The sequence below is a fragment of the Streptoverticillium olivoreticuli subsp. olivoreticuli genome (assembly GCF_003391135.1).
Taxonomy (GTDB): Bacteria; Actinomycetota; Actinomycetes; order Streptomycetales; family Streptomycetaceae; genus Streptomyces; species Streptomyces blastmyceticus.
This window is the reverse complement of sequence record NZ_CP031455.1, coordinates 4820001-5281373: the sequence shown is the minus strand read 5'-3', so window position 1 is coordinate 5281373 and position 461373 is coordinate 4820001. Positions and strand designations below refer to the sequence as shown.

At 71.2% G+C, this 461373-nt stretch carries 398 protein-coding genes, 19 tRNA genes, 1 rRNA gene, 2 pseudogenes and 1 other annotated feature (2 of these 421 running past the window's edge); of the genes and pseudogenes, 242 read left to right on the top strand and 178 right to left on the bottom strand.

Going from position 1 to position 461373, the window contains the following annotated elements:
* Positions 1-525 carry the 5' portion of a uracil phosphoribosyltransferase gene (gene upp, locus DXZ73_RS23210; RefSeq protein ID WP_116213009.1) on the bottom strand. It extends 111 nt beyond the left edge of the window, so 525 of the gene's 636 nt are visible here — the first part of the coding sequence; the start codon lies at positions 523-525; its stop codon lies beyond the left edge, outside the window.
* Positions 526-706: 181 nt separating this feature from the next.
* On the opposite strand from upp, the gene DXZ73_RS23205 reads away from it, so the two are divergent.
* The 4 genes from DXZ73_RS23205 (at position 707) to DXZ73_RS23190 (ending at position 2523) form a co-directional block, all read left to right on the top strand.
* Complete coding sequence (locus tag DXZ73_RS23205; RefSeq protein ID WP_116215784.1) at positions 707-1003, top strand: hypothetical protein; 297 nt, start codon at positions 707-709, stop codon at positions 1001-1003.
* 255 nt (positions 1004-1258) lie between these two features.
* Complete coding sequence (locus tag DXZ73_RS23200) at positions 1259-1786, top strand: hypothetical protein (protein WP_116213008.1); 528 nt, start codon at positions 1259-1261, stop codon at positions 1784-1786.
* Between the two features lie 34 nt (positions 1787-1820).
* Positions 1821-2354 carry a tRNA adenosine(34) deaminase TadA gene (gene tadA, locus DXZ73_RS23195; protein WP_116213007.1) on the top strand — a complete coding sequence of 178 codons (534 nt, stop codon included), beginning with the start codon at positions 1821-1823 and terminating at the stop codon, positions 2352-2354.
* A 79-nt stretch (positions 2355-2433) separates the two neighbouring features.
* Positions 2434-2523 (top strand) — tRNA-Ser (locus DXZ73_RS23190).
* Positions 2524-2585: 62 nt separating this feature from the next.
* Here the strand turns inward: DXZ73_RS23190 and DXZ73_RS23185 are convergent.
* A complete protein-coding gene (locus DXZ73_RS23185; protein ID WP_116213006.1) occupies positions 2586-3503 on the bottom strand; it encodes a LysR family transcriptional regulator in 918 nt (305 codons plus the stop codon).
* A 148-nt stretch (positions 3504-3651) separates the two neighbouring features.
* On the opposite strand from DXZ73_RS23185, the gene DXZ73_RS23180 reads away from it, so the two are divergent.
* The 4 genes from DXZ73_RS23180 to DXZ73_RS23165 all read left to right on the top strand — a co-directional run bounded on the left by DXZ73_RS23180 (position 3652) and on the right by DXZ73_RS23165 (position 9700).
* Positions 3652-4848 carry an MFS transporter gene (locus DXZ73_RS23180; protein ID WP_240351455.1) on the top strand — a complete coding sequence of 399 codons (1197 nt, stop codon included), beginning with the start codon at positions 3652-3654 and terminating at the stop codon, positions 4846-4848.
* A gap of 249 nt (positions 4849-5097) precedes the next feature.
* Positions 5098-6873 (top strand): phenylacetic acid degradation protein PaaN, encoded by a 1776-nt coding sequence (gene paaN / locus DXZ73_RS23175; protein ID WP_116215783.1) that lies wholly within the window; start codon positions 5098-5100, stop codon positions 6871-6873.
* Positions 6874-6951: 78 nt separating this feature from the next.
* Positions 6952-8238, top strand: coding sequence for a helix-turn-helix transcriptional regulator (locus DXZ73_RS40115; protein WP_116213004.1), 1287 nt, complete (start codon positions 6952-6954; stop codon positions 8236-8238).
* Positions 8239-8263: 25 nt separating this feature from the next.
* On the top strand, positions 8264-9700 hold the full coding sequence (locus DXZ73_RS23165; RefSeq protein ID WP_116213003.1) for an NAD(P)/FAD-dependent oxidoreductase: 1437 nt from the start codon (positions 8264-8266) through the stop codon (positions 9698-9700).
* A 357-nt stretch (positions 9701-10057) separates the two neighbouring features.
* Here DXZ73_RS23165 and DXZ73_RS23160 read toward each other — a convergent pair whose 3' ends face one another.
* A complete protein-coding gene (locus DXZ73_RS23160; RefSeq protein ID WP_116213002.1) occupies positions 10058-10822 on the bottom strand; it encodes an alpha/beta fold hydrolase in 765 nt (254 codons plus the stop codon).
* A 196-nt stretch (positions 10823-11018) separates the two neighbouring features.
* On the opposite strand from DXZ73_RS23160, the gene DXZ73_RS23155 reads away from it, so the two are divergent.
* Genes DXZ73_RS23155 through DXZ73_RS23145 form a run of 3 tightly spaced genes read left to right on the top strand, consistent with a single transcriptional unit; the run spans position 11019 to position 20285 of the window.
* On the top strand, positions 11019-18215 hold the full coding sequence (locus DXZ73_RS23155) for an amino acid adenylation domain-containing protein (protein ID WP_116213001.1): 7197 nt from the start codon (positions 11019-11021) through the stop codon (positions 18213-18215).
* Positions 18216-18217: 2 nt separating this feature from the next.
* Positions 18218-19417, top strand: a complete 1200-nt coding sequence (locus tag DXZ73_RS23150; RefSeq protein WP_116213000.1) for an FAD-dependent monooxygenase — start codon at positions 18218-18220, stop codon at positions 19415-19417.
* Entirely contained in the window at positions 19407-20285 is an 879-nt protein-coding gene (locus DXZ73_RS23145; RefSeq protein ID WP_116212999.1) for an SDR family NAD(P)-dependent oxidoreductase, read from the top strand. Before DXZ73_RS23150 ends, DXZ73_RS23145 begins: the two co-directional genes overlap by 11 nt.
* A 310-nt stretch (positions 20286-20595) precedes the next feature.
* Here the strand turns inward: DXZ73_RS23145 and DXZ73_RS23140 are convergent, their stop codons facing one another.
* Positions 20596-21219, bottom strand: a complete 624-nt coding sequence (locus DXZ73_RS23140) for a LysE family translocator (RefSeq protein ID WP_116212998.1) — start codon at positions 21217-21219, stop codon at positions 20596-20598.
* 100 nt (positions 21220-21319) lie between these two features.
* Here DXZ73_RS23140 and DXZ73_RS23135 point away from each other — a divergent pair, with 100 nt between their 5' ends.
* A complete protein-coding gene (locus DXZ73_RS23135; protein WP_240351453.1) occupies positions 21320-22054 on the top strand; it encodes an alpha/beta hydrolase in 735 nt (244 codons plus the stop codon).
* A 214-nt stretch (positions 22055-22268) separates the two neighbouring features.
* On the opposite strand, the gene DXZ73_RS23130 is transcribed toward DXZ73_RS23135, so the two are convergent.
* Entirely contained in the window at positions 22269-22895 is a 627-nt protein-coding gene (locus DXZ73_RS23130) for a ScbR family autoregulator-binding transcription factor (RefSeq protein ID WP_240351452.1), read from the bottom strand.
* A gap of 190 nt (positions 22896-23085) precedes the next feature.
* Between DXZ73_RS23130 and DXZ73_RS23125 the strand changes: the two genes are divergently transcribed.
* The 13 genes from DXZ73_RS23125 (at position 23086) to DXZ73_RS23065 (ending at position 37041) form a co-directional block, all read left to right on the top strand.
* The gene (locus tag DXZ73_RS23125; protein ID WP_162890296.1) at positions 23086-24171 is read left to right on the top strand and encodes a ScbA/BarX family gamma-butyrolactone biosynthesis protein; all 1086 of its coding nucleotides are present in this window, start codon (positions 23086-23088) and stop codon (positions 24169-24171) included.
* Complete coding sequence (locus DXZ73_RS23120) at positions 24165-25307, top strand: acyl-CoA dehydrogenase family protein (RefSeq protein WP_116212996.1); 1143 nt, start codon at positions 24165-24167, stop codon at positions 25305-25307. Before DXZ73_RS23125 ends, DXZ73_RS23120 begins: the two co-directional genes overlap by 7 nt.
* Positions 25304-25981, top strand: a complete 678-nt coding sequence (locus tag DXZ73_RS23115; protein ID WP_116212995.1) for an HAD family hydrolase — start codon at positions 25304-25306, stop codon at positions 25979-25981. The genes DXZ73_RS23120 and DXZ73_RS23115 overlap by 4 nt, the downstream gene beginning before the upstream one ends.
* Positions 25982-26124: 143 nt before the next feature.
* Positions 26125-26742, top strand: a complete 618-nt coding sequence (locus tag DXZ73_RS23110) for a TetR/AcrR family transcriptional regulator (protein ID WP_162890295.1) — start codon at positions 26125-26127, stop codon at positions 26740-26742.
* 217 nt (positions 26743-26959) lie between these two features.
* Positions 26960-27661, top strand: coding sequence for an OvmZ protein (locus DXZ73_RS23105; protein ID WP_162890294.1), 702 nt, complete (start codon positions 26960-26962; stop codon positions 27659-27661).
* On the top strand, positions 27658-27840 hold the full coding sequence (locus DXZ73_RS23100; RefSeq protein WP_116212992.1) for a hypothetical protein: 183 nt from the start codon (positions 27658-27660) through the stop codon (positions 27838-27840). The genes DXZ73_RS23105 and DXZ73_RS23100 overlap by 4 nt, the downstream gene beginning before the upstream one ends.
* 154 nt (positions 27841-27994) lie before the next feature.
* Positions 27995-28987, top strand: coding sequence for an aldo/keto reductase (locus tag DXZ73_RS23095; RefSeq protein WP_240351451.1), 993 nt, complete (start codon positions 27995-27997; stop codon positions 28985-28987).
* 155 nt (positions 28988-29142) lie between these two features.
* Positions 29143-30807 (top strand): GH3 family domain-containing protein, encoded by a 1665-nt coding sequence (locus tag DXZ73_RS23090; RefSeq protein WP_116212991.1) that lies wholly within the window; start codon positions 29143-29145, stop codon positions 30805-30807.
* Positions 30808-30823: 16 nt separating this feature from the next.
* Positions 30824-31702 (top strand): alpha/beta hydrolase, encoded by an 879-nt coding sequence (locus DXZ73_RS23085; protein WP_116212990.1) that lies wholly within the window; start codon positions 30824-30826, stop codon positions 31700-31702.
* The gene (locus DXZ73_RS23080; protein WP_116212989.1) at positions 31695-32879 is read left to right on the top strand and encodes a mandelate racemase/muconate lactonizing enzyme family protein; all 1185 of its coding nucleotides are present in this window, start codon (positions 31695-31697) and stop codon (positions 32877-32879) included. The genes DXZ73_RS23085 and DXZ73_RS23080 overlap by 8 nt, the downstream gene beginning before the upstream one ends.
* Entirely contained in the window at positions 32876-34624 is a 1749-nt protein-coding gene (locus tag DXZ73_RS23075) for a thiamine pyrophosphate-binding protein (protein ID WP_205519208.1), read from the top strand. Before DXZ73_RS23080 ends, DXZ73_RS23075 begins: the two co-directional genes overlap by 4 nt.
* 126 nt (positions 34625-34750) lie before the next feature.
* Positions 34751-35653: an FAH family protein gene (locus DXZ73_RS23070; protein ID WP_116212987.1), complete on the top strand. Its 903-nt coding sequence runs from the start codon at positions 34751-34753 to the stop codon at positions 35651-35653.
* 2 nt (positions 35654-35655) lie between these two features.
* Positions 35656-37041 (top strand): hypothetical protein, encoded by a 1386-nt coding sequence (locus DXZ73_RS23065; protein WP_116212986.1) that lies wholly within the window; start codon positions 35656-35658, stop codon positions 37039-37041.
* Here DXZ73_RS23065 and DXZ73_RS23060 read toward each other — a convergent pair.
* Complete coding sequence (locus DXZ73_RS23060) at positions 36944-37309, bottom strand: ArsR/SmtB family transcription factor (protein WP_116212985.1); 366 nt, start codon at positions 37307-37309, stop codon at positions 36944-36946. The two genes, DXZ73_RS23065 and DXZ73_RS23060, sit on opposite strands and share 98 nt — an antisense overlap.
* Before the next feature lie 196 nt (positions 37310-37505).
* On the opposite strand from DXZ73_RS23060, the gene DXZ73_RS23055 reads away from it, so the two are divergent.
* The 6 genes from DXZ73_RS23055 (at position 37506) to DXZ73_RS23030 (ending at position 42325) form a co-directional block, all read left to right on the top strand.
* Entirely contained in the window at positions 37506-38945 is a 1440-nt protein-coding gene (locus DXZ73_RS23055) for an MFS transporter (RefSeq protein ID WP_116212984.1), read from the top strand.
* Between the two features lie 371 nt (positions 38946-39316).
* Complete coding sequence (locus DXZ73_RS23050) at positions 39317-39724, top strand: 5-carboxymethyl-2-hydroxymuconate Delta-isomerase (RefSeq protein ID WP_162890293.1); 408 nt, start codon at positions 39317-39319, stop codon at positions 39722-39724.
* On the top strand, positions 39721-40434 hold the full coding sequence (locus tag DXZ73_RS23045) for an SDR family oxidoreductase (RefSeq protein WP_116212982.1): 714 nt from the start codon (positions 39721-39723) through the stop codon (positions 40432-40434). The genes DXZ73_RS23050 and DXZ73_RS23045 overlap by 4 nt, the downstream gene beginning before the upstream one ends.
* A 219-nt stretch (positions 40435-40653) precedes the next feature.
* Positions 40654-41724 (top strand): type III polyketide synthase, encoded by a 1071-nt coding sequence (locus tag DXZ73_RS23040; RefSeq protein WP_116212981.1) that lies wholly within the window; start codon positions 40654-40656, stop codon positions 41722-41724.
* On the top strand, positions 41721-42011 hold the full coding sequence (locus DXZ73_RS23035) for a hypothetical protein (protein WP_116212980.1): 291 nt from the start codon (positions 41721-41723) through the stop codon (positions 42009-42011). The genes DXZ73_RS23040 and DXZ73_RS23035 overlap by 4 nt, the downstream gene beginning before the upstream one ends.
* Positions 42008-42325: a hypothetical protein gene (locus DXZ73_RS23030; RefSeq protein WP_116212979.1), complete on the top strand. Its 318-nt coding sequence runs from the start codon at positions 42008-42010 to the stop codon at positions 42323-42325. Before DXZ73_RS23035 ends, DXZ73_RS23030 begins: the two co-directional genes overlap by 4 nt.
* 33 nt (positions 42326-42358) lie before the next feature.
* Here the strand turns inward: DXZ73_RS23030 and DXZ73_RS23025 are convergent, their stop codons facing one another.
* Positions 42359-42742, bottom strand: a complete 384-nt coding sequence (locus tag DXZ73_RS23025) for an STAS domain-containing protein (protein WP_162890292.1) — start codon at positions 42740-42742, stop codon at positions 42359-42361.
* A gap of 581 nt (positions 42743-43323) precedes the next feature.
* Between DXZ73_RS23025 and DXZ73_RS38285 the strand changes: the two genes are divergently transcribed.
* The 5 genes from DXZ73_RS38285 (at position 43324) to DXZ73_RS23005 (ending at position 46680) form a co-directional block, all read left to right on the top strand.
* Positions 43324-43488, top strand: a complete 165-nt coding sequence (locus DXZ73_RS38285; RefSeq protein WP_162890291.1) for a hypothetical protein — start codon at positions 43324-43326, stop codon at positions 43486-43488.
* 10 nt (positions 43489-43498) lie between these two features.
* A complete protein-coding gene (locus DXZ73_RS23020) occupies positions 43499-43792 on the top strand; it encodes a Dabb family protein (protein WP_116212977.1) in 294 nt (97 codons plus the stop codon).
* 140 nt (positions 43793-43932) lie between these two features.
* Positions 43933-44904 (top strand): RNA polymerase sigma factor SigF, encoded by a 972-nt coding sequence (locus tag DXZ73_RS23015; protein ID WP_240351450.1) that lies wholly within the window; start codon positions 43933-43935, stop codon positions 44902-44904.
* 185 nt (positions 44905-45089) lie between these two features.
* Complete coding sequence (locus DXZ73_RS23010) at positions 45090-45923, top strand: RNA polymerase sigma factor SigF (RefSeq protein WP_116212976.1); 834 nt, start codon at positions 45090-45092, stop codon at positions 45921-45923.
* 67 nt (positions 45924-45990) lie between these two features.
* Positions 45991-46680 (top strand): hypothetical protein, encoded by a 690-nt coding sequence (locus DXZ73_RS23005; RefSeq protein WP_116212975.1) that lies wholly within the window; start codon positions 45991-45993, stop codon positions 46678-46680.
* 232 nt (positions 46681-46912) lie between these two features.
* Here the strand turns inward: DXZ73_RS23005 and DXZ73_RS23000 are convergent, their stop codons facing one another.
* Positions 46913-47158 (bottom strand): hypothetical protein, encoded by a 246-nt coding sequence (locus tag DXZ73_RS23000; RefSeq protein WP_116212974.1) that lies wholly within the window; start codon positions 47156-47158, stop codon positions 46913-46915.
* Positions 47159-47366: 208 nt separating this feature from the next.
* On the opposite strand from DXZ73_RS23000, the gene DXZ73_RS22995 reads away from it, so the two are divergent.
* Positions 47367-47816, top strand: coding sequence for a MarR family winged helix-turn-helix transcriptional regulator (locus DXZ73_RS22995; RefSeq protein WP_116212973.1), 450 nt, complete (start codon positions 47367-47369; stop codon positions 47814-47816).
* A gap of 67 nt (positions 47817-47883) precedes the next feature.
* Positions 47884-49530: an MDR family MFS transporter gene (locus DXZ73_RS22990; protein WP_116212972.1), complete on the top strand. Its 1647-nt coding sequence runs from the start codon at positions 47884-47886 to the stop codon at positions 49528-49530.
* A gap of 169 nt (positions 49531-49699) precedes the next feature.
* On the opposite strand, the gene DXZ73_RS22985 is transcribed toward DXZ73_RS22990, so the two are convergent.
* The 6 genes from DXZ73_RS22985 to DXZ73_RS22960 form a co-directional block, all read right to left on the bottom strand.
* The gene (locus tag DXZ73_RS22985) at positions 49700-50461 is read right to left on the bottom strand and encodes a TetR/AcrR family transcriptional regulator (protein WP_116212971.1); all 762 of its coding nucleotides are present in this window, start codon (positions 50459-50461) and stop codon (positions 49700-49702) included.
* 251 nt (positions 50462-50712) lie between these two features.
* Positions 50713-52203 carry an MFS transporter gene (locus tag DXZ73_RS22980; RefSeq protein WP_116215778.1) on the bottom strand — a complete coding sequence of 497 codons (1491 nt, stop codon included), beginning with the start codon at positions 52201-52203 and terminating at the stop codon, positions 50713-50715.
* A gap of 93 nt (positions 52204-52296) precedes the next feature.
* Complete coding sequence (locus DXZ73_RS22975; RefSeq protein ID WP_116212970.1) at positions 52297-54321, bottom strand: glycosyltransferase family 39 protein; 2025 nt, start codon at positions 54319-54321, stop codon at positions 52297-52299.
* Positions 54318-55586 (bottom strand): bifunctional glycosyltransferase family 2/GtrA family protein, encoded by a 1269-nt coding sequence (locus tag DXZ73_RS22970; RefSeq protein ID WP_116212969.1) that lies wholly within the window; start codon positions 55584-55586, stop codon positions 54318-54320. Before DXZ73_RS22970 ends, DXZ73_RS22975 begins: the two co-directional genes overlap by 4 nt.
* Positions 55587-55625: 39 nt before the next feature.
* The gene (locus tag DXZ73_RS22965; RefSeq protein WP_116212968.1) at positions 55626-57140 is read right to left on the bottom strand and encodes a sensor histidine kinase; all 1515 of its coding nucleotides are present in this window, start codon (positions 57138-57140) and stop codon (positions 55626-55628) included.
* 149 nt (positions 57141-57289) lie between these two features.
* Positions 57290-58030, bottom strand: coding sequence for a response regulator transcription factor (locus DXZ73_RS22960; RefSeq protein ID WP_162890290.1), 741 nt, complete (start codon positions 58028-58030; stop codon positions 57290-57292).
* Between the two features lie 94 nt (positions 58031-58124).
* On the opposite strand from DXZ73_RS22960, the gene DXZ73_RS22955 reads away from it, so the two are divergent.
* The gene (locus tag DXZ73_RS22955) at positions 58125-59039 is read left to right on the top strand and encodes a TIGR03620 family F420-dependent LLM class oxidoreductase (RefSeq protein WP_240351449.1); all 915 of its coding nucleotides are present in this window, start codon (positions 58125-58127) and stop codon (positions 59037-59039) included.
* Between the two features lie 64 nt (positions 59040-59103).
* Here the strand turns inward: DXZ73_RS22955 and DXZ73_RS22950 are convergent.
* The 3 genes from DXZ73_RS22950 to DXZ73_RS22940 form a co-directional block, all read right to left on the bottom strand.
* A tRNA-Met gene (locus tag DXZ73_RS22950) sits at positions 59104-59177 on the bottom strand.
* 48 nt (positions 59178-59225) lie between these two features.
* Positions 59226-59298, bottom strand: a tRNA-Arg gene (locus DXZ73_RS22945).
* 269 nt (positions 59299-59567) lie between these two features.
* A tRNA-Ser gene (locus DXZ73_RS22940) sits at positions 59568-59658 on the bottom strand.
* A 270-nt stretch (positions 59659-59928) separates the two neighbouring features.
* On the opposite strand from DXZ73_RS22940, the gene DXZ73_RS22935 reads away from it, so the two are divergent.
* Positions 59929-60372: an SSI family serine proteinase inhibitor gene (locus DXZ73_RS22935; RefSeq protein ID WP_116212965.1), complete on the top strand. Its 444-nt coding sequence runs from the start codon at positions 59929-59931 to the stop codon at positions 60370-60372.
* 223 nt (positions 60373-60595) lie between these two features.
* On the top strand, positions 60596-65500 hold the full coding sequence (locus DXZ73_RS22930; protein ID WP_240351448.1) for a PAS domain-containing protein: 4905 nt from the start codon (positions 60596-60598) through the stop codon (positions 65498-65500).
* Between the two features lie 153 nt (positions 65501-65653).
* Here the strand turns inward: DXZ73_RS22930 and DXZ73_RS22925 are convergent, their stop codons facing one another.
* Positions 65654-66532, bottom strand: coding sequence for a catalase (locus DXZ73_RS22925; protein WP_116212963.1), 879 nt, complete (start codon positions 66530-66532; stop codon positions 65654-65656).
* A 157-nt stretch (positions 66533-66689) separates the two neighbouring features.
* Between DXZ73_RS22925 and DXZ73_RS22920 the strand changes: the two genes are divergently transcribed.
* Complete coding sequence (locus DXZ73_RS22920) at positions 66690-69374, top strand: AAA family ATPase (RefSeq protein WP_116212962.1); 2685 nt, start codon at positions 66690-66692, stop codon at positions 69372-69374.
* 188 nt (positions 69375-69562) lie between these two features.
* Here DXZ73_RS22920 and DXZ73_RS22910 read toward each other — a convergent pair whose 3' ends face one another.
* Positions 69563-71047, bottom strand: a complete 1485-nt coding sequence (locus DXZ73_RS22910) for a GMC family oxidoreductase (protein ID WP_116212960.1) — start codon at positions 71045-71047, stop codon at positions 69563-69565.
* A 412-nt stretch (positions 71048-71459) separates the two neighbouring features.
* Positions 71460-71891 carry a cupin domain-containing protein gene (locus DXZ73_RS22905; protein WP_116212959.1) on the bottom strand — a complete coding sequence of 144 codons (432 nt, stop codon included), beginning with the start codon at positions 71889-71891 and terminating at the stop codon, positions 71460-71462.
* 158 nt (positions 71892-72049) lie between these two features.
* Between DXZ73_RS22905 and DXZ73_RS22900 the strand changes: the two genes are divergently transcribed.
* From DXZ73_RS22900 to DXZ73_RS38280, 3 genes are all read left to right on the top strand, one after another.
* A complete protein-coding gene (locus DXZ73_RS22900) occupies positions 72050-72865 on the top strand; it encodes a helix-turn-helix domain-containing protein (protein WP_240351447.1) in 816 nt (271 codons plus the stop codon).
* Positions 72862-73050, top strand: a complete 189-nt coding sequence (locus tag DXZ73_RS22895) for a DUF397 domain-containing protein (RefSeq protein WP_116212958.1) — start codon at positions 72862-72864, stop codon at positions 73048-73050. Before DXZ73_RS22900 ends, DXZ73_RS22895 begins: the two co-directional genes overlap by 4 nt.
* A 228-nt stretch (positions 73051-73278) precedes the next feature.
* Positions 73279-74142: a hypothetical protein gene (locus DXZ73_RS38280; RefSeq protein WP_162890289.1), complete on the top strand. Its 864-nt coding sequence runs from the start codon at positions 73279-73281 to the stop codon at positions 74140-74142.
* A gap of 12 nt (positions 74143-74154) precedes the next feature.
* On the opposite strand, the gene DXZ73_RS22885 is transcribed toward DXZ73_RS38280, so the two are convergent.
* The 6 genes from DXZ73_RS22885 to DXZ73_RS22860 all read right to left on the bottom strand — a co-directional run bounded on the left by DXZ73_RS22885 (position 74155) and on the right by DXZ73_RS22860 (position 78226).
* Complete coding sequence (locus DXZ73_RS22885; RefSeq protein WP_205519207.1) at positions 74155-74508, bottom strand: VOC family protein; 354 nt, start codon at positions 74506-74508, stop codon at positions 74155-74157.
* A gap of 196 nt (positions 74509-74704) precedes the next feature.
* Positions 74705-75889, bottom strand: a complete 1185-nt coding sequence (gene tgmC, locus DXZ73_RS22880) for an ATP-grasp peptide maturase system methyltransferase (RefSeq protein ID WP_240351446.1) — start codon at positions 75887-75889, stop codon at positions 74705-74707.
* On the bottom strand, positions 75886-76821 hold the full coding sequence (gene tgmB, locus DXZ73_RS22875; protein WP_240351445.1) for an ATP-grasp ribosomal peptide maturase: 936 nt from the start codon (positions 76819-76821) through the stop codon (positions 75886-75888). Before tgmB ends, tgmC begins: the two co-directional genes overlap by 4 nt.
* Before the next feature lie 23 nt (positions 76822-76844).
* Entirely contained in the window at positions 76845-77093 is a 249-nt protein-coding gene (tgmA, locus tag DXZ73_RS22870) for a putative ATP-grasp-modified RiPP (protein WP_116212953.1), read from the bottom strand.
* A gap of 304 nt (positions 77094-77397) precedes the next feature.
* Positions 77398-77787, bottom strand: a complete 390-nt coding sequence (locus DXZ73_RS22865) for a nuclear transport factor 2 family protein (RefSeq protein ID WP_162890288.1) — start codon at positions 77785-77787, stop codon at positions 77398-77400.
* 187 nt (positions 77788-77974) lie between these two features.
* Positions 77975-78226 carry an FCD domain-containing protein gene (locus tag DXZ73_RS22860; protein WP_116215776.1) on the bottom strand — a complete coding sequence of 84 codons (252 nt, stop codon included), beginning with the start codon at positions 78224-78226 and terminating at the stop codon, positions 77975-77977.
* On the opposite strand from DXZ73_RS22860, the gene DXZ73_RS22855 reads away from it, so the two are divergent.
* The 3 genes from DXZ73_RS22855 to DXZ73_RS22845 all read left to right on the top strand — a co-directional run bounded on the left by DXZ73_RS22855 (position 78206) and on the right by DXZ73_RS22845 (position 80695).
* The gene (locus DXZ73_RS22855) at positions 78206-78679 is read left to right on the top strand and encodes a hypothetical protein (RefSeq protein WP_240351444.1); all 474 of its coding nucleotides are present in this window, start codon (positions 78206-78208) and stop codon (positions 78677-78679) included. The two genes, DXZ73_RS22860 and DXZ73_RS22855, sit on opposite strands and share 21 nt — an antisense overlap.
* Positions 78680-79254: 575 nt before the next feature.
* Entirely contained in the window at positions 79255-79872 is a 618-nt protein-coding gene (locus DXZ73_RS22850) for an RICIN domain-containing protein (RefSeq protein WP_162890287.1), read from the top strand.
* A gap of 97 nt (positions 79873-79969) precedes the next feature.
* The gene (locus tag DXZ73_RS22845; protein WP_116212950.1) at positions 79970-80695 is read left to right on the top strand and encodes a trypsin-like serine protease; all 726 of its coding nucleotides are present in this window, start codon (positions 79970-79972) and stop codon (positions 80693-80695) included.
* A gap of 116 nt (positions 80696-80811) precedes the next feature.
* Here the strand turns inward: DXZ73_RS22845 and DXZ73_RS22840 are convergent, their stop codons facing one another.
* The 12 genes from DXZ73_RS22840 to DXZ73_RS22785 form a co-directional block, all read right to left on the bottom strand.
* Positions 80812-82467 carry a long-chain fatty acid--CoA ligase gene (locus tag DXZ73_RS22840; protein WP_116212949.1) on the bottom strand — a complete coding sequence of 552 codons (1656 nt, stop codon included), beginning with the start codon at positions 82465-82467 and terminating at the stop codon, positions 80812-80814.
* A gap of 192 nt (positions 82468-82659) precedes the next feature.
* The gene (locus DXZ73_RS22835) at positions 82660-83109 is read right to left on the bottom strand and encodes a hypothetical protein (RefSeq protein ID WP_162890286.1); all 450 of its coding nucleotides are present in this window, start codon (positions 83107-83109) and stop codon (positions 82660-82662) included.
* A 71-nt stretch (positions 83110-83180) separates the two neighbouring features.
* On the bottom strand, positions 83181-83954 hold the full coding sequence (locus DXZ73_RS22830; RefSeq protein WP_116212947.1) for a glucosaminidase domain-containing protein: 774 nt from the start codon (positions 83952-83954) through the stop codon (positions 83181-83183).
* A 15-nt stretch (positions 83955-83969) separates the two neighbouring features.
* Positions 83970-85232: a hypothetical protein gene (locus DXZ73_RS22825; protein WP_116212946.1), complete on the bottom strand. Its 1263-nt coding sequence runs from the start codon at positions 85230-85232 to the stop codon at positions 83970-83972.
* 9 nt (positions 85233-85241) lie between these two features.
* Positions 85242-86993, bottom strand: coding sequence for a hypothetical protein (locus DXZ73_RS22820; RefSeq protein ID WP_116212945.1), 1752 nt, complete (start codon positions 86991-86993; stop codon positions 85242-85244).
* A gap of 51 nt (positions 86994-87044) precedes the next feature.
* Positions 87045-87626 carry a PASTA domain-containing protein gene (locus DXZ73_RS22815; RefSeq protein ID WP_116212944.1) on the bottom strand — a complete coding sequence of 194 codons (582 nt, stop codon included), beginning with the start codon at positions 87624-87626 and terminating at the stop codon, positions 87045-87047.
* A 152-nt stretch (positions 87627-87778) separates the two neighbouring features.
* On the bottom strand, positions 87779-88318 hold the full coding sequence (locus DXZ73_RS22810; protein WP_116212943.1) for a SigE family RNA polymerase sigma factor: 540 nt from the start codon (positions 88316-88318) through the stop codon (positions 87779-87781).
* Between the two features lie 148 nt (positions 88319-88466).
* Complete coding sequence (locus tag DXZ73_RS22805; protein WP_116212942.1) at positions 88467-89303, bottom strand: DUF1906 domain-containing protein; 837 nt, start codon at positions 89301-89303, stop codon at positions 88467-88469.
* Between the two features lie 53 nt (positions 89304-89356).
* The gene (locus DXZ73_RS22800; protein ID WP_116212941.1) at positions 89357-90523 is read right to left on the bottom strand and encodes a lipid-transfer protein; all 1167 of its coding nucleotides are present in this window, start codon (positions 90521-90523) and stop codon (positions 89357-89359) included.
* On the bottom strand, positions 90520-90915 hold the full coding sequence (locus tag DXZ73_RS22795) for a MaoC family dehydratase (protein WP_116212940.1): 396 nt from the start codon (positions 90913-90915) through the stop codon (positions 90520-90522). Before DXZ73_RS22795 ends, DXZ73_RS22800 begins: the two co-directional genes overlap by 4 nt.
* A complete protein-coding gene (locus DXZ73_RS22790) occupies positions 90912-91838 on the bottom strand; it encodes a bifunctional MaoC family dehydratase N-terminal/OB-fold nucleic acid binding domain-containing protein (protein WP_116212939.1) in 927 nt (308 codons plus the stop codon). The genes DXZ73_RS22795 and DXZ73_RS22790 overlap by 4 nt, the downstream gene beginning before the upstream one ends.
* A gap of 174 nt (positions 91839-92012) precedes the next feature.
* A complete protein-coding gene (locus DXZ73_RS22785; RefSeq protein ID WP_116212938.1) occupies positions 92013-92330 on the bottom strand; it encodes a hypothetical protein in 318 nt (105 codons plus the stop codon).
* 785 nt (positions 92331-93115) lie between these two features.
* On the opposite strand from DXZ73_RS22785, the gene DXZ73_RS22780 reads away from it, so the two are divergent.
* Together DXZ73_RS22780 and DXZ73_RS22775 are read left to right on the top strand one after the other, a co-directional pair.
* Positions 93116-93502, top strand: a complete 387-nt coding sequence (locus tag DXZ73_RS22780; protein WP_116212937.1) for a hypothetical protein — start codon at positions 93116-93118, stop codon at positions 93500-93502.
* A gap of 99 nt (positions 93503-93601) precedes the next feature.
* A complete protein-coding gene (locus tag DXZ73_RS22775; RefSeq protein WP_116212936.1) occupies positions 93602-94378 on the top strand; it encodes an alpha/beta fold hydrolase in 777 nt (258 codons plus the stop codon).
* A gap of 42 nt (positions 94379-94420) precedes the next feature.
* Here DXZ73_RS22775 and DXZ73_RS22770 read toward each other — a convergent pair whose 3' ends face one another.
* Positions 94421-95374, bottom strand: a complete 954-nt coding sequence (locus DXZ73_RS22770) for an LmeA family phospholipid-binding protein (RefSeq protein ID WP_240351443.1) — start codon at positions 95372-95374, stop codon at positions 94421-94423.
* 552 nt (positions 95375-95926) lie between these two features.
* Between DXZ73_RS22770 and DXZ73_RS22765 the strand changes: the two genes are divergently transcribed.
* Together DXZ73_RS22765 and DXZ73_RS22760 are read left to right on the top strand one after the other, a co-directional pair.
* On the top strand, positions 95927-96514 hold the full coding sequence (locus tag DXZ73_RS22765; protein WP_116212934.1) for a TetR/AcrR family transcriptional regulator: 588 nt from the start codon (positions 95927-95929) through the stop codon (positions 96512-96514).
* Positions 96511-97341, top strand: coding sequence for an alpha/beta fold hydrolase (locus DXZ73_RS22760; protein WP_116212933.1), 831 nt, complete (start codon positions 96511-96513; stop codon positions 97339-97341). The genes DXZ73_RS22765 and DXZ73_RS22760 overlap by 4 nt, the downstream gene beginning before the upstream one ends.
* Before the next feature lie 67 nt (positions 97342-97408).
* Here DXZ73_RS22760 and DXZ73_RS22755 read toward each other — a convergent pair.
* Positions 97409-97495, bottom strand: a tRNA-Ser gene (locus DXZ73_RS22755).
* Positions 97496-97587: 92 nt separating this feature from the next.
* Positions 97588-99168 (bottom strand): S1C family serine protease, encoded by a 1581-nt coding sequence (locus tag DXZ73_RS22750; protein ID WP_116212932.1) that lies wholly within the window; start codon positions 99166-99168, stop codon positions 97588-97590.
* Between the two features lie 240 nt (positions 99169-99408).
* On the opposite strand from DXZ73_RS22750, the gene DXZ73_RS22745 reads away from it, so the two are divergent.
* From DXZ73_RS22745 to DXZ73_RS22735, 3 genes are all read left to right on the top strand, one after another.
* Positions 99409-100233, top strand: a complete 825-nt coding sequence (locus DXZ73_RS22745; RefSeq protein WP_240351442.1) for a glycerophosphodiester phosphodiesterase — start codon at positions 99409-99411, stop codon at positions 100231-100233.
* Between the two features lie 181 nt (positions 100234-100414).
* Positions 100415-100888, top strand: coding sequence for an ATP-binding protein (locus DXZ73_RS22740; RefSeq protein ID WP_240351774.1), 474 nt, complete (start codon positions 100415-100417; stop codon positions 100886-100888).
* Positions 100889-101388: 500 nt separating this feature from the next.
* The gene (locus DXZ73_RS22735) at positions 101389-102357 is read left to right on the top strand and encodes a DUF5926 family protein (protein ID WP_116212930.1); all 969 of its coding nucleotides are present in this window, start codon (positions 101389-101391) and stop codon (positions 102355-102357) included.
* A 463-nt stretch (positions 102358-102820) separates the two neighbouring features.
* On the opposite strand, the gene DXZ73_RS22730 is transcribed toward DXZ73_RS22735, so the two are convergent.
* Positions 102821-103435, bottom strand: coding sequence for a hypothetical protein (locus tag DXZ73_RS22730; protein ID WP_240351441.1), 615 nt, complete (start codon positions 103433-103435; stop codon positions 102821-102823).
* Between the two features lie 375 nt (positions 103436-103810).
* Positions 103811-104560, bottom strand: coding sequence for a bifunctional DNA primase/polymerase (locus DXZ73_RS22725; protein ID WP_116212928.1), 750 nt, complete (start codon positions 104558-104560; stop codon positions 103811-103813).
* An 826-nt stretch (positions 104561-105386) separates the two neighbouring features.
* Here DXZ73_RS22725 and DXZ73_RS22720 point away from each other — a divergent pair.
* On the top strand, positions 105387-106982 hold the full coding sequence (locus DXZ73_RS22720) for a PP2C family protein-serine/threonine phosphatase (RefSeq protein ID WP_205519206.1): 1596 nt from the start codon (positions 105387-105389) through the stop codon (positions 106980-106982).
* 111 nt (positions 106983-107093) lie between these two features.
* Positions 107094-108572: an aminopeptidase P family protein gene (locus DXZ73_RS22715; protein ID WP_116212926.1), complete on the top strand. Its 1479-nt coding sequence runs from the start codon at positions 107094-107096 to the stop codon at positions 108570-108572.
* A 59-nt stretch (positions 108573-108631) separates the two neighbouring features.
* Here DXZ73_RS22715 and DXZ73_RS22710 read toward each other — a convergent pair whose 3' ends face one another.
* Positions 108632-109393 (bottom strand): SDR family oxidoreductase, encoded by a 762-nt coding sequence (locus DXZ73_RS22710; protein ID WP_116212925.1) that lies wholly within the window; start codon positions 109391-109393, stop codon positions 108632-108634.
* Positions 109394-109519: 126 nt separating this feature from the next.
* Positions 109520-109996, bottom strand: a complete 477-nt coding sequence (locus DXZ73_RS22705) for an ATP-binding protein (protein ID WP_116212924.1) — start codon at positions 109994-109996, stop codon at positions 109520-109522.
* Between the two features lie 212 nt (positions 109997-110208).
* Here DXZ73_RS22705 and DXZ73_RS22700 point away from each other — a divergent pair, with 212 nt between their 5' ends.
* The 9 genes from DXZ73_RS22700 to DXZ73_RS22655 all read left to right on the top strand — a co-directional run bounded on the left by DXZ73_RS22700 (position 110209) and on the right by DXZ73_RS22655 (position 120131).
* The gene (locus tag DXZ73_RS22700) at positions 110209-111003 is read left to right on the top strand and encodes a hypothetical protein (protein ID WP_116212923.1); all 795 of its coding nucleotides are present in this window, start codon (positions 110209-110211) and stop codon (positions 111001-111003) included.
* Positions 111004-111183: 180 nt separating this feature from the next.
* Positions 111184-111909 carry a YcnI family protein gene (locus tag DXZ73_RS22695; RefSeq protein WP_116212922.1) on the top strand — a complete coding sequence of 242 codons (726 nt, stop codon included), beginning with the start codon at positions 111184-111186 and terminating at the stop codon, positions 111907-111909.
* A 172-nt stretch (positions 111910-112081) separates the two neighbouring features.
* A complete protein-coding gene (locus tag DXZ73_RS22690; protein ID WP_116212921.1) occupies positions 112082-112735 on the top strand; it encodes an SCO family protein in 654 nt (217 codons plus the stop codon).
* The gene (locus tag DXZ73_RS22685) at positions 112735-113211 is read left to right on the top strand and encodes a copper chaperone PCu(A)C (RefSeq protein ID WP_116212920.1); all 477 of its coding nucleotides are present in this window, start codon (positions 112735-112737) and stop codon (positions 113209-113211) included. The genes DXZ73_RS22690 and DXZ73_RS22685 overlap by 1 nt, the downstream gene beginning before the upstream one ends.
* A gap of 6 nt (positions 113212-113217) precedes the next feature.
* The gene (locus tag DXZ73_RS22680; protein ID WP_116212919.1) at positions 113218-115080 is read left to right on the top strand and encodes a FixH family protein; all 1863 of its coding nucleotides are present in this window, start codon (positions 113218-113220) and stop codon (positions 115078-115080) included.
* Positions 115080-116318 (top strand): iron uptake transporter deferrochelatase/peroxidase subunit, encoded by a 1239-nt coding sequence (gene efeB / locus DXZ73_RS22675; RefSeq protein ID WP_205519205.1) that lies wholly within the window; start codon positions 115080-115082, stop codon positions 116316-116318. Before DXZ73_RS22680 ends, efeB begins: the two co-directional genes overlap by 1 nt.
* Before the next feature lie 102 nt (positions 116319-116420).
* Positions 116421-117353 carry a prephenate dehydratase gene (gene pheA / locus DXZ73_RS22670; protein WP_116212918.1) on the top strand — a complete coding sequence of 311 codons (933 nt, stop codon included), beginning with the start codon at positions 116421-116423 and terminating at the stop codon, positions 117351-117353.
* Positions 117354-118053: 700 nt separating this feature from the next.
* The gene (gene serS, locus DXZ73_RS22660; protein WP_116212916.1) at positions 118054-119331 is read left to right on the top strand and encodes a serine--tRNA ligase; all 1278 of its coding nucleotides are present in this window, start codon (positions 118054-118056) and stop codon (positions 119329-119331) included.
* The gene (locus DXZ73_RS22655; RefSeq protein WP_116212915.1) at positions 119328-120131 is read left to right on the top strand and encodes an HAD family hydrolase; all 804 of its coding nucleotides are present in this window, start codon (positions 119328-119330) and stop codon (positions 120129-120131) included. The genes serS and DXZ73_RS22655 overlap by 4 nt, the downstream gene beginning before the upstream one ends.
* Here the strand turns inward: DXZ73_RS22655 and DXZ73_RS22650 are convergent.
* Positions 120073-120828, bottom strand: a complete 756-nt coding sequence (locus DXZ73_RS22650; RefSeq protein WP_338059134.1) for a rhomboid-like protein — start codon at positions 120826-120828, stop codon at positions 120073-120075. The genes DXZ73_RS22655 and DXZ73_RS22650 overlap by 59 nt on opposite strands.
* A 100-nt stretch (positions 120829-120928) precedes the next feature.
* Here DXZ73_RS22650 and DXZ73_RS22645 point away from each other — a divergent pair, with 100 nt between their 5' ends.
* The 3 genes from DXZ73_RS22645 (at position 120929) to DXZ73_RS22635 (ending at position 124052) form a co-directional block, all read left to right on the top strand.
* Positions 120929-121639, top strand: coding sequence for a FadR/GntR family transcriptional regulator (locus DXZ73_RS22645; protein ID WP_116212914.1), 711 nt, complete (start codon positions 120929-120931; stop codon positions 121637-121639).
* 96 nt (positions 121640-121735) lie between these two features.
* On the top strand, positions 121736-123034 hold the full coding sequence (locus DXZ73_RS22640; protein ID WP_116212913.1) for a CynX/NimT family MFS transporter: 1299 nt from the start codon (positions 121736-121738) through the stop codon (positions 123032-123034).
* Positions 123035-123095: 61 nt separating this feature from the next.
* Complete coding sequence (locus tag DXZ73_RS22635) at positions 123096-124052, top strand: aminoglycoside phosphotransferase family protein (protein ID WP_116212912.1); 957 nt, start codon at positions 123096-123098, stop codon at positions 124050-124052.
* A gap of 85 nt (positions 124053-124137) precedes the next feature.
* Here DXZ73_RS22635 and DXZ73_RS22630 read toward each other — a convergent pair whose 3' ends face one another.
* The 4 genes from DXZ73_RS22630 to DXZ73_RS22615 are packed head-to-tail and all read right to left on the bottom strand — an operon-like array spanning position 124138 to position 127654.
* Positions 124138-124857: an ABC transporter permease gene (locus DXZ73_RS22630; RefSeq protein ID WP_116212911.1), complete on the bottom strand. Its 720-nt coding sequence runs from the start codon at positions 124855-124857 to the stop codon at positions 124138-124140.
* Between the two features lie 16 nt (positions 124858-124873).
* Positions 124874-125785: an ABC transporter ATP-binding protein gene (locus tag DXZ73_RS22625; RefSeq protein WP_116212910.1), complete on the bottom strand. Its 912-nt coding sequence runs from the start codon at positions 125783-125785 to the stop codon at positions 124874-124876.
* Entirely contained in the window at positions 125782-126681 is a 900-nt protein-coding gene (locus DXZ73_RS22620) for an ABC transporter permease subunit (protein ID WP_116212909.1), read from the bottom strand. Before DXZ73_RS22620 ends, DXZ73_RS22625 begins: the two co-directional genes overlap by 4 nt.
* Positions 126671-127654 (bottom strand): ABC transporter ATP-binding protein, encoded by a 984-nt coding sequence (locus DXZ73_RS22615; protein ID WP_240351439.1) that lies wholly within the window; start codon positions 127652-127654, stop codon positions 126671-126673. The genes DXZ73_RS22620 and DXZ73_RS22615 overlap by 11 nt, the downstream gene beginning before the upstream one ends.
* A 267-nt stretch (positions 127655-127921) precedes the next feature.
* On the opposite strand from DXZ73_RS22615, the gene DXZ73_RS22610 reads away from it, so the two are divergent.
* The 4 genes from DXZ73_RS22610 to DXZ73_RS22595 are packed head-to-tail and all read left to right on the top strand — an operon-like array spanning position 127922 to position 132739.
* On the top strand, positions 127922-128770 hold the full coding sequence (locus tag DXZ73_RS22610; RefSeq protein ID WP_116212907.1) for a M24 family metallopeptidase: 849 nt from the start codon (positions 127922-127924) through the stop codon (positions 128768-128770).
* On the top strand, positions 128767-130587 hold the full coding sequence (locus tag DXZ73_RS22605; protein WP_116212906.1) for an SDR family oxidoreductase: 1821 nt from the start codon (positions 128767-128769) through the stop codon (positions 130585-130587). The genes DXZ73_RS22610 and DXZ73_RS22605 overlap by 4 nt, the downstream gene beginning before the upstream one ends.
* A 23-nt stretch (positions 130588-130610) precedes the next feature.
* The gene (locus tag DXZ73_RS22600) at positions 130611-131525 is read left to right on the top strand and encodes a metal-dependent hydrolase (RefSeq protein WP_116212905.1); all 915 of its coding nucleotides are present in this window, start codon (positions 130611-130613) and stop codon (positions 131523-131525) included.
* Between the two features lie 11 nt (positions 131526-131536).
* Positions 131537-132739: a MerR family transcriptional regulator gene (locus DXZ73_RS22595; RefSeq protein WP_425315856.1), complete on the top strand. Its 1203-nt coding sequence runs from the start codon at positions 131537-131539 to the stop codon at positions 132737-132739.
* An 11-nt stretch (positions 132740-132750) separates the two neighbouring features.
* Here the strand turns inward: DXZ73_RS22595 and DXZ73_RS22590 are convergent, their stop codons facing one another.
* Positions 132751-133302 carry a hypothetical protein gene (locus tag DXZ73_RS22590; RefSeq protein WP_116212904.1) on the bottom strand — a complete coding sequence of 184 codons (552 nt, stop codon included), beginning with the start codon at positions 133300-133302 and terminating at the stop codon, positions 132751-132753.
* Between the two features lie 124 nt (positions 133303-133426).
* Between DXZ73_RS22590 and DXZ73_RS22585 the strand changes: the two genes are divergently transcribed.
* Positions 133427-133954, top strand: a complete 528-nt coding sequence (locus DXZ73_RS22585) for a PadR family transcriptional regulator (protein ID WP_116212903.1) — start codon at positions 133427-133429, stop codon at positions 133952-133954.
* Positions 133955-133961: 7 nt separating this feature from the next.
* On the opposite strand, the gene pspAB is transcribed toward DXZ73_RS22585, so the two are convergent.
* From pspAB to DXZ73_RS22570, 3 genes are all read right to left on the bottom strand, one after another.
* On the bottom strand, positions 133962-134549 hold the full coding sequence (gene pspAB / locus DXZ73_RS22580) for a PspA-associated protein PspAB (protein ID WP_116212902.1): 588 nt from the start codon (positions 134547-134549) through the stop codon (positions 133962-133964).
* A 36-nt stretch (positions 134550-134585) separates the two neighbouring features.
* Positions 134586-135488, bottom strand: coding sequence for a zinc metalloprotease HtpX (gene htpX / locus DXZ73_RS22575; RefSeq protein ID WP_116212901.1), 903 nt, complete (start codon positions 135486-135488; stop codon positions 134586-134588).
* A gap of 135 nt (positions 135489-135623) precedes the next feature.
* Complete coding sequence (locus DXZ73_RS22570) at positions 135624-136523, bottom strand: LLM class flavin-dependent oxidoreductase (RefSeq protein WP_116212900.1); 900 nt, start codon at positions 136521-136523, stop codon at positions 135624-135626.
* Between the two features lie 149 nt (positions 136524-136672).
* Between DXZ73_RS22570 and DXZ73_RS22565 the strand changes: the two genes are divergently transcribed.
* The gene (locus DXZ73_RS22565; protein WP_116212899.1) at positions 136673-137542 is read left to right on the top strand and encodes a Cof-type HAD-IIB family hydrolase; all 870 of its coding nucleotides are present in this window, start codon (positions 136673-136675) and stop codon (positions 137540-137542) included.
* Between the two features lie 36 nt (positions 137543-137578).
* Here the strand turns inward: DXZ73_RS22565 and DXZ73_RS40110 are convergent, their stop codons facing one another.
* The 6 genes from DXZ73_RS40110 to hisC all read right to left on the bottom strand — a co-directional run bounded on the left by DXZ73_RS40110 (position 137579) and on the right by hisC (position 148267).
* Positions 137579-138691: a M23 family metallopeptidase gene (locus DXZ73_RS40110; protein ID WP_275898585.1), complete on the bottom strand. Its 1113-nt coding sequence runs from the start codon at positions 138689-138691 to the stop codon at positions 137579-137581.
* 104 nt (positions 138692-138795) lie between these two features.
* Positions 138796-140484: a GAF domain-containing sensor histidine kinase gene (locus tag DXZ73_RS22555; protein ID WP_116215773.1), complete on the bottom strand. Its 1689-nt coding sequence runs from the start codon at positions 140482-140484 to the stop codon at positions 138796-138798.
* A gap of 173 nt (positions 140485-140657) precedes the next feature.
* A complete protein-coding gene (gene cydD, locus DXZ73_RS22550) occupies positions 140658-144200 on the bottom strand; it encodes a thiol reductant ABC exporter subunit CydD (protein WP_116212897.1) in 3543 nt (1180 codons plus the stop codon).
* A 12-nt stretch (positions 144201-144212) separates the two neighbouring features.
* Complete coding sequence (gene cydB / locus DXZ73_RS22545) at positions 144213-145220, bottom strand: cytochrome d ubiquinol oxidase subunit II (RefSeq protein WP_116212896.1); 1008 nt, start codon at positions 145218-145220, stop codon at positions 144213-144215.
* Between the two features lie 28 nt (positions 145221-145248).
* Positions 145249-146829 (bottom strand): cytochrome ubiquinol oxidase subunit I, encoded by a 1581-nt coding sequence (locus tag DXZ73_RS22540; RefSeq protein WP_116212895.1) that lies wholly within the window; start codon positions 146827-146829, stop codon positions 145249-145251.
* Positions 146830-147187: 358 nt separating this feature from the next.
* Positions 147188-148267, bottom strand: coding sequence for a histidinol-phosphate transaminase (hisC, locus tag DXZ73_RS22535; protein ID WP_116212894.1), 1080 nt, complete (start codon positions 148265-148267; stop codon positions 147188-147190).
* Between the two features lie 377 nt (positions 148268-148644).
* Between hisC and DXZ73_RS22530 the strand changes: the two genes are divergently transcribed.
* From DXZ73_RS22530 to DXZ73_RS22520, 3 genes are all read left to right on the top strand, one after another.
* Positions 148645-149745, top strand: coding sequence for a LacI family DNA-binding transcriptional regulator (locus DXZ73_RS22530; protein ID WP_116212893.1), 1101 nt, complete (start codon positions 148645-148647; stop codon positions 149743-149745).
* A gap of 288 nt (positions 149746-150033) precedes the next feature.
* Positions 150034-151137 carry a metallophosphoesterase gene (locus DXZ73_RS22525; RefSeq protein ID WP_116212892.1) on the top strand — a complete coding sequence of 368 codons (1104 nt, stop codon included), beginning with the start codon at positions 150034-150036 and terminating at the stop codon, positions 151135-151137.
* A gap of 181 nt (positions 151138-151318) precedes the next feature.
* Positions 151319-152197, top strand: coding sequence for a hypothetical protein (locus DXZ73_RS22520; protein ID WP_116212891.1), 879 nt, complete (start codon positions 151319-151321; stop codon positions 152195-152197).
* Positions 152198-152299: 102 nt separating this feature from the next.
* Here DXZ73_RS22520 and thiC read toward each other — a convergent pair whose 3' ends face one another.
* The gene (thiC, locus tag DXZ73_RS22515; protein WP_116212890.1) at positions 152300-154057 is read right to left on the bottom strand and encodes a phosphomethylpyrimidine synthase ThiC; all 1758 of its coding nucleotides are present in this window, start codon (positions 154055-154057) and stop codon (positions 152300-152302) included.
* Between the two features lie 186 nt (positions 154058-154243).
* Between thiC and DXZ73_RS22510 the strand changes: the two genes are divergently transcribed.
* From DXZ73_RS22510 to DXZ73_RS22500, 3 genes are all read left to right on the top strand, one after another.
* Positions 154244-155611, top strand: a complete 1368-nt coding sequence (locus DXZ73_RS22510) for a YibE/F family protein (protein WP_116215772.1) — start codon at positions 154244-154246, stop codon at positions 155609-155611.
* A gap of 18 nt (positions 155612-155629) precedes the next feature.
* Positions 155630-155830 carry a hypothetical protein gene (locus DXZ73_RS22505; protein ID WP_116212889.1) on the top strand — a complete coding sequence of 67 codons (201 nt, stop codon included), beginning with the start codon at positions 155630-155632 and terminating at the stop codon, positions 155828-155830.
* A gap of 146 nt (positions 155831-155976) precedes the next feature.
* The gene (locus DXZ73_RS22500) at positions 155977-157563 is read left to right on the top strand and encodes an SPFH domain-containing protein (protein ID WP_116212888.1); all 1587 of its coding nucleotides are present in this window, start codon (positions 155977-155979) and stop codon (positions 157561-157563) included.
* On the opposite strand, the gene DXZ73_RS22495 is transcribed toward DXZ73_RS22500, so the two are convergent.
* From DXZ73_RS22495 to DXZ73_RS22485, 3 genes are all read right to left on the bottom strand, one after another.
* Positions 157560-158006 (bottom strand): SsgA family sporulation/cell division regulator, encoded by a 447-nt coding sequence (locus DXZ73_RS22495; protein WP_116212887.1) that lies wholly within the window; start codon positions 158004-158006, stop codon positions 157560-157562. The two genes, DXZ73_RS22500 and DXZ73_RS22495, sit on opposite strands and share 4 nt — an antisense overlap.
* A 308-nt stretch (positions 158007-158314) precedes the next feature.
* Positions 158315-158533: a DUF5326 family protein gene (locus tag DXZ73_RS22490; protein WP_116212886.1), complete on the bottom strand. Its 219-nt coding sequence runs from the start codon at positions 158531-158533 to the stop codon at positions 158315-158317.
* Between the two features lie 185 nt (positions 158534-158718).
* A complete protein-coding gene (locus DXZ73_RS22485) occupies positions 158719-159036 on the bottom strand; it encodes a cupin domain-containing protein (protein ID WP_116212885.1) in 318 nt (105 codons plus the stop codon).
* Between the two features lie 94 nt (positions 159037-159130).
* Between DXZ73_RS22485 and DXZ73_RS22480 the strand changes: the two genes are divergently transcribed.
* The 4 genes from DXZ73_RS22480 to DXZ73_RS22465 all read left to right on the top strand — a co-directional run bounded on the left by DXZ73_RS22480 (position 159131) and on the right by DXZ73_RS22465 (position 162377).
* Entirely contained in the window at positions 159131-159511 is a 381-nt protein-coding gene (locus DXZ73_RS22480; protein WP_116212884.1) for a phage holin family protein, read from the top strand.
* Positions 159512-159586: 75 nt separating this feature from the next.
* Positions 159587-160720 (top strand): cystathionine gamma-lyase, encoded by a 1134-nt coding sequence (locus DXZ73_RS22475; protein WP_116212883.1) that lies wholly within the window; start codon positions 159587-159589, stop codon positions 160718-160720.
* A 193-nt stretch (positions 160721-160913) separates the two neighbouring features.
* On the top strand, positions 160914-161813 hold the full coding sequence (locus DXZ73_RS22470; protein WP_116212882.1) for a LysR family transcriptional regulator: 900 nt from the start codon (positions 160914-160916) through the stop codon (positions 161811-161813).
* 54 nt (positions 161814-161867) lie between these two features.
* Entirely contained in the window at positions 161868-162377 is a 510-nt protein-coding gene (locus DXZ73_RS22465) for an NUDIX domain-containing protein (RefSeq protein ID WP_116212881.1), read from the top strand.
* Positions 162378-162410: 33 nt separating this feature from the next.
* Here DXZ73_RS22465 and DXZ73_RS22460 read toward each other — a convergent pair whose 3' ends face one another.
* From DXZ73_RS22460 to DXZ73_RS22440, 5 genes are all read right to left on the bottom strand, one after another.
* Entirely contained in the window at positions 162411-164018 is a 1608-nt protein-coding gene (locus DXZ73_RS22460) for a globin domain-containing protein (RefSeq protein WP_116212880.1), read from the bottom strand.
* 138 nt (positions 164019-164156) lie between these two features.
* Positions 164157-164813, bottom strand: coding sequence for an HAD family hydrolase (locus tag DXZ73_RS22455; RefSeq protein ID WP_116212879.1), 657 nt, complete (start codon positions 164811-164813; stop codon positions 164157-164159).
* Positions 164814-164841: 28 nt separating this feature from the next.
* Positions 164842-166236 (bottom strand): FtsW/RodA/SpoVE family cell cycle protein, encoded by a 1395-nt coding sequence (locus DXZ73_RS22450; RefSeq protein WP_116212878.1) that lies wholly within the window; start codon positions 166234-166236, stop codon positions 164842-164844.
* Between the two features lie 191 nt (positions 166237-166427).
* Positions 166428-166862, bottom strand: a complete 435-nt coding sequence (locus tag DXZ73_RS22445) for a GlcG/HbpS family heme-binding protein (RefSeq protein ID WP_116212877.1) — start codon at positions 166860-166862, stop codon at positions 166428-166430.
* 12 nt (positions 166863-166874) lie between these two features.
* The gene (locus tag DXZ73_RS22440; protein ID WP_116212876.1) at positions 166875-168107 is read right to left on the bottom strand and encodes an MFS transporter; all 1233 of its coding nucleotides are present in this window, start codon (positions 168105-168107) and stop codon (positions 166875-166877) included.
* Between the two features lie 230 nt (positions 168108-168337).
* On the opposite strand from DXZ73_RS22440, the gene DXZ73_RS22435 reads away from it, so the two are divergent.
* Entirely contained in the window at positions 168338-168799 is a 462-nt protein-coding gene (locus DXZ73_RS22435) for a MarR family winged helix-turn-helix transcriptional regulator (RefSeq protein ID WP_116212875.1), read from the top strand.
* A gap of 74 nt (positions 168800-168873) precedes the next feature.
* On the opposite strand, the gene DXZ73_RS22430 is transcribed toward DXZ73_RS22435, so the two are convergent.
* From DXZ73_RS22430 to DXZ73_RS22420, 3 genes are all read right to left on the bottom strand, one after another.
* Positions 168874-169620: a TetR/AcrR family transcriptional regulator gene (locus DXZ73_RS22430; protein WP_116212874.1), complete on the bottom strand. Its 747-nt coding sequence runs from the start codon at positions 169618-169620 to the stop codon at positions 168874-168876.
* 180 nt (positions 169621-169800) lie between these two features.
* Complete coding sequence (locus tag DXZ73_RS22425; RefSeq protein WP_116212873.1) at positions 169801-170928, bottom strand: pyridoxal-phosphate-dependent aminotransferase family protein; 1128 nt, start codon at positions 170926-170928, stop codon at positions 169801-169803.
* Between the two features lie 90 nt (positions 170929-171018).
* Complete coding sequence (locus DXZ73_RS22420; RefSeq protein ID WP_425315855.1) at positions 171019-172416, bottom strand: serine hydrolase domain-containing protein; 1398 nt, start codon at positions 172414-172416, stop codon at positions 171019-171021.
* Positions 172417-172489: 73 nt separating this feature from the next.
* Between DXZ73_RS22420 and DXZ73_RS22415 the strand changes: the two genes are divergently transcribed.
* Together DXZ73_RS22415 and trxA (DXZ73_RS22410) are read left to right on the top strand one after the other, a co-directional pair.
* Positions 172490-172939 (top strand): MerR family transcriptional regulator, encoded by a 450-nt coding sequence (locus DXZ73_RS22415; protein WP_116215770.1) that lies wholly within the window; start codon positions 172490-172492, stop codon positions 172937-172939.
* Complete coding sequence (gene trxA / locus DXZ73_RS22410) at positions 172936-173304, top strand: thioredoxin (RefSeq protein ID WP_116212872.1); 369 nt, start codon at positions 172936-172938, stop codon at positions 173302-173304. Before DXZ73_RS22415 ends, trxA (DXZ73_RS22410) begins: the two co-directional genes overlap by 4 nt.
* A 32-nt stretch (positions 173305-173336) precedes the next feature.
* Here the strand turns inward: trxA (DXZ73_RS22410) and dnaB are convergent, their stop codons facing one another.
* Positions 173337-174833 (bottom strand): replicative DNA helicase, encoded by a 1497-nt coding sequence (gene dnaB, locus DXZ73_RS22405; RefSeq protein WP_116212871.1) that lies wholly within the window; start codon positions 174831-174833, stop codon positions 173337-173339.
* Positions 174834-175302: 469 nt separating this feature from the next.
* Here dnaB and DXZ73_RS22395 point away from each other — a divergent pair, with 469 nt between their 5' ends.
* A complete protein-coding gene (locus DXZ73_RS22395; RefSeq protein ID WP_116212870.1) occupies positions 175303-176643 on the top strand; it encodes an MATE family efflux transporter in 1341 nt (446 codons plus the stop codon).
* A 96-nt stretch (positions 176644-176739) separates the two neighbouring features.
* Here DXZ73_RS22395 and rplI read toward each other — a convergent pair whose 3' ends face one another.
* The 4 genes from rplI to rpsF form a co-directional block, all read right to left on the bottom strand.
* A complete protein-coding gene (gene rplI / locus DXZ73_RS22390; RefSeq protein ID WP_102918483.1) occupies positions 176740-177186 on the bottom strand; it encodes a 50S ribosomal protein L9 in 447 nt (148 codons plus the stop codon).
* 18 nt (positions 177187-177204) lie between these two features.
* On the bottom strand, positions 177205-177441 hold the full coding sequence (rpsR, locus tag DXZ73_RS22385; RefSeq protein ID WP_004950692.1) for a 30S ribosomal protein S18: 237 nt from the start codon (positions 177439-177441) through the stop codon (positions 177205-177207).
* 75 nt (positions 177442-177516) lie between these two features.
* Positions 177517-178110 carry a single-stranded DNA-binding protein gene (locus tag DXZ73_RS22380; protein ID WP_116212869.1) on the bottom strand — a complete coding sequence of 198 codons (594 nt, stop codon included), beginning with the start codon at positions 178108-178110 and terminating at the stop codon, positions 177517-177519.
* 81 nt (positions 178111-178191) lie between these two features.
* Positions 178192-178482 carry a 30S ribosomal protein S6 gene (gene rpsF / locus DXZ73_RS22375; RefSeq protein WP_058045341.1) on the bottom strand — a complete coding sequence of 97 codons (291 nt, stop codon included), beginning with the start codon at positions 178480-178482 and terminating at the stop codon, positions 178192-178194.
* A 276-nt stretch (positions 178483-178758) separates the two neighbouring features.
* Here rpsF and DXZ73_RS22370 point away from each other — a divergent pair, with 276 nt between their 5' ends.
* The 3 genes from DXZ73_RS22370 (at position 178759) to DXZ73_RS22360 (ending at position 181424) form a co-directional block, all read left to right on the top strand.
* Positions 178759-179088, top strand: a complete 330-nt coding sequence (locus DXZ73_RS22370) for a hypothetical protein (protein ID WP_116212868.1) — start codon at positions 178759-178761, stop codon at positions 179086-179088.
* 101 nt (positions 179089-179189) lie between these two features.
* The gene (locus tag DXZ73_RS22365) at positions 179190-180308 is read left to right on the top strand and encodes a lipid II:glycine glycyltransferase FemX (RefSeq protein WP_116212867.1); all 1119 of its coding nucleotides are present in this window, start codon (positions 179190-179192) and stop codon (positions 180306-180308) included.
* An 84-nt stretch (positions 180309-180392) separates the two neighbouring features.
* A complete protein-coding gene (locus DXZ73_RS22360; protein ID WP_116212866.1) occupies positions 180393-181424 on the top strand; it encodes an alanine racemase in 1032 nt (343 codons plus the stop codon).
* Between the two features lie 34 nt (positions 181425-181458).
* Here the strand turns inward: DXZ73_RS22360 and DXZ73_RS22355 are convergent, their stop codons facing one another.
* Together DXZ73_RS22355 and DXZ73_RS22350 are read right to left on the bottom strand one after the other, a co-directional pair.
* On the bottom strand, positions 181459-182952 hold the full coding sequence (locus tag DXZ73_RS22355) for a glycosyltransferase family 87 protein (protein WP_116212865.1): 1494 nt from the start codon (positions 182950-182952) through the stop codon (positions 181459-181461).
* A 133-nt stretch (positions 182953-183085) separates the two neighbouring features.
* Positions 183086-185731 (bottom strand): transglycosylase domain-containing protein, encoded by a 2646-nt coding sequence (locus DXZ73_RS22350; RefSeq protein ID WP_116212864.1) that lies wholly within the window; start codon positions 185729-185731, stop codon positions 183086-183088.
* 360 nt (positions 185732-186091) lie between these two features.
* Between DXZ73_RS22350 and DXZ73_RS22345 the strand changes: the two genes are divergently transcribed.
* The 3 genes from DXZ73_RS22345 (at position 186092) to DXZ73_RS22335 (ending at position 189294) form a co-directional block, all read left to right on the top strand.
* Positions 186092-186760 carry a PadR family transcriptional regulator gene (locus DXZ73_RS22345; RefSeq protein WP_116212863.1) on the top strand — a complete coding sequence of 223 codons (669 nt, stop codon included), beginning with the start codon at positions 186092-186094 and terminating at the stop codon, positions 186758-186760.
* 48 nt (positions 186761-186808) lie between these two features.
* Positions 186809-187891 (top strand): inositol-3-phosphate synthase, encoded by a 1083-nt coding sequence (locus tag DXZ73_RS22340; protein ID WP_116212862.1) that lies wholly within the window; start codon positions 186809-186811, stop codon positions 187889-187891.
* A 134-nt stretch (positions 187892-188025) separates the two neighbouring features.
* A complete protein-coding gene (locus tag DXZ73_RS22335; protein ID WP_116212861.1) occupies positions 188026-189294 on the top strand; it encodes an MFS transporter in 1269 nt (422 codons plus the stop codon).
* An 88-nt stretch (positions 189295-189382) separates the two neighbouring features.
* Here the strand turns inward: DXZ73_RS22335 and DXZ73_RS22330 are convergent, their stop codons facing one another.
* The gene (locus DXZ73_RS22330) at positions 189383-190858 is read right to left on the bottom strand and encodes a CCA tRNA nucleotidyltransferase (RefSeq protein WP_116212860.1); all 1476 of its coding nucleotides are present in this window, start codon (positions 190856-190858) and stop codon (positions 189383-189385) included.
* Positions 190859-191065: 207 nt separating this feature from the next.
* Between DXZ73_RS22330 and DXZ73_RS22325 the strand changes: the two genes are divergently transcribed.
* The 7 genes from DXZ73_RS22325 (at position 191066) to trxA (DXZ73_RS22295) (ending at position 200623) form a co-directional block, all read left to right on the top strand.
* A complete protein-coding gene (locus DXZ73_RS22325) occupies positions 191066-193357 on the top strand; it encodes a DUF6049 family protein (RefSeq protein ID WP_116212859.1) in 2292 nt (763 codons plus the stop codon).
* A 45-nt stretch (positions 193358-193402) separates the two neighbouring features.
* A complete protein-coding gene (gene murJ, locus DXZ73_RS22320) occupies positions 193403-195643 on the top strand; it encodes a murein biosynthesis integral membrane protein MurJ (RefSeq protein ID WP_116212858.1) in 2241 nt (746 codons plus the stop codon).
* A gap of 109 nt (positions 195644-195752) precedes the next feature.
* Positions 195753-197465: a protein kinase family protein gene (locus DXZ73_RS22315; RefSeq protein ID WP_116212857.1), complete on the top strand. Its 1713-nt coding sequence runs from the start codon at positions 195753-195755 to the stop codon at positions 197463-197465.
* A gap of 31 nt (positions 197466-197496) precedes the next feature.
* Entirely contained in the window at positions 197497-198186 is a 690-nt protein-coding gene (sigM, locus tag DXZ73_RS22310; RefSeq protein WP_116212856.1) for an RNA polymerase sigma factor SigM, read from the top strand.
* Entirely contained in the window at positions 198183-199169 is a 987-nt protein-coding gene (locus DXZ73_RS22305) for an anti-sigma factor family protein (RefSeq protein WP_116212855.1), read from the top strand. The genes sigM and DXZ73_RS22305 overlap by 4 nt, the downstream gene beginning before the upstream one ends.
* A 114-nt stretch (positions 199170-199283) precedes the next feature.
* Positions 199284-200252: a thioredoxin-disulfide reductase gene (trxB, locus tag DXZ73_RS22300; RefSeq protein WP_116212854.1), complete on the top strand. Its 969-nt coding sequence runs from the start codon at positions 199284-199286 to the stop codon at positions 200250-200252.
* Positions 200253-200293: 41 nt separating this feature from the next.
* Positions 200294-200623 carry a thioredoxin gene (gene trxA / locus DXZ73_RS22295; protein WP_116212853.1) on the top strand — a complete coding sequence of 110 codons (330 nt, stop codon included), beginning with the start codon at positions 200294-200296 and terminating at the stop codon, positions 200621-200623.
* Between the two features lie 80 nt (positions 200624-200703).
* Here trxA (DXZ73_RS22295) and DXZ73_RS22290 read toward each other — a convergent pair whose 3' ends face one another.
* The 9 genes and pseudogenes from DXZ73_RS22290 to rpmH all read right to left on the bottom strand — a co-directional run bounded on the left by DXZ73_RS22290 (position 200704) and on the right by rpmH (position 207451).
* Complete coding sequence (locus DXZ73_RS22290; RefSeq protein ID WP_116212852.1) at positions 200704-201321, bottom strand: GNAT family N-acetyltransferase; 618 nt, start codon at positions 201319-201321, stop codon at positions 200704-200706.
* A gap of 298 nt (positions 201322-201619) precedes the next feature.
* Complete coding sequence (locus DXZ73_RS22285; RefSeq protein WP_116212851.1) at positions 201620-202729, bottom strand: ParB/RepB/Spo0J family partition protein; 1110 nt, start codon at positions 202727-202729, stop codon at positions 201620-201622.
* Complete coding sequence (locus tag DXZ73_RS22280) at positions 202726-203778, bottom strand: ParA family protein (protein WP_116212850.1); 1053 nt, start codon at positions 203776-203778, stop codon at positions 202726-202728. Before DXZ73_RS22280 ends, DXZ73_RS22285 begins: the two co-directional genes overlap by 4 nt.
* A gap of 269 nt (positions 203779-204047) precedes the next feature.
* A complete protein-coding gene (gene rsmG, locus DXZ73_RS22275; protein WP_116212849.1) occupies positions 204048-204767 on the bottom strand; it encodes a 16S rRNA (guanine(527)-N(7))-methyltransferase RsmG in 720 nt (239 codons plus the stop codon).
* Between the two features lie 129 nt (positions 204768-204896).
* Positions 204897-205418, bottom strand: coding sequence for a protein jag (locus DXZ73_RS22270; RefSeq protein ID WP_240351438.1), 522 nt, complete (start codon positions 205416-205418; stop codon positions 204897-204899).
* Positions 205419-205432: 14 nt separating this feature from the next.
* Positions 205433-206536, bottom strand: a complete 1104-nt coding sequence (gene yidC / locus DXZ73_RS22265) for a membrane protein insertase YidC (protein WP_116212847.1) — start codon at positions 206534-206536, stop codon at positions 205433-205435.
* A 3-nt stretch (positions 206537-206539) separates the two neighbouring features.
* Entirely contained in the window at positions 206540-206857 is a 318-nt protein-coding gene (gene yidD / locus DXZ73_RS22260; protein ID WP_116212846.1) for a membrane protein insertion efficiency factor YidD, read from the bottom strand.
* 62 nt (positions 206858-206919) lie between these two features.
* Positions 206920-207288 (bottom strand): annotated as a pseudogene (gene rnpA / locus DXZ73_RS22255) (ribonuclease P protein component); the annotation flags it as partial.
* A 25-nt stretch (positions 207289-207313) separates the two neighbouring features.
* The gene (gene rpmH, locus DXZ73_RS22250; protein ID WP_116212844.1) at positions 207314-207451 is read right to left on the bottom strand and encodes a 50S ribosomal protein L34; all 138 of its coding nucleotides are present in this window, start codon (positions 207449-207451) and stop codon (positions 207314-207316) included.
* A gap of 425 nt (positions 207452-207876) precedes the next feature.
* Between rpmH and dnaA the strand changes: the two genes are divergently transcribed.
* The 10 genes from dnaA (at position 207877) to DXZ73_RS39540 (ending at position 221096) form a co-directional block, all read left to right on the top strand.
* On the top strand, positions 207877-209745 hold the full coding sequence (dnaA, locus tag DXZ73_RS22245; RefSeq protein ID WP_116212843.1) for a chromosomal replication initiator protein DnaA: 1869 nt from the start codon (positions 207877-207879) through the stop codon (positions 209743-209745).
* Positions 209746-210694: 949 nt separating this feature from the next.
* The gene (gene dnaN / locus DXZ73_RS22235; RefSeq protein WP_116212842.1) at positions 210695-211825 is read left to right on the top strand and encodes a DNA polymerase III subunit beta; all 1131 of its coding nucleotides are present in this window, start codon (positions 210695-210697) and stop codon (positions 211823-211825) included.
* A 262-nt stretch (positions 211826-212087) separates the two neighbouring features.
* Entirely contained in the window at positions 212088-212963 is an 876-nt protein-coding gene (gene gnd / locus DXZ73_RS22230) for a phosphogluconate dehydrogenase (NAD(+)-dependent, decarboxylating) (protein ID WP_116212841.1), read from the top strand.
* Positions 212964-213006: 43 nt separating this feature from the next.
* Complete coding sequence (gene recF / locus DXZ73_RS22225; protein ID WP_116212840.1) at positions 213007-214131, top strand: DNA replication/repair protein RecF; 1125 nt, start codon at positions 213007-213009, stop codon at positions 214129-214131.
* Positions 214128-214676 (top strand): DUF721 domain-containing protein, encoded by a 549-nt coding sequence (locus DXZ73_RS22220; RefSeq protein WP_116212839.1) that lies wholly within the window; start codon positions 214128-214130, stop codon positions 214674-214676. The genes recF and DXZ73_RS22220 overlap by 4 nt, the downstream gene beginning before the upstream one ends.
* Before the next feature lie 364 nt (positions 214677-215040).
* Entirely contained in the window at positions 215041-217083 is a 2043-nt protein-coding gene (gene gyrB / locus DXZ73_RS22215) for a DNA topoisomerase (ATP-hydrolyzing) subunit B (protein WP_116212838.1), read from the top strand.
* A 51-nt stretch (positions 217084-217134) separates the two neighbouring features.
* Positions 217135-219765, top strand: a complete 2631-nt coding sequence (gene gyrA / locus DXZ73_RS22210; RefSeq protein WP_116212837.1) for a DNA gyrase subunit A — start codon at positions 217135-217137, stop codon at positions 219763-219765.
* Between the two features lie 129 nt (positions 219766-219894).
* Positions 219895-220635, top strand: coding sequence for a DUF3566 domain-containing protein (locus DXZ73_RS22205; protein ID WP_162890285.1), 741 nt, complete (start codon positions 219895-219897; stop codon positions 220633-220635).
* 72 nt (positions 220636-220707) lie between these two features.
* Positions 220708-220781, top strand: a tRNA-Ile gene (locus DXZ73_RS22200).
* Positions 220782-220961: 180 nt separating this feature from the next.
* Positions 220962-221096: a DLW-39 family protein gene (locus DXZ73_RS39540; RefSeq protein ID WP_003958712.1), complete on the top strand. Its 135-nt coding sequence runs from the start codon at positions 220962-220964 to the stop codon at positions 221094-221096.
* Positions 221097-221188: 92 nt separating this feature from the next.
* Here DXZ73_RS39540 and DXZ73_RS22190 read toward each other — a convergent pair whose 3' ends face one another.
* Complete coding sequence (locus DXZ73_RS22190) at positions 221189-222379, bottom strand: serine/threonine-protein kinase (RefSeq protein WP_116212836.1); 1191 nt, start codon at positions 222377-222379, stop codon at positions 221189-221191.
* 14 nt (positions 222380-222393) lie between these two features.
* The gene (locus DXZ73_RS22185; protein ID WP_116212835.1) at positions 222394-222939 is read right to left on the bottom strand and encodes a helix-turn-helix domain-containing protein; all 546 of its coding nucleotides are present in this window, start codon (positions 222937-222939) and stop codon (positions 222394-222396) included.
* A gap of 118 nt (positions 222940-223057) precedes the next feature.
* On the opposite strand from DXZ73_RS22185, the gene DXZ73_RS22180 reads away from it, so the two are divergent.
* A tRNA-Ala gene (locus DXZ73_RS22180) sits at positions 223058-223130 on the top strand.
* 80 nt (positions 223131-223210) lie between these two features.
* Here DXZ73_RS22180 and DXZ73_RS22175 read toward each other — a convergent pair.
* Positions 223211-223870, bottom strand: coding sequence for a DUF5324 family protein (locus DXZ73_RS22175; RefSeq protein WP_116212834.1), 660 nt, complete (start codon positions 223868-223870; stop codon positions 223211-223213).
* 308 nt (positions 223871-224178) lie between these two features.
* Here DXZ73_RS22175 and DXZ73_RS22170 point away from each other — a divergent pair, with 308 nt between their 5' ends.
* Positions 224179-224721 carry a peptidylprolyl isomerase gene (locus DXZ73_RS22170; RefSeq protein ID WP_116212833.1) on the top strand — a complete coding sequence of 181 codons (543 nt, stop codon included), beginning with the start codon at positions 224179-224181 and terminating at the stop codon, positions 224719-224721.
* Between the two features lie 132 nt (positions 224722-224853).
* Positions 224854-225729 carry a rhomboid family intramembrane serine protease gene (locus DXZ73_RS22165; protein ID WP_116212832.1) on the top strand — a complete coding sequence of 292 codons (876 nt, stop codon included), beginning with the start codon at positions 224854-224856 and terminating at the stop codon, positions 225727-225729.
* A gap of 286 nt (positions 225730-226015) precedes the next feature.
* Here DXZ73_RS22165 and crgA read toward each other — a convergent pair whose 3' ends face one another.
* Positions 226016-226273: a cell division protein CrgA gene (gene crgA / locus DXZ73_RS22160; RefSeq protein WP_116212831.1), complete on the bottom strand. Its 258-nt coding sequence runs from the start codon at positions 226271-226273 to the stop codon at positions 226016-226018.
* Positions 226274-226417: 144 nt separating this feature from the next.
* On the opposite strand from crgA, the gene DXZ73_RS22155 reads away from it, so the two are divergent.
* The 6 genes from DXZ73_RS22155 (at position 226418) to DXZ73_RS22135 (ending at position 230571) form a co-directional block, all read left to right on the top strand.
* A complete protein-coding gene (locus DXZ73_RS22155) occupies positions 226418-227182 on the top strand; it encodes a DUF881 domain-containing protein (protein WP_116212830.1) in 765 nt (254 codons plus the stop codon).
* Between the two features lie 19 nt (positions 227183-227201).
* Positions 227202-227999, top strand: coding sequence for a class E sortase (locus DXZ73_RS22150; protein ID WP_116212829.1), 798 nt, complete (start codon positions 227202-227204; stop codon positions 227997-227999).
* 82 nt (positions 228000-228081) lie between these two features.
* Positions 228082-228258, top strand: coding sequence for a DUF4175 domain-containing protein (locus DXZ73_RS38270; protein WP_162890284.1), 177 nt, complete (start codon positions 228082-228084; stop codon positions 228256-228258).
* On the top strand, positions 228255-228893 hold the full coding sequence (locus tag DXZ73_RS22145; RefSeq protein ID WP_116212828.1) for an aminodeoxychorismate/anthranilate synthase component II: 639 nt from the start codon (positions 228255-228257) through the stop codon (positions 228891-228893). The genes DXZ73_RS38270 and DXZ73_RS22145 overlap by 4 nt, the downstream gene beginning before the upstream one ends.
* Positions 228890-229813 carry a class E sortase gene (locus DXZ73_RS22140; RefSeq protein ID WP_425315854.1) on the top strand — a complete coding sequence of 308 codons (924 nt, stop codon included), beginning with the start codon at positions 228890-228892 and terminating at the stop codon, positions 229811-229813. Before DXZ73_RS22145 ends, DXZ73_RS22140 begins: the two co-directional genes overlap by 4 nt.
* A 5-nt stretch (positions 229814-229818) precedes the next feature.
* The gene (locus tag DXZ73_RS22135; RefSeq protein WP_116215766.1) at positions 229819-230571 is read left to right on the top strand and encodes a class E sortase; all 753 of its coding nucleotides are present in this window, start codon (positions 229819-229821) and stop codon (positions 230569-230571) included.
* An 82-nt stretch (positions 230572-230653) separates the two neighbouring features.
* Here the strand turns inward: DXZ73_RS22135 and pknB are convergent, their stop codons facing one another.
* The 6 genes from pknB to DXZ73_RS22105 all read right to left on the bottom strand — a co-directional run bounded on the left by pknB (position 230654) and on the right by DXZ73_RS22105 (position 238751).
* Positions 230654-232678 (bottom strand): Stk1 family PASTA domain-containing Ser/Thr kinase, encoded by a 2025-nt coding sequence (gene pknB, locus DXZ73_RS22130; RefSeq protein WP_116212827.1) that lies wholly within the window; start codon positions 232676-232678, stop codon positions 230654-230656.
* A gap of 162 nt (positions 232679-232840) precedes the next feature.
* Positions 232841-234295, bottom strand: coding sequence for a peptidoglycan D,D-transpeptidase FtsI family protein (locus DXZ73_RS22125; RefSeq protein ID WP_116212826.1), 1455 nt, complete (start codon positions 234293-234295; stop codon positions 232841-232843).
* On the bottom strand, positions 234292-235707 hold the full coding sequence (locus DXZ73_RS22120; protein ID WP_116212825.1) for an FtsW/RodA/SpoVE family cell cycle protein: 1416 nt from the start codon (positions 235705-235707) through the stop codon (positions 234292-234294). Before DXZ73_RS22120 ends, DXZ73_RS22125 begins: the two co-directional genes overlap by 4 nt.
* 49 nt (positions 235708-235756) lie before the next feature.
* The gene (locus tag DXZ73_RS22115; protein WP_116212824.1) at positions 235757-237280 is read right to left on the bottom strand and encodes a PP2C family protein-serine/threonine phosphatase; all 1524 of its coding nucleotides are present in this window, start codon (positions 237278-237280) and stop codon (positions 235757-235759) included.
* Between the two features lie 75 nt (positions 237281-237355).
* Positions 237356-237886: an FHA domain-containing protein FhaB/FipA gene (locus DXZ73_RS22110; RefSeq protein ID WP_116212823.1), complete on the bottom strand. Its 531-nt coding sequence runs from the start codon at positions 237884-237886 to the stop codon at positions 237356-237358.
* Positions 237887-237896: 10 nt separating this feature from the next.
* Positions 237897-238751 carry an FhaA domain-containing protein gene (locus DXZ73_RS22105; protein ID WP_116212822.1) on the bottom strand — a complete coding sequence of 285 codons (855 nt, stop codon included), beginning with the start codon at positions 238749-238751 and terminating at the stop codon, positions 237897-237899.
* A 492-nt stretch (positions 238752-239243) separates the two neighbouring features.
* Here DXZ73_RS22105 and DXZ73_RS22100 point away from each other — a divergent pair.
* A tRNA-Leu gene (locus tag DXZ73_RS22100) sits at positions 239244-239330 on the top strand.
* A gap of 246 nt (positions 239331-239576) precedes the next feature.
* Positions 239577-240359, top strand: a complete 783-nt coding sequence (locus DXZ73_RS22095) for a hypothetical protein (RefSeq protein ID WP_162890283.1) — start codon at positions 239577-239579, stop codon at positions 240357-240359.
* Here DXZ73_RS22095 and DXZ73_RS22090 read toward each other — a convergent pair.
* Positions 240339-240683, bottom strand: a complete 345-nt coding sequence (locus DXZ73_RS22090) for a helix-turn-helix domain-containing protein (RefSeq protein ID WP_116212820.1) — start codon at positions 240681-240683, stop codon at positions 240339-240341. The genes DXZ73_RS22095 and DXZ73_RS22090 overlap by 21 nt on opposite strands.
* 270 nt (positions 240684-240953) lie before the next feature.
* The gene (locus DXZ73_RS22085) at positions 240954-241604 is read right to left on the bottom strand and encodes an FMN-dependent NADH-azoreductase (RefSeq protein ID WP_116212819.1); all 651 of its coding nucleotides are present in this window, start codon (positions 241602-241604) and stop codon (positions 240954-240956) included.
* A 129-nt stretch (positions 241605-241733) separates the two neighbouring features.
* Between DXZ73_RS22085 and DXZ73_RS22080 the strand changes: the two genes are divergently transcribed.
* The 4 genes from DXZ73_RS22080 (at position 241734) to DXZ73_RS22065 (ending at position 244933) form a co-directional block, all read left to right on the top strand.
* Positions 241734-242096 (top strand): winged helix-turn-helix transcriptional regulator, encoded by a 363-nt coding sequence (locus tag DXZ73_RS22080; RefSeq protein ID WP_116212818.1) that lies wholly within the window; start codon positions 241734-241736, stop codon positions 242094-242096.
* 100 nt (positions 242097-242196) lie between these two features.
* Complete coding sequence (locus DXZ73_RS22075; RefSeq protein ID WP_116212817.1) at positions 242197-243609, top strand: DUF2252 domain-containing protein; 1413 nt, start codon at positions 242197-242199, stop codon at positions 243607-243609.
* A 159-nt stretch (positions 243610-243768) separates the two neighbouring features.
* Positions 243769-244575, top strand: a complete 807-nt coding sequence (locus DXZ73_RS22070) for a hypothetical protein (RefSeq protein ID WP_116212816.1) — start codon at positions 243769-243771, stop codon at positions 244573-244575.
* Positions 244576-244585: 10 nt separating this feature from the next.
* A complete protein-coding gene (locus DXZ73_RS22065; protein ID WP_116212815.1) occupies positions 244586-244933 on the top strand; it encodes a rhodanese-like domain-containing protein in 348 nt (115 codons plus the stop codon).
* Positions 244934-244978: 45 nt separating this feature from the next.
* On the opposite strand, the gene DXZ73_RS22060 is transcribed toward DXZ73_RS22065, so the two are convergent.
* From DXZ73_RS22060 to paaA, 6 genes are all read right to left on the bottom strand, one after another.
* Positions 244979-246127, bottom strand: coding sequence for an acyl-CoA dehydrogenase family protein (locus tag DXZ73_RS22060; protein ID WP_116212814.1), 1149 nt, complete (start codon positions 246125-246127; stop codon positions 244979-244981).
* Between the two features lie 185 nt (positions 246128-246312).
* Positions 246313-247437, bottom strand: a complete 1125-nt coding sequence (locus DXZ73_RS22055) for a 2Fe-2S iron-sulfur cluster-binding protein (protein WP_116212813.1) — start codon at positions 247435-247437, stop codon at positions 246313-246315.
* A complete protein-coding gene (paaD, locus tag DXZ73_RS22050; RefSeq protein WP_116212812.1) occupies positions 247438-247947 on the bottom strand; it encodes a 1,2-phenylacetyl-CoA epoxidase subunit PaaD in 510 nt (169 codons plus the stop codon).
* Positions 247941-248630, bottom strand: a complete 690-nt coding sequence (gene paaC / locus DXZ73_RS22045; RefSeq protein WP_240351770.1) for a 1,2-phenylacetyl-CoA epoxidase subunit PaaC — start codon at positions 248628-248630, stop codon at positions 247941-247943. Before paaC ends, paaD begins: the two co-directional genes overlap by 7 nt.
* A gap of 68 nt (positions 248631-248698) precedes the next feature.
* On the bottom strand, positions 248699-248986 hold the full coding sequence (paaB, locus tag DXZ73_RS22040; RefSeq protein ID WP_116212810.1) for a 1,2-phenylacetyl-CoA epoxidase subunit PaaB: 288 nt from the start codon (positions 248984-248986) through the stop codon (positions 248699-248701).
* Positions 248983-249945, bottom strand: coding sequence for a 1,2-phenylacetyl-CoA epoxidase subunit PaaA (gene paaA, locus DXZ73_RS22035; protein WP_116212809.1), 963 nt, complete (start codon positions 249943-249945; stop codon positions 248983-248985). The genes paaB and paaA overlap by 4 nt, the downstream gene beginning before the upstream one ends.
* Before the next feature lie 177 nt (positions 249946-250122).
* Between paaA and DXZ73_RS22030 the strand changes: the two genes are divergently transcribed.
* The 3 genes from DXZ73_RS22030 to DXZ73_RS22020 are packed head-to-tail and all read left to right on the top strand — an operon-like array spanning position 250123 to position 252853.
* Positions 250123-250794, top strand: a complete 672-nt coding sequence (locus tag DXZ73_RS22030) for a DUF5819 family protein (protein WP_116212808.1) — start codon at positions 250123-250125, stop codon at positions 250792-250794.
* Positions 250791-252041: an HTTM domain-containing protein gene (locus tag DXZ73_RS22025; RefSeq protein WP_240351437.1), complete on the top strand. Its 1251-nt coding sequence runs from the start codon at positions 250791-250793 to the stop codon at positions 252039-252041. The genes DXZ73_RS22030 and DXZ73_RS22025 overlap by 4 nt, the downstream gene beginning before the upstream one ends.
* Positions 252042-252082: 41 nt before the next feature.
* On the top strand, positions 252083-252853 hold the full coding sequence (locus DXZ73_RS22020; RefSeq protein WP_116212806.1) for a TrmH family RNA methyltransferase: 771 nt from the start codon (positions 252083-252085) through the stop codon (positions 252851-252853).
* Here DXZ73_RS22020 and paaN (DXZ73_RS22015) read toward each other — a convergent pair.
* The gene (paaN, locus tag DXZ73_RS22015) at positions 252850-254553 is read right to left on the bottom strand and encodes a phenylacetic acid degradation protein PaaN (protein WP_116212805.1); all 1704 of its coding nucleotides are present in this window, start codon (positions 254551-254553) and stop codon (positions 252850-252852) included. The two genes, DXZ73_RS22020 and paaN (DXZ73_RS22015), sit on opposite strands and share 4 nt — an antisense overlap.
* A gap of 193 nt (positions 254554-254746) precedes the next feature.
* Here paaN (DXZ73_RS22015) and DXZ73_RS22010 point away from each other — a divergent pair, with 193 nt between their 5' ends.
* On the top strand, positions 254747-256264 hold the full coding sequence (locus DXZ73_RS22010) for a 3-hydroxyacyl-CoA dehydrogenase (protein WP_116212804.1): 1518 nt from the start codon (positions 254747-254749) through the stop codon (positions 256262-256264).
* Between the two features lie 2 nt (positions 256265-256266).
* Entirely contained in the window at positions 256267-256857 is a 591-nt protein-coding gene (locus tag DXZ73_RS22005; RefSeq protein ID WP_116212803.1) for a TetR/AcrR family transcriptional regulator, read from the top strand.
* Between the two features lie 20 nt (positions 256858-256877).
* Here DXZ73_RS22005 and DXZ73_RS22000 read toward each other — a convergent pair whose 3' ends face one another.
* On the bottom strand, positions 256878-257381 hold the full coding sequence (locus DXZ73_RS22000; protein ID WP_116212802.1) for an Lrp/AsnC family transcriptional regulator: 504 nt from the start codon (positions 257379-257381) through the stop codon (positions 256878-256880).
* 181 nt (positions 257382-257562) lie between these two features.
* Between DXZ73_RS22000 and pdhA (DXZ73_RS21995) the strand changes: the two genes are divergently transcribed.
* The 5 genes from pdhA (DXZ73_RS21995) to DXZ73_RS21975 all read left to right on the top strand — a co-directional run bounded on the left by pdhA (DXZ73_RS21995) (position 257563) and on the right by DXZ73_RS21975 (position 263780).
* A complete protein-coding gene (gene pdhA / locus DXZ73_RS21995) occupies positions 257563-258714 on the top strand; it encodes a pyruvate dehydrogenase (acetyl-transferring) E1 component subunit alpha (protein WP_116212801.1) in 1152 nt (383 codons plus the stop codon).
* The gene (locus DXZ73_RS21990) at positions 258711-259757 is read left to right on the top strand and encodes an alpha-ketoacid dehydrogenase subunit beta (protein WP_116212800.1); all 1047 of its coding nucleotides are present in this window, start codon (positions 258711-258713) and stop codon (positions 259755-259757) included. Before pdhA (DXZ73_RS21995) ends, DXZ73_RS21990 begins: the two co-directional genes overlap by 4 nt.
* Entirely contained in the window at positions 259757-261085 is a 1329-nt protein-coding gene (locus DXZ73_RS21985) for a dihydrolipoamide acetyltransferase family protein (protein WP_116215765.1), read from the top strand. The genes DXZ73_RS21990 and DXZ73_RS21985 overlap by 1 nt, the downstream gene beginning before the upstream one ends.
* Positions 261086-261123: 38 nt before the next feature.
* The gene (locus DXZ73_RS21980) at positions 261124-262062 is read left to right on the top strand and encodes an NTP transferase domain-containing protein (protein WP_116212799.1); all 939 of its coding nucleotides are present in this window, start codon (positions 261124-261126) and stop codon (positions 262060-262062) included.
* A gap of 167 nt (positions 262063-262229) precedes the next feature.
* On the top strand, positions 262230-263780 hold the full coding sequence (locus DXZ73_RS21975; protein WP_116215764.1) for a molybdopterin molybdotransferase MoeA: 1551 nt from the start codon (positions 262230-262232) through the stop codon (positions 263778-263780).
* A 64-nt stretch (positions 263781-263844) separates the two neighbouring features.
* On the opposite strand, the gene DXZ73_RS21970 is transcribed toward DXZ73_RS21975, so the two are convergent.
* A complete protein-coding gene (locus DXZ73_RS21970) occupies positions 263845-264972 on the bottom strand; it encodes a potassium channel family protein (RefSeq protein ID WP_116212798.1) in 1128 nt (375 codons plus the stop codon).
* A gap of 51 nt (positions 264973-265023) precedes the next feature.
* Between DXZ73_RS21970 and DXZ73_RS21965 the strand changes: the two genes are divergently transcribed.
* From DXZ73_RS21965 to DXZ73_RS21955, 3 genes are all read left to right on the top strand, one after another.
* The gene (locus tag DXZ73_RS21965; protein WP_116212797.1) at positions 265024-266001 is read left to right on the top strand and encodes an NAD(P)H-quinone oxidoreductase; all 978 of its coding nucleotides are present in this window, start codon (positions 265024-265026) and stop codon (positions 265999-266001) included.
* 218 nt (positions 266002-266219) lie between these two features.
* Complete coding sequence (locus tag DXZ73_RS21960; protein WP_162890282.1) at positions 266220-266981, top strand: hypothetical protein; 762 nt, start codon at positions 266220-266222, stop codon at positions 266979-266981.
* Between the two features lie 171 nt (positions 266982-267152).
* Positions 267153-267713, top strand: a complete 561-nt coding sequence (locus DXZ73_RS21955) for a bacterial proteasome activator family protein (protein ID WP_116212795.1) — start codon at positions 267153-267155, stop codon at positions 267711-267713.
* A gap of 100 nt (positions 267714-267813) precedes the next feature.
* Here DXZ73_RS21955 and DXZ73_RS21950 read toward each other — a convergent pair whose 3' ends face one another.
* Complete coding sequence (locus DXZ73_RS21950; RefSeq protein ID WP_116212794.1) at positions 267814-269520, bottom strand: protein kinase domain-containing protein; 1707 nt, start codon at positions 269518-269520, stop codon at positions 267814-267816.
* Between the two features lie 299 nt (positions 269521-269819).
* Here DXZ73_RS21950 and DXZ73_RS21945 point away from each other — a divergent pair, with 299 nt between their 5' ends.
* Positions 269820-271433, top strand: a complete 1614-nt coding sequence (locus DXZ73_RS21945; RefSeq protein WP_116212793.1) for a protein kinase domain-containing protein — start codon at positions 269820-269822, stop codon at positions 271431-271433.
* Positions 271434-271479: 46 nt separating this feature from the next.
* Here the strand turns inward: DXZ73_RS21945 and DXZ73_RS21940 are convergent, their stop codons facing one another.
* The 3 genes from DXZ73_RS21940 to DXZ73_RS21930 form a co-directional block, all read right to left on the bottom strand.
* Positions 271480-272649 (bottom strand): phosphotransferase, encoded by a 1170-nt coding sequence (locus DXZ73_RS21940; protein WP_116212792.1) that lies wholly within the window; start codon positions 272647-272649, stop codon positions 271480-271482.
* Between the two features lie 15 nt (positions 272650-272664).
* A complete protein-coding gene (locus DXZ73_RS21935; protein WP_116212791.1) occupies positions 272665-273117 on the bottom strand; it encodes a pyridoxamine 5'-phosphate oxidase family protein in 453 nt (150 codons plus the stop codon).
* 92 nt (positions 273118-273209) lie between these two features.
* Positions 273210-273869: a response regulator gene (locus DXZ73_RS21930; RefSeq protein ID WP_116212790.1), complete on the bottom strand. Its 660-nt coding sequence runs from the start codon at positions 273867-273869 to the stop codon at positions 273210-273212.
* A 362-nt stretch (positions 273870-274231) separates the two neighbouring features.
* Between DXZ73_RS21930 and pdhA (DXZ73_RS21925) the strand changes: the two genes are divergently transcribed.
* The 6 genes from pdhA (DXZ73_RS21925) (at position 274232) to DXZ73_RS21900 (ending at position 281058) form a co-directional block, all read left to right on the top strand.
* Entirely contained in the window at positions 274232-275386 is a 1155-nt protein-coding gene (pdhA, locus tag DXZ73_RS21925; protein WP_116212789.1) for a pyruvate dehydrogenase (acetyl-transferring) E1 component subunit alpha, read from the top strand.
* On the top strand, positions 275386-276366 hold the full coding sequence (locus tag DXZ73_RS21920; RefSeq protein WP_116212788.1) for an alpha-ketoacid dehydrogenase subunit beta: 981 nt from the start codon (positions 275386-275388) through the stop codon (positions 276364-276366). The genes pdhA (DXZ73_RS21925) and DXZ73_RS21920 overlap by 1 nt, the downstream gene beginning before the upstream one ends.
* Positions 276367-276389: 23 nt before the next feature.
* Positions 276390-277847 carry a dihydrolipoamide acetyltransferase family protein gene (locus DXZ73_RS21915; protein ID WP_116212787.1) on the top strand — a complete coding sequence of 486 codons (1458 nt, stop codon included), beginning with the start codon at positions 276390-276392 and terminating at the stop codon, positions 277845-277847.
* Positions 277848-278099: 252 nt separating this feature from the next.
* Positions 278100-278918 (top strand): helix-turn-helix transcriptional regulator, encoded by an 819-nt coding sequence (locus DXZ73_RS21910; protein ID WP_162890281.1) that lies wholly within the window; start codon positions 278100-278102, stop codon positions 278916-278918.
* A 167-nt stretch (positions 278919-279085) separates the two neighbouring features.
* The gene (locus tag DXZ73_RS21905) at positions 279086-279760 is read left to right on the top strand and encodes a GntR family transcriptional regulator (protein WP_116215763.1); all 675 of its coding nucleotides are present in this window, start codon (positions 279086-279088) and stop codon (positions 279758-279760) included.
* A complete protein-coding gene (locus DXZ73_RS21900) occupies positions 279757-281058 on the top strand; it encodes an MFS transporter (protein ID WP_116212785.1) in 1302 nt (433 codons plus the stop codon). The genes DXZ73_RS21905 and DXZ73_RS21900 overlap by 4 nt, the downstream gene beginning before the upstream one ends.
* A 12-nt stretch (positions 281059-281070) precedes the next feature.
* On the opposite strand, the gene DXZ73_RS21895 is transcribed toward DXZ73_RS21900, so the two are convergent.
* A complete protein-coding gene (locus DXZ73_RS21895; protein ID WP_116212784.1) occupies positions 281071-281901 on the bottom strand; it encodes a maleylpyruvate isomerase family mycothiol-dependent enzyme in 831 nt (276 codons plus the stop codon).
* 145 nt (positions 281902-282046) lie between these two features.
* Between DXZ73_RS21895 and DXZ73_RS21890 the strand changes: the two genes are divergently transcribed.
* On the top strand, positions 282047-282829 hold the full coding sequence (locus DXZ73_RS21890) for a carbon-nitrogen family hydrolase (RefSeq protein WP_116212783.1): 783 nt from the start codon (positions 282047-282049) through the stop codon (positions 282827-282829).
* Here DXZ73_RS21890 and DXZ73_RS21885 read toward each other — a convergent pair.
* Both DXZ73_RS21885 and DXZ73_RS38265 read right to left on the bottom strand, forming a co-directional pair.
* Entirely contained in the window at positions 282822-283265 is a 444-nt protein-coding gene (locus tag DXZ73_RS21885) for a hypothetical protein (RefSeq protein WP_162890280.1), read from the bottom strand. The genes DXZ73_RS21890 and DXZ73_RS21885 overlap by 8 nt on opposite strands.
* A 90-nt stretch (positions 283266-283355) precedes the next feature.
* Positions 283356-283469, bottom strand: a sequence feature (AL1L pseudoknot).
* The gene (locus DXZ73_RS38265; protein WP_162890276.1) at positions 283427-283747 is read right to left on the bottom strand and encodes a transposase; all 321 of its coding nucleotides are present in this window, start codon (positions 283745-283747) and stop codon (positions 283427-283429) included. Its footprint overlaps the feature before it by 43 nt.
* Positions 283748-284334: 587 nt before the next feature.
* Between DXZ73_RS38265 and DXZ73_RS21875 the strand changes: the two genes are divergently transcribed.
* Entirely contained in the window at positions 284335-286134 is a 1800-nt protein-coding gene (locus DXZ73_RS21875; RefSeq protein WP_116212780.1) for an NHL domain-containing thioredoxin family protein, read from the top strand.
* A 15-nt stretch (positions 286135-286149) separates the two neighbouring features.
* Here the strand turns inward: DXZ73_RS21875 and DXZ73_RS21870 are convergent, their stop codons facing one another.
* From DXZ73_RS21870 to DXZ73_RS21855, 4 genes are all read right to left on the bottom strand, one after another.
* Positions 286150-286794: a DUF4232 domain-containing protein gene (locus tag DXZ73_RS21870; RefSeq protein ID WP_240351436.1), complete on the bottom strand. Its 645-nt coding sequence runs from the start codon at positions 286792-286794 to the stop codon at positions 286150-286152.
* A gap of 133 nt (positions 286795-286927) precedes the next feature.
* Entirely contained in the window at positions 286928-288769 is a 1842-nt protein-coding gene (locus DXZ73_RS21865) for an AfsR/SARP family transcriptional regulator (protein WP_116212778.1), read from the bottom strand.
* Position 288770: 1 nt separating this feature from the next.
* Positions 288771-290057, bottom strand: a complete 1287-nt coding sequence (locus tag DXZ73_RS21860) for a M18 family aminopeptidase (RefSeq protein WP_116212777.1) — start codon at positions 290055-290057, stop codon at positions 288771-288773.
* Positions 290058-290203: 146 nt separating this feature from the next.
* On the bottom strand, positions 290204-292030 hold the full coding sequence (locus DXZ73_RS21855; protein WP_116212776.1) for an acyl-CoA dehydrogenase: 1827 nt from the start codon (positions 292028-292030) through the stop codon (positions 290204-290206).
* A 580-nt stretch (positions 292031-292610) separates the two neighbouring features.
* Between DXZ73_RS21855 and DXZ73_RS21850 the strand changes: the two genes are divergently transcribed.
* Positions 292611-293063: an SseB family protein gene (locus DXZ73_RS21850; protein ID WP_116212775.1), complete on the top strand. Its 453-nt coding sequence runs from the start codon at positions 292611-292613 to the stop codon at positions 293061-293063.
* A 33-nt stretch (positions 293064-293096) separates the two neighbouring features.
* On the opposite strand, the gene DXZ73_RS21845 is transcribed toward DXZ73_RS21850, so the two are convergent.
* On the bottom strand, positions 293097-294038 hold the full coding sequence (locus DXZ73_RS21845) for a trypsin-like serine peptidase (protein WP_240351435.1): 942 nt from the start codon (positions 294036-294038) through the stop codon (positions 293097-293099).
* 98 nt (positions 294039-294136) lie between these two features.
* Here DXZ73_RS21845 and DXZ73_RS21840 point away from each other — a divergent pair, with 98 nt between their 5' ends.
* On the top strand, positions 294137-295087 hold the full coding sequence (locus tag DXZ73_RS21840; protein ID WP_116212773.1) for a pirin family protein: 951 nt from the start codon (positions 294137-294139) through the stop codon (positions 295085-295087).
* A gap of 100 nt (positions 295088-295187) precedes the next feature.
* Here DXZ73_RS21840 and DXZ73_RS21835 read toward each other — a convergent pair whose 3' ends face one another.
* A complete protein-coding gene (locus tag DXZ73_RS21835) occupies positions 295188-297311 on the bottom strand; it encodes an ATP-binding SpoIIE family protein phosphatase (protein WP_116212772.1) in 2124 nt (707 codons plus the stop codon).
* Positions 297312-297488: 177 nt separating this feature from the next.
* Between DXZ73_RS21835 and aspS the strand changes: the two genes are divergently transcribed.
* Positions 297489-299264, top strand: a complete 1776-nt coding sequence (gene aspS, locus DXZ73_RS21830) for an aspartate--tRNA ligase (protein WP_116212771.1) — start codon at positions 297489-297491, stop codon at positions 299262-299264.
* Between the two features lie 152 nt (positions 299265-299416).
* Here aspS and DXZ73_RS21825 read toward each other — a convergent pair whose 3' ends face one another.
* From DXZ73_RS21825 to DXZ73_RS21810, 4 genes are all read right to left on the bottom strand, one after another.
* A complete protein-coding gene (locus tag DXZ73_RS21825) occupies positions 299417-299785 on the bottom strand; it encodes a DNA-binding response regulator (protein ID WP_116212770.1) in 369 nt (122 codons plus the stop codon).
* Between the two features lie 158 nt (positions 299786-299943).
* Positions 299944-301659, bottom strand: a complete 1716-nt coding sequence (gene metG / locus DXZ73_RS21820) for a methionine--tRNA ligase (RefSeq protein WP_116212769.1) — start codon at positions 301657-301659, stop codon at positions 299944-299946.
* Positions 301660-301778: 119 nt separating this feature from the next.
* The gene (locus tag DXZ73_RS21815; protein ID WP_116212768.1) at positions 301779-302042 is read right to left on the bottom strand and encodes a hypothetical protein; all 264 of its coding nucleotides are present in this window, start codon (positions 302040-302042) and stop codon (positions 301779-301781) included.
* Positions 302030-302215 carry a hypothetical protein gene (locus tag DXZ73_RS21810; RefSeq protein WP_116212767.1) on the bottom strand — a complete coding sequence of 62 codons (186 nt, stop codon included), beginning with the start codon at positions 302213-302215 and terminating at the stop codon, positions 302030-302032. The genes DXZ73_RS21815 and DXZ73_RS21810 overlap by 13 nt, the downstream gene beginning before the upstream one ends.
* A 266-nt stretch (positions 302216-302481) precedes the next feature.
* Between DXZ73_RS21810 and DXZ73_RS21805 the strand changes: the two genes are divergently transcribed.
* The 3 genes from DXZ73_RS21805 (at position 302482) to DXZ73_RS21795 (ending at position 305878) form a co-directional block, all read left to right on the top strand.
* Positions 302482-303687, top strand: a complete 1206-nt coding sequence (locus tag DXZ73_RS21805; RefSeq protein ID WP_116212766.1) for an RICIN domain-containing protein — start codon at positions 302482-302484, stop codon at positions 303685-303687.
* A 374-nt stretch (positions 303688-304061) separates the two neighbouring features.
* Positions 304062-304715 (top strand): response regulator transcription factor, encoded by a 654-nt coding sequence (locus DXZ73_RS21800; RefSeq protein ID WP_116215762.1) that lies wholly within the window; start codon positions 304062-304064, stop codon positions 304713-304715.
* On the top strand, positions 304712-305878 hold the full coding sequence (locus tag DXZ73_RS21795) for a sensor histidine kinase (protein ID WP_116212765.1): 1167 nt from the start codon (positions 304712-304714) through the stop codon (positions 305876-305878). The genes DXZ73_RS21800 and DXZ73_RS21795 overlap by 4 nt, the downstream gene beginning before the upstream one ends.
* 62 nt (positions 305879-305940) lie before the next feature.
* On the opposite strand, the gene DXZ73_RS21790 is transcribed toward DXZ73_RS21795, so the two are convergent.
* Both DXZ73_RS21790 and DXZ73_RS21785 read right to left on the bottom strand, forming a co-directional pair.
* On the bottom strand, positions 305941-307293 hold the full coding sequence (locus DXZ73_RS21790; protein WP_116212764.1) for a vWA domain-containing protein: 1353 nt from the start codon (positions 307291-307293) through the stop codon (positions 305941-305943).
* A gap of 267 nt (positions 307294-307560) precedes the next feature.
* Positions 307561-308109, bottom strand: coding sequence for a hypothetical protein (locus DXZ73_RS21785; RefSeq protein ID WP_116212763.1), 549 nt, complete (start codon positions 308107-308109; stop codon positions 307561-307563).
* Positions 308110-308322: 213 nt separating this feature from the next.
* Between DXZ73_RS21785 and DXZ73_RS21780 the strand changes: the two genes are divergently transcribed.
* Complete coding sequence (locus tag DXZ73_RS21780) at positions 308323-309498, top strand: alpha/beta hydrolase (protein ID WP_116212762.1); 1176 nt, start codon at positions 308323-308325, stop codon at positions 309496-309498.
* Positions 309499-309544: 46 nt separating this feature from the next.
* On the opposite strand, the gene DXZ73_RS21775 is transcribed toward DXZ73_RS21780, so the two are convergent.
* Positions 309545-310606 carry an alpha/beta hydrolase gene (locus DXZ73_RS21775; protein ID WP_116212761.1) on the bottom strand — a complete coding sequence of 354 codons (1062 nt, stop codon included), beginning with the start codon at positions 310604-310606 and terminating at the stop codon, positions 309545-309547.
* A gap of 245 nt (positions 310607-310851) precedes the next feature.
* Between DXZ73_RS21775 and DXZ73_RS21770 the strand changes: the two genes are divergently transcribed.
* A complete protein-coding gene (locus tag DXZ73_RS21770; RefSeq protein WP_116212760.1) occupies positions 310852-311526 on the top strand; it encodes a ScbR family autoregulator-binding transcription factor in 675 nt (224 codons plus the stop codon).
* 15 nt (positions 311527-311541) lie between these two features.
* On the opposite strand, the gene DXZ73_RS21765 is transcribed toward DXZ73_RS21770, so the two are convergent.
* Positions 311542-312120, bottom strand: a complete 579-nt coding sequence (locus DXZ73_RS21765; protein ID WP_116212759.1) for a TetR/AcrR family transcriptional regulator — start codon at positions 312118-312120, stop codon at positions 311542-311544.
* Positions 312121-312809: 689 nt separating this feature from the next.
* Here DXZ73_RS21765 and DXZ73_RS21760 point away from each other — a divergent pair.
* The 4 genes from DXZ73_RS21760 (at position 312810) to DXZ73_RS21745 (ending at position 315762) form a co-directional block, all read left to right on the top strand.
* Positions 312810-313202 carry a rodlin gene (locus DXZ73_RS21760; RefSeq protein WP_116212758.1) on the top strand — a complete coding sequence of 131 codons (393 nt, stop codon included), beginning with the start codon at positions 312810-312812 and terminating at the stop codon, positions 313200-313202.
* Between the two features lie 231 nt (positions 313203-313433).
* Complete coding sequence (locus tag DXZ73_RS21755) at positions 313434-313898, top strand: rodlin (protein ID WP_338059133.1); 465 nt, start codon at positions 313434-313436, stop codon at positions 313896-313898.
* A gap of 140 nt (positions 313899-314038) precedes the next feature.
* On the top strand, positions 314039-314734 hold the full coding sequence (locus tag DXZ73_RS21750; RefSeq protein WP_240351434.1) for a hypothetical protein: 696 nt from the start codon (positions 314039-314041) through the stop codon (positions 314732-314734).
* A 158-nt stretch (positions 314735-314892) separates the two neighbouring features.
* Complete coding sequence (locus DXZ73_RS21745; RefSeq protein ID WP_116212757.1) at positions 314893-315762, top strand: methyltransferase domain-containing protein; 870 nt, start codon at positions 314893-314895, stop codon at positions 315760-315762.
* Between the two features lie 68 nt (positions 315763-315830).
* Here the strand turns inward: DXZ73_RS21745 and DXZ73_RS21740 are convergent, their stop codons facing one another.
* Positions 315831-316253, bottom strand: coding sequence for a hypothetical protein (locus DXZ73_RS21740; protein ID WP_116212756.1), 423 nt, complete (start codon positions 316251-316253; stop codon positions 315831-315833).
* A gap of 121 nt (positions 316254-316374) precedes the next feature.
* Between DXZ73_RS21740 and DXZ73_RS21735 the strand changes: the two genes are divergently transcribed.
* Positions 316375-318465 (top strand): hypothetical protein, encoded by a 2091-nt coding sequence (locus DXZ73_RS21735; protein WP_116212755.1) that lies wholly within the window; start codon positions 316375-316377, stop codon positions 318463-318465.
* On the opposite strand, the gene DXZ73_RS21730 is transcribed toward DXZ73_RS21735, so the two are convergent.
* Positions 318453-320078, bottom strand: coding sequence for a translation initiation factor 2 (locus tag DXZ73_RS21730; RefSeq protein ID WP_116212754.1), 1626 nt, complete (start codon positions 320076-320078; stop codon positions 318453-318455). The genes DXZ73_RS21735 and DXZ73_RS21730 overlap by 13 nt on opposite strands.
* 362 nt (positions 320079-320440) lie before the next feature.
* On the opposite strand from DXZ73_RS21730, the gene DXZ73_RS21725 reads away from it, so the two are divergent.
* From DXZ73_RS21725 to DXZ73_RS21660, 14 genes are all read left to right on the top strand, one after another.
* Complete coding sequence (locus DXZ73_RS21725; RefSeq protein WP_116212753.1) at positions 320441-322186, top strand: type IV secretory system conjugative DNA transfer family protein; 1746 nt, start codon at positions 320441-320443, stop codon at positions 322184-322186.
* A gap of 8 nt (positions 322187-322194) precedes the next feature.
* Positions 322195-323226 (top strand): hypothetical protein, encoded by a 1032-nt coding sequence (locus DXZ73_RS21720; RefSeq protein WP_116212752.1) that lies wholly within the window; start codon positions 322195-322197, stop codon positions 323224-323226.
* On the top strand, positions 323223-323894 hold the full coding sequence (locus DXZ73_RS21715; RefSeq protein WP_116212751.1) for a hypothetical protein: 672 nt from the start codon (positions 323223-323225) through the stop codon (positions 323892-323894). Before DXZ73_RS21720 ends, DXZ73_RS21715 begins: the two co-directional genes overlap by 4 nt.
* On the top strand, positions 323894-324388 hold the full coding sequence (locus tag DXZ73_RS21710; RefSeq protein WP_116212750.1) for a hypothetical protein: 495 nt from the start codon (positions 323894-323896) through the stop codon (positions 324386-324388). The genes DXZ73_RS21715 and DXZ73_RS21710 overlap by 1 nt, the downstream gene beginning before the upstream one ends.
* Positions 324385-325356: a hypothetical protein gene (locus DXZ73_RS21705; protein ID WP_116212749.1), complete on the top strand. Its 972-nt coding sequence runs from the start codon at positions 324385-324387 to the stop codon at positions 325354-325356. The genes DXZ73_RS21710 and DXZ73_RS21705 overlap by 4 nt, the downstream gene beginning before the upstream one ends.
* Before the next feature lie 388 nt (positions 325357-325744).
* Complete coding sequence (locus tag DXZ73_RS21700; protein ID WP_116212748.1) at positions 325745-326857, top strand: conjugal transfer protein; 1113 nt, start codon at positions 325745-325747, stop codon at positions 326855-326857.
* Between the two features lie 93 nt (positions 326858-326950).
* Positions 326951-327184 carry a hypothetical protein gene (locus DXZ73_RS21695; protein ID WP_116212747.1) on the top strand — a complete coding sequence of 78 codons (234 nt, stop codon included), beginning with the start codon at positions 326951-326953 and terminating at the stop codon, positions 327182-327184.
* A complete protein-coding gene (locus DXZ73_RS21690; protein ID WP_162890275.1) occupies positions 327181-327834 on the top strand; it encodes a hypothetical protein in 654 nt (217 codons plus the stop codon). The genes DXZ73_RS21695 and DXZ73_RS21690 overlap by 4 nt, the downstream gene beginning before the upstream one ends.
* Positions 327835-327845: 11 nt before the next feature.
* Complete coding sequence (locus DXZ73_RS21685; protein WP_116212745.1) at positions 327846-330407, top strand: ATP-binding protein; 2562 nt, start codon at positions 327846-327848, stop codon at positions 330405-330407.
* A complete protein-coding gene (locus DXZ73_RS21680) occupies positions 330404-330970 on the top strand; it encodes a hypothetical protein (RefSeq protein ID WP_116212744.1) in 567 nt (188 codons plus the stop codon). Before DXZ73_RS21685 ends, DXZ73_RS21680 begins: the two co-directional genes overlap by 4 nt.
* 3 nt (positions 330971-330973) lie before the next feature.
* Positions 330974-333124, top strand: a complete 2151-nt coding sequence (locus DXZ73_RS21675; protein WP_116212743.1) for a hypothetical protein — start codon at positions 330974-330976, stop codon at positions 333122-333124.
* Positions 333121-333921 (top strand): hypothetical protein, encoded by an 801-nt coding sequence (locus DXZ73_RS21670; RefSeq protein ID WP_116212742.1) that lies wholly within the window; start codon positions 333121-333123, stop codon positions 333919-333921. Before DXZ73_RS21675 ends, DXZ73_RS21670 begins: the two co-directional genes overlap by 4 nt.
* A 4-nt stretch (positions 333922-333925) precedes the next feature.
* Positions 333926-335182: a C40 family peptidase gene (locus DXZ73_RS21665; protein WP_116212741.1), complete on the top strand. Its 1257-nt coding sequence runs from the start codon at positions 333926-333928 to the stop codon at positions 335180-335182.
* A gap of 58 nt (positions 335183-335240) precedes the next feature.
* On the top strand, positions 335241-335963 hold the full coding sequence (locus DXZ73_RS21660) for a hypothetical protein (protein ID WP_162890274.1): 723 nt from the start codon (positions 335241-335243) through the stop codon (positions 335961-335963).
* 97 nt (positions 335964-336060) lie between these two features.
* Here DXZ73_RS21660 and DXZ73_RS21655 read toward each other — a convergent pair.
* Positions 336061-336131: transfer RNA gene (locus tag DXZ73_RS21655), tRNA-Gly, on the bottom strand.
* A gap of 530 nt (positions 336132-336661) precedes the next feature.
* On the opposite strand from DXZ73_RS21655, the gene dcd reads away from it, so the two are divergent.
* Together dcd and DXZ73_RS21645 are read left to right on the top strand one after the other, a co-directional pair.
* Positions 336662-337237: a dCTP deaminase gene (gene dcd, locus DXZ73_RS21650; protein ID WP_071962992.1), complete on the top strand. Its 576-nt coding sequence runs from the start codon at positions 336662-336664 to the stop codon at positions 337235-337237.
* A gap of 24 nt (positions 337238-337261) precedes the next feature.
* Positions 337262-337759 carry a phosphoribosyltransferase gene (locus DXZ73_RS21645; protein ID WP_116212739.1) on the top strand — a complete coding sequence of 166 codons (498 nt, stop codon included), beginning with the start codon at positions 337262-337264 and terminating at the stop codon, positions 337757-337759.
* Between the two features lie 101 nt (positions 337760-337860).
* Here the strand turns inward: DXZ73_RS21645 and DXZ73_RS21640 are convergent, their stop codons facing one another.
* Together DXZ73_RS21640 and DXZ73_RS21635 are read right to left on the bottom strand one after the other, a co-directional pair.
* A complete protein-coding gene (locus tag DXZ73_RS21640; protein ID WP_116212738.1) occupies positions 337861-338862 on the bottom strand; it encodes a Yip1 family protein in 1002 nt (333 codons plus the stop codon).
* A 244-nt stretch (positions 338863-339106) separates the two neighbouring features.
* Positions 339107-341371, bottom strand: a complete 2265-nt coding sequence (locus DXZ73_RS21635; RefSeq protein ID WP_116212737.1) for a (Fe-S)-binding protein — start codon at positions 341369-341371, stop codon at positions 339107-339109.
* Positions 341372-341648: 277 nt separating this feature from the next.
* Between DXZ73_RS21635 and dnaK the strand changes: the two genes are divergently transcribed.
* The 4 genes from dnaK to DXZ73_RS21615 are packed head-to-tail and all read left to right on the top strand — an operon-like array spanning position 341649 to position 345827.
* Positions 341649-343502 (top strand): molecular chaperone DnaK, encoded by a 1854-nt coding sequence (gene dnaK / locus DXZ73_RS21630; protein ID WP_116212736.1) that lies wholly within the window; start codon positions 341649-341651, stop codon positions 343500-343502.
* Positions 343499-344143, top strand: a complete 645-nt coding sequence (grpE, locus tag DXZ73_RS21625) for a nucleotide exchange factor GrpE (protein ID WP_116212735.1) — start codon at positions 343499-343501, stop codon at positions 344141-344143. Before dnaK ends, grpE begins: the two co-directional genes overlap by 4 nt.
* 42 nt (positions 344144-344185) lie before the next feature.
* Positions 344186-345364, top strand: coding sequence for a molecular chaperone DnaJ (dnaJ, locus tag DXZ73_RS21620; protein ID WP_116212734.1), 1179 nt, complete (start codon positions 344186-344188; stop codon positions 345362-345364).
* 1 nt (position 345365) lies between these two features.
* Entirely contained in the window at positions 345366-345827 is a 462-nt protein-coding gene (locus DXZ73_RS21615) for a heat shock protein transcriptional repressor HspR (RefSeq protein ID WP_116212733.1), read from the top strand.
* Positions 345828-345892: 65 nt separating this feature from the next.
* Here the strand turns inward: DXZ73_RS21615 and DXZ73_RS21610 are convergent, their stop codons facing one another.
* Both DXZ73_RS21610 and DXZ73_RS21605 read right to left on the bottom strand, forming a co-directional pair.
* Complete coding sequence (locus tag DXZ73_RS21610) at positions 345893-346267, bottom strand: hypothetical protein (protein WP_116212732.1); 375 nt, start codon at positions 346265-346267, stop codon at positions 345893-345895.
* A 110-nt stretch (positions 346268-346377) separates the two neighbouring features.
* The gene (locus DXZ73_RS21605; protein ID WP_116212731.1) at positions 346378-346782 is read right to left on the bottom strand and encodes a pyridoxamine 5'-phosphate oxidase family protein; all 405 of its coding nucleotides are present in this window, start codon (positions 346780-346782) and stop codon (positions 346378-346380) included.
* Between the two features lie 212 nt (positions 346783-346994).
* On the opposite strand from DXZ73_RS21605, the gene clpB reads away from it, so the two are divergent.
* Both clpB and DXZ73_RS21595 read left to right on the top strand, forming a co-directional pair.
* Positions 346995-349649: an ATP-dependent chaperone ClpB gene (gene clpB / locus DXZ73_RS21600; protein ID WP_116212730.1), complete on the top strand. Its 2655-nt coding sequence runs from the start codon at positions 346995-346997 to the stop codon at positions 349647-349649.
* A 76-nt stretch (positions 349650-349725) separates the two neighbouring features.
* Complete coding sequence (locus DXZ73_RS21595; protein WP_116212729.1) at positions 349726-350256, top strand: YbjN domain-containing protein; 531 nt, start codon at positions 349726-349728, stop codon at positions 350254-350256.
* A gap of 167 nt (positions 350257-350423) precedes the next feature.
* On the opposite strand, the gene DXZ73_RS21590 is transcribed toward DXZ73_RS21595, so the two are convergent.
* On the bottom strand, positions 350424-351632 hold the full coding sequence (locus DXZ73_RS21590) for a hypothetical protein (protein ID WP_205519202.1): 1209 nt from the start codon (positions 351630-351632) through the stop codon (positions 350424-350426).
* A gap of 836 nt (positions 351633-352468) precedes the next feature.
* Here DXZ73_RS21590 and DXZ73_RS21585 point away from each other — a divergent pair.
* Both DXZ73_RS21585 and DXZ73_RS21580 read left to right on the top strand, forming a co-directional pair.
* Positions 352469-352987 carry a DUF2617 family protein gene (locus DXZ73_RS21585; RefSeq protein ID WP_116212728.1) on the top strand — a complete coding sequence of 173 codons (519 nt, stop codon included), beginning with the start codon at positions 352469-352471 and terminating at the stop codon, positions 352985-352987.
* Between the two features lie 111 nt (positions 352988-353098).
* Positions 353099-354694 carry a polyamine aminopropyltransferase gene (locus DXZ73_RS21580; RefSeq protein ID WP_116212727.1) on the top strand — a complete coding sequence of 532 codons (1596 nt, stop codon included), beginning with the start codon at positions 353099-353101 and terminating at the stop codon, positions 354692-354694.
* On the opposite strand, the gene DXZ73_RS21575 is transcribed toward DXZ73_RS21580, so the two are convergent.
* Positions 354669-355586, bottom strand: coding sequence for a helix-turn-helix domain-containing protein (locus tag DXZ73_RS21575; RefSeq protein WP_116212726.1), 918 nt, complete (start codon positions 355584-355586; stop codon positions 354669-354671). The genes DXZ73_RS21580 and DXZ73_RS21575 overlap by 26 nt on opposite strands.
* Positions 355587-355714: 128 nt before the next feature.
* Here DXZ73_RS21575 and DXZ73_RS21570 point away from each other — a divergent pair, with 128 nt between their 5' ends.
* The 12 genes from DXZ73_RS21570 (at position 355715) to DXZ73_RS21510 (ending at position 367490) form a co-directional block, all read left to right on the top strand.
* On the top strand, positions 355715-356338 hold the full coding sequence (locus DXZ73_RS21570) for a DsbA family protein (RefSeq protein WP_116212725.1): 624 nt from the start codon (positions 355715-355717) through the stop codon (positions 356336-356338).
* 51 nt (positions 356339-356389) lie between these two features.
* Positions 356390-357040 carry an NAD(P)-dependent oxidoreductase gene (locus DXZ73_RS21565; RefSeq protein WP_116212724.1) on the top strand — a complete coding sequence of 217 codons (651 nt, stop codon included), beginning with the start codon at positions 356390-356392 and terminating at the stop codon, positions 357038-357040.
* Between the two features lie 91 nt (positions 357041-357131).
* Entirely contained in the window at positions 357132-357920 is a 789-nt protein-coding gene (locus DXZ73_RS21560; protein ID WP_116212723.1) for an SRPBCC domain-containing protein, read from the top strand.
* Between the two features lie 76 nt (positions 357921-357996).
* Positions 357997-358800: an aldose 1-epimerase gene (locus DXZ73_RS21555; RefSeq protein ID WP_116212722.1), complete on the top strand. Its 804-nt coding sequence runs from the start codon at positions 357997-357999 to the stop codon at positions 358798-358800.
* Between the two features lie 10 nt (positions 358801-358810).
* Positions 358811-359350, top strand: a complete 540-nt coding sequence (pyrE, locus tag DXZ73_RS21550) for an orotate phosphoribosyltransferase (RefSeq protein ID WP_116212721.1) — start codon at positions 358811-358813, stop codon at positions 359348-359350.
* A 189-nt stretch (positions 359351-359539) separates the two neighbouring features.
* Positions 359540-360562 (top strand): class II fructose-bisphosphate aldolase, encoded by a 1023-nt coding sequence (gene fbaA, locus DXZ73_RS21545; RefSeq protein WP_116212720.1) that lies wholly within the window; start codon positions 359540-359542, stop codon positions 360560-360562.
* Between the two features lie 118 nt (positions 360563-360680).
* Positions 360681-362201, top strand: a complete 1521-nt coding sequence (locus DXZ73_RS21540; protein ID WP_116212719.1) for an MFS transporter — start codon at positions 360681-360683, stop codon at positions 362199-362201.
* Between the two features lie 485 nt (positions 362202-362686).
* Complete coding sequence (locus DXZ73_RS21535) at positions 362687-363100, top strand: DUF3151 domain-containing protein (protein WP_116212718.1); 414 nt, start codon at positions 362687-362689, stop codon at positions 363098-363100.
* Between the two features lie 182 nt (positions 363101-363282).
* Positions 363283-364137, top strand: coding sequence for a tryptophan 2,3-dioxygenase (locus DXZ73_RS21530; RefSeq protein ID WP_116212717.1), 855 nt, complete (start codon positions 363283-363285; stop codon positions 364135-364137).
* Complete coding sequence (gene kynU / locus DXZ73_RS21525) at positions 364130-365356, top strand: kynureninase (RefSeq protein ID WP_116212716.1); 1227 nt, start codon at positions 364130-364132, stop codon at positions 365354-365356. The genes DXZ73_RS21530 and kynU overlap by 8 nt, the downstream gene beginning before the upstream one ends.
* 155 nt (positions 365357-365511) lie before the next feature.
* A complete protein-coding gene (locus DXZ73_RS21515) occupies positions 365512-366834 on the top strand; it encodes a sensor histidine kinase (protein ID WP_425315853.1) in 1323 nt (440 codons plus the stop codon).
* Positions 366831-367490 (top strand): response regulator, encoded by a 660-nt coding sequence (locus tag DXZ73_RS21510; RefSeq protein WP_116212715.1) that lies wholly within the window; start codon positions 366831-366833, stop codon positions 367488-367490. Before DXZ73_RS21515 ends, DXZ73_RS21510 begins: the two co-directional genes overlap by 4 nt.
* Positions 367491-367600: 110 nt before the next feature.
* Here DXZ73_RS21510 and DXZ73_RS21505 read toward each other — a convergent pair whose 3' ends face one another.
* Positions 367601-368530, bottom strand: a complete 930-nt coding sequence (locus DXZ73_RS21505) for a diacylglycerol kinase (protein ID WP_240351433.1) — start codon at positions 368528-368530, stop codon at positions 367601-367603.
* A 175-nt stretch (positions 368531-368705) separates the two neighbouring features.
* Between DXZ73_RS21505 and DXZ73_RS21500 the strand changes: the two genes are divergently transcribed.
* Positions 368706-369992 (top strand): adenylosuccinate synthase, encoded by a 1287-nt coding sequence (locus DXZ73_RS21500; RefSeq protein WP_116212714.1) that lies wholly within the window; start codon positions 368706-368708, stop codon positions 369990-369992.
* Between the two features lie 80 nt (positions 369993-370072).
* Here the strand turns inward: DXZ73_RS21500 and DXZ73_RS21495 are convergent, their stop codons facing one another.
* A complete protein-coding gene (locus DXZ73_RS21495; RefSeq protein WP_116212713.1) occupies positions 370073-371764 on the bottom strand; it encodes a serine/threonine-protein kinase in 1692 nt (563 codons plus the stop codon).
* A 137-nt stretch (positions 371765-371901) separates the two neighbouring features.
* Positions 371902-372105: a cold-shock protein gene (locus DXZ73_RS21490; protein ID WP_015607926.1), complete on the bottom strand. Its 204-nt coding sequence runs from the start codon at positions 372103-372105 to the stop codon at positions 371902-371904.
* Between the two features lie 362 nt (positions 372106-372467).
* On the opposite strand from DXZ73_RS21490, the gene DXZ73_RS21485 reads away from it, so the two are divergent.
* From DXZ73_RS21485 to DXZ73_RS21470, 4 genes are all read left to right on the top strand, one after another.
* On the top strand, positions 372468-373823 hold the full coding sequence (locus DXZ73_RS21485) for an aspartate aminotransferase family protein (RefSeq protein ID WP_116212712.1): 1356 nt from the start codon (positions 372468-372470) through the stop codon (positions 373821-373823).
* A 124-nt stretch (positions 373824-373947) separates the two neighbouring features.
* On the top strand, positions 373948-374619 hold the full coding sequence (locus DXZ73_RS21480) for a GntR family transcriptional regulator (protein WP_116212711.1): 672 nt from the start codon (positions 373948-373950) through the stop codon (positions 374617-374619).
* A gap of 103 nt (positions 374620-374722) precedes the next feature.
* Positions 374723-377215, top strand: a complete 2493-nt coding sequence (locus DXZ73_RS21475) for a dolichyl-phosphate beta-glucosyltransferase (protein ID WP_116212710.1) — start codon at positions 374723-374725, stop codon at positions 377213-377215.
* Positions 377216-377415: 200 nt separating this feature from the next.
* Positions 377416-378066, top strand: coding sequence for a hypothetical protein (locus DXZ73_RS21470; protein ID WP_116212709.1), 651 nt, complete (start codon positions 377416-377418; stop codon positions 378064-378066).
* A gap of 60 nt (positions 378067-378126) precedes the next feature.
* On the opposite strand, the gene DXZ73_RS21465 is transcribed toward DXZ73_RS21470, so the two are convergent.
* Positions 378127-378858, bottom strand: a complete 732-nt coding sequence (locus tag DXZ73_RS21465; RefSeq protein ID WP_205519200.1) for an SLATT domain-containing protein — start codon at positions 378856-378858, stop codon at positions 378127-378129.
* A 272-nt stretch (positions 378859-379130) separates the two neighbouring features.
* On the opposite strand from DXZ73_RS21465, the gene purD reads away from it, so the two are divergent.
* The 4 genes from purD (at position 379131) to DXZ73_RS21445 (ending at position 385041) form a co-directional block, all read left to right on the top strand.
* Positions 379131-380381 carry a phosphoribosylamine--glycine ligase gene (purD, locus tag DXZ73_RS21460; protein WP_116215757.1) on the top strand — a complete coding sequence of 417 codons (1251 nt, stop codon included), beginning with the start codon at positions 379131-379133 and terminating at the stop codon, positions 380379-380381.
* A 289-nt stretch (positions 380382-380670) separates the two neighbouring features.
* Positions 380671-382404, top strand: a complete 1734-nt coding sequence (locus DXZ73_RS21455; protein WP_116212707.1) for a hypothetical protein — start codon at positions 380671-380673, stop codon at positions 382402-382404.
* Between the two features lie 199 nt (positions 382405-382603).
* Positions 382604-384073: a N,N-dimethylformamidase beta subunit family domain-containing protein gene (locus DXZ73_RS21450; protein ID WP_116212706.1), complete on the top strand. Its 1470-nt coding sequence runs from the start codon at positions 382604-382606 to the stop codon at positions 384071-384073.
* Between the two features lie 68 nt (positions 384074-384141).
* Complete coding sequence (locus DXZ73_RS21445) at positions 384142-385041, top strand: phosphoribosylaminoimidazolesuccinocarboxamide synthase (RefSeq protein WP_116212705.1); 900 nt, start codon at positions 384142-384144, stop codon at positions 385039-385041.
* 242 nt (positions 385042-385283) lie between these two features.
* On the opposite strand, the gene DXZ73_RS21440 is transcribed toward DXZ73_RS21445, so the two are convergent.
* Together DXZ73_RS21440 and DXZ73_RS21435 are read right to left on the bottom strand one after the other, a co-directional pair.
* The gene (locus DXZ73_RS21440) at positions 385284-386294 is read right to left on the bottom strand and encodes an SDR family NAD(P)-dependent oxidoreductase (RefSeq protein WP_116212704.1); all 1011 of its coding nucleotides are present in this window, start codon (positions 386292-386294) and stop codon (positions 385284-385286) included.
* A 29-nt stretch (positions 386295-386323) separates the two neighbouring features.
* Positions 386324-387499, bottom strand: coding sequence for a UDP-N-acetylglucosamine--N-acetylmuramyl-(pentapeptide) pyrophosphoryl-undecaprenol N-acetylglucosamine transferase (locus tag DXZ73_RS21435; RefSeq protein WP_116212703.1), 1176 nt, complete (start codon positions 387497-387499; stop codon positions 386324-386326).
* 137 nt (positions 387500-387636) lie between these two features.
* Here DXZ73_RS21435 and DXZ73_RS21430 point away from each other — a divergent pair, with 137 nt between their 5' ends.
* Together DXZ73_RS21430 and DXZ73_RS21425 are read left to right on the top strand one after the other, a co-directional pair.
* Positions 387637-388329 (top strand): response regulator transcription factor, encoded by a 693-nt coding sequence (locus DXZ73_RS21430; protein ID WP_116212702.1) that lies wholly within the window; start codon positions 387637-387639, stop codon positions 388327-388329.
* Positions 388326-389717, top strand: a complete 1392-nt coding sequence (locus DXZ73_RS21425; protein ID WP_116212701.1) for a sensor histidine kinase — start codon at positions 388326-388328, stop codon at positions 389715-389717. The genes DXZ73_RS21430 and DXZ73_RS21425 overlap by 4 nt, the downstream gene beginning before the upstream one ends.
* Before the next feature lie 74 nt (positions 389718-389791).
* Here DXZ73_RS21425 and DXZ73_RS21420 read toward each other — a convergent pair.
* The 10 genes from DXZ73_RS21420 to DXZ73_RS21375 form a co-directional block, all read right to left on the bottom strand.
* Positions 389792-389864: transfer RNA gene (locus DXZ73_RS21420), tRNA-Gly, on the bottom strand.
* Between the two features lie 33 nt (positions 389865-389897).
* Complete coding sequence (locus DXZ73_RS21415; protein WP_116215756.1) at positions 389898-390491, bottom strand: response regulator transcription factor; 594 nt, start codon at positions 390489-390491, stop codon at positions 389898-389900.
* Between the two features lie 89 nt (positions 390492-390580).
* Entirely contained in the window at positions 390581-391987 is a 1407-nt protein-coding gene (locus DXZ73_RS21410; protein WP_240351432.1) for a sensor histidine kinase, read from the bottom strand.
* A 30-nt stretch (positions 391988-392017) separates the two neighbouring features.
* Positions 392018-392812: an ABC transporter permease gene (locus DXZ73_RS21405; RefSeq protein ID WP_116212700.1), complete on the bottom strand. Its 795-nt coding sequence runs from the start codon at positions 392810-392812 to the stop codon at positions 392018-392020.
* Positions 392812-393789: an ABC transporter ATP-binding protein gene (locus DXZ73_RS21400; RefSeq protein WP_116212699.1), complete on the bottom strand. Its 978-nt coding sequence runs from the start codon at positions 393787-393789 to the stop codon at positions 392812-392814. The genes DXZ73_RS21405 and DXZ73_RS21400 overlap by 1 nt, the downstream gene beginning before the upstream one ends.
* A gap of 171 nt (positions 393790-393960) precedes the next feature.
* Positions 393961-394033 (bottom strand) — tRNA-Gly (locus DXZ73_RS21395).
* Positions 394034-394110: 77 nt separating this feature from the next.
* Positions 394111-394182 (bottom strand) — tRNA-Gly (locus DXZ73_RS21390).
* A 56-nt stretch (positions 394183-394238) separates the two neighbouring features.
* Positions 394239-394310 (bottom strand) — tRNA-Gly (locus tag DXZ73_RS21385).
* 56 nt (positions 394311-394366) lie between these two features.
* Positions 394367-394438, bottom strand: a tRNA-Gly gene (locus DXZ73_RS21380).
* Positions 394439-394526: 88 nt separating this feature from the next.
* A complete protein-coding gene (locus DXZ73_RS21375) occupies positions 394527-394844 on the bottom strand; it encodes a histone-like nucleoid-structuring protein Lsr2 (RefSeq protein WP_116212698.1) in 318 nt (105 codons plus the stop codon).
* 305 nt (positions 394845-395149) lie between these two features.
* On the opposite strand from DXZ73_RS21375, the gene purS reads away from it, so the two are divergent.
* The 6 genes from purS to purM all read left to right on the top strand — a co-directional run bounded on the left by purS (position 395150) and on the right by purM (position 401989).
* On the top strand, positions 395150-395404 hold the full coding sequence (gene purS / locus DXZ73_RS21370; RefSeq protein ID WP_116212697.1) for a phosphoribosylformylglycinamidine synthase subunit PurS: 255 nt from the start codon (positions 395150-395152) through the stop codon (positions 395402-395404).
* Entirely contained in the window at positions 395401-396081 is a 681-nt protein-coding gene (gene purQ / locus DXZ73_RS21365) for a phosphoribosylformylglycinamidine synthase subunit PurQ (RefSeq protein ID WP_116212696.1), read from the top strand. Before purS ends, purQ begins: the two co-directional genes overlap by 4 nt.
* Complete coding sequence (purL, locus tag DXZ73_RS21360; protein ID WP_116212695.1) at positions 396078-398327, top strand: phosphoribosylformylglycinamidine synthase subunit PurL; 2250 nt, start codon at positions 396078-396080, stop codon at positions 398325-398327. The genes purQ and purL overlap by 4 nt, the downstream gene beginning before the upstream one ends.
* Positions 398328-398424: 97 nt before the next feature.
* Positions 398425-399219: a maleylpyruvate isomerase family mycothiol-dependent enzyme gene (locus DXZ73_RS21355; protein ID WP_116212694.1), complete on the top strand. Its 795-nt coding sequence runs from the start codon at positions 398425-398427 to the stop codon at positions 399217-399219.
* Between the two features lie 144 nt (positions 399220-399363).
* The gene (purF, locus tag DXZ73_RS21350; protein WP_116212693.1) at positions 399364-400881 is read left to right on the top strand and encodes an amidophosphoribosyltransferase; all 1518 of its coding nucleotides are present in this window, start codon (positions 399364-399366) and stop codon (positions 400879-400881) included.
* Between the two features lie 40 nt (positions 400882-400921).
* The gene (purM, locus tag DXZ73_RS21345; RefSeq protein WP_116212692.1) at positions 400922-401989 is read left to right on the top strand and encodes a phosphoribosylformylglycinamidine cyclo-ligase; all 1068 of its coding nucleotides are present in this window, start codon (positions 400922-400924) and stop codon (positions 401987-401989) included.
* 146 nt (positions 401990-402135) lie between these two features.
* Here purM and DXZ73_RS21340 read toward each other — a convergent pair whose 3' ends face one another.
* Positions 402136-402396 carry a DUF3073 domain-containing protein gene (locus DXZ73_RS21340; protein WP_116212691.1) on the bottom strand — a complete coding sequence of 87 codons (261 nt, stop codon included), beginning with the start codon at positions 402394-402396 and terminating at the stop codon, positions 402136-402138.
* Positions 402397-402771: 375 nt separating this feature from the next.
* Positions 402772-403887, bottom strand: coding sequence for a Leu/Phe/Val dehydrogenase (locus DXZ73_RS21335; protein WP_116212690.1), 1116 nt, complete (start codon positions 403885-403887; stop codon positions 402772-402774).
* Between the two features lie 202 nt (positions 403888-404089).
* Between DXZ73_RS21335 and DXZ73_RS21330 the strand changes: the two genes are divergently transcribed.
* The gene (locus DXZ73_RS21330; RefSeq protein WP_116212689.1) at positions 404090-404938 is read left to right on the top strand and encodes a hypothetical protein; all 849 of its coding nucleotides are present in this window, start codon (positions 404090-404092) and stop codon (positions 404936-404938) included.
* A 499-nt stretch (positions 404939-405437) separates the two neighbouring features.
* Entirely contained in the window at positions 405438-405644 is a 207-nt protein-coding gene (bldC, locus tag DXZ73_RS21325; RefSeq protein ID WP_003949541.1) for a developmental transcriptional regulator BldC, read from the top strand.
* Positions 405645-406104: 460 nt separating this feature from the next.
* Here bldC and DXZ73_RS21320 read toward each other — a convergent pair whose 3' ends face one another.
* From DXZ73_RS21320 to DXZ73_RS21295, 6 genes are all read right to left on the bottom strand, one after another.
* On the bottom strand, positions 406105-406323 hold the full coding sequence (locus tag DXZ73_RS21320) for a DUF6274 family protein (RefSeq protein ID WP_116215755.1): 219 nt from the start codon (positions 406321-406323) through the stop codon (positions 406105-406107).
* A 194-nt stretch (positions 406324-406517) separates the two neighbouring features.
* A tRNA-Asp gene (locus DXZ73_RS21315) sits at positions 406518-406592 on the bottom strand.
* Positions 406593-406709: 117 nt separating this feature from the next.
* A complete protein-coding gene (gene hrpA, locus DXZ73_RS21310) occupies positions 406710-410660 on the bottom strand; it encodes an ATP-dependent RNA helicase HrpA (protein WP_116212688.1) in 3951 nt (1316 codons plus the stop codon).
* Between the two features lie 312 nt (positions 410661-410972).
* Positions 410973-411046 (bottom strand) — tRNA-Phe (locus DXZ73_RS21305).
* A 23-nt stretch (positions 411047-411069) separates the two neighbouring features.
* A tRNA-Asp gene (locus DXZ73_RS21300) sits at positions 411070-411144 on the bottom strand.
* A 39-nt stretch (positions 411145-411183) separates the two neighbouring features.
* Positions 411184-411256, bottom strand: a tRNA-Glu gene (locus DXZ73_RS21295).
* A 183-nt stretch (positions 411257-411439) separates the two neighbouring features.
* On the opposite strand from DXZ73_RS21295, the gene DXZ73_RS21290 reads away from it, so the two are divergent.
* Positions 411440-411790, top strand: a complete 351-nt coding sequence (locus DXZ73_RS21290; RefSeq protein WP_116215754.1) for a metallopeptidase family protein — start codon at positions 411440-411442, stop codon at positions 411788-411790.
* A gap of 157 nt (positions 411791-411947) precedes the next feature.
* On the opposite strand, the gene DXZ73_RS21285 is transcribed toward DXZ73_RS21290, so the two are convergent.
* Positions 411948-412451 (bottom strand): hypothetical protein, encoded by a 504-nt coding sequence (locus DXZ73_RS21285; protein ID WP_116212687.1) that lies wholly within the window; start codon positions 412449-412451, stop codon positions 411948-411950.
* Positions 412452-412650: 199 nt separating this feature from the next.
* Here DXZ73_RS21285 and DXZ73_RS21280 point away from each other — a divergent pair, with 199 nt between their 5' ends.
* The 10 genes from DXZ73_RS21280 (at position 412651) to DXZ73_RS21240 (ending at position 424687) form a co-directional block, all read left to right on the top strand.
* On the top strand, positions 412651-414927 hold the full coding sequence (locus tag DXZ73_RS21280) for a DEAD/DEAH box helicase (protein ID WP_116212686.1): 2277 nt from the start codon (positions 412651-412653) through the stop codon (positions 414925-414927).
* A 131-nt stretch (positions 414928-415058) separates the two neighbouring features.
* Positions 415059-415131, top strand: a tRNA-Lys gene (locus DXZ73_RS21275).
* A 248-nt stretch (positions 415132-415379) separates the two neighbouring features.
* Positions 415380-415655, top strand: a complete 276-nt coding sequence (locus tag DXZ73_RS38260; protein WP_162890273.1) for a hypothetical protein — start codon at positions 415380-415382, stop codon at positions 415653-415655.
* A gap of 134 nt (positions 415656-415789) precedes the next feature.
* Complete coding sequence (locus DXZ73_RS21270) at positions 415790-416653, top strand: DUF6227 family protein (protein WP_240351431.1); 864 nt, start codon at positions 415790-415792, stop codon at positions 416651-416653.
* Between the two features lie 215 nt (positions 416654-416868).
* The gene (locus DXZ73_RS21265; RefSeq protein ID WP_116212685.1) at positions 416869-417072 is read left to right on the top strand and encodes a cold-shock protein; all 204 of its coding nucleotides are present in this window, start codon (positions 416869-416871) and stop codon (positions 417070-417072) included.
* A gap of 242 nt (positions 417073-417314) precedes the next feature.
* Positions 417315-418928 carry a DEAD/DEAH box helicase gene (locus DXZ73_RS21260; protein ID WP_116212684.1) on the top strand — a complete coding sequence of 538 codons (1614 nt, stop codon included), beginning with the start codon at positions 417315-417317 and terminating at the stop codon, positions 418926-418928.
* A 261-nt stretch (positions 418929-419189) separates the two neighbouring features.
* Positions 419190-420410: a PP2C family protein-serine/threonine phosphatase gene (locus tag DXZ73_RS21255; RefSeq protein WP_116212683.1), complete on the top strand. Its 1221-nt coding sequence runs from the start codon at positions 419190-419192 to the stop codon at positions 420408-420410.
* Positions 420411-420800: 390 nt separating this feature from the next.
* The gene (locus tag DXZ73_RS21250) at positions 420801-422054 is read left to right on the top strand and encodes a M23 family metallopeptidase (protein ID WP_338059132.1); all 1254 of its coding nucleotides are present in this window, start codon (positions 420801-420803) and stop codon (positions 422052-422054) included.
* A gap of 259 nt (positions 422055-422313) precedes the next feature.
* Complete coding sequence (locus DXZ73_RS21245) at positions 422314-423705, top strand: MFS transporter (RefSeq protein WP_240351764.1); 1392 nt, start codon at positions 422314-422316, stop codon at positions 423703-423705.
* Between the two features lie 37 nt (positions 423706-423742).
* Positions 423743-424687 carry an aldo/keto reductase gene (locus tag DXZ73_RS21240; protein ID WP_116212681.1) on the top strand — a complete coding sequence of 315 codons (945 nt, stop codon included), beginning with the start codon at positions 423743-423745 and terminating at the stop codon, positions 424685-424687.
* A gap of 40 nt (positions 424688-424727) precedes the next feature.
* Here the strand turns inward: DXZ73_RS21240 and DXZ73_RS21235 are convergent, their stop codons facing one another.
* Both DXZ73_RS21235 and DXZ73_RS21230 read right to left on the bottom strand, forming a co-directional pair.
* Positions 424728-425027: a hypothetical protein gene (locus DXZ73_RS21235; RefSeq protein ID WP_116215751.1), complete on the bottom strand. Its 300-nt coding sequence runs from the start codon at positions 425025-425027 to the stop codon at positions 424728-424730.
* Between the two features lie 83 nt (positions 425028-425110).
* The gene (locus tag DXZ73_RS21230; RefSeq protein ID WP_162890272.1) at positions 425111-425581 is read right to left on the bottom strand and encodes an ATP-binding protein; all 471 of its coding nucleotides are present in this window, start codon (positions 425579-425581) and stop codon (positions 425111-425113) included.
* A 267-nt stretch (positions 425582-425848) separates the two neighbouring features.
* Between DXZ73_RS21230 and DXZ73_RS21225 the strand changes: the two genes are divergently transcribed.
* The 5 genes from DXZ73_RS21225 (at position 425849) to DXZ73_RS21205 (ending at position 430012) form a co-directional block, all read left to right on the top strand.
* A complete protein-coding gene (locus DXZ73_RS21225; protein WP_116212679.1) occupies positions 425849-426700 on the top strand; it encodes a helix-turn-helix domain-containing protein in 852 nt (283 codons plus the stop codon).
* Positions 426701-426710: 10 nt separating this feature from the next.
* Positions 426711-426899 (top strand): DUF397 domain-containing protein, encoded by a 189-nt coding sequence (locus DXZ73_RS21220; protein ID WP_116212678.1) that lies wholly within the window; start codon positions 426711-426713, stop codon positions 426897-426899.
* A gap of 337 nt (positions 426900-427236) precedes the next feature.
* Entirely contained in the window at positions 427237-427692 is a 456-nt protein-coding gene (locus DXZ73_RS21215) for a very short patch repair endonuclease (protein WP_116212677.1), read from the top strand.
* Positions 427689-428702, top strand: a complete 1014-nt coding sequence (locus DXZ73_RS21210; RefSeq protein WP_116212676.1) for a DNA cytosine methyltransferase — start codon at positions 427689-427691, stop codon at positions 428700-428702. Before DXZ73_RS21215 ends, DXZ73_RS21210 begins: the two co-directional genes overlap by 4 nt.
* Complete coding sequence (locus DXZ73_RS21205; RefSeq protein ID WP_116212675.1) at positions 428699-430012, top strand: DNA cytosine methyltransferase; 1314 nt, start codon at positions 428699-428701, stop codon at positions 430010-430012. Before DXZ73_RS21210 ends, DXZ73_RS21205 begins: the two co-directional genes overlap by 4 nt.
* Here the strand turns inward: DXZ73_RS21205 and DXZ73_RS21200 are convergent.
* The 4 genes and pseudogenes from DXZ73_RS21200 to DXZ73_RS39530 all read right to left on the bottom strand — a co-directional run.
* A complete protein-coding gene (locus DXZ73_RS21200; RefSeq protein WP_116212674.1) occupies positions 429981-430868 on the bottom strand; it encodes a DUF6339 family protein in 888 nt (295 codons plus the stop codon). The genes DXZ73_RS21205 and DXZ73_RS21200 overlap by 32 nt on opposite strands.
* Positions 430865-431857 (bottom strand): hypothetical protein, encoded by a 993-nt coding sequence (locus DXZ73_RS21195; protein WP_162890271.1) that lies wholly within the window; start codon positions 431855-431857, stop codon positions 430865-430867. Before DXZ73_RS21195 ends, DXZ73_RS21200 begins: the two co-directional genes overlap by 4 nt.
* Positions 431854-433998, bottom strand: coding sequence for a transcriptional regulator (locus DXZ73_RS39535; protein WP_240351763.1), 2145 nt, complete (start codon positions 433996-433998; stop codon positions 431854-431856). The genes DXZ73_RS21195 and DXZ73_RS39535 overlap by 4 nt, the downstream gene beginning before the upstream one ends.
* 213 nt (positions 433999-434211) lie before the next feature.
* Positions 434212-434880 (bottom strand): annotated as a pseudogene (locus tag DXZ73_RS39530) (sigma-70 family RNA polymerase sigma factor); the annotation flags it as partial.
* 710 nt (positions 434881-435590) lie between these two features.
* Between DXZ73_RS39530 and DXZ73_RS21185 the strand changes: the two are divergent.
* From DXZ73_RS21185 to DXZ73_RS21170, 4 genes are read left to right on the top strand one after another with little or no spacing between them, the layout of a single operon-like run.
* Complete coding sequence (locus tag DXZ73_RS21185; protein WP_116212672.1) at positions 435591-437207, top strand: NERD domain-containing protein; 1617 nt, start codon at positions 435591-435593, stop codon at positions 437205-437207.
* Positions 437204-440362 carry a helicase-related protein gene (locus DXZ73_RS21180; RefSeq protein WP_116212671.1) on the top strand — a complete coding sequence of 1053 codons (3159 nt, stop codon included), beginning with the start codon at positions 437204-437206 and terminating at the stop codon, positions 440360-440362. The genes DXZ73_RS21185 and DXZ73_RS21180 overlap by 4 nt, the downstream gene beginning before the upstream one ends.
* A 5-nt stretch (positions 440363-440367) precedes the next feature.
* Positions 440368-442260 (top strand): DUF1998 domain-containing protein, encoded by a 1893-nt coding sequence (gene drmB, locus DXZ73_RS21175; protein WP_205519199.1) that lies wholly within the window; start codon positions 440368-440370, stop codon positions 442258-442260.
* The gene (locus DXZ73_RS21170; protein WP_116212670.1) at positions 442257-443357 is read left to right on the top strand and encodes a DNA helicase; all 1101 of its coding nucleotides are present in this window, start codon (positions 442257-442259) and stop codon (positions 443355-443357) included. The genes drmB and DXZ73_RS21170 overlap by 4 nt, the downstream gene beginning before the upstream one ends.
* A gap of 73 nt (positions 443358-443430) precedes the next feature.
* Here the strand turns inward: DXZ73_RS21170 and DXZ73_RS21165 are convergent, their stop codons facing one another.
* The 4 genes from DXZ73_RS21165 to DXZ73_RS21150 all read right to left on the bottom strand — a co-directional run bounded on the left by DXZ73_RS21165 (position 443431) and on the right by DXZ73_RS21150 (position 448801).
* Complete coding sequence (locus DXZ73_RS21165) at positions 443431-444768, bottom strand: PrsW family intramembrane metalloprotease (RefSeq protein ID WP_425315852.1); 1338 nt, start codon at positions 444766-444768, stop codon at positions 443431-443433.
* A gap of 135 nt (positions 444769-444903) precedes the next feature.
* The gene (gene trmB, locus DXZ73_RS21160) at positions 444904-445689 is read right to left on the bottom strand and encodes a tRNA (guanosine(46)-N7)-methyltransferase TrmB (protein ID WP_162890270.1); all 786 of its coding nucleotides are present in this window, start codon (positions 445687-445689) and stop codon (positions 444904-444906) included.
* Between the two features lie 237 nt (positions 445690-445926).
* Positions 445927-447135: an L-2-hydroxyglutarate oxidase gene (gene lhgO / locus DXZ73_RS21155; RefSeq protein WP_116212669.1), complete on the bottom strand. Its 1209-nt coding sequence runs from the start codon at positions 447133-447135 to the stop codon at positions 445927-445929.
* A gap of 220 nt (positions 447136-447355) precedes the next feature.
* The gene (locus DXZ73_RS21150; protein WP_116212668.1) at positions 447356-448801 is read right to left on the bottom strand and encodes an MFS transporter; all 1446 of its coding nucleotides are present in this window, start codon (positions 448799-448801) and stop codon (positions 447356-447358) included.
* A gap of 701 nt (positions 448802-449502) precedes the next feature.
* On the opposite strand from DXZ73_RS21150, the gene DXZ73_RS21145 reads away from it, so the two are divergent.
* The gene (locus tag DXZ73_RS21145; protein WP_116212667.1) at positions 449503-451656 is read left to right on the top strand and encodes an asparagine synthase-related protein; all 2154 of its coding nucleotides are present in this window, start codon (positions 449503-449505) and stop codon (positions 451654-451656) included.
* Between the two features lie 12 nt (positions 451657-451668).
* On the opposite strand, the gene DXZ73_RS21140 is transcribed toward DXZ73_RS21145, so the two are convergent.
* Both DXZ73_RS21140 and DXZ73_RS21135 read right to left on the bottom strand, forming a co-directional pair.
* On the bottom strand, positions 451669-453444 hold the full coding sequence (locus tag DXZ73_RS21140; protein WP_425315851.1) for a sigma-70 family RNA polymerase sigma factor: 1776 nt from the start codon (positions 453442-453444) through the stop codon (positions 451669-451671).
* Positions 453445-454178: 734 nt separating this feature from the next.
* A complete protein-coding gene (locus DXZ73_RS21135; protein WP_116212665.1) occupies positions 454179-454916 on the bottom strand; it encodes a TetR/AcrR family transcriptional regulator in 738 nt (245 codons plus the stop codon).
* Positions 454917-455318: 402 nt separating this feature from the next.
* Here DXZ73_RS21135 and DXZ73_RS21130 point away from each other — a divergent pair, with 402 nt between their 5' ends.
* Positions 455319-456662, top strand: a complete 1344-nt coding sequence (locus DXZ73_RS21130; protein WP_116212664.1) for an NAD(P)/FAD-dependent oxidoreductase — start codon at positions 455319-455321, stop codon at positions 456660-456662.
* A gap of 266 nt (positions 456663-456928) precedes the next feature.
* Positions 456929-458677, top strand: a complete 1749-nt coding sequence (locus tag DXZ73_RS21125) for an ATP-binding SpoIIE family protein phosphatase (protein WP_116212663.1) — start codon at positions 456929-456931, stop codon at positions 458675-458677.
* Between the two features lie 101 nt (positions 458678-458778).
* Here DXZ73_RS21125 and DXZ73_RS21120 read toward each other — a convergent pair whose 3' ends face one another.
* Positions 458779-460089: an MFS transporter gene (locus DXZ73_RS21120; protein WP_116212662.1), complete on the bottom strand. Its 1311-nt coding sequence runs from the start codon at positions 460087-460089 to the stop codon at positions 458779-458781.
* Between the two features lie 139 nt (positions 460090-460228).
* Between DXZ73_RS21120 and DXZ73_RS21115 the strand changes: the two genes are divergently transcribed.
* Both DXZ73_RS21115 and DXZ73_RS21110 read left to right on the top strand, forming a co-directional pair.
* Positions 460229-460777 (top strand): MarR family winged helix-turn-helix transcriptional regulator, encoded by a 549-nt coding sequence (locus DXZ73_RS21115; RefSeq protein ID WP_116212661.1) that lies wholly within the window; start codon positions 460229-460231, stop codon positions 460775-460777.
* Positions 460778-461361: 584 nt separating this feature from the next.
* Positions 461362-461373, top strand: a 16S ribosomal RNA gene (locus tag DXZ73_RS21110) (it continues 1512 nt past the right edge of the window).

Below are 461373 nucleotides of genomic sequence, written 5' to 3'. Positions count from 1 at the left end.
GCCCTCGAGCTCGCGCTCCATGACCTCGACGCCCTCGGGGGCGGCCAGCAGGGTGATCGCGGTGACGTCGTCCGCACCGCGCTCGATCAGCTCGTTGATCGCCGCGACCAGCGTGCCGCCGGTGGCGAGCATCGGGTCCAGCACATACACCTGGCGGCCCGAGAGGTCCTCGGGCATCCGGGTCGCGTACGTCTCCGCCTTGAGGGTCTCCTCGTTGCGGATCATGCCGAGGAAGCCGACCTCGGCCGTCGGCAGCAGCCGGACCATGCCGTCGAGCATGCCCAGACCGGCGCGCAGGATCGGCACCACCAGGGGACGGGGGTGGGACAGCTTGACGCCGGTGGTCGCCGTGACCGGGGACTCGATGGCCACCTGCTCCGTGCGCACATCGCGCGTGGCCTCGTACGCGAGCAGGGTGACCAGCTCGTCGGCGAGGCGCCGGAAGGTGGGAGAGTCCGTGCGCTTGTCGCGCAGCGTGGTGAGTTTGTGCGCCACCAGCGGGTGGTCGACGACGTGGATCCGCATGACATCGACATTAACCGAGCTTTCGGGCGCCAGCTCCCGCGCGGTGGGCGGCAGTGCCCTCGCGAAGCCCTCCGACAGTCTGTCGCTGCACTGGCATCAAACCACCACTTAGGGGGAAAGTGGGCACGTACGCCCGGTCCCTGGCTCCGGGCGAGGACCTCGGCGCGAGGTGGTGCTGCCCATGGCTGACCGCGAGACCCGCGAGAATCCGGACACCACGGACACGGCCGGCACGGCGGGTACCCCGGACAACCCGGGCACCCGGCGCGGCCATGACACGTACGGGAGCGGGCCCGGCGACGACCCCGGGCCCCCGAGGGCGGCGGAGGACGAGAGCGACATGGAGCGCCGGCGCAGACGGGCGCAGTTCCTCCGCGAGCTGGGCGAGGCGAAGGAGCTGCGCGACCGGGTGCAGCCGCGCCGGGCGCGGGCCGCCCGGATGCGCCAACAGATGCGGATGCGGACCTTCCGCTGGTGAGCCGCCGGAGCCCCGCCCGCGGGCGCGCCGGACCGCCCGCTGGCCGCCCGCCGGCCGGCCGTGGCGCGACACGCTCGGTGACACGCCCGTGCCCGCGACGCCCGTACGGAGCCCGCGTGAGGCACATCTCTTCGGACTGCTGCACGACGCAGCGCGGAAGACCTCTCGCAACGGCCGGGTTTCTGCCACGATTCCGAGTGGGCGGGGTGGTCCCCGTCCGGCCCGGCACCGCCTATGACCAGTGGGAGAGTCACGGTGTACTTCGCCGCACTGCTCGCGCGCACCGAAGACGGGTGGCAAGCGAGCGACACAGAACTCGACAACGTGGAAACCCTGTCCGACCTCGCCGACCTGGCCCGTGAGTCCTCGGTCGACGACGACACGGTCCTGGTGCTCATCGAGCAGGAGGACTCCTGGTTCGGTGTCGTCCGGGTGGACGGCGAGGACGACCCCCGGGTCTACCTCTCCGACGCCGCGGCCGCCCGCCGCAACGCCTACGGCTCGATGCTCACCGACGAGCTGCTCGGCCGCGACGAGGCCGAGAACGACCTGGGCAGCCTCCCGGACCTCGACGGCACGGAGGACGGCGAGCCCGAGCCGGACGAGGACGAGGCCGACGCCTCGGCCGCCGCCCGGCCGGTGCCCGCCGGGCCGCTGGGCGACCACCTGATCCTGGAGGACCTCGGGGTGGGCCCGCGGGAGCTGCGGTCCTTCGACGGGGACGCGCTGAGCGGCATCGCGGACGCGCTCGGCTGCACCGAGGTCCTGGAGGCCGTCCGCTGACGGCCCGCCGGACAGGGTCACGCACACTGGTGCGATGAACGAAGCCGTCCCCGGCCGCTCCGGCCACCGGCCCGACCACCGGCCCGATCCCGTACCCGCCCCCGGGCACGACCCCGTACGGGATCCCTGGCGCGGCCCGATGCGGGCCGCCCTGGCGGAGGCCGCGCTGGCCCCCGGCACCGGTGACGTGCCGGTCGGTGCCGTCGTCCTGGCCCCGGACGGCTCCGTCATCGGCCGCGGCCGGAACGAGCGCGAGGCCACCGGCGACCCGACCGGCCACGCCGAGGTGCTCGCCATCCGCGACGCCGCGCGGGCCGTGGGCGAGTGGCGCCTCACCGGCTGCACCCTCGTCGTGACCCTGGAGCCGTGCACGATGTGCGCGGGCGCGATCGTCCTCTCCCGCCTGGACCGCGTCGTCTACGGCGCGGCCGACGAGAAGGCGGGCGCGGCCGGCTCCCTCTGGGACGTCGTCCGCGACCGCCGTCTCAACCACCGCCCCGAGGTCGTCGAGGGCGTACTCGCCGACGACTGCGCGGCCCTGCTCACGGACTTCTTCCGCGCCCGCTGACCGGCCTCGCGGCCCCTCCCGAGCCCCTCCCCGCACACCGATTTCAGAGCACGGCCCAACGTCCGCTAAGCTCTCTCTCGGTAGCGTGTCCGAGCGGCCTAAGGAGCACGCCTCGAAAGCGTGTGTGGGGGCAACTCCACCGTGGGTTCAAATCCCACCGCTACCGCCAGCGACACCCCTTCGCCCATGGAAACACGGGCGGAGGGGTGTTCTGCGTTCCGCCCCCGGCGGTCACCGCACCAGTTCCTCCTGCACCGCCTCCGCGAAGGCGCGTATGCGGGAGTTCTCGTGGTCGTGGTTCCAGACCAGGCCGAGGGCCGATTCGGGGACGCCCGTGAGCGTGACGTAGGCGATGTCGCGGCGGTGGTGGTACTCGGCGGTGGGGTGGCACAGGAGCATCGCGCCGCGGTTGGCGGCGACCAGGGAGAGGCCCTCCTGGAGGGTGGCGACCATCGGGCCCGCGGGGACGGGGCGGCCGTCGGGGGTGCGGGTGGGGGCCTGGGCCTCGCGCCAGTACGCGGGGGCCGGGCCGCGGACGCCTACGAGGGGCGAGTCGGCGAGGTCCTCCGCGCACAGGACCGTGCGGGACGCGAAGGGGTGCCGCTTGGAGACCGCGAGGTACTGCGGCTGGCGGGAGAAGACCGGGCCGAGGACGAGGGACTCCTCCGCCACCGGGAGCAGCACGACCGCGATGTCGACCTCGCCGCGGTGGAGCGGCCCGAAGGGGTCGGAGAGGGGCACCTCGGTGATCTCCGTGGAGCAGTCCGGGTAGCGGTCCTCGAAGAGGCCGACGACGGCCATGAAGCGGTCGTCGGCCGTGCCCTGGAAGCCGACGCGCAGCCGCCCGGAGACGCCGCGGGCGGCGACGCAGGCCTCCTCGACGGTGGCGCGGAGCGCGTCGTAGGCGGGGCGGAGGGAGGAGAGGAAGTCCTCGCCGAGCGGGGTGAGCCGGACGCGTCTGCTGGTACGTTCCACGAGACGGGCGCCGATGCGGCTCTCCAGGGAGCGCAGGAGCTGGCTGACGCGCCCCTGCGAGACATAGAGCCGCTCCCCCGTCCGTCCGAAGTGCAGTTCCTCCGAGAGGGCCAGGAAGCACTCCAGCTCCCGGATCTCCAGACCGCTCGCGGACTTCCGCGCCGTGACCGCCATGTGTGCCCCCCACTTCCGCAGGCGGCCCCCCGAGAGCGCGGCCCCCTGATACCGCGTCGATTAATCCACCTCATAGAAGCATTAGGACTTCGCGATTGTTCCCCCTCGTCCGGCCGAGTTGGCTGGGGACATGGCAAAAATTGATGACATGACCACCGGGGCCCCGGCCCCGGGGAACGCGGCGGTGAAGGGGTGGCTGGCCGTTGTGGCGGTGGCGGCCGGGACCTTCACGGTCGTCACGTCGGAGATGCTGCCGGTGGGTCTCCTCACCCCTATCGGCGACGCGCTCGACGTCTCCGAGGGCACCGCCGGCCTGACCCTGACCGTCACGGGCATCGTCGGGGCGCTCTCCGCGCCGCTGGTCACCTCCGCGGTGGGCCGGCTGGACCGGCGGCTGGTGCTCTGCGCGCTGATGGCGCTGCTCACCGCAGCGAACGTGCTCGCCGCCTGGTCGCCGAACTTCGCCGTCATGATGGTGGCGCGCGTGCTGATCGGCATCGGCATGGGCGGCGTCTGGTCGCTCGCGGGCGGACTGGCCGTACGGCTGGTTCCGGCCAAATCCGCGGGGCCGGCGACCTCCATGGTGTTCAGCGGGATCGCGGTGGCGTCCGTGCTGGGCGTGCCCGCCGGAACGTACATCGGTGAATGGGCGGGCTGGCGCGAGGCGTTCCTCGCGATCGCGGGGCTGGCGCTCGTGGTGACGCTCGCGATGGCGGTGCTGCTGCCGCCGCTGCCCGCCGAGCAGGCGGTCGGCCTGGGCGGTGTGATGCGGCTCTTCGGCAACCCCAAGGTGGCCACCGGGCTCGCCGTCGTGGCCCTGCTGGTGTGCGGTCACTTCGCCGCGTACACCTACGTCCGGCCCGTGCTGGAGGACGTCTCCGGCGTCAAGGCGAGCCTGATCGGCACCCTGTTGCTGGTCTACGGGATCGCCGGTGTGGCGGGCAACTTCCTCGCGGGTTCCCGGGTCGGGAAGACCATCAAGGGCACGCTGCTGACGATCAGCGCGGTGCTGGCGGTGTCGGTGCTGCTGGTCCCGAAGCTCGGGGTGTCCACGCTGGGCGCGCTGATCCTGCTGGCGGTCTGGGGCATCTCGTACGGCGGTGTGTCGGTCAGCACGCAGACGTGGCTCTCGACGGCGGCGCCCGAGGCCCGTGAGGGCGTGACCTCGCTCTTCGTCGGCGTCTTCAACGGCGCGATCGCCGTGGGGGCCACGGCGGGCGGTCTGATGGTCGACGGCTACGGCACGGAGTCGGTGATGTGGCTGGGCGGAGCGCTGGCGATCGGCGCCCTCCTGGTGACGCTTTTCGGCCGCGTCCCCAAGGTCGGGGCGGCGAGCGCCGGCTGAGCCGGAGTGAAAATGGACTGGCCGGCTCCCCTTTGACCAGCGGCCGCGGACCCCCGCCGCGGCCGCTTCAAACTTTGAAAAATTTTCTAGTGTCCCGCATTGAAACCCCCAACTGACGTGAGTTTAAAAACTCTATGTCGAATCATTGCGAACCTTGTGCAGGACACCCCCTGTTGTGCATGAATGGTGTACGACACCGTCATGTGAGGCGCTGTCACGGGGGTTTGCGAGGGGGACGGGGGAATGGGCATGCGATCCGGCTGCGACGGTGTGGTTCGACCACGGTCCACCCGGGACGACGGCAGGACCGACGCACAACAGATCGACACGCAGGAGCTCGTGCGTAGGCACCGGCCCACTCTCGACCGCGCGGCGGAGACCATCCGCACGCGGGAGCACTGGTCCCCCTACCCCGAGGACACCGCCGCCTACGGCCCCGACGGCGAGGCCAACGGCGAGGCGGCGCACTTCCGTTCGCGCGGCGGCCACCTGGGTCTCGGCCAGCCCGGCCGGGACGGCGTGGTGGGCCCCTCGCCCGCCGAGGGCGGCGAGCGGTCGCCGTACGGCGGGGAGTTGGGGATCTCCTACGACCACCACGACCCCGCGGTCCTGCTGCCGGCCATGCGCGCGGCGATACCGGTGTGGCGGGACGCCGGGGTCGAGGCGCGCGCCGCGGTGTGCGTCGAGATCCTCGCCCGCATCAACGCCCGTTCCCACGAGTTCGCGCAGGCCGCCATGCACACCAGCGGCCACAACGACGTCATGGCGTTCCACGCCGGTGCCGTGCACGCGCAGGACCGCGGCCTGGAGGCCGTCGCGTACGCCGTGGCCGAGCAGACGCGGCTGCCCGCCACCGCGGTGTGGAGCAAGCCGCAGGACGGCGCCGGGCCCCTCACGATCGGCAAGACCTTCACGCTCCGGCCGCGCGGCGTCAGCCTGTTGATCGGCAACGGCGTCTTCCCCACCTGGAGCGGCTACCCCGGGTTCTTCGCCTCCCTGGCCACCGGCAACGCCGTGCTCGTCAAGCCGCACCCCCGGGCCGTGCTGCCGCTCGCCCTGACCGTCCAGGTGGCCCGCGAGGTGCTGCGCGGGGCGGGCTTCGACCCCGACCTGGTCTGCCTGGCCCCCGAGCGGCCCGGCGAGGCGCTGGCCAAGACCCTCGCCACCCACCCGGACGTGGCGATCGTCGACTACGCCGGCTCCACCCCGTTCGGCGACTGGCTGGAGACCCACGCCCGCCAGGCGCAGGTCTTCACCGCGAAGTCGGCCGTGAACAGCCTGCTGATCGACTCCACGGCGCACTACCGCGACATGCTGGCCAACCTCGCCTTCAGCCTCGCGCTCTACAGCGGCCAGCTCTGCACCAGCCCGCAGAACCTCCTGATCCCCCGCTCCGGCATCCCCACCGACGAGGGCCACAAGACGTACACCCAGGTCGTCGCCGACCTCGGTGACGCGCTGGGCACGCTCCTCGCGGACGACGGCGAGGCGAGCTCGCTGCTCGGGGCGCTGCTCGGGCCCGAGGTGCTCGCGCGGGTCGGGAAGGCGGCGGCGGGCGCGCTCGGCGAGCCGGCCGTGCCCCCGCGGGCCGTGGTCCACCCGCGCTTCCCGGACGCGGTGATCCGCACCCCCGCCGTGGTGACGCTGGACGCCGCCCGCGCCGAGGACCTGGCGACGCTGTCCGCCGAGTGGCCGGGGCCCGTCTTCTTCGCCGTCGCCGTGGACTCGGCCGCCGCGGGCATCGAGCTGCTGGCCCGTACGGCCCGCGAGCAGGGCGCCCTGTCCGCGGGCGCCTACACCACCTCGCCGGACGTCGAGGCGGCGCTGGTGGACGCCTGTGCGGAGGTCGGCGTGATGCTCTCGCTGAACCTGATGGGCCGGTGGTACATCACGCAGTCCGCCGTCTACTCGGACCTGCACGGCACGGGCATGAACCCGGCCGCCAACGCGGTCTACTGCGACACCGCGTTCGTGGCCGGGCGCTTTCGCACCGTGGGTGTGCGGCGCTACGGCGGCACGGGCTGAGACCGGGCGCGGCCGACCGCCCCCCGCCCGTACCGCCCGACGCCCGACGACCACACCCAAGGGAGGTGGATCCCAACCATGCTCACCACATTCAGCGCCCCCATCGACCAGCCGCTGCGCGGCCGTGAGCGCGAGATGGCGCGCATCCACGACGTCCTCGAACACGGCCGCGCCGGTGGCCGCGCACTGGTCGTCATCGAGGGCCAGCCGGGCTGCGGCAAGACCCGCCTGATGCGCGAGTGCATGACCCTGGCGGACCGCCTCGGCTATGTCACCGCCGGCTCCTCGCGGACCGGCCGCCCGGCCCGCCCGGCCTGGGCCCGGCACCACCTCCAGGCGCCCGGCCACCGCGAGGTGTCCGCCCGCTACCGCGGCCCGGTCCGCCCGATCCTCGTCCTGATCGACGAGTTCCAGGGCCTGACCGGCTGGGCGGAGCGCGCGGCGGCGCTGCGCCGGGGCCTCCACCACGACCATGTCGTCTGGGTGGCGGCGCGCCGCACCGGCATGGGCCCCGACCCCTCCTGCGTCCTGCTGTCGGACCCCACCAGCCGCTGCGAGCGCATCGCCCTGGGCCCGCTGCCGCCCTCCGCCGCGCTGGAGCTCGCGGCCGACACCCTGGGCGCGGTGCCCTCGCCGTTGGTGGTCCGGCTCGTCGAGCAGTTCGAGGGCCACCCCCGGCTGATCGTGGAGCTCCTGACCGGCATGCGGGAGGAGCAGAGCATCCGCATCGAGGGCGACGAGGCCACCCTGGTCACGCCCCGGCTCCCCGAGCGGCTGCGCGCCCGGGTGGGCACGACGCTCGCGCAGTACTCCCGCGAGTGCCGCCAACTCCTGTGCGTGGCCGCCGTCCTGGGCAGCGAGATGGAGTACGAGGAGCTGGCCACGATGCTGCACTCCTCGCCCTCGGCGCTGCTGCCCGTCGTGGAGGAGGCGTGCGCCACGGGCGTCGTACGCAACGACGGCGTGCGCACCGTCTTCCACAACGAACTGCTGCGGCAGATCATCGACGACTCGGTGCCGGACGCGCTCAAGCGTGCCCTGTACCGGGAGGCGGCGGTGCTGCGGGCCGTACGGCAGCCCGTACCGCCCGCGGACGAACCGGCGCGCGCACCCGCCGCGCCCTCCCCCGCCACCGCGCCCCCGGGCCACCCGCCGCTCAGCGCCCGGCAGCACGAGCTGCTCCTGCTGGTCGGCGAGGGGCTGACCAATCAGCAGATGGCCCGTCGGCTGGGGCTGTCCCCGCACACCGTCAACTACCACCTGCGGAAGCTCTTCAAGTGCTTCGGGGTGAACTCGCGCATCGACCTGCTCAGAGCCGCCGGGGAGTGCCGGGCACTCTCGCCGGCCGGCCGGCGGGAACCATGACAGAACCCATCACGGAGGATCGACAGTGACCGGCCTCGCACTCCCCCGCACCTGGCCGAACAGCGCCCCCGCCCCGGAGCGGCGCACCGCCTGGCTGCGGGACGCCCTCGCCGCCGAGCCGGACGACGGCAAGTCGCCGCCGCTCGACGGCGACGTCCGGTGCGACGTGTGCGTCGTCGGCGGCGGCTACACCGGCCTGTGGACCGCCCTGGAGATCATCCGCCGGGCGCCCGGCACCGACATCGTGCTCATCGACGCCGACATCTGCGGCGGCGGCGCGAGCGGCGCCAACGCCGGTTTCCTGATGCCCATGTGGGCCCGCTTCCGCAGCCTGGTCGCCATCGGCGACCACGAGGAGGCGCGGCGCCTGGGCGAGGCGTCGGAGCGGGCCGTCGACGAGATCCTGTCCTTCGTCGACGAGCACGGCATCGACGCGGAGTACCGGCGCGGCCCGTGGCTGTGGACCGCCTCCAACCGCGCCCAGCTCGGCGCCTGGGAGGACACCCTCGACGAGCTGGCCCGCGCGGGCATCGAACCGCTGCGCCAGGTCTCCGCCGACGAGGCCCGCCGCATGGTCGGCACCGACTCCCACCACGGCGGCGTCGTCGACCCCGGCTGCGCGACCGTCCAGCCCGCGAAGCTGACCCGCGGCATGCGGCGCGTGGCCCTGGAGAGCGGCATCCGCATCCACGAGCGGACGCCCCTCACCGGGCTGCGCACGGGCCGCCGCACCCAGGCCGTGACCCCGCGCGGCACGATCTCCGCCGACCGCGTGGTCCTCGCCATCAACGCCTGGGCCGGGCAGCTGGAGGACATCGGGCGGCGCATGGTCACCATCGCCAGCGACACCGTGCTCACCACGCCCATCCCGGACCGGCTCGCGGAGCGCGGCTGGACGGACGGCACCTCCGTGTGCGACTCGCGGCGGCGGCTGAACTACTACCGCACCACGCCCGACGGGCGCCTCGTCTTCGGCAAGGGCGGCTCCGGCATCAACTACGGCGGCACCGGCCCCGACACGATGTGGGGCAAGCCGCTGCGGCCCGCCGAGATGCGGCGCCAGTTCCTGCGGATCTTCCCGGACCTCGCGGACGTGCCGATCGCCGGGGCGTGGACGGCGCCCGTCGAGTACGCGGTGACCGGCGTGCCGTTCGCCGGGTGGCTGCGGTCGGTGCCGAACGTCTGTTACGGCACCGGGTATTCGGGCGACGGGGTCGGGCCTTCGAAGCTGATGGCCAAGGTGCTGGCGTCCCTCGTGCTGGGCACGAGGGACGAGTGGTCCTCCTCGGGCTTCGCCCGGACCCCTGGCGGGGGGCTGCCGCCGGAGCCGTTCCGCTATGCGGGGTCGCGGATGGTGTTGCCTGCTTTGCAGGCGGTGGAGGAGCGGGAGGATCGGGGGGCGTTCGTCCCCGGGCCGGTGAAGCGATTGGTTTCGGTGGACCCGTCGGCTTTCCGCCGGTAGGGGTTTCTTTCCCCAGCCCCGCCCCTTCCCGCAGCGTCTGATGCTCGGCTCCGCCGAGGCCGGGGCTCCGCCCCGGACCCCCGGTCGGGTGCGGCCCGGTGGGTTCGTTTCCCCCACCCCGCCCCTTCCCGAAACCGGGGCGCGTGCCCCAGACCCCCGAGTGCGGGTCCGTTGCCGCCTCCGGCGGGGGCGCCCTTGGGGGTCCCCCCGGACGGAGTCTGGGGGAGCGTCCTCAATCGCCGGACGGGCTGGAAAACCAGCCCGTCCGGCGATTGAGGACAGCGCGCGAAGCGTGCTCCGGGGTCTGGGGCGAAGCCCCAGTTCGGGAAGGGGCGGGGCTGGGGAACAAATCCCGGCTCAAGCCGCCGCTTCCGCCAGGAAGTTCGTGATCAGGGTGCCCCACTCCGCCGGCCGCTCCGCGGCAATCGCATGGCCGCACTCCAGCGACACCAAACGCGCCCCCGGGATCCCAGAAGCGAGCTCGCGGGAGTGCGAAGGCGTCGTGAGGAGGTCCTCGCTGGGGGAGATCACCAGCGTGGGGACGCGGATCCCCGCGAGGTCACCCCGTACGTCGATCTCCTCGAAGAGCGCCAGCTGTTCGTCCGTGCCGGGCGGCATTCCCGCCGCGAAGAGCGCGAGCTGCTCCTCGATCTCTTCCGTGGACCGCGCGTCGAGCCAGGTGGAGCCGCCGACGACGAGGGACAGGTAGGAGGCGAGCGTCCGCTCGTCGCCGCCGCGGCCCAGCGTCCGCCAGGTGTCGATGGCCAGCTTCAGGCGGGCGCTCGGCCTGGCGAAGCCCGCGGAGAGGACGAGGGCGGTCACCCGCTCGGGGTGGCGGGCCGCCGCGCGGACCGCGACCGCCGTGCCCATGGAAAAGCCGGAAAGGGCGAAGGATTCCACTCCCGAGCACACGGCGGATTCGACGATGTAGTCCGCCAGGAAGTCCAGGGAAAGCGGCCAGTCCGGCAGCCCCACCTTTCCCGAGCCGGGAAAGTCGGGCCCGACCACCGTGTTCCGGCGGGCCAGTTCGCCGAGAATCGGGCCGTAGCTGTCCTGGATATCGCTGCCCGCTCCGTGCGCCAGCAGCAGTGCCGGCCCCGAGCCCTGAATAAATGTGGTCACGCGCCGGAGGTTAGCCCGGAGAACAGCTCAACACCCCTTTCTTTGTCCTGATTTATCGGGATCCAACCCGGCCGACCACTCGAACGAGTGGTCGGCTTCTACTCGTACAAGTAGTGGTACGGACGGTTATGCAAAACATAAAGTTCAGGGCGAGAGGCCGGATATAACCCCCCTTGTCAAAAGCGGAAGGAAGGCCATGACGCCTCCCCGTATTTTTCCCCTGACCTCGTACCAGCGTGACATCTGGGCCGCGGAATCACACGCGCCCGGAGATCACCAATTCAATGTGGTCATCCATGAAAGGCTCGACGGCCGGGCCGATCTGGAGGTGCTGCGCCGCTGCCTGACCGGTGTGCTGCGCCGCAACGAGGCATTTTCCCTGCGCTTCGACGAGCTGGACGGCGTGCCCGGCCAGTGGGTCGAAGGCGCCGGCGCCGACCCGGCCGGTTCCGCTGCCGAGTGGGTGGAGTACCTCGACTTCTCCGGCGAGGCGGACCCGCGGGCCGCCTGTGCCGCCTGGCGGGAGCGCTCCTTCACCCGCCCCTTCCCGCTGCGCCGCGCCCGCCTGTTCACCGCGGCGGTGCTGCGCGAGAGCGAGTCGGTCGCCCATCTGTTCCTGAACGCCCACCACTTGATCGTGGACGCCTGGGCGGCCAACCAGGTCTCCCTGCAGACCTGGGCCGACTACGACCGCGCCACGCGCGGCGGCACCGACGGCGCGCAGCCGGACGGCACCGCCGCGCCCTCGCCCCTCGACGCCCTCGCCACCGAGGACGCCTACCGCGCCTCGGAAGGCCACGAGCAGGACCGCGCCTTCCACCGGCAGGCCCTCGACGGCGTGGTGCCCGCCCTGTTCACCCGCGCCGCGGCGCACCGCGCGGAGCGCGAACAGCGCAGCGGGCGCCACACGTTCACGGTGGAGGCCGCGCTCGTCGAGCGGATACGCAAGGGCGGCAGCTCGCCCTTCTCCTTCATCGCGGCCGCCTTCGCGACGTACTTCTCGCGCGTCCACCGCGCCGACGAGATCGTCCTCGGCGTCCCCTTCCGCAACCGCCGCACGGACCACGAGCTGCGGACCGTCGGCCAGTTCGCCAACAACCTGCCCCTGCGCGTGGCCGTGCCCGCCGACGCCACGCTCCACGAGCTGGCCGGCCGTGTGCGGCAGGCGACCGACGCGAGCAAGGGCCACGAGCGGCTCGCCCTCGGCGACGTGCTCCGCGCGCTGCCCGCGACCGGCACCGGCTCCCGGCAGCTGTTCGACATCACGCTGTCCTACCTCCGGCACCCCCGCCCGCAGGTGCCCCACGCCCCCGCCGAGAGCGTCATCCACGCCCCCGTGCACGTGCCCGACGCGCTGTCCGTGCAGATCCACGCCTTCGAGGACGACACGGACCTGCGCATCGACCTGGACTACGCCCGTGACGTCTTCGACGAGGACTTCCCCGTCGAGGCGGTGGCCGCCCATCTGCACGCCCTGATCACGGGCGGCGTCGAGCAGGAGGACCGCCCCGCCGTCACCCTGCCCGTCCTGGGCGACGCCGAGCGCGCCGGCCTCATCACGACCGGCCAGGGCCCCCTCGTGCCGTACGCGAGCGACCGCACCCTGCACGGCCTCATCGAGGAGCAGGCCGCGCGGACCCCGGACCGGGTCGCGATCGCCGCCGACGGCACGTCCGCCGGGCTCACCTACGCCGAGCTCGACGCCCGCGCCAACCAGCTCGCGCGCGCCCTGCGCGCCGAGGGCGTACGGCCCGACGACCGGGTCGCCGTCCTGATGCGCCGCGCCCCCAGGACCCTGGTCGCGCTGCTCGGCGTGCTCAAGTCCGGTGGCGCGTACGTGCCCGTCGACCCCGGATACCCCGCCGAGCGCATCGAGTTCCTGCTCCAGGACAGCCGCGCCAAGGTCGTGCTCGTCGCCGGGGACTCCCCCGAGCCGCAGGTGGCCGAGGACGTGCGCGTCCTGCGCGTGGACGATCTCCTGGACGGCCCCGAAGGCCCCCTGGAACCCGTCGCCACCTCCCGCAACCTCGCCTACGTCATCTACACCTCCGGATCGACCGGCAGGCCCAAGGGCGTCATGGTCGAGCACCACTCCGTGGTGAACCGCCTCGCCTGGATGCAGAGCCGCTACCCCGTCGGCGAGGGCGACGTGCTGCTCCAGAAGACGCCGATCTCCTTCGACGTGTCGGTGTGGGAGCTGTTCTGGTGGGCGATCGAGGGCGCCGGCCTGGCGCTGCTGCCCGTCGGCGGCGAGAAGGACCCGCGGGGCATCCTCGACACCCTCGCCGGGCAGCGGGTGACGGTCATGCACTTCGTGCCGTCCATGCTCGGCCCCTTCCTCGACCTGCTCGACGACGCCCCCGAGCTGCGCGAGCGGGCCGCGTCGCTGCGCTACGTCTTCTGCAGCGGCGAGGCGCTGCCCGCCGCCCGCGTCGAGCAGTTCAACCGGATCTTCGGCGGGGAGTCGGCGCCGAAGCTGGTGAACCTCTACGGCCCGACCGAGGCCACCGTCGACGTCTCGTACTTCGACTGCCCCGCCGACGGGCCCGTGCACCGGGTGCCGATCGGCCGGCCCGTCGACAACACCCGCCTGTACGTCCTGGACGCGCACGGCGGACTCCAGCCCGTCGGCGTGCCCGGCGAGCTGTGCATCGGCGGTGTCCAGGTGGCACGCGGCTACCTGGAGCGCCCGGAGCTGACCGCCGAGAAGTTCACCGACGACCCGTTCACCCCCGGCGGCCGCCTCTACCGCACCGGCGACCTCGCCCGCCGGCTGGCCGACGGCAACATCGAATACCTCGGGCGCATCGACGGCCAGGTGAAGATCCGCGGCAACCGCGTCGAGCTCGGCGAGGTGCAGCACCACCTCGCGAAGGTCGCGGGCGTGCGCGACGCCGTCGTCGTCGACCGCACCTCCCCGGCGCGCGGCACCCACCTCGTGGGCTACTACGTCGCGGACGAGGCGATCGATCCCTCGCGGCTGCGCTCCGAACTCGCGGACAACCTCCCGGAGTTCATGATCCCCGCGCTCTACGTGCGGATCGACGCCGTCCCGCTCACCCCGAACGGCAAGGCCGACCGCCGCGCCCTGCCCGCCCCCGCGGCCGACGGCGGCCGGGCCCGTACGGACGCCGCGCCCCGCGACGAGACCGAGGCGGCGCTCGCCGCGGTCTGGGCCGATCTCCTGGAGGTCGACGGCGTCGGCATCCACGACGACTACTTCGCGCTCGGCGGCGACTCCATCCTGATGCTCAGGGTGCGGGCGGAGGCCGAGAAGCGCGGCATCCACTTCTCGCTCACCGACCTCATGCGGCAGCCCACCGTCGCCGGTCTCGCCGCCCTCGCCACCGGCGCCCCGCGGACCGCGGCGGAGCCCGCGCTCGAACCCTTCGGCCTGGTGTCCGGCGTCGACCGGGCCCGGCTGGAGGGCAGCGAGGACGCCTATCCGCTGTCCCGCCTCCAGCTCGGCCTGCTCTACCACAGCCGCGCCCGCGAGGACTCGGCCGTCTACCGCGACGTCTTCCAGTACACCTTCGTGCTGCCCTGGGACGAGGACCGCTTCCGCCACGCCTTCGGCCGGCTGGTGGCCCGCCACCCCGTCCTGCGTTCGTCGTTCGACCTTGGCACCTTCTCGGAGCCGCTCCAGACCGTGGCACCGGCCGTCGAGGGCGGGCTCGACATCGTCGACCTGCGCGGCCACGACGACACCGCCGCCCGCGCCGAGATCACCCGGCACATCGAGGAGCGGCGCTTCCACCCGTACGTCTTCGAGCAGGCGCCGCTCTACCACTTCCGCGTGCACCTGCGCGAGGAGACCGTCGAGCTGGTCCTCAGCTTCCACCACGCGATCCTCGACGGCGGCAGCGTCGCCAACCTCGTCCGCGAGCTGTTCCAGGACTACCTGCACGGCCTGGGCCTCGGCATCGATCCCGTCGCGGACCGCGAACTGCCCACCCCCGCACAGCACATCCGCGCCGAGCGGCTCGCCCTGGAGTCCGAGGCCACCCGCGCGTACTGGCGCGAGCGGCTGGAGGGCGCCCAGCTGCCGCAGCTCGGCGCGTTCCGGCCGCACGAGGCGCCGGGCGGCGAGGAGCTGATCACCCGCAAGGTCGACCTGCCCGCCGGCCTCACCGACGCGATCCGCACCTTCGCCCGGGAGCACGCGCTGCCCGTGAAGTCCGTGCTGTTCGCCGCGCACTGCCTGACCCTGCGGCTGTTCTCCGGCGCCACCGACGTCACCACCGGTCTCGTCACCCACGGACGCCCCGAGCAGGACGGCTCCGAGCGCATCGCGGGCCTCTTCCTCAACACCATGCCCGTCCGCCTGGAGACGACCGCCGACACCTGGCTCGACGTCGTCCGCGAGGCGTTCCGGCAGGAGCAGGACAGCCACCCGCACCGGCGCTACCCGCTCAGCTCCATCCAGGAGGACCTCGGCGTCACCGTCCTGGAGACCGCCTTCAACTACATCCACTTCCGCCAGCTCGCCGAGGTCTTCACGCTGCCGGGCGTGGAGCTGCGCGCATTCCAGGCGTGGGAGGAGACCAACTTCCAGCTCCTCGTCAACGCCATGACCGACCCGACGGACGGGAGCATCTCGCTGCGCCTGGACCACCAGGGCCGCACCTTCACCCCCGCACAGGCCGAGCTCTACGCCGACGGGTTCACCGGCATCCTGCGCCGCCTGGTCGAACACCCCGGCGAGACACCGGACTTCGCGTTCCTCGCCGAGGCCCCGGAGCTCCCGGCGGAGACCGGCGGCGCGCACCCCGACGTCGTCCGCCTCTTCGAGGAGCGGGCCGCCCGCACCCCGGACGCCACCGCCCTCACCTTCGGGGAGACCCGCTGGACGTACGCGGAGCTGGAGAGCGCCTCCGCCCGGGTCGCCCGCACGCTGGTCTCCCTGGGATCGGAGCCCGGCGACCGGGTGGGCATCGCGATGCGCCGCTCGCCCGAGACGATCGCCGTGATCCTCGGCGTGCTCAGGGCGGGCGCCGCCACCGTGCCACTGGACACCGCCTATCCCCAGGAGCGGCTCGCCGCGATGCTGGAGCAGGCGCGCCCCTTCCGGGTCGTCGCCCACAGCGACCAGGCGCACCTCCTCACCGACGGCACCGCGGTCCTCACCGCCGAGGAGATCTTCGACGGCGAGGCCCCGGCGGACGCCCCGCTGCCGTCGGTCGCGCCGGAGTCCGTCGCGTACATCCTCTTCACCTCCGGCAGCACCGGGAAGCCCAAGGGCGTCGCGATGCCCCACCGGTCGCTCGCGGGCCTCGTGGCCTGGCAGAACCGCGTCCCCAGCGGCGTCGTCGGCGGCACGACCGCGCAGTACGCCCCCATGAGCTTCGACGTCTCCTTCCAGGAGATCTTCTCCACGCTCTGCGGCGGCGGGAACCTGCTGGTGATCGCCGAGGACGAGCGGCGCGACATGCCCGCCCTGCTGCGCCTGCTGGACCGGCACGGCGTCGAGCGGCTCTACCTGCCCTACGTCGCGCTCCAGCAGCTCGCCGAGACGGCGGTGGCGCTCGACACCGTGCCCAGGGGCATCAAGGTGCTGGCGTCCTCCGGCGAACAGCTGCGCGTCACCGACGAGATCCGCACGCTGTGCGAGCGGCTGCCCGGGGTGATCCTGGAGAACCAGTACGGGCCCACCGAGTCGCACGTCGTCACCGCCCACACCATGACCGGCGACCCCGCCGCCTGGCCCGCGCTGCCGCCCATCGGCACCGCTGTCGACAGCGCCGCCGTGCATGTACTCGACGCGCGGCTGCGGCCCGTGCCGGACGGCGTGAAGGGCGAGCTCTACCTCGCCGGCGCCTGCCTCGCGGACGGCTACGTCGACCAGCCGGAGCTGACCGCCGAGCGGTTCGTCACCCGCACCGTCGCCGGGCGCACCGAGCGCCTCTACCGCACCGGCGACCTCGGCTTCCGCCTCCCCGACGGCGCCATCGTCTGCGTCGGCCGGGAGGACTCGCAGGTCAAGGTGCGCGGCTTCCGCGTCGAACCCGCCGAGGTCGAGCTGGCCATCACCCGCTTCGCGCAGGACCACCCGGGGCTGACCGAGGCCGCCGTCGTCGCCCGCCGCCGCGAGGGCAACGACTCCTTCCTCGCCGCCTTCCTGGTCGGCGACGCCGGGCGCACCGACCTGGACCAGCTCGGCAAGCAGCTGCGCACGGTGCTGCCCGACTACATGATCCCGTCGCACTTCGAGTGGCTCGACGCGCTGCCGCTCACCCCCAGCGGCAAGCGGGACGACGCCGCCCTGCGCCGCGTCCAGCTCACCGCGGGCACCCAGGGCGATGCCACGGCGCCCCGCGACGAGTACGAGCGCAGCCTCGCGGAGATACTCGGCGAGCTGCTCCAACTGCCCGCCCTCGGCGTCCACGACAACATCTTCGACCTCGGCGGCACCTCGCTCACCGCGATGCGCCTGGTCGTCCTGATCGAGCAGCGCTACGGCATCAACGTCCCGCTGTCGGAGTTCGTCGCCTCGCCCACCGTCGCCGAGCTCGCCGACCGGCTGCGCGGCGGCGGCGCGGTGTCCGCCTTCGACCCGCTGGTGCCCATCCGGCCCGCGGGCGACAAGCGGCCGGTGTTCTTCGTCCACCCCATGGGCGGCAACGTCCTGTGCTACCTCCGCTTCACCGACCACCTGCCGAAGGGCCAGCCGTTCTACGCCCTCCAGGCGGCGGGCAGCGACGCGGGCACCGAACCGCTGCGCAGCGTCCCGGAGATCGCCGCGAGCTACATCGAGGCCATGAAGCGGGTGCAGCCCAGCGGCCCGTACGCGATCGGAGGCTGGTCCTTCGGAGGCTTCGTGGCCTTCGAGATGGCGCGGCAACTGCGGGCGGCGGGCGAGGAGATCGCGAGCCTGGTCCTCCTCGACACCACGGCCCTCAACCCGGGCCGCCGCACCGCCACCGGCGACGACGCCCTGCTCACCTGGTTCTTCTGGGAGCTGCTCTGGCTCAAGCGCGGCGGCGAGTCCCCGGAGGAGATCATTCCGGCGCACCTGGCGACGCTGGAGGAGAAGTTCGACTTCATCGCCCAGCTCGCGGTCGACGAGGGCGTGCTGCCCGCCGGGGCCTCCGGCGCGATCGTCCGGCGGCTCTTCAGTGTCTACGAGGCCAACTGGCGGGCCGCGTTCGCCTACCGGCCCGAGCCCGTCGAGCAGGACATGGTGCTGATCCGCGCCAAGAAGCCGCTGCCCCCGGTCCTGGACAACATGCACACCTCGATCCAGTCCATGCACCGGGACCCCACCAACGGCTGGCGCGAGCGCACCACAGGCGACTTCAAGAGAATCGACGTGGAAGGCGACCATCTCACCATCATGGAAGAGCCCTTCGTGAAGCATGTGGTCGAGACCGTCTTCGAATTGATGGGTGAGTGACCATGAGTCAGAAGCAGGCCAAGAAGGCCATCGTCATCGGCGCGGGCATAGGCGGCCTCGCCACCGCCGTCGCCCTGCGCAAGGTCGGCATCGACGTCGAGGTGCACGAGCGGGCGACCGAGCTGAAGGCCGCCGGTTCCGGGCTGTCCGTGATGAGCAACGCCATCGCGGCCCTCGACTCGATCGGCATCGACCTCGGTCTGGAGAAGCGCGGCCAGGTCCTGGAGTCGTACCACGTCAGGACCGCCCGCGGCCGGCTGATCAGGGAGTTCCCCTTCCCCGGCATCATCTCCCGGCTCGGCGTGCCCAGCGTCCTGATCACCCGCTCCGACCTCCAGCAGGCCCTGCTGGCCGCCGCGGAGGGCATCCCGATCCATCTCGGCGCCACGGCGAAGGAGTTCGAGACGGACGAGGCGACCGGGGGCGTACGGGTCCGCTTCGAGGACGGGAGCGAGACGGAGGGCGACGTGCTCATCGGCGCCGACGGGTTCAACTCCGTCGTACGCCGCCAGCTCGTCGGCCCCGGCGAGAGCTCCAAGGACAGCGGCTACATCGTCTGGCTCGCGATCGTCCCCTTCGAGCACCCGCGCTTCACCCAGGGGTCGGTGACCCACTACTGGGGCAGCGGCAAGCGGTTCGGGCTCGTCGACATGGGCGGCGGCCGGCTCTACTGGTGGGGCACCAAGAACATGCCCGCGTCGCAGTCCCGCGACTGGCGCGGCGGCAAGTCCGAGGTCCTGCGCTCGTACGCGGGCTGGGCCGACGAGGTGCAGAAAGCGATCCGGGTGACGCCCGAGGAGTCCATCATCGCCGTGCCCTCCCGCGACCGGCCCTTCCTGGAGCGCTGGGGCAAGGGCCCGGTCACCCTCCTCGGCGACGCCGCGCACCCGATGCTCACCAGCCTCGGCCAGGGCTCGGGCATGGCGATCGAGGACGCCGCCGTCCTCGCCCGCGTCCTCGGCTCGGCCGACGACCTGACCCGGGGGCTGCGCCGCTACGAGGACGAACGCCGGGAGCGGGCCCGCGGGATGGTCGCCGCCTCCCGCGGCATCAGCGACTTCGAGCAGTCGGAGAACCCGATCCGGCGCCCGGTCCGCGACGCGTACTTCAAGTTCCTCCCCGCGGCGCGGCTCACCCGCACGCTGGAGGACTCCCTCACCTTCCCCGGCTACACCACAGCGGAGGCAGCACATGTCCAGTAGAGGCACCGCGCCCGTGTCCCCGGCCGGCCGGGCCGTCCTGGTCACCGGGGCGTCCTCCGGACTCGGCCGGGAGTGCGCGCTGCACCTGGCGCAGGCGGGCTTCCACGTCTTCGCCGGGGTCCGCAAGGCGGCGGACGGCGACGAGCTGGCCGCCGTCGCGTACGGCAGGCTCACGCCCGTGCGGATCGACGTCACCGACGACGGGTCGATCGCCGCGGCGGCGAAGGAGATCGCCGCCTCGGTCGGCGAGGACGGCCTGTGGGCCGTCGTCAACAACGCCGGGGTGTGCGTCGCCGCGCCCCTGGAGTGCCTCACGACCGAGGAGCTGCGCCGCCAGCTCGACACGAACGTCGTCGGGCAGCTCGCCGTCACCCGCGCCTTCCTGCCGATGCTGCGGCGCAGCCGCGGCCGGGTCGTCAACGTGACCTCCGGGCTCGGCAGCGTCGCCGTCCCCTACATGGGCGCCTACTCGGCCGCGCAGTTCGCCAAGGAGGCGCTGACGGACGTCCTGCGGCGCGAGCTCCGCGCTTTCGGCGTCGACGTCTGCGTGGTCCAGCCCGGTGCGATCGTGACACCGATCTGGGGGAAGGTCGCGGACGCGGGGCGGGCCGCGCTGGAGTCCGTGCCGGAGGGGATCGCGGAGCTGTACCGGATTCCCTTCAGCCGCTTCCTGCACCAGAACGAGCGGGGCGCCAGGGCCAGTTCGACGACCCCGGCGCACTTCTCCCGGGCCGTCGCCCGCGCCCTCACGGACGCCCGCCCGAAGTCGCGCTACGGGGTGGGGGCGGATGTACGCAACTTCCGCGTGCTGTCCCGTGTCCTGCCGGATGCTGCGCTGGACCGGTATTTGGCACCTATTACGCGCTGACGGCGGGGGCGGGGCGCCCCGGACCCCCGGCTGTCCCGCCGTTGCCGCCTGCGGCGGGGGCGCCCTGCGGGCGCGTCCTCAATCGCCGGACGGGCTGGAAAACCAGCCCGTCCGGCGATTGAGGACAGCGCGCGAAGCGTGCTCCGGGGTCTGGGGCGAAGCCCCAGTTTCGGGAAGGGGCGGGGCTGGGGAAAAAGCGCCCGCCGGGCCGCACCCGAGAACGGGTCCGGGGCTGAGGCCCCGGCCTCGGCGGAGCCGCGCAAGCCTGCCGCAGACGGCAACGGACCCGCACCCGAGAACGGGTCCCGAATCAGGTCGACGCCACCCGCACCGAGATCCCCGCCAGCATCACGCCCATCACATAGCGCTGCATCCGCAGCCAGCGCGGACGCTCCTTCAGGAAACCGGCGATGGAGCCCGCGGTCATGGCGATGAGCCCGTTGACGGTGACCGCGATGACGATCTGGGTGAGCCCGAGCAGCAGGCTCTGGAAGGCGACCGAGCCATGGTCCGGGTCGACGAACTGGGGCAGCACCGAGATGTAGAGGATGGCGATCTTGGGGTTGAGGAGGTTGGTGACCAGCCCCATCGTGAAGAGCTTCCGCGGCGGGTCCGGCGGCAGCGGCTTCGGGTCGAAGGCGGAGACCCCGCCGGGCTTGAGGGCCTTCCAGGCCAGATAGGCGAGATAGGCCGCGCCCGCGAGCTTGACCGTGGTGTAGACGGCGGGGACCAGGGCGAAGAGGGTCGCTATCCCGGCGATCGCGGCCAGGAGATAGACGAAGAACCCCACCGCCACACCCAGCAGCGAGATCAGCCCCGCCCGCCGCCCCTGGGTCACCGACCGCGACACCAGATACATCATGTTCGGCCCCGGGGTCAGCACCATCCCCAGAGCGACGGCGGCCATGCCGAGGAACGCGTGAACGCTGACCATGGAACTCCCCTGCGGTGACGGCTGTTGGCACAGGAGCCCTCCGGGAGCCGCCTGCACGAGAAGATTACGGATCAGCGCACGCGAAGAGGAGCCCGTGATCATGCAATCCGAAGTGACCCGCGCCACCGGCCGCATGGCCAACGGCAAGGCCGTCGACATCTACCGGCCCTCCGCGAGAGGCGGGCCGGACCCGCTCCCCGCCGTGCTGATCTGGCACGGAATGGGCCCGGACGAGCGGGACGTACTCCGCCCGGTCGCGGAGGCGGCCGCGGCGTCCGGGGTCGTGGTGTTCGCCCCCGACTGGCGCTCCGACGCGCCCGACCGCGGCCGGGCACACCTGCTGGACTCGCTGGAGTTCGTCCACGAGGAAGCGGCCGGGCACGGCGCGGACGCCGACCGGCTCGTGGTGGCCGGCTGGTCCGCGGGAGCGGGCGCGGCGGTGGGTCTCGCGACGCGCCCCGACCTGTTCGACGGCCCGCGCCCCGCCGCCGTGGTCGGCATAGCGGGGCGCTACGACGTGCCCGCGCGCACGACGGGCACGGCACCGCTGGACGACGTCGTGGCGCACGCCCCCGAAGCCGTGCCCGTCCAACTGGTGCACGGCACCGAGGACGAGCTCGACGTGACCCACTCCCGCGTCTTCGCCGAGGCGCTGGCCGCGCGGGGCTGGCCGGTACGGCTGACGGAGCCGGTGTCCGACCATGCGGGCGTGCTCATGAGCGCGTACGACGCGGTGGCGGGCCGCTGCGTGCCGAGCGCGTCGGACTGGGCGCGGGTGGGCGGGGAGGCGACGGTGCGAGCGATCTTGTCGGCGGCCATGGGGCTCCGCGCCTGAGCGCCTGCGGCGGGCTTTCCCCTACCCCGCCCCTTCCCGAAACCGGGGAGACCCCGGACCCCCTGAAGCGGCTGCGCCGCTTGTCCTCAAACGCCGGACGGGCTGATTGCGCACCCTGGGGGTCTGGGGGCTTGCCCCCAGTTTCGGGAAGGGGCGGGATAGGGGACAAAGCCCGCCGCAGGCGCAACGGACCGCACCCGACCAAACAACCGGGCTACGCCCGCAACGCGAAAAACGTCAGCTCCCTGACCTCACCCCACCGCTCCACAATGTCCGCCCTATGCGCAAGCACATCCGAAATGTGCTGCATCCCGAAGAACGCCGACACCAGCGTCCGCGCCCCCGCCTCCGGATCGATGCCTTCCCGAAGCTCGCCGCTGTAGCGGGCGGTGACCAGCAGGGACGTCAGCAGCTGCGTCCACTCCAGATACGGAGTGGGCAACTCCGCGTCAATGTGCGGGCGCTCGAGCTGGAGCCGGGCGCCCGCCTGCATGACGGGGTCGTCGCGGAAGGCGACCGCCGCGCGGTTGAGGATCTCCTCCGCGGTGCGCATGGGGCTCAGCCCCTCCGCCTGCACCTCCTTCACCACCATGGGCCAACGCCCGTAGTGCTCCTCGACGATGGCGACCGCGAGGGACTCCTTCGTCGGGAAGTGGAAGTAGACGGCCCCCTTCGTCATGCCCAGCCGCTCGGCGACGTGCTGCATCGAGGTGGCCCGGAAGCCCCGTTCGGCGAAGAGCTGGGCGGCCACGTGCAGGGTCTGCGCCCTGGTGCGGATGGCCCGGTCCTGCTTGAGGTCGGCAGTGGCACGAACGGGGGTCTTTCGCTGCCTGGTCGTCACACTTCTTCTCCTGTCGATGGGGGCGGCGGAGAGAGGCGGCCGGGGCACCGGGGACGACTCCCGAACCTCTCCCTTGCAATATACCTTCCCGCAGGTATATTTTCGGTTTCATCAAGCACTGAGTGTCGTACCCGGAGCACGCACCGACGAGGGAAACCCCGTCGGCGCTCCACAGGGGGGGAGTCCAATCGTGCAGGCTGTTCACACCGTTCCCGCTGCCACGCCGCGCCCGGCCGTCACCACCGCCGTCGACGCCATGGAGATCGTCAACAACGCTCTCGGCAGCACCCGTCGGCTCAGATTCGCTCCCACCGTCGAGCGCCGTCTGGTCCACAAGGCCGCCGACAGCCAGGTCCTGCTCACCGACGCGGAACAGGTGGGCAAGGACCGGTTCCTCGTGGCGGCGGCCTGGTCCCCCGACCACCTGCTCTACCGGCCGGGCCCGTCCGGGGCAGGCGACCCGACGCTGCTGGTCGAGTCCATGCGGCAGTCGGCCATCTACCTCTCGCACACCTTCTACGGGATACCGGCCGACGGGCAGCACTTCGTGCTCAGCCACCTCAGCACGGACATCGTCCCGCGGGGCCTGCCCTTCGACGAGAGCGCGGCCCTGCCCGTCGTCCTCGACGTCACCTGCGTCCGGACCTCCACCCGGCCGAACCGCTTCAGCATGCAGCTGTCGGTCTCCCTTTATATTCACGGGCGTTGGTACGGCCGCGCGGACTTCCGCTGGGCCGTCCTCCCCCAGGGGGCGTACGACGTGCTGCGGCACCGCAACCGCCCCGCCCTCGACGCGGCGTGCGCCACGGACGACCCCGCGGCGGGCACCTTCGCCCTCTCCCCCGGCACCGTCGGCCGCCACCAGGACCGGGACGTCCTGCTGGCCGAGGTGCCGGGCGCCCCCGAGGACACCTGGCGGCTGCGCATGGACCGCGGCCACCCGGTCCACTTCGACCACGGCTCCGACCACGTCCCGGGCATGGTGCTGCTGGAGGCGCTGAACCAGGCGGCCCACGCCTCGTACGTACGGGAGTTCGGCGCTGTCTCCCGGCTGGTGCCGTGGATGGTCTCCTCGCTGGAGGCCGAGTTCAGCTGCTTCGGCGAGCTCGACCACCCCATCGACATCGTCGTCCGCCCCCTTCCCGAGCCGGGCCCGTCGCGCGCCGGGTTCGAGGCGACCGCGGTGCAGGGCGACCGCACGCTGACCGGTGCCCGCTTCGTCGGCGCCGCGCCGTCCTGGACGCTGCTCGCCGACTGGGAGGCCGTCACATGCTGACCCGCACCGGGATCGCCCCGGCGGCGGTGCTGTCCACCGCCCTTCGCGATGCCCAACTCGCCGAGGACCAGCGCCGCTTGACGCCCGACACGGCGGAAGCCGTGCGCGACGCGGGGTTCGCCCGGCACTTCGTGCCGCGCCGCTGGGGCGGCCACGAGGGCACGTTCACCGACTTCCTCACCGCGACCGCCTCGGTCGCCGGTGCCTGCGCCTCCGCCGCGTGGTGCGCGGCGCTCTACGCGGCGCACGGCCGCCTCGCCTCCTACCTCCCCGAGCAGGGGCAGCGGGAGCTGTGGGGCGCCGGCCCGGACGTACGGATCGCCGCGTCGGTCGTCCCGCCTCAGGGCGAGGCGACGCCCCACCCGGACGGCTGGCGCCTGAGCGGCCGCTGGGCGTACGCCAGCGGTGTGGACCACGCGGACTGGATCCTGCTGGCCAGCTGGACGGACGGTCCCGCGGGGCGGGAGCACCGGATCTTCGCCGTGCCGCGGTCCGAGGTGACCGTGCTCGACACCTGGCGGCCGCTCGGACTGCGCGGCACGGGAAGCAACACGGCCACGGCGGACGGGCTGTTCGTACCGGCCCACCGGACCTTCGCCCTGGGCGAGTTGCTCGGCCCGAGGCCGGGTGCGGCGCGGTGTCACGCCGTGCCGTATCCGATGGTGGCGGCGCTGCAGTTCGCCGCGCCGCTGCTGGGCGCGGCGGAGTCCGCGCACACCCTGTGGGTCGCCGCCACGGCGGGCCGCAAGCGGGTCGACGGGCGGGCCGCGGCACAGTCCCCCGCGGCCCGGCACCTCGTCGCCGAGTCCTCGGCGAAGCTCAAGGCGGCCCGGCTGCTGCTGAACGACGTGGCGGAACGGGCGGACGGCGCGGTGGTGACGCCCGAGGTGGTCGCCGAGTGCAGGCGGGACGCGGCCATGGCCGCCGCCCTGTGCTCACAGGCCGTGGACCGCCTCTTCCACGCCGGTGGCGCGGGCGCGCTCGCCGACGGCAACCCCCTGCAGCAGAAGTGGCGCGACGTCACCGCCGCCGCCGCGCACGCGACGCTGGACTTCGACACGGCCGCCGCGGCCTACGCCGACGCGGCCTTCCCCGACACCTTCCCCGATACCGACAAGGAGGCCAACGGGTCATGACCGTACGGCCGGTGGCCTTTTTCGATGTCGACGAGACGCTGATCAACGGCAAGAGCATGCTGCTCTTCCGGGACTGGTGGGACGCCCTCCACCCGCCGGGCGAGACCGGTGGCCCGGAGGCGACCGCGCTCACCGGGAAGGACCGGAGCGAGCTCAACCGCGCCTACTACCGGCGCTTCGCGGGCGTGCCCGCCCATGAGCTGCAGACGGCGGGGCGCGAGTGGTACCGCGACTTCCGCACGGACCCGCACGCCTTCGTCCTCCCCGCCGTCACCGCGCTGCGCCGGCACCGGGCCCTCGGCCACATGGTCGTGCTCGTCTCCGGCTCGCTGTGGCCCTGCCTGGCCCCGCTCGCCGCCGACCTGGGCGCGGACCGCATCCTGTGCACGTCGCAGCGCGTCGACGCCTCCGGCGTGCTCACCGGCGAGATCGTCCGCCCGATGATCGGCGAGGCGAAGGCCGAGGCCGCGGCGGTGTTGATGGCGGCCGCCGGGGCCTCGCCCGCGGACTGCCACGCCTACGGCGACCACGCGAGCGACCTCCCGCTCCTGAGGAGCGTGGGCACGGCGGCGGCGGTGGGCACGGACCCCGTGCTCGCCGAACACGCCGTGCGCGAGCGCTGGTTGCGTCTCCCGTGCGAGACGGGGCCGCTGGAGCTGCCCGTGCCGCTGTAGGCACGGGGATCCCCGAACGGGCCGGATTTGGCTGGGCTCAGCCAAATCCGGCCCGTTCTGCGTTTTGACGGCATAAAACATTCCTTCCAGGGGGTATCTTTTTGGCAACCACGGGGGCACACACAGAGAAACGGAGGAACCCGGTGATCCAGGAACGCGCCAGGCGGACCAGGGAACATGTACTCGACGCCGCCGCCGAGGAATTCGCCCGGCACGGCTACGCCAATACCGTCCTGCAGACGGTGGCGACCCGCATCGGCATGACCAAAGGCGCCCTCTACGCCCACTTCCCGTCCAAGGAAGACCTGGCACACGCCCTGCTCCAGCACTTCGCCGACGCCTGGGACGACATCCGCGCGGCCTGGGGAGACCTGGACCGGCCGGCGCCCGCGACGCTGCTCGCGGCCGCGTTGAGCCTGGCCAGGCGGCTGGAGTCGGACGTACGGATGCGGGCGGCGCTGCGGCTGTTCGCGGACGGGGGCATCGCCACGGACCGGGGGGCCAGGACCCTGTCGGAGATCCGGGACTGTCTGGCCGCCCTGGCCCGGCGCGGGCAGGAGGAGGGCGTCATCCTGGCCTCGTACGCCCCCGACCGCATCGTCAGGCTGCTCCTGGCGGTCGCCTGGGGCGCGCCCTACGCCCCGGGCGCGCCGGCCCTCGACGACCGCCTCTCCCCCCTGGAGGAGGACTGGGCGATGCTCCTCGACCTGCTCAGTCCCCACCCCCAACTCGCCCTCCACGCCCGCGAGGACGCCCCATGACCAGGCATGACGCATGATCAGCAGCCCATGGGAAACCGGGGGTTGCGCGGCGGGCAGCACATGTGTCACGCTTCTTCGCGAGCCACTGTGTCTTCTGGACCCCGACGTTGAACGCGTCCTTCGCTCAATTCCCTCGACCCTCCCCAGCGGATCCCCACAAGCTAAAAACATTCCTTCGGGAGGGTATTTAACAGTGGATGAACAGGAGATGGGACTGGTGACCCGCCCACAGGCCTTCGCCGCACAGGAACCCCGCGTGTCCACCGACACCGCAGGCCCCCTGTGCGCTTCGCCCCGGTGCCGCCGTGACCACGACGACCCCCACCCGCGCACCCGCCGCACCGGCACGGGTTCCCGCCTCTGCGGGCCCTGCCGGGAGCGGCTGGCCGACCAGCTCGCCGAGCTCCCCGGCCTGCACGCCGAGAGCGACCACGAGCTGGGCGGTCCGGGCCGGGCCTGGATGTCACCGCGCGTCTCCGGAAGCCGCGAGCTCCGCCTGCCGATCGACCCGCACACCGCGAGCGTCCGCGACCGCGCCCTGTGCACCCTCGTCTCCTGGGCCGACCTCGTCGTCGAGGAGCGCGCACTCGCGACACCCCCCGCACGCACCGTCCCGGCGCTGGCCGCGTTCCTGCGCTCCCAGCTCGCCTGGCTGGCGGCCCACCCGGCCGCCGGCGAGGCGGCCGACGAGATCATGCTGCTCGTCGGCACCATGCGCCGGGTGATCGACCCCGACCCCGTGGAGCCGGCCCCGGTCGGCGACTGCCCCGAACCGGGCTGCCACGGCACGGTGTCGATCTCCTCGATCGGCAGCAGCAAGGCGGCCCTGCGCGGGCTGGTCTGCGACGCCGGGCACACGCTTCCCCCCAGCATGTGGCTCCGGCTCGGCGACCGCCGCAAGGAGGTGGCCGCGGTATGACCCCCGCCGAGCGCGCCCGCCGCGTCCCCACCAATGTCGCCGCCCTCGCCCTCGGGGTCACCGAGGGCACCATCCGCCAGTGGGCCCACCGCGGGCGCATCACCCGCTACGGCACGGCCCGGCGCGCCACGTACGACCTCGACGAACTCGCCGAGCTGGTCCGCGGATCGCGCCCCTGAGACTCCGGCCGGGCCTCCCCCCTGCCCGGCCGGGCAGGACCATCGCCCCGGTGCCGCACCCCCGTCGGCACCGGGGCCACTCCCCGCCCCGTACACGCACGTCATCGGCACGCACCGCCCTTTTGAAGACCAACCTCCCGAACGGAGAAGCACGTTGCTGGAACACCGCAAGCTCGGCAGCCAGGGCCTCGAGGTCGCGCAGATCGGCCTCGGCTGCATGGGCATGAGCCAGTGGTACGGCGCCACCGACGACACGGAGTCGGTCGCGACCGTCCACCGGGCCCTGGAGCTCGGCGTCACCATGCTCGACACCGCCGAGGCCTACGGTCCGTACGACAACGAGGAGCTGCTCGGCAAGGCCCTCCGGGGCAAGCGCGAACAGGTCGTCATCGCCACCAAGTTCGGCTTCCCGATGAAGCTCAAGGACGGCTCGACCGCCAAGGTCGACAGCCGCCCGGAGCACATCCGGGAGGTCGTGGAGGCCTCGCTGCGGCGGCTGCGGACGGACCACATCGACGTCCTCTACCAGCACCGCGTCGACCCCGACGTCCCGATCGAGGACGTGATCGGCACCATGGCGGAGTTCGTCGAGCAGGGCAAGGTCCGCCACCTCGGCCTGTGCGAGGCCGGCGAGAACACCATCCGCCGCGCCCACGCCGTGCACCCGCTGTCCGTGGTCCAGAGCGAGTACTCGGTCTGGGAGCGCAACCTGGAGGACGGCGTGCTGCCGGCCCTCCGCGAGCTGGGCATCGGCCTCATCGGCTTCTGCCCGCTCGGCCGCGGCTTCCTCACCGGCAGCGTCGACCGCGCCGAGAACTACCCCGAGGACGACTTCCGCAGCCACGACCCGCGCCTCCAGGGCGAGAACTACGACCACAACATGGCGATCGCCGCGAAGATCAAGGATCTGGCGGGCCGCCACGGCCTCACCCCCGCCCAGCTGGCCATCGCGTGGGTGCTGCACCAGGGCGACGACATCGTGCCCATCCCGGGCACCAAGCGCCGCACCTACCTGGAGGAGAACCTCGGCGCGGCCGGGGTGCGGCTCGACGCGGAGCTGCTCCGCGAGATCGAGGAAGCCGTCGACTCCTCGCAGGTGGCCGGTCCCCGCTACAACGAGAAGATGATGGCCTTCATCGACCGCTGATCCCAGCGGCCCTCCTTATTTCCTGACTCCGAGCACCGGCGGCCTCCCCCTCCGCCGGTGCTCGGCGTTTTCGCCGGCCCTTGCCGCTCCCGGCAGGCGCACGCACTTGCTTCACCCTCCCTCACCCAGTCGAACCCATGCGGAGAGAAGTGGACATGTCCATATCGGATTGGCAGAAACACTGGAAGGCGCGCCGGGGCCGCTTCATCGAGGAGTGCCGCCAGGCGCACGAGCGGCTGCTCGCGGACCTGAAGAACCCAGGGGCGGCCCAGGAGCGTGTGCTCGACGACATCATCGGTGTCAGCGCGGCCTCGCTGCACTGGAAGGAGCGGGGCTACGACACCCTCGCGAAGGACGCGACGTCCTTCCGCTCGGCCCTCCCGATCATGCGCTACGACGACTTCGCCGAGGTCATCGAGCGGGAGACCCGCACCAAGGGCGGCACCCTGACGTGCAGCCCGGTCCTGCGCTGGCTCAAGACCAGCGGCACCACCGGCACCCCCAAGCGCGTCCCCTACACGCTGCACTGGCTGCTGACCTACCGCATCCCCGCGATGATGGCGATGTGGGGCACCTATCTGGAGCACCACCCCGAGCTGCTCGCCCACCCCTACGCCACGCTCGACACCCAGACGGTCCGCGAGGACGTCAGCGACTTCGTGCACGGCGTGGAGCACCAGGCCGTCAGCAACCGGCACCCGCAGATCAACACCCGGGACTGGAACCCGCCGTGGTACGAGGCGCCCTGGTTCGGCCCGGACACCCCCACCAGCCACGAGGGCCGGATGTACCACCGCATCCGCCACCTCCTCGGCAGGAACCTGCATTACATCTCCTCGATCAACCCCAGCACTCTGATCTCGCTGCGCGACCTCATCGCGGTGCACGGCAAGAGCCTGGTGCGGGACCTGCGCGAGGGCACGGTGGAGGGCGAGCCGTGGGGCGAGCCCGACCCGGCCGCCGCCGACCGCCTGGAGGCGGTGCTGGCCGACCCGGCCTTCAGCCTCAAGGACGTCTGGCCCTCGCTGACGCTCTACAGCTGCTGGCTGTCGGCGTCCGCCGGGCTCTACCAGAGCAAGCTCGACGCGGTCTTCCCCGGCGTCGCCAAGCTCCCCTTCATGAGCTGCGGCACCGAGGGCGTCACCACGATCCCGGTGGACGACACCGCCCACAGCCAGCCGCTCGCGATCAGCCAGGCGTTCTTCGAGTTCGTCCCGGCGAGCGTGCCGCTCGGCGAGCTCGTGGAGCGCGGCGAGGCCGTCCCCACGCTCCTCTTCGACGAGGTCGAGGCGGGCGAGGACTACCACCTGGTCATGTCGCAGGGAAACGGCCTCTACCGGCTGTGGACCGGCGACATCTACCACGTCGACCGCGTCGAGGGCGGTGTGCCGTGGATCCACTTCCTGCGGCGTGACGGCGTCTTCCACTCCTTCACCGGCGAGAAGATCACCGAGGCCCAGGTGACCCAGGCCATCGAGCAGGGCGTCGCCGGACTCGGCCTCGACATGGGCCTGTACATGTGCGGCCCGCAGTGGGGCGAGCCCCCGCACTACGTCGCCCTGGTCGAGAGCCACGGCAGCGACAGGGGCATCGACGCCGCGCTGTCCGGGCGGATCGACGAGGAGCTCAAGACGATCAACATCGAGTACGCGTCCAAGCGCGACAGCGGACGGCTGGGGGCCATCGAGGTCGTCACCGTCCCGCACGACGCGATCAACGCGTACGTCGAGAGCCGGCGGCTCGCCGGCAACGCCACCCAGTACAAGTACAAGCCATTTCAGCAGGACATCGCATTCGTCGCCGACATCGTCGGCGACTGACCTGGAAGAGGCACACATGCTGGAGCTGAAGCGCCCCCCGCAGAACACCCGCAAGGAGATCGTCCACGTGCGCCGCGACGGCGCCGACCTCGCGCTGCACTTGTGGCGCCCCAAGAACCTCAAGGGCGCGATCTTCTATTTCCACGGCCTGCAGAGCCATGCGGGCTGGCTGTGGGAAGTCGGCCCGCAGTACGCGAACAACGACATCGCGCTCTTCGTCCTCGACCGCCGCGGCAGCGGCATCAGCGACGGCGAGCGCAACGACATCCCGGACGTCGACACCGTACTCGGCGACTACGCCGCCGCCCTCGCCGCCGTGCGCGGCATCATCGGCGACGAGGTGCCCCTCCAGCTCTTCGGGCACTGCCTGGGCGGCTCGTTCCTCGCCGCGCTGATGCAGCATCGGGACTTCGACATCCCCTACGACTCCGCCGTCTTCTGCTCGACCTGGCTCGGCAAGCTGCACGCCACCCTCTCCGAGGAGCAGCGGGAGGCGCTGGCGAAGGAGACGGGCACGCAGCTGTGGGACGCCGCGCTGAAGTCCACGGACTTCACCGACAGCGTGAAGTACCAGCACTACATCGACAACGACGACCTCGCCGTCCGGCAGCTCACCAAGCGCTCCCGCGCCACGCTCCTCGGCCTGGAGAAGCTCTACATGGAGCCGGAGCGCGAGCTCCCGCCGGTGCCGATGGGCTACGTCTCCGGGCTCACCGACCCGATCGTCGACCTCGACGACGCCCACAAGACGTTCATCGAGATGACGCGGGGGCGCGGCGGCATCATCAAGTTCCCCACCAACCAGCACTACCTCTACTACACCGACGTCCGCACCAGCCTCGTCAACTGGTCCTCCACCTACACCCTCATACCGGGCCTGGACCACCATGGATGAGGCTCGGCTGTACCACGTGGCGCTGCCGATGCGGGTGGGCTTCGACCACCCCGCGGCGCGCCGCCGCCGGTCCGACGGCCTCGTCCTGAAGCTGACCGTCGACGGCGTGGCCGGGCTCGGCGAGTGCGCCCCGCGCCCGTACGTCACCGGTGAGACCACCGACGGCGTGCGCAGGGAGCTCCGGAGGGTGCCGATGCGGCGCCTGCTGGAGCGGCTGCGGACCGCCGACAGCGCCGAACTCGCCGCGCTGCTGCGCCGGGACGGCTTCGAGCGGACCTTCGGCATCTCCGGCGGGAACAACCTGATCTGCCTGCTGGAGACCGCGGTGCTCGACCTCCTGGGCCACCGGCTCGGGCTCGGCGTGGGCGAGCTGATCCGCCCCGCCGGGCCCGGCCGGAGCGCCGGGGGCCCGCTGCCGGTGTCCCAGGTCATCGACCTGGGCATCGGGGTGGAGGAGTTCCTGGCGACCCGCGGCCCGTTCCACTTCGTGAAGGTCAAGGCGTCCGACGACATCGAGCGCGACGCCCGGACCGTCACCGCGGTCCGCGAGGCGCTGGGCCCCGGCGTCCCCGTCATGGTCGACGCCAACATGAGCTGGTCCTACGACGACGCGCTCCACCACATCGAGCTGCTCGCCGGGTGCGGCGTGAACCTGATCGAGGAGCCGCTGCGCAAGGGCGCCTGGACCGAGCTGCGCGAACTGCGGCTCGCCACCGGGGTGGCGATCATGCTGGACGAGTCGCTGTGCTCGCTCGACGACGCCCGCACGGCGGTGCGGACCGGCGCCGCCGACGCGTTCAACGTCCGTGTCGCCAAATGCGGCGGGCTGCTCCGCTCGGCGGAGATCATCGACTTCGCGCGGCAGCACGGCATCGGCTTCCAGGTCGGGGTCCAGGTCGCGGAGACCGGGCCGCTGATCGCCGCCGGGCGGCAGCTCGCCTTCCGGCACCGGGACGCGATCACCGTCGAGGCGGGCCAGTCGGACCGCTTCTTCGAGCGGATGATCGTCACCCCGCCGCCGGCCGTGGACCGCGGCTCCAACACCATCTCGCCCGCCGACGGCGCCGGGTTCGGGATGGCCCTCGACGACAGCGCCGGCGACTGGGCAGTGCTCAGGGCCGCCGGGGACACCGACCAATGGCAGCCCCTCGTGGCAGCAGCGAAGGCCGAGGCATGACCAAGTACTTCTCCGACGTGATCGTCGAGTTCCTGCGCCAGCAGGACATCGACTACGTGACCTTCAACCCCGGAGCGTCCTTCCGCGGCGTCCACGACTCGCTCGTCCACGAGGACAACGCGGAGATCGCCCCGGAGATCGTCATGGCCTGCCACGAGGAGATCGCCGTCGCAATCGCCCACGGCTACCACAAGGCGAGCAACCGGCACATGGGCGTCTTCGTGCACGCCAACGTCGGCCTGCTGCACGCCTCGATGGCCGTCTTCAACGCCTGGTGCGACCGGGTGCCGCTGTTCGTGCTCGGCGGCAACGGCCCGCTGGACGCGGGGAAGCGGCGGCCGTGGATCGACTGGATCCACACCTCGCAGAACATCGAGTCCGTGGTCAAGGACTATGTGAAGTGGTGCGACCAGCCGACCAGCCAGCGCGCCACCGTGGAGTCCCTCTACCGCGGGTTCAAGCTGATGAACACGCCGATGAAGGCGCCCGTCTTCGTGGCCCTGGACTTCGACATCCAGGAGCAGCCGCTCCAGGACGACGTACGGCTGCTGCCGAAGACGGCCGCGCTGGCCACCGAGCTGCCGCCGCTGGACGCGCTGTCCGCGGACAGCCTCGCGACGCGGCTGCGGGACAGCGAACTGCCCGTGCTGATCACGGACTTCTCCGGCCAGGACCCGCGCACCGTCGCCCCGCTGACCGCCCTCGCGGAGCGCCTGGGGCTGGCCGTGGTCGACCGCGGCAACCGGATGAACTTCCCCAGCACCCACGAGCTCAACCTCTCCGGTGCGACCGCGGGCCTGCTGGAGGACGCGGACCTGGTGCTCGCCCTGGAGGTGCAGGACCTCGCGGGCGCGCTCGGTTCGTTCCTGGAGCTCGACGACCACGGGAAGCCCGCGAACGGCGCCCACGTCGTCACCATCGGCGCCAACGACCTGCTGACGAGCAAGTGGGCGGCGGACTACCAGCAGTTCGTCCCCGTCGACCAGGCCGTGGCCGCCGACGCCCTCGGCAGCGTCACCGCGCTGCGCGAGCGGGCCGAAGACGCCTCCTTCGCCACCCCGGAGTTCACCGCCCGGCGCGATGCGCGCGTCAAGAAGATCTCCGCCGCCCACCTCCGCGCCCGCGCCGAGTGGGCCGAGCAGGCCGCGGAGGCCAAGGGCAACGAGATCATCAATGTGGCGGCCGCCGTGGACGAGATCCACCGCGCCGTCCGCGACGAGACCTGGGTGCTGGCCAACACCGGCAGCCTCACCATCGACGGCTGGGTCAAGAAGCTGTGGCCCCTGGAGCGGCCGCAGAGCTACCTCGGCCTCAACGGCGGCGGCGGGCTCGGCTACGGTCTCGGCGCGTCGGTCGGCGCCGCCCTCGCCCACAAGGACGACGGGCAGATCGTCATCGACCTCCAGTCCGACGGCGACTTCCTCTACACCCCCAGCGCCCTGTGGACGCTGTCCGCCTACGAGGTCCCGCTGCTGACGATCGTCATGAACAACCGCCTCTACCTGAACTCGACGCAGCACGCCGCGCGGATCGCGGGCAACCGCGACCGCGACATCGACCGCGCGCACATCGCCACGAGCTTCTACGACAACCCGGTGGACTTCGTGACCCTCGCGCAGTCGTACAACATCCACGCGCTGCCGCGGGTCGAGTCCATCGCCGACGTCGCGCCGGCCATCCGCGAGGCGGTCGAGTTCATCAAGGCCAACGGCAAGCCGGCGCTCGTGGAAATCCTCATGGAATGACCGGCGGCGCGACCCCGGGGCGGGCGGGCCTCCCCCGCCACCGGACACCACCCGCACCGGCCCCTTCCTCCCCAACCCCACCGGCTCCCCCGGGAGTTCACCGACGTCCATGGAGGGCGTTCCGCCGTGACACAGTTCTTCGCATGCACGTACCAGGGCGAGCGGCTCATCGGCTTCGACGAGCCCGCCGACGGAGCACCGCTGCACCTCTACCGGACGGCGGGTGACGACCTCGGCGCCCAGCTGGCGGCCGCCGGTTACGACCCCGCCGCGTTCGCCGCCGCCGTCACCGCGGGCGGCCCGGCCGTCACCGTGCCGGCCGACCGCCGCCACGAGGTACGCCACCTGCCGCCGCTGCTGCCCACCGAGCTGGGGAACGCCCTGGTCAGCGGGTTTATGCAGACCCACAACGTCAAGGTGGCCGACGAGCCGGAGGACGGCGGGGAGCGCCCGCAGCCCAACTGGTTCTTCAAGGGCCTCGGCACCTCCCTCAAGGTCGCGGGCGACCCGCTGACCGTGCCCGCCGCGGCCGTCGCCGTGTGCGAGGAGGCAGAGGTCGTCCTGATCTACATCGACGACGAGGAGGGCAGGCCCCGCTACGTCGGCTACACCTTCGGCAACGACCTCACCGACATCGGGCGGTTCAAGCGCGACAACGGCCACCTCTCGTACGCCAAGCTGTGCGACGCGGCCGTCTCCCCCTGGTTCTTCTCCGGTGAGCCGCCGCGCTCGGTGACCGGCAAGGTCTCCGTCGAGCGGGACGGCGTGACCGCGTGGGAGGGCGGCTTCACCACCGGCACCGACGCCCTCGCCTACCGCCTCGACGGCATGATGGAGCACCTCTTCTCCTACCCCCCGCTGCACCACCCCGGCCGCGTCCACTACGTCTTCATCGGCGCGGACCGCAGCAGCTTCCACGCGGGCTTCCGCATCGGGGACGGCGACCGGCTCACCATCGACGTGGCGAGCCACGGCGTGACCCTGACGAACGTGATCGCCTGGGACGGCTCCGAAAGGCCGGTGGAGTGACCGTGGAGCTGATCCGGAAGCTCAGCGACGTCGAGGCGTCCTTCGCCTACACCCACGGCCTGCTCAAGGGAAACACCCAGGTCACCACCTGGGTGAGCGTCGACGCCCTGCTCGGCGACGCGGAGCTGCGCGACGCCGTGGAGCGCTGGGCGCGACGGCTGCCGCTGCTGCGGGCGCGCATCGAGGAACGGGACGGCTCGCTGTGGTTCCGCGAGGGCCCCGGGCCGGAGCCGGAGCAGCTGCGCCGGGGCCCGCTGCCCGCCGGGCGCCCGCCCGAGGACCTCCAGGGCGAGGAGCTCAACGACGTCCTGCCGACGGGCGGCGCCCTGTGGCGGCTGCGGGCGGCCGCCGACGAGGAGGCGGGGGTCACGCACCTCTACTTCACCCGCAACCACGCCATATCCGACGGCCACTCCACCGGCGGCACGCTGCGGGTGCTGCTGGAGGAGCTCTTCGGGACCCCGTCCGGCGGGGAGCCGGAGCCCTTCTCCCGCAACGGCGACGAGCTCACCTACCGGATCCCGGCCACGGACGTCCCGGAGGCGGAGGCCGTGCCGGACGCGCCCGTGGACCCGATCCCCTTCGCCGTGCGCGCGCCGTGGCCGGAGCGGGGCGCGGCGTTCGTGCCCGTCGACCTGTCGGCGGCTGAGTCGGAGGCCGTCAAACTCTACTGCCGACGCCGGGGCTTGACGGTCAATCAATTCTTCGCGACGGCGCTCGCGGAGTCCTTCGCGCTGACCACCGGCCGCGACGAGGTCGAGTTCTTCACGGCCGTCTCCCTGCGCCGCCGCTACGCCGAGACGGAGCACCTGACCGACCTGGGCTGCTGCATCAGCGTCGTACGGGCGCCGCTGCGGCTCGACGGCGGGAGCTTCAAGGACCACGCCCAGGCGTACCGGGACGGCTTCCGGGCGGCCGACGCCGCCTGGCGGCCGGCGGCCCGCGACCACCGGGAGATCCGCGCCGCGGTGGAGGCCACGGCGGCCGCGGACAGCTCCCCGGGCATCTGCATCACCAATGTGGGCCCGGTCGACGCCTCGCTGGGGGCGCACGTGGAGCGGGTGACCGGATTCCGTACGGTGGTCAGCCGCACCGGCGCCAACTACGGCCTGGTGCTGCACCTGTCGACCTTCCGGGGCGCCTTCGGCCTGGCGCTGTCGTACGGCACGCCGAGCGTCGACCGGGCCGTCGTGGACGGCACGGCGAAGCTGCTGCGGGAGCGCGTCGCCCTGGCGGTGGCCACGGCGCCCGGGGAGGACCCGGGGCCGCGCCCGCCGTACGGCTCGGTCGCTATTCCGGCCGGCCCGGCCGCACGGCCGCGTCCCGCAGGACGAGGTCGAGCAGCCCGGGGAAGCACTCCTCGAACTCGGCCTTGCGCAGCCGGTTGATCCGCTTGGCGCCCGCGTCGCGCTGCTCGATGAGCCCTGCCGAGCGCAGCACCGCGAAGTGATGGCTCAGCGCGGCCTTGCGGACGGGCACGTCGAAGCTCCCGCAGGTGCGCTCCCAGTCCTCGCTTCCGGCCAACTCCCGCACGAGCGTGAGCCGTACGGGGTCGGAGAGCGCGGCCAGCGCGGTCTCCAAGGCCACGTCCCGGGGGTGGACATGCTCCGGTGGCGTGCGATGCGGCGCCGACGCCGCGACGTTTTCCCTGCTCATGACGGCCTTTCTGACGAACGATTGCAAAGTGTTCGACGTTCTGCGTACAGTTTACGTGTTCGCCTCACGTCGAACAGTCTATTCGAGTCGTGCGTCCCCGGCTCCCGCCGACCCCGGGGCGGGTACTCCCCCGGCCCGCCCCGGTCCCGACTTTCCCCGCAGTTCCCCCTGCCCTTCACCGACCTTAGGAATAGGCATGTCCCAGAGTGAACCCAGTACTGCGAAAAGGAAGCTGTCGCTGCTCGCGGCCTGCCTCGGGTTCGTCGTCGTCATCCTCGATGTCAGCGTGGTCAACGTCGCGACCGACGCGCTGAGCAAGGACTTCGGCGGCAGCCTCTCCGGGCTGGAGTGGGTGATCAACGGCTACACCCTCACCTTCGCCGCGTTCCTGCTGTCCACCGGCGCGCTGGGCGACCGCTTCGACCCCAAGCGGATCTACCAGGTGGGCTTCGCGCTCTTCGCCGTGGCGTCCTTCGCCTGCGGCGCCTCCACCACTCTGGTCGCGCTGATCGTCTCCCGGGTGATCCAGGGCCTGGGCGCGGCGATGATCGTCCCGTCCTCGCTGTCGATCGTGAACAAGTCCTTCCCGGACGCCACCGAGCGCGCCAAGGCCGTGAGCCTGTGGGCCGCCGCCGGCGGTCTCGCCCTCGCCCTCGGCCCGGTGGTCGGCGGTGTGCTCATCGACCAGCTCGGCTGGCGCTCGATCTTCTTCGTCAACGTCCCGATCGCGATCGTCGGCATCTGGCTGACCCAGGTCAACGCGCCCGGCACCGTCCGTGACCCGCAGGCGCCGCGCCGCTCCTTCGACGTCCTCGGCCAGGTCCTGGCCGTCCTCGCGCTCGGCACCTTCACCGCCGCCATCATCGAGGCCAACGGCAAGGGCTGGGGCTCCACGGTCGTCGTCACCTGCCTGGCCGTCTTCGTGGTCGCCACCATCGCCTTCCTGGTCGCGGAGAAGAAGAGCGGCGACCCGATGCTGCCGCTGCACCTCTTCGGCCGCAAGGCGTTCACCTCGACCTCGCTGATCGGCGTCCTGGTCAACTTCGCCTTCTACGGCCTGATCTTCGTCTTCAGCCTCTTCTTCCAGACGGCCTGGAGCTACTCCCCGATCGTCGCCGGCCTCGCGTTCCTCCCGATGACCGCCACGATCATGATCGCCAACCTGGCCTGCGGCCCGCTCGCCAAGCGCTACGGCGCCCGTACGGTCCTGATGACCGGCAGCACCCTGGCGGCGGTCGGCTACCTCGCGACCCTCCCGGCCGTGAACTCCGGCTCGTACGTCGCGATCATCGCGCAGTTCCTGGTGGCGGGCTTCGGCATCGGCCTGGTCGTCCCGGCCATGACCAACGCCATGCTCTCCGCGGTCGACTCGGGCAACATCGGCATCGCCTCCGGCGTCCTCAACGCCTCCCGCCAGCTCGGCGGCCTGATCGGTGTGGCCGTCATGGGCCTGATCGTCGGCCACGCCGACGCCGACACGTTCACGTCGGGCCTCCAGACGGCGCTGGGCTGGGCGGTGGCGGCGCTGCTCCTGTGCGTGCTGCTCAGCGCGTTCGGCATCCACCGGGTCGCCAAGACGAAGGCTGCGACCGCCGCGGCCCCGACCCCGACGAAGACAGCCGTCCCGGCCAAGTAACACGCCGCGGGGGGCGGGGGTTTGTTCCCCACCCCGCCCCTTCCCACAGCATCTGATGCTCGGCTCCGCCGAGGCCGGGGCTCCGCCCCCAGACCCCCGAGGGTGCGCATTTCAGCCCGTCCGGCGATTGAGGACAGCGCGCGAAGCGTGCTTCGGGGTCTGGGGCGAAGCCCCAGTTCGGGAAGGGGCGGGGTGGGGAACAAGCCCGCCGCAGGCGCAAGCAAGCCGCACCCCGAACCCACAGACCCAGAACCGTCGGCCCCGCGCCGGCGGTTTTGTCATGCCGGCGTATCCGCCGTCGGTAGATGCCCACAAGGCAAGCAGAGAAGGAGGTATACGCCGGCATCACCACACCGCAGAAAGGAAAGCGCATGCCGCATCTCATGCTCGAACACTCGGGCAACATCCGTGAACAGGTCGACATCGAGCGCCTCTTCAGGGAACTGCATGCCGCGCTCTCGGAAGTCGGCGGCTTCCGTGTCCAGGACTTCAAGAGCAGGGCCGTCCGCCTGAACGCCTTCATCGGCGACGGCACCTACGAGCAGGCCTTCGTCAACCTCGACATCCGCACCTTCGCCGGCAAGCCGGCGGAGGCGAAGCGCCTGATCAGCCAGGAAGCACTCCGCGTGCTGGGCCGGCACTTCCACCGGACGATGGCCGAGACCTCCTGCGACATATCGGTTCAGATCACCGAGCTGAACCGCGAGAGCTATTCCCGTACCCGTTCCGAGGACCTGGTCCCCCAGGCCCCGTCACTACAGGAGAGCACCGCACAGTGACCGAATACCAAGGAAAGCGCGTCCTCGTCGTGGGAGGGAGCTCCGGCGTCGGCCTGGCCACCGCCCGGCGGTTCGCCGCGCTCGGCGCCCACGTCACCATCGCCTCCCGCTCCAAGGAGAAGATCGAGGCGGCGCTGACCACGCTCGGCGACCGGGCCACCGGACAGCCGCTCGACATCACCGACAACGCCGCGGTCGAGGAATTCGCCGCCGCGGCGGGCGAGTTCGACCACGTCGTCATCTCGGCGGCGGACACCCCCATGGGCCGGGTGGACACCCTGCCGCTGGAGGACGCGTACGCCGCGATGGACAGCAAGTTCTGGGGCGCGTACCGCCTCGCCCGCGCGCTGACCGTCCGGCCGGCCGGCTCGCTGACGCTCGTCACGGGCTATCTGTCCGTACGCCCCGGAAAGGCGGCCGCGCTGCAGAGCGCGATCAACGCGGCCCTGGAGGCGCTGGTTCGCGGGCTGGCCCTGGAGTACGCGCCGCTGCGCGTCAACGCGGTCTCGCCGGGCCTGCTGAAGACCCCGCTGTGGGACGCGCTCCCCGAGGCGAACCGCGAGGCGATGTACGAGGCGGCCACGGCGCGGCTGCCCGTCGCGCGCGTGGGCGAGCCCGAGGACATCGCGGAGGCGGTCCTCTTCACGGCGGGCAACCCGTACACCACCGGCACGACCCTGTTCGTCGACGGCGGCGGCTCGATCGCCTGACCGGCCGCCCCGATTCCGCAACGCCCAGGACGGGCTGGACAGCCGCAGTTCGAGAACCACGGTTCGCGAACTCCAGCCCGTCCGGCGTTTGAGGACCGGGGTCCGGGGCGGAGCCCCGGCAACGAACGGACAGGAAACGAACCACGGGCACCCCCACAACACCGCCCGGAGCACATCGCACCACACATACAACGGCGTTCTCCCACCCACGGAGCAGTCATGATCTACGTCAACCGCCCGGTCGTCGCACTGCCACCCCACGAAGTCACGCTCAAGGAGATCCAGGACGACATCGTCCGCGCGCACCCCGGCCACCCGCGGCTCCCCGCCATCCTGCGCGTCCTGGACTCGACCGGCGTCCGGCGCCGCCGCTTCGCCCGGCCGCTGGCCACCGTGGCCGCCGACCGGCCCGCCGCGGAGAGCAACGCCGAGGCGTACGCCGATCTGTGCGGGCTCGCCGGGCGGGCCGCCCGTGAGGCGCTTCGCACCGGTGGTCTCGGCCCGCTGGACGTCGACTGCCTGATCACCAGCCATGCCACGGCGTTCGCGGTCCCCGGTCTGGACGTCCACCTCGTCAACGCCCTGGGGCTGCGCTCCACCGTCAGCCGGATCCCCATGACCCAGCTCGGCTGCGCGGGCGGCGCCCACGCGCTGGTGCGCGCCGCCGAGTACCTCGCGGCCCACCCGGGGCAGCGCGTGCTCGTCGTGGCCGGGGAGATCCTGAGCTCGGTCTACCAGCACAGCGACGACAGCATGGAAGCGATGATCTACAAGGCGCTGTTCGGCGACTCGGCCGGCGCCTGCGTGGTGACCGACGCCCGACCGGAGGGGCCCGCGTTCCGGGTGGACGACACCTGGGAGTACGTCGTGCCGGACAGCACCGAGCGCTATGAGATGACCCTGGACGACCGGGGGTTCCACTTCGGCAGCACCCCGGCCGCGCTCAAGGGCGTGGGCGACCTGATGCCGCACCTGCGCCAGTGGCTCGGGGCGGACACGGGCGCCTGGAAGCCGCAGTTCACGGTCGCCCACACGGGCGGCCCGCGCATCCTCATGGATCTGGCCGAGGGCCTCGGCTGCCACCCCGACGTCACCCGCCGCTCCTGGGAGAGCCTCCAGGAGCGCGGCAACCTCGGCGCCGTGGCCGTGCTCGACGTGCTGGCCCGTACGTACGACGCGCCGCCCGCCACCGGCGACACCGGCGTCCTCATCGGCTTCGGCCCCGGCTTCACGGCCGCGGCGTGCCGGGCCACGTGGTGCGGGCCCGTCGACGCGGAGGAGCGGTCATGAGCGGGGCACCCGTGGTGCTGGACCTGATCGGGGCGGGCGCGGTCGACATGACCGGTCTGCTGTCCGGGCCGATCCGCGGCCTGGAGCTGGTGGACGTCCCGGCGGCGGAACGGCCCTCCGCCTGGGCCCCGTTCACCGAGCTGGTCGTGCACGTGACGGCGGATCCCGCCCGCCCCGGGCCCGACATGCCGATCCCGACCGGGGCGCACACGCTCTTCACGCTGCGCGACCCGGACCGCTGCATCCCCGTCACCCTGGACGTCACGAGCCGGAGGCCCGAACAGTGATCCTCTCCCCCGCCACCGGCTCCGCCACGGCGATCCTCCAGCGCATGCTGCCCTCGGGCGTCCTGCACGCGGAGTGCGACGACGCGCAGCACTGGCAGCTGTGCGAAGCGGAGCGCTTCCGCCTGACCCCGGAACCGGGCACCGAGACGGCCCTGATCGTCCTGGAGGGCGCCATCACCCTCGTCCTGGAGGAGACCGACCCGGTCCGCGCGCACGCGGGCCAGGTGGTCCTCATACCGCCCGACGCCCGCGGCGAACTGCGCACCGCGGAGAGACGGGTCCGCCTCCTGGGGCTGACGTCGAGAGGCGGCTGATGCGTGCCGGCGTGGTGACCGCCGCCCCGGTCGCTACGCCGGCACGCTGCCGTCCTGCGGGTCGGCGACGGCCGGGAAGGCGTCCACGAACGTGAACGCCGTGTCGACTCCGGCGATCCGCATCACCTTCGCCACCCGCGGAATCCCCCGTACGAGCCGCAGCCGCCCGCCCCGGTTCCGCATCCGGTGACGCGCCCTCAGCAACAGCCGCAGTCCACTGGCGTCCAGAAAGGTGACCCGGCGGAGATCGATGACGATGTCGGCGCGGAACCGCTCCGTCAGCGTGTCCACGCGCGGGCCGAGCACCTGCTCCGCCAAGATGTCGATTTCTCCGTGCAGTTCAATGATGATGGCGCCGTACGCCACGCGCTCCCGCATGGCGAAGGCGGGTTCGTCCGCGCCCATGTCGCCCCTCACCGACCTCCCTCGGCCGCATATGCCGTATGCCTTTCTGGTGCCCCGGCAGTACGTACTTCTCACCTTCGTCGCAAGGGTGTGAGCTCTTGAGGCATTGAGGGGCACAGGCGCGTGCCGGAACGAGGTGAAGTGCGCTGCGCGCCACGGGAGGCGCGCGGGATGGGGGTGCCGACCGTTACCGGGGCCCCGAGGGCGGCGGGAAGGCCGGAAGAAGAGGGAAAACGGGGGGAAGCGACGCCCGGTCGGGGCAGTCGCCTCCCCCGATGAGGACACGGTCCTCCAAGTACGGGCCGCAGTCGGGGGGAAGTCGCGGCCCGGACCCCGCAGTGAGGCCCATGTCCCTGGCCCACCGGATTCCTGCCAGATCCGATGTGCTTACCCCCATCCTCCGCCCGCGCCCGGGCCCGACCGGCGGGCGAAGGACCCCCCTTGGCGGGCCTTTGGTCCTTAAAGGTGCCGTGAGGTCCCGCACCGCCTCCGTGGCTCCTCCGGAGTCGCCGGTCCAGCATTTCGCCCATACGTACGGTTAGACTCTCGCGACCACTAGGGGCACCGGGGACAGCAGGGGAGGCTGTGGGGTCGTGGCACAGGCGAAGAAGATCGCGCTCTACGCCGTCATCATCTTTGTGGCGTACACGATCATCCACTCCCCGGCGCGGTCGGCGGAACTCGTCCAGGTAGGGTTCGAGGGCATCTCGGACGCCGCCAAGAGCGTCGGCGAGTTTATGACCCAGCTCATCAACTGAGGGCAGAACCGTGATCCGTCACCTCGTCCTGTTCAAGCTCAACGAGGGCGTCGAGCGTGACGACCCGCGCGTCGCCGCCGGCGTGCAGGCGTTCGAGGAGCTCGGCAAGCAGATTCCCGAGCTGCGCTTCTGGGAGTGCGCCTGGAACGTCACGGACCGGCCGATCGCGTACGACTACGCCATCAACTCCGCCGTCGACGACACCGAGGCGCTCCAGCGCTACCTGGACCACCCCGCGCACCAGGCGGGCGTCGCGCAGTGGCGCGAATTCGCCACATGGGTGATCGCCGACTACCCGTTCTGAGGGAACCCCGGCCGACCTGCCGGGATCGCGGTCTCCGCACGACCCAGAGGGCCCTTCGCCGACCTCGGCGAAGGGCCCTTTTTTGCCCTCAACACGGCACTATGCGGTGCTTGCACACAGTGCACATGTCTTGTGATGCTATGACCGCTTTTGCCGGAGAGTTGACCGTGAAGGGTGGCGTGACCGTGTCGGCCCGTACCGTCCCCGAAGCCCCCCTCCAACGCGACCAGCCCCCCGCCTCCGCGGAGGCCCACAAGCCCGCCCCCGAGGCCCGTCCCCCGGCACCGGAGGAGCAGGCGGCCCCCGCCCCCGACGACCCCGGGGACGAGCCCGAGGACCACCCCAGGAGCCGGGGCGCGGACGCCAGGGCGCTGACCCAGGTGCTTTTCAAGGAGTTCGTCACCCTCCAGCCCGGCACGCCCGAGCACACGCGCGTACGGGCCGCCCTGATCGAGGCCAACCTCCCGCTGGTGCGCTACGCGGCGGCCCGCTTCCGCAGCCGCAACGAGCCCATGGAGGACGTCGTCCAGGTCGGCACGATCGGCCTGATCAACGCCATCGACCGGTTCGACCCCGACCGCGGGGTGCAGTTCCCGACCTTCGCGATGCCGACCGTCGTCGGCGAGATCAAGCGCTACTTCCGCGACAACGTCCGCACCGTGCACGTCCCCCGCCGGCTGCACGAGCTGTGGGTGCAGGTCAACGGCGCGAGCGAGGACCTGACGGTGCTGCACGGGCGGACGCCCACCACCGCCGAGATCGCCGAGCGGCTGCGGATCCCCGAGGACGAGGTGCTGGCCTGCATCGAGGCGGGGCGCTCGTACCACGCCACCTCGCTGGAGGCGGCGCAGGAGGGCGACGGGCTGCCCGGCCTGCTGGACCGGCTCGGCTACGAGGACCCGGCCCTGGCCGGGGTCGAACACCGGGATCTCGTGCGCCACCTGCTCGTCCAACTGCCGGAGCGCGAACAGCGCATCCTGCTGCTGCGCTACTACAGCAATCTGACGCAGTCCCAGATCAGCGCCGAACTGGGCGTATCCCAGATGCACGTGTCCCGGCTGCTCTCCCGGAGCTTCGCCCGCCTGCGTTCCGCAAATCGAATCGACGCGTAACCCGCAAGGGTGACGACCCTTGATGCCAGCGGGCAGATATGTCGACTTGACGCTACAGCGTGTTGCCGACATGTGACATTCTGCTGGAACTGCGTTTGCCACAGCCCGGCCTCCGGTATTCAGGTGGAGGCCGACCCTCGTACGAGGGAGTTGCTGTGACCCGTCCGCGACCTCAAGGGGGTGGCATGTCCGTAGACCTGGGCAGCGCGAAGGTGCTCGCCAACGACGCACCGCACGCCGTGCTCGACGACTGCGAAGCCATCGACACCCGCACCCTCTCCCGCTCGCTGTTCCTGCGGCTGGCCACGCTCGACCGGGACAGCGCGGAGCGTACATACGTCCGCGACACCCTCATCGAGCTCAATCTCCCGCTCGTGCGCTACGCGGCGGCCCGCTTCCGCAGCCGCAACGAGCCCATGGAGGACATCGTCCAGGTCGGCACGATCGGCCTGATCAAGGCGATCGACCGGTTCGACTGCGAACGGGGGGTGGAGTTCCCGACCTTCGCGATGCCGACCGTCGTCGGCGAGATCAAGCGGTTCTTCCGGGACACCAGTTGGTCCGTGCGCGTGCCGCGCCGGCTCCAGGAGCTGCGGCTGGCCCTGACCAAGGCCAGCGACGAGCTCGCCCAGAAGCTCGACCGCTCCCCCACCGTCCCCGAACTGGCCCTGTGCCTCGGCGTGTCCGAGGACGACGTGGTCGACGGGCTGGCGGTCGGCAACGCCTATACGGCCAGTTCGCTGGATTCGCCGTCCCCCGAGGACGACGGCGGCGAGGGCTCGCTCGCCGACCGGCTGGGCTATGAGGACAGCGCGCTGGAGGGCGTCGAGTACCGCGAATCCCTCAAGCCGCTGCTGGCCAAGCTGCCGCCGCGGGAGCGGCAGATCATCATGCTGCGCTTCTTCGCCAATATGACGCAGTCGCAGATCGGCGAGGAGGTCGGCATCTCCCAGATGCACGTCTCCCGGCTGCTGACCCGCACGCTGTCCCAGCTGCGCGAGGGGCTCATCGCCGACTGAGGACGGGATCAACGGGGGACCGTCCACCCATATGTACACCTGACGCCGCGTCAGCCACACTGGGCCGATGCGACGGAAGACACTAGTCTCCGCCTCCGCTTCCGCCGGGGCCGCCGCGCTCGCCCTGGGCGCCCTGCTCTCGGGATGCGGTGGCAGCGGCCGTGACGCCTATGTCGCGACGGGAGCCGCCGGACCCGGCTCGTCCCGGTCCGTCGACGGCGCCGTCCCGCCCAAGGGCGGTGTGGAGCTGATCCCGCTGGACGACGCGAGCGACGCACCCTCGGCTCCGCCTCCGCCCAAGGCCCCGCCGAGTCCCGTGAGCCCGCCGACGACCTCGGCCGGCCCGAGCCCTCGCGCGGCGACCCACGGCCCCGCACCCTCCAGGCCGACACCCGCCCCTTCACGCCCGTCGCGCCCCTCGACTCCCGCCCCGCTCCCGAGCAGCCCGGCGGACCTCCGCGTCGGCGACCCCCACCGGGAGCCGGACGCCGACGGACGCCGGTGGTGCGAAAAGGTCACCGTGACCTTCACCAACACCGCCGGCCCACCGATCACCGCGGGCACGATCACCTTCGGCACGCACGTCATCGACGCACTCGGCATCGACTGGGCGACACTCCCTTCCACGCGCTCGCTGCCCGCGCCGATCGGGGCGGGGCGGTCGGTGGAAGGGGCGTGGGTGGTGTGCGTGGACGAGTGGCGCGTGCCGTTGGGTATGCGGGTGGAAACGCGGGTGGCGGCGGCGACGTGGTCGTAGCTTGTTCCCCAGCCCCGCCCCTTCCCGAAACTGGGGCTTCGCCCCAGACCCCGAAGCACGCTTCGCGCGCTGTCCTCAAACGCCGGACGGGCTGGTTTTCCAGCCCGTCCGGCGTTTGAGGACAAGCGGCGCAGCCGCTTTGGGGGTCCGGGGTCTCCCCGGTTTCGGGAAGGGGCGGGGCTGGGGAAAAAGCCCGCCGCAGGCGCCGACAACCCGCGCCCACCCCGGGTCACTAACTGAGCGCCAGCCAAGCCACCGCCGCCACCACGACCACGATCGCCACGATCACAGCGGCAGTGACTCCGACCCGCGACCCGGAAGCCGGCGCCGCAGCCGCGCGCGCCGCCGCGCGACCGCGCCCGCCACCACCACCGCCCCCACCGGGGCCCTCGTCCACGAACGCACGGAACATCTGGGTGCTCCCCGCCGGGTCGTAGCCCTCGGGGTTCTGCTGGGGGTGCTGATGGGGGTTGGCCATAGGCCAGGACCCTAGCGAAGGAGCCCCGGGTTTCGCGCGCCGGGCCGCGCACAAAGCGCATCCACACACCCCCCACCTGCCTCTTTACACCTCACCGAGCAGACCTTGAGGTTTCCTTTACCCGCAAGGCCCCCATTTCGTTTGCCTTCAGCAACCAAGTTCTGGTCTTATGGTTGCCCTGAGCAACTGAAGTGGAGGCGTGCGTCGAGTGGCCGCACAGGAGCAGTACGAGGAACTGAGCCGCCAGCTCGGGGCCGTCGCCACCGTCCGGCGCGACCTGAGCCGCGTGCTCCCCCCGGAGTGCCCGCCCGCGTCGGCGATGACGCTCGCGCTGCTCAAGCAGTGCGGCGAGGTCCGGATGAGCAAGCTGGCCGAACTCCTGGGCATCGACATGTCGGTGACCAGCCGCCACGTCGCGTACGCGGCCGAGCGCGGCTGGCTGGACCGGCACCCCGACCCCCTCGACAAGCGCTCCCGGCTGCTCAGCATCAGCCCGCGGGGAGTGGAGATGCTGGAGCAGGTGTCCGCCCGGTACACCCGGGCACTTGCCGCCTGCCTCAGCGACTGGCCCGACGAGGACGTCGCCCGGCTCACCGAACTGTTGGGCCGGCTCCGCGAGAGCTTCGGCGGCTGCCGGCTGCGCGCTCCGCAGCCGTAGAACCGCGGTCCGCGCCCCGCGGACCGCACCAACCCCACACACGCACTCATCGGCAGTAAGGAAATCAATGGCCAAGACCACACCCGCCGGTGTGGGGGGCGGACACACCAAGCACGGAGGCCACTCCGGCTCCGACGCCGCCCCCATGACGCACCGCCAGATCATGGAGGCGCTGTCCGGGCTGCTGCTCGGCATGTTCGTCGCGATCCTGTCGTCGACGATCGTCTCCAACGCGCTGCCGGAGATCATCCACGATCTGCACGGCAGCCAGTCCTCCCTGACCTGGGTGGTCACGGCCTCGCTGCTGGCGATGACCGCGTCCACCCCGCTCTGGGGCAAGCTCTCGGACCTCTTCAGCAAGAAGCTGCTGGTCCAGATAGCCCTGATCGTCTACGTCGGTGGTTCCGTCGTGGCCGGTCTCTCCCAGAACACGGGCACGCTGATCGCCTGCCGGGTCGTCCAGGGCATCGGCGTCGGCGGTCTCTCGGCCCTCGCCCAGATCGTCATGGCCGCGATGATCTCCCCGCGTGAGCGCGGGCGTTACAGCGGCTACCTCGGCGCCACCTTCGCCGTCGCCACGGTCGGCGGCCCGCTGCTCGGCGGCGTCATCACCGACACCGACTGGCTCGGCTGGCGCTGGTGCTTCTACGTCGGTGTGCCCTTCGCGATCATCGCGCTGATCGTGCTCCAGAAGACCCTGAAGCTCCCGGTCGTGAAGCGGGACGTCAAGGTCGACTGGCTGGGCGCGTTCTTCATCAGCGCCTCCGTCACCCTGCTGCTGATCTGGGTGACCCTGGCCGGCAAGAACTACGACTGGATCTCCTGGCAGACCTACGTCATGGTCGGCGGCTCGATCGCGCTCGGCGCGCTCTTCGTCCTCGTCGAGTCCAAGGCGGCGGAGCCGATCATCCCGCTGCGGCTGTTCCGCAACAAGACGATCTCCCTCGCCTCGATCGCGAGCCTCTTCGTCGGCGTCGCGATGTTCAGCGGCACCGTCTTCTTCTCGCAGTACTTCCAGCTCGCCCGCGGCAAGACGCCGACGATGTCCGGCGTGATGACGATCCCGATGATCGGCGGCCTGTTCATCTCGTCGACCGTCTCGGGCCAGATCATCACCAAGACGGGCCGCTGGAAGGCGTGGCTGGTCTCCGGTGGTGTGCTGCTGACGGCGGGCCTGGGCCTGCTCGGCACGATGCGCTACGACACCCCGTACTGGCACCTGGCGATCTACATGGCCCTGGTCGGCCTCGGCATGGGCATGATGATGCAGAACCTCGTGCTCGCCGCGCAGAACCAGGTCGCCCCGCAGGACCTCGGCGCCGCCAGCTCCGTCGTCACCTTCTTCCGCTCCCTCGGCGGTGCGGTCGGCGTCTCGGCGCTCGGCGCGGTCTTCGCCAACCGGGTCCCGGACTACGTCAAGGACGGCATCACCGCCCTCGGCCCGAAGGCCGCGGCGGCCCTCGGCAAGGGCGGCTCCGGCGGCGGCATCCCCAAGCTGTCCGACATGCCCGCCCCGATCCGGCAGGTCTTCGAGAGCGCGTACGGACACGGCGTCGGCGACGTCTTCCTCTACGCGGCGCCCTGCGCGCTGCTGGCCTTCATCGTGACCCTCTTCATCAAGGAGGTCGCGCTGAAGAGCAAGTCCGGTACGCAGGCGGCGGCCTCCGGGTCCACGTCCGCGGCGGACACCGAGCCGGCCGCACAGGCCGGCTGACACAGACCCCGGCGGCGGGGGTACGGCACGAGCGGAGTCGTGCCCCCGCCGGCGGAAGCCGGGACCGGAACGGCATGAACGGTCCCGGACGACGAGCCCCGGTGACGGCGCGCGCAAAGGCAGGGGACGGCCTGCGCGCCACCACCGGGGCTCTGCCGTACGCGGCGGGTCAGCGGTCGCGCATGGCCTCGATGCCCGCGATCACCGTCTCCAGGGCGTAGGCGAAGTCCCGTTCGCGGCGTTCCGTCAAGGTCAGGCCGCCCTGCGACTCCACCAGGTCGGCAGCCTCCTTGAACGACTCCTTGAAGTCGTCGCGGACCGCGATCTGGGCCATGATCTGCTTGAAGTAGGCGTCCTCGGACAGGCCCGAGGCACGGGCCCGCTCCTCGAAAATGCCCTGGACCGTGCAGAAGCCGTAGACGAACTGGAAGACGGCCGACAGCGCCCCGGTGATCCGCTCCTCCCCCACACCGCTGCGCCGGACGACGACCAGGCAGGCGTTGGAGAAGACCATCGAGCGCGGCCCGACGTTGAGATACCGGCTCAGCAGCTGGGTGACCCAGGAGTGGGCGGAGAGCATCTTCCGGTACTCCAGGGCGAGGAGGCGCAGTTGGTCGCGCCAGTCCGCGTCCTCGTCGGAGACGTCGGGGACCACCATCGCGCCGTTGATCCCGTCGAGGACGATCTCCAGGAGGTCGTCCTTGGTGTCGACGTACCAATAGACGGACATGGCGGTCACCCCGAGCTCGGCGGCGAGCCGCCGCATCGAGAACTTCGCGAGCCCCTCGGCGTCCAGCAGCCGGATCGTGGCGGCCACGATCCGCTCCAGATCGAGCGCGCCGCCCTCCGCCTCCCCCTTCCGCTTCGGAACCGGCTTCCCGGCCAGCCACACGCTGGCCTGCGGGCTGTCCGTGCGACTGCTGCTCGCCATGCGATTCCCTTTCTTACGGGTGATACGTACGGAATGCTAGTTGGGGGGTGCGGGTCCACTGCGCCTGCGGTGGGAGCGGCCTGCGGCCGCGTCCTCAAACGCCGGACGGGCTGAGTTGTTCAGCCCGTCCGGCGTTTGAGGACAAGCGGCGCAGCCGCTTTCGGGGTCTGGGGCGAAGCCCCAGTTTCGGGAAGGGGCGGGGTGGGGGAAAGCCCGCCGCAGGCGGCAGCGGACCCGCACCCGGGCCCCGGTCACCCCGAAGCGCGCTCCGCCCTGCGCAGCAGGATCGCCGCGACAACGCCACCCGCCAGCACCGCCGCCGCCCCCACCAGCTGACTCGCCTGCACGCCGGAGGCGAACGCGTCCCGGATCTCCGCCCGGTCGGCCGCGGACGAAGCCCGCGAGAGCGCCGCCGGGAGGGACCCCGCCCCCGCCGCCACCGCGGGGACCAGCGCCGCGAAGCGGGAGTTGAGGACGGCGCCCAGCACCGCCACGCCCAGGCCGTTGCCCGACTCCTGGAGCGTGCCGTTGACGCCCGCGCCCACGCCCGCCTTCTCCGGCGGGATCGCGGACATGATCGCGTTGGCCATCGCCGGCATGGAGAGCGCGATGCCGACACCCATCAGCACCAGGCCCAGGAACATCCCCGCGTAGCCGTGCGCACCGAGCACCGCGATGGACGCGAGTCCCGCGGCGAGCAGGCCCATGCCTCCGGCGATGGCGACGGGGGTGCCCACCTTGGGCAGCAGCCGGGCGCCCACTCCCGTGAGGTTGAGGACGACGATCACCAGCGCGAGCGGCGTCATCCGCAGCCCCGTCTGCAGCGGGTCGTAGCCGAGGACGAGCTGGAGGTGCTGCGTGAGCAGGAAGAACGAGCCGCCCATCCCGAAGGCCACCAGGATGCCGCCCGCGACGGCGCCCACGAACCGGCTGTTGCGGAAGAAGGTCATGTCCAGCATCGGGAACGGAATGCGCCGCTCCCACAGGGCGAAGGCGGTGAGCGCGGCCGCACCGATGAGAGCCGCGGTCACCACCCGTCCGGAGGTCCAGCCGTGGACGGGGCCGGAGATGATCGCGAAGGTGATGCCGGACATGCCGACCGTGGAGAGGAGCGCGCCGAGGAGGTCCGGCCGGTCGCCGGACGGGTTCTTCGACTCGGGCACGAGCTTGAGGACGGCCACCAGGCCGACCAGCGCCACCGGCAGGTTGATCAGGAAGATCGAGCCCCACCAGAAGTGGTTGAGCAGCGCGCCGCCGATGAGCGGCCCGGCGGCGAACCCGAGCGAGCTCACCCCGCCCCACAGGCCGATCGCCTTGGTGCGCTCCTCGTCGTCGAAGACCTGGACGACGACGGCGAGCGTCGTGGTCATCAGCAGCGCCCCGCCTATGCCCATGCCCGCGCGGGCGGCGATCAGTTGCGCGGTGGACTGGGCGAGCCCGGCCACGAGCGAGCCGATCCCGAACAGGGCGAGCCCGGTGGCCAGCATCTTCTTGCGGCCGTAGCGGTCCGCGGCGTTGCCCGCGGCGAGCAGCAGTCCCGCCTGCACCAGCGAATAGGCGTTCATCATCCACTGCACGTCCGCGGTGGAGGCGCCGAGTTCCTCGGTGAGGGAGGGGACCGCCACGGTCAGGATCGTGTTGTCCAGGAGGACGGTGAGCTGCGCGAGGCAGATGACGCCGAGGATGACCCAACGGGCCGGATTGCGCTCGGGTCGTTGCCCGGTGGCGTCGGAAGTGTTCATGGTCGTGGCGGTCACACGGCCCCCCTTGTACGGTGTACGACTGGCTGTCGTCGTACACCGTACAAGAGTCGCTCTACGCTGTACAACAGCTTTTTATCGGGCCTTGGTCAGGTCGTAGAACGTGGCCGTGCCGACCGTCACCTTCGCGAAGTGCGCCGCCACCCAGGACGAGATCTCCGCCGAGTGCCCACGCGCCTCGCGGCCACCGCCCCGGCCGCCGCCGCGCGACTCCCCGGAGGCGATGAACCAGTGCACCTTCCCCGCCTTCACATACGCCTGGAACTGCCGGAGCGTCGGCGACGGGTCGCTGCCGTTGAAGCCGCCCACGGACATCACCGGTACCTGCGTGGCGAGTTGGTAGCTCGCGGCGTTCTGCGATCCGACGGCGGCAGCGGCCCAGGTGTAGCTCCCGGCGTCCCGCTTCAGCGCGGCGGCCGCGGCGGCGGACACCTTCTGGCCGCCGAGCAGTCCGCCCATGCCGCCCGCCCCACCGGGCCCGCCCGGCCAACCGGACCGCCCGCCGCCGGGACCACCGGGAGCGCCGGGACCGCCGGTGCCCGGGAAGCCGATCGGCCGCTCGTCGCCCGGCTTCCCCGGCCGGGAGCGCGCCCCCTGCCCGAAGTGCCCGCGCGCGCCCGCCGGTCCGGCCGTCACGATCGACCCGCCGTGCGCGGTGTTCACGGTGTTCAGCGTGTACGCGAACGGGGCCGCCAGCGCGCTTCCCGCCGCCAGCACCGCCGCGCCCCGCGCGAACCCCTTGCCCGTCCGCCGTACGAGCAGCAGCGCACCGCCCGCGAGGACGCCCGCCGCGAGCACCGCCCACTTCAGCCAGGGCAGCCAGTGCGGGGTGCGGTCCAGCAGGACGTACGCCCAGCCCGCCGTGCCCACCGTCACCAGGGACAGCAGCGCGTGCGCGCGGCGCTCCCACAACAGGGCCGCGCCCATGGCGACGAGGGCGGCCACGTACGGGGCGAGCGCGACGGTGTAGTACTCGTGGAAGATCCCGGACATGAAGCTGAAGACCGCGAAGGTCATCGACAGGGCGCCGCCCCAGGCGAGGAACGCGAGCCGCCTGCCGTCGTCCCCCGGCCGTCGCGCCGCGCGCCGCAGCAGCCACAGAGCGGCCACCAGCAGCACCAGCGCGGCGGGCAGCAGCCAGGAGATCTGGCCGCCCGTGGAGGCGTTGAACATCCGGGTGAGACCCGTGTCCCCCCACCGGCCGCCGCCCGGACCGCCGCCCCCGCCGACGCTGCCGGTCTCATTGCCGTCGATGCGCCCGAGGCCGTTGTAGCCGAAGGTCAGTTCCAGGAAGCTGTTGTGCTGCGAGCCGCCGATGTACGGACGGGAGGACGCGGGCCACAGCTCCACGGCCGCGACCCACCAGCCGCCCGACACCACCAGGACGAGCCCCGCGAGCAGCAGTTGGCGCACCCGGCGCAGGGGCGCGGCCGGCGCGCAGAACGCGTACAGCAGGGCGAGGGCCGGAAGGATCAGCCACGCCTGGAGCGTCTTCGTCAGGAAGCCGAGACCGAAGCAGAGGGCCGCGAGCAGCAGCCACCGCGTGCGCGCCCCCTCCAGCGCGCGCAGCACGCAGGCGACCGCGCACACCATCAGCAGGCAGAGCAGGGCGTCGGGGTTGTCGAAGCGGAACATCAGCGCGGCGACGGGGGTGACCGCGAGGACCGCTCCCGCCAGAAGCCCGGCCGCCCGGCCGAAGGAACGGCGTACGGTCGCGTACAGCACGCCGACCGTGGCCACTCCCATGAGCACCTCGGGCACCAGGATCGCCCAGGAGCTCAGCCCGAAGACCCGCACGGACAGCCCCATCGGCCAGAGCGAGGCGGGCGGCTTGTCGACGGTGATCGCGTTCGCGGCGTCGGAGGACCCGAAGAAGAACGCCTTCCAACTGGCGCTGCCCGCTTGCGTGGCGGCGGCGTAGAACTGGTTCGCGTAGCCGGAGGCGCTGAGATTCCAGAGATAGAGAACGCCGGTGGCGAGGAGCAGCGCGGCAAGCGCCAGACGGCCTGTCGGGGGTCCGGGGGTCTCCCCCGCACGCGGCGGAGCCGCAGATCGACGCTGCGGGAAGGGGCGGGACAGGGGAAAAATACCGGCGCTCAACGGACGCTCCCAGATCGATCGTTCAACGCAGGCGCAGGCGCAAAAACCCACGCCCGCAGCAGCAGAAAGCGCAACGCCGTCGCCGCCAGATTGGCCGTGATCAGCACAGCCACCTCCGTTCCATGTGACGGCGAACCACTCGCCAGCGAAAGCGCCGCGAGCGAACCGCTCGTCAAGGCCAGCCCGATCGCGAAGACCACGAGCCCCTGCGCCTGGTGGCGGATCGCCCGGTCCCGCCCCCGCACCCCGAAGGTCAGCCGCCGGTTGGCCGCGGTGTTGGCGATCGCGGACAGCAGCAGCGCCGCCGCGTTCGCGAGCTGCGCGCCCGTGCCCGTACGGAAGAGGGCGTAGAGCGCGAGGTAGAAGCAGGTGCTCACCGCGCCGACCAGGCAGAAGCCGACCGCCTGCCGGGCCAGTCCGCCCGGCACGCCCGGCACCGACCGGTCGCGCGGGTCGTCGCCGAACGGGCGGCGCAGCCGGTCCAGCGGCAGCGCGCCGGTGGCCAGCGCGCGCCCCACCCGCCAGACGCCCCGCAGGTCGTCGGTCGCCGTCCGGACGATGCGCACGGAGCTGTCCGGGTCGTCGACCCAGTCGACCGGCACCTCGTGGATCCGCAGCCCCGCCCGCTCGGCGAGCACCAGCAGTTCCGTGTCGAAGAACCAGCCGGTGTCCTCCACCAGCGGCAGCAGCCGTTCGGCGACGTCCTTGCGGATCGCCTTGAAGCCGCACTGCGCGTCGGAGAAGCGGGCGGACAGCCCGGTCCGCAGGATGAGGTTGTACGCCCGGGAGACGAACTCCCGCTTCGTGCCCCGCACCACCCGCGAGCCGCCCGCCAGCCGCGACCCTATGGCGAGGTCGGAGTGGCCGGAGATCAGCGGGGCGACGAGCGGGAGCAGCGCGTTGAGGTCGGTCGACAGGTCGACGTCCATGTAGGCGAGCACCGGCGCGTCCGACATCGACCAGACGGTGCGCAGCGCGCGCCCGCGCCCCTTCTGCTCCAGCCGGACGGCGGTGACCTCCTCGATGGAGTCGTCGAGGAGGGCGGAGACCTCGGGCGTGCGGTCGGTGCTCGCGTTGTCGGCGATGGTGATCCGGAAGCCGTACGGGAAGGTGTCCGTGAGGTGCGCGTGGAGGCGGCGTACGCACCGCTCCAGGTCGCCCTCTTCGTTGTACACGGGAATCACGACGTCGAGCACCGTCGCGGCCCGTTCCGCGGACAGCGGGACGCGCGCCGGGAGGGCCGCGCCGGGAGGTGGCTGGGTCATGCGCCGACCCTTCCGGTCCCCGCTGTCCCGCCCGTGTGGTCAGCCTGTGGCCACGCTGTGAAAGGCCGTGCTCCGCTTGGGCAGTTCGACGGTGAAGACCGTGCGGCCGGGCGCGCTGTCCACCGTCACGCGCCCGGCGTGCGCCGCGATGACCGCGCGGACGATCGCGAGGCCGAGGCCCGTGCCGCCGGCCGCGCGGGAGCGGGAGGCGTCGCCGCGCGCGAACCGTTCGAAGACGTGCGGGAGCAGCTCCGCGGGGATCCCCGGCCCGTCGTCCTCGATCTCCAGCACCACCCGCGGCCCCCGGTCGCGCACCCGGGCGGTCACGGTGGTGCCGGGCGGCGTGTGCGTACGGGCGTTGGCGAGGAGGTTGACCAGCACCTGGTGGAGGCGGGCGGCGTCGCCGCGCACCTCGGCGGGTTCGGCGGGCAGGTCGAGCCGCCATTTGTGGCCGGGCCCGGCCGCCCGCGCGTCGCTCACGGCGTCGACGGCGAGCGGCGACAGGTCGAGGTCCGCGTGGGCGAGCGGGCGCCCGGCGTCGAGGCGCGCGAGCAGCAGCAGGTCCTCGACCAGCCCGGTCATCCGGTGCGCCTCGGACTCGATGCGGCCCAGCGCGTGCCGGGTCGCGGGCCCGGTCTCCTCGCTCCCCCGGCGGGTGAGCTCGGCGTAGCCGCGGATGGAGGCGAGGGGCGTGCGGAGCTCATGGCTGGCGTCGGCGACGAACTGCCGGACGCGCGTCTCGCTTTCCTGGCGCGCGGCCAGCGCCGAACCGACGTGCCCCAGCATCCTGTTGAGCGCCGCCCCGACCTGCCCGACCTCGGTGCGCGGATCCGCCTCGGCGCCGGGGACCCGTTCGTGGAGGGCCACCTCGCCGCTGTGCAGGGGCAGTTCGGAGACCCGGGTGGCGGTGGCGGCGACGCGGCGCAGCGGGCGCAGGGCGATGCCGACGTTCGCGGCGCCGGCGATGCCCGCGGCGACGAGCCCCGCGGCGGTGACGCAGACCTCCACCAGGACGAGCGTGTCGAGCGTGTCCTGTGCGGCGGCGGTGGGGATGCCGACGAGGTAGGACATCGTGCCGTCCCCGGAGACGACGGACATCGCGCGGAAGTCGCCCCGCCCCGGCAGGTGCACCTCATGCGGCCGCCCGTCGCGGGCGAGCCGGTCGAGGGCGGTGCGCTGCTCGGTGGTGAGCGGGTCGAGCACGGGCCGGGGGAAGCCGGTGGCGCTGACGGCCGCGTCCGCCAGCCGGCCGCCCTCGGTGACCGCGCCCACGGTCCCGATGGGCTGCCCGCCCGAGCGCAGGAACCCCAGCGGATCGGTGTCGTAAGGATCCGTGAACCGGTGCCCCCCGGGCGGCCCGGCGGCCCGCCGCGCGACATCCTTGAGCTGGGTGTCCAGCTGCCCGTAGAGGTAGCTGCGCAGCACGATGGTGGTGACCGTGCCGATGACGGCGCAGACGACGGCGACGAGCACGACGGTGGAAACGACGAGCCGCGCCCGCAACGACCGTGCGCGCTTCTCCGGACGAGCCGGAATTCCAGCCCGTGGGGGCACCTCCCAGCGGTGGCTGGGGGAGTTTGAGGACCGGGGTCTGGGGCGGAGCCCCAGTTTCGGGAAGGGGCGGGGCAGGGGAACAAACCCGCCGAGCCGCACCCGAGCACGGGTCCGGGGCGGAACCCCGGCCGCGGCGGAGCCGCGCGCCCTCACGCCACAGCCGGCTTGATCAGATAGCCCACCCCACGCCGAGTGTGAATCATCGGCTCGCGCCCCGCGTCGATCTTCCGCCGCAGATACGAGATGTAGAGCTCGACCACGTTCGCCTGCCCCCCGAAGTCGTACGACCACACCCGGTCCAGGATCTGCGGCTTGCTGAGCACCCGCCGGGGATTGCGCATCAGGAAGCGCAGCAGCTCGAACTCCGTCGCGGTCAGGTGGATCTCCGTGCCGTCCCGCGCCACCTCGTGGCTGTCCTCGTCCAGGACGAGGTCCCCGACGGTGAGCACGGAGTCCGCGCGCGGGGCCACCGTACGGGCGCGCCGCAGCAGGCCGCGCAGCCGGGCGACGACCTCCTCCAGGCTGAACGGCTTGGTGACGTAGTCGTCGCCGCCCGCCGTGAGCCCGGCGATCCGGTCCTCGACGGCGTCCTTGGCGGTCAGGAACAGCACGGGCACGTCGGAGTGTTCGCGCCGCAGCCGCCCGAGGACGGTCAGCCCGTCCATGTCGGGCAGCATCACGTCCAGGACGACGGCGTCGGGCCGGAAGTCGCGAGCGGCGCGCAGCGCCCCGGCACCGTCGGCGGCGGTCCGCACCTCCCACCCCTCGTAGCGCAGGGCGAGGCACAGCAGTTCGGCCAGCGGTGCCTCGTCGTCGACGACCAGCACCCGTACGGCACTTCCGTCGTCGTGCAGCAGTTCCGTTCGCGCGGCAGGCGAGATCGAGGTCATACGGGTGATCCTGGGCAGGCCGGCTGAGAGGCTTCTTTCGGCTCTCTGTGATTCGTCTGAGAATCCGCGGTGCCCCTTCCGTACGGTGGGGAACATGAGCACTCACCCTCCGGCCGACGGCCCCATGGCACTCCCCGCAGAGCTCGGCAGGATCGGCGTCTGGAGCGTCGAACTACGGCAGGAAGACCCCGGCCGGCTCGGCGAAATCCGGGCGGCGGCCGCGGAGTTGGAGGAGCTGGGCTACGGCACGCTGTGGGTCGGCGGCAGCCCGGACGTCACCCGTGCGGCGCACGTGCTGGAGGCGACCGAGCGCGTCCGCGTGGGGACGAGCATCATCAGCATCTGGCAGCACCCGGCCGCCCGGATCGCCGCCGCGTACGCCGCCCTCGCCCCCGCCCTGCGGGAGCGGTTCGTCGTGGGCCTGGGCGTCAGCCACCGCCACATGGTCGAGGGGTACGCGCGCCCGTACTCCGCGATGACGGCGTATCTGGACGAGCTCGACGCCGCCCCGGACGGTCCGCCCGCGGGGCGGCGGATGCTGGCCGCGCTCGGACCCCGCATGCTGCGGCTGGCCCGCGACCGGGCGGCGGGGGCCGTGCCGTATCTCGTCACGGCCGAGCACACCGCGCGGGCGCGCGAGCTGCTGGGCGAGGGCCCGCTGCTCGCCCCGGAGCTGAAGGTGGTCCTCGACGACGACCTGGACCGCGCCCGGCGGTCGGCCCGCGACTACCTCTCCTTCTACCTGCCGATGCCCAACTACACGAACAACCTGCTGCGGCTCGGCTTCACGGAGCGGGACTTCGAGGGCAACGGCAGCGACCGGCTGCTCGACGCGGTCTTCGCGCTCGGCGACGCGGCGGCGGTCCGCGCCCGGGTGGACGCCTTCCTCGCGGCGGGCGCCGATCACGTGGCCGTCCAGGTGGTCCTGGACCCGGCCCGGCGCAGGGCGGGCGAGCTCCCGCTCGCCGAGTGGCGCGCCCTCGCCGGGGCGCTGCCGCTGACCGGCTGACCGGCAGTGGCCGGGAAACGCCGCAGGCCCGGCACTCCGAAGAGTGCCGGGCCTGCGGTCTTAGTAGCGGGGACAGGATTTGAACCTGCGACCTCTGGGTTATGAGCCCAGCGAGCTACCGAGCTGCTCCACCCCGCGACGGTCGAAAGGCCGGTTCCAACAAATGTGGCACCGGTCTCTCGGCTGTGCGCTCGGCAGGATTCGAACCTGCAACCTCTTGATCCGTAGTCAAGTGCTCTATCCGTTAAGCTACGAGCGCTCGGCTTCCCGGCGGTTTTTCTTGCCGGTCGGCGTTGCGTGGACAACATTACATGAACTCCGCCGCGACGCGAAATCCATTACCCACATGCAGGCTGACCTGCAAAAACGCCCATCAGGCAAGATCACGGACGAGGCCCTGGAGCCCCTCGGTGATCGCGTCGGCGGCGGCCCGCCACCGGGAAAGACCGCCGGGAAAGCGCCAGGAAAGACCGCCGGGAAAGCAAGAGGCCCCGGCCGTCTCGGAAGACGGCCGGGGCCACACACAAGCGGAGGCGGAGGGATTTGAACCCTCGATGGGATTTAAGTCCCAAACCGCATTAGCAGTGCGGCGCCATAGACCGGACTAGGCGACGCCTCCACGCTCACCCGCGCATGCGCGAGGTGGTGCTTGCAGATGATGACACAGCCTTGCGGTCGGCCACCAATCGCTCCCTACGGTACCGGGCTTTCACCGGCTGGGGCAAAGATGTTTCCGGCGCGCAACGCGTTGCGTTCTCGGGCGTTAGAGGGGTGAAGGGTCCGGTCGGGCCCTTCCGGCCCGCCGGCCGCGCCACCGGCCCCCCGGTGCGCACGCCCGTCCCCGGTCGTCCGGCTGCCGCGCTCCCGTCGTCACCCTGGAGTTCTTCGCATGCTGCTCCGCAGGCTCGCCCTCACCGCCGCCGCCCTGGCCCCCGCGCTGCTCGCCGCCCCCGCGGTCTCGGCGGCGCCCCTCCCGCTGCCGCAGCCGGAGACCGGCGGCGACCACCTCACGGTGACCGTCAACGACGCCGGGCACCTCGACGGACGGTTCGAGCTGCGCTGCCACCCCGTCGGCGGCTCCCACCGGCACCCCGAGGAGGCGTGCGGCCAGCTCGACAAGCAGGCGCACTGGGGCAAGGACCTCTTCGCGCCCGTGCCCAGGAACCAGATGTGCACGATGATCTACAGCGGTCCGCAGCACGCCCATGTCTCCGGCCACTGGGCGGGACGGCCCGTGAACACGGACTTCAACCGGACGAATGGGTGCGAAACGGCCCGTTGGAACCGCTTCTCCGAGCTGCTCGGCAACCCGGAAGTCTCCGACGAGGACTGACAGAAGAGGCATGTCCGGCCTGCGGCGGGACGCCCCGCAACGGCCCGGGGACGACCGGTCGGCGGCCGGTCCGTACGCCCCGCCGCACGCGTCATCCGCCGTCGCGCCCGCCTCCGCAGCCCGTAGACTTCCCCTCAGTGACACGCCAGGAGGGCGCCGGAGAAGCGCGCTGCCCGTCCGGCGCAGTCTGCAAGGTTGCGGTATCCAGGGAGGAAGCGTCGTCGTGAGCAGCAGGCCATCCCGAGGCGCTGCTCGCCTCGCAGCCATACTCGACGCCCTCCCCGACGCCTTGTTGCTCGTCAACTGCAACGGCACGGTCGTCAACGCCAACCACATAGCTCTGGAGACCTTCGAGGTCCCCGGCACCGGTCTCGTGGGGCGCGGACTGCTCTCCCTGCTGCCGGACTTCGACTCCCGGCGCATCCCCGGTTCGATGCGGCTGCCCGACAGCGACGACGGCCGCACCAAGCCGACGCGGATGATCGCGCGGCGCACGGACGGTTCGCAGTTCCCCGTCGAGGTGACGAGCGCCAACCTGGAGGACGGCCGCACCCCGTACGCCGACCACTCCTCCTACACCGGTGACGAGCTGCTGATGCTCGTCGTCCGCGACCTCACAGGGACGCTCGACACCGAGGCCGAACTCGCCCGCCAGCAGCGCCAGACGGAGATGATCCTGCGCGCGGCGGCCGAGGGCGTCGTCGGCGTCGACACCGCGGGCAAGGTCGTCCTCGTCAACCCCTCCGCCGCGCAGATCCTCGGCTACCGCGCCAGCGACCTCGGCGGCCAGGAGCTGCACCCGCTCATCCATCACTCCCGCGGGGACGGCACCCCCTTCCCGTACGAGGAGTCGCCGATCGCCGACACCCTGCGGTCCGGGCGCAAGCACCGGGTGCGCGGGCAGGTGCTGTGGGCGAAGGACGGCCGCGCGGTGCCCGTCGACCTGACGACCGCGCCCGTGCGCGACGGCGACCAGCTCGTCGGCGCGGTGATGACCTTCACCGACCGCCGGGCCCACGACGCGCTGGCCGCGCGCCACGCCCAGCTGCTGGCCGTCCTGGAGACGTCGCTGCGGGGTCCGCTGGAGCAACTGCGCGGCGAGCTCGGCACCCTGGCCGACGACCCGGCCGGACAGCTGTGGCCCGAGGCGAATCAGATCCTCCATCACCTTTCGGCCGGATACGCCCGGATGTCGACCCTTGTCGACAATGTCCTGGCCTATCAGCGGCTGGACGCGGGCGAGACCAGGCTGACCAAGGAGGCCGTCCCGCTCGACGAGGTCGTGGCGGCCGGTGTCGAGGGCGCGATCGAGCTGATCGGTCCGGGGCGCGCGCAGTTCGCGGTGCACGCCCCCGCGATCGAGGCGGAGGTCGACGCGGAGCGGTTCGCGCAGGCGCTGGCGCATCTGATCGCCGATGTGGCGGGCGTCGACGCGACGGGCAACACCTCCGCCCCCGCCGCTTCCGGCTCCGGGGATTCGACGATCGTCGTCGCGGCGGCACAGCGCGGCGAGGTCGTGCGCATCGAGGTGCGCGGCCCGTACGCGGGCGGCGACCCGGTCCACGGGCCGATCGTGCGCGGCATCGTCCGCGGGCACGGCGGTGTGCTCCAGACCCATGACATGCCGGGAGCGGGCGGCAGCGCCTATGTCCTGGAGGTGCCGGTCTCCGCGGAGGCCGGGCCGGTGACCGCCTCGCCCGAGCGGTGGGCGGCCATGGACACGATGAACGCGACGACGGTCATGCCGGTGCCCGCGCAGCGGGCCCGTGGCACGGCGGCGTCGGAGCCCCCGTCCGGGGCGAACGCCAAGGGCGAGGGCGCGGAGCAGCGGCCCGAGCCCCAGCCGACCGGGCGGCGCCGGGCGCGCCCCCGCGCGGACGAGGAACAGGCCGCGACGACGGACGGCCGCCACGGGCAGGGCACCGAGGGTGCCGGGCTCGTGCCGCCGCAGGGCACGCCCGCGCCGACCGGGCGGCGCGCCCGGCGGGAGCAGCGCCCCCCGGAGACCGAGGCCCCGCGCACGGCCTTCGCGCTGCCGCCCGCGGAAGCGGACCGCACGCCCGACCCCACGGCCCCGGCACCGACCGGCCGCCGCGCGCGGCGAGGCGTCGCGGAGGCGCCGGAACGCCCCATCCCGGGCCAGGCGAACGCCGAACCGGACCTTCCCCGCACCGCGTTCGCCCTCCCCCCGGCCCCGGCGACGCCGCCGGCCGAGGAGAAGGGCTCCCCGGCCGGCACGGACGACATGCGGCAGGCCGTGGCGGTCCCGCCGGCTCCCGAGCCGGGCCGGACCGCGGCGTTCGTGACGGGGACCGGCGACGCGCCGGTTCGGCCGGACACCTACCCCGCGCAGGGCGGTACGGCCCCGGCGGGCGTCCCGCAGCAGGGCGCCACGACCGCACCCGCGACACCGGGCCAGCCGGGCGGCTACCCCGGCGGCGCACCCACGGCCCCGCACCGAAGCGGGCCCGAGCACCTTTCCGCACCTCACGGCGCGGCCACGACAGGTGCACCCCACCAAGGCGGGACCACGGCCTTCCTGGCCGCAGGCGGCGACGCCGCGCCGGGCACCACGGCAGCGGCGGGCGTCCCGCAGCAAGCTCGGCACGAGCACCCCTCCGCGCCTGGCGGCATCGCCACGCCCGCGGCCCCGGGGCAGCCCGGTGGCGGCGCACCGAGCGGACCCGCGCCGTACGCCCCCGAAGGCGGCCCCGGGGCGGGCACCGCGGCGTTCCTGACCGACCCGGACCAGGGGCCCGCGACAGGCGGAACGGCCGCGCCCGCGGCCGTCGGCCGGAGCGGACCCGCGCCGGGCGCCACGACCGCACCCGCGACACCGGGTCGGCCGGGCGGCTACCCCGGCGGCGCGCCCACGGCCCCGCACCAGGGCCGGCCCGAGGGCCGTCCCGCGCCGGGCGCCACGACCGCACCCGCGACACCGGGCCAGCCGGGCGGCTACCCCGGCGGCGCACCCACGGCCCCGCACCGAAGCGGGCCCGAGCACCTTTCCGCACCCCGTGGCGCGGCCACGACGGCTGCACCGCACCAAGGCGGGACCGCGGCCTTCCTGTCCGGGGACCGCGACGCCGCGCCGGGCGGCACGGCCACGGCGGGCACCCCGCGGCAGGCCCGGCCCGAGCACCCTTCCGCGCCGTACACCGCCGCGGGCGACCCGGACCAGGGGCCCGCGACGGGCGGAGCGGCAGCACCGTTCGCGGCCGCAGGCAGCCCGAATGCGGCCCGGCCCGAGCACCCTTCCGCCCCTGACGGCATCGCCATGCCCGCGGCCCCGGGGCAGCCCGGTGGCGGCGCACCGAGCGGCCCCGGAGCGGGCACCGCGGCGTTCCTGGCCGACCCGGGACAGGGGCCCGCTCCGTTCGCGGTGGCAGGCGGCTCGAACACGACGGACGCACCGCACCCGGTCCGGCCCGAGGCGGGCTCCGCGCATCAGGGCCGCCCCGGAGGCCACCCCGCACCGGGCGCCGCGGGCACGCCCGTTGACGGCGTCCCCGGCGGCGCGGCCCCGGTTCCAGGCGGGCCGAGCGCCTGGCCCGCGCCGGGTGGTACGGCAACGGCGGGCACCCCGCGGCAGGATCAGCCCCGGACGGGCCCGGCGACGGGCGACGCGGCCACGCCCGCGGTTCCGGGAGGACCGGGCGCGCACCCCGCACCCGACAACGCGAGCGCGCCCGTTGAAGGTGCTCCCGGGCGCACGGGCGCCCACCCCACCGCTCCGCACCAGGACCGCCCCGCACCCGGCGGTACGGCACAAACCGGAGCCCCCGCCCAAGCGGCAAGCGCTCCCGTCGACCCGGCCGCCGCGGCCGTGAGCAGGGTTCAGCAGCAGGCGCGCCCTGTCGCGGCGAGCGAGCCCGACGGTGCCGCCACCGCCATGGACGACACCCCGCACCAGGGCCTGCCCAAGGTGCCCGGCGGCGCGCCGTACGGCTCCGCGCACCCTCAGGACGCGGACGCGCCCGGCGGCGAGGTCCGCCCCGGCGGTGCCGCGCACCCCGATCCCCACGCGGACGCCGCCGCTCCCACCGGCCGCCGCCGCGCGCGGCGCGCGCTCGCCGAGGAGCCTGGGGCGGCCGCGCCGCAGGGCGAGGCGGCCCGGCCCATCAGCGTCCGTACGCTCGGCCAGGGGCCCGGCGGCGGGGAGACGCCCCCCGGCGGCACGCCCGTCGGTTCGGGCAGGCGCCGCAAGCTGGGCAACCCCTCCGAGGAGGAGCGCCAGACGCACACCCCGTCGGCCGCGACCGCACGCCCGCAGGCACCCGGCGCGCCGCAGGGCCGCGCGTTCGCCATAGGGGCCCCGGACGAGGGCACGGAAGGACCCGAGCCGCTCGACGGCCCGAACGGCGCGGTCGAGGTCGTGGGCGCGCCGCGCCCCCCGATGGACGACGAGCTCCCGCCGGAGCCGCTGGACAACCCCCGCCGGCTCCTCGTCTGGCCCGCCCCCGACGCCTCCACCCAGACGGCGCTCACCGAACGCGGCTACCGCCCGGTGATCGTGCACTCGCGGGAAGAGGTGGACGCGCAGATAGCGGCTTACCCGGCCGCGCTGTTCGTCGACCCGCTGACCGGCCCGATCACCCGGACCGCGCTCCAGTCGCTGCGCGAGGCGGCCGGCGCGGCGGAGGTCCCGGTGCTGGTGACGGCCGGTCTGGGGCAGGCGACGAAGGAAGCGGCGTACGGGGCGGACCCGGCCGTGCTCCTCAAGGCCCTCGCCCCGCGCGACAGCGAGATGCACCCCTCACGCGTCCTCCTGATCGAGGAACAGGAGCCGATCGCCGACGCGCTGGCGGCGACCCTGGAACGGCGCGGCATGCAGGTGGCCCGCGCGGCGACCGACGCGGACGCGGTGACCCTCGCCGCCGAACTGCGCCCGAACCTCGTCGTCATGGACCTCATGCAGGTACGCCGCCGCCGCGCGGGCATCGTCGACTGGCTCCGCGCGAACGGCCTCCTGAGCCGCACGCCGCTGGTCGTCTACACGTCCGCGGGCATGGACCCGACGCAACTGGCGATGCTCGCGGCGGGTGAAACGGTGCTGTTCCTGGCGGAACGCTCGACAAGCGCGGAGGTTCAGGGGCGGATCGTGGACTTGCTCTCGAAGTTGGGCTGATTTCAGCCCGTCCGGCGTTTGAGGACGCTCCCGCAGGGAGCTCCCGCCGCAGGCGCAGCGGACCCGCAGCCGGGGGCCCGGGGCACGAGCCCCGGTTCGGGAAGGGGCGGGGTGGGGAAAAAGCCCGCCGCAGGCGGAAGCAACCCGCACCCATCACCGCCGCCCCCACCCCACCCCGTACACCCCCGACCGCACCCCGACCAACTCGTCCCGCGGCGCCTCGAACCCCCTCAGCAACCGCAACGGGTCGAAGCGGGGCGTCACCCCCACCCCCACCGCGTCCAGCATGAGTTCACCCAGATCGACCGACCGATCGGCAGACGTCGACCACACCCGCGTCGGATCGTGCAGCACACCCAGATCATCCGCCCCGGGAAACCGCGCGACCAGCCGGAATCCGGAAGGCAGCCGCCCCGCGAGCCCTCGCGTCAGATAGTCCGCCGGCCGGGCGAGCGCCTCTTCGCGGGAGAGCGGTTCGAGAGGCCACCAGGGCTCCCAGCCGAGGCGCGCCCACCTCAACCGCCCGTTCTCGCCCACCAGCCCGAACGTGTGCACGGCGTGATACGTCACACCCGTGAAGCTGTCCGCGGGCCGTGCCTCCTCGGCGAGGGCCATGGCCGTGGCCGCTTCCGGGTGATGTGCGGCGAACTCGGAAACAGCGGCGGGATCACCGGAGTTGGTGGCCCGCAGGAACTCCAGCATGTCCGGGGCGTTGCGGACGAAGAAGACCGGCAGGGTGAAGGCCAGGAGGTCCATGTCCTGCCCGGGGCCGACGTGGAAGCGGACGGCGAGACCCTGGTCGCCGGGTTCACCGTCATGGCCGCCGAGCGTGCTGGAGAAACGGGCAGTGACCGGCACGGACGGGCCGGCGAAGAGCGCCGCCGCGCTGAGCTCACCCGATTCGGCGGTCGGGGTGAAGCGGCCGGTGGCCAGAACACCGCGGGCGTGCAGGAGCCGGTCGCGGGAGGCGTCGCCGCCGACCGCCGCGGCCACGTCGTCAAGAAGGGAATCGGCAGATGCAGAGGTGCGCATGCGGCGCACGCTAGGGCCCGCGCGCGGAGGGCGGATCCGTCACCGTATCCGTACCCCCACAACGGAATTGGCCGTTCCGCCCCGTGTCGGGCCGTGAGATTCCCCATGGATTTCCGTCCCCGGGATCTGAAATGGCCCCTTATAGGATCTCCAGCAAATGACGCTGTACGGACGGCACCAGGAAAAGACAGAGCTCGACCGCGTCCTCACCGGGGCACGCGAGGGCACGGGGGCGGGACTGGTGCTCTGGGGGGACCCCGGCATCGGCAAGACCGCGCTGCTGGAGTACGCGACCGCCTCCGCCACCGACTTCACCGTGCTGAGCTGCCGCGGCACCCGCATGGAATCCGGGCTCGCGTTCGCCGCGCTGCACGAACTGCTGTGGCCCGTCGTGGACCGCATCGGCACCCTCCCCGCACCGCAGGCCGCCGCGCTGCGCCGTGCGCTCGGCCACAGCGCCGACGCCCCCGACCGCTTCCTCATCGGCGCCGCCGTCCTCACCCTGCTCTCCGAACTCGGCGGCGAGCAGCCGATCCTGCTGGTCGCCGACGACGCCCAGTGGCTGGACGCGCCCACCGTCGAGTGCCTCTGCTTCGTCGTGCGCCGCCTGCGCACCGAGCCCGTCGCCCTGTTCCTCACCTCCCACGCCGACCCGGCCACCGGCCCCTGGGCGCAGCTCCCCGCGCTGGAGCTCGGCGGCCTCGACGACGCCGACGCGCGCCTCCTCGCGGCCGCCGCGACGCCCTCGGCCGGGGAGCCGCTCCTCGCCCGCACCGTCCGCACGGCGGGCGGCAATCCGCTGGCCCTCCAGGAGCTGCCGGGCGCGCTGGAGGCCGCCGGGCCGTCCGCACCCGGCGAGCGCGTCGCCGTCGGGCCGCGGCTGCGGCGCGCCTTCAACGCCCGCGTCGAGGCGCTCGGCCCCCGCACCCGCACCCTGTTGCTGCTCGCCGCCGCCGAGGAACGCGGCGAGCGCTGGGCCCTGCGCGAGGCGGCCGGCGCCCTCGGCGTCGGCACGGCCGCCTGGGACGAGGCGCTCCGCCACGGCCTCCTCGACACGCACGGCGACCGGGTCCGCATCCGCCACCCGTTCGTACGGACCGTGGTCTACGAGGAGGCGCCCTTCACCGAACGGCAGGCCGTGCACCGGGCCCTGGCCCGCGTGCTCGCCGGAGCCGGCGAGGACGCCGACGAGCTGCGCGCCTGGCATCTGGCCTCCGCCTGCGACGGGCCGGACGAGGACGTCGCCTCGCTCCTGGTCGCCGCCGCCGACCGGGCCTGGGCGCGCGGCGGTTGCGCGTCCGCCGCGCAGATCCTGCGCCGCGCCGCCGAGCTGTCCCCCTGCCCCGACGAGGCGGCGGTCCGGCTGGCACGCGGTGCGCGCGCCGCGTGGGAGGCCGGCCAGGTGCCCGCCGCGAGGGAGTTGCTGGCGCGGGCGACGCACCTGTCCTCCGAGGACGCCGTCGCGGAGCTCAGCGGCGGCCTGCGCGGACTGATCGAGTTCGGGCACGGCGACCAGAGGACGGCCCACCGCCACCTCATGCGCGACGTGCGCGCCGTCTCCCGGCCCGTGAAGAAGCTCGAACTGGCCACCATGGCCGTACGCGCCGGCTGGACCGCGGGCGCGCCCGCCCTCCACGCCGCCGCCCTCGACGTGCTCACCGCCCTCCCCGACGTGCCGCCCCTCGTCGGCTGGTGGCGGGAGGACGGCGCCCCGCCCGCCCTCACCGAGGACACCGTCGCCCGGCTCGGCGCCAGTAGCTGGCGCCTCATCCCGCCCGCGTCGCTCGGCGTGGCCTGGGGTGCGGAGGAGGCCCTCGCCGAGGCGTTCCGGCGGAAGATCGCAGAGTTGCGGCGCACGGACGCGGCCACCGCCATCGTCCTGACCGTGCCGCAGACCGCCACCCTCGACGCCGTGCGCGGCCGGTGGGCCGACGCCACCGCCGACGCGACCGAGGCCCTCCGCCTCTCCGAGGAGATCGGCGCCGATCACGCGGCCACGCAGTGCCGCAGCGTCCTGGCCTGGCTCGCCGCCCTGCGCGGCGACGAGGAGACGGTCGTGGCCCTGACCGACCGCACGCTGGAGCTGTCCGTGCCACGCGGCGTACGGGCCCTCACCGCCGCCGCCTACTGGAGCCGCGGCCAGGCCGCGCTGCACGCCGGGCGCGCGGACGAGGCCCTCCAGTGGCTGTCCCCGATCACCGAACCGGGCCACGTCGCCGCGCACGGCACGTTCGCCCTGCTCGCGGCCGCGGACACGGCTGAGGCGGCCGTACGGGCCGACCGCCCGGACGCCGCCCTTCCGCACGTACGGCTGCTGTCCCGGTGGGCCGACCGTACGGGCACGGCCTGGGCGAGGGCCGCCGCGCACCGCTGCGAGGCCCTCCTCACCGAGGATCCGGCGGCGAAGGGGTCCCACTTCCTGCTCGCCCTGGAGGGCATGGCGGCCCGCCCCTTCGACCAGGCCCTCACCCGCCTCCTCTACGGCGAGTGGCTCCGCCGCGCCCGCCTCCGCACGGAGGCACGCGTCCAACTCGCCGAAGCGGCTGAGACGTTCCGCCGCCTGGGCGCCCCGACCTTCCTGGAACGCGCCCTCCACGAACAAGAACTCACCGGCCAACAACTACGCCGCTCCACCACCCCCGGAATCTCCCTCACCCCCCAGGAACTCCGCGTCGCCCGCCTGGCGGCGGACGGCCTCACGAACCGCGAGATAGCGGCGCAATTGCTGATCAGCCCCCGAACGGTGGGCCACCACTTGTCGAACGTCTTCCCCAAGGTGGGGATAACGTCGCGGGCGGATCTGGCACGGGTGGATTTCGACAACGGCTTGCGCTTGACGTAGTAACGGGGCCTTCCCGTGGTCCCGGGTGCGCAAAATCCAGCCCGTCCGGCGTTTGAGGACCGGGGTCTGGGGCGGAGCCCCAGTTTCGGGAAGGGGCGGGGTGGGGAAAAAGCCCGCCGCAGGCGCAACCGGCCCGCAGCCGAAGGCCCGGCATCGCCCACCCGCCGCAAGGGCCCGGCGGCACCCCCTCAGATGCGCGCAGCAATACGCTCCGCCACCGCGATAACCGTCAAATTCGCGGCAGCGGACGGCACATCAGGCAAAATAGACGCATCCACAACCCGCAGCCCACTAACCCCCCGCACCAACCCCACCGCATCAGTAACCGCCGCCGGATCCCCCTCCGCCCCCATAGGCGCCGTGGACGTCGGATGGTGATACGTATCGAGAGTGGAAAGCATCACCTCCTCGACCACCCCCGCCCCAGGATTGAGCTCCGACACGATCAACGAAGCAAGCGGCTCCCTGGCCCCGATCCGCCGCGCCAACGCAATCCCCTCCGCCAATCGCCGCCGATCCACCGGTTCCGCAAGGAAGTTGAGATCGATGCGCGGCGCGGCCGAGGGATCGCGGCTGGTGAGCGTGAGCGTCCCCTGCGAGGCGGGCCGTACGAGGGCCACGGCGAGCACGAAGCCGACACCGGTCGGGCTGCTCGCGTGGTCGAAGAGATGGGTGGCCGTGATGTGCAGGTCCAGCTCGCCCTCCGCCGCCTCGGAACTCGCGGTCCACACCTTCGCGCCGATGACGGGCGTGCCCGCGCCGATCCGGTCGGGGTCGGCGGCGTAGGCGTTGTAGAAGAAGGGGTGGTCCTGGAGCCGCAGCCCGACCGGCAGGTCGGCGACGACGGGGATGCCGAGGGCGGCGAGATCGTCGGCGGGGCCGATGCCGGAGCGCAGCAGGGCGGCGGCGCTGCCGTACGTCCCGGCGGAGAGGATCACCTCGCCCGCCGCCAACTCGGTACCGTCCGCGAGGAGTACGCCCACGGCGCGCGTGCCGTCGAAAAGGACGCGATCCACCAGGGCGTCACCACGGATGGTGAAGTTCTCCCGGGCCCGGACGTCGGCCGTCAGATAGGCCATGCCGGTGTTGACGCGCACGCCGTCGCGGACGTTCATCGGGTACGGGCCGACGCCATCGGGGCGGGCGCCGTTGAAGTCGTCGGTGGCCCGGACCCCTTCCGCGCGCGCCGCGTCGACGAAGGCGCGCTGCATGGTGCTGATGTCGTCGCGGCCGAGCTGGGTGACGGGCAGCGGGCCCGTACGCCCGTGCAACTCGTCCGCACCGGCCGCCGTCGCCTCCAGGGCCTTGAACGCGGGCAGCAGCTCCTCGTACGACCATCCCTTGAGCCCACGCTCCGCCCAGCGAGCGAAATCAGACGGCAGGGCGCGCACGGCGACAGAACCGTTCACAGCGGAACTCCCCCCGAGCACCTTCCCGCGGAACGCGTCGACAGAATGCCCGATGTACCCGGGCTCGGAGCGATACCCCCAGTCGTGCCCGGTCCAGCCCCCGAGCCGACTGCTGTCGGCGACGGCTTCCGGATATCCGTCCGGCGCATACACCGGCCCCGCTTCCAGAAGCAGCACGGTGCGATCGGCGTTCTCACTCAACCGAGCAGCAAGCACGGCCCCTGCGGAGCCGCCGCCGACGATAAGGATGTCGAAAATGGGCATGCCCAAAGCCTCGCCGCGGCGCGATCAACACGGATCGGTCACCGTATCGGTCGACCGGGCTTCTCTGGAGCGGTCACTGGCTATAGCCGCGCATTGAAAGGGGGCGCCCGATGACGGGACGCCCCCGGAAGCCGTCTCTACGGGAGCGGATCACCGCTGTGATCCGAGAACTGTGGAGGTGGTCGCGAGGGAAGTGACCGGAGGCTTGATCAATAAGCCTCCGGCCGGAACTTGCTTCCGGTTGGCCCTCGCTGCGGATATTGCCCATCCGTGGCGGGGGCCTTTACATCTACGTCCAGCCGTCGATACTTCCCCGGGGGCGACCAGACGCTTCCCAGCCTAGCGCGCACGCATCCCGACCGGGCAGCCTTCCCGACAACAGAGTGTCGCGGCCACCCGACGGCAGGCCGGCTCAGCCCGCCCCGACCGCCAGCAGGCCGAGCCGTGATTCCAGCCACGCCGGCAGGTCCAGCAGCCGGACCCCCTCCTGCTCCTCCGGGTCCGTCCGCGCGACCACGCACACCATGTCCTCGGAGCCGCTGTTCACCGGCATGTGCGGGGTGTCCGCGGGGATGTGGATGTAGTCGCCCGCCCGCAGCACCACATGCTCGGCCAGGCCCTCCCCGTGCCACACCTCGACCTGGCCCGATTGAATGAATATGGCCGATTCATGGCCCTCATGAAGATGCGGACGCCCCCGGGTCCCCGCGGGCATCACCAACCGGTGCAGGCACAGCCGCTCCGACCCCGCCGACTGGGCACTGATGCCCGCCCCGAACGTACCGCCCTGGATTCCCTCGTACTCTCCGGTACGGACCACCGTGCACTGCTTCTGATCAGCCATGCGCGCAGTACAACAGGCCATCCCTGGTCGCTGGATCACTTCTCGCCAGGGGCTGCACACTCGTGCGGGCGAACTTTTCTCGTACAGGGCTTGCGAAGCTCTGGGCAGGTCTAGCGTGCGCGGGGACCATGAGGGTACGTAGCGTGAGGTGAGCCCCAATGCTGATGCGCGGCATTGCCAACCCGCCGGTGTCATGGCGGTACTGCGGCGATCAACTCAAGTCCTGGCGAGCGATCGCGGGCGTCAGCCGCGAGGACCTGGCCAGAGAGTCCAACTACGGTGTGGAGACCATCAAGTCGATGGAACAGGGGCGCCGCAAACCGTCGCGGCGCGTGCTCGAAGTCGCGGACCAGATGTGCGGGGCGCAGGGGTTGTTGCTCGCGGCGTGCCCGTACCTTCAGCCGGAGCCGGTGACCCCACAGGCGCCGGGTTTCTTGGCTGCCGAAGCCGAAGCGGTCGCCCTGCATAATTTTGAACTGCTCCTCATTCCGGGTCTGTTGCAGACAGAGGAGTACGCGAGGACGCTCATGATGTCGAACATGCCTCCCATCGCCGAGGAGGCCGTCGAGAGTGGCGTCACGCATCGCATGCAGCGACAGAAGCGGCTGGATGAGCCGACCACACTGTTCAACTTCGTGATTTTCGAGGCCGCTCTCCGCACCATTCTCGGTGGGCCCGAGGCGATGAAGCGACAGCTGCGCCACCTGCTGGAGGCCGGCAAGAGGCGCAATGTGTTCATCCAGATCCTGCCTGCCGGGCAAGGGTACTTCCCAGGCATGACCGGGGCGTTCACGATGGTGGAAGACCCGGAAGGTGAGCACCTCGTCTTCACGGAGTGCCAGGGAACCTCTCAGCTGGACTGCGACAGCGAGCGGGTCAACAAGATGGCGAAGCGCTACGCCATGCTCCGCATGCAGGCGCTGAGCGAGGAAGCGTCAAGGACATTCATCAGCGAATTGCTGGAGGAGCTATGACAGATGCATCGCTGTGGTTCAAATCCAGCTACAGCAGCGACCAACCCAACCAGACGTGCGTCGAAGTCGCGAACCGCTCGCACACCATCCACGTCCGAGACTCGAAGCTCGGGCGTAGCCCCCAACTCGCCATACCCGCCCACGCCTGGGCGGATTTCATAACCTACGCGTCCGCCGGGGCTTGAGCTTCGGGGGACGGGCGTCGAGATCCGAGCGACTTGACCAAGGAATGGGTGGAAGGCTGAACCCACCCACCCTCCCAACTCCCGCGTACCACAAGTCGTATGACTTTAGGTAGTCGAGTGGCGACAGCGCGCGCAGGGTGTGTAGCGTGCGCAGCAACAAACAACCCCCGCCGGTGCTACCAACACCGAACGGGGGTCTGACCACCTAGATCGTTAAGGGCGATCCACATGGCTGCTGCCAACCTTAGTGCCCCCATGGCCCCCGCGGGATACGGGAAGCGCTCCGCGCCCGACCAGAAGCCGCGCCGCAAGGACGACTTCGCTCATCTGCCCGCACGCGAGGCGTCGATCGCGGCGTACATCGACCGCCTGCCCGACGGCGCGGCGATCGACGTGAAGACCCTCTCTAAGGAGCTGGCGGCGTACGGCCAGCAGGCCGTACGCACGGCCCTCAACGCGCTGGCCAGGGCTGGTCACCTGTTCCGCAGGCGCGAGACGGTCGGGGACGGCCGTACGCAGTGGGTGTTCCGTACGTACTTCTCGCGCACCGCGCGGAACGAGTCGTGGTGGAAGCGCTTCCTGCGCGGGGACGTACCCGCCCCCGTGGCGGCGGAGGAACCGCCACCGGCCGCGTACAAGATCCTGGCCGACGTGGGCCGCACGGACCCCCGCATGAGCCTCTCCGCGAGGGAATGCGCCCAACTCGAACCACTCGCGAACGAATGGCTGACCAGGGGCGCGACCGAGGCGGAACTCGTACGCGCCCTCACGACGGGCCTACCGCCGGAGGGCGTCCACTGCCCGGGCGCGTTCGCCCGCACCCGCCTGGAAGCGAAACTCCCCCCGGTACGGACCCGCACCCCGTCCCCGGAACCGCCACCCCTCCTCACCGAATGCAAGGGCTGCGGCGCCCCGGGCCGCGCCCTACCGGACGGCCGCTGCCGCGCCTGCCGCGACGAAGACCCGCACGAAAGCTGGCTGGGCGAGGCGTTCGACGAGGAATTCCACCGCCGGGTGGAATCCGTACGCGCGGGCATCACCAAATCCGCCCCGAGCCCCCGCCCGTACCGGGCCGGGTCATGTCCCTTGTAGGACACCGTCCGCTCAGCTCTTCCGCTCACCCAGGACACAGAATTCGTTGCCCTCCGGGTCGAGGAGGGTCACCCAGTGCTGCTCGTCCTGCACGGTGCCGGCGCGCCGGGCACCGAGGGAGAGCAGCCGGGCGACCTCGGCCTCCTGGTCGTCGGGGCGGAAGTCGGGGTGGAGCCGGTTCTTCGACGTCTTGCCCTCGGGGACAGGCACGAAGAGCAGCCCCGGCATCCGGTCCGGCTCGGGCCGGATCTCGATGATCTCTTCGGATTCGTCGACCACTACCCAGCCGAGAGCCTCGGCCCACCAGCGCCCGAGGGCGATGGGGTCGGAGGAGTCGACGATGATCTGTTCCCATTCGAGTGCCATGGGCGTGAGCATAAACAGGGTCGGCTGGCCGCCAGGGCTGGGGGTGACTGCCGTCGACCGCTGGTCCGGTGTGCGGATCGTGTCCCCCAGATCGGTGTAGTGGCGCGATGCGGTAGCAGCAAGTCGCGAGAAGTGATCGCTGCTACACCACTCCAGCGGACACCACCCCGGGCCGGGTAGTGACGCTCCAAGGGCCTCATGCGATGCGGTGTTCCCATCGCAGATCCGGCTCGTCCCCGATCCAGTAGGCATGCGTCCGGTCGGACACTCGGAGACGCACTGAGCCGATGTCCGGCCGCCGGGCGCCCTGCCAGGCGACCAGTGCTCGCTCGATGTCATCCCAGAGGGCGACCGGCCCGCCCTGTCGTACCACCCAGCCGTCCCCGTCGTCGGCCAAGGCCGCGAACGACTCGCGGTGCGTATCGAACAGGTACACCCTCTGACCGCCGTCGTCGGCTACCACGCGGGTCAACTGGACGCCGGGGGCGGCGAGCTGGGCGAGGAAGGCGGGCATCCACTCTTCCAGCAGCTGCGGCACGACAACCGTCCGGCGCTCGGTGTCGGCGTACGCGGCACGGGCCGACAGGTCCCCGGCGAGGGGTGCCACGGCCTGCGAGCGGGCGGGCATGAAGGAGGAACGGCCGATGATCCGGCCCTCGGCGGTGCCGTCGCCGTTCACGGTGACCTTGGCCAGCCCGGTGCCGTACGACCAGAAGCCGACCGTGGCCAGGATGATGCCGCCGGGCTTGGCCTGACGAACCCAGGTGTAGGGGATGCGGTGGACCGCACAAGTAGCGATCACCCGGTCGTACGGCGCACGGTGGGGATGACCGAGCAGACCGTCCCCGGTGACCGTCCAGGTCGAGTACCCGGACTTCTCCAGCGCGGCGTCGGCGCGGGCGGCGACCTCGGGGTCCACCTCGACGGTGGTGATGTTGTCCTCGCCGAGCCGGTGGCACATGAGCGCGGTCGAGTAACCCGTGCCCGTGCCGATCTCCAGCACCGACTGGCCCTCCTGGGCGTCCAGGGCCTCGATCATGCCGACCACGGTCGCAGGGATCGTGGACGAAGAGGTCGGAAAGCCCCGCACCGGCTCGGCGACCCGGTCGGCCGTCAGGTGATTGTCGAGCTGGGTGACGAGCGACTGGTCGCTGTAGGCGATCTCCACCCATTCCTCGGGGTCGGTACCGTCGGCGGTCACGGGCCGCCACAGACCGTCGTCGGTGGGCAGGAACACCCCGGGCCGCAGGAACATCTCCCGGGGCACGGCCTCGACCGCCGCCCGCCACTCGGGGGACACCAGGTCACCGCCGGCGTGGAGACGGTCGGCGAGCGCGCGGCGCTCGGCCTCGGTGTCCATGCCGGTGTCGGACGAAGTCATGGTCCTCCTCGCGTCAGCAGGTCGGCGAAGGCGGCGGCCAGCTCCAGCCCCGTGTGGTCCTCCAGCCAACCCCATTGGCCGTTCGGATTCAGCTCGAGCCAGTGGAGGTCCCCCTGACGATCGACGCACAAATCGAAGCTGCCGGAAGCCGGCCCGAAGTGCCGCAGGTAGTCGATCAGCGCCTTCTCCAGCCCGGATGGCAGCTCGGTCACGCTGCAGGACAGCGCGTCGTAGTCCTCGCGCCAGTCCAGCAGGCCGGAGTCGATCCGGACCGCGAATACCTTCTCGCCGATCACCACCACCCGCAGGTCGGCGACCTTGTCCACGCGCGCCTGGAACAGGTGGGGCGTTGCCCTGACACTCTCGTCCAGCTCGTCGGCGGTCACCGGCTCGGTCCAGGTGGTCAGGCCGGTGTCGCCCCGCCGGTACGGGGTCCACCGCAACACCTTGTAGACCACCTCGCCGTGGGCGGCGATGAACGCGCGCACCGCGTCCAGGTCGTTGGAGACGAGGGTGGGCGGCACGGTGAGGCCGAGGCGCTGTGCCATGGCGAGCTGGAGCGGCTTGTGTTCGGCCTCGAAGTTCCTGAGCGGGTGGTTGACGTACAGGCAGCCCGGCAGCGCGTACAGGACACCGCCGAGCCCGTGCCGGACCTGAGCGGTGGCAAAACGCGCGTCCGCCTCGTCCAGGTGCTCGAAGGCGGGCCAGGTCGGTCGCCGCCAGTACACCGAGCGGATGTTCGCGAGGTCCGCGGCCCGTGAGGGGGTGCGGACCTGACCGTCCGGTGTGGCCGGGCAGGTACCGAACCGGGCCGAGACCGCCAGGCCCTCGCCGATGTCGGCGGGATTGAACCTGACCACCGGCACATCGCGCCGGTTGAGTTCGGTGATGACCATGTCGGCGGTCCGATCGTCCGCTTCAGTGGCCACCATCCCCGGTCCCCGGTCCACGGCCATCAGTCCTGTTCGCTGTCCTGGTCGTGGTCGGTGTCGTTGCGGCTGTCCAGATTGGTGCTCTGCGGCTGGGTCTCGGTGCCCTTGCTGGTGCCGTGCTTGCCCATCTCCACCACGTGTCCCGCACGGTCGCGGAACACGCCGGTCTGGGTGTCCGGGTCGATGGTGACGGTGGCGTACGGCTGCCGGCAGGTCGCCGGATAGGGGCGCATCCGGCTGATGCCCCAGGGGCGGAGAGCGGTCTCCTGCATGGGAATCTCCCGTGTGTCGTTCGGACAGGCCGTCTTGCCTCCTGCGCCCACGCGTGAGCGCACGCCGGACAAGTGTGGGCGTTGGGCGGCCCGTGGTGAAGACGGCACCGAGGCCGGGCCGGGCGGGGCAACGAGGGCACGGGTCAGAACGCAAGGGCTGCGGCGCCCCGGGCCGCGCCCTACCGGACGGCCGCTGCCGCGCGTGCCGCGACGAAGACCCTCACGAAAGCTGGCTGGGCGAGGCGTTCGACGAGGAATTCCACCGCCGGGTGGAATCCGTACGCGCGGGCATCACCAAATCCAGTCAGCCGACGTAGTCGTCCTGCGCGGCGATCTTGCCCTCGCGCAGCCGCAGGACCGTGCAGAAGGAGGCGGCGACCGGCTCCCCGGCCGGGGGCAGGGCCGGCACGGCCCCGGAGCTGGTGCCCGCGAAATCGGTCTCGAGGGCGATGAGGTCCCCGTCGGCGGTGATCCGCTTGACGGTCAACTTCCGGTCGGGAACGGCGCCCGCGTACTCGCGGATGTGGCCCACGAAGGCATCCCGGCCCGTGAAGGCGATCCGGTAGGCCCTGACGGTGTAGGCGACATCGTCGGTGTACATCTCCCCGAACCGGCCGAAGTCCTGGTCGTTGTAGGCACTCACCCACTCGTGGGCGAGCTTTTCGGCGTCCGCGTGAATCTTGTTGCTGGTCATGACTGCTGGCCTCTCTGCGCCCTCGGGAAGTCGTACGGAGAGGTTCACACGCATATAGGTCGATTCAGGTCCTATATCCCGCGAGTCGCCAATTTGCTCCAGCCGCTACGCGCGCCTGCGGCACTGGAACACCGCGGTCCTGGACAACACCGCACCACCCGCGACCGGCTGCGAAGGCTCCGCGGGATCACCCCGCAGGAGTGACAACCAGCCGCAGCGCGGCCGCGCGGTCGCGGGCGTCGAGGGCGTCGATCAGGGCGGCGTGGCGGTCGTAGAGCGCGTGCAGGGTGTCGGCGTCGGCGGTGCGGACGAAGGGCTCGATGACGGCCAGCAGGCCGTCGTACAGCGAGCGCAGCATCGCGCTGGGGCCGATCGCGGCCAGGCGGGTGCGCAACTGCCGTTCGGCCCGCTCCTCGCCGTGGGCCTCGTAGGCCCCCAACTCGGCATGGGCCGCGCCGCGTTGAAGCTCGTCACCGAGAAGGCCGTGATCAAGCCGGTCTCGTACACGTACTACGAGACCCAGGCGGAGTCGGTCGGCGTCCAGCTGCAGGTCGCCGAGGCCGCCATGAAGATCGACACCGCCCATCTGCACGCGCACCGCGCCGCCGCCGACCTCGACACGGCCGCCGCGCGCGGCACCACCCTCGACGTACTGACCAGGGCCCGGGTGCGCGCCGACTCCGGACACGCCATCGAGAACCTCCTGTCCGCCATCGGCACCCTGCTCAATGTGCACGGCGCCGGGGCCTTCGCGGATGCCAGTGCGTTGCAGCGGATCTGGCGCGACGCGAGTGTGGCGGGGCGGCATGCGGCGTCGATACCGGCGGTGGGCATGGAGGTCTACGGGAAGGTGCTGCTCGGGGTCGAGGAGCGGATCACTCCGTTCGTGTGACCGGCACCGGGAGGCCGCCCGACGGCGGCCCCCGACCTCACGCCAACCGGCTACCCGGCACCCGGCTCTTCGAGTCGGCGAAGCTCCCAACCGGGCTGGAATCACAGCACATATGCAGTTCCCACCACTCAATGAATTCCCGATGACCGGCTCCGAAAACGACACATGGATGGACTTGGCATCGCCCCTCACATTCATCACATTTAACCGCCGTATGAGTGAACTGCGTGTGGGCTCTCTATCCGGGATTCAACGGACTGTGCTGTCCTGACTCCACTCCCCCGAACAGGGGTGCTGCTCGACGGAAGGGGCCCGGTCATGCGCCTCATGATGAGCACGAGCAGAGCCTGAGTTTGTCGCAGTGGCCATTCCGGGCCGTGCTGACGTTTCCCTGAGGTTCGCCCCATCGCGGCGGCATGATGAAAACGCTCCGCGGGAGCCAACGGGCCCTGGCAGGAAGTGATTTCCCACGGCACAGTGACATCCGGTTGCCGCTTGCTGAACAGGCAGTGGGGAGCCTCAGCTCCTGTTGTCACACCGCCGTTTTTCGCCTCTCCCCCACAGAAAGGCACACCATGTTCAGCTACGTGGCCGTTCAAGGACTTCGTGCCCTTCCGGCGGTGATCGCGGCCGGTTTGCTGGTCGCCGCTCAAGGCGCCCAGGCCGCTGAACCGCGGCCCGCCGCAGCCGCGTCCGTCCCGGCTTCTCCGGCGTCCATCGTGGGCGACGGCCAGTATCACAGCATCACCAATGGCGGCACCACAAGCGACGGCAAGCGCCTGGCACTTGAGGTGGAAGGCCAGTGCTCCAGCCAGACCGGCTACGCCGACATCAACATCTACGATGCGAGCCACGCTTCACAGCAGTGGAAGTTCTTCCTGGATCCGGACGGCACCGCGAACATCCAGGACAGCTGCGACCCGTCCCTCGCGCTGACCGCCCCCACCTACACCGGGGGGCCGGCCACTCTGACCCACAGGGACACGAGCAACATCACCCCCCAGCAGGAGTGGCAGGTCACCCAGGACTCGAACGGCGCGATGACCATCACCAGCGCGGTCACGGTCACCGACATGCACGGCGTCCAGAGCCACAGCGTGCTGGACACGTGCGGCACTTGGGCAGCCGGATCAACAGTGGTGGTCGTCCCGAGCACCCAGTCCACCACCCAGAAATGGACTGTGCTCTCGTGAGCCTGCCGCGGCCCCGGCCACGCTCATCGCCTCTGTGAAAGTGCCCACGCACAAGGCGGGTCTCATCGGTGAGTTCCCAGAACCAGGAGAAAACACCATGTCCAAGATCCTGACCGCCACCGCAGCGGTGGGCGCCGCCGTCGCGCTGTGCGCCGTGAACAATGCCGGCGCCTTCGCGATCAGCGGTGGCACCCCCGCCCAGACGCCTTCCTCCGCGGTCCACCTCCATGTCAGCGATCCACCCGACAACTTCGACTGCACCGGCGCGCTCATCGGCCCGCACTGGGTGTTGAGCGCATCGGGGTGCAACTTCCGCGACCTGTCGAAGTACCCCATCACGATCGATCGCGGGGACGGCACGACCTACAGCGTCGACGCCGCGTACAACGACGGCAACAGCGACTTCGCGGCATTTCACATCGCCCAGTCGATCCCGGCTCCCACGGGGCCGCAATCCGACCCGGCGGCGAACGGGTACATCGCGCTCCCCGACAAGTCCGACACGCCTCCGGCCGTCGGGGACACGGACACCGTCTACGGCTGGGACCGGTCGTCCCTGAACAAGATCGACATGAAGATCACGGGATTCCAGACGGACCCGGAGGGCACCTACCCCGTGCTCACGGCGGCCGGCTGCAAATCCGGAGGGTGCCTGGGTGCCGGCGACTACGGCGCCCCGTTCCTCCACAACTACAACGGCACGTGGAAGCTGATCGGGACGGACTGGGATTTCCCGGTCAACGACGATCGGGTCCACTGCACCGAGATGTCCGACGACATCATCAGCAAGCGCGACTGGATCAAGTCGACAACCGGGATCTGATTCCCGATCGCGGAATTCCCGCCGCCGGGAACACCGCACACATCGCTCCATCGCTCCGGGCCCGGCCACAGCCGGGCCCGGAGTCGCGACCGCGGTCTCCCGTCCGGCCGCCGCGCCTACCCCAGGACCGAGACCTCCAGCCCACCCTCCGCGTACAGCCGCCGCAAGACCTTCTTGTCGAACTTCCCCACGGACGTCTTCGGGACGGAAGCGATCCGCGTCCACCGCTCCGGCAGCTGCCAGCGCGCGACGCGCTCGCTCAGGAACGCCCGCAGCACCTCGTACTCCACCTCCGCGCCGTCCCGCAGCACGACCGCCGCCAGCGGCCGCTCGCCCCACTTCTCGTCGGGGACGGCCACGACGGCCGCCTCGGCGACCTCGGGGTGGGCCATCAGGTGGTTCTCCAGCTCGACGGAGGAGATCCACTCACCGCCGGACTTGATGACGTCCTTGGCGCGGTCGGTGAGGGTCAGGAAGCCGTCGGGGGTCATCGTGCCGACGTCGCCCGTGCGCAGCCAGCCGTCGTGGCTGAACTTGTCGTCGGGGCGCACCGGTTCGGCCCCGGCGCCGCCGTAGTACGCGGCGGCGATCCACGGGCCGCGTACCTCCAGCTCGCCCGCGGACTTCCCGTCCCAGGGCAGGAATTCGCCGCCGGGGCCGGTCAGCCGGAATTCGACGGAGGCGGGCAGGCGGCCCTGGGAGACGCGGTAGGGCCAGGCGTCCTCGCCGGTGACCCCGGTGGGCGGGTAGGCGACGGAGCCCAGCGGGGAGGTCTCGGTCATGCCCCACGCCTGAACGAGGCGTACGCCGTGCCGCTCCTCGAAGCCCCGCATCAGCACGGGCGGGCACGCGGAACCGCCGCTGATGACCGTCCTGAGGGAGGACATGTCGCGCGGCCGGGCGTCGAGTTCGGCGAGCAGGCCCGCCCAGATGGTGGGGACACCGGCGGAGACCGTGGGCCGCTCGGCCTCGATCATGTCGGCGAGCGGGGCGGGCTGGAGGAAGCGGTCGGGCATGAGCATCGACGTACCGGCCATGAACGCGGCGTGCGGCAGGCCCCAGGCATTCACATGGAACATCGGGACCACCGGAAGACAGATCTCGGCCGGGGTCAGACCGAAGGACGCCGCCGCGTTGACCTCCATGGCGTGCAGATAGATCGAACGGTGGCTGTAGAGCACACCCTTGGGCTCACCCGTGGTCCCGGAGGTGTAGCAGAGGGCGGCGGCCTGCCGTTCGTCCAGCTCCGGCCAGTCGAAGTGGTCACCGGGGTGCCCGGCGAGCAGCTGCTCGTAGTCGTGCACCTGAGGGCGACAGCCCTCCAGGACGGACACGTCGCCCGGCCCCGAGACGACGATGTGCTCGACGGAGTCGAGGCGCGGCAGCAGCGGCGCGAGCAGCGGCAGCACGGAGCCGCTGACGATGACGACGCGGTCGGCGGCGTGCCCGACGATCCAGGCGAGCTGCTCGGCGGGGAGCCGGAGGTTGAGCGTGTGCAGGACGGCGCCCATGGCGGGGACGGCGAGATACGCCTCCACATGGTCGCTGTTGTTCCACATCAGCGTGGCGACGCGCTGGTCGCCGACGACCCCGAGCTCGTCCCGCAGCGCGTGGGCCAGCCGCACGGACCGCTCCCCGACCTCGCGGAAGGTGCGCCGCAGCGGCTCACCGTCCCCTGTCCAGGTCGTCACCGTGGCGTCCCCGTGCACGCGCGTGCCGTGTTCGAGGATGCGGGTAACGGTGAGCGGTACGTCCTGCATCGTGCTCAGCACCGGGGGGCCTCCCGAAGGACCAAGGCGGACTGGTGATCGTCCGCTGATTGTCCTGCGGTATCTCCCGGTAAGTCACTACCCAATCGCTAAGACGCAGGCCACACCGTTCCCGGCCGCGTTGGCCGACGTTGACCGAACCGGCTGACTCCGGAGCCCGGCGGCGCGGGCTGCGCCGCCGGGTCCGATCACGCCTCACGCCGAATCGACGCCGGGCCAGTTGCCGGTGACAACGGATGTGTCGAAGTCGTTGTTACTGGCGTACTGCTTGGCGACCGCGCCGGACGGAATGCTCGGGTCACCGTCGTAGTGGGCGATCCAGTAGTTCGGCTCCGTCACGTGAGCCGACTGGAACGCGGAGCGCACGCTCGGCCAGGCGGAACTGCTGCAGTAGACCGTAAGTTCCTTGTTGGACGTGCTGGCCATGGTCTTGGTGCACCACTCGACCGCGTCGGCCGGGGTCGCGTCACCCGGCTCCACATCCAGAACCTGCGCCGGAGTGGTGGGGCGCACCGCGATCGACACGACCGTGGCCTGAGGGAAACGGTGTTTTATTTCCGGGATGTTGGCGAACAATCCGTCGGCGTACCCGGCGATCATCGTCGCGTCGCCCGGGATGTTCGACGGCGTGACCGCGTCGTACATGATCCGAGTCATCTGCGATACCTCCGTTCCGATGGGGGTGATCAAGGGCCGGACGGGCGGACATCGCGGCGTCAGGACGATGTCTCGGGGTCCGCCGGCGTACCGGCGTCGGCGCCCGTGTCCGTCCCCGTTTCTGTCTGCGCGTCGGCGCCCGAGGCGGCACTCGTGTCCGTACTCGTGTCGGTCTCGGCGTCCGAACCCGCGTCCGTGGTCGTGACGGGCGCGGCGTCCGTGCTCGCGTCCTGCGAGGGTCCCGCGTCCTGCGGGGTTCCGGCATCTTGCGGAGTACCCCCCTCCTGCGAAGGACCTGCATCCTGCGAAGTACCCCCGTCCTGCGGGGCACCGGCGTCCTGCGCCGAGGTGTCGTACTGCAGGAGCCCGTTCTGCTGGATGATCGTGACGAGGACATCCCCGTACTTCGGATCGGTGGCGTAGTGCCCGGCCGCGACGGCTCGTGCGAAGGCGACGCCGTCGGTGGTCTGGAACGCCGGGGCGTAGTTGGAGTTGTTGCGCAGGAACGAACCGTGGTCGCGGAATGAGCCGGCCATCGAATCGTAGGAGCGGAAGTTCGCCTGTACCGTCACGTCCTGGCCGTTGACCACCTCGCGGGTGGGCACGGTGACGAACCCTGTGGCGATCGAACCCCAAGTGACCTTTCCGTTCGTGGTTTGCGCCTTGATTCCGAAGTAGTTGTTGGCGTTACCCATGTGATGCGCGCCCCAGCCGCTCTCCAGAATGGCCTGGGCGACGGTGACCGAGGCCGGTACCTGGAATTCCGTCTGGGTGGCACGGGCCGCGCTGATGGCGTCGTTGAGGAACTGCTGCTGTGCCTGTGTGAGCGTCATGTCCGCGCTCCTTGCCTATGAATGGGGTGCGGGCGGATCAGCCGGAGGCAGTACCGGCAGTGGCGTGCACAGCGCGGCAACCACCTGCATGCCCTCGTGGGTGTACGCCTTCGTCCCGTCGGCTGCGGCGGAGACCTGGGCGCCCGCGAGCGACAGGGGGCCGATGGCGCCCGTGGACGACGACAGCGCGCTCTCGGCATCCGCCGACCAGTTCGCGACCACGGAGAGATTGCGCACCACGACCAGAGCCGCTGGTACCACGTAGATCTGAAGCCCGAGATCGGGAGCCATGGCGTTGGTGTCCGCGGGCGGAGGCGGAACCAAGGTTCCCCTCGCGAGCCCTGGCACGTACCAGCCGTCGTCCGACAGGAAGACGCCGTTCCACCACGATCGCCCTGCCAGGACGCGTTGGAGCGTCACCCGGGTGTGTTCCAGATGCATGCTCATGGGCGCGGAGTCCGACGTCGTCAGGTCGGTGACGGCCGGCGCGTTGTCCGGTGCGGCCGGCGCGTCGCTCGGCGGGGGCTGACCGTTCGCCGGCGCAGAGGTGTCCGCCGCGGGCGTCTCGACGTTCGCCATGACCGCCTCCATCGGTACGAGCGCCGACTGGAGGTAGGCGCCGCGCAACTGCCACAGCTCTGCGTCGATCTTTGGCGGGTCGCTGGTGGCCCCTGGGTCCGGGGCGCTGGTGGCCCCCGGGTCCGGTGTGCCGGATGCCGAGGCGCCGCCCGCGTCGGCTGCCGTGGAGTCCGGCCCGGGTGGGACGCTGTCCGGGCATGGTTGCCCGTCCTCTGTACCGGTGGTCGCGGGCGCCGACGTGGAGGTCGAGTCGAAAACCGTCCAGTACTCGGTCCTCTCCGGCAGCGGCCAGTCGTCCGGCTGGCAGACGATCGGCTTGTCACCGCCCGGCGGACCATAGGCGGCCTGAGCGGCGGAGATCTCACCGGCGATCCGCTCCCAGGTATCGCTGTGCATCTCCGCCAGAGGTTTTGCCCACTGCACGACTTCTGCATAGATATCCGATGCGCTCCTGCTGCTCACCGAGTCGAGCGTCGCCATTCCGGGCCTGATGAGCAGCGGGTTGTCGAAGCCCGAGCGCAACCAGGCGTCCATCTGGGCGGCGTTGACCTGACCCTGCTGGACGGTGCCCGCGGGCACCGGCAGATCGCCGGGCAGGAAGACCAGCGACGTACCGGATTCCGGACCGCCTCCGTAGATTCCCACCAGCGTCGCCGTGAGCTGCTGAGCGATGGCGCCGAGCTGGTCCGAGTCGCTCATCTCAATCCCTCATGAACCCGATGTCGTCGCCGGCTGCTGGGCGGCCGTCACCGGCGGCGCATCGACCTTGGGCGATGCGGGCTGGATCTCGCCCACCCAGCCGATGATCTGCGAGCCGACCAGAGAGAGCGTGCCACCGTTCCCGCTCCGACTGAAGCTCCACCCGCTGTTGCTGGAGCTGTCGGCGCCGAAGGCACCGCCTGCCTGTTGCTCGCTGTGCTGAACCGAGGCGTTGGCGCACAGGTAGGACACCGAAGCGCCGAAGGAGTCGGAACTGCTCTGGCCACTGCCGCTGTCACTGCTCTGGGCGTTGTCGAACGAATCGGCGGCCGAGCCCCAGTCGTCGGCCTCGATGGTGACGTTGCGCATGATCACAAAGCCTTTGGGCAGCAGCGGGAGAATCTTGCTGTCGTCCTTGAGCTGGCCGTCGATGGTGCCGTCGCTGACGCTGTTCTTCGGGTGACCGACCAGGTACCAGCCGTCCATGTGCAGCAGGTCCCCGAGCAGCCAGGGGCGTTCGATGCTCGCGAGGAAGAATTCGCAGTGGACGGTGGCACTGGTGGCCACGTCCTGGTGGTGCTCCCACCCGGAGCTGCCGCTCTGGTCCGCGAAGGCGTTGCTGGCGTCGCTGTGACTGGCGTTGGCACTCCCGCCCCACGCCCCGACGCTGATCCCCACGCTGCCGCTGGTCGACGACGACTGTTCGTTCCACCAGTTGTTCGCATAGCTGGACGCGCCGGATCCGCCGGACGCCGCGTAGCTGTCGGTGGAGGCGTCGATCTTCTGGATGCCGAACGAATCGTCGGTGTGGTCCCACCAGGAGATCGGGCTGATGTACGACCAGGGGATACCGACCGAGATCTGGCCCCCGAGCTGGATCGTGTAGGTGTCGTAGAGCTGATGGGCCTGGTTCACGAGCGCGGCGATGGCGTTCTCGCCGACCGTCGAGATCGTGTTCAGCGCATCCTCGATCTGGCGCCTGCCCATGGTGTCGAAATCGTTCTTCGCCTGCGTCACGGCATCGGCATAGGTCACCGATTCCACGGGCCAGCTCTGCCCTGCCACCGGATCGGCCATAGCCTGTGCGTACGCGTGCGCCTGGGCGGCGATGGCCTTTGTCCACGCCGTCCGGTTGTTGCGGTACTGCGTGTAGAGGGGTGTGTACCCGGCGAGGTTGCCCTTGGCGTCCTGCAGGTACAGAACCTTCTGCGCGGCCGCGACCGCGTCCAGGACTTTCTGATCCGGCTGGCCCACCATCACGGGCTGCATTCCGGCGAGCACCGTGAAGTACTCGATGCTGACCCGATGTTCCGGCCAGGCCGAAGCGACACCGTTCTTGGTGATCTCCAGCATGTTGTCGACCAACTGCGCCGTGAACATGGCGTTCTGGATGGAGTTCTGCAGAACGGGATCCGCGACCTTTTTCGGAGGCGGATAGACCGCCCCGGCCGGAGCCGTACCACCGGCTGCGGGGGCACCGCCGGCGGCCGGTGCGTTCGCGGTCGGCGAGCCGATGAAGTTGCCGTCGGCATCGAACTGCGCCGATGAATCTCCCCCACCAGGAGTCCACGGGTTGGAGAACATCTTGGGGTCGACGGGGTAACCCATCGGCATGTGCATATAGACCGCAGTGCCCGACGGATTTCCGTCGGGACCGACCTGGGATGCCGCTACATAGTTCTGGACCTGGTCCAGCGCGTCGAGCAGCGCTTTGGTGATGCCGCCGACGGCGTCGAGGCTCTGTTGCGTCGTCTCGGTCATGGTGCGCCTCTCACTCGGACCACGCAGAGACGCCCCCCGCATCCCTGCGGCTCAGCCCCCCTGGGCGACCAACGTCACCGTCACGGTCTGCAAGGGCGAGACCACCTCCTGCGCAGGTGGGGTCTGCGTCGCGATGACACCTGCATCCGGTGCGCCCTGAGGCACCGACAGCGACAGCGAGGACGCGCTCATGGTGCTCCTCGCCTCTGCCACGGTCATTCCCACCAGATTGGGAACAGGCATCTGCGGCCCACCGCTCATGGCGGACAAGAGATCCTTCCGGGCGGATTCGGCACTACGCGACGAGAAGTAGAAGGCGACCACGGCGGAGGCGAGAGTCGCGACCGCCCCCAACAGCAATGTCTGCCGCTCCGGGTCCGCGCCGTCGAAGTGGACGACAGCGGCCAGCAAGGCCAATGCGGTGACCAGAATGAGCGCCAGTGCGCTGCGGACGATTCCGCGATCACTTCTATTCAGCGCGTTCAGCGCTATTTTAGCTCCCAAGGCAACTGCCGAGACGGCGATGGCAAACCAGAAGATCGTCCAGATGAAACTGCTGGACGATGCTTTCACGGGGGCGTCCGCAGCGGAGTGCGACAGAACTTGAATGAGAGCCAGTTGAATGGAGGACATTCCTATACCTCCGGCACCTCAGACACATGGCAGCCGTACCAGGCTCTTTATCCAGCCCATGCCACGCTATACAGTGCGAATTCCATGCTATTCTGCGCCGCGCTGAACGGCAACTGCTGCCCATCGACTGCAGCGTCGAGAAAGCTGCGGCCTCACGCCGCGCAGGCGAGCTCCGGATCTTCCCGCAGCTTGCCGAGCGCCCGTGACACCGCGCTCTTCACCGTGCCCACCGAGACCCCCAGCAGCTCCGCCGTCTGCACCTCGGTGAGGTCCTCGTAATACCTGAGGACGACCATGGCCCGCTGCCGGTCCGGCAGCCGACGCACCGCCCGCCACATCGCGTCGCGCAGCGCCTGCTGCTCGGCGGGGTCCGGCGCGGCCGCGGACTCGCGCTCGGGGAGCTCCTCGTACGGGAACTCCTCGACCTTGCGCTTGCGCCACTGCGAGGTGCGCGTGTTCACCAGCGCGCGCCGCACATAGCCGTCGAGCGCCCGGTGGTCCTCGATGCGCTCCCAGGCCAGATAGGTCTTGGTGAGCGCCGTCTGCAACAGATCCTCGGCGTCGCACGGGTTCGAGGTGAGCGAGCGGGCGGTGCGCTGGAGCACCGGGCCGCGCGCCCGTACGTACGAGGTGAACGTCGGGTACACGGCGGTGGAGGCGCTGGCGCACACAGACGTCGCAGAAGCTGTCATGCCTCAACGCTAGGAGCGCACCCGTACCCGGCGGATCGGCCGGAGGTGCCGAAGCACGATCCCCCTCAGGTCGTATGCATGGTGCTACCCCCACCTCCTGGAGGGGGAGAACAGTGCTCTGGGAGGACGAGCGGGCGCGTTCTCACCCCTAATCGATGATCGCCACCGGCGCGTCCACCAGGTTCCGGTCGACCGTGAGCCTCTGGCCGCCATGGCTCTCGGTGACATTGCCCTTGTACTGGTGGATGCGCCGATGCGGCGTCCACGCGCTGCGCCCGAGCGCCGGCTCACCGTCCGTCGTCGGATCCGTACGCCACCGCGCGAACCACATCACGTCCGGCAGCCCGGACGTGCCGTTGCGCCGCGCCCGGTCCATGTGCCGCACGCCGGACTCCGCGCTGCTGTAGAAGCCGGGGATGTAGCCGAGGTCGCGGACGGTCGCGCTCCAGCCGCGGATGAAGGAGAGGGTGACGTCGGCGCAGTCGTCGTCACCGTCGTCGTAGGCCTCCATGTCGAGGTAGAGGGGGCTGCGGGGGGCGATGCCGAGCGAGGAGGCCCGGTTGGCGGCCTCCTGGCCCTCGTCCTGGCCCTGGTCGTAGGGGTAGTCGCCGATGCCGAAGCCCCGCTTGTTGTCGGCCCGGACGCAGGGCGACTGCGAGCCGACGAAGATCGGCAGCACCTTCCAGCCCAGCCCCCGGGCGCTGCTCAGCCAGCCCCCGCTGAGATAGGTCTGGTGGGGGCAGGCGCGGGCGCGCCCGGCGTAGTAGACGCCGATGGCGCGGTAGTCGGAGTCCTTCCAGGCACGCAGGGCGGTCAGGGAGGGGGCCTGGCAGGTGTCGATGCCCCACCCCTTGAAGATCGTGGCCCCTTCGTCGCGCGGATCGCCCCGGTCACCGGCCGCGGCCGGCACGGTGCCCGAGGTCAGCTGGGTCAGCACGACCATCAGGGCGACGAGATATCCGATGATCTTCCTTCTTCGGGACATAACGTGAGTCAACGGGGGCCGGAGCCGGGGCTGTCCGCTGACACGCCGCCCGTTCATCCGTCTGCCCCGAGAAGCAGCCCGGACGTGGGAACTCCGGCGCCCGCGGTGACGAGCACCCGTTCGGCCCCGTCGACCTGGTTCACCGCGGTGCCGCGCAGCTGGCGCACGGCCTCCGCGATGCCGTTCATGCCGTGCAGATAGCCCTCGCCGAGCTGTCCGCCGTGGGTGTTCAGGGGCAGCGCGTCCGAGGCGACGAAGGCGGCGCCGTCGCCGGGTCCGCAGAAGCCGAATTCCTCCAGCTGCATCAGGACATAAGGGGTGAAGTGGTCATAGAGGATGGCCACGTCGATGTCTCCCGGGGTCAGTCCACTGGTGCGCCACAGCTGCCGGGCGACGACCTCCATCTCGGGCAGGCCGGTCAGTCCGTCCCGGTAGAAGCTGGTCATCTGCTCCTGCGCCCGGCCCGCGCCCTGGGCCGCGGCGACGACCACGGCGGGCGGGTGCGGGAGCGTACGGGCCCGCTCGGCGGAGGTCACGACGAGCGCCTGGCCGCCGTCGGTCTCCTGGCAGCAGTCGAGCAGCCGCAGCGGCTCGGCGATCCAGCGGGACGCGGCGTGGTCGGCGAGGGTGATGGGTCTGCCGTGGAAGTACGCGGCGGGGTTGGTCGCCGCGTGACGGCGGTCGGTGACCGCGACGTGTCCGAAGACCTCGGGCTCCAGGCCGTACGTGTGCAGGTAGCGGCGGGCGCCCATGGCCACCCACGACGCCGGTGTGAGCAGTCCGTAGGGGAGCGCCCAGCCGAGGGCGACGCCTTCCGCGGAGGGTTCGCGCCGCTGGACCCCGGCGCCGAAGCGGCGGCCGGAGCGCTCGTTGAAGGCGCGGTAGCAGACGACGACCTCGGCGACGCCGGTCGCCACGGCGAGCGCGGCCTGCTGCACGGTGGCGCAGGCGGCACCGCCTCCGTAGTGGACGCGGGAGAAGAAGGACAGCTCGCCGATTCCGACGGCCTGGGCGAGCGTGATCTCGGGGCTGGTGTCCATGGTGAAGGTGACGAGGCCGTCGACGTCGGCGGGGGTGAGCCCGGCGTCGGCGAGGGCGGCGCGGACGGCTTCCGCGGCCAGGGCCAGCTCACTGCGGCCGGAGTCCTTGGAGAACTCCGTCGCCCCGATCCCGACGACGGCCGCCCGGCCGCCGAGGCCGTCGGGGTGCCGGGCGCTCATGCGGGGACCGGGGGCGGGAGGGTCACCGTGACCGTACCGGTGACGTGGCGGCCCAGACGGTTCGTACCGATGACGGAGACTTCGGCGGTGCGGTCGTTCACGGAGGCGATCCTTCCCGTCAACACCAGGTCATCGCCGGGATAGTTGGGCACACCGAGGCGGATCGAAACCTTGACGAGCGTGGCCCGCGGCCCGAAATGGTCGGTGACGAAACGGCCCACCAGCCCATTGGTGGTGAGGATGTTGAGGAAGATGTCGGGAGAGCCCTTGGCTCGCGCTGCCTCTGCGTCGTGATGGACGTCCTGGAAGTCACGGGAAGCGATGGCACCCGCGACAACGAACGTACGGGTGACGGGGACGGTGAGCGCAGGCAATTCGTCACCGGCCCTCATCGCGCCACCTGTGGTGCGGGTGCGCGGAATACGGGGAGGAGCTGCCCGCCGTCCACACGTACGAACTCCAGCTCGACCGGCATTCCGATCCGCACCCGGTCATGGGGAACCCCGCTGATATTGCTGATCATCCTTATGCCCTCCGCGAGTTCGATCAGCGCGACCGCGTACGGCGGATCGAAGGCGGGGAACGGCGGGTGGTGCACGACCACGTAGGAGAAGACCGTCCCGGCGCCGGACGCCTCGACGGCCGTCCACTCCGGTGAGCCGCAGCCGCCACAGCCCGGCAGCCAGGGGAACCGGAGGGCCGCGCAGGCGTCGCACCGCTGGATGAGCAGCCTGCGCTCGGCGACGCCCTCCCAGAAACCGGCGTTGTCCCTGTTGACGACGGGGCGGGGGCGGGCGGCGCCGCTCTCCTCGCGGACGCCTTTCGCGAAAGCTTTCGCGGGGGCGTACTTGAGGATGCGGAAGCGGTGCGTCCCGGCGGGCTCGCCGTCGGCGCGGATGTCCGTCCGCGTGGTGACGAAGTGGCCCGTGCCGAGCCTGGTGGTCTTGCGCGGGGAAACGGACTCGATGACGGAGTCGAAGGTGATCACGTTTCCCGGCCGGAGCGGGCGCAGATATTCCTGCTCGCAGTCGGTGGCGACCACGGCCGTGCACCCGGCCGAGTCGAGCAGTGCGAGCAGTTCGCCGTAGGCGGCGGTGCGGCCGGTGGGCCCGGAGAGACCGTCCATGATCCATGCCTGGAGCATGGTGGGCGGGGCGACGGGATCGGCGCCCGCATAGGCGGGGTTGGCATCGCCCATGGCCTCGCACCAGTGTCTGATCATGGGGGCGTTGACCGGGTCCTTGCCCCGGCCGGAGCCCGCGGGCCGGCCTTCGTAGGTCTTGAGCAGCGGATACACGTCTTCGGGGTCATCCACCGGATCCCCTTCCCGAGTTTTCCTGACTGTCCGTCAGAAAAACTGAGGATGTCAAGAGCCGGTCGCACGCGCCGCGGCTCCCCCGGAAAAGCCGCGCGGCGGCACCGGAGTGCCGCCGCGCAACCATCACCAGACCCTGTCCACTCTCACCCAGTCGTGTGTGTCACCCAGGGGCTACCAGAGGTTCGTGAAGGTCACGGAGACGTTGTCCTGGCGGATGGCGGTGTCGTGGGAGTTGTTGACGCTCGCCGTTGCGGCCTGGTTCGAGGCACCGGATCCCGTGGCCTGCTGGAGACCAGTGGTGGAGTTTCCGTTGTTGGTGTGCCCGACACCGCTGCCCACGATCGCGGCGGCGGCCACGTTGGATCCGTGGCTGGCCAGCTGGTTGCCGCCGTCGCCGGAGGCAGCCGAGGCCACGCCGGTGAACAGCAGGGCGACCATCGGGAGAGCGGCAACAGCGGCGAGGACGCGAGCAGTGCGGGTGCTTGCCATGTCAATTCCTCCAGAACACAGAACGGAACTACTGCTTACTGCTGGGAAGTTGGCCGACCGCCCAGCGATGTCTCCGACGTCGCTGGTCTCAGATTTGCCCACCGAATCCCCGGCGAACCACCCGTCGCTTGCTATTCCCTCGCAAGCATGACCGCTCACGAATAAACCCCGGCACACCGCTCGGCGTGCGCCCAGCGCTCCCCACGGCGCCCTTTCGACATCCCGGAACCCATGCACCCCATGGGGAGAACCGTTCCGGCCGAAATTCGGCCAATTCCGTAAACCTCCTCGCTGAACAGGCCGATTCGAGGGGGATAAACGTTCAGGCGCACCGCCCGCGGAGCGGCGACGGAGAGCTGACGGGGGTCGCCTCAACCGCCTCGACCGCCTCAGCCGTCTCACAGGGAGCCGGGGGCAGTTGCGGAACAGCCGCCACCGGGGCGGCTTCCGGCATCAGAGCCACGTCAAGGTTTCCGGGATCCGGCAGTGCGCACACACGTTCCCGCTTGTCATCATGCGATCAGGCGACATCCGGCTTCACCGGCTGCGCGGTTCCGGCAACGGCCCCGCGCAGGGCCCCGTCCGCCTCGGACCCGAGCACCACAGAGGGAATCGTGAACACCCCGGAACCCAACCCGCCGTATGCCCAGCCCCAGCCCCAGCCCCAGCCCTACGGCCCGCCCCACCCTTCACAGCCGTATCCCCCGCAGCCGTACCCTTCGCAGCCGTACGGGCACCCGGCACCTCAAGGCGCCTACGGGCCTTACGTTCCGGAACCGCTCCAGATGCCGCGCGGGGCCAAGGCGACGCGCATCCTCCTCTTTGTCATCGGCGGCCTCTACGCCCTCGTCGGCCCCGTCCTCATCACCGTGGCCACGGCCGTCGACGACCTCGGCAAGGCCGACGCGTCCCGGGCCGCGCTGTACGCGACCGGCACGTTCACCCTGGCCGTCGGCATCGTCGCGCTGGTCGTCGCCGCGTTGTTCCGCAAGGGCGGCAACGGCATCCGCATCACCGCCGTGGTCATCGGCGGGATCATGGTCGCCAACGCCGTCCTCGCCCTCGCGGCGGGTCAGACCGGCTTCATGGCCGGCTGCGTCTCCGGCATCGTGATCGTCGCCAACTGCCTGAAGAAGGACACCGTCGCCTGGTTCAAGCGGCCGCGCGGCTGAGACGCCCGCTGAAAGGCCCCTCCGAGGACCCCGTTGAGGCACCCTCCGAAGCGCCCGCACCCCTGGTGATCTCGCACGCGCCGCCGCCAGACTGGAGTCATGGAACTCATGGTGCCGGTCGACGGCGGCGAGGTATGGGCGGACGACTCCGGCGGCGACGGCCTGCCGCTGGTCCTGCTGCACCCCGGAGTCGGGGGCTCCGCCTTCTGGGACCCGATCCTGCCGCGCCTCGCGCGGCAGCACCGCGTGATCCGCTACGACGTACGCGGCTACGACCGGTCCCCGCGGACCACCACCCGCTTCTCCCTGCTCGGGGACCTCACCGCGGTCCTCGACCACTTCGGGTTCGACCGGGCGGTCCTCGGCGGGTCCAGCATGGGCGGCGCCACGGCGATCGACCTCGCGCTGAACACTCCCACGAGGGTCGCAGGGCTCGCCCTGGTGGGCCCGGGGGTCACCGGCTACGAAGGGCTGGCCGCCCCGGAACTCATGGCGCAGATCGAGGTCCTGGCCAAGGCCGGTGACATGGACGGCCTGGTGGCCCTCGCCCTGCGTACGTGGGCGGCGGCGGGCCCGGACCCCGACCCGCGGGCCGAGGCCCTGCTGCGCTCGGCGATCCCGGCGTGGTTCACCAACCACCCCCATCTCACGCCGGGCGCCCCCGCCTTCGACCGCCTCGGCGAGCTCGACGTCCCGTGCGTCCTGGCCGTGGGCGAACGCGACCAGCCCGAAGTCGTCCGCTGCAACGAGGACATGGCCGCCCGGATCCCCGGCTGCCGCCTCGTGAGGCTCACGGAATCCGACCACTACCCGACCCTGCGCGAACCGGAAAAGGTCGCCGACCTGGTACTGGAATTCTGCGCCGGCGTGGGCTGATCCCATCGATCATCGCGTGCACCCCGCCCCGACAGGCCCGGCCTAGGAACCGCTTCGCCCCACCGCGAGTTCCAGCCCCGAAAGGCTCACCCGGATCCCGTCCTCCCCCACCTGCACGCCCCGCAATTGCAGTTCCCGTACCTCCTTCGGCAAGGAGAAGGAGAACGACAGCCGGTCGGAAAGCTCCGGCGGACGCATATGGATCAGGCCATTGATCAGCTTGGGGTCGATGCCGATCCTCGACAGCAGCCACGGGTGGTCGACCACCACGTCGACGAGGTTGACGTGCGTCAGCTGCTCGACGAAGCGGGGCGTGCCGGTCATCCGGTGCAGCTTCTCGTCGTCCTCCAGCGCCTCCGCGACGGCCTCCTGCGGCACTCCGAGCCGGTCGACCACGGCCGGCACCGACAGCATGGCCTTCACGCGCGCCGCGTCCCGGCTGATGCGTTCGGCGGTCTCGCGGTGGAGGGTGAGGCCACGGCCCCGGCCCGGGCGGTAGGTGGCGATTCCGGGTATGTCGAGGCTCATCCCGTCGACGTCCGTGGACAGCTCACGATTGTCGACGAGCCGCAGCTGGGCCTGCGCCCGTACCCGCAATTCCTGCCCGGCGACCGTGATCCTGCCGTCCGCGCCGATCGTGCTGTCGTCCCGACGGCTGAACTTGACCTGTGAAGCCGCGAGTTCGCGGTTCATGTCGTCGAAGGACAGCAGGACTTCGCCCTCCAGATTCCCGACGACCGCACCCCGGATATCGCTCGGCAGATTCCCGGTCAGCCGAATGTCGCGCGCACTCGCGTGGACCTTCGCGAGCGATACGCGATCGGCCGCCACATGGGGCACGGTGACGTCCACCCGCTCCAGGTGCTTGTCCAGAACCTGGGTGAGGAACGGAAATCCATGGATGCCCACTTGGGGAGCCGCCGCCAGATGGAGCTGTTCCTGGAGCACCTGCTCCGCTTTCTTCTCCGCGTACATCGCCGCGCACCGGTCCGCCAATACGAGGATTCCGGTGCAGACGGCAAGGGCGAACAGCAGCTTGAGAGTGCGCGGTACGGCCGCGAACGGACTTCGGCGACGCCGACGGCCGCGCTTTGCGCTGCGCCCCCCTTTGGCGCGACGCCCCTTTTTGGCACGCCGGTGATCGGGCGGGGACCACGGCTCGTCGCCCCCGATCCGGAGCGGAACAACGGACTGCACAGGGGCCGGTAAACCCCCTGACACGCCCTCCGGTATCGGCATCTCCTGGGTGGTCTCACCGAGATCGGGGTCGGGATCGGCGAGTGCGGCGAGTTCGTCGTAAGGATTATGGGGACGGGGGTGCATGCGTATGGGAGTTCGCATCGCCTTATCCCACCACGCGCGAGCCCCTTGGGCGCAAGTGAGTTCTGTTAGTACGTCGTAAAAAGGTCGCTACGCCACATGTCCTCAAACGCCTTGCGGCGGGCTTGAATTCACCCCCGCGGCGGCCTGATCCAACCCACGTGACGACCACTGCCTAGGGGTGTTAGGTTTCTGCCTGCACACCCTAGGGATCTTGGAGGTGACCGCATGGTGCGCGTAGGGCTCACCGCTGCCCGGTTGACGGAAGCGGCCGGGGAACTGGCGGACGAGATCGGGCTCGACAAGCTCACGCTCTCCGCGCTCGCCCGGCGCTTCGGGGTGAAGGACGCGAGTCTGTACTCCCACGTGAAGAACCTGCGGGACCTGCGGGTCCGGATCGCCCTGCGGGCCTCCGAGGGGATGACCGACCGCATCGCCACGGCCGTGGCGGGCCGGGCCGGCAAGGACGCGCTCGTCGCCTTCGCCGACGCCTACCGGGGCTACGCCCTCGAACACCCCGGCCGCTATGCCGCGACCCAGATGCGGATCGAGCCCGAAGAGGTCGCCGACTCCGCCGGCTTCCGCCGCAGCGTCGAGCTGACCTACGGCATGCTGCGCGCCTACGGCCTCACCGAGCCGGACCTGACCGACGCGGGCCGCCTGCTGCGCAGCACCTTCCACGGCTACATCCACCTGGAGCTCAGCGGCGGCTTCGGGCACTCCCGTGACGTACAGGCGTCCTGGTCGCGTTCGCTCGACGCGCTCCACGTGCTCCTGGAGAACTGGCCGTCCCGACACGATGGGAACAAGCGATGACCAAGCCCACGACCGGCACGCTCAAGGTGCCCGGCGCCACCCTCCACTACGAGAAGCGCGGCAGCGGCCCGGTCCTGCTGCTGATACCCGGCGGCGCCGCCGACGCCGGACTGTACGAGGGGATGGCCGCCGATCTGGCCACCCGTTACACCGTCGTCTCCTACGACCCGCGCGGCCTGTCCCGCAGCCCCCTCGACGGCCCGCTCACCGATCAGCGGGTGGAGGTGTGGAGCGACGACGCGCACCGGCTGCTCGAACTGCTCTCCCCGGACCGGGACGCCTACGTCCTGGGCAGCAGCTCCGGCGCCATCGTCGCCCTCGACCTGCTGGCCCGGCACCCCGAGCGGCTGCGCCGGGTGGTCGCCCACGAGCCGCCGCTGCTTCAGGTGCTCGACGACCCCGCGCCGCACCGGGCGCTCTTCGCCGAGGTCCGCGAGACGTTCCGCGAGCAGGGCGCCGGCCCCGCGATGGCGCGCTTCGGCGAGGGCCTGGGCGGCCGCCCGGCCGAGCGGGCGACCGAACTGCCGCCCGAGATCCAGGAAATGGCCCCCCGGATGCACGCCAATCTCCCGGTCTTCCTGGAACACATGCTGTGCCCGTTCTCGTCCACCGAGCCGGACGTCGCCGCCCTGCGGCGCGCCTCGGACCGCCTGGTCCTGGCCGTCGGCCGCGACTCCCGCGACCAGAAACCCCTGTACGGCCCGGCCACCCGCCTCGCGGAGCTCCTCGACGTCAAGGCCGTGGAATTCCCGGGCGGCCACGTCGGATGCACGGAACACCCGAAGGAATTCGCGCAGCAGTTGCTGACGGCACTGGCCGACGCGTAGCCCACATGCGGAAGGGGTGCCCCCGAAACGGGGGCACCCCTTCTGACCTGGCCTTACGACCTGACGGCGGAGAGTGTGGGATTTGAACCCACGGTGACATCGCTGCCACGACGGTTTTCAAGACCGTTCCCTTAGGCCGCTCGGGCAACTCTCCCCGCCCCGCCCACCTGCTGCGGAGCGGGTACAGCCTACCGTCTGCTCATTTGGTGCGTGCAGGGCCGGTTGGGCGCGGGGCGGGGGCGGGGGTCAGCTGCGGTCGCCCTCGCGCTGGCCCAGGGTGATCTCCGTCGTCGACTGCTTGCCGTCGCGGGTGTAGGTGACCGTGACCTTGTCGCCGGGGCGGTGGGTCCAGATCTCGCTGATCAGGGTGGCGCCGCTGTCGATCGCCGTGTCGTCGAGCTTGGTGATGACGTCACCGGCCTTCAGGCCCGCCTTGTCGGCGGGGCCGCCCGGGGTGACGGCCGGGGCGCTGCCGTCGCCGCCGGAGGCGATCTTGGCGCCGTTGCCGGACTCCCGGGTGTTCAGCGTGGCCGAGATGACCGGGTAGACCGGCTTGCCGGTCTTGATCAGCTGGTCGGCGACGTTCTTGGCCTGCTTGATCGGGATCGCGAAGCCGAGGCCGATGCTGCCCGCCTGACCCTGGCCGCCGCCGAAGCCGCCGCCGCTGTTGGCCGACTGGATGGCGGAGTTGATGCCGATGACGGCGCCCTGGGCGTTGAGCAGCGGGCCGCCGGAGTTGCCCGGGTTGATCGAGGCGTCGGTCTGCAGGGCGCTCATGTACGAGGCATTGCCGGTGCCGCCGCCGTCGCTGGAGGCGACCGGGCGCTTCTTGGCGCTCACGATGCCGGTGGTGACCGTGCCGGACAGGCCGAAGGGCGCGCCGATCGCGATCGTGGCGTCACCGACCGCCGTCCTGTCGGAGTCGCCGAGCGGGATGGGGTTGAGGGTCGCGCCCGCGGGGTCCTTCAGCTTGATGACGGCCACGTCGTAGCCCTGCGCGCGGCCGACGACCTCGGCGTCGTACTGCTTGCCGTTGGAGAACGTCGCCGTCAGCTTGCCGCCGCCCTGCGCGGCCGACGCGACGACGTGGTTGTTCGTCAGGATGTGGCCCTGCTTGTCGTAGACGAAGCCGGTGCCCGTACCGCCCTCGCCGCCGCCGCTCTGCGCCTCGATGGTGACGACGCTGGGGAGCGCCTTGCTCGCGATGTCCGCGACGGAACCGGGCGTACGGCTCTCGGTCTTCGGGTCGCCGGACGAGGAGAGCGTCGTCGACGACTCCCCGCTGTTGCGGTCCGCGGCCCAGAAGCCGATGCCGCCGCCGACACCACCCGCGACGAGGGCCGCCGCCACGACCGCGGCGACAAGACCGCCGGCGCGCTTGCGCGGCGGGGGGTACGGGCCGGGGGCGCCCCACACGCCGGTCGGGCCGACGGGCGCGCCACCGTACGGCTGCTGCGGGCCGGGCCCACCGCCGTACCAGCCGCCCTGCGCACCGGGCTGAGGCTGGCCGGCCGCGCCGCCCGGCACACCGGCCTGCGCGAACGCGGCGGTCTGCTGGGGAGGCGCGACGGGCGCCTCGGGGGCGACAGGCGGCGCGGGAGCTGCGGCGGGCGCCTGCTCCGCGCCGACGGACGGAAGCTGCGCCGTCTCGTCGGGAGCGGGAGCCGTCACCGGAGCGGCCGGAGCCGCGTCCGACACCTCGCCCCGCGCGGGCGGAGCGCTCGGTACGGATGGAACGGGGCGCTCCGGCTCGGCCGCCGACGCCGGTGGCGTCGTACCCGGGCCGGGCGCGGGCGGAACGGCAGCGCCCTCGTTCTCGGTGCTCACAGCTCTCTCCTCATCACGTGCATCGTCAGGTGCACATCAGTGTCATGCGCGACGTCCGGCCTTGGCTACGGCCACGACCGTGTGCAGGTGCCACGGGTCCGGTCTGCTGCCAGCTTTTCCCATGACACGTCAGACCACCGTAAGCGGAGCCTGTGGCCGGGCCCGCCGCCCTTTACTCCGGGGCAAACAAGGCAAACGGCGCGCATGCGCGATTGTGCCAGGCGGTGGCACCATAACGCGGTGACCTATGCGCACCCGGCCCGGGACCTCAGCCCCGAGCGCCACCCGCTCGCCGTCATCGCCCACCGCGGAGCCTCCGAGGACGCTCCGGAACACACCCTGTCCGCCTACCGCAGAGCGATCGAGGACGGCGCCGACGCGCTGGAGTGCGACGTGCGCCTCACCGCCGACGGCCATCTGGTCTGCGTCCACGACCGCCGCGTCAACCGCACGTCCAACGGCCGCGGCGCCGTCTCCTCGCTCGAACTGGCCGACCTCGCGACCCTCGACTTCGGGTCGTGGAAGGGCAAGGCGGCGGACGAGGAGGAACCCGACCTGGACGCCACCTCCGTCCTCACCCTGGAGCGCCTGCTCGAGCTCGTCGTCGACGCGGGCCGCCGCGTGGAACTGGCCGTCGAGACCAAGCACCCGACCCGCTGGGCGGGCCAGGTCGAGGCGAAACTGCTCGGCCTGCTGGACCGCTTCGGCCTCGCCGAGCCGCCCGCGGACGAGCCCTCGCAGGTGCGGGTGATGAGTTTCTCGGCGCGCTCCCTGCACCGCGTGCAGGCGGGCGCCCCGGGCATTCCGACCGTCTATCTGATGCAGTTCGTCTCCCCGCGCCACCGCGACGGCCGGCTGCCCGCGGGTGTACGGATCGCGGGGCCGAGCATCCGGATCATCCGGAAGGACCCCGGCTATGTGGCGCGGGTGCACCGCGCGGGGAACCGGGTGCACGTCTGGACGGTGAACGACCCGGCCGACGTCGAACTGTGCGCCCGCGCCGGAGTCGACGCGGTCATCACGAACCGGCCCAAACAGGTGCTTTCGCAGCTCGGCAGGCTGTAGCTCCATTACATGGAGTGCACCGGCGCGTTCGGTACGTGTTCGACGTTCCCGAGTGCCCCACCGTCTCCGGGATGGCCGGTTTCCGGTCCAGTCCATTGGGGCATCCATCCCCTGACGTGGGGCAAAGGAGGTCTCGGGGGTGGCGTTGGTGGTGGCACAGGAGGTGCCCACGTCGTCGATCATGGCCGTACCCCATGGTCCAACCGGTGTGGGCCAGGCAAGACACCGGATGCGTGAGGATCTGCGCATCAGCGGGGTACCGGATTCGGTCATCGACGACGCCGTATTGATTCTTTCGGAGCTGCTCAGCAACGCGTACCGGCACGGACGCCCGCTGGGCCCGGAGAACGGCGACAGAGACGGGGAGAAGGACGGGGGGATACGTGCTGCCTGGAGAGTCGACATGCACGGCCGGCTCACGGTCGAGGTGACGGACGGGGGAGGCCCGACCCGGCCGATTCCGGCCACACCTTCGGTGACCGCGCGCGGGGGCCGCGGCCTGAACATCATCAGCGCTCTCTCCCAGGACTGGGGCGTACGGGACGCCTGTGGCGAGGTGACCGTATGGGCCTCTCTGTCGGCGCGTGACAGTTTCACGACGCGGATCGAGCTGGCGCCCGAGATGGCGTTCTCGGATATCGACGAGCTGACATGACGACGATGCGACGCGCGTAGACCGCTGCGTTCGCCAACCCTTGGGGGCGCTCTTCGCGCGCCCTGTACGGCCGGTGTGCCCCGCGAAGCGGTTCGCGGCACCCCACCACCGCCGGCCGGAGCCTTCACGACTGCCGTCGGCGTACGGCTTTCTCCCGACTGCGGGCCCATTGCGCCTGCGGCGGGCCTTTCCCCAGCCCCGCCCCTTCCCGAAACCGGGGAGACCCCGGACCCCCTGAAGCGGCTGCGCCGCTTGTCCTCAATCGCCGGACGGGCTGAATTCCGCGGACCGTAACCAGCGAAATCAGCCCGTGGGGGCACCTCTGGGGGCACCCCCGGACGGAGTCTGGGGGAGGTAGCTGGGGGAGCTTGAGGACGCGGCCGCAGGCCGCCCCCGCCGCAGGCGGCAACCGACCCGCAGCCGAAGGTCCATCGTCCGCCCGTCCGGCAAGGACTAGGCTCGCCGCACATATCTGCACCCCAACGGGAGAACCGCACGCCATGGCCAAGAAGCGCCGCCCCCAGACCAAGGCCGCCACGCCGTCGGCCGTCGACGGCCCGATCCCCGTCGTCGGCGCCCGCGAACCCTGCCCGTGCGGGTCGCGCCGTCGCTACAAGGCCTGCCACGGCCGCGAGGCCGCCCACGCGGTGGCCGAGCTCGTGCAGCGCCCCTTCGAGGGGCTGCCGAACGAGGCCGACTGGGTCGCGCTCCGCGAGCTCGTGCCCGCCGCGACCGTGGAGCTCACCCTCAAGGGCGGGCTGCCCGAGGGCGTGCCGTCGGTGACGCTCGCCACCGTGCTGCCCATGGCCTGGCCCGCGCTGCGCCGCGACAACGGCGCCGTGCTGCTGGGCCTTCAGAACGACACCGCGTCCGGCGACCTGAGCCGTGACCTCGCCGACACGCTCCGGCGCGCCCTGGTGGCCGCTCCCGGCAGCCCCGTGGCCGCCGAGCGCGTCGGCACGGACGGGCCGCGCCTGCAGGACCTGCTGGACCCGGAGGGGGCCTTCGAGCCGGCCGTGCACACGGGCTTCGAGTTCTGGGTCGAGAACGCCGAGAACGCGACCGGCGAGGTCGCCGCCTCCCTGGACCGCGCCAACGCCGCCGCCATCCCGACCGTCCGGCTGTCCGGTGTCGACGCCGCCTACTGGTGCGAGACCCCGGACAAGAACCACCTGCGCTGGGTCATGACCCACCCGGAGGAGGAGCTGCTGGACGCCCTGGCCCGGCTGCACGCCGCGGGCACGTCCTCGCTCGGCGAAGGGACCCGCCTGGTGGGCTCGTTCCGCGCGCACGGGCTGACCGTGCCGGTGTGGGACCTGCCGAGCGCGATGCGCGCGGAGGACATCGAGAAGCCGGCCGCGGCCTTCGCGGAGCGGCTGGCCGTGGCACTCGCGGACGACGCCCCGCTGACGGCCGAGGAGCGGCGCGCCCGCGGCGGCCTCACCAGCCGTCAGATCACCCTGAACTGACCTCCGGGGACTCCGGGGCGCCCATCAGGGCTTCGCCCCGGACCCGGACCCCCGGGCCCCGGACGGGCCCGGTCCGCCGCGGGTGATCGTCGGCCCGCGGCGGATCCCGGCCGCCCCCTGGCGTCGAGCGCGCCCCCTCATCGGTCTGTGCGCCGCTCCGTCATCCGTCCGCGCCCCCTCCATGCATCCGTCCACCCTCCGGTCGACACATCGATCCGCGCGGCACCGCCGCATGCGGCGGAGTAGTTGATTCCGGTGCGCTGACGGCGCCATTTACGTGACTCCTGTCACAACTCCCGCTGTCAGCCCGGAAATACACGTCCGGAAATCCGCGATCGAATTTGCGAACGGCCGATCTCTTGTTACCGTTCTAGGAGCCCGGTCGCTGGTGCATCCCCCGTCGCCAGCGACCGGGCGTTTCCATGCCCGCGTACGCGCCCGGCGCCGCCGCTTCGAGCGGGATCTAACCCGCCTGGCCGCCCGGTGAGTTGCTGCCGGACCGCAGCAGCAGCCTTCCGTCCGCGCCGGCGATCTCCGCCACCGCCGAGTACGCGTCGCGCTCCCGGGGATCACGCACGGTCGGGGCGTGCGGCGTCTCGCAGCCGTCAGGATCGTCCGAGGACCCCATCTGGCACTGCACCTCGACCGTCCGGCCCCCGGGGTCCATGAGGGTCAGTACGGCCGTCAGCGGGCCGCCTGTGGCGTTGCGGTAGTACGTGCGCGCCCAGGTGTCGGCCCCCTGCCGCAGGACGCAGGTCTGCGCCTCCACGCCTTCGGGCGCGGCGAGTTCGGGGCCGCAGCGCGTGGAGTCCCGTACGTCGTCACCGCCGGACCGCTTCCCGTCGGAGCCCTCGCTCGCGTCGACGGCCGGGGAGGGCGCCGGTTCCGGCCCCGGCTCCCTGAGGTCCGACGCGCTGCCCGCGGCCGCGAGCGGCGCCGACGTCCGCCCCCGCTCGCCCTTGGGACTCCCGGTCCGGCCGCGGGCCTTCTCCTGGCCCACCGGGCCGGCCGGACCCGCCGTGGCGGCGGCCAGCGGCAGCACGATCGCCAGGGCGACCACGCTCGCGAGCGCGATCATCCGAAGATTGGCCGCCCGCTGCGCAGACGCACTGGGCTCTCCGGGCACACCGGACCGACGCTCCATAAGGACCACCTGCAACTCGCCGCGAACGCTGAAGACGCGGGGACGGCTTCCGACACCCCGCCGGGCCGACGGCGCCCGGCAGAACATCCGGCGCAGGCCCGCACCCGAACATAGCGGGCAGGACGGCGCCTCCCGGGCGGCCGCGCGGCGGTTACCGCAGTTCTCGGAGCGGCTTACACCCGTACGAGTGAGAGCGCGTGCGTCTCCCGTCCGTACGCGCTCTCGTAGTTCCCGTACCGGCGGCCCCTCAGGGGCTGCCGCTCCTCACCCGGCCCACGGCCCCTCGGGCCACGGTGCACGTCCCCCGTGTCAGTACGCGAGCTTGCTGCCGCCCCCGGACGTGCCCGCGCTCTCGGCGACGAGTACGTCGACGACGGTGGAGATGTCCGGCAGCCACGGCCGCGCGGACACTCCCGTACGGCCCCGGTCCGCCCGGAGGGCGCGGTCGACGCGGAGCGCGCGGGCCGGACCGCCGACGGAACCCGCGGGCTGCGGCGCCCGCTCCCAGCGCACCCGGCCGGCCCCCGTGGGCGACGGTGGCAGTGCCACATAGCCGCCCTCCCCGTGGAAGCGCAGCGAACCGGGCACCCAGTCCTGGCTGTGGAGCAGCTCGCCGAGGACCTCCAGGGAGTAGGGCGCGACCAGCAGCGCCCAGCGGCTGGGGGTGGCGACCACGGGCCCGAGGCGCACGCCCGCGCGGTCGAAGGCGGCCAGCGCGCGGGCGCCCGCGACGGCCGGCAGGCTCACCGCGCAGGGCGCGCGCCCGCCCGTCGCGAGCACGACGGGGGCGTCGGGGCGGTTGGTCCACCACCAGCGGACCATCCGGGCGTCCGTGGTCGCCGCGAGCAGCCCGGGGTCGAACGGGTGGGCGCCGGGGGCCGCGCAGTCGGGGTGCGGGCAGGCGCATTCGCGCTCGCGGCCGCCGCCGGACCGCAGCCCCACGCCCGGGAGCACGGGCCACTGCCACTCCGTGGCACAGACCAGGGCCGCGGTGAGCACCGCGGACCGGTCGCTTCGCCGAAGCGAGAGCTTGCGTCGCCTTCCGAGGATCTCGCGCATGAGCGCTCGTTCCTTTCCGTGAACGCCGAAGTTGGGGCCCTTGTCGGAGACAAGGGTCGTATCGCGTGAATCTGACTGAACTGCGTGAACTGGCTGTACTGGCGGAACTGCGTGAACTTGCAGGGCACTGCACAGAGCTGCCGGACTGCCCGGGCCGTACGGACTGCGTGGCATTGCGGTGGCACTGCGTCGGGCCGCGTCCGACTTCCATGGCACTACGGGTCCGACTTCGCGCGCTGCTCAACACGCCGTGGCCCTTTCGAGGCCGGCACACCACGTGGATCAAAAGTCACTGCATACAACGCAGCGCATCACGCCACGGGCGGAGCGTGAAACCTGGCGGGGGGTGGCGCGCCTATGGCGCTTTGTGCCGAGCCTCTGCACCCCTCGTCCGCGGCACGGGTTGCCCCACGCCCTCGGGGGCGGGCGCGGCCTTGCCGGGGAAGACGCTCGGGCCCGCCGCGGGGTTCCGGGGCGGCCCCAACTGCCCCTGCCCTTCTCCGAGTACGTACCCACCGGGGTGGATATGACGCGCTGTCGAGCAACGCCAGTCGACCTCAAATCCATGCCCCCGGGACCATTTTCCGGCCAACTTTGAAACCCCATAGACACCACCAATCCCACCGGCCCAATGCTGGACATCGGCTTACCCGGGCGTGTACATGTGGAGCACTGATAGCGCGCAACACGACAGGGGGTTTGCGATGCTATTGACGAAAAAGCACAGGCCAACCAGCTGGTCAAGAGGGCTCGGCGAGATGCCGCGCGCACCTTTCCGGACCACTGCCCGCCGCATCGCCGCGCGGCCCTCCCCAGGCAGACGGCCATGACCACACCCCATCTGCCGAAAGTGGCCGGAATCAATCCTCCACTTCCCGCGCCCTCGCACACTCCGTCCCCCTCGGCCGCCGCCCCTTCCACCGATCCCGCCGATCCCGCCGCTTCGGACTCCCCCGGCCGGGCGGACCCCGCCGACCCCCACGGCCCCGCCACCCCGGACGGCCTGCGGCCGCCGGCGCCCAACGCCCTCGTGCAGGACCGGCTGGCGGGCTGGATCTCCGACCTCACCACCCTCCAGGAGCTCACCGAGCGGCTCGCGCGCACCGGCACCCTCGACGCCGCCCTGCACGAGGTGCTGCGCGCCGGATCCTCGCTCGTCGGCGCCCGCCGGGGCCTGGTCACCCTCCAGCCCGCCCGGGGGCCCGGCCACGACCGCCCGGTCACCGTCGGGCTCGGGCTCGGCCGCGCCGACCTCGGCCACATCGAGACCCTCCCCCACGACGTCCGCGCCCCGCGCGCCCCGGACCGGCCGCCACCCCGGCCCGGCACCGCCCCGAGGGAGGCGTGCGAGGCCCCCGGCCCCGACTCGTACGGCCGCCTCTTCGACGACCTCCCGCCCGCCGGGTCCCGCGCGGGCGTCGCCCACCCCGACATCGCGGCCGAGGAGGGGCTCACCCCCCGCCACCGCGAGGTCGCGGCCCGCCTCGGCTACGGCGCCAGCTACGCCGTGCCCCTGGAGTCCGAGGCCGCGGGCCGCATCGGCGCGGCCGTCTGGCTCTACGACGAGCCCGCCGAGCCCGGCGAGCGCCAACGGCACCTGATCGGCCTCTACCGCGACTACGCCACCGAGCACCTGGCCCGCCACCTCGAACTGGCCGAGGCCCGGGACGCCATGACCACCCTCCGCGAGGAGCTGCTCCCCAGCCGGCTGCCCCGGATCGCGGGGGTCCGGCTGGCCGTGCGCCACCGGTCGGGGCCCCGGGGCGGCGGCGACTGGTACGACGCGCTGCCGCTGCCCGAGGGCGCGCTCGGCCTGGCGGTCGGCGGAGTGACAGGTTCCGGGCCCAGTGCCGTCGCCGCGATGGGCCGGCTGCGGGCCTCCCTGCGGGCGTACGCCGTGATGGAGGGTGAGGATCCGGTCGCCGTGCTCTCCGACCTCGAACTGCTGCTGCGGCTGACCGAGCCCGCGCGCGCCGCCACCGCGCTCTTCGCCTACTGCGAGCCCGCCGGGGCCGACCGCCCCGGGGGCCGGGGGAGCAAGGTCGTGCTGGCGGGTGCCGGGCACTGCCCGCCGCTGATCATCGGCGAGCACCGCGTGGAGTACGTGGAGACCTCCCTGTCCGCACCGCTCGGCATGCTCGCGTGCTGGGAGGCGCCGAGCGTCGAGATCGAACCCGCGCCCGGCGAGACGCTCCTGTTCTACAGCGACGGCCTGCTGCACCGCACCGGCGACACCATGGACCGGGCGTTCGCCCGGCTGCACTCGGCCGCGGCGGGCGTCCCGCGGGCCGCGCTGCGCGACCCGGACGCGGTCGTGGAGCACGTCCTGCGGACCATGCTGCCCGCCGATGACGACGACAGGGCGGCGGACAGGAGCGACAGTGGCGAAGACGTCGTCCTTCTGGCCGCGCACTTTGAATGATCCTGCTTGACCAGTGGATGTCCAGGTCGGCGGCCGACCTTCTGCGCGAGTCCGCGTTCAAACCTTCGCCGCCGACCTTCTCCCTCGCTTTTCCTCGCACATACGATGGAAATGCCCCGTCCGAGGAGGAGAGCAGTGACCGAGCAGCAGCCCGCGCCCGAGAACCCCGAAGGTGACGAGCCCATCAAGCAGCGGAAGAACGGCCTGTACCCGGCCGTTTCCGACGAGCTTGCCGAGAACATGAAGTCCGGCTGGGCCGACACCGAGCTCCGCGACCTCGAGCCGATCGCCCAGGCCCAGGAGACCGCCCACCGCCGCGCCGAGCTCTCCGCGCGTTTCCCCGGCGAGCGCCTGGTGATCCCCGCGGGCAATCTCAAGACCCGCTCCAACGACACCGAGTACAGCTTCCGCGCGTCCACGGAGTACGTGTACCTCACGGGCGACCAGACCCAGGACGGCGTGCTGGTCCTGGAGCCGGCCGCCGAGGGCCACAAGGCCACGCTCTACCTGCTGCCGCGCTCGAACCGTGAGAACGGCGAGTTCTGGCTCGACGGCATGGGCGAGCTGTGGGTCGGCCGCCGCCACAGCCTCACCGAGGCCGCCACGCTCTACGGCGTGCCCTGCAAGGACGTCCGCGACCTCGCCGACGCGCTGGGCGAGGCCACCGGCCCCGTCCGTGTCGTCCGCGGCCACGACGCCGGGATCGAGGCGGCCCTGACCGACAAGGTCACCGCCGAGCGGGACGAGGAGCTGCGCGTCTTCATCAGCGAGCAGCGGCTCGTGAAGGACGCGTTCGAGATCGGCGAGCTGCAGAAGGCCGTCGACTCCACCGTCCGCGGCTTCGAGGACGTCGTGAAGGTCCTCGACAAGGCCGAGGCCACCTCGGAGCGCTACATCGAGGGGACGTTCTTCCTGCGCGCCCGCGTCGAGGGCAACGACATCGGCTACGGCTCGATCTGCGCCGCCGGCCCGCACGCCACCACGCTCCACTGGGTGCGCAACGACGGCCCGGTCCGCTCCGGCGAACTGCTGCTCCTGGACGCCGGTGTGGAGACCCACACCCTCTACACCGCCGACGTCACCCGCACGCTGCCGATCAACGGCACGTACACCGAGCTCCAGCGCAAGATCTACGACGCGGTGTACGAGGCCCAGGAGGCCGGCATCGCGGCGGTCAAGCCGGGCGCGAACTTCCGCGACTTCCACGACGCCGCCCAGCAGGTGCTCGCCGAGAAGCTCGTCGAGTGGGGCCTGGTCGAGGGCCCGGTCGAGCGCGTCCTGGAGCTCGGCCTCCAGCGCCGCTGGTCGCTGCACGGCACGGGCCACATGCTCGGGCTGGACGTGCACGACTGCGCGGTCGCCCGTACGGAGACGTATGTGAACGGCGTGCTGGAGCCCGGCATGGTCCTGACCGTCGAGCCCGGCCTCTACTTCCAGGCCGACGACACGACCGTGCCCGAGGAGTACCGCGGCATCGGCGTCCGCATCGAGGACGACATCCTCGTCACGGAGGACGGCAACCGGAACCTCTCCGCGGGTCTGCCGCGGACGTCCTCGGACGTCGAGACCTGGATGGCGGGCCTGAAGTAGTGCGGGATCCCCGCGCCCCGGAAGGGGCGCGGGGAACGGCGCGACCGGCCGGCGAAGCGCTAGCGCGTCGTGTAGCCGCCGTTGATGAAGAGCGTCTGCCCGTTCAGCCACCAGCCGTCCGTGAGCAGGAACTTCACATACGGCACGATGTCCTCGATCTTCGTCAGCTCCCCGTTCATCGCCGAGGACTTGTGGTACGCGATGGAGTCGTCCGTCTCGGCCGGGTAGAAGAAGCCCGTGTCCATCGGGCCCGGCGCGATGTTGTTGACCGAGATGTTCCGCCCGAACAGCTCCTTCGACAGCGCCCGCGTGAAGTGCTCGACCGGCGCCTTGCTGCCCGCGTACACCGAGTAGAGACCGGTGTAGGCGGCGAGCAGCGAGGTCACGACGGTGACGATCTTCCCGCCGTCCTGGAGCCGCTTGGCGGCCTCGCGCATCATGAAGTACGCCGCCTTGGAGTTGACCGCGAACATCCGGTCGTACTCCTCTTCCGTGACCTCCGTCATCGGCTTCTTGATCACCATGCCGGCGGTGTTCACCATGCAGTCGACCCTGTCGAAGGCGGCCTCGGCGACGTCGAAGAGCCCCTCGACCTCTGCCACCTTGGTCAGGTCCGCCTCGTGGACGACGGCCTGGCCGCCCGCCTTCTCGACCTCGGCGGCGGTCTTCTCGGCGTCCTCCTTCGAGGACGGGCTGTTGTAGTGGACGACGACCTTGGCACCGTCCTGGCCGACCTCCCTGGCGATGAGACCGCCGAGGTTCCTGGACGCACCGCCGATGACGACGACCTTGTCCTTGAGCGAGCGCGTGGGGCTGGGCATGGGCCTCTCCTGGAACGCGTGAATTGCCGGTATTGCCACGCTAGGAGCAGATACCGGCACGCGCCCGTGGGCGGGGCCCACACGAGGGTCCCCGCGGTCCGTACGCCTTCGGCGGCGGGCGGCCGCTCACGACGCCCTGAGCAGCGCCGCGTCCTCTCTCCACTTGAGGATCTTGTCGAAGCTGACGACCGCGCCCTGGCGGCCGGGCCGGTTGTGGACCCGCACATGGTCGGTCAGGGACTCGATAAGGAAGAGGCCCCTGCCATGTTCGTCATGGGCGGGGGCCGCGGGCTGCGGGGCCTGATGGGCGGGGCGCGGGCGGCGGCGGTCGTGGCGGCGCGGCTGCTCCGGGAAGCCCGGGCCGGAGTCGGTGACCTCGATGCGGCAGGTGTCGCCGTCGATGAAGGCCGTCACCAGATATCCGGTGGAGGAGTCGCCGCCGTGCTCGACCGCGTTCGCGCACGCCTCGCTGAGCGCCACCGACAGGTCGTAGGAGATGTCGGGGTCGACGCCGGCCGTTTCCATCGTGCCGACCAGCAGTCTCCGGGCGAGCGGAACGCTCGCGGCCTCGCGCCGCAGATGGAGTGACCACCAAATGCTCATGCTCAGCCTCCTGGCCGCGGCTCGATATACCGATACGTATAGCCACCACCATCGACCCGTAAGCCTGTCGGATGTGTGAGACCGCTCATTCGGACGACGCGCCCGGCGGGTGCATCGGTGTATGGCCCTTAAACCGGCGTGCGCCCATGCGCCCCCTGTGAGCGCCCCCTGCCGTAGGGAAGGAGTAAGTCCGATGGGATGATGGCGCAGCCATGCCTCACCCCGTCGCGCGCGCCGGCGCCGATCTGCGACTGTTCCGGGCCGCGGTGTTCACCGCGGTCTGCGTTCTGCTGTCCGCGGGCGGGCATGTGCTGGCCTCCTGCGCGAGCGTGCCGCTGTGGACGCTGGGCGCGGGCTTCGCGGCGGTGTTCATGGTGGCCGTGCCACTGGCCGGACGGGAGCGCTCGCTGCCGGGCATAGCGGCCGCGCTGGCCGCCGGACAGCTCGCGCTGCACGCCCTCTTCGGGCTCGGCCAGCAGGGCGCCGGGACGGCGACCCGACAGGCGGGCTCCGAGGGCCGGTTGATCACCTTCGCGGCGCGGCTGATCTGCAACCAGCCGCACCCGATGTCGGCGGCCGAGGCCCGTCGCGTCATCGCGGACGCCGGGCTCGACCCGGCCACGCACCCCATGCGGATGGCCATGCCGCCGAGCGCGCCCGCACAGCCGGATTCGCCGCTCCACGCCCTGCTGCCCTCGCTGCCGATGCTGCTCGGCCACCTGCTCGCGGCCCTGGCCCTGGGCTGGCTGCTGCGGCGCGGCGAGGTCGCGCTGTGGCGGGTGGTCGGGCTGTCGGAGCGGTCGGCGCGCGGGGTCGCGGAGGCGGCGCTCGTACGGGCGTTGCGCGCCGCGTTCACGCTCGTGCGCGCGCTGCGGGACCGGGCCGACGCCCGCCCGGCGGCGCCCGTCCGGGGTGCGTACGGGGACGACGAGCGGCCGGTGACGGAACCGGCGCTCCAGCACTTCGTGATCAGGCGGGGACCGCCGCGCTTCGCCCTCGCGGCCTGACGACGCGACGCGCGCTCCAGCGCTCCGGCATTCCGATATTCGGCATACCCATGTCTCGGACATGCCCGGATTCCGACACCCACCGGAAATATTCCGGCATTTCGGATAGGAGAGTCGTCGCGCCGTGACCGCACGCGCGCCGTACTCCCCTTTTGTCCCTCCTGCCTGTGGAGTGTCCCCATGAACGTCAAGACCGCTCGCCTGCACCGCCGCATCCCCGTCGTCGCCGGCCTCACCGCCGGTGGCGTCCTGCTGCTCGCCGGTCCCGCCTTCGCGCACGTCGGCGTGCAGCCCGGCACCGCCGAGAAGGGCGGCTACAGCACCATCGCCATCAAGGTGCCGAACGAGAAGGACAACGCCTCGACGGTGAAGCTGGAGCTCGACCTCGACCCCAAGCACCCGCTCGCCTCGGTCATGCCGCAGCCCGTGCCCGGCTGGGACATCAAGGTCGAGAAGTCCAAGCTCGACAAGCCGGTGAAGACGGACGACGGCACGGTCAACGAGGCCGTCACCAAGGTCACCTGGACCGGCGGCAAGATCGAGCCCGGTCAGTTCCAGCAGTTCCCGCTGTCGGTCGGCCAGCTGCCCACGGACGCCGACGAGCTGGTCTTCAAGGCGCTCCAGACCTACTCCGACGACGAGGTCGTCCGCTGGATCGACCCGTCCAAGCCGAACGGCCAGGAGGCCGAGCACCCGGCGCCGACGCTGAAGCTCGTCGCGAAGGCCGCCGACGCGGGCGGCGCCAAGAAGGCGGACGACAAGAGCAGCCAGACGGAGACGGCGGCGGAGAAGAGCGACGACTCCTCCGACACCACGGCCCGTGCGCTCGGCATCGCCGGCATCGTCGTCGGTGTCGCGGGCGTGGCCTTCGGCGTGCTCGCCGGACGCCGCCGTTCCGACGCCTGAGCCCCCGCCCCGCGAGGGTGCGAAACGCCTGACCGTACGCAGACCCGGACGTACGCCACCCGTACGCCCTGCGTAGGTTCGCTCCCAGACGCACGGACGACCGACCGGGGCGGCGCTCCCGACAGGGTGCCGCCGCCCCCGTACCCCTGACCGACCCCTGGAGAAGAGCTCCATGCGCACCAAGACCCTGGGTGCGGCGCTGGCGATAGCCGCCGCGCTCACCCTCACCGCCTGTGGCGGTGGTTCGGACGGCGGCGGCGACAAGCCCGTCGCCGACGTCTCCGCGGCCCCCAAGAAGGCCGCGATCACCCTGGACGCCCCGAAGGCCAAGCCCGACCTGGTCCTCACCGACACGTCCGAGAAGAAGTACGAGCTGGTCAAGGAGACCAAGGGGCACCCCGTGCTCCTCTACTTCGGCTACACCTACTGCCCCGACGTCTGCTCGACCGTCGTCGCCGACATGGCCGAGGCCGCGAAGAAGCTGCCGCAGGCCGACCGGGACAAGCTGAAGATCGTCTTCGTCACCACCGACCCCGATCGCGACACCCCCAAGCGGATGCGCGAGTGGCTCGACGCCCAGGGCGGTCAGGACATCGTCGGCCTGACCGGCGACTTCGAGACCATCCAGGCGGCCGCCAAGCCGCTCGGCATCCTGGTCGAGAAGGCGAAGAAGGAGAAGGACGGCTCCATCACCGTCAGCCATGGCGCCGAGGTCGTCGGCTTCTCGCCGAAGGACGACGGAGCCCACTGGATCTACACCGCAGAAACCACCGCAGCCCAGTACGCCAAGGATCTCCCGAAGATCATCAAGGGGGAGAACCCGTGATGCGCAAGTCCACCGCCGCCACCGCCGCCACCATGCCGCTCCTGCTCGCCGGGGGTCTGCTGCTGATCACCGGCTGCCAGTCGGAGAAGGACGCCCTGAAGTCCGACAAGGCCGAGCTGTCCGTCAGCGGCGCCTATCTGCCGCAGCCCGCGATGACCGACATGGCCGCCGCGTACCTCACCGTCAAGAACGACGGCGGCAAGGCCGACAAGCTCACCTCGGTCACCAGCCCGCTCTCCGGTGACATCACCATGCACACCACCGAGGGCTCGCAGATGAAGCACGCGGGCGAGCTGGAGGTGCCCGCGAACGGTGAGCTGAAGCTCGCCCGCGGCGGCACCCACCTGATGCTCGGCAAGCTCGACCACAAGCCCCAGGTCGGCGAGAAGGTCGAGTTCACGCTGCACTTCGCCACGTCCGGCGCGGTGAAGGTCCAGGTGCCGGTCGAGTCCACGACGTTCCGTCCCAAGGACTGACGTGTGATGAAGACCCTGACCACCGGGCGGCTGCCGGCCCTCCTCGGGATGCTGCTGGCCGCACTGCTGTGCGCCGCGGGCCCCGGTGCGGCCACCGCGTCGGCGCACGCCGCGCTGACCTCCACCGACCCGGCCGACGGTTCCGTGGTGCCGACCGCGCCCCAGCAGGTGAAGCTCACCTTCTCCGAGGGAGTCCTGCTGAACGGCGACTCCCTGCGGGTCCTCGACCCGCAGGGGGCGCGCGTCGACGAGGGCAGGCCCTCGCACGTGGGCGGCAGGTCCGGCACCGCGGCCGTGGGCCTGCGCGGCGGGATCGGCAACGGCACCTACACCGTGGCCTGGCAGGCCGTCTCCGCGGACAGCCACCCGGTGGCCGGGGCTTTCACCTTCTCCATCGGCGCACCCTCGAAGACGACGGCGAAGGTGACGACCACCAAGATCGACCCGACCGTCGACACGCTGTACGGCGTGGGGCGTTACGCGGCGTACGCCGGGTTCGTCCTGCTCGTCGGCGGCTGCGTCTTCGCCGGGGTCTGCCGCACCTCGCGCGCCGTGCAGCGGATCGCGGTCGGCGGCTGGATCGCCCTCTTCGCCTCAACGGCCGCGCTGATACTGCTGCGCGGCGCCTATACGACCGGCAAGGGCCCGGGCTCCGTCGTCGACCTCTCGCTGATCAGCGACGTGCTGGCCACCAAACCGGGGGCCGCGCTGCTGTCGCGGCTGCTCCTGCTGAGCGCCGCGGCCGTCTTCCTCGCCGTGCTCTTCGGCTCGTACACCCGCGGGGACGACGACCGCACCGCCGGGGAGCGACGCGACGTCGCCTACGGGCTCGCGATCGGCGGCGCCGTCGTCGCCATCGGGCTTGCGGCGACCTGGGCCATGGCCGAACACGCCTCGGCCGGGCTCCAGTCGTGGCTGGCGATGCCCGTCGACGTGCTGCACCTGCTGGGCGTCGCCGCGTGGCTCGGCGGACTGGCCGCGCTGCTGGCCACCCTGTGGACCGGCGAGGCGATCCCCCGTGCGGCCGTGCGGCGCTTCTCCCGGATCGCGTTCACCTCGGTGTGCGTCCTGGTGGCGACCGGGCTCTACCAGTCCTGGCGCCAGGTCGGCTCGTGGGGCGCGCTCACCGGCACGGAGTACGGGCGGCTGCTGCTGATCAAGGTCGGCCTGGTGACCGCTCTGGTCGGCATCGCGTACTTCTCGCGGCGCTGGACGCAACGGCTCACCGACCGCGCGGAACCGAAGAAGCCCCGGGCCACGGCGAAGGCCCCAAGGAACAGCGGCGCCTCACCCGAGCGCGCCGCCCAGCTCGCCCGGCAGCAGGCCGCGCTCGCGAAGGCCGCCGGACAGCGGCACCGCGACGCGGACGAGGGCCGCAGCGGACTGAGGCGCTCCGTGCTGGCCGAGACCGCCGTCGCCGTCGTCCTGCTCGCCGTCACCACCCTGCTCACCGGCACCCAGCCGGGGCGCTCGGAGACCGAGCAGAAGGAAGCGGGCGCGGCGGGCGCCGCCAACCCGGCCACCACGGGCCCGGCCGAGGTGAAGATCCCCTACGACACCGGCGGCACGAACGGGCGGGGCACGGCCACCGTCCGCGTCGACCCCGCGCGCTCCGGCGACAACACCCTCGACGTCACCGTGACCGACCCCACCGGCCGCGCCGTCGAGGTACCGGAGCTGGACGTGTCGTTCACCGAGACGCAGAAGAAGATCGGCCCACTGCGCACCACGCTCAAGCACATCGCCCCCGGCCGCTGGGAAGCCACCGGCTTCCAGCTCCCCATGGCCGGTGCATGGCAGCTCACCCTGACCGTACGGACCTCCGACATCGACCAGGTCACGGAGATCGGGAACGTGAAGATCAACTGATGACTGAACAGACCGAGATGAACGGAATGAGCCGTCGCCGGCTCCTGGGCACCGCCGGTGCGGCGGGTGCCGCCGGGCTCGTCGTGGGCGGCGCGGGCGGCGCGTTCGCCACCCAGGCCGCGCGGGACAGACCGGCCCCGCTCACCGGGGTCGGCACCAAGACCGTGCCGTTCCACGGGAAACACCAGGCGGGCATCGCCGACCCCGCGCAGGCGTGCGGTCAGCTGCTCGCCCTCGACCTCGTTCCCGGCGCCGACCGCAAGGCCGCGGCGGCACTGCTGCGGCGCTGGTCCGCGACGGCGGCCGAACTGACGGCGGGCAACGCGCCGAAGGGCGACGACACGGGCGTCGCGCTCGACGCGGGCCCCTCGTCCCTGACGGTCACCTTCGGCTTCGGCCGTACGTTCTTCGACCGGACCGGGCTGGCGGACAAGCGGCCCGCCGCGCTGGAACCGCTGCCCGCCTTCACCGCCGACGCGCTCGACGCCAAGCGCGGCGACGGCGACCTGTGGGTGCAGATCGGCGCCGACGACCCGCTCGTCGCCTTCCACGCGCTGCGGCTGATCCAGAAGCAGGCCGGGGACACCGCCCGCACGCGCTGGCAGATGAACGGCTTCAACCGGACGCCGGGCGCCACCGGCAAGCCGATGACCGGCCGCAATCTGATGGGCCAGATAGACGGCACGAACAACCCCAAGCCGTCGGACACCGACTTCGACGCGCGGATCTTCGTGCCGGAGGACTCCGGCGACTGGATGGCGGGCGGTTCCTACGCGGTCGTACGGCGCATCCGCATGCTGCTCGACAGCTGGGACCACCTGTCGCCGGCGCGCCAGGAGAAGGTGATCGGGCGGCGCAAGTCGGACGGGGCACCGCTGTCGGGCGGCACCGAGACGACGCCGGTCGACCTCAACAAGATCGGCGAGGACGGTTCGCTGGCCATCGCCGGGGACGCGCACATCCGCGTCGCGGCACCGGAGTCCAACCGGGGCGCGGCGATGCTCAGACGGGCGTTCTCGTACCACGACGGCTTCCTCGACGACGGCTCGCCGGACGCGGGCCTGCTCTTCATCGCCTGGCAGGCGGACCCGCGCAAGGGCTTCGTCCCGGTGCAGCGCAAGCTCGACCGGGGCGACGGCCTCTCCCGCTTCCTGCGCCACGAGTCGAGCGCCCTCTTCGCGGTGCCGGGCGGCTGCGCGCAGGACGAGTACGTGGGACAGCGGCTGCTGGAAGGGTGAACCGCGCTCCTCGGGCGCCCCCGTCACCCGGCGGGGCGCCCGAGGAGATCTGGGTAGTGTGGCGGGACCCGCCCGTACCCACCCCGAGGAGCGCAACGCGTGATGCCGGCCAGCCGCTACACCTATCTCGGACCCGAGGGCACCTTCACCGAGGCCGCCCTGCGCACCCTGCCGGAGGCGGCCACACGCGAGCTCGTGCCCATGGTCTCCGTGCCGGCCGCGCTCGACGCCGTACGGAACGGGGAGGCCGCGGCCGCGCTCGTGCCGATCGAGAACTCCGTCGAGGGCGGCGTCACCGCGACCCTCGACGAACTCGCCACCGGCGCACCGCTGATGATCTACCGCGAGGTGCTGCTCCGGATCGCCTTCGCGCTGCTCGTGCGCCCCGGCACCCAGCTCTCCGACATCAAGACCGTGACCGGCCACCCCGTGGCGCAGCCGCAGGTGCGCAACTGGCTGGCCGCACACCTGCCGGACGCGCTGTGGGAGTCCTCCGCGTCCAACGCGGACGGCGCGCGACTGGTGCAGGAGGGCCGCTACGACGCGGCGTTCGCGGGCGAGTTCGCGGCGGCGACGTACGGGCTGGAGCCGCTGGTCAAGGACATCCACGACGCGCAGAACGCGCAGACCCGCTTCGTGCTGGCCGGGCGTCCCGCGCGGCCCTCGGCACGCACCGGCTCGGACCGCACGTCGCTGGTCGTCTGGCTCGGCGACGACCACCCGGGCGCGCTGCTGGAGCTGTTGCAGGAGTTCGCGGCGCGCGGGGTGAACCTGATGCGGATCGAATCGCGGCCGACCGGCGAGGGCATGGGCCGCTACTGCTTCTCGGTGGACTGCGAGGGCCACATCACCGACCGCCGCGTCGGCGAGGCGCTGATGGGCCTCAAGCGGACGTTCCCGAAGGTGCGTTTCCTGGGCTCGTACCCGCGGGCGGGCGCGGACGCGGCGTCGCCGCTGCGGCCCGGGACGTCGGACAGTGCGTTTGTTTCCGCGGCGGAGTGGGTGGCGCGCTGTGCGGATGGGGGGGCCGCGTAGGGGGGTTGCGCTCCGTTTTTGTCTGCGGGTGCGTTGCCGCCTGCGGCGGGAGCGCCCTTGGGGGTCCCCCCGGACGGAGTCTGGGGGAGCGTCCTCAAACGCCGGACGGGCTGGTTTTGGCTAGCCACCGTCCTCGTCATGATCCACATGGTTATCCACAGGATCCGTCTCGACCTGGGGATAAGTCGACAGAGTGAGGCATCGAAAGCCTTCCCCGGAGGGGTCGACGTCGACAAATCGCTCTAACCACAGGTCCGTCATCCACAGCGCCAAGCCCCACCCTGCGTGCCCCAACACCCCTCACCCGTCAGCCGAATCCGGGCAATCAACTCTTTAGAGCGAGGGAATACCACCCGAATGAGTGGCTAAGCGGGGTTTGGCCGGGCAATCCATGGCTCAGGACAGACCCGGATGGAACGTTCGATTCCAGCGTCCACAGATTTCACGCACAGCCTGTGGACAAAGAAACCGGAGGATCCGGCTCCTGTGGACAACATCTCCGCCAACTCCCGCCTCCCACAAGGCCGATCACCCCACCCGGCCGCCCCTATGTCCCTTTTCGCCAAAAGCGCTGGAATTTCCCGACCCGGCCTCGGGCCCGGTTATTCACAGCCCTTTCCACTCTCCTCAAAATGGGGCAAAACGCAACGAAGAGGAATATCGCGTCGAGTGATCGCGCCCGCAACGGTAGCCTGGTGGGGTGATTGACCTTCGCCTGCTTCGTGAGGACCCCGACCGTGTGCGCGCCTCCCAGCGCGCCCGTGGAGAGGACGTCGACGTCGTCGACGCGCTGCTCTCCGCCGACGAACGGCGCAGGTCGTCCGGCGTCCGCTTCGATGAACTCCGCTCCGAGCAGAAGTCGCTCGGCAAGCTCATCCCCAAGGCCTCCGGTGACGAGAAGACCGAGCTGCTGAAGAAGGCCGGCGAACTCTCCGCCGCCGTCAAGGCGGCCGACGCCGAGCAGGACGAGGCCGCCGCCGAGGCGCAGCGCCTCCTGCTGCAGATCGGCAACATCGTCCACCCGGACGTGCCGCGCGGCGGCGAGGACGACTTCGTCGTCCTGGAGACCGTCGGCACCCCGCGCGACTTCGCCGCCGAGGGCTTCGAGCCGAAGGACCACCTGGAGCTCGGCCAGTCGCTCGGCGCCATCGACGTCGAGCGCGGCGCCAAGGTGTCCGGCTCGCGCTTCTACTACCTGACGGGTGTCGGCGCGCTGCTGGAGCTCGCCCTCGTCAACGCCGCCATCGCGCAGGCCACCGCGGCCGGCTTCACCCCGATGCTCACCCCCGCGCTGGTCAAGCCGCGCGCCATGGAAGGCACCGGCTTCCTCGGCCAGGCCGCGCAGGACGTCTACCACCTGGAGAAGGACGACTTCTATCTGGTGGGCACCTCCGAGGTGCCGCTCGCGGCGTACCACATGGACGAGATCCTGGACGCGTCGCAGCTGCCCCTGCGTTACGCCGGCTTCTCGCCGTGCTTCCGCCGCGAGGCCGGCACGTACGGCAAGGACACCCGCGGCATCTTCCGCGTACACCAGTTCGACAAGGTCGAGATGTTCTCGTACGTCGCGCCGGAGGACTCCGAGGCGGAGCACGCGCGCCTGCTGGAGTGGGAGAAGCAGTGGCTGAACAGCCTGGAGCTGCCCTACCAGGTGATCGACGTCGCCACGGGTGACCTGGGCTCGTCCGCGTCGCGCAAGTTCGACTGCGAGGCGTGGATCCCCACCCAGGGGAAGTACCGCGAGCTGACTTCGACCTCCAACTGCGACGAGTTCCAGGCGCGCCGCCTGTCGGTGCGCCTGCGCGACGGCAAGACCGTCAAGCCGCTGGCGACGCTCAACGGCACGCTCTGCGCCGTACCGCGCACCATCGTCGCCCTCCTGGAGAACCACCAGCAGGCCGACGGCACCGTGCGCGTGCCCGAGGTGCTCCGCCCGTACCTGGGCGGCCGGGAGATCCTGGAGCCTGTCACCAAGTGAGCGAGTTGCCCTACCGCCTGATCGCCACCGATCTCGACGGCACGCTGCTGCGCTCCGACGACACCGTCTCGGAGCGCACCCGCGCCGCGCTCGAACGGGTGACGGCGGCGGGCGCCTCGCACATCATCGTCACCGGGCGCTCCGTCCCGTGGACGAAGCACATCCTCGACTCCCTGGACTACCAGGGCCTCGCGGTATGCGGTCAGGGCGCGCAGGTTTACCACGCCGGTGAGCACAGACTGCTGACGTCGGTGACGCTCGACCGGCAGCTCGCCGCGCTGGCGCTCGCCAAGATCGAGGCGGAGGTCGGGCCGCTGTACCTCGCGGCCAGCCGCGACGGCATGGACGGCGAGGTCCTGATCGGCCCCGGCTACCGCATCCAGGAGGGCCCGCTGCCGGCCGTCCCGATCACGGACCCCTCCGAGCTGTGGGCCGCGCCCCTGAACAAGCTCTACCTCCAGCACCCCGACCTGGACGACGACGGCCTCGCCGGGATCGCGCGGGCGGTCGCCGGTGACCTGGTGGGCGTGACCATGGCGGGCGCCGGCATCGTCGAACTGCTGCCGCTGGGCCTGAGCAAGGCCACCGGCCTCTCCCTGGCCGCCCGCCGCCTCGGCATGAAGGCGGCGGACACGATCGCCTTCGGCGACATGCCGAACGACGTGCCGATGTTCGCCTGGGCGGCGCACGGCGTGGCGATGGCCAACGCGCACCCGGAGCTCAAGGCCGTCGCCGACGAGGTCACGGACTCGAACGAGGACGACGGCATCGCGACGGTGCTGGAGCGACTCTTCGGCTGACGCCGGTTCTTCGCCCGCGGAGGGGCCCACAGACCCTCCGCAGGTGCTCGACGCCGGCGGAGAAGTTCCACGGCGGGCGGCCCCGCGTCAGCGGCCCGCACGCCAGCCCGATCGCCAGCGCGATCGCGTGGCCGACGTCCGTGTATGTCCCGCCGGTCACCAGCGGCACCGCGAAGAAGAGCACCGCGCCCGCCAGATACAGCCACCGCCAGGGCCGCGGCACGCGGTAGGTGAGGATCCCGGCCGCCGCCGCGAGCCCGTACGAGACGCCTATGTCGACAACGTGCTTCATCGAGCGCGGCAGCGAGTGGTGCTCGATCGACAGCAGGACGACGTCCTGGCTCACGAGCGTGGCCACGACGTGTGCGACGGCGACGGTGAAGAGCCAGCGCAGGGTGCCGATCCAGCGTTCGACGTTGGCGTGGAAGATCTCGAAGAGCGCGACATAGAGCAGGAACGACGAGGGGTTCTCGATCCAGAAGCCGCTGATCAGCAGCGACTGCAGGGGATGCTTGTTCAGCTCGTGGATGTTGCTGCTGTTCCGGTGCAGGAGGAAGATCTCCAGGTCCCGGCTGGCGGCGGCGATCACGAGGCTGGTGACGCCGATGATCAACAGCCAGATGTGGGTGCCCGGGGCCGAGCGGACCCAGGCGGTGATCCGGTTGTACATCAGGGCGTACGGCTGGCGGTGGGCCATCATTCGACGGTAGCCCGGGTGGGCCTTGCGCGCAGTTGTAGGATGACTGGGCAACCGGGTGAGTCCGAGAGAGCGTCAAAGCGTCAAGAGGAGCAGCGGAATGGCACTGCGTGCGGCGGGACGGCAGTCCCTGGTGGACACCGTCGTGGATCAGCTGCGTGCGCAGGTCGCCGCCGGGGAGTGGAAGGTCGGCGAGCGCATCCCGACCGAGCACGCGCTCGCCGAGCAGCTCCAGGTCGGGCGGAACACCGTCCGAGAGGCGGTCCGCGTCCTCGTGCACGCCGGGATGCTGCGCTCCCGCCAGGGCGAGGGCACCTTCGTCGTCTCCATGGCCGACCCCGCCGAGATCATGCGCGGCGTGCAGCGCGCGGGCGTGCGGGACGTGCTGGAGCTGCGCATCGCCCTGGAGGCGGAGGCCGCCCGGCTCGCGGCGCTGCGGCACGAACCCGCCGACCTGGAGCGGATGCGGGTCGCGCTGGAGGCGCAGACGGCCTTCGAGGACGCCGAGGGCCAGCCCGACTCGGGCAATCTGGAGCTCTACGCGGACCACGACATCGCCTTCCACAAGGCGGTCGTGGAGGCCGCGCACAACAGCGCGCTGACCGCCACGTACTCCTGGTTCAGCAGCTCGGTGCGCGAGGCGCTGGTCACCGCGCTGGGCGACCGCGAGATGCCGCGCATCATCCACGGCGACCACCACGCCCTCATGGCCGCCATCGCCTCCGGTGACCCGGACGCGGCGGCGCACGCCTGCCGCCTGTTGCTCGAACGGCCGAAGCAGGCGGTGGAGTCGCTGCTCGCGGAGGACTGACCCCCGCTTCTCCCGTACGGCCCGCTCACACGCCCCCGCTCGCATGCCCGGCCGTACGCCCTCACGTGCCCCCGCACCTCCTTCGGAAAGGCCCCCATGTCGGAAACGAGGTCGCAAGCACCGCTGATCGACGCGGAGACCGTCACGGAAGAAGCCGTGGCCGCGCAGGAGTTCGCGCCACCCGCGGCCGCCGCCCGGCGGATGCGGGCCCATCCCCTGCTCGTCCTGCTCGGCATCGTCCTGGCGTCGCTCAACATGCGGGCCGCGCTGGCCGGGGTGTCGCCACTGCTCGGCGAGATCGGCGACCACTTCCACCTGGCGGCGACCGCGAGCAGTCTGGTGACCACCATTCCGCTCGTCTTCATGGGGCTCGGCTCGATCCTCGCGCCGAAACTGGCCCGCCGGTGGGGCACGGAGGCGGTGCTCTGCGGCGCGCTCGTCCTGCTGTGCGGGGGCATCCTGCTGCGCGTCGCGCCGCCGGTCGTCGCGCTGTTCGTCGGCTGCGCGCTCGTGGGCACGGCGATAGCCCTGCTCAACGTCCTGATGCCCGGCCTGATCAAGCGGGACTTCCCCGAGCGGGCGGCGGGCATGACCGCGCTCTACTCGACCGCGATGATCCTCGGCGCCACCGTCTCCGCCGCCAGTGCCGTGCCGCTGGAGGACGCGCTCGGCGGCTGGCAGGGCTCCCTCGCCTCCTGGGCGGTGCTGGCGGCCGTCGCGGCGGCCGTGTGGGCCCCGCAGGTCGTCCTCTCCCGCAGCGCCTCCCGTGAGGCCGCGGCAGGCGCTCCGGGGGCCGCGGCGGCGCCCCGGACCGCCGAGGACGGGCCGAAGCTGACCCGCACCCCGCTGGCCTGGCAGATCACCCTCTTCATGGGCTCGCAGTCGCTCGTGGCGTACGTCGTCATCGCCTGGCTGCCGACGATCTTCACCGACCACGGGATGAGCAAGGCGCAGGCCGGTCTCGTCTTCGCGTTCAGCACCCTGGTGCAGGCGGTCGGTTCGTTCGTGGTGCCGATGCTGGCGGGCCGGATGCGCTCCCAGCGGTCGCTGGCGGTCGGCGTCGTGACGCTGATGGCGGCGGGCGTCGCGGGGCTGCTCGTGGCCCCGGTCGGCGGTGCCTGGCTCTGGGCGACACTGCTCGGCGTGGGACAGGGCGGCGCGCTGGGGCTCGCGCTGACGATGATGGTGCTGCGCACCCGTGACGCGCACACGGCGGCCCGGCTCTCCGGCATGGCACAGACCTGGGGCTATCTGCTCGCGGCCGTCGGCCCGTTCGCCCTCGGCGCCGTGCACCAGGCCACCGGCGGCTGGACCGTGCCGATCGTGGTGCTGCTCGTGGTGTGCGCGGGTCTGCTGGGTCTCGGGCTGGGAGCCGGGCGCGATCGGAAGATCTGAGACGTTGGGATGACAGGGAGGCCCCCGGGGCCTCCCACCCGTCACGAGGAGAGCGCCACCCATGTACGTGCCTTCCCGGATCACCGTCCCCGCCGAACTGGCGGGCTTCCACGACACCTTCGACGGGGAGGTGGGCCGCGCCTGGGTCGCCGCCCTGCCGGACCTGGCGGCCGACTTCCTGGGCCGCTGGGAGCTGCGGCTCGACGGCCCCGCCTCGCACGGCATGGTCGCGCTCGTCCTGCCCGTGCGGCGCGCGGACGGCACTCCGGCCGCGCTCAAGCTCCAGCCGGTGACCGACGAGAGCGTCGACGAACCGGCCGCGCTGCGCGCGTGGGGCGGCGACGGCGCGGTCGCCCTCCTCGACCACGACGCCGAGTCCGGCACGATGCTGCTGGAGCGGCTGGACGCCGGGCGTTCGCTGCTGTCCGTGCCGGACGCCGAGGACGCCGTCCGTACGCTCTCCGAGTTGCTCGCCCGGCTGGTGAAGACGCCTCCGCCGGCCGGGCTGCGCACGCTGACCGACATCGCGGGCGCGATGCTCGCCGAAGTGCCCGCCGCCCTCCCGTCCCTGCCCGACGCCGCCGACCGCAGGATGCTGGCCGACTGCGCGGGCGCCGTACGGGACGTGGCCGCCGAGCCCGGCGAAGGGCGGCTGCTGCACTGGGACCTGCACTACGCGAACGTGCTGGCGCCGCTGCCCGGTTCCGGGCGGGAGCCCTGGCTGGCCATCGACCCCAAACCGCTCGTGGGCGACCCGGGGTTCGAGCTGCTGCCCGCCCTGCACGACCGCTGGGACGACCTCACCGCGACCGGTGACGTGGAGCGGGCGATCCTGCGCCGCTTCGACCTGATGACCGAGGTGCTCGGCCTGGACCGGCGGCGCGCGGCGCGCTGGACGCTCGGGCGGGTGCTCCAGAACGCCCTGTGGGACATAGAGGACGCCGAGGACGGCGAGGTGATCGCGCTCTCGCCCGTGCAGTGGGAGATAGCGCGAGCACTGCTCGACGCGCGTGTGTGAGCGTCTTTGAGCGAGTAATTTGCGCGATGTAAGGGGCGGTCTCCCTGGGAGACCGCCCCTTACATCGCGCGCCGTTCGCCGCTCGTCACTCCTCGCCGGCGAGCGTGAGCGTGCGCAGCTTCCGGCTCGCGTACCAGGTCGCCGCGGTGGTCACACCGATCAGCAGGGTGAGGGCGAGGGGCAGGCCGACGTCCGAGGTGATCGCGCCCTCCGCGCCGATCTTCTGGGCGAGGGCGAGGGACCACTGCTGGACGCTGAGCGTGCGGGCGCCCGGGATGAGGCTGCCGAAGAGCGACTCCCACACCAGGGCGTAGACCAGGCCGGCCACGACGGCGTGCCGGGTGACGGTGCCCAGCAGCAGGAAGATCGCGCTGTAGGCCACGGAGGCGACCGCGGCGGCCGCCGCGTAGGCGACGGCGATCTGCTGGCTGTTGCCGTTCAGCACGAAGCCGGCGATCAGGGTGGGCACCGCGGAGAAGACCACGGTGACGCCGATGGCGACGATCAGCTTGGTGAGGATGACCGTGTGGCGCTTGACGGGCTTGGAGAGGAGATAGATCACCGAGCCGTCGTCGATCTCCGGGCCGATCGCGCCCGTACCGGCGATCACGCCGATGAGCGGCACCATGGTGGCCAGCGCGAAGCCGCCCAGGACATTGGCCGCGGTGCCGTCGTCGGCTCCGGTCAGCACGCGGATGACGACGGAGATGACGATCAGGAGGGCGGGCAGCGCGAAGAGGATGAAGGCACGGCGGCGGCCGAGGAGCCCCCGGTAGGTGAGCCGGGCGACGGTCGGGTGATACATGGCGTCAAGGCTCCTTTCAGGCCGCTACGAGATAGGAGAAGACCGATTCCAGGGACTCGTCCGAGGGCGAGACCGTCAGGAGCCGGATGCCGTGCGCGCGGGCGAGCCGCGGCAGCAGGGTGGTGAAGCGGTCGAAGTCGACCGCCTGGACGCGCAGGGCGCCTTCGTGGACGTCCACCTCGATGCCCGAGGTCGACGGGTCGGCGATGAGGGCGGCGGCCAGGGCCCGGTCGTCGCTGGAGCGCACGAGATAGCGGTGCGGCCGGTCCGTCATCAGCCGGCGGATCTTGCGGAAGTCGCCGGAGGCCGCGTGCCGGCCCGCGACGACGACCTCGATGTGGGCGGCGAGCTGCTCGACCTCTTCGAGGATGTGGGAGGAGAACAGCACGGTGCGGCCCTGCGCGCCCATCTGGCGCAGCAGCTCCATCAGTTGCATGCGCTGGCGCGGGTCCATGCCGTTGAACGGCTCGTCGAGGAGGAGCACGGCCGGCTCGTGGACGAGCGCGGAGGCCATCTTCACCCGCTGGCGCATGCCCTTGCTGTACGTGTCGATCCTGCGGTCCTGCGCATACTCCATCTCGACCGTGGCGAGCGCCCGTTGGGCCTCCTTGGCACCCAGGCCGTGCAGCTCGGCGTTGGCGCGGACGAACTCCAGGCCGGTGAGGAAGTCGTACATCGCCTCGCGCTCGGGGACGATGCCGATGTGGCGGTAGACCTGCTCGTTGCGCCAGATGGTCGCCCCGTCGAGGGTGACCGTGCCGGTGGAGGGCGCGAGGAAGCCGCCCATCATGTTGATGAGGGTGGACTTCCCGGCGCCGTTGGGGCCGAGCAGGCCGGTGACGCCGGGGCCGACGGTCATGGAGACGTCGTTGACGGCGACCACGTTGCCGAACCAGCGGGAGACGTTGTCGATGTGGAGGACTGTCACAGCCCGACCTTTCGGTAGCGGCGCATGAGCAGCCCGAAGGATCCGGCGATCAGCGCGAGCAGGACGACGACGTAGACGACGCCGGCTCCGGTGCCGGGGCCGTTGCCGCCGGGGAAGGCGGACGTGGCGGAGAGGAACGCCGTCTGCACCCCGTCGATCAGCGTGATCGGCGAGAACAGGCCGATCCAGCCGATCGCGTCGGTGTTGTCACGGGCGAGGGCGATGCCCTGCACGGTGCTGACCGCGCCGTAGGAGATCGTCAGCACGGCGATGACGGCGGCGACCCCGAAGCCGCGGCGCGGGGTGACGGCGGCGACCACCAGGCCGAGGCCGGCGAAGAGGAGGGACAGCAGCACGACGGAGACCAGTCCTTGCGCGAAGCCCTCCGTCTGCGTGGCGAAGTCCAGCTTGGCGAGCAGGGCGCCCACGTAGAGGATCAGCAGGGGAGCGGCGGTGAGGAGGAACAGGGCCGAGGCCATGGCGGCGAACTTGGCCACCACATAGTCGACGCGTTCGATCGGGCGGGAGAAGTAGAGCGGGATCGACTTGAAGCGCAGGTCGCGCGAGACGGACTGCGGGGCCTGGGCGGCGAGGTAGAGGCCGATGACCGCCTGGAGGACGATCGCGTAACGCGTGTACTCCAGCGGCAGTTTGGTCGCCTTCGTCGCCACGGCGACGGCGACCATGATGGCGGCGGGGGCGCACATCACCCCGAAGAGGGTCATCGGCAGGACCTTGGACTTCGTCGAGCGCCCGAGGCCGTACGCGCCGCGCAGGCTCTGCGAGAAGAGCGAGCGGCGGGCGTAGGCGCGGCCGAGGCGGGCTCCGGAGTAGTTGCGGTAGCCGATGTTGTGGATGACGTCCTGGGCGGGCGCCGTGAGGCTCTCAGGCGGCATCGGAGCTGCCCCTTTCGTGTGCGCTGTCGGCGGTCTGGAAGACCTCCGCGATGCGGTGCCTGCGCTGTTCCATGCGGACCAGACCGAGGCCGAGGTCGGTCACCGCGTCGCGCACGGTGTCGTAGGTGTCGTCGCCGGTGACGTCCACCAGGACGACGTGGCCGGAGCCGGCCGCGGCGAACTCGGCGGCGCGGCCCACGGGCTGGACGGTCAGACCGGCCGCGGCCAGCGCCCCGATGAGGGCGGCGGTGCCGTCCGGGCACGCGTCGGAGTCCGTGACCTCGACCGCGAGGGAGCCCGTGGCCTGGGTGAACTCGGCGGTGGAGGAGGACCGCAGCAGTTTGCCGCCGTCGATGACGACGACCTGGTCGCAGGTGCGCTCCAGCTCGCCGAGCAGGTGGGAGGTGACCAGGACCGAGATACCGAAGTCGGTGTGCACGCGGCGGATCAGGGCGAGCATCTCGTCGCGGCCGACCGGGTCGAGGCCGTTGGTCGGCTCGTCCAGCAGCACCAGCTGGGGGTCGTGGACGAGCGCCTGGGCCAGCTTCACCCGCTGCTTCATGCCCGTCGAATAGCCGCCGATGGGGCGGTACCGCTCCTCGTAGAGCCCCACGTGGCGCAGGGTGTCGGCGGTGCGCTCGCGGGCGGCGGTGGCGGGCAGCCCGGACATCCGCGCCATGTGGACGACGAACTCGGTCGCCGACACGTCCGGCGGCAGGCAGTCGTGCTCGGGCATATAGCCGACCCGCTCCCGGATGGCGCCGCCCTCGGTCGCGACGTCGAGGCCGAGCACGGTGGCGCGGCCCTCGGTGGCCGGGGACAGGCCGAGCAGGATCTTGATCAGCGTGGACTTGCCGGCTCCGTTGGCACCCACCAGGCCGGTCACGCCCGGCGTGATGTCGACGGACAGCCGGTCGAGCGCGGTCACCCGGGGGAACCGCTTGCTGAGGCTTTCGGTAGCGATCACAGTCACGCCTTCGACGTTAGTGGCGCGCGCCACAGCAGTCGTCAGACCAGATGAGGGGATGCGTGTAGTCCTCGGGTCTGACCCGCCCGTAGGGGGGCGGGGGTGACGGGGGCGGCCGGGGACCCCGGACGCGGGGGTTACCGAAAGTTATCCACAGGTCGTGCACAAGTCTTGACGTGGCCGCGGAGCATTGTCACATTCATCAGTGTCAAGTTGCGGACGCTCCTCCGGCTGCTGTCCGGGGGCCCGGGCAGGCGGGACGGACGGTTGACGATGGCATCGGCAGTGGCTCGTGGACTCACCGAGGAATTGCGGGGGTTCAGGCAGGTGCAGCGCCTCGCGTACGAATGCGCGGAAGCGGTCGCCGCACAGCTGAGACCGGGGGTGACCGAGCGCGAGGCGGCGCGGATGCAGCGGGAGTGGCTGCGCGGGCGCGGCGTGCGGGACTGGTTCCACCTGCCCTTCGCGTGGTTCGGGGACCGGACGGCGTTCGTGGGGTTCCGGGTGCCGCTCCAGTTCTTCCCGACGGACCGCCGGCTGGAGCCGGGGATGCCCTTCATCCTCGACATGGCCCCGGTGCACGGCGGCTTCACCTCCGACATCGGCTATTCGGGCTGCCTGGGGCCCGATCCGCTGCACGACCGGATGATGTCGGATCTGCTCGCTCACCGGGAGCTGATCCTGCGCGAGGTGCGCGAGCGGCGCCCCCTGCGGGAGATCTACGAGGACGTGGACCGGCTCATGGCCCGCCAGGGCTACACCAACAGGCATCGCGCGTATCCCTTCGGGGTGATCGCGCACAAGGTGGACCGCGTACGGGAGCGCCGCTGGTCCCCGCATCTCTTCGGGTTCGGCACCCAGGCGTTGAAGGGGCTGGCGTCCGACGCCGTCCGGGGGCACCGGGAGGGCTGGTCACCGCTGTGGAGCCCGCACCGCTTCTCCGATCACCCGCCCCGGCCGGGCCTGTGGGCGGTCGAGCCCCACATCGGCTTCCGTGGCACCGGCGCGAAGTTCGAGGAGCTCCTGGTGGTCACCGACTCCCGGGATCCCGAGGAGAGCGCCTTCTGGCTCGACGACGATCTGCCGCATGTGCGGCGCGCGCAGGGGGAGATGGCCGCATGACCGGACACGGCACCGGACTCGAAGGCGCGCGGGAGCGCCGGGTCCGCACGGGCGGGATCGAGCTGTGCGTCGCCGAGCTGGGGGACGCCGAGCGGCCCACGGTGGTGCTGCTGCACGGCTATCCGGACAGCAAGGAGGTCTGGTCGGCGGTGGCCGGGCGGCTGCGGGACCGCTTCCACGTGGTGCTGTACGACGTACGGGGCTGCGGGCGCTCCACGGCGCCGCGGCCCCTACGGGGCGGGTTCACGCTGGAGAAGCTCACGGACGACTTCCTGGCGGTCGCGGACGCGGTGAGTCCGGACGCCCCCGTGCATGTGGTCGGGCACGACTGGGGGTCCGTGCAGGGCTGGGAGTTCGTGACCGTGCCGCGCGCCGAGGGCCGCATCGCCTCCTTCACCTCCGTCTCCGGACCGGGCCTCGACCACCTCGCCCTCTGGATCAGGAAGCGCGCCACCCGGCCGACCCCGCGCCGCGTGGCCCAGCTGCTCGGCCAAGGGGCCCGGTCCTGGTACGTATCGGCGCTGCACACCCCGGTCCTGCCCGAGGCGCTGATGCGGGGGCCGCTCATGAAGCAGTGGCCGAAGATCCTGGAGCGCTCGGAGAAGGTTCCCTCCGGCGCCTATCCGACGGCTTCGCTCCCCAAGGACGCCGCGCACGGCGCGTGGCTGTACCGCGACAACGTCCGGTCCCGCCTGCGCAGGCCGCGTACGGACGCCTACGCCCATGCGCCGGTGCAGCTGATCACCCCGACCGGCGACGCCTTCCTGTCCGTGCGGCTCTACGACGACCTGGACGAGTGGGCGCCGGGCCTCGTCCGGCACACCCTGGCCGCCAAACACTGGGTGCCGCGCACCCGGCCCGATCAACTCGCCGCCTGGATCGCCGAGTTCGTGACCGCCCACGAGCGGGGCGGCACGGAGGCGGTGGGCACCGCCGGGGCCCGGGGCGCGGGAGTGCGCGGGGCGCACAGGGCCGTGGACAACAGCCCCTACGCCCAGGCGTTCGGCGGCCGGCTGGTGCTGGTGACCGGCGCGGCCAGCGGCATCGGCCGGGCCACCGCGTTCGCCTTCGCGGAGGCGGGCGCGCGGGTCGTCGCGGTCGACCGGGACGCGGAGGGCGCCGCCCGCACGGCCGAGCTGGCACGGCTGCTCGGCGCACCCGGGGCCTGGGGCGAGTGCGCCGACGTCGCGGACGAACAGGCGATGGAGAAGCTGGCCGCGAAGGTCGCCGCCGAGTACGGCGTGGTGGACGTGCTGGTCAACAACGCAGGCATCGGCCTGGCAGGGCCGTTCATGGACACCTCCACGGAGGACTGGCGGAAGGTCCTCGACGTCAACCTGTGGGGCGTCATCCACGGCTGCCGGATCTTCGGCAGGCAGATGGCCGAGCGCGGCCAGGGCGGCCACATCGTCAACACCGCCTCCGCCGCGGCCTTCCAGCCCTCCAGGGCGCTCTCGGCCTACGGCACCTCCAAGGCGGCCGTGCTGATGCTCAGCCAGAGCCTCCGCGCCGAGCTGGCCGGACAGGGGATCGGGGTCACCGCGATCTGCCCCGGCCTGGTCAACACCAACATCACAGGGACCACACGCTTCACCGGTGTCCCGGAGGAGGAGCAGCAGCGCCTCCGGAAGAAGGCGACCCGGGCGTACGGCAGGCGCAACTACCCACCCGAGAAGGTCGCCGACGCCATCCTGCGCTCCGTCCTGCGCAATCAGGCCGTCGTCCCCGTGGCCCCCGAGGCGCACGGCGCCCACCTCATGTCCCGATTCGCACCGCGGGTGCTGCGCGCCATCGCGCGGATCGACCCACCGCTGTAGCGGAAGCCCGCAGAGGAGCAGAGATGAACCACGGTCACCCCGGCGGCCACCCGATAGCCCCGCGGCGCGTCGCCTTCGACTGGGACGAGACGCCACTGCACTGGATCCCGGACGAACCCACCGCCACCCATGTCATCAACGTCCTGCACCTGCTGCTGCCCGCCGGGGAGCGGTGGTTCGTCAAGGTGTTCAAGGAGGCCCTGCCGCTCGTGCGGGACGAGGCGCTCCTCAAGGACGTCAAGGGCTTCATGGGGCAGGAGGCCACGCACAGCGTCCAACACGCCTATGTGCTCGGCCACCTGGCCGGACAGGGCCTGGACACCGGGCCCTACACCCGGCACGTCGACTTCCTCTTCGACACGCTGCTCGGCGACCGGCCGCCGCTCGGCCTCCCGGTGTCCGACCGGGAGTGGCTGCGCTTCCGGCTCTCGCTGATCGCCGCCATCGAGCAGTTCACCGCCGTGCTGGGCAACTGGGTGCTGCAGGCCGAGGGCCTGGACCGGGCCGATCCCGACCCCGTGATGCTCGACCTGCTCCGCTGGCACGGCGCGGAGGAGGTCGAGCACCGCTCGGTGGCCTTCGACATGTACGAACACTGCGGAGGGGCCGAGGCCGGGCGCTACGCCCGCCGGGTCCTGGGCATGGCCTTCACCGCCCCCATGCTCTTCCACCTCTGGGGGTGGGGCACCACCTATCTGATGCGGCACGACCCCCAGCTCGCGGGAAGGCTGCGCTACTCGCTGCGCGAGCACAACAAGGCCGTGGCCAAGGGCCTGCTGCCCAGCTGGCGGGAGCTCGGATCGGCCGTGCCCCGATACCTGCGGCGGTCGTACCATCCCTCGCAGGAGGGATCGCTGCGCCGGGCCGTCGAGTATCTGGCGACCTCACCCGCGGCACGGTCCGCGGCGGGCGCGATCGGTCGTGCGGCCATCTCGTAAGGAGTGCCCCTGTGACCACGAAGCGCGTACGGAGGCCGAAGCGGGAGGCACAGCGGATGCCGGAACCCGAGCCGGTGCCGGGCCCGGGCCCGGGCCCGGCACCTGGACCGGTGACGCCTGAGCCGGCCCCCCGGCCGGCGTCCGGACGGGCCCACCCCGCGGCACGGCCCGGGCGGGCGCCCGGCGAGTACCGGATCGAGGATCTCGCCCACCGCAGCGGGGCCACCGTCCGCACGATCCGCGCCTACCAGGACCGCGGGCTGTTCCCCCGCCCCGAGCGGCGCGGCCGGGCCAACGTCTACGGGGAGGCCCATCTGGCCCGGCTCCACCAGATCGCCGGTCTCCTCGACCGCGGCTACACGCTGGCCAGCATCAAGGAACTCCTGGACGCCTGGGACGCGGGCCGTGGCCTCGGCGGGGTCCTGGGGCTGGTCGCCGAGGTCGACGGGCCCTGGTCCGACGAGCGGGCCGAACGGATCACGCGAGCGGCCCTGCACGAGCGGTTCGGCGGCGCCCAGGACGACGAGTCCGTCACCGAGGCCGTACGGCTGGGGGTGCTGGTGCCCCTCCCGGACGCGCCGGACGAGTTCCTCGTGCCGAGCCCCCGCGAACTGGCCGTCGCGGCCGAGCTCCACCTCGCCGGGGTGCCGCTGCCCGCCATCTCCGGCCATCTGCGCGAACTGCGCACCCACGTCGAGCACATCGCCGCGCGCTTCCTCGACTTCACCACCGAGCACGTCTTCGACCAGTTCCTGGACCATCCGCCGACCGACGAGGAAGCGGCCGAAGCAGCCGCTCTGGTCCGCCGGTTGCGACCGCTGGCCCAGCAGACCGTGGACGCGGAGCTGGCGCGGGCGATGCGGGAGTTGGCCACGCGCCATCTCCGCCACCGCCTGGGCGGGGACGCGGGGGGTGAGCTTCCGGTGGGTCCGGTCGGGGACGCCGCCGTCGTCGGCCTGGTGGATCTTTCCCTACCCCTCCCCTCCCCGAACCGGAACTCCGCCCCGGACCCCGGCTCCCAAGCTCTCCCGGCAGCCTCCCGCACACTCACCAGTGCGGCCCAACCTCCCTGCCAACCCCTTGAGTTGCCCGCGCGCACCCTCGAAGCCGTGCGGGAGCTCGTCGGGGCGGAGCATGTCGCGGCCTTCGTCGCCGCCGCCGCGGAGCGGGAGGTGCAGGCCCGGACCATGGACGCCCTGCTCCCCCGCGACTGAGGCCGCCGGCGTCAGCGGGCCATGAGCCGGGCGCGGACCCGGTCGGGGTAGCGAGCCGTGAACACCGCCGGCAGGACGAATCCGGCGACCTGGACCGGGATCGACACCCCGCTGCCGAGCCCGGCGGCCGAGACCCCGGCCAGGGCGAGGGCGGTCAGGGTGAAAGCACCGGCCCACACGGCGGTGATCACGACATTGATCCGGCGGAAGACCGGGCTGTCCCAGACCTCGGGCGGCGCCTGCCGCTTGGCTATCCCGGTGGTGAAGGGCCGCCCGACCATCAGCGTGGCCCAGGCGGTGAGGGCGAGCCAGCCCAGCGACAGGGCACCGCCGAAGTGCCGCAGCCCGCTGTGAGGGAGGGCGAAGGCCAGCGCCGTGAACGCGGCGAAGAAGAGGACCGTGCTGCGCTCCAGGATCAGCGACTCGCCGGCCACCCCCGCCTTGTGGTCCTTGAACAGCAGCACGGCACCCACGAGCAGCCCGGTGGCCGCGCCCCACTGCCAGCCGAAGGACGAGACGACCGCGAACGCGATCCAGGGAATGAAGCCACGCAGATAGTTCATGAAGATCCCCTCAGCCGATGCGGTGCACCCCCCGGTTGGCCGCCCAACCGATGTTCCAACTATGACATGTCACTAGTGGAAGGTCCAGCCTTGACGGGTCACTCCTGGAAGGTAGGGTGAAGTCATGAGCCTGAGACACGCGATGCTGGGCCTGCTGGCCAACCGGCCGGCCAGTGGGTACGACCTGATGAAGCGGTTCGAGACCTCTCTCAGCAGCGTCTGGCCTGCCACCCAGAGCCAGGTCTACGGCGAGCTGGGCAAGCTCACGAAGAGCGGCCTGCTGGAGGTCGCGGCGGAGGGCCCCCGGGGCCGCAAGGAATACGCCATCACCGAGGCGGGCCGCGCCGAGCTGCACCACTGGCTCACCGAGTCCGACCCGCCGCCTGCCCGCCGGAGCGACGCACTGCTGCGCGTCTTCTTCCTCAACCACCTCACGCCGCTGGAGGCGACGGCCTACCTCCTCGGCGAGGCGGACCGCGCCGCCGGGCAGCGCGGCGCGCTGGAGGAGCTGGAGAAGAAGATCGACTGGGGCGACGACCCCCTGTCGGTGAACGGGCGGCTGACCCTGGAGTACGGGCTGCGCTTCACCGCCATGCGCGAGGAGTGGGCCCGCTGGGCGGCCGGTGAGATCGGCGCCACGGACGGCAAGTGACGACCCGTCAGTTCAGTCCGGGCGCACCCCACACGGGGAACCACCGGGCCAGGTCCTCCTCGATCCGGAGGTCGTTCCCCAGCAGTGCCCGGACCTGGAGCTCCAGGCCGTTGTCCCGCTTGTCTCCCCCGCCCGGCACCGGAGCGAAGGGGTAGAAGGTGCCGCGCTTGTAGAGATAGACAAGGGCCAGCGAGCGCCCTCCCGCGTCCCGGAAGCCCAGCAGCGAGCAGAGCAGCTGCGGTCCGAAACCGCCTTCCTGGAGCAGGGTGTTGACGGCGTGCAGGTCATTGACCAGGCCCGCCACGTCGTCGGCCGGCTGCCGCGCGAGCAGCCACGTGTAGCCGTAGCCGTCCTGGCTGAACTCCACGGGCGCCCCGCCCCGCTCCGTATCGGCGTCCAGCAGCTCCCGCACGTCCTGCTGGAGCCGGGTGAACGCGCCGCCCTCCACGCTCGCGAAGCACACCGAGCCCAGCCCCGTCGGGGTGAAGCCGGCCCCGGCCTGGAGGGTGACGGCGGCGGACGGCAGCGCGAAGAGCTGGTCGAGGTCCGGGCGGACCGGCTTGCTGCGGCCGAGGATGGCATCCAGGAATCCCACGGGCGGAAGCTCCTTTTCCGGGGGCGTACGGCGCGCTCAGGCGCGGCCGAGCTGTGCCGAGATCCGGCCGAGCTGGTCCAGCCGCTGCTCCAGCGTCGGGTGCGAGGACAGCAGGCGGCTCATGCTGCCCTTGGAGAAGGCGGGCGCGAAGTAGAAGGCGTTGAACGGCTCGGCCTGCCGCAGATCGCGCGTCGGGATCTGCGCCATCTGCCCGGTGACCTTGGTGAGTGCCGACGCCAGCGCCGAGGGCCTGCCCGTCAGCAGGGCGCCCGCGCGGTCGGCGGACAGCTCGCGGTAGCGGGACAGCAGCCGCGTGAGCAGGAAGCTGATGGCATAGACGACCGCGCTGACCAGCGGGATCAGCACCATCAGGAGGGCGGTGTTCTGATCGCGGCCGCCCGCCCGGCGGAAGCCGCCCCACAGCCCGATGCGGGTGATGATCCCGGCCAGCACGCCCAGGAACGACGCGATGGTCATCACGGCCACGTCGCGGTGCGCGACATGGGAGAGCTCATGGGCGAGCACGCCCTCCAGCTCCTCGGGCTCCAGCCTGCGCAGCAGGCCGGTCGTCGCGCACACCAGGGCGTTCTTCTGGTTGCGCCCGGTGGCGAACGCGTTCGGCACGTCGCTGTCGGCGATGGCCACCCGCGGCTTGGGCATGTCCGCGAGCGCGCACAGCCGGTCGACGGCGCCGTGCAGCTCGGGCGCCTCCTGCGGGGTGACCTCGCGCGCGCCCATGCTGAAGGCGGCGATCCGGTCGCTGAACCAGAACTGGGCGATGAACATGCCGCCCGCGAGGATCAGGACGATCGGCCAGGCCCCGCGCAGCAGCACCACCAGCACGCCCACGAAGACGACGTAGAGCAGCCCGATGAAGAACATCGTGCTCACCATGCGGGTGGTCAGCCCCCGGTCGGGAGCGAATCGGGTCCGTGGCATGGGGTACCTCCAAGGCTCAGCGCGATGTGCGCCCCCAGTGAGTGCCTCTGCTCCCGATTCTCCTCCCTCACCAGCTGTGCGCGGGGTAAAGAAAGCGCGACGATCGCCACGGCCCGACCGACCGCCGCACCACGCTCAGGAGAGCTGCGCGAGCCCGTCCGTCGCGATCTTCTCGAAGACCGCGAGATCGGCGGCGAAGACCGAATCGGCGATCGGCCAGTGCACCACGATCTCGTCGATGCCCAGCTCGGCGTGCGAGCCCGCGAAGTCGACGAAGGCGTCGAAGGAGTCCAGCGGCCGGTCCGGGGTGAAGCCCGTGAGCATGATCTTGTGGAGGTCCGCGGGGTCGCGGTCGATCTCGGCGCAGGCCTTCCCGAGGCGCTGGATCTGCCCGGCGACGGCCGCCCGGGACTCCTCCGGCGTGCCCGTCTCGAACAGCTTCGGGTCCCCCGTGGTCACCCACGCCTGCCCGTGGCGGGCGGCGAGCCTGAGGCCGCGCGGGCCGGTGGCGGCCACGGCGAAGGGCAGCCGGGGCCGCTGCACACAGCCCGGGATGTTGCGCACCTCGGACGCGGAGTAGTGCTCCCCCTCGTACGAGACGACGTCCTGGGTCAGGAGCCGGTCCAGCAGCGGCACGAACTCGGCGAAGCGGTCGGCGCGCTCGCGCGGGGTCCACGGCTCCTGGCCGTCCTTGAGCAGCGCGGTGGCGTCGAAACCGGAGCCACCGGCGCCTATGCCCAGCGTGAGGCGCCCGCCGGAGATGTCGTCCAGGGAGATGAGCTCCTTGGCGAGCGTCACCGGGTGCCGGAAGTTGGGGGAGGTGACGAGCGTGCCGAGCCGCATCCGCGAGGTCACGGTCGCGGCCGCCGTCAGCGTCGGCACGGCGCCGAACCACGGCCCGTCCCGGAAGGTGCGCCACGAGAGGTGGTCGTAGGTGTAGGCGGTGTGGAAGCCCAGTTCCTCGGCTCGCTGCCACGTCTCACGGCCGCCCTCGGACCAGCGGCGGTCGGGAAGGATCACGGTGCTCAGTCGCATGCCACCGAGCCTAAGCGCTGGGTATGACAAAGACCCATGCCTCCGGCACGTGATCCGGCGTACGCGGCGGCCGCCGGTCACCGGTGCCCGGGCGGGCCCCCCGGCGCACGCCTGTGCGACACCTGCCGTCCGTGGACGAGAATGGAGCCGTGACTTCAGCTATCGAGCAGCCCGAGACCCCGGCAGTCCTCCGCCCAGCCGTCTTCCCCCGGCTGATCGCCACCGACCTCGACGGCACCCTCCTGCGCGACGACAAGACGGTCTCCGAGCGTACGGTCGCGGCCCTCGCCGCGGCCGAGGCGGCGGGCATCGAGGTCTTCTTCGTCACCGGGCGGCCGGCCCGGTGGATGGACGTCGTCCGTGACCATGTGCACGGCCACGGGCTGGCGATCTGCGCGAACGGCGCCGCCGTCGTCGACCTGCACGACGGCGCCCGCTTCGTCGAGGTCCGCCCGCTGGAGCGCACCGACGCCCTCGCCGTGGTGCACGCGCTGCGTGCCGCCGCCCCGGGCACCTCGTTCGCCGTGGAGCGCACCGAGGGCATCCACTACGAGCCCGCGTACCCGCCCTTCTTCCTCGATCCGGGCGCGGTCATCGGCCCCGCCGAGAAGCTGCTCGCCGAGGACGCCGGCTACACCGACCCCATCCTCAAGCTGCTCGCCCACCACCCCGAGCTGGAACCCGACGAGTTCCTGGCCGTCGCCCGGGAAGCGGGCGGCGCGCACGGCGAGTTCACCCGTTCCAGCCCGACCGCCCTGCTGGAGATAAGCGGCCTCGGGATCAGCAAGGCCAGTACGCTCGCCCGGTGTTGCGCCGAGCGCGGCATCGCGCCCGAGGAGGTCGTGGCGTTCGGCGACATGCCCAACGACCTGGAGATGCTCGACTGGGCCGGCACCGCGTACGCGATGGCCAACGCGCACCCCGAGGTCCTCGCCGCGACCGCGTGCCACACCGCCGCCAACACCGAAGACGGCGTCGCCGCGGTCATCGAGCAGCTCCTGCGCGCCCGCACCCCGTGAGCCCCGGCGGCGACCGCGCCACCGTGCCGTCGCCGCCTACACCCGCACGCCGTGCGCGTTCAGCCACTCCACCGGGTCGACCGCCGACCCGAACTCGGGCGTCGTGCGGATCTCGAAGTGCAGGTGCGGGCCGGTGGAGTTGCCCGTCGTCCCCGCCAGCCCGATCCACTGCCCGGCACGCACCTGCTGGCCCGGTGTGACCAGCGACGCCGACAGGTGCGCGTACTGCGAGTACCAGCCGCCTTCGTGCTGGACCACCAGGCTGATGCCGAAGGCGCCGCCGCACCCGGCGGCCACGACCGTCCCCGCGCCGACCGAGCGCACCGGTGTGCCGACGGGCACCGCGAAGTCCTGTCCCGTGTGACCGTTCGCCCAGTTCGCACCGGTGCCGCCGAAACCGGCCGAGAGCTCGTACGACACCACGGGCCGGGTCCACTCCTCGCGAGGATCCCCCGCCGCCCGCGCGGCGACGTCGCCGCCCCGTACGTCCTCCACGTCCAGCGGCTCGCAGCGGCCGCTCTCGACGGCCGTCTGGGACATGGCGTTCAACTGGTCCCGGGCGGCCGCGAGACGGGTCGTGAGCGAGTGCTGCGCCGCCTTCAGCCGCGCGCTGTCGCTCTCCAGCACGGGCCGGGACGCCGCCAGGGCCTGCCTCTCCGCGGCCAGCTTCCCGACCATGCGGCCGTCCTCGTCCAGCAGCCGCCCCAGCGCGGCCCTGCGGCGTACAGCGGGCTCCTGGCGCTCCAGCAGTTCGATCGGGTCCTCGACGTCCTCCGCGCCGTCCCCGATGGTGAAGCCACCGGTGCGGTACTGCGCGCGGGCGGCCGCTCCCGCGTCGTCGCGCAGTGCCGCCGTGACCACCTTGCGCCCCCGCAGCATCCGGTCGAGCTCCTCGGCCCGCGCCTTCTGCTCCCTGGCCGAGCGCTCCGCCCGCTCGTACCGCTGCTTGACGTCTCCCGCCTCCTCGGCGAGCCGGAACACCTCGGACGTGACACGGGTGATCCTGTGGGGGGTCCTGCCCGCCGCCGAAGCGCCGGAGCCGAACGGCGGCCAGACCAGCGCGCAGAGCGCGCACAGCACACAGAGCAAGCGGTCGATGGATATCCGCGGTCCGCGGGATATGCGGCCCGGACGGTACAGATGTCGCATGAACTCGATCGTGTCCCGCACCCCGGCCGCGCGCGCCCGCTGAAGGGCCGATCGGAGGACGCGGGAGCGCCACAGGGTGACCGCGGGAAGCCCGGACGCGCCTTCTACAAGGGCGCTTCCCACACCACCCGCGTACCGGCCCCGTCCTCCCCCAGCCCCGGCCCGTACGAGCTGGAGCCGCCCAGCGATTCGGCCCGCTTGGCGAGGTTGCGCAGCCCGCTGCGCCGCCCGCCCTCGGGGATGCCGACCCCGTCGTCGGCGACCGTGAGCCGCACCGCGTCCCTGCCGTCCGGCAGCCGGACCGTGGCGTCGACGACGACCTCCATGCGGGACGCCCGCGCGTGCCGGAAGGCGTTGGACAGCGCTTCACGCAGCGCGGCGACGAGGTTCTTGCCGGTGAGCTCGCCGACCTTCGCGTCGACCGGTCCGACGAAGTTCGCGGAAGGCTGGAAGCCGAGCGGGACGGCGGCCGTGCCGAGCTCCCTGAGCACCCGCGTGCGCAGTCCCGCCGGCGCCTCCGCGGGGCCCTGCTGGAGCGCGAAGATGGCCGTACGGATCTCCTGGATGGTCACGTCCAGCTGGTCGACGGCCTGGCCGACCTTCGTCCGCACGTCGGGCACCACGGCGTTGCGCTGCGCGCTCTCCAGCATCAGACCGGTGGCGAACAGCCGCTGGATCACCAGGTCGTGCAGATCCCTGGCGATCCGGTCGCGGTCCTCGTAGACGGCGAGCCGTTCCCGGTCGCGCTGCGCCTCGGCCAGGACGAGCGCGAGAGCGGCCTGCGCGGCGAACTGGGCGGCGAGCGTGCGCTCCGTCCCGGTGAACCTGCGCGCTCCACGCGCGCGTGGCGTCGCGAGCGTGCCGAGCACCCGGTCACCGCTCTTGAGCGGCAGCAGCATGCTCGGCCCGAAGCGGGGGGCCACCCCCGTGATCATGCGCGGGTCGGTGGCGGAGTCGTCGATGAACACCGGTTCGCCCGCGAGCAGATGGGACACGACGGGGCTGTGCGGCGGCATCACCGTACCCAGCAGCCCGGTGGGGTCGTCGGCGGAGACGGCCACCATCTCCAGCCCGCCCTCGCCGTCCGGCAGCAGCACGATGCCCGCCGCCGAGTCCGCGAGCCTGCGCGCCTGTTCGGCGACGACGGACAGGGCGTCCTCGGCGTCACTGGCGGACAGCAGGGCCGTGGTCACGGCCACCGAACCGTCGATCCAGCGCATCCGCTGGCGGCCCTCGTCGTACACGCGCGCGTTGCCGATCGCGATGCCCGCCTCGGTCGCGAGGATCTTCACCATGTTGAGGTCCGCGAGGCTGAACTCCCCGCCGTCGCGCTTCTCGGTGAGGTAGAGATTGCCGAAGATCTCCCCCTCCACCTGGATGGGCACCCCCAGGAAGTTGCGCATCGGCGGGTGTTCCGGCGGGAAGCCGGCCGACCGGGGGTCGGACGCCAGGTCGGAGAGCATCACCGGCGCGGGCGTGTGGATGAGCGCGCCCAGCAGCCCGTGGTGGCCGTCGGGCAGGGCCCCGATGCGCGCGTGCTGTTCCTCGGTGACCCCGTGGGTGATGAAGTCGGCCAGCCCTTCCCCGGTGGAGTCGATGACACCGATGGCGGCGTAGCGGGCGTCGGCCAGCTCGGCGGCGGTCTCGGCGATCCGGTCGAGCGTGGTGTGCAGTTCCAGGCCGGTGCCCACCGAACGCATGGCTTCGAGCAGCTGCGGCACGCGCGCGGTCAGCTCGATGGACATCCCCTGGAGGCTGCGGGTGGCCTCGGTGGCGATGGCCAGCGGGTCCATCGGGCGCTGCGCGTCCTCCGCCCCGCGCGCGTCCCGCGGCGCCGGTGCGCCGGCCGGGCCGGCGGGGTCCCGCGGGCCGGAGGGTTCTGCCGTGGCTGCCATACCCCTGAGACTAATAAGCACTATTTGTCATGGAAAGCGGCCACGAGTGGTATCTCGCCCCGAGTCGGCGGTCACCTGCCGGAGAGTGCCCCGGCGGCCACGGCCGCTCCTCCGTCCGCCCGGGAGTCCGCCCAGGCGTCCGCCACGCGCTCGCGCTCCAGCATCCGCCGGAACGGCCCGTCCGCCCCCGCCAGCTCCTCGTAGGCGCCCCGCTGCACGGTCCGCCCCCGCTCCAGCACGATCACCTCGTCGACCGCTTCAAGACCGGACAGCCGGTGGGTGATCAGCACGGTCGTACGGCCCTCGGTGGCCGACAGCAGATCGGCCGTCAACGCGTCGGCCGTCACCAGGTCGAGATGCTCGGCGGGCTCGTCCAGCACGATCACGGGGAAGTCGGCGAGCAGCGCGCGGGCCAGTGCGAGCCGCTGCCGCTGTCCGCCGGACATCCACGCCCCGTGCTCGCCGACCAGCGTGTCGAGCCCCTCCGGCAGGCCGTCGACCCACTCCAGCAACCGTGCGGACCGCAGAGCGGCGCACAGTTCGGCGTCGCTCGCCCCGGGCCGCGCGAGCCGCAGGTTCTCGCGCACCGAGCTGTCGAAGAGGTGGGCGTCCTGCGCGCACAGGCCGACCAGCCGCCGCACCGCGTCACCCGCCATGGGACCGGTGTCCCGGCCCGCGAGGGTGTACGTGCCGGACTCCGCGTCCAGGAAGCGCAGCAGCACCTGCGCGAGCGTCGTCTTGCCCGCCCCGGACCGGCCCACGACCGCCACCCGGCGGCCCCGCACGAGCTCCATGCCGAACCCCTCCAGAGCCGGTTCCGGCTGCCCCGGATGGCGCGCGACCAGCCCCGCCACCCGCAGCGGGAACGGGGACTCCGGCGCCCCTTCCGTCCCTTCCCGTACGGGCACGGGCGCGTCCAGCACCTCGTACACCCGCTCCGCGGACCGCCGTACGCGCTGCCGGTACTGCACGGCGAGCGGCAGTCCTGCCACCGCCTCGAACGCGGCCAGCGGCAGCAGCACCACCACCGCGAGCCACAGGCCCGCCATGCGTCCGTCGTGCACCGCGCCCACCCCCGCCCAGGCCGCGGCCGTCACGGTCAGGCCGCAGGCCAGGGCGGTCAGGCCGGAGCCGAGCGCGGTGGCGGCGGAGGCGCGGCGGGCGATCCCGGTGAGCGTGCCGTCCGCGGCGCGCAACCGCGCCAGTCGGGCGGGCAGGGCGCCCGCGACCGTCAGCTCCGCCGTGCCCGCCAGGACGTCGACGACCTGGGTCGACAACGCGCCGCGGGCGGGGGACAACTGCCGTTCCGCGCGCCGGGCGAACGCGCCGGACAGCGCGGGCACGGCCACTCCGGCGAACAGCAGACCGGCGGCGAGCAGCAGACCCGCCTCCGGCAGCAGCCACGCGGTGAAGGCGACCGAGGCGGCGCCCACGGCGACGGCCGATCCGACGGGCAGCAGCCAGCGCAGGAAATAGTCCTGAAGGGCGTCCACGTCCGCGACGAGCCGGGAGAGCAGGTCGCCCCGGCGGGTGTCCCTCAGCCCGGCGGGCGCCAGGCGCTCCAGGCGGCGGTAGACCGCGACCCGCAGGCCCGCGAGGGTGCGCAGCGCGGCGTCGTGGGAGACGAGGCGCTCGGCGTAGCGGAAGACGGCGCGTCCGATCCCGAACGCGCGGGTCGCGGTGACGGCCACCATCAGATAGAGCACGGGCGGATGTTGGGACGCGCGGGAGATGAGCCAGCCGGAGACGCCCATCAGGCCGACGGCGCTGCCGAGGGCCAGGGCGCCCAGCAGCAGCGAGAGGGCGAACCGCGCCCGCAGCGGCTTCCCGGCGGCCCGCACCCGGGCCAGCGCCCCCGCGCCGCGTACGGGCGCGGGATCGCCCGCGACGTCGTGCGCACCGGCGTCGTCCGCCGCCGCGCCCTGCCGCTCCGGGCGGGCGGCCAGGCCCGCAGGCACCGCCTGGCGCTCCACGGGCCGGGCGCCGAGCCGGATCACCCGGTCCGCGACCGCGAGCAGTGCCGGGCGGTGCACGACCAGCAGGACGGTCCGGCCCTCGGCCAGCCGCCGCACGGCCTCGACCACGGCCTCCTCGGTCTCGCCGTCCAGGTTCGCGGTGGGCTCGTCGAGGAGCAGGACGGGCCGGTCGGCGAGGAACGCCCGTGCCAGCGCGACGCGTTGCCGCTGCCCGGCCGAGAGCCCGGCGCCGTCCTCGCCGAGGCGGGTGTCAGTGCCGTGGTGCAGCATGGAGACGAAGTCGAGCGCACCGGCGGCGCGCAGTGCTTCCCGCACCTGCGCGTCCGTCGCGTCCGGCCGTGCCAGTCGTACGTTCTCGGCGACTGTCCCGGCGAAGACGTGGGGTCGTTGCGGGACCCAGGCCACCTGGTCCCGCCAGCTTTCGGGGGAGAGCGATGACAGGTCCGTACCGCCTACGAGCACCCGCCCGGCCGCCGGGCGCGCGAAGCCGAGCAGGACGTCCAGCAGGGTGGACTTCCCGGCGCCGCTCGGGCCCACGAGCGCGACCGTCTCCCCGGGCCGCACCTCGAACGACGTCTCGGGCAGGGAGGGTTCGGTCCGCCCCGCGTGCCGCACCACCAGCCCGTCGACCGTCAGAGTCGCATTCCGGGCGTCGGGGGCGGGCAGGGTGCCGGCCGGTGCGGGCTCGGTCTCCAGCACCGCGAAGACCTGGTCGGCGGCGGCCAGGCCCTCCGCCGCCGCGTGGTACTGCGCGCCGACCTGCCGCAGCGGGAGATACGCCTCGGGCGCCAGGACCAGCACCATCAGGCCCGTCTCCAGGTCGAGTTCGCCGTGGACGAGCCGCATGCCGATGCCCACCGCGACCAGTGCCACCGACAGCGTGGCCAGCAGCTCCAGCGCGAAGGAGGAGAGGAAGGCGATGCGCAGCGTCCGCAGCGTGGCCCGCCGGTAGTCGGAGGTGATCGCGCGGATCGACTCGGCCTGCGCCCTGGCCCGCCCGAAGACCTTGAGGGTGGGCAGCCCGGCGACGACGTCGAGGAAGTGGCCGGACAGCCGGGACAGCAACCGCCACTGCTTGTCCATCCGGGACTGGGTGGCCCAGCCGATGAGGATCATGAACAGGGGGATGAGCGGCAGCGTGAGGACGATGACGAGCGCGGAGAGCCAGTCCACGGTGACGATACGGGCGAGCACGGCCACCGGCACGACGACCGCGAGGCCGAGCTGGGGCAGGTAGCGGGCGAAGTAGTCGTCCAGCGCGTCGATTCCCCGCGTGGCGAGGGTGGCCAGCTCCCCGGTCCGCCCCACCTCCAGCCGGTCCGGCCCGAGGGCGGTTGCCCACGTCAGCAGCCGTGTGCGCAGCTCGGACTTCACGGCCGCGCTCGCGCGGTGCGCGGTCAGCTCGGTGAGCCAGCCGACGGCCGCCCGGCCCACGGCCACGGCGGCCAGCAGTGCCAGCGGCGCGGCCAGGTCACCGGTGGTCCGGCCGTGCCGGAAGGCGCCGGTCACCACCTCGGCGATCAGCATCGCCTGGGCGATGACCAGGCCGGCCCCCGCCAGCCCGAGGACGACGGAGGCGACCAGGAAGAGGCGGGTCGCGGAGGCGTACCTGAGCAGTCGGGGGTCGACGGGCTTCATGCGCGATCCGTCCTAGTGGGTGGCGGGTGCCGGGATGTGCTGGGTGCCGATCCGCTTGCGGAAGACCCAGTAGGTCCACGCCTGGTAGCCGATGATGAGGGGCGTCATGGGGACCGCGATCCACGTCATGATCTTCAGCGTGTACGGGCTGGAGGCGGCGTCGGCCACGGTGAGGCTCCAGGCCGGGTTGACCGAGGAGGGCATGACGTCGGGGAAGAGCGCGAGGAAGACCAGCGCGAAGGCCGCCGCGACGGTCACCCCGGAGAAGGCGAACGCCCAGCCCTCGCGCCCCGCGTGGTTCATCACCAGCGCCGCGCCCAGGGCGACGAGGGCGACGATCAGGGCGGCCAGGCTGCGCCCGTTGCCCGACTCGGCCTGGGTCCAGCCGAGGAAGGCCACGGCGAGGACGCCCGCGGTCATGCCGAGCGAGGTGGCGTAGGACCTGGCCCGGTGCCTGATCGGGCCCTCCGTCTTGAGGGCGGCGAAGACGGCGCCGTGGAAGGTGAAGAGCACGAGCGTGAGGAGGCCGCCCAGGAGGGCGTACGGGTTCAGCAGGTCGGTGACGGATCCGCTGAAGTTCTTGTCCGACCCGATCGGCACCCCGCGCACGAGGTTGGCGAAGGTGAGGCCCCACAGGAAGGCGGGCAGCAGCGAGCACCAGAAGATCGCGTGCTCCCAGTTGCGCTGCCAGCGCTCACCGGTGCGCTTGTGGCGGTACTCGAAGGCGACGCCGCGCACGATCAGGCAGACCAGGATGGCCAGGAACGGCAGGTAGAAGCCGCTGAACAGGGTGGCGTACCAGTCGGGGAAGGCCGCGAAGGTGGCGCCCGCCGCGGTGATCAGCCAGACCTCGTTGCCGTCCCAGACGGGGCCGATCGTGTTGATCAGCACCCGGCGCTCGGTGCGGTCCTTGGCCAGGCCCTTGGTCAGGACGCCGATGCCGAAGTCGAACCCCTCGAGGAAGAAGTAGCCGGTCCACAGGACGGCGATCAGCAGGAACCAGAAGTCGTGGAGGTGCATGGTTCGTTGTCTCCGTTCCGCCGCCGCGTCAGTACGCGAAGGTCATCGGCTTGTCGGCGTCCGCCGGCGGCTGTGCCCCGGCTCCCCCCGACGGCAGGCGCAGCCTCGGGTCCCGCGTGGGCGGCTTCTCGTCCGTGTCGGGCCCGGCCTTGGCGTACTTCACGAGCAGCTTGACCTCGACCACCGCCAGCACTCCGTACAGCAGGGTGAAGACGCCCATGGAGGTGAGGACTTCGGCCTGGCTCACGCCGGGGGAGACCGCGCTGCCGGTCTTCATCAGGCCGTAGACGGCCCACGGCTGACGGCCCATCTCGGTGAAGATCCAGCCGAAGGAGTTGGCGATGAGCGGGAAGCCCATGGTGAGCAGGCCGATGCGCCAGGACCAGGCGGTGAAGAAGGGGCTCATCTCCCGGGTGCGCGTGAGCATCAGGCGCGGCACCTCGTTGTCGCCCGTGCGGAACTCGGGTGCGAGCCAGAACTTCTTGCGGGTGGTCCACAGTCCGATGAGCGCGGCGACGAAGGAGGTCATCCCGAAGCCGATCATCAGCCGGAAGCCCCAGAAGGTCATGAAGATGCTGGGGATGTAGTCCTCCGGCTTGCCGCCGTACGCCGCGGCCTCCCGCGCCGCCACGTCGTTGATGCCGGGGACGGCCTCGGAGAAGTTGCTGTGGGCGAGGAAGGAGAGGATGCCAGGGACCTCTATCTCCACGCTGTTGTGGCCCTTGGTGACGTCGCCGACCGCGAAGACCGAGAAGGGCGCGGGCGCCTGGGTCTCCCACAGGGCCTCGGCGGCGGCCATCTTCATCGGCTGCTGCTCGAACATCACCTTGCCGAGGCTGTCACCGCTGAGGGCGGTGCCCAGACCGGCGATGACCGCGACCACCAGGCCGACGCGCAGCGAGGCCCGCATGGCGCCGACCTGCGTCCGCTGCTTCTCGCCGAGCTCCTCGCCCCGCAGCTGCTTGCGCTTGGCGCGCCACAGGTGGAAGGAGGCGATGCCGACCACGAAGGCGCCACCGGTGAGGAACGCCGCGGTGAGCGTGTGGAAGACGACGACAAGGGTGGTGTCCTGGGTCAGGACGGCCCAGATGTCGGTGAGCCTGGCCTTCCCGGTCGCCTTGTCTATCGCGTAGCCGATCGGGTGCTGCATCCAGGAGTTGGCCGCCAGGATGAAGTACGAGGAGAGCATCGTGCCGATGGCGACGATCCAGATGCACGCGCAGTGGATCTTCTTGGGCAGCTTGTCCCAGCCGAAGATCCACAGACCGATGAAGGTGGACTCGAAGAAGAAGGCCAGCAGCGCCTCCATCGCGAGCGGCGCCCCGAAGACATCTCCGACGAACCGCGAGTAGTCGGACCAGTTCATGCCGAACTGGAACTCCTGCACGATGCCGGTGACCACCCCCATCGCGATGTTGATCAGGAAGAGCTTTCCCCAGAACTTCGTCGCGTGGAAGTACTTGTCCTTGCCGGTACGGACCCAGGCCGTCTCCAGCCCGGCGGTGATCGCCGCGAGACTGATCGTGAGCGGGACGAAGAGAAAGTGGTAGACGGTGGTGATGCCGAACTGCCAGCGCGCCAGGGTCTCCGGCGCCAACGCGAGATTCACGCGGTCTCTCCTTGCCTCTTGCGTCACCGACGACTCATGCACCGGTGATATGCACCTTTCGCCCCAACGAAAGCGGGAGGTAAAGGGCATGCTTGTGAACGCGTTCACATTCACAAGCAATTATCACCCACAGGTTTTCTCGATCATCAAGGGGGTCCCCCCAGCCGCGGGACCGACGCTCTTCGGCCAAATACGGAACGCCCGCTTCGGCTCGCGCCGGACCCCGTTCGAGGCGTCACGCCGGCCCCGGGGCCGCACAACGGCGGACGGGCCGGGGCATGCAGTCCCTCCCGCACGTCCCGGCCCGTCCGTGGCCGAACAAGCTCCGGCGGCCCGTCAAAGGCCGCCGGAGAAACCGCTAGAGCTCCTTGCGGAACGCCCCCGCGACCTCCAGGAAGAGGTCGTTCGCCGCCGTCTCGCCGATCGTCGCGCGGACGCCCTCGCCCGGGAACGGCCGCACGACCACACCCGCCCGCTCGCACGCCGCCGCGAAGTCCGCCGTCCGCTCCCCCAGCCGCAGCCAGACGAAGTTGGCCTGCGCCTCCGGCACGGTCCAGCCCTGCCCGGTCAGCGCCTCGACCACCCGGGCCCGCTCCTCCACCAGCGCCTGCACCCGCTCCTGCAGCGCGTCCTCGCTCCGCAGCGAGGCGATCGCCGCCTCCTGCGCGATGTGGCTCACGCCGAACGGGACGGCGGTCTTGCGCAGCGCCGCCGCGACGGGCTCGTGCGCGACCGCGAAGCCGACGCGGAGCCCGGCCAGCCCGTACGCCTTGGAGAAGGTGCGCAGCACACAGACGTTGGGACGGTCCCGGTAGAGGTCGATGCCGTCGGGGACGTCCGCGTCACGGACGAACTCGATGTACGCCTCGTCCAGCACGACCAGCACGTCGGCGGGCACCCGGTCCAGGAAGGACTCCAGCTCGGCCCGGCGCACCACGGTGCCCGTGGGGTTGTTGGGGTTGCAGACAAAGATCAGCCGGGTCCGGTCGGTGATCGCGGCCAGCATGGCGTCGAGGTCGTGGACCTCGCCGTCCGTCAGCGGGACCTGCACCGGGGTGGCTCCGGAGACCTGGGTGATGATCGGGTACGCCTCGAACGACCGCCAGGCGTAGATCACCTCGTCACCGGGGCCCGAGGTGGCCTGCACCAGCTGCTGGGCGACGCCCACCGAGCCGGTGCCGGTCGCCAGGTGCGACACCGGCACGGAGAAACGGTCCGCCAGCTCGGCCATCAGCGCCGTGCAGGTCATGTCGGGGTAGCGGTTGATGGTGCCCGCCGCGTCGACCGCCTTCTCCAGCACGCCGGGCAGCGGCGGATAGGGGTTCTCGTTGGAGGACAGCTTGTACGCGACGGGGCCGCCCGCGGCGGCGGGCCTGCCCGGCTTGTAGGTCGGCACGCCGTCCAGGGCGGGGCGCAGCCTCGGGGTCTTCTCGGTCACCGCAGGTCCTCCTCGACATCCCGTGCGCTCGCACCCGCACGGGCAGGCCGCACACGAATAGCGGACATGAATACTGCACACCTTAAGAGGATTCACCGGGGCGGCGTCCAGAGCAGGGGGAGCGCCGCCGGAAGTTCCGCGCGCCGGTGGCGGGCGCCGTGGCGCGCATCACCCATGAAGGTGAGTTGAGACCTCTTCGAGACCTGACCCTTTCCCCTGGGGCGGATATGCCAGAGGCCAATGGTTCACCGTCTCCCCCCACAACTCTCTGCATTTCCATGGTCATTGGGCGGAATTGCACTTGCAGAAACGTGCCTGTCAACGGCCAAATATGGCGCCCTGCCAACGGACGACCCGAGCCCTACTATCGGCTCGCCATGACAGCACCAGGGAAGCATCAGGTGAGCCGGCCCACCGGACGCCGGCTGGGACGGGCGGGCATCCGGGACGTGGCCGCCGCCGCCGGGGTCTCGATCACGACCGTCTCCGACGCGCTCAACGGCAAGGGCCGGCTACCGGACGCGACCCGCCGCCATGTCCGCGAGGTCGCCGACCGGCTGGGCTACCGCCCGTCCGCCGCGGCCCGCACCCTCCGCACGGGCAAGTCGGGGCTCATCGGCCTGACCGTGACCACATACGGGGATGAACCTTTCACCTTCACCGAGTTCGCGTACTTCGCCGAGATGGCCAGGGCCGCCACCTCCGCGGCGCTGGCCCGCGGCTACGCCCTGGTCATCCTGCCCGCGACCTCGCGCCACGACGTGTGGTCCAACGTCGCGCTCGACGGCACCGTCGTCGTCGACCCCTCCGACCACGACCCGGTCGTCTCCGACCTGGTCCGGCAGGGCATCCCGGTGGTCTCCGACGGCCGCCCCGCGGGCTCGCTCCCGGTCACCGCGTGGGTCGACAACGACCACGAGGCCGCCGTCCTCGGCATCCTCGACCACCTCGCGGCGGCCGGCGCCCGCCGGATCGGCCTGCTGACGGGCACCACCACCGACACGTACACCCGCCTCTCCACCCATGCCTACCTGCACTGGTGCGAGCGGGTGGGCCAGGACCCGGTCTACGAGAAGTACCCCGCCCACGACCCCTGCGCCGGTGCCGTGGCCGCCGACCGGCTGCTCGCCCGCCCCGACCGGCCGGACGCCGTCTACGGCCTGTTCGACCCCAACGGCACGGACCTGCTCGCCGCCGCCCGCCGCTACGGCCTGCGCGTCCCCGACGACCTCCTGCTCGTCTGCTGCAGCGAGTCCACGGTCTACGCCGCCACGGAGCCGCCCGTCACCACCCTGTCCCTCAAGCCCCGGCGCATCGGCACGGCGGTCGTCCAGCTCCTCATCGACGCCATCGAAGGGCTCGACAGCGGGCAGCCGGTCGAGCAGGTGATACCGACGGAGCTGATCGTCCGGACCTCCTCGCAGCGCCGCCGGCCGCGCACCACGGTCAGCCCGCCGCGCGGCCCCGCCCCGGGCTGACCCCGCCCCGGGCTGACCCCGGGCCGGGCAGGCCCGCGGAGGGCCTCGGGGTCAACGCGCCGTTTCCGGGCCGCCACACCTTCGGCAAAGCCGCGAGGAGGGCGCGAGGGGCGCGGAGACCCATGGGCGAATGACTCAATTGGGGAGAAATGACCGGCGCGCGCACCCTCCCGCCCCGATTGACGGCCCCTGGTGCGTCACAAGGCGCGACGGTCATTCCTATGATGGGCGCACGACACCACGGACCGCCGTCGACCAGGCAAGGTCCACAAGGTGCACGGCGGCGCGATGGTGGAGGGGTCGATGACTCAGGGGGCCGGTCAGGGACCCGCGGCACGGACCACGGCGGCGATGCCGCCCTTCCCCGGGTATGCCGCGCCCCCTCCGCATGCCCCCACGCCTCCGTACGACCGGGCGGCCCCGCCCGTGCAGCCGCCGACGGCCGCCCCGGAGGGCTACACCCCCACCGAGCGCGACCTGCCCGTCATCGGCCAGGCCGTCCCCGACGACGTGCCGACCGTCGCGCTGACGCCCCTCACCGAGCACCACGCGGCCCCGCGCCCCGGCCTCGGGCCGCTCTTCGTCGTGGGCGACGTCCACGGCTACCTCGACCAGCTGCACGCCGCGCTGGAGGCCCAGGGGCTCATCGACGCGAACGGCAGCTGGTGCGCGGGCAACGCGCGCCTGTGGTTCCTCGGCGACTTCACCGACCGCGGCCCGGACGGCGTCGGCGTGATCGACCTCGTGATGCGGCTGTCCGCCGAGGCCGCGGCCGCCGGCGGCTACTGCAAGGCCCTCATGGGCAACCACGAGCTGCTGATCATCGGCGCCAAGCGGTTCGCCGACACGCCGGTCAACTCCGGTGCGGGCACCGCCTCCTTCCAGGCCGCGTGGCTGCTCAACGGCGGCCAGCGCACCGACATGGAGCGCCTGGAGGACCACCACCTCCAGTGGATGTCGCGGCTCGACGCGATGGCCGAGGAGGACGGGCACCTGCTCGTGCACTCCGACACCACCGCCTACCTCGAGTTCGGCGACTCCATCGAGGCCGTCAACGACGCCGTCACCGAGGCGCTCCAGCGCAACGACCCCGACGAGTGCTGGGACCTGTTCCGCAAGTTCACCAAGCGGTTCGCCTTCCGCGACGAGGCCGGGCCGATGGCCGTTCGCGAGCTGCTGGACACCTACGGCGGCCGCCGCCTCGTGCACGGCCACAGCCCGATTCCGTATCTGCTGGGCGAGGTCGGCACGGAGGACGCGGACGACGAGGACGGCGGCGCGCCCGCCGTCGACGGACCTCATCTGTACGCGGACGGGCTCGCGCTCGCGATGGACGGCGGGGTCACGATGGCCGGAAAACTGCTGGTGGTGCAACTTCCTCTGGGTGGGTGAGGGTTCAGCGGGTAAGCGCCCGGGCAGGTAGGGAGTTCCACCGGCGCGGGGCAATTCACGAAACACACTGTCACCGCGCGCCGGTACCGCTCTACCATCGGCTTATCCGTAGCAGGCTCTCCTCCGTTTCCGCCCACTGCCCGGTGTAAGCCGGCAAGAAGGCCCTACGGAGCATCGGGGGATGCACATGAACAGCGCTCCGCACCTGCTGGCCGAGGACCGCCCGGAATTCGAGCGGGTTCTCGACCAGGCGTTGCGTACCGCGGACCATGACCCGGAACTGGCCGCCGCGATAGGACAGCGGCTCAACGCAGAACAGCTGCGCACCATGGCGCTCAACGCCATGTCCGCCATCTCGGCATGCGCGACGACCGAATACCAGACCTACGTAAAGGCGCGCGACGCCGTGCGCGCGCTCTCCACGAGCGTGCACCCCCAGACCGTGAGCGCCGGGGGCGCGCACGGTGACGAAAACGCCCCCGATGGATTCGCCGCCTCGGACGGCGAGATCGTGGAGTCCTCCGGCGCGGGCGCGGGCGCGGTCCTCGCCGTGCTGGCCCCCGTTCTCGCCGGGATAGCCGCGCTGGTCTTCCTCTTCGTCGGCTATGTGCTGCGCACGGTCGGCACCGACCCGTCCGTCGCCGACTCGATGATCACCATCGGCTGGTGGTTCGCCGGGCTCACCGCCGCGGGCGCGCTCGTCGCCATGATCGGCATGGTGGTGACCGCCCTGCGCAACGGCGTCGGCGAGGGCAGCGACGCGCGGGGGATGGGCCTGAGCGAGGAGGCGGACCGGGCCGGGGAGGCCTGGCGGCAGGCGCTGCTCCACCGCGGCATACTGCCCTTCCTCCGCGAAGCACTGGCCAACGCCCCGGTCAACACGCCTTCCTCGTACGTCCCGAGGCAGCAGGAGAGCCACAGCCGCACCCCGCACCTGGGGTACTCCCGCCCCGGCTTCTCCAGCCCCGACAGCGAGTCCTCCCCGCACGTCCGCCCGCGCTACACCAGCCCCGACTTCACCAGCCCCGACTACGGCGGCCCGGATCACCGGCCGGAGTGAGCCACGGGCCGCCGTGCGCGACCTCGCGCCCGGTCCCCCGGGCCGGTCCGCGGACGAGGCCCCGACACCGGCCGGGGCCTCTCGGACCGCGCCGTCCGGCCGCTAGTCCGCGATCGGCAGATAGACGCGGTTGCCCGCCGCCGCGAACTCCTTGGACTTCTCCGCCATCCCCGCCTCGGGGTCGACGGCGAGGTCCCCGCCGTGCTCGCGGCGGATGTCCTGCGAGATCTTCATCGAGCAGAACTTGGGCCCGCACATCGAGCAGAAGTGCGCCGTCTTCGCCGGCTCCGCGGGCAGCGTCTCGTCGTGGAAGGCCCGTGCCGTGTCCGGGTCGAGCGCCAGGTTGAACTGGTCCTCCCAGCGGAACTCGAAGCGCGCGTCGGACAGCGCGTCGTCCCACTCCTGCGCGCCCGGGTGCCCCTTGGCGAGATCCGCCGCGTGGGCCGCGATCTTGTACGTGATCACACCGGTCTTGACGTCGTCGCGGTCCGGCAGGCCCAGGTGCTCCTTGGGCGTGACGTAGCAGAGCATCGCCGTGCCCCACCAGGCGATCATCGCCGCGCCGATCCCCGACGTGATGTGGTCGTACGCGGGCGCGACGTCGGTCGTCAGCGGGCCGAGCGTGTAGAACGGCGCCTCCTCGCAGATCTCCTGCTGGAGGTCGATGTTCTCCTTGATCTTGTGCATCGGGACATGGCCCGGGCCCTCGATCATCGTCTGGACGTTGTGCCGCTTGGCGATCGTGTTGAGCTCGCCGAGGGTCCTCAACTCGGCGAACTGCGCCTCGTCGTTGGCGTCCGCGATCGAGCCGGGGCGCAGCCCGTCACCGAGGGAGTACGTCACGTCGTACGAGGCGAGGATCTCGCAGAGCTCCTCGAAGTTCTCGTAGAGGAACGACTCCTTGTGGTGCGCCAGGCACCAGGCGGCCATGATCGAGCCGCCGCGCGAGACGATGCCGGTCTTGCGGCGGGCCGTCAGCGGGACGTAGCGCAGCAGCACGCCCGCGTGGACGGTCATGTAGTCCACGCCCTGCTCGGCCTGCTCGATGACCGTGTCCTTGTAGATCTCCCAGGTGAGCTCCTCGGCCTTGCCGTCGACCTTCTCCAGGGCCTGGTAGAGCGGCACGGTGCCGATCGGCACAGGGGAGTTGCGCAGCACCCACTCGCGGGTGGTGTGGATGTTGCGGCCGGTCGAGAGGTCCATGACCGTGTCGGCGCCCCAGCGGGTCGCCCAGGTCATCTTCTCGACCTCCTCCTCGATCGATGAGGTGACGGCCGAATTGCCGATGTTGGCGTTCACCTTCACCAGGAACTTCTTGCCGATGATCATCGGCTCGATCTCCGGGTGGTTCACATTGGCCGGGAGCACGGCCCGGCCCGCCGCGATCTCCTCGCGGACGGTCTCGGGGGAGACGTTCTCCCGGAGGGCGACGTACTCCATCTCCTCGGTGACCTCACCGCGGCGGGCGTACGCGAGCTGGGTCACCGCGGCGCCGGACCGGCCCCGGCGGGGCTGGCGCGGACGGCCGGGGAAGACCGCGTCGAGGTTCTTCAGCCCCCCGCGCGGAGAGGTGTGCTTGAGACCGTCGTCCTCGGGGCGCATCGGGCGTCCCGCGTACTCCTCGGTGTCGCCGCGGCCGATGATCCAGTGCTCCCGCAGCGGCTGGAGGCCACGGCGGACGTCCGTCTCGACGGCCGGGTCGGTGTACGGGCCTGAGGTGTCGTACAGCCGTACGTCCTGCCCGTTGGTGAGATGCACCCGCCGCACCGGAACCCTGAGGTCCGGCCGCGAGCCGGTCACGTAGTCCTTGTGCCAGCCGATCGGACCGGTTTCGGACGTGCGTGCATCCTGCGAGGTCATGAGACCAGAACTCCCTACGCCGGCATTACCCGGTAACAGGTTCGGCGGTCGACGCAGCGATGTCCGTACGTGCCAGCCGTACGGAGGTCAGCGCCCTCTCAGCCCGGTGCTCCGAGCTCCCGCGATTGCAAAGGTGCCACCACGCTAGCGCTTCCCCCGTACGGAGGACCAGAGGGGGTTGCGATGATGCGGGGCGTGACCCCCACGGAACAGCAGACCCGCACCGACGTCCCCCACCCCGGCCACGGCGCCTCCCGGGCCCATGGCCACTCGCACGGCCACTCGCACAGCCACGGGCCGCCCACGCCCGTCTCCGCGCACCTGCGCAAGGTGATCGCGGCCGTGCTCATCCCCTTCGCCGTCGCCGTGCTCGCCGGGCTGATCGTGATGTGGCCGGGCGGAGCGCCTCCCCACAAGCACTCCGGGCTCGGTCTCGACCAGCAGACGCGGTCGGGGCGGGTGGTGAAGATCGAGGAGATCGACTGCGCCAAGGCGGGTGCCCAGCCGCAGGCGCAGTCCGCGCAGCCGGGCGGCGCGGCGCCGGCTCAGGGGCCCTGCGAGAAGTCGGAGATCGAGGTGACCTCGGGCCCGGACAAGGGCCGCACCTTCACCGAGCTCGTGCAGCCGAGCGCCTCGCGCCACTACTCGGTGGGCCAGGAGGTCGTCCTGGCGTACGCGCCGAAGGCGCCGAAGAACCTGCAGTACGCGGTCAGCGACGTGGACCGGACGCTGCCCATGGCGCTGCTCGCCGGGCTGTTCGCGCTGGCCGTCGTGGTGGTCGGGCGGCTGCGCGGGGTCTTCGCGCTGGTCGCCCTGGTGATCAGCTTCGGGGTGCTGACGCTGTTCATCCTCCCCGCGATCCTGCACGGCTCGGACCCATTGCTGGTGGCCGTGATCGGCGGCAGCGCGATCATGCTGATCGCGCTCTACATGTGTCACGGCCTCAACGCCCGGACGTCCGTGGCCGTCGTCGGCACGCTCACGTCCCTGATGCTCATCGGCCTGCTCGGCGCGCTGTTCACCCAATGGGCCCACCTGACGGGCGACACCGACGACCAGACCGGTCTGGTGCACGGCCTCTACCCCGGGATCGAGATCCGCGGCCTGCTGCTCGCCGGGATCATCATCGGCTCCCTCGGCGTGCTCGACGACGTCACGGTGACGCAGACGTCGGCGGTGTGGGAGCTGAAGGAGGCGGACCCGGACGCGAGTTGGCGCAAGCTCTACGGGGCGGGGATGCGCATCGGGCGGGACCACATCGCGTCGGTGGTCAATACGCTGGTGATGGCGTACGCGGGCGCGTCCCTGCCGCTGATGCTGCTGTTCTCGATCGCGGACAGCGGGATCGAGCGGGTCGCGACGAGCGAGATCGTCGCGGAGGAGATCGTCCGGACGCTGGTCGGCAGCATCGGGTTGGTGGCCTCGGTGCCGGTGACGACCGCGCTGGCGGCGCTCGTTGTCAGTGCCGACCGGCACAATACGAGGACGAGGGCGAAGTCGGGCCCGAGGGCGCGGGGGGCGTCGCGAGGCGGGAGGCGCCGTCGGGCGAAGTGATCGCGGGGGGGGCGGCAAGTGGTCGGGGAACAGGGCAGGGTGACGGGGACGATCGGCCCGGGGCTGGTCGGCGAGGTGATCGTGCGGGTCAGGGGCGGCGCCGAGGCCTTCCTGGCGTACGCGGTGGAGGCGGGCGAGCGCCTGGAGCGGGGGACGGTGGTGGTAGTCGTGGAGTATCAGCCGCCGCGCACGGTCTATGTGGCGGCCGCCTACGGCTGATCCGCACGGGGAGAGCGGGGGTTCACCGGACGCACGGTGTCAAGAAAGCGCCAAGAAGCGCGGAGCTCTTCACCACCGGCCTGCGCGGGAGCACACTTTCGATCACAGGGCTCCGAACCCAGGGGCCGCAAAAGGGGGGCTGAGCGATGCTCATCGGCATCGTGGCGGGGGTTGTCGTCGTCGGCGTCGGCATCATGATCGGGCTGTTCAAGCTGATGTGGCGGGTGGCGGAGCCCAATGAGGCGCTGGTCATCTCCGGTTCCAAGCACCGCACCGAGGGCCTGGAGGAGGGCATGGGCTTCCGGATCGTCACCGGTCGCGGGACGCTCGTGCTGCCCGGGGTGCAGGTGGTGCGGAAGCTGTCGCTGGACCTCAACGAGGCCGATCTGAACGTGGATTGCGTCACCAAGCAGGGCATCCCGCTCAAGGTGCACGGCGTGGTGATATTCAAGGTGGGCGACGACTTCGTGTCGATCGCGAACGCGGCCCGCCGCTTCCTGGACCAGCAGAAGCACATGGGCGACCGGGTGCACAACGTCTTCGCGGGTCACCTCCGCTCGATCGTCGGCGGGCTGACGGTCGAGGACATGATCCGCGACCGGGAGCGGCTGACCGGCGAGACCCGCTCCGCCTCGGGCTCCGAGATGGAGAAGCTGGGCCTGATCATCGACTCCCTGCAGATCCACGAGATCCAGGACCCCACGGGCTACATCAAGAACCTCTCCGCGCCGCACGCGGCCGCGGTCCACCGGGACGCGCGGATCGCGCAGGCCGAGGCGGACCGGCTGGCCACGGAGGCGGAGCAGCAGGCCGCGGCCCGGATGTCGGAGGCGACCCGCGACAGCGAGATCCTCCAGGCCGGCTATCAGGCCGAGCGGGACAGCGCGGCGGCCAAGGCGCGGCAGGCGGGCCCGCTGGCGGACGCCGCGGCGCAGCAGGAGGTCGTGGTCCAGGAGACCCGGGTCGCCGAGCTCGCGGCGCAGCGCAAGGAGCAGCAGCTCCAGGCGGACGTCCGCAAGCCGGCGGACGCGGCGGCGTACGAGAAGCGGACGCTGGCCGAGGCGGAGCGCGACGCGCGGATCTCCGCGGCGCAGGCGAAGGCCCGGGAGACGGAGCTGGCGGCGGCCGCCGAGGCGACCCGGGTGAAGGCGGCGGCGGGCGCGGAGGCCGAGGCCACCAAGGCGCGCGGTGCCGCGGCCGCCGCGGCGACCCGGGCGACCGGTGAGGCCGAGGCCGCGGCCGCGCAGGCCAAGGGTCTGGCGGCGGCCGAGGCGGCGCGGGCACAGGGCCTCGCCGAGGCCGAGTCGATCAAGGCCAGGGCGGCCGCCCTGGCGGAGAACCAGGAGGCGGTGGTCGCCCAACAACTGGCCGAAAACTGGCCGGAGATCGTGCGCGCCGGGGCGGAGGCCTTCGGAAACGTCGATCATATGGTGCTGCTGAACGGGGCGGACGGCATGTCCGAGCTGTTCGCGAAGGCCCTGACGATGGGCGGCACGGGCCTGGGCCTGGCGCGGCAGCTGCTCGCCGGCATGGGCACGGCGGAGGGCCCGGGGGCGAACGGCCTCGGCGGCGCGGCGGCGGGCGGCGGCACCGGTGGCGTCGGCGGCACTACGGCCCGGGGCGGCGGCGGGAGCCCGGCGGGCCGGGGACCTGTGTCCGCGCCGCAGGGCGCGGCCCCGCGCTCGGAGCGGGTGACGGTCCAGAAGGACGATGGAGCCATTCCGGGCCGCTAACCAGCGTTCTGCCCCTCGGGGTTGCCGGCGAGGATGTTGTCGAGAGCGGCGGCGAGGTCGTACTCGAAGTCCGCGACCGTGCGCTCCTCGCCGAGGGGTGCGATGCGGTCGGTCCGGTCGAGGAAGGCCACCAGAGGCGCCGCCCCGGCTCGGAACAGGGCCCCTTCGCAGCCCACTTGCAGCCGGATGAAGACGTCCGAGAGGTGCTCGGCGGAGGCGGGGGCGATGTGCACATCGCCCTCGCCGGACGGCTGGCTGAGTCCGTCGAGCAGCAACTCGCGCGCGAACGCCCAGGTCACCGGGGCGTCCCCGGGCAGGTGAAAGGTGAATTTCACCGCATAAGGGTCGCTGCTGTCGTAGACCAGCCCCACCGGAATCCGGAAGGACAACTCCTCGGAGACGAGGAAGGTCATGATCACTTCTGCCTGAACCGTTTCACGCATCGCCCAATGCCCCGATTCGTCGTTTTGGCCGGGATTGGCTCCCTTATGTCCAAAGACTCCGTCATTCGACGGCATCCATGGATCACGGGGAGTGATATTTCAGATACCGATAGAGATCGAGAGTGAGCTTACGAGCTCTATGACTCTGGAGCGTAGCGACTCGACTACGGGGCGGAGTCGTTCCGGGCGTTTCACGGCAGAGAAATCGCCACAGCCGTCAACACCGACCGTGGGCGACAGTCGGAAGGCGGTGCCGAGGGCCGGTGCGGGTGACGTACTCCTGTCTCCCGCACACCGATTGGATCCGCCTACCAGTCGCCCTTGGACGACGAGGACGACGTGAACTTCCTGACGACGAAGATCAGACCACCGACGAGCGCCACCAGCAGCAGCGCCTTGAAGAGCAGCGCGATCACAAAACCGAGCGCGGTCATGATCAGGCTGCCGAACACCATCAGGACGAGGACCGGCACGGCGATCCACTTAACCCACCACGGGAGTCCTGCGAAAATCCCCTTCTCACCCATGTCGTCCGTCCCTGCTTTCCGCTTCGTGGAGCTCCTCGCGGAGCTCCTCGTGAGGCTCTTCGTCGAGCCGGAGCGGAACTGCTCCGGCCTCGCTCTCGATGCTAGGACGACCCGGTGGGCCGGCGGGGGCCCCGCAGCCCCCGTCCGTCCCTGAGCGACCCCCTACGGGATCCCGGGGTTCCGGGTCAGCTCTCAGGCGGAGAGAAGACCACCAGGACCCTCAGGTCCTCGCTGATGTGGTGGAAGCGGTGCGGCACTCCGGCCCGTACGTACACCACGCTCCCCCGCGCCACCTCGGTCGTCTCGTCGCCCACCGTGATCGCCGCGCGGCCGCTCATGACCATGTAGACCTCGTCCTGCGCGTGCGGCGTCTGGGGGTCGGTGTCCCCCGCGTCGAGCGCGTAGAGACCGACGGACATGTTCCGCTCGCGCAGGAACTGCAAATAGGCACCCTCATTGGCGGCCCGCTCCGCCTCCAGCTCGTCCAGCCGGAACGCCTTCATCTCTCGCCCACCTCGTTACCGTCCCTCGCTGTCGCCTTGCTGTGCGTTGCCGCGCAGGACCTCGGCAGCCGATCCCGTCTGCAACGATCTCACCATGAAGAATTTCGTAGTCAAGACGATCGCCAACGCGGCGGCCCTGGCGGTCGCCATCTGGCTGCTCAAGGGCATCACGCTGTCCGGTGAGAACACCGTGCGCAAGGTGCTCACGCTCATTCTCGTCGCGCTCGTCTTCGGCGTGGTCAACTTCATCGTCAAGCCGGTCGTGAAGCTGCTGTCGTTCCCGCTCTTCATCCTGACCCTCGGCCTCATCACGCTGGTGATCAACGCGCTGATGCTGCTGCTGACATCGTGGCTCGCGGGCAGGCTCGGCCTGGCCTTCCACGTGGACGGCTTCTGGAGCGCGCTGGTCGGCGGCGTGATCATCTCGGTCGTGGCGTGGGCGATGCACGTGATCCTGCCGGACGAGAAGGACTGACCGCCGCACGGGACAAACGCACCGAATGCACGGAACGGGCGCGGCAGGCGCGAGGCACCACCGGAGGGAGCACAGATGACAGGCGACGGCACCCGGGTCGTACGGGCAGGTCTGCCGGAGCCGCGGGCGAACGAGCCGGCGCTCCCCGGCCCCGCCTTCGCCGCCCACTTCCACCTGCCGGGCGAGGTCACCGGGCCGTACACCTACGGCCGCGAGGCCAACCCCACCTGGACCGCGCTGGAAGAGGCGATCAGCACGCTGGAGGCCCCCGGCGGCGGGGCCGGGACCGTGGTCTTCCCCTCCGGCATGGCCGCGATCTCGGCCGTGCTCCTGTCACGGCTGCGCCCCGGCGACACCGCCGTGCTCCCCGGCGACGGCTATCAGCTGCTGCCCGCCCTGCGGGAGCGCCTGGAGGGCTTCGGCATCGTCGTGCGGACCGCGCCGACCGGGGGCGACGCCCAACTGGCCGCGTTGGAGGGCGCGCGGCTGCTGTGGATCGAGACCCCGTCCAACCCCGGTCTCGACGTGTGCGACATCCGCCGCCTCGCCGGGGCCGCGCACCGCGAGGGCGCGCTCGTCGCCGTCGACAACACCCTCGCCACCCCGCTCGCCCAGCGCCCCCTGGAGCTGGGCGCCGACTTCTCCGTGGCGAGCGGCACCAAGGCCCTCACCGGCCACGGCGACATCCTCCTGGGCTACGTCACCACGCTCGACCCGGAGCTCACGGCGGGCGTACGGGCGTGGCGCAAGGTCACCGGAGCGATCCCCGGCCCCATGGAGGCCTGGCTGGCGCACCGCTCCCTCGCCACCCTCCAGTTGCGGGTCGACCGGCAGGCCGCGACCGCGCTCGCCCTGGCCGAGGCCCTGCGCGACCGCCCCGAGGTCACCGGCCTGCGCCACCCCGGCCTGCCCACGGACCCCGCGCACGAGCTCGCCGCGCGCCAGATGCACGGCGGGCGCTTCGGCTGCGTCGTCTCCTTCGCCCTCCCGGACCGCGCCCACGCGGAACGTTTCCTCACCGCCCTGCGACTTGTCGACGAAGCCACGAGCTTCGGCGGCGTCCGCTCCACGGCCGAGCGCCGCGGACGCTGGGGCGGCGACGCGGTGCCGGAAGGTTTCATCCGCTTCTCCGTGGGGGTGGAGGACACGGAGGACCTCGTGGGCGACGTGCTGACCGCCTTGAACGAGGCCGGTGGGACGGCGCGTTGACCGCGCGCAAGAAGACGGCTCAAGCCTCCCCCCTCTTGGCTTGAGCCGCCGCGGCGGGCCGGGGAACACACGACCAGCCGCGCGACCAAGGCTAGTTGACTCTGCGTCAGTGTCCAATCACTCCGACGACACAGCCCTATCGACTTATTTATAGTTCCCGTACGAGCGAGTGCCTCGGCCCAGGGGAGCAAGCATGGACCTGACCCTGCTACGCACATTCGTCACGGTGCACCGGGCCGGTTCCTTCACCCGGGCCGCCGCCCTCCTCGGGCTCTCCCAGCCGGCCGTCACCAGCCAGATAAGGGCACTGGAGAAACAGCTGGGCCGCCCCCTCTTCCTCCGGCAGGCGCGCGGCGTCACCCCCACCGGCATCGGCGACGAACTCGCCCACAAGGTCGCGCCCCACGTCGACGCCCTCCTGGAGATCGCCGAGGCCGGCGGGCTGGACGACCCGTCCGCCAGCAGCACGCTGCACCTCGCCGGCCCTCCCGAGTTCCTGGCCCTGCGCGCCCTGCCCGCGCTCACCCCGCTCATCACCCAGGGACTCGCGGTCCGCGCCGCGCACGGGACCGCCGAGGAGCTCTTCGAGGGACTCGCCGCGGGCCACCACGAGCTCGCCATCACCACCTCGCGCCCCCGCGGACGCCTGCTGACCGCCACCCCGCTCTGCGACGAGGAACACGTCCTGGTCGCCGCCCCGCGCTGGGCGGCCCGTCTCGGCGGCGCGGCCGTCCTGCGCGACAAGGGCGCCCCGGCGCTGGAGCACCTGCCCGTCGTCGAGGTCCACGAGAGCCTGCCGCTCGTCACCCGCTACTGGACGGCCGTCTTCGACGCCGAGCCCGTCACCAACGGCAGCGTCATCGCCCCCGACCTGCGCGCCGTCCTCACCTGCGTGGCCGCCGGGGCAGGGCTCGGCGTGCTGCCCCGCTACCTCTGCTCCGACGCCCTCGACACCGGGGAGATCGTGGCCCTCCTCGACCCGCCCGTCCCCCCGCTGCGCACCTATTTCCTGGTCGTACGCACCGGCAGCCTCGCCCACCCGCACCTCGCCCGCGCACACGAGTGGCTGCTGCGCGCTGCCGTCTCCTGGTGAGAAAGGCCCGCACGGAAGGGTTTCACCAGGGCATTCACGCGGCAGATGTCCCCTATGACCGAACGTCCAGTGGTCAAGCGCACCGCACGTGCCATCCTGCTCGACAGCACCGCACCGGGGTCCGCCGACGGCCCCGATCCCGAAATGATCCTCATCAAGCGCACCAAGCCCGGCGAGGAGCCGTACTGGATCACGCCGGGCGGCGGCATGGAGCCCGAGGACTCCACCGTCGTCGCCGCCCTCCACCGCGAGGTCGACGAGGAGCTCGGCGCCAAGGTCGTCGACGTCGTCCCCGCCTTCGTCGACACCGTCTCCCACTCCACGCACCACGCCGCCCACGGCGTCAAGGTGCAGCACTTCTTCGTCTGCCGGCTCGCCTCCATGGACCTCGCGCTGCGCCACGGCCCCGAGGTGGACGAGCCGTGCGGGACGTACGAGGTCGTGCGCATCCCCTTCACCCGCGCCGGGATCGCCTCCGTCGTGCTGGTGCCGCCGTCCCTGCGCGCGTATCTCGACGCGAACATCGAGGGCGTGCGGGCGCTCCTGGCGGACGACCTCGGCTGACGCCGCCGACAGACAGGCCAGTCGGCAGCGGCGTCAGTCCGTGGGCGTGCCCCTCAGTTCGTCCATCGCGTCGTGCCGTATGCGGTCCTCCGGCACGCCGATGCGCTTCAGGGTGTCCACACCGCTGCGGATCATCCCCGGGGGCCCGGAGAGATAGGCGTCGTAGGCGTTCCACGGGCCGTACTGCCGGACGATGTGCGGCAGTTGCCCGACCAGACCGCGGGTCGGGCCTTCGGCGACGACGGGGCGGACGGACAGCCAGGGGTGCGAGCGCTGCAACCGCAGCATGGTGTCGATGTCGTAGAGGCCGTCGTCGTGGCGGGCGCCGTAGAAGACCTCGACGGGACGGCGCCTGCCGTGCTCGGCGACGTCCTCGACCAGCGCCTTGATGGGCGCGATGCCGGTGCCGCCGCCCAGGCACAACAGGCCGTTGTCAGTGGTGTGGTCCACAATCATGGAACCGGTGGGAGGACCGAGTCGCAGGACGTCGCCCGGGCGGGCGCGATGGACGAGCGCACCGGACACCCACCCGGCCGGAACGGCCTTGACGTGGAAGGAGAGCAGCCCGTCCTGGCGGGGCGCGGCGGAGAAGGAGTAGTGCCGCCATATGCGCGGCCACCAGGGGGTTTCCAGGCTGGTGTACTGCCCGGCGAGGAAGGGATAGGGCTGATCGGGCCGTACGGTCACGACGGCGACGTCCGGTGTGCGCAGCTCATGGCCGATGATCTCGGCCTGCCACCAGGCGGGGGAGCTCGCCTCGTCCTCGGCGGCCGCGTCGATCATGATCTGTGAGATCGCGGTGTAGACCCGCACCCAGGCGGCCTCGGCCGACTCGCACCAGGAGTCCTGCGCGTAGCGGGTGAGCGAGGCGATCAGACACTCGCCGACAGCGGGGTAATGCGAGGGCAGCGTCCCGTACTTGCGGTGTCCGCGCCCGAGCCGGGAGAGGTAGGCGGTGAGCGTGGGGGCGTCGTCCGCGTGTCGCGCGGCGGTCAGCAGCGCCTTGAACAGCCGGTCGCGCTGGAGGTCCATCGCGGCGGGGAAGAGGGCCCGCAGATCGGGGTGGCGCACGAACAGTAATGCGTAGAAGTACGAGGTGACCTTGTCGGCGACGGGCTCGATCTCGGCCAGGGTCCGCCGGATCAACAGGGCGTCGGCGGAAGGTGGCTGCCCGGGCTCCGCCGCGGACTCGGCGGGCGGCGCCGGGCGGGTGGGGCGGTCCGGGGGAAGCTCGGCCGGGCGCTGGTGCTCGCCCTGGGAGCCTGCCCGGTAGGGGGGCCGAGGCGGTTCGGTGCCGGCTCGGCGGGAGGGATGTTCGTCCGGGCGGTGCGGATGGCCCGCCGGACGTTCCTCCGGACTCGCGTAGTGGCGGCGCACGGGGTCAGCCGGGGGGCGGTCCGCGACCGTGCGGGCCGGGGTCACGGCCCGCACGGGCACCCACTTCGCGGCGCGCGCGGCGGGCCGCTCGGGTGGTGGGCCGTCCGGTCTCACCGGGGGGCCGTCGGCCGGGCCGCCGCCGCGGTCGCCCGGAGGGCTGCCGCCCGCCCGCCTTCCGGGGCCGGGCCGGGTGAACCAGCCCCGGTCACCCCCGTCGGCGTCGCCGCCGCCGTCTCCCGCCGTGGTGGTCGGAGCGTCCCTCATCGTCTCGCCTCGAACATGTCTCGGTCGGTCCTCCCCCTTCCGACCGAGCCGGAAAGGTGCCGTCCGCGCAGCATGCCACTTTCTTGTGGAGCTCCGGGGAAATAGCGAGAACTCCCGGTAAGGCTCGGACGGTTGAGGCTAGGCTGACCCGATTCCGGCCGCCGCCCCGGGGCTCCGCACCAGTTCGTAGGCCGCCCTGAGGTCCGTGCCCGTGTACGCGTGCGCCGCCACGTCGCGCACGTGGTGGTCGGCGTTCACCGCCACCGACACCCGCACCGCAGCGAACAGCTCCGCGTCCGACATCGAGTCGCCGTACGCCACGCAGTCCGCCCGGCCCAGCCCGTAGCGCGCGCAGAGCTCGTCCGCGATCCGCACCTTCGCGTGCGCGTCGAGGATCGCCGCCGGGTCGACGGGGTCACGGAAGGGGACCGCCGGCCAGCGGGAGCCGTGGGCTGCGTCCGCGCCCCAGTCCAGCAGGCGCTCCACGAAGAAGCCGGGCGACAGCGAGATCACCGCGCACCGCTCGCCACGGGCCCGGATGTCCGCCCACACCTCCCGGATGCCCTCCATCCAGGGCGCGCCGTCGAAGGCGGCGGCGATGTGCTCCTCGGTGAGTCCGCTCCACAGCTCGCACGCCAGGGCGGCGAAGCGCGGAGGGGTCAGCTCCCGGGCGGCGAAGGCCCGCTCCAGCTCGCCGGTCTCGCGCTCCAGGCCGAGCTGCCGGGATATCTCGACGGCCGCCGCGGACCCGCGCATCAGGGTCCCGTCCATATCGAACAGATGCAGTCTGGTCACGGTGTCCGAGGGTAGGCGGCGCGGTGCCTCAGCGCCTGATCAGCTGGGTGGCCTGCTCGTCCAGGTCGGCGGCGGGCTCGGGCGGCGGCCTGCGCGCCGAATCGCTGATCTTCAGGAGCACGGCGATGAGCACCCAGTTCGCCACCTGCGAGGAACCGCCCGCGGCGAGGAAGGGCAGGGCCTTGCCGGTCAGCGGCAGCAGCCCGGTGACGCCGCCCGCGACCACGAAGACCTGCAGGGCCAGCGCACCGGCGAGGCCGGTCGCCAGGAGCTTGCCGAAGGGGTCCCGGGCGTCCAGGGCCGTCCGCAGACCGCGCTCGATCAGCAGCGCGTACAGCAGGAACACGGCCATCATGCCCGCGAGCCCCAGCTCCTCGCCGACGGTGGTGAGGATGAAGTCGCTGCGCCCGGCGAAGCCGATGAGATCGGAGTGGCCGCGTCCGAGTCCGGTGCCGAGGACGCCCCCGCTGCCGAAGCTGAAGAGCGCCTCCGCCGCCTGCGGGGAGGTGAGACCGGCCGGCGGGTGCGGGAGGTAGTAGTCCATGGGGTGCAGCCAGGCGACGATGCGCCCGTGCACGTGCGGCTCCATGGAGCCCACGACGAACGCTCCGACGGCGAACATGCCCATGCCCGACACCACCCAGCTGGGCCGCTCGGTCGCGGCGTAGAGCATGATGACGAACAGCCCGAAGAAGATCAGCGACGTGCCGAGGTCCCGCTCGAAGATCAGCACGAGCAGGCTCAGCACCCACACCGCGGCGATCGGCCCGAACTGCCGCCCGCGGGGCAGATAGAAGCCCAGCACCCGCCTGCTGGCCAGCGCGAGCGCGTCCTTGTGCATGGTGAGATACCCGGCGAAGAACACCGCGATGGCGATCCTGACGAACTCGCCGGGCTGGAAGGACAGCGCCCCCAGCCGGATCCACCGCTTCGCGCCGTAGGAGTCGCCGGGGAAGAACGCCGGCGCCATCAGCAGCACCAGGGCGGTGAAGACGGTGACGTACGCGTACCGCTGGAGGTGGCGGTGATCCTTCAGGAACACCAGGACGGCCAGCAGGACGGCCAGTCCGATGGCGCTCCACATCACCTGGTTCGACGCGGCCGGCGGCGAGTGGTAGCGAATGGCGTACGAGATGTCGAGCCGGTGGATCAGCACCAGGCCCAGGCCGCTCAGCGCGAAGGCGAGCGGCAGGATCAGCGGATCGGCGTGCGGGGCGAAGCGGCGCACCGCGAAGTGCGCCAGCGCGGCGGCGGCCACCAGGCCGACGGCGTAGCCGAGCAGCTCACCGGGCAGCTCACCGGTCGTGGCCAGCCCCACCGAGGCATAGCCGAACAACGTCAGCAGCACTCCCGCACCCAGCAGCAGCAACTCCGCGTTCCGGCTGCGCGCCGTGCGGGCCGAGGCCCTTGCCCCAGCGCTCATCCTGTCCCCCTCGGCTCGGACGGTCCCCGCCTCTTTCGACGGGTGACCGCACTTCTCCTACTCCAAGGAGGGGAACGGTACGGGAAAAGGTTGCGTGATTACGCAACCTTTGAAGAGGGCTATGTCACGCACCTCCGCCGTGCCCTTGATCGAACGCGGGCCGGGACCCCTGCAGGAGCCCCGGCACCCGGTCAGCCGCCCAGCACCGCCGCGATCGCGGTGGCCGCGATGCCGTGGTCCTGGTCCGGCGCACCGCCGCCCACACCGATCGCGCCGATCAGCCGCCCGGCACGGTGCAGGGGCACCCCGCCGGCGATGAAGAGCAGCGGCCGGTCGAGCGCGGTCGGCAGCGTGTGGAAGAGCCCGCCCGGCTGCACCGCCTCGACCAGATCGGCGGTCGGCGCGTCCAGCTGCACCGCGGTGAACGCCTTGCGGGTGCTCGTCTCCCCCGCGATCAGCACCGCCCGGTCGTCGCGGCGGAAGGCCAGCAGGTGGCCGCCCGCGTCGAGGACGCTGACGGCGATCCGTACGCCCTGCTCGTCGGCGGCACGGCGGGCGGCGGCAATGAGGGCCTCCGCTTCGTCCGTGGTGAGCGGGAGGACGGGGGTGGAAGTGGTGTCGGTCATGACGTGGTGCTCCTAGCGGGATGCGTACGGTGCTTCGGTGGTGGGAGAGGACGGTGCGGCGGACCGCGCCGTGATCCGGCTGCCGCCCCCGTCCGTGCGCCGCTCCAGGACGGCGGAGAGCACGGCCAGGGCGAGCGCGGAGGCGGCCATCACGGCGCCGACCCAGGTGGGGGCGGCGTAGTCGAAGCCCGCCGTGATGACGAGCCCGCCGAGCCAGGCGGCGATGGCGTTGCCCAGGTTGAAGGCGCCGATGTTGACGGCGGAGGCGAGGGTCGGCGCGTCGGCGGTCTGGTCGAGTACGCGCTTCTGCAGCGGGGGTACGGACGCGAAACCGAAGGCCCCGATCAGGGGGATGGCGACGGCGGCGGCGACCTTGTCGTGCGCGGCGAACGGCATCAGCGCGAGCACGGTCGCGAGCGCGCTCAGGGAGACGTACAGCAGGGGCATCAGCGCACGGTCCGCGTACCGCCCGCCGACGAGGTTGCCGACGACCATGCCGAGGCCGAAGAGGACGAGCAGCCAGGTCACGGAGGACGGCGCGTAGCCCGTGACGTCGGTCATCATCGGCGCGAGGTAGGTGTTCATGGTGAAGACGCCGCCGAAGCCGAGCACGGTCATCCCCATGGCGAGCAGGACCTGGGGGTTGCGGAAGGCGGCGAGTTCGCCGCCGACGCGCGACCGCCCGGCGCGCGGCTCCTCGGGCAGCCGGGGCACGAGCGCGGCGATGCCGAGCACCGCGAGCACGCCGAGCCCGGCGATGAGGAAGAAGGTGAGGCGCCAGCCCGCGTTCTGGCCGACCACGGTGCCCAGCGGCACACCGACCACGTTGGCCACGGTCAGGCCGGTGAACATCATCGCGATCGCGCCCGCCTTCTTCTGCGGGGCGACGAGCCCGGCGGCGACGATCGCGCCGATGCCGAAGAACGCGCCGTGCGCGAGCGAGGCGACGATCCGCCCGGCGAGCATCAGGGCGAAGACGGGGGAGGCGGCGGAGAGCGCGTTGCCCGCGATGAACAGCCCCATCAGGGCCATCAGCATCCGCTTGCGGGGCACGCGGCTGCCGATGATCGCGAGGATCGGGGCGCCCACGACGACGCCGAGCGCATAGCCGGTGGTCAGGTATCCGGCGGTGGGGATGGACACGCCGAACTCGTCCGCGATCTCGGGGAGCAGCCCGGAGGTCACGAATTCGGTGGTGCCGATCCCGAAGGCGCCGATGGCGAGCGCCAGCAGGGCGAGGGGCATGACGGGTCCTTCAGCAAAGGGGGTGGGGGACGGCCGCGAGGACTGATTGCAGGCGAGCCTTACGAGCGTCCACAATAATTGCAGACGCGGGTTACTTGCAAACGCGGGCTATTGCGCCGGAGGGCTATCCTGTCCGTACGGGCCCGGGACGTACGGCATGTACGTCCGTGCGTGCTCCCAGTACGTGGCGCCCGTCACGAAGACTCCGCATGCGAAGGAGGGCCCGCCCCATGTCCCGCACCCCGGACCCCGCTCTGCTCGGACTGGCACAGGGCTGGTGCGCGCTCTCCGCGCTCCACGGCCGGATCGAGGCCCACATCGAGCGCGCCCTGCAGTCCCGGCACGACCTGAGCGTGCGCGAGTTCGGCGTCCTCGACGTGCTCAGCCGCCAGCACAACGGCGAGGGCGGCCACCTGCGCATGAACGAGGTCGCCGACTCCGTCGTCCTCAGCCAGAGCGCGACGACACGCCTGGTCAACCGCCTGGAGGACCGCGGTCTGCTGACGCGCTACCTCTGCCTCACGGATCGCCGGGGCATCTACACGGATGTGACGGAGGCCGGTCTGGCACTGCTCGCGGAGGCGCGGCCGACGAACGACACGGCACTGCGGGAGGCGCTGGACGAGGCGTCCAAGCGGGCGGAGCTGGCGCCGCTGGTGGCGGCCGTGGAGTCACTGGCTCCGGTGGGGTGACGGCGGGGCTCTCCCCTGCCCGTCCCTTCCCCGACCGGGGGAAACCCTCAGACCCCCGAAGCGGACAGCCTCAACTAACGCGCGCGCAAGCGATGCGCCTTCTGCCGGCACGCCCCACCGCAGTACCGAGCCCGCCGCCCCGTACGGGCCACCGCCACCGGCTCCCCGCACACCGCACAGGCCGTTTCGTCACGCCCGGCCGGGATGGCGGGAAGTTTCGTTACGTTCCGGCCCGGCCGGAGGCTGTCGCACATCAGCGCCGTCATCCTCCCGGGCGCCCCCGCCGGCCCCCGCCGACGCTCCATGGACAGGCACCCGAAGAGCAGCGTGACGACGTCCTCGACCTCGACGTCCTTCCTTACTGCGCCCGCTTTCTGAGCACGCGTCAGCAGTACGCCCAGCGCCTCCTGGAAGCCCTTCTCCACACCCGGGGTCGGCTCGAAAAGACCCTCGGCGCTCGCCTCCAGCGCCTCCAGGAGCGCTCTGTTCCGCGCCGAGAGCCGCACCACCGCCGCCAGGTAGCGGAAGAACACCGCTCCGGGATCGGGTGCGTCCGCCAACTCCCGTGCCGTATCGGTGAAAAGCCGTATCCGGTCCACGACCGTGGCCCTGAACAGCGCTTCCTTGGAAGGGAAATGACGGTGGACCGTGCCCGTGCCGACGCCCGCGCGACGCGCGATCTCCCCGAGCGGAACCCCCAACCCCCGTTCCTCGAAGGCCGATCGGGCCGCATCGAGGATGAGTGCCCTGTTGCGGCGGGCATCTGCGCGGAGGGCCGCCGGGGCGGGCACCGGTGCCGCCGTGTTCCAGCGTCGCGACATGCGGGAAACCTCCGGAGGGGCGGAAAACCAAAACGGGCCGAGCGTTCCGATTCTATCCGGGCGGATGAGCGAGGTGCGGCAGCAATCAAAAACGGGACGAAAGCATAAAAAAGGGCCACTGCCGGTGCATAACGCACCGACAGCGGCTCCCGCTGCCTCGGAGGGCCGGGCTATGGGGCGTCAGCCCTCGAGCACCGCGTCCCAGGCCGCACCCACGGCCTCCAGCGCCTCGTCCGTCCCACCGGCCGTGATACCCAGCGCCCGCAGCCCGGCGGCGAGCGCCGACAGGGAGGCCAGGACGACGGCACGGTCCGCGGCGAGGCCGTAGTGGTTCACGCGGATCATCTCCTTGGCGAGCGCCCCGGCCGCCGCCTGTACGGGCACGGTCCGGTCGGCGGCCAGCGCCGCCGCGACGACCTCCCGGGCGTCGACGCCGTCGGGGGCGCGCAGGGTCGTCGCGGCGGGGGCGGCGTCCTCGTCACGCGTGACGTACGGGGAGAGGGCGCCCAGCGCCCGCACACCCGCGCGGGTGGCCGCGGCGGCGGCCCGGTGCCGGGCGATCACGGTGTCCAGGCCGGCCGCTTCGATCCGGTCCACCGCCTGCTCCAGGGCGAGCATCTCCAACTGCGCGGGGGCGTGCGGAAGCGCCGTACGCCCCCCGTCGATCCAACGCTCCTTCCAGTCCAGGAGGGAGAGGTACGAGCGGCGCGGGGCCTGCTCGTTGGCCGCGATCCGCTCCCACGCGCGGGCGCTGACCGACACGGCCGACACACCCGCCGGGCCCGCCATCGCCTTCTGCCCGCCGATGACGCACAGGTCGACGCCCCACTCGTCCGTGAGCAGCGGCTCCGCGGCGACGGACGCCACCGCGTCCAGCATCAGCAGGGCGCCGTGCTCCCGCACGACGGCCCCGATCGCGGCGACCGGGTTGGTGTTGCCGGTGGCCGCCTCGGCGTGCACCAGGCTGACGAAGTCGATCTCCGGGTGCGCGCGCAGCGCCTCGGCCACCTGCTCCGGGCCGACCGCGCCGCTGAACGGCGCCGTCACCGTGATCACCTCGGCGCCGCAGGAGCGCAGCCAGCCGCCGAACGTCTCCCCGTACGGGCCCGTGATGATGTTCAGCGCGGTGCTGCCGGGGCGCACGGCGGAGCGGATGCACGCCTCCAGGGGCAGCAGCGCCTCGCCCTGCATCGCGACGACGCTCTCGCGCGTGCGCATCAGTGCGGCGACCTTGTCCTCGACGCGCGCGAAGTGCGCGGCGCCGAGCGGTTCGAGGTCGAGCAGGACCGGTGCGGTGTTCGCAGTCACGGTGGCCTTCCAGGGTGGTATCGCGCCGCGTGCCGGCGCCCGCCAATCTCTCCCCGACCCTACGTCCGCGCCCCGCGCGACGCCCCCGCCCTACCGCCAGGCGGCCTTCCCGACCCCGCCGGGCACCGCGTCGCCCTGCTCGTACGGTTCGCGGGTGAGCACGAAGGTGCCGACGTCGAGGTGGCTCACCGCGCCCTCCGCGGTCCGCACGACTGTCAGCGTCTCCCCCGCGTAGTACGCGTCGAGCCCGGTCCAGGTGTCCTCGCCCTCCGCGCGGAAGCGCGAACTGCGGCCCGTGCCGGAGAGCGGGGTCAGCTCCAGCCCCCGCCCGGCGCGCAGGCGCAGGGCGAACGGCGCGGCGCCCCAGTACCAGGGCCCGGTCAGCTCCAGCAGCGCGCTGTCCACCTCGCCGAGCGGGCGCCAGGGCCGGGGGATCCGCGGCTCGCGGCTCGCGACCGCCTCCACCAGGTCCGCGGCCACGGGATCGACCACCGGGCAGGAGGTGCGGTTGGTCAGGACGACCCCGGCCAGCGACTCCTCCGGGCTCGCCCACAGCGTCGCCACGAAGCCGGGCAGCGATCCCGTGTGACCGATCAGCGTGCGGCCGTTCCGGCGGACCAGCTGCAGGCCGAGGCCGTAGCCGGACGTCCAGCCCGGATCCTGCGGCCCGGACTCCGGCACCCGCATCCTCGCGACGGCCTCCGGGCCGAGCACGCGTTCGTCACCGTCCAGCAGGAACGCGGCGAATCTGCACAGGTCCTCCGCCGTCGACCACACCTGCCCGGCGGGTGCCATCCGCCCGGTGTCCACGGCCGGTTCCGGAAGGAGCGCGTCCGCCCAGGGGTGCACGGCCCAGCCCTCCGCGCACGGCGTCTCGGGCTCGAGCGTCGTACGGTCCATGCCGAGCGGCGCCAGCACCTCGCGGCGCAGCGCCTCCCCCCAGGGCTCCCCGCGCAGCCGCTCCACGAGCGCGCCGAGCAGCGCGTAACCCGGGTTGGAGTAGTGGTAGAGCCGGCCGGCCGGGTGCCGCTGGGGGCGCTCGCCGAAGATGTCGGCGAGCTCGGGGCGCAGCGCGCCGTCCGTGCGCTCCCACCAGGGTCCGCGCGCCTCAGCGGCCAGGCCGGAGGTGTGGGACATGAGCTGCGCGACGGTGGCCCCGCCGGCCGCCGGGGTGTCGAGATAGGTGTCGAGCGGGGCGTCGAGATCGACGAGCCCCTCCTCGTACAGCCGCATGACCAGGACCGCGACCAGGGACTTGGTGATCGAGCCGATGCGGTACTGCGCATCGGGTCCGGGCACCGCCCCGGCGATCTCCCCCCGCCCCGCCGACCACACCATGCGCCCTTCCCGCATCACCGCTCCCACCAATGAGGGCGTACGTCCCTCCGACTGCGCGGTGGCGACCAGGTGCAGCAGGGCCCGCCGGGTGGCGGGGAGCAACTCGGTGAACTGGGGACCATCCATGGACACTTCGTACGATGCGGTCATGTCCGCACCCTACCCATACGGGCCACGCCGCGGCCTGGCCTTGACGTCCACGTCAACGTCTACGGTCGTGTTCATGCGCATCGGGGAACTGGCCCAACAGGCGGGCACCACCACTCGCACCCTGCGGCACTACGAGTCGCTGGGTCTCCTGCCCGCCCGCCGGGCCGGCAACGGCTACCGCACGTACGACGAGGACGACCTGCGCCTCCTGCGCCAGATCCGCGTCCTCCAGGACTTCGGGTTCGGCCTGGAGGAGACCCGGCCGTTCGTGGACTGTCTGCGCGCGGGCCACCCGGCGGGCGACTCCTGCCCGGCCTCGCTGGAGGTCTACCGCCGCAAACTGGCGGAGCTCGACGACTGCATCGGGCACCTGCGGCGCGTACGGGCGGAGGTCGGCGCCCAACTCGCCCGCGCCGAACGGGAGACCGCCGCGCTGAAGGCCGCGGCGGAGGTCCCGGGAGGCCCGCCCCCGCTCTGCGCGCTCGCCCCGCCCGACATCGAAGAGGAGCTCAGCACACCATGACGACCGGCACAGGTTCCCTGTCCACCACGCACATCCCCTCCGTCACCGACGCCACGTTCGCCACCGAAGTGCTCGCCTCGGAGCTGCCCGCACTCGTCGACTTCACCGCGGCCTGGTGCGCGCCCTGCCGCATGATCACGCCCGTCCTCGCCGAGCTGGCCCGGCAGGAGGCGGGCCGCATCAAGATCGTTCAGCTCGACGTGGACAGCAACCCGCGGACGCAGGCGACGTACGGCGTCCTCTCCATGCCGACCCTCCTGCTCTTCCGCGCCGGAACCCCGGTGCGCTCCGTGGTCGGCGCCCGCCCCCTGCGCCGCCTCCGCCAGGACCTCGCGCCCGAACTCCCCTGGATCGCGCCCGAATGAGGCGACGGCCCCGGTGACCTACAACTCCCGCGTCACGTCTGGGCCATGTCGACAAAGCGGGAGTAGTGGCCCTGGAAGGCCACCGTGATCGTGGCCGTCGGACCGTTTCGGTGCTTGCCGACGATGATGTCGGCCTCGCCCGCGCGGGGCGACTCCTTCTCGTACGCGTCCTCGCGGTGCAGCAGGATGACCATGTCGGCGTCCTGCTCGATGGAGCCGGACTCACGGAGGTCGGAGACCATCGGCTTCTTGTCCGTGCGCTGCTCGGGGCCACGGTTCAGCTGGGACAGCGCGATGACCGGCAGTTCGAGCTCCTTGGCCAGCAGCTTGAGGTTTCGGGACATGTCCGAGACCTCCTGCTGGCGGCTCTCGGCGCGCTTGGCGCCGCCGGACTGCATCAGCTGGAGATAGTCGATGATCACGAGCTTGATGTCGGCGCGCTGCTTGAGGCGGCGGCACTTGGCGCGGATCTCCATCATCGACAGGTTCGGGGAGTCGTCGATGTAGAGCGGCGCGGCCGAGACGTCGGGCATCCGGCGGGCGAGGCGCGTCCAGTCCTCGTCGGTCATGGAGCCGGAGCGCATGTGGTGCAGCGCCACCCGCGCCTCGGCGGACAGCAGGCGCATCGCGATCTCGTTGCGGCCCATTTCGAGCGAGAAGATCACGCTCGGCATGTTGTGCTTGATCGAGCAGGCGCGGGCGAAGTCCAGCGCGAGTGTCGACTTGCCCATGGCGGGACGGGCGGCGATGACGATCATCTGGCCGGGGTGCAGGCCGTTGGTCAGCGCGTCGAGGTCGGTGAAGCCGGTGGGGACGCCGGACATCTGGCCGCTGCGCGAACCGATGGCCTCGATCTCGTCGAGGGCGCCCTCCATGATGTCGCCGAGCGGCAGGTAGTCCTCGCTGGTGCGCTGCTCGGTGACGGCGTAGATCTCCGCCTGGGCGTTGTTGACGATGTCGTCGACGTCGCCGTCGGCCGCGTATCCCATCTGCGTGATGCGCGTGCCCGCCTCGACCAGCCGGCGCAGCACGGCGCGCTCGTGGACGATCTCGGCGTAGTACTCCGCGTTGGCCGCGGTGGGGACGGACTGGACCAGGGTGTGGAGATACGCGGCGCCGCCGACTCGGGTGATCTCGCCGCGCTTGGTGAGCTCCGCGGCCACGGTGATCGGGTCGGCGGGCTCGCCCTTGGCGTAGAGGTCGAGAACGGCCTGGAAGATCGTCTCGTGCGCCGGGCGGTAGAAGTCGATGCCCTTGAGCACCTCGACGACATCGGCGATGGCGTCCTTGGAGAGCAGCATGCCGCCGAGCACGGACTGCTCGGCGTCGAGGTCCTGCGGGGGAACGCGCTCGAAGCCCTGCGCCCCCTGGGAGGATCCACCGCGGTCCCAGGAACCGCCGTCGTCGCCACCGCGGTCGTGCCGCTCACCACGGGTCTGGCCGTCGCCTCGGCGGGGGCGGGAGACGGGGAGCCGGTCGCCGGGGCCGGCGTCCGCCCAGGGGTCGTCCATGGGCTCGGGGATGCTCACCCCGCCACCTCCTCCCGTCCGCAGTGCGGACCTCGCCGTGCTGTTCTTTCTTACGGCACGGCTCTGACAAATAAGACGCCCGACTCCGGTTCATGTGCATCGAGTTCGTGTCGATCTCGTAAGGTCTTCGGAGCCGGAACAGGCGCCGGGCGCCGGTCCACGGTAGGCCCGCGGGCACCGTCAGCCAATCTGGTTATCCACAGGGCATGTGGATGATGGCCCCCATCCTGTGGAGAACCCCCCGGATCCTGTGTACGGCACGGGGGAAAGCGCTGTGGACAAACACACAATCACCCCCTCCGCACCCATCTGACCTGCACTTTCCCCATCCACCGGCTGTTGAGGAGAAAAACTTTCCCGCTCGGCGCAAGATCGCGACAAACGACGCAGAGAAGATCGCCGCAGCGCGTTGAATGTAAGGGTCACTGATGGCTTGCAGTGATTACCTGTGGAAGATTAGGTTGAGAGCATGACCAAGGCCCCCGCGCGAGGACCGCACAGCGCCCGCAGCCACGACCGCGAGATCGTCTCGCTGGCCGTCCCCGCCTTCGGCGCACTCGTCGCGGAGCCCCTCTTCGTCATGGCCGACAGCGCCATCGTCGGCCACCTCGGCACCCCCCAGCTCGCCGGGCTCGGGGTCGCCGCGGCCCTGCTCACCACCGCCGTCAGCGTCTTCGTCTTCCTCGCCTACGCCACCACCGCCGCCGTCGCCCGCCGCGTCGGCGCCGGTGACCTCCAGGCCGCCATCCGCCAGGGCATGGACGGCATCTGGCTCGCCCTCCTCATCGGCGCCGCCGTCATAGCCGTGACGCTCCCCGCGGCGCGCCCGGTCGTCGAGCTCTTCGGCGCCTCACCGACCGCCGCCCCGTACGCCACCACCTATCTGCGGATCAGCGCGCTCGGGATACCCGCCATGCTCGTGGTGCTCGCCGCCACCGGCGTCCTGCGCGGCCTCCAGGACACCCGTACGCCGCTGTACGTCGCCATCGGCGGCTTCGCCGCCAACGCCGCCCTCAACCTGGGCCTCGTCTACGGCGCCGGGCTCGGCATCGCGGGCTCCGCCTGGGGCACGGTCATCGCCCAGTGCGGCATGGCCGCCGCCTATCTCACCGTGGTCGTCCGGGGCGCGCGACGGCACGGCGCCTCGCTCCGCCCCGACGCCGCCGGCATCAGGGCCTGCGCCCAGGCCGGAGTGCCCCTGCTGGTCCGCACGCTCTCGCTGCGGGCCGTCCTCATGATCGCCACCGCGGTCGCGGCCCGGCTCGGTGACGCCGAGATAGCCGCGCACCAGATCGTGCTGACCCTGTGGAGCCTGCTCGCCTTCGCCCTGGACGCCATCGCCATCGCCGGACAGGCGATCATCGGGCGCTACCTCGGCGCCGGGGACGCCGCCGGGGCCCGCGCGGCCTGCCGGCGCATGGTGCAGTGGGGGATCGCGTCAGGAGTGGTGCTGGGGGTGCTGGTGGTGGCCGCGCGGCCGCTCTTCATCCCCCTGTTCACCTCCGACGCCACCGTGCGGGACGCCCTGCTGCCCACCCTCTTGATCGTGGCGCTCGGCCAGCCGATCGCGGGCGTCGTCTTCATCCTGGACGGCGTGCTGATGGGCGCAGGGGACGGCCCCTACCTCGCCTGGGCGATGCTGGTGGTCCTCGCGGTCTTCGCGCCCGTCGCGCTGCTGGTGCCCACGCTCGGCGGCGGGCTCACGGCCCTGTGGTGGGCGATGACTCTGATGATGACGGTGCGCATGCTGAGCCTGTGGCTCCGCACCCGCTCCGGCCGCTGGATCGTCACCGGCGCGGTACGGGCCTGACGGCACGGGCGGGCCCGGGCTTCCGATGCCCGGAAACGGCGGAAGGGCCGCACCCCGAGGGGTGCGGCCCTTCTCACGCTACCGATCGCGAGGCGATCAGGCAGCGACGACCTCGATGCCGAGCTTGGCAACGACATCGGCGTGCAGGCGCACGGAGATCTGGTGCGAGCCCAGCGTCTTGATGGGCGAGCCCACCTCGACACGGCGCTTGTCGACCTTCGGGCCACCCGAAGCCTCGATCGCCGCAGCGATGTCGGCGGGGGTCACGGAGCCGAACAGGCGGCCGGCGTCGCCGGCACGGGTCGCCAGGCGCACCTTGGTGCCCTCCAGCTGACCCTTGACCTCGTTGGCCTGCTCGATCGTGGCGATCTCGCGGATCTTGCGACCGCGACGGATCTGCGCCACGTCCTGCTCGCCACCCTTGGTCCAGCGGATCGCGAAACCACGCGGGACCAGGTAGTTGCGGGCGTAGCCGTCCTTGACGTCGACGACGTCACCGGCGGTGCCGAGGCCGGAGACCTCGTGGGTGAGGATGATCTTCATTTTTCGGTCACCCTTCCCTTATCGCGCGGACGAGGTGTAGGGCAGCAGCGCCATCTCACGGCTGTTCTTCACGGCCGTGGCGACGTCACGCTGGTGCTGAGTGCAGTTGCCGGTCACGCGGCGGGCACGGATCTTGCCGCGGTCGGAAATGAACTTCCGCAGCATGTTCGTGTCCTTGTAGTCCACGTAAGCGGTCTTGTCCTTGCAGAACGCGCAGACCTTCTTCTTAGGCTTGCGCGGAGGCGGCTTCGCCATTGTCTCTCTCCTGTGTGATCAAGAAGTTGTGGTGCTTCGCCCTCGGACCCTTGCGGGCCCGGGCCCACGAAGGGCCTAGAAGGGCGGCTCGTCCGAGTAGCCGCCGCCGGAGTTGCCGGAGCCGCCGCCCCAGCCGCCTCCGCCGCCGCCCTGCTGGCCGCCGGACGGAGCGCTGGTCGCCCACGGGTCGTCGGCGGGAGCCCCGCCGCCACCCTGCTGGCCGCCGGCGGGGCCGTTGCCCCAGCCGCCGCCCTGCTGGCCGCCACCGCCGCCGCCAAAGCCACCACCCTGCTGGCCACCGCGACCCGAGGTCTTGGTGACCTTCGCCGTGGCGTTCTTCAGGCTGGCGCCGACCTCTTCGACGTCGAGCTCGTAGACCGTGCGCTTGACGCCCTCGCGGTCCTCGTAGGACCGCTGCTTCAGCCGGCCCTGCACGATGACGCGCATGCCTCGCTGGAGCGACTCGGCGACGTTCTCCGCCGCCTGCCGCCACACCGAGCACGTGAGGAAGAGGCTTTCGCCGTCCTTCCACTCGTTGGTCTGGCGGTCGAAGGTGCGGGGAGTGGACGCGACGCGGAACTTCGCGACCGCCGCACCGGACGGGGTGAAGCGCAGCTCGGGGTCGTCGACGAGATTGCCGACGACCGTGATGACGGTCTCGCCTGCCATGGATGAACCTCTCGGCGGGTGTGCTGCTGGCTGCTTGCTACTCGTTGCGATGCAGCCCGATTACCTCTGAACCGCTGGGGTTCAGTGGGTCTCGGGACGGAGGACCTTGGTCCGGAGGACCGACTCGTTCAGGTTCATCTGGCGGTCGAGCTCCTTGACGACCGCAGGCGTGGCCTGCAGGTCGATGACCGAGTAGATGCCCTCGGGCTTCTTCTTGATCTCGTACGACAGACGACGACGGCCCCAGGTGTCGACCTTCTCGACCTTTCCGTTGCCCTCACGGACGACGGAGAGGAAGTTCTCGATCAGCGGGGAGACAGCGCGCTCCTCGAGATCGGGGTCGAGGATGACCATCACCTCGTAGTGACGCATGTGGAACCCACCTCCTTTGGACTCAGCGGCCACGGTCGTTCCGTGGCAGGAGGGTCGTGATGCGTAAGCAACGGTATCGGCCGACACTGACAATCAGCGGAGAGTCCCTGGGTCGCCCCTGGGACCGAAGCTGGGTCTGGGCAGACACCGGTGCAGACCGTACACAGTACCCGCACTCGGGCTTCCGGTTGAAATCGAGCGGTCCGGCACCGCAATCTGGACGCATCGGGTGTGACCGGCGCTACAGTGCGCCGCCTGCCTTCAGGAGGTAGCCCCATGACACAGGCAGCTCGGCAGCCCCGCAGTCCCCGGGCGCTGATCAACGCCGCTCTCAACAGCGACGGCAAACCCCACCCCGTCGAGAACGCCTTCGCCGCGGTGACGATCGCGCTCGGCGCCCTCGCCTTCATCAGCTCGGCGTTCTCCAACCTCCATCTGCTCAGCTCCTGGAGCGGTCTCGTGGGCATCCTCACGGGGGCGTGGGGCCAGTTCATATCGGCGACGACCGGCGAGCGCTTCCTGCTGATCATCGGGCTCGGGGCCTCTGCCGTGGGCTTCTTCCTGGGCATGGCGCACGGCGGACTCTTCGGAGGTGTGATCGGGTAGCGGCGGGTACGCCCAGACGGGGCGCTCCTTTGTCGCAGTAGGCTTCGGCGCGAGAGCCGGAGCCCCGACCCTGGGGACACACCTGCCGAGGAGCGCCCCGCATGAGCCTGACCCTGAGGACAATCAGCCGAGAGCAGCATCTGGCATACATCCAGAGCCTGCCCGCGGCGAGTCACATGCAGGTGCCGGCGTGGGCCGATGTGAAGGCCGAGTGGCGCTCGGAGAATCTGGGCTGGTTCGACAAGAACGGCCAGCTCGTCGGCGCGGGCCTGGTGCTCTACCGCCAGCTGCCCAAGATCAAGCGCTATCTGGCCTACCTCCCCGAAGGCCCGGTCATCAACTGGTTCTCGCCGAACCTCGAGGACTGGCTGCGCCCGATGCTCACCCACCTCAAGCAGCAGGGCGCCTTCTCCGTGAAGATGGGCCCGCCGGTGGTCATCCGGCGCTGGGACTCCAACGCCATCAAGTCCGGCATCGCCGACCCCGACGTCAAGCGGCTCCGGGACGTCGAGGCGACCCACATCGAGCCCCGCGCCTTCGAGGTCGCCGACCAGCTGCGCCGCATGGGCTGGCAGCAGGGCGAGGACGGCGGCGCCGGCTTCGGTGACGTCCAGCCGCGCTACGTCTTCCAGGTGCCGCTGTCGAACCGCTCCCTCGAAGACGTCCACAAGGGCTTCAACCAGCTCTGGCGCCGCAACATCAAGAAGGCCGAGAAGGCCGGCGTCGAGGTCGTCCAGGGCGGCTACGAGGACCTGCCGACCTGGCAGCACCTCTACGAGATCACGGCCGAGCGCGACAAGTTCCGCCCGCGCCCGCTGAGTTACTTCCAGCGCATGTGGTCGGCCCTCAACACCGAGGACCCCAACCGCATGCGGCTGTACTTCGCGGTGCACGAGGGCGAGGCCGTCGCCGCCGCGACGATGCTGATCGTCGGTGGCCACGTCTGGTACTCCTACGGCGCCTCCGCCAACCACAAGCGCGAGGTCCGCCCGTCGAACGCGATGCAGTGGCGCATGCTGCGCGACGCCTACGCCCTGGGGGCGAGCGTCTACGACCTGCGCGGCATCGGCGACTCCCTCGACGAGAGCGACCACCTCTTCGGCCTCATCCAGTTCAAGGTGGGCACCGGCGGCCAGGCCGCGGAGTACCTCGGCGAGTGGGACTTCCCGCTCAACAAGCTGCTCCACAAGGCCCTCGACATGTATATGTCGCGTCGCTGACCCCTCCGTCCGACCTCGCAGTACCGCCGTCAGGCACACGAACACGTCATCCAGCAGGCACAGGGAAAGGCTCCGGGACCGGCCATGGCGCTCACGCTCTACGTCGACACCGCGCGTTGGCGGGCACACCAGCAGTCCATCCTCCAGCAGTTCCCGGGCATCGTCCCGGTCTGCAAGGGCAACGGCTACGGCTTCGGCCACGAGCGGCTGTCCGACGAGGCGACGCGCTTCGGCTCGGACATCCTCGCCGTGGGCACGACCTACGAAGCGGCCCGGATCAAGGACTTCTTCAGCGGCGACCTGCTGGTGCTCACCCCCTTCCGGCTGGGTGAGGAGCCGGTGCCGCTGCCCGACCGCGCCATACGGTCCGTGTCCTCGGTCGAAGGGGTGCGCGGCCTGGTCGGCGCCCGCGTCGTCGTCGAGGTCATGAGCAGCATGAAGCGGCACGGCATCAGCGAGGAGGACCTCCCCAAGCTGCACGCCGCCATCGAGGACGTGCGCCTGGAGGGCTTCGCGATCCACCTCCCGCTGGACCGCACGGACGGCTCCGACGCCGTCCAGGAGGTCAGCGCCTGGATGGAGCGGCTGCGCAACGCCCGGCTGCCGCTGCACACCATGTTCGTCAGCCACCTCAAGTCCGAGGAACTCGGGCGGCTGCAGCAGCAGTTCCCGCAGACCCGCTTCCGCGCCCGCATCGGCACCCGCCTGTGGCTCGGCGACCACGACGCCACCCAGTACCGGGGCGCGGTCCTGGACGTCACGCCGGTGGGCAAGGGCGAGCGCTTCGGCTACCGCCAGCAGAAGACCGCCGGTGACGGCTACCTCGTGGTCGTGGCGGGCGGCACCTCGCACGGCGTCGGCCTGGAGGCGCCGAAGGCGCTGCACGGCATGATGCCGCGCGCCAAGGGCGTGGCCCGCGCGGGCCTCGCGACCATGAACCGCAACCTCTCGCCGTTCGTCTGGGCGGGCAAGCAGCGCTGGTTCGCGGAGCCCCCGCACATGCAGGTCTCGATCCTCTTCGTGCCGGGTGACGTCGCCCCGCCGCAGGTGGGCGACGAGCTGGTGGCCCATCTGCGGAACACCACCACCCAGTTCGACCGACTGCTCGACCACTGACCCACCCCCCTGGGTACGGGGTCCGGAGCCGCCCCTACTGCGGGCGGCTCTCCGTCCCCCATTGGACGTACGTGCCGTGAGCGTGCTCCGTGCGCCGGGACCGGCGCGCGGAGCCGAGGACGAATATGTCGGGCGCCCCGTCCAGCACCCCGCCCGAGGGGTCGTCCGAGCCGTCCCGGCGGACGACGTCCCGCTCGGGCAGCAGGATGTCGCGCACGACGACCGCGCAGAGATACAGCGTCCCCAGCAGGTGGACGGCGATCGCCAGTTGATACCCCTCGGTGGGCAGGCCCTGGTGCTTGTCGCCGCTGCCCGTATAGGCCAGATACATCCAGATGCCGAGGAAGTAGAGCACCTCGCACGCCTGCCAGACGAGGAAGTCGCGCCACTTGGGGCGCGCCAGCACGGCCAGCGGGACGAGCCACAGCACGTACTGCGGCGAGTAGACCTTGTTGGTGAGGATGAAGAGCGCCACCAGCAGGAAGGCCAGCTGCGCGAAGCGCGGGCGCCTGGGGGCGCACAGGGCCAGGGCCCCGATGGCCAGCGAGCCCAGGATCATCAGCAGCGTCACATATGTGTTGGCGTTCTCCAGCGGATTGCCCGTGCGCTGGGAGATCAGGAGCCAGATCGAGCCGAAGTCGATCGGGCGCTCCTGGCTGAAGGTGTAGAACTTCGCCCAGCCCTCGCGGATGTGGAAGCCGCTCGCGTCATGCGTGATCATGACCGGCAGGTTGACCACCAGCCAGGCCCCGACCGCGGCCAGGGCCGTCGTACGGAACGCCCGCAGCCGCCCCGCCCGCCAGCACAGGACGAGCAGCGGCCCCAGCAGCAGCACCGGATACAGCTTGGCCGCGGCGGCGAGACCGATCAGGATGCCCGCGAGGACCGTCCGACCGCGTGACCACATCAGCATCGCGGCGGCGGTGAGCGCGACCGCGAAGAGGTCCCAGTTGACGGTGGCCGTCAGGGCGAAGGCGGGCGCGAGGGCGATCAGCAGGGCGTCCCAGGGCCGGCGCCGGTGCGTGCGCGCGGAGCAGACCGCGATGACCGCGGTGCAGGCCATCAGCATGCCCGCGTTGACGAACCAGTTGAGCTGCTCGCGGTGCTGAAGCGTCCCGCCACCGGGGGTGAGCCAGGCGGCGACCTGCATGAACAGGCCGGTGAGGACCGGATATTCCAGATAGTCCATACCGCCGGAGACCGCCTGCGGGATGCGGTCGAAGTACGGGACGATCCCGGTGTCGAATCCGCGCCCGCTGTACAGGTGCGGGATGTCGGAGTAGCAGGCGTGGGTGTACTGCGTGGTGGCGCCGAAGAACCAGCCGTAGTCGTAGCACGGCATCTTCTGCACCATGCCGAGGGCGAACATCCCGATCGCCACGAGCGCGATCACCCGGACGGGCGTCCACCAGCTCGCGCCGATCAGCGCCCGGCGCCCCACCGGTCCGCCGATGAGCTCGCTGCCGGCCGCGGCCACCTCGTCCTCGACGGTGGGCCGTACAAGCTGATCGTCCCGCTCGCTCCTCATGCGCCCATCCTGCCGTACGGCGCCAGTTGCCGTCCGAGCCTGTGGATAACCTCGAGGGCCGCCTCACGCGAACGCGGGACGGCCCTCGGGTCGGATGGCTCAGCCGAGTCTCTCGGCGGGGTGTTTCATCTGGTCAGCCGCGCATCCCGCCGAACAGTCCGCCAGGTCGGCCATGGCTGGGGTCCGACGGGGACGGCGACTCGCCCGGGTCGCCGCCGGGGCCCCCGATCCCGCCCGGTCCGCCCGGACCGCCGCCGTTGGCCCCGCCGTTGCCTCCCGGCTGGCAGTGGCGGTCGAACGGCGAGCAGGGCTTGCTGGCCGACGGGCTGGGGGAGGCGGGCTTCGACGGAGTCGCCGACGGGGTCTGCGAGGGAGTCGCCGACGGGGTCGTGGACGGGACCGCGCTGGGCGACGGGCTCGCGCCGTCCCCGAACACCTTCTGACCGATCGGCTGCGCCGACTGGAACTGCTCGACAGGCTCGCCCTTGAGCGCCTTGCCCATGTAATCGGCCCAGATGTCCGCCGGGAACGACGCGCCGTGAATGGTCTGCTTGCCGCCCACGCCGCGCATTGAGAGGAATTCCTGCTTCTTGGCGTTGGGGTCGACGCGGTACATGCCGATCGAGGTGGACAGCTGCGGGGTGTAACCCGCGAACCAGGCCGAGCGGTTGCCGTCGGTCGTACCCGTCTTGCCCGCCACCGGGCGGTCCCCGAGCTGTGCCGACGTGCCGGTACCGGCCTCGACGACGGTCTTCAGGACATCGGTGACGTTGTTGGCCACGTTCGGATCGAAGGCCAGCTTGCTGGAAACCTCGTGGGTGAAGATCGGCTTTCCGTCCTTCTCCACCTTCTCGACCGAGTACGGGTCGATCTGCTTTCCGCTGGCGGCGAAGGTCGCATAGGCGCCCGCGAGCCGGATGGCGCTCGGCGCCGAGGTGCCGAGGGAGAAGGTCGGGGTGGTGGAGGCCAGCTGGTCCTTGTCCAGACCCGCCTTCAGAGCGGCTTCCTTGACCAGATCCGTGCCCACGTCCATACCGAGCTGGATATAGGGCGTGTTCACCGAGAACTGCATCGCCGTACGGAGGGAGATGAGCCCCTTGTCCTCGTCACCGTCGTTCGGCTGGTGCCACTCGCTGCCATCGGTGTCGTCGTGCCAGACCTTGCCGTCGTAAGTCCTCAGCGTCACCTTGTTGTTGCCGTTGTAGATGCTTTCCGGCGAGACGAGCGTGCGCTGGCTGTCGTCCTGCGTGGGGCCGAGTGACGGATCCCGCTTGCCGTGCGTCATCGCGGCCGCGAGCACGAACGGCTTGAAGGTCGAGCCGACCTGCACACCGGTGTAGTCGGCGTTGTTGGTGTAGTGCTCCAGCGCGTTCTCACCACCGTAAATGGCGATGATCTTGCCGGTCTTCGGCTCCACCGAGGCCCCGCCGAACTGCACGTATTTGTCGACGTCCCGCACTTCGGGCTTGATGTTGGCCTTGCGGACGTCCTCGACGGCCTTGGAGAGGTAATCGACCTTGGCGTGGTCGAAGGTCGTGTGGATCTGATATCCGCCGCGGTCCAGCTGGCTCTTGCTGATCCCGGAGTGGGCGACGATGTAGTTGTCGGCGAGGTCGGTGAGATAGCCGATCTGGCCGGCCCGGTTGGTCGCGGGCTTGGGCTTCTGGGGCATCGGGAAGCCCTTCTTCACCCAGTCGTCGCGCTCCGGGGCCTGCATGTGACCGACCTGGACCTCGCGGTCCAGGGTCCACTTCCAGCGGTCCGTGGCCCGCTTGGTGTTCTTCTCGGGCGTCGCCGCCGGGCCCTGACCGCCGTAGGGGTCGTAAAGGTTCGGGCCGTTCAGCGTCGCCGCGAGATAGGCGCTCTCGCTGGGCGTCAGCTGGGTGCAGTCCTTGTCGAAATACGCGCGCGCCGCGGCCTGGATGCCATAGGCGCCTCGCCCGTAATAGGCGGTGTTGAGATAGCCCGCGAGGATGGAGTCCTTGTCCTTGGTGGCCCCCACCTTTATGGAGATCAGCAGCTCCGTGGCCTTGCGCTTGAGCGTCTGTTCCTGGCTGAGATAGGTGTTCTTCACGAACTGCTGGGTGATGGTCGAGCCACTCTGGGTCTCACCGCCCTGCGCCATCTTCACGACCGCGCGCAGGATGCCCATCGGGTCGACGCCCCAGTCCTTGCGGAAACTGGCGTTCTCGGCGGAGATCACCGCGTCCTGCATGGACAGGGGGATCTTGGAGATGGGCACGATCTGCCGGTTGAGGGCACCGCCGCCCGCGACGACCATCTGCTTGCCGTCCGCCCAGTAATAGACGTTCTTCTGGACGGCGGCCGCCTTCTGCTCGCTCGGCACCTGCACCACCGCGAGCGCGATGCCCACGGTGCCCAGGATCAGCGCGACGAAGGTGAAGCACATGCCCAGGACGAGCTTCCAGGACGGCATCCAGCGCCACGCCCCGGTCTTGCCCGACCGCGGATAGTCGATGAAGCGCTTCTTTCCCGGCCGGCCGCCGTCTCTGCGTCCCCGGCCGCCGCCCGCGGGGCCCGGATCGCCCGGGCGTCTGCGCCCGCCGCCTCCGCCTCCGCTGCCTCCGCCACCGCGCTGTGCCGCGCGGCGGGCCTCGGCCCGGCTGCCGTACTGGGAGCCTTCACCGCTGCCGGCACCCGGCGCGGCGGAACTGCTTGGTGGTGCGGCACGGCGGCCGGACGTCGGCTGGGCCGCGCGCCTGGCCGCGGCTCGTCCGCCGCCCTGAGGCTGCGGCGGCTTGCGGCGGTGCTCGCTCATCGAACGACTACTCCTAGGGCAGGCGCTATCGCCTGGAAGCGGCAGGTGGCTTGCGTTCCCCCCGATGCGCTGTCCGGTAGCCCCCCTGAGCAACCGGGCGCACTGCATCCGGGACGAGGACGCCTGACGGTGTCACTCGGTTCCCGGTGGTCTGCATGGCGCACAGACTACGCACGGTCAAATCGCTCCCACTGCGGATGTTCACTCCAATTCAGGCAGGTTGTGTCCCACGAATCGGTGATGTGACCTCGTTCACCGTGCCCCCTCTTGTCGCATCAGGATGCTCGTTCTATCGTCTGGATGTATCGAGTCGATACATCAGCTCGGCATAAGGGACCTAAGGGACCAAGGAGGCGACATATGAGCAGACGCTCCGGCATCCTCGAGTTCGCCGTCCTCGGCCTGCTCCGCGAGTCCCCGATGCACGGCTATGAACTGCGGAAACGCCTCAACACCTCACTCGGGGTGTTCCGGGCGTTCAGCTATGGCAGCCTCTACCCCTGCCTGAAGACTCTCGTTGCCAACGGCTGGTTGATCGAGGAGCCCGGCAACGCCCTGGAGGACGCCCGCGCGGCGTCCCTCGCCGGGCGGCGGGCGAAGATCGTCTACCGCCTGACGGCCGAAGGCAAGGAGCACTTCGAGGAACTGCTCGCCCACACCGGCCCGGACGCCTGGGAGGACGAGCACTTCGCCGCCCGCTTCGCGTTCTTCGGGCAGACCTCGCGGGACGTACGGATGCGGGTGCTGGAAGGCCGCCGCAGCCGGCTGGAGGAGCGCCTGGAGAAGATGCGCGCCTCCCTGGCCCGTACCCGCGAGCGGCTGGACGACTACACCCTCGAGCTGCAGCGGCACGGCATGGAGTCGGTGGAGCGCGAGGTCCGCTGGCTGAACGAGCTGATCGAGAGCGAGCGCTCCGGGCGCGACATGCGCCGGGGCACCACTCCGCAGGACACATCGGGAGATACGGGCGGCATGCCCCGGGACCGGGGGAGTTCCCGGACGGATCCGTCCGACCCCACCGCCAAGTGAGCTCTGCATTCGCAGGGCTTGTCGAGTACAAAACAGGGAGCAACCGGAATGGGTTCGGTTCGCGTAGCCATCGTCGGCGTGGGCAACTGCGCCGCCTCGCTGGTGCAGGGCGTCGAGTACTACAAGGACGCCGACCCGAACGGCCGCGTGCCGGGTCTGATGCACGTGCAGTTCGGCGAGTACCACGTGCGTGATGTGGAGTTCGTGGCCGCGTTCGACGTCGACGCGAAGAAGGTCGGCCTCGACCTCGCCGACGCCATCGGCGCCAGCGAGAACAACACCATCAAGATCTGCGAGGTGCCCGCCAGCGGCGTCACCGTCCAGCGCGGCCACACCCTCGACGGTCTGGGCAAGTACTACCGCCAGACCATCGAGGAGTCCGCCGAGGCCCCGGTCGACATCGTCCAGACCCTCAAGGACAAGCAGGTCGACGTCCTCGTCTGCTACCTCCCGGTGGGTTCCGAGGACGCCGCGAAGTTCTACGCGCAGTGCGCCATCGACGCCAAGGTCGCCTTCGTCAACGCGCTGCCGGTCTTCATCGCCGGCACCAAGGAGTGGGCCGACAAGTTCACCGAGGCGGGCGTCCCGATCGTCGGCGACGACATCAAGTCGCAGGTCGGCGCCACGATCACGCACCGCGTGATGGCGAAGCTGTTCGAGGACCGGGGCGTCATCCTGGACCGCACGATGCAGCTGAACGTCGGCGGCAACATGGACTTCAAGAACATGCTCGAGCGTGACCGCCTGGAGTCCAAGAAGATCTCCAAGACGCAGGCCGTCACCTCCCAGATCCGCGACCGCGAGCTGGGCGAGGACAACGTCCACATCGGCCCGTCCGACTACGTGGCCTGGCTGGACGACCGCAAGTGGGCCTACGTGCGCCTCGAGGGCCGCGCGTTCGGCGACGTCCCGCTGAACCTGGAGTACAAGCTCGAGGTCTGGGACTCCCCGAACTCCGCCGGTGTCATCATCGACGCCGTGCGCGCCGCCAAGATCGCCAAGGACCGCGGCATCGGTGGCCCGATCCTCTCCGCCTCCTCGTACTTCATGAAGTCGCCGCCGGTGCAGTACTTCGACGACGAGGCCCGTGAGAACGTCGAGAAGTTCATCAAGGGCGAGGTCGAGCGCTGATCAGCGCTCCACGGCCGCGGAGCGCCGTGCGGGACGCCGCACACCGCTTCGGTCCGGCCTGATCCACCGCGTGTGATCGTGGGCCCCCGGGTAATTGCGCCCGGGGGCCCACGCGGTGTGTGAGGCTGGGCCGCATGCCTGTCGTGCGCGATCTGCGCGTCCTGCTCCAACTGCCGGACTTCCGGCGCCTGCTGGTCGTCCGGCTGCTGTCGCAGGGGGCCGACGGCGTCTACCAGGTGGCGCTCGCCGCGTACGTCGTCTTCTCCCCCGAGAAACAGGCTTCCCCCACCGCCATCGCCTCCGCCATGGCCGTCCTGCTGCTGCCCTACTCCCTGCTCGGCCCGTTCGCCGGCGTGCTGCTGGACCGCTGGCGCCGCCGCCAGGTCCTGCTGCACGGCAATCTGCTGCGTGCGGCGCTGGCCACCGGCACCGCGCTCCTCGTCGTCGCCCGCGTCCCCGACTGGCTCTTCTACGCCTCCGCCCTCTCGGTCACCGCCGTCAACCGCTTCGTCCTCGCCGGGCTCTCCGCGTCCCTCCCCCGGGTCGTCGACTCGCCGGACCGCCTGGTCATGGCCAACTCACTGTCGCCGACGGCCGGCACGCTCGCGGCGACCGCGGGCGGCGGTCTCGCCTTCGTCGTGCGCCTGGTGGCCCCCGAGGGCACGAGCTCCGACGCCGTGGTCGTCCTCCTCGGCGCCGTCCTCTATCTGGCCGCGGCCCTCTGCTCCCTGCGCATGCCCCTCGACCTGCTGGGCCCGGACGTCCGCACGCCCGGGACCGAGCTGCGCGCGACGCTCCTGGCCACCGCCCGCGGGCTGGCCGCCGGTCTGCGGCACCTCGCGGAACGCCGCACCGCCGCCCGCGCCCTGGCGGCGATGACCCTGATGCGCTTCTGCTACGGCGCGCTGACGGTCACCGTCCTGATGCTCTGCCGCCATGCGTGGGCGGAGACCGAGTCCGACGGGCTGGCCCTCCTCGGCCTCGCCGTCGCGGTCTCGGGGGCGGGGTTCTTCGCCGCGGCGATCGTCACACCCTGGGCCGTGGCCCGGCTGGAGCGGCTCGGCTGGATCGTGGCCTGCGCCACGGCGGCGGCCGTGCTGGAGCCCGCGCTCGGCCTCCCCTTCGAACGCGTCCCCATGCTGATCGCCGCCTTCGTCCTCGGCCTCACCACACAGGGCGCCAAGATCGCCACGGACACGGTGGTCCAGTCGTCGGTCGACGACGGCTTCCGGGGCCGGGTCTTCTCCCTCTACGACGTGCTCTTCAACGTCGCCTTCGTCGGGGCGGCGGGGGTGGCGGCCCTGATGCTGCCGACCGACGGCCGGTCGCCCGCGCTGGTGATCACGGTCGCCCTGATCTACGCGGCGGTCGCCGTCGCCCTGGTGGGACCGCGCCGCTCCTGATACGCGAAAGGGCGGTGTTTCACGTGAAACACCGCCCCTCGACGACACCCGCTTGCCGGTGTTTCACGTGAAACACCGGCCGGGCGCCTCAGTCCTGCGTGGCCCACCACTCCTTGAGAGCGGCGACGGCGGCGTCCCGCTCCATCGGACCGTTCTCCAGCCGCAGCTCCAGCAGGTGCTTGTACGCCTTGCCGATCTGCGGGCCCGGGCCGACGCCGAGGATCTCCATGATCTCGTTGCCGTCCAGGTCCGGACGGATCGAGTCCAGCTCCTCCTGCTCCTGGAGCCGCGCGATGCGCTCCTCCAGGCCGTCGTACGCGCGGGACAGGGCGTTCGCCTTGCGCTTGTTGCGCGTCGTGCAGTCGGACCGCGTCAGCTTGTGGAGCCGCTCCAGCAGCGGCCCCGCGTCCCGTACGTACCGGCGCACGGCGGAGTCGGTCCACTCGCCCGTGCCGTAGCCGTGGAAGCGCAGGTGGAGCTCGACGAGCTTCGAGACGTCCTTCACCTGCTCGTTGGAGTACTTGAGCTTGGTCATCCGGGTCTTGGTCATCTTCGCGCCCACCACCTCGTGGTGGTGGAAGGAGACCCGGCCGTCCTTCTCGAAGCGACGGGTGCGCGGCTTGCCGATGTCGTGCAGCAGCGCCGCCAGGCGCAGGACGAGATCGGGGCCGCCCCCCGGCTGGTCAAGAGGGGCCTCCAGGTCGATGGCCTGCTCCAGGACGATGAGCGTGTGCTCGTACACGTCCTTGTGCCGGTGGTGCTCGTCGCGCTCCAGGCGCAGCGCCGGGAGCTCCGGCAGGACGAGATCGGCGAGACCGGTGTCGACGAGGAGCTTCAGGCCCTCGCGGGGGTGGGCGGAGAGGATCAGCTTGTTGAGCTCGTCCCGGACCCGCTCGGCGGAGACGATCTCCAGGCGGCCGGACATCTCCGTCATCGCGGTGACGACCTCGGGCGCGACCTCGAAGTCCAGCTGGGCGGCGAAGCGGGCGGCCCGCATCATGCGCAGCGGGTCGTCGGAGAAGGACTCCTCCGGGGTGCCGGGGGTGCGCAGGACCCGCGCGGCCAGGTCCTCCAGGCCGTTGTGCGGGTCGATGAACTCCTTCTGCGGGAGGGCGACGGCCATCGCGTTGACCGTGAAGTCGCGACGGACCAGGTCGTCCTCGATGGAGTCGCCGTAGGAGACCTCGGGCTTGCGCGAGGTCCGGTCATACGCTTCCGACCGGTATGTCGTGACCTCGATGTCGAAGTCGGACTTGCGGCATCCCACGGTCCCGAAGGCGATGCCGACCTCCCAGACCGCGTCGGCCCACGGCCGGACGATCTTCAGTACGTCCTCGGGGCGGGCGTCGGTGGTGAAGTCCAGGTCGTTGCCGAGCCGGCCGAGCAGCGCGTCCCGCACCGACCCGCCGACCAGGGCAAGCGTGAACCCGGCCTCCTGGAATCGGCGGGCGAGATCGTCGGCCACGGGGGACACCCGCAGGAGCTCGCTCACGGCACGGCGCTGCACGTGGCTGAGCTCGTTGGTCGACGACTGGAGCTGGCTGTCATTGTTGGCGTTCGGCACAACAGAAAAGAGTACGTGGCCGCACGCTGGAGGGCCTCCTCGTTACGGGCGCACGGCGCCGGTCAGCACAAAGCGGGCGCAGCCGGGACATCGGGCACGGTGGCGATCTTGCGGAGCGGTCCGCGGCACTTCGTCACAGCGGGCCTCGTTACCATTCGTGGACGCATAACCGACGACCACTGATGACGACGAGGGACGGGCGAGCGCGTGGCCGAGGCGGCAGAGTTCCAGGGGACGACGTCCGCTCCTGCCTGCCGGTGGGTCCGGCACACCACGCTGGTGCTGGTCGGTCTGCTGCTGCTCGTGGGCCTGGTGCAGCTGCCGGCGGCGCCGGAGGCCCACGCCGAGTCGGCCGGTTCCCGCACGGTCGATGTCTCCATCGGGGCCCTGACGCCCGTCGCGCCGACGCAGAACGACACGCTCACCGTCTCGGGCACGGTCACCAACAACGGCGGCTCCACGGTCACCGACGCCCATGTGGGCCTGCGGGTGGGCCCCCAGGTCGGCGGCCGCAGCGACATCGACGACATCGGCGGGCGGTCCGGCTTCTCGGAGGGCACCGACGGTTCCGAGATCGGCAGCCACACGCAGAAAATCGACAAGCTGCCTCCGGGCGTCAGCCGGGAATTCAGCATCTCCCTGCCCGCGAAGGACCTGGACATCAGCCGGGAGGGCGTCTACCAGCTGGGCGTCTCCCTGTCCGGGCAGACCTCGGGCCAGTCCTACGAGCGGGTGCTGGGCATCCAGCGGACCCTGCTCCCCTGGCAGCCATCCGCGACCGAGGGCAAGAAGACGCGGCTCACCTTCTTGTGGCCGCTCGTCTCGGCGACGCACCTGACCGCCCGCACGGAGTCCGACCAGCAGCAGACGCCGATCTTCCCCAACGACGACCTCGCCGCGGACCTGGCGCCGGGCGGCCGGCTCCAGCAGCTGGTGGCGCTGGGCAAGAACCTGCCGATCACCTGGGTGATCGACCCCGATCTACTCGCCACGGTCGAGGCCATGACCAAGAGCTACAAGGTCGACGGCCCGGACGGGAAGAGCACGCCGGGCAAGGGCCAGCCGGTCGCCAAGCAGTGGCTCAGCCAGCTCCAGACCGCCGTCGCGGGCGATCAGGTGGTGGCGCTGCCCTTCGGTGACCCGGACCTGGCCTCGCTCGCCCACCACGGCAAGGACGTCTCGGGCACCCTCAGCCACCTCCAGTCGGCCACGGAGCTCGCCGCGACCACCGTGGACACCATCCTCGGTGTGAAGCCGCGCACGGACTTCACCTGGCCCTTCGAGGGCGCCGTCGACTCCTCGATCATCGACGTGGCCACCTCCGCGGGCGCCCACAACGTCATCGCCCGCAGCGACAGCCTCCGGGAGAACCGGACCTCGTACACCCCGAGCGCCGCCCGGCAGATCGGCGGCGGCAACACGGCCGTCGTCGCGGACGCCCGGATGTCCACCGCCTTCCAGGGCGACCTGATCCGGGCCGACGACGCCTCGCTCGCCGTGCAGCGCTTCCTCGCCCAGAGCCTGCTGGTGAACAAGCAGGCCCCGGACGACGAGCGCAGCATCGTCGTCGCGCCGCAGCGCATGCCCACCACGAGCCAGGCGCAGGCGATGGCGGCGGCCCTGGGCGGCCTGACGGACGGCCGCTGGACGCAGCCCGTCGACCTGGGCGACGCGGCCAGGGCCAAGCCCGACCCGGCCGCCAACCAGCAGGTGCCCGGCCCCGGCGCGTACCCCGACTCGCTGCGCAAGCAGGAGCTGACCACCGACGCGTTCGAGGAGATCCAGAAGACCCAGGAGACCCTGGACAGCTTCAAGGTGATCCTGACCTCGCAGGACCGCGTGGTCACCCCGTTCGGCAGCGCGATCATGCGGGAGATGTCCAACTCCTGGCGCGGTGACCGCCGGGGGGCGGCGGAGTTCCGCAACGCCGTGCAGTCGTACCTGTACCAGCTCAAGCGCCAGGTGCAGCTCATCCCGAAGTCCGACGCCACCCTGTCCGGGCGCAGCGCGACGATCCCCGTGACGGTGCGCAACGGCCTCCTGCAGGGCATCACCGGGCTCCGGCTCGTCCTCGAATCCAGCAGGCCGAACCGCCTCAAGGTGGGCGAGGCCCAGCAGATCAAGATCGACGGCGGGCACAGCCAGTCGGTGAAGTTCGAGACGCACGCCAACGCCAACGGCCCCGTCCAGGTGACGGCCCGGCTGTACACGGACGACGGGCAGCCCTACGGCGACCCGATGTCCTTCACTGTGCATGTCACGTCCATCACCCCTATGGTGCTGATCGTCATCGCCGGTGGCGTACTCCTCCTGATCCTCGCGGGCCTCCGCATCTACATCCAGCGCAAGCGGTCCGCCGCCGGCGGGACGGCGGGCGGGGGAGACTCCGGGGACAACGGTCCGGGCGATGACAGTCCCCAGCAGCCGGAGGACCCGGCTCCGGACACCGGATCGGAAAGCACTGACCCATCCGGCACAGGTGAGAAAGTGGACCGTTGACGTGTAGTGGGGCCGGCCGGCCGCGGACGATGAGGTGGGGTAGCGATGAACGCGCCGTACGACGGTGACCGCGGGCAGGGCGCGGGTGGTGACCAGCGGGGCCAGTACCCGCCGCCCCCGCCTGCCCCGGACTCGTCCCGTCCGGGCCCGTACGCCCAGGACCCCTACCTCCGGGACGCGTACGCCTCCCATCCCTACCCCGAGCACGACCCGGCCGCCCAGGACCCGGTGAGCGACGCGCTGTACGACCGTGCCGCGCACCCCCCGCCGCCGCCCGGCACCTACCAGAACACCTTCCCGCTCCACCAGCAGCAGCCCGCGCCGCAGCAGGGCCCGGACCCCCGGCAGTGGGCGCCCGCGCCGCAGCAGCCGGAGGCGCCCGCGCGCCCGTACGGTGACGACCCCACGACGCAGTTCGCCGGAGTCGGCGGCCTCGCCGGCCAGGCGTCCCCGGACGAGCGCCCGGAGCGGGACGCCTTCGCGCACCTGTACCGGGACCAGCAGCAGCCGTACGAACCGCAGCGCCCGTCCGGTCAGCCGATCCCGGCGCCCGGCCAGTACGCCGCAGCGGCCCCGCAGGTCCCGCCGCCGGTGCCCGAGCCCACGCCCGTCTCCGAGACCGAGGCCCCTTCGGCCCCGGCGAAGGGCGGCAAGGCGGCGAGCCTGCTGAAGTCGAGCGCGGTGATGGCCGCGGGCAGCTTCGTCTCCCGCATCCTGGGCTTCGCCCGCAACCTCGTGATGGCGGCGGCGCTCGGCGTCGGCACCCTCAACGACAGCTACCAGGTCGCCAACACCCTGCCGACGATGATCTACATCCTCGTCGGCGGCGGCGCGCTGAACGCCGTGTTCATCCCGCAGCTGGTGCGGTCGATGAAGAACGACGAGGACGGCGGCGAGGCGTACGCCAACCGGCTCTTCACCCTCGTCGTGGTCCTCATGGGCGCGGTCACGACCGTCTGTGTGCTGGCGGCTCCGCTGCTCGTCCGGATGATGATGCCGGACAACAGCGACAGCCCCGGCCAGCTGGACGTCGCCGTGGCGTTCGCCCGCTACTGCCTGCCCACCATGTTCTTCATGGGCGTGCACATCGTCATGGGCCAGATCCTCAACGCCCGTGGCAAGTTCGGCGCCATGATGTGGACCCCGGTCCTCAACAACGTCGTCGTCATCGCCACCTTCGGCGCGTTCATCTGGGTCTACGGCGGCTTCGTCACCAGCCGCGTCAGCGCGGCCAACATCCCCCCGGAGGGCGTGCGGCTGCTCGGCATCGGCACCCTGCTCGGCCTCGTGGTGCAGGCGCTGGCGATGTTCCCGTACCTCCGCGAGACCGGCTTCCGGCTCCGGCTGCGGTTCGACTGGCGCGGCCACGGCCTCGGCAAGGCCATGGGGCTCGCCAAGTGGACGTTCTTCTTCGTCCTCGCCAACCAGCTCGGCATGGTCGTCGTCACCCAGCTCGCCACCCGTGCGGGCGCCCTCGCCGAGAGGGCGCACCACCAGGGCACCGGCATCACGGCCTACAACTTCGCGCTGCAGCTCTGGCAGATGCCGCAGGCCATCATCACGGTCTCGGTGATGACCGCGGTGCTCCCCCGGATCTCCCGCGCCGCCCACGACGGCGACGTCGCGGCCGTCCGCGACGACCTCTCCCACGGTCTGCGCACCTCGGCCGTCGCGATCGTGCCCTGCGCCTTCGCCTTCCTGGCGCTCGGCGTGCCGATGGCCACGCTGATGTTCTCCAGCTCCGGCACCGGCGGCGCCACGAACATCGGCTTCATCCTGATGGCCTTCGGCCTCGGCCTCATCCCGTACTCCGCGCAGTACGTGATCCTCCGCGGCTTCTACGCCTACGAGGACACCCGCACCCCCTTCTACAACACCCTGATCGTCGCCGGCGTCAACGCGGTGGGCGCCGCCGCCAGCTACGTCGTCCTGCCGGCCCGCTGGGCCGTGGCGGGCATGGCCGCCTCGTACGGGCTGGCCTACGCCGTGGGCGTCGTCGTCGCCTGGCGCCGGCTGCGCACCCGCCTCGGCGGCGACCTGGACGGCTCCCACGTCATCCGTACGTACGCCCGCCTGGCCGGTGCGTGCATCCCCGCCGCCCTCATCGGCGGGGCGATCGCCTACGGCATCGGTGAAGTTCTCGGCCACGGATTTGTCGGTTCGCTCGCCGCTCTGATCGGTGGAGGTCTCATCCTGATCGGCGTCTTCTATATCGCCGCGAAGCGGATGCGCGTCGAGGAGCTGACCGCCATGGTCGGTATGGTCCGCGGACGGCTCGGACGCTGACCGGAGCACAACCATCGCCCGCCGCCGCGTGTCGTGCATAGCGCCGGACTGTGGGCACAATTGTCTTGGCTGTGGACAGCGTGCAACGGATGGGGAGGCAGGAACGACGGTGGCGGAACGGAGCACAGCTGCCGTCGACGTGGCAGACACCAGCGGCGGCAAGCCGCTGACCGCCAAGGCGGAGAAGGCCACGACCGACGGGGCGCAGGCCGCGATCAAGACCGGTACGCAGAAGGACACCGCGCGCGCGGAGACCCAGGACGCCGCGCGCGACGCCAGGACTCCCGAACTCCACAGCGGCCACAAGCTCGCCAAGCGGTATCGCCTGGAGGAGTGCGTCACCCGTCTGGAGGGATTCAGCAGCTGGCGCGCGGTCGACGAGAAGCTCCGCCGCGCGGTCGGCGTCCACCTGCTGCCCGCCGACCATCCGCGGGCCCGCCCGGTGCTCGCCGCCGCCCGTTCCGCCGCCCTGCTCGGCGACCCCCGCTTCGTCCAGGTCCTCGACGCCGTCGAGGAGAACGACCTCGTCTACGTCGTCCACGAGTGGCTGCCCGACGCCACCGAACTCAGCTCCGTGCTGGCCTCCGGCCCCATGGAGCCGCACGACGCCTACCAGCTCGTCAGCCAGGTCTCCCAGGCCATGGCGGCGGCCCACCGCGAGGGTCTCGCACACCTCCGTCTCCACCCCGGCTCCGTGCTGCGCACCGAGTCCGGGCAGTACCGCATCCGCGGCCTCGCCGTCATGGCCGCCCTCCGCGGCATCTCCTCCGAGCGCCCCCAGCGCACCGACACGGAGGCCATCGGCGCCCTGCTGTACGCCGCGCTGACCCAGCGCTGGCCCTACGAGAACAACGCGTACGGCCTGCCGGGCCTGCCCAAGGGCACCGGCCTCATCGCCCCCGACCAGGTGCGGGCCGGAGTCCACCGCGGCCTCTCGGAGCTGGCGATGCGCGCGCTCGTCAACGACGGGGCCACCGCGTCACGACAGGAAAAGCCGTGCGCCACCCCGGAGGAGCTGGCCAAGGCGGTCGCCGCGATGCCACGCATCCGGCCGCCGGAGACGTCCTTCACCACCCCGTCGAGCGGCTACCCCCGCACGACGTACCAACAGGGCACGTACGGCGGTCCGCCGACGCGCGCGGGCCGGTCCGTGCAGCCCGCTCCGGTGCCCCCGCCGCCTCCGCTCCAGAGCCGCACGGGGCGGGCACTGAAGTGGTGCGTCTCCGCGCTGCTCATCGCGGCGTTGGGGCTCGGCAGCTGGCAGTTGGCGGACACGCTGCTCAAGGAGGGGGACTCCTCGAGCGGGAACCACGCCCCGTCGGACGACAGCGAGAGCGACAAGAAGCCGGCCATAAAGAAGCTGCCCATCAAGCAGGCGACCGAGTTCTCGCCCAAGGACAGCCCCATGGCCGAGGCCAAAGCCTCCTTCGCCGTCGACGGTGATCTCAACACCGCCTGGTTCACCAAGGCCTTCTACGGCCACTCGAACTTCGGGAATCTCGACAATCGCTCGGATGGCAGCGGCATCGTCGTCGACCTCGGCAGCATCAAGAACGTCACCGGCGTCGACGTGACCATGTATCGGTCGGGCCAGACCGTGGAGGTGCTCGGCGCCGATCCCTCGGTATCCGCTCCCTCGCAGCTCAACGACTTCCAGACGAACATCATCAAGCGCGATCAGGTCGGCGGCGAGCTGAAGGCGAACGCCGACAAGCCGGTGAAGACGCGCTACGTGCTGATCCACATCACCGATCTGCCGCCGGAACCCGGCGGCGGCTCCTACCGAGGCGGCATCTCGGAGATCAAGATCCTCGGAAGCTAGCGGCTCCGAGCCCAGGGGGAGGGTCTCGACGTTGGACGACGCCACACGCGACGGCACAAGCGACGCCGACCTCCTCGCCCTGCACGTGGCCGGCGACCCCGAGGCCTTCTCGGAGATAGTGCGGCGCCATCGCGACCGGCTCTGGGCCGTGGCGCTGCGTACGCTCGGCGACCGGGAAGAGGCCGCTGACGCCGTTCAGGACGCGCTGGTCTCCGCCTACCGGGCCGCCCACACCTTCCGTGGGCAGTCCGCCGTCACCACCTGGCTGCACCGCATCACCGTCAACGCCTGTCTGGACCGGGCCCGCAAGGCCGCCTCCCGGCGCACCGCACCGCTCGCCGAGACCGAGCGGCTCGAGCAGCTCCTCGAACCCCATGAGTCCGCGGCGGCGCCCGCGGAGCGCGGCGATCTGCACCGTGAGCTGCTCCAGGCACTCGCCACCCTGCCCCCCGATCAGCGCGCGGCGCTCGTCCTCGTCGACATGCAGGGCTATCCCGTCGCCGAAGCGGCCAGGGTTCTGGGCATCCCCGTCGGCACCGTGAAGAGCAGATGCGCGCGAGGACGGGCCCGGCTGCTGCCCATGCTCACCCATCTGCGCGCGGACGGCATGGGTAGCCCGCCCCTCGACGGGGGAAGGAACCGGTCGCAGGGGGCGTCCGTCCCACCACCGGCAGGACAGAGTGACGCGGATCCAGTGAAGGGTGGAGGTGGGCGAGCGTGACTTCGACGACCGGCACGGATGAGCACCCGGAGGTCGCGGAGATCTCCGCGCTCACCGAAGGCGCACTGTCGCCGTCGCGGTCCGCGGATGTGCGGGAGCACTTGGCCGACTGTCCTCTGTGCGAGGACGTCCGGATCTCCCTGGACGAGATCCGGACCCTGTTGGGCACGCTTCCCGGTCCGCCCCGGATGCCCGACGACGTCGCGGGCCGCATCGACGCGGCCCTCGCCGCGGAGGCTCTCCTCGACTCCACCACACACTCCACAGCCGACTCCGAGGGCGCCGACACGCTGGTTTCACGTGGAACAAGCGCACCCGGGCACGTTTCACGTGAAACGGCGACTCGGCCCCCGCAGCAGGTTTCACGTGAAACCGCGGCGCCCGCATCGGATCGTGTTTCACGTGAAACCAGCGACCGCCGCCCGGCCGCACACCCCCGCGGCACGACCGGGCCGGGCCGGCGGACGCCGTCTCCCAGTGGGCCGCGCACGGTTCGCTCACGCCGGTGGCCCAAGGTTCTCCTCGGCACGGCGTGTGCCGCCGCCGTGCTCGGGGTGGGCAGCCTCTTCCTCCCGTCCGGAGGCGATGGAGGACACCAGGGCGACCCGCAAGCGCTGCGGGAGAGCCTGCCTCCGGTCGTCCTCGCCTCGGGTGACCTCAAGACCCGGGTGCACGATCTGCTGAAGATGTCCTTCAAGGCCACCGAGACTCATGGCAAGAGCTCCGAGAACGCTCCCGAGACGACGATGCGCGACTCCGGCACCACCGCTCCCGCCTGTATCCAGCAGGGCATCGGCCGTCCGGAGCCCTCCCTGGCCGCGCAGCCGGACAGCTACAAGGGCGAGAACGCCTATCTGGTGGTCATGCCGCACCCCACCGACGCGGCGCTCGTCGACGCCTATGTCGTCGCTTCGCACTGTGTCGAGACCTCTCCGGCGGCCCCGGGGAAGGTCCTGCTGAAGCAGACGCTGCCGCGCTCCTGAGCCGTTGCGGACCGAGCTGTCGCCTCTCGGGAATGCTCGCCCCGTAGGATCCGTTGGGTGGGGTGAGACCCCGCAAGGACCCGAGACAGCAGTCGGCAGACAAGGAAGACTCCCGTGAGCGACGTCCGCAACGTGATCATCATCGGTTCCGGGCCCGCGGGTTACACCGCCGCGCTCTACACCGCCCGTGCCTCCCTGAAGCCGCTGGTCTTCGAGGGCGCCGTGACCGCCGGCGGTGCGCTGATGAACACCACCGACGTGGAGAACTTCCCCGGCTTCCGCGAGGGGATCATGGGCCCCGACCTGATGGACAACATGCGGGCCCAGGCCGAGCGCTTCGGCGCCGAGCTGATCCCGGACGACGTCATCGCGGTCGACCTGAGCGACGAGATCAAGACCGTCACGGACTCCGCCGGCACCGTCCACCGCGCCAAGGCCGTCATCGTCACGACCGGCTCCCAGCACCGCAAGCTCGGGCTGCCGCGTGAGGACGAGCTGTCCGGCCGCGGTGTCTCCTGGTGCGCCACCTGTGACGGCTTCTTCTTCAAGGACCAGGACATCGCCGTGATCGGCGGCGGCGACACCGCGATGGAGGAGGCCACCTTCCTCTCGCGGTTCGCGAAGTCCGTCACCGTCGTGCACCGTCGTGACAGCCTGCGCGCCAGCAAGGCCATGCAGGAGCGCGCCTTCGCGGACCCGAAGATCTCCTTCGTCTGGGACAGCGAGGTCGCCGAGATCCACGGCGAGAACAAGCTCTCCGGTCTGACTCTCCGCAACCTCAAGACCGGTGAGACCTCCGAGCTGCCCGTGACCGGCCTGTTCATCGCGATCGGCCACGACCCGCGCACCGAGCTGTTCAAGGGCCAGCTGGACCTGGACGACGAGGGCTACCTCAAGGTCGACGCCCCCTCCACGCGCACCAACCTGACCGGTGTGTTCGCCGCCGGTGACGTCGTGGACCACACCTACCGCCAGGCGATCACCGCCGCCGGTACCGGCTGCTCCTCCGCTCTCGACGCCGAGCGCTACCTCGCGTTCCTCGCGGACGGCGAGAGCGTCCGGGAGCCCGAGAAGACCGCCTGAAACCCCACCCCCCACCCCGTAGAAGATGTAAGGAGACCTCCGTGGCTCTCAAGGCCGTAACCGACACGTCCTTCGATGAGGACGTCCTCAAGAGCGACAAGCCCGTCCTGGTGGACTTCTGGGCCGAGTGGTGCGGCCCGTGCCGCCAGATCGCCCCCTCCCTGGAGGCGATCTCCGCCGAGTACGGCGACCAGATCGAGATCGTCAAGCTGAACATCGACCAGAACCCGACGACCGCCGCCAAGTACGGCGTCATGTCGATCCCGACGCTGAACGTCTACCAGGGTGGCGAGGTCGTCAAGACCATCGTCGGTGCCAAGCCCAAGGCCGCCATCGAGCGCGACCTGGCCGAGTTCATCTCCGCCAAGTAAGCAGCAGCTCTGTTTCACGTGAAACGGGCCCGCCCCTTTCAAGGGGCGGGCCCGTTCGCATGTCAGCCGGAGGGAACCGCCTACAGCGGCCGGAGAGCGGGCTCCTTCTGTACCGCGCCGAGCAACCGGTCCAGTGCCAGCTCGACGTCTTCCTTCCAGGAGAGCGCCGTACGCAGTTCCAGCCGCAGCCGGGGGTAGCGGGGGTGGGGCCGTACGGTCTTGAAGCCCACTGCCAGCAGGTGATCGGCGGGAAGCACACACGCCGGCTCCTTCCAATGGGCATCGCCGAACGCCTCGATCGCCTTGAAGCCTCGCCGGAGGACATCCTTGGCGACGGTCTGCACCATCGCCCGCCCCAGCCCCTGGCCCTGATAGGCCGGTGCCAGCCACGCGGTCATCAACTGCACGGCGTCCGCAGCGACAGGGCTCGTGGAGAACGTCGCCGAGCGAGGGACATAGGCGGGCGGAGCGTAGAGCACAAAGCCCACCGGCACCTCGTCGACGTACACCACCCGGCCACAGGATCCCCACTCCAGCAGGACGGCCGAGATCCAGGCCTCCTTCTCCAGCTCCGGGCGGCCCGCCTTCAGCGCGGCTTCACCACTGACGGGGTCCAACTCCCAGAAGACACAGGCACGACAGCGCGCGGGAAGATCCGGGAGGTTGTCCAGCGTGAGCGGTACGAGCCGACGCCCCATGGAGCCAAATCCTCATTTCCGTCGCGTGCCACACCCCGGGCGGCGCTCAGCGCGCTGCGCTCCCTGAGAAGACTGCCGACGAATCCGCCGACTGCTCCCAGGCCAAGGCCCGTTGCCACCAGTCCGGTCCGGCTCACCGTTCGCATGGACTCGCCCTCCGTGAACTGTGTCCAACGTGGATGCGCCATACCCAACGCATCGTATCCGGGCGGCGATTGAGCGAAAAGCGGAGGAAGGCAAAGGGCGGGTTGTGTTCCACGTGAAACACAACCCGCCCGAAGTCATCGTCTACCGACGCCTACTCCGCGCCCGCCTCTTCCTGGGCGGAGAGCTTCTGCTCCAGCACACGGCCCTCACCGGGGGCGAGCGTGCCGAGAATCCGCTCCAGATCCTCCATCGAGGCGAACTCGACGACGATCTTGCCCTTCTTCTGCCCGAGGTCGACCTTCACCCTGGTCTCGAAGCGGTCCGACAGCCTCGAGGCCAGGCTGTTGAGCGCCGGGGAGACCCGGGCGCCGGCACGCGGCCCCTTGGCCTTCGCGGAGCTCCGGTTGCCCGGCTTGATCAGGGTGACGATCTCCTCCACCGCACGCACCGACAGGCCCTCGGCCACGATGCGGGTGGCGAGGCGGTCCTGCTCCTCGGAGTCGTCGATCGACAGCAGCGCACGGGCATGACCGGCGGAGAGCACACCCGCCGCGACCCTGCGCTGCACCGCCGGCGAAAGCTTCAGCAGCCGCAGCGTATTGGAGACCTGAGGCCGCGATCGCCCGATCCGGTCCGCCAGCTCGTCATGGGTGCAGTGGAAGTCCTTGAGCAGCTGGTCGTAGGCGGCCGCCTCCTCGAGGGGGTTCAGCTGGGCGCGGTGCAGATTCTCCAGCAGCGCGTCGAGGAGCAGCTTCTCGTCGTCGGTCGCCCGGATGATGGACGGGATCTTCTCCAGCCCGGCCTCGCGGCAGGCCCGCCAGCGCCGCTCGCCCATGATGAGCTCGTAGCGCTCGGGAGCCAGCTGCCGTACGACCACCGGCTGGAGCAGTCCGACCTCGCGGATGGAGGTGACCAGCTCGGCCAGGGCGTCCTCGTCGAACACCTCGCGGGGCTGACGGGGGTTGGGCGTGATGGAGTCCAGCGGCAGCTCGGCGAAGTGGGCCCCGGCCGCGGTCCCCTCCTCCACGGGCTCGGCCACCGTGGACGGCACCGCTCCCGTTTCACGTGAAACGGCGACGTCCTCCACGGACAGGGAGGTCACCCTCGGCGCGGTCATGGTGCGCTCGGCCGTCAGCACCGGCACCGCGGTCGGCGACGTCGCGCCGTGCCCCACGGCCGGCACCGCGCTGTCCGGGGTCTTCGGTGCCGCCGGAATCAGCGCACCGAGCCCACGGCCCAGTCCTCTACGTCGCTCGCTCACTGAAGCCCCTCCGACATGCTGTGCTGGTCCTGCTGTGGTTGACGGCCCACCATGTGGGCCTTACTGCCGTCGTATCGCACGCCGATCCCCCGCAGCGCGATCTCCCGGGCCGCCTCCAGATAGGACAGCGCCCCGCTGGAACCCGGGTCATAGGTGAGAACGGTCTGCCCATAGCTGGGCGCCTCGGAGATACGCACCGACCGGGGGATGCTCGTGCGCAGCACCTCATGGCCGAAGTGGGTGCGGACCTCGTCGGCCACCTGGGAGGCCAGCCGGGTCCGGCCGTCGTACATCGTCAGCAGGATCGTCGACACATGGAGCTTGGGGTTGAGATGCCCCTTCACCAGCTCCACGTTGCGCAGGAGCTGGCCCAGGCCCTCCAGCGCGTAGTACTCGCACTGGATGGGGATCAGCACCTCGGCACCGGCGACCAGCGCGTTGACCGTCAGCAGACCGAGCGAGGGCGGGCAGTCGATGAGGATGTAGTCCAGCGGCTGCTCGTAGGCCTGGATCGCCCGGTCCAGCCGGCTCTCACGGGCCACGAGCGAGACCAGCTCGATCTCGGCGCCCGCCAGGTCGATGGTGGCCGGGGCGCAGAACAGCCCCTCGACGTCGCGCACCGGCTGCACCACGTCGGAGAGCTTCCGGCTGTCGATCAGGACGTCGTAGATCGACGGGACATCGGCGTGGTGGTCGATGCCCAGCGCCGTCGAGGCGTTGCCCTGGGGATCCAGGTCGATGACGAGCACGCGGTTGCCGTGCAGCGCCAGCGATGCCGCCAGGTTCACGGTCGTGGTGGTCTTGCCCACCCCGCCCTTCTGGTTGGCGACCACCATCACCCGGGTCTGGTCCGGCCGGGGCATCGGGGGCGACGGCGTTTCACGTGAAACGGCCTCACCGGCGGCCAGGGGACCGGGATCGGCCCCTGGATCGGTGTCGGCAGGACGGGGACCGGGGACCGGGTCGGCCATCGGCCCCGCGATATTGGCGTCGGACCGCAAGGATTCACTCTCCTCGACATCAGGCTCGCAATGAACAGAGCCTGCCATGCTTTCGGGGTCGTGAACCAGCGAGGCCCGTTCTCCTGTGGATGAATCCACTGCGCCTGTGGATGAACCTGGGCCTTCGGGCGTCCGATGGCCGCGCGGAGCATCCTCCATGCGACCACGACCGATGATTCCCAGCAGCAAGGAGCGACGTTTCACGTGAAACACGATGCACCGGACGCTCCGCTACAGGGTCACGACACTCCGTAATGGGTAGTTTTGGCAGCTTGTATGGAGCACGGCCAAGCTGCCGGACGACGGGCCGTCGGGGCTCAGCGCCTGCGGCGCGTGGCCCTGCCGACCCGGGCCGCCTTGGCCCGCTTCGCCGCGAAGCGCACACCGCCGGGGCTCTCGCCGACCTCGACCCGGACCACGGTGGACAGCGGGTCCACCACGCCCTCGCCGACCTGGAGCACCGAGGTGCGGACGACGCCGAGCTTGCTCAGCGCGGCGCGGGCCCCCTTGAGCTCCTCCTCGGCCGTGTCGCCCTTGAGGGCGAGCATCTCCCCGTACGGACGCAGGAGCGGCACGCCCCAGCCGGCGAGGCGGTCCAGCGGGGCCACCGCGCGGGCCGTCACCACATGGACGGGCTGCACCTTGCCGAGCATCTCCTCGGCGCGGCCGCGGACGACCGTCACATGGTCCAGGCCCAGCAGCTCCACGACCTCCTGGAGGAAGGTCGTGCGCCGCAGCAGCGGCTCCAGCAGGGTGATCTGGAGGTCGGGGCGCACCAGGGCCAGCGGGATGCCGGGGAGGCCGGCGCCGGAGCCCACGTCGCACACCGAGACGCCGTCGGGCACCGCCTCGGAGAGCACGGCGCAGTTCAGCAGGTGGCGCTCCCAGAGCCTCGGCACCTCACGGGGACCGATCAGGCCGCGCCGCACGCCCGCGTCCGCGAGCAGTTCCGCGTACCGGATGGCCTCTGGCAGGCGGTCGCCGAAGACCGCCCGCGCCTCCGGGGGTGGCGGGGGGAGCTCCGCTGCCTCTTCCACGGGGAACCGTCCTTCCGTACGACGTCTCTCTGAGCGTCAGAGTCTGAATATCAGGCTGACAAGGATCGGCCCCGCCTGCGAGCAGACGGGGCCGTACCCACCTGGAAGTGGGATATAGAAGGGTAAAGATCAGGCCGGGAGGACGATCACTCGGCGCTGAGGCTCTTCGCCCTCGGACTCGCTGCGCAGCCCCGCGGCGGCCACCGCGTCATGGACGACCTTGCGCTCGAAGGGCGTCATCGGGTCGAGCTTGACGGCCTGGCCGGTGCTCCTGGCCTCTTCCGCCGCCTTGGCGCCCACCTGCGCCAGCTCCTCGCGCTTGCGGGCCCGGAAGCCCGCGATGTCGAGCATGAGGCGGCTGCGGTCACCGGTCTCCCGGTTCACCGCCAGCCGGGTGAGCTCCTGGAGCGCCTCCAGCACCTCGCCGTCGCGGCCGACCAGCTTCTGGAGATCGCGGCTGGTCGAGTCGCTGATGATCGACACGGCAGCGCGGTCGGCCTCGACATCCATGTCGATGTCGCCGTCGAGGTCGGCGATGTCCAGCAGACCCTCGAGGTAGTCGGCCGCGATCTCGCCCTCCTGCTCCAGGCGGGACAGGGTGTCGGTGCCCTCGGCGGCGGCCTCACTGGTCTGACGCTGCGTGTCCGTCACGGTGGACTCCTTCATTACTTCTTGGACGGGTGCTTGGGTCGCTGCGGGCCCTTGCGCTGCCCGGACTTGGCGGTGCGGGAGGAACCGCCGCCCTGCTTGGGCTTGGCGTCCCCGGGCTCCTGCTTCTCCAGCGAGGGCGAGGACTTCTTCTCCTCGGCGCCGGAGGACTGGTCGGCCTGCGGGGTGCTCGCGAGCTGGCGCTTGGCCTTCGGCTGCCGCTTGGGCTGCTGCCGGTTGGCACGGGCGACCTCGGCGGCCTTCTTCGCCTCGACCTCCGCCGGGTCCTCCTTGAGCTTGCCCTTGGCCCGCAGCCGCTCCTGGCGCTGCGTGAAGGCGATGCTGCCCGGGGTCGGGTTGCGGCGGATGACGAACATCTGCTGACCCAGGGTCCACACGTTGGTGGTCAGCCAGTAGACGAGGACACCTACCGGGAAGTTGATGCCGAAGACGGCGAACATGATCGGGAAGACGTACATCAGCATCTTCTGCTGCTGCATGAACGGCGTCTTCACCGTGAGGTCGACGTTCTTCGTCATCAGCTGGCGCTGGGTGTAGAACTGCGACAGCGACATCAGGACGATCATGATGACCGTGACGACCCGGACGTCGGTCAGCGTGGCGCCCAGCGCCTCGACCTTGGACGCGTTGTCCATGAACTTCACGGACAGCGGGGCACCGAAGATGTGCGCCTTGCGCGCGCTGTTCAGCAGGTCCGTGTTGATGACACCGACGACCTTGCCCTGAGCGATGTGGTTCAGGACCTGGTACAGCGAGATGAAGAAGGGCGACTGGGCCAGAATCGGAAGACAGCTCGAGAGCGGGTTGGTGCCCGTCTCCTTGTAGAGCTTCATCATCTCTTCGGACTGGCGCTGCTTGTCGCTCTTGTAGCGCTCCTGGATCGCCTTCATCTTCGGCTGGAGCGCCTGCATGTTCCGCGTGGCCTTGATCTGCTTCACGAAGAGCGGGATCAGGCAGATACGGATCAGTACCACCAGCGAGACGATGGACAGACCCCACGCCGCGCCACTGTCCTTGTCGAAGATCAGACTGTAGAACGAGTGGAACTGGACGATGATCCAGGAAACAGCGGTATAGAGAGGACCGAGGATCGTGTCCACGAATCAGGCTCCTTGGGCGTTGGGCTGAGTCTCGGGCTGTGCGGCAGGCCCCACGGCGGGATGCCCACCCAGTCGGCTCCTCAGCCGCTGGTGCCAGACCGGACGCTTCCGGGGAGGGACGTGGTCGACGCCACCGAGCGACCACGGGTTGCAGCGCAGGATGCGCCAGGCCGTCAGCGCCGTTCCTTTGACCGCGCCGTGCCGGTCAATGGCTGTGTAGCCGTAATGCGAGCACGACGGGTAGTACTTGCAGACCGGGCCCAGGAGTGGGCTGATGGTCCACTGGTAGAGCTTGATCAACCACAGCAGCGGATACTTCACTGTGCGCTCCCTCCCGGGCCTCGGCCGGGGTTCCGGGGGGTCTCCCCGGGGGGACCGGAACAGCGCGGCGCCCCTCCCAGCAGCCGCTGCAGTGCGGTGTCGAGGTCGCGGGCCAGCTGATCGTGGTCCGCCTCGCCCGCGCCGGGCAGGGCCCGTACCACCACCAGGCTACCGGCGGGCAGCAGATCCAGCCGTTCACGCATGAGGTGGCGCAGTCTTCGCTTCACCAGATTGCGCACGACGGCGATGCCGACGGCCTTGCTCACGACGAAACCCGCACGCGCCGGGGGAGCAGTCTCCCCAGGCGTGTGCGGGTCCGTGGTACCGGTACGTAGGTGGACGACGAGGAGCGGGCGGCCGGCCCGGCGCCCTCGGCGAACCGCGGTCGCAAAGTCCTCGCGCCGCCTCAGTCGAGACTTGGAAGGCAGCACGTCATGGACCTTGCCGTCAGGCTGGTCAGGCCGACAGCGTTGCGCGACCCTTGCCACGGCGGGACGCGAGGATCGCGCGGCCGGCACGGGTGCGCATGCGCAGGCGGAAACCGTGGGTCTTCGCGCGACGACGGTTGTTCGGCTGGAAGGTGCGCTTGCTCACTCGGGGGCTCCAGAAATGAATCGTGTGATGGCGGGACATCGCCTGGCTGTCACCGTGCGCCCACGAGAAGCTCGCAATACGCCCGAGTGCACCGCTTCATGACCGCGATCCTTGCGGAACGCGGCCGTTGCCCATCGGAGGCAGGCGGCAGCAGCCATCGACAACTCGACCTGGTCACGGTACGCGCGGCTACGCCATTCGGTCAAACCGGCAGTGCACCAGGGATACACCGTAGCCTCCCACAGGCAGGGGAGGTGCCACGCCTCACCTCATGGCACATTTGTACACACCCTGTGGACAACGACTTGAACCGCACACCTCGGCCTGACTACCGTGGCTGAACTCTGAATACTTCCCGCCCGTCCCGAGAACCACACATTCGTGGGACTCAAGGGCGCCCCCCGCTGACTGAGAGAGCGTGCCCTGTGGCTGACCTGCCTGCCGATCTTGCCGCAGTGTGGCCGCGCGTGCTCGAACAGCTCCTGGGCGAGGGCCGGGGCCCGGGCGGCCAGGGCGTCGAGGGCAAGGACGAGCACTGGATCAAGCGGTGCCAGCCCCTCGCGCTGGTCGCCGACACCGCGCTGCTCGCCGTGCCCAACGAATTCGCCAAGGGCGTGCTCGAGGGCCGCCTCGCGCCCATCGTCAGCGAGACCCTGAGCCGCGAGTGCGGCCGCCCCATCCGGATCGCGATCACCGTCGACGACTCCGCGGGCGAGCCGCCCCCCGAACGGCAGCAGGCCCCCCAGCAGCAGTCGCGTTACGAGGAGCCCACGGGCCCGCACACCGGCGGCCAGGGCCGCGACGCGTACGAGAACCGTGACGCACGCGACACCTATGAGAGCTACGACAGCCACGGCGGCTACGACGGCCGGGAGAGCTACGGCCGCCAGGCGCCCGCCGACGAGCTGCCGTCCGTACGGCCCGCGTACCCCGACTACCAGCAGCCCCGCGCCGAGCCCGGTGCCTGGCCGCGCCACCAGGGGCCGTCCGCGCCCGACCGCGGCGACTACGGCTGGCAGCAGCCGCGCCTCGGCGGCTTCCAGGACGGCGAGCGCGATCCGTACGCCTCGCACAACGGCCAGCAGCACGCTCCGTACGAGCAGCAGCAGGACTACCGCTCCCAGCAGCCCGAGCGACTGCCCTACGAGCCGCCGCAGCGGCGTGAGCTGCCCGAGAGCCACGCCCGGGGCGGCCAGGGCGGACCGTCCGCGTCCGGGCCGCTCTCGTCGAAGCCCGCGTCCTCGGCGGGTGCCGGCGAGCCGACCGCCCGGCTGAACCCGAAGTACCTCTTCGACACCTTCGTCATCGGCGCGTCCAATCGCTTCGCCCACGCGGCCGCGGTGGCCGTCGCCGAGGCGCCGGCCAAGGCGTACAACCCCCTGTTCATCTACGGCGAGTCGGGGCTGGGCAAGACCCACCTGCTGCACGCCATCGGGCACTACGCGCGCAGCCTCTACCCGGGGACGCGCGTGCGCTACGTGAGCTCCGAGGAGTTCACGAACGAGTTCATCAACTCCATCCGCGACGGCAAGGCGGACGCGTTCCGCAAGCGCTACCGCGACATGGACATCCTGCTGGTCGACGACATCCAGTTCCTCGCGAGCAAGGAGTCGACGCAGGAGGAGTTCTTCCACACGTTCAACACGCTCCACAACGCCAACAAGCAGATCGTGCTGTCCTCGGACCGGCCGCCCAAGCAGCTGGTCACCCTGGAGGACCGGCTGCGCAACCGCTTCGAGTGGGGTCTGATCACGGACGTGCAGCCGCCGGAGCTGGAGACGCGCATCGCGATCCTCCGGAAGAAGGCGGTCCAGGAGCAGCTGAACGCCCCGCCGGAGGTCCTGGAGTTCATCGCCTCCCGCATCTCGCGGAACATCCGCGAGCTGGAGGGGGCGCTGATCCGGGTCACCGCCTTCGCCAGCCTCAACCGGCAGCCGGTCGACCTCGGGCTCACCGAGATCGTCCTCAAGGACCTGATCCCGGGCGGCGAGGACGCCTCGCCGGAGATCACCGCGCCCGCCATCATGGCGGCGACCGCCGACTACTTCGGGCACACGGTCGAGGATCTGTGCGGAGCCTCGCGCAGCCGGGTGCTGGTGACGGCCCGGCAGATCGCGATGTACCTCTGCCGGGAGCTCACGGACCTGTCGCTGCCGAAGATCGGCGCGCAGTTCGGCGGCCGTGACCACACGACGGTGATGCACGCGGACCGGAAGATCCGCGCGCTGATGGCCGAGCGGCGCTCGATCTACAACCAGGTGACCGAGCTGACGAACCGCATCAAGAACGGCTGACGGACGGCCTCTGCGGGCCGCTCACGCACCACTGAGGGCGCCTCGGGAGCCTCCCGAGGCGCCCTCGGCCGTTCCCCGAGAGCGATTCTCAGCGCCTCTTGAGCAGTCCCGGAATCGGCTGCGGAGCACCTGTGGAGCACCTCGGACGGGCCTCGGAACGGTGCCGGAAGAGCTTCGTGGCCCCTCCGGAGCGGCCACGCGTCCCCACCCCTGTTCGAATACGGAGTCTCGGACGCCGGTTCTCCACAGATTTCCGGCCGACCGGCTGTCCACACCCTGGGGATCGCGAAGTTGTCCAGACGCTGTCCACAGCGGAGGCTGTTGATAGGCCATCAGGGGAGGTCAGCGGGGTGTGGATTTGTGGCCGACGATGTTCCACAGCCTGTGGACGACGGATTCACCCACAAGGCCCCCTCGCGGTTGTCCACCGGCCGCCCACAGGGAAGTGGATGTTGTACACAGCCTTTCCACACCCCTGTCCACTGTTCGGTAACGAAACACCCCGACTCACCGCACCGAGTGAAAGGCGTCACACGAAGTTGCCGGGTTGGGCTGTGGGGAACCTGGGTAAAACTGGGGACGGCGCTGGGGAGAAGTACCCCCCGCCTGTGCACGGGGTGTGCAGAACTTTCCGCGGTCCACAGACCACCCCGCTTTTCCACCGCCCCCACCCACAGGCCCGGTGGACAAAAAATCCGGTCTGACCTGGGCAAAGGCAGTTTTCCACCGTTTCCACAGGCCCTACTACTACGACCACAGAGATCTACCGGGGAACTCGATTCGAAGTGGGCCCTGTGCACAACTCGGCCGCGGGCCGCGCCACGCCCTCCGACCTGACTTGACCCCGAGGCGCACCGACTGTCAGCGGCGTGCGTCAGACTGGTCTCCGGCAAATCGGCCGACGACGTAGCCAGCAGGGCGAGCCAGCAACAAGCAGGAGGCGGTTCCGGTGAAGATCCGGGTGGAGCGCGATGTACTCGCGGAGGCAGTGGCCTGGGCGGCCCGCAGCCTCCCGGCCCGTCCGCCGGTGCCCGTCCTCGCGGGCCTGCTGCTGAAGGCGGAGGAGGGCTCCCTGAGCCTCTCCGGCTTCGACTACGAGGTCTCGGCCCGCGTGTCGGTCGACGCGGATGTGGAGGAGGACGGCACCGTCCTCGTCTCCGGTCGCCTGCTCGCCGACATCTGCCGCGCACTTCCCAACAGGCCTGTGGAGATCTCCACCGACGGTGTGCGCGTCACCGTCGTCTGCGGCTCCTCGCGATTCACACTCCACACCCTTCCTGTGGAGGAATACCCGGCGCTGCCGCAGATGCCGACCGCCACGGGCACCGTCCCCGGCGAGGTCTTCGCCGCGGCCGCCGCCCAGGTCGCCATCGCCGCCGGCCGCGACGACACGCTGCCGGTGCTCACGGGTGTCCGGATCGAGATCGAGGGCGACACCGTCACCCTGGCCTCCACCGACCGCTACCGCTTCGCCGTCCGCGAGTTCATGTGGAAGCCCGAGACCCCGGACATCTCCGCGGTCGCCCTGGTGCCCGCCAAGACGCTGCTGGACACGGCGAAGTCCCTCAGCGGCGGCGACACCGTCTCCATCGCCCTGGCCGGCTCCGGCGCGGGCGAGGGCCTCATCGGCTTCGAGGGCGCCGGTCGGCGTACGACCACGCGCCTGCTGGAGGGCGACCTCCCGAAGTACCGCACGCTCTTCCCGACCGAGTTCAACTCCGTCGCCGTGATCGAGACCGCCCCCTTCGTGGAGGCCGTCAAGCGCGTGGCGCTCGTCGCCGAGCGGAACACCCCGGTGCGGCTGAGCTTCGAGCAGGGCGTGCTGATCCTGGAGGCCGGTTCCAGCGACGACGCACAGGCTGTGGAGCGGGTCGACGCCCAGCTCGACGGCGACGACATCTCGATCGCCTTCAACCCGGGCTTCCTGCTCGAGGGTCTCTCCGCGATCGACTCCCCGGTCGCCCAGCTGTCCTTCACCACCTCCACGAAGCCGGCGCTGCTCAGCGGCAAGCCCGCGGTGGACGCGGAGGCGGACGACGCCTACAAGTACCTGATCATGCCGGTGCGCCTGTCCGGCTGATCCGTCGCGCACTCCCGGCCCCGGCGGCCGCGGCTGGGAGCGCGAGGGTCGTCCCTCGCAAGGTCGCAGTATGCCGGTGCGCCTGTCCGGCTGATCCGTCGCGCGCCCTCGCGCTGACCTGCGGAAACCCTCAGTACGAGTGGGCCGGCTGTCCACAGCCGGCCCACTCGACTGTTGAGCGCCCGAGCCCACAGGTGTGCGCGGACCGTCGGGCGTAGGCTCGGACCCGGACGTCACGCAATCAAGGCATAGAGGATCACCCATGGAGCTCGGTCTCATCGGTCTCGGCAAGATGGGCGGCAACATGCGCGAGCGCATTCGCCGCGCGGGCCACACCGTCATCGGGTACGACCGCAATCCGGATCTCGGGGATGTCCACAGCCTCAAGGAGCTTGTGGATTCCCTTGAGGGTCCCCGCGTCGTCTGGGTCATGGTCCCGGCCGGCGCCGCGACCCAGTCCACCATCGACGAGCTGGGCGAGCTGCTCTCCCCCGGCGACATCGTCGTCGACGGCGGGAACAGCCGCTGGACGGACGACGAGAAGCACGCCGAGGAGCTCGCCGCCAAGGGCATCGGCTTCGTGGACTGCGGTGTCTCCGGCGGCGTCTGGGGCCTGGAGAACGGCTACGCCCTGATGTACGGCGGCGACGCCGCGAACGTCGCGCGGGTCCAGCCGATCTTCGACGCGCTCAAGCCCGAGGGCGACTTCGGCTCCGTCCACGCGGGCAAGGTCGGCGCCGGCCACTTCGCCAAGATGGTCCACAACGGCATCGAGTACGCCATGATGCAGGCGTACGCCGAGGGCTGGGAGCTCCTGGAGAAGGTCGACTCCGTCACCGACGTGCGCGAGGTCTTCCGCAGCTGGCAGGAGGGCACGGTCATCCGCTCCTGGCTGCTCGACCTGGCCGTCAACGCCCTGGACGACGACGAGCACCTGGACAAGCTGCGGGGCTACGCCGCGGACTCCGGCGAGGGCCGCTGGACGGTCGAGGCGGCGATCGACAACGCGGTGCCGCTGCCCGCGATCACCGCGTCGCTGTTCGCCCGCTTCGCGTCCCGTCAGGACGACTCCCCGCAGATGAAGATGATCGCCGCGCTGCGCAACCAGTTCGGCGGCCACGCGGTCGAGAACAAGTAAGAAGCAGCAGGAAGCAGTAGCCGGGAGAGGTCGGCGCCACCCCATGCACGTATCGCATCTGTCGCTGGCCGACTTCCGCTCGTACGCCCGGGTCGAGGTCCCGCTCGACCCGGGCGTCACGGCCTTCGTGGGGCCCAACGGCCAGGGCAAGACCAACCTCGTCGAGGCGGTCGGCTATCTGGCGACCCTCGGCAGCCACCGGGTCTCCTCGGACGCTCCGCTGGTGCGGATGGGCGCGGACCGCGCGATCATCCGGGCCGCCGTCGTCCAGGACGAGCGCCAGCAGCTGATCGAGCTGGAGCTCAACCCGGGCCGGGCGAACCGGGCCAGGATCAACCGCTCCTCGCAGGTCCGGCCCCGCGACGTGCTCGGCATCGTCCGCACGGTGCTGTTCGCCCCCGAGGACCTGGCGTTGGTCAAGGGCGACCCGGGCGAGCGCCGCCGCTTCCTGGACGAGCTGGTCACCGCGCGCTCCCCCCGCATGGCGGGCGTGCGCTCCGACTACGACCGCGTACTCAAGCAGCGCAACACCCTGCTCAAGAGCGCCGCCATGGCCCGCCGCCACGGCGGCCGCGGCCTGGACCTCTCCACCCTCGACATCTGGGACCAGCACCTGGCCCGCGCCGGCGCCGAGCTGCTGGCGCAGCGCCTCGACCTGATCGCCGTGCTCCGGCCGCTGGCCGACAAGGCGTACGAGCAGCTGGCGCCCGGCGGCGGCCCGGTCGCGTTCGAGTACCGCGGCCCCGCAGCCATCGAGGGCGCCCACACCCGCGAGGAGCTGTACGAGGCGCTGATCACCGCGCTCGCGGAGGTCCGCAAGCAGGAGATCGAGCGCGGCGTGACGCTGGTCGGCCCGCACCGCGACGAGCTGCTGCTCAACCTCGGCCGGCTGCCCGCCAAGGGGTACGCCAGCCACGGCGAGTCCTGGTCGTACGCGCTGGCGCTGCGCCTGGCCTCGTACGACCTGCTGCGCTCCGAGGGCAACGAGCCGGTGCTCGTGCTCGACGACGTCTTCGCCGAGCTGGACGCCCGCCGCAGGGAGCGGCTGGCGGAGCTGGTGGCGCCGGGCGAGCAGGTGCTGGTGACGGCGGCGGTGGACGACGATGTGCCGGGCGTGCTGGTCGGCGCGCGGTACGCGGTCACGGAAGGCACGGTCGAGCGCGTATGACCCACGGCCAGAAGACCCCGGATCCCCCCGAACGGCCGAAGGCCCCCGAGCCGTCCGGAGTGGACCTGGCGCGGGTGGCGCTGCGCGCCGCGAAGGAGCAGGCGCGGGCACGGGGCAACGCCGCGCAGCAGAAGAAGCAGGCGCGCCGCGGCGGTCTGCGCTCCGGCGCGCGGGCCGACGGCCGGGACCCGCTGCCGCTGGGCGCCGCGATCAACCGCCTGATCACCGAGCGCGGCTGGGAGGCGCCCGCCGCGGTGGGCGGGGTGATGGGCCGCTGGCCGCAGATGGTGGGGCCGGACGTCGCGCTGCACTGCGAGCCGCAGAAGTACGACGAGGACGCCCGGGTGCTGACCGTGCAGTGCGACTCGACGGCGTGGGCGACGCAGCTGCGGCTGCTGGCGCCGCAGTTGGTGGCCCGGCTGAACGCCGATCTGGGGCAGGGCACCGTGAAGGTGATCAAGGTGCTGGGGCCGGGCGGTCCGAACCGCCGGTACGGACCGCTGCGCGCCCCCGGGAGCACCGGGCCGGGCGACACCTACGGGTGATCCGGTGCGTCGCGCTGACGTCCGCCGGGGCTCCGGCGGCACCCGTCGCGCTCACGGCGTGCGGGCGCCGCGCGACGGCCGGGGGCCGGGACTCCGCTCACCGTAGCGGGCGGTTGACAGCCCGAAGCGCTGAGTGCCGCTGTGAGCCTCCTGAGGGCCGGGCCCACATATAGGGAGTCGGCTGATGCCGGTTCAGGGCGGCACGTGAGGACTCAGGCACCGCCAAACCCCCATTCATGTCAGTGCTACCGGTAGACTGGTGACAATCCCGCCGGTTCGCGGGACACGTCGACCAACGCAGAACGACGCAGCCGCTCCTGCCTGCCCCGGGTGGGGTCTCCCCGCCGTAGGCAGGGGAAGGCCTGTGCTGTGCCAGAAAGGGCGCTTCGTGGCCGATTCCGGCAACCCCAACGAGAACATCCCTTCCACGAGCGGGGAGGCCCCCATGGGCTCCCCCGCAGGTGAGACGTCGTACGACGCCAGTGCGATCACCGTTCTGGAAGGTCTGGACGCGGTCCGCAAGCGGCCCGGCATGTACATCGGCTCGACCGGTGAGCGTGGCCTGCACCACTTGGTGTACGAGGTCGTGGACAACTCCGTCGACGAGGCCCTGGCCGGGCACGCGGACACCATCGATGTGACGATCCTGCGCGACGGCGGCGTGCGCGTGATCGACAACGGCCGTGGCATCCCGGTGGGCATCGTCCCCTCCGAGGGCAAGCCCGCCGTCGAGGTCGTGCTGACCGTGCTGCACGCGGGCGGCAAGTTCGGCGGCGGCGGCTACGCGGTCTCCGGCGGTCTGCACGGTGTCGGCGTCTCCGTCGTCAACGCCCTGTCCACGCGCGTCGCGGTCGAGGTCAAGACCGACGGCTACCGCTGGACCCAGGACTACAAGCTCGGCGCCCCCACGGCCCCGCTCCAGAAGAACGAGGCGACCGACGAGTCCGGAACCTCCGTCACCTTCTGGGCCGACGGCGACATCTTCGAGACCACCGAGTACTCCTTCGAGACGCTCTCGCGGCGCTTCCAGGAGATGGCGTTCCTCAACAAGGGACTGCGCATCTCGCTGACGGACCTCCGCGCCGACCACGTCGACGAGGAGGGCAAGCCCCTCACCGTGAGCTACCACTACGAGGGCGGCATCGTCGACTTCGTGAAGTACCTCAACTCCCGCAAGGGCGAGCTGATCCACCCGACCGTCATCGGCGTCGAGGCCGAGGACAAGGAGCGCATGCTCTCGGTCGAGATCGCGATGCAGTGGAACAGCCAGTACAGCGAGAGTGTCTACAGCTTCGCCAACACCATCCACACCCACGAGGGCGGCACGCACGAAGAGGGCTTCCGCGCCGCGCTGACCGGTCTGATCAACCGGTACGCCCGCGACAAGAAGCTGCTCCGCGAGAAGGACGACAACCTCACGGGCGAGGACATCCGCGAGGGTCTGACCGCGATCATCTCCGTCAAGCTCGGCGAGCCGCAGTTCGAGGGCCAGACGAAGACGAAGCTCGGCAACACCGAGGCGAAGACCTTCGTCCAGAAGGTCGTCCACGAGCACCTGACGGACTGGCTGGACCGCAACCCCAACGAGGCCGCGGACATCATCCGCAAGTCCATCCAGGCGGCGACGGCGCGCGTGGCGGCCCGCAAGGCCCGCGACCTCACCCGCCGCAAGGGCCTGCTGGAGTCGGCGTCGCTGCCGGGCAAGCTCAGCGACTGCCAGTCCAACGACCCGACCAAGTGCGAGATCTTCATCGTCGAGGGTGACTCCGCCGGCGGCTCGGCCAAGTCCGGCCGCAACCCGCAGTACCAGGCGATCCTCCCGATCCGCGGCAAGATCCTCAACGTCGAGAAGGCGCGGATCGACAAGATCCTCCAGAACACCGAGGTCCAGGCCCTGATCTCGGCCTTCGGCACCGGTGTGCACGAGGACTTCGACATCGCCAAGCTCCGCTATCACAAGATCATCCTGATGGCGGACGCCGACGTCGACGGTCAGCACATCAACACCCTGCTGCTCACCTTCCTGTTCCGCTTCATGCGGCCGCTGGTCGAGGCCGGGCACGTCTACCTCTCCCGCCCCCCGCTGTACAAGATCAAGTGGGGTCGGGACGACTTCGAGTACGCCTACTCCGACCGCGAGCGCGACGCGCTGATCCAGCTCGGCCGGGAGAACGGCAAGCGGATCAAGGACGACTCGGTCCAGCGCTTCAAGGGTCTCGGCGAGATGAACGCCGAGGAGCTGCGCGTCACCACCATGGACGTCGACCACCGTGTGCTCGGCCAGGTCACCCTGGACGACGCCGCGCAGGCGGACGACCTGTTCTCGGTGCTCATGGGCGAGGACGTCGAGGCACGGCGCTCCTTCATCCAGCGCAACGCCAAGGACGTCCGCTTCCTCGACATCTGAGCCTGTCGGCCCACGAGAAACAGCCGCAGCGCGAAAGGACTTTGAACAGCAATGGCCGACGAGACCCCTGAGACTCCCACCGCCCCCGTGCCCGAGGTGACGCCCGAGGGCGCCCCCGCCCCCCTGGAGGGCGTCGGGATGCGCGTCGAGCCCGTCGGGCTCGAGACCGAGATGCAGCGCTCGTACCTCGACTACGCGATGAGCGTCATCGTCTCGCGTGCGCTCCCGGACGTGCGGGACGGCCTCAAGCCGGTGCACCGCCGCGTGCTCTACGCGATGTACGACGGCGGCTACCGCCCCGAGAAGGGCTTCTACAAGTGCGCCCGCGTCGTCGGTGACGTCATGGGTACGTACCACCCGCACGGTGACGCCTCGATCTACGACGCGCTCGTCCGCCTCGCCCAGCACTGGTCGATGCGGATGCCGCTGGTGGACTCCAACGGCAACTTCGGTTCCCCGGGCAACGACCCGGCCGCCGCCATGCGGTACACCGAGTGCAAGATGATGCCGCTGTCCATGGAGATGCTCCGGGACATCGACGAGGAGACCGTCGACTTCCAGGACAACTACGACGGCCGCAACCAGGAGCCGACGGTCCTTCCGGCGCGCTTCCCGAACCTGCTGATCAACGGTTCGGCGGGCATCGCGGTCGGCATGGCCACCAACATCCCGCCGCACAACCTCCGCGAGGTCGCCGAGGGTGCCCAGTGGTTCCTGGCCAACCCCGAGGCGACCCACGAGGAGCTCCTCGAGGCGCTGATCGAGCGGATCAAGGGCCCCGACTTCCCGACCGGCGCCCTCGTGGTGGGCCGCAAGGGCATCGAGGAGGCCTACCGCACCGGCCGCGGCTCGATCACCATGCGCGCGGTCGTCGCGGTCGAGGAGATCCAGAACCGCCAGTGCCTGGTGGTCACCGAGCTGCCCTACCAGGTCAACCCGGACAACCTCGCGCAGAAGATCGCCGACCTGGTGAAGGACGGCAAGGTCGGCGGCATCGCCGACGTCCGCGACGAGACCTCCTCCCGTACGGGCCAGCGCCTGGTGGTCGTGCTCAAGCGCGACGCCGTCGCCAAGGTGGTGCTCAACAACCTCTACAAGCACACCGACCTCCAGACGAACTTCGGCGCGAACATGCTGGCGCTCGTCGACGGGGTGCCGCGCACGCTCTCGATCGACGCCTTCATCCGCAACTGGGTGACCCACCAGGTCGAGGTCATCGTCCGGCGCACCCGCTTCCGGCTGCGCAAGGCCGAGGAGCGCGCCCACATCCTGCGCGGCCTCCTCAAGGCGCTCAACGCCATCGACGAGGTCATCGCGCTGATCCGGCGCAGCGACACCGTCGAGATCGCGCGCGAGGGCCTGATGGGCCTGCTGGCGATCGACGAGATCCAGGCCAACGCGATCCTGGAGATGCAGCTGCGCCGCCTGGCGGCCCTGGAGCACCAGAAGATCACCGCCGAGCACGACGAGCTCCAGGCGAAGATCAACGAGTACAACGCGATCCTCGCCTCGCCCGAGCGGCAGCGGATGATCATCAGCGAGGAACTGACCGCGATCGTCGACAAGTTCGGCGACGACCGGCGCTCCAAGCTGATCCCCTTCGACGGTGACATGTCCATCGAGGACCTGATCGCCGAGGAGGACATCGTCGTCACCATCACCAACGGTGGTTACGTCAAGCGCACCAAGACCGAGGACTACCGCTCGCAGAAGCGCGGCGGCAAGGGCGTCCGGGGCACCAAGCTGAAGCAGGACGACATCGTCGACCACTTCTTCGTCTCGACCACGCACCACTGGCTGCTGTTCTTCACCAACAAGGGCCGGGTCTACCGCGCCAAGGCGTACGAGCTCCCCGACGCCGGCCGGGACGCCCGCGGCCAGCACGTGGCGAACCTGCTGGCCTTCCAGCCGGACGAGAAGATCGCCCAGATCCTCGCCATCCGCGACTACGAGGCGGCGCCCTACCTGGTGCTCGCCACCAAGTCCGGTCTGGTGAAGAAGACTCCGCTGAAGGACTACGACTCGCCCCGTTCGGGCGGTGTCATCGCCATCAACCTCCGGGAGACGGAGAGCGGCGCGGAGGACGAGCTGATCGGTGCCGAGCTGGTGTCCGCCGAGGACGACCTGCTGCTGGTCAGCAAGAAGGCCCAGTCGATCCGGTTCACCGCAACGGATGAAGCTCTCCGCCCCATGGGCCGCGCGACCTCGGGCGTCAAGGGCATGAGCTTCCGCGAGGGCGACGAGCTGCTCTCGATGAACGTGGTCCGGGCCGGTACGTACGTCTTCACCGCCACCGACGGTGGGTACGCGAAGCGGACGAACGTCGACGAGTACCGCGTCCAGGGCCGTGGTGGCCTCGGTATCAAGGCAGCCAAGATCGTGGAGGATCGTGGTTCGCTGGTCGGCGCCCTGGTGGTCGAGGAGACCGACGAGATCCTCGCCATCACTCTCAGCGGTGGTGTGATCCGCACCCGGGTCAACGAGGTGCGGGAGACAGGCCGTGACACCATGGGCGTTCAGCTGATCAACTTGGGCAAGCGTGACGCCGTCGTGGGTATCGCGCGCAACGCCGAGGCCGGTCGCGAGGCTGAAGAGGTCGAGGAGTTGGCCGACGCAGCCGAGGGCGACGGCCCCCAGACGACCGAGGGCGCGGAGCCCCCGGCCGAGGACACCGAGGAGTAAGTCGTGAGTCGAGCCACGGGCGCCGCGGCAAGCGGTGCGGGTGCCGAACCCAGCACCGCCGCCCCTGCCGCAGAGAAGACAGGCGCCCGTGGCTCCGGTACGCCCGGCGCCGACTCCAAAGGGGGGACTGTGACGGACACCCGCGACCCGAAGCCCTACCACCCGCCGAAGGCGTACGAGCCGCCGGCGGAGGGTTCCGCTTCGGGTTCCGGTTCCACGAGCTCCAAGGGCTCGAAGGCCGAGCGGGCGGCGAAGCCCGCCAAGGAGCCCAAGAAGCAGGCGGCCGCCGAGGACGTGGCGAAGGCCAGGCCCGGTGCCTCCGAGGAGCCGGCCGGGAAGGCCTCCGCGGCCCCCGCCGAGGAGCCGTCGGCCGCCAAGGGCGCCCCGGCCTCCGGCGGCCCCGCCAAGGGCCGTCCGCCCGCCCAGCGGGCCTCGGAGGAGCAGCGGCCGCGGGTGCCGCGCCCGGCGGCTCCGGCCCCCGCGGCGGCCCGCCCGGCGCCGCGTACGCGCACGGCGCGGCTGCGGGTGGCCAAGGCCGACCCGTGGTCGGTGATGAAGGTCAGCTTTCTGCTGTCCATCGCGCTGGGCGTGTGCACGATCGTGGCGGCCGCGGTGCTGTGGACGGTCATGGACGCCATGGGCGTCTTCTCGACCGTGGGCGGCACGATCAGCGACGCCACCTCCAGCGAGGGCGGCGGCTTCGACCTCCAGTCCTTCCTGTCCCTCCCGAACGTCCTCATCTTCACGACGGTCATCGCCGTGATCGACGTGGTGCTGGCGACCGCGCTGGCGACCCTGGGGGCCTTTGTCTACAACCTGTCGGCGGGCTTCGTCGGCGGTGTCGAGCTGACGCTCGCCGAGGACGAATAACGGCGGTCGGCACCGGGGGCCCGGACGATTTTGGGACTGGGCCCCAAGTGCGCTAATCTTTCGGTGTCGCGCGGGGCTATAGCTCAGACGGTTAGAGCGCTTCCCTGATAAGGAAGAGGCCACAGGTTCAAGTCCTGTTAGCCCCACCGCACGATCGGCCCGGACGGAGAATTCTCCGCCCGGGCCGATCTGTTTTCCGTGGTGGGGGAGTTGGGCCGCACCGGGTGTGAGAAGTGGACCCGGCACAGGTCACCGATCGGTATCGGCCGGTGTGTATCATCGGCCACCAGAGGTCCCCTTACGTCAAGGAAAGACGAGGTCGCGCGGTGAAGAAGCTCCTCCTGGTCGCACTGGCCGCCATCGGCGGGCTCCTCGTGTACCGCCAGATCCAGGCGGATCGCGCCGAGCAGGACCTGTGGACGGAGGCGACCGACTCCGTGCCCGCAGGTTCGGGTGTGTAAGACAACAGAGTCCTGACGCAGGGCCCCGGCCGCCGACGCGGCCGGGGCCCTGTTGTGTTTGCTTTCGTAAATAAAATGATTGCGAACGTGAATCAGCCCGCGGTCAGCGCCCAGATGCCCACCGCGAGGCAGAGCAGCGCCAGGATCAGCACCGGCACGGCGACCTTCGCAGGTGGCGGCCCGATCGTCCGGGACGACCGGTGCGGGCGCGTGGCGGGCGGCCGTACGGGCGGATGTACGGGCACGGGAGGCACCGGCGGTACGGCGGGGGCAGCCGTGGGCGCGGGGCGGCGCGTGACGCCGGAGGAGGGCGTGAAGGGCGGTTCGGGGGGTGTTCCCGGCGCATGGCCGGGCGGCAGCAGGGGCGTAGCGGGGGTGCCGGGCGCCTCGGGGGCCCGGCGCGGCTCGGGTCCTTCGGGGCCGAACCCCGGTGGCAGGGGCCCCAGATGGTCGAAGACCTCGATCGGCTCCTCGCCGGGCCCGGGCCCGTCCATCAGCTCCACGGCCTCGGCCAGGGCCTTCCGCGCGCCCGTGGCCGTACGGAACCGCATGCACGGGTCTGGCTGCAGCAGGTTCGCGAGCACCTGCCAGAGCGGTTCCGGTACGTCTTCCGGCGCGTTCGGGGTGCCGTGCTCCAGGAACCGCCGCACCAGTGCTTCCGCGTCGGGTTTGCGGCCGGTGAGGAGGTAGAGGGCCATCAGCCCGACGGCGAAAAGGTCAGCCGGGAAGTCGGGGTCGTCGCCCAGCATTTGCTCGGGGGCGAAATAACCGGGCGTCCCCATCACGTAGTTGGTGTCCGTCAGCCTCGGCTCGCCCTTGCGCATGGCGATCCCGAAGTCGGACAGCCGGACATGGGGGCGGCCCGTACCGGTCGCCTCCAAAAGGATGTTGGCGGGCTTGATGTCCCGGTGCACCACACCCTCCGTATGGACCGCCGACAGGCCCGACAGCAACTGATCGAGCACGACGCACACGAAATACGGCGGTAATGGGCCGTAGTCGCCGATGAGATGGGCCAGCGAGCCGCCGCGCACCACGTCCATGGTGAACAGCACCTTGTCGTCGTCCGCGGCCCAGCTCATCGGAGCCAGCACATGGGGGTGGTCGATGCGCAGACCCTGTTCGCGGACGAACCTCAGCAGGGTGTGGGCGTCGCTCTGCTGAAGCACCTTCGCCGCCACATAGCGCCGCCTGCGGTGGTCCCAGGCCCGCCAGACGGCCCCCACCCCGCCCCGCCCGATCGGGTCGACCAGCTCGTACCGCCCCGCGAAGACCTCACCCATCGCGTGCGCGGCGGTCAGCTCTGGTGCGCCTCGTAGTGGGCGACCGCCTCGGCGGTCCGCCCGGCGCCGTACACCCGCAGGAACTCGGCCAGTTCGGGGTGGGTGGAGGCGAGGGTCTGCGCGGCGTCGATGATGTCGCCCGCGCCGGCCACCGAGCGCAGCAGCGACTGGATCTCGCGCACCACGCGCCGCACGGTCGGGGCGCCGCTGCTGGCCGTGGTCTGGGTGGAGTTGAGGACCGAGCCGCCCGAGCTCTTCTTGACCTCCTCCATCCGGTCGGCGGCCTCGGCGGCGCTCACGCTGCCGTCGGCGACCTGGCTGGAGAGCTCCTGGAGCGCCTGCACCCGCTGTACCACCGCCGGGTTGCCGATTTTCGCCCGCTGACCGCTCATCAGCTGGGAGAGCATGGGCGCGGACAGGCCGAGAACGGAGGCGAGACGGGCCTGGTTGAGGCCGAGATCGTCGATGAGACGGCGGAACAGCGCCCCCAGGGGCTCTCCGTACCAGCTCCGCTGGAGCTCCCGTGCGCGGGCGGTGGCTTCCTGCTGTGCTGCGTCCATCTCGCTCTCCCCTTCGCTTCGCTGCCGCGAATCTTGCGGTGCATCCTACGGAGAGTGGTGGGTCGCGGCGATACCCGGTCGGGAAAGGGGGCCGCCACCGGGTATCCTGATCGGCGAAGGGGCCTTAGCTCAGTTGGTAGAGCGCCGTCTTTGCATGGCGGATGTCAGGAGTTCGACTCTCCTAGGCTCCACAGGAAACAGCCGCGAGGCGGGAGACCCATCGGTCTCCCGCCTCGCGGCCTTTTTCGTTCCCGGCCCGCGTCGGCGCAGGTCAGAGCCGGTCGTCGCGCTCCTCGACGCTGTCCTCCGCCAGGTCTTCCCGGTCCTGCTTGGCCTGGACCTCGGGGTCGAGCGGGCCCCCGCTGCCGTCCACCGAGGTCAGACGGGCGCGGTCGGAGACCTCGGTGGGGGCCGGCGGCTCGACCAGCCAGTCCGGGTTGGCCTGCTTGTCCCACCACTTCCAGGCGGCGTACGCGCCTCCCGCCAGCAGCCCCAGCAGGACGAAGCGCTTGGCGACCCGGCCCGTGCGGCAGCGGCGGTCGCGCTTGGCCACCAGCTTCTCGATGTCCGCGGCGGACACCTGGCCGCGCAGCGCGGCCAGCGCCGCGGCGCCCCGGGCGACGGCCTCGTCGCGCACGGGCTCGGCGGCGGCGCGGGCGCGGGCGGCGGCCTGGTCGACCTTCGGGGGCAGGGAGTCGCGGACGTGCTCCAGCCGCGGGGCCAGGTGCGCGTAGTACTGCTCCCCGGCGCTGCTGCGCGCCTGTTGAGCGGCGGCCGAGACCTTGGGAGCGAGACGGGCGCGGGTTTCGTGCGCATAGTGCACGGCGGCGTCCTTGGCCGTGCCGGCGTAAGGCGCCACCACTTCCGCGGCGTGCCGCACGCTGTCCCTCGCCGTGTCGGCCGCGGCGAGCACGCTGTCTTTGCGGGTCACGAGAACCTCCTCCTCGGTGGCGTGTGTTTTGTCGCCTTTCCACCCAGTGGAAAATCATGCCTGCCGGTGGGCGGTCCGGCACGTGCGGACGGGCATCCGGGTCATCAGGGGAGGCGCTCCGGCGCGAGCACACCGGTGAACACCCGTAGGCATCAAAGGGCACTAAGAGGGCATCAGCGGATTACGAAGAGCTTCGATCGACAATGCCACGATTTCGCGCCGCGCGCGGGCGTTTGCCCGCTACTCGACGCGAAGCCGTCCGTGCAAGGATCGGTAGCCGTCCGGCGAAGACTTACGGAAGGTAGAACGTGGCCGAGCAGCTGTACGCCACCCTGAAGACCAACCAGGGCGACATCGAGATCCGGCTGCTGCCGGACCACGCGCCCAAGACGGTGCGGAACTTCGTCGAGCTCGCCAAGGGCGAGCGGGAGTGGGTCAACCCGCGGACCGGCCAGAAGTCCACGGACAGGCTGTACGACGGCACGGTCTTCCACCGCGTCCTCAAGGGCTTCATGATCCAGGGCGGCGACCCGCTGGGCAACGGCACCGGCGGCCCGGGCTACACCTTCGCGGACGAGTTCCACCCCGACCTCGCCTTCGCCAAGCCCTACCTGCTGGCCATGGCCAACGCGGGCCCGGGCACCAACGGCTCGCAGTTCTTCATCACCGTGGAGCCCACCATGTGGCTGAACCGCAAGCACACGATCTTCGGCGAGGTGAGCAACGAGGCTTCCAAGAAGGTCGTGGACGCCATCGCGGCCATGGAGATCAACCCGCGCACCGAGCGTCCGGTGAGCGACGTCGTCATCGAGTCGGTCGTCGTGGAGTCCCGCCCCGCCAAAAAGGCCTGACGTCACCCTCCCAGGCGCGGCCTCACCCTTCCGGGACGTGGCTTCCGGGAACCCGGCGCCCTGCCCGTCCGTATGACGGGCGGGGCCGCGCGTCACCGACAGGCCCGCCCGTGACAGGCGCAAGGGGAACGCATGAACGACCAGGCTCTCGGCTGCTACCGGCACCCCGACCGGGAGACAGGCATCCGCTGCACCCGCTGTGAGCGGCCGATCTGCCCGCAGTGCATGGTCAGCGCATCGGTCGGTTTCCAGTGCCCGGAGTGCGTCGGCGGCCACACGGGGGGTGCCGACGGGGGCGCGCCGCCGCCTAGGGCCAGTGCCCCGCGCACGATCGCGGGCGGAGTCCACGCCTCCGACCCCCGCCTGGTGACCAAGATCCTGCTCGGGCTCAATGTGGCCCTGTGGGTCGTGGTGATGGTCGTGGGCGACCGGCTCGTGGAGGATCTGGAGCTGTTCGGCAGGGCGCGGCTGACCTTCGGCGGTCCGGTCGAGGGCGTCGCGGAAGGCCAGTGGTACCGCCTGCTGACCTCGATGTTCCTGCACCAGGCGCCGATGCACATCGCGTTCAACATGCTCTCGCTGTGGTGGCTCGGCCCCCCGCTGGAGGCGGCGCTCGGCCGCGCCCGCTATCTGGCGCTCTATCTGCTCGCGGGCCTCGGCGGCTCCGCGCTGACCTTCGTGGTCGCCGACCCGGCCCAGCCCTCGCTCGGCGCCTCCGGCGCGATCTTCGGCCTGCTGGGCGCGACGGCGGTGCTGATGCGGCGCCTCAACTACGACATGCGCCCCGTCATCGCGCTGCTGGTGCTCAATCTGATCTTCACCTTCGCCTGGGCCAACATCGCCTGGCAGGCCCACATCGGCGGTCTGGTGGTGGGCACCGCCGTGGCGTACGGCCTGGTGCACGCGCCGCGTGACAAGCGGGTGCTGGTGCAGCGGGCGACCTGTGGGCTGGCGCTGCTGGTGATCGCCGGGGCCGTGGTCGTCCGGACGCTTCAGCTCACCGGGTGATCTTTTCCACGGAGGCCCGCGGCGCCTTGCGGGGTGGGTTGTCCACAGCGCGTGCAAGATCTTGTGCACGCCGTGGGGAACAGCTGTCCGGCATCGCACAGAGCTGCGTTTCCGCTGGAAGGGGCCCTGTGACGCGTGCTACACCGCGCCGGTGATCAGTCACACCGGTGTCAATGCCGGGGAAGTTATCCACAGATCTTCTGAGTTTTTCCCCACTGTGGACGATGCTGTGGATAACTCCCGGGAAGGCTGACCGGAGGGCTTGCGCGCGGCTCCGGTCAGGCCCCTACTTCCACTGGGTGGAGACCACGAATCCCGCGGCGATGAAGCCGAAGCCGACCACGATGTTCCAGTTGTGCAGCGACTCGACCGGCATATCGCCACTGGTCACATAGAAGATGACGATCCACGCCAGCCCGATCAGGAACATCGCCAGCATCAGTGGGGCGACCCAACCGCGGCCGCTGCTCAGCTTGATGCTCTGTTGCTGCTTCGCCGGCGGAGGCGTGAAGTCGTCCTTCTTGCGGATCCGTGACTTCGGCACGAGGAACTCTCCTGTCGATGCGCTGCGTGACCGCGCTGGGGATACAAGGGCTGGCCGCCGAGTCGGGAAGCGCCGGGAACGCCACCTTCCCTCGGGCGTCCGTTAGCGTAGTGCTTCCGCGGCGTCGGAGAGGATAAGGGTACGTTGAGCAATTCTGCGGACTCCACCAGCACGCCTTCCCGGCGATTCCGGCCGGTGCGGCTGCTGACCGGCGGGGTCTTCGCGCTCGCGGGCCTCATCTTCTGGACGAGCTTCAACACCGCGCACGGCACCAACATCCGCACCGACGACTCGATGCTCCGGCTCTCGGACCTCATCCAGGAACGCAGCCGCAAGAACGCCGACCTGGACGACAGCGCCGCGGGCATGCGCTCGCAGGTCGACGCCCTCGCCGGGCGGGGCGGCGGCAACAGCGCCGCGGAGAACAAGAAGCTCGCCGACCTGGAAGCGGACGCGGGCACCAGCAAGATCGACGGCACGGGCCTCACGGTCACCCTCACCGACGCGCCGCCCAACGCCACCCCGCGGATCCCCGGCGTCCCGGACCCGCAGCCGAACGACCTGGTCATCCATCAGCAGGACCTCCAGGCCGTCGTCAACGCCCTGTGGCAGGGCGGCGCCAAGGGCATCCAGGTCATGGACCAGCGGCTGATCTCCACCAGCGCCGTCCGCTGTGTCGGCAACACCCTCATCCTCCAGGGCCGCGTCTACTCCCCGCCGTACAAGGTGACGGCCGTCGGCGACCGCGGCGCCCTGCGCAAGGCCCTGGACGGCTCGCCCTCGATCCAGAACTACCTCCAGTACGTGGCCGCGTACGGCCTCGGCTGGAAAGTCGACCAGCACGACGCGGTGACTCTTCCCGGCTACTCGGGCACAGTGGATCTCCACTACGCCAAGCCCATGGGGTAACCCGGGAGGGGGTCGGCCGATGGGAGCGAGACTCGTCGTCCGGACACTCAGCGAGCTGTGCGTCACCATCGGCACCTTGATCGTCCTGCTGGTGGTCTACGTCCTCTACTGGACCGGCGTACGGGCGGACCGCGCGATGGACGGCGAGGTGGACCGCCTCCACGAACAGTGGTCGACCGTGGCGCAGCCGGCCGGCCAGTCCGCAGGACAGTCGGCAGGACAGCCGGCCGGGCGACCCACGGGCGGGCCGACGTCCCGCCCGGGGGAGCGCCCGGCGGAACGTCCGGGGGGACAGCAGGCAGGGCGACAGAGCGGCGGCGAAACGGTTCCGCAGCAGCCCTCCCACGCCCCCGGCGCCTCCTTCGCCGTCATGTACATCCCCCGCCTCGGCTCCGGCTGGGCCAAGCCCGTACTCCAGGGCACCGGCACCGACGTGCTGAAGAGGGGCCTCGGGCACTACGACCGGACCGCGGGGCTCGGCGAGACGGGCAACTTCGCGGTCGCCGGCCACCGCCGCACCTACGGAGACCCCTTCAAGGACCTCCCCGAACTGCGCTCCGGCGACGCGGTGGTGCTGACCGACGGCACGACGTGGTTCACCTACCGCGTCGACGGCGCGCCCTACCGCACCCGCCCCGACGACATCGGTGTCATCGACCCCGTGCCCGCCGGGTCCGGCTTCCGCGGGCCCGGCCGCTATCTCACCCTCACCACCTGCGAACCGGAGTGGGGCCACAGCCACCGGCTGATCGTCTGGGCCCACCTGGACGCCACCCGCCCGGTCACGGAGGGCAAGCCCAGGGCTTTGCTCAGCTGACCCACCCGGCCCCTCCGCTCCCCTTAGTCTGGTGCTGAAAATCGCTAACCGACTAACTACGTCATCGGCAAGTGGGGACAGCATGTACGGCTGGATCTGGCGGCATCTGCCGGGCAACGCATGGGTGCGGGCGCTGATCTCGCTGCTGCTCGTGCTGGCGATCGTCTACGCCCTCTTCCAGTACGTCTTCCCCTGGGCGGAACCGCTGCTGCCGTTCAACGATGTGACGGTCGACAACGGAATGGCGGTCAACCGGTGAGTGCGCGCATCCTCGTCGTGGACAACTACGACAGCTTCGTCTTCAACCTCGTGCAGTACCTCTACCAACTCGGCGCCGAGTGCGAGGTCCTGCGCAACGACGAGGTCGAACTTAGCCATGCCCAGGACGGCTTCGACGGAGTGCTCCTGTCGCCCGGTCCGGGCGCGCCCGAGCAGGCGGGCGTCTGCATCGACATGGTGCGCCACTGCGCCGCGACGGGCGTGCCGGTCTTCGGGGTGTGCCTGGGCATGCAGTCGATGGCTGTCGCGTACGGCGGAGTCGTCGACCGGGCTCCCGAGCTGCTGCACGGCAAGACCTCCCTGGTGACCCACGAGGGCAGCGGGGTCTTCCAGGGCCTGCCCTCGCCCTTCACGGCCACCCGCTACCACTCGCTCGCCGTCGAGCGGGAGAACTGGCCGGACGAGCTGGAGATCACGGCCTGGACGGAGTCGGGCATCGCGATGGGCCTGCGCCACCGCGACCTGCCGGTCGAGGGCGTCCAGTTCCACCCCGAGTCGGTGCTCACCGAATGGGGCCACCGGATGCTGGCCAACTGGCTGGTGGCCTGTGGTGACGCGGACGCGGTGGAGCGCTCCGCGGGGCTCGCCCCGGTGGTGGGCAAGGCCGGGGCGTGACCACGCTCCGCCCCGAACCGGCCCCCAGGGCCGTATCGCAGCCGCTGCCGCCCGAGGACCACGCGACGATGGAGCTGCGCAGGGTGGACGCGCTGGTTCCGGCGCAGGCGGTACGGCCCGGCGGCCGGGCCGAGCGGCGGAAGGCGGCTCACAGGGCCCAGAAGGCCCACAGGACGCACAGGGCGCACGGAACGCAGCGGACCCACCGGGCGGCGCCCGCGGCGCGCACGGCGCCCAGGGAGAGCCTCGGCGTCCTGGTGAGCCGGCTGGTGGGCGAGCTGTTCATCACCGCGGGCGTGCTGATGCTGCTGTTCGTCGCCTATCAGCTGTGGTGGACGAACGTGATAGCCCACCAGCAGGCGGGCGGCGCCGCCAAACACCTCCAGAAGACCTGGGACAAGGGCGCCGGCGCCGACCGGGACGCCGGGGCGTTCTCGCCCGGCGAGGGCTTCGCGATCATCTACATCCCCACGCTCGACGTGAAGGCCCCGATCGCCGAGGGCACCGGCAAGCACCAGGTCCTGGACCGCGGCATGGTCGGCCACTACGGCGACAGCCAGCTGAAGACCGCGATGCCCTGGGACAAGCAGGGGAACTTCGCCCTGGCCGGACACCGCAACACCCACGGCGAACCGTTCCGTTACGTCAACCGGCTGAAGCCCGGCGACAAGATCGTCGTGGAGACGCGGAGCGCGTTCTACACCTATGAGATGACCACCCGCCTGGAACAGACGTCTCCGGAGAATGTCACGGTCATCGCACCCGTACCCAAGGGTTCGGGCTTCACAGGGCCCGGCCGCTACATCACCCTGACGACCTGCACGCCGGAATTCACCAGTACGTACCGCATGATCGTCTGGGGCAAGATGGTCGAGGAGCGGCCCCGGAGCAAGGGCAAGCCGGACGCCCTCGTCGAGTGAACGAGTTGACTGCACAGCGGAGCGAAACGGGGTACGGCGCGGTGGCACGGATCGACGACGGCGAGCCACGGCGGCGGGTCCCCGCCCGGGGGCCGATCGCCGCCACCGTCGGAGTGATCGGCGAGCTGCTGATCACCGCGGGTGTGCTGATGGCCCTGTTCGTCGTCTACTCCCTGTGGTGGACGAACGTCCTGGCCGACCGCGAGGCGAAGCGACAGGGCAACCACGTGCGCGACAACTGGGCCAGGCCCGGCGGGCCTGGCGCCCTCGACACCAAGGACGGCATCGGCTTCCTGCACGTGCCGTCGATGAAGAACGGCGAGGTGCTCGTCAAGAGCGGCACCGGCAGCGACGTCCTCAACGAGGGCGTCGCCGGCTTCTACCGCGACCCCGTGAAGGCCGCGATGCCCTGGGACAAGCAGGGCAACTTCACCCTGGCCGCGCACCGCGACGGGCACGGCGCGAAGTTCCACAACATCGACAAGATCAAGACGGGCGACGCCGTCGTCTTCGAGACGCGCGACGTCTGGTACGTCTACAAGGTCTACGCCGAGCTCAAGCAGACCTCGAAGTACAACGTCGACGTCCTGGACGCGGTCCCGAAGGAGTCCGGCAAGAAGACCCCGGGCCGCTATCTGACCCTGACGACCTGCACCCCGGTCTACACCTCGGACTACCGCTACATCGTCTGGGCCGAGCTGGACCACACGGAGAAGGTCGACAGCGCACGGACGAAGCCGAAGGAACTGCGCGGCTGAAACGACAACGCCGTACGGGCCGGCAAAAACCGGCCCGTTGGGGGGTAGCTGGGGGAGTTTGAAGTCAGCCTCCGGCAGAAGGTCAGTGGCGGCGTCCGCCCGTGAACCCGCCGATGAAGCCGGTGTCACCACCGGTGTCGCCGGGCTGACCCGTGTCGCCGTTCGCCCCGCCCGGCGCGCCCGCCAGCGTGAAGAGGTTGACCGGAGTGTTCCTGTCGAGCTGGGTGCCCGCGGCCGGAGCGGTGGCGAGCACGGTCGCGTTGTCGTCCTGCGGGCCGGAGATGTTGCCGACCTTCAGGCCCGCGTCCGTCAGCGCCTTCTTCGCGTCCTTGAGCTTCTGGTTGCTCAGCGCCGGAACGGTCACCTTCTGGTTCGCCTTGGCCTTGGCGACGGTCAGGGTGACCGTGGAGCCGGGCTTGGCGTTGGTGTTGCCGTCGGGGCTCTGCCGGATGACGGTGCCCGGAGCCTGGTCCGACTCCTCCTCCTGCTTGTTCACCACGAAGCCGAGGTCGGACAGCTGCTTGCTCGCCGCGTCGAAGGCCTGGCCGACCACGGACGGCACCTGCTTGGGCTGCTGGGCCCCGGCGATCGTCAGGGTGACCTTGGAGCCCTTGTCGGCCTTGGTGAGGCCCTTGGGGTCCTGGTCGATGACGCTGCCCGCGGTGGCGCTGTCGGTGATCGTCGTCTTCACGTCGACGGTGAAGCCCTTGTCCTCCAGGATCTGGCGGGCCTTGTCGGCCTGCTTCTCCGTGACGTCAGGGACCTCGACCTTCTCGGCGCCCTCGGAGACGGTCACCTTGACCTCGCCGCCCCGGTCGATCTTGCCGCCGTCCTTGGGGGTCTGCTCGCAGATCTTGCCCTTGTCCTGGTCGCAGGCCTTCGTGCCGCTCTGGACGACCTTGAAGTCGCCGTTGACGCCCTGTTGCTGGGCGTCCTTGAGCGTCTGCCCGACGAGGTTGGGCACGGACACCTGGGAGCTGTTGGAGTTCCCGCCGAACAGCGACTTGCCGATGAAGATCGCGCCGACGAGCACCAGGATGCCCGCGACGATCAGCAGGATCGTGGAGAGGCTGCTCTTCTTGCCGCCGCCCCCGCCGCGCCTGCGGCCGTTGCCGTCGTCGTAGCCGCCGTAGCCACCGTCGTCGTCGCGCACCGGCGGCAGCATGGACGTCTGTCCGGCGCCGTGGTCGTGCGAGCGGAGCATGGTGGTCGGCTGGTCCTCGCCGTAGCCGCCGAGCCCGTACGCGCCCGCGGCGGCGGCCACGGGCTGGCCCTCCAGCGCCGCCTCGATGTCGGCCCGCATCTCGTCGGCCGACTGGTAGCGGTAGTCCGGGTCCTTGGCCAGTGCCTTGAGGACGATGGCGTCCATCTCGGGCGTGATCTCGGGGTCGTGGACGCTCGGCGGGTTCGGCTCTTCCCGTACGTGCTGGTAGGCGACGGCCACCGGGGAGTCGCCGATGAACGGGGGCCGCACCGCCAGCAGCTCGTAGAGCAGGCAGCCGGTGGAGTAGAGGTCGGACCGCGCGTCGACCTGCTCGCCCTTGGCCTGCTCCGGGGAGAGGTACTGGGCGGTGCCGATCACGGCCGCGGTCTGGGTCATCGTCATGCCGGAGTCGCCCATGGCGCGGGCGATGCCGAAGTCCATCACCTTGACCTGGCCGGTGCGCGTCAGCATGACGTTCGCGGGCTTGATGTCGCGGTGGACGATGCCGGCCCGGTGGGAGTACTCCAGCGCCTGGAGAACGCCGATGGTCATCTCCAGCGAGCGCTCGGGCAGCAGCTTCCGGCCGGAGTGCAGCAGCTCGCGCAGGGTGGACCCGTCGACGTACTCCATGACGATGTACGGGATCGAGACCCCGTCCACATAGTCCTCGCCGGTGTCGTAGACGGCGACGATCGACGGGTGGTTGAGCGAGGCGGCCGACTGGGCCTCACGGCGGAACCGGGCCTGGAAGGACGGGTCGCGGGCGAGGTCCACCCGCAACGTCTTCACGGCGACGGTGCGGCCGAGCCGGGTGTCGTGGGCGAGGTAGACCTCGGCCATGCCACCGCGGCCGAGCACCGAGCCCAGCTCGTACCGGCCGCCGAGGCGACGCGGCTCTTCCATAGCTCCAGCCCTTCCGTTTTCCTGACCGCACCGGCGTGGGTCCGGCGGTGTGCTGTCCGGGCATACCGTACCCGGCACGCTGCGCCCCTTCCGGGCGCCACCGTCACCTGATACACGACCGGTACCGTCAGCTACGGTGCACGGCTGGTGGGGTGAGCGGCGTCACTTCGACGTCTTGAGCACGGCCTCCATGACGTTCTTCGCGATCGGCGCGGCGAGCGCGCCACCGGCGACGTCGTCACGCGCGGTCTTGTCGTCGCCCTCGACCACCACGGCGACCGCGACGGGCGAGCCGTTGTCGGTCTTCGCGTAGGAGATGAACCAGGCGTACGGCTTGCCGCTGTTGTCGACGCCGTGCTGGGCGGTACCGGTCTTGCCGCCGACGGTGACGCCGTCGATCTGGGCGCTCTTGCCGGTGCCGCTCTCGACGACCGTCTCCATCATCGACTGGACCTTCTGCGCGTTCTGCGCGGAGAGCGCCTGCGACATCTGCTTGGGCTGGTGCGTCTCGATCACGTTGAGGTTGGGCGCCCGCACCTTGTCGACCATGTACGGCTCCATGAGCTTGCCGTTGTTGGCGATCGCGGAGACGACCATGGCCATCTGGAGCGGGGTGGCGCGGTTGGACGCCTGGCCGATGCCGTCCATGGCGTTCTGCGGCCGGTTGTCCTTGGGGTAGACGCTCTTCTCGGCACGCACGGGCGTGAGGACCTCGTTGTTGAAGCCGAACTTCTGCGCCTGCTTCATCATCTTGTCGTTGCCGAGGTCGGCGCTGATCTTGCCGAAGACGGTGTTGCAGGACATCCGCAGGGCCTCCCGCATGGAGACGTCCTTGCAGGGGATGTTGTTCTCGTTGCCCAACTCGGTCACCGTGTCCGGCAGCTTCCACGGCAGAGGCGAGTCGGTCTTCTGGTCCGGGTCCGTGTACAGCCCGTTCTCCAGCGCCGCGGCTGCCGTCACGACCTTGAACGTCGAACCGGGCGGGTAGGTGGCCCGCAGCGCCCGGTTGAGCATCGGCTGGTTCTTGTCCTTCTCCAGCGCCGTCCACGCCGCGCTGTCGTTCGCGCCCGCGATCTTCGAGGGGTCGTACGAGGGGGTGGACGCCAGGGCCAGGATCTTGCCCGTGCGCGGGTCGAGGGCGGCGACGGCGCCGCGCTTGTCACCGAGGCCCTTGAAGGCGGCCTCCTGGGCCTTGGCGTTGAGGGTGGTGATCACGTCGCCACCCTTCTGGCCCTTGCCCGTGATCATGTCGACGGTGCGGTTGAAGAACAGCTTGTCGTCGTCGCCGGTGAGGACCCGGTCGTAGAGCTTCTCCAGCTGCGAGGCGTCGAAGACCTGCGAGGTGTAGCCGGTGACCGGCGCCCACATCTCGCCGTTCTTGTAGGTGCGCTTGTACTTGTAGTCGATGCCGTTGGTCTCGACCGAGCCGGTGACTTCCTGGCCGTCGACGATGATGTTGCCGCGCGGCTGGCTGTAGCGGGCGATCGCGACCCGGTGGTTGTGCTTGTTGGTCTTGAGCTCGTCCGCCTGGACGAACTGGAGCCAGTTGTCGCGCAGCAGCAGGGCCAGCACGAGCAGCCCGCAGAAGATCGCGATCCGGCGCACGGGCTTGTTCACGGTCGGACCACCTGGGTCATCTCGGCGTCGGGGGAGGGAGCGGGCGCCGGCGCGGGGCGGCGCGCGGTGTCGCTGATCTTGATGAGGATGGCGATCAGGGCCCAGTTGGCGATGACGGAGGAGCCACCGGCAGCCATGAACGGCAGGGTCATGCCGGTCAGCGGGATGAGGCCCATGACGCCGCCCGCGACGACGAAGACCTGGATGCCGAAGGCGGCCGACAGACCGCACGCGAGCAGCTTGCCGAAGGGGTCGCGCGCGGCCAGAGCCGTGCGCACACCGCGCTCCACGATGATCGCGTAGATCATCAGGATCCCCATGGTGCCCGCCAGACCGAGCTCCTCGCCGACGGTGCCGAGGATGAAGTCGGAGTTGGCGGCGAAGCCGATGAGGTCGGAGTAGCCCTGGCCCCAGCCCGAGCCGAAGACGCCGCCGGAGCCGAAGGCCATCAGCGCCTGGGAGATCTGCTCGCTGGCCGCGGACTTGCCCCAGCCGCCGAACGGGTCCAGCCAGGCGTTCACACGGGCCTGGACGTGCGGTTCGAAGGTGGCGACGCCGACGGCACCGCCCGCGGACATCAGCAGGCCGAAGACGATCCAGCTGGTGCGCTCGGTCGCGACGTAGAGCATCACGACGAACATGCCGAAGAACAGCAGCGAGGTGCCGAGGTCGGTCTCGAAGACGAGGATGAGGATGCTGAACGCCCAGACGGCCAGGATCGGACCGAGGTCACGGCCGCGCGGCAGGTAGAGCCCCATGAAGCGGCGGCTGGCCAGGGCGAGGGCGTCGCGTTTCACCATCAGATAGCCGGCGAAGAAGATCGCCAGGATGATCTTCGCGAACTCACCCGGCTGGATCGAGCCGAGGCCCGGCAGGGTGATCCAGATCCGCGCGCCGAACTTCGCCGGGAAGAAGACCGGGGCGATCAGCAGGGCCAGCGCGACGGCCATGGAGATGTAGGTGTAGCGCTGGAGGATGCGGTGGTCCTTGAGGAAGATCACCACGGCGACGAAGAGCCCGATGCCCAGCGCCGAGTACATCAGCTGGTTGGGTGCCGAGGCGATGTACTTGAAGCCCTGGTTCTTGGCGAGGTTGGCCAGCCGCGGCGACTGGTCCAGCCGCCAGATGAGGACGAGGCCGAGCCCGTTGAGCAGCGTGGCCATCGGCAGCAGCAGCGGGTCCGCGTACTTGGCGAACTTGCGGATGACGAGGTGGCCGACGCCGGCCAGCAGACCGAGGCCGAGGCCGTAGCCGAGCATGCCCGAGGGCATCTCACCGCTGAGGGCGAGGCCCACGTTGGCGTACGCGAAGCACGGGATGATCACCGCGAAGGCGAGCAGTGCCAGCTCGGTGTTGCGCCGGCTGGGCGGGCCCACCGTGCTGATCGTGGTGGTGTTGGCGAAACCCGGCATTGATGGCATGGATGGCATGGCTGACATGAGTTGATGGCCCCCTACGGCTTCACTGCTGAGTGCTGCACTGCGGGACCAACTTCTGCTCTTCCTCGCTGAGGGTGGGACCGGGCGCGGGCGCCGTGGGGGTGGCCTGGACGGAGTTCGGCTTGGCGTCGGACTTGGGGTCCTTGGCGGCCTCGCCCACGGCGCCACCGGCCCGCTCGCCGCTCTGCTTCTCCTTCTCGCGCGCCTGCTGCTCGGCCTTGTGCCGCTCGTCCTCCTTCTTGCACGCGCCTGCGAGCATGCCGAGGTCCTTGACCTTCTGCACGGCCTTGTCGCGGCTGTCGAGCGCGATGGTGTCCTGGACGCGGCCGCGCTGGTCGACCGGGAGGTACTTGAGTTCGATCTCGGGGTGGTCCTGATACAGCTTGCTGAGGCTGACCCAGGCCAGGTTCTGGTTGATGCCCTGGTAGACGGCCACGTGGTCGTTGTCCTTGGCGCCCACGTAGTACTGCGTCTGGGTCCAGCTGTAGCCGCCGTAGAGCCCCCCGGCGACGACGCCGAGCACCACGGCCACGATGAGGGACCGCTTGATCCACTTCCCGCGGCGGGCGGGCTTGACGTACTCCTCGTCCATGAAGGCGCCGAAGGAGCCGTCCGGGGTGCCGCCCATGCCCGCGTCACCGCTGCCGGGCGGGCCGAAGCCGCCGCCCTGCGGGGGTACGGGCCGATTGGCGCGGGCGTGCTCGGCGGCCCGCCCGGCCGGGGTGTGCAGGGCGCCGTCGTCGCCCAGCTGGAGCTGGTTCTCGGCCACCGCGCCGACGATCACCGGGGTGTCGTTGAGCTGGCCCGCCAGGGTGTCGCCGCCGTCGACGTCGAGGACGTCGGCGACGATGCAGGTGATGTTGTCGGGACCGCCGCCGCGCAGCGCGAGCTGGATCAGCTCCTGGATCGTCTCGTGCGGACCCTGGTAGCTGGCGAGGGTCTCCTCCATCGTCTGGTGGCTGACGACGCCGGACAGACCGTCGGAGCAGATGAGATAGCGGTCCCCGGCCCGGACCTCCCGGATGGAGAGGTCGGGCTCCACGTGGTCGCCGCTGCCCAGCGCGCGCATCAGCAGGGAGCGCTGCGGGTGGGTGGTGGCCTCTTCCTCGGTGATCCGGCCCTCGTCGACGAGCCGCTGCACCCAGGTGTGGTCCTGCGTGATCTGGGTGAGCACGCCGTCGCGCAGCAGGTAAGCGCGCGAGTCGCCGACGTGCACGAGGCCGAGCCGCTGGCCGGTCCACAGCAGGGCGGTGAGCGTGGTGCCCATGCCCTCCAGCTGCGGGTCCTCCTCGACCATGACCCGGAGCTGGTCGTTGGCCCGCTGCACGGCGGTGCCGAGGGAGGTGAGGATGTCGGAGCCGGGGACGTCGTCGTCGAGCGTCACCAGGGTGGAGATCACCTCGGAGGAGGCGACCTCACCCGCGGCCTGGCCGCCCATGCCGTCGGCGATGGCGAGCAGGCGGGGGCCGGCGTAACCGGAGTCCTCGTTGCCCTCCCGGATCATGCCCTTGTGCGATCCGGCGGCGAAACGCAGTGACAGACTCATGCGCACCTCGCCCGTCGGCTCCGGGTACAGCCCCTTCCCAGACACGCTGCCCACCCTCCGGTCGTCATGGTCCTACTACTTCCGCAGCTCGATGACGGTCTTGCCGATGCGGATCGGCGCGCCGAGCGGGATCGGGGTCGGGGTGGTCAGCCTGGTCCGGTCGAGATAGGTGCCGTTGGTCGAACCGAGGTCCTCGACGATCCACTGGCCGTCGCGGTCCGGATAGATCCTGGCATGCCTGCTGGAGGCGTAGTCGTCGTCCAGCACGATCGTGGAGTCGTGGGCGCGACCGAGAGAGATGGTCTGGCCCTGGAGGGCCACCGTGGTGCCGGTGAGGGAGCCCTCGGAGACCACGAGCTTGGTGGGCGCGCCGCGGCGGGAGCGGTCGGCACGTCGGCCGCCGCCCTGCTGCTGGCGCTGTGGCGGCGGTGCGGTCTGCTGCTGCGCGCGCTGCGTCTGCCGCTCCGAGCCGCCGCGGCGGGAGCCGCGCTGGGTGACCCGCGTACCGAAGAGGTCACTGCGGATGACCTGAACGGCCACGATGACGAACAGCCACAAGACGGCGAGGAAACCCAACCGCATGACCGTGAGGGTCAGCTCTGACATTGCCCCCGCTTCACCCTTCGGCTTGCCGATAAACGATGGTGGTGCTGCCCACGACGATGCGCGAGCCGTCGCGGAGCGTAGCGCGCGTGGTGTGCTGTCCGTCCACCACGATGCCGTTGGTCGACCCCAGATCCTGGATCGTCGCGGGGGTGCCGACCCGGATTTCGCAGTGCCGGCGGGAGACGCCGGGGTCGTCGATCCGTACGTCCGCTTCGGTACTGCGGCCCAGTACGAGGGTGGGGCGTGAGATCTGGTGCCGCGTGCCGTTGATCTCGATCCAGCGCCGGGTCTGGCCACCGGAGGCGGGACCGGCCGCGGGGCCGGGTCCTCCGGTGCGCGGCGCGGGTCGCCCGCCGCCGGGCGGCGGGGCCGCGGGCATGGGCGGCAGTCCCGAGGGCGGCGACGGATAGCCGGCACCGTGCGTGACGGGACCGCTGCCGCCGGGGCGGGGCGCGGCCGGGCGCTGCTGGGCCTGCGGGTCCTGCGACTCACTGGCGGCCAGGGTGCGGCTGCGCACCCGGTACAGCCCGGTGTCGAGGTCGTCGGCCTTCTCCAGGTGGACCTTGATGGTCCCCATGAAGGTGTAGCGCTGCTGCTTGGCGTAGTCGCGGACCATGCCGGAGAGCTCGTCGCCGAGCTGACCGGAGTACGGGCTGAGGCGCTCGAAGTCCGGGGCGCTCAGCTCCACGATGAAGTCGTTGGGGACGACGGTGCGGTCGCGGTTCCAGATGGTGGCGTTGTTGTCGCACTCGCGCTGGAGCGCGCCCGCGATCTCCACCGGCTGCACCTCGGACTTGAACACCTTGGCGAAGGTGCCGTTCACGAGACCCTCGAGTCGCTGCTCGAAGCGCTTCAGTACTCCCACGGGGCACCTCCTTCCCTCAGTGACGTTCCTGATGCTCAGTGTCGTTCCTGATACTGCTTACTGATCGTATCCACGCGTCGGGAAAACGGCTGGTTCCCCTTCGGCGCCAGGAGTGACGAGTGTCGCCTTCACCCGCGTCCCGGTGCCGCCTTCACTAGGGATCGTAGAGGCGGCTGCGAGCCAGTGTCCCGCAACCGGTGGGGTGCCCGGCGGTCCTGCCGGTCCGGCGGGGCTCCGGCGGGGGCGACGGCTTCCGGTTCTGTCCGGCTTCTCCCCTGTGCGAGGTTCCGCGACCCGGGCCGGCCGAGGTCGGCCGGACGCCCGGCAGGTGCCGCTCGGATGCCGCTCCGGGCGGTCCGTGCCCGCCCACCAGGAACGAGTGTGAAGACACCCTCCACAGCGTGCTAATGTTCTCGATGTCGGAAGGCGAACGCACAAGAACTGGACGGAAAAGTCCGAGGGCGGTGCGGGAAGACTGAAGACAACACCCATGCGCGGGTGGCGGAATAGGCAGACGCGCTGGATTCAGGTTCCAGTGCCCGAAAGGGCGTGGGGGTTCAACTCCCCCCTCGCGCACCATGAGGTATCGAAACGGACCTCTCCGAAGTGACGTAAGTCACTCGGGGAGGTCCGTTTCGCTTTGTCCAGATCTTGTCCAGCCCTTGCTCGAACCATGGCCGGATTCATGGCGTGCTGAGCGAAGTCTTGGCCGGAATCGCTGCACACGGTAGCGGTCGCAGTGGGAACATCATTCCGTAATCGCGCTGGGGCTCTGTGTGAAGAGCGTCGAGTCCGGTGTCGTGGGGAGCCTCGTCTGCAACCGGAATGGGGGACGCTGTGGCGTGGGGCCAGTCGTCCGTGCTGTCGGAGTGGGTGCTGCCCGCCGTCGTCTGCGCGCCTGTGACCTGGGTGTGTCTGGTCTGGCGCTTCCGTGAGGAGGGACGGCTGCTCGGCACGGTGCGCTCGGCCGCGGCGGCGGTCGCCGTGGTGATCTGGACCTCCGGAATGGCCGCGCTGGCCAACGGACTGCTGCTGCCGCACGCGTCGAGCGTGCCGCCGGCCGCGGTGGGTGCCGTGGCCGGTCTGGGGCTGGTGCCCAAGCGCAAGGCGGGTGAATCCGGTGAGCACCCGCTGATGGCGATCGTGACGCTGGGGGACTCGCTGCTGCTCAACAGCCTGGCGCTGCGCCTGCGGACGGACCGCGCCGAGTGGTGCCACACGATGGTGGCCGGCTTCCCGGACTGCTGGGACCTCGACGCCTTCGCGGACCGGGTCAGGGCGCATCTGATGACGCGGGTCGATACGCCGGGGCGTACGGCCAGGAGCCGCACGAATCTGAAGCGGGAGATCTACGAGCGCCACCGGGACGCACGGATCGCGGCGCAGAAGTGGATCACCATGGAGACGAAGATCGAGAAGCTGTGCCAGCAGCAGGGTCGCGAACGCACGCGGGAGGAGATCCGGCAGACGCGAAGGGCGTTCGGCGAGGCCGAGCACCTCTGTACGTATCTGCTCGATCTGGCGCACGCGCACGGCAAGCGCAGTGACGACAGGGTGCTGCTCGCCCTGCGGCACGAGGTGGGCGGTTCAGCGGTGGGACGGAGCTAACGGGCGGGACTGGTCCGAGGCCCCCGGTCGTACGGTCTCCGCCGGCTCTCTGTGCTCGGCGGCGGTCTGCTCGAAGAAACAGACCTCCACTCCCACCTCAAGGGCCTCGGCGACGGCGGCCAGTGAACGGAGCGTCAGATTCTCGTCGCCCGAGAGGATTTGGCTGACCCTGCCGGGGGAGACGCCCATGCGGTCGGCCAACTCCTTGCGGGACATGCCCCGTTCCGCGACGAGCCCCGCGAGCGAGGCCGTCGCGTGGCGCGCCACCCGGGCGCCCGCTAGATCGGCCGAGCGGCTGCGATCCGTACCGTGGCGCCAGGCCATGGCTACCCCCCAGAATCGTGGTGCCGAGCGTGGTGTCGGCGGAGTCCTCGGCCGCCGGTGGCGGCCTGAGGACCTCTGGAACCTCTTCTAGAGAAGAGAATGCCACCTTTAGGCTTAGCTAAAAGCCTGGATTCGGCTAAAGATTGCGCCAGGGTCATGGGTCGCGTCTGCCCGGTCACTTGTGACCAGGCATGACGCGGCGAACGGTCGATTTCGGCCAGATGTTGTCGGGGTGGGCGCCCCGGGGGTCTTCGGTATATGCCCCGGGAATCAGGCCGCGAAGCGTGCGGCCAGGGCCTTGCCCTTGGCGGCGGCGTCCTCGTGGGCCTGGGCGCGGGAGGCGTCCGACTTGTCGACCAGGGCGGCCATGGCGGGCACGGAGTGGGCCAGGGTCAGCTCGGGGACGATGAAGTCGACGTCCAGGCCGAGCATGCCGCCCAGGGCCTTCTCCAGGTAGGTCGTCACGAACTCGGAGTCCTCGCGCGGGGTACCCGGTGCGTAGGAACCGCCGCGGGAGGCGACGACGGTCGTCGGCGTACCGGCCGCCGAGGGCGTCTCGACGCCGGCCGTGCGGCCCATGATGATCACCTGGTCCAGCCACGCCTTGAGGCTGGAGGGGATCGAGAAGTTGTACATGGGGGCGCCGATCAGCACCGCGTCCGCGCGCTCCAGCTCCTCGGCCAGCTCGGTGCGCAGCGCGAAGGCGGCCGTCTGCTCGGCCGTGCGCTCCTCGGGGGCGGCGAAGAGGGCCTGGATGCCGTCGGCGGTGATGTGCGGCAGCGGGTCGGCGGCGAGGTCGCGGTAGACGACCGTGCCGTCGGGGTGCTGCTCCTCCCACGCCTTGCGGAAGGCGGCGGTGACCTCGCGGGAGGAGGAGCCCTGCGGGAGGGCGGAGGAGTCGAGGTGCAGCAGCGTGGCCATGGGGATCTCCTGATGACGGGCGTGACGCCGACGGGGCGGATCTGCGGGGTGCAGTTCCGTGTGTAGCTATTAATAACACAGGGGCTTACTTTTTTATAGGGGCAGTGGAGAACGCAGTACCCTGGACCCATGGCGGATCACGGTGGACAGGCGTGCAAGAGCGTCGACGGAGGCATGACGCGGGTCTTCGAGCTGTTCGGCAAGCGCTGGACCGGTCTGATCGTGGCCACTCTGCTGCAGGGGCCGGTCCACTTCGCCGACCTGCGGCGGGCGATCCCGGGGATCAGCGAGCGCATGCTGTCGGACCGGCTCACCCAGCTCGCCGCCGCCGGACTGCTCGTGAGGGAAGTGCACGCGGGCCCGCCGCTGCGCGTCGCGTACCAACTGACGGAGGCGGGCGCCGCGTTGGAGCCCGCGCTCAAGGAGCTGGGGCGGTGGGCCGGGAAGTACCTCCCGGAGAGCAGTGCGCAGTGCCCGAAGGAGTTCGGCTGAGGCCGCGTGCGACGCCGATGGGGCCCGGCCGTTGTCAGTGGTGGGCGGTAGGTTCTGGGTAGTTGGGCGTGAGTGGGCGTGAAGGGGGAGGGGGCGCGCTGTGTCGCGACTGCCGTACGTGCCGGGGTTCGCGGAGCCGGCCGGAGGGACGGGGACGGGCAGGCGGCCGGGTCCGCCGAAGGCCGGGGGCAAGGCGCTGCGGGCGCGCGTGCCCCGCTCCTCGCACGCCGAGTGGACCGCTGACGCCGGGCGCCCCGGGGCCGTGGAGACGGTCGAGGCGTCGAACGCGGGCCGGCTTCCCGAGCTGACGCCGATCCGGGTCGGCCGGATGGCCGCCTCCCCCTTCGCCTTCCTGCGCGGCTCGGCCGGGCTGATGGGGCACGACCTGGTGCGTACGGCCGTGACGGGCGTCGGCGCGCAGATATGCGGTGACGCCCACGCCGCCAACTTCGGCCTCTACGGCGACGCGCGGGGCGGACTCGTCATCGACGTCAACGACTTCGACGAGACCCTGCACGGGCCGTGGGAGTGGGACGTGAAGCGGCTCGCCGTCTCCTTGGTGCTGGCCGGGCGGGAGGCGGGCGCCGACGAGGACACCTGCCGGGCGGCGGCGCGGGACGCGGCGGGCGCTTACCGGCACACGATGCGCCTGCTGGCCAAGCTGCCCGCCGCCGACGCGTGGAACGCCATCGCCGACGAGGAGCTCGTCGCGCACGCCGACGCGCGGGCGCTGCTGGGCACCCTGGAGCGGGTCGCGGCGAAGGCCCGGCGGAACACCAGCGCCCGTTTCGCGGCGAAGGCGACCGAGGAGGCCGCGGACGGGGGCCGGCGCTTCCTGGACGCGCCGCCCGTGCTGCGACGGGTGCCGGCCGGAGAGGCGGCGGCTGTCGCCCTTTCCCTGGGCGACTATCTGGGGACCCTGCCGGAGGAACTGCTGCCGCTGCTGGCGCGGTACGAAGTGCAGGACGTGGCGTTCCGGGTGGTGGGCACGGGGAGCGTGGGGCTGCGGTCCTACGTGGTGCTGCTGCTCGACCACCGGGGGGAGCCGCTCGTCCTCCAGGTGAAGGAGGCCCGGCCCTCCGTGCTCCTGCCGTACGCGGAGAAGGCCGGGTTCGCGCCCGGCTCCCCCGCGGCGGGGCACGAAGGCCGGCGGGTGGTGCTGGGGCAGAAGCGGATGCAGGTGGTCAGCGACGTGCTGCTCGGGTGGGCGACGGTCGACGGCAGGCCGTATCAGGTGCGGCAGTTCCGCAACCGCAAGGGCAGCGTCGACCCGGCGGCCCTGGCCCCCGGTGAGCTCGACGACTACGGCCGGATGACGGGCGCGCTCCTCGCGCGGGCCCACGCGCACAGCGCGGACCCCCGGCTCATAGCGGGCTACTGCGGCAAGTCGGCCGAGCTGGACGAGGCGATCGCCGCCTTCGCGGTGACCTACGCGGACCGCACGGAGGCGGACCACGCGGATCTCGTGACGGCGGTCCGGCGCGGCAGAGTGGCGGCGGAGATGGGTGTGTAGACGGGGTCCGGGGCGCTGATCCGAGCCCGTACGACGGTCGGGGGCGAAGCCGGGTCCGGGATCGGGGGCCGGATCGGGCCCGCGGTGGTTGAGGACAGCGGGGTGGCCGGGGCTCGGGGGGATCCGGAGGCCGTGGGGGAACCGTACGCTGGGCGAGTGATGAATCCGGAAGCCGAGAATCTCCACGCCGAGGAGCCGGGCACCCAGCGCCTGGCCCAAGCCGTCCGCGCCGCGGAGCAAGCGCTGATCGAGTTCGAGATCGCGGTGGAGACCTTCCGGGTGGAAGTGGAGAACTTCTCCCGGCTGCACCACCAGCGGCTCGGCCCCATGTACGCGCAGCTCGACGAGCTGGACGCGCAGATCGCGGAGGCGGTGGCGGCCCGCAGCGGCGACGCCGAGGACCTCCGCAGGGCCCGGGAGGCGCGCGCCCTGGTGCAGCCGCTGCCCGGGGTGGAGGAGCTGTTCGGCGGCTGGATGGACTCGGAGGGCCTGTCGCCCGAGGCGTCGGCGATGCTCACGGAGCGGCCGGTACGGCCCCCGCAGCGGGTGCGCCCGAGCGACGAGGCCCGGCGGATCTTCCGCGAGCTCGTCCGCAAGGCCCACCCGGACCTGGCCCAGGGCGAGGAAGACCGCGTGCGGCGCGAGGAGTTCATCGTGCGGGTCAACGCCGCTTACGCGGACGGGGCCGAGGCCCTGCTGCGGGAACTGGCCGAGGAGTGGGCCGCGGGCCCCGCGCCCGAGGAGCCGCGGCCGAGCCCCGCCGAGGAGCTCTACGCCCGCCTGGAGTGGCTGGCTCAGCGCAAGGAGCTGCTGGCGACGGTGGCCGCGGAGCTGGAGGGCTCGGCGATCGGCTCCATGATCAAGATGGCGCCGGACGACCCGGACCAACTGCTGGAGGAGATCGCCGAGGGCCTGGCCGCCCAGGTCGCCGAGCGCAGGGCCCACCTGGACTCGCTGGTCGGGTAGCGTCGGGGACATGCATTTTGGTTCTGGGGTACCCACGGTCGGCATCGACGCTCTGACGTCCGAAGACTTTCTGCTGGACGTCCGTGAGGACGACGAGTGGGCGGCGGGCCACGCCGATGGCGCGCTCCACATCCCGATGAGCGACTTCGTCGCCCGCTTCGGCGAGCTGACGGAGAAGGCCCCCGACGGCGCCACGATCAACGTCATCTGCCGCTCGGGCGGGCGCTCCGCCCAGGTCACCGCCTACCTCGTCCAGCAGGGCCTGGACGCGGCGAACGTCGACGGCGGCATGCAGGTCTGGGAGGCCGCGGGCCGCCCGGTCGTCGACGGCAACGGCGCGCCCGGCACGGTGATCTAGCACCGGTCGTCCGGGGGCGCTCCGCTCGCCGGGGCCCCGTGGCGGTCAGTCGACGGGATGGGCGGCCAGCAGGTCGCCCAGGGCCTCCTCATGGGCCGCCGCCGGGCCGAGCGAGAGCTCCAACTGCTTGGCCCACGCGTGGTACCGGTGCAGGGAATAGCCGGTGTCCGCGCCGAAGCCGCCGTGCAGATGCTGCGCGGTCTGGACGACGCGGCGCACGCCCTCCGCGGCCCAGATCTTCGCGACGGCGATGTCCGCGTCGACCGGGAGCTCCCCGGCGGCTCCCGACTCCATGCGCCAGGCCGCCTGCCAGAGCGTGGCCTCCATCGCGCGCAGGTCGATGTACCGGTCCGCTGCCTGTACGGCGACGGCCTGGAATGTGGCGATCGGAAAGCCGAACTGCTCGCGCTTCGAGGCGTATGCGCTGGTCGTGCGTGCTACAGCCGTACCCACTCCGAGCGCGAGCGCGCTCGTGCCCACGGTGAGCAGCCCCCGTAGCCGCTCCCACGCGCCCTCGGCGGTGATCACCTCGTCGCCGCCCAGCCGTACGGAGTCGAAGCCGACCTGTGCGTAGCGCTCGCCGTTGGTGGAGACCTGGTCGGCCAGGGTGACCCCGGTGCGGTCGCGCGGAACGAGGGCGAGCACGGTGCGCCCCTCGCCGGTGCGGGCGGGCAGCAGAACGCGATCCGCGCTCTGCGCCCAGGGCACGGCCGTCTGCATCCCGTCGAGAACCCAGCCGGGGCCTTCCGTACCGGAAGCGGTCATCTCCCGGGCAGTGACGGCGAGTTCGGCCGGGTCGTGTCCCGTACGGCCGCTGGACGCCACGGTGATGACGAGCTCACCCCGCCCCACCAGGGGCAGCAGCCCGGCCACCGCCCGGCCGCCGTGGCTGCTCAGGACGGCGGCGGCCGCACTGGACTCCAGCAGGGGTACGCGGGCCAGCACCTGCCCCGCCTCGCGCAGCACCAGGCACAGCGCGATGGGACCGAGCCCCGCGCCGCCGTGCTCGGGGGCGATGAACAGGCTCAGCAGGTCTGCGTCCGCGAGCGATGCCCACAGCGCCCGGTCGAAGTCCTCGGCCACCGCCCCCCTGGTCAGAGCCGGGCTGGGCACGCCATCGGGGGAGACCCCGGAGAGGACCGCCCTGGCCGCTTCCTCGGCGGCTTGCTGTTCCTCGGTGAAGGTGAAGTCCACTGTCCGTCCTCCCGCACACCGGCACTGCCACTGACGCCTGGAACTGATGGAGCGTCAAGGTAGAACAGGTTGCAGGAATTGGGAACACGCGGCCATCCATCGGAACGCGCCCATCGACCGGAAGCCACCCGGCGAACGCCCCGGCGCCGCGGCCCGGCCATCGTCCGCCCGACCGTCGTCGTAGCTCAGCGGTCGAAGTCCAACTCCACCTCCTCCGTGACCGGATGCGACTGGCAGGCCAGCACATACCCGGTGTCCAGCTCCTCCGGTTCCAGCGCGAAATTCCGGTCCATCCGCACCTCGCCCCTGACCAGGAAGGCCCGGCAGGTGCCGCACACACCGCCCTTGCACGCGTACGGGGCATCGGAGCGGTTGCGCAACACCGCGTCCAGCAGCGGCTCGCCCTCCCGCACCGGCCAGCTGCCGCTGCGCCCGTCCAGCTTCGCGGTCACGGTGCTGTGCGCGGGAACGGGGGCGGCCGTGGTGGAGGATCCGGCCGGGGTCGCGCCGGAGACGGTGTCGGAGGCCGTGCCGGAGGCGGTGTCGACGTGGAATATCTCCTGGTGGACGCGGTCCCGGCCGACTCCCAGGGCGCGGAGCGCCCGCTCGGCCTCCCGCACCAGGCCATGGGGGCCGCACAGGAACCAGCCGTCCATCGCCTCCACCGGGAGCAGCGCGGGCAGCAACCGGGTCAGCCGCTCCTCGTCCAGCCGCCCGGACGGCAATCCGGCCTGCTGTTCCTCACGGGACAGGATGTGCACCAGCTGGAAGCGGTCGGGCCAGCGGTCCTTGAGGTCGGCGACCTCCTCCAGGAACATCGTGGACGCGGTGGTCCGGTCGCTGCGTATCAGACAGAACCGGGCATCGGGCACCCGCGCGAGCAGGGTCGAGGCGATGGACAGGACCGGGGTGATCCCACTGCCGCCGACGATCGCGGCGAAGTGCCCGGGGCGTGGCTCCAGCACGAACCGGCCGGCCGGTGCCATCACCTCCACCGTGTCCCCCGCCGCCAGCTCCTTCAGGGCGTAGGTGGAGAACACCCCGCCGTCGACCAGGCGCACCCCGACCCGCAGCTCCGCCGCTCCGTCGGCGCCCGGTGCCGGAGCCGGGCCGCAGAGGGAGTAGGTGCGCCGCACCTCGCCGGCCTCCGCGGTCCGGCGGAGGGTGATGTGCTGGCCCGGTGCGTAGCGATAGACGTCCCGCAACTCGGTGGGCACGGCGAAGGTCAGGGCGACCGAGTCGTCCGTGAGCGGGTCGACGGCCGTCACTCTCAAGGGGTGGAAGGCGCCGTGGCGGGCCGCTGCTGCCATCTACAACTCCTTGAAGTGATCGAACGGTTCGCGGCATGCCTCGCAGCGGCGCAGAGCCTTGCAGGCGGTGGACGAGAAGCGGCTCAGCAGCGTGGTGTCGGTGGAGCCGCAGTGCGGGCAGCGGATGCCGAGCGCCACCGGGACGGGCCCGTCCGGGCCGGTGACCCGGGGTGGCGCGACCCCGAACTCGGCCAGCTTGCGCCGCCCTTCGGCCGTGATGTCGTCCGTGGACCAGGCCGGGGCGAGGACCGTGCGCACCTCGACCTCGGGTATGCCCTGGCCGTGCAGCACCCGCTCTATGTCCGCGGACATCGCCTCGATCGCCGGACATCCGGTGTAGGTGGGGGTCAGCTCCACCTCCACCCGCCCGGGGCCGGTCAGCTGCAGGCCGCGCAGCACGCCCAGCTCGGCCAGGGTCAGCACGGGCAGCTCCGGATCGGGCACGGCACCGGCCAGCTCCAGAAGGCGCTGTTCCAGCGCGGTGAGGTCCGGGGTGGGTACGGTCACCATGTCGCCCCCGGGTGGCTGCGGTGCAGGTGCTGCATCTCCGCGAGCATCCGCCCGAACGGCTCGGTGTGGATGCCCTGTCGTCCGGCTCCGGCCGTCCAGGCGCCGGACTGCGGGCCGGTGGGGAGCGTCAGGGTGGCCTGCCCGACGGTCCGGGTGATCAGCGCCAGCCAGCCGTCACGCAGAGCGGACACATCGACGTCGAGCCTGTCGAGGGGGTCGAACAGCTCTCCCGTGAACCGCCACAGCGCGTCGAGCGCGGTCTGCATCCGCCGGTGGCTCTCCTCGGTGCCGTCGCCGAGGCGCAGCGTCCAGTGCTCGGCGTGGTCCCGGTGGTAGGCGACCTCCTTGACCGCCTTCGCGGCCAAAGGCGCGAAGGGACCGTCCCCCGCGGTCAACTGCCCGTACAGCAGCTCCTGGTAGGTGGAGAAGTACAGCTGGCGGGCGATGGTGTGGGCGAAGTCGCCGTTGGGCTGCTCGACCAGCTGGACATTGCGGAAGGCGCGCTCCTCCCGGAGATAGGCCAGCTCGTCCTCGTCGCCGACGAGCGAGAGCAGGAAGCGGGCCTGGCCGAGCAGGTCCAGCGCGATGTTGGCGAGGGCGACCTCTTCCTCCAGGACGGGCGCGTGGCCGGCCCACTCCCCCAGCCGGTGGGACAGCACGAGGGCGTCGTCACCGAGCGCCAGCGCCGCGCCGGGAGGGGCGGCGGGGACGGAAGCGCGGGCGGGTGCCTGCGTGGAGGCGGGCGTGGGATTCACAGGTGCCGCACCCCCTCCGGGATGTCGTAGAAGGTCGGGTGGCGATAGGGCTTGTCCGCGGCCGGTTCGAAGAAGGGATCCTTCTCGTCCGGTGAGGAGGCGGTGATGTCGGCGGAGGGCACGACCCAGATGGAGACGCCCTCGGAGCGCCGGGTGTAGAGATCCCGGGCATTGCGCAGCGCCATCGCGGCGTCCGGTGCGTGCAGGCTTCCGGCGTGGGTGTGCGACAGCCCGCGCCGGCTGCGCACGAACACCTCCCACAGTGGCCAATCGGCGCTGGTCATGCCCTTGCCTCCCCTGGTGTGCCGCCGTGCTTGCGGGCATGGGCGGCGGCGGCCTCGCGCACCCATGCGCCTTCCTCGTGCGCCTGCCTCCGCCGGCTGATCCGCTCTTCGTTGCACGGGCCGTTGCCGCGCAGCACCTCGTGGAACTCGTCCCAGTCGATGGCGCCGAAGTCGTGGTGGCCGCGCTCCTCGTTCCACCGGAGGCCGGGGTCGGGGAGGGCCAGGCCGAGCGACTCGGCCTGGGGGACGCAGATGTCCACGAACCGCTGGCGCAGCTCGTCGTTCGAATGGCGCTTGATCTTCCAGGCCATGGACTGGGCCGAATGGGCGGATTCGTCGTCCGGGGGGCCGAACATCATCAGGGACGGCCACCACCAGCGGTCCACGGCGTCCTGCGCCATGGCGTGCTGTGCCTCGGTGCCGCGGCTCAGGGTCAGCAGCAGCTCGTAGCCCTGGCGCTGGTGGAAGGACTCCTCCTTGCAGATGCGGACCATGGCGCGGGCGTAGGGCCCGTAGGAACAGCGGCACAGCGGGACCTGGTTGGTGATGGCCGCGCCGTCCACGAGCCAGCCGATGGCTCCCACGTCCGCCCAGGTCAGCGTGGGGTAGTTGAAGATCGACGAATATTTCTGGCGGCCTGAGTGCAGCTTGTCTAGGAGCTCGTCGCGGCCGGTGCCCAGGGTCTCGGCGGCGCTGTAGAGATAGAGGCCGTGGCCCGCCTCGTCCTGCACCTTGGCCATCAGGATGGCCTTGCGGCGCAGCGAGGGCGCCCGAGTGATCCAGTTGGCCTCGGGCTGCATGCCGATGATCTCCGAGTGGGCGTGCTGTGCGATCTGCCGGACGAGCGAGGCGCGATAGGCGTCCGGCATCCAGTCGCGTGGCTCGATGCGCTCGTCGGCGGCCACCGTGGCGTCGAAGACCGCCTCGTAGGTCCGTGCGTCCGGCGCCGTCGTCGTCATGACATGCCCCCTGCCCTTCCCTGAACTCCCGACCGACCGATCGTTCGGTTCAATGGTGGGCCGCCGGATCCGGAGGTGTCAAGCCTGTGGATAACCCCTGCGCGCTGGGCCCGGTGGGGCGGCCTGGGTACGGTTCGGGTGCACGACAACAGGCAGCGCGCGGGATCGGGGCGGGACATGGAGACGGATGACGAGCACGACGAGCGGGCCGGTTCCGGCGACGGACTGTCCTTGCCCGCGCGCATCGCCGTCGCCCTGGGCGTCGCCGTCGTGACGGTGGCCGCCGCTGTGCACCTGACGATGGTGTTCCTGCATGTGGCGCCGCCGAATGTGGTCAGTAAGCAGCACGCGGCGGCCATTGGCGACTACATCTACCCGGAGTTCGAACAGAACTGGAAGCTCTTCGCCCCCAACCCGCTCCAGCAGAACATCGCCGTCCAGGCCCGCGCCGAGCTGCGCGGACGTGACGGCCGGTCGACGCTCACCCCGTGGATCGACCTCTCCGCCCAGGACGGTGCCGAGATACATCACAACCTCTTCCCGAGCCACACCCAGCAGAACGAGGTGCGGCGTGCCTGGGACTTCTACGTCAGCACGCACGACGCCCGGGAACAGCCCAACGGCCTGCGCGGCAACCTGTCCGAGCAGTACGTCCGGCGCATCGTCCTGCTCCGGCTCGGCGCCGAGCGCGACGGGCGGCCGGTCGAGCGCGTCCAGGTGCGGTCCGTGACCCGCGCGGTCGCGCCGCCGCCCTGGAGCGACGAGAAGCCCGGGACCAAACCGGCGTACCGCGTGCTGAGCTGGTGGCCGGTCACCACCGCCGACGTTCCGGAGGCGAAGAACCGGTGAGCGCCCCTCTCGCCTCGCTCGCGCGAGGAATCGACCGCGTCACCCGGTCCCCCCTCGGCCGCTACCAGACGGCCGTGATCCGGATCGGCATTTCCTTCGCGTGGCTGTGCTTCCTGCTCCGCGAGTGGCCCAACCGCCATGAGATGTACGGGCCCGACGGCCCGTGGAGCTGGGACATGGCGCGCCGGCTGACCGCCGACAACCACGCCTTCACCGCTCTCGTCTGGTCCGACAGCGCTCTTTGGTTCGAGACCGTCTACGCCGTCGCCCTCGTCTCCAGCGCCCTGCTGATGCTCGGGTGGCGGACGCGGACCATGTCCGTGCTGTTCATGATCGGGGTGCTGTCGCTCCAGAACCGCAGCGTCTTCCTCGGCGACGGCGGCGACAACGTCATCCACCTGCTGGCCCTCTACACCGTCCTCACGCGCTGCGGACTGGTGTGGTCCCTCGACGCCCGGCGCGCCCGGCTCCGGCAGCGGACCGCGGCGGCCGACGAGCACGGCGTCGAGGGCCGGAGCGGCCGTGACGACCTGGACGCCACCGGCGTCCTGCTGTGGGCCGCCTGCGGCCTCGCGCTGGCCGTCACACAGGTCCTCGGGCACGACCGGATGTCCTGGACGGCCGACGGCCCGCTTCCGGGCCTCGGCTGGGCCTCGGCTCTCTGGGGGCTGTGGTTCGTACAGGGCCTGTGGTGGTGCGTGCGGCGCTACGCCCCCGGGGAGCCGCGCACCGTCCTGGATGCGTTCGCCAACCTGGCGCACAACGCGTCGCTGCTGGTCATCATGGTGGAGGTCTGCCTGATCTACGCCACGGCGGGCTGGTACAAGATCCAGGGCTCGCGCTGGCAGGACGGCACGGCGCTCTACTACCCGCTGCACCTCGACTACTTCTCGCCCTGGCCCGAGCTCTCCCACGTCCTCGCGGGCAACAGCGTCATCGTGCTGCTGCTCAGCTACGGCACGGTGGCCGTGCAGGTCGCGTTCCCCTTCACCCTGCTGAACCGGCGGGCCAAGAACGTCCTGCTGGCCGTGATGATGTGCGAGCACCTCGGCATCGCTGTCACCCTCGGACTGCCGTTCTTCTCCCTGGCGATGATCGTGGCGGACGCGGTCTTCCTGCCCACCTCCTTCCTGCGCCGCGTGGGCGCCGTCACCGGCCGTGCGCGCGACCGGCTGCTGCCCGCCCGTACGGCCACGGTCCCGGCGCAGCGTGAGGGCGACGCCGCTCCCCGCAGCCTCGTGGGCTGAGCCGGGGCGGCTCGCCCGGGGCGGGACCGTAGGCTGAGGGCATGACCGAGGACGAAGCCGTGGCCGCCGTACGACAGTGGGGCGAGCTCGCCCCTGACGCCGTACTGCTGGACGGTTTCCACGCCTTGAAGCACGCCCTGCGCTTCGGCGCGGACGTACGGCTGGCCGTCTGCGCCGACAAGGAGGCCACGCTGGCGCTCGCCGCCGATCTGGCCGACGACCTGACCGGGGAGCTCGCCGAGCGACTCGTCGGGATCCCGGCGCAGAGCCTGCGGGAGCTGCTGCCCCGGGTCCACCCCACCGGGGTGGCCGCACTGGCGGTCAGGCCGAGCCGCCGGAAGAACCTCGACACCCTGTCGCGGGCACCCCGGAAGGCGCCGGTCGTCGTGCTGGAGAACCCCCGCAACCTCGGGAACGTCGGCGCCGTCATCCGTCTCGCCGCCGGCTTCGGGGCCACGGGCGTGGTCACCACCGGCGACATCGACCCCTGGCACCCCAACGCCGTACGGGCCGGGGCGGGCCTGCACTACGCGACCGCCGTCGAGCGGCTCCCGCTGCCCGAACTGCCGCCCGGACCGCTCTACGCGCTGGATCCTGAGGGCGACGACATCCGCTCCATCGACTTCCCGGACGACGCGCTCATCGCCTTCGGCTCCGAGCGGCACGGGATCTCGCCCGACCTGCGGGAGAGGGCGACCCGGCTGGTCGCCCTTCCCATGCGGCCCCAGGTGTCCAGCTACAACCTCGCGACGAGCGTCGCCATGGCCCTCTTCCACTGGGGAGGACCGGCCGCGGACCGGCCGCTCGGCTAGGCCGGGCGGCGCACCTCGACCGTGCGGAAGCGGCTCGCGACGAACGCGCTGTCGCACAGGACCGCGTTGGCCGACGGATTGCCGCCCGAACCGTGGAAGTCGGAGAAGGCGGCGGTCTGGTTCACATATACCCCGCCCGTGAGGTTGAGGGAGAGCTGGGCGCACTCCTCCAGGCAGGCCACCTCGAGCAGCCGCTCGACGTCGGGCGACGTGGTGTACGCGCCGACGGTCATCGCGCCCTTCTCCCGCACCGTGCGCCGCAGCAGTTCGACGGCGTCGGCGGTCGAGTCCACCGCCACGGCGAAGGACACCGGTCCGAAGCACTCCGAGAGATAGGCCGCCTCGGAGTCCGGCTTGGCGCCGTCCAGCTTGACGATCACGGGCGTACGGACCGTGGCGCCGGGGAAGTCGGGGTTGGTCACCGCCCGGGAGGCGAGGGCGACTTCACCGAGCTGCGCGGCGGCGTCGATGCGCTCCTTCACCTGGTCGTTGACGATCGCGCCCAGCAGCGCGTTGGCCCTGGCGTCGTCACCGAGCAGGCCGTCCACGGCGGCGGCCAGATCCGCCACCACCTCGTCGTAGGACTTGGGCCCGGCGTCCGTGGTGATCCCGTCGCGCGGAATGAGGAAGTTCTGCGGGGTGGTGCACATCTGGCCGCTGTAGAGGGACAGCGAGAAGGCGAGGTTGCTCAGCAGGCCCTTGTAGTCGCCGGTGGAGTCGATGACGACCGTGTTCACCCCGGCCTTCTCCGTGAAGACCTGCGCCTGGCGGGCGTTGGCCTCCAGCCAGTCGCCGAACGCGGTGGAGCCGGTGTAGTCGATGATGCGGATCTCCGGGCGGACGGCCAGGGACTTGGCGATCCCCTCGCCGTCCCGCTCGGCGGCCAGCGCGACCAGGTCGGGGGAGAAGCCCGCCCCCTGGAGGACCTCGCGCGCGATGCGCACCGTCAGGGCCAGCGGCAGCACGGCGCGCGGATGCGGCTTGACCAGCACGGCGTTGCCCGTGGCGAGGGAGGCGAACAGGCCGGGGTAGCCGTTCCACGTCGGGAAGGTGTTGCAGCCGATCAGCAGCGAGATGCCGCGCGGCACGGGGGTGAACTCCTTGCGCAGCTCCAGCGGTGGGCGCTTGCCCTGCGGCTTGGACCAGTCGGCCGACTCCGGGGTGCGCACCTGCTCGGCGAAGGCGTAGGCGACGGCCTCCAGGCCCCGGTCCTGGGCGTGCGGGCCGCCGGCCTGGAAGGCCATCATGAAGGCCTGCCCACTGGTGTGCATGACCGCGTGGGCGAACTCGTGCGTACGGGCGTTGATCCGGGCGAGGATCTCCAGACAGACAGCGGCCCGCGCCTGGGGGCCCGCCTCGCGCCACTGCGGCATCGCCGCGCGCATGGCCGGCAGCAGCGCGTCGACTCCGGGGTGGGGATACTCGATCCCCAGCTCCGGTCCGTACGGGGAGACTTCGGAGCCCGCCCAGCCGTCCGCACCTGGCTGGTCCAGCTCGAAGCGCTTGCCGCGCAGCGCCTCGAAGGCGGCCTGGCCCTCGGCCGCGCCCAGGCTGCCGGGCACGGCGCCCTCCGCCCCGTACGCCTTCGGGTGCTCGGGGAAGGGGGACCAATAGACGCGCGTGCGGATGGCGTCCAGGGCCTGGTCGAGTGTCGGGAGGTGCTTCTCGATCAACTGGGCGGTGCTGAGTCCGGCGGTCACGGCTGACCAACTCCTCTTCGAGCTGGGCTCGGATGGGACGACAGTCTTCGGGGACGGAGCGTGGGCGACAGAGCGCGGGCGACACACTTCGGGAGGCCGGGAACTCCCCCCGGTAGATACAGTAACCGAACGATCGGTCGGGACAAGGGGGCCCGGCGAACCTGTGGACAACTCATCGGGGAGGATCACCGGCATGACCGCAATCGAGCCGAAAGCGACCGTCGCAGTCGTCGGCACCGGCACCATGGGCCAGGGAATCGCCCAGGTCGCCCTGGTCGCGGGCCACCGTGTGCGGCTGTACGACACCTTGGAGGGGCGGGCCGCCGAGGCCGCGCAGGCCATCGGCGCACGCCTCGACCGTCTCGTGGAGAAGGGCAGGCTCACGGCCGACGGCCGGGACGCGGCCCGCGCCCGTCTGCACCCCGCCGCGCGACTGGACGACCTCGCTGACTCGGCGCTCGTCATCGAGGCGATTCTGGAACAACTCGGCGCCAAACAGAAGCTGTTCGCGGAGCTGGAATCGGTCGTTCCCGACGACTGTCTGCTGGCCACCAACACCTCTTCCCTGTCGGTGACCGCCGTCGCGGGCGCCCTCCGGCTGCCCGGCCGCTTCGTCGGCCTGCACTTCTTCAACCCGGCACCGCTGCTGCCGCTCGTGGAGGTGGTCCGGGGGTTCGCCACCGACGCGGAGGCGGCGGAGCGCGCGCACGCCACCGTGGCCGCCTGGGGAAAGTCGCCGGTGCGCTGCGCCGACGCCCCGGGCTTCGTCGTCAACCGCGTCGCCAGGCCCTTCTACGCCGAAGCGTTCCGCGTCCATGAGGAACGGGCCGCCGACCCCGCCACCGTCGACGCCGTCCTGCGCGAGTGCGGCGGCTTCCCCATGGGTCCCTTCGAACTCACCGACCTCATCGGCCAGGATGTGAACGAAGCCGTCACCCGTTCGGTCTACGAGTCGTTCTTCCACGACCCGAAGTTCAGGCCTTCGCTCGCGCAGCGGCGGCTCGTGGAGGCCGGGCTGCTCGGCCGCAAGAGCGGGCGGGGCTGGTACGACCACACGGCCGGTGCGGAGCGGCCGCGGCCACGCACCGAGGAGCCGTGCGAAGCGCCCGGGGCACTCACCGTCCACGGCCGGCTTCCCCGCGCCTGCGCCGTGCTCGCCGAGATGACCCGGGAAGCAGGCATCACGGTCACCGAGGCACCCGGGCCGGACGACGACGGGCATCTCGTCCTTCCCGGCGGTACGGAGCTCTCCCTCACCCAGGGCCTCCCGGCCACCACGGAGCTCGCCGGCACCCGGATCCACTTCGACCTGGCCCTCGACTACCGCGCCTGCACCCGGATCGCCCTCGCGCCCTCGGCGACCGCGTCCCCCGCGGACGTACGGGCGGCGGTCGGCCTGTTCCAGGCGCTGGGCAAGCAGGTGAGCGTCATCGGCGATGCACCCGGCCTGATCGTGGCCCGTACGGTCGCCATGCTCGTCGATTTCGCCGAGGACGCCGTCGGCCGGGGCGTCGCGAGCCCGGAGGACGTCGACACCGCCATGCGGCTCGGGGTGAACCACCCGCGCGGCCCGCTGGAGTGGGGCCGGGCCCTCGGTGCGGTGTGGGTGAGCCAAGTGCTGCGGAACCTGCACTTCGAATGCCCCGACGGGCGCTACGCACCGTCCCAGCCGCTGCTCCGCCGTGCAGCCGTCGAAGAGAGCCTGCTGTAATCATGACCATGGCCAAGCGCGACACCTACACGCCCGAATCGCTGCTCGCGGTCGCCGTCACGGTGTTCAACGAGCGGGGCTACGACGGCACGTCCATGGAGCACCTCTCCAAGGCGGCCGGAATCTCCAAGTCCTCCATCTACCACCACGTGAAGGGCAAGGAAGAGCTCCTGCGGCTCGCGATAAGCCGCGCCCTCGACGGGCTCTTCGCCGTCCTCGACGAGCCGCGCGCCGTCTCGGGACGGGCGATCGAGCGACTGGAGTACGTCACCCGGCGCACGGTGGAGGTCCTGATGGACGAGCTGCCCTACGTGACGCTGCTGCTGCGCGTGCGGGGCAACACCGACACGGAGCGCTGGGCGATGGAACGGCGCCGCGAGTTCGACCACCAGGTCGCGGAGCTGCTGAAGCGGGCGGCGGCCGACGGCGATCTCAGGCCGGACGTCGACGTGCGGCTGGCGACCCGGCTGCTCTTCGGAATGATCAATTCCGTTGTGGAGTGGTACCGGCCGGAGCGAGGCGGAGCCACGAGCGAAGAGGTGGCCGACGCGGTGGTCCGCACGGCCTTCGCCGGGCTGCGCACCGTCGGCTGACCGGCCGGGCGCGGGCCCGGTCAGGGCTCCCCGGGCACCCGCCCCTCCTCCAGGTCCGTCTCCTCGAAGACCAGGAGGGTGCGGGTGCTGAGCACCTCGTCCATGGCCTGGATCCGGGTGAGCACCAGCTCCCGCAGGGCGTGGTTGTCCTTGGTGTGGACGAGCAGCAGGACATCGAAATCCCCGCTGACCAGAGCGATATGGGCGGCTCCCGGCAGGGCGCGGAGCTTTTCGCGGACCGTGCGCCAGGAGTTCTGGACGATCTTCAGCGTGATGTATGCCGAGGCGCTCTGGCCCGCGCGCTCCTGGTCGATCCGGGCGCTGAAGCCGCGTATGACCCCGTCGTCGATGAGGCGGTTGATCCGGGCGTAGGCGTTGGCGCGCGACACGTGCACCTGCTCCGAGACGGACCGTATCGAGGCGCGGCCGTCGGACCGGAGCATCCGCAGGATCGCGCGGTCGATCTCGTCGAGCTGCCGGGCGGGTGGCCTGCCGCCCGAAAAGGCCATCTGTTCGTCCGGCATACCGCCCCGCCTCCCCTTCGTGGACGTCCTGTCCATATCTCAGGCTGTGGAGAACCGTTTGTCCACAGGCTCGGGCCGCCTGTAGCCAAAATGTGCCGACGACCGAACAATCGGTAGGGAGGGCGTGCGGCGCGCTGCGCCGTGCGACCGGTCAAGCCCGTCCCAAAAGGAGGTGCTCGTCATGACGGTTCTGGAGCAGCCCGGCTCGTACCGACCCGCCCCGCCCCCTGCCTGGCAGCCCCGCACCGACCCCGCGCCGCTGCTGCCCGACGCGGAGCCGTACCGCCTGCTGGGCACCGACGCGGCGGCCGGGCTGGATCCCGCGCTGCTGAAGCGGCTGTACGGCCAGCTGGTCCGCGGCCGGAGGTACAACGGCCAGGCCACCGCCCTCACCCGGCAGGGCCGGCTGGCCGTGTATCCCTCGTCCACCGGACAGGAGGCGTGCCAGGTCGCCGCCGGGCTGGTCCTGGAGGAGCGCGACTGGCTCTTCCCCAGCTACCGCGACACCCTCGCGACCGTGGTCCGCGGGCTCGACCCCGTGCAGGCGCTCACGCTGCTGCGCGGCGACTGGCACACCGGATACGACCCGCACGAGCACCGGATCGCGCCCCTGTGCACCCCGCTGGCCACCCAGCTGCCGCATGCCGTGGGGCTCGCGCACGCCGCGCGGCTCAAGGGGGACGACGTGGTCGCGCTCGCCATGGTCGGTGACGGCGGCACCAGCGAGGGCGACTTCCACGAGGCCCTCAACTTCGCCGCCGTCTGGAAGGCACCCGTCGTCTTCTTCGTGCAGAACAACGGCTTCGCGATCTCGGTGCCCCTGGCGAAGCAGACCGCCGCACCCTCCTTCGCGCACAAGGCCGTCGGCTACGGCATGCCCGGCCGGCTGGTCGACGGCAATGACGCCGCGGCGGTCCACGAGGTCCTCTCCGAGGCCGTCCGCCGTGCCCGCGGCGGCGCGGGCCCCACCCTGGTCGAGGCCGTCACCTATCGCATCGACGCCCATACGAACGCGGACGACGCCACGCGCTACCGCGCCGACTCCGAGATCGAGGCCTGGCGCGCGCACGATCCGATCGACCTGCTGGAACGGGAGTTGACCGGCCGGAAGCTGATCGACGAGGCCGGAATGCGGGCGGAGCGGGAAGCCGCGGAGAGACTGGCCGCCGATCTGCGCGAGCGGATGAACCAGGACCCCGCGCTGGACCCCATGGACCTTTTCACCCATGTCTACGCCGAGCAGACGGCCCAACTGCGCGAGCAGGCCGACCGGTTGCGGGCCGAGCTCGCCGCCGCCGGGGAGTCCGCCACTCAGGAAGGGGCGCAGCGATGACCACCGCGGCCGTCAGGTCCGGCCACAAGCCCGCCACCATGGCGCAGGCGCTGGGCCGGGCACTGCGTGACGCCATGGCCGACGACCCGTCCGTCCACGTCCTCGGCGAGGACGTCGGCGCCCTGGGAGGCGTCTTCCGGGTCACCGACGGGCTGGCCAAGGAGTTCGGCGAGGACCGCTGCACGGACACCCCGCTGGCCGAGGCGGGCATTCTCGGGGCGGCCGTCGGGATGGCGATGTACGGGCTGCGTCCGGTGGTGGAGATGCAGTTCGACGCCTTCGCCTATCCCGCGTTCGAGCAGCTGATCAGCCATGTCTCCAGGATGCGGAACCGCACGCGCGGGGCCGTGCCGATGCCGGTCACGGTGCGGGTGCCGTACGGCGGCGGGATCGGCGGGGTCGAGCACCACAGCGATTCCTCCGAGGCGTATTACATGGCCACACCGGGTCTCCACGTGGTCGCCCCCGCGACCGTCGCCGACGCGTACGGACTGCTGCGCGCCGCGATCGCCTCCGACGACCCGGTGATCTTCCTGGAGCCCAAGCGGCTGTACTGGTCGAAGGACCACTGGGACGCCGCGCACCCCGAGACGGTGCCCGGCATCGGGCGCGCGGTCGTCCGGCGCCCCGGCTCGTCCGCGACGCTCATCACCTACGGGCCGTCCCTGCCGGTCTGTATGGAGGCGGCCGAGGCGGCGGTCGCGGAGGGGTGGGATCTCGAAGTCGTCGACCTCAGGTCGCTGGTGCCGTTCGACGAGGAGACCGTCTGCGCGTCCGTGCGGCGCACCGGAAGGGCCGTCGTCGTGCACGAGTCGGCCGGTTTCGGCGGTCCGGGCGGGGAGATCGCCGCGCGGGTCACGGAGCGGTGTTTCCACCATCTGGAGGCGCCGGTGCTGCGCGTCGCCGGGTTCGACATCCCCTATCCGCCGCCGATGCTGGAGCAGCACCATCTGCCCGGTGTGGACCGGGTGCTGGACGCGGTCGCGCGCTTGCAGTGGGAGTCGCAGTGGACGTCCGCGGGGCACGAGGGCGGTGCGCGCTGATGGCCGTGGTGCGCGAATTCAGGCTGCCGGATCTGGGCGAGGGGCTCACCGAGGCGGAGGTCGTCCGCTGGCTGGTGAGCGTGGGCGACGTGGTCGCCGTCGACCAGCCGGTGGTCGAGGTCGAGACGGCCAAGGCGATGGTCGAAGTGCCGTGTCCCTACGGGGGCGTGGTGACGGCCAGGTTCGGGGAGGAGGGAGCGGAGCTCCCGGTGGGGGCACCGCTGCTGACGGTGGCGGTGGGCGAGCCGGTGCCGATGAGAACGGCCGAGGGCGACGGGCCCGCCGGGGGCCGAACGCCCGACGGCTCGGGGAACGTCCTGGTCGGCTACGGCACCCAGGCCCCCGCGCCCCGGCGACGCCGTCTCCGTACGCCGGTCGCGGATGTGCGGAAGCCCCGGACGGAGACGGCACCCGTGGCGCCCGGGAAACCCGCGCCGGCCGCCAGGGCGGTGATCTCGCCGCTCGTCCGGAGGATCGCGCGTGAGCGGGGGCTGGACCTCGCCCAGGTGCGCGGCAGCGGGCCGGACGGCCTGATCCTGCGGGCCGACGTCGAGCGCGCCGCGACGGAGCCCCGGGGCGGGCGGGAGACGGCCCTTCGGGATGCCGGATCCCCCGTGGCCGAACGGCACCGGGAGCCGGGTGCGCAGCGCATACCGCTGCGTGGAGTGCGCGGCGCGGTCGCGGAGAAGCTCACCAGGAGCCGCCGGGAGATCCCGGACGCCACCTGCTGGGTGGACGCCGATGCCACCGAACTGCTCGCCGCGCGCCGGGCGATGAACGCGGGCGAGGGGCCCAAGGTCTCGCTGCTCGCCCTGCTGGCCCGGATCTGCACGTCGGCACTGGCGGAGTATCCGGAGCTGAACGCCACCGTGGACACCGGGGCCCAGGAGATCGTGCGGCTGCCCGGTGTGCATCTGGGGTTCGCCGTGCAGACCGCCCGCGGGCTCGCCGTCCCCGTCGTGCGGGACGCGCACACCCGCAACGCCGTCGCGTTGTCCACGGAGATGGCCCGGCTCGCCGAGGCGGCGCGGGCGGGCACACTGAGCCCGGCGGAGCTGACCGGAGGTACGTTCACGCTCAACAACTACGGGGTGTTCGGCGTCGACGGCTCCACGCCGATCATCAACTACCCGGAGGCGGCGATGCTCGGTGTGGGCCGGATAGCGCCGAAGCCGTGGGTGCGGGAGGGAGAGCTCGCGGTGCGGCAGGTGGTGCAGCTGTCCTTCACCTTCGACCACCGGGTCTGCGACGGGGGCACGGCGGGAGGCTTCCTGCGGTACGTGGCCGACTGCGTCGAGCGCCCGGCGGTGCTGCTGCGGTCCCTCTGAACGGCGGGCGGCAGCGCGCGAGCGGCCATACTCGGTGGGTGACTCCTTATGACGCCGTGGTGCTCGCCGGAGGTGCGGCCGGCCGACTGGGCGGTGCGGACAAGCCCGCCCTGAGCGTGGGCGGCCGCACGCTGCTGGACCGGGTCCTGGGCGCGTGTGCCGACGCCGGTGACACCGTCGTCGTGGGGCCGCGCCGCCCCACCGCACGGGCCGTGCGGTGGGCCCGCGAGCAGCCTCCCGGCGGTGGGCCGCTCGCCGCGCTCGCCGCCGGGCTCCGGCACACGGCTGCCGCGACCACGCTCGTGCTCTCCGCGGACCTGCCGTTCCTGCGCGCCGAGACCGTACGGTCGCTGCTCGCCGAGGTCGTCCGCGGCGGCTCCGGGGTGGAGGGGGTGCTGCTCGCCGATCCCGGCGGCCGTGACCAGCCGCTGGTCGCGGCCTACCGCACGGAGCCCCTCCGCCGTGAACTGGCGCTGCTGGCCACCGAGTACGGTTCGCTGTCCGGTCTCCCGCTGCGGCTGCTCACGGCGGAGCTGTCGCTCGGCCGCCTTCCGCACCCGGATGCCTCGTTCGACTGTGACACCTGGGAGGACGTCGCCGCCGCCCGCGCGCGCATCAGGGACGATGGGAGGGTGCTGGATGAATGGATCACCGCGGCCAAGGCCGAGCTCGGCATCGATCTCGATGTCGACACGACCGCCCTTCTGGATCTCGCGCGCGACGCCGCGCACGGTGTGGCCCGCCCTGCGGCGCCTCTGACGACGTTCCTGGTCGGCTACGCGGCCGCGCAGCGGGGCGGCGGCCCCGAAGCGGTCGCCGAGCTCACGCGGAAGGCGGTCGGCCTGGCCCAGCGCTGGGCCGAGGAGGCGGAGGGCCCCGGAGGGACCGCGCCGGCCGGCCGGTCAGGGGCGGCGCAGGGCGAGGCCGCGGGCGGGCAGGGGCATCAGCCCGGCGACAAGGCCGAAGAGTCGGAATGACCGACAAGGAAGCGGCGGATTCCGCGCTGGATCGGGCCGCCGACGAGGCGTTGGCACTGTTCGCCCGTGACCGACGGACCGGTGGTCACGACGACGACCCTGTCGGGCGATCGACCGCGAATCTCCCTGGGGACGAAGCTCCGGGTGCATATTTCCCCTTCGGTGAGATGCCGGTGGGAAGTGGCGTGGTCGGCGGTGGGCGAGGTGTCACTTCCGCGGATGGTCAGCGCGGCAACAGCGCCTCGGCGCACGCGTACGAGTTCCTGTTCGTCGACGACCCCTTCGACGTGCCCCTCGGCGAACCCGGTCCCTCCGCTTCCGCTTCGAGCTCCCCGGCTTCCCGCCCTCCCGACCGTTCCGCTTCCGGCGACTGCCCGGAGCCGACTTCCGAAGACGTACCTTCCCCGGGGCGCGCCGCCCCCTCCCCCGAGCCCTGCGACACTTCGCCGCACCCCCACCCGTCACACCGCTCCCCGTCCGGCACCGCCATGGCCGGCAACCGGTCCCCGCGGACTCCCTCCGCCGCTCCCTGGCCACGCGCCCACAGCATCGCCGCGCGCGCCGGTGAGCCGCTGCCCGCCGAGGAACGCCCCCTCGCCGACGCCCTGGGACAGGTGCTTGCGGAGCCCCTCGACGCCCTCACCGACCTCCCGTCCTTCGACACCTCCGCCATGGACGGCTGGGCGGTCTCCGGCCCCGGACCCTGGCGGCTGCCGCCGCCCCAGGACGACGCCGACGTCCTGGCCGGGGACGACAACTCCGGCTCCGCACCGCTCCGCGACGGCCACGCCGTCCGCATCGCGACCGGCGCACGCGTCCCTCCGGGGGCCACCGCCGTGCTGCGCAGCGAGCATGGCGACGTGACGGGCCAGGCCGAGCTGCACGCCACCCGCCGCGTCACCCATGGGCAGGACATCCGCCCCCGCGGCCAGGAATGCCGCCGCGGCGACCACCTGCTGCCCGAGGGCACACCCGTCAGCCCCGCCGTGGCGGGTCTGGCCGCCGCCGCGGGCTACGACCGGCTGCGCGTCACGCGCCGCCCCCGCGTCGAAGTCCTCGTCCTCGGCGACGAACTGCTCCTGGAGGGCCTGCCCCAGGGCGGCCGGATCCGGGACGCGCTCGGGCCCATGCTCGGCCCCTGGCTGGCCGCGCTCGGCGCCGAGGTGACCGCGACCCGGCGCCTCGGCGACGACGCCGACGTCCTGCACGACGCCGTCGCCGCGTCGGACGCCGACCTGGTGCTCACCACGGGCGGCACCGCCTCCGGCCCCGTCGACCACGTGCACCCCACGCTGCGCCGCGTCGGCGCCGAGCTGCTGGTCGACGGCGTCGCCGTACGGCCGGGCCACCCCATGCTGCTGGCCCGGCTCGCACCGGGCCGCCATCTGGTGGGCCTTCCCGGCAACCCCCTGGCCGCCGTCGCGGGCCTGCTGACGCTCGCCGAGCCGCTGCTGCGCGCACTCTCCGGCCGGCCGGCGCCGACCCGCACCCGGGTCACCCTCGCCGAGGCCGCACAGGGGCATCCCACGGACACCCGGCTGATGCCGGTGCTGCGGCTGCCCGGCGACCGCGTACGGCCTCTGGCCTTCCACGGACCCGCCATGCTGCGCGGCCTCGCGGCGGCGGACGCGCTGGCCGTCATTCCGCCCGGCGGCGCAGCGCAGGGCGACACGGTCGGCCTGCTGGGCGTTCCGTGGGCATCGGCCGCGGCGGTCTGACGGACCTCTGCCGCCGATCGCCCAGGGGCGGACCGCAGCCCGCTGATCGCCCGGGGAGCGGGCCTCAGCCGGCCTCGCTCGGCGCCACCGCCTGCTTGATGGTGATCACCCGGTCCGCGAGGTGGAGCGTCGCCGCTTCCGGGTCGGTGAAGTGGAGCAGCCGGTGGCCGCGTACGACCGCCACCACCAGGTCCTCGCAGTCGCGCGGTGAGCGGCCCGCCTCGGGCTTGGTGACCGGGCGTTCGACGACGTCCAGGCCGTTGCCGTACGTCAGGAGGTCCTCCAGGACCGTGCCGACGTTCGGGCTCATCATCGACATGCCGAGCAGCCGGCCCGCCGAGCTGGAGCTGGTCACGACCGTGTTGGCGCCGCTCTGCCGCAGCAGCGGCACGTTCTCGTCCTCCCGGACGGCCACCACGATCGTGGCCTGCTTGTTGAGCTGTCGCGCCGTCAGGGTGACCAGGGCGGCGGTGTCGTCCCGTTCGGTGCAGATCACGACCTGCGAGGCCCGCGGCAGCTCGGCGCGCTGGAGGGTCTCCGAACGGGTCGCGTCGCCCAGGACACCCACCAGTCCGTCGCTGGACGCCGCGTCCACGACCTTCTTCTGCGGGTCGACCACCACGATCTTGTCCTTGGGCTTGCCCTGGCCGACCAGGGTCTCGATCGCGTGGCGGCCCTTGGTGCCGTATCCGACGACGACGGTGTGATCTCGCATCCGCGACCTCCAGCGGTGGATGCGCACTTGCTGGCGCGTCCGTTCGGTCAAGACTTCCAGGGTCGTCCCGACCAGAATGATCAGGAACAACACGCGCAACGGCGTGACCACGAAGATATTCATCAGCCGCGCCCCGTCGCTCACGGGCGTGATGTCGCCGTAGCCCGTCGTCGACAGGGTGACGGTCGCGTAATAGGCGGAGTCCAGGAAGCCGACCGTGCCGTCGGCGTTGTCGTGGTAGCCCTCGCGGTCGACGTAGACCAGCAGCGTCGTGACACCGAGCACGACCAGCGCCATGATCAGCCGCCGCAGCACCTGCCGCAGCGGGGCGCTCACTTTCTGGACCGGCATCACGATGGAACGCCCGGCCTCCGCGTCGTCCTCGGCCTCGCTCCTGGTGCGGTGCCACAGCGAGCGGAGGAGCGAGAGCCGGGTGGGCGTCTTTCGGGAGTCCGGGCGCCCCGGGTTTGTTGCCATACGCCCCATGTTCCGGGATGGGCCGGGGGACCCGGGAGTAGCCTCGCGAGCATGCATGCGATCACCATCCCCCAGCCCGGCGGGCCCGAGGCCCTCGTCTGGGCCGAGGTCCCCGATCCCGTTCCCGGCAGCGGAGAGGTCCTGGTCGAGGTCGTGGCCAGCGCCGTCAACCGCGCCGACGTCGTGCAGCGGCAGGGCTTCTACGACCCGCCGCCCGGCGCCTCCCCCTACCCCGGCCTGGAGTGCTCCGGCCGGATCGCCGCGCTCGGCCCCGGCGTGAGCGGCTGGGCGGTCGGCGACGAGGTGTGCGCGCTGCTGGCGGGCGGCGGGTACGCCGAGAAGGTCTGTGTGCCGGTCGGCCAGTTGCTGCCCGTGCCCGAGGGCCTGGACCTGGTCACGGCGGCCGGGCTGCCCGAGGTCACCGCGACGGTCTGGTCCAACGTCTTCATGGTCGCGCACCTGCGCCCCGGCGAGACCCTGCTCGTCCACGGCGGCGGCAGCGGCATCGGGACGATGGCCGTGCAGCTGGCGAAGGCGGTCGGCGCGCGCGTCGCCGTCACCGCGGGCAGCCGCGACAAGCTGGAGCGCTGCCGCGAGCTGGGCGCGGACATCCTCATCGACTACCGCGAACAGGACTTCGTCGAGGAGCTCGCCAAGGTCACCGGTGGCGTCGGCGCGGACGTCATCCTCGACATCGTCGGAGCGAAGTACCTCGCGCGCAACGTGGACGCCCTCGCCGTCAACGGCCGGCTGGTCATCATCGGCCTCCAGGGCGGCCGCAAGGCCGAGTTGGACCTCGGCGCGCTGCTCACCAAGCGGGCCGCCGTGCTGGGCACGTCGCTGCGGGGCCGTCCGCTCGCGGAGAAGGCGGCGATCGTCGCGGCCGTACGGGAACACGTCTGGCCGCTGATCGCCGGAGGGCGCGTACGGCCCGTGGTCGACCGCACGCTGCCGCTCCGGGAGGCCGCCGAGGCGCACCGCATCCTGGAGGAGAGCACGCACGTCGGGAAGGTGCTGCTGACCACATGAGGGTCGGCCGCACGACGACCTGAGCCTGCGGCATTCAAGCGCGAGGGCCGTGGCAAACATGCCGATCGCGCATGGTCCGTGGCCGAGAAGCCCGCGGCCGCCCGGGACTTCGCCGCCCACCTCCGCCCGTCACCCACTCGGCCGCTCGTACGCGCCGGACTGCGGGGCGCGTGTGAGGCTGTTGGCGTGGGGCGGCGGCTCGGGCGGAGGGCGGCGGCGTGAACGGTGGAATACGGACGGCCTCCCGGGCCGCCTCGGTCGCGGCGGCGGTCGCGGCGGCCGTCATGGCGGCGGTCATAGGCCCGGCGTCCGGCGCGCAGTGCGCCGGACGCCCCGCTCCACCTCCTGTACGCCCCTCCGCCTCGCCCGCCGCCCGTCCCTCCCTGTTGCCCGCCCCGGTGCCCGGACCGACAGCCACCGGCAGAGCGCCCGGCGCCCCGCACGGCGTGACCGGAGAGATCCCGCACAGTGCGTTCAAGGGGGAACTCCCGCACAGCGCGTTCACGAACGTGCCGCACAGCAGGGCGAACCTCGCGCCCTCACCGCCGTTCGCCTATCCCTCCACCCCCTCGCCCGCCCCTCCGGGTGGTGACGGCCGGCTCGCCGGCAGCGACGCCGGTGAGGGGCGTACGCATCCGGGCCGGGCCACCGATCCGCCTCCCTCCGCGCCGGAAGCGTCCTCGGACGACGGGGAGGAGGGACCGGACGACGGGACGGCGTCCGGCGAGCCCGTGCCCGGCGGCTCCCCTTCCGCTTCCGCGACCGCGCCGGCGCGCGGACGGGCGGACGTGGCACGGCCACGGCGTCCGGGAGCGCGGACCGTGCCGGACGACGGGCGGGGCTCCGGGGCGGACGGGCGGAGCGGGGAGTCGACCGGCTACGGGGACCGGGTCATGCGAGTGCTGCCGCTGGGGACCGGGATGATGCTCACGGGCCTGGGACTGGGGTTCTTCGCGCTGAGGCTGCGGCGGGTCCGGTGAGGGTGCGCCCCGGGCAGAGGTTTCCCGGTCGCCGGACGGCCGGTGGTGCGGAAACCGGTTGAACGGCGCGCGTAGTGAAAAAGGGGCGCGCGGCAGGGCGTGTGGCACGGTGGATCAGGCGTGTACGGGGGCATCAACAGGGGGAAATCACATGTGCGAGAGAATGGCGGCATGGATATGCCGAGGAACGAACGGTCGCAAGAGAGCCCGCAGGTCCTGGTCGTAGGGCCCGACGGCATGGCTCTCGGCAGCGCCAGCCCCGGCGGCGGGGAGGGTGACGACGAGTCGCGCGAGGTCCCGGTGACGGAGATGGTCGAACAGCCCGCCAAGGTCATGCGCATCGGCAGCATGATCAAGCAACTGCTGGAGGAGGTCAGGGCCGCTCCTCTGGACGAGGCGAGCCGGGTGCGCCTCAAGGAGATCCACCACAGCTCCGTCAGGGAGCTGGAGGACGGGCTCGCGCCCGAGCTGGTGGAGGAGCTGGAGCGCCTGTCGCTCCCCTTCACCGACGAGACGATCCCCACCGAGGCCGAACTGCGGATCGCGCAGGCACAGTTGGTCGGCTGGCTGGAGGGTCTCTTCCACGGCATCCAGACCACGCTGTTCGCCCAGCAGATGGCGGCACGGGCGCAGTTGGAGCAGATGCGCAGGGCGCTCCCGCCCGGCATCCTCGGTGACGACGACGAGGACGGCCACCAGCACGGCGGTGCGCGCTCCGGCCCGTATCTGTAGATCCGGAGCCCGCCGTGCGGGCCCGCACCCCGCACGCACGTGTGCCCGGTACGCCTCTCAAGGGCGTACCGGGCACACGTGCACTGCGGCGGTCACGGCATTACGAGGCCGGGTCACCCGTCGACACGGTCAGCACGAACTCGTCGCTCGGCGACTTCGGGTCGAAGGGGTCGCCCTCCTTGGGCGTCTGGCTGAGCACCGTCCCCTTGCCCCAGGTGTTCTCGGGCTGCACGTCGACGCGGTACTTCCAGCCCGCTGCCTGGAGGCACGCCTTGACCGAGTCGACGTAGAAGTAGCTGAAGTTGGGCGCCGTCTTCTTCGTCTTGTCGTTGTAGTAGTCGTAGGCGTTGGTGCACTTCTGCTTGTCGATGGTCTTCGTCTTGTCGCCCTCTTTGTGCTGCGACTGCGTGCCACCGGTGCCGCCGCCCGAGGTGGACCCGCCCGCGGAGCCGCCGGAACCGGATCCGCCCACCGGGGCGGCCGTGACGGGCGACTGGGACTGCTTGCCGTTCGCCTGGTTGCCGGAGTCGTCGCTTTTGCCGTTCAGCGAGATCGCCGCGATCACGCCGATGACCGCGAGCACGGCGACGACGGCGGAGCCGATGAGCACCGGCTTGTTGCTCCTGCCACCACCGCTGCTCGGGGCCGGGGCGGGAGCGGAGTACGGCGGAGGGGTCCCCTGGCCGCTCTGACCGCCCTGGAAGGGCTGGGCGGGGGTCGGGTAGCCCACCGGGCCCGGCGGGGGCGTGGAGGGGCCGTAGCCGCCGCCGTACGGGCTCTGGGCGGGCGCCTGGTACGGCATCTGGACGCCCTGCGGGCCCGGCGCCGGTGCCTGCTGGTCGACCGGGGGGAAGACGGCGGAGCCCACGCCCGCGCCGCTGCGGGCCGGCGGGCCGCCCGCGACGATCATCGGCGAGGCCGCGGACTGGGCGGTGCCCACCACGCGCGCACACTCGTCGCGCATGGACTCGGCGCTCGGGAAGCGCTCGTTCGGGTTCTTCTTCAGCGCACGGGCCACCAGCGCGTCGACGGCCGGCGGGATCGAGCGGTTGATCGTGGACGGCGCGACCGGCTCCTCCTGGACGTGCGCGTACGCGATGGCCAGCGGGGAGTCCGCGTCGAAGGGCAGCCGCCCGGTCAGCAGCTCGAAGAGCATGATGCCGACCGAATAAAGGTCGGAGCGGGCGTCCACGCCGCGCCCGAGCGCCTGCTCGGGCGAGAGGTACTGCGGGGTGCCCACGACCATGCCGGTCTGCGTCATGGAGGTGACGCCGGACTGCATGGCGCGCGCGATGCCGAAGTCCATGACCTTGACCACGTTGCGCTTGGTCATCATCACGTTGCCGGGCTTGATGTCGCGGTGGACCAGGCCCATCTCGTGGCTGACCTCGAGGGCCGCCAGCACATCGGCGGTGATCTTCAGCGCCTTCTCGGCGGGCATGGCGCCGTACTGCCGGACGTCGGCGTCGAGCACCGAGCGCAGCGGCTGGCCCTCGACGTACTCCATGACGATGTACGGCATGGTCGACCCGTCCAGGTCGTCCTCGCCCGTATCGAATACCGAGACGATGTTGGTGTGTGTGAGCTTGGCGACGGCCTGGGCCTCGCGCCGGAACCGCTCGCGGAAGGACGCCTCGCGCCCGAGCTCCGTGTGCAGGGTCTTGATGGCGACCTGGCGGTCCAGAACGCTGTCGTAGGCCAGGTGCACGGAGGCCATGCCGCCCTCGCCGAGGAGGTCGCGCAGCTGGTACCGGCCACCGCCTACCGACCGGCCCGCATAGCGGCCTTGTGCGCCGTCCTGGCTCATTGTTCTGCTTCCCCCTTGGGCGCACTGCCTGCTGTACTGGTCCGGATCGGGCCGGCTCGTGGGTATATCCCGGCCAAGTCTGCCCGAGGGCGCGGGCACGTCAAGCCGCGTGCCCGTTCCGTGACGGGATGAGCGACAAGCCGTCACGAGATTTGCCTTGCTCACGCCCGTACAGGTTTGATAGCGCGTCCATCCCGGACCGGCGCGCGGCGCGGAGCCTGTAGCGTGCCTTAGCGGAAGACCGTTTTCCCCGCGCAGCGCCTCCCACGCGCAGCGGCCAGACACGACGGCGAGGACTGATGGCACAGACGCAGAGCGCCCAGGGTCCATCCGACCCTGACGCCAACGGGGGCGGTATGCCCGATGTGCCTGAAATGTGGGGTAACGGCGGGCTGGTCGGCGACGGCCGCTACCGCCTCACCCACCGACTCGGGCGCGGTGGCATGGCAGAGGTGTTCGCCGCCGAGGACGTAAGACTCGGCCGCACGGTCGCGGTGAAGCTGCTCCGCGCCGACCTCGCCGAGGACCCGGTCTCGAAGGCGCGCTTCACCCGCGAGGCACAGTCCGTGGCCGGGCTCAACCACCATGCGGTGGTCGCGGTTTACGACTCCGGCGAGGACGTCGTCGGCCGCAACGTCGTGCCGTACATCGTCATGGAGTTGGTTGAAGGTCGCACTATCCGCGACCTGTTGCTGAACGCCGAGGCTCCGCCGCCGGAGCAGGCGCTGATCATCGTCGCGGGTGTGCTGGAGGCGCTGGCCTACAGCCACCAGCACGGCATCGTGCACCGTGACATCAAGCCCGCCAACGTGATCATCACCAACAACGGCGCCGTCAAGGTCATGGACTTCGGCATCGCCCGTGCCCTGCACGGCGCGGCGTCCACCATGACGCAGACCGGCATGGTCATGGGCACCCCGCAGTACCTCTCGCCCGAGCAGGCGCTCGGCAAGACGGTCGACGCGCGCTCGGACCTCTACGCCACCGGCTGCCTGCTGTACGAACTGCTGGCACTCCGTCCGCCGTTCACCGGTGAGACCCCGCTGTCGGTGGTCTACCAGCACGTCCAGGACAATCCCGTACCGCCCTCGCAGGTCCTCGGCAGCGTGCCGCCGGAGCTCGACGGGCTGGTCATGCGCTCCCTCGCGAAGGACCCGGACGACCGGTTCCAGAGCGCGGAGGAGATGCGCGGGCTGGTGCAGTACGCGCTCCAGATGCTGCACGACGCGGGTGCCCACACGGGCGCCTGGGACACCGGCCCGGTCGCGCACGCCACCGCCGCCACCCAGGCCCTCGGCATGGGCGCCGGCATGGCGGGCACCACCGCCATGCCGCACCCGCTGCACGGCGACACCTCGCAGCAGCCGCTCATCCCGTCCCGCAACGGCGACGACGGCGGCTTCGACGGCTACAACGGCGGCCACGGCGGCCGGGGCCGGGGCGACGGTGGCGGCGGCAGGGGCAAGATGGTGCTGGTCGCCGTGCTCGCGGTGATCGCGATCGCGGTGGGCGTGGTCTACGCGGTGAATCAGAGCAAGTCGGGCGCCAGCAACGACACCAAGCAGACCGACAAGACGTCCACCGGCCCGTCCGCGCCCGGCACGCCTTCCAGTGGCGAGACCCCCAGCCAGCACAGCTCCCGTGGCGCCCAGCCCGGCGGGGACACCACCGGCGGTCGCGACCGGACCTCCGACTCGACGGGCGGCGGGAACGACGAGCCGACCGACCAGCCGACCCGGAACCACCGCACGAAGAACCCGACGACCGACCCGACGACCGGTCCCACGGGCAACCCGACGCCGCCGGTCGACCCGACGACCAAGCCGACGGACGACGGGAAGCCCCCGACCGAGCACCCGACGCCGCCGGGTACGACCACCGGCAACACCGTCCAGGGCAACCTGGGCGGCTGAGCGCACGGCACACCGACCGAGCCCGTTTCCCTCAGGGGGAGCGGGCTCAGTCCGTGAAGGCGTCGCGCACGGAGCCGTAGGCCCGCGTCCACCACACGGCCAGCGCCGCCGACGCGGGGAAGCCGGGGTCGGCGCGGTGGTCGCCGAGCTGATAGCGCCAGCGCAGCATCCAGAAGTCGTTGAGCCGCTCCCACCACACCCGGTGCACCGCGGCCGCCAGTTCGGCCGTACCGGCGCCGGAAGCACGCCGGTACGCGCGCGCGTAGGGACGTATCTTCGCGAGGTCCAGCGTGCCGTCGGGCCGCAGGAAGAAGATCACTGCGGCCCGTACGGCCTCCTCGGCGCGGGGCTGGACGCCCAGGCGGTCCCAGTCGATGATCGCCGCGGGCTCGCCGCCGCGGTAGAGGAGGTTGAGCGGGTGGAAGTCGCCGTGCACCCACCCGCGGGCGGGCGCGGCGGCCGGCCGGCGGTGCGCGTGGCGCTCCAGCAGGGCGCGGCGCTCGACGAGCCGGTGCTCGGCGAGCTCGTCGAAGGAGTCGCGGGGACTGCGCCGCACGAGCGCGAGGAGCTCCTCGATGAGGGCGTATGTGTCCTGCGGATCCGCCGAGGCGTCCTGACAGGCCCCCTCGGGCTCCCCGGAGGGGCGCTGGGGCCGCCGGAGCCCACCCCGGCCCCCCGGGCCCGCAGAAGCCCCACCAGGGCCCTTCTCGGGCCCGCCCGGGGCGTCGGAGGGCTCTTGCGGGCAGACCTTCGCCAGGCAGGTGTGCACCTGGCCCAGGAGCGTGCCCAGGCGGCGGGACTGGGTGCGGGTCAGTTCGCCGCCGTCGTGGTGGCGGCCCTCGACCCAGGGGTGCAGGGCGTAGCAGCGGCCGTCCAGGACGGTCACGGTGGAGCCGTCGGCGTCGGCGACCGGCGGGGCGACGGGCAGGCCGAGCGCGGCCAGCCGCAGGGTGACGCTGTGCTGGCGGGCGATGGCCGCGTGGTCGCCGTCGAGGTGGTGCTTGAGGAAGAAGGTCCCGCGCGTGGCGGTGAGGCGGTAACCGCGGTTGAGCAGGCCCTCGGTCAGGGGGACGCACGCCAGCGGCGTACCGGTGTTGCCGTACCGCCGCAGCAGGGCGTGCAGCGTGCCGTTGCCCGGCGCCTGAAGTCCGCCGTCCCCGCCGGTTCCGCTGTGAACGGTGGTGGCGGCGAGCGGGGAGACAAGTGAGCGCGGCACGCTCCAAATGTTAGATCAGGCGGAGTGCGCGACCTGTCGCGCGGGGACGCCTTCGAGGTGATGCAGAGTGATGAACTGCGGTTCGATGCACAGGTATTCGGGAATGAAGGGCGCGTCGTCCGCGGCGCGCGGGGGCCGGCCGAAGAGTTCCAGATCGACGGGCGACGGCGTGAAGAGCCGTGCGGTGCCCACGAATTGCACGGTCCAGACGTCCTCGTCGCCCTCGCGGCGATTGCTGAGATTGTCGGCGCCGTACGCGACGACGTTCCCGTCGCAGGCCTGGGCGTAGCCGAATCCGGCGTGCATCCGCAGGATCACCGAGCGGCCGGACACGATGTGCCGGGCGACGGTGACGAAGGGCAGCGCGCGCATGCTCACGGAGAGCCTGCCGTAGGGCATGCGGCCGAGCAGTTCGAGCGCTCGGTATTCGTCGTGTCCGTCGAGGGGCCCGGTGGGCGCGGTGAGCATGACACCACTGTGCCCGGTGGTGTCACCCGCCCCTAGGGGCACCCGGCCCTGTGCCGGGGGACGTTGGTCCCGAAACGGGGAAAACGGCGGTTTCAGCGCTTCTGGGCCTGCATGCGGGCCACATAGGCGGCCGCCTGGGAGCGCCGCTCCATGCCCAGCTTGGACAGCAGGCTGGAGACGTAGTTCTTGATGGTCTTCTCGGCGAGGTGCAGCCGCTCGCCGATGGCGCGGTTGGTCATCCCCTCGCCGATCAGGTCGAGGATGCGGCGCTCCTGGTCGGTCAGGTTCGCCATCCGGTCGTCGCCCTTGGGGTCCTTGCCGTCGCGCAGCCGCTCCAGCACCCGGGCGGTCGCCACCGGGTCGAGCAGGGATTTCCCGGCCGCCACGTCCCGTACGGCCGAGAGCAGCTCATTGCCACGGATCGCTTTCAGTACGTAACCGGACGCGCCCGCCATGATGGCGTCGAAGAGCGCCTCGTCATCCGCGAAGGAGGTGAGCATCAGGCATTTGATGTTCTGATCCTGGGAACGGATTTCCCGGCAGACTTCCACTCCGCTGCCATCCGGAAGGCGAACGTCCAGAACGGCGACGTCGGGCCGCGTCGCGGGAATGCGCACCAAGGCGTCCGCGGCCGTACCGGCCTCGCCCACGACCTCGATGTCCTCCTCCACGGAGAGCATCTCGTGCACCCCGCGGCGGACCACTTCGTGGTCGTCGAGCAGAAATACCGTGATTTTTCGTTGTTCGGGCACAGTCACAGTCTCACACACCAACTCTTCCCCTGCTCTTGTCCTCCGGGATAACGTGCGGTCGTTCCGGCAGCCCGCAGGGCTGTGCTCACAAGGACGTGACCAGGAGCGTTGTCCCGCTTTCTCGATTTACTTGGAAATCCAAGCAAAATTGCAGGTCAGGCGGGGTTTCGCAGGAATGCGGCCTTCTGGGTAACGTGCTTATTGCAGGCCTTTGGCCGGGGCACCTGTCACGCCCGGTTCCGGCCTCGGCACACCCACCCCGTGTGCCGTCGGGAACCGGGCGAGCATTCCCCTGCCTCACGGCGGGGGGACCCCCTCCGGCCACCGGCGACCCCGGGGGCCGGACAGACGGAGGAGCACACGTGACTGTGGACAGCACTGCCGCGCGCAAGCCGCGCCGGGGCAGCAGCAAGCGCGCCGGAGCCAAGGGCGGCGCGGCGCGGGCCGGCGAGCCCGAGCTCGTACAGCTGCTGACGCCGGAGGGCGAGCGGGTCGAGCACCCCGACTACTCCATCGACCTGACGCCCGAGGAACTCCGCGGCCTGTACCGGGACATGGTGCTGACCCGGCGGTTCGACGCCGAGGCGACCACCCTGCAGCGCCAGGGCGAACTGGGCCTGTGGGCCTCGCTGCTCGGCCAGGAGGCCGCGCAGATCGGTTCCGGCCGGGCCACCCGCCCGGACGACTACGTCTTCCCGACCTACCGCGAGCACGGCGTCGCCTGGTGCCGCGGGGTCGACCCCACCAACCTGCTCGGCATGTTCCGCGGTGTGAACCACGGCGGCTGGGACCCCAACGAGAACAACTTCCACCTCTACACGATCGTCATCGGCTCGCAGGCGCTGCACGCGACCGGTTACGCCATGGGGGTGGCCAAGGACGGCGCCGACTCCGCCGTGATCGCCTACTTCGGCGACGGCGCGTCCAGCCAGGGCGACGTGGCGGAGGCGTTCACCTTCTCGGCCGTCTACAACGCGCCGGTCGTCTTCTTCTGCCAGAACAACCAGTGGGCCATCTCCGAGCCGACCGAGAAGCAGACCCGCGTCCCGCTCTACCAGCGCGCGCAGGGCTACGGCTTCCCGGGCGTGCGGGTCGACGGCAACGACGTGCTCGCCGTGCTGGCGGTCACCAAGGCCGCCCTGGAGCGCGCCCGCACGGGCCAGGGGCCCACGCTGGTCGAGGCGTTCACGTACCGCATGGGTGCCCACACCACCTCCGACGACCCGACGAAGTACCGCCGGGACGAGGAGCGCGAGCTGTGGGAGGCGAAGGACCCGATCCTGCGGGTGCGGACCTACCTGGAGCGCGGGGGCCTCGCCGACGAGGCGTTCTTCACCGCCCTGGAGACCGAGTCCGACGCGCTCGCCAAGCGGGTGCGCGACGTCGTCCGGACCATGCCGGACCCCGACAACATGGCGATCTTCGAGCACATCTACGCCGACGGCCACGCGCTGGTCGACGAGGAGCGCGCCCAGTTCGCCGCCTACCAGGCTTCGTTCGCCGAGGAGAGCCACTGATGTCCGTCGAGAAGCTCTCCATCTCCAAGGCGATCAACGCCTCGCTGCGCACCGCCCTGGAGACCGACCCCAAGGTCCTGATCATGGGCGAGGACGTCGGCAAGCTCGGCGGTGTCTTCCGGGTCACCGACGGTCTGCAGAAGGACTTCGGCGAGGACCGGGTCATCGACACCCCGCTCGCCGAGTCCGGCATCGTGGGCACCGCGATCGGTCTGGCCCTGCGCGGCTACCGGCCGGTCGTGGAGATCCAGTTCGACGGTTTCGTCTTCCCCGCGTACGACCAGATCGTCACCCAGCTCGCCAAGATGCACGCCCGGGCGCTCGGCAAGATCAAGCTGCCGGTCGTCATCCGCATCCCCTACGGCGGTGCGATCGGCGCGGTGGAGCACCACAGCGAGTCGCCGGAGGCCCTCTTCGCGCACGTGGCGGGCCTGAAGGTGGTCTCCCCGTCGAACTCCTCGGACGCCTACTGGATGCTCCAGCAGGCCATCCAGAGCGACGACCCGGTCATCTACTTCGAGCCCAAGCGCCGCTACCACGACCGGTCCGAGGTCGACACCGAGGCGATCCCCGGGCCGCTGCACACCGCGCGCACCGTCCGCCCCGGCACGGACCTCACCCTCGCCGCCTACGGCCCGATGGTGAAGACCTGTCTGGAGGCCGCTTCGGCGGCCGCGGAAGAGGGCAGGTCCCTGGAGGTGCTGGACCTCCGGTCGATGTCGCCGATCGACTTCGACTCGATCCAGGCGTCCGTCGAGCGGACCCGCCGGCTGGTCGTCGTCCACGAGGCCCCGGTCTTCCTGGGCACGGGCGCGGAGATCGCAGCCCGGATCACCGAGCGTTGCTTCTACCACCTGGAGGCACCGGTGCTGCGGGTCGGCGGATATCACGCGCCGTACCCGCCGTCCCGGCTGGAGGACGAGTACCTTCCGGGACTGGACCGGGTGCTCGACGCCGTCGACCGCGCGCTGGCGTACTGAGGGGTTCGAGGAGAGTCGTGACCATGACTGCAAGCACCGCCAACGACCAGCGCTTCCGCGAGTTCAAGATGCCCGACGTGGGCGAGGGGCTCACCGAGGCCGAGATCCTCAAGTGGTACGTGAACGTCGGGGACACCGTCTCCGACGGCCAGGTGGTCTGTGAGGTGGAGACCGCCAAGGCCGCCGTCGAGCTGCCGATCCCCTTCGACGGCGTGGTGCACGAGCTGCGCTTCGGCGAGGGGACGACCGTCGACGTCGGCCAGGTGATCATTTCCGTGGACACCGACCCCGGGGCGGGGCCCGCTTCCGCCGCCGTCGCGGAGCAGGCGGCGGACGTCGCGCCCGCCGCGGCCGCCGAACCGGAGCCGTCCGGCCGGCAGGCCGTGCTGGTCGGCTACGGCGCCGCGCCGTCCTCGACCAAGCGCAGGGCGCGCAAGGCGCAGCCCGGCGTCCCGGCCCAGCCGGTGTCCGCGGCGATACAGGGCGAGCTGAACGGGCACGCGGCCGTGGTGGCCCCGGCTCCGGCTCAGGCTCCGGCCGTCCAGGAGGCGGGCAGCGGCGCCCGTCCGCTCGCCAAACCGCCCGTCCGCAAGCTCGCCAAGGACCTCGGGATCGACCTCGCCACCGTCGTGCCCACGGGTACGGACGGCGTGGTGACCCGCGAGGACGTGCGTGCCGCCGTGGACGCGCTGAAGGCTCCCGCCCAGGCGGTCACCGCCACCGGCGCCGTGGCGGAGGCGGCGCCGGTGACCGTGGTCGCGGGCGAGGGTGCCTACGCGAGCCGCGAGACGCGGATCCCCGTCAAGGGCGTCCGCAAGGCCACCGCCCAGGCGATGGTCGCGAGCGCCTTCACCGCGCCGCACGTCACGGAGTTCGTCACCGTCGACGTGACCCGCACGATGAAGCTCGTGCAGAAGCTCAAGGAAGACCCGGAGATGGCCGGGCTGCGGGTCAACCCGCTGCTGCTGGTCGCCAAGGCGCTGCTCGTGGCGATCAAGCGGAACCCGGACGTCAACGCGTCCTGGGACGAGGCCAACCAGGAGATCGTCCGCAAGGACTATGTGAACCTGGGCATCGCGGCCGCCACGCCGCGCGGCCTGATCGTGCCGAACATCAAGGACGCGGGCCTGAAGACCCTCCCCGAGCTGTCGACGGCCCTGAGCGAGCTCGTCTCCACCGCGCGCGAGGGGAGGACCAGCCCGGCGGACATGTCCGGCGGCACGGTCACCATCACCAACGTCGGCGTCTTCGGCATCGACACCGGCACGCCCATCCTCAACCCGGGCGAGTCCGCGATCCTGGCCTTCGGCGCCGTCAAGCTCCAGCCGTGGGTCCACAAGGGCAAGGTCAAGCCGCGCCACGTGACGACGCTCGCGCTGTCCTTCGACCACCGCCTGGTCGACGGCGAGCTCGGTTCGAAGGTCCTCGCCGACATCGCGGCCGTGCTGGAGAACCCGCAGCGCCTGATCACCTGGGGCTGATTTCCGGGGAAACCGGGGAAACCAGGGAAAACGGCCGCTCCGCAGAGACAGGTTGAAAAGAAAACCATCGAAGACAGAGGGCCCGGACGCTTCTCTCCTCACCCCCCTCCAGTGAGGAGAGAGCAGCGTCCGGGCCCTCTGTCCTGATACGGAGCGGCCTCGAGCCACCACCCTGGCAGGGGGTGGAATAGCCCGTGCTGGGCAAATTACCTAAGATTGACCAACACTTGCAGTGTCGGATTTGGAGGGCGAGTGGAAGGCGTCGACCGGGTGGACGGCGAGTCCATCAGCCGGCTCCTCCGGGCATGGCGGGCGCGCGTCGACGCCCGCACCGTCCGCGAGCTCCGCGGCACGGTCCCGCCCCCCGGCCAGCGCCTCTCCCAGGCGCATGTGGCCAGGCTGACCGGGGTGAGCGAGGGGTGGTACCGCGCGCTGGAGGCCGGGCGCCGCCAGGACTTCTCGGAGAGCTTCCTGCTGCGCGTGGCCCAGGCGCTGCGGCTGAGCGACGCGGAGACCCTGACCCTCTTCCTCGCCGTCTGCGGCCGCCGCCCGCCCGAACTCTCCCGCGACCAGCGCGAATTGCCCAACGGCGTCAAAGCGCTGCTGGAGCAACAGGTTTCGTATCCCGCATATCTCTCCGACGACGCCTGGAATATCGTCGCCACGAATTCCCTCATGGGCGACTGGTTTCCCTGGGTCCTGCGCCCCGGGGCGAATCTCATGCGGTGGGCCCTGCTCGACCCCGAGGCGCGCGAGCAGATGCTCGACTGGGAGGACAGCTGCGCGCGCATCTACCTCGCGATGCTGCGGGTCGCGGCGAACAGCGATCCTTCGAACGAGCAGTTGCGGGGACTGGTCAAGGACATCCTCGCCGCGGACGCGGACTGCCGACGGATCTGGGCCGAGGAGCACGACGTCGTCGAGCACCGGGACGGGCACGTCTTCCGGCTGCGACTGCCGTACCACGAGCACGCGGAGGTCCGTGTGACGACGCATGTGCTGCTGCCGATACAACGGCCGGATCTGCGCTTCGTCTTCATCACGCCGCTGGAGGGCTGGGCGGGCGTCTAGCCCCCCGACAGCGTCCGGACCCCGGCAACGTCCGGCCCCGGCCCCGGCACTCGTCCGGCCCCGGCCCCGGCCTCGCGGCCGTACGGCTGGACGTCCGTAGACACCTTTGTCGTCCGGATCGCGGACGCCCCCTCCTCACGCATACGTGTTGTATCTAAGCTGTGCGCATGCCGACCGCTCCCGCCGCCGACCTTTCCCTCCCCACCAAGCAGCCCCCCGCCGCCGACCGCGTCTACGTCCACATCAAAGAAGCCGTACTCCACCGCCACTACGAAGGCGGGACGCTGCTGACCGAAGGAGACCTGGCCGAGGCGGTCGGAGTGTCCCGGACACCCGTACGGGAAGCGCTGCTGCGGCTGGAGGCCGAAGGGCTGATCAAGCTCTATCCGAAGAAGGGCGCGCTGGTGCTCGCCGTGTCCGCGCAGGAGATCGCGGACGTCGTCGAGACCCGGCTGCTCGTCGAGAAGTACGCCGCGGCCAAGGCCGTCCCCGCCTCCGAGCAGCTCATCGAGCGCCTGGAGGAGCTCCTCGACGACATGCGGCGGCAGGCGGACGCGGGCGACCTGGCCGCCGTCTCCGTCAGCGACCGCGCCTTCCACGCCGAGATCGTCCGCAGCGCGGGCAACCAGATCCTCTCCCGCCTCTACGACCAGCTCCGCGACCGGCAGTTGCGGATGGGCGTGGCCGTCATGCACGCCCACCCCGACCGCATCGCCAAGAACCACGCCGAGCACGGCGAGATCCTCGAAGCCCTGCGCGCGGGGGACGCCACCGCCGCCGTCGACGTCATCGACCAGCACGTGAGCTGGGTGCGCAACCTCGCGCAGGGAGACGTCCGATGAGCCAGCCGCCCCCGGCGCTGCCCGGCGACCCGCCCGGCGGCCGGCGGGCCGTCGCCGTCTGGGGCCTCGGCGTCGGCGTCTACTTCGTCGCGATCATCTTCCGCACGAGCCTCGGCGTGGCCGGGATCGACGCCGCCGAGCGCTTCCACATCAACGCCTCCGCGCTCTCCACCTTCTCCATACTCCAACTGCTCGTCTACGCGGGCATGCAGATACCCGTCGGCCTGATGGTCGACCGGCTGGGCACCAAGAAGGTCCTCGGCCTCGGCGTCGTCCTCTTCACCGCCGGACAGCTCGCCTTCGCGCTCTCCCACTCCTACGGGACGGCCCTCGCCAGCCGGGCCCTGCTCGGCTGCGGCGACGCCATGACGTTCATCAGCGTGCTGCGGCTCGGCGCCCGCTGGTTCCCCGCCCGCCGCGGCCCGATGATCGCGCAGGTCGCCGCGCTGTTCGGGATGGCGGGCAACCTCGTCTCCACCGTCGTCCTCGCCCGCCTGCTGCACAGCGCCGGCTGGACCCCGACCTTCGCGGGCAGCGCCGCCGCCGGAGTGCTCGTCCTCGTCCTGCTGCTGGTCTTCCTCCAGGACCACCCCGAGGGCCACGAACCGGTCGTCGCCCCGCACACCGGCAAGGGATCCGTACGGCGGCAGATCCTGCGGGCCTGGCGCGAACCCGGCACCAGGCTGGGCATGTGGGTCCACTTCACCACGCAGTTCCCGGCGATGGTGTTCCTGCTGCTGTGGGGCATGCCGTTCCTGGTCGAGGCGCAGGGCCTCTCCCGCGGCACCGCCGGACTGCTGCTCACCCTGGTCGTGCTCTCCAACATGGCCGTGGGGCTGGTCTACGGCCAGATCATCGGCCGCCACCACGCCGCCCGGCTGCCGCTCGCGCTCGGCACGGTCGCGGCGACGGCCCTGCTGTGGGCGACGGTCGCCGCCTGGCCCGGGGCCCACGCGCCCATGTGGCTGCTGGTCGTGGAGTGCGTCGTCCTCGGCGCCTGCGGCCCCGCCTCGATGATCGGCTTCGACTTCGCCCGCCCGGCGAACCCGCCCGAGCGCCAGGGCACGGCGTCCGGCATCGTCAACATGGGCGGCTTCGTCGCGTCGATCACCACCCTGCTGGCCGTCGGCCTCCTGCTGGACGCGACCGGCCAGAACTACCGCGCCGCCTTCTGCTCGGTGTTCGTCCTCCAGGCGCTGGGGCTCTCCCAGATCCTGCGCCTGCGGACGCGCGCCCAACGCCGCGAGGAGGAGCGGATCGTGGCGTCCAGGGTGGAGACGGTGCACGTGCCGGTGTGACCCGCGCCCGGGTCACGGGGTGATGGCGAACTCCCGCAGGATCGTCCGTGCCAGCCGCGGCTCGCCCTCCACCTTGATCTGATCCGCGACCGCGTCCGGCCGCACCCGCCCGCACGCCAGCCGCGCGTACGTCTCCCAGTCCATGCCCAGCGTCACCGTCGGGCCGAGCGACACACTGCTGTCGATCTTCCCCCGGCCCTGGGCGTCGACCCGCACGGTCCGCAGGAACTCCAGCGGACCGTGCACGTCGAAGACCACCGCGGAGCCCGGCGGGGCGGCGGCGTCCTTGGCGACGACCTTCGGCAGCGCGGCGAGCAGGAAGTCACGGGTGAGGGCCGCGGCGGGGGAGTCGAGGTTGCCGGGCATCCGCAGCGCGCGCCGCAGGTCCTGCTCGTGCGTCCACACGTCGAAGGCCCGTACGGTCAGCGCCCGTTCGAGCGGCTGGTCGTTGCCCGAACCCAGCGGCCAGCGGATCGGCGTCTGCGGGCCGCGGTTCTCGTTGCGCAGCTGACGGCAGCGCCGCAGGATGACGAGATCCAGCTCGGAGGTCATCTCCAGGGCGGTGTGACAGCGCCGCACATCCACCTGCACCTCGATGTAGCGCGAGAACTCGTCGGTGACGTGGTAGAGATCGCGCGGCAGCGTGTGGATCGGCCGCGGTTCGCCCAGGAATTCGGTTTCGACACCGATGACATGGGAGACCACATCGCGGACCGACCACCCGGGGCACTCGGTGGGCCTGTTCCAGTCGCTCTCGGGAAGCGGTTTCACCAACTCGTGGATCGCTTCGACGGACTGGGTCCAGGCATCGATGACGGGCTGAAGACTGGGGTGGACGGTCACGGAATCCCTCGGGCGGTGCGTGCGCGGATTGGCTGCTCGTACGTACGTCGGCTGCGGGGCAAGTGCTGTCTGGGTGTTCAGCAGTTAAGTTACGCTTCGCGGGGGCAGGCTGGCAGTGGTTTCGGACGCTGAGATTGGTGGTACCGTGCGCGTCTCCTTGATCCAGACGGATGTCGGCGACGCCGAGCCGACCGCCGCGCGGCGCTCCCGCGTGGCGCGGCTCGTACGCGAACAGCGGGGCAGTGACCTCGTGGTGCTGCCCGAACTGTGGCATGTCGGGGCCTTCGCCTACGAGTCCTTCGCCACCGGCGCCGAGGCGCTGGACGGGCCCACCGCCGAGGCGATGGCCGAAGCCGCGCGCGATGCGCGTGTCTGGCTGCACGCGGGTTCGATCGCCGAACTCACGCCGTCCGGCACCGTCTTCAACACCTCCCTGGTCTTCTCCCCCGCGGGCGAGCTGGTCCGCACCTACCGCAAGATCCACCGCTTCGGCTTCGACCAGGGCGAGGCGGTCCTGATGGGGGCGGGCACGGAGATCGTGACCGTTCCCCTCCCGGACACCACGCTGGGCCTGGCCACCTGCTACGACCTGCGCTTCCCCGAGCTCTTCCGCGCCCTGGTCGACGCCGGCGCCCAGACCCTCGTCATCCCGGCCGGCTGGCCGGAGCGCCGCCGCGGCCACTGGACGCTGCTGGCCCGCGCCCGGGCGGTGGAGAACCAGGCGTACGTCCTGGCCTGCGGCACGGCGGGCACCCACGCGAACGTCCCCCAGGCGGGCCACAGCCTGATCGTCGACCCCTGGGGCGAGACGGTGGCCCAGGCCGGCGCGGGCGAGGAGATCCTCAACGCGGACCTGGACATGACGAAGGTCGCGAGGACGAGGGAGATCTTCCCGGCGCTGAAGGACAGGGTGCTGGGCGTCAAGTAGCCCCCCTGGCGAGCGAGTCGTTGTGCTGCCAGCTCCACGCCCACGTCTTCGCGGCGATCCCGTCCACCGTGTACAGGACGTCTTGCTGCGCCCGTAGAAAAGCCCGGTACTCGCTGCGGTGCGCGTGCACGGCGCGTTCCAGTTCGAGATCCCCGGCCAGGGCCACCGCCCGTGCCGCGCCGGTGTCCTGGAGCCGCCGTGTGCAGCGGAACGCCGCCTGTGGCGGGGGCCCGGCGCCGGGCCGGTGCCCGGCGGGGGAGGCCAGCGCCGACTCCAGCACGCCGAGGACGAACTCGGTCCGCACGTCGTTCTTGACGCACCAGGCGAGCACGGCACAGGAGGACAGGTCGACCACGAAGATCATGTAGATCGTCTCGGAAGGGCTGCCGGACCTCGGTGTGCTGAGGAGCAGATAGTCGACCGCCAGGGTCCGCACGGTCGCGGCGCCGCGACCGCCCGCGGGCACCCGGCAGGCGCGGGAGGCCGTCCGCGGCGTCCGCCGGGCCCTGTGCGCGTAGTAGGTGGACGGGGCGATCCCCAGCGTTCTGCAGATCGGCTCGACCCCGAATTCCCGATGACGGTCGTCGACGAATTCGATCAGCGATCGGAGCGCGGGCCGAGCTCCCGCGCGATAAAACCCCCCGCCTCCAGGAGGATCCTGTTGGCGCGCTTCAGCTCGGCCAGTTCCTTCTCCAGTTCGGCGATGCGCCGCGCGTCCTCGGTCGACCGCCCCGGCCGTACGCCGGAGTCGATCTCCGCCTGGCGCATCCATCCCCGGAGGGTCTCGCGGCCGACACCGAGCTCTTCGGCGACCTTCGAGACCGAACCGTACGACGTGCCGTTGCGCCTGCGCTCGTCGTGCACCATGCGCACCGCGTGCTGCTGCAATTCGGCCGAGTATTTCTTCCGGGCGGGCACGGACGTCCTCCAATCCAGGCTTGGGGTTCTCCAGAAGACCTCATTCCAGGCTTCAGTTGCTCCAAAAAAACAGTCTGCCCTGGTCGCGAGCATGGTTTTGAGCTGGCGCCCCCTGGCGCTCCCTGGCGAACTCTTGGATGCCGCGTTTGCGCCACGGCTCGCTGCGTAGGGTTCCAGCGCGGAGCCGGCATGGTCCGTGAACATGTGCTGTCCACCGGTGCGCGCACGTCCATCGCAACCACGCGCGGAGGTGACACACATGGCTGCTGGCCGGCCATCCGGATGGCGGAAGACCCCAGCCGGGGTCTTCATCGCTGTCTGTTCGTTCCTGACCAATGTGGCTCGACTGGTCCTCGAGCTGGTCAGAGACGGCAGCGGATCCTGACTGGGGTCTCATCGCGAAACCCGGGGAGTCGTCGTATTCGTCGTGCGGCTCCCCGGCCCTTCCTGGAGTCTGCCTCCGGGCACGCCAACTCTAGGTGTTCCGGCTGCCCTGTGCAGAGAAAAGCGCGGCAACCAGCCACTTCCCGAACAGGGACCGCACGCGGGGCGGAATAGCCGCGCCGGACGCCGCGTTGAACACCCGCATGGCGACACGTGCACGAGTCCGAGCCCCCGAACTCATCGGCAAGGGCGGCTGGCTGAATACCGGCGGAACCGATCTGAGCCTCGCTGACCTGCGAGGACGCATCATCATTCTCGACTTTTGGACGTTCTGCTGTGTGAACTGCCTGCACGTCCTCGACGAGCTCCGCGAGCTCGAGGAGAAGCACCGCGACACCGTGGTGATCATCGGCGTGCACTCGCCGAAGTTCGTGCACGAGGCCGAGCACCAGGCCGTCGTCGACGCCGTCGAGCGGTACGAGGTGCACCACCCCGTCCTCGACGACCCCGAGCTCGCGACGTGGAAGCAGTACGCCGTGCGCGCCTGGCCCACGCTCGTCGTCATCGACCCGGAGGGCTACGTCGTCGCCCAGCACACCGGCGAGGGGCACGCGCACGCCCTGCAGGCCCTGGTCGAGGAGCTGGAGGCGGAGCACGGGGCCAAGGGGACCCTGCGCCGCGGCGACGGCCCGTACGTCGCGCCCGAGCCCGTCGCCACCGACCTCCGCTTCCCCGGCAAGGCGATCCTGCTGCCCACCGGCACCTTCCTCGTCTCCGACTCCACCCGCCACCAGCTCGTGGAGCTCGCGGCCGACGCGGAGACCGTCGTACGCCGCGTCGGCACCGGCGAGCGCGGCTTCGGCCCCGAGAGCTTCAGCGAGCCGCAAGGCCTCGCGCTGCTGCCCGACGGCAAGGTCGTCGTCGCCGACACCGTGAACCACGCGCTGCGGACGTACGACCCGGAGACCGGCGCGATCACGACCGTCGCCGGGACGGGCAGGCAGTGGATGCAGGGGCAGCCCACCTCGGGACCCGCGCTGGAGGTGAACCTCTCCTCGCCCTGGGACGTGGCCTTCTTCGCCGACCGGGTCTGGATCGCCATGGCGGGCGTCCACCAGCTGTGGACGTACGACCCGGCGACCGGCACCGTCGAGGTCGCGGCCGGCACGACGAACGAGGGCCTGGTCGACGGACCGGCCGCCGAGGCGTGGTTCGCGCAGCCGTCCGGGCTCGCCGCGACCGAGGACCGGCTGTGGGTGGCCGACCCCGAGACCTCCGCCGTGCGCTGCATCGAGCGGGACGGTGCGGGCTTCGCCGTCCGTACGGCCGTCGGCACCGGCCTCTTCGACTTCGGGCACCGCGACGGCGACGCCGCCCAGGCGCTCCTCCAGCACCCCCTGGGCGTGACCGCCCTCCCCGACGGCTCCGTCGCCGTCTGCGACACCTACAACCACGCGCTGCGCCGCTACGACCCCGCCACGGGCCTGGTGACGACGCTCGCGACCGACCTGCGGGAGCCGTCCGACGCCGTGCTCGACGGTGACGACATCGTGGTCGTGGAATCCGCCCGGCACCGCCTGACGCGGCTGCGGCTGCCCGAGGAGGCCGTACGGGTCGAGGCCGTCGCCCACCGCACGCAGCGCGCCGCCACGGAGATCGCCCCCGGGCGGCTGCGGCTCGACGTCGTCTTCCAGGCCCCGGCCGGGCAGAAGCTCGACACCCGCTACGGCCCGTCGACGCGCCTGATCGTCGGCTCCACCCCGCCGGAGCTCCTGGCGGAGGGCTCGGGTACGGGCACGGACCTCGGCCGCGACCTCGTCCTGGCGGACGGCGTGACCGAAGGCGTCCTGCACGTGTCGGCGATGGCCGCGTCGTGCGACGACGACCCGGCCAACGAGTACCCGGCGTGCCATATGCACCAGCAGGACTGGGGCGTCCCCGTACGCGTGACGGCGGGCGGTGTCGAGAGGCTGCCGTTGGTGCTGGCCGGCCTGGACGCCTGAGGCGCTCTCAGGCGTCTACCACTTGAGCGCCGCGCTCTGCTCGGCCTGCCAGTACGTCACGCTCGCCGAGTCGTCGACGTGGACCTTGCCCCCGGGCAGGGCCACCGACGCCTGGTCGCCGACGCTGCCGTTCCCGTCCTTGCCCTGGAAGGAGACGGCCAGCTTCTTCGCGTCGCGGCCGGCACCGCCCGAGCCGTCCGCGGCGGAGGTGATGACGGCCGCGTACGCGGACTTGCCCGGCGCCAGCGTGGTGACGGCCTGCGGGCGGCTGTCCTCCACCACGCCCGCGGTCGCCTGGTCGGCGTCGAAGCGGACGAAGGGGAAGTTGTAGGCGTGGCAGGGCGCCTTCGAGGTGTTGGTGGCCACCAGGAGCATGTGGTTGACGGGCGACTGGACGGCCTTCGCCTCCACCTTGACGTTCGCGGCCGTGCAGACGCTCTTGTCCGCCTTGCCGTCCTTCGCGGACGAGGCCGTCTGCGCCGTGTCCGACTGGCCCGGGTCCTCCGACCGGCCCTGCTCCTGCTCGCCGGCCGCCGAGGTGTCGGCCTTCCCGCTGGTCTTGGCGCCGGAACCGTCGCTGCTGCCGCAGCCGGTGAGGGTCAGGGCGGCCGCGGCGGTCAGGGCGGCTGCGGCGAGGCGCAGGGTGCGGGTGCGAGTCATGGTGGATCCCCCGATGGGATGTCGGCCGGTCGGTACGCCATGGATCATTGCGCAGCGCATTGGCGTACGGCTAACGCTCCGCTAACGTTTCGGCATTGAGTGCCCCGAATGTGTGGCCTGTCCCGGGGACCGGCTAGTCGGGCGGCGCCGTGGGCCGTTGCGCGAAGAGCTTGACCAGGTCGCTCATGACGTACCGGCCCGTCGCCTCCTCGTCCACCAGGTGCATCTCCGCGAGCCGGTCCAGGCCGTAGCGCGTCACGTCGGGGTCCGCGCCCGCCAGCGCGGCGACCGCGGAGGCGTCCACGACGCGGGTGAAGCCCGTGCCCAGCGCGCTGAGGAGGCGGGCGTCGTCCTCGGACAGCCGGGCCGCCGACGCGCGCAGGGCCGCGGCCACGCCCGTGTCCTCGGCCGACAACAGGGCCAGCCGCTGCCGTTCGTCCCGCAGCGCGGCGGCGAGCCGGGCCAGCCGCCAGCGCGGGCGGGCCGTCAGCTGGGCGGCCGCCGCGCGCAGCGCCAGCGGCAGGCCGTCGCAGAGCGCGACCAGTTCGGCGGCCGCGTCGGGTTCCTCGGCCACCCGGTCGGGGCCGAGGACCGTGCCCAGCAGGGCCACCCCGTCCGCCGTGCCGAGCGAGCGCAGCCGCAGCGGCCGCGCCGAGTCCGTCGCCACCAGGCCGTCGAGCCTGCTGCGGCTGGTGACGATCGTCGCGCACTGCGCACCGGCGGGCAGCAGCGGCCGCACCTGGGCGGAGCTGCGCGCGTTGTCGAGGACGACGAGCAGCTGCCGTCCGGCCACGATCGACCGGTAGAGCGCGGAGGCGGCCTGCTGCGAGGCGGGGATGCGGTCGCCCGGCGTGCCGAGCGCCAGCAGGAACTCCCGCAGCACCTCGCAGGGCTGGGCCTCCTCGCTGCCGCTGAACCCCCGCAGATCGGCGAAGAGCCGGCCGCCGGGGAACGCGTCCCCGTGGGCGTGCGCCCAGTGCGCGGCGAACGCGCTCTTGCCGACCCCGGCCGGCCCGGTGACGAGCGCCACCTCACCGGCGGCGGGCACGGGCGCGGCCCCGGGACCGCCCAGGAGCCGCGTCAGCTCGGCGAGTTCGCGGTCCCGGCCGAGGAACCCCGCGGGCCGCCGGGGCAGCAGCTGCGGGGCGGCCCACAGATACGGGCCCGTCCGCGGCTGCTCACGGGAGGTGTCGCCGGCCGCCCACTGCCCGCGGCGCGCCTCCCCGTCACCCGCCGCGGGCGCGAGCATGCGCGCGTACGCCGCGCGCAGCGCCTCGCCCGGGTCCACACCCAGGTCGTCGGCGAGCAGGCGGCGCGTGCGGTGGAACCACTCGATCGCCTCGGACCGACGGCCCGCGCGGTACAGCGCGAGCATCAGCGTGGCGACGAGCGACTCGCGCAGGGGATGGCCGACGGCCTCCGGCAGCAGCGCGGCGGCCGCGCGGTCGTGGGCGCCCAGGGCGCCGTACGCGCGGGCGAGCGACTCGACGGCGGTCAGCCGCCGCTCGTCCAGGGCGTGCGCGGCCGCGGCCAGGGGCGGCGTGAGGACCGTGCCGGTCAGCGCCGGGCCGCGCCACAGGCCCAGCGCCTCGCGCAGCAGCCCCACCGCCTCCGACGGCGCCTCCTCGGGCCGCGCGCGGGAGACGAGCTCGCCGAAGCGGTACGTGTCGACGGTCGGCTCCGGCAGCCGCAGCAGATACGCCGAACCGCGCGTGGCCAGCGACACCCCGTACGCGTCCGCGCCCGCCTCGGCCAGGGTCGCCCGGAGCCGCGAGACATGACCCTGGACGACCGTGCGGGCGTGGGCGGGTGGCGCGTCCTCCCAGACCGAGTCGATCAACTGCGCCACGGAGACCGTCGTGTTGGGCTGCAACAGCAGCATGGCGAGCACGCTGCGCCGTTTGGCGGGGCCCAGCGGGAGCTCACCGGAGGCGGCGGTGGCGGCAGTGACCGGGCCCAGCAGGGAGAACTCCAAATCAGCCCTCCAGGAAGGCCGTCAGCGCGGCGGCCAGCAGGTGCGGGTCGTCCGAGCCGCACAGCTCGCGCGCGGAGTGCATGGACAGGCAGGCGACACCGATGTCGACGGTGGCGATGCCGTGGCGGGCGGCGGTGATGGGGCCGATGGTGGTGCCGCAGGGCATGGAGTTGTTGGAGACGAAGTGCTGCCACGGCACGCCGGCCCGCTCGCAGGCGGCGGCGAAGACGGCCCGGCCGCTGCCGTCGGTCGCGTACCGCTGGTTGACGTTGATCTTCAGGATCGGCCCGCCGTTGGGCATCGGGTGGTGGCCCGGGTCGTGGTGCTCGGCGTAGTTGGGGTGCACGGCGTGGCCGGTGTCGGAGGAGAGGCAGACGGTCCCGGCGAAGGCGCGCGCCTTGTCCTCGTACGTACCGCCGCGGGCGAAGACGGACCGCTCCAGCACGGTGCCCAGGAGCGGGCCGTCGGCGCCGGTGTCGGACTGGCTGCCGTTCTCCTCGTGGTCGAAGGCGGCGAGGACCGGGATGTACGGCAGGTGGTCGCCCGCCGCCGCGGCCAGCGCGGCCGTGCCCGCGTGCACGGACAGCAGGTTGTCCAGGCGCGGCGCGGCCAGCAGTTCGCGGTCGCGGCCGAGGTAGGCGGGCGGCTCGACGCTGTGGACCATCAGGTCCCAGCCGGTGATGTCCTCGGCGACCAGGTCCGCCTCTTCGGCGACGAAGCGGATGAGGTCGCCCTCGCGCGGCTCGCCCAGGCCCCAAATGGGCGTCATGTGCCGCTGCTTGTCGAGCTTGAGGCCCTCGTTGACGCCCCGGTCGAGGTGGATGGCGAGCTGCGGCACGCGCAGCAGCGGGCGGTCCACGTTGACGAGGTGGTGGCTGCCGTCGCGCAGCGTCACCCGGCCGGAGAGGCCGAGGTCGCGGTCGAGCCAGGTGTTGAGCAGCGTGCCGCCGTAGAGCTCGACGGCGACCTGGCGCCAGCCGTGCGCGCCGGTGTCGGGCAGCGGCTTGACGCGGAGGTTCGGGGAGTCGGTGTGCGCGCCGACGATGCGGAACGGGGTCGCCGCTGTCGCGCCTTCGGGTACGTACCAGGCGATGATCGCGCCGCCGCGCAGCACGAACTTGCCACCGGCGGACGCGTCCCACGCGTCGGTCTCCGCGATCTGGCGGAAGCCCGCCTTCTCCAGTCGCGCGGCGGTGTTGGCCACCGCGTGGTACGGGGAGGGGCTGGCGGCGAGGAAGGAGATCAGGTCGTCGGTGTGGCCGCGGTCGAAGCGGTGCGCAGGGCTCATGGCCTCAGGATAAGGACAACGGGCCCGCTGTTCCCGGGAGGGAGAGCGGGCCCGTGGCCGATGTGTGACGGCGGCGCCACCGGAACCTCACGGTCCGGCAGCGGCCCTCTTAATGAGGAGACCCTCTTCTTCAGAAGACGGATTCTTTAGAAGACGGACTCGTCCAGCTCCATCAGGGAGTTGTCGATCGACTCGGCCAGGTCGCGCTCCAGGGAGACGCCCGGCAGGACGTTGTGGGCGAAGAACTTCGCCGCCGCGATCTTGCCCTCGTAGAAGGACTTGTCCTTGGAGGAGGCGGTCGGGAGCTTCTCGGCGGCCACGGCCGCGCCCCGCAGCAGCAGGTAGCCGACGACGACGTCGCCGGAGGCCATCAGCAGGCGGGTGGTGTTGAGGCCGACCTTGTAGATGTTCTTGACGTCCTCGCCGGTGGCGGTGAGGTCGGTGATCATCTTGCCGACGATCGCCTCCAGGTCCACCGCGGCCTTGGCCAGCGAGCCGCGCGCGACGGCCAGGTCCTCGCCGCCGGCCTCGGAGGCCAGGAACTTCTTGATCTCCTCGGCCAGGGTGTTCAGGGACTGGCCCTGGTCGCGGACGATCTTCCGGAAGAAGAAGTCCTGGCCCTGGATGGCGGTCGTGCCCTCGTAGAGCGTGTCGATCTTCGAGTCACGGATGTACTGCTCGATCGGGTACTCCTGGAGGTACCCGGAGCCGCCGAAGGTCTGGAGCGACTGGGCGAGCAGCTCGTAGGACTTCTCCGAGCCGTAGCCCTTCACGATCGGCAGGAGCAGGTCGTTGAGGCCGTGCAGCGCCTTGGTGTCCTCGCCCGCGTGCTCCTTGACCAGGATGTCGTCCTGGACGGCGGCGGTGTGCAGGACGAGGGCGCGCATGCCCTCCGCGTACGCCTTCTGCGTCATCAGGGAGCGGCGCACGTCGGGGTGGTGGGTGATGGTGACCTTGGGCGCGGTCTTGTCCATGAAGTTGGCCAGGTCCGGGCCCTGCACGCGCTCCTTGGCGTACTCCAGCGCGTTGAGGTAGCCGGTGGAGAGGGTGGCGATGGCCTTCGTGCCGACCATCATCCGGGCGAACTCGATGATCATGAACATCTGGCGGATGCCGTCGTGCTTCTCGCCGATGAGCCAGCCCTTGGCGGGGTGCTTGTCGCCGAAGGTCATCTCGCAGGTGTTGGACGCCTTGAGGCCCATCTTGTGCTCGACGTTGGTCGCGTAGACGCCGTTGCGCTCGCCCAGCTCGCCGGTCTCGAAGTCGAACTCGTACTTCGGGACGAGGAAGAGCGACAGGCCCTTGGTGCCCGGGCCGTGGCCCTCGGGGCGGGCGAGGACGTAGTGGAGGATGTTGTCCGCCATGTCGTGCTCACCGGAGGTGATGAAGCGCTTCACGCCCTCGATGTGCCAGGAGCCGTCCTCCTGCTTGATCGCCTTGGTGCGGCCGGCGCCCACGTCCGAACCGGCGTCCGGCTCGGTCAGCACCATGGTGGAGCCCCACTGCTTCTCCACCGCGATCTTCGCGATGTGCTTCTGCTGCTCGGTGCCCTCCTCGAACAGCACGCCCGCGAAGGCGGGGCCGGAGGAGTACATCCACACGGCCGGGTTCGAGCCGAGGATCGTCTCCGCGAAGCCCCACAGGAGCGAGCGCGGCGCGGTCGTGCCGCCGATCTCCTCCGGGATGCCCAGCCGCCACCACTCGGCGTCCATGTACGCCTGGTAGCTCTTCTTGAAGGTGTCCGGAACCGGGGCGGTGTTGGTCTCGGGGTCGAACACCGGCGGGTTGCGGTCGGTGTCGGCGTAGGACTCGGCCAGCTCGTTCTCGGAGAGGCGCGTGATCTCCGAGAGGATGTCCTTGGCGGTCTCGATGTCCATCTCCGCGAACGGTCCGGAGCCGTACAGCTTGTCGCGGCCGAGCACCTCGAAGAGGTTGAACTCGATGTCGCGGAGATTCGACTTGTAGTGGCCCATGACAACGGCTCCGTAAGGGTGGGAGGTAGACCTCAAAATACGTACCGGGCAGTAATTTCCATGATGCTACCCACGAGTAATAAGGCGCAACCCCTGATCGGCCAACTGTGACCAGTCTCAATCGGGGAGCTGCGCGAGCGCCTTGGCGGGGGTCGTGCGCGCAGGAGTGCAAGATGGGGTGGGCGGGGTGAACATCCACACCCTGGCCGTCAATGACGGGACGTACGTCCTGGTCCCACCCGAGACGGTGATTCGGGTGAAGTATCTACGGGCCCAACCCGGGTGGTCTGCCGACCAGCGGGAACGGCATGGCTTCCATCAGCGTGCGCGGCATCGCGCCGGTGCGGGGCGCAGTCGCGAAGCACGTAGTAGCGCCCAGAACCGGGCCACCCGCGCTGACCTGCCTGTTGGCGTGTGTGTTGCTGTCGTTCCCCGTTCCGGGGACGCCATGGGTCACGAAGGCGGTGCCGCCACCTCGCAGGGTGCCGGCCGGGCGGTCGCCCGTACTGCCGATGGGCACATGTGAAGACGGAAGCTCCGGCCTTCTGGCCGGGGAGGTTCACTGAGTACGCTTTGGCTCATGTACGGCTACGACCAGAACGCGGGAACGCAGGGCTACGCACCGCCGCAGCAGCCAGGGGGCTATGGCGAGCAGCCGCTCTACCCCGAGCCGTCCCCGCCGTCGCTCGCCGACGCGGTCCGGGCCTTCACCACGGGGTCGATGTCCGCGGAGGACTTCCAGGTCGTCTTCTCGAGCTCGAAGGTCTACTGCCCGCGCGGCGACAACCCCGGCTTCCTCGCCCTGCACAACACCCAGCAGCCGGTGATCCCGATGTTCACCTCGCTCAAGGAGCTGCGGCGGTACGCGGGCAAGGAGTCGAAGTACTTCGTGATCACGGGTGCCGAGGTCATAGACCTCCTCCCGACCGGCTACGGCTTCGTTCTCGACATGGAGGGCGACCATCGCATGGTCTTCGACGCGAAGGCGGTCGAGCAGATGGTCGACTTCGCGATGCGCCGGATGTATGGCTAGACGCCATTGCTTCGCAGGTGGCTGACGGTTTAGTCAGGCCGTCGCGCGCTTGTAGAGCGCTGCCACGTTGTCGCCGAAGTACGCGCTGTACGACGTCTCGTCGTCGCCGCCCTCCTGGTAGCCGCCCACGACGCCGTTGACCGTCCCCAGACCCGTCGCCGGGTCGACGTCGGTGAGCATCGGCCCGCCGCTCGTGCCGTTCGTCAGCCCCCGGCAGTCGAAGCGGAGCTGCGTGGGGCTGTGGCTGTCGGTCGCGTTCTGGCAGGCCACGGGGGTGTCCCGGTCGGCCGGGTAGCCGATCAGTCGCACCGCCCGGCGCACGGCGGGCTTGAGGCCGAGCTTCTCCGCGCCGGTGACGCGCTCGATCGGCGTGCTGTCGCCGACCCTGCGGACCCGCAGGAAGGCCACGTCGTGGTCGGGGTCGCGGTCCGCGGCCCACTCCGGGTCGATGTCGACGGAGGTCGGCACCCACACCCCGTACGGCGCCTCGCCGTCCTTGTAGCCCGGGGCGAACGCGATGTCCGTACGGAAGCCGTCCTGGTGGACGCAGTGCGCGGCGGTGAGGACGAGATCGCCCCTGGGGCTGTGCACGACGCTCGCGGTGCAGCCGTGGCCCGGTGCGCCCTGGCCCGTGTAGAACAGCGGTCCCACCGCGGGCGAGGGCTTGATCGCGGACGCCTCCAGCGGCTCCGAGGCGGGCAGCGGGTCCGTACGGGCCGAGAGCGCGGCCCGGGCGTCCGGGGGCGCGGGGGCAGCGGGCACGCCCGTGCGCACCGCCGCCAGCAGCGCCTTCGATGCCGCGTCGCCCTCCGCCTCCGGCTGTGCGTAGTGCCCCGAGGCGTCGCCCTCTGCCACGGGCGTGCCCGTGGCGACCCCGTGCTTGGCCACCATCAGCGCGATGGCGCCCAGGGCCAGGACGGTGGCGATCAGGGCGGAGAGGGCGGCCGGGCCGGGTCCGCGGACGTTCAGGCGCATTGATCCAGTGTCCATGGTCGGCGCCCGGGAATGCCGTGACCCTTGCAGGTTGTTCATTCTTCAACTAACTTGTAAGCAGAACAACCGAGGAGGCTGTCATGCCGGCTGTGACCGTTGAGAACCCGCTGACCCTGCCGCGCGTCACCGCACCGGTGGACGCGCGTCAGCGGCCGGTGCTGCACGTCGCGACCGCGCCGTCGGGCTTCGAGGGCGAGGGATTCCCCGTCCGCAGGGCGTTCGCGGGGATCAACTACAAGTACCTCGACCCGTTCATCATGATGGACCAGATGGGCGAGGTGGAGTATCAGGCCGGGGAGCCGAAAGGGACTCCGTGGCACCCGCACCGGGGCTTCGAGACCGTCACGTACATCATGGACGGCACCTTCGTGCACCAGGACTCGCACGGTGGTGGCGGAGTCATCAGCGATGGCGACACCCAGTGGATGACGGCGGGCTCGGGTCTGCTGCACATCGAGACTCCGCCGGAGTCGCTGGTCATGAGCGGCGGTCTCTTCCACGGTCTGCAGCTGTGGGTGAACCTGCCGAAGCGGGACAAGATGATCTCGCCGAAGTACCAGGACATCAGAGGTGGCAGCGTGAAGCTGCTCGCCTCGGAGGACGGCGGAGCGCTGCTGCGGCTGATCGCCGGAGACATCGCGGGCCATGACGGCCCCGGCGCCACGCACACCCCGATCACGATGATGCACGTGTCGGTGAACCCCGGTGCCGAACTCACCCTGCCGTGGCGCCCCGACTTCAACGCCCTCGCGTACGGTCTCGCCGGCCGAGGCACCGCGGGTGCGGAGAAGCGGCCGTTCCGGATGGGGCAGACCGTGGTCTTCGGCAACGGCGAGTCGATCACGATCCGGGCCGACGAGGCGCAGGACTCCCGCAGCGCGAACTTCGAGGTCGTGCTGCTCGGTGGACAGCCGATCCGGGAGCCGATGATGCACTACGGGCCGTTCGTCATGAACACCCACGCCGAGCTGGCGCAGGCGTTCGACGACTACCAGGCCGGGCGGCTCGGAGTGGTTCCGGCCGACGCGTAGCCGGTGCTGGGGGCGGTGGTTTTTTCCCCGGCCCCGCCCCTTCCCGGCTGCATCCGATGTGCGGCTCCGCCGCAGGCGGCAACGGGCCCGCAGCCGGCGATCAGACCTCGGCCAGAGCTGCCGCCCCGTCCGCCTCGTACAGCTCGAACCAGATGTTCTTGCCCTCGCCCCGGGGGTCCACCCCCCACGTGCCCGCCAGCAGTTCCATCAGGACCAGGCCGCGGCCCGAGGAGGCCATCTCCCCGGGGTGGCGCCGGTGCGGGAGTTCGTCGCTGCCGTCCGCCACGTCCACCCGGATGCACCGCGTGCCCCGCTCGCCGGAGATCTGCGCGCTGAGCAGCGCGTCCCCGTCCGTGTGCACGAGGACGTTCGTGACCATCTCGGAGACCATCAGGACGGCCGAGTCGACCTGGTCCTCGTCCGGCCAGTCGTGCATGAGGAGGCGCAGTTGCCGCCGTGCCTCGGCGATGCGCTCCGGTTCGGCCTGGGCGATGGACAGGACCGTGCGGCGCGGGGCCGGGGCGCCGGTGAGGGGCGCGCCCTCGCGGGCGAGGAGGAGGACGGCGATGTCGTCCTCGCGCCGGTCGACGAGCGGGCCGGTCGTGTAGTGGGAGGACGGCCCGTGCACGCCCTGCACGAGCGCGTCGGCGAGTGATTCCAGGCAGTCGGCGGCCCGGGCGCCGTCCTCGTCGAATGGGTGCCCCTCGATGATCCCGCGCAGCCGCTCCCAGCCGGTCTCCAGGTCGTGGCCGCCGGTCTCGATGAGGCCGTCCGTGCAGACGAGCATCGTCTCGCCGGGTTCGAGGAGGAGCCGGGTGGTGGGGTAGTCGGTGTCGGGGTCGATGCCGAGCGGCAGGCCGCCGGCCGTGGGCCGCAGGAGCATCGTGCCGTCGGTGAGCCGGATCGCGGGGTCGGGGTGCCCGGCGCGGGCGATGGTCAGCCGCCCGGTCCCGGGGTCGACCTCGGTGTAGAGGCAGGTGGCGAAGCGCGGTTCCGTGTCGTCGCCCTCGGTCTCGCTGGCGTTGATCCCCGCGAGGAAGCGCGAGGCCCGGGAGAGGACCGCGTCGGGGTGGTGCCCCTCGGAGGCGTACGCGCGCAGGGCGATCCGCAGCTGCCCCATCAGCCCCGCGGCCCGTACGTCGTGGCCCTGCACGTCCCCTATGACCAGGGCGATCTTCCCGTTGGGCAGCGGGATCATGTCGTACCAGTCGCCGCCGACGTCCAGCCCGCCGCCGGTGGGGACGTACCGCGCGGCCACCGACATCCCCGGGATGTCCGGCTGGAGCGTCGGCATCATCGAGCGCTGGAGGCCCACGGTCAGCTCGCGCTCGGACTCGTGGACGCTGGCCCGGCTCAGCGCCTGCGCGAGCATCCGGGCGACCGTGGTGAGCACGGACCGCTCGTCGGGGGTGAAGGAGACCGGGACGCTGAAGCCGGCCATCCAGGCGCCGATGGTCTGCCCCGCGTTGATCAGCGGCAGGAAGGCCCACGCCCTGCGGCCGAAGTGCGCCACGCCCTTCCACGCCTCGGGGAAGCGGCGCTCGTAGTCCTCGGGGGAGGGGAAGTAGATCGCGCGGCCGGTGCGGATGACCTCCGCGGCCGGATAGGCGGCGCTCAGCGGCAGGTCGAGGAAGGGCGCCGCCTCGCCGGGACCGTAGCCGTGGTGGCCGATGACCTTGACCCGGCCCGCCTCCGCGCTGAAGACGGCCAGGCCCGACGGCACGAAGCCGGGCATCGAGAGCCCCGCCGCCACCCGCAGCACCTCGGCCGTCGAGCGGGCCTCCGCGAGGGCCCGCCCGGCGTCCAGCAGAAACGCTTCTCTGTTGCGGCGCCAGTCACCCGTGACGGACGTGCGGGACGCCGTGGTGCCCTGCAGCGGCTGGGGGACCTCCTGCAGCGTGCCCACCAGGACGTGCTCGCCCTGCTGGACGGACGACCTGGTGCGGGTGCGCAGCGTCCGCAGCACCCGGCCCTCGTCGTTGACGACCCTGAGCCGGGCCTCGGCGAGCGTGCCCTCCGCCACCGCTAGGCTGATGATCCCCTGGATCTCCACCCAGTCGACGGCGTGGAAGCGGGCGCGGGTCGCGGATTCGGTGAGCTCCACGGGCGCAGCGGGGAGGCCGATGAGACGGGCGGCCTCGGCATCGAAGGTGACGACGCGCGTGGCGTTGTCCCAGTGCCACAGGCCGGTCGCGACAGCGGCCAGTACGTCCTCGGTGCGCATTGCCCCACTTTATGCGGGTATCGGCGATGGACACCACCGAGGCCGCTCGCAGCAGTAGGTAGGCTTGCACAGGGGCTGCTACGTCGCTGACCCGGCGCCCCGGCCCGATCAACGACCTCGATCACTGACCTCGATCGACGACCTCGATCACACCTCGACCAACGACTTGGATGAACGATGCATCGGTACCGGTCCCACACCTGCGGCGAGCTCCGTGCGGCTGACGTCGACACCGACGTGCGACTGAGTGGCTGGCTGCACAATCGGCGCGACCTGGGCGGCATCCTCTTCATCGACCTCCGCGACCACCACGGCCTGGTCCAGCTGGTCGCCCGCCCCGGCACCGCCGCCAACGAGGCCCTGAGCCACCTCACCAAGGAGACCGTCGTCCGCGTGGACGGCAAGGTCATGAGCCGTGGCGCGGACAACGTCAACCCCGAGCTGTCCACCGGTGAGATCGAGATCGAGGTCACCGAGGTGGAGGTGCTCGGCGGCGCCGAGCAGATCCCCTTCACGATCAACGCCGACGACGGTGTGAACGAGGAGCGCCGCCTGGAGTACCGCTTCCTCGACCTGCGCCGCGAGCGCATGCACCGCAACATCATGCTGCGCTCGGCCGTCATCTCCGCCATCCGGCAGAAGATGACCGCGCAGGGCTTCAACGAGCTGGCCACCCCGATCCTGTCCGCCACCTCCCCCGAGGGCGCGCGCGACTTCCTGGTGCCGTCCCGGCTGCACGCCGGCAAGTTCTACGCGCTGCCGCAGGCGCCGCAGCAGTTCAAGCAGCTGCTGATGATCGCGGGCTTCGACCGCTACTTCCAGATCGCGCCCTGCTTCCGCGACGAGGACGCCCGCGCGGACCGCTCGCCGGGCGAGTTCTACCAGCTCGACATGGAGATGTCCTTCGTCGAGCAGGAGGACGTCTTCCAGGTCATCGAGAAGGTCATGACCGAGCTCTTCGAGGAGTTCGGCAACGGCCGCCACGTCACCTCGCCCTTCCCGCGGATCCCCTTCCGCGAGGCGATGCTGAAGTACGGCTCCGACAAGCCGGACCTGCGCGCCAAGCTTGAGCTGGTCGACGTCTCCGCGGTCTTCGCCGACAGCGGCTTCAAGGCGTTCGCCGGCAAGCACGTCCGCGCGCTGGCCGTGCCGGACACCGCCGGTCAGAGCCGCAAGTTCTTCGACGGCCTCGGCGAGTACGCGGTCGAGCAGGGCGCGAAGGGCCTGGCCTGGGTCCGCGTCGGCGAGGGCGGCGAGCTGGCCGGCCCGATCGCGAAGTTCCTCACCGAGGAGGACGTCAAGGCCCTGACCGAGGCCCTCGGCCTGGTCCCCGGCCACGCCGTCTTCTTCGGCGCGGGTGAGTTCGACGAGGTCTCCAAGATCATGGGCGCGGTCCGCGTCGAGGCCGCGAAGCGCGCGGGCCACTTCGAGGAGAACGTCTTCCGCTTCTGCTGGATCGTCGACTTCCCGATGTTCGAGAAGGACGAGGAGACCGGCAAGATCGAGTTCTCCCACAACCCCTTCTCCATGCCGCAGGGCGGCCTGGAAGCGCTGAACACGATGGACCCGCTGGACATCCTGGCCTGGCAGTACGACATCGTCTGCAACGGCACGGAGCTGTCCTCCGGCGCGATCCGCAACCACGAGCCCGAGGTCATGTACCGCGCGTTCGAGATCGCCGGTTACTCGAACGAGGATGTGGAGCGCGAGTTCGGCGGCATGCTGCGCGCGTTCAAGTTCGGCGCCCCGCCGCACGGCGGTATCGCCCCCGGTGTCGACCGCATCGTGATGCTGCTGGCCGACGAGCCGAACATCCGCGAGACGATCGCGTTCCCGCTGAACGGCAACGCGCAGGACCTTCTGATGGGCGCGCCGAGCGAGGTCGACGAGTCGCGTCTGAAGGAGCTTCACCTGTCGCTGCGCAAGCCGCAGCCGGCGAAGCCGGCCAAGTAGTTTCGGTGGGGCGCCCGGAAGGTTCCGGGTGCCCTTCGCCCTCGCCGGGCGGGCTCGGAGACCCGAGCCCGCCCGGCGTTCGGCGTATCCGGGGGGTCCGGGGGAGACCCCCGGACCCCCGACCGCGCTCCGCCAGGGCCGGGCCGGCGGCGCTAGACCAGCGCCGTCACCATGGGAACCTTCGCGCAGCAGCCCACCGCGGAGTGGACGGCGCGGGCCAGGCGCCAGGCCGTGAGGCGGCCCAGGTAGAGCACGGACCGTACGCCGTACTCCGCCACCGCCATGAGCTCCGTTTCGCCGAGTTCCTCGGCCACGAGCACCACCCGTTCGTCGCCGTCCCGGGCCAGCCTGCGCAGTTCCGCCGCGGCCGGGGCGTCGTCCGTGCCCATGAGGACGAAGGACACGGCCCCGTCCGCGCGGACCACCCGCACCTCGGGCAGCTCCCGCAGCCGGCGGACGAACCTCGCCCGGTTGAGCTCGTCGGTCGCGTGAACGGTCACGGTGATGCGTTTGTCGGACACTTCTCTTCCTCGTCTTCCCCGTCTTCCCCCATGTATCTACGCGTCCCACCTTGCTGGGCCGCTGTCAACGAACGATTGCCGATCGATCAATACACACGCAGCAGGGCCCGGAACCATCGCGGTTCCGGGCCCTGCTGCATGTGATCGAGGGGGAGCGACTACGCGTCTTCGCCGCCGCCGAAGCGCTCGCGGTAGGCCGCCAGGTCGTCCTCGGTGATCTTCGCGAAGAGCACCGGCGGCACGGTGAAGGCCGTGCCCGCGGGGACGAACGACAGGGACTTCGCCTCGTCGGAGGTGACCCACGTGGCGTTGTCATCCGTCAGCGCGAACGCGGACCGCATCGCGGCGGCGGACGCCGGGATGAAGGGCTCGGACACCACGGAGTAGAGGTGGATGAGGTTCATCGCCGTGCGCAGCGTGAGCGCCGCGGCCTCGGGGTCGGTCTTGATCTCCAGCCAGGGGGCCTTGGTCTCCAGGTAGGAGTTGCCCGCGCTCCACAGCGCGCGCAGCGCCTGCGCCGCCTTGCGGAACTGGAGCTCCTCCATGTGCCGCTCGTACTCCGCGAGCAGCTCCGCGATCTCGCGGCCGAGCGCCGCCTCCGCCTCGCCCGCCTCGCTGCCCGCGGGGACCTCGTCACCGAAGCGCTTCTTGGAGAACGAGAGCACGCGGTTGACGAAGTTGCCGAGGACGTCGGCGAGGTCCTTGTTGACCGTGGCGGAGAAGAGCTCCCAGGTGAAGGACGTGTCGTCCGACTCGGGGGCGTTGGCCATCATGAAATAGCGCCAGTAGTCGGCGGGCAGCAGCTCCAGGGCGTCGTGCGTGAAGACGCCGCGCTTCTGGGAGGTGGAGAACTTGCCGCCGTAGTAGTTGAGCCAGTTGAAGGCCTTGACGTAGTCGACCTTCTTCCACGGCTCACGGGTGCCGAGCTGCGTGGCGGGGAACATCACCGTGTGGAACGGGACGTTGTCCTTGCCCATGAACTGGGTGTAGCGGACGTCCTCGGCCTCGTACCACCACGACTTCCAGTCGCGGTTCTCCGGGTTCTGGTCCGCCCACTCCTTGGTGGCGCCGATGTATTCGATCGGGGCGTCGAACCAGACGTAGAAGACCTTGCCCTCGGCCGCGAGCCCGGGCCAGGTGTCGGCCGGGACGGGCACGCCCCAGTCCAGGTCACGGGTGATGGCGCGGTCGTTGAGGCCCTCGGTCAGCCACTTGCGGGCGATGGAGGAGGCCAGCACCGGCCAGTCCTTGCCGTGCTCGTCGATCCACGCCTCGACCTCGCCCTGGAGCTTCGACTGGAGCAGGAAGAGGTGCCTGGTCTCGCGGACCTCCAGCTCGCTGCTGCCGCTGATCGCCGAGCGCGGCTCGATCAGGTCCGTCGGGTCCAGCACGCGGGTGCAGTTCTCGCACTGGTCGCCGCGCGCCTTGTCGTAGCCGCAGTGCGGGCAGGTGCCGACGATGTAGCGGTCGGGCAGGAAGCGGTCGTCGGTGATCGAGAAGACCTGGCGGATCGCCCGCTCCTCGATGAAGCCGTTCTCCTTGAGCTTCCGCGCGAAGTGCTGGGTGATCTCGCGGTTCTCGGGGGAGGAGCTGCGGCCGAAGTAGTCGAAGGACAGCCCGAAGCCGTCGTAGATGGCCTTCTGCGCGTCGTGCTGCTGGGCGCAGAAGGTGTCGACGGGCAGGCCGAGCTCCTTGGCGCCGAGCTCGGCGGGCGTGCCGTGCTCGTCGGTGGCGCAGATGTAGAGCGTCTCGCGGCCGGTCTGGCGGAGGAACCTGGCGTAGACGTCCGCCGGGAGCATGGACCCCACCATGTTGCCCAGGTGCTTGATCCCGTTGATGTACGGAAGGGCGCTGGTGATGAGGTGTCGAGCCATTTCCGGCTGCTCCCTGGTCGCGGTTTACAGAGGTCTTTAGCGTATCCGAGGGCCGGGGGGTGCCCGCGCGGCGATTTCGGCGTCCGCCGCGGGGGCCCGCCCTTGCACCGCCCGGGCCTTCAGCCCCTGACCGGCGGCGGCTCGGACATCCACGCCCGCCACGGCCTGGTGATCACCTCCCGGTAGGTGTGGTGGGACGGATTGCTTCCCGCGTGCCGGAACGTCCAGCCCTGGGCGTCCGTGAAGTCCTCCACCGCGGCCGAGCACGCCTCGCACACCGCGCACTGCATCGCGTACGTGATCGGCTCCGCGTCCGGCTCCTGGTCCGGCTGGAGGGTCCAGTTCCCGAAGAGGAAGACGGTGCGCGCGGTCAAAGCCCCCACCTGCTCTCGGCATTCAGCCGCGCCACGCGGGCGCGCAGCGCCTCCGCCTCGGAGGCGGGCCGGGCGCACTCGGGCGGGCAGTCCCACTCGACGCCGCCCTGAGGGGGACGTAGCTGTACGTATCCGGCGTGCCGGTCCATGACCTGGCCGAGGCGGTTGGTGCGCGTGTCCACGGCATAACTCACGGGGGTGGGAGGAGGGGGAGTGGGGGCAGGGAGCGAGGGGGGATTTTCATTGCTCACGCTTTGAGGATGCCCACTGAGACGTGAGCCTGATCAGACCACTTGAACGAGGCTTCGCCGCTGCCGCGGGCGGTCCCGCCGTACGGCCCGCGCGCCGCCGTACGGATGGCCGGGTTTCCTGTCGCACCCCATCTCCCGCGCTCCTAACGTGGGGCGCCGGAGCAAGGCAGTGAATCCGGCCGTTCACAGGAGGGTCCATGAGCGTCAGCGCCAAGACCACGTACCTGATCAGGAACGACGAGACCGGGCTGTATCTGACGGCGAAGGGCGCGGCGGTGGTGCAGGAGCGGCTGCACGCGTGGCCGCCCCGGGCCGGGCAGGCGTGGCGGCTGGAGCCCGGGCAGGGGGGCAGGGACACCTACCGGGTGCGGAATCTGCGCAGCGGCCGGTATCTCCAGGTCCGCCGGTACGCCAAGGGCACCGCCGTCGGGCAGGCGCACCTGAACGAGAGCGCGCCCGCGTACCGGAGCCAGACCTGGCGGATCACGAACGACGCGGACGAGGGGTCGCCCGTCGTCAACGTCCACAGCGATCTGCGGCTGACCGTGCGCGACGGCGCCACCGCCGAGGGCGCGGTGATCGAGCAGACGCGGGAGACCGTGGCCGCGCGTGCCGGGGCCCAGCGGTGGCACTTCGAGGCCGTCGAACGGGCCGGTGGGACACGGGCGTTCGACGCGCTGGCCGGGCTGGTGGTGGAGCCCGGCACCGGGGGCATCGTCTCGACGGCCGCCGGCGTGCTGAAGACGACGCTGGAGGCGACCGGTGGCGTCTTCGGGACGGTGTCCAAGTGGGTGCCGGGGAGCGACCGCACGCCGTACATCCGCTTCGACGGGTTCCGGGACGACGAGGTCATCCGCTTCTCCCAGCGGAACCGGGTGGAGACCGAGCGGAAGAAGATCAGCGAGGCGTTCCCGCACCTGGCCAAGGAGTTCCACGGCGGCTTCGACTTCGTGACGCGCACGCCGCGGGGCCACCGGTATCCGTATCTCGGCGTCAAGGGCGATCTCGCCGTCGAGTTCTCGGACCGGGAGGGCGAGGACCTGCTGCCCGCCGACGACTACTTCCCCGCCCAGGAGCTCCAGCCGCGGGCCGGCCGGCGCTTCAAGGCGGTGTCCGCGGCGCCGGACGGCTCGTCCTACCTGGTGTTCGGGGAGCGCGGGACCGTGGTCGTCGACCGGCCCGGCTCGCCGTACGAGCGCGAGGTGCGCGAGGTCGAACTTGGGCATCTGCCGAAGGAGTTCGGCGGCGTGCCGGACGCGGTGGCCTCGGCGGGCGTGGGGGAGGAGACGCACTTCTTCGCGACGAAGGGGGACCGCTATCTCGTCTTCACGCTGCGCGAGGTGATCCAGGGGCCGGCGGAGATCCTGGACGCCTATCCGTTCCTGCTGGGGGTGTGGCTGTAGCGCGGGCCGGAAGACGTCTGCCCGGGTGGCGGGAGGTGCGAACCCTCTCCCGCCACCCGAGCTCCCCTCCCCCTCATCGGCTCAGGTTCCCGGCTGCGACAGATCCTCGGCGGCGACGGATCCTCGGCTGCGATGGCTCTTCGACTGTGACGGATCCGAAGAGTGATCCTACGACTACCTAGGGTAGTCACTCGATCGCACCGGCGTCACCACCGTGAAGGGGCGCCCGGAGGTGACCGAGGGGGCGCGCGAGGCATGCGCCCCGGCCCCGCACGCCCCGGTCCCCGCGACGGAGACATCCGCGAAACATCCCGTGCGGTAGACCCACATGCATGCTGGAAAGGGGGTCAATACCGACAAGGATGGACAACGGGATGCGTGTGCTGGTCGCCGAGGACGAGGAAATACTGGCCGAGCTCGTGGCCACCGGCCTGCGCCGGGCCGGGTTCGCCGTGGACACGGTCTACAGCGGGGACGCCGCGATCGCCTATCTCGACCTGCACGACTACGACGTCGTCGTCCTCGACCGCGATCTCCCCCGGGTGCACGGCGACGACGTCACCCGCCGCCTCGTCGCCTCCGGCTCCCGCACCCGCATCCTGATGCTCACCGCGGCCGGCAGCATGGAGGACCGCGTCGCCGGGCTGGACCTGGGCGCCGACGACTATCTCCCCAAGCCGTTCGAGTTTCCCGAGCTGGTCTCGCGCGTACGGGCACTGCGCCGCCGCAGCGCCCGACCCGCGCCGCCGGTGCTGGAGCGCTCCGGGCTGCGGCTGGACACCGTGCGGCGCACGGCCTCCCGCGACGGCCGGGACCTGGACCTCTCCCCCAAGGAGTTCGCCCTGCTCCAGATCCTGCTGGAGGCGGAGGGCGCTGTCGTCAGCGCGGAGGAGCTGCTGGAGCGCGCCTGGGACGCGCACGCCGACCCCTTCACCGGGGCCGTGCGCGTGGCCATGAGCAAGCTGCGCGGCAAGCTCGGCGAGCCGCCGCTGATCCGTACCGTCCAGGGCGTCGGGTACGCGCTGTGAGGCTCCGCGTCCGCGGACCCGCGCTCACCGCCCGTACGCGCATCGCCGCCGCCTACGGCGCGGTGTTCCTCGTGCTCGGCACGCTGCTGCTGGTCACCGTCAACGTCCTCTCCCGCGCCGGTACGCGCGAACAGGCCACGGTCATCGCGCGCACCGCGATGCCGGTGGAGGCGCTGCGGCCGGGCGAGCCGGCCGGCGCCTATCAGGGGCAGGAGATCAAGAGCCTCGCCCCGTCCATGATCTCCCAGGTCACCGGCGACGTCAGCGCCGCCGCCTCCCATCAGCTCGTCCTGTGGTCCGTGCTCGCCCTGCTGCTCACCGCCCTGCTGGCGGTGGGCGTCGGCTGGTGGACGGCGGGGCGCGTGCTGCGGCCCGTCCACGCCATGACCGCCACCGCCCGCCGCATCTCCGAGCGCAATCTCCACGAGCGCATCGGACAGCGCGGCCCGGACGACGAGCTCAAGGAGCTGGCCGACACGATCGACGCGCTCCTCGGCCGCCTGGAAGGTGCCTTCGACAGCCAGCGCCGCTTCGTCTCCAACGCCTCCCACGAACTGCGCACCCCGCTCGCCACCCAGCGCGCCGCCATCCAGGTCGGCCTGGACGGCGACCTGTCGCCGGAGGAACTGGCGCGCACGAAGGCGCTGTTGCTGGAGACCAACCGGCGCTCGGAGCACCTGATCGACGGCCTGCTCGTGCTGGCCCGCAGCGAACGCGGACTGGAGCGCCGGGATCCGCTCGACCTCGCGGACGTCGTGGCGGAGGAGACGGCCGCCGTCGCGGACCGCGCGGAACGGGAGGGCGTACGCGTCGAGGCGCACGCCGCCCCCGCCCCGCTCACCGGCAACCGCGTACTGCTCGCCCAGCTGACCGGCAACCTGCTGCGCAACGCGGTGGGCTACAACCACCCGGGCGGGAGCGTGGAAGTGGACGTACGGCCGGGCCGGTTGACGGTGACGAACACCGGACCGGAGGTGGCGGCGGAGGACGTCGACGGCCTCTTCGAGCCCTTCCGGCGGGGCGCCGGGCGGGAGCGGCTCGGTGGCGGCACGGGCCTCGGCCTCTCGATCGTCCGGTCCATCGCGCGGGCGCACGACGGGACGGTGGAGGCGGTCCCGCGGCCGGGCGGCGGCCTCCGGGTGACGGTGCGGTTCCGCCCGTGAGACGAAAAGAGGCCGCCCCCGGTCGTGGGGGCGGCCTTTCGCCGTACGGCGCTGTGGAGCGGCTACTTCACGATGCCCGCGGCCCGGGCCTCGGCCAGCCACTCCGGGAACTCGATCATCAGCTCCTGGTAGAGGCGCGCGTCCGTCAGGGCGCGCGGGTCGCGGCCCGCGTGGAAGAAGCCAGCGTTGTCGACGACGCGCTTCTCGGGGACCGCGAGGTCGTCGAGCTTGCGCAGGAAGTCGAAGCCCTTGCCCTCCGGGTCGCCGAAGCCCACGAACTGCCAGAAGATGGGGAGCTTCGCCGCCTCGCACAGGGCGCGCTCCGCGGCCGGCTTGCTGTAGGGGCCGCCGTCGGTCTGGAAGATGACGAACGCCGGGTCCGTGGCGCCCGACTTCCGGTAGTGGTCGATCACCGCTTCCATGGCCCAGTGGTAGTTGGTGCGGCCCATGTGGCCCATGGAGGCGTGGAGTTCGTCGATCCGGCCCTCGTAGTTCGTGAGGTCCAGATCGGCCGTGCCGTCGATGTCGGTGGAGAAGAAGACGACGGGCACGGTGCCGTCGTCGTCGAGGTTGGCGGAGAGGCCGAGGGCCTGCTCGGCGAGGTGCTGGACCGTGCCGTTCTTGTAGTACTCGCGCATCGACCCCGAGCGGTCGAGGACCAGATAGACGGCCGCGCGCTGCCCGGTGAGTCCCTGCTTCTCCAGTGAGACCGCCGCGGCCTTGCACAGGCTGACCAGCGCGGGCGCGGTCTTCTCCACCTTCCGCGGACCGACGGCCTGCTCCGCGCCGATGGCGCCGGCGGTCCCCGCGTCGCGCGGCGGCATCGCGGGCTGCGGCTCGGGCGTCGGGCCCGGGGCGGGTTCGGGCCTGGGGACCGGGCGCGGCGTCGGCTCGGGCTCCACCGGCGGCGAGGGGAGCGGAGCGGGCACCGGGTCCGGCTCCGGGATGGGCTTGGGGGAGGGCATCGGCGTCGGCCCGGGTTCCGGCTGGGGGAGCGGATCCGGCTTGGGCGTCGGCCCAGGAGTGGGGCCGAGCGGCCCGGGGTCGGGCACGCGGTCCGTGGTGGGCTGCGCGGGGACCGGCGCGCGGAAGGGCTCGGCCGGGGCCGGCTCCGAGGCGGGGGCCGGGACGGAAGCGGACGCGGAGGCGGGCGCGGGCTCCGAGGCGGGGGCCGGGACCGAAGCGGAAGCCGACGCGGTGTCAGGAGCCGTCGTCGTCACGGGTTCCGCCGACGGCCCGGGGACGACCGCGGCGGGCTCCTTCTCCGGGGCGGGCGCGGAGCCGGCGGCCGGTTCCGTGCCGTCGGCTCCGGCCGTCCGTCCCGCGTTCTGCTGGGGCAGGCTGGGTTCGTCGCGCTCGGCTGTCGCTGTCCTGGACCGGCCGAACGCGTTCCGCAGCAGACTCCGAATGCCCATGGGGAGAAGTCCTTCACGTGTCTCGGGGGTTATGAAATGTCCGGAGTGTCGGGGAATATCCCAGGTCCGGACGGCTACGTAAGGCTAGCCGTCACGCGCCTCCCGGCGTGCCGAGACCCTCGTAAGCCGTCACGCGCCCGACACCGTCGGGGGACGGCCCCCGCGCCCGGTTGCTCCAGCTGGGCTCACCCGTGAGCGCGCCGGGCGCCGGACAGGCACCACCACGCCTGCCCTCGCGGCATCCTCACACACCGTCAGGGGTGACGGTCACCTTCGCAGCGGCCGCGTGAAGACCTCCCGCACGGCCCCGTCCCCGAGCGTCAGTTTTCCCGCGGTCGTCCACCCCCACGAGAGCCGGGCCGCGTGCGCGCCGTCCCCGTGCGCGTCCGCAGGGGACAGGACCATCGCCGCGAGCCCCGCCCCGCTGCCGGAGAGCAGCCGGTCGTGGAGGCGGCCGCCGGTGCCCTGGCGGCGGTGGCGCGGCAGGACCATCAGCTCGGCGACGAGGAAGACCCGCCCGGCGGCCGTCAGCTCCTCCAGGTCCGCGGGGACGGGCCCGTCGAAGCCCTGCCAGCGGTCGCTGTCCCGGGCCAGCGGATAGCCGTACGCGCAGCCGACCGGCCCGCGGTTCTCGGCGATCACCAGGTCGAAGCCGGGCCGCGAGGAGTCCTCGGCCAGCCGTTCCTGGAAGCGGGAGCGGCTGTGGGAGGGCTCGCCGGGCGTGCCCCCGTACGCCGCTACGTGCAGATCCGCGAGCTGCTCGCGGTACTGGTCGGACTGCCAGCGGCTCAACCTGCGCAAGAAGACGTCGCCCATGCGCCCTTCCTGCCCAGCGCGGCCGTCACCCACCCCCGGGTGGGCGGTTTCCGGCGCGGTAACGGTGTCGTACGCCCAGGACACGAGCAGGCCAAGAGCAGGGTAAGAAATGGGTCCAGGGCAACCCTCTCCACCTATTCCGGCCTCTTTATCGGTGAGCATCGTTTTACCGAACATGAGTACCCACCACGGGGGCAGGGAGTTGAGAGCCGCATGGGCCTGACCAGCCGGTCACTCTTGTATACGGTGGTGTTCGTCGCCGTGCTGTGCGTCGGCCTCACCGTATGGCTCTGGCCGCGGCTCTCCGGGCGCGGCGCGCTGCCCGTGCTGGGGCGGCTCGGTTCGATCCTGGTGACCCAGTTGTCGATCATGTCCGTGGTGCTGCTCGCGGTGAACTCCGCGAACAGCTTCTACGGCACCTGGGGCCAGCTGCTCGGCCGCTACGACCGGTCGCCCGGCCAGGTCACGGCGGTCACCGACACCAATACGGGGACGACGGTCGACGCGGCCAAGGGCGGCCTGATCCGGCCCGCGAGCTCACAGAGCACGGACCGCATGGGCCTGCCGGACGGCCCCAAGGACAAGGTCGGGACGGTGGAGTCGGTGCGCCTGGTGGGCCGCCGCTCCAATGTCGTCGAGCCGGCGTTCGTGTATCTGCCGCCGCAGTATTTCCAGAAGCAGTACGAGCGCCAGCGCTTCCCCGTGATCGTGGCCATCAGCGGCTATCCGGGCGGCATCGACAACCTCTCCAAATACCTCCAGATCCCGAAGACCGCGAGCGAGCTGCTGGCCGGGAAGAAGATGCAGCCGACCGTGATCGTGATGCTCCGGCCGACGATCGCGCCGCCGCGCGACACCGAGTGCGTGGACGTCCCGGGCGGCCCGCAGGCGGAGACGTACTTCACCAAGGACGTGCCCGAGGCCCTGCGCAGCGCCTATCGCGTCGGCCACGAGGCCAGCGCCTGGGGCGCCATGGGCTACTCCTCGGGCGGCACCTGCGCGCTGGAGCTCGCGATGCGCCAGCCCTCCGTCTATCCCGCTGCGGCCGCCCTCTCCGCCGACTACAAGATCAAGAATGATCTGACCACGGGAAACCTCTTCGGCAGCGGGGACGAGGCGAAGCAGCGGGAGCGCGAGCACGATCTGATCTGGCGCCTGAAGAACCTGCCCGTGCCGAAGGTCTCCGTGCTCGTCACCAGCAGCAAAAAGGGCGAGAAGAACTTCAAGGAGACGGAGAAGTTCCTCAAGGCGGTCAAGGAGCCGATGTTCGCCTCCAAGATCATTCTGGATGAGGGCAGCCACAACTTCACCACCTGGCGGCGGGAGATCTCGCCGAGCCTGGAGTGGATGAGCAAGCAGCTGGTTTTCCCGCAGGACGTCAACAGCTGAGCTTTCGCGAAATTCGCGGGAAAGGGACCTTCCGGGTCCCTTTCCCTTATGCCGGCCCCTTGTCCAGCTCCTCGCCCAGCCAGCTGAACGCCTCCGGGTACATCGAGATCCACGTGTTGTAGTTGTGCCCGCCCTTCTGCGCCAGCATGGTCTTCAGCCGGACCTTGCTGCCCGCGGCCGCCCGCTGGAACTCCTCGATGTACGAGGGCGGGCTGTCCCGGTCCTGGCGCGAGGTCGCCAGGAACAGGCCGACGTCCGCCTTGGTGTGGGCCACCAGCCACATCGGGCTGTTGTGCAGCCGCAGCTGCGCGTCCGGCAGGACGCCCCGGTCACCGGTCAGCGGATCCGGGTCCAGGGCCGCGCCCGCGCCGAACACCTTGGGGTACTGCAGGGGCAGCTTGGCCGCGCAGTAGCCGCCCGTGGAGATGCCCAGCAGCCCCCAGTAGCGCGGGCCCTTCCCGGTCCTGAAGTGGTGCCGGATCAGGTCGGGGACGTCCGAGGAGAGCCACGTCGCGACCTTGTGCCCGGTGGTGTCCGTGCAGTCCGTGTCGACACCGCCGGGGTTGATGATCGGCACGGCGAGGATGAACGGCCGGCTCGCCCCGTCCCTGAGCAGCTTCTGGAAGTCGCCGGGCATATGGCCCTGCTCCATCCACGACTGCGGCGACCCGGGGACACCGTGCAGCAGCAGCACGACGGGGAAGTCGGTCTTGCGGTAGCGCGGGTCGTCGTACTGCGGCGGGGTCCAGACCATCACCTGCCCGGACAGCGCCGAGGCGCGCCCGCGGACGTACGTCTCCTGTATGCCGGCGTCCCCGCGCAGGAAGCGGGCCCGCTCCGGGGGCGGGCCGGGCATCGACACCGGGCCCGAGCCGCCGGGCCGCCCCAGCAGGTCGTCCCAGGAGGCGTAGAGCCCGTAGCTGCTGTTGATCCATGTCGCGACGACACAGATCGCGGTCACCTGGCACAGCCCGATCAGCACGATCCGCGCCACCCAGGCGAACGGGCGCGGGCCGGGGATCCTCGCCCACAGCAGCAGCGTCGCCAGCACGGCGACCACGGTCGCCGCGACGAGCATGGCGAAGAACGCGGTCCCGGTGAGACTCATCCGTGCGGGCTCCCTCGGCTCGTCGGACCGGCCGCGGCCGGTGGCGTCGGACCCCAGTCAACCCCCTTCCGGGCCATGGCGCCGGACATGATGGCTGGTTCGCTCTCCTCCCTTGACGCGGGTGTCCTGCATACGCTCTACGCCGCGGCCGCGCGCGGTAACCCGGCGGCAGCGACAGCGGCCAGCGATCCGCCCTGCCGCGCAGGACGCGGTGCGCGGGTCCCTCAGCGATGCGGAGGCGTACCGTGGCAAAGCAGGACCGTGCGATAAGAACGCGGCGGGCCATCCTGGAAGCGGCCGCGGTGGTGTTCGACGAGCGGGGCTATGACGCCGCCACCATCAGCGAGATCCTCGCCCGCGCCGAAGTGACCAAGGGTGCGCTGTACTTCCACTTCGCCTCGAAGGAGGACCTGGCCCGCGCCGTCGTCCAGACGCGGATGTCCGTCACCGCGCTCCGCCCCGAACTGCCGCGCTCCTCCAAGATGCAGGAGCTGGTCGACATCGGGATGATCTTCACGCACCGGCTGTTGGTGGACCCGGTGCTGCGCGGCAGCGTGCGGCTGTCCATCGAACACAGCGCGACGGCGGCGCACCGCGACGGCCGGTTCGACGAATGGACCGAGCTGCACACCCGGACCCTGATGGAGGGCAAGGAGCGCGGCGAGGTGCTGCCGCACGTCATGCCGTCGGAGGTCGCCGAGCTGATCGTCGCCGCGTACGGCGGCATCAACGCCCTCTCCCAGACGGTCTGCGGCCGGGCCGACCTGGAGCGCCGGGCCATCGTGCTCTACGAGCACCTGATGCCCGGCGTGGCCGTGCCGGCCGTGCTGGCCCGGCTCGACATCGCCCCCGGCCGGGGCGCCCGCGCGCTCGCGGAACTGGAGCGGCAGCGCGCCGCCACCCCGGCCGGGGTCGCCTGAAAGGGTCAATCGCGGTCAGCCGGACTGGCCCGCGGGAGCACCGATGGTCTCCAGCGCGACCTTGAGGAGCGCCTGGCGCTTCTCCTCGTCCGTACCGCCGAGCCCGTCCAGTGTGAACGCCCCGAAGTGGACGGTCAGCAGGGCGCTGGCGACGCGGATGTGGGTGTCGAAGTCGACGTCCCCGGTGTGCATCAGCCGGGAGATGGCCTCGACGCGGCTGCGCAGCGTCCGCCCGACGGCCAGGTCGCGCAGGGTCGCCTGGTTCTCCTGGAGGATGTGGTAGATCGGCATGGCCGACTTCAGGGCCGCGCTGTAGCGGGTCATCAACTCCCGCCTGGTATCGAGGGTCGGTGGCTGTTCCTCGGCCCAGGCGATGAGTTCGTCCACCGGGCGCCCGAGATCCTCGGAGATCGCGGTGAGGATGTCCTCCTTCGTCTTGAAGTGGTAGTACAGCGCCGCCTTGGTGACGCCGAGCTCCTCGGCGATCTCCCGCAGCGACGTCTTCTCGTAGCCGCGTGAGACAAAGAGGTCCAGGGCCGTTTTCTGGATGCGCTCACGGGTGTCGCTCCTGCGCGCCTGAGGGGTGCTGCCCATGGTCTCTCCTGCTGTTGTCGTGAACCTGCCGCCCTCAACCGGATCTACTTGTTGCCCGGCAAGTTGGCAGCCTGCCTTCGTGGGTTCCGCCGGCCCCGTCCGCAAGGAAGTGACCGGTCGGGTCGCCGTCGCACACGCTGGGCGGGCGTGGAGATCATGCCGCAGGAAACCTCCGCGGCGGGGGCCGCGACGACGACCGCGACACCACCGGCACGCAATACGTACATTGTCGTGGGCCTCCCTGCCATCGCCCCGCCGCTCAATTCACCGTCACCCGTGCGGACTTGGCGGCCGGGTGCACGCGGACGCGGCGGAGCGCGCGCGGGTCGCGGCGGGCGGACCGGCGGACGGTGCGGCGCTCGCCGGCGCCGGGGCTCCAGGGGGGTGTCCGCGGTGGTGATGCGCGGCCCGCGGGCCGAACGCGCCCTCCACGAAGCCCTGTCCGGATTCCCCTCACGCGCCGGCGGCTCACCCTCGGGCCTTGTCGCCGTGTCACGCTCTCCGGCGTCATTGTCCATAGGCAGCTCGGCCGGTCATAAGAGTGCCAGTAATACGTCCCGCGATGTGCCAGTAATACGTGCAGCGAGCCCACTGGCTCGAATGAGTGAAAGCCCGGAACCTCTCCAAAAGGCCGGAGTTATTCAGAACGCTTTCCCAGTGGGGGCGCTACACGATCGAAAGGCATAGACGTGCTCAAGAAGGCAATGGCCACGACCGCGATGACGGTTTCCGCGGTCGGTTCCCTCGCCGGCCCCGCGCTGGCGATCGGCAACGACCAGGACGTTGCCAACGGCAACGCCGCCAAGACCGGCTATGGGAACACCAGGACCGGGGGCGTCGAGAGCCCGCAGATGAGCCTGATCCAGGGCACGCTGAACAAGCCTTGCCTGGGCATCGGCAAGCTGGGTGTCCAGTCCGTACTGGCCCTGATCAACGTGGGCGTCCAGGACGTTCCGGTCCTGTCCTCGCAGCAGCAGCAGCAGTGCACCGACAACTCCACGATCAACGACGGGGACGACCCGCTGTCGCACATCCTGTCGGAGATTCCGGTCCTGTCCGGCAACGGTTCCGGCAACGGCTGACCGTAGGCACCGGACGACACCGGATGCACGAAAAGCCCCCTCTGCCGCGGGTGTGCGGGCCCCGCGGCAGGGGGGCTTTTCGTTCCGATTTCCCGCCGGGCCGCCATCGTGTGCCTTTTATGCTGATCGGGCCGCACGGTGGGCTGAAGGAGTGAAGCCGAATAACCTCCGCCGTATTTCCGAGTTAGCCAGGGCGCTCCCGTAAATCGTCGACCAGAGCGAAGGAATAGCGTGATCAAGAAAGTAGTGGCCACCACGGTGCTCGTGGCTTCCGCGGCCGGCGTCTCCACCGCCCCGGCGATGGCGGTGGGCAACGGAAGCGACGTTTCCAACGCGAATGGTGCCGGCCAGATGTACGGCAACACCTGGACCGGCGGCTATATGAGCCCCCAGATGGGGCTGATCAACGGCTCGCTCAACAAGCCCTGCCTCGGCATCGGCAAGCTCGGCGCCCAGTCGCTCATCGGCCTGCTCAACGTCGGCCTCCAGGACATCCCGATCCTGTCCTCGCAGCAGCAGCAGCAGTGCACCGAGAACTCCACGATCCAGGACGGGGACGACCCGCTCTCGCACATCCTCGACGAGATCCCGATCCTGTCGGACAACGGCTCCTGGAACCGTGAGGACCACGAAGGCCATGGCCACGGCCACGAAGGTCACGGCGGTCACCACGGTCACCACCACGACGAGGACTGACCCGTCCCCCACCTGAACAAGCCGCCCCCGGGCCGACCCGGGGGCGGCTTTCCGCGTGCACCGGGGGAGTCCACCGGTTCGCGGAGAACCACGCACGGCGCACCGCGCGGGCCCCGCCCCCGTGCGCCATAATCGCGATCATGCTGCCCGAGATGCCCCCGCCCGCGCCGGAAGGGCTGCACCGGCGGCTGTTGCCCGATGTGGTGGACGCCTGCGCGCCGGTGACCGTCGTGCTCGCCGGGGCCTACGCGGTGCGGGCGCACGGGCTCGGGGGACGGCCGGGGCGGGACCTGGAGTTCGTCACCGACGCGCCCCTGCCCATGGCGGGGATCGCGGCGGCGCTCCGGTCCGGGCTGGAGGAGCGGGGCTGGCAGGTGCGGCCGGTGTCGGCCGATCCCCTCGCGGCACGGCTCACCGTGGCCGACCCCACGACCGGCGAGGAGTGCGCCGTCGACCTCCGCAAGGAGACCCTGTGGCGGCCTCCGGTGCCCACGGAGTACGGCTCCGTGCCCGCGGTCGAGGACGTGGTCGGCCTCGAAGTGCGCGCCCTGGCCGACCTCGGGCTCGCCCGCAGCCTCGTCGACGTCCGTGCAGCGGCCGCCCGTTGGTCCGCCGTCGAACTCGAGGAGCTCGGCCGCCGCCACGCCCGCGACGCCGCCTTCGACCTCACCGACCTCCAGGCCCGGCTCGCCGGGGCGGAATGGATCGACGACAGCGAGTTCACCGCCCAGGGCCTGGACGAGGCCGCCGTCGCCGGACTTCGCCGCTGGGCCCAGGCGTGGGCCGACGACATCGCGGAGCGGCTGATGGAGGACGCGGCGTACGAGGACGAGTGAGGGCGGTGGCCTGAACCGGGTGTTCGCGGCGGCAGGCGACCTTGTCCGGCCTCCGGGGGTCCTGAAGGATCTCCCGGGCGTGGGCCGGTGACCGGACCGAGCACCGTCCTGTCCTGCCCGGGCGATCCAACGATCTCGTACCCGGAAGGAACCGCACTGTGCCGCAGGAAGCAAGGACCCCCCAGCAGCAGGTCACGGCCGACGAGGTCGGCGACTGGTACGACAAGTTCGGCGAGGTGTACCACCTGACCCTCGGCGAGAGCGTGCACTGCGGCCTGTGGTTCCCGCCGGACGCGCCCGTTCCGCAGAGCATGGAACTGGCGGTCATGTCCTCGCAGGCGCAGGACCGGTACACCGACTACCTCATCGAGACCCTCGCCCCCGAGGCCGGACAGCACCTGCTGGACATCGGCTGCGGCACCGGCCGCACCGCGCTCAAGGCGGCGCGGCAGCGGGGCGTCGCGGTCACCGGCGTGGCCGTCAGCAAGGAGCAGATCGCGGCCGCCAACCGGCTCGCGGGCGAGCACGGACTGACCGACCGCCTCACCTTCGAGGTCGCCGACGCCATGCGACTCCCCTACGAGGACGAGTCGTTCGACTGCGCGTGGGCGATCGAGAGCCTCTGTCACATGGACCGCGCCAAGGCCCTCGGCGAGGCCTGGCGGGTCCTGAAGCCCGGCGGCGATCTCCTGGTGCTGGAATCGGTCGTCACCGAGGAGCTCACCGAGTCCGAGACCGCCCTCTTCGAGACGGTATACGCCGCCAACGTCCCGCCGCGGTTGGGGGAGTTCTTCGACATCGTCGGCCGGGCGGGCTTCCACACGCTGTCGCTCAAGGACCTGTCGGCGAACCTGGCGATGACGATGAACGTGTTCGCGCTGGGGGTCCACTCCCGGCGGGCGGAGTTCACGGAGCGGTTCGGAGCGGAGTTCGTGGACGGGCTGATCGCCGGGCTCGGGAGCGCGCAGGAGACCCTCATCCGCAAGACCCGCTTCTTCATGGCGACCCTCCGCAAGCCGGCGGCGTAAGACCGGCACGGCGCGAAAGGGGCCCCGAGCCGATGGCCCGGGGCCCCGCCGGGCACCTCGACGGATGCTCAGCGCCGGTCCGCGGGAGGCGAGGTCCGGTGCACGTGAAGGGTGACGCCGGAGAAGTCCCTTCCCTGGAAGACCTCGTGCTGGGTCCCGCCGCTGATGTGGTTGTGCACGTCACCGGCTTCCCCGGCCGCCCGCGTCTGCTGCCACCACTCCTCGAGAAGCGCCCGGAACTCGCCGTCCAGAGCCGCCCGGACGCCCAGCGCCGTGGCCAGGGCCTGGGCCCGCATCGGATCGGCCGGGGCGTCTTCCAGGGAGGAGAGCTCCAGCTCCCCCGTGCTCACACCGGGGGGTGCGTCGAGTGCCTCTCCCCGAGAGAACGGGCGCCGCACGAGGGCGGAGAGTCCCTGCCATGCCTGGCGGGCGGCTTCCCCGCCCAGCCCTCCGGCCAACGCGGTGAGGGCCGCAGCCGTGATCGGGTCCATGGATACGCTCCCTGGGTGGTCGTCTGTTGTAGCCACCATAGAAGCGTGTGACGCACAGGACGCGGCTGTTCGGTTGATCCGTCGGCCCGTCAGCACGGGTGGTGGCACGTAAAGTTGGGGAATGGCCGAGGAGACGCACAACAGCCTGGACGGTCGAGCGGACGTGGTGGTCCAGGCCGGGCGCATCGAAGCGCTGCACCAGCATCTGCACGGCGTGGTGGCCCCGGAGGGGCCGGTGCCCTTCCAGCTGCCGCCCGCCCTCGCGCACTTCGAGGACCGGCAGGCCGAACAGGAGCGCATCCTGCGGGCCGCCGAGAGCCACCCGGGCGACGGCTCCCCGCTGGTCGTGGCCTTGAGCGGCATCGGAGGGATCGGCAAGACCGCCCTGGGCTTCCACGTGGCCCGCCGGCTCAGCCCGCGCTACCCCGACGGCGTGCTGTACGTCGACCTGGACGACCTGCGCCGGGACGGCGTGGTGGAGGTCGCCGATGCCGTCGCGCAGCTGCTGACCGGCCTGGGGGTCACGCCGGAATGGCTGGAGCGGTCCTTCGCCGGCCGCTCGAAGCAGTACTGGACGCGCACCCGCGACAAGCGGCTCGTCGTGATCATCGACAACGCCCGGTACGGCAGCGAAGCCGTACCGCTGCTCCCGGCGTCCGCGGGCAGCCTGGCGATCGTGACCAGCCAGGGGGCGCTCTACGACCTCGACGGCACGGCGCCGGTCGAGGTGCCCGTGCACCCCCTCGCCCTGGACCACGCGGCGCGGCTCCTCGCGCGCATCGTGGACGACCACCGGCTCCCGGCGGAGCCGGACGCGACGGCGGCGCTCGTCCGCGGCTGCGGAGGACTGCCGGCGGCGCTGAACGTGGCCGGCCAGTGGGTCCGCAAATACCGTCGGCGCAGCCTGTCCCGGCTCGTCGAGGAGCTGACCGCGGAACTGCGCGAGCGGGGCATCCCCATGGTCGAGGCGGTGTGGGACGCCGCGTACGCGGGACTGGACCGGGAAGCCGCGCGGCTCTACCGCCTGCTGTCGCTGTACCCCGCCCCGGTCGTCACGGAACCGGCGGCCGCCGCGCTTCTCGGCGGCGGCCTCCAGCGCGCCGTGGACGCGCTGGAGGAGCTGGAGTCGGCGGGCCTGCTGGAGAGACGGTCCGAGGGCTGCCGGATGCACGACCTGCTGCGCGGACACGCCGCCCGCCGTGCGCGCGAGGCCGACCCCGACGGAGCGGAACGCGCCGAGGCGCGCCGCGCGCTGGTCCGCTGGTACCGGCGGCAGTCCGGCCGGGCGGACCTGATGGCGGCCGGCCCGCGCATGACTCTCGCGGAGCTGCCCGGGCCCGTCGCCGATGTCCCCGACGTCGAGTTCGCCACCAAGACGGAAGCGCTCAGGTGGCTGGAGTCGCAGCGACTCGCTCTGTACGGCTGTGTCCGGCTGGCCTTCGACAGCGGGTTGGACGAGGACGCGTGGGCCCTGTGCGAACCGCTGTGGACCCACTTCCTCGACCACCCGCACTACGCGGACGTCACGGACGCCTTCGCGACCGGTGTGGCGGCCGCCGACCGCCTGGAACACCTGCCGGCGATGGTCCGGATGCGCTGCCAGCTGGCCAGGCCGCTGTGGGAACAGCAGCGCTACGACGAGGCCGCGGAACACCTGCGCCGCGCCCTGAACGCCTCCGAGGCCCTGGGCGAATCCGGGCCGGAACGCAAGCTGAAGGCTTCGGCCGTGGAGTTCGGCGGTCTGCTGAAGCTCGCCATGGGTGAACTGGAGGGCGCCGCCGCGGACTTCGAGGCCTCCCTGCGGATCCACACGGCGATAGGGAACGCGTACGGCGTGCTCCTCCAGACGCACTTGCTGGGCCGCACCGCCCTGCGTCAGGGAGAGGTCGGACGGGCGGTCACCCTGCTGAGCGACGCGCACCGGATGGCGCGGGAGCAGCGCCGGGAGCGGATGACCGCCCGCACCGGATTCGAACTCGGCCGGGCGCTGAGGCGCGCCGGACGGGCGGCGGAAGCCGAGGACCTGGTACGTGCCGCGCTGCGGAGCGCCCGTGACCGGGGCTCCACCGCCGACGAGGCGCGCGTCCTGGAGGAACTCGCCGGCCTCGCCGACGACCGCGGCGCGACGGCCGAGGCCGCCGAGAACCGGTCCCTGGCACGGCTGTTGGCCGCCCGTGCGGGCGGGCCGGCCGAGGGCGGTCAGAGCTCGTAGGCGAGGTCCGCTCCGTCCGCCGGGGTCAGGCGCACCCGGACCGTGAGCGGGCCGGTGTCGCAGACGAGCGTCACCGGTGGCGCCCACCGCGGTGTCTCGTACAGCCATGAGTGGACCGCCGAGACGACGGCCGCCGGGTCGGCGCGGAGGACGCGTCCGGTGGTCCGGCACGGCTCGACGCGGACGCTGAGCAGGCCGGCCGAGCGGTGCCGGACCAGGCACCGTTCCGGCGTGAGGATCGCGGCCGCGGTCCGGCACATCGGGGCCTCGTCCAGCATCCGGGCGGTCCACCCGGCCGCCGTCCACGTGCTGCTGTGCGGTGCCGGTGCCGCGGTCCGGGCCCGGCGCCACAGCACCGACGCGCTCTGCGAGTGGCGCGTGTCCGCTTCCGGGTGTTCGGCGGCCAGATGATGTACGGCCTCGGAGGTGTCCGGGGGAAACCGCTCGACGCCGATCCGGTGCCCGAGGACGTGGGCCCGTACGGCGAAGGCGGCGGGCCGACGGGGCGCGGTGGCCGGGCGGGGGAGCGGGTGCGGGGCCACGGGGACGGCCGGCGGGCGGAGTCCCAGCAGCCGGTAGAGCTCGTTCCGGAGCCGTCGCAGGGACTGGCCCTGCCGGGCGAAGGCGGCGGCCGCGAAAGGGCGGGTGTCATGGGCCTCCGCCGCCCGGAGGGCATCCGGCAGGTCGGCGGCCTCCGCGAGCCGGGGGGCCTGCGCCAGCATGTCCGCCATGGGGCTGCCGGGTATCAGCTCGCTCCCGCCGTCGTACGCCCCGACGACGGGGCGGCCGAGGGCGGCCGCGTAGAGGGCGGTGGAGCCGTGGTCGGTGACCACGGCGTCGGCCGCGACGAGGAGCGCGGCCCACTCCTCGTGGGGCCTGGCCAGGATCAGGCCCGCCGCCAGGGCCGGGGCGAGCTGGCGCGCGAGGTCGAACGGGCCGGTCCGGCTGTACTCGTTGGGGTGGAGGACCAGGCCGAGCTGACAGGCGTCGTGCGGCAGCCGGCCGAGGAGTTCGCGCGGCAGTTCCGGCCGGCGGGCGAACAGCGACTCCGGCCCCCAGGTGGACGTGAGCACGATGAGCCGCCGTTCGCCCGTACCCAGGGCGGAGCGGTAACTTTCCCGGTGGGTGAGCGAGTCGAGCAGCCGGTCCAGGGTCGGATCGCCCACCACGGACGCCCGCGCGGCGGCCGCGGGGCAGTGCTCGGCGAGGCGGTCGACCTGCTCGCCGTGCGCCAGCGCGTGCAGGTCGGCCCAGGGCTCGCCGTCGGCGAGCAGGTAATGGGGGTCAAGACCGGACGGGAGATGGGGCGAACCCTCGTCCCTGAGGGACTTGTTGAAGCCGGCCCCGTGCGGCATCACCACCCGGGGACCGGACAGGACCCGCAGCGCGCCCTTCGGGCTCGCGGTCAGTATCAGGTCGTGCTCGCGTGCGCGGGCCTGCTCCCAGGCGACGGTCCGGGCACCGGAGCGCTCCAGGGCCGCGAGGGCGTCCACGTCGAACGCCGACCCCGGGACCAGCGTGAACCGGACGGTGATGCGCTTGTCACCGTCGAAGACGGGCAGGACGTCGAGAAGCCGGTGCAGAGCTCCTGCCGAACGAACCGCAATGAGCACTGTCCGGCTGTCCGGCTGTCCGGCTGTCCGCAAACCGTCGATTCTATCTGAAATGCCGCCAAAAGGAACGTTGTTCCTGCTGGGCCGGGCGAAATCGTCAAGGGCCTCCTGCGGCATGCCGCTGATCGTACCGGCGCGGAAACGCAGGCCCTCGGGGCGCCCGGCCCTCCGCGCCCGCGTGGCAGGCCCAGACCTTTGACCTGGGGCTTTCACTCGGATCACTGGTGTTACCGTCGGGGACCTGTCAGGAACGCAGGCGAGAACGGGGGCCGCGCGTGGCAAACGCACGGGAATCGGGGCGGAAAAGAGAAAAGGGCGGCGGGCCCCAGGGCGAAATAGCCCTGGCGAAGGGGGTCGCCGTCGTGGCGGGTCTCTTCGCCACGTGGCATCTGGCCCTGGTGGCCACCGCCGACGGCATGTCCGTGTCGGACGTCGCCTCGACCGTCAAGGCGCTCGCCCTGCACCGGCCGTTGGACGCACTGGGCGAGGACGGCATCCGGGCCGCCTCGCCCGCCGTCACCGGCTGCGTCTGGCTGGCCTTCATCGCCGTGCCCGTCGCCCTGATCACGCTGGCCGTACGCGCCCGCGCGCGGCGCGCCCGCGGCGCCGGCGGCGAGGGCCTGGCCTCCGCCGTCGAAGCCCGCCACAACCTCGGCGAGGCACGCGCCCGGGCCGCCGCCGCGCAGACTCGCGCCACCACCTTCTCCGGCAAGGACGGCCGCTACGACCCCAAGGCCGTCGCCCGCGCCGAACTGCGCGAGTTCGGCTGGCGGATGGGCCGTCAGCTCGGCAGCGGGCAGCCGCTCGTCGCCACGCCGGAGGACTCGATCGCGGTCATCGCCCCCTCCGGCGGCGGCAAGTCCCGCAACGTCGTCATCCCCGCGTGTCTCGACGCGCCCGGCCCGCTCGTCGTCACCTCGACGCGCGCCGACGTCCTCGACGTCATCGCCCAGCCGCGCTCCCGGCAGGGCAAGGTCTGGGTCTTCGACCCGCTCGACACGGTCGGCTGGCCGGAGCGCATGGTGTGGGACCCGGTGGCAGGCTGCCAGGACGGCGAGACCGCCACCTCGCGCGCCCTGTCGTTCTCCGTCGGCATGGGCGCCGACGACGGCTCGTCCACCAACGCCGGTTTCTTCCAGCAGACCGCCTCCTCCGCCCTCACCCGCCTGCTGCACGCGGCCGCGCTCGAGGGCCGCACCATCGAGCACGTGCTGCGCTGGGCCACCAACCTGGAGAAGGCGAGCGAACCCCGCGCCATCCTCACGGACCACCCGGGGGCCGAGCCGGGCTGGGACGTCCTGCTGCGTTCCGTCTCGACGGGCGCCGACGAGACCGTCGCCTCCACCCGGCAGACCCTCGCCGCGCAGATCGAGCCCCTCGCACTGCGCAAGGTCCTGCGCTGCGTGACCCCCCAGGAGGGCGTGCCGGTCTTCGACGCGGACCGCTTCGTCGCCTCCCGCGACACCCTCGTCCTCATCAGCGACTCCAACGCCTCGACCAACGTCTCGCCGCTGACCACCATGCTGCTCGGCGAGGTCGTCGACGCGGCCAAGCGCCGCGCGCCCCGGACACCGTCGGGCCGGCTCGACCCCTTCCTCCGTCTGGTGCTGGACGAGGTCGCCAACGTCGCCCCGCTCCCGAAGCTCCCCTCGCTCGCCTCCGACGCGCGCGGCTACGGCATCCACCTCGTCTACGCCCTCCAGTCCCTCGCCCAGGCCGGTCTGCGCTGGGGCGACAAGGAGGCGGCCACTCTCCTCGACAACGCCGCCGCGACGCTGGTGATGGGCGGTCTCAAGGACGTCGAGGCCCTGCGCCGCTTCTCCGAGCTGATCGGCGAGACCGAGCTGGCCGAGCTCTCCACCTCCCGGGACACCGGCCGTCTCTTCGGCCACACCACCTCCGAGGTCAAGCGCGAACGCCGCATCCTGCGCCCCGAGGAGATCCGTCAGCTCCCGCACGGCCAGGCCCTGCTCCTCTTCCGCGGTGCGCCGGGCGTCATCGTCGAACTGGAGCCGTGGGACCAGAGCCGCGACGGCCAGTCGCTGCGCGCCGGTGAGCAGGCGACCCGCGCGGCGCGCGTCGGCCGACCGCCGCTCGAGCAGCTGTAGGGAAAGCCGTGGACGACGCACCGAAGGCCTCGGACTTCGCCGCCTACCGCGCGGAACTCGAGGAGCACATCAAGAAGTTCGCCCTGGGCGTCGAGCGCGACCAGGGCGAGATCGAGGAGATCCTGGGCGAGATCCTCGGCCGCCTGAACGCCCTGGAGACCGGGGCAGGCGGCGTTCCCGTGGCCGGTGACCACCTCCCGTGGTCGCTGCGGGCCACGGAGCGGGACTGGCAGGACCTGGCCGACTGGACCGACTGGCTCGGGCGCCACTACGCCCCCCAGCTCCACTTGCGCATCTGGCCCTGCTGGCCGGCGCACGGCGGTGTCGTCGAGGAGCTCGCCGCCCTCCGCGCTGCCTGGTGCGCGGCCGTCGAGGCGGACACCGACCCGGCCCGGAGCGGTTCCGAGCTCGCGTACTGGCATCAGATGTGGCTGTGGCCCACGGTCGAGCGCATCCGGCAGAACTACATGTTCGGCGAGTGCGAGACCGAGCACTCCCCGGACCGCCCCGGCCGCCCCACCGACACGGCCGCCCTCCGCGCCCGCGCCGCCGAGGCGGAGTCCGAGCGCCGTCGCCTGGAGAACGCGCGGTACGCCTTCTTCGCCGAGGTCCCGCGGGGGCGGACCCCGGACCGGCCGGACGGCCTGTGGCGCCGCGCCGACGACACCTGGGAGTACCTCTCCCTGCTCGACTGGGAGTGGCACGCCGCGGCGGAGCTGCCGGTGGGGCGGGAGATCCTGCACCCGGTCACGGCCGGACGCGCGCTGGAACTGGCCGCGGACCGGCAGTCCTGGGTCACGTACTGGGCCCACCACGCCGACGAGGCCGACTGGCGGGCCGGCACCCCGCCGACCACGGTGGTCCGGCGCCGGCGCAGTCCGGAGCGCATCCACGACGAGGCGTACGGACCGGACGGCGCCTGGGAGCCGACCGACGCCGTCCACGACTTCCTCAGCGCCCGGCCCTCCGACCCTCCGCATCTGGTGGAGATCGACGCGGCGGAGGCGGCGCGGCTGGTGAACGGGGACACCGGGCTGTGAGTACGGACAAGCCGGTCGGGGCCTGGCAGGACGCCCGCCCGGACGACGCCCGCCCCCTGGCGCTGACGGCCGAGGAGAACCTCCTCGTCACGGTCCGCTGGGAAAAGGCCCGCGCGGCCCACGAACACCTCGACGCCGTTCTGGAGACCCTCGCGGCCCGGCTGGGTGAACCGTACGGCGCCCGTCTGGAGGGAAAGCAGTACCGGTTGAAGGGCCTGCTCGCCTTCCGCCGTCAGGCGGCGGCGCGGAAACGACTGCGGGTGGATGTCGCGGCGTTCGCGCGCAAGGTGAGTGACCTCAATCGCTACACCCTCGTCCTCGCAACCGACCACTACACGGCGGGTGTCCAGCAGACATATGCCCTTCTGCACGAGCAGGGCTTCGAGCTCGTACCCGGCTCGGAACGGAACACCTGGGAGGACCCTCTCTACAAGGGATTCCGGGCGGCCTGGCAACGTCCGGGCGGAGAGCCGCGGTTCGAGATCCGGTTCCACACGGCCGAGAGTTATTCGGTCCAGTCGGAGAACCATCTCCTCTACGATCTCTACCGCTCAATCCGGGTGCGGCGCGACGCCGAGGGCGTCGACATTTCCAAGGCGCGGGAGCAGGCGGCCGAGCTGGTGCAGAGCGAGCGCTACGGCAGGAACACGGCAAAGGAGAGTTACTGATGACCGATCAGAACAAGTACGAATATTTCGTCAAGGCGACTCCGCCTTACACCGAGGAGCGTCCGTCCAGCCTTTGGCGCCGGTCGGGCGACGAGTGGGAGTTTCTGTCGCTGCTCGACTGGGGGTGGCACCAGGTCGAGAACACGATCGAGCACCGGCCCATGCCGGAAGCCCTCTTCGCGGTGACCGCCGAGCGCGCCGCGGAGTTCGAGGCCGACCGACAGGGCTGGGTGCAGTACTGGGCCTACTACTCCAGTGAGCGCAGGTGGAAGTCGGGCAAGGGCCCGACCACGGTCGTACGTCGCCGCAGGAGTCCGGAGCGCATCTACGACGAGACGTTCATGCAGGGCAATGTCTGGGAGCCGGACAGCGCCGTCTTCGAATTCTTCGACGCGCGCCAGACCAACCCTCCGCATCTGGAGGAGATCACCGTCGAAGAGGCCGAGCGGCTCCTTCAGGAGATTCGTGGCGTGATGGGGGCCACCGAACTGTGAGCGGCTCCGACGTCGGCGCGTGGCAGGGTTCCAAGGAGAAGTCCGAGGATCACCTGACACTGACGGCCGACCAGAACCGTCAGGTGACGGCCCGCTGGGAGGCCGCCGAGAAGGCGCGGGGGCGTCTCGACGGCATCATGAGCGGTATCGAACAGAGGTCGGCCTCGCACGGAGGCAGACTGGAGGGCCTGGAGTACTCCCTCAAGGGCGTGGACTCCTTCAGGCGCAAGGCCGCAGTGGCGGCGAAGCGTGACGGTGACGTCGAGGACATCTGCGAGAACGTCGAGGACCTCAACCGCTACACGCTGACCTTTGACGCGGAAAACTATGTCCGGGGTACGAAGCAGACGTACGCGGAGCTCCGGGCGCGTGGCTACGAGCCCATTTCCGAGCACAACACCTGGGAAGACCCGGTGTACAAGGGTGTCAACACCTCATGGGAGCACCCGGAGACCGAGGAGAAGTTCGAGCTCCAGTTCCACACCCCGGAGAGTTTCAAGGCCAAATCGGATAACCACGAGCTCTATGAGCTCGCCCGCTCCGGGAAGTTCGAAGACTTCAACACCGAAATGGAGCCGAAGCGGTCCGAGGCCTACCAAGAGGCATCGGACCTGCTGCAGAACGAGCGGTACGAGAACGTACGCGTACCTCCGGGCGTCGAAGAGCTGGACAATCGCAAGATCCGTGCCACTCTCAACCCGAATGTGGACCCCGAAGTCGTCGAGCACGTCCGGCGAATGGAGACGGACCTCAGGGCCACTCATGCCGCCGCTGCCAAGGCGGTGGAGCCGCAGCAGTCGGCGATCGGCCTCGGCAATGACCTCGGCGAATCACTGGGGACCGGCGGTCCCGGCCTTCGCGACAGACTGGCCGCAAAGACCGGCCCGGTCCGGCCGTCCAACGCCCAGTCGGCCCCTGCCGCTCCTCTCCCGACGCAGTCGCGAGGTCGCGGGCGATCGATGGCGTAGGGCTTTGGGACAGCCCTGATCTTCGCAACAGATTGGCTACAAAGGCCGGGTCGATTGGCCGTCCTGACGCCAGGTCATCCACCCGGCCCACCGCCGACGCGGTCGCGTCGGCCCGGCCCGGCCCTGATGCGGCGGCGGGCGTTTCCGACGCAGTCCACCTTGTCGGACTTTTGGCCCGATTGAAGCGGTCGGAGTTAGTCACTGTTCTGTTACTAGCGGTCAAATGAAGCCGTTTGACGATCGGTAATCGGCCAACGTACTGTCCTGGCACTCAGGCCTTGTACGGGGGAAGGGTCGCCAGAGGTTGAGCACATTCAAGACAGTCGCGCGGCGAATACTGAATCTGCCGGAGCCGCGCGATAAGGCCGCGGCCGCACCGACTGCTGACATGCTCGCGCCACATGCTGCCCCGGCGTCCCAGCCCGTCGCCGCGCCCGCGCCCGCCGGGCTGCAGCAGTGGACGGACGCCGCGGCGCGGCTCCAGGCGCAGACGCCGGGGCCCGCCCGGACCGAGGCGACGACGCCGGAAGCGGAGGCCAAGACCGCCCCCGCCGGCCAGGTCCCCTGGCAGATCGAGGACGAGAAGAGCGGCGCCAAGTTCGCGGTGAAGGCCGGCCGTGGCGTGCTCTGGGGCGTCGTCGCCCTCGCCGCGATCACCGGTGTCCGGTCGTGGATCTGGGCGCCCGCCACGCCCGAGCCCGCGCCGGCCAAGGCCGACAGCGGGCCGCAGTATCCGGTTCAGGAGGCGCAGGCGGTCGCCGCACGGTTCGCACGCTCGTACCTGACCTGGGACGAGGGCGACCCGCAGGCCCGTGCCGACGCCCTGGCGCGGGACATGCCGAGGGGCACCGACACCACCGCCGGCTGGAACTCCAAGGGCCGTCAGCAGGTGATCGTCGTTCAGCCGAGCACCGTCTCCGTGCTCGGTGACAAGCGTGCCCGCGTCCGGGTGGACGCCCTCGTGAACGGTCCGGCCTCCGACGCCGCGCCTGCCGACAAGGGCGACAAGAAGGACGACTCCAAGAAGGACGACGGCAAGAAAGACGCCAAGCCCACCGCCCGGTGGATGGGCCTGGAAATCCCCGTCGTCCAGGCCGCCGGCCGCGTCGTCGTCACCGGCCAGCCCGGAATCGTCGGCGTGCCGAACGGCGGCCCGTCCGTACCGGCACTGGACTCCAGGACCAACGACATGGAGTTCGCCGACAGGACCCGCGGTGTGGTCGAGGAGTTCTTCTCCAAATACGCCACGGGCGAGGCCGAATCGGTCGCCGCGCCCGGCGCCTCCATTCCGGCCCTGCCGTCCGGCATGACGCTCGGCGCGATCCGCAACTGGGTCGTCGACGAGGGAAGCGGAACCGACCGCGTCGGTACGGCCGTCGTCAGCTGGAACGTCGGCGGGGCCGAGATCGAGCAGACCTACCGGGTCAAGCTGACCCGTGTGTCGTCCACTCAGGCCGAGCGCTGGCAGGTCGCCGAGGTCCACGGCGGTCTCACGCCGTAGCCGGTCGGCCGTCCGTACCACCGACACCCTTTTCCGCCGGTCCTCCGGCACTCATCCATTCACCGCTGCCCGTATCACCATGGGGGAATTCCGATGCAACTCGCGCTGACCAGTGGCGTCGAACTCAAGTCCTGGGTCATTCTGATCGCCGGGAACATCTTCCTGATCGTTCTCGCGGTCAGGGCCATCGGCCACTACGCGAAGCGCGAATGGGGCGAGCTCCTCGGCCACTTCCTGGCCGGTGTGGTCGTGGCCGGTTTCGTCTTCGAATCGGATGTCACGATCCAAATGCTGAAGGACATCTGGACCAAAGTGGCCGGCTCATGAGGGTGGGGCACACCTTCACCCGCCACTTCGACCTGGAGACGCGGCAGCACGAGCTGCTCGGCATGGATCTCGGCGAGGGTCCGTCCCGCCGCGTCCTGGTGACCGGTGCCGCGATCTACGCGGTCTGGGTGGGTGGACTGCTGCTCGTCTTCGGCCTCCCGTCGCAGTTCCTCTTCACCCTCTACTTCGCCCCGCCCGCGCTCATCACGTTCTACGGCGCGCAGCGCTCGCGCCGTAACGAGCGGCGCTGGAACCTGACCCAGTGGGCGCTGGCCTTCCGCTATCTGACGGTGGGCCACCGGCCGGTCGTCAACGGCGGGCGGCGCGCGGCCGATCGCAGCGAGTGGCTGCCGCTCCGGGCCCGGCTGGGCGAGCGTACGGACGAGTTCCTGGCCCTGCCGGGCATGGGCGTGTTCGAGGGAGCGCTCGGCGGCGAGGAGCCCAAGGTCATGGCGGGCCGCCCGGTGAAGCTCGACGCCCGTCCCCGGCTCTACGGGCCGGACCACGTCTACCGCGCCCGGATGCGCGGCCTCTCCGGCAAGGAACGCAAGGCCGCCGAGCAGGCGGCGGCCGAGCAGGCGGCGCAGCACGCCGCCCAGCAGGTATGGACGGGCGGGGCGGGGCACATGCCCGGCCCGAAAGGCACGTAAGGGACCCGACTTTGAAGTTGTTCAAGGGCATCGCCCGTTTTCTCGGCGTCGAGGGTGACCGTTCCGCCCCGCCGCCCCGCTACGTCGCCGTCGCCGACGGACTGGTCGTCACCGAGACGCACGCCGAGGCGTGGTTCATCCTCTCGGGCTCCAACACCGACCTGATGTCGGAGAGCGCCCGGGACGCCGAGCACGACCAGGCGAGCAGCGCGCTGGCCCGTACGCTCTCCGGTTACGACTGTCATCTGAAGGTGCTGTGGGCGCCGTTGAACGCCGACGAGTACCGGAACGAGGCGGACACCCTCTTCTCGGCCGGCAACTACGGGGAGTGGGCCGACATCCGTGTCGACCGCCTCGACGATCTGGAGCTGCCGACCCGGCTGCTGCTGCTCGGCGTGCGCATCTCCGAGCGGTCCACGCAGGCCAAGGCCCGGGGCAGCAGGGGCGTGCAGGATGCCCTGGGCATCGGCTCGACCTCCGTCTCCCACAAGGAGATAGCCCGCCTGGACGCGCTCACCCGGCGCCTGGGCCGGCAGCTGGAGACGACGCCGTGGAAGGCGCAGCCGGCCACGGTGGAGATGCTGGCCTGGATGATCGCCCGTGAGCAGCGCCGCGGCACCGTGCTGCCGACGCCGGACGGCGAAGGAATGATCTCCGGCGCCAAGCTGGCCCAGCTCACCCGCGGCCGCGTCCTGCCCTACCCCGACCACCTGCGCTTCGTCGACCAGCACGGCGGGACCACGTCCTGGACCGCGATCCTCACCATGGACGGCTTCCCGGAGGAGATGGAGTCCCCGGGCGCGGGGGAGTGGCTGCGGGCCGTCGCGGAGATCACCTACGTCCCCGAGTACGGGGACGACGGCCACGACACCGACATCCAGGTCAAGCCGGTCAACCCCGAGCCCTCCGTCCGCTTCAAGGTCCTGCACAAGCGGGACGCCCTGAAGGCGATCGACGAGGTGCGCAGGCTCGCCAAGGAGCAGCGGCAGAGCGCCGCCAAGCACTCCGCCGGCGAGACCGCGCAGGAGATCGAGGAGACCGAGGAGACGATGACGAGCCTCTCGCGCGACATGAAGCGCGAGGACGTCACGTTGATGGAGGACCACCCCCGCCTGATCGTCAGCAGTGACGTCTCCCTGGACGATCTGCGCGCCCGCTGCGACGCCGTCATCGGCTTCTACGGCGGCCTCGGCATCGAGGTCAGCGTCGCCGCCGAGGAACAGCGCGAGCTGTGGCTGGAGTCCCAGCCCGGCGACATGCTGCGGGTGCCGGACCTGGTGCACACGCGCACGGTCGGCGCGTTCGCCGGTTCCTGGTTCTGGGGCGGCGCGTCGGTCGGTGACGACACGGGCCCGGCGATCGGCTACCTGACCGGCTCGACGCCCGGTGTCGTGCGCAACGACCTGACCGGTGGCTCCGAGCGTGGCGACGCCACGACCACGGCGTTCATCGGCCGAAGCGGCCGTGGCAAGACGACCGCGATGATGCTGTCCCTGCTGGACTCCGGCTTCCGCGGTTCGTTCGTGCTGGCGCTGGACTTCAAGGGCGACATGGGCGGCCTCGTGTCGGCCGGGCAGCGCTTCGGGCTCAACGCCCATCTGATCGAGACCGGGGCGCAGTTCGCGGGCGTCGCCGACCTCTTCGCCCTGCTGTCCGGCGAGAGCGCCGAGCGCGCGCAGACCGAGGTGCCGGCGCAGCTCGGCATCGCCCTGCCGCAGCACCTGCGGATGCGCGGTGCGGAGACCCCGATCCAGAGCGCGGTCAACGAGGTCATCGCCGCGGGCGACCCGGCGACCTGGAAGGTCATCGAGTGGTTGCGGCGCTCCGAGGACGAGCTCTCGCGCGAGGCGGGCAACGCCCTGTACGAGCTGTCGCTGACCGGCCTCGGCGCGCCCTTCATGGGCAGGCCGGACGGCTCCTCGCTGCTCACGCCCACACCGGGCATCTGGGTCGTCCAGGTCCCCGGCATCACGCTGCCGTCCCCCGACGACGACCGTGACGACTGGTCGGTCCACCAGCGGCTCTCGGTCGCGCTCGTCCACTCGCTGCTCGCGTACGGCATCAGCATGGCCGGCCGCAAGGACCTGCGCGGCCTGCGCAAGGTCGTCGCGGTACCGGAGGTGCACGTGCTGACGGCCACCCGCGAGGGCAGTTCGTTCCTGCAGTACATCGCCCGAGTCGGCCGTGCGCTGCACACCGCCCTGGTCGTCGACACGCAGGACCCGGAGTCGCTGGCGAGCCTCACGGGTCTGGTGGAGCAGATGACCACGGTCTTCGGCTTCCAGCTCACGACGTCGGAACAGCAGGACGCCATGGCGGCCCTGCTCGACCTGCCGAAGGGCGACCACACGCGCCAGCTCATCCAGGCGATCGGCGTCGACGTGACGCAGGAGATCAGGCACGGCCACTGCATCATGCGCGACCGCCGCTTCAACAGCGCGACGGTGCAGTTCGACGTGCCGTCGCTGGAGGTGCTGGAGCTGCTGAGCACGACGCCGAAGACGACCGGCGTGGGGGCGGGGCCGGACCCGGTGTCGATGAGCAAGTCCGAGCCTCAGGAGGTAGGCGCGTGAAGCGGGTGACGGCGGTGGCCGCGGTGGCGGCGTCGGTCCTGATGGTGGCGGGGTGCTCGTCGTCCTCGGACAGCAAGGGCGGACGGACCGGGGGCGACCCGGGCGTCACCGAGGAGGAGCGCGCCCGGGCGGACGCGGAGGCCCGGGCGCGGGCGAAGGACGAGGCGGCGATGAAGGATGTCGCCGTCCGGTACGTGAAGTCCGACATTGCCAACGACGTACGGACGATGTGCGCCCTGAGGACCCCGAACGAGCAGGGGGACGGGGGGCTCGACGGGTGCGTGGAGCGTTTCCGCTATCTGGACGGTGAGAAGCCCGAGCCCATGGGCACCGTGACCACCGAGGGAGCGCCGCTGGCCGTGCCGCCGATCAAGAACCACGTCGAGGGCACCGGCCTGATGGTCACGGAGAAGACCGTCGACGGTGCGCGGACCTTCTTCCGCCGCTGGGCCGTGCGCATGGTCAAAGCCGACGGCACGTGGCTGGTCGACCAGTCCACGCACATCCGCGACGAGGAGATGTCGGCCTCCAGCCCCGTCCGCAGCGCCCTGATGAGGTCCTAGGGAATGAGACTCCCCCGCTTCCGTACCCTCGCGATACCCCTCCTCGGTGCGCTCACCACGTTGATGGTGACCGCGGGGGCCGCGGCGGCCGATGACAAGAAGTACGACAAGTACAAGCCGGCGGGCATCGGCGACCTCCTGCGCACCCCCAGCGTGGGCAAGGGCGGTGGCTCCACCCTCTACGAGCAGTTCGGCGCCGCTCTCTACTTCCGGCTGGACAACGAGCTGGGCTGGAAGGACATCGGCTGGTCGATGCTCAACGGCATCGCCGATCTCTTCATGGGGCTGACCGTCTTCGTCACCCAGTCGGCCGTGGTCGCCGTCCAGTGGACGTTGAGCTTCACCGACGTCAAAGACATTCACGACGGGATCACCAAATCCATATCCAGCGCGGGCGGAACGGTCTCCGAGACCTTGCTGCCCTCGGCCCTGGCCGTGGGCGCCTTGGTGGCCTGGGCCAATCACCGGAAGGCGAGCGGCAGCGGGCTGAGCCAGCTCGGCTGGGTGGCGGCCTCGGGCGTACTGGCGGTGTCGCTGGTGGCGACCCCGGGCGTATGGGTCGATGGCCTGGCGAGTGTGCGCAGTATCGGTTCCAGCATCGCCACGGAGGCCACCAGCGCCGGCCTGGACCGTGATGTGAAGGAGCCGTTCGCCGTCAAGGGGGACGCGGACCTCAAGGACAACGGGCAGGACGCCAAGGACGAGCAGGATCCCAAGAAGAAGCAGGCAGCGGAGGAATCGAAGAAGAACAAGCTGGTTCGCAAGTCCACCGACGCGATCTGGCGGTCGTACGTCGCCACTCCTTGGTGCATCGCCGAATTCGGCAACCTCGATACCTGCAAGGAATTCGGCGAGCAGACCCTCAGGAAAACGGGCGAGGACCCGAAGGATGACGACTTCGGCGATGCCCGGCAGGAGTACCTGAGCAAGGTCGTCAGCGACGAGAAGGTCGGCGTATCGGCCATGAAGTGGCGACAGGGCAAGAACGCCGGCCGTGTCACGGTCGCGGTCGCCGCCTTCGTCTGCGCCGTGCTGTTCGCCGTCCTCGCCATCGCCTTGGCCTTCGCTTCCCTCGCCTCGCTGATCGGCGCGTTGATGCTGCTCCTCGCGGGGGTGGTCTTCGCCTGTCTGTGGGTGATTCCCGGCAGGCCGCGGCAGTGGGGCATGCGCTGGTTCGATGCCCTTCTGGGCTTCGCCATGCAGTCGTTCGTGAGCACGATGGTGCTGGGCGTCGTCCTGGTGCTGAACACCGTCAGCATCACGATGCTGGGCACGTACGGCTACTTCGCCTCCGTCGGCGTCAGCATCACCAGCGCGATCGTCGCGTTCAAGTTCCGTGCCGTGATGGAGAGCATCGTCGGTGTCACGGGGTCGCTGAGCCCCGGTGGTTCGGCGTTCGGCATGGCGATGGGACGCCAGGCCAGCCGCCTCGCCGGAAAGGCCACCGGATGGACGGCCGGGAAGGCGATGCGCGGTACCGGGTATGCCGGAAAGCAAGCCGGCAAGTACACGGCAGCGGGTGCGCGGAAGGGCGCGAAGGCCTTCGACGAGAAGGTCTCCCACGTCGGCAAGGCCATGGCCATGAGTTCCTGGGCCGCCACCAACTCCACTGTCCCGCTCGGCGCGCGCGGAGGCGACAAGTCCAAGGCCGGATCGGCACAGTCGGGCGCGGGCGGGCGCGGCGCGGGCGAACGCGGCGTGGGCGCGGACAGCTCGCGCGGTGCCGGCGGGGTGACCCGTGCGGGCGCGTACCGCAGCGGCACGGGCAAGACCGCGGACCTGCCGGAGCGTCGTTCCACCCAGGTGGCCAACGTGCGCCCGAAGTCCGCGAACGTCGCCGCGCAGCGGGAGAAGGCCCGCGGCCGGAACGCACCTGCGCAGACCGGCCGGGCGGGGGCCACGGGGCAGCAGCAGGCCGCGGACCGGCGCCGGCCCGCGCCCTCGAAGCCCGGCAACGGCCGGGATGCCCACTCCTTCCGCCAGGGGCCGAAGCTGCGCAGCGTGCCCCGGCAGCAGCGCATCAAGGACGAGCGCAGGACGGCGTCCGTCGCGCACCGGAGCGGCTCCACAGGTGTGCGGAATCGTCCCTCCTCCGGTGCCGCCACCGCCGCCCGCACGCCGGCCCCCAACCGCCGCCGCAGGAGGAACACGTGAGCAGGAAGCAGCAAGGGCCGCAGGACCCGGCCGAGTGGCGGGAACTGCTGAAGACCCCGTACGAGTACCCCGAGGAGATCGAGGAGGCTCCCAAGCGGTCCCTGCGCCGCCGGGCCCGCAAGGTCTACCGGCAGGGCCGGAAGGCGGAGCTCAAGCGCCGCCTCGCGGAGGAGAGGCGCCGGGAACCGGTCACCGCGGGCGGCGCCATCCTGGTGATCGTCGGGTTCCTGGCCCTCGGGGCGGCTGCCAACCACTGGTGGCCGGACCACGACGCGTCGGCGCGGGTCGTACGGCCGGGAGCCGAGGCCGGGGCCGCCACCGAGGAGGGGGTGCCGGGGCAATTGCGCTGGAGACAGGGCACCGGTCCCTCTCCGGTCGCGTCCCCCTCGGACTCTCCGAAGCCGGACCTCAGCAAGCCGGAGAAGACGGCGGAGGACTGGGCGCGGGCGTACTGGGCCCGTAACCCGCCGGTGGACAAGACCCACAAGGCGGCGGTGGACCGCGCGGCGCCGTGGATGACCTCCGCCCTGCGCGAGAACCTTCGGCAGTTCGACGACAAGGCGTGGGGAGAACTGGTCTCCAACGGCGGCGTGTCCACAGTGGACAAGGTCACCGTCGGACCGGCCGACGACGACCGGGTGCGCCAGCAGGCGGACACCCCGACGCGGGTGTGGCGCAAGGTGACCGTGGACACCACTGTCGCCGGCTACCGGAAGTACACCGAGACCAAGGTCTTGCTGACCGAGATCATGCGCGGCGACGACGGCTGGCGCGTGGGCAGGATCCTGGGGGTCTGAGTCGTTGGACGGACGTGAGGCCCTCGCCCTGGCGGCGGGGGGAGCCCGACGTGCCCTGATGCTCAAGCTGGGCCTGCCGATCGCGGCCCTGTTCATGGCCTTCCTGATCGTGTTCGGTGCGTTCGGCGGCATCGGCAGCGGCGGCGGCGCGTACGCCATGGGCTGCGGCAAGGCCGGCCGGCCCGCCGACGACGGCCCGTCGGGCAATGGCAGCAGCGGGGACGGGACGGGCGGGGCCGACAAGGACCTGCGTGGGCGGCAGGTGCAGAACGCGAAGATCATCGACCAGGTCGTCAAGGACGGGAAACTGCCCGGCCGCGCCACGCTCATCGCGCTGATGACGGCGCTCGCCGAGTCGCAGCTGGACAACATCAACTACGGGGACCGGGACTCCCTCGGTCTCTTCCAGCAGCGCCCGTCGTCGGGCTGGGGCACGAAAGAGCAGATCCTGGACCCCAAGTACGCGGCCCACATGTTCCTCTTCGGCGGCGACAGCGGCGACCCGCCGGGCCTGACGAGCTACTCGTGGGAGAACATGTCGCTCAACGACGCCGCCCAGAAGGTGCAGCGCTCCGGTTTCCCCGACGCGTACGGGCCGAAGGAGACCCAGGCCCGCAGCATCGCCAAGGAAGCCGGCATAGATCTGGAGCGCTCCGGCGAGAACCACCCCGGCAAGTCCGGCAGCAACGGCTCGACCGGCGATCAGAAGACCGGCGATCAGAAGACCGGCGACCCGAAGGACGACGGGAAGAGCAGCAAGGACCCCGACGAGCCGCCGACGAACTGCGCCACGTCCGGCTCGAGCCAGCCCGGCAATCCGGGTGACCCGTTCCACGACGGCAAGGCGCCCTGGCCCAGCGGCGTCGTGAACCGCCGCTCGACCGACGACGCGATCAAGTGGGCGAAGGCCGAGGCGGACAGCCACCGTGCGAACTGGTACCAGAAGTGCCTGGCCTTCACCTCGATCGCGTACGGCTGGAACTCCTCCGGCACCGATTACGCCATCGACCACTACACGGACGTCATGCCCAAGGACTGGCGGCACGACGGCGACCGCAACCCGCCACCGGGCGCCCTCATGTTCTGGGACACCGGGCACCGCGCCGGTCACGTCGCGATCTACGTCGGTGACGGCAAGGTCGCGTCCAACGACATCGTGACGCCGGGCGAGATATCCATCGTCCCCGCCACCGACATCGAGTCGAAGTGGGGCGCCAAGTACCTGGGCTGGTCACCCCCCTACTACCCCAACGCGGGATGACCCGGATGATGATGGAGCGGCGGAACCGAAGGGGACCGGCGGGAAGTAAGGATTGGCCATGCCTGTTGTGACGGACCTCGATTCGGTCCCCCTGACACCCGTGTACACGATCGTGATCAGTGTCACGGGAGAGGCCAGCGTCGACGGGGAGCCGGTCGAGAGCCTGCCCGGGCAGGACGCGCGCACGTCCGCCCTCGCCGACATACGCGTCCGGGCCGCCCGCCGCGGGCATCCGGTGCGGATCAATGCCAAGGAGCCGGACGGTTCGGTCTGGCCGTTGATCGTCGATCACGACGGTGCGGTGACGCCGCTGGACGCGCCGCACCCGACCCCGACCCCGGCCCCGGAGCCGTCTCCGGCCCCGGTCGTCGCGCCGGCGGCCCTCACGGAGCGGGCCGGACCGCTCGAACCCCGCCACGCCGCCGTGTTCGGCCGGATCGTCGCCGCCGAGCTGCGCGGCGACCTGGCCGGGGCGGCAGCGGCGGCGGAGGAGCTCGAGACGCTGCTGACCGCGGACCTCGGCCCTCTCCACCCCCACACCCTCGGCGCGTTGGCCACCCGCGCCTGGCTGTCCCTGTTGTTGCGCGGCGACTGGTCCGCCGCCACCCGGCTGCACGTGCTCACGGCCGAGCGCCGCCGCCGGGCCGGGGTCTCGGGCACGGAGACCCGCCGCGCCGCCCGTAACGCCCATGCGGCCTGGGCCCTGTTGCGCACGATCGACCCGGCGGCGGCCGAGGCGCTCCGCCCGGAGCTCGGGCGGATCGCGCACCTGACGGCGTGACCGGCGGGGGCCCGTCCACGGCCCTGCCCGGGCCGGTGGCCTTCAGCAGGTCCGGACAACAAAAACCCCCGGTCGATGACCAGGGGGCTTTTCCAAGAGCGGGTGACGAGAATCGAACTCGCGCTCTGAGCTTGGGAAGCTCATGTTCTACCATTAAACTACACCCGCGCGGACGCCCGTTTCGGAGCGTCGTATCGTCGCACACTCTACCCCATCGAAGGCCCCCGGTGCACGTGCCGCGAGGGCCTTCCTGGCGTGGGTGGGGTCGGTGAGGTGGGTGGGGACGCGGCCTCGGGCGGCGGGAGTTGGGGCGTACCGTAGGGGCGGCAAGTCGGCTGGCGCGGTCGGGAGTGCCGGGTGCGAGTCGCCGGAATGCATCCCCTAATGTGGCTTTTGTCTTTCATGTCGTGCCGGAGGCACGAATGAGTAATGCCATGGGGAAAGGGACTCGATGGAGCGCACCGTCGTTCGTTGTGCCGAAGGGCACGTGTTCAGCACCGCTTCGTTCCCGATGCAGAACCTCGGTCCCGGCCGGCTCGGCCCGGGACGACTGCTCCGCTGCCCGCGCTGCGCCCGGCTGCGGCATTCCGTGCCGGTGGCGGTCCAGAAGCGGTGATCAAGAGGCGCTGAGCGGCTCGCGGGCCCGGTCCGTTCGGACCGGGCCCGCGTTGTCCGTCTTCTCCGCGTATCCTCGACCCGTGCTTCTCTCAGACAAGGACATCCGGGCCGAGATCGACGCCGGCCGGGTGCGCATCGACCCGTTCGACGAATCGATGGTGCAGCCCTCGAGCATCGATGTGCGGCTGGACCGCTACTTCCGGGTGTTCGAGAACCACCGGTACCCCCACATCGACCCCGCCGTCGAGCAGGCCGACCTCACCCGTGAGGTGGTGCCGGAGGGCGACGAGGCGTTCATCCTGCACCCCGGTGAGTTCGTGCTCGCCTCGACGTACGAGGTCATCACGCTCCCCGACGATGTGGCCTCCCGTCTGGAGGGCAAGTCCAGTCTGGGCCGGCTCGGTCTGCTGACGCACTCGACGGCCGGGTTCATCGACCCGGGCTTCTCCGGCCACGTGACGCTGGAGCTGTCGAACATGGCCACGCTGCCGATCAAGCTGTGGCCGGGGATGAAGATCGGGCAGCTGTGCATGTTCCGGCTGACCTCACCCGTCGAGCATCCTTACGGGTCCGCGAAGCACGGCTCCCGCTATCAGGGCCAGCGCGGGCCGACGCCCTCGCGGTCCTTCCAGAACTTTCACCGCACACAGGTCTGAGCAGGGACAAGGCGAACAGCAACAGTGAGTGACAAGCGCGAGAATCTGACCTACCCCCTCTTCGGGCAGGCCATCCGTGAGCTGGCGCAGACCGTCGCGGACGACGGCTACGAGCCGGACATCATCCTCTCCATCGCACGCGGCGGCGTCTTCGTCGCGGGCGGCCTGGCGTACGCGCTGGACTGCAAGAACATCCACCTGGTCAACGTGGAGTTCTACACCGGCGTCGGCACCACCCTGGAGATGCCGGTCATGCTCGCGCCGGTGCCCAACGCGATCGACTTCTCGAACAAGAAGGTCCTGATCGTCGACGACGTCGCCGACACCGGCAAGACGCTGAAGCTGGTGCACGACTTCTGCCTGGACCACGTGGCGGAGGTGCGCAGCGCCGTGATCTACCAGAAGTCGCACTCCCTGGTGGACTGCGAGTACGTCTGGAAGCGCACCGACGAGTGGATCAACTTCCCGTGGAGCGTGGAACCGCCGGTCGTCCGGCGCGAGGGTCAGATCCTCGACGCGTAGTTCTTCTGCGCGCAGGTCTTCTATGCGCATAAATGCAGTACGGAAGGGCCTCGGTCGCGTCAGTGCGACCGGGGCCCTTCCGTATGGGGAGCGGGCAAGCGCTACAGCGTGCCCAGCTTGATGATCGACAGCAGGGCGATCAGCTGGATCGCGGACGCGCCCAGCGCCTTCGGCCACGGCAGGTCGTGCGACTTGCTCACCATCGAGGTGAACAGCGCGGCGGCCGCCAGCCAGGTCGCCCAGCCGAGCACCTGGACGACCGTGCTGTCGCCGCCCAGGAACATCGCGAAGAGCAGCCGCGGCGCGTCCGTGATCGACATGATCAGCATCGACAGGCCGACCGTCGGCTGCCATATGCCGTCGCCGCCGAGCTGCCGGGCGAGGGTGTGGGTGACCGCGCCGAGGATCAGGCCGGAGACCACGACGATCACGCCCGTCATCAGCACCCACGGGATGCTGTTCGCGAGCGTGGCGTTCAGGACGTCCTGGCGGGCCTTGTCGAAGCCGAAGACGGCGAGCAGGCCGTAGACGAAGGTGACGATCACGGCCGGGACCCACACCGCGTGGTCGCGCATCTGCCAGAAGGTGGCGGACGGGCGCAGGACGATGCCCTTCAGCAGCTCCTTCCACGGCAGGCGCGGCCCGGCGGGCGGCGCGGGCATCTGCCGCCCCGCGCGGTAGGTGTCGCCGGAGCCGTACGAGCCGTCGCCGTAGGGACCGTCGCCTTGCGGGGCGCCGCCGTAGGGGCCGTCGCCGTAGCCGCCGTTGTGCGGGGCGCCGCCGTACGGGCCGTCCGCCTGGCCGCCGTTGTACGGGCCGTAGGCGTCCGGGGCCTCGCCGAGGCTGAACTGCTGGGTGTGGCCCGGATTGTCGGCGCTCTGCCCGTAGTGCGGATCCGGGCGGCCCGGGTCGCCGTACTGGCCGTAGCCCTGCTGCGGGCCGCCGCCGAAGTACTCCGGCTCGTCGTGCGCCGGTGGCTGCTGCCACTGCCGACCGCCGCCCTGGGCGCCCGCCTGACCGCCGTACGGGGCCTGGTACTGCTGCCCCGGGCGCTGTCCTTGCTGCGCGGGACCGGGATCGTGAGAGTCCCGTCCGCGTCCCATCCTGAATCCAGCCACGCTTCGAACGTACCCGCTCCGGAGAAGCGCGGAGCCGGGGCGGGGGAAACGGCCCTGCCATTGCGGCCGTCCTGTGACATCCCCTAGGGGAAAACTCAGGGCCCCGGCGAGGTGTGAACGGCGGTGTCGTCAGAAGGTACGCCGTCCACGCTCCCACGACGGACGGCCGGTCCCCGCGGGTGTGCGCGGGGACCGGCCGTCGTCAGGGATACGCGATGCGTACGAGCCGCTACTTCACCGGCTCGGGCTCCGGTGCGTCCGCCGGTTCGCCGGCGCCTTCCGGTTCGACGGGTGTCTTCACCGACTCCAGAAGGAGCTGGGAGACGTCGACGACCTGGATGGATTCCTTGGCCTTGCCCTCGTTCTTCTTGCCGTTGACGGAGTCGGTGAGCATGACGAGGCAGAACGGGCAGGCGGTGGAGACGATGTCCGGGTTGAGGGACAGCGCCTCGTCCACGCGCTCGTTGTTGATGCGCTTGCCGATGCGCTCTTCCATCCACATGCGCGCGCCGCCGGCGCCGCAGCAGAAGCCGCGCTCCTTGTGGCGGTGCATCTCCTCGTTGCGCAGGCCCGGCACCTTGGCGATGATCTCGCGCGGCGGGGTGTAGACCTTGTTGTGGCGGCCCAGGTAGCAGGGGTCGTGATAGGTGATCAGACCCTCGACCGGGGTGACCGGGACCAGCTTCCCCTCGTCGACGAGGTGCTGCAGCAGCTGCGTGTGGTGGATGACCTCGTACTCGCCGCCCAGCTGCGGGTACTCGTTGGCGATGGTGTTGAAGCAGTGCGGGCAGGTCGCGACGATCTTCTTCTTCGCCTTCTCGACCTTCACGCCCTCCTCCGCGTCCTCACCGAACGCCATGTTGAGCATCTCGACGTTCTGCTGGCCGAGCTGCTGGAAGAGGAATTCGTTGCCCAGGCGGCGGGCGGAGTCGCCGGTGCAGTTCTCGTCGCCGCCCATGATCGCGAACTTCACGCCGGCGATGTGCAGGAGCTCGGCGAAGGCCTTGGTGGTCTTCTTCGCGCGGTCCTCCAGCGCGCCGGCGCAGCCGACCCAGTAGAGGTAGTCGACCTCGGTGAGGTCCTCGATGTCCTTGCCGACGACGGGGACCTCGAAGTCGACCTCCTTGGTCCACTGCAGGCGCTGCTTCTTGGCCAGGCCCCAGGGGTTGCCCTTCTTCTCCAGGTTCTTGAGCATCGTGCCCGCCTCGGAGGGGAAGGAGGACTCGATCATGACCTGGTAGCGGCGCATGTCGACGATGTGGTCGACGTGCTCGATGTCGACGGGGCACTGCTCGACGCAGGCGCCACAGGTGGTGCAGGACCACAGGACGTCCGGGTCGATGACCCCGTTCTCCTCCAGCGTCCCGATCAGCGGCCGCTCCGCCTCGGCCAGCGCCGCCGCGGGGACGTCCTTGAGCTGCTCCGCGGTGGCCTTCTCCTCGCCCTCGGCGGTCTTGCCGCCGCCCGCGAGCAGGTAAGGGGCCTTGGCGTGCGAGTGGTCGCGCAGCGCCATGATCAGGAGCTTGGGGGAGAGCGGCTTGCCGGTGTTCCAGGCCGGGCACTGCGACTGGCAGCGACCGCACTCGGTGCAGGTCGAGAAGTCGAGGAGGCCCTTCCAGGAGAAGTGCTCGATCTGCGAGACGCCGAACTGGTCGTCCTCGCCCGGGTCCTCGAAGTCGATCGGCTTGCCCTCGCTGACCATCGGCTGCAGCGCGCCGAGCGCGACGTCACCGCTCGCCTCACGCTTGAACCAGATGTTGGGGAAGGCGAGGAAACGGTGCCAGGCGATGCTCATGTCGATGTTCGAGGCCACGGTGATGGCCCAGATCGTCGTCACGCCGAGCTTGATCATCGCGGCGAGGTAGGTGAGGTTCTGCAGCGTCCCGGTGCTCAGCCCCTTGAAGAGCGCGATCAGCGGGTACGAGCTGAAGTACGCGGCCTCGTAGTGGTCGACGCCCTGCAGCGAGCCCTCGAGCCCGCGCAGCACCCAGATGGCCAGGCCGATCACCAGGATCACGTACTCGACGAAGTACGCCTGCCAGGCGGTCGAGCCGGCGAAGCGGGACTTGCGGCCGGCCCGCGAGGGCAGGTTGAGCAGCCGGATGATGATCAGCGCGAGCGCGCCGAGGCCGGTCGCGGGGCCGACGAACTCGATGTAGAGCTCGTACGGCAGCCAGGTGCCGACGAACGGGATCGTCCAGTCGGCCTTGAACAGCTGGCCGTAGGCGGTGAGGATCGTGCCGCCCAGCGTGAGGAAGCCGACGGCCACGAACCAGTGGGCGACGCCGACGATGCCCCACTTGTTCATCCGGGTGTGACCGACGAACTCCTTGCCCAGGGTGACCGTGCGGCGGCCGGGCTCGTCGACTCGGGCACCTGCCGGAAGCGGGGCGCCGAGCCTGAAGAACTTGATGAACTGCGCGACGGCGCGGCCGAACAGCGCCACGGCGACCGCAGTGAGAACCAGCACCACGATGATCGCGGCGAGTTGCATGGCGGGCTCCTCGAACCTGCGAGAGCGAATTACTAATCAGTAACTTATCCGGTCTGTACGAGACTACTCACTCGCGCGCCCCCGATATAGGCGCACCGCCGGTGATCTGTGTCGCTCAGGGGCCCCTCTTCGGCCCCGTTCCGGGCGGTTGCCGCCCCTCGCCCTGCGCATAAGCCCCGCATAAGAGTTGAGCGGGCCCGACTCATGTCCGTTGACAGCGGGAGATCCGTGTTGCACCCTTGAGTCTGTTCCACTCAAGTCAGCTGGAGGAATCGACATGGCACGTGCGGTCGGCATCGACCTGGGTACGACGAACTCCGTCGTCAGTGTTCTCGAGGGCGGTGAGCCCACCGTCATCACCAACGCCGAGGGCGCCAGGACCACGCCGTCCGTCGTCGCCTTCGCGAAGAACGGTGAGGTGCTGGTCGGCGAGGTCGCCAAGCGCCAGGCCGTCACCAACGTCGACAGGACCATCCGGTCGGTCAAGCGCCACATGGGCACCGACTGGAAGATCAACATCGACGGCAAGGACTTCAACCCGCAGCAGATGAGCGCCTTCATCCTGCAGAAGCTCAAGCGGGATGCCGAGGCCTACCTGGGCGAGAAGGTCGTCGACGCGGTCATCACCGTCCCGGCGTACTTCAACGACTCCGAGCGCCAGGCCACCAAGGAGGCCGGTGAGATCGCGGGCCTCAACGTCCTGCGCATCGTCAACGAGCCGACCGCGGCCGCCCTGGCCTACGGCCTCGACAAGGACGACCAGACCATCCTGGTCTTCGACCTCGGTGGCGGCACCTTCGACGTCTCGCTGCTGGAGATCGGCGACGGCGTCGTCGAGGTGAAGGCGACCAACGGCGACAACCACCTCGGTGGTGACGACTGGGACCAGCGCGTCGTCGACTACCTGGTCAAGCAGTTCCAGAACGGTCACGGCGTCGACCTGTCCAAGGACAAGATGGCCCTCCAGCGCCTCCGCGAGGCCGCTGAGAAGGCGAAGATCGAGCTGTCCTCGTCCACCGAGACCACGATCAACCTGCCCTACATCACGGCCTCCGCCGAGGGCCCGCTGCACCTGGACGAGAAGCTCACGCGCGCCCAGTTCCAGCAGCTGACCGCTGACCTGCTGGAGCGCTGCAAGACGCCGTTCCACAACGTCATCAAGGACGCGGGCATCAACCTGTCCGAGATCGACCACGTGGTCCTGGTCGGCGGTTCCACCCGTATGCCCGCCGTCGCCGAGCTCGTCAAGGAGCTGACCGGCGGCAAGGAGGCCAACAAGGGTGTGAACCCGGACGAGGTCGTCGCCATCGGCGCCTCGCTCCAGGCCGGTGTCCTCAAGGGCGAGGTCAAGGACGTTCTGCTGCTCGACGTCACCCCGCTGTCCCTCGGCATCGAGACCAAGGGCGGCATCATGACCAAGCTGATCGAGCGCAACACCACGATCCCGACCAAGCGCTCCGAGATCTTCACGACGGCCGAGGACAACCAGCCGTCCGTGCAGATCCAGGTCTACCAGGGCGAGCGCGAGATCGCGGCGTACAACAAGAAGCTCGGCATGTTCGAGCTGACCGGCCTGCCGCCGGCCCCGCGTGGCGTCCCGCAGATCGAGGTCTCCTTCGACATCGACGCCAACGGCATCATGCACGTGACCGCGAAGGACCTGGGCACGGGCAAGGAGCAGAAGATGACCGTCACCGGCGGCTCCTCGCTCGCCAAGGACGAGGTCGACCGCATGCGCCAGGAGGCCGAGCAGTACGCGGAGGAGGACCACCGCCGCCGCGAGGCCGCCGAGTCCCGCAACCAGGGCGAGCAGCTCGTCTACCAGACCGAGAAGTTCCTCAAGGACAACGAGGACAAGGTCCCGGCCGAGGTCAAGACCGAGGTCGAGACCGCCGTCGCCGAGCTGAAGGAGAAGCTCAAGGGCGAGGACACGGCCGAGATCCGCACCGCGACCGAGAAGGTCGCCGCGGTCAGCCAGAAGCTGGGCCAGGCGATGTACGCCGACGCGCAGGCCGCCCAGGGCGCCGAGGGTGCCGCGGGTGCCGCCGGTGCGGGCCAGGCCAAGGCCGAGGACGACGTCGTGGACGCCGAGATCGTCGACGACGAGAAGCCCAAGGGCGGTGCGGCGTGACCGAGGAGACCCCGGGTTTCGACGAGAAGCCTGAAGTCCCCTCCGACGCCACCCCCGAAGACGCGGCGCAGGGCGCCGGGTCCGCCGACCAGGCGGGCCCGGCCCCGGCCGGGGAAGAACTGGTCGAGGTAGGGCTCCAGGCACAGCTGGACCAGGCCCAGTCGGCGCTCAACGAGCGCACGGCGGACCTCCAGCGGCTCCAGGCCGAGTACCAGAACTACCGCCGCCGGGTGGAGCGGGACCGGGCCACGGTCAAGGAGATCGCCATCGCGAACCTCCTGTCCGAGCTCCTCCCCACGCTCGACGACGTCGGCCGCGCCCGTGACCACGGCGAGCTGGTCGGCGGCTTCAAGTCCGTCGCCGAGTCGCTGGAGACGGTCGTCGCCAAGATGGGCCTGCAGCAGTTCGGCAAGGAGGGCGAGCCCTTCGACCCGCTGGTGCACGAGGCGCTGATGCACAGCTACGCGCCGGACGTCACCGAGACCACGTGCGTGCAGATCCTGCAGCCGGGGTACCGGATCGGCGAGCGGACGATCCGCCCCGCGCGGGTCGCCGTCGCCGAGCCCCAGCCGGGCGCCCAGAAGGGCGACGGCGAGGGCGACGAGCCGGCCGAGGAGAGCGGTGGCCCGGACAAGGGCTGACGCCATGACCGACCGCAGTGACCGGAAGGAGGGACGCCGGGGATGAGCACCAAGGACTTCGTCGAGAAGGACTACTACAAGGTCCTCGGCGTGCCCAAGGACGCCACCGAGGCCGAGATCAAGAAGGCGTACCGGAAGCTCGCCCGCGAGAACCACCCGGATGCCAACAAGGGCGACGCCAAGGCCGAGGAGCGCTTCAAGGAGATCTCCGAGGCGAATGACGTCCTCGCCGACCCCAAGCGCCGCAAGGAGTACGACGAGGCGCGCGCCCTCTTCGGCAGCGGTGGCTTCCGTCCCGGTCCGGGCGGCGCGGGCGGCGGCTCCTTCAACTTCGACCTGGGCGACCTCTTCGGGGGCGCCCAGGGCGGGGGCGGGGCGGGCGCCGGTGGTTTCGGCGGCGGTCTCGGAGACGTCTTCGGCGGCCTGTTCAACCGCGGCGGCGGCACGCGCACGCAGCCGCGGCGCGGCCAGGACATCGAGTCCGAGGTGTCGCTCAGCTTCACCGAGGCGGTCGACGGGGCCACGGTCCCGCTGCGCATGTCCTCCTCCGCGGCGTGCAAGACGTGCTCCGGCACGGGCGACAAGAACGGCACCCCGCGGGTCTGCCCGACCTGCGTCGGCACCGGCCAGGTGTCGCACGGCTCGGGCGGCGGCTTCTCGCTGACCGATCCCTGCCCCGACTGCAAGGGCCGCGGGCTGATCCCGGAGAACCCCTGCGACGTCTGCAAGGGCAGCGGCCGGGCCACGTCCTCCCGCACCATGCAGGTGCGCATCCCGCCGGGCGTCTCCGACGGCCAGCGGATCCGGCTGCGCGGCAAGGGCGCCCCGGGCGAGCGCGGCGGTCCGAACGGCGATCTGTACGTCGTCGTCCACGTCGACAGCCACCCCGTCTTCGGGCGCAAGGGCGACAACCTCACCGTCACCGTGCCGGTCTCCTTCGCGGAGGCGGCGCTCGGCGGCGAGGTGAGGGTTCCGACGCTCGGTGGCCCCCCGGTCACCCTCAAGCTGCCGGCGGGCACGCCCAACGGCCGTACGATGCGCGCCCGGGGCAAGGGCGCGGTGCGCAAGGACGGCACCCGCGGCGACCTCCTGGTCACCGTCGAGGTGGCTGTCCCGAAGGAGCTCGACGACAAGGCGCGGGAGGCCCTCGCGGCCTACCGCGAGGCGACGGCGGGCCAGGACCCCAGGGCAGAGCTGTTCCAGGCCGCGAAGGGAGCATGAGATGGACGGCCGACGACGGCGCTTCGAACCAGCACAGCCTTTCCAGCTGACCGACGAGTCGCCGGTCTACGTCATCTCCGTCGCCGCGCAGCTGTCGGGTCTGCACCCGCAGACGCTGCGGCAGTACGACCGGCTCGGCCTGGTCTCCCCCGACCGCACGGCCGGGCGCGGCCGCCGCTATTCGGCGCGCGACATCGAACTGCTGCGGCAGGTCCAGCAGCTGAGCCAGGACGAGGGCATCAACCTCGCCGGGATCAAGCGCATCATCGAGCTGGAGAACCAGGTGTCCGCGCTCAAGGCGCGCGTCGCCGAGCTCCAGGGCGCGGTCGAGGGCGCCGCCTCGGCCATGCAGCAGCGCGAGGCCGCGGTGCACGCGTCCTACCGCCGCGACCTGGTTCCGTACCAGGACGTGCAGCAGACGAGCGCGCTCGTGGTCTGGCGCCCCAGACGCGACCAGGGATGAGCACGGCAAGGGGCCCGGAGAGCGACCGCTCTCCGGGCCCCTTCGTCTTTCCCGGGCCCCGGGGCTCAGCCGGTGAGGCGGAGGCGGACCTCCAGCTCGTGCTCGCCCGGTACCGTGCCGCGGCTCTCCACGGCGAAGGCCGTGGCCAGCTCCTCCTGGACCTGGCGCACGGGGTCCGCGGCGCCGAAGAGGTCGACCTCGACCGGACCGGACAGCGGGATCGCCGTCGCCACCGCCGACGGCGCACGGCGGGTGCGGGCGTCGACGACCATGCACCACACCATGGGGTGCTCCGGTCCCGCGGCCTTCGTCTCGCTGCGCGGCGGCCCGGCGCCCTCGGGGAACGCGGCCTCCAGGGCGCGGAACACCGCGCCCGCGTCCTGGTGTCCGCAGCCGGTCAGATGGACGCTGACGTGATCCGCGCTCTCGGGGCCGCTCATGACGTGGGTACTCCTCTGTGCCGTCGGGTCTTCGCCGTCGTGACGACCGTCACCCCGACCGTACGAGCGGCCGCGCCGCGCGGCATCAGCACAGGGCCAACCGGGGTCCGTCAGACCAGACCCAGCGCCTTGGTGACGGTGATCTCGACGAGGACGCGGTCGGGGTTGGGGGCGGGCGTCCGGCCGTACCGCTCGGCGTACCGGGCGACGGCGTCCGCGATCGCGTCCGCCTCGGTGCGGACGACGGCGACGCCCTCCAGCGTGGCCCAGCGCCGCTCGCCTATCTGGCACACCGCGACCCGCGCGCCGTCCGGGCCCGCGGCCAGGATGTTCGCGATCTTGCGGCTGCCCTTGTTGGTGATGACCCGGGCGATCCCGGCCTCGTGGTCGAAGGTGACGCCCACGGGCACGAGGTGCGGGCTGCCGTCGGGGCGGGAGGTGGTGAGGGTGCAGATGTGCCGCTCCCGCCAGAACTCGACGTAGGCGGGGGAGAGGTCGCGCAGATCGTGGGCCATGGAGGGAAGGGTAGTTGGGGCCGGCCGACGCGCGGGCGGCTCCCCGCGGCCGGACCATGGGGGAGGGGGCGCGGTCCGGGAAGCGGGAGCAGCCATGATCCACTTCTTGGACATGCTGGCCAGAACAAGGTTGAGTGGAATAGGCTCAACTTATCGCACGTTGGCTACAGCAGGACAGCCATCGGAGCAGCACAGAGGAGGAGCGCACTGTCGTGGATGCCGAGCTGACCAACAAGAGCCGTGAGGCGCTGAGCGGGGCCAGTGAGCGGGCCGTGTCGGCGGGGCATGCCGACATGACGCCGGCGCATCTGCTGATCGCCCTCCTCGCGGGCCAGGACAACGAGAACGTGATGGACCTGCTCGCCGCCGTCGAGGCCGACGCCGCGGGCCTGCGCTCCGGCGCCGAGCGGGAGCTCGCCGGGCTGCCGAGCGTGCAGGGCTCGACGGTCGCGCCGCCGCAGCCCAACCGCGAGCTGCTGGCCGTCATCGCCGACGCCTCGCAGCGCGCCCGCGAGCTGGGCGACACCTACATCTCCACCGAGCACCTGCTCATCGGCCTCGCCGCCAAGGGCGGCCGCACCGGCGAGCTGCTGGTGGGGCAGGGCGCGTCCGCGAAGAAGCTGCTGGACGCCTTCGAGGCGGCGCGCGGCGGGCAGCGCGTGACCACGCCGGACCCGGAGGGCACGTACAAGGCGCTGGAGAAGTTCGGCCAGGACCTCACCGCCGCGGCCCGCGAGGGCAGGCTCGACCCGGTCATCGGCCGGGACGCGGAGATCCGCCGCGTGGTGCAGGTGCTCTCCCGCCGCACGAAGAACAACCCCGTCCTCATCGGTGAGCCGGGCGTCGGCAAGACCGCCGTCGTGGAGGGCCTCGCCCAGCGGATAGTCAAGGGCGACGTCCCCGAATCGCTGCGCAACAAGCGGCTCGTCTCGCTCGACCTCGGCGCGATGGTCGCGGGCGCGAAGTACCGCGGCGAGTTCGAGGAGCGGCTCAAGACCGTCCTGGCCGAGATCAAGTCCAGTGAAGGCCAGATCATCACCTTCATCGACGAGCTGCACACCGTCGTGGGCGCGGGCGCCGGCGGCGACTCCGCGATGGACGCCGGCAACATGCTCAAGCCGATGCTGGCCCGCGGCGAGCTGCGCATGGTCGGCGCCACGACGCTGGACGAGTACCGCGAGCGGATCGAGAAGGACCCCGCCCTGGAGCGCCGCTTCCAGCAGGTGCTGGTCGCCGAGCCCTCCGTCGAGGACTCCATCGCGATCCTGCGCGGCCTCAAGGGCCGCTACGAGGCCCACCACAAGGTCCAGATCGCCGACTCCGCCCTCGTCGCCGCCACCACCCTCTCCGACCGCTACATCACCTCCCGCTTCCTGCCCGACAAGGCCATCGACCTCGTCGACGAGGCCGCCTCCCGGCTGCGTATGGAGATCGACTCCTCCCCCGTGGAGATCGACGAGCTCCAGCGCGCCGTCGACCGGCTGAAGATGGAGGAGCTCGCCCTCTCCAAGGAGGTGGACGAGGCCAGCAAGCAGCGCCTGGAGAAGCTGCGCCGCGATCTCGCCGACAAGGAGGAGGAGCTGCGCGGCCTGACCGCCCGCTGGGAGAAGGAGAAGCAGTCCCTCAACCGGGTGGGTGAACTCAAGGAACGCCTCGACGACCTGCGCGGCCAGGCCGAGCGCGCCCAGCGCGACGGCGACTTCGACACCGCCTCCAAGCTGCTCTACGGCGAGATCCCCGGCCTGGAGCGCGAGCTCGCGGCCGCCGCGGAGGCCGAGGCCGAGCAGGAGGCCGCCACCCGCGACCTCATGGTCAAGGAAGAGGTCGGCCCGGACGACATCGCCGACGTCGTCGCCTCCTGGACCGGCATCCCCGCCGGCCGCCTGCTGGAAGGCGAGACACAGAAACTGCTGCGCATGGAGGAAGAGCTCGGCAAGCGCCTGATCGGCCAGGAGGAGGCCGTACGGGCCGTGTCCGACGCCGTGCGCCGCTCCCGCGCGGGCGTCTCCGACCCCGACCGCCCCACCGGCTCCTTCCTCTTCCTCGGCCCGACCGGCGTCGGCAAGACCGAGCTGGCCAAGGCGCTCGCGGACTTCCTCTTCGACGACGAGCGGGCCATGGTCCGCATCGACATGTCGGAGTACAGCGAGAAGCACTCGGTGGCCCGCCTGGTCGGCGCCCCGCCCGGCTACGTCGGCTACGAGGAGGGCGGCCAGCTCACCGAGGCCGTACGCCGCCGCCCCTACACCGTCGTGCTCCTGGACGAGGTCGAAAAAGCCCACCACGAGGTCTTCGACATCCTGCTCCAGGTCCTGGACGACGGACGGCTCACCGACGGCCAGGGGCGCACGGTCGACTTCCGCAACACCATCCTGATCCTGACCTCCAACCTCGGTTCCACCTATCTGGTGGATCCGCTGCTGAACGAGGACCGGAAGCGGGAGAAGGTGCTGGAGACCGTACGGGCCTCCTTCCGCCCCGAGTTCCTCAACCGCCTCGACGACCTGGTGGTCTTCCACGCCCTCGGCGTGGACCAGCTGGAGCGGATCGCCACGATCCAGATCGGCCACCTCCAAAAACGCCTCGCCGACCGACGCCTCACCCTCGATGTCACCGAGCCCGCCCTGCGCTGGCTGGCGGCCCTGGGCGGGAGCGCGGACGGTGCCGCGCCGGACCTCACCTACGGCGCCCGCCCGCTGCGCCGCCTGGTGCAGACGGCCATCGGCGACCGCCTCGCACGGGCGATCCTGGCCGGTGACATCCGCGAGGGCGACACTGTAAGGGTGGACGTCGCCCCGGCCGGGGACGGTCTGACGGTGGGGCCGGAGCGGCAGGACGCGCTCGCGGGTCCGTCATCGGCGGCGTGATCCCGAGGGGCGGGGGTTGCCAGCCCCCGCCCGGGATGGGGGAGGATGGCGGGAACCGTACGAAGGGAAATTCACGGTGAGCATCGACCCGTCCTCGATTCCGAATTTCGGGGGCCAGCCCGAACCGCAGGAGACGGGCCCGGCCGGCCCCGTCATCCCCGACCAGGACCTGGTCAAGCAGCTCCTCGAGCAGATGGAGCTGAAGTACGTCGTGGACGACGAGGGTGACCTCGCCGCACCGTGGGAGCAGTTCCGTACGTACTTCATGTTCCGCGGCGAGGACGAGCAGCAGGTCTTCTCCGTGCGGACGTTCTACGACCGCCCGCACGGCATCGACGAGAAGGCACAGCTCCTCGAGGTCGTCGACGACTGGAACCGCCGCACCCTGTGGCCGAAGGTCTACACCCACACCAACGACGACGGCACGGTCCGCCTGATCGGTGAGGCGCAGATGCTCATCGGCGTCGGCGTCTCCCTGGAGCACTTCGTCTCCAGCACGGTCAGCTGGGTGCGGGCGTCGATCGAGTTCGACAAGTGGCTGATCGAGCAGCTCGGCCTGGAGGCCGACGCCGAGTCCGGCGACGACAAGCCGGACGAGGACGCCTGAGCGCTCGGCGCTGGCCGACCGGCTCGTGAGCGGGCTGACGTGTCGGCTCGTGCGCCGTTTCGTCCTCAAACGCCGGACGGGCTGCAAATACAGCCCGTCCGGCGTTTGAGGACACCGCCGCGTAGCGGTGGTGCACACGAGACGGCCCGCAGAACACGTCGCCGCTCTCACATCGGCATGCGGGCGACCGTCAGCAGGTACGTCCCGTAGAGGAACGAGAGCCCGGCCAGTGCGCCGATCGTCACGACGACGGTGCGCTGCCGGGCTCTCGCCATCGCCAGGGCCGCCGGGAGCAGCAGCGGGAAGGCGGGCAGCAGGAAGCGCGGCTTGGACGCGAAGTAGCTGGAGCCGCCGACCGCGATGACGACGAGCACCAGCGCGTAGACCGCGAGGACCGCGGGCGGCCGGTCGAGGAAGAGCAGGACGAGCGCGACCAGGGCGACGCCCAGGATCGCCAGCGTGACGTAGTACGCCATCGCGTCCTTGCCGATGAAGAGGTGGCGGATGAAGCGGAACGCGTCCCGCCCGAAGTCGAAGCGCGACCCCCACAGCCGCTGCACGTCGAAATAGCCGAGCACCCCGCCGCCGGAGCGGAAACCGGCCCACAGGACATAGCCGGCCCAGCCCAGCGGCGCGAGCGCCGCGCCCGCCCAGACCCGCCAGTCCGCACGGGCCCGCCGGTCGCGGGTCAGGGTGAGGGCGGCGGAGGCGCAGACGGCGGCGGCCACCGCGACGGCGTTGGGCCGGGAGAGCCCCGCGAGCAGGGCGAGCGCCCCGGCCCACAGCCGCCGGCCGGTGACCGCCGCGTAGAGCGCCCAGGCGGCGAGGGCGGTCATCAGCGGCTCGGTGTAGGCCATGGACTGCACGATCGCGTGCGGCAGCAGCCCCCAGAGGACGACGAGCAGCGTGGCCGCCTTGCGGCCGTGCAGCCGCTCGCCGACGGCGTAGATGCCCCAGGCGGCGGCGCCGGCCGAGACCCAGGCGACGAACAGTCCGGCGGTCACGGCGGTGAACGGCAGCACGGTCATCACGGCCCGCACCAGGCCGGGGAAGAGCGGGAAGAACGCCAGGTCGTTGAAGACCACCCCGCGGGTGGTGGGGGAGGGGATGATCAGCCCGTAGCCGTGCCGGGCGATGTCGGCGTACCAGATGCCGTCCCAGGAGTGGCCGAGCAGCGTGCGCGGATGCCGTCCGATCCACCAGGCCCAGCCCGCCATGACCGACATGCCGGTCAGCCGGACGGCGGCGTAGAGGGCGAGCGCGGGGGAGGCCCTGCGCAGCGCGTCGCGCACCCGGTCGATGCGGCGGGCACGGGCACTCGGGGCCGCGGGGTGCGGTTCCGGCGCTCGTACGGGCACGGCGGTGTCGGCTGACACGGGGGCACCTCCGGTGCGGGCGCGGCCCGGTGACCGCCGCGGAGGCGGTGCGCGGGTACGGACGGGTGGCGGTTCGGCATACCGACCATGCGTCTCGCGCGTCGCGCGCGCGACACGGAACGCCCGTAAGCGGTGCGCCTTCCACCCGCTCGGCGGGCACGGCGGAGTGTCTGCGCGGCGCGGGGGTGCGGGTGTGCTGCGGGGGCGGGCCGAGGGAGGTGCGCGCAGCCCGCCGGGGGCGTGCCCCGCCTCGTGGTGCGCGTGCTGCCGGGACGCGCGCGGAGGGCGGTCGTCCCGGCACCCGGCGGTCCGCGCGTGGACGCATCCGGGCGGCGTGCGATTTCCTTGTGAACTCCCATCGCGCGCCGGGGTGGTGGGCATTCACGCGCCCGCCTTCGGAGCGCGCCTCAATGCGCCCTCCGGCGTCGTGCATTTCTCGTTCCGTATTGGTGAAGAACCCGTGCCCATGGTGCCGATGGGGCATGAAAATGCCGTTTGATCAGGGGATTTGCAGATGTACCATGCCTGATCGCATATGCGTCCGGCCGCTTGTCGGATGCCTGCCGCACGCAATGATTCTGAACAGTTGAACTGCCTGGCCCTCGCGTGGATGGAAAGCACGATGAGATGGGTAAAAACGCTGTGAGCGCCGGTCAATCCATGATTCCCTCTCATTCAGAGACACGTGTCAGAGACGACTCCTCGCGGAATCTCGGAATCACTGTCCTCGGACCCCACGGAACACTCATATGTGGGCATGAGCCGGCGCACTCGAAGACTCTGGTCCTCCTCGGCGGGCCGGCCCACCCTCCACTGCGTGCTTGCGGAGCCGACCCATGCTCACCACCCTCAAGACCACCTACACCGATACCCGCGCCGCCGACCTCGCCTGGTGTCTGGGGAAGGACCCCCTCCCAGCCCTGGCCGTCCTCGACCTGCGGCTCGCCGACTCCCTCGTCCAACTGCGCCTGCTCGGCGCCTCCCACCAGGTCCTGCTGGAGGACGGGGACGGCGTCTGCTCGGAGACCGTCGCCTGTCTGCCGGGCAGCGCCACACCGCTGCCGCTGGGCGTGGCCCGGCGCGTCGGCGCCTGGGAGTACGAGTTCGCGGCCCGGATAGAGACGCTGTCGCACGGCTCCTTCGCGGGCCGGGCGCAGGAGCTGCTGGCGCTGGTCGCCGAGCATCCGTACGGACTGGCGGGCACCTTCCCCGGGAGCCCGCATGCCTTCACCGCGCTGCTCGCGCAGCGCTGCGAGGGCCAGGTCAGCTGGCGCACCTGGCACGCGTATCCGCAGGAAGGGCGGCTGGTCGCCACCCGGACGAGGGTGGCCGTGCGCACCACGGTGGCGCTCTGAACCCCGCCGCGGGGCACCTGCGCGGGGCACCCGAAAACGCGCCATGGAACACCTGTAATAAACCCTTGTGGGTGACAAAAGGTTGTCGGATCGTGACGTAGCGTTCCCATCATGATCTACCGCCCGGTGCCGGCGCGGCTGCCCGTACCGGCCGGGCTCGGCCGCTTCGTGGTCCTGGCCACCGTCTTCATCTGCGCCGCCTGCGGGCTGGTGTACGAGCTGGAGCTGGTCGCCCTGGCCTCGTATCTGATCGGCGACTCCGTCACCCAGGCGTCGGTCGTGCTGTCGGTGATGGTCTTCGCCATGGGCATCGGCTCGCTGCTCGCCAAGCGTCTGAGAGCCAGGGCCGCCCTGGGATTCGCCGCCGTCGAGGCGGTGTTGGCGCTGGCCGGCGGCCTGTCGGCCATGGCGCTCCACGCCTGCTTCGCCTGGTTCGGCCAGGCACGGCCGGCCCTGGTGGCGTTCTCGCTGGCCATCGGGGTGCTGATCGGCGCCGAGGTGCCGCTGCTGATGACCCTCATCCAGCGCATCCGGCGGCAGGACGCGGGCGGCGCGGTCGCCGATCTCTTCGCCGCCGACTATGTGGGCGCGCTGGTCGGCGGGCTCGCCTTCCCCTTCCTGCTGCTGCCCGTGCTCGGGCAGTTGACGGGCGCGCTGCTCACCGGCGCGGTCAACGCGGCGGCGGGCGGGGCGCTGGTGCTCTGGCTCTTCCGCGGCGATCTGAGCGTGCGCTCGCGCTGGGCGCTGCTCGCCGCCAACGCGCTGGTGCTGGCGCTGCTGGCCGCGGGCACGGTCCTCACCGGCCCCTTCGAGCGGGCCGCGCGCCAGGCGGTCTACGGCGCGGATGTGCGGGTGGCCGTGCAGTCGGATGTGCAGGAGGTCGTGCTCACCGGTGGCGGCGGGAGCGGCAAGCCGCTGTCGCTCTTCCTCGACGGGCGCCTGCGGGTCAGCGGGAAGGACGAATTCCGCTATCACGAGGCGCTGGTCCACCCCGCGATGTCCGGGCGGCACCGCAGGGTCCTGGTGCTCGGCGGAGGCGACGGCCTCGCCCTGCGCGAGGTGCTGCGCTACGGCGACGTCACCTCGGTCACCGTCGTCGAACTGGACCGGACCCTCCTGCGGTTGGGCCGCACCGACCGCGACCTGACCGCGCTCAACCACGCCGCCCTGAGCGATCCGCGGGTGCGCACGGTCACCGGCGACGCCTTCGAGTGGCTGCGCGGCCGGCCCGCCGACGACGCTCCGTACGACGTGGTGATCTGCGACCTGCCCGACCCGGGCATCACGCCCAGCACGAAGCTGTATTCGCAGGAGTTCTACGGCCTGGCGGAGCGCCGCCTGGCGCCCGGCGGGCGCCTCGCCGTCCACGCCGGCACGGTCGACGCCCGGCCGCGCGTCTTCTGGACGGTGGAGGCCACGATCCGCTCGCTGGGGCTGCACACCAGGCCCTACCGGGTGGACGGCGGCGCGGTGGACGCCCCGGCGCGCACGGCGATGCGGCGGGCCGAGGAGCGCGAGGAGGACGGGGACGACTGGAGCTTCGTCCTGGCGTCCCGCGAGTCCATACCCCTGCAACTCCCGCCGGTCCGGCCCTGCTTGCAGTCCCTCACGCCGGGGGAGCTGACGGCGGCCGCCCGCGCCGCCGAGCGCAGCCGCGAGCCGGGGCTGCTGCCGTCGACCCTCATGCACCCCCGCTACGCGGAGTGACTCCGGGCGGCTGCCGGAGCGTGGCCCGGAAGGCTCCCGGGGAGCAACCCGCGCGGTGGTGGAAGAACTTGGAGAAGTTCGCCGCGTCGTCGAAGCCGATCCGCTCGGCGATCCGGGCGGCGGGCAGCTCGCTGTGCGCGAGCAGCCGCTTGGCCTCCAGCATCACCCGTCGGTCGATGAACTCCTTGGCGCCCACCCCGGCGCCCGCGAGGGCCGCGCGCGAGAGGGTCCGGGGCGAGTAGCCGAGCGTGCGGGCGTAGTCGGCGACCCGGTGGCTGGCCGCGAAGTCCCGCTCGACGGCCGCCCGGAAGCGCACGAAGGCATCGCCCGGCGCGGGCACGCTGCTGCCGACCGGGGCCGTGAGGTGCGCGAGGCGCAGCACCAGCACGGACAGCAGGTGCCGCAGGACCGTGGAGTGCACATCGGCGGGCAGCCCGCGGCTGGTGCGGAAGTCGGCCTCCAGGTGGTGCACCGCGCAGTAGACGGCCTCCCGGTCCTGCCCGACCGGCTGCCACAGCACCGGCCGGAAGGGGTCGTCGGCCACCGCCGCGACCGCCGTGCCGGGGGAGAGGAAGCCGGGCTGCACCAGGATGACCGCGCCCTCGATGCCCTCCACCGCGCCGTACTGCTGCACCTGTCCGGGCCGCACCCACAGCACCGACCCCTCCTCCAGGGGGTAACCGGTGAAGTCGACGGTGTGTCCCGCCGACCCGGAGCGGACGAGGATGATCTGGTGGAAGTCCAGCCGCTGCGGTTTGGCGAGGAGACCCTCGGGCGCGCGGGCGCGGAGCTGGGCGAGCGTCATCACCTCGACCCCCGCGGGTGTGCCCGGTGGGGCCCGGTAGGCGAGCTCGACGATCTCTTCCTGGCCGGCGTGTCGCTTTTTCACCATGAGGAGACCTGAGCCTACCTGGTCGGCCCCCGGAAACGGCCATAGCTTGGTCATAACGCACCACAAGGAGTGCGTGGGACCCACAGCAGCTGTTCCGGCCGGAGCAGCTGCCCGTTTCAGGGAAAGACATGGCACGGCACAAGCTCACTTACGCGTTCGACGCCTACTGCGGCTGGTGTTACGGCTTCGGCCCGGCCGTCCGGGAGTTCGCCGCCGCGAACGCCGGACGCATCGAGCTGACCGTGCGCAGCGGCGGCCTCTTCACCGGCCCCCGGGCGCAGCCCGTCTCCGCGTACTCCTACATCCCGCAGGCCGACGCCCGCATCGGCGAGCTGACCGGCGCGGTGTTCGGCCCCGGCTACGCCAAGGCGTTCGCCGACGGCACGGCCGTGCTCGACTCGGCCGACGCCGCGACGGCCCTGGTCGCGCTGCGCGGGCAGGCGCCCGAGAGGACACTGGAGTTCGCGGGCGCGCTGCAACGCGCCTGGTACGTCGACGGGCTGAGCCTCTCCGACCCGGACACCCTGCGCACGGTCGCCGCCGGGCTCGACGGCGTCGACGGCGAGGCCGTCGTGGCCGCCTGCGCCGACCCGGACACCCGCCGCGAGGCGGAGGCGGACTTCCGCGAGGTCCGCCGGCTGGGCGTCGACAGCTACCCCACGCTGCTGCTGCACACCCCCGGCGGGGTGCGACGGCTCGGCGGGCCGATGTCGTCCGCACAGGCGCTCACCCGGGCGCTCGACCAGCACTGATCTTCCTTCATCCCCCCTTACCGCTCTTTCTCTCTCCTGAGGAGCCCCCCCATGGCAAAGATCGCTCTCTTCGGTGCCAACGGCAGCATCGGCAGCCGCATCCTGCGCGAGGCGCTGGACCGCGGTCACCAGGTCACGGCCGTCGTCCGCGACCCCGCGAAGATCACCGAGACCCACCCGGCCCTCACCGTCACCACCGGCGACGTCCTCGACCCGGAGTCGGTGACCGCGGCCGCCAAGGGCCAGGACGTCGTCGTCAGCGCCGTCGGCGGCGGTGACGGCCCCGGCCACGTCGCGACCATCAAGCCCGCCGCGGAGGCGCTGGTGGCCGGTGTGCGCGCGCTCGGTGACGCGGCCCCGCGCATCATCGCGGTCGGCGGCGCCGGCTCGCTGCGCACGCCCGGCGGCAGCCTCGTCTGGGACACCGAGGGGCTCCCCGAGTTCCTGCTCCAGATCATGCACGCGCACGGTGACGCGCTGGACTTCTACCGCACCGTCGGCGACGTCCGCTGGACCAACATCAGCCCCGCCGGGACGATCGAGCCGGGCGAGCGCACCGGTACGTACCGCACCGCGCTGGAGGAGCTCGTCATCGGCGCCGACGGCAAGAGCCGCATCTCCACCGAGGACTACGCGGTCGCGCTCGTCGACGAGATCGAGAAGCCGCAGCACGTGGGCGAGCGCTTCACGGTCGGCGACTGACGCCGTCCTTCGGGCCCCGACGGGCGGGGCGCGACGGAAAGTTCGGCCTGAGAGGCACTGGTGAGGGGCCTGGTGGGTAGGCTCACTTGCCATGGAGCATGAGGTGTTCGTTCCGTTTTCCGTCGACTCCGTCCGCCGGGTCCTCGCCGACCCCGCCCGCGTGGTGCGCTGCGTTCCCGGCCTCCAACAGGACGTCGCGGACGCCTCCGGCGCGCTCGTGGCCGGACGCCTCCGGCTGCGCATAGGTGGCTCGACCATCACCTACCGGGGTTCGCTGCACCTGACCGAGCACGACGGCTCGTACGAGCTGTCCGGCGAGGGCACCGAGGTGCGCGGCTCCGGCACGGTGACGCTCGCGCTGCGCGGCGTGCTGGAACCCACCGCCGACGGTTCCCGGCTGATCTGTACGGGGACGGTCGGCAGCGGCGGCAGGCTGGCCGAGTTCGACGAGAAGACCACGGAGGCCACCGCGCGCCGCCTGCTCGACCGCTTTGCCGCCGCGCTCGTGGAGGAGTTGCGGGAGGACGCGGAGGAGGAGGCCGGCGCGGCGGGCGAAGGCCCCCGGCTGGAGGGCGGCAGCGTCTTCGACACGGAGGTCCCCCCGCCGTCCCTCGACCCGTCGGTGGACGACGACCTCGACGAGGACGACGACGTCGACGACGACGAGCCCCCGGCGGAGGCCGCGCACGCGCGTCGCACGATGATCGGGCGCAGCGCGGAAGAGGTCGACCACGCGCCGCCGCGCGGCCGCTACGCGCCGGTCCCGGCGCCGGAGGCGGCCTCGGCGACGGCGGCGGCGCTCCGCTGGGCGGCTCCGGCCGCGGCGGTGGCGCTGGCCTCGGCGGTCGTGGTGGGCCGGGTGCTGCGCCGGCGGCGGTAGCGAACCTGCCTTGAAGCCCGGGGCGAGGTTCGGGGCGAAGCCCCGAATCCCCGGGGCCAGCCCATAAGGTCACCACGTGAGCACCGACAACACGCGAGAGACCCGGCTGCGAGCCGGCGACGCCGAGCTGACCGTGGACCCACAGAACGGATGCCGGCTCACCGGCCTGCGCATCCACGGCACCGAACTGCTGCGGCAGGGCGCCAAATACGGCGCCTTCCCCATGGTCCCGTGGTGCGGCCGCATCGAGCTGGGACAGTTCCGCAACGGCGGCGAGCGCCACCAGATGCCCATCAACTCCGCCCCGCACGCGATCCACGGCACCGGCCGTGACACCGCCTGGAGCACGGTGCGCGCGGACGACATCTCCGCCGCGTTCACGTACGACCTCGCCGAACCGTGGCCGTACACCGGCCGCGTCACCCAGCTGGTGGAGCTGGCGCCGGACTCCCTCACGCTGACCATGGGCGTCGAGACGTACGACAACTCCTTTCCGGCACAGGCGGGCTGGCACCCGTGGTTCCTGCGCAACCTCGGCTCCGGCGGCGACGTGGAGCTCGCGTTCGACGCCGAGTGGCAGGAGGAGCGCGGTGACGACCACCTGCCGACGGGCCGCCGCATCGCCCCGCGGCCCGGCCCGTGGGACGACTGCTTCGGCATGCCCGACGGTGTGGACGTCACCCTCACTTGGCCCGGAGCGCTGGAGCTGAAGGTCACGAGCCGCGCCGAGTGGGTCGTGATCTACGACGAGCAGAAGGAGGCCGTCTGCGTGGAGCCGCAGTCCGGCCCCCCGAACGGCCTCAACACACTGCCGCGCCTCGTCACCCCGATCGACCCCCTGGAGATCTCCACGACGTGGACCTGGCGGACGCTGGCCTAAGCTCATCGGCATGAGCGATGCGCGTGACGCCCTGCTGCAGCAGATCAAGGACAAGGCCGTGGTCCACGGCAAGGTGACCCTCTCCTCCGGCAAGGAGGCCGACTACTACATCGACCTGCGCCGGATCACCCTGGACGCCGAGGCGGCGCCCCTGGTCGGCCAGGTGATGCTGGACGCCACGGCCGACCTGGAGTACGACGCCGTCGGTGGCCTCACCCTCGGCGCCGACCCGGTCGCCACCTCGATGCTGCACGCCGCCGCCGCGCGCGGCCGCAAGCTCGACGCGTTCGTCGTGCGCAAGGCGCAGAAGACGCACGGCATGCAGCGCCGCATCGAGGGCCCGGACATCAAGGGCCGCCGCGTCCTGGTGGTCGAGGACACCTCGACCACCGGCGGCTCGCCGCTGACCGCCGTCGAGGCGGCGCGCGAGGCCGGTGCGGAGGTCGTCGCGGTGGCGACGATCGTCGACCGCGGCGCCGCCCCGGCCATCGAGGGCAAGGGCCTGCGCTATGTGACGGGCTACTCCCTCGGTGACCTCGACCTGTCCTGACCTGCGCTTTTAAAAAAGCGCCCGTGGAGGGCGGCTGGTTTCACGTGAAACCAGCCGCCCTCCACGCGTATCCCGGGTGAGGACCCATGTGGAGCAATTCGGGGAGTCTGGGAAGATGGGGGCGACGATGAACGTCGCCCCCTAGGTCAGGGCCCCCTCGCCCACCCGCACATCACAAGGAGCGGACAGATGCCCATCGCAACCCCCGAGGTCTACAACGAGATGCTCGACCGGGCGAAGGCAGGCAAGTTCGCCTACCCGGCCATCAATGTGACCTCGACGCAGACTCTGCACGCCGCGCTGCGCGGTTTCGCCGAGGCGGAGAGCGACGGCATCATCCAGATCTCCACCGGTGGTGCGGAGTTCCTGGGCGGCCAGTACAGCAAGGACATGGTCTCGGGCGCCGTCGCGCTCGCCGAGTTCGCGCACGTCGTCGCCAAGAAGTACCCGGTGAACATCGCGCTGCACACCGACCACTGCCCGAAGGACAAGCTGGACGGCTACGTCCGCCCGCTGCTGGCCATCTCGCAGGAGCGCGTCGCCGCCGGTCAGAACCCGCTCTTCCAGTCCCACATGTGGGACGGCTCCGCCGAGAAGCTCGACGAGAACCTCGCCATCGCGAAGGAGCTCCTCGCCGAGGCCGTGAAGGCGAAGATCATCCTCGAGGTCGAGATCACCCCGACCGGTGGCGAGGAGGACGGCGTCTCGCACGAGATCAACGACGAGCTCTACACGACCGTCGCCGACGTCGAGAAGACCGTCGAGGCGCTGGGCCTGGGCGAGAAGGGCCGCTACCTGCTGGCCGCCTCCTTCGGCAACGTCCACGGCGTCTACAAGCCGGGCAACGTCGTCCTGAAGCCGGAGCTGCTGCGCGAGCTGCAGGACGGCATCGCCGCGAAGCACGGCAAGGCCGACCCGTTCGACTTCGTCTTCCACGGCGGCTCCGGCTCCACGGCGGAGGAGATCCGCACCGCGCTGGAGAACGGCGTCGTGAAGATGAACCTCGACACGGACACGCAGTACGCCTTCACCCGTCCGGTCGCCGCCCACATGTTCAGCAACTACGACGGTGTGCTGAAGGTCGACGGCGAGGTCGGCACCAAGTCGAAGTACGACCCGCGCACCTGGGGCAAGCTGGCCGAGGCGGGCATGGCCGAGCGCGTCACCAAGGCGTGCGCGGACCTGCGCTCGACGGGTACGAAGCTGAAGTAGCCGTGCGGCACCGGTGACGGTGCGCGCGCAGCCGAAAAGGGTCCTGCCCCCGCTCGCCGAGCGGGGGCAGGACCCTTTTCGCTGGCGGGCCGGGCCCGGCCACGGGATGATTCCGAGCATGAGCGACTCGGCGCGGACCGGGGCCACGACGTCCGGGGCGGTGGGCACGGACGCGCCCGCCGCACGGCTGGGCACGCGCACCGGGCGGGCCGTGCTGCTGACCGCAGTGCTCGGGTCCGGGATGGCGATGCTCGACAGCACCGTCGTCAATGTGGCGCTGCCCCACATCGGAGCGGACCTCAACGCCGACCTGGCCGTGCTCCAGTGGACCGTCAACGCGTACATGCTCACCCTCGCCGGGCTGATCCTGCTGGGCGGGGCGCTCGGGGACCGGTTCGGGCGGCGGCGGGTGTTCGTGGTGGGCGTGGTGTGGTTCGCGCTCGCGTCGCTGCTGTGCGGGCTGGCGCCGAACGCCGCGGTGCTCATCGCCGCGCGGGCGCTGCAGGGCATCGGCGGCGCGCTGCTCACCCCGGGCTCGCTCGCCCTGATCCAGGCGGTCTTCCACCCGGACGACCGGGCCGGGGCGGTCGGGGCGTGGTCCGGGCTCGGCGGGGTGGCGTCGGCGGTCGGCCCCTTCGTGGGCGGCTGGCTGGTGGACGGGCCGGGCTGGCGATGGGTGTTCCTGATCAACCTGCCGCTCGCGGCCGTGTGCGTGCCGGTGGCCCTCCGGTACGTGCCGGAGACCCGCGACCCGAGGGCGCACGGGCGGTTCGACGTGCTCGGCGCGGCGCTGGGGGCGCTGGCACTCGGCGCGGTGACGTACGCCCTGATCGCCGCGCCCCAGAAGGGCGCCTCGCCCTGGGTGATCGGCCCCGCGGTCGGCGGAGTGCTGCTGGGGGTGGCGTTCTGGTGGGTGGAGCGGCGGCGGGCCGAGCCGATGCTGCCGCCGGGGATCTTCGCGAACCGGATGTTCTCGTCGGTCAACGCCGTGACCGTCTGCGTCTACGCCGCCTTCAGCGGCTTCTTCTTCCTCGCCGTGCTCCAGCTCCAGATCGTGGTCGGCTGGTCCGCGCTGGCGGCGGGCACGGCCCTGCTGCCCACCACCGTGCTGATGCTGCTGCTGTCCGCGCGCTCCGGCCGCTTCGCGCAGGCCATCGGCCCGCGGATCCCGCTGACCGTCGGCCCGTTGCTGTGCGCGGCGGGACTGCTGCTGATGACCCGGGTCGGGCCGGGCGCGGTGTACTGGCGGGACGTCCTGCCCGCGCTCGTCGTGCTCGGCATGGGCATGGTGGTGCTCGTCGCCCCGCTCACCTCGACGGTCCTGGCCTCCGTGGACGTCGGCCGCGCGGGGCTCGCCAGCGGCATCAACAACGCGGCGGCGCGGGCGGCGGGCCTGATCGCGGTGGCCGCGCTGCCGCTGCTCGCGGGGATGGGACCGGACACCTACCGCGACCCCGACGCGTTCACGGGCGCGTTCCACCGCTCGATGCTCTTCTGTGCGGGTTCGCTGGTGGTGGGGGCGATCCTGGGCTGGTCCACGGTCCGCCCTGCGGGCCGCAGGTGCCGGCCCGAGGCGGCGTACCACTGCGGCGTCTCGGCCCCGCCGCTGGATCCGGGGGACGAGTCTTCTTCTGCGTAGCGCTTGGGCGCGCGGCTGCATTCCTGGGTGCGGTCCGTTGTGCCTACGGGCCGGCTACGCCTGCGGCGGGCTTTTCCCCACCCCGCCCCTTCCCGCAGCGTCTGATGCTCGGCTCCGCCGAGGCCGGGGCTCCGCCCCGGACCCGTGCTCGGGTGCGGCCCGGTGGGCTTTGTTCCCCCACCCCGCCCCTTCCCGGCTGTATCGATTTGCGGCTCCGCCGCGTGGGGGGCTTCGCCCCAGACCCCGGAGCACGCTCCGCGCGCTGTCCTCAAACGCCGGACGGGCTGAAATCAGCCCGTCCGGCGTTTGAGGACGCGCCCGCAGGGCGCCCCCGCCGCTGGGGGCACCTCCCAGCGGTAGCTGGGGGAGGCAACGGACCCGCAGGCGCAGGTGCAACCCCAGCCCGCCGCAGGCGGACCCCCGCAGGGGAAAAGGCCGCACCCACACCCGCGCCGCCAGCGCAGCGACAAGGCAGACTGGAGCGCATGTCCATTCACGAGAACCTGCTCGGGGGACCGCCCCCGACTCACCTGCCCGACGATCCCGAGCCGCGCGAGCTGCTCGCCTCCGGTGCCGCGCCGGCCGAGGTCGCGGCCAAATATCCGGCGTCCTCGCTCGCGTGGGCGCAGCTCGCCGACGAGGCGTTCGAGGGCGGCCGGGTCGTCGAGTCCTATGCGTACGCCCGCACCGGCTACCACCGCGGGCTCGACGCCCTGCGCCGCAGCGGCTGGAAGGGGCACGGCCCGGTGCCCTTCGAGCACGAGCCGAACCGTGGCTTCCTGCGCGCGCTGCACGCGCTCGCGCGGGCCGCGCAGTCGATCGGTGAGCAGGAGGAGTACGAGCGCTGCTCGGCGTTCCTGAGGGACAGCTCCCCGACGGCCGCCAACACGCTGGGCTGACCTGAAGGACCGGCCGAACGCCCCGCGCGGAGCGGGGCGTTCCGGCTGTCGGCGGAGTTATCCACAGGCCTTGCCGCGGGCGGCGGCAGGGACGGATGATGCGTGGCAGGGGACCGGGGCTCCGATGCCGACGGGAAGGGGCGGACCGCTACCCGGAAGCACGTCATGCCGAGGAGAGCGCGATGTCGCAGCCGCAGCCACCCCGCCCGCACGCCCCGGAGGCCGCCGGGGCCTCCCCGAACCTCGACTTCGAGGGCACCACGCCGTACGAGGACTATGTCCGGGCCTCGGTCCTCAGCCGGCTCCAGGAGCCGCTCTCCGACGACCCCGGGGAGATGGCCTTCCTGGTCACCACCCAGGTGATGGAGCTGTGGTTCACCGTCCTCGTGCACGAGTGGCGGACCGCGGGCCTCGCGCTCCGCCGTGACGACCTGGAGACCGCGCTGGCCGCGCTCAAGCGGTCGGCGTACGAGCTGGAGTCGCTCAACGCCTCCTGGAAGCCGATCGCGCATCTGACGCCTGGTCAGTTCAATGCGTACCGGGGCGCGCTCGGCGAGGCGTCCGGGTTCCAGTCGGCCACCTACCGCCGCCTGGAGTTCCTGCTCGGCGAGAAGTCCGCGGCCATGCTGGTGCCCTATCGCGGCGCCCCCCGCGACGCCGCCGAGCTGGAGAAGGCCCTCCACGAGCCGAGTCTGTACGACGAGGTGCTGCGCCATCTGGCACGCCTGGGCCATGAGATACCCCGGGCCGTGCTCGACCGCGATGTCTCCGAGCGGTATGCCGCCGACCCGGGCGTCGAGCGGGTCTGGCAGCGGATCTACGAGGGCCCCCGGCACAGCGGCGAGTGCCGCCTGGGCGAGAGCCTGACCGAGGTCGCCGAGCTGGTCTGGCGCTGGCGCAACGACCACCTCGTGGCGACCCGCCGGGCGATGGGCTCGAAGGTCGGCACGGGCGGTTCCTCGGGGGTGGCCTGGCTGGAGAAACGGGCCGCGAAGACCGTCTTCCCCGAGCTGTGGACGGCGCGCAGCCATGTCTGACGTGAAGGGTGTGGAGATGGGCGGAGCGCTCGGCCGGGAAGCCGCCGCGCTGGACGCCGCCGACGTACTCCGCGCCAAGCGGGCGGAGTTCGCGCTCGCGGACGGCACGGTGTATCTCGACGGCAACTCCCTCGGCGCCCTGCCCGGCGCCGTGGCCGGCCGGCTCGCGGATGTCATCGGGCGGGAGTGGGGTCGGCTGGGGATCCGCTCCTGGACCGAGTCCGGCTGGTGGTCGGCGCCCGAGCGGGTCGGTGACCGGATCGGCGGGCTCGTCGGGGCCGCGCCCGGGCAGATCGTGGTCGGCGACTCCACGAGCGTCAATGTCTTCAAGGCGGTCGTGGCGGCCGTCCGCATCGCCCGGGAGCGGGCGCCGGGCCGCGACGAAGTGCTCGTCGACGCGGCCACGTTCCCCACCGACGGCTATGTCGCCGAGTCCGCCGCCCGGATGACGGGCTGCCGGGTCCGGGCCGTGCCCGCCGCCGCGCTGGCCGGGGAGGCCGGGCCGCGCACCGCCGCCGTGCTGGTCAACCACGTCGACTACCGCACGGGCCGCCTGCACGACCTGCCCGCCGTGACCGCCGCCGCGCACACCGCGGGAGCCCGCGTCGTTGTGGACCTGTGCCACAGCGCGGGCGCCCTGCCGGTCGAACTCGACGCGTACGGCGTGGACTTCGCGGTCGGCTGCACGTACAAGTACCTCAATGGCGGGCCCGGCTCGCCCGCCTATCTCTACGTCCGCCACGAGCTCCAGCCCCGCTTCGACTCACCGCTGCCCGGCTGGAACTCCCACGCCGACCCCTTCGCGATGTCGCCCGCCTACACCCCCGCCGACGGCGCGGCCCGCGGCCGGGTCGGCACGCCGGAGATCCTCTCCCTCCTCGCGCTCGACACCGCGCTCGACGTGTGGGAAGGGGTGGCGCTCGCGGACGTAAGGGCCAAGAGCCTCGCCCTGACGGACTTCTTCCTGCGCTGCGTCGAGGAGTACGTCCCCGAGGGCCGCGTCGAGAGCGTCACGCCCGCCGCGCACGCGGAGCGCGGCAGCCAGGTGGCGCTGCGCTGCTCCGGAGCGGGCGCGGTGATGGAGGAGCTCATACGCCGCGGGGTCGTCGGGGACTTCCGGCCCCCGGACGTCCTGCGCTTCGGCTTCACCCCGCTGTACACGGGCTTCGCCGACGCCGAGCGCGCGGCGCGGGTGCTGGCGGAGGTGCTGGGCCCCTGACCGCGGGCGGCCCCGTCGGGCATCCGGCGGGGCCAGGAGCCGCGGGGCGGGCAGGGAAACCCTCGCAGGACCGCGCGTAGTACTTGAGACGGACGCCCGGAGATCCTCATCCTTGCGGACGCCCCGACCACGCGCCTTTGCCTACCTTTGATGGTGTGACCGACACCTATGAGCCCAGTCTGCGCAGCGAGATGCGCCTGGCGAAGAGCGCCATCGGCGGGCTTCGCGAGGACCTCTTCACCGACGCCTTCGCCTTCCGGCCGCTGCCACCGCTGCCCGCCGGGCACCGGCTGGTCCGCGGGCTGCCGGGCCGCGCCGAGCGCTACGCCCGGTGGTTCCCGCACATCGCCCTCGTCGGCTTCACCTGCGTCGTCATGCTCGCGGCCGCCGACCGCCAGGGCGGCCCGTACGGGCTGGTCACGGCGCTGGTCATCGGCATACCGATGGTCATGACGCTCTTCCGGCCCGTCGGCGCGTGGTGGCTGTCGACGGGCGCGCTGCTGTTCTCGGGAACGCTCCTGAGCGGCTACGGCCCCTGGTCGCCGGGCGGGTTCTTCTCCCACCTCTTCGTCATGCTGGTCGTGGCGCTGCGGACCCGGCCCCGCGTGGCGGCCGAGATGTGGCTGCTCACCGGCGCGCTGGGGGTCTTCAGCGGGCTGTTCCTCAGGACGTTCGGCGCGTACGGCAGTGGCTTCTTCGTCGCCGACCTGTTCCAGATGCTGATCCTCTCCGGCATCCTCCTCTTCGTCGTCCTGGCCGTCCGCGGCCTGCGCGAGTCCAAGCAGCAGGTCGCCGCGCAGGCGGCCGTCACCGAGGTGGAGCGGTCCCGGCGCACGGTCCTGGAGGAGCGCACCACCATCGCCCGCGAGCTGCACGACGTCGTCGCCCACCACATGTCGGTCGTCGCGATCCAGGCGGAGGCGGCCCCGTACCGCGTCGAGGACACCCCGCCGGAGCTCGCCGCCGCCTTCCAGACGATCCGCGAGAACGCGGTGGCGGCCCTGACCGAGCTGCGCCGCGTCCTCGGCGTCGTACGGTCGGAGAACCCCGACGCCTTCGCCGGGCCCGAGGCGCCGCAGCCCACCCTCGCCGACATCGGCGCGCTGATCGACAACGTCCGCGCGGCCGGTCCCGCCGTGGAGTACGTCACCACGGGCGCGGTGCGGCCCCTGCCGCAGGGCGTGGAGCTGTCGGCGTACCGCATCGTGCAGGAGGCGCTGAGCAACGCGCTGCGGCACGCGCCCGGCGCCGACGTCCGGGTGGAGATCAGCCATGTGCTCGGCGGGCTCGGCCTGCGCGTCGTCAACGGCCCGGCGGACCGCCTGGCCAAGCCCTCGCCCGGCGCCGGGCACGGCGTCCTCGGCATGCGGGAGCGGGTCGGGATGCTCGGCGGCGAGATGACGGCGGAGGCCACGGAGGACGGCGGCTACGAGGTCGCCGCGTTCCTCCCCGTCGCCCTGGGCGAGGCGGCCGCATGACCATCCGCGTGCTGATCGTCGACGACCAGATGATGGTCCGCGAAGGGTTCTCCGTCCTGCTGAACGCCCAGCCCGACATCGAGGTCGTCGGGGAGGCCCTGGACGGGCGGCAGGCCGTCCAGCAGGTCGCGGCGCTGCGCCCCGACGTCGTCCTGATGGACATCCGGATGCCCGTGCTCAACGGCCTGGAGGCGACCCGGGAGATCGTCGCGGCGGACGCCGACGCGAAGGTGCTGGTGCTGACCACCTTCGACCTGGACGAGTACGTCTACCAGGCGCTGCGCGCCGGGGCGAGCGGCTTCCTGCTCAAGGACGCCTCCGCCCGCCAGCTCGCGGACGGTGTGCGGGTCGTGGCGTCCGGCGAGGCGCTCCTCGCGCCGACGGTCACCAAGCGGCTCATCCAGGAGTTCTCGCGGCTCGGCGCGCCGAAGGTGCCGACGCAGGACCGGATCGGGGACCTCACGGAGCGGGAGACGGAGGTGCTGGTGCTGGTGGCCCAGGGCTGCTCCAACTCCGAGATCGCGGCGGGGCTGGTGGTGGCGGAGTCGACGGTGAAGACGCATGTGAGCCGGATCCTGGTGAAGCTGGGGCTTCGGGACCGGACGCAGGCGGCGGTCTTCGCGTACGAGGCGGGGTTGGTGACCCCGGGGCGGTGACGCGGCCGTTGCCGGGTGCGGGCTCTGTGCTCCCCCAGCTACCGCTGGGAGGTGCCCCCACGGGCTGAATTTCCGCACCCCAGGGGCAGCGCCGGGCAACAAACCTCCGCTCACCCCCGCGGCAGCACCAGTCGCCACGCCCCCTCCCGTACCGACCACGTGCGCGTCCGGACCGGGCCCGTCAGGACGTTGTCCGCGCGGTAGTGGAACGAGGGGCCCGAGATCGAGACGCGGGTCGCGCGGGCGACGGACGGCAGTTCCGCGGAGTGCGTGTGGACGGTCACCTCCGCCTGACCGTCCACCGCGCACACCGCCACCCGCGCCACCGGCTCGTCCAGATCCACCAGCAGCACCCCGTCCGCCTCCACCCGCAGCCGTGTGCAGGACGGCAGCTGGTGGCGGGCCGCCGGGCCGGTCAGCAGCGTCAGGGCCGAGCGTGCCGTGCGCGCCGCGGGCGACCACCACGACTGATGATCACCGACGCCGCCCTCTCCGGCGGCGACTTCAGTGACATCAGCCACGTCGGCTATGCCCGTTTCCGGTGACCCGTTCGGCTCAGCCGCCGCCATCGCCTCCGGCGTCCGGTTCAGGCCACCCGGCCCCGGGATCCACAGCCCGCCCAGGACGACTCCGCCGGCGTCGTCGACCAGTGCGTCCAGCCGCCGCTCGGCGCCGTCCAGCACGGCCCGGGAGGCCGCGACCGTGCCCAGGGGCACCCCCAGCGCACGGGCCAGCGACACGGCGGGCAGCGCACCGACCGGGACCAGGGAGACCGGGACTTCCGGCAGGTCACGGCGCTGGTGCAGCAGATGGACGACGCGCAGCAGCGCCCGGTCGTCGCCGATGACGACGGGCCGCCTGCGGCCCCGGCGGGCCAGGGCGCGCTCGACGTCCTGCGGCCCCTCGGGGAAGCAGATTTTGGCCACCGCGCCGCCGCAGAGGACATCCCTCGCGATCCGTACGGACTCGCCGTCCACACGGCGGGCGACCGGGTCGATGACCACGAGCAGAGGCTGCTCGGTGGAGTCTGGAGCCGACACCTCGGTCCTTCCTCAGGTAATCTCTCGGTGCAAGAGCCCCTGTCGCTGTTGCGCCAGGGGCTTCGTCTATCCGGGGCACCGGTTCGACGGCTCTAGCGGTGGTGTACGCCCTGAGCAAGCGGGTGAACACCACCACGCACGTTGGACATGCCCCGCCCGGAAGGGGTGTACGCCTGTGCCCGCACTTGTGCTGCTCGGTGCTCAGTGGGGTGACGAGGGCAAGGGAAAGGCCACCGACCTCCTCGGTGGATCCGTGGACTATGTGGTGCGCTACCAAGGTGGCAACAACGCCGGCCACACGGTGGTCGTCGGCGACCAGAAATACGCGCTGCATCTCCTCCCTTCCGGAATCCTCTCGCCGGGGTGCACCCCGGTGATCGGCAACGGAGTCGTCGTCGACCCGGCGGTCCTGCTCTCCGAGCTGAGCGGACTCAACGAGCGCGGCGTCGACACGTCCAAGCTGCTGCTCAGCGGTAACGCGCACCTGATCACGCCGTACCACACCACGGTCGACAAGGTGACGGAACGCTTCCTCGGCTCGCGGAAGATCGGCACCACGGGCCGTGGCATCGGCCCGACCTACGCGGACAAGATCAACCGCGTGGGCATCCGCGTCCAGGACCTCTACGACGAGTCGATCCTGACGCAGAAGGTCGAGGCCGCTCTCGACTTCAAGAACCAGATCCTGGCGAAGCTCTACAACCGCCGGGCCATCGAGGCCGGCGCGATCGTCGAGGAGCTGCTCACCTACGCCGAGCAGATCAAGCCGTACGTGGCCGACACGACGCTGATCCTCAACAACGCCATCGACGAGGGCAAGGTCGTCCTCTTCGAGGGCGGCCAGGGCACGCTGCTCGACGTGGACCACGGCACGTACCCCTTCGTCACCTCGTCCAACCCGACCGCGGGCGGCGCCTGCACGGGTGCGGGCGTGGGCCCGACGAAGATCAGCCGCGTGATCGGCATCCTCAAGGCGTACACCACGCGAGTGGGCGCCGGTCCGTTCCCGACCGAGCTGTTCGACAAGGACGGCGAGGCGCTGCGCACCATCGGTGGCGAGCGCGGTGTGACCACCGGCCGTGACCGCCGCTGCGGCTGGTTCGACGCGGTCATCGCCCGCTACGCGACCCGCGTCAACGGCCTGACGGACTTCTTCCTCACCAAGCTCGACGTGCTCACGGGCTGGGAGCAGATCCCGGTCTGCGTCGCGTACGAGATCGACGGCAAGCGCGTCGAGGAGCTGCCCTACAGCCAGAGCGACTTCCACCACGCGAAGCCGATCTACGAGATGCTGCCGGGCTGGTCCGAGGACATCACCAAGGCCAAGACCTTCTCCGACCTGCCGAAGAACGCGCAGGCGTACGTGAAGGCCCTGGAGGAGATGTCCGGCGCGCCGATCTCCGCGATCGGCGTCGGCCCGGGCCGCACCGAGACGATCGAGATCAACTCCTTCCTCTCGTAAGGCCTGTCGCTGCAAAAGGCGGAAGGTCGCACACAGCGCCCCGGTGGCTTCGGCCGCCGGGGCGCTGTGCGCTGTCCGGCTCATCCCGCCTTGCGGTAGATCAGCGGCGCCTTGTCGGTGCCGACGAAGCGGCGGCTGAGCGAGCCGTCCGGGAGGATCGTCAGCTCCGTGGGCTCGCCCGGTGAGCAGGCGCCGGACGGCTCGCCGAGCGTGACGGTCGAGGGGCCGAGGCGGAGCGGGGCGCCGGAGGTGCCGCCGCCGCTGAGGGGCGCGGTCCACGCGCAGCGGTAGACGGTGCCGTCGTCGGTGGTGCCGCTGCCGGTGATGTCGGCCACGGGGGCGCCGACGGAACCCTGGCTGATGACGATCCGGCGGGAGTTGGGGCCGCCCTTGGTGGAGAAGTCGGACTGCCAGGTGCCCAGGAACGCCTGTGGCACGGGGCCGGGGGCCTTGCCGTCGTCCGGCGTCGTCGCCGGGAGCGTGCCGGAGGACGGGGTGGGCGCACCGGGCGTAGAGGGCGCCGGTGCGGGGCCGTGCGCGCTGTTGTCCGCGCCCCGCTTGAGCAGATAGAACGCGCCGCCGCCCGCGAGCAGCCCGGCGGCCACCACCGCGGCCAGCACGACGGGCGTCCGGGAGCGGCGCGGGGGAGGCGGGGGCGCGTACCCGACTTGGGTGGCGCCGGCGTACGGGCCCGCGTGCGGATATCCGTGGGCGGGCGGCGGCAGGGGCTGTGAGATCGCCCGGCCCGCGGTCACGGTCGGCGGCTCGGCGGCCGGGGGCGGGCCCGGCGGGGATATCAGCGTCGGGTCGGGCACGGGCGCGGCGGGCGGCAGGGGGCCCGTGGAGCGTACGGGCTCCTCGACGTCCAGCAGTTGCACGGCGTGCCGGCCGAGCCTGGCCACCAGGGCGCCCGGCAGCCAGGGGTCGGCGGACGCGAGGTCGGCGGACAGCTCCTCGACGCCGGTGCGCTCCAGCACCTGCGCGGGTGTCGGCCGCTCGGCCGGGTCCTTGGCGAGGAACTCCAGGATCAGCGGCCGGAGGGCGCCGGGGACGTCGGTGAGGTCCGGCTCCTCCTCGGCGATGCGGTACATCAGGGCGTGCACCCCGCTGTCCGCCGTGCCGAAGGGCAGCCGCCCGGTGGCCGCGTAGGCCAGCACCGAGCCGAGGCAGAAGACGTCGGCGGCGGCGGTGACGCGGGCGCCGCGCACCTGCTCGGGCGACATGAAGCCGGGGGAGCCCACGGCGGCACCGGTCCGGGTGAGCCCGTCGCCGTCGGCCACGCTCTCCAGGGCGCGGGCGATGCCGAAGTCGATGACGCGGGGGCCGTCCAGGGTGATCAGGACGTTCGACGGCTTGAGGTCGCGGTGGACGACGCCCGCGGCGTGGATCGCCTGGAGGGCGCGGGCGAGCCCTGCGCCGAGGATGCGCACGGACCGCTCGGGCAGCGGTCCGAAGTCACGGTCCACGACCTGCCGCAGGGACGGCCCCGCGACATAGCCGGTGGCGACCCAGGGGATCTCCGCTTCGGTGTCCGTGTCGAGGACGGACGCGGTCCACTCCCCGCCGACCTGCCGCGCGGCCCGCACCTCCGCGCGGAAGCGGCGGCGGAACTCCTCCTGGCCGGCCAGCTCCCGGTGGACCAGCTTGACCGCCACCGTGCGGCCGCGGTCGGAGCGGGCCAGATAGACGCGCCCCATGCCGCCGGCGCCGAGCCGCCCGAGCAGCCGATATGCGCCGAGTGTCCGTGGATCCTCCGGCCGCAGGCTTTCCATGGCGCCCTCTCCTCCCCGATTTCCCCCGTGTGTACCTCGCGGAGAATAGCGGGACGCCAAACGGCCGGGACCCCGCACGGTGAAAGTGCGGGAGTCCCGGCCGCTTCCCGGCCGAGGCCGGTTACGCGCGAGGCGTGTCAGGCGGGAACGATGTTCTCCGCCTGCGGGCCCTTCTGGCCCTGCGTGACGTCGAAGGAGACCTTCTGGCCCTCCTGGAGCTCACGGAAGCCCTGCGTCGCGATGTTCGAGTAGTGCGCGAAGACGTCGGCGCCGCCGCCGTCCTGCTCGATGAAGCCGAAGCCCTTTTCCGAGTTGAACCACTTAACGGTGCCGGTAGCCAAGACAGATCTCCTACAAGACAGCGGTGTCGAAATTCCGTACTGCACGGAATAATGCAAGTGCGCCCGAAGGTCACAGACCGTCAGGCGCACAGGGGAAAACAGATCCAAAACCGCAACGGAAAATGACCGTAGCACGCGCGGCAGGTCCTCCGGCGAATTTCTCCGCGACAATTTTTTCCGTGCCGTGCCGGGCGCCCGCGGTCACCCGGCACTGTGTCGGCGCGCGTGGCGAGCGCCATACACAGTGCCGGTACCCGGGCCGTGCCCCGCTCCCTACGCTGACGGTTCCGTGACCGCCGCAGGTCACCGCGGTGCCCGTCACCGCTTGCCACCGCGAGCCGAACCGATCCGAGGTAACGACCGTGAGCACGCAGCCCGACCCGCGCCTGGGCGCCGCCGTCAAGGCCGCCGACCGCGCGCACGTCTTCCACTCCTGGTCCGCGCAGGGCCTCATCGAACCACTGGCCGTGGCCGGGGCCGAGGGCTCGTACTTCTGGGACCACGACGGCAACCGCTACCTCGACTTCTCCTCCCAGCTGGTCAACACCAACATCGGCCATCAGCACCCCAAGGTCGTCGCCGCGATCCAGGAGCAGGCGGGGCGGCTGTGCACCATCGCGCCGGGCTTCGCGGTGGACGTGCGGTCCGAGGCGGCGCGGCTGATCGCCGAGCGGACGCCCGGCGACCTCGACAAGATCTTCTTCACCAACGGCGGCGCCGAGGCGGTCGAGAACGCCGTCCGCATGGCCCGGCTGCACACCGGCCGCCCCAAGGTGCTCAGCGCCTACCGCTCGTACCACGGCGCGACCGCGGCGGCCATCAACCTCACCGGCGACCCGCGCCGCTGGCCCTCCGACACCGCATCGGCGGGCGTCGTGCACTTCTGGGCGCCCTTCCTCTACCGCTCGCCCTTCCACGCGGAGAGCGAGGAGCAGGAGTGCGAGCGCGCGCTGCGGCACCTTGAGGACACCATCGCCTTCGAGGGCCCGGGGACCATCGCCGCGATCGTCCTGGAGACCGTGCCCGGCACGGCCGGGATCATGGTCCCGCCGCCCGGCTACCTCCCGGGCGTCCGCGAGATCTGCGACCGCCACGGCATCGTCTTCGTCCTGGACGAGGTGATGGCGGGCTTCGGGCGTACGGGCCACTGGTTCGCCGCCGACCGCTTCGGCGTCACCCCCGACCTGCTGACCTTCGCCAAGGGCGTCAACTCCGGCTATGTGCCGCTCGGCGGCGTCGCCATCTCCGCCGAGATCGCCGCCACCTTCGACACCCGCCCCTACCCCGGCGGACTCACCTACTCCGGGCATCCGCTGGCCTGTGCCTCGGCCGTGGCGACGATCAACGCGATGGCCGAGGAGGGCATCGTGGAGAACGCCGCGCACCTCGGTGAGAGAGTCCTCGGGCCCGGCCTGCGCGAGCTCGCCGAGCGCCACCGCAGCGTCGGCGAGGTCCGGGGTCTGGGCGCCTTCTGGGCGCTCGAACTGGTCAAGGACCGCGTCACCCGCGAGCCCCTGGTGCCCTACAACGCCTCCGGGGAGGCGAACGCCCCCATGGCCGCCTTCGCCGCGGCCTGCAAGAAGTCCGGCCTGTGGCCCTTCGTGAACATGAACCGCACCCATGTCGTCCCGCCGTGCACTCTCACGGAGGCGGAGGCAGCGGAGGGCCTCGCCCTCCTCGACGCGGCGCTCACGGTGGCCGACGCGCACACCGTCTGACGCGGGAAGGTAGCGTTCGTCCTTCCCGCGCGCACGCCCGTACGCACCGCGACGGCCCTCGCCTATCTTGGTCGGGGGCCGTTCGCATGCGGGCGCACGGTCACGGAAGGAGAGACGGACGACGATGCCCGGCAGCGAGGCTGTCAGACGGACGACGCTGCGCTCGCAGATCGCCGACGCCCTGCGCGACGAGGTGATAGCGGCGCGGCTCCCGGCGGGCCGCCAGTTCACGGTCAAGGAGATCGCCGAGCAGTACGGCGTCTCGGCGACCCCGGTGCGCGAGGCGCTGCTCGACCTCTGCTCGCAGGGGCTGCTCGACGTGGAGCTGCACAAGGGCTACCGCGTGCGCGAGTTCACCTACGCCGACTTCCGGGACATGGTCGAGGCCCGGGCCCTGATCGTGGAGGGCATCTTCCGGCGCTCCGCCGTGCGCGCGCTGTGCGAGGCCACCCCGGCGGCCCTCGCGTCCGTGCGGCGGCGGGCCGAGGAGGCGGGCCGGGCGGCGCAGGCCGGCGATCTGGACATCCTCATCGGCTACGACCTGCGCTTCTGGCGCGAGCTGGCCGGGCTGGTCGGAAACCCCTATATATCGGACTTCCTCGACCGGGTCCGGGTGCAGAGCTGGATCTTCACCGTGCCGCTGCTGCGCAGGATGCCGTCGCTGCGCGGCCGCCTGTGGCACGGGCACGGCGAGCTCGTCGAGGCCGTGGCGGCCCAGGACGCGGTGGCCGCGGAAAGCATCATTGCCGCATACAACGAACATTCCCTGGCATTGATCAGCGGGCTGACCGAATAGGGTCGAAGGCCAGGTCATGGTCATCGGCTGACGGGACGGAATCGGAATGAAAATAACCACGAACCCGCAACCGGCACGTGTTTGAGGGCGTCCAGATCTCGTGATGCCGCCTTCCCAGCCGTCCTGGCCCCAGCAGGCCGATTCCACCGCCTCCCGGCCCGACACCTCCGCGGCGCCGGCCGTCGACCTGACGGTGATCGTCCCGGCGTACGACGAGGAGGACCGGCTCGGCCCCACGCTCGAGGCGATCCGCGCCCACCTCACCGCCGAGAAGGACGCGACCACGTGGGAGCTGATCGTCGTCGACGACGGCTCCACGGACGCCACCGCGGACATCACCGAGGCCGCCGCCGCCACCGAGCCCCGCATCCGGCTGCTGCGCACCCCCGAGAACCGCGGCAAGGGCCACGCCGTCCGCACCGGGGTGCTCGCCTCGCGCGGCCGCCGCGTCCTGGTCACCGACGCCGACCTGGCCACCCCCATCGAGGAGCTCGGCCTCCTCGCCCGCAGCCTGGACGCGGGCGCCACCGCCGCCGTCGGCTCCCGCGCGCTGCCCGGCTCCCGGATAGCCGTCCGCCAGCACGCCGTGCGCGAGCTCATGGGCCGGGCCGGCTCCCGGCTGATACGGGCCGCCGCCGTGCCGGGGATACGGGACACCCAGTGCGGCTTCAAGCTCTTCGACGGCGACAAGGTCCGTACCGCCTTCGCCCGGTCCCGGCTGGACGGCTGGAGCTACGACGTCGAGCTGCTGCGCTTCTTCCACCAGCGGGGCTGGGAGGTCGCCGAGGTGCCCGTCCGCTGGTCCCACCAGCCCGGTTCCAAGATCGGGCCGCTGGCCTACCCCACCGTGCTCGCCGACCTCGTGCGGCTGCGCTGGCACGCGGCCGACCCCGTACGCCTCGCCGTCCCCGCGCTCTTCCTCCTCGTCTCCTTCGTGCTCTACGGAGGGCTGTGGGGCGGACTCGGCCACAGCTACCTCGCCGACTCCGGCTCCGACCAGACGCAGTGGGAATGGTTCTTCGCCGTCACCGCCGACAACGTCGCCCACCTGCGCGACCCGCTCTTCACCGGGCTCCAGAACTTCCCGCTCGGCGTGAACCTCATGGCCAACACCGCCATGCTCGGGCTCTCCGTGCCGCTCGCGCCCGTGACGCTCGCCTTCGGCGCGCACGTCACCTGGGCGATCGTGCTGACCGGCGGCCTGGCCGTCACCGCCTGCTCCTGGTACTGGCTGATCGCCAAGCGCTTCGTCCGCTCCCGCTGGGCGGCCGCGCTGGGCGGCGGGTTCTGCGCCTTCGCGCCGCCGATGATCTCGCACGGCAACGCGCACCCCAACTTCCTCGTCCTGTTCATGATCCCGCTGATCGTCGACCGGATGCTGCGGCTGTGCGAGGGCACCCGGCCGACGCGCGACGCGGTGCTGCTCGGCCTGTTCCTCACCTACCAGATCTTCCTCGGCGAGGAGGCGCTGCTGCTGGCCGTGACCGGCCTCGCGCTCTTCGCCTTCGGCTACGCGGTCGCCGACCCCGACGCCGCCCGCGCCGTCTCCGGACGGCTGCTGCGCGGCCTCGGCATCGCCGCCCTCGTCGCGCTGCCGCTGGTCGCCTACCCCCTGGGATGGCAGTTCCTCGGCGCGCAGAGCTACCACAGCGTGCTGCACGGCGAGGTCGGCAACAACCCGATGGCGCTGCTGGAGTACGCCACCCGGTCGCTGGGCGGCGACGCGCGGACCGCCGCATCGCTGTCCGTCAACAGGACCGAGGAGAACGCCTTTTTCGGCTGGCCGCTCGTCGCCCTGGCCGTCGCCCTCGTCATCCGCATGTGGCACCAGCCGCGGGTCCGCGCCCTCGGCTTCACCGCGCTCGCCGCCGCCGTGCTCTCCCTCGGCCGCACCATCCCGCTGCTCGGCACGGACAAGACGCTGCCCGGCCCCTGGCGGCTCGTCGGCAAGCTGCCGTTCTTCGAGTCGGTCATCGAGTCCCGCGTGGCGATGATCTGCGTGCCCGCCCTGGGCATCCTCCTCGCCCTCGCCTGCGACCGGCTGGCCGCGCGCCGGATGCGCAGCGAACGCGAACGCTCGCACCGGCTGCTCGGCTGGGCGGCGCTCACCGTGGCCCTCCTCCCGCTCGTCCCCACGCCGTACCGCACCGTCGAACGCGAGCCGGTGCCCGCGTTCATCGCGGACGGCACATGGCGCGAGCACGTACGGCCCGGCCGCACGCTGGTGCCCGTGCCCGTGCCGAGCCCCTCCGACACCGAGGCGCTGCACTGGCAGGTCCGCGCCGACCTCGGCTTCGCCTTCCCCGGCGGCTACTTCAACGGCCCCTGGGGCCCCGACCGCATCGGCATCTACGGCCCGGAGCCGCGCCCCACGTCGGAACTCCTCCGCAAGGTCCACGAAACCGGCAAGATCCCGGAGATCGGCGACCAGCAGCGCCGCGAGTTCCGCGAGGACCTGCGCTTCTGGAAGGCGGACGCGGTTGTCCTGGACCCGGAGGTGAACGGCGCGGCTCTGCGCGAGGCGGTGACGCGCCTGGCGGGCGCGGAACCGAGGAAGACGGGCGGGGTCTGGGTCTGGGACGTGGCGGGCCACTGAGGGGGCTCTGCCCCCAGACCTCCAGGGGTGCGCAAAATAAGCCCGTCCGGCGATTGAGGACGCGGCCGCAGGCCGCTCCCGCCGCAGGCGGCAACCGACCCGTACCCGGAAGCGATGGCTCGCCCAGTATGACAACCGACCCATCCGCACTACTCTGGCCCGACCATTTGGCGCACGCCCCCCAACGAGAGTGAGCTCACGTGGCCTGTGACCTCTGGCTTGTCCCCCTCGTCGATGTGCTGTGCCACAGCCCCGACAACCCCTTCGCCGACGAGATCGCCGTCTACGACAAGGCGCTCGACGAGGCGGGCCTGCCGCCCGTCCCCGTCTTCGGCTATATGCCGGGGCTCTCCGGGGACGTCGCCCCGGTCGCCGGCTTCGACTACGACGCGCTGCACTTCCTGCGCCGCGCCCACCTGCTGAACCTGTGCGGGCTGGCCGTGACCCCCGTCGACGAACTCGGGGGAGACTACGAGCAGTTGCTGGAGATGTTCGAGACGACGGCCCAGCAGTCGCACCTGGTGTGGCACTACGACCACGCCGGGGCCTATGTGCCGGTCGACTTCGCGCACCCGCTGACCAACGACGAACTCCTCGAGGGCGGCGGCCCCTTGGGCTCCAGCCAGGGCCTGCTGAGGGAACTCCACTCCGTGGCGCCGGCCTTGGGCATCGACCCCGCCAACCCGCCCGCCGCGCCCGCCGCGCCGGAGCGGCCCACGGGGCTGGAGGAGCCCGCGGCGCCGGGCCCGTACGACGCCAGCCCGTTCGCGCGGGAGCGCCACGTCTGGCTGGGGCTGCACGCGGCGGCCACCCGCAGCCTGGGACAGGGCTCGATGATCGTCTTCAGTTAGCGGGTGGCGCCCGCACGGAAAAGCCCCGCGGCGACCGCCGCGGGGCTTCTTCGCACGAGGTCAGCGCGGTGACTCGGGCGGCCGCTGCCTCGGCATGTTCGGCCGGGTGCCGGGCGGCAGCGGGAAGCGCGGCAGCGGGCCGCCGCCCTCACCGCGCGGCCCCCACGACACCAGCGACTGCGTCACCAGCGGTGTCGGGCCCGCCCGGAACTCCACCATCCAGTCGGCCGTCTCGGCCCGTACGAGCTCCGAGACGTCCTCCGAGAAGCGCCTGAGGACCGTCAGGCAGCGCTCCGCCGCCTCGCTCGCCGTGCCCTCGGTCGGGCCGAGCACCTCGCGCACGCACTCGGAGGCCCAGTCGAACTGCAGGGCCTCCAGCCGCCGTTGCACGGCCTGCGCCGTCGCCACGGCCCGCATCCAGCCCGACGTAAGACCGAAATACCGGTCACCGGCCACACAGGCCACCGCACCGAGCAGCGCCAGGAATCCCCAGGCGGCGCCGGTGCGGACCACGTTCGTCAACTGGAGCAGCGGCAGGGCCGCGCCCACCGTCGCGCAGACCGCGGCGCAGATGCGCAGCGCCCGTGCCCAGCGGCGCTTCCAGGCGCGGTCCGCGAGATACCAGTCGACCAGATACAGCGCGCCGTTCTCCACCCATCGGTACAGCTCATCGAGACGCTCCGCGGGCTCCCCCCAGTCACCGAGTGGGAAGGCGCGGCCACGCAGGTCGCCCCGCTGCCTCCCACCCTGCTCGCGGGGGAGCCCCTCGGGCTGCATCTCCGGCTGACTCACCCGTGCACTCCCTCTGCCGCTACGGATCGCGAGCCACCTTCCTACCGCCGAACGGACGGTCTTGGACACAAGATCCATGCTTTTCCGTCCGTAATTGCTGAGGAATCCGGTATAGGCGCCAAACACACTCACCCGAAAGAGTGGGTGGACGGGACCGGGCCGTCGTCCCTCCGTCGTCCTCCCGCCGTCCCGTGCCGGAGAAGTGACGTTTCCGTACGCCCGCGCACCGGCCCCGGGAGTCGATCAGTCGACGAGGCAATAGGGTGACCGGTGTGAAGGTCCTCGTCATCGGCGGCGGCGCCCGCGAACACGCCCTGTGCCGCTCACTCTCCCTCGATCCCGACGTCACCGCGCTGCACTGCGCCCCCGGCAACGCCGGGATCGCCGAGGTCGCCGAGGTGCACCCCGTCGACGCCCTCGACGGCACGGCCGTCGCCGACCTCGCCGCGTCCCTGGACGCGGAGCTCGTGGTCGTCGGCCCGGAGGCCCCGCTCGTCGCGGGCGTCGCCGACGCCGTCCGCGAGCGCGGCATCCCCGTCTTCGGGCCGTCGGCCGAAGCGGCGCAGCTGGAGGGGTCCAAGGCGTTCGCCAAGGACGTCATGGCCGCCGCGAACGTCCCGACCGCCCGTGCCTACGTCTGCACCACCCCCGCCGAGATCGACGCGGCCCTCGACGCCTTCGGCGCACCCTATGTCGTCAAGGACGACGGGCTGGCCGCGGGCAAGGGCGTCGTCGTCACCTCCGACCTGGCCGCCGCCCGTGAGCACGCGCTCGCCTGCGGCCGCGTGGTCATCGAGGAGTTCCTCGACGGCCCGGAGGTCTCCCTCTTCGCCGTCACCGACGGCGTGACGGTCGTCCCGCTCCAGCCCGCCCAGGACTTCAAGCGCGCCCTCGACGGCGACGAGGGCCCGAACACGGGCGGCATGGGCGCGTACTCCCCGCTCCCGTGGGCCGACCCCAAGCTGGTCGACGAGGTCATGGAGTCCGTGCTCCAGCCCACCGTCGACGAGCTGCGCCGCCGGGGCACGCCCTTCTCGGGCCTGCTCTACGCGGGGCTGGCGATCACCTCGCGCGGTGTCCGCGTGATCGAGTTCAACGCGCGCTTCGGCGACCCCGAGACACAGGTCGTCCTGGCCCGCCTCAGGACGCCGCTCGCCGGGCTGCTGCACGCCGCCGCGACGGGCACCCTCGCGGCCCTGCCGCCGCTGCGCTGGAGCGACGGCGCGGCCGTGACGGTCGTCGTCGCTTCGCACAACTACCCCGGTACCCCGCGCACCGGCGATGTGATCGAGGGCCTGCCGGAGGTCGCGGCGCTGGACACGGCGTACGTCCTCCACGCCGGCACGGCCCATGACGCGGACGGCGCGGTGGTCAGCGCGGGCGGCCGAGTCCTGTCCGTGACGGCGACGGGCCCGGACCTGACGACGGCGCGCACCCACGCGTACGAGGGCGTCGACCTCATCCGCCTGGCGGGCTCCCACCACCGCACGGACATCGCGGCGAAGGCGGCGGCCGAACAGTAATTGCGGCGCGGCCGCGCACCGCAACCGGGCCGTACCCCACCCGTGTCAGAAGCCGTCCGGCAAGGGCAACGCCTTTGACCAAAGCCATTCCATCGGGTGACCGATTGCCCAATGAGCTGACGCACGCCGCACCCCCAACTAGGGTGCGGCGCAAGCCAAGTGCATCCGGCAACTGGCCCACCGGCATTGCGGTGTCAGTGGCCGGTGCCACAGTGGGGGGATAGGCAACGCACTCCGCGTTGCGTCCGCTGTCGCACTCCTCGGCGGAGCCCGGACAAGGCAACAGGGGGTGATCGGTCTCGTGGCAGGTCCTGAAGCAGGCGTGCTGGTCGCACGTGCCCAAGCCCTGGCGGTGCTGCGCATCCGCAGCACCGCGCTGGCCGTCGCCCTCCTGCCCGCCGCCGCGGCCGTCGTGCTGCTCGCGGGCATCGCCATGGGCCGCATCCCGGACGGCGGCGGCTGGAGCACGGCGCGCTGGGTGCTCGTCGGCGCGGCCGCCCTGGCCCTGGTGCTGGCGGCCGCCGTCGGCACGGTGGTCGTCCGGGCCAGGCCCGCGCTGAGCCCCACCGTCCCGATCCCCGAGGAGACGGCCCCCGATCTCTACCGGCTGGTCCGCGACCTCGCCGAGCGGCTGGACGTCCCGGCGCCCTCCGCCATGGCCCTCACCCCGGACTGCGACAGCTGGCTGGAGGACCGCACGCACCCCGCGCACGGCCCCCCGCACGGCATGCCGCGCACGTCGCGGCGCACGGGTGCCGCCCCGGTGCTGGTGATCGGATCGCCCTTCCTGTGGTGGATGCGCGTCGCCGAGCTGCGCGCCCTGCTGGCCCCGGTCGTCGCGGGCACGGGTCCGTCCGCGCACCCCGACATAGCCGCGGCCCGCCGCTTCGTCCGGGGCCTGGATGCCGCCGTGGCCGTCGCCGCGGGGCGCCCGGCCCTCGCCTTCGTCGGGGGCGTCGCCCGGCTCCTGCTGCACTCCTGCCGGGACCACGCCGCGGAGATGGAGCGCGGGGTGGCGGCCGCCGCCTCGGAGCGCGCCCAGGCCGTCGACTACGGTCTGCGGATCGTCGCGCAGGAGCAGGTGGGCCTCGCCTACGCCGGCTGGGACCGGCTGCTGAACCGCGTGGCACTGCCCGCCTGGCGGATGGGCCGCTGGCCCTCCCGGCTGGACGCCGGCGTCGTCTCCGCCCTCACCGAGCTGTCCCGCCGCGACCGGCTCGCCGAGGGCTTCGCCTCGCGGCTGGGCGAGCGGCCCGCCTGCGATCTGCTGGAGGAGCCCGGCGCGATGGACGAGGCGGCCTCCCTGCTGGCCGCCCGCCTCTTCCACGGCGGCCCCGCCATGGCGGGACCCGACTGGTCGCCGGTCGCCTGGAGCCAGTATCCGGAGGAGGTCGTGGACCGTAAGTGGCGGCTGGAGGCGGCCCGCCTGCACCGCGTCCTGGACGACATCCCCTGCCCGTATCCGGGCCCCGTGCCCGGGCCGGTCCCGGACGGCCTCCCGGGAAGCGCCCCCGAGCCGGTTCCCGCCGGCCCCGGCCAGGACCTCGCCCCGGCCGCCCCCTCCACGGGCACCGCCGCCCCCACTGTGGCCCGGGTCCTGGAGCGCCTCACCGGCCCCGCGTGCGGCGGGGTCGCGGAGGAGCTGGGGGCGCGGCTGAGCGCCGAGGTGGCCCGGGAGGCCGCCCGGGAGGAGACCGCCGTGGACCGCGCCGCGTTCGGCTCGGCGGCCGAGCCCTGGCTCGACGGGCTCACCCCGCTCTTCCCGCTCCAGCCGCCCCGCAGCGGCCGGGAGCTGCTCACCGACCATGTGACGGCCATGGTGTGCTGCGCCGCCGTCGACACCGCCGGGGCCCGCCCCGGCCTGGACTGGCTGGACGGCCCGGCCCTGCTGGTCGGCGGCGTCCGCCGCGCCGACCTGACGCGCACGGTCCTGAGCCTGATCGAGGACGGCGACGCCGAGCCGCTGCGCGCCTGGCTCTGCGAGGTCGGCGTGCGACCCGAAAAACCGGTCCGCCTGGTGTGAGGGCCCGTGCCGTCCCGCGCCCGCCCACCGTGACCGGGCCCCCGCCCGCCCGGCCGCCCGCCGGAAAAAGTGCGACAGGCCGTGACGGTGCGGGTGCGCCATGTGATGTGCTGGGGGTCACCGGGTGCGGCCGCCTCGCGGCACACCGGACCGGATGACGGAAATGCGTACGCGTCGGGGGCACAGGGGAGGGAGCGCGATGGGGACGGACCGGATCCGCCGCTGGGAGTCGGGGGCGCTCGCACACGCCGTCTCGGACCCCTTCGGGCAGGGCCCGCTGCCCTGGCTGCGCGACAGCGAGTCCTATGTCGACGAGTCGGGCCGGATGCTCGCCTGGTACGCCGAGAGCCACGTCCCCGACCGGCGGCGCGCGTCCCGCGTCCCCGTGCCGCGCACCGCAGACGACGTGCGCCGGCAGATCAAGGGCTTCGCGTCCAACAGCGCCGTCGCCCCCGGCGAGGCCATGGACTTCCGCATCACGGTGGACCCGCCGCAGCGCTTCAGCGTGGACGTCTACCGGGTCGGCCACTACGCGGGCGACGGCGCCGCGAAGATCACCACCAGCCCCCGGCTGTCCGGCATCGTCCAGCCCGCGCCGCTCACCGTCGACCGCACGGTCTCCTGCCACCACTGGTGGCTGTCCTGGCGGCTCCAGATCCCCGGCTACTGGAGCCTCGGCGCCTATGTGGCCGTCCTGACCACCGCCGACGGCCACCGCAGCCACATCCCGTTCCTGGTCCGCGACAGCCGCCCCGCAGACCTGCTGCTCGTCCTGCCCGACATCACCTGGCAGGCGTACAACCTCTACCCCGAGGACGGCCGCACGGGCGCGAGCCTCTACCACGCCTGGGACGAGGACGGACAGCTCCTGGGCGAGGACGAGGCGGCCACCACGGTCTCCTTCGACCGCCCCTTCGCGGGCGCGGGCCTGCCGCTCCACGTGGGCCACGCCTACGACTTCATCCGCTGGGCCGAGCGCTATGGCTACGACCTCGCCTACGCCGACACCCGCGATCTGCACGCGGGCCGTGTCGATCCCTCCCGCTACCGCGGCCTGGTCTTCCCCGGCCACGACGAGTACTGGTCGCCCGCCATGCGCCGCGCCGCCGAGCTGGCCCGCGACTCCGGCACGTCGCTGGTGTTCCTGTCCGCGAACACCATGTACTGGCAGTGCGAGCTCGCCCCCTCGCCGGCCGGCCCCGACCGCCTGCTGACCTGCCGAAAACGTCGCGGGCCAGGCCGCTCCGCGCTCTGGCGCGACGCCTCGCCCGCCGAGCAGCAACTGCTGGGCATCCAGTACGCGGGCCGGGTGCCCGAGCCGTCCCCCATGGTCGTCCGCAACGCCGGCCACTGGCTGTGGGACGCCACCGGCGCGGGCGAGGGCGACGAGCTGCCGGGCCTGGTCGCGGGCGAGGCCGACCGCTACTTCCCCCGTACGGCCCTGCCGCAGCACACCCGTCGCATCCTGCTGGCCCACTCGCCGTACGAGGACGCCGAGGGCGTCGGACGCCACCAGGAGACCTCGCTCTACCGCGCCCCCAGTGGCGCCCTGGTCTTCGCCTCGGGCACCTTCGCCTGGTCCCCCGCGCTGGACCGGCCCGGCCATGTCGACGCCCGCGTCCAGCGGGCCACGGCCAACCTCCTCGATCGCATCTGCAAGCGCTGCTGACCCTCGTCGGACCGCGCGCCCGGCGTACGGCAGAATCGTGGTGCTTGGACAAACCACCAGGAGGACGCGTGTCCGGATTCGTAGAGAAGCCCGAACCGGTCGAGGTGCCCGGCCTTGTGCACCTGCACACCGGCAAGGTCCGCGACCTCTACCGCGACGAGGCGGGCCGGCTGGTGATGGTCGCCTCCGACCGGATGTCGGCCTACGACTGGGTGCTGCCCACCGAGATCCCGGACAAGGGCCGGGTGCTCACCCAGCTCTCCCTGTGGTGGTTCGACCGGCTGACCGACCTGCTCCCGAACCACGTCCTGTCCACCGAGCTGCCCGCCGGCGCCCCCGCCGACTGGGCGGGCCGCACGCTGATCTGCCGGTCCCTGGACATGGTCCCCGTCGAGTGCGTGGCCCGCGGCTATCTGACCGGCTCCGGCCTCGCGGAGTACCGGCAGACCCGCACCGTCTGCGGGCTCGCCCTCCCCGAGGGCCTCACCGACGGCTCCGAGCTGCCGTCCCCGATCTTCACGCCCGCCACGAAGGCGGCCGTCGGCGAGCACGACGAGAACGTCTCCTACGAGGAGGTGGCCCGGCAGGTCGGCGCGGAGACCGCCACGCAGCTGCGCCAGGCGACGCTCGCCGTCTACGGCCGGGCCCGCGACATCGCCCGGGACCGGGGCATCGTCCTCGCCGACACGAAGTTCGAATTCGGCTTCGCGGACGGCGAGCTCGTGCTCGCGGACGAGGTGCTCACCCCGGACTCCTCCCGCTTCTGGCCGGCGGAGGAGTGGGAACCGGGGCATGCGCAGCCGTCCTTCGACAAGCAGTTCGTCCGCGACTGGCTCTCGTCCCCGGAGTCGGGCTGGGACCGCCACGGCGAGTTGCCGCCTCCGCCGCTCCCTCCGGAGGTCGTGGAGCGGACGCGGTCGAAGTACGTCGAGGCGTACGAGCGCCTGACGGGCCTGAACTGGTCGTAGAACCGCCTGCGGCAGGCTTTTTCCCCAGCCCCGCCCCTTCCCGAAACCGGGGAGACCCCGGACCCCCAGCGCCCTGCGGGCGCGTCCTCAAACGCCGGACGGGCTGGATTCCGCGGACCGTAGCCAGCGAATTCAGCCTGTCCGGCGTTTGAGGACAGCGCGCGGAGCGTGCTTCGGGGTCTGGGGCGGAGCCCCGGTTTCGGGAAGGGGCGGGGATGGGGAACGAAAACCCCGCCCCAGCCTCACACCTGGTACCGATCCGCCGCGAAGAGCCGCAGATTCGACCGCACCCAGTCCGACGTCCGGGCGAGTCCTTCCTCCAGCTCGACCACCGGCTGCCACCCCGCCCAGTCCCGCGCCCGCGAGTTGTCCGAGAGCAGCCGCTCGACCTCGCTGCCCGCAGGCCGCAGTCGCGTCTCGTCGACGACGACCCGGGCCGGCCGCCCGGAAGCCCGGATCAGCGACTGGGCGAGATCGCCGATGGCGATCTCGCGGCCGGTGCCGAGGTTGACGGCGTGCCCGATCGCCCGGTCGCACTCGGCCAGTGCGAGGAATCCTTCCGCCGTGTCGGTCACATAGGTGAAGTCCCGTGTCGGTGTGGTCGATCCGAGCCGGATCTCTTCCGCGCCGGAGTGCAGCTGGGCGAGGATCGTGGGGATCACGGCGCGTGCGGACTGCCGGGGTCCGTAGGTGTTGAAGGGCCGCACGACGGTTACCGGCAGCTCGAAGGAGTGCGCGTAGGACAGCGCCAGCATGTCCGCGCCGATCTTCGACGCGGAGTACGGCGACTGCGGCTGCAGCGGGTGGTCCTCACGGATCGGCACGGTGAGCGCCGTCCCGTACACCTCGCTGGTGGAGGTGTGCACCATGCGTCGCACGCCGTGGCGGCGGCAGGCGGCGGCGACGTTCTCCGTGCCGGCCACATTGGTCTGCACGTACGCCTCCGGGGAGGCGTAGCTGTACGGGATGCCGATCAGCGCGGCGAGGTGGAAGACGGTGTCGCACCCGGCGACGGCGTCCATGACGCGTCCGGCGTCGCGGACGTCACCGGCGAGTGTCTCCACGGGCGAGCCGGGCCCGAGGTAGCGGGCGAGGTGGCCGCGCTCGGCGTACGGCTTGTAGTGCACGAGCACCCGCACGTGCGCGCCGCGCTCCACCAGCAGGTCGACGAGCGTGGACCCGATGAACCCTTCGGCCCCGGTGACGAGGACGGTACGGCCGTGCCAGCTCTGTGCGTTGGCAGTCGAGGACATGAGAAGTTCCTTTCGGATGCGGGAAGTCGTCATGCGGCGCGCAGGCGCGCCGCCGGCGGCGCTGCCGCGTGTCCGGCGAGGCGCAGCACCCAGGCCGCCATCAGGTCGGCGGCGATCGTGTGCGTGCCCGGGTCGGCTGCCGCGCTCATCGCGGCCAGCCGCGCCGGGTCGGCGAGCAGCGGCCCGATCAGCTCGGCGAGCCGGTCGCCGTCCGTCTCGCCGTCGGGGAGCAGCAGCCCGGCCCCGGCGTCGGAGAGCACACGGGCGTTGTGGGTCTGGTGGTCGTGGGGCGCGTGGGGGTACGGGACCAGCACCGCGGGCACCCGTACGGTCGCGAGTTCCGCCACCGTCGCCGAGCCCGCGCGGCACACCACGAGGTCGGCCGCGGCATAGGCGAGGTCCATCCGGTCCAGATAGTCGACCGCGGTCGCGACACGGTCGCCGCCCTCGGCGGCCAGCCGGGCCCGGGTCGCCGCCAGGGCCTGCGGACCGGTCTTGATCACCAAGTGGACATCGGACCGCCCACGCCACCGCCCGGCCAGCCGCACAGCGGCCTCGGTCAGCCGCGCGGCGCCCAGGCTGCCGCCGTTGAACAGCACCATCCGCGCCCCGTCGGGCACCCCGAAGGCCCGCCGGGCGGGCTCGCGCAGCGCCGCCCGGTCCAGCCCGGCGACCGCGCCGACCAGAGGCATCCCCACCGTCTCGGCGCGGGCGCCCGCGCGGGCCGCGAGGTGGCCGCGGGTCCGGTCGAAGGCGAGGGCCACATGCGGGGTGAGGGCGGTGGCGAACCGGTTCGCACGGCCCGGCACCGCGTTGGACTCGTGGACGAGCGCGGGCCGCCCCGCCATCCGCGCGCCCAGCACGGCGGGGGCGCTGGGATAGCCGCCCATGCCGACGACGACGTGCGCGCCCTGCTCCTCGATCACCCGCCGCGCCTGCATGCCGGAGCGCAGCAGATCGGCGGGCAGCAGGAAGCGGCGCGAGCCGAGCGAGCGGTCGAAGGGGATCATGTCGACCGTGTGCAGCCGGTATCCGGCCCGGGGGATCAGGCGGGTCTCCAGCCCGCGCTCGGTCCCGACAAAACTGACGACCGCGTCCGGCACGGCGTCTCGAATCGCGTCGGCGACAGCGAGCCCCGGGTAAATGTGCCCACCGGTCCCGCCCGCGCCGATGACCACGGAAAGTGTGTCGCGTGCGTTTGCCATGTGGGGCAGCGTGCGGACGCGCTCTAAGAGCCTTTTAAATCCGGCCCCGGCTGCCCGGGGCCCGCTTGTCCTAAGAGCCCTCTCAGACTGCCTCTGACAAGGTAGGTGATCAGTACGCGCACCCCGCCGGAGGCGAAATGGCCGAGACGAGCGTCCTCGTCGTCGACGACGACCCCGAAGTACGAGCCGCGGTAGTGGACGGGCTCACAGTCGAGGGCTACGCGGTGCGCTCCGCCGCGGACGGCCTGGAGGCCCTCTCCTCCGTCGCCGCCGACCCGCCCGCCGCCATCGTCCTCGACCTCGCCATGCCCGTGCTCGACGGCCTCGCCGTGTGCCGCAGGCTGCGCGGGGTCGGCGACCGTACGCCCGTGCTCGTCCTCACCGCGCGCGACGCCGTCTCCGACCGGGTCGCGGGCCTGGACGCGGGGGCCGACGACTACCTCGTCAAACCCTTCGCCCTGGACGAGCTCCTCGCCCGCCTGCGGGCGCTGCTCCGCCGCGCGGCGCCCGTCGAACCCACCGAGGAGAGCGGCGAATTGGCATTCGCCGACCTCACCGTGGACCCGGAGACCCGCACCGGCAGACGCGGTGACATCCCGCTGGAATTCACCCGCACCGAATTCGCCCTGCTCGACGTGCTGATGCGGCACCCGGGCCAGGTGCTGCCGCGTGAGGTCATCCAGGAAAGGGTCTGGGGCACCGATTTCGGCCCTGACTCCAATTCCCTCGCCGTCTACGTCGGTTATCTGCGGCGCAAACTGGAAGCGGGCGGCGCGCCCCGCCTCGTCCACACCGTGCACGGCATCGGTTACCGGCTGGCGGAGCGGTGAGAGCGCTGCGCGCGCGCCTCCTCGGCCGCAGGCCCCTGCGCGCCCGGCTGGCGCTCGTCACCTCCGCGGCCGTCGCGCTCGTCGCCCTCGGCGTGCTCGCCGCCGCGTACGTCGTGATCCGCTACGAACTCGTGCGCCAGCTCGACCTCCAGCTGAAGCAGCAGGCCGGGATCATGTCCCAGCAGAGCCACGGCGGAACCGGGGTGCTCTACGGCGAGTGCAACTGGCTCGCCGCCCCCGCCTGCGCCCAGATCGTCCGCGCCGACCCCGCCGCACCGGGCCAGGGCGGCCTCGTGCTGCCGGTCACGGGGGCCACGCGCCGCGTCGCGGCCGGGACGCTCGGCGAGTTCTACAGCAACATCACCCTCGGCGGCCGTGACATGCGGATGTTCACCATGCGCCTCAGGGACGACCGGGCCCTCCAGGTCGCGGCCCGCTCCGACACCGTCGACCAGGGCGTACGGCAGGCGGGACTGCTCCTCGCCGGGGTCGGCGGCGCCGGGGTGCTGCTCGCGGCGGCCCTCGGCTACTTCGCGTCCCGTACGTCCCTGCGGCCCGTGACCCGGCTCACGGCCACCGCCGAACGCATCGCCGCCACCCGCGACCCCGCCCACCGCATCGAGCTGCCGCCCTACGAGGCGCGCCGCCAGGACGAGATCACCCGCCTCGCGACCAGCTTCAACACCATGCTGGGCGAGCTGGAGGAGGCCGTCGCCGCCCAGCGCCGCCTCGTCGCCGACGCCTCCCACGAGCTGCGCACCCCGCTGACCGCGCTCCGCACCAACGCCGAGCTCCTCGCCCGCGCCGAACGGCTCTCGCCCGCCCAGCGGGACCGGGCCTCCGCCGCCCTCGGCCGGCAGCTCCGCGAGGTCACCGGCCTGGTCAACGACCTCATCGAGCTCGCCCGGGACGAGGAGCCGCAGCAGCTCGTCGAGCAGGTCCGGCTGGATCTGCTGGCCGAACGCTGTGTGGCCGCCGCGCGCGGGCACTGGCCGAACACCCCCTTCACCGCCGACCTGGACACCGCGGGCGCCGTGACCGTCCCCGGCGTCCCGGCCCGCCTCGCGCGGCTGCTGTCCAACCTGCTCGACAACGCGGCCAAGTTCAGCCCGCCCGGCGCGATGGTCGAAGTGCGGCTGGAGCGCACGGAGCACGGCCTCGACCTCACGGTCCGCGACCACGGCCCCGGCATCTCCACCGAGGACCTGCCCTATGTCTTCGACCGCTTCTACCGCTCCCGGCAGGCCCGCGCCCTCCCCGGCTCCGGCCTCGGGCTCGCCATGGCCCGCCAGATCGCCCGCGCGCACGGCGCCGAGCTGACGGCGGAGCGGGCGGAGACGGGCGGCGCCCGCTTCCGGCTGAGCTTCCCCACCGGATCACCGGGCTGACGTCACCGGGCTGAAATCATCGGGCGGAGCACGACGAAGGCCCCGATCATCATGATCGGGGCCTTCGTTCACCGAGCGGACGACGAGACTCGAACTCGCGACATCCACCTTGGCAAGGTGGTGCTCTACCAACTGAGCTACGTCCGCATTGCGCCGCGCTGTCGTGCGGTGCGTGCACCACTATAGCCAACCCTGAGCACGTGCGATGCGCGCGGCCGCGTGACGGTTCTCGACGCCGAGCTTCGCGACGGCCGCCGAGAGGTAGTTCCGGACCGTCCCGGGCGTCAGCGAGGCGCGCTCCGCGATCTCCGCGACCGGCGCCCCATCCTCGGCCAGCTCCAGCAGTTCCGCCTCCCGCGCGGTCAGCGGGGAGTCGCCCGCGCTGATCGCGTCCGCCGCCAACTCCGGGTCCACATAGCGGCTTCCGCCGTGCACGGTCCGGATGATCTCGGCGAGCCGCCGCGCCGAGACGGTCTTGGGCACGAACCCGCGCACCCCCGCCTCCAGCGCCCGCTTCAGATGCCCGGGACGGCCGTGACCGGTCACGATCATGGTGCGGCAACCGGGCAGTTCGGCCCGCAGGGATGTGGCCACCATCACACCGTCCAGCCCTGGCATTTGGAGATCCAGTACAGCCACGTCCGGCCGGTGGGCCCGGGCCATGGCCAGCGCCTCCGGCCCCGAGGCGGCCTCCGCGACCACCTGGAGATCGTCCTCCAGCCCGAGCAGCGCGGCCAGCGCTCCCCGGATCAGATGCTCGTCGTCCGCCAGCATCACCCGTACGGGCGGAGGCCCGTCGTTGACGCCCGCGCCCGGTATGGGACCGCCCGCACTCCCCGCCGCGCCCGCACCCATGTCGTCCGTCACGCTGTCCCTCCGTGCCCCGCACCCGTGGCCACTCTCGGCGGCGCACCGCCTCCGTCGCCCCCACACGCTCCGCCCGGCGACAAGCCGCCCCCTTCCGAGGCGGAGCCACCACCCGCCGGGGACGAGCCGCCTCCCGGCCTGCCCCCGCCTGCCGTGTCACGCGCCGTGTCACGCAGGGGCGTCTCCCCGCCGGTCAGCGGGACCTCCGCCGTCACGCGGAACATCCTCACCCCGCGGCGCTCCGCGGTGATCGTGCCGCCCAGTGCGTCCAGCCGCTCCCGCAGCCCCGCCAACCCCGAACCGCCGTCGGTGCCCGCCCCCGGGCTCCGGTCCTGCACCCCGTCGTTCTCCATGACGAGCACCGCCGCGTCGTCGACGATCCGCATCCGTACCGCGCACCGCCCCGCGTCCGCGTGCCGCAGCACATTCGTCGTCGCCTCGCGGACCACCCAGGCCAGCGCCGACTGCACCGGCGCCGGCAGCTCACGGCCCGCCGAGTCGTCGATGCGGCAGTCGATGCCCGCCGCGGACAGCACGCCCCGGGCGCCCGCCAGTTCGGTGCGCAGATCCGCTTCGCGGTAGCCGCGGACCACCTCGCGGACCTCCCGCTGCGAGTCCTGGGCCAGCCGCTGCACCTCCGCCATCTGCTCCAGCGCCGCCGCCGAACCCCGCTGCGCCAGCTGCACGGCGAGCTCGCTCTTGAGGGCGATCACCGCGAGATTGCGCCCCATGACGTCGTGCATGTCGCGCGAGAACCGCAGCCGCTCCTCCGCGACCGCCAGCCGCGCCTGCGCCGTACGGGCCGCCTCCAGCTCCCACAGCACGGAGAGCATCCACGCCGACGTGCGCATCACGGTCAGGCTCCACACCCCGGTGAACACGACGAACACGGCCACCACGAGCGCCCCCGCCGGCTGCCCGCCCACCAGGACGACCCCGACGCCCGTCACCACGGCCGCCAGCACGCAGACGGCGAGATACCGGCGGATGCGGACCAGGGTGCTGAACGAGCCGAACGCGATCAGCCCGCCCGCCTGGAGCATCATGGCCGAAGAGGATATGTAGGTCAGCCCCTCGACCCGGACCTTGACGACGAAGACGGCCACGAAGGCGAGGAACAGCACCGCGGAGACGGCCACCCCCCACCACGGCGCGGGCCGCTTCCACAAATAGTGGTCCAGACACCGTCGGGCCAGCGTGATGTGGTGCACGCAGTGGACGAGGCAGATCCCCAACAGCAGCCATCCCAGCGGCTGGGAGCCGCTCAGCAGTTGGGCTCCATTGGCCAGCGGAAAGATGAAGGGCACCACGCAGATGGTCATCCGCGAATAGAAATCGACCTGCGCGACCCTGCTCCAGCTCCGCCACTCCCGCAGCCGTCTGCCCACGTGCGCGCCCCCCATCGTTCATCGATCACCCGCCGCCCGGCAGGCTCACCTCCGCGGCTCCCAGCGGAACCACCGCCGTACAGCAAACACGCCCAACGCCACCCAGACCAACGCGGTCAGCACATCCCGCAGGGCATCGACCGCGTCCACCCCGCCGAGCCAGCCACCACGCATCAGCTGCATCGCCGGAGTAAGCGGCAGCAGTCGGCATATCTGCGCGACGCCGTCCGGCATCGCCTCCAGGGGCACGACCAGACCCGAGCCCGCCATCGAGATCAGGAACAGGGGAGTGGTCACGAACTGTGCCCCCTCGACCGATTTGGCCCAGGCCGCGGTGGCCGCGGCCAGCGTGACGCACAGGACGACCCCGAACACCAGGCCCGCCAGGAGCAGTTCGGGCCGGTGCACCGCCCCCAGCTTCAGCCAGACGACACCCGCCACCACCAGCAGGACGCACTGGGCGAGCGCGACGAGCACCGCCGGTATCGCCGTGCCCGCCAATATCTCCACGTCACTCGCCTCGCCCGTGCGGAGCCGCTTGAGGACCAGCTCCTCCCGGCGCGCGACATAGGCGGTGACCAGGTTCTGATAGACGGCCAGGACCAGCACGAAGCCGAAGCCCCCGGTGACCGACACGGCGGCGACCGACATCCCGGCCTTGTCGAGATCGACCCCGGCGACCACGCTGTGCATCGCGTAGACCATCACGGCGGGCATCAGCAGTCCCATATACAGCGCGGTCTTGCTCCGCCCGAGCAGGGTCAGCTCCGCCCGCCCCAGCGCCAGCACCCGCGATCCCGCCGTGGACACCATTGTGGACATCGTCGTGGACACCGCCATCACTCGCCCCTCCCCGCACCGGCTCCCACAGCCGCACCCGCACCCGTGCCCGCGCCCGCTATGGCCAGGAACGCCTCCTCCAGGGAGGCCGTCCGCGCGTCCAGCCCTTCCAGCTCTATGTCCTTCTCCCGCGCCCAGACCAGCAGCCCGGTCAGGGTCCGCTGCAACTCCCGTGTCTGGAGCTCTATCCGCCCCTCGGTCTCCTCGTGCCGCACGACGCCCAGCTCGGCGAGGGGCGGCAGGTCGCCGACGAACCAGCCCACCGGCATGGCGAAGCGGATCCGGGCCGGATAGGCGCCGATGACCTCGCCGGGCGCCCCGGACGTCACGATCCGGCCCTCGCGCATGATCGCGAGCCGGTCCGCGAGCGCCTCGGCCTCCTCCAGATAGTGGGTGGTCAGCAGCACGGTCGTGCCCTCCTCGCGCAGCCGGCGCACCAACTCCCAGGTGGTGTGCCGGGCCTCGGGGTCCAGACCCGTCGTCGGCTCGTCGAGGAAGAGCACCTCGGGGCGGCCGAGCAGGGCCAGCGCGAGGTCGAGCCGCCGCCGCTCGCCGCCGGACAGCTGCTTGATCCGCACATCACCGCGCCCCACCAGCCCGACCAGGCCGAGCGCCTCCCCGACGGGCCGTGCGCCGGTGGTGCAGCCCGCCCACATCCGCACGGTCTCCGTGACGGTCAGATCGGAGGGGAAGCCGCCCTCCTGGAGCATCACCCCGACCCGCGGGCGGACCGCGCTCCGCTCCTCGAACGGATCGTGGCCCAGCACCCGCACCCGCCCGCCGCTCGGCCGGGCCAGGCCCTCCAGCAGCTCGACCGTGGAGGTCTTGCCGGCGCCGTTGGTGCCGAGCAGGGCGAACAGCTCGCCGCGCGCCACGGTGAAGGAGACGCCCCGCACCGCCTCGAACCCCTTGTCACCCTCCGGGCCGTAGCGCCGCCGCAGCTCCGAGACCTCGATCACACTGTCCCCGATATCCATGTCTCAAGGCTCCCGGCCGATCCGGCCCCGAGGCAGTGCGAGCTGTCATGACCTCGGATGACGGATGTCATGTGGCACGGGAAGGGCGCCGCCCGCGATGCGCACCGGGCGTGCGGCGCCCGGGGATACGACGAAGGCCCCGATCATGTTGATCGGGGCCTTCGTTCACTGAGCGGACGACGAGACTCGAACTCGCGACATCCACCTTGGCAAGGTGGTGCTCTACCAACTGAGCTACGTCCGCATGCTGCCGACCGGCTCTCACCGGGCGGTGCGAACACCACTGTACCGGAACCACAGGAGTGGTCGGTACGTGATGAGAGCGGGTGACAGGAATCGCACACTGCGCCTCCCCCTTGGAAAGGGGGCGCTCTACTACTGAGCTACACCCGCATGAGTCGCCACGCGCGGCCGGTCCACGGATGTGGGACGACCGTCGGAACGATCAGAGCGGGTGACAGGAATCGCACACTGCGCCTCCCTCTTGGAAAGAGGGCGCTCTACTACTGAGCTACACCCGCAAGCGTCGCACCGGACAGCCGGTCCACGGATGTGGAACGACCGTCGGAACGATGAGAGCGGGTGACAGGAATCGCACACTGCGCCTCCCCCTTGGAAAGGGGGCGCTCTACTACTGAGCTACACCCGCATGACCCCGAAGTCCCGGCGGTTTCCCGTCCGTTCCCCTCGGCGTGATCCAAACTCTAGCTGATCAACAGGGGTGCTTGGCAACTCCGTCAGTCGGCGGCGTTGAAGGCCTCGTAGACCCGCTTGGGGATGCGGCCGCGCGGCGGTACGTCCATGCCGTGCGAGCGGGCCCAGGCGCGCACCGCGGAGGGGTCGGGCGCCACGGAGGTGTGGCGGTAGACCTTCCCGGAGCGGGACTGCTTGCGGCCGGCATCCACGAAGGGTGCGAGCGCGACGCGCAGTTTCTTCGCATTGGCAGTGTTGAGGTCGATCTCGTACGACTTGCCGTCGAGTCCGAAGGAGACCGTCTCCGCGGCTTCCCCGCCGTCGATGTCATCGGAGAGCGTGACCACTACGCGCTGTGCCACGAATATCGGTCCTTTCAGCGGGCGTCACCGCGTCGATCTGCGGTGACGCGAGGGTTCCGGATGTCCCGGATCAATGATTATTCATTTGTACAACGAAGGCCATTGCAAATGGAAGCCCACTTAATTCGGTCGGCGTGGCCCCCGGCAATCAGGACCGTACATTTTTTCCGCGATTTTCCCCGGATTCTTCCTGTGTCGATGCGTAAACGTGACAGGGTGGCCACCATATCTATGCGCGTAGATTTTTTGGGACTGTACTCTGGCACCACCGCTTCAGCTCACGCACCACACCACCGGGAGTGCCAGTGGCACGCGTCGTAGTCGACGTCATGCTCAAGCCGGAGATCCTCGACCCGCAGGGGCAGGCGGTGCAGCGCGCGCTGCCACGCCTGGGTTTTGCGGGGATCGCCGACGTCCGTCAGGGCAAGCGCTTTGAACTCGAGGTGGAGGGTCCGGTCGACGACGCCGCCCTCGCCCGCATCCACGAGATGGCGGAAACGTTTCTCGCCAACACCGTGATCGAAGACTTCACCGTGAAGGTCGACGGAGAAGCTCGATGACCGCCCGTGTAGGAGTCATCACCTTCCCCGGCACTCTGGACGACCGCGACACCCAGCGCGCCGTCCGTATCGCCGGACTCGAACCCGTATCGCTGTGGCATCGCGACAAAGACCTCAAACAGGTCGATGCCGTGATCCTGCCCGGTGGCTTCTCCTACGGCGACTATCTGCGCGCGGGTGCCATTTCCCGCTTCTCGCCCGTCATGGAGAAGGTCATCGAGGGCGCCCGGGAGGGCCTGCCGGTCCTCGGCATCTGCAACGGCTTCCAGGTGCTCACCGAGTCCCACCTGCTGCCCGGCGCGATGCTGCGCAACAACCACCTGCACTTCATCTGCCGCGACCAGAAGCTGCGGGTGGAGAACGCGGACACGGCCTGGACGTCCGACTACGAGGCGGGCCAGGAGATCTCCGTCCCGCTGAAGAACATCGACGGCCGCTATGTGGCCGACGAGCGGACCCTCGACGAGCTGGAGGCGGAGGGCCGTGTCGCCTTCCGCTACCTGGACGGAAACCCCAACGGCTCGCTCCGCGACATCGCCGGCATCACCAACGCCGCGGGCAACGTCGTCGGCCTCATGCCGCACCCGGAGCACGCCGTCGAGCCGCTGGTCGGTACGGGCCGTACCGACGGGCTCGGGTTCTTCACCTCGATCTTGAAGAAGCTGGTCAACGCATGAGCCTGGACACCGTCAAGCACGCGGGCGAGACCCCCGACGCCGCGCAGCCGTGGGCCGAGCTGGGTCTGAAGCCGGACGAGTACGCCCGCATCCACGAGATCCTCGGCCGCCGTCCCACCGGCGCCGAGCTGGCCATGTACAGCGTGATGTGGTCCGAGCACTGCTCCTACAAGAGCAGCAAGGTCCACCTGAGGCAGTTCGGCGAGAAGGCGCCCGAGAACGAAGCCCTCCTCGTCGGCATCGGCGAGAACGCCGGTGTCGTCGACGTCGGCCAGGGCTACGCGGTCACCTTCAAGGTCGAGTCGCACAACCACCCCTCGTACATCGAGCCCTACCAGGGCGCGGCCACCGGCATCGGCGGCATCGTCCGCGACATCCTCGCCATGGGCGCCCGCCCGGTCGCCGTCATGGACCCGCTGCGCTTCGGCGCCGCCGACCACCCCGACACCAAGCGCGTCCTGCCGGGCGTCGTCGCGGGCATCGGCGGCTACGGCAACTGCCTGGGCCTGCCCAACATCGGCGGCGAGGTCGTCTTCGACGCCTGCTACCAGGGCAACCCGCTGGTCAACGCCCTCTGCGTGGGCGTGATGAAGCACGAGGACATCCACCTGGCCAAGGCGTCCGGCGCGGGCAACAAGGTCATCCTCTACGGCGCCCGCACGGGCGGCGACGGCATCGGCGGCGTCTCCGTGCTCGCCTCGGAGACCTTCGACTCCACCGGCCCGGCCAAGCGCCCCGCCGTCCAGGTCGGCGACCCCTTCCAGGAGAAGCTCCTCATCGAGTGCACCCTGGAGATCTTCCGCGAGGACCTGGTCGACGGCATCCAGGACCTCGGCGGCGCCGGTCTGTCCTGCGCCACCAGCGAGCTGGCCAGCGCCGGTTCGGGCGGTATGCGCGTCGAGCTGGACACCGTGCCGCTGCGCGACTCCTCCCTCTCGCCCGAGGAGATCCTCATGAGCGAGTCGCAGGAGCGCATGTGCGCGGTCGTCGAGCCCGGCAAGGTCGCCCGCTTCATGGAGATCTGCGAGAAGTGGGACGTCATCGCCACCGTCATCGGTGAAGTGACCGACGGCGAACGGCTGGAGATCTTCTGGCACGGCGAGCAGATCGTCGACGTGCCGCCGCGCACGGTCGCGCACGAGGGGCCGGTCTACGAGCGGCCGTACGCCCGGCCGGAGTGGCAGGACGCACTCCAGGCCGACGACGCCGCGCGGCTGCCCCGCCCGGCGACCGACGACGAGCTGCGCGAGCAGGTCCTCAAGGTCGTCTCCTCCCCGAACCAGGCCTCGAAGTCCTGGATCACCGATCAGTACGACCGGTTCGTGCAGGGCAACTCCGTGCTGACGCAGCCCGAGGACTCGGGCATGGTCCGCATCGACGAGAACACCAACCTGGGCGTGGCGGTCGCGACCGACGGCAACGGCCGCTACACCAAGCTCGACCCGTACGCCGGCGCGCAGCTCGCGCTCGCCGAGTCGTACCGCAACGTGGCCGCCACCGGCGCCCGGCCGCTCGCCATCTCCAACTGCCTGAACTTCGGCTCGCCCGAGGACCCGGCCGTCATGTGGCAGTTCGCCGAGGCCACCCGCGGTCTGGCGGACGGCTGCCTGGAGCTGGGCACCCCCGTCACCGGCGGCAACGTCTCGCTCTACAACCAGACCGGCGAGACCGCCATCCACCCGACCCCCGTGGTCGCGGTGCTCGGCGTGATCGACGACGTCAACCGCCGTACGCCGATGGCCTTCTCGGAAGAGGGCCACCTGCTCTACCTCCTGGGTGACACCAAGGAGGAGCTGGGCGGTTCGGCCTGGTCGCAGGTCGTCCACGACCACCTCGGCGGGCTGCCGCCGGCCGTGGACCTGGAGCGCGAGAAGCTGCTCGCCGAGATCCTGATCGCCGCCTCCCGCGACGGCATGGTCGACGCGGCGCACGACCTCTCCGACGGCGGCCTGATCCAGGCCCTCGCCGAGTCGTGCCTGCGCGGCGGCAAGGGCGCGCGGATCGTCGTCCCCGACGGACTGGACCCCTTCGTGTTCCTGTTCTCGGAGTCGGCGGGCCGGGCGGTCGTCGCCGTACCGCGCAGCGAGGAACTCCGCTTCGGCGACATGTGCGGCGCCCGCGGCCTGCCGGCGGCGCGCATCGGCGTGGTGGACGGCGAAGTGATCGACATCCAGGGCCACTTCGAGCTCCCGCTCGCGGAACTGCGCGCTGCGCACGAAGCGACGATCCCGGCTCTGCTGGCCTAGCGGACGAACGCCGTACGGGCCGGGCACTTCCGGCCCGTACGGCGATCGAGGACCGGAGCCCGGTTGCGGGAGGGGGCGAGTGGGGGAAAATCCCCTCATGCCTCCCGCCCAGCGCAAGCGTGCCCGAACGTACGACCTCGACAGGACCCGCGCGGCCGTCATCGCGCAGCTCGGCAACGTACGCGCCGTCGTCGAAGCCCTCGACGAGGGCCGGTTCGCGCTGCCCACACGGCTCGGCGACTGGACCGTCCGGGAGCTGGTCACGCATATCGCCCTGGGCGTCCGCTCCGTCGCCCAAGGGCTCGAACAACCCGAGCCCCCGGCACGGGAGATCACGCTCGCCGAGTGGCCGTTCGTCACGGCCGAATACGCGACGCGGGTCGCCACGTCCGTACGGGAAGCGGCCGCCGCGGAGGAGCCCGTCGCGCTCCTCGCCCACGTGGCGGACCGCTTCGCCGAACTGACCTCCGGCGTGCCCGCGGAGCGCCTGCTGCAGGCCCGCCCCGGCGTGATGCGCCTCGACGACCTCCTCGTCACCAGATGCGTCGAACTCGTCGTGCACAGCGACGATCTGGCCGCCGCGCTCGGCGTGCAGATCCCGTTCGACCGGCAGGCCCTGGCCGCCGTCACCCGCCTGCTGGCGGACTCGCTGGCCCTCAAGGCGCCCGGGGGCTCCGTGGAGGTCCGCGTACCGCCGTTCGCGGTCGTGCAGTGCGTGGCGGGCCCCAAGCACACCCGAGGCACCCCGCCCAACGTCGTCGAGACCGACCCCCTCACCTGGGTGCGCCTGGCCACCGGCCGTACGGACTGGGCCACCGCCCTCGACGCGGCCGCGGTCTCCGCGAGCGGTGAACGCGCCGACATCTCCGCCCAACTGCCGTTGCTCACATGAGTGCTCATCCGAGCAACGCCACGCGGTAACTCACCTGAGCGGAAAAGGTGATTCGCTGTGCGCGCCGAGTGGCTGTCCGTGGTGTGAGGCATCCCTGGTCATCCCCGGTTCGGATGAACCTCGCACCTGCCATAGACTCGAGGTGTGCCTCGTGGTGATGGACGACTCAACCACGACCTGCTCCCCGGCGAGAAGGGCCCCCAGGACGCTTGCGGCGTCTTCGGTGTCTGGGCTCCGGGTGAAGAGGTCGCCAAGCTCACCTATTTCGGGCTGTATGCCCTGCAGCACCGCGGACAGGAGTCCGCGGGCATCGCAGTGAGCAACGGCTCCCAGATCCTCGTCTTCAAGGACATGGGACTTGTCTCCCAGGTCTTCGACGAAACCTCCCTCGGCTCCCTCCAGGGCCATATCGCGGTCGGTCACGCCCGCTACTCCACCACCGGTGCGTCGGTGTGGGAGAACGCGCAGCCGACGTTCCGGGCGACCGCCAACGGCTCGATCGCGCTCGGCCATAACGGCAATCTGGTCAACACCGCCCAGCTCGCCGAGATGGTCGCCGCCCTCCCCAAGGACAACGGCCGGGCCACCCAGGTCGCCGCGACCAATGACACCGACCTGGTCACGGCCCTGCTCGCGGGCCAGACCGACGCGGACGGCAAGCCGCTGACGATCGAGGAAGCGGCCACCAAGGTCCTCCCGGACGTCCAGGGCGCCTTCTGCCTCGTCTTCATGGACGAGCACACCCTCTACGCCGCCCGTGACCCGCAGGGCATCCGCCCGCTGGTCCTCGGCAGGCTGGAGCGCGGCTGGGTGGTGGCCTCCGAGACCGCCGCCCTGGACATCTGCGGTGCCACCTTCGTCCGCGAGGTGGAGCCCGGCGAGCTGGTCGCCATCGACGAGAACGGCCTGCGGACCTCCCGCTTCGCGGAAGCGAAGCCCAAGGGCTGTGTCTTCGAGTACGTCTACCTCGCGCGCCCCGACACCGACATCGCGGGCCGCAACGTCTACCTCTCCCGGGTGGAGATGGGCCGCAGGCTCGCCGCCGAGGCCCCCGTCGAGGCCGACCTGGTGATACCGACCCCGGAGTCCGGCACGCCGGCCGCCGTCGGTTACGCCGAGGCCAGCGGCATCCCGTACGGCACCGGCCTGGTGAAGAACTCCTACGTCGGCCGGACCTTCATCCAGCCGAGCCAGACCATCCGCCAGCTCGGCATCCGGCTCAAGCTCAACCCCCTCAAGGAGGTCATCCGGGGCAAGCGCCTGGTGGTCGTCGACGACTCGATCGTCCGCGGCAACACCCAGCGCGCCCTGGTGCGGATGCTCCGCGAGGCCGGCGCCGCCGAGGTGCACGTGCGCATCTCCTCGCCGCCCGTGAAGTGGCCGTGCTTCTTCGGCATCGACTTCGCGACCCGCGCCGAGCTGATAGCCAATGGCATGACGGTCGAGGAGATCGGCAAGTCGCTGGGCGCGGACTCCCTCGCGTACATCTCCCTCGACGGCATGATCGAGGCGACCACCATCGCCAAGCCGGACCTCTGCCGCGCCTGCTTCGACGGCGAGTACCCGATGCCGCTGCCGGACCCCGAGCTCCTCGGCAAGCAGCTTCTGGAGACCGAGCTGGCCGGCGGCACGGACGCCGCCGACGCGCTCCGTCGCCCGTAACGCCTCCGCAGTACCGAACGACACGAAAGTTCTCAAACACATGTCTGAGACCACTGGTGCCAGCTACGCAAGCGCGGGCGTCGACATCGAAGCCGGCGACCTCGCCGTCGAGCTCATGAAGAAGTGGGTGAAGAAGGCCACCCGCCCGGAGGTCGTCGGCGGTCTCGGCGGCTTCGCCGGGCTCTTCGACGCGAGCGCCCTCAAGCGGTACGAGCGTCCGCTGCTCGCCTCCGCGACCGACGGCGTCGGCACGAAGGTCGACATCGCCCGTCGGATGGGGGTCTACGACACCATCGGCCACGACCTGGTCGGCATGGTCGTGGACGACCTGGTCGTCTGCGGCGCCGAGCCGCTGTTCATGACGGACTACATCTGCGTCGGCAAGGTCTATCCGGAGCGGGTCGCGGCGATCGTCAAGGGCATCGCCGAGGGCTGTGTCCTCGCGGGCTGCGCGCTGGTCGGCGGCGAGACCGCCGAGCACCCCGGCCTGCTCGCCGCGGACGACTTCGACGTGGCCGGCGCGGGCACGGGCGTGGTCGAGGCCGACCGTGTGCTGGGCGCCGATCGCATCCGTACGGGTGACGCGGTCATCGCGATGGCCTCGTCCGGACTTCACTCGAACGGGTACTCGCTGGTCCGCCATGTGCTCTTCGACCGGGCGGGCTGGGAGCTGGACCGCGAGGTTCCGGAGTTCGGCCGCACCCTCGGCGAGGAGCTGCTGGAGCCCACCAAGATCTATTCGCTCGACTGCCTCGCGCTCACCCGCACGGCCGAGGTGCACGCCTTCTCGCACATCACCGGCGGCGGGCTCGCCAACAACCTGGCCCGGGTGATCCCGGCCGGGCTGCACGCCACCGTCGACCGCTCGACCTGGGCGCCGGGCGCCGTCTTCGACCTGGTCGGCCGGCTGGGCGGGGTCGAGCGGCTGGAGCTGGAGAAGACGCTCAACATGGGCGTCGGCATGATCGCGGTCGTGCCGCAGGAGTCCGTCGACGTGGCGCTGGCCACCTTCGCCGACCGGGGCGTGGAGTCCTGGGTGGCGGGCGAGATCACCGAGCGTGGCGACCACGCCGAGGCCGTGGCCCTGACCGGTGAGTACGGAAGCTGACGAGCGCGGATCCGCTGGTCCCGGGGCCTCAGGGCGCTCCGGGGCCGGTGGTCCCCTGGCCGGGTGGGGCCTTGTGAACCGGCACCGGGCAGCACAGAACCCGGTCCGGGGGCAGGCCCCGGACCGGGTCGGTGAGAGTTACGGCGTCAAGCGCGGCGACGGTATGTCGAGGAGTGGTCGGGCGATTGCTCGTCCTCGTCCTCGTGGTTGTAACGCTCCGCATACTGAGCGTACGGATCGTCGTCCAGCTCATCGTCCTTGTCGAGCGGCTCGCTGTTCGGCGGCTGCTTCGTCGTCGGCGATGCGCCCAGCTCATTGGCCAGACGTGAGAGATCGGTCCCGCCGCTGTTGTACTTCAGCTGGCGGGCGACCTTTGTCTGCTTGGCCTTGGCCCGGCCGCGCCCCATGGCTCGACCCCCTCAGTGACGGGGCTCGACGGCCCCAGAGTCTTGACACGCGTTCACGTTCATGAGTCAGAGCGGACCCTCGTCGAGGTGTCCGGCCTGTAGGGCTTCAACGGTACCTGCTTCCGCGGCCATACGGTACGTCGCCCGCATGACGTGCCACGTCGCACAACCCGAGGGGAGCCCCGTCCCCGCTGGTCAGCTGCGATTTTAACGTGTCTTGTGCGCCGACCCGCCGATGGGTGGTGAGGGATCTCTCCCTCACCACCTCCGCCCGGCCGGCTGTCGTATTCCCTGCGACGGCCCTCCGACCGCTGTGCGGGCACCGAGCGTACGGCCGGGCCACGGGCCGTGCCGCCCCGTGGCTACCGGCCGGTATTACAGGGCGCCGACGGGGACGGCGACGGCGCGGGCATCGGCCATGCGCTGCTCGGCGATCCGGTCGGCCGCGGCGGCCGGCGGGATGCCGTCCGACTTGGCGCGGTCGAATATGGCCAGCGTGGTGGCGAAGATCTCGTTCGCCTTGGCCTTCGCCCGGTCGAAATCGAAGCCGTGCAGCTCGTCGGCCACCTGGATCACACCACCGGCGTTCACCACGTAGTCCGGGGCGTAGAGGATGCCGCGGTCGGCGAGGTCCTTCTCGACGCCCGGGTGGGCGAGCTGGTTGTTGGCGGCGCCGCAGACCACGGTGGCGGTCAGGGCCGCCACGGTCTCGTCGTTCAGCGCGCCACCGAGGGCGCAGGGGGCGTAGACGTCGAGGGGGCTGCGGACCAGGATGTCCGCGGTGGCCACGGCGGTGACCTGAGGGTGCCGGGCGATGATCCGCTCGACGGCCTCGGCCCGCACGTCGGTGATCACGACCTCGGCGCCGTCCTCGACCAGGTGCTCCACCAGGTGGTGGCCCACCTTGCCGACCCCGGCGATGCCGACCCGGCGGCCGCGCAGCGTCGGCTCGCCCCACTGGGTCTGCGCGGCGGCGCGCATGCCCTGGAAGACGCCGAAGGCGGTGAGGACGGAGGAGTCGCCCGCGCCGCCGTTCTCGGGGGAGCGGCCGGTGGTCCAGCGGCACTCGCGGGCGACGACGTCCATGTCCTGCACGTACGTGCCGACATCGCACGCGGTGACATAGCGGCCGCCCAGGGACGCCACGAACCGACCGTAGGCGAGCAACAATTGCTCGCTCTTCACCGTTTCGGGGTCACCTATGATCACGGCCTTTCCGCCGCCGTGGTCGAGCCCGGCGAGGGCGTTCTTGTACGACATGCCGCGGGCGAGGTTGAGCGCGTCCCGCACGGCCTCCTCCTCGGAGGCGTACGGGTAGAAGCGGGTGCCGCCGAGGGCCGGGCCCAGGGCGGTGGAGTGGATGGCGATCACGGCCTTGAGGCCGCTCTCGCGGTCCTGGCAGAGCACGACCTGCTCGTGGCCACCCTGGTCCGATCCGAACAAGGTGTGCAGCACGCCGTCAGCGTCATCGGTGGGACGTACGTCAGTCACTGTGGTGACTCCATATGTCGCGGAGTTCGCCCTCCGGGGGTGGTGGAGGGCCGGTTGGCACGAGGGTAAGACCTGTGGGCCCGCAGGACGGGTCCGGTGCCGAGGATCACTCTCCCGGGGTGCGACGCCATGGGACGATCTGGACAGCAAGGGGGAGGGCTGGGCAACTCCCCGGAGGGTCCTCCGGTTTGAGGGAGCGGGTGTGGGGTTGGCGTCGTCGGTGACCGTCCCGTACGCGGCGTATCTGCGGGTCTACGAGCCTCTGGGCGCCTTCCCGGAACCGGAGCGCGGCCACTGGGCGCGCTATGCCCGTCGGGACGCGCTCCCGGGGGTCCAGGACGAACTCCGCCGGTCGCTCGCGGACCTGCTGCCCACGCCCCCGGTGCCGGTTCCGGTGCACGAGAGCGGTGACGCGTTCGTCGCCTTCCAGGACGGCGTCCTGTGCGTCTGCCCCTGGCGCACCCGGCTGCGCGGCTGGCTGGCGCTGGAGGAGCTGGCCGAGAGCCTGCCCGCACCGGTCCTGGACGCGGCGCTGCCGCCCGTGGTGCGCCGCCAGGCGGAGGCGGACTACGAGCACTGGCTGGAGCGCAACCCCGACGCCCGGCCGTGGATCCGCACCGCGACCTGGCAGGTGCCGCTGCGCTGGTTCGTCCTCTTCGCGGACGAGGAGCGGGAGTACGGCAAGGGCTGCGACCCCGGCCGCGACGGGCTGGTCCTCCGCTACCGCACGCCCATGGTGGAGGCCAGGCGGCGGGTGGCGCGGGGCCTGCGGACGCTCAAGGACGCGATCGACGAGGGGCCGCTGATCGACGGCCTGGTGGACGTGGGGCGCTGGCTGGAGGAGTTCCACCCGCGCTCGCTGGTGGAGCTGGACTACGGCGGGCTGGTGCACATGGTGCCCGAGGCCGATCTCGCGGAGGACCACTCGGCCGGCGACACCGCGGAGGGTCTCGCGGCGCTGCGTGAGGGGGACGGGGCCCGGGCGGGCGAGGCATACGAACGGCTGACGGAGCGTTGGAGCGCCGTGCGGAACCGTCAGTATGCGAACTGAAGTCCCATAGCGGGGTTCGAGGGACACTCGGAGGCTCCCGGGACGGGTGCGGGGGACCTAGGTCCCGATCCGGGCCATTGCGGCAACCGTGACCTAACGCACTTACGTCAGGTCTTGCGCCCATCGCCCACCCTCGTGGCAAAATAGGACAAGGAGTCCGGGAAGGGCTCCTTCCGTCCAACTAAGGGCGGATAGATCGGTATTGCACTCCTTGGCGGGTCTGGTGACCCCTGATCCCACTGTGACTGATCGTCACGGTGGCGTGACTGTCCGCTATGGCATGGTCCATCGGCTTCCGTCGAGGTTGAACACCTGAGAGGGCAATTCCATGGGTTTGGCCGACGTGGCTGGACAGATGGTGTAGTTGTAGTGCCGAGGACAAGCCGTTCGTCCTATAACCGACTCGGCCCGCGTCCGCCATTTCGGGCAACGTGGGTCAAGGTGCAGAATTTAGAGGAAAGAACCGACTCCAAGTCCGGTTCTCCCGAGGAGGCCGCTCATGACCGCTCGCACCCCTGATGCCGAGCCGCTGCTGACCCCGGCTGAGGTTGCCACGATGTTCCGCGTGGACCCGAAGACCGTGACCCGCTGGGCCAAGGCAGGCAAGCTCACGTCCATCCGCACGCTCGGAGGACACCGCCGCTACCGCGAAGCGGAGGTCCGCGCACTGCTGGCGGGCATCCCGCAGCAGCGCAGCGAGGCCTGAACAACCGTATAGCGCACTGCCGGGCGTTCCCCGGGGCCCCCAACCCGGTCCGACGCCCACAACGCAACACCTGGCTTCACACGACAGGGGGGCCTGCCCCAACAGGTTCCTTGCCCACCGACTTGGGCGAGTCGTCGATCGCGCTGGACTCCGCCGGGTCCAGCGCGATCTTTTTATGCTCGGGCCGAAGCGGTCCTCGCGCGGCCCCTCGCGCTCCCCGCGCGCGGCACGGAGCGGACTCCGGTTGCCCGCCGGACCCTTTCGGGTGGGGTGCAATTGCACATATTAAATTGACCCGTTGTAGGTGAGGGGTAAGTTCCGTCACTACGGAAAGTCTTTCGGTGACTCCTGTCACAGTGCAACGTGCTTGTCACTCACCGTGCTGCTGCGGTAAGGGGACGGAAGCCCCGTTGCTGCCCCAAGCCTGGCATCCGACTGCCGTCGCGACAGCCGCCGTTGGTCACTCGTCGGCGGGACTTACGTCCCGGCCGGCCCCGGAGTCCCCCTTGGCCGCCCCGGCCGCCTCCTGGGCGAGCCGCAGGAGGCGGTGGCACACCGCGCAGTGTCGGGTCAGGTGGCGATAGCCCGAGGCGGCCGACAGATGGGCGCGCAGCAGCGCCCTCGTCTCATGCCGGATGGTCTCGGTCCGCTTCGGCTCGGTCCGGGTGGTCGTCGTCATGGAGCGCAGCACCTCCACTGCCTGGGTACCCCTGGCACGTGTCCCAGTCAAGGTCGGATGCGAAAAGGCCCGGATCCTGGAGAGGTCCGGGCCTTCAATCGACAGGGGGCCGACGGGACTTGCCGTCGCGCACGAGGCTGCCCGTACAGCAGCAGAGCCCGCATCCGATACGGATGCGGGCTCTGACTCTACTGCGGTCCTGACGGGATTTGAACCCGCGGCCTCCACCTTGACAGGGTGGCGAGCACTCCAAACTGCTCCACAGGACCTTGTGCTTTCCCGCTCTCGCGGTGCTGCGAGACAGACTCTACAGCAGGTCAGGGGGTGTGGTCGAACCCGACCTCCACGAGGGGTCCGGAGCGGGGCCCGGGGGCCCCGCACCTCACCTACGGCGCCAGTTGATCAATCGCCTTCACGATGCGCTTGTCCGACACCGGATACGCGGTGCCGAGCGCGTGGGCGAAGTAGCTGACCCGCAGCTCCTCGATCATCCAGCGCACGTCCCGCGCCTCCCGCGGCACCGGCCTCCCCTTGGGGAACTGCTCCAGCAGCCACGCGTACTCGTCCTGCATCTCCTTGACCTTCGCCAGGCGCGTGCGGTCCCGCTCCGCGTTGGCCGGCATCTGCGTCAGCCTGCGGTCGACGGCCACCAGATAGCGCAGCAGGTCCGGCAGCCGGCGCACGCCGTGCTCGGTCACGAACCCCGGCTTGATCAGCGACGCCAGCTGCTCCTTGACGTCCGTGAGGGACGGCACGAGCACGAGCGAGGTCGTCGCCTTCAGCCGCCGCTCGCACGCCTGCCAGGCGGCCAGCACCTCCTGCACCTTCCGGATGGTGTCCAGCGTCGCGTCGACGATGTCGGCCCGCACCGCGTCGAACAGCTTCCGGAAGGACTCCTCGTCCCAGGCCGGACCGCCGCGCAGCGCGATCAGCTTGTCCGCGGCACCGGCCACGCAGTCCTCGAAGAGGGCCTGGATGGAGCCGTGCGGATTCCGCGACAGGGCGAGCTTCTGCTGGTTGCTGAGCTTGTCCTGGGCGAATTTCGCGGGGTTGGAGGGGAGGTTGAGCAGGATGAGGCGGCGGGTGCCCCGCCACATGGCCTCCTGCTGCTCCGCCTCGGTGTCGAAGAGCCGCACCGCGACCGAGCTGCCCTCGTCCACCAGCGCGGGGTACGCCTTGACCGGCTGCCCGGCGCGCCGCGTCTCGAAGGTGCGCTGGAGCGTCCCGACGGTCCACTGGGTGATCCCCGAGCGCTGCTCCGGGGCGCGCGCCGCACCGGCCTCGCCCGGGCTCTCCGCGGCCTGCTCGAAGGCCTTGGTGATCGCGGCCTGCGTCTTCGGCTTCAGCCTGATCCGCAGCGCCTCCAGGTCCTTGTCCTCCGCGATCTTCCGCTTGCGCTCGTCGACGATCCGGAAAGTGATCTTCAGGTGGTCCGGGACCTTGGCGAGGTCGAAGTCCTCCGGCTCCATCCGCACGCCCACCATCCGCTGGAGCTCACGCGTCAGCGTGGTCGTCAGCGGCTCCTGGAGGGGCACCGCCCGGTCCAGGAAGGCCTTGGCGTAGTTCGGCGCCGGGACGTAGTTGCGGCGGATCGGCTTGGGCAGCGACCGGATCAGCTCCGTGACCAGATCCTCGCGCAGCCCCGGGATCTGCCAGTCGAAGCCCTCGGCCGAGACCTGGTTGAGCACCTGGAGCGGGACGTGGACGGTCACACCGTCGGCGTCCGCCCCCGGCTCGAACTGATAGGTCACCTTGAACTTCAGCCGGCCCTGCCGCCAGGAGTCCGGGTAGTCGTCCTTGGTGACCGCCTCGGCGTTCTCGTTGATGAGCATGGAGTGCTCGAAATTGAGCAACTCCGGTTCGTCCCGGCGCTTGTGCTTCCACCAGGAGTCGAAGTGCGCACCCGAGACCACGTGTTCGGGCAGCCGCTGGTCGTAGAAGTCGAAGAGCGTCTCGTCGTCCACCAGGATGTCGCGGCGGCGGGCGCGGTGCTCCAGCTCCTCGACCTCGCCGAGCAGCTTGCGGTTGTCGTGGAAGAACTGGTGGTGCGTCCGCCAGTCGCCCTCCACCAGGGCGTTGCGGATGAAGAGCTCACGGCTGGTCTCCGGGTCGATGCGCCCGTAATTGACCTTCCGCTGCGCCACGATCGGCACGCCGTACAGCGTGACCCGCTCGTACGCCATCACGGCCGCCTGCTTCTGCTCCCAGTGCGGCTCGCTGTAGTTGCGCTTCACCAGGTGCTCGGCGAGCGGCTCGATCCACTCGGGTTCGACCTTGGCGTTGACCCGCGCCCACAGCCGCGAGGTCTCCACCAGCTCCGCGGACATGATCCAGCGCGGCTGCTTCTTGAACAGCGCGGAACCCGGGAAGATCGCGAACTTGGCGCTGCGGGCACCGAGGTACTCGTTCTTCTCGGTGTCCTTCAGACCGATGTGCGACAGCAGGCCGGCCAGCAGCGACTGGTGTACGCGGTCCTCCGGCGCGTCCTCCTCCGCGAGGTGGACGCCCATCTGCTTGGCGACCGTCCGCAGCTGGGAGTAGATGTCCTGCCACTCGCGTATCCGGAGATAGTTCAGGAACTCCGATTTGCACATGCGCCGGAAGGCCGACGACGACAGCGCCTTCTGCTGCTCGCGCACATAGCGCCACAGATTGAGGAAGACGAGGAAGTCGCTCGTCTCGTCCTTGAACCGCGCGTGCTGCTGATCGGCCTGCTGCTGCTTCTCCGAGGGCCGCTCCCGCGGGTCCTGGATAGACAGCGCGGCCGCGATCACCATGACCTCGCGGACACAGCCGTTGCGGTCGGCCTCCAGCACCATCCGGGCCAGCCGCGGGTCCACCGGCAGCTGCGCGAGCTTGCGGCCGAGCGGGGTCAGCCGCTTCTTGTGGTCCTTCTCCTTGGGATCGAGCGCGCCCAGCTCGTGCAGGAGGTCGACGCCGTCCTTGATGTTGCGCCGGTCCGGCGGGTCGATGAAGGGGAACCGCTCGATGTCCCCGAGCCCGGCGGCGGTCATCTGGAGGATGACGGAGGCGAGGTTCGTACGGAGGATCTCGGCGTCCGTGAACTCCGGCCGGGAGAGGAAGTCGTCCTCCGAATACAGCCGGATGCAGATGCCGTCGCTCGTACGGCCGCAGCGGCCCTTGCGCTGATTGGCGCTGGCCTGCGAGACCGCCTCGATCGGCAGCCGCTGGACCTTGGTGCGATGGCTGTAGCGGGAGATGCGGGCGAAGCCGGGGTCGATCACATAGCGGATGCCCGGCACGGTCAGCGAGGTCTCGGCGACGTTCGTCGCGAGGACGACACGGCGGCCCGTGTGGCGCTGGAAGACCCGGTGCTGCTCGGCGTGCGACAGCCGCGCGTACAGCGGGAGGATCTCCGTGAACCTGAGCTTCTTCTTCTCCAGCGCGTCCGCCGTGTCGCGGATCTCCCGCTCGCCGGAGAGGAAGACGAGTATGTCCCCGTCGCCCTCCCGCTGGAGCTCGTCCACCGCGTCGCAGATCGCGGTGATCTGATCGCGGTCGGAGTCGGAGGAGTCCTCCTCCAGCAGCGGCCGGTACCGCACCTCCACCGGATACGTGCGCCCGCTGACCTCGATGATCGGGGCGTCGCCGAAATGCCGGGAGAAGCGCTCCGGGTCGATGGTCGCCGAGGTGATGACGACCTTGAGGTCCGGGCGGCGCGGCAGCAGCTGGGCGAGGTAGCCCAGGATGAAGTCGATGTTGAGGCTGCGCTCGTGCGCCTCGTCGATGATGATCGTGTCGTACTGGCGCAGCTCGCGGTCCGTCTGGATCTCGGCGAGCAGGATGCCGTCCGTCATCAGCTTCACGAGGGTGTCGCCGCCGACCTGGTCGGTGAAGCGGACCTTCCAGCCGACCGCCTCGCCCAGCGGCGTCCGCAGCTCCTCCGCGACCCGCTCCGCGACCGTACGGGCGGCGATGCGGCGCGGCTGGGTGTGGCCGATGAGGCCCCGGACGCCGCGGCCGAGCTCGAGACAGATCTTGGGGATCTGGGTGGTCTTGCCGGAGCCGGTCTCGCCCGCGACGATCACGACCTGGTGGTCGCGGATCGCCGCGAGGATGTCGTCCTTCTTCTGGCTGACCGGCAGCTGATCGGGGTAGGTGACCGCGGGCACGGCGGCGCGCCGCTGTGCGACGCGCTGCTCGGCGGTGTCCGCCTCGGCCGCGATCTCGGCCAGCACGGCCGTACGGGCCTCGGGCTTGCGGATGCGGCGAGCCCCCTCGAGCCGACGGCCCAGCCGCTGCGCGTCGCGCAGCATCAGCTCGGACAGGCGGGCGCCGAGGTCGGCGAAGGTGGCGGAAGCAGGCTGCGTAGACATACGAAGTCCAGGATCGCACCAGCCGCGCGAAACGAGCGAACCCATTTCCGCGGGGCGCGGGGGGCGGATACGGGTGCCCATGTGGCGGGAAGGTGTCCGGGAGCCCCCGGGCAGTCCAGGGGGGAGGAGCCCACGGGAACGGGCCCCTCTGATCCGCCGCGACGGTGATCAGCCACCGCGATGCTGTTCGGCGGTGCCGAACCGCCCCCGGCCTCGCCGCCAGGTGCAGCGCGTCCCGGCTGCGGGCCGCAGGCCGGAGGGCGGGCCCGGAAAAAACACTGAGCCCCTCATCCGAGGATGAGGGGCTCACCGTGGCTGGGGCCGGGGTCGAACCGGCGACCTTCCGCTTTTCAGGCGGACGCTCGTACCAACTGAGCTACCCAGCCACGCGATCCACGAGGAATCGCAGCGGTCCTGACGGGATTTGAACCCGCGGCCTCCACCTTGACAGGGTGGCGAGCACTCCAAACTGCTCCACAGGACCTTGCTATGTGCGAGCACTAGTCTCGCACATGTTTAAGCGTGCCCCCAACGGGATTCGAACCCGTGCTACCGCCTTGAAAGGGCGGCGTCCTGGGCCACTAGACGATGAGGGCTGATGGCCCACCTGGGCGCTTCGCAGCGCCTCGGGGACGTGAGAAGCATATGGGATGGGAGGAGGGAACGCCAAAACGGTTTGCCGACCGTTCCGCGCGGCGCCCCCGGACCGGCGGCGGAGGGGCCTGCACGGCCCGCCCGGGCTACGGCGCGGAGCGCGCGTGTGGCGGACAATGGCGAGCGTGCTGGAGATGACGCGCGAGGAGTTCGAGGAACTGGTCGCCGAGGCCCTGGACCGGATCCCGCAGGAGCTGACGCGGCTGATGGACAACGTCGCGGTGTTCGTGGAGGACGAGCCCCCGGCGGACGACCCGGAGCTGCTCGGCCTCTACGAGGGGACGCCGCTGACCGAGCGCGGCGAGTGGTACGCGGGGGTGCTGCCGGACCGCATCACCGTCTACCGCGGGCCGACGCTCCGGATGTGCGCCACCCGGGAAGAGGCCGTGCACGAGACGGAGGTGACGGTGGTTCACGAGGTGGCCCACCACTTCGGGATCGACGACGAGCGGCTGCACGCGCTCGGTTACGGGTGAGCCCTGGGGGACCGGTGGTGTGCCCGGCGGTGCGCTCGGGACGGGAGTGGGCGGGTGGCGGCGCGCCGCGCGTGTCCTGCGCGGGGCGGGGCCAGTTGGGCAGGGCGCCTGTCCCACGCACTCCTAAGGCGGTCCCCTCCATGTGCCCCTCCTCCGCTCAGACAGCCGCCACCCGGATCGCGGCCGTGGCCGTCGCAGCCCTGGCCCTCGGGGGGTGCATGAGTGTGAGCGACCCGGAGAAGCCCGCTTCGTCGTCGGGCGCGGGCAAGCAGCGCGACGCGCGGCCGGAGCCGGACGGCGGGGTGCGGATGCCGGGCAGCAGGCCCGGCCGTACGGACGCGAAGGCGGCGCGGGGCGCGAGCGGCAGTCCCGCGGCCAAGGGCGCGTCCGCCGGGGCGCCGTCCGCCTCGCCCTCCGACGACCAGGCCGAGGCGTCGCCGGGGGCCGCGAAGCCGGGCAAGCCGGGGTCCAAACCGAAACCGCCGGCCGGGCAGGGCTCCGGCACGGGGCCCACGCAGGGCAGGACGACCCCGCCCACCCAGGCGCCCCCGCAGCCGCCGAGCAGCACGGCGCCGCAGCCGCCGACGAGCCCGCCGCCCGTCTCCTCGCCCCCGCCCGCGCCCCAGCCGGGCCCGCAGGCCGGGCCTGTGGCGTAGGCCATTCGAGGGGCGGCTTGCGCTCGGGGGTGGTGGGTGCGTATGGTGGTAGATCGTTTGATCCCATTTGCCCGGCGCCTGACAGAAGCGCGCCGTGTGGCGCGTTCCTTACCTTGCCGTGGCTGACCGCATCGAGGCGGTCATTTGTGAAGCCGACACGGAGCTTGGGCGCGTGCCGAAACTCCGGAAGGTTTCGCATTTCGCATGTCTATTTCCACTGAGAACACCGTCATGCCCGAGGGCGACGAGATCGTCGTCACCGAGGCGCTCGAGACCGTCGACGCCGTCGAGACCGTCGTCGAGGAGGCCGCCGAGCCGGCCGAGCCGACGATCACCTTCGGCGACCTCGGCCTGGACGACGCGATCGTCCGCAAGCTCGCGCAGAACGGTGTGACCACCCCGTTCCCGATCCAGGCCGCGACCATCCCGGACGCCCTGGCCGGCAAGGACATCCTCGGCCGTGGCCGCACGGGCTCCGGCAAGACCCTCTCCTTCGGTCTGCCGCTGCTCTCCACGCTGGCCGGCGGCCACACGGAGAAGAAGCGCCCCCGCGGTCTGATCCTCACCCCGACCCGCGAGCTGGCGATGCAGGTCGCCGACGCCCTCCAGCCGTACGGTGACGTGCTCGGCCTCAAGATGAAGGTCGTCTGCGGCGGTACGTCGATGGGCAACCAGATCTACGCCCTGGAGCGCGGCGTCGACATCCTCGTCGCCACCCCGGGCCGTCTGCGCGACATCCTCAACCGCGGTGCCGCCCAGCTCGACAAGGTCCAGGTCGCCGTCCTCGACGAGGCCGACCAGATGGCCGACATGGGCTTCCTGCCCGAGGTCACCGAGATCCTCGACCAGGTGCCGGCCGGCGGCCAGCGCCTGCTGTTCTCCGCCACCCTGGAGAACGAGATCGACACCCTCGTCAAGCGCTACCTGGTCGACCCGGTCACGCACGAGGTCGACGCCGCACAGGGCGCGGTCACCACCATGACCCACCACGTCCTCGTCGTGAAGCCGAAGGACAAGGCGCCGGTCACGGCCGCCATCGCCGCCCGCAAGGGCCGCACGATCATCTTCGTCCGCACCCAGCTGGGCGCCGACCGCGTCGCCGAGCAGCTGCTCGACGCCGGTGTGAAGGCCGACGCGCTGCACGGCGGCATGACGCAGGGCGCCCGTACCCGGGTCCTGGAGGACTTCAAGGGCGGCTACGTCAACGTCCTCGTCGCCACCGACGTCGCCGCGCGCGGCATCCACGTCGACGGCATCGACCTGGTCCTGAACGTCGACCCGGCCGGTGACCACAAGGACTACCTGCACCGCTCCGGCCGTACGGCCCGCGCGGGCCAGTCCGGCACGGTCGTCTCCCTGGCCCTGCCGCACCAGCGCAAGCAGATCTTCCGTCTGATGGAGGACGCGGGCGTCGACGCCTCGCGCCACATCGTCGGCGGCTCCGGCGCCTTCGACGAGGAGGTCGCCAAGATCACGGGCGCCCGCTCCCTCACCGAGGTCCAGGCCGACTCCGCGGCCAACTCCGCCAAGCAGGCCGAGCGCGAGGTCCAGGAGCTCACCCGCCAGCTGGAGCGCGTCCAGCGCCGCGCCACCGAGTTCCGCGAGGAGGCCGACCGTCTCCTGGCGCGCGCCGCCCGCGAGCGCGGCGAGGACCCGGAGGCGGCCGTGGCCGCCGCTGCCGAGGCCGCCGCCTCGGAGGCCAAGGCCGAGGAGGCCGCCGAGGCCGCCGCCGTGCCCGCGCAGGCCGCTCCGGCGCACGAGCGCCGTGACGACCGTGGCAACTTCGACCGCCGCGACGACCGTCGTGACGACCGCTCCGGTGGTTTCCGTCGTGACGACCGTCGCGACGACCGCTCCTCCGGTGGCTTCCGCCGTGACGACCGTCCCTCCGGTGGCTTCCGTCGCGATGACCGTCGTGACGACCGCTCCGGTGGCGGCTTCCGTCGTGACGACCGTCCGTCGGGTGGCTTCCGCTCCGGTGGCGACCGTCGTGACGACCGCTCCGGTGGTTTCCGCCGTGACGACCGCCCCTCGACCGGTGGTTTCCGCCGCGATGACCGTCCGTCCTCCGGCGGTGGTTTCCGCCGTGACGACCGTCCGTCCTCCGGTGGCGGCTTCCGTCGTGACGACCGTCCGTCGGGTGGCTTCCGCTCCGGTGGCGACCGTCGCGATGACCGCTCCTCCGGTGGCTTCCGTCGTGACGACCGCCCGTCGGGTGGCTTCCGCTCCGGTGGCGACCGTCGTGACGACCGTCCCTCCGGTGGCTTCCGCCGTGACGACCGCCCCTCGACCGGTGGCTTCCGCTCCGGTGGCGGCGACCGTCCGTTCAACCGCGACCGTCGTGACGACCGCCCCTCGACCGGTGGTTACCGCTCCGGTGGCGACCGTCCCGCCGGCCGTCGTGACGACCACCGCGGTGGCGGCGCCGGTTCCTCCTTCGGCCGCCGCGACGACAAGCCGCGCTGGAAGCGCAACGGCTGATCACCGCAGGTGAATTGGGGCCCGTACGGCACTTCGGTGCCGTACGGGCCCCACTGCGTATCCACCCCCGGCCGATGAGTCGGCCATAACGACTCGGGATAACGCGGTCGGCCGGGCTATGCTGCGGGTGCGGGCCGTTAGCTCAATTGGCAGAGCAGTGGACTTTTAATCCATTGGTTGTGGGTTCGAGTCCCACACGGCCTACCGGTTCCACTGGTATCGAAACCCCCGCCGACCTGGTCGGCGGGGGTTTCGGCGTTCTGTGAGGCCCGGCTGACGCGCGCTCAGTCCAGTCGGCCGCCGAGGCCGGCGCGATCTTACGGACGTAGACATTCCGCGACTGTCGGCACGCATGACGAATGGCATCGGCGACGTCGTCGGCCGTGGGTCCGGCTTCCGGAAGTGTCGACATCCGGTACCGCTCGGCGGGGTCCCGCGTCACCGGATCGCCGGTGAGCATCACCCCGGCGCTGTTGACGAGCGCGCCCGTGGCCCCGTACGCGCCCTCCGCCTCCCGGGACGCCCGGGTGACGGCCGTGCGGCCGCTCGCGTCCACCGCCCCGCCGAGGGTGGGCGCCCGCGGCTGTTCGAGCCGTCTGCCCAGGAACGGCGGCGGACGGCCGTCCTGTGCGAACAGCCGGGCACGGGCGGCGCCGAAGCCGGAAGGGGCCCCGGTGGCCACGGCGGGCGGGGAGGGGGTGTCCATGCCCGGGACGCCAGGCGCGTAGGGCGCGGTGCGCCCGGTGCGGGGTCCGGACGGGTGACCCGACCAGTTCGCCCGAACCCGGCCCCGATGCCGTGTTCGCGCCGCTACGGTAAGTGCGCGGGGTGGGGTGTGGCCGAGGTCGGGAGGTCGAGCGGCATGGAGAACTCGCGAGCGGGTGAGAGCGGGAGCGGAAGCAGCGGGAAGGGCACGGAGCGGGAGGACGTCAGGGGGCGCGAGGAGCACGGCCGGGGAGCGGGCGGCGAGCCGACCCCCGCCGAGCACGTGGAGCGGCTGCTGGACCGGGCGCAGAACGGCTTCGAGATCGACGAGGCCGTGTTCACCCGCCTGCGGACCGCCCTGATGCACCAGGCCGAGCTCCGCTCGTACCGCCAGCGCAACGACGAGGCGCGGCCGCTGCGGTGCAACACCTACCGGCACATCTTCCTGCTCGCCGACGGCAGCAGCCTGCTGCTGTACGAGCTGGAGCACGACACCGGGCCCGACGAGCGGTTCCTCTACGAGCTCTACGCCCACGAGGACGCCCTCGACCAGGCCGAGCGCCGGGTGCACGAGCGGATCGGCGGCGGCATCGGCCCCGGCAACGAGGCCGAGGAGCTGCCGGCCTGGCTGGCGGAGGAGCTGCTGCTCGCCATGGGCCCGACCCAGCCCCGCCGGGAGTACGTCTCCGACGCCTCGCCCGACCACGCCCGGCGGCTGCTGCGCCGTGCGGAGAACGAGGACGGGCCCGGCGAGGTCGTGCGCGAGCTCCTCCAGGAGGCGCTCGGCCACCACATCGCGCTGATCACCAAGCCGCGCCGCCGGGGCACCGGCAGGGACGCGACCTGGTGCCGCTTCTACGAGCACGCGTTCCTGCTGGAGGGCGGCGGCGAGCTGAGCCTGTGGGAGCTGGAGCACAACATGACGGCGGACGGCAGGCTCGTCTGTGAGGTCTACCTCGACGAGGCGGAGGCCGAGGTGGCCGCGGACCGGCACGCCCGCGCCCAGGGCGTGGAGCTGTAGCCGGGGCGGTCGGGCCGCCGGGGTCGGGCCGGCAGACGGCGGGCGGGAAAGACGGGGGTTACGGGGGGCCGCCCCCGTGTGCTATGGTCTTTTGAAGTTGCAGTTGTGGTACCCATGAACTCGTGTGCGCCTGACGGTTATGTAGCCGAAGGCGCATTTTTGTTTTTGCCGGTCTATTCCGGTGTGGGGCCCATCCCATTCACAAGGAGATAGACATGGCTACTGGCACCGTGAAGTGGTTCAACTCGGAAAAGGGCTTCGGCTTCATCGAGCAGGACGGCGGCGGCCCGGACGTCTTCGCCCACTACTCGAACATCGCCTCCTCCGGCTTCCGTGAGCTGCTCGAGGGCCAGAAGGTTTCCTTCGACGTCACGCAGGGCCAGAAGGGCCTGCAGGCCGAGAACATCGTCGCCGCCTGACGATCACATGCCCCGCCCGGTCCGGGTGACGGGACTTCCGGCCCTCGCGCCGTGAGTCCGACGTCCTCGCCGGGCACCGCATGAAGCACCACGTAATGGGGCCCGCACCACTGGGTGCGGGCCCCATTGCTGCCCCCGCACCAGCGCGCCCAGGCTTTTTCCGCCACCCGTCCGTCCCGGACGGTCCCGCGAAGCGAAGTCTCCCTTCCGGGCGTGCCACCCCATTGAGGGAAGGTCCCCGTATGACTCGCTCCGCCCGCTCTTTCTCTTCCTCCTCCGACGGCGGCTCCTCCGCCCGTCCGCCGCGCCAGCGCGGTGGCGGCGGTCAGTCCGCCCGCGGTGGCCAGGCGCCCCGCCGCCGTCCCGCGGCTCCCCTCCAGGGGGAGTTCGAGACGCCGGTCGCCACCACCCCGGCCCTGCCGCCGGTGGCCTCCTTCGCCGACCTGGACATGCCGAACGGCCTGCTCGCCACGCTGACCCGCGAAGGCGTCACCGAGCCGTTCCCGATCCAGGCCGCGACCCTCCCCAACTCGCTCAGCGGCCGTGACGTCCTCGGCCGCGGCCGTACGGGCTCGGGCAAGACGCTGGCCTTCGGGCTCGCGCTGCTCGCCCGCACGGCGGGCCGGCGCGCCGAGCCGGGCCGCCCGCTCGCGCTCGTGCTCGTCCCCACCCGCGAGCTGGCGCAGCAGGTCACCGACTCGCTCAGCCCGTACGCCACCGCGGTCAACCTGCGGATCGCCACGGTCGTCGGCGGCATGTCCATCGGCCGGCAGGCGCAGAGCCTCGCGCGTGGCGCCGAGGTGCTGGTCGCGACCCCCGGCCGGCTCGCCGACCTCATCCAGCGCGGTGACTGCAAGCTCGGCGACGTGCGGATCACGGTCCTGGACGAGGCCGACCAGATGGCCGACATGGGCTTCCTGCCGCAGGTCACCAAGCTGCTCGACCAGGTCGACCCGGACGGCCAGCGCATGCTGTTCTCCGCGACCCTCGACCGCAACGTCGACCGCCTCGTGCGCCGCTTCCTCTCCGACCCGGTGACGCACTCCGTCGACGCCTCGGTCGGCGCGGTCTCCACGATGGAGCACCACCTGCTCTTCGTGACCGACGCGGACAAGAAGGAAGCCGTCACCCGGATCGCCGCCCGCGAAGGCCGCGTGATCATGTTCGTCGACACCAAGCGCGGCGCCGACCGCCTGGTGAAGAAGCTGCTCTCCGAGGGCGTGCGCGCGGGCGCGCTGCACGGTGGCAAGAGCCAGCCGCAGCGCAACCGCACGCTGGAGCTGTTCCGTACGGACCAGGTCACCGCGCTGGTCGCCACGAACGTCGCCGCCCGCGGCATCCACATCGACGGCCTCGACCTCGTCGTGAACATCGACCCGCCGATGGACCACAAGGACTACCTGCACCGCGGCGGCCGCACGGCGCGCGCGGGCGAGTCCGGCACGGTCGTCACCCTCGTCCTGCCCGAGCAGCGGCGCGAGATGACCCGCATGATGGTCACGGCGAAGATCACCCCCAACGTCATCAAGACGCACCCCCGCGACCCCGAGCTGGAGCGGATCACCGGTGCGCGTGAGCCCAGCGGCGTCGCGGTGGTCATAGCGCCCCCGGCCGCCGCCCAGCAGCCGCAGCAGGGCACGAAGAAGCCGTCGCGCTCGCGCGGCTCGGGCGCCGGCGGCCGCGGCCGTACGCGTACGGAGCCCAGCGCGGGCAACGGTGGCGGCGGCTACCGCGGCTTCGGCAGTGGCACCGGCCAGGGCCAGGGCGGCGGCGCCCGCCGCTCCGGCGGCACCCGCCCGGGCAACGCGGTTCGCCGGGGCGGCGGTGGCGGTACTCGGCGCGCGCCGAAGGCCTGACCCGAACCGGGGCTTCGCCCCGGACCCCGAAGCACGCTTCGCGCGCTGTCCTCAAACTCCCCCAGCTACCGCTGGGAGGTGCCCCCACGGGCTGGTTTTCCAGCCCGTCCGGCGATTGAGGACCGGGTCCGGGCGGAGCCCGGTTTCGGGAAGGGGCGGGTAGGGGAAAAACCCCCGCCCTCACTTGGCCCACCCCGTTCGCCCCCACGCGTCCCACCCGCGACCCTGGACACAACGCGAACGGCCGGTCAGGAGAACGCCGTGGGTCAGCGAGACGGGCCGGAACACGGGGCGAAACCCCTGACGTGGCGAGCCGCCCGCACCCTCCCCTACGCCCTCATCGCCGGCGGAGTCCTCTTCGACATCGGCACGCCCCCCGCCTACACCTGCGCGCCCTTCGTCAACGCCGCCCCCCTCGTCGCGGCGCCCCTCCACTCCCTGCGCCGGACCGCCGCCATCGCCCTGGCCGCCGTCGCCGCCTCGATGAGCCTCACGCTCTACGAGCGGGCCGACGACGCCGGGCAGGCCATGAGCGAGATCGTCACCGTCGTCGTGGTCTCCCTCCTCGCCCTCGGCATCAACCGCATCGCCCGCCGCAGCGACCGCCGGCTCGCCTCCGCCCGGGACATCGCGGAGACCGCCCAGCGGGCCGTCCTCCCGAGCCCGGCCGCCCGCATCGGCGGCCTGCGGGTCGCGGCGCGCTATGTGGCGGCGGAGGCGGACGCCCGGATCGGCGGCGACCTCTACGCGGTCCAGGACACCCCGTACGGCGTGCGCGTCATCGTCGGCGACGTGCGCGGCAAGGGCCTGGAGGCGGTGGAGGCGGTCGCGGTGGTCATCGGCGCGTTCCGGGAGGCGGCCGAGCAGGAGCGCACGCTGGACGCGCTCGCCGCACGGCTGGAGCGCGCGTTGCGCAGGGAGGGCGCGCGGCGCGCGAACCTGGATCAGTTCGAGGGCTTCACCACCGCCGTGCTCGCGGAGATGTCGGCCGCCGCGCCCGTACTGCGCCTGGTGAACCGCGGCCACCCCGCGCCCCTCCTGCTCCACCCCGACGGCCGCACGAGCGAGGCGGAGCCCGCCGTACCCGCGCTGCCGCTGGGGATGGGCGACCTGGGGGCGTGGCCGGACAGTGTCGAGGAGGTGGAGTTTCCCGCCGGGTCGACCCTGCTCCTTTTCACTGACGGGGTGACAGAGGCCAGGGACGCGCGCGGTGTGTTCTACGACCCGAGGGCGCGCCTGACGGGCCGGCAGTTCAAGAGCCCCGACGCGCTGCTGGACACGCTGGTCGCCGATGTCACCCGGCACTCGGGCGGCCGGACCGCGGACGACATGGCCCTGCTCGCGATCCGGCGCGGTGACGGCCGACCCCACAACGGCGGGGTGTCCGACACGGTCACGGCGGCACGGACGGCTGTCCGTACGGCCGTTGACCGGCGCGTCGAGAGACGCGCGGCACTGAAATGCCGTCCGCACACGCAGTAGTGGATCTTGATCGTTCCGCATTCCGTCGGAATAAAGACCACATTAAGAGGTCGGGTGTCTTGCCAAGTCCTGACCAAGGAGCCGGTCGATTCAGCCTTTCGGCTTGGAAACTGCGTGGTCTGTCTATTAACGTTCGATAACGACGTGCGGTCCTCATCACCGCCGCAAGAGGCGGCGCCGTGCGCCTTCGCCGAATCCCGCGGGCACAGCAAGACCTGATACACCAGCAGCATCTGGGAACCGGGGAACCACCCATCCTGGGGTGAATCGGGCCGCACCCGGCTCGTAGGAGACCTTCCTGCTCCGAACCCTCCCCCAGAGCCTGAACGGCATGGGGGTACCCCCACCGCTAACCCGGTAGGCGAGAAGGAAGGAAAGGAGTTCGCCCCCGTGGCGTCCAACGAGCCTGCCCTCGACCCCACCCTGCATGGGTCGTACGAGTCCTACGCGCCCGAACTTCCGATCGTGCCCGCGTATATGACCGCGCATATGCCGATGTCCGCGGCCGAGGCCGACGCGGGGCCGGCGGCCATGCGGGTGAATGAGCCTTCGATTGCCCCCGCCCCGGGCTTCGCGGCCGAGCCTTACCCGGCCGTGGCTTACCCGGCCAGGTCTTATTCGGCAGTGCCCGAGCCCGCCGCCGAGGAGCCCGAGCCCCACGCCGCCGCCCCGGCCCGTGGCGGTAGCGGTGGCCGCCACCGCGTCGCCAAGCAGCGCGGCGGCACGATGGCCCGCAGTGGCGCCGTTCTCGGCGTCGGCGTCATCGCGGCGGTCGGCGCGGGCGGCATGGCGAGCGCCCAGGACCGCCCGGCGGCGCCGATATCGGTGCCCGACCTGGCGGGAGTGGGTTCCCTCCTCGGAGGTGGCCAAGGGCACGAGGAGAACGCCGTGGCCGCCGCCCCCGGTGCCGATCAGCCGCTGACCCAGGCGGGCCTGAGCACCGAGGAAGCCGCCCAGGGCACCGCGAACGCGGGCGAGGCCCTGCGCGCCCGCATACTGCAGCAGGCCGAGCACCAGCAGAACGCCGCCGACGACGAGGCGCGCGAGTCCGCGCAGCACGAGGCGGCGCAGGCGGCGGCGAAGAAGGCGTCGGAGGCGGCCGAGGCGGAAAAGGCGAAGGCGGCCGAGGCCGAGAAGGCGAAGGCGAAGGCGGCGAAGGCGAAGGCCGAGGCCCGCCCCGCGGCCGAGGAGGACACCTCCGCGAACCCCGCCGACACCGGTCCCCGCACACCCGTCGCGCACAGCCCGGGCGCGTACACCCTGCCCGTCGGCTCCTACACCCTGACCGCCGGCTTCGGCCAGGCGGGCAACATGTGGTCCGCGAACCACACCGGCGAGGACTTCGCGGCCCCGACCGGTACGCCGGTCAAGGCGATCGGCAACGGCACGATCACCCATGCCGGGTGGGCGGGCGCGTACGGCTACCGCATCGTGCTGAAGCTGGACGACGGCACGGAGGTGTGGTTCTGCCACCTGTCGTCGATGGTGGTCACCTCGGGCAAGGTGTCCGCGGGCGACGTGATCGGCCGGGTCGGCGCGACCGGCAACGTCACGGGCCCCCACCTCCACCTGGAGATCCGCCCGGACGGCGGAGCCCCGATCGACCCCCTCCCGTGGCTGAGGGAACGGGGCCTGCAGCCGTAACGAATGGACGGGCTGGGTGCGCAAATGAATGGCTGGGGCCCACGTCCCGGGCGCTCAAAATCCAGCCCGTCCGGCGTTTGAGGACCGGGGTCCGGGGCGGAGCCCCGGGACGGCGACCAAACGAAGCACCGTATGCATACCCGCCACAAACATACGCATACCCGCCACAAACAAGGGCACTCGGGAGGCCGTGACCTCCGCGATCACCACCTCCGTACCGGCCCGCCTGGACCGCCTCCCCTGGTCCCGCTGGCACTGGATGGTGGTGATCGGTCTCGGCACCGTCTGGATCCTGGACGGCCTGGAGGTCACCGTCGTCGGCAATATCGCCGGCCGCCTCTCCGAGCGGGGCAGCGGCCTGTCGGTCACCTCGGGCGAGATCACCGGCCTGGCCGCGGCCCTCTATGTGGCGGGGGCGTGTTCCGGCGCGCTTTTCTTCGGCCGCCTCACCGACCTCTTCGGCCGCAAGAAGCTGTTCATCGTCACCCTCGCCGTCTATCTGGCCGCGACGGCACTGACCGCGCTGTCGTTCTCCTCCTGGTGGTTCTTCGCCTTCCGCTTCCTGACGGGATTCGGCATCGGAGGGGAGTACGCGGCGATCAATTCCGCCATCGACGAGCTGATCCCCGCGGCCTACCGGGGCCGGGTCGACCTCATCATCAACGGCAGTTTCTGGATCGGCGCGGTCGGCGGTTCCCTGCTGTCGATCCTGATGCTCGACACGAGCATCTTCCCGATCGACGTGGGGTGGCGGCTGACCTTCGGCCTGGGGGTGGTCCTGGGCCTGGTCATCCTGCTCGTACGGCGGCACGTGCCGGAGAGTCCGCGCTGGCTTTTCATCCACGGCAGGGGAGCCGAGGCCGAAGAGCTGGTGACCTCGATCGAGGAACGCATCACGGCGGAGAAGGGGCGCGAGCTGCCGCCCGCCGAGGGCGAGATGGTCATTCACCAGCGGTCCGCCATCACGTTCCGGGAAATCGCCCGCACGGTGTTCGGCGAGTACCGCCGGCGCGCCGTGCTCGGCCTCGCCCTCTTCGTCGGCCAGGCGTTTCTCTACAACGCGATCACCTTCGGCTTCGGCGCCATTCTCACCACCTTCTTCGGCGTCTCCACCTCCCGTACCGGCTATTTCTTCGCGGTCATCGCGGCGGGCAACTTCTTCGGCCCGCTCCTGCTCGGCCGGTTCTTCGACACCGTCGGCCGGCGCGTCATGATCTCCTCGACCTATCTGCTGTCCGGCCTGCTCCTCTTCGGCACGGCCTGGCTCTTCGGCGCCGGGCGGCTGACCGCCGACACCCTCACCGCCTGCTGGGCCGTCGTCCTCTTCTTCGCCTCGGCGGGCGCGAGCAGCGCGTACCTCACCGTGTCCGAGGTGTTTCCAATGGAAACGCGCGCCATGGCAATCGCCTTCTTCTACGCGCTGGGCACGGCGGCCGGCGGCATCACCGGCCCGCTGGTCTTCTCCGACCTGACGAGCAGCGGCGTCGTCGGCGACACGGCCCTCGCCTTTCGGATCGGCGCGTCACTGATGTGCGCCGCCGGACTGGTCGCGGCCTTCCTCGCCGTACCCGCGGAGGGCCGCTCCCTCGAATCGATCGCGGCCCCGCTGTCCACCCGGCGACCGGATCCGCTCCCGGTGACGGCGAAATAGCGGAATACCGTGCCCTATAAGGACGTTGGAGAGACGCATGACTGACATCCGCAAGAAGATCGGCAACCTTTCCGTCCATCCGCTCGCCCTGGGCGGCAATGTGTTCGGATGGACGGCCGACGAGGCGGAATCCTTCGCCGTGCTCGACGCCTACGCGGCGGCCGGCGGCAATTTCGTCGACACCGCCGACGTCTACTCCGTCTGGGCGCCCGGCAACAAGGGCGGCGAATCGGAGACGGTGATCGGCAATTGGTTCGCCTCCCGCGGCAACCGCGCCGACATCGTCCTGGCCACCAAGGTCGGCGGGGGCGTCCCCGAACCGCGCGGCCTGTCCGCGGCCGTCATCAAGTCCGGCGTCGAGGATTCCCTGCGCCGCCTGCGCACCGATTACATCGACCTCTACTACACGCACTACGACGACCCGTCCGTGCCGGTGGAGGAATTCATCACCGCGCTCGACGCGCTGGTGAAGGAGGGCAAGGTCCGCGAGATCGCGGCCTCCAACATCTCGGCCGAGCGGCTCACGGAGGCCCTGGCCTTCTCCGATTCCTCGGGCCTCGCGAAGTACGCCGCGATCCAGCCGCACTACAACCTGGTCTCCCGCGACACGTACGAGGGCCCGCTCGCCGACGTGGCGGCGCGGCACGGCCTGGCCGCCGTCCCGTACTGGGCCCTGGCCTCCGGCTTCCTCACCGGCAAGTACCGTCCGGGAACCACGGTGGACAGCGCCCGCGCCGGGTCCGCCGGCAAGTACCTGGAGTCCGAGCGCGGCCCCCGGGTCCTCGCCGCCCTCGACGAGGTCGCCGCGGCCCACGACGCCGAGCTCGCCACGGTCGCCCTGGCCTGGCTCGCCTCCCGCCCCACGGTCGCCGCCCCGCTGGCGAGCGCCCGCACGGTCGAGCAGCTCCCGGCGCTGCTGGCGGTGGCGGACCTGAAGCTCACGGACGCGGAGCTGGCGAAGCTGACGGAGGCGTCGGCGTAGAAGAGGACGGGGGTGGGCTTCGATCGCCCACCCCCGGGTCTCAGGCCCGGCTCTCCACGACCCAGGAGGCCAGCGCGACCCCACCCGCCACGGCGAACACGGACGGCCACGCGCCGACCTTCTTCGCCAGCGGGTGCGACCCGGCGAACGCGGCGACGTACAGCCCCGTCAACGCGGCGGCCTTCCCGGCCCCCGCCTTCTCCGCCCACTGCCGCGCCGCGACGGTCCCGGCGGCGACGAGCGCCACCCCGCCGAGCGGCCGCTTCTTCGTCCACCGCGCCACGCCGTACCCGCCGACGAGCCCACCAGCAGCCACGACGGATGTCGGAATCCCAGCCATCAGCACAACCTTCCGCATCAACAGACCCTTGCCTTCCGAGGCTACGCCGGGCCGTACGGGGGCTTCCGCCGGGCTGTACGTACTCACGGCTTCGGGCCCGTGTCCGCGAGCGGCTCGAACCACACGCACTTCCCGACGACGTTCAGCTCGTCCCACACGAGCGTCACCCCGGACGCGACGGAAAGATTCCGAACGAGCGCGAGCCCCCGCCCGTCCTCCTGCCCGGCCCGAGCGGCCCGCCGCCGCGGCCGCCGCGCGTGATCCCCGTCGAGCACGGAAACGACGACATGCCCCCCGCGCACGGCGACCTCCACGGAGAGGGTGCGCACCCGGGCGTGCTGCACGACGTTGGTGACGAGGTCAGACACACAGACGAGCGCGTTCTCGACCAGACCCGGCCGATCGCTTGCCTCAAGCGCGGCGGCGACGAACTCCCGGGCGACGCGAGCGGTGGTGGGGGCGGCGGGTGCGGTGAGGTGGTACGTGTCGGTGAGCTCGCTGTCGTCCTCGTCGGCGCTGGTGGCGTGCGGGCTGCTGAGCATGGCGGTACGCATGACGTGGTCTCCCGGTGGGGTCGTGGACCTCCGCGCGCTTGCGCCTGCCGTCCGTGGCCCGGCTGCTTGTCCGCCAACCATCAACCGTCAACTGGCATGAAAACAGCTGCACTTCGGGTCTTCCCGGCGGTGCGGCGCGGTGTTGATGAGGACGTTAGGGCACATGCATGTGCCTCGCCAAGCGTGGGCCAAAGCCTGCGCGCTCGGCTGTGGACCCGTGAGACTTGGCGCGGGAGAATTGATGTGCCAGTCACGAGAGGGAAGTTGATGCCACCCCGGAGCAGTCCAACGGCGAGACAGGCGCGGCTCGGTACGGAACTGCGCAAGCTACGCGAAGCCTCCGGCCTGCCCGCACGCGCTGCCGGAGAGTTGCTCGGCGGAAACCAAGCACAGATCAGCCACATCGAATCCGGACGCTGGGGCGTCAGTGCCGAGCGAGTCCGCCGCCTCGCCACCTTCTACTCCGCGACCGACACGAAATTGGTGGATGCCCTCTGTGCCATGGCTGATGAGCGCGGCAAGGGGTGGTGGGAAAGCTATCGGGGCGTCCTGCCGGCCGGGTTTCTGAATATCGCGGAACTTGAGCACTACGCGAGGTACCTCCGAGCCTTCCAGACCCTGACCGTCCCTGGGATCTTCCAGACCGAGGAGTACGCGCGGACCATCTTCGGCAGCAGCATCCCCGTCCTACCCGCCGGTGAGCTCGACGCCAGGATCGAGCATCGCCTCAGGCGCAAGGTGATCTTCGAACGCCCAGCTCCGCCGCACTTCGAGGCGATCATCCACGAAGCCGCGCTCCACGTTCTCTACGGAGGCCGGAAGGTGGCCCGTGATCAACTGCGGTACTTGCTCGAAGTCTCGGAGTGGCCCACGGTTGTGGTGCGAGTGATCGCCTTCGCCAGCGAGGAGTTCATCGGCTCTGCCCAGACCATGCTCTACGCGGGCGGGGTTGTCCCGCAGCTCGACACCGTTCAACTGGACTCCGTCTACGGCTCCGTGTTCCTGGACACGGATGCTCAACTTGCCGATTACCGGGCCACGTATGACGCGCTCGAGCGAGTAACGCTAGAGGTCGGCGAATCACGAGATGTCATCAACCGAATCGCGAAGGAATTGTGAGCGACCCCCGATGAGCACATTCATAGCCTGGCAGAAGTCCTCGTTCTCTGAATCGCAGGGAAGCTGTGTGGAGATTGCCCGGCACGAGGGCGGCATCGTCGTGCGTGAGAGCGACGATCCCGATGTCGTCATGAGGATCACCCACGTCAGACTTCGGGCGCTGATCGCGAGCGTCAAGTCGGGTGGGCTCATCACCTGACCTGATGAATGTCTCGACGTGTCGCCCCTCACTTCCCCAGGTGAGGGGCTTTTTGGCATATGCCGTCTCATGGATGGGCCGGTCCATGCTTGCGCCCTCTACGGGTGGGCGCTACCTTCGCTGTGCGTCGCCAGCCGCTGTCCCCCGGGTAGGTGCCTACCTGCCTGCCGACGGGGTAGATGATCCTGGCCGTGCGATCAGGACGTTCGCCCTGGACGCGCCCACCTTCGCAGGTGGTGAGACGAGGACTTGCTCCTGTTTCTGCATCCGCGCATCCACTCTGCGTGACTCCATGGCCATGGACCCAAACGGCGTCGGGAAATAGGAGACTGGGATCATGCGTGCTGCATCCCCCTCCAGCCCTGACGTCTCGGCCCGGATGAGCCGGCAGACCAACCGGGACACCGGCGCCGAACGAGCGGTGCGGCAGCTTCTCCACGCCTCCGGATACCGCTACCGGATCCACTATCCGGTGCCGGGCATGCGCCGACGGAAGATCGACATCGCGTTCACGCGCGCCAGGTTGGCCGTTCTCATCGACGGCTGCTTCTGGCACGGCTGCCCGGAGCACGCCACCAGCCCCAAGGCGAACGCAGAATGGTGGCGACAGAAGCTCGATCGCAACATCGAGCGGGACCAGGAGACGAACGCACAACTGCTGTCCGAGGGCTGGACGGTCCTGCGCTTCTGGGAACACGAGTCACCGGACGCCGTCATGCGTCAGGTGGTCGCGGCTGTCGAGCGGGAGAAGGCGAGCAGGAGGAAACGACTTACGAAGGGCGGGGGCAGATGAGCGAACTACGATTTGTCGACGTGTGTGCGGGGGCGGGGGGACTGGCCTTGGGACTGGAACACGCCGGCTTCGACCCCGTACTGCTCCTGGACAAGAAGCCTGTGGCTTGTGACACACTGCGCACGAACCGTCCGGCGTGGCAGGTTCTGGAAACGGATCTGCTGGAATTCGCCCCTTCGCGGCACCGAGAGATCTACGACGTCGATCTGCTGTCGGCCGGGCTACCTCGTGTGAAGTCCAGTGCGACCGTCGCGCGGACCGAGACCGAGGCCGAGCTGCGCCTGCTGGAGGCGACCGTCTACCTGGCGCATGCAGTCCAGCCCCGAGCTCTGATCATCGAGAACGTACCGGAGCTGGTGGGTGCGCCCGACTTCGAGCCGATACGTGACCTCATCCGGAAGGAGCTGGATCACCTCGGCTACCGGTTTCGATGGTTCGTCTTGAACGCAGCCGACTTCGGCGTGCCACAGGATCGGAAGCAAGGGATACTCGTCGCGCTCAGGAAGCAGTACTTCGACGCCTTCCGTCCACCGGAGCCGGCGGTGCGCGAGCATCGGTCCGTCGGTCGGGCTCTGCGCCGGTCCATGGCCGTGGGCGGTTGGCGGGACGCCGACCGGTGGGCAGCCCAGGCGCTCAGCGTGGCACCGACCTTGGTGGGCGGGTCGGACAGGCGGGGAGGCGCGGATCTCGGACCGACAGGGACCAAGAAGGCTTGGGCCCGGATGGGGGTCGATGGAGGCACTGTGGCCGACAACGTTCCCGGTCCGGACTTCGCCTGGGCCCCTGAGACGGGACGCCACGGGATGGTCAAGATCACGACGGACCAGGCCGCGCTCCTGCAGGGCTTCCCTTCCGATTGGAGATTCGCCGGGAAGAAGACGGCTCGCTATCGCCAGATCGGGCACGCCTCACCGCCGCCGGTGGGCAGAGCGCTCGGGCTGGCGATCCGAGCCGCACTCGAGGCGCCCAAGTCCGCACCCTCCGTCGCCGGCTACACTTCAACCCCATGAACAGCCCAGAAACACAAGATCGCCATCTCGACGGTGTCCGCATCTTGGACCTCTTCGCAGGTCCTGGCGGACTCGATGTGGCCGCGCATTTCCTGGGCTTCAAGAGCATCGGGATCGAGTTGGATCGGAACGCGTGCGAGACGCGCTACGCGGCGGGACTGCCGACGATTCACGCCGATGTGCGCGTCATGCGCGAGACCCGCTTCGACGAGATCCCGAAATCGGTCGATGTCCTTGCCGGGGGGCCGCCCTGCCAATCCTTCTCTGTCGCGGGGAACGGCGCGGGGCGGCGAGCATTGGACTTGGTGGAGGAGTTCATCCACCGCCTCGTGGGCGAGGAAGACGAAGCCGAGATCGACAAGGATCTGCACGCCCTGGACCCACGCGCCGCTTTGGTCCTGGAGCCCCTCCGCTGGCTTCTCAAGGCGATCGAGACAGAGGACCGTGACCCGTACCAGGTGATCGTTCTGGAACAGGTGCCTGCGGTCCTGCCTCTCTGGGAGGTCTACGCCAAGCTTCTGCGCAGCGGCGAAGGACGGCTGAAAGGCGTCAAGTATGAAGCGGAATGCTGGGAGTTGAAGACTGAGCAGTTCGGGGTTCCGCAGACGCGCACACGCGCCGTACTCGTCGCCCGGCGCCCGGGACATGGGGCCATCGAACCGCTTGAAGCGACTCATATGCCCTTCGACCTGCATCGGGGGAAACGGAACGCTGCTCAGGCGGAGATGCTCCCGACTGATTCCGCGACTCCCGGGGCCAAGCAGCGTTGGCTCTCCATGGCGGAGGCCCTGGACGCGGCCAGCGAGCTGAAGGACTCTCGCGTGGACGTGGCCCGGTTCCGGGCGGAGGGCAGGACGAAGTTCTTCGTCGTCTCGAACTACGGCTCCGGGGGCAACCCGAAGAACCGAGGGCAGCGCCTGTCTTCCGAGCCCGCCTTCACTGTCACCGGAAAGGTTTCCCGGAACAAGGTGTACAAGAGCATCGCGGACTACGAAGTTGAGAAGTACGACCGATTCAAGATCTGTGAGTCCGGGGTGCTCCAGACCTTTCCGCACAACTTCCCCTGGTCGGGAAACGACCAGGCGCAGCAAGTGGGCAACGCGGTACCACCCCGGCTCGGCATGCACGTACTCAGCACGGCACTGCGCGGGAACACCCCCTCGGACGATGAGTTGACGGCCGCGACCACTTGGCCGACTGTCCCCGAGATCACCACAGACGAACTGCGCGTCATCGGCTGCGGGGATCAGAGCCAGTGCCCTAAGGACTCACATAAAGTCACTCGTTCTCGTCGGAAGTCCGCCCCCTGACCGACGCGTCCGCGAACAGCTCCTCGAAGTGGGCGATCAGTCTTCGAACTGCCCCCTCCGGGACACGCTCCTGCTCCGGGCCCTCGGGAAGGTTGTTCCTGGGGGACGGGAGGGCTGATTCGGCCCCCGCGACCCATTCACGCAGAGGCTCCCCGTCACGCTCCACGTCCGGGGCGATGTCGTCGTACATCAGCGTTGCCGCAGCCGCGTTGACCGCGGAGGCCAGCGCATTGACCTCGCGACCGGTGCGCACAGTCCCTCTTTCCATGAGTCCGACGAGGGCTTGAGCGGTTGGACGATGGTCGACTATGTCCAGCCGCAGGGCGGAGTTGAGCATGTCCTGGTTCCCGCAGGCCACGACGACGGGTTGGTAATCCGAGCCGTCACGGAACAGCTCGGCCGCCCACCAGAGTCGGGCGAACGTTTGCTTGTAGTGCGCGCCGACGAACTTGTCCCGGGCCACGCGTCTGCGCGAACCGTCCGCTTTCGGCTCGGACAGGTGCCGCCAGACGACGTAGTCCGGTGCCACGCCGAGGGCCATATACGTCCAGAGCTGCTTCTCGGCCGCTTCCCTGCGCGTCAACCGAAGGGTCTCGTGCAGACGCGGCGCCAACCATGCATCCGCTGCCGTGGGGCGCTCGTCCCGGAATTTGGTCATGGCGTCGTCGATCAGATCTCGCACTCGGTGCAGTCGCAGTCGAGCATCGTCGCCGGGCAGCGCCTCGGCAACCTTGTTCAGCGCGATGGAAGGGACGTCCTCGCGTCCCTCGAGCAGTCCTGTGGAGATGTACTCGGCAGCCTGCACATCGGAGATCAGAGCAAGCCGTTCCGGCAGGTGCTCGGGGCGGGAAGTCACGCGTGGGTCTCCTGGTTGAGTCGTTCGATGTCGCGGACAGTGCCGGCCAACGCTTTGGGGACCTCGGCACGACGGGCGGCGGCGTACTGGATGCGCGGTTGAAGATCTGTCCAACCCCCTTCGCCGGTGCGTCGGATGTGCACCTCGCGGAGAGCGTCCTCCACCGACCGCCCGGGAACGATGTCCGGGAGCATCTCGCGGAGCACCGCACCTCGCCAGTCGGGCGGGAAGAGCGGAGTCCCGTCATCCTCGATCTCCAGGTCGCCGATAGCGGTGTGGAAGACCGCGGTCCATACATCGGCACACATCTGGGCCAGCAGCATCTCGCCCACCACGCTCTCCACCTTCGAGCCATGGCCTTCCACAAGCTCTACGAGGCCCTCGAAATCCGAGTTCAGGCGGACGATGGGCATCCGCCCCGCGGTGTCCACGATCCAGGGTGCGTCCCGAAAACTCCGGAGCCACTCCGCACCGCGGGCGAAACTGACCGTGCTGACGTCGAGTTGGCGCTCTCTGAGCGGGGCCTCGGCCGTCATGTCGATCAACCATTCCTGGTCGGTGGAGGCGATGATGCGACCCGCTATCCCCCCGACTGTGGCCACCACATGCACGGCGAGGGTGGCGCGGTCCAGGTGGTCGTCCCGGTCGAATTCGATCTCCCCGATCCAATCCCTGCCGCCCTCCACGTCAGGTTCCAACCGGGCGACAGTGCGTGCGTTGGTGGCCCCCTCCGTCAGAACGGCGACAACTGCGACGTCGGACCAGTGGCCCTTCGTCTCGATCTCACGAGCCGGCACGGTCGCCGTCAGGGCGAGCCGTGCAGTCTGCCAGTCGTCGCGCTCGGCCCTACCGAGTGCCACGACCTGCTCGACAACCGAGTATCCCTTGGTGTCCAACTGCTCACGGGTGCCACCGGGCCCGCGCAGCCGCACAGCCGTGACTCGCGCCGTCACCGAGCCGGTCAGTCGGGGGTACGGGTAGGCCCTCATGCGACACCTCCCTTGCTTTCCTGGAGTTCGACAACAAGACCCGTCAATGCGGCCCGCACCGGATGCGTGGACACATCGGTGACGCCTCGAAATACGGCACGGCGGGTCCCCGGCGTGAAACGCAGCACGCCGTCAGTCAGTTCACAGTTGCTGACAGCGACGAGCTCGGCCCACTTGACCACTGGCCGAGGGCCGGAACGAACCTCCAGCTTGGCGACGGGGCTCATGCGCCAGGGCTCTCCTGCAGGCGGCACCTTGACCTCGGCCGTGATCTGCCATGCACCGGTTGAGTCGATCATGGCTTCGAGATCGTCCAGTTTCGGAGGCCCCACCGTTCCTCTGACCTTCGCGGCAGACTTGCCCGAGATCTTGAGACGGTTGCTCACCTTGCTCGCGCCGCTGGGCTTCTTCTCCTTGGGGATCGCCACAAGCTTGTGCACGGCTTTGTTCGTCTCCGACGTCAACGCCGCAATCCGCCGATGGGCCGACGGCGAATAGCGCATTCTCAACTCCTCGGTCTGGCCCCACTTGTTGTGCTCCGGAGGCTCGGAGGATCGTAGAAACTCCTCGGCCTCAGCCGCGAACGGCGCGCCGTCGCCCGCTGCCCGGCCCACGAGCAGGACCGCTTGGAACGGGTTGGTCCCCACAGGGAGGCCGGGCACCCAGCTGGTCTTGACCGTCATGCGATTGCCGCGCATCGCGGTCACCTGGTTGATCCTGCCATCGGCGTCCGTGGCCTCGGTGACGAGGAGAACCGCCTGGTGTTCGCCGGCTGTTCCGTCAAGACCGTCCCTCTCGGGAATCTTCAACGGCACGGTGCTGATCGCTACTTGGCCTGCCTCGGTGATCCGGTCCACCGTGGTGCCGCTCAAGAAGGCCTGAAGGGCACGTGAGCGCGCAGGCTGGTGCACTTGTGGCTCGACCCGCTCCTCCTCAAGGTGCTCCACGCCATTGCGCAACGTCCGCACCGATGCCTCCAGCAGGGGCTCGCGGCCGCCGCCCGCGGTCATCGCGGCCCAGAAGTTGCGACCGAGGGCACGGACCAACCTCTGGTGCATGAGCTCCAGACTGTCCTCATCGTCGCCCAGGTCCCCTTCTTCCCCCTGCCCGGCCTCGGCGAGGCTGGCAACGTCGTGTGCTCCGACGATCAGGAAGGAAGTGCCGGGATCATCGCCCTCGCGGGTGAGATACAGGCTCTCGACCGTCTCCTCGTCAGCCCACCAGGAGCGTGCGACCTCTGCATTGTCCGCCTCGGTATCCGGTCGGCCCAGCCAAGCGGGGCCGGCGAATCTCCTGCCGTCGACCTCCCGCCAGGGAAGATCGAGCCGTCCGATCAGCCGTCGCCGGGTGCGCCCCTCGTGGGGTTCGGAGAGGGTGGAGTTCATGAGGACGAGCCCCAGACGGCTGGTCGCCCAAAGCGTGGCCTTTCCGAGGCCGTATGAACCGCCGGCCGCCACATCCGACTTGCGACTTTCGAGTTGGCGCCGCACCACTGCAGCGAATCGACCGTCCTCGTAGTCGTCGCCGGTCAGCCCGTTGGCGTTGTAGTCGTCGACGCGAAGAAGGACCAGCCGATCCCGCTCGAGCATCTCTCGCAGACCGGCACTGATGACGCGTCCGACCTTCTGGTCCTGCGCGGCGGCCGCCTGGTAGTGCGGGTGGAGGTCATGCCAACGGATCGCCGTACGGAACCGGGCCAGCGCGTCGCCGGTCAGTTCGTGCAGGGTGTAGCGAACCCTGACCGGGCGGGCGTTGCTTTTGTTGCGCTCGTCCAGACTGTTCTGGGTCGCCTCACGGGCCAGGACCTCCAAGTCGGCCTCGAAGGCGAAGGCCGCCGCGTTGCCGAACTCCCGACCACCATCGTCGTGTCCGGGGCGGTGGTACCACACGACTGACGTCTCCACGGGTTCGACCTGTCGTGCCGGACCAACCGCGGAGACCTGCCCGGTTTCTTCCTCGACTCCAAGTACCTCCTGCACCCTGACCAAAAGGTCCGGGTGAGGCACCGAACGGCCGTCGAGCCAGGCATCGACGAGCGCTCGCGTCGCTCCCAGGCTGTGTGCCAGCTCGACTGCATCCACCCCGTTTCCTTGCAACCGCTCGGCCAACCACCGACCGAACTCGGTCTCCCTTGAGGCCACCGTTCCCTCTTTCTCTTCGGAACTGCTCTCTGTCTCCGGTGTGCCGGCGCTGTCGTTCGACAGAGACAGGCCGGCCTCCGTTTCCTCCCGCCCCTCCGGGCCTCTGCGAAGCGCAGTCCCCTGAGCGGCCTCCTGAGCGATCTTTCGAGCGGCCTTCGTGCGACGGCGTTCCGCTTCAGGGTCGTCAGGATCCAGTCCCATTTGGATTCTCAGATCCTTGAGTGCTCGCTTCTCGATCTGCCGAACGCGTTCACGCGTCACTCCGATCCGCTTACCGATTTCTTCCAGTGTCCAGGATGTGTCATCGATGAACCCGAATCGCAGCAGAAGAATATCCCGAATTCTCTCCGAGAATACACACTCATCGAACAGCTGGAATATTTCCTCGCGCTCGAATTCGGACCACAACACCTGTTCCGGGCCCGGCACCGGACGAAACGCATCGACAACCACTTCCCCGAGAGTCGCGTTCTCGCCGATGGGTTGCTCGAGCGACAGGACCGCCCGACGGCCCAGTCGTAGACACTCCATCACCTTGGCGGGGCTTAGCCCACATGCCAGGGAAAGATCGTCGACATTGGGCCTTCTGCCCTGATCGAGAAAGGCTCGCTCCTTCTTCCGCACCTTCTCCACATCGGTCCAGACGTGAACCGGGAGTCGAATGGATGACCCTTCGTTGATCACAGCTCGAGTAATGCGTTGCCGAATCCACCAGGTGGCATAGGTGGAAAACTTCCACCCCAAGGAAATATCGAACTTCTCCACGGCGCGGATGAGCCCGATCATGCCGTGCTGCGCGAGATCATCGTGCATGGGATTGCCTGATCGGTTCCCTGAGGAGTGCAGGATCTTGTGCACGAGTCGCTGATTATGGATAATCATTGCAGAAAAAGCCCGGTACGCCTCGCTTTCTCGCGGAAGTGTCGCCAGGTAACCATCGGGCAACAACTCCGATGAGTTTCTGGCTCCTCGGAACAACAGGCAGAGCCCCACTTCCTCCTCGGCGCTCAGCAGTCGCCCGTGCGGGTTCGCTCGCCTCCGATCGGCCTCGAGCAGGTCCCGAGCGGCACGACGAGCCGCTTCCAGGTCGTCGACACGGACCGTCCCTCGAAGCGACTCGAGGTCCGGGCCTTCCTCTTCCTCCTCGGGAGAATCCAAGTCGTCGAGTACTTCGCCGAAACCAGCCCTGCCGTAGGGAGTCACACTGTGCGTGACGTCCGGCTCCTCTTCGACGTGCTCCTCTTCCGCCTCCGCCGCTGCCACGGCTTCGTACAAGGCCTGGGCCCCCTCGGCGTCGAGGTGCGCTGCCCTCGTCACCTGCCTCAGAGCCGTCTGGCGTTCGAGTCCTTCGGCTGTGAATCGACGTATGAGACCGACGAGCAGATCCCGTTCGGCTTCATTCATCCGCCTGCTGGGCGCTCCGCCCCGCTCCGTGATCATCACGCCCCCGCGCTCGCGCTCCGCCCCCGTTCCCCCGTAGTCCATCATTCATAGGGCGGTCGCTGCCAGCGCCGGCTCGCCAGGGCCCATGCTCCTGAGGATCCATCACTCGGTATTTTGAAGACGTGTTGGCGTGACCATGGGGAGAGTTGATGCGCATCATTCCGAGCGAGATCTCGAGCAGCACCAGGAGCCGGGCCGAGCGCAGCGTGTTCGCGGCGCTCAAGGCGATTCCTGATGACCAGAGCGTCGCTCTGCACACGGTTCATCTCCCCCAGCACCACAAGAAGCGTGTCGGCGAGATCGACTTCGTTGTCATCATGCCCGACATCCTGCTCTTCATCGAGGTCAAGGGGGGTCGGGTCCACCAACGCGACGGGAAGTGGTACTACGGTCCGCCCGGTCGCGAGGAGGGTCCGAAGGAAAGCCCCTTCGCGCAGGCCAGCGGGGGTATGCATGAGTTCGAGCGGGAGATCGGGGCCCTGGTCGGCGACTTGAGGAACCAGGGCGTCCCCAGCGGATACCTCGTCATCACCACGGATGTCGACATCCCACGCACGACTGAGTTCGAGCCGCAACAGTATCTCGGCGCGACCGCGTACGCCGGTGGACGTGGTCTGGCACAGGGAATCGAACGAGCCACTCGCTTCTGGCTGGCGCGGAACTGGTGGGCCCGAACCCCCGTGTCAGCCTCCCTGCGGGGGAAGATGCTCGGGGCCATCCGCCCCGATTTCGACCTCGTACCCAATCTGCAATCCCGGCTGACTCATCTCGATGTCGCTTTCGAACGGCTCACGAACGAGCAGCTCGACAGACTCGACGAGCTGGAGTCCAACTCACGTCTCATCTGGACCGGTGGGGCAGGCACGGGTAAGACGTTCCTCGCCGCCGAGGCGGCTCGCCGCAAGTCTGCCACTGGCAGCGTTCTGTTCACCTGTGCGAGCACCACGCTGGCTGCCCACATGGACCGGGTCCTCACCAGCGGCGCGATCACCGTCCTGCCGTTCGACCGGTTGGACGAGGTTCGGAACCGCACCTTCGACCAACTGATCGTGGACGAGGCCCAGGATCTGATGACCATCGAGAGTCTCGACATCCTGGAGAAGCTGGTCTTGGGTGGCCTCGGCGATGGCCGATGGATCTTCATGCTCGATCAGAACAACCAGGTACTGGCTCCGGAGGCCTATGATCCTGGCGCCTGGGAATATCTGCGCCCTCTGGGCTCGGTGTTCGGGCCTATGAGGCGAAATTGCCGCAATACCGTGCAAATCGTGGAACAGGTTCGCCTCTACACGGGCGCCGACCTGGGCGTCGCCTCCGCGGGTGAGGGTGAACAGGTCCGCTTCGCCGATGTGCACGACGCTTCTGAGGAGGCATCCACCCTCGACGCCTACGTGAACGAACTCGTGCAGGAAGGTGTCTCGCTGCGGGACGTCACGTTGCTGTCCGCCTCCGGGGACTGGGAATCGAGCTCGGCCCGTTTGTCTCAGCGAGCCGCGAAGATCGAGCGATTCGCCGACGTGGTCGGGACTGATCGCACGAAGCACCGTCTCACCTGGTCGTCCGTCCTCGACTTCAAGGGCCACGAGAACCACGTCGTCTGTCTGATCGACCTCGAACCCGAACACCTCGAGGGCCGCCTCGACGCGCTCTACGTCGCCTGGACCAGGGCTCGCGCCCAGCTCTGGGTGGCCTGCCGCCCGGGCACCCGTCGGATATTGAAAGACCTGGGAGTGGCCGGGATGATTCGAGAGGGACGTCTCAAGTGAACGACTCTGCATCACGGCTCGCCAATCACCGAGGCGACTTTGTGAAGTACCTCCGTAAGCAGTTGGTGGGCCCGGCCGTCGCCGCCGACGAGACCCTCGTCGACCCTCCTGACCGGCGCTACCTGATGGGCACGTTGTATCCGCGTGGCGCCTCCTTGCTGGAGCACTCGCAGGATGACGGCGAGCAGGATTTCAACGAGACGGCGGCCGGGAGCGGAGAAGAGGACAGCTTCGCCGACGATCCGGTGGCCGAGGCGAATGCATGGCTTCCGTCCTCTCTCGGCTTCTCCTTTTTCACCAACGCCCGCTGCATCGAGGTGACATGTGGGGCCTCCCGCTACGTGACGTATCGCGAGGGTGGGCGGCGCAGTTGGCGAAGGCAGCCGCGACTCTCTGCAAAGAAGACCGTTGCTGCGGAACAGACGACCCCGATCCCTGTTCTGGACGGACACGGTCGTCTCCATGTCCGGTGGCGCCCCTTCGGCACCGGACATCTCGTCACGTGCGTGTTGGCCAACGCGCACGACGAAGAGGAGAGCACGCACAAGGACCGCGATCTGATGCTCTTCCAGGTCGAACTGGAGGCGAAGACACTCGGCGGAACGATCCTCGAGTATCCGAGCACCCGTCTCAACAGCCGTGACGAGGAGGAACAGGAACTCCGAGTCCAGTACCGGCACATCGTGACCAGGGCCGTGGGACACGGGTGTGCCGTCGAGTGGGACGACGAAACCGACCAGGTCACCACTGTGACAGCGGAGGTCATGCCTCAGCAGGTGGTCGAGCACATCCAACCCGACGGGCCCAAGGATCTACCGGTGCTCAACCTCGCGCATCTTTCCCAGCCCGGGCTCACCGCGGACGACCTCCGGGCCGAGCTGCACTCTTTCGTCCTCGGCTATCGCAAGTGGTGCGACACCCAGCAGGCGGAGGCCGAGTCCCTGCGGCAATGGGCCGCCGCACCCGCCGAACGCATCCTCGAGCGCATCAGGGGCGCGCTCGACCGCATGGCGTCAGGGGTGGAGGCACTCACCGCGTCGACGTCGTCGGGAGCCAAGGCACGCGAGGCATTCCGCCTGGCCAATCGGGCCATGGCGCTCCAAATGCTTCACAGCCGTCCGGAACTGGCCGGGAGCCGTCGCCGCAGGAACAGCGAAGTACTCGAACTGACCGAGCCCAGTGGCGACCATGCGTGGCACCCGTTCCAGCTCGCGTACTTCCTGCTCGTGGTCGAGGGTCTGATGAATCCTGAGCACGAGGACCGCAAGACGGTCGACCTCATCTGGTTCCCCACAGGTGGAGGTAAGACGGAGGCATACCTTCTCACCGCCTGCTTCGAGATTCTTTGGCGCCGGCTGCGGTTCGGCGCAGTTGGGGGCGGCACGGCAGTTCTGAGCCGATACACGCTGAGCCTGCTCACCACACAGCAGTTCCAGCGCACTGCAACGGCCATCTGTGCCCTGGAATACATCAGAAAGGGCCACGACGGGCCGTTGCCCCACGACCTCGGGCAGGAGCCCATCTCCATCGGACTCTGGGTGGGCAAGGAGACGACACCGAACAGGATCTCCGCTGCGCAGGACGAGCTCGGGGCCCTGAAGCAGATGAACGCACCGGATGATCGCTTTCTGCTGGAACGCTGCCCCTGGTGCGGTACCGAGATCGTCCCGGAACGACAGGGACGCGACCGGGATTTCGGCATCCGGGCGGACGGAGTCACCACCTCGTTCTTCTGTCCGCGCGACACCTGCGTCTTTCACGAGTGGCTTCCGGTGTCCGTCGTGGACGAACAGATCTACAAAGAGCCTCCGACGTTCGTACTCGGCACCGTGGACAAGTTCGCGCGACTGGCGTGGGAACCTGAGGCCGGAAACCTTTTCGGTAGGAACGGCAGGCGCGCCCCCTCGCTGGTCATCCAGGACGAGCTGCACCTGCTGGCGGGCCCACTGGGGACGACGGTCGGTCTGTACGAGTCGGCCATCCTCGAGCTCTGCGCCCGAGGCGGTACCGTGCCGAAGGTCATCGCGTCGACAGCGACGATCCGACGCTCGGAGGATCAGATCCGCAGCCTCTACGGTCGCCCCGCGCAACTCTTCCCTCCAGCGGGGATCAAAGCCGGTCACTCCTACTTCGCCTCACCCGACAAGGACAAGCCCGGACGTTTGTACGTGGGTGTCATGGCGCAGGGGCACACCGCCTCGACGTCGACCGTCCACGTAGGTGCCGCCGCGTTGCAGGCCCCGAACGAGATCTGTGATGACGACACCCTCCGCGACGCGTACTGGACCGCGGTCGCCTATCACAACAGCCTGCGGGAACTCGGACGAACTGTCACGATTGCGAGAGACGACATCCCTGCACGTCTCGAGCATCTGACGAAAGACGACAATCGGCGGCGCAAGCTGAACGACGACTCGGTGGTCGAGCTCACCAGCAACATTCCGCGCGCTGCTCAACCACGACTCCTCGAGCGTCTGGGCAAGAGCTTCAAGGAACGCGACAGCGTCTCGTTCCTCGCTACGACCAACATGCTCTCCGTGGGCGTCGATGTTCCGCGTCTCGGCCTCATGCTCATGAACGGGCAGCCCAAGACGACATCGGAATACATCCAGGCCACCAGCCGCGTCGGCCGTCGCCATGTACCGGGGCTGATCGTCACGCTCTTCCGTTCGACCAAACCACGTGACCGGTCCCACTACGAGTCGTTCGGCGTCTACCACCGCTCGCTCTACCGGCACGTCGAACCGACCAGCGTCACACCGTGGTCCATGCCCTCTCGTAACCGAGCCTTGCACGCGGTGCTCACCATCCTCGTGCGACACGGAATCGGCCTGGCGGCGGAGAACAAGGCCGGGGACATCCTCAATCACACGGACGAAGTCGCACGGATCCGTGACCTCGTGGTGGACCACGCGCGGCGAGCTGATCCTGAAGAGGCCAGTGCCGCAGCCGAACAGCTGGACTCTCTGATCGAAACCTGGAAGCAAGAGGCCGAGATCGCTCGTGGTGAGGGCCGCCGTCTCTACTACCAGCCCCAGGGGCGAGGGCACACATCGCTCCTCACCGACTTCGGCAAGCAAGGCGGCCTGTGGGAGACGGCGCAGTCGATGCGCAACGTCGACCGCGAGTGCCTCATCGCCGTGAGAGGAGCGTGAAGGCGATGAAAGACATTCGTCGTAAAGTCCGCAGGACGCAGACCATTGTTCCCTTCGGTGTCGGCGGGATCATCGACATCCGAGGTGAATCGTTCGTAGCCGCCGATATTCGGAGTTGGGCAAAGAGCGCCGAACAGGTGGAATCGCCACGGCTTGCGAAGAAATTGGGGGTCGAGGGCTTCCGTTCGGCCCCCGTCATCCCTTCCGGGAAGGCTGCCTACGCTACCCGCGTCGGGCCCTCGTACATACGATTCCCCAAGTGGTTGTTCTGTCCACAGTGCAGGGATATGCAGCTCTGGCGCCCGGATCTCGAGGTACGGGACAAGCAACCGACCTGCGGGCGTTGTACGGGGAAACCGCAGCTGGCCCCGATGCGTTTCATCCAGGTGTGCAGGGCAGGGCATATGGCCGACATCGACTGGCGTCGATGGGCTCACTCCAAGAGTGAAGGGCATGTCCAGCGCCAATGTCAGGTTCGCCGTCTTCGGTTCGTCGCCACTCCTGAATCGTCTGGGCTGGAAGCTCTGCTCGTCTACTGCGCTGTCTGTCAGGCCGGTCGTACTCTGGCAGGCATCAGCCAGAAGAACATCCTCAAGAAAACGGGCCTGCAATGCTCGGGAACCCACCCCTGGCAACCCGAATTCGATGAGGCGGATCCCTGCGAGGAAACGCCTCAGGCGGTACAGCGTGGCGCTTCCAATGTGTACTTCCCGATCACGCACTCGGCGCTCGACATCCCTGCGCCTGCAGGCCTGTCCGAGGAAGATGAATTGACGCAGAGGGTCGTCAATCATCGCCTTTGGCCGGACTTCATCCTTTCGGGTAGCAGCCCGATATCCGATGCCTTCAGGCAATTCATTGCCGATGAGTGCGAGGTTCCGGAGGAATTCGTGGAAACCTTGCGACGGCGTCATGTGGACGAAACTTCATCGACTCCGTTGCCGGCTGGTTCGGATGATGACCTCAGTATCGCCGAATGGGCGGCCTTCTCCGCCCCGGAATCCGTCGCCAACTCGAAGACGTTCTCCGTGCGTCGCACCCACCTCGGGATCGGCCGCGAAGATCCTGAATCCAAGCAGCAGCTGGCTGTGGGCATCTCCGCCGTCGTCGTCGCTGACCGGGTGCGCGAGGTGCGTGCGCTCCAAGGGTTCTCGCGGTACGAACCCAGCTCCGACGACGGCGAAGGAGACGAGGGCGGACGCGTTGTTTCGGTCAACACGCAGGCTCGGGCCCAATGGCTGCCTGCCGTGGAGACCTACGGTGAAGGAATCTTCATCGCCGTCGACGAGGAACGCGTGAGCGCCTGGGAGAGGCTCCCGTCGGTCCGCGACTGGACGCGACGGATCGAACGTAACCTGGACGCCTCCTTCAAGGCCGACCGTCTGAGAGGGAAATCGGGTCCGGAGCTTCTTCCTCGATTCGTGATGCTGCACACTCTGGCCCATCACTTCATCCGCCAACTGTCTTATGACAGTGGGTACAACGCAGCCTCGCTACGGGAACGCGTCTACGCTCGGAGCCACGACCCGGGCAGCGAATTTCCACCTCAAGCCGGCGTGTTCATCTACACAGCCGCCGGGGATGCAGAAGGGACGCTGGGCGGGCTCGTCCGACAGGGGCAACCGCCGAATCTCGTCGAGACTTTGATCCGGTTGCTTGAATCGGCGCAGTGGTGCTCGCAGGACCCTCTGTGCGCGGACTCGACCGGCAGGTCTCTGGCCAACCTCAACCGTGCTGCCTGCCATGCGTGCACGCTCCTTCCCGAGACATGTTGCGAGATCGACAACTCCCTGCTGGACAGAACACTGTTGATCGGTGACGGCGAGGTCCCGGGATTCTTTCGGGGAGTTGTCCAAGCCGCGCTCGAGGAATCGGCCGGAGCCGTCGATCTGACATGAAGATCCCTTCCCTCCTGGACCTCGAGATCGAGCAGCAGGCCGTCATCGACCTTCCGTTCCACGGACGCCACGTCATCACCGGGGCGCCTGGTGCCGGAAAGACCGTGATGGCCGTCTACCGTGCCTGGGCACTGGCGACCGTCGGTCGCGACGTCGCCCTCTTCACGCGCTCCAATCTGCTGCATCAGTACCTTGCTCAAATAGGACCGGACCTCACGGAGGCTCTCAACGTCACCACTTACCATCGGTGGATCAGGGATTTCTGGCGCCGGCGCTTCCGGACCGATCCGCCACAGACCGACGAGGATGGTTGGCTCTACGACTGGATCGAGATGCAGCGGGATTGCATCCTGCAGGGGGTCAGGTCGACCGCGCATCTGGTGATCGACGAGGGGCAGAACCTGCCTGTCGGCTTCTATCGGTTGTGTCGAACCCTTGGCGTCGACGTCACTGTGTGCGCAGACGAGAACCAGCGGATCGGCGACGATCAGAGCACCGTGTCCGAGATATGCCGGGCCCTCGCCACGCGGGCCGATCCACTCGTGCTGCGCGAGAACCGCCGGAACAGTCGGGAGATCGCGATGCTGGCGTCCGAGTTCCGCGAGGAGGCCGGGGATGAGATTGCCTTGCCGACACGCGTCGGTCGTACACCCACTGTCCTGAAGATTCCCTCGATGGAGTATCTCCTCACGGGTGTTTCCCGATACTTCAACGCGCATCCGGAGCGGAGCATCGGAATCATTTGCAGGTCGACTCAATTGTTGCGGGACATCCAGAGCAGACTCACGCACCTCGGGCTTGCCAAGTACACCCAGGCCTATGCACACGATGATCAGTACCGGAACGCCATCGACTTCTCGGCGCGTCCCATCCGAATCGTGAGCGCGGCCAGTATGAAGGGCCTTGAGTTCGACAGCGTCTTCGTGCCAGACCTGGACGCGTACACAGAGGACCCGACCAGTGTGGACGCGCGTCTTCGCTTCTTCGTGCTGTGCACTCGCGCCCGCGAGGATCTCCACTTTGCTCACCGCGGACCCGAAGAGCCCGCCATCTTGTCGAGTGTCCCGGATTCCCTGTTGGCCCGACACGCCGGTTGATCTTGTAGCGCAAGCCTGTCGCCCATGGACATCCGGGAGAAACAGACGAGGAGTGGCTGACCTCCCCCGCTAGTTAGTGCCGCCCAGGCCCCCACCCCTGCCCCGGCGCCCACCCTCCCCGTACAGGAACAAACGGCCGCGGCACCGCCGCCGACGCCTGCGCGAGCGCCGGCTGAGCCACATGCTTTCGTTGCCACAAGTGGTGGAGAAGTTCCTGCTCGCGCGCCGGGAAGTCGGAGTCCGCCGTGCCGTTGTTGGCGCGCTGGCGGAGGAAGGCCAGGGAGGTCGCGAAGGAGATGTACTCCGCGACCGTGCGGGCCGCCGTGGGGCCGCCGGTGCGGCGGGCCAGGTCGCGGGCTATGCCGCGGGCGCGCATGGAGGAGAGGGCCAGCGGCTCGGGCGGGGTGAGCCAGCCGGCGGCCTGGTACGCGGGGAGGTGGGCGCGGATCGTGCGGAGCTCGTTCTGGCGGGACCAGATCGTCAGCCAGGTCAGCACGCCGAAGACCGGCACCATGAAGAGCGCGTAGACGGCGAAGAAGCCCAGCGGCGACAGGGACGCCGAGCCGTTCCAGCAGCCGTGCAGGACCATCGAGGTCAGCAGGGCGGCGAGCGGTACGAGGACGTGGGCCACGCGGCGGCGCGGGGCGAAGGTCGCCGCGATGCCGAAGCCGAGGCCGGTCATCGACGTGAAGAGCGGGTGCGCGAAGGGCGACATCAGCACACGGACGAAGAACGTCGCGGCCGTCGTCGAGGGCAGCCCCGAGTAGCCGAAGCTCTGGTCGGAGGCGAAGGCGTTGCCCAGGTAGAGGATGTTCTCGGTGAAGGCGAAGCCGGTGGCCGTGATGCCGGCGAACACCACGCCGTCGACGATGCCGTTGAAGTCGCGGCGGCGGAAGAGGAACAGCAGCAGCACCGCGGCCGCCTTGGCGCTCTCCTCCACCACCGGCGCGACGAACGTGGCACCCCACTTGTCGGCGTCGGCCCGCTGTGTGACGTCGACGGTGGTCAGCAGCCACTTCGTGGCGTAGCCGTTGGCCATGATCGCCACGAGGGTGGCCGCGCAGGCACCCCAGGCGAAGGCGAAGACGAGGTTCCGCCAGGGCTTCGGCTCGACCCGGTCCATCCACCGGAACGCCGCGACGAGCAGCGGTACGGGCAGCACCGCGAGCCCTAGGCCCACAAGGAAGCCCTCGGTGCCGGTCTGCTCGCGCACGAGCGCGAGGATGACCAGACCACTGAGGGCGAGCAGCAGGATCAGCGCGCCGGCGCGTACGGCCTTGTTGTCCCACAGGGCGCGCCGCGGCTTGTACCGCCAGCCCTCCGGCGAAGGCATCGCGGTGAAGCTCGGCTGCTGGCCGTGGGCGGGCGCCGGCCCGGTGATCGGCTGCTGGTGGGGCGGGGAGTCATGCACCCGACGACCCTAACCAAGGGCCGGTGCGGGTAACCGACGGTTCCGACCACGGCCTCGGCCGGCGGCCATGAAACGCGTCACCGTAGGGATGCCCGTCGGCGGGCGACGCCCCGGGGGACGACGCCCGCCCGAGGATCAGACCGCGCGCCGCCGGAACATCAGGTCGTGCACCACGTGCCCCTTGTCGAGCCCCTGGCCCTCGAACCGCGTCAGCGGACGGAACTCGGGGCGCGGTGCGTAGCCGCCGTCGGGCTGGGTGTTCTCGAAGTCCGGGGCGGCGGAGAGCACCTCCAGCATCTGCTCCGCGTACGGCTCCCAGTCCGTCGCGCAGTGCAGCACCGCGCCGGGCGCGAGCCGGGTGGCCGCCAGCGCCAGGAACTCCGGCTGGATCAGCCGGCGCTTGTGGTGGCGCTTCTTGGGCCACGGGTCCGGGAAGAAGACGCGCATGCCCGCGAGCGAGTCGGGGGCGAGCATCTCGCGGAGCAGGATGATCGCGTCGCCGTTGGCGACCCGGACGTTCGTCAGGCCGTTCCGCTCGGCGAGAGCGAGCAGATTGCCCTGGCCCGGGGTGTGCACGTCACAGCCCAGGATGCCGGTGCCGGGGTCGGCGGCCGCCATCTGCGCCGTGGCCTCGCCCATGCCGAAGCCGATCTCCAGGACGACGGGCAGCTCCGGGTCGCCGAACAGCTCGCCCAGGTCGAGGCGGCTCAGGCCGTCGATGTCCAGGCCCCACTTCGGCCACAGGCGGCGCAGCGCCTCGCCCTGGCCGGTGGTGACGCGGCTGCGGCGCGGCTGGAAGGAGCGGATCCTTCGTTCGTGGTGGGAGCCGGCCGGGTCCGCGGCGGGTCCGGCCGGGAACTTCGGCTCGCGCGAGGTCCGCTCCGCGGCGGTTGCTGGGGTGGGGGAGAGGTTCTCAGACACAGTTCTTCCATAGTAAGGGCGCTCCCAGAGGGGGCTCCGGGGTGCGCGTACGCGGGAGGGGCGCCTGCGGCAGGCCTTTCCCCAGCCCCGCCCCTTCCCGGCTGCATCCGGTATGCGGCTCCGCCGCGTGCGGGGCTCCGCCCCAGACCCCGCACCACGCTCCGCGCGGTGTCCTCAAACTCCCCCAGCTACCGCTGGGAGGTGCCCCCACGGGCTGGATCCACGCACTCCGAAATCTCACCCCAACCCCTTCAACACCCTCCGCGCCACCTCCCTCCCGATCGGGAGGGACGCCGTCGCCGCCGGGGACGGTGCGTTCAGGACGTGGACCATTCCGGGCGACTCCGCGAAGAGGAAGTCGTCCACCAGCGTGCCGTCGCGCAGGATCGCCTGGGCCCGTACGCCCGCGGGTGCCGGTATCAGGTCGTCCGCGGTCACGTCCGGCAGCAGGCGGCGCACCGCCTCGGTGAAGGCGCGCTTGGAGAGGGAGCGCCGGACCTCGCCCGCGCCGTAGCGCCAGTGGCGGCGGGCCAGGTGCCAGGAGCCGGGATACGCGACGGTCCCGGCCAGCTCGCCGGGCCGTACGGTCGAGCGGTCGTAGCCCTCGCGCGCGAGGGCGGGCACGGCGTTGGGACCGAGGTGGACGGTGCCGTCGATGCCCCGGGTCAGGTGGACGCCGAGGAAGGGGAACGCCGGGTCCGGCACCGGATAGACGAGGCCGCGCACCAGCTCCGCGCGGGCCGGGGCCAGCTCCCAGTACTCCCCCCGGAAGGGGATGATCCGCATGTTCGGGTCGTCACCCGCCAGCCGGGCGACCGCGTCGCTGTGCAGCCCGGCGCAGTTGACCAGGGCGCGGGCGCGCAGCACCTCGCCCAGCGCCGTACGGACCGCGATCGCAGGTCCCCGCCGCCCGATGACCTCGACCCGGGCGCCGTACCGCACGGACGCGCCGGCGTCCTCCGCGAGAGAGGCCAGGCGGCGGGCCACCGCGCCGTAGTCGCAGATGCCCGTCGTGCCGACGTGGACGGCGCCGAGGCCCCGTACGTGCGGCTCGTGCTCCGTGATCTGGGCGGGGCCCAGCTCCCGCACCGGAATGCCGTTCTCCCGGCCGCGCTGGGCCAGGGAGTGCAGCCGGGGCAGCTCCGCGTGCTCCGTGGCGACGATCAGCTTGCCGGTGACCTCGCACGGCAGGCCGTACTCCGCGCAGAACTTCACCATCTCCGCCGCGCCCTGCACCGCGAACCGCGCCTTGAGCGAGCCCGGGCGGTAGTAGATCCCGCTGTGGATCACACCGCTGTTGTGCCCGGTCTGATGGAGCGCGGGCCCCGGCTCCTTCTCCAGCACGATGACGCGTGTGCCCGGTGCGGCGCGCGTGATCGCATACGCCGTCGACAGGCCCACGATCCCGCCCCCGACCACCAGCACATCGCAGTCGTACGCCCTCATCAACGTCACCTCCCCGCGCCGACCGGACACCCGCGACCGAGCACCCGGCAACCTTGGCGCCTCACCCACGCCCCCCATCATGACCTGCGCCACTGACAACGGGTCGAAACCCAGGTCAACCCGGGGACCGGGCCGAGATGATCACGGGCGGGGAAAACCGGCCGAGTTGGGCGGAAAGGGAGGAAGCCGCTCCACTACGCCCGACGTACGACGCCGGACCTCACCCGTGCGCCACCAATAACGGCCGCGCCCGCTCCCGGAGCTCGACCACCCGCGGCTCGTCCCCGTACGGCTCCAGGCGGTGCAGCAGGTCCCGTACGTACTCCGTGGTGCGCGCCGAGGAGATCCGGCCCGCGACCTCCACCGCGCGCGTACCGGCCGCGCACGCCGCGTCCAGATTGCCCGACTCCAGCTCGGCGACCGCCGACACCACCAGCCGCAGCCCGTGCGACCGCACGAACTCCTCCGTCGGACGGGACAGGGCCTGCTCCGTGAAGCGCTGCACCTGTCGCGGCATGCGCAGGTCGCGGTAGCACTCGGCGGCGTCGGCCGCGAACCGCTCCTGGGAGTAGAAGTCCAGCCAGGAGGGGTCGGGATCGCCCGTGCGTGCCCGCTCCAGCCACCCCTCGGCGGCCTTGAGCGCCGCGCCGCAGGCCGGTGCGTCGCCCGCCTTCGCCTGCGCCCGCGCCTCGACGAGCCGGAAGAAGCTCATCGTGCGGGCGGTGGCCAGTCCGCGGTTGCGCTCCAGCGCGGCCTGCGCGAGGTCCACGCCCTCGTCGGCGAAGCCGCGGTAGGTCGCCTGGAGGCTCATCGAGGCCAGCACATAGCCGCCCAGTGGCACGTCGGCGGCCGCGCGGGCCAGCCGCAGCGCCTGGATGTAGTAGCGCTGCGCGGCCTCCTGCTGACCGGTGTCGAAGGCCATCCACCCGGCGAGCCGGGTCAGTTCGGCCGTGGCGCCGAACAGCGAGCGGCCCACCTCGTCGGTGTACGAACCGAGCAGCAGCGGCGCCGCGTCGACCCGCAGGCACTCGGGCACCATCGACGAACGCCAGTCGCCCCCGCCGTATTTGGAGTCCCAGCGCCGGGCGTCGTCCGCCGCCTCCCGCAGCTTGGTCACGTCGCTGTGGCCGACCCGCTGCACCGGGCCGCACTCGGGGCCGCCGTTCTCGCTCTCCCGGGCGGCCTGGTGGGCCTCGCGGGCGACCGAGCCGTCGGCGGGGGTTATCAGCCATCGTGACGCGGGCGTGGCGTAGGCGCTGACGGAGAAGGATCCGGCCAGGCTCTGCCAGATGCCGCCGCCCCCGCGGCGACCGGCGAGATCCAGCCGGTACAACTCCGTTGCGGAGCGCACCGCCTGGCCGACATCGCGCGGAAAGGAGAGCCCCACCTCGGGCGCGGGGTCGGCGTCCGCGAGGCCGATCTCGTGCAGCGGCACCGGCCGGCCGAGCTTCCCGGCGATCGCGGCGGCGATCAGATGGGGGGCCGCACCCTGCGGGACCATGCCCTTGGAGACCCAGCGGGCCACGGACGTCTTGTCGTAGCGAAGCGTCAATCCGCGCTGCGCACCGAGGTCGTTGACCCTGCGCGCGAGACCGGCGTTGCTGATTCCGGCGAGGACGAGGACAGTGCCGAGCTTCTCGTTCGGCCCGCGTGGCTCCCTGGACATGCGCACCCCTCGGCAACAGCGACGCCCGCCCCGGCATAGGCACGAGGCATTCGTAAACCCAGCGTAGTTCCCCGCATCCCGACCGTTAAGAGGTGCTGTCCCGGATGGCGGGATTCTGGTCCGTGCGCGCGTGCACCGAGGGGCACGTGCTCCGGTTGTGTGGGGTCGTGCGCCCGCCGTGCGCTCTGTCCACGCCATCCCAAGAGCGCTTCCATGGAAGGCGCGTGGGTTGGCCCGCTGCACTGGATCCAGTGGGCTGGGGGAAGCCGCCGCCTCATTCCCCGCGGGCGGCGGAGCGGTCCGGGGGGCGGTCAGCCGCCTCCCGGACATGCACATGTCCAGCCGGAGTGGCCCGAGGGCGCCTGCCGGGCGACCGGCACTTGCGGGTCGAAGCACTGCGCGAGTGCGCCCCGTCGCGTGGCCGCCCCGGAGATTGGCCGGTTCTCGCCGTCCGGCGCTCCGGGACGCGGAGCCGTCATCTCCCCGCAACGCGCCACGCGCGTACACGTCGGGTTCCTCCGCCCCCAGTCGTGACAGCATGGCCCCTGCAATGGGCATGACGGTCCGACACCTCGCGCTGTCACAAGGCGAGTTGGGGCCCGGAGGCGTGACCGTTATGTCGCGTCCTTCGTTGTCGTCATCGTCGGCCCGCTGTGCGCGATGACGGCACCCGTTGGTTGTCCACAGCCTGTGGAGGCGCGATGCGCTGGTTGGTGGGGTGGAGCAGCACCGCCTCAGGGACCGGTCCACGCGCCGCGCCCCGCCACGACGACAGCGTCCCCGACCGCCTCGACGGCCCCACCGTCCACCCGGTCGGCGCCCAGCTCCTGTGGGGCGACCCCGCGCCCCTGTGGGCCGTCGGCGACTGGCGCCCGGACGAGGTCCGCGTCGTCCAGGCCGACGCGGTCACCCGGCTCGCCGTGTTCGGCCGCTGCGGAGCCGCCGACGACGAGCTGAGGGCCGGGCTGGTCGCGGCCCGCGGCGGCGCCCTGCGCCACCTCACGGCCTGGCCCGGCAGCTATACGGCCGTCGCCCAGGTGGGGCGGCGCATCACCGTCGCGGGCGACCTGGCCGGCGCCCGGCCCGTCTTCCACACGGCCTGGGCCGGGGGGACCGCCTACGCCACCGCCGCGCTGCCGCTGGCCGACCTCATCGAGGCCCAGCTCGACGTCGGCCACCTCGCCGCCCTGCTCGCCTGCCCCGACTCCCCGGAGGCACTCGGCGACGGCACGCCCTACATGGGCGTACGGCGCGTGCCGCCCGGCCACGCGCTCGTGCTGCGCGACGGCGCACGCGAGATCGCGGGCTACGAACCGACCGCCTCGCTCGCCGTCGCCGCGCCCCAACTCGCCCCGGAGGAGGCCGTCGAGGGCATAAGGGACGCCCTGGTCGACGCCGTACGGACCCGCCTCGCGGCACCCCGCCACGCGCCCGAGGGCGGCCACGGCCACCTCGACCCCGGCCCCGTACCCGGCATGGGACCCGCGCAGCGCCGCGCCGCACGCGGCGGACCGGCGCCCGGCATCGGCGCCGACCTCTCAGGAGGCAGCGCCTCCGCCACCCTCGCGCTGCTCGCCGCAGGCCTCCCGGGGGTGGCCGGCATGCACGCAGGGAGCGGCAACGGCGCGGGCGAGAGGCTCCTCGCCGTCACCTTCAACGACCTCGCCGCGGGCGGCAGCCGGACCAGTGAGGCCGAACTCGACCGGGCCCGCGCCATCGCCGCCGACCCCCGGCTGCGCCACGTGGTCGTCGCCGCGGGCGAGGAGGCCCTCCCGTACGCCGACCTGGCCGGCGGCCCGCTCACCGACGAACCCGGGCCCTCCCTCGTCACCGCGGAACGGCACCGCCGCCGGCTGTCCGCGGGCAGCGCCGACCACCTCGTCGGACACGGCGCCCGCCAGGTCCTGGACGCCCATCCCGCCCGGCTCGCCGACCTGTTGATGGACCGCCGGCGCCGCCACCTGCTGCGCCCCGTCTCGGCGCTCGCCCGCGCCGACGGGCCGACCGCGCAGTCCCTGTTCATCCCCTTCACGGTCTACCGCGCGGCGCGCCGACTGGCCCGTACGTCCTACCGGGAGGGCCTGGAGGCGGCCGCCGGGCAGCTCCTGGCGCTCGACTTCCCCGCCCTGGACGACCCCGTGGAGGTGGCCGCGCCGACCGGTCCCGGCGGGGCCGTGGACGCCTCGCTCGCCGCCCTCACCTGGTGCAGACCCGGCCCCGCCGCGCGCTGGCTCACCGGCGAGGCGCTGGCCGAAGTATCGGTTCGCCTCCAGGCCGCCGCCGTCCGCCCCCGGGGCCTCCTCCAGCGGCCCGGGGAACGGCGCGCCGCCGCGGCACTCGCCCGCCACGCGGCGGACCACCGCATCTTCGAACAGGCCGCCGAGGTCCGCAGCCAGCGCCTCCACGCCCCCTTTCTCGACAACCAGGTCGTACGCGCCTGCCGCGCGCTCCCCGAGGCGCTCCGCGTGCAACCGGGGGCGCGCGCGTCCGTACTGCGCGCCGTTCTGGCGGGCTCCGGCGTTCGCGAACTCCCCCCGGGCTGGGGCGCCACCTCGCACGCCTCGCACGCGGCAGCCGTACGCGCCGGTCTCCGCGCGTCCGTGGGACAGCTGCTGGAGCTCTTCGACGCGCCCCTGCTGGCGGACGCGGGCCTGGTCGAGGCCAGGGTCGTACGGTCCGCCCTGCACGCGGCGGCGGACGGCCGGGCCCTGCCGCTCGACGGCCTCGCGGAACTCGTCTCCACCGAGGTCTGGCTGCGCCGCCTCCTCGCCCGCCGCGGCACGTGCTGGACGGGCGCCTCGGCACCCCGCCAACGCGCGGTGGCGGGAGGAATGGAACCGAGGGGGAGCCTGTGAGGGGCGAGGGCTCTAGCCGCAGCTGATCCGCGCCCGGGCCCAGTCCGCCACCGTCATCGAATCCATGACACTCACCGGCGAGACGACCAGCCGGACCGTCCGATATCCGGACAACGGCACATGCACAGGCACCGCCGCCTCGCCCGCCCGCACGACATCCGACTCCCACAGCCGCGTGCCGTCCCCGTAGACGGAGAACCGCGCCGCCCCGAAACCGAAGGTCAGGTCGTCGACCCCCACCACCGCGTCGTACGCCGTGCAGGACCGGTTCAGCTCGACGGTCGCCGACGACGCCGCGTGCATGCTCACACCGTCGCCATACGCCTCACCGCCGATCCGCAGCCCGTACCGCTGCCACAGCCAGCCGCTCTCGTACAGCCGCACCTCCGGCTTCGTGCCGTCCCCCACACCGCCGTACGCCAGCTCATTGAGCTGATAGACGGTCACGGGCGGAGCCGGCACCGGAGGCGTGGGCTTCGGGGACGGCGCGGGCGACTGCGGCACCGAGGGCGTCGGGCGGGGCGCGGGAGGCGGGGTCGGCCGGGGCGACGGGGGAGTGGCCACCGCCTCCGGCACAGGCGACAAAGTCGTCTGCTGCGCCGGAGCCACGGGGACCGGGTCGGCGGGCGGCGCCGCCTTCCGTACGGGCTCCGGCGGCGGCTCGGTCGCCGGAACGGTGGCCACCGGCCCGGCCGGAGCCTTGGCCCGCGGCGCGTGGTGATGCGCGGGGGAGCCGCCCATCAGGGCGTACGCGGTGACGGCACCGGCCGCGACCACCGCGCCCGCCGCGATCCCGATCTTCGCCGGTGCCCCCAGCCCTTCACCGGCCGCGGCGCTACCCGTGCCCCCGCTCGCCCCGGAGCCGGCCGCGCCCCCGCTCGCGGCGGCCGCCACCCCCGCGCCCGCCGCCGTACCGGCACCGGCCGCCCCCACGGCCAGACCCGCGGCGGCCACCTTGGCCGAGAACCCGGCGGCGAGCCACCCGATCACCGCCACCGGCAGCAGCGCCCGCAGCCGGGTGTTGACGTCGGCGACCTCCAGCGCCGCCGTACGGCACCGGGCGCAGTCCTCCAGATGCTTGCGCAGCCCCCGCTCGGCCCGCATCCGCAGCCCGCCCCGCGCGTACGCGCCGAGCCGGTCGGCATACCGCGCGCACGCCCCGCCGGACGTGAGCGACGTACTCACATGGGCCTGCAGATACGCCTGCTTCAGCCCCTCGCGCGCCCGGTGCGCCAGCACCGCCGTGGCGTTGGCCGTCAGACCCAGCAGCGGCGCGACCTCGCTGGGCGACTCGTCCTCGACCGTGGTGTGCCACAGCACCGTCTGCCACCGCTCCGGCAGGCTGCGGAACGCCTGCACGGCCAGCGACTGCTCGGCCTCCCGCATCGCCAGCACGTCGGCGCCCAGATCGAGCGTGTCGTCGTCCGACGCCAAGGACGCGCGCGCCGCCGACGCCGCGAAGACCGCGAAGTCCTCGATCAGCTGCTCCCGGCGAGTGGTCCTCGCCCACGCCGCCGCGACCCGCCGCACCGTCGTCAGCAGATACGCCCGCACCGCCGCATTGGGCCCCGCGCCGCCCCGCACCGCCTGCAGGGCATTCGCGAAGACCTCATTGGTGAGATCCTCCGCGGTGTGGTCGTCCCGGCAACAGCTGCGCGCGTACCGCCGCACCGCGGCCGCGTGCCGGCGGTACAACTCCTCGTACGCCACGCTCTCGCCGGACCGCATCCGGGCGACGAGCTCGATGTCGGACGGCGGCACGTCGGCAATCGGCTCGTCGAGAGGCACGTCGGAGACGGGTGCGTCGGCGGGCCGTAGGCCTGAGGTCGCACCGTCGGCCGACGGCGCGCCGGACGGTCGCGTACGTGACGACCGCCGCGCGTGCGAGGGGCGCGCACGGCCGGGCCGCGCGCCGGACCGTGAATCCTGCGGTGCCGAGTCGGCCGACCGTGAACCAACGGGCCGCGTTTCACCCGACGTTTCACTCGACCGGTGACCGGCCTGCGAGGAATCCGCCGACCGCGTCCCGACCGGCCAGGGATCGCTCCGAGTCTCGCCGGACCGCGCGGGAAGCTCACCCGACCGCCTGTCACCGGGCCGTGGATCACCCGGCTGCCGGTCGGCCGGCCATGCGCCGGCCGGCCACGCCTCGGTCTCCGCGCCTTTCCGGGTGCCCCGGCCTCCCTCCCGCTGCTGAGGCACGCTCGGACCGTCGGGGGAGCCGCGGCCGGACATCCGGCGAGAGAGCGGTGAGCCTGCTGCCTCACTCCCGCGTGGTTCATCCCGGCCGTCAACGCCCATAGCGGCGGCCCCTGTACATGCCAGCGCACCCGAACACCGTAGAAGCGTGGCACAGTGTCGGCCGTCACCACCCCGGCATGCGCATCAACCACTCGTCCGGGGCGTCCCAGGACATCCGGAACACTGGCCGCCACCCGAACGGGGAAGAATTTTCCGAACGCGCCCAAGGCGACTTGGGCGCGCCCGTCACGGAAACGCTCGCCCGCAGGCTTTCGCGGTGACTACTCCGACGGCCGGGACCGGAGCCCCTCGAGGAGGATGTCCAGCAGCCGCGAGGAGGCGGCCGCCTGCTGCACCGCGTCCGGCAGCGAGGGCGCGGCCGTCGCTATCACCAGCAGCACATCGGCGACCGTCACATCGGCGCGCAGCTGACCCGCCGCCCGTGCCCGGTCCACCAGCCGCCCGACGACCTCCAGCAGCGCCGCGGCGCCGGAGTCCTCGCGCTCGGCGACCGGAGCCGACCGCTGCTCGACCAGCCGCAGTTCATGCAGCTGGCCCCCGGTGACCCCCGGCTGCCGCTGCTGCGGCACCCGGGCCTCGACCTGCTCCTCGGCGTCCACGTCGACACCGACGCGCAGCACCTGCGGCGGCAGCAGCCGCCCCGCGCCCGAGGCCACCGACGTGCGCAGGAACCGGGAGAGAGCCGACCACGGCTCGTCCTCCTGGCCCAGCGCCGTCCGCGCCTGCTCGGTCAGCCGAGCCGTCTCCTCCTCGGCTATCCGCCGCACCAGTACGTCCTTGCTCGGGAAACGGCGGTACACCGTCCCGACACCCACCCGGGCCCGGCGCGCCACGTCCTCCATCGGCGCCCCGTACCCCAGCTCGCCGAAGACCTCGCGAGCCGCCCGCAGGACATGTTCGAGGTTGCGCTGCGCGTCCACGCGCAACGGAGTGCTCCGGCCGCCGTTGGCGTCGGCGGACGCGACAGCGGTCGACCAATGAGAGCCCTGAATGTGCATATGTGATCCCCCGGTTATGACGTCTCCCCCCGGAGACTCCCCGCCCTGACTGTCGGAGCACGTCTCTGACACCCCGACGAAGTACGAACATAGTTGAGCCCCGGTCAAGAAAGAAGGGGTAGTTCCGCACAGGCCGCCCCCGATTGGAGTACGAGCCCCACCCGCCCCGTTTCCGCACCACCCCACAACCCCATGACATCGGGGCTGACCTGCTCATTTGTTCCTCGAACCCGGGCTCCGGCCATGGAGGGATCAGCTCCGCGACCGGTCATACATTTCGCAGGGCCTGTGGACAAACGCCCGTCGGCGGTGCGTCATGGGAAGAAGCTGTGCCCGGCCGGGCGACCCGGCATCCCGGCCGCGGACCCCTCGGGCCGGGCGACATCGCGAGGAGGGGCCCTGGTGAAGGAACCGGCGCGCATTCTGATCGTCGGCGGCGGCTACGTCGGGATGTACACCGCTCTCCGGCTCCAGCGAAAGCTCAGGCGGGGCGAGGCCCACGTCATCGTGATCGACCCCGAGCCGTACATGACCTACCAGCCCTTCCTCCCCGAGGCCGCGGCCGGCTCCATCTCGCCCCGCCACGTCGTCGTCCCGCTGCGCCGCACGCTGCCCAAGTGCCAGGTCGTCATCGGCGAGGCCACCTCCGTCGACCACGCCAAGCGGACCGCGACCATCAGCACCCTCGCCACCCGCGAGGACGGCACCGGCGCCATCGAGGTGCACTACGACGAGCTGATCCTCGCGCCCGGCTCCATCTCCCGCACCCTGCCGGTCCCGGGCCTCGCCGAGCACGGCATCGGCTTCAAGACGGTCGAGGAAGCCATCGGCCTGCGCAACCACGTGCTCGAACAGATGGACATCGCCTCCTCCACCCGTGACCCCGACGTCCGCGACGCCGCCCTCACCTTCGTCTTCGTCGGCGGCGGCTACGCGGGCGTCGAAGCGCTCGCCGAGCTGGAGGACATGGCCCGCTACGCCGCCCGCTACTACCACAACGTGCGGCCCGACGACCTGAAGTTCGTCCTCGTCGAGGCGTCCGGGCGCATCCTCCCCGAGGTCGGCGAGGAGATGGGCCGCTACGCGCTCCGCGAGCTGCGCGGCCGCAACATCGACGTACGGCTCGACACCCGCCTGGACTCCTGCGTGGACCGGATCGCCGTCCTCAGCGACGGCTCCCGCTTCCCCACCCGGACGCTCGTGTGGACCGCCGGCGTCAAGCCGCACCCGATCCTCGCCGCCACCGACCTCCCGCTCGACGGACGCGGCCGCCTCAAATGCACCGCGGCCCTCACCGTGGCGGGTGTCGAACACGCGTGGGCCGCGGGCGACGCGGCGGCCGTCCCGGACGTCACGGCCGAGGAGCCCGGCAAGGAGTGCGCCCCCAACGCCCAGCACGCCGTCCGCCAGTCCAAGGTCCTCGCCCGGAACGTCCTCGCCTCACTGCGCGGCGAACCGCTCAAGGACTACGCCCACAAGTACGTCGGCTCCGTCGCCTCGCTCGGCCTGCACAAGGGCGTCGCACAGGTCTACGGAAAGAAGCTCAAGGGCTACCCCGCCTGGTTCATGCACCGCGCCTACCACCTCAGCAGGATCCCCACCTTCAACAGAAAGGCGCGCGTCCTCGCCGAATGGACCCTCACGGGGCTGTTCAAACGTGAGATCGTCTCGCTCGGCTCGCTGGAGAACCCGCGCGCCGAGTTCGAACTCGCCGCGGACACCGGCCGTCACCCGGAAGCGAGTTGAGGCAGGTCCCGGCCCCGTGGCGGAGCCGGGAACTCCCCGACAGGGGGCCGACGTCTGACGAATGTCAGTCCCGTCGGCCACACTGGTCGTGTGACCATGGGTGGGCTCGTATCTGCGAAGAGTAACGACGACGAGGATCCGGACGTTTGCAGCATTCCCCCGGGGACAGGCCCCCGTACCGCCAACCGCGGCCCCGCGCCGGGCGCGCGGCTCAGCCAGGACACGTCGCCGAGCTGGCCCGGAACGACTCCGCGAGGTAACCGTCTGTGAACTTCACCCGCTGGAGCGCCCGACTCCCAGGAACGCAGCGCCGAGCCGCCGCACGCGCCGAACGCATGGAGCGCGCCGACCGGGCCACCGCACCCCAGCCCACGCCCGCGACCGCCGGCTCCGTGCCCGCCGCCCGCGCCGAGACCACGCCGTCCGCCCCGCCCGGCCCCGACGACCCCGTCCCCAGCCTCGCCGGCCTCTCCGTCCACGACATCCTCGGCCAGGTGCCGGCCCTCGCCGTCGTCGTCTACGGCCCCGACCACCGCGTCGCCTACGTCAACGACGCCTACGCCGCCCTCTTCGGCCCGCGCACCCCCGGCGCCCCCGCCCGCGAGGCCCTCCCGGAGCTCACCGAGCTCGGCCTGCTCCCCCTCATGGACCAGGTCCTGCGCAGCGGCAGGCCCCGTACGGTCAAGTCCCGCCGCGTCACGGCCGACGCGCGGACCACCGGCGCCGACACGCCGACGGGCGCCGAGCCCGACACCCGCCACGGGTACTACACCTTCACCTGCTCCCCGATCGAGGTCGGCCCCCACGACGCCACCCAGCCGGGCGTGCTCGTCTTCGCCGCCGACGTCACCGACCAGGTCGAGGCCGCCGAGCGGCTGCGCGCGAGCGAGCGCCGCCAGCGCGAAGCCGCGGTGACCCTCCAGCGGAGCCTCCTCCCGCAGGAGCTCGAACAGCCCGACGACCTGCGCGTCGCCGCGACGTACCAGCCCGGCGGGAAGGACACCGCCGTCGGCGGCGACTGGTACGACGTCATCACCCTCGGCGCCGGCCGTACGGCACTCGTCATCGGCGACGTCATGGGCCGCGGAGTGCGCGCCGCGGCCGTCATGGGTCAGCTCCGCACGGCCGTCCGGGCCTATGCCCGCCTCGACCTGCCACCGCACGAGGTCCTCCAGCTGCTCGACGGCCTCGCCACCGAGATCGACGCGACACAGATCGCCACCTGCGTCTACGCCGTCCACGACCCCAACGAGGGCCGCCTCGTCTACGCCTCGGCGGGCCACCTGCCCATCCTCGTGCGCGACCCCGACGGCACGGTCCGCCGCGCCGCCGAGCCCACCGGCCCACCGCTCGGCACCGGCGGCTGGGTGCACACCTCCGGCACCATGCCCCTCGGCCCCGGCTCCAGCGCCGTCCTCTATACGGACGGCCTCGTCGAGCGGCGCAACGAGGACATCTACGAGGGCGTCGAGGCCCTGGAGCGCGCCTTCTCCGGAGCCACCGGATCGCCCCAGGTCATGTGCGACCGGCTGATGCGCGCCCTCGGCGTGACCGACGAGCACGACGACGACGTCGCCATGCTCGTCCTCCAGCACCCCGCCCGCACCGGCCACGACGCCGAGCTGTTCCACAACGCCGCCCTCGAACTGCTCGGCGGCATCGAAGCGGCGCCACGCGCGCGTGCCTTCGCCTCGGGAGTCCTGGTCAGCTGGCGCTTCCCGACCGAGCTGCGCGACCTGGGCGTCCTTGCCGCCAGCGAGCTCGTGGCCAATTCCCTCCAGCACGGCACACCGCCCATGAGGCTGCGGCTGCGCCGCACCGACCGCCGCCTGATCATCGAGGTCACCGACGGGGACGACCACCTGCCCCGCCGCCGTCGCGCCGAGCCCGCCGACGAGGCGGGCCGCGGCATCTCGATCATCGCGACCATCGCCTCGTCCTGGGGTTCACGGCGCACACCGGGCGGCGGCAAGGCCGTCTGGTGCGAATTCGCCCTCCCCGCGGGTCACACATGACGAGAGCGGCTGTGGCCCGGAAACGCTTCCGGGCCACAGCCGCTCTCTCGTATATATGTGCAGCGAATTTATGCACCGTGATTGTGTGCCTGGGGGAGGCATCACACGGAGACGGGCGTCCGATCGGCCTTCTCGACAACCACGGCCCTATCCGCAGTCTCGGTACGCGCAGCGGAAGCCCGCAGCGGGGTCTCCTGCTCCGGGGTCAACCGGCGGCCCATCCGCAGCGCCAGCGCGCTGATGCCCAGCGAGCAGACGATCAGCATCGCGATGTACGCGACGTACATCCCGCCACCGGCCATCAGACCACCCACCGCGGGGCCCACCGCCAGCGCCAGCTGCTTCACCAGGGCGAAGGCCGAGTTGTACTGACCCACCAGCCGCGCCGGAGCCAGGTCGGCCACCAGCGGGGCCATTGTCGGCGACAGCATCGACTCACCGATGCCGAAGAGCGCGTACGTCGAGATCAACAGCGCGGTCGCCACACCGTGCGCACCCGGCATGAGCCCCGAGACGCCCGCCGCGATCCACGCCACGGTCCAGATCAGCCCGACCAGCGCGATCACCCGGCTGCGCCGCCGCCGCTCGACCAGCTTCAGCACCACGAACTGCGCCAGCACTATGGCAGCCGTGTTCGCCGCGAGAGCGATGCCGAGCGTCGCGGGCGAGATCCGGGTCACCTCGACGGCGAAGGCCGCGAGCCCCGACTCGAACTGCCCGTAGCAGGCGAAGAACATCACGAAGCCCAGGACGCACAGCTGCACCATGGCCCGGTCCGCGGTCAGGGACCGCCATCCGCCCTTGGCCGACTCGTCGGTCGGCACGGCGTCCTCGACCTTGGGCACCTTCGGCAGTCGTACGGTCGCGATGGCCGCGCCCAGCACCAGGAACATCGCGGACTCGATCGCGAAGAGCCGCACGAAGCTCGACGGGTCCGACGTGTCCACGAGCTGCCCGCCCAGCAGTCCGCCGACGCCGAGGCCGAGGTTGTTCAGGAAGAACTGCATCGCGAAGGCGCGCGAGCGCGTGGTCGGCGTCGAGCACCACACGATCATCGTGGCCAGCGAGGGCTGGATCACCGCGATACCCGCACCGAGCGCGGCGGCCGCGGCGACGACGAGCGACTGGCTGTCGGCCAGGCCGAGGCCCATGGAGCCGATGGCGGCGGAGACCGTACCGGCGATGGCGACGGGCAGCGGGCCCCGCCGGTCGATGACCCGACCGGTGAGGGGCAGCACGACGAGCGCGGCCACGGCGAAGGTCGCGAGCACGATGCCGGCCGTACTCGCGCCGAGGTTCCGCACCTGAGACACGTAAATGAACAGGAACGGAACCGTGAAGCCGTTGCCGAACGCGCTCAGCGCGTTGCCCAGCTGGATCCGGCGCAGTGCTGCGCCCATCGCGGTGGTCACACTCACCTACCTAGGTCGAGAGAAGAGGATGGGGTGGAGGCGGACAGTCCAAGCCTGAAGACTTCAACTGTAAACTTCGAAGCTAAACAGTACACATCAAAGGGCTTTAGCGCCAATCAGTCGTGTCATACTGCGGCTCATGGCTGACACCCCCGGCACCCGCGAGCCGAGCCTCGACGAGCAGATCGCCGCCTACCAGCGCGAGTTCCAGGACCTTGATCCCCAGGTGGAGAAGGTCGTCTCCGCCCTCAGCCGCCTCAACCGGCGCATGAACGTCGCGTACGGGCGGCAGACGGCGGAGCTCGGACTGAGCAACGCGGAATTCGAGGTCCTCAAGGCGCTCGTCCTCGCCGGCGACCCCTACCGCATGGGCCCCGGCGACCTCGCCAAGCGACTCGGCCTCACCCCGGCCGCGATGACCCACCGCATCGACCGCATGGTCGCGGAGGGCCTCGTCACCCGCGAGCGCGACGAGAACAACCGCGTGCGCGTCATCGTCGGCATCACCGAGGACGGCCGAGCCAAGTGGCTCGAGGCGATGCGGATGGCCTCGGTCTTCGAGGAGGAGCTGCTCCAGGACCTCTCGGGGGAGGAGAGGGGCAGGCTGGGCGAGATGCTGACCCGCCTGCTGCGCCGCGTGGAGAGGGCCCAGCCGGACGCTGGCGGTCGGCTCAGCGACCTGGACTGAGGCGGTACGGGCCCCGGCACCTGGGCTGTTGACAGGGGCGGGGGCCATGGGTAATGTTCTCCGGGTTGCCACACGGACCTCACGGTTCTGGGGCGGCCACTCACGCCGCACCGGCGGCAATCTCTACTGCATGATCCCTGAACGGGATGGATTTCGGCGTGCCGAATTCCGGACCGGGTTCCGATTAGGAGCCGCCGGGGAAATACGCTAAAGTAGTGATCACGCCGGAAGGCGCGAGAAACCCCGCTCCAACAGGGGGCCGGAAACGGAATTCGGACCGGAAACGGACCGGGAAACGGATCTGGTAAGGTTGGAAACACGAAATACCGAAGGGAAGCGCCCGGAGGAAAGCCCGAGAGGGTGAGTACAAAGGAAGCGTCCGTTCCTTGAGAACTCAACAGCGTGCCAAAAGTCAACGCCAGACTATAAAATACCCCGTCTCCGGTTCTTTGGACCGGGACGCGGTTCCTTTGAAAAAGTCCTTCCTTAGGGAAGGCACACAGCGAGGACGCTGTGCACGGCCGGGCTTATTCCGCCTGGCTGTGCCGCTCAACGCGAGTGTCGCACCCGATTACGGGTAAACATTCACGGAGAGT

Excerpts from the sequence above, each read along its gene's own strand:
- DXZ73_RS22645 (WP_116212914.1), top strand. The coding sequence starts at position 120,929 with ATGGCACTGCGTGCGGCGGGACGGCAGTCCCTGGTGGACACCGTCGTG.
- DXZ73_RS22690 (WP_116212921.1), top strand. The coding sequence starts at position 112,082 with ATGCGCACCAAGACCCTGGGTGCGGCGCTGGCGATAGCCGCCGCGCTC.
- DXZ73_RS23010 (WP_116212976.1), top strand. The coding sequence starts at position 45,090 with ATGTCCGTAGACCTGGGCAGCGCGAAGGTGCTCGCCAACGACGCACCG.
- DXZ73_RS21280 (WP_116212686.1), top strand. The coding sequence starts at position 412,651 with ATGTCTATTTCCACTGAGAACACCGTCATGCCCGAGGGCGACGAGATC.
- DXZ73_RS22475 (WP_116212883.1), top strand. The coding sequence starts at position 159,587 with ATGACAGGCGACGGCACCCGGGTCGTACGGGCAGGTCTGCCGGAGCCG.
- rplI (WP_102918483.1), bottom strand. The coding sequence starts at position 177,186 with ATGAAGATCATCCTCACCCACGAGGTCTCCGGCCTCGGCACCGCCGGT.
- DXZ73_RS22190 (WP_116212836.1), bottom strand. The coding sequence starts at position 222,379 with ATGGGTGAGGTCTTCGCGGGGCGGTACGAGCTGGTCGACCCGATCGGG.
- DXZ73_RS21235 (WP_116215751.1), bottom strand. The coding sequence starts at position 425,027 with ATGGCTGGGATTCCGACATCCGTCGTGGCTGCTGGTGGGCTCGTCGGC.
- DXZ73_RS21480 (WP_116212711.1), top strand. The coding sequence starts at position 373,948 with ATGCCCGGCAGCGAGGCTGTCAGACGGACGACGCTGCGCTCGCAGATC.
- DXZ73_RS22480 (WP_116212884.1), top strand. The coding sequence starts at position 159,131 with ATGAAGAATTTCGTAGTCAAGACGATCGCCAACGCGGCGGCCCTGGCG.
- DXZ73_RS21845 (WP_240351435.1), bottom strand. The coding sequence starts at position 294,038 with ATGCGCCTGAACGTCCGCGGACCCGGCCCGGCCGCCCTCTCCGCCCTG.
- DXZ73_RS23145 (WP_116212999.1), top strand. The coding sequence starts at position 19,407 with ATGTCCAGTAGAGGCACCGCGCCCGTGTCCCCGGCCGGCCGGGCCGTC.
- DXZ73_RS21970 (WP_116212798.1), bottom strand. The coding sequence starts at position 264,972 with ATGGCAACAAACCCGGGGCGCCCGGACTCCCGAAAGACGCCCACCCGG.
- DXZ73_RS23005 (WP_116212975.1), top strand. The coding sequence starts at position 45,991 with ATGCGACGGAAGACACTAGTCTCCGCCTCCGCTTCCGCCGGGGCCGCC.
- DXZ73_RS21900 (WP_116212785.1), top strand. The coding sequence starts at position 279,757 with ATGAGCCAGCCGCCCCCGGCGCTGCCCGGCGACCCGCCCGGCGGCCGG.
- DXZ73_RS21570 (WP_116212725.1), top strand. The coding sequence starts at position 355,715 with ATGGCACGGCACAAGCTCACTTACGCGTTCGACGCCTACTGCGGCTGG.
- DXZ73_RS21640 (WP_116212738.1), bottom strand. The coding sequence starts at position 338,862 with ATGGGACGCGGACGGGACTCTCACGATCCCGGTCCCGCGCAGCAAGGA.
- purQ (WP_116212696.1), top strand. The coding sequence starts at position 395,401 with ATGACCGCCCGTGTAGGAGTCATCACCTTCCCCGGCACTCTGGACGAC.
- DXZ73_RS21840 (WP_116212773.1), top strand. The coding sequence starts at position 294,137 with ATGCCGGCTGTGACCGTTGAGAACCCGCTGACCCTGCCGCGCGTCACC.
- DXZ73_RS22435 (WP_116212875.1), top strand. The coding sequence starts at position 168,338 with ATGTCCCGCACCCCGGACCCCGCTCTGCTCGGACTGGCACAGGGCTGG.
- DXZ73_RS22895 (WP_116212958.1), top strand. The coding sequence starts at position 72,862 with ATGACAGATGCATCGCTGTGGTTCAAATCCAGCTACAGCAGCGACCAA.
- DXZ73_RS22635 (WP_116212912.1), top strand. The coding sequence starts at position 123,096 with ATGTACGTGCCTTCCCGGATCACCGTCCCCGCCGAACTGGCGGGCTTC.
- DXZ73_RS22290 (WP_116212852.1), bottom strand. The coding sequence starts at position 201,321 with ATGGGGCGTCGGCTCGTACCGCTCACGCTGGACAACCTCCCGGATCTT.
- DXZ73_RS21800 (WP_116215762.1), top strand. The coding sequence starts at position 304,062 with ATGCGTGTGCTGGTCGCCGAGGACGAGGAAATACTGGCCGAGCTCGTG.
- DXZ73_RS21695 (WP_116212747.1), top strand. The coding sequence starts at position 326,951 with ATGCAACTCGCGCTGACCAGTGGCGTCGAACTCAAGTCCTGGGTCATT.
- DXZ73_RS22650 (WP_338059134.1), bottom strand. The coding sequence starts at position 120,828 with ATGGCCCACCGCCAGCCGTACGCCCTGATGTACAACCGGATCACCGCC.
- DXZ73_RS38280 (WP_162890289.1), top strand. The coding sequence starts at position 73,279 with ATGGCTGCTGCCAACCTTAGTGCCCCCATGGCCCCCGCGGGATACGGG.
- DXZ73_RS40115 (WP_116213004.1), top strand. The coding sequence starts at position 6,952 with ATGCTCACCACATTCAGCGCCCCCATCGACCAGCCGCTGCGCGGCCGT.
- DXZ73_RS22110 (WP_116212823.1), bottom strand. The coding sequence starts at position 237,886 with ATGTCAGAGCTGACCCTCACGGTCATGCGGTTGGGTTTCCTCGCCGTC.
- DXZ73_RS21510 (WP_116212715.1), top strand. The coding sequence starts at position 366,831 with ATGACCATCCGCGTGCTGATCGTCGACGACCAGATGATGGTCCGCGAA.
- DXZ73_RS23100 (WP_116212992.1), top strand. The coding sequence starts at position 27,658 with ATGACCCCCGCCGAGCGCGCCCGCCGCGTCCCCACCAATGTCGCCGCC.
- DXZ73_RS22605 (WP_116212906.1), top strand. The coding sequence starts at position 128,767 with ATGACCGGACACGGCACCGGACTCGAAGGCGCGCGGGAGCGCCGGGTC.
- DXZ73_RS22420 (WP_425315855.1), bottom strand. The coding sequence starts at position 172,416 with ATGACCGCATCGTACGAAGTGTCCATGGATGGTCCCCAGTTCACCGAG.
- DXZ73_RS22830 (WP_116212947.1), bottom strand. The coding sequence starts at position 83,954 with ATGACGCTCACACAGGCACAGCAGCAGTTCCTCAACGACGCCATCAGC.
- purM (WP_116212692.1), top strand. The coding sequence starts at position 400,922 with ATGTCTGAGACCACTGGTGCCAGCTACGCAAGCGCGGGCGTCGACATC.
- DXZ73_RS21340 (WP_116212691.1), bottom strand. The coding sequence starts at position 402,396 with ATGGGGCGCGGCCGGGCCAAGGCCAAGCAGACAAAGGTCGCCCGCCAG.
- DXZ73_RS22095 (WP_162890283.1), top strand. The coding sequence starts at position 239,577 with ATGGGGGACGCTGTGGCGTGGGGCCAGTCGTCCGTGCTGTCGGAGTGG.
- drmB (WP_205519199.1), top strand. The coding sequence starts at position 440,368 with ATGAAAGACATTCGTCGTAAAGTCCGCAGGACGCAGACCATTGTTCCC.
- DXZ73_RS22065 (WP_116212815.1), top strand. The coding sequence starts at position 244,586 with ATGCATTTTGGTTCTGGGGTACCCACGGTCGGCATCGACGCTCTGACG.
- DXZ73_RS23080 (WP_116212989.1), top strand. The coding sequence starts at position 31,695 with ATGGATGAGGCTCGGCTGTACCACGTGGCGCTGCCGATGCGGGTGGGC.
- DXZ73_RS21790 (WP_116212764.1), bottom strand. The coding sequence starts at position 307,293 with ATGGGCATTCGGAGTCTGCTGCGGAACGCGTTCGGCCGGTCCAGGACA.
- DXZ73_RS21415 (WP_116215756.1), bottom strand. The coding sequence starts at position 390,491 with ATGCTGGCGGACGACGAGCATCTGATCCGGGGAGCGCTGGCCGCGCTG.
- DXZ73_RS21410 (WP_240351432.1), bottom strand. The coding sequence starts at position 391,987 with ATGGGGGGCGCGCACGTGGGCAGACGGCTGCGGGAGTGGCGGAGCTGG.
- DXZ73_RS21245 (WP_240351764.1), top strand. The coding sequence starts at position 422,314 with ATGGTGGTGATCGGTCTCGGCACCGTCTGGATCCTGGACGGCCTGGAG.
- DXZ73_RS21450 (WP_116212706.1), top strand. The coding sequence starts at position 382,604 with ATGGGGACGGACCGGATCCGCCGCTGGGAGTCGGGGGCGCTCGCACAC.
- DXZ73_RS22775 (WP_116212936.1), top strand. The coding sequence starts at position 93,602 with ATGGAACTCATGGTGCCGGTCGACGGCGGCGAGGTATGGGCGGACGAC.
- DXZ73_RS22525 (WP_116212892.1), top strand. The coding sequence starts at position 150,034 with ATGGTGGAGGGGTCGATGACTCAGGGGGCCGGTCAGGGACCCGCGGCA.
- paaN (WP_116215783.1), top strand. The coding sequence starts at position 5,098 with ATGCGATCCGGCTGCGACGGTGTGGTTCGACCACGGTCCACCCGGGAC.
- cydD (WP_116212897.1), bottom strand. The coding sequence starts at position 144,200 with ATGAAGCCCGTCGACCCCCGACTGCTCAGGTACGCCTCCGCGACCCGC.
- tgmC (WP_240351446.1), bottom strand. The coding sequence starts at position 75,889 with ATGACTTCGTCCGACACCGGCATGGACACCGAGGCCGAGCGCCGCGCG.
- DXZ73_RS21975 (WP_116215764.1), top strand. The coding sequence starts at position 262,230 with ATGCCGGTGGGAAGTGGCGTGGTCGGCGGTGGGCGAGGTGTCACTTCC.
- DXZ73_RS21405 (WP_116212700.1), bottom strand. The coding sequence starts at position 392,812 with ATGGCGGTGTCCACGACGATGTCCACAATGGTGTCCACGGCGGGATCG.
- DXZ73_RS22590 (WP_116212904.1), bottom strand. The coding sequence starts at position 133,302 with ATGAACTATCTGCGTGGCTTCATTCCCTGGATCGCGTTCGCGGTCGTC.
- DXZ73_RS23140 (WP_116212998.1), bottom strand. The coding sequence starts at position 21,219 with ATGGTCAGCGTTCACGCGTTCCTCGGCATGGCCGCCGTCGCTCTGGGG.
- DXZ73_RS22630 (WP_116212911.1), bottom strand. The coding sequence starts at position 124,857 with ATGTATCACCCGACCGTCGCCCGGCTCACCTACCGGGGGCTCCTCGGC.
- DXZ73_RS22530 (WP_116212893.1), top strand. The coding sequence starts at position 148,645 with ATGACAGCACCAGGGAAGCATCAGGTGAGCCGGCCCACCGGACGCCGG.
- dnaK (WP_116212736.1), top strand. The coding sequence starts at position 341,649 with ATGGCACGTGCGGTCGGCATCGACCTGGGTACGACGAACTCCGTCGTC.
- DXZ73_RS21225 (WP_116212679.1), top strand. The coding sequence starts at position 425,849 with ATGCCACCCCGGAGCAGTCCAACGGCGAGACAGGCGCGGCTCGGTACG.
- DXZ73_RS22080 (WP_116212818.1), top strand. The coding sequence starts at position 241,734 with ATGGCGGATCACGGTGGACAGGCGTGCAAGAGCGTCGACGGAGGCATG.
- DXZ73_RS21870 (WP_240351436.1), bottom strand. The coding sequence starts at position 286,794 with ATGACTCGCACCCGCACCCTGCGCCTCGCCGCAGCCGCCCTGACCGCC.
- DXZ73_RS22490 (WP_116212886.1), bottom strand. The coding sequence starts at position 158,533 with ATGGGTGAGAAGGGGATTTTCGCAGGACTCCCGTGGTGGGTTAAGTGG.
- DXZ73_RS21935 (WP_116212791.1), bottom strand. The coding sequence starts at position 273,117 with ATGCTCACCGCGCCCACCGGGCCCCTCGACGGACACGACGAATACCGA.
- gyrA (WP_116212837.1), top strand. The coding sequence starts at position 217,135 with ATGGCCGACGAGACCCCTGAGACTCCCACCGCCCCCGTGCCCGAGGTG.
- DXZ73_RS21185 (WP_116212672.1), top strand. The coding sequence starts at position 435,591 with ATGCGCATCATTCCGAGCGAGATCTCGAGCAGCACCAGGAGCCGGGCC.
- DXZ73_RS22925 (WP_116212963.1), bottom strand. The coding sequence starts at position 66,532 with ATGCGCACCTCTGCATCTGCCGATTCCCTTCTTGACGACGTGGCCGCG.
- DXZ73_RS22030 (WP_116212808.1), top strand. The coding sequence starts at position 250,123 with ATGGAGACGGATGACGAGCACGACGAGCGGGCCGGTTCCGGCGACGGA.
- DXZ73_RS21675 (WP_116212743.1), top strand. The coding sequence starts at position 330,974 with ATGAGACTCCCCCGCTTCCGTACCCTCGCGATACCCCTCCTCGGTGCG.
- DXZ73_RS22820 (WP_116212945.1), bottom strand. The coding sequence starts at position 86,993 with ATGACCGAGACGACGCAACAGAGCCTCGACGCCGTCGGCGGCATCACC.
- DXZ73_RS21145 (WP_116212667.1), top strand. The coding sequence starts at position 449,503 with ATGCGCTGGTTGGTGGGGTGGAGCAGCACCGCCTCAGGGACCGGTCCA.
- DXZ73_RS22715 (WP_116212926.1), top strand. The coding sequence starts at position 107,094 with ATGCCCCGTCCGAGGAGGAGAGCAGTGACCGAGCAGCAGCCCGCGCCC.
- DXZ73_RS22735 (WP_116212930.1), top strand. The coding sequence starts at position 101,389 with ATGGCCAAGAAGCGCCGCCCCCAGACCAAGGCCGCCACGCCGTCGGCC.
- DXZ73_RS22445 (WP_116212877.1), bottom strand. The coding sequence starts at position 166,862 with ATGACCGACACCACTTCCACCCCCGTCCTCCCGCTCACCACGGACGAA.
- DXZ73_RS21535 (WP_116212718.1), top strand. The coding sequence starts at position 362,687 with ATGTCCATTCACGAGAACCTGCTCGGGGGACCGCCCCCGACTCACCTG.
- DXZ73_RS22980 (WP_116215778.1), bottom strand. The coding sequence starts at position 52,203 with ATGAACACTTCCGACGCCACCGGGCAACGACCCGAGCGCAATCCGGCC.
- paaD (WP_116212812.1), bottom strand. The coding sequence starts at position 247,947 with ATGGTGACCGTACCCACCCCGGACCTCACCGCGCTGGAACAGCGCCTT.
- DXZ73_RS22960 (WP_162890290.1), bottom strand. The coding sequence starts at position 58,030 with ATGACCTCGATCTCGCCTGCCGCGCGAACGGAACTGCTGCACGACGAC.
- DXZ73_RS23015 (WP_240351450.1), top strand. The coding sequence starts at position 43,933 with ATGACCGCTTTTGCCGGAGAGTTGACCGTGAAGGGTGGCGTGACCGTG.
- pdhA (WP_116212801.1), top strand. The coding sequence starts at position 257,563 with ATGACGGTTCTGGAGCAGCCCGGCTCGTACCGACCCGCCCCGCCCCCT.
- DXZ73_RS21475 (WP_116212710.1), top strand. The coding sequence starts at position 374,723 with ATGCCGCCTTCCCAGCCGTCCTGGCCCCAGCAGGCCGATTCCACCGCC.
- DXZ73_RS21860 (WP_116212777.1), bottom strand. The coding sequence starts at position 290,057 with ATGAGCCCTGCGCACCGCTTCGACCGCGGCCACACCGACGACCTGATC.
- DXZ73_RS22185 (WP_116212835.1), bottom strand. The coding sequence starts at position 222,939 with ATGGACGCAGCACAGCAGGAAGCCACCGCCCGCGCACGGGAGCTCCAG.
- DXZ73_RS23120 (WP_116212996.1), top strand. The coding sequence starts at position 24,165 with ATGCTGACCCGCACCGGGATCGCCCCGGCGGCGGTGCTGTCCACCGCC.
- DXZ73_RS22720 (WP_205519206.1), top strand. The coding sequence starts at position 105,387 with ATGACCACACCCCATCTGCCGAAAGTGGCCGGAATCAATCCTCCACTT.
- DXZ73_RS22705 (WP_116212924.1), bottom strand. The coding sequence starts at position 109,996 with ATGAGCATTTGGTGGTCACTCCATCTGCGGCGCGAGGCCGCGAGCGTT.
- DXZ73_RS21615 (WP_116212733.1), top strand. The coding sequence starts at position 345,366 with ATGGACGGCCGACGACGGCGCTTCGAACCAGCACAGCCTTTCCAGCTG.
- trxA (WP_116212872.1), top strand. The coding sequence starts at position 172,936 with ATGACGACCGGCACAGGTTCCCTGTCCACCACGCACATCCCCTCCGTC.
- DXZ73_RS23075 (WP_205519208.1), top strand. The coding sequence starts at position 32,876 with ATGACCAAGTACTTCTCCGACGTGATCGTCGAGTTCCTGCGCCAGCAG.
- DXZ73_RS22610 (WP_116212907.1), top strand. The coding sequence starts at position 127,922 with ATGGCATCGGCAGTGGCTCGTGGACTCACCGAGGAATTGCGGGGGTTC.
- DXZ73_RS22910 (WP_116212960.1), bottom strand. The coding sequence starts at position 71,047 with ATGCCCATTTTCGACATCCTTATCGTCGGCGGCGGCTCCGCAGGGGCC.
- DXZ73_RS22640 (WP_116212913.1), top strand. The coding sequence starts at position 121,736 with ATGTCGGAAACGAGGTCGCAAGCACCGCTGATCGACGCGGAGACCGTC.
- DXZ73_RS21735 (WP_116212755.1), top strand. The coding sequence starts at position 316,375 with ATGGCCGAGGAGACGCACAACAGCCTGGACGGTCGAGCGGACGTGGTG.
- DXZ73_RS22780 (WP_116212937.1), top strand. The coding sequence starts at position 93,116 with ATGCCGCGCGGGGCCAAGGCGACGCGCATCCTCCTCTTTGTCATCGGC.
- murJ (WP_116212858.1), top strand. The coding sequence starts at position 193,403 with ATGAACGCGCCGTACGACGGTGACCGCGGGCAGGGCGCGGGTGGTGAC.
- recF (WP_116212840.1), top strand. The coding sequence starts at position 213,007 with ATGCACGTATCGCATCTGTCGCTGGCCGACTTCCGCTCGTACGCCCGG.
- DXZ73_RS21215 (WP_116212677.1), top strand. The coding sequence starts at position 427,237 with ATGCGTGCTGCATCCCCCTCCAGCCCTGACGTCTCGGCCCGGATGAGC.
- DXZ73_RS22905 (WP_116212959.1), bottom strand. The coding sequence starts at position 71,891 with ATGGCTGATCAGAAGCAGTGCACGGTGGTCCGTACCGGAGAGTACGAG.
- DXZ73_RS23055 (WP_116212984.1), top strand. The coding sequence starts at position 37,506 with ATGTCCCAGAGTGAACCCAGTACTGCGAAAAGGAAGCTGTCGCTGCTC.
- DXZ73_RS21700 (WP_116212748.1), top strand. The coding sequence starts at position 325,745 with ATGCTCGCGCCACATGCTGCCCCGGCGTCCCAGCCCGTCGCCGCGCCC.
- DXZ73_RS21710 (WP_116212750.1), top strand. The coding sequence starts at position 323,894 with ATGACCGATCAGAACAAGTACGAATATTTCGTCAAGGCGACTCCGCCT.
- DXZ73_RS22450 (WP_116212878.1), bottom strand. The coding sequence starts at position 166,236 with ATGAGCGCTGGGGCAAGGGCCTCGGCCCGCACGGCGCGCAGCCGGAAC.
- DXZ73_RS21530 (WP_116212717.1), top strand. The coding sequence starts at position 363,283 with ATGTCGCAGCCGCAGCCACCCCGCCCGCACGCCCCGGAGGCCGCCGGG.
- DXZ73_RS22485 (WP_116212885.1), bottom strand. The coding sequence starts at position 159,036 with ATGAAGGCGTTCCGGCTGGACGAGCTGGAGGCGGAGCGGGCCGCCAAT.
- DXZ73_RS22360 (WP_116212866.1), top strand. The coding sequence starts at position 180,393 with ATGGCGCTCACGCTCTACGTCGACACCGCGCGTTGGCGGGCACACCAG.
- DXZ73_RS23000 (WP_116212974.1), bottom strand. The coding sequence starts at position 47,158 with ATGGCCAACCCCCATCAGCACCCCCAGCAGAACCCCGAGGGCTACGAC.
- DXZ73_RS21740 (WP_116212756.1), bottom strand. The coding sequence starts at position 316,253 with ATGGACCCGATCACGGCTGCGGCCCTCACCGCGTTGGCCGGAGGGCTG.
- DXZ73_RS21320 (WP_116215755.1), bottom strand. The coding sequence starts at position 406,323 with ATGACGACGACCACCCGGACCGAGCCGAAGCGGACCGAGACCATCCGG.
- DXZ73_RS23150 (WP_116213000.1), top strand. The coding sequence starts at position 18,218 with ATGAGTCAGAAGCAGGCCAAGAAGGCCATCGTCATCGGCGCGGGCATA.
- DXZ73_RS21170 (WP_116212670.1), top strand. The coding sequence starts at position 442,257 with ATGAAGATCCCTTCCCTCCTGGACCTCGAGATCGAGCAGCAGGCCGTC.
- lhgO (WP_116212669.1), bottom strand. The coding sequence starts at position 447,135 with ATGAGGGCGTACGACTGCGATGTGCTGGTGGTCGGGGGCGGGATCGTG.
- htpX (WP_116212901.1), bottom strand. The coding sequence starts at position 135,488 with ATGCCACGGACCCGATTCGCTCCCGACCGGGGGCTGACCACCCGCATG.
- DXZ73_RS21240 (WP_116212681.1), top strand. The coding sequence starts at position 423,743 with ATGACTGACATCCGCAAGAAGATCGGCAACCTTTCCGTCCATCCGCTC.
- DXZ73_RS22785 (WP_116212938.1), bottom strand. The coding sequence starts at position 92,330 with ATGGCAAGCACCCGCACTGCTCGCGTCCTCGCCGCTGTTGCCGCTCTC.
- DXZ73_RS21115 (WP_116212661.1), top strand. The coding sequence starts at position 460,229 with ATGGCTGACACCCCCGGCACCCGCGAGCCGAGCCTCGACGAGCAGATC.
- DXZ73_RS21915 (WP_116212787.1), top strand. The coding sequence starts at position 276,390 with ATGACTGCAAGCACCGCCAACGACCAGCGCTTCCGCGAGTTCAAGATG.
- DXZ73_RS22150 (WP_116212829.1), top strand. The coding sequence starts at position 227,202 with ATGGGAGCGAGACTCGTCGTCCGGACACTCAGCGAGCTGTGCGTCACC.
- DXZ73_RS21635 (WP_116212737.1), bottom strand. The coding sequence starts at position 341,371 with ATGCAACTCGCCGCGATCATCGTGGTGCTGGTTCTCACTGCGGTCGCC.
- DXZ73_RS22090 (WP_116212820.1), bottom strand. The coding sequence starts at position 240,683 with ATGGCCTGGCGCCACGGTACGGATCGCAGCCGCTCGGCCGATCTAGCG.
- pyrE (WP_116212721.1), top strand. The coding sequence starts at position 358,811 with ATGAGCGATGCGCGTGACGCCCTGCTGCAGCAGATCAAGGACAAGGCC.
- DXZ73_RS21230 (WP_162890272.1), bottom strand. The coding sequence starts at position 425,581 with ATGCGTACCGCCATGCTCAGCAGCCCGCACGCCACCAGCGCCGACGAG.
- DXZ73_RS23040 (WP_116212981.1), top strand. The coding sequence starts at position 40,654 with ATGATCTACGTCAACCGCCCGGTCGTCGCACTGCCACCCCACGAAGTC.
- DXZ73_RS22585 (WP_116212903.1), top strand. The coding sequence starts at position 133,427 with ATGAGCCTGAGACACGCGATGCTGGGCCTGCTGGCCAACCGGCCGGCC.
- DXZ73_RS21285 (WP_116212687.1), bottom strand. The coding sequence starts at position 412,451 with ATGGCCTACGCCACAGGCCCGGCCTGCGGGCCCGGCTGGGGCGCGGGC.
- DXZ73_RS22120 (WP_116212825.1), bottom strand. The coding sequence starts at position 235,707 with ATGCCGGGTTTCGCCAACACCACCACGATCAGCACGGTGGGCCCGCCC.
- DXZ73_RS22620 (WP_116212909.1), bottom strand. The coding sequence starts at position 126,681 with ATGCCGCCTGAGAGCCTCACGGCGCCCGCCCAGGACGTCATCCACAAC.
- DXZ73_RS21205 (WP_116212675.1), top strand. The coding sequence starts at position 428,699 with ATGAACAGCCCAGAAACACAAGATCGCCATCTCGACGGTGTCCGCATC.
- DXZ73_RS21135 (WP_116212665.1), bottom strand. The coding sequence starts at position 454,916 with ATGCACATTCAGGGCTCTCATTGGTCGACCGCTGTCGCGTCCGCCGAC.
- DXZ73_RS21495 (WP_116212713.1), bottom strand. The coding sequence starts at position 371,764 with ATGGAAAGCCTGCGGCCGGAGGATCCACGGACACTCGGCGCATATCGG.
- rpsF (WP_058045341.1), bottom strand. The coding sequence starts at position 178,482 with ATGCGTCACTACGAGGTGATGGTCATCCTCGACCCCGATCTCGAGGAG.
- DXZ73_RS21260 (WP_116212684.1), top strand. The coding sequence starts at position 417,315 with ATGACTCGCTCCGCCCGCTCTTTCTCTTCCTCCTCCGACGGCGGCTCC.
- purL (WP_116212695.1), top strand. The coding sequence starts at position 396,078 with ATGAGCCTGGACACCGTCAAGCACGCGGGCGAGACCCCCGACGCCGCG.
- DXZ73_RS22370 (WP_116212868.1), top strand. The coding sequence starts at position 178,759 with ATGACACAGGCAGCTCGGCAGCCCCGCAGTCCCCGGGCGCTGATCAAC.
- DXZ73_RS23035 (WP_116212980.1), top strand. The coding sequence starts at position 41,721 with ATGAGCGGGGCACCCGTGGTGCTGGACCTGATCGGGGCGGGCGCGGTC.
- DXZ73_RS22005 (WP_116212803.1), top strand. The coding sequence starts at position 256,267 with ATGACCATGGCCAAGCGCGACACCTACACGCCCGAATCGCTGCTCGCG.
- DXZ73_RS22280 (WP_116212850.1), bottom strand. The coding sequence starts at position 203,778 with ATGGCAGGCTCTGTTCATTGCGAGCCTGATGTCGAGGAGAGTGAATCC.
- DXZ73_RS23185 (WP_116213006.1), bottom strand. The coding sequence starts at position 3,503 with ATGGCGGTCACGGCGCGGAAGTCCGCGAGCGGTCTGGAGATCCGGGAG.
- aspS (WP_116212771.1), top strand. The coding sequence starts at position 297,489 with ATGCATCGGTACCGGTCCCACACCTGCGGCGAGCTCCGTGCGGCTGAC.
- DXZ73_RS22695 (WP_116212922.1), top strand. The coding sequence starts at position 111,184 with ATGAACGTCAAGACCGCTCGCCTGCACCGCCGCATCCCCGTCGTCGCC.
- tadA (WP_116213007.1), top strand. The coding sequence starts at position 1,821 with ATGAACGAAGCCGTCCCCGGCCGCTCCGGCCACCGGCCCGACCACCGG.
- DXZ73_RS21950 (WP_116212794.1), bottom strand. The coding sequence starts at position 269,520 with ATGAGCCAGGACGGCGCACAAGGCCGCTATGCGGGCCGGTCGGTAGGC.
- DXZ73_RS21605 (WP_116212731.1), bottom strand. The coding sequence starts at position 346,782 with ATGGCCCACGATCTGCGCGACCTCTCCCCCGCCTACGTCGAGTTCTGG.
- DXZ73_RS21965 (WP_116212797.1), top strand. The coding sequence starts at position 265,024 with ATGCATGCGATCACCATCCCCCAGCCCGGCGGGCCCGAGGCCCTCGTC.
- DXZ73_RS22010 (WP_116212804.1), top strand. The coding sequence starts at position 254,747 with ATGACCGCAATCGAGCCGAAAGCGACCGTCGCAGTCGTCGGCACCGGC.
- DXZ73_RS22055 (WP_116212813.1), bottom strand. The coding sequence starts at position 247,437 with ATGGCAGCAGCGGCCCGCCACGGCGCCTTCCACCCCTTGAGAGTGACG.
- DXZ73_RS23085 (WP_116212990.1), top strand. The coding sequence starts at position 30,824 with ATGCTGGAGCTGAAGCGCCCCCCGCAGAACACCCGCAAGGAGATCGTC.
- pknB (WP_116212827.1), bottom strand. The coding sequence starts at position 232,678 with ATGGAAGAGCCGCGTCGCCTCGGCGGCCGGTACGAGCTGGGCTCGGTG.
- pheA (WP_116212918.1), top strand. The coding sequence starts at position 116,421 with ATGCCGGCCAGCCGCTACACCTATCTCGGACCCGAGGGCACCTTCACC.
- DXZ73_RS22020 (WP_116212806.1), top strand. The coding sequence starts at position 252,083 with ATGACCGAGGACGAAGCCGTGGCCGCCGTACGACAGTGGGGCGAGCTC.
- DXZ73_RS22335 (WP_116212861.1), top strand. The coding sequence starts at position 188,026 with ATGCCTGTCGTGCGCGATCTGCGCGTCCTGCTCCAACTGCCGGACTTC.
- DXZ73_RS22380 (WP_116212869.1), bottom strand. The coding sequence starts at position 178,110 with ATGGCAGGCGAGACCGTCATCACGGTCGTCGGCAATCTCGTCGACGAC.
- DXZ73_RS22220 (WP_116212839.1), top strand. The coding sequence starts at position 214,128 with ATGACCCACGGCCAGAAGACCCCGGATCCCCCCGAACGGCCGAAGGCC.
- DXZ73_RS22465 (WP_116212881.1), top strand. The coding sequence starts at position 161,868 with ATGACCGAACGTCCAGTGGTCAAGCGCACCGCACGTGCCATCCTGCTC.
- DXZ73_RS22760 (WP_116212933.1), top strand. The coding sequence starts at position 96,511 with ATGACCAAGCCCACGACCGGCACGCTCAAGGTGCCCGGCGCCACCCTC.
- DXZ73_RS22985 (WP_116212971.1), bottom strand. The coding sequence starts at position 50,461 with ATGGCGAGCAGCAGTCGCACGGACAGCCCGCAGGCCAGCGTGTGGCTG.
- DXZ73_RS21220 (WP_116212678.1), top strand. The coding sequence starts at position 426,711 with ATGAGCACATTCATAGCCTGGCAGAAGTCCTCGTTCTCTGAATCGCAG.
- DXZ73_RS22955 (WP_240351449.1), top strand. The coding sequence starts at position 58,125 with ATGAGCACTCACCCTCCGGCCGACGGCCCCATGGCACTCCCCGCAGAG.
- DXZ73_RS22520 (WP_116212891.1), top strand. The coding sequence starts at position 151,319 with ATGCACATGAACAGCGCTCCGCACCTGCTGGCCGAGGACCGCCCGGAA.
- DXZ73_RS22990 (WP_116212972.1), top strand. The coding sequence starts at position 47,884 with ATGGCCAAGACCACACCCGCCGGTGTGGGGGGCGGACACACCAAGCAC.
- DXZ73_RS22680 (WP_116212919.1), top strand. The coding sequence starts at position 113,218 with ATGAAGACCCTGACCACCGGGCGGCTGCCGGCCCTCCTCGGGATGCTG.
- DXZ73_RS23180 (WP_240351455.1), top strand. The coding sequence starts at position 3,652 with ATGACCACCGGGGCCCCGGCCCCGGGGAACGCGGCGGTGAAGGGGTGG.
- bldC (WP_003949541.1), top strand. The coding sequence starts at position 405,438 with ATGACCGCTCGCACCCCTGATGCCGAGCCGCTGCTGACCCCGGCTGAG.
- DXZ73_RS21945 (WP_116212793.1), top strand. The coding sequence starts at position 269,820 with ATGGCACAGACGCAGAGCGCCCAGGGTCCATCCGACCCTGACGCCAAC.
- DXZ73_RS22495 (WP_116212887.1), bottom strand. The coding sequence starts at position 158,006 with ATGCGTGAAACGGTTCAGGCAGAAGTGATCATGACCTTCCTCGTCTCC.
- DXZ73_RS21435 (WP_116212703.1), bottom strand. The coding sequence starts at position 387,499 with ATGGCAAACGCACGCGACACACTTTCCGTGGTCATCGGCGCGGGCGGG.
- DXZ73_RS22800 (WP_116212941.1), bottom strand. The coding sequence starts at position 90,523 with ATGAGCGCCCGGCACCCCGACGGCCTCGGCGGCCGGGCGGCCGTCGTC.
- DXZ73_RS22085 (WP_116212819.1), bottom strand. The coding sequence starts at position 241,604 with ATGGCCACGCTGCTGCACCTCGACTCCTCCGCCCTCCCGCAGGGCTCC.
- DXZ73_RS22920 (WP_116212962.1), top strand. The coding sequence starts at position 66,690 with ATGACGCTGTACGGACGGCACCAGGAAAAGACAGAGCTCGACCGCGTC.
- DXZ73_RS23090 (WP_116212991.1), top strand. The coding sequence starts at position 29,143 with ATGTCCATATCGGATTGGCAGAAACACTGGAAGGCGCGCCGGGGCCGC.
- DXZ73_RS21265 (WP_116212685.1), top strand. The coding sequence starts at position 416,869 with ATGGCTACTGGCACCGTGAAGTGGTTCAACTCGGAAAAGGGCTTCGGC.
- DXZ73_RS21690 (WP_162890275.1), top strand. The coding sequence starts at position 327,181 with ATGAGGGTGGGGCACACCTTCACCCGCCACTTCGACCTGGAGACGCGG.
- DXZ73_RS22710 (WP_116212925.1), bottom strand. The coding sequence starts at position 109,393 with ATGCCCAGCCCCACGCGCTCGCTCAAGGACAAGGTCGTCGTCATCGGC.
- DXZ73_RS21905 (WP_116215763.1), top strand. The coding sequence starts at position 279,086 with ATGCCGACCGCTCCCGCCGCCGACCTTTCCCTCCCCACCAAGCAGCCC.
- DXZ73_RS21430 (WP_116212702.1), top strand. The coding sequence starts at position 387,637 with ATGGCCGAGACGAGCGTCCTCGTCGTCGACGACGACCCCGAAGTACGA.
- DXZ73_RS23115 (WP_116212995.1), top strand. The coding sequence starts at position 25,304 with ATGACCGTACGGCCGGTGGCCTTTTTCGATGTCGACGAGACGCTGATC.
- DXZ73_RS22460 (WP_116212880.1), bottom strand. The coding sequence starts at position 164,018 with ATGAGGGACGCTCCGACCACCACGGCGGGAGACGGCGGCGGCGACGCC.
- DXZ73_RS21985 (WP_116215765.1), top strand. The coding sequence starts at position 259,757 with ATGGCCGTGGTGCGCGAATTCAGGCTGCCGGATCTGGGCGAGGGGCTC.
- thiC (WP_116212890.1), bottom strand. The coding sequence starts at position 154,057 with ATGACCTCGCAGGATGCACGCACGTCCGAAACCGGTCCGATCGGCTGG.
- DXZ73_RS22865 (WP_162890288.1), bottom strand. The coding sequence starts at position 77,787 with ATGACCAGCAACAAGATTCACGCGGACGCCGAAAAGCTCGCCCACGAG.
- DXZ73_RS22900 (WP_240351447.1), top strand. The coding sequence starts at position 72,050 with ATGCTGATGCGCGGCATTGCCAACCCGCCGGTGTCATGGCGGTACTGC.
- DXZ73_RS21775 (WP_116212761.1), bottom strand. The coding sequence starts at position 310,606 with ATGAGTCTCACCGGGACCGCGTTCTTCGCCATGCTCGTCGCGGCGACC.
- DXZ73_RS21660 (WP_162890274.1), top strand. The coding sequence starts at position 335,241 with ATGCCTGTTGTGACGGACCTCGATTCGGTCCCCCTGACACCCGTGTAC.
- DXZ73_RS23060 (WP_116212985.1), bottom strand. The coding sequence starts at position 37,309 with ATGAGCAGGGAAAACGTCGCGGCGTCGGCGCCGCATCGCACGCCACCG.
- DXZ73_RS22730 (WP_240351441.1), bottom strand. The coding sequence starts at position 103,435 with ATGATCGCGCTCGCGAGCGTGGTCGCCCTGGCGATCGTGCTGCCGCTG.
- DXZ73_RS22765 (WP_116212934.1), top strand. The coding sequence starts at position 95,927 with ATGGTGCGCGTAGGGCTCACCGCTGCCCGGTTGACGGAAGCGGCCGGG.
- DXZ73_RS23155 (WP_116213001.1), top strand. The coding sequence starts at position 11,019 with ATGACGCCTCCCCGTATTTTTCCCCTGACCTCGTACCAGCGTGACATC.
- paaB (WP_116212810.1), bottom strand. The coding sequence starts at position 248,986 with ATGACCAGCGCCGATTGGCCACTGTGGGAGGTGTTCGTGCGCAGCCGG.
- DXZ73_RS21400 (WP_116212699.1), bottom strand. The coding sequence starts at position 393,789 with ATGGATATCGGGGACAGTGTGATCGAGGTCTCGGAGCTGCGGCGGCGC.
- DXZ73_RS22345 (WP_116212863.1), top strand. The coding sequence starts at position 186,092 with ATGAGCAGACGCTCCGGCATCCTCGAGTTCGCCGTCCTCGGCCTGCTC.
- dnaJ (WP_116212734.1), top strand. The coding sequence starts at position 344,186 with ATGAGCACCAAGGACTTCGTCGAGAAGGACTACTACAAGGTCCTCGGC.
- DXZ73_RS22850 (WP_162890287.1), top strand. The coding sequence starts at position 79,255 with ATGTTCAGCTACGTGGCCGTTCAAGGACTTCGTGCCCTTCCGGCGGTG.
- DXZ73_RS22430 (WP_116212874.1), bottom strand. The coding sequence starts at position 169,620 with ATGTCGCGACGCTGGAACACGGCGGCACCGGTGCCCGCCCCGGCGGCC.
- tgmA (WP_116212953.1), bottom strand. The coding sequence starts at position 77,093 with ATGCAGGAGACCGCTCTCCGCCCCTGGGGCATCAGCCGGATGCGCCCC.
- DXZ73_RS22165 (WP_116212832.1), top strand. The coding sequence starts at position 224,854 with ATGAACGACCAGGCTCTCGGCTGCTACCGGCACCCCGACCGGGAGACA.
- DXZ73_RS21195 (WP_162890271.1), bottom strand. The coding sequence starts at position 431,857 with ATGAGGGCCTACCCGTACCCCCGACTGACCGGCTCGGTGACGGCGCGA.
- fbaA (WP_116212720.1), top strand. The coding sequence starts at position 359,540 with ATGCCCATCGCAACCCCCGAGGTCTACAACGAGATGCTCGACCGGGCG.
- DXZ73_RS22570 (WP_116212900.1), bottom strand. The coding sequence starts at position 136,523 with ATGCGACTGAGCACCGTGATCCTTCCCGACCGCCGCTGGTCCGAGGGC.
- efeB (WP_205519205.1), top strand. The coding sequence starts at position 115,080 with ATGACTGAACAGACCGAGATGAACGGAATGAGCCGTCGCCGGCTCCTG.
- DXZ73_RS21875 (WP_116212780.1), top strand. The coding sequence starts at position 284,335 with ATGGCGACACGTGCACGAGTCCGAGCCCCCGAACTCATCGGCAAGGGC.
- DXZ73_RS22415 (WP_116215770.1), top strand. The coding sequence starts at position 172,490 with ATGCGCATCGGGGAACTGGCCCAACAGGCGGGCACCACCACTCGCACC.
- DXZ73_RS23205 (WP_116215784.1), top strand. The coding sequence starts at position 707 with ATGGCTGACCGCGAGACCCGCGAGAATCCGGACACCACGGACACGGCC.
- DXZ73_RS22805 (WP_116212942.1), bottom strand. The coding sequence starts at position 89,303 with ATGTCCCGAAGAAGGAAGATCATCGGATATCTCGTCGCCCTGATGGTC.
- DXZ73_RS21765 (WP_116212759.1), bottom strand. The coding sequence starts at position 312,120 with ATGGGCAGCACCCCTCAGGCGCGCAGGAGCGACACCCGTGAGCGCATC.
- hrpA (WP_116212688.1), bottom strand. The coding sequence starts at position 410,660 with ATGTCTACGCAGCCTGCTTCCGCCACCTTCGCCGACCTCGGCGCCCGC.
- DXZ73_RS21565 (WP_116212724.1), top strand. The coding sequence starts at position 356,390 with ATGGCAAAGATCGCTCTCTTCGGTGCCAACGGCAGCATCGGCAGCCGC.
- DXZ73_RS22685 (WP_116212920.1), top strand. The coding sequence starts at position 112,735 with ATGCGCAAGTCCACCGCCGCCACCGCCGCCACCATGCCGCTCCTGCTC.
- DXZ73_RS22725 (WP_116212928.1), bottom strand. The coding sequence starts at position 104,560 with ATGCGCGAGATCCTCGGAAGGCGACGCAAGCTCTCGCTTCGGCGAAGC.
- DXZ73_RS21990 (WP_116212800.1), top strand. The coding sequence starts at position 258,711 with ATGACCACCGCGGCCGTCAGGTCCGGCCACAAGCCCGCCACCATGGCG.
- DXZ73_RS22795 (WP_116212940.1), bottom strand. The coding sequence starts at position 90,915 with ATGAGGGCCGGTGACGAATTGCCTGCGCTCACCGTCCCCGTCACCCGT.
- DXZ73_RS21580 (WP_116212727.1), top strand. The coding sequence starts at position 353,099 with ATGATCTACCGCCCGGTGCCGGCGCGGCTGCCCGTACCGGCCGGGCTC.
- DXZ73_RS21835 (WP_116212772.1), bottom strand. The coding sequence starts at position 297,311 with ATGCGCACCGAGGACGTACTGGCCGCTGTCGCGACCGGCCTGTGGCAC.
- DXZ73_RS22740 (WP_240351774.1), top strand. The coding sequence starts at position 100,415 with ATGGCCGTACCCCATGGTCCAACCGGTGTGGGCCAGGCAAGACACCGG.
- DXZ73_RS22070 (WP_116212816.1), top strand. The coding sequence starts at position 243,769 with ATGAATCCGGAAGCCGAGAATCTCCACGCCGAGGAGCCGGGCACCCAG.
- gnd (WP_116212841.1), top strand. The coding sequence starts at position 212,088 with ATGGAGCTCGGTCTCATCGGTCTCGGCAAGATGGGCGGCAACATGCGC.
- DXZ73_RS40110 (WP_275898585.1), bottom strand. The coding sequence starts at position 138,691 with ATGCGACATCTGTACCGTCCGGGCCGCATATCCCGCGGACCGCGGATA.
- DXZ73_RS22510 (WP_116215772.1), top strand. The coding sequence starts at position 154,244 with ATGCGGGGCGTGACCCCCACGGAACAGCAGACCCGCACCGACGTCCCC.
- DXZ73_RS21355 (WP_116212694.1), top strand. The coding sequence starts at position 398,425 with ATGCCTCCCGCCCAGCGCAAGCGTGCCCGAACGTACGACCTCGACAGG.
- DXZ73_RS21920 (WP_116212788.1), top strand. The coding sequence starts at position 275,386 with ATGTCCGTCGAGAAGCTCTCCATCTCCAAGGCGATCAACGCCTCGCTG.
- DXZ73_RS21955 (WP_116212795.1), top strand. The coding sequence starts at position 267,153 with ATGGATATGCCGAGGAACGAACGGTCGCAAGAGAGCCCGCAGGTCCTG.
- DXZ73_RS23050 (WP_162890293.1), top strand. The coding sequence starts at position 39,317 with ATGCCGCATCTCATGCTCGAACACTCGGGCAACATCCGTGAACAGGTC.
- DXZ73_RS22810 (WP_116212943.1), bottom strand. The coding sequence starts at position 88,318 with ATGACAGCTTCTGCGACGTCTGTGTGCGCCAGCGCCTCCACCGCCGTG.
- DXZ73_RS22350 (WP_116212864.1), bottom strand. The coding sequence starts at position 185,731 with ATGAGCGAGCACCGCCGCAAGCCGCCGCAGCCTCAGGGCGGCGGACGA.
- DXZ73_RS22500 (WP_116212888.1), top strand. The coding sequence starts at position 155,977 with ATGCTCATCGGCATCGTGGCGGGGGTTGTCGTCGTCGGCGTCGGCATC.
- DXZ73_RS38270 (WP_162890284.1), top strand. The coding sequence starts at position 228,082 with ATGTACGGCTGGATCTGGCGGCATCTGCCGGGCAACGCATGGGTGCGG.
- kynU (WP_116212716.1), top strand. The coding sequence starts at position 364,130 with ATGTCTGACGTGAAGGGTGTGGAGATGGGCGGAGCGCTCGGCCGGGAA.
- DXZ73_RS21855 (WP_116212776.1), bottom strand. The coding sequence starts at position 292,030 with ATGGGCCACTACAAGTCGAATCTCCGCGACATCGAGTTCAACCTCTTC.
- DXZ73_RS22935 (WP_116212965.1), top strand. The coding sequence starts at position 59,929 with ATGCTGCTCCGCAGGCTCGCCCTCACCGCCGCCGCCCTGGCCCCCGCG.
- DXZ73_RS22835 (WP_162890286.1), bottom strand. The coding sequence starts at position 83,109 with ATGTACGACGCGGTCACGCCGTCGAACATCCCGGGCGACGCGACGATG.
- DXZ73_RS21610 (WP_116212732.1), bottom strand. The coding sequence starts at position 346,267 with ATGAGCGGCCCCGAGAGCGCGGATCACGTCAGCGTCCATCTGACCGGC.
- DXZ73_RS22000 (WP_116212802.1), bottom strand. The coding sequence starts at position 257,381 with ATGCCGGACGAACAGATGGCCTTTTCGGGCGGCAGGCCACCCGCCCGG.
- DXZ73_RS21575 (WP_116212726.1), bottom strand. The coding sequence starts at position 355,586 with ATGGTGAAAAAGCGACACGCCGGCCAGGAAGAGATCGTCGAGCTCGCC.
- DXZ73_RS22355 (WP_116212865.1), bottom strand. The coding sequence starts at position 182,952 with ATGAGGAGCGAGCGGGACGATCAGCTTGTACGGCCCACCGTCGAGGAC.
- DXZ73_RS22700 (WP_116212923.1), top strand. The coding sequence starts at position 110,209 with ATGCCTCACCCCGTCGCGCGCGCCGGCGCCGATCTGCGACTGTTCCGG.
- DXZ73_RS21150 (WP_116212668.1), bottom strand. The coding sequence starts at position 448,801 with ATGTCCAGGGAGCCACGCGGGCCGAACGAGAAGCTCGGCACTGTCCTC.
- paaA (WP_116212809.1), bottom strand. The coding sequence starts at position 249,945 with ATGACGACGACGGCGCCGGACGCACGGACCTACGAGGCGGTCTTCGAC.
- DXZ73_RS21805 (WP_116212766.1), top strand. The coding sequence starts at position 302,482 with ATGAGCGTCAGCGCCAAGACCACGTACCTGATCAGGAACGACGAGACC.
- DXZ73_RS22440 (WP_116212876.1), bottom strand. The coding sequence starts at position 168,107 with ATGCCCCTCGCCCTGCTGGCGCTCGCCATCGGCGCCTTCGGGATCGGC.
- DXZ73_RS22395 (WP_116212870.1), top strand. The coding sequence starts at position 175,303 with ATGACCAAGGCCCCCGCGCGAGGACCGCACAGCGCCCGCAGCCACGAC.
- DXZ73_RS22115 (WP_116212824.1), bottom strand. The coding sequence starts at position 237,280 with ATGAGTCTGTCACTGCGTTTCGCCGCCGGATCGCACAAGGGCATGATC.
- DXZ73_RS21210 (WP_116212676.1), top strand. The coding sequence starts at position 427,689 with ATGAGCGAACTACGATTTGTCGACGTGTGTGCGGGGGCGGGGGGACTG.
- DXZ73_RS22825 (WP_116212946.1), bottom strand. The coding sequence starts at position 85,232 with ATGAGCGACTCGGACCAGCTCGGCGCCATCGCTCAGCAGCTCACGGCG.
- DXZ73_RS21440 (WP_116212704.1), bottom strand. The coding sequence starts at position 386,294 with ATGTCCTCGACTGCCAACGCACAGAGCTGGCACGGCCGTACCGTCCTC.
- DXZ73_RS21750 (WP_240351434.1), top strand. The coding sequence starts at position 314,039 with ATGCTGCCCGAGATGCCCCCGCCCGCGCCGGAAGGGCTGCACCGGCGG.
- DXZ73_RS21560 (WP_116212723.1), top strand. The coding sequence starts at position 357,132 with ATGGAGCATGAGGTGTTCGTTCCGTTTTCCGTCGACTCCGTCCGCCGG.
- cydB (WP_116212896.1), bottom strand. The coding sequence starts at position 145,220 with ATGCACCTCCACGACTTCTGGTTCCTGCTGATCGCCGTCCTGTGGACC.
- DXZ73_RS21780 (WP_116212762.1), top strand. The coding sequence starts at position 308,323 with ATGGGCCTGACCAGCCGGTCACTCTTGTATACGGTGGTGTTCGTCGCC.
- DXZ73_RS21785 (WP_116212763.1), bottom strand. The coding sequence starts at position 308,109 with ATGGGCGACGTCTTCTTGCGCAGGTTGAGCCGCTGGCAGTCCGACCAG.
- DXZ73_RS21850 (WP_116212775.1), top strand. The coding sequence starts at position 292,611 with ATGTACGGCTACGACCAGAACGCGGGAACGCAGGGCTACGCACCGCCG.
- DXZ73_RS22340 (WP_116212862.1), top strand. The coding sequence starts at position 186,809 with ATGGGTTCGGTTCGCGTAGCCATCGTCGGCGTGGGCAACTGCGCCGCC.
- DXZ73_RS23135 (WP_240351453.1), top strand. The coding sequence starts at position 21,320 with ATGCAATCCGAAGTGACCCGCGCCACCGGCCGCATGGCCAACGGCAAG.
- rpsR (WP_004950692.1), bottom strand. The coding sequence starts at position 177,441 with ATGGCGAAGCCGCCTCCGCGCAAGCCTAAGAAGAAGGTCTGCGCGTTC.
- DXZ73_RS22555 (WP_116215773.1), bottom strand. The coding sequence starts at position 140,484 with ATGGACCCGCTGGCCATCGCCACCGAGGCCACCCGCAGCCTCCAGGGG.
- DXZ73_RS21585 (WP_116212728.1), top strand. The coding sequence starts at position 352,469 with ATGCTCACCACCCTCAAGACCACCTACACCGATACCCGCGCCGCCGAC.
- DXZ73_RS22365 (WP_116212867.1), top strand. The coding sequence starts at position 179,190 with ATGAGCCTGACCCTGAGGACAATCAGCCGAGAGCAGCATCTGGCATAC.
- DXZ73_RS21270 (WP_240351431.1), top strand. The coding sequence starts at position 415,790 with ATGGAGAACTCGCGAGCGGGTGAGAGCGGGAGCGGAAGCAGCGGGAAG.
- DXZ73_RS22470 (WP_116212882.1), top strand. The coding sequence starts at position 160,914 with ATGGACCTGACCCTGCTACGCACATTCGTCACGGTGCACCGGGCCGGT.
- DXZ73_RS22970 (WP_116212969.1), bottom strand. The coding sequence starts at position 55,586 with ATGACCCAGCCACCTCCCGGCGCGGCCCTCCCGGCGCGCGTCCCGCTG.
- DXZ73_RS22815 (WP_116212944.1), bottom strand. The coding sequence starts at position 87,626 with ATGTCCTCCATTCAACTGGCTCTCATTCAAGTTCTGTCGCACTCCGCT.
- DXZ73_RS22845 (WP_116212950.1), top strand. The coding sequence starts at position 79,970 with ATGTCCAAGATCCTGACCGCCACCGCAGCGGTGGGCGCCGCCGTCGCG.
- DXZ73_RS22600 (WP_116212905.1), top strand. The coding sequence starts at position 130,611 with ATGAACCACGGTCACCCCGGCGGCCACCCGATAGCCCCGCGGCGCGTC.
- metG (WP_116212769.1), bottom strand. The coding sequence starts at position 301,659 with ATGGCTCGACACCTCATCACCAGCGCCCTTCCGTACATCAACGGGATC.
- DXZ73_RS22885 (WP_205519207.1), bottom strand. The coding sequence starts at position 74,508 with ATGGCACTCGAATGGGAACAGATCATCGTCGACTCCTCCGACCCCATC.
- DXZ73_RS21540 (WP_116212719.1), top strand. The coding sequence starts at position 360,681 with ATGAGCGACTCGGCGCGGACCGGGGCCACGACGTCCGGGGCGGTGGGC.
- tgmB (WP_240351445.1), bottom strand. The coding sequence starts at position 76,821 with ATGGTGGCCACTGAAGCGGACGATCGGACCGCCGACATGGTCATCACC.